Consider the following 453730-nt stretch of genomic DNA (forward strand, 5'->3'; position numbering starts at 1 on the left):
GGTCGGCGGGAATTCCCAATCGGGCGTAGAGGAGGCGGAGGAAAGGAAAAATCTCGGCTACCGTGGCCACCGTGCTCTTCGCTCCCGGGCGGGTGAGCCGCTGCTCGATGGCGACCGTCGGGGGAAGCCCCGTCACCGATTCCACGGCGGGCTTCTCCATCCGCTCGACGAACTGGCGCGCGTAGCCGGAAAGGCAGTCGAGATAGCGTCGCTGGCCTTCCGTAAAAAGGATGTCGAAGGCGAGGGTCGACTTTCCGGAGCCGCTGACCCCGGTCAGGACCGTGAAGCTGCCGAGGGCGATATCCAGGGAGAGTCCCTGCAGATTGTGGTGGTGCGCGTTTCGGATCGAGAGGTGACCCGGAACGGGAGCCGGGCCGGGAGGCGTCCGCGGCGGAAGCTCATCGAGCGGCTCGGCCTCCCCGGCTTCGACTCGGAGCCGAGGACGGAGGAAGCGACCAGTCCGGCTCGCCGGATTAGACGCGATGGTCTCCGGATCTCCCTCCGCGATGATCCTGCCTCCGTCCGCACCGCCTTCCGGACCGAGCTCGATCACCCAGTCGGCGCAGCGGATCACCTCGAGATTGTGCTCGACCACGACCAGGGTGTTTCCCTGGTCGACGATCCGTTGAAAGAGGCGCAGCAGCGCGGCGATGTCGTCGGAATGGAGGCCCGTGGTCGGCTCGTCGAGAACAAAGAGCGCCGACCCCTTCTTTTCGCTTCCGGCAGAAGCTTCCCGTTCCGGACTGTCGATCCCTCCGGCCAGATGATTCCAGACTTTAAGGCGTTGGCTCTCCCCTCCCGAGAGCTGGCTCAAGGGATGGCCGAGACGGAGGTAGCCGAGGCCGATCTCGGCCAGCCCCTCGAGCCGGCGAGTCGCTTGGCGGCGAAGCCGGGCTTCGACGGCGGGGATTGCTTCCTTGGGCTCGAGGAAGTCGATCGCCTCGGTTACGCTCATCGCGAGCAGCTCCTCGAGGGTCTTGCCGTTCAGCCGGACGGCGAGGACATGCGGCTGGAAGCGCTTCCCTTGGCAAATCGGACAGGGAAGGAAGACATCGGCCAGGAATTGCATCTCGACCCGCTCGACCCCCGCCCCCTCGCAATGCGGGCAGCGGCCGTCTCCGGCGTTCAAGGAAAAGGAGAGAGCGGTCAGTCCGCGGGAGAGCGCGTCTTCGGTCCGTGCGAAAAGCTTCCGGATGGGTTCCCAGGCCTTGGCATAGACGGCCAGGTTGGAACGGGGCGTCCGGCTCAAAGGGGATTGATCGACTTCGTAGAGGGCCGCAATCCCCTCCCATCCGGCGATAACGGCCGCTTCCCCGCGGAAAAGCTTTGGCTTGTCCGGGTCGGAGAGGGCGGCGCGGAGGGTGGAGGCGAGGGCGTCGTGGACCAAGCTGCTCTTTCCGGAGCCGCTCACGCCGGTGACCGCAACGAAGCGGCCGAGCGGAAGATCGACGGTCAGATCGCGAAGGTTATGGACGCGAACCCCGGATAAGCGGAGGCGGGGTGCGGAGGCGATCGGCCGGCGGGCCGCAGGGATGGGGACCGTCTTTCTCCCGGAAAGGTAGGCGCCGGTCAAGGACCGGGGACAGGCCAGCATCTCTCCGGGAGTCCCGGAGAAGACCACCGTGCCTCCGTCCGCTCCCCTGCCCGGGCCGAGCTCAACGAGATGATCCGCACCGCGGATCACCCTTTCCTCGTGTTCGACGACGATGACGGTGTTGCCCTGATCCCGCAGGCGGCGCAGGACCCCCAGCAGCCGGTCTACGTCCCGCGGATGGAGTCCGATCGTCGGCTCGTCGAGAACGAAGAGGGTGTTGGACAACTGGTTGCCCAGGCAGATCGTCAAGTTCGCTCTGCGTACCTCTCCGCCCGAAAGCGAGCGCGTCGGGCGGTCGAGCGAGAGATAGCCTAGCCCGATCTCTTCGAGGTAGTGCAGGCGGACCAGAGTTTCTTCCCAGGCGCGACGGGTGGCGAGGTCGGCCGGCGGCAGGGAAAGCGAAGCGAGCCGCCGTCCGGCCTCCTGCGCGGGGAGAGCGCAGAACTCGGCGATCGACAGATCGCCGCCGGGCAGAGGGAGCCGGTAGGCCCGGGCGAGCGTCCTGAAACGGGTGCCCCCGCATTCCGGACACGGCCGGTAGTCGCGGTAGCGGGAGAGGAAGACCCGGACATGCGTCTTGTAGGCTTTCCTCTCCAGGATGGAAAAAAAACCGCGGAGCCCGCACCAGGATCCGGCCTCCACCGCTTCCTCCGGAGGAAGCCCGGAATCCTCGCCCTCCAGAATGAAGTTCCGCTCCGCGGGCGAAAGCCGGCAAAACGGCGTGTCGATCGGGATTCCCCGGCGCAGGCAGATCGCCTCGAGCCGCTTCTGCCACCAGGAGAGGGATGCCGAGCGGAACGGTTGGATCGCGCCCTTGCGCAGGGATCGGCCGGGCTCGGGGATCGCCCGTTTCCAATCGATCTCCACGGTCCGTCCGAAGCCGTGGCAGCGGGGACAGGCCCCTTGCGGGTTGTTGAAGGAGAAGAGGGCGGGCGTGGCCGGGGGGAATTCCTTCCCGCAGCCGGAACAGATCCGGCGGTCGGTGTAGAGCCGGCTGCGGCCGTGCGGCGCCCGCACCGCCACCCGCCCTTTTCCGAGGCGCATCGCTTCTTCGATTCCCTGCGCCAGACGGCTCTTCTCCGCTTCCTCGACCCGCGTCAGCTGCAAAGCGACTAGGAGCCGGCCGTCGAAGGCGCCCTCGTCGGGCTCCTCGTCGGTCCGGACGAGCGACTCCCCGTCCCAGACGCGGAGAAGACCTTGGGAACGGAGGAAGGAGAACGCCTCCCGCCGGCCTGTCCCCTCGGGGAATTCGATCGGGAAACCGATTCCGACCGTTTCGCCCGGAAAGTCCTTTAGCAGCTCCGCGGCGATCGTAGCGGAGGAGTCGGCTTGTACCGGGATATGGCAGGTCGGGCAGACGAGCCTTCCCGCCCGGGCGTAGACGGACTTGAGGTAGTCGAGGATGCCGCTCATCGTTCCGAGCGTGCTGCGCGAGGTGGCGGCGGCGCCGCTCTGCCCGACGGCGACGGCCGGAAGGATCCCCTCGATCGCCTCGCATTCCGGCTTTTCCATCCGTTCGAGGAACTGGCGGAGGTAGGGCGAGAGCGTTTCCACGTAGCGCCGCTGGCCTTCGGCATAGAGCGTGTCGAAGGCCAGGGAAGATTTGCCCGATCCGCTGGGCCCGGTGATCACCGTGAGCTTGCCGCGGGGGATCTCTATGTCGATCGACCGGAGGTTATGGACTCGCACCCCGCGCAGGGCGATGGAAGGAGAAGCAGGAGAAGAGGGAAGACTCATCCGCTTTCTTTTTCTTCGGGCACGAGCGCGGCGGGCTCCATGGCGAGTTCGGGAAGATGGGCGGCGGCAGCGAGGGAAAACGGTCCGGTCCCCTCGGCCGCTGCCGCCCGGTAAAGATAGCGCTCTCTCCCGTGACCGCCAAGAAGCCCCGCCGGAGGAAGCTTCCGCTTGACCCGGCTACATGCGGGAACGTATATGCGGAGCTTCGGACGTCGGTCGGCGCGCAACTTGTGAGTAACCATTTACTTCGAAGCCGAGGAAAGCAGCGGGAGGGGCGGCGTTCCGGCTTCCCTCTCCGGGCTTTTCTGCTCGGAAGCCTTCTCGTCCTCTTCGAGGGCTGCATGATCGGCCCCGACTATCAGCGGCCGGCCGTCGAAACCCCGACAAGCTTTAAATGGGGAGAGGGTTCCGGCAGCGAAAAGGTCCATACGGGTCAGAACGGCCAGCCGAGCCAGCCGCAGGCCGAGGGCGTCTCCCACAACATCCGGTGGAGGAAGGCCTTGCCCCAGGATGCCATCGCCAAGGGGGATTGGTGGAAGGTTTTCGGCGATCCGGTGCTCGACCAGCTGGAAAGCCAGCTTTCCGTCGGCAACCAGCAGATCAAGCTGGCATTCGCCCAGGCGACGGCTTCCCGAGCGCAGGTGGGGCAGGCACTCGCCAATTTCTTTCCCAATGTGGGCGTGGCTCCTTTTTATTCCAATATCAGCTTTTCGCAGAACCAGCCCTTTTTCTTTAAGCAGCACCAGGTGCAGACGCCGGTGATCGGCACCAACGGCCAGCAGATCGGGACCGCGCAGTTCCCCGTCGGGTTGCCCCTCTCCTGGCAGGAGTACGCGATTCCGGGCTACGCCGTCTACGAGGCGGATATTTGGGGCGAGTTGCGACGGGGGCTCGAGGCGGCCAAGGCGAACGCCCAAGCGACCCAGGCTGCCTACGAGACGGTTATCCTCTCCCTTCACGCGGAGCTCGCGATCCAATATTTCTTTCTGCGCTACATCGATGCGCAGCTCGCCGTCTACAAGTACATGGTCGATGTCTTCCGGGATAACCTTTACCTGGTTCAAAGCCGCTACGACGGCGGCGTCGCCAACGAGCTCGACCTGGCGCGGGCCAAGACCGACTTGGCGACGGCCCAGTCCCAATACATCGGTCTGCAGAACACCCGAGCCCAGGCGGAAAATGCCATCGCCACCCTCATCGGCAAGCCGGCCTCCAGCGTGCGGATTGCCCCCAATCCCCTGCGGGGCGCCCCCCCGGTTCTTCCGACCTACCTTCCCTCCGATCTTCTCCAGCGGCGGCCGGACGTTGCGCAGGCGGAACGGCAGATGGCCCGCGCGAACGCCACGATCGGGATGGCTCTCGGCGCCTTTTTCCCGTCGGTGAACCTCTTTGCGGTGGGCGGTCTCATCAGCGATGCCGCCTCGCTTTTGTTCCAGGGAGGAAGCCGTTTCTGGTCGATCGGGCCCTTTATCAACATTCCTCTCTTCGAGGGGGGCCGCCTGGTCGCCGGAGTGGAGTTTGCGCGGGCCTCCTACCAAGCGGCGGTGGCCAACTACCGGCAGCAGGTTTTGACCGCCTTCCAGGAAGCGGAAAACGCCCTGGCGGCGATTAAGATCCTTCTCGATCAGCAGGAGGCGCAGAACCGGACTGTCGCTTTCGCCAAGCAGCAGTACGACGTTTCCCTGGTCCGCTTCAAGGAAGGGATGGTGAACTACATCGAGGTGGATACGACCATGCGCGTCTGGCTGAGCGCTCAGCTTCTCGATGTGCAGATCCTGGGGGAGCGGTATATGGCGCTCGTCTCCCTCATCCGGGCGCTCGGAGGCGGCTGGCAGGATTACTCGATGCGGCCGCTGGCGGCCAAGCAGGAAAGCGCCTCCGGCTCGTCGGAGGGCTATCCGGCGCCGAAGAAGAGCGGGTAGCGTCGGGGATGGCACGGTTGCTCTACGGCTCGAGCGAGCGGGATGCGGACCTCCGTTACGCCGTCCGTATGGCGGTCCCGGATCCATTCTTTTGGGCGGAAAAGGCGGGGCGAACCTATGCGGTGTTCAGTCCTCTGGAGATCGATCGCGCGCGGAGGACGGCGCGGGTGGACACGGTGATCGCCGCCGAGGATCTCGTGCGGGAGGAGCGGAAGCGATCCGATCCCGTGGAGCTGCTTCTGGCGTTGGCACGCCGGCTCGGGTTTGGCACGGCTGTCGTGCCGGAAACCTTTCCGCTCGGGATCGCGGACCGAGCCGGAAAGCGCGGCTTGCGGCTCCGCGTCCGGCGGGGGCCGTTCTTCCCGGAGCGCCAGATCAAGAACGAGCAGGAGATCGGGTGGATCTCCGAGGCGTTGCGGATGGCGGAAGCGGGCATGGAGCGGGCTCGGGAAATCCTCCAAGAGAGCCGCCCGGATGCCGAGGGCGTTCTCCGGTGGGAAGGGGAAGAGCTTACTTCCGAACGGTTGCGCGGAGAAATCGAGGCGGTGATCGTGCGGCGGGGCGGGATCGCGGAGCACTCGATCGTGGCCGGAGGAGCGCAGGCCTGCGATCCTCATGAGGAGGGGAGCGGGCCTTTGCGCGCGGGGGAGGCGATCGTGATCGACCTCTTCCCGCGGAGCCGGGCGAGCGGCTATTACGGGGATCTGAGCCGAACCTTCGTGAAGGGAGCGGCGTCCGAGCCGCTCCGGCGCCTCTATCAGACCGTAGCCGAAGGCAAGCGGTGGGTGCTCGACTCGATGCGGGCAGGCGCGGACGGGCGGGTGCTCCATCGGCGACTGCTCCGCCGCTTCGCCGAAGCCGGCTATCCCACGGAACGGCGCCAAGGGAAATGGGTCGGCTTTTTCCACGGAACCGGCCACAGCCTGGGCCTGGAGATCCACGAGCCTCCCCGTTTCGCGGCGGGGCGATTTCGCGCGGGGCAGGTGATGACCGTCGAGCCGGGTCTCTACTACCCGGAGATCGGCGGCGTTCGCTTGGAGGATCTTGTCGTCATCGAAAAGGAAGGTGTCCGTAACCTGACCCGTTCCCCCGAGATCTTGGAAATTCCTTGACGCGTCTCCTGGGCACGTGCTGGATTGCGGCGTGTATTCCCGGTGGGAAGCGGAACTCCTGTGAAAACGCGCGCCTTTCGCGGCCTTCTCCTCGGTTGCCTGCTCGGCTGTGCGGCATCGCCGGCTCCGGGAAAGCTTATCGGTTTCCCGGCGGGGGTTCCCCAGCAACTCCAGTCGGATGAGGAGCCCGAGCCCGGCCAGGAGCCGGAGTTGCGCCCGGGACACCAGCCGGGAACCTCGCATGGAGAGGAGCAGGAGCCGGGGGAACCTAAATCGCCCTCGGAGCCTCCCTTTACGCCGGAGCCCTACTTTCCGGAAATTCCCCAGCTCCAGCCGGATATGCCGTTTGTTCCGTAGGCAAGAGGGGACGGGCGGGCGCCGGCCCTGCCGCGGAGTTCACCTCCGATTCACCCGCCAGAGCAACAAGAAGCCGATCGCTTGAAAGACGATGTTCGGCATCCAGATGATGAGCTCCGGGAAGAGGCGCGCCTTGGCCTTCAAGGCATCGGCCAGGAGGACGATCGCGTAATAGGCCAGCACGATTCCAAGGCTTAAGGCGACCCCTACGGAGGTCTCCCTGCGGTGGACCTGGATGGCCAGCGGCACCCCGACGATCGCGAAGGTGAAGCAGGAGAGAGAAATCGCCAAGCGCTTCTGGAGCTCGGTCAAGATCGGTGTCGGATTATGATCCGGCATCAGCGAGGGATGGCCCAAGACCTGCTGGCCGATCTCGCCGAGTGTGGAGAGCCCGATGCTTTTTCGCACGGTGAGCCGGTCGAAAAGGGTGCCGAGGGAGATCTCGTAGGGGACTTGGAGGGCGCGGGATCCGGCGACGATGCTCTTCACGTCCTCCGGGTTGGCGACGCTGCGCTCCTCCTGGCGGCTGTTCCGCAGGGTGAGGATGATCCGTTGATGCGGCATGTCGGCATCGATCTCCGCCTCATCGGCGCGGATCGAGCGCAGCGGGCGCAGCGCGCTATCGACTTCCCAGATGTAGACATCCTCGAGCCGGGTGCCGACGCGCTTGCTCGCGTACAGGCGGAAGCCGTCGAACTGCTCGATCGACTTTCCGCTCTCGAAGAAGGAGAGCGGATTCTGCAAGAGAACGTCCGAGAAGATCTCCTTAAAGGCATGGCGGCTCTTAGGTCCTAGGTAGGCGTTGATCGAAAAGCTGAAGAGGCTGTACGCGAGGGCAAACCAGATCACCGGTGCGAGAAGCGGACCGATGCCGATCCCGGCCGCCTTCAAGGCGATCAGCTCATGGTCCTGCGACATCCGGCCGAAGAGAAAGAGGACAGCCATGAGCAGTCCCCAGGGCAGGGTGAAAGTCAGGACAAAGGGGACCAGGGAGAGGACCAGCTTGCCGATCACCCAGAGCGGCACGTCATGGTTGATGATGAGGTCGGCGACATCCCGGAACACGTTGGCCAGGACGAGGAAGAAGGTGAGGATGGCGGTGCTGGTCAGGCTGATTTTGAGAAGCTCGAGAAAGAGAAGACGGTAGACCGTTTTCATCGAGCCTTCGTTTTTCCGGGTGCCCCCGAGGGGGAGAGGATGCTATGCTGTCGCAGATGTCGCTTTTTCTAAGGATCAACGAGGAGCTCCGGGAGTCAATGCGAAAGCGGGACACGACCCGGACTTCTGCGTTGCGGATGCTCAAGTCGGCGATCCAGTATGCGGGGTTGGAGAAGGGGAGGGCCGGAGAGCCTTCCGATCCGGACGTGATCGCCGTGATCACCAAGGAAATTCGGAAGAGAGAGGACTCGATCGCGCGCTACCGGAGCGGGGGGAGAGAAGACCTGGCTCGACAGGAAGAAAGCGAAATCGCCGTTTTGCGGGCATATCTTCCCGAACCCCTTTCTCCGGAGCAGTTGGAGGAATTGGTGCGCTCCGCGATCCGGGAGACGGGGGCGAGGAGCAAGGCGCAGTTGGGCGCCGTGATCAAGGCCGTGCTCCAGCAAGCCGGCAGCCGGGCCGACGGAAGGCAAGTGCGGGATGTAGCCGAGCGCTTTCTGGAAACGCGAGGCTCGTAACGGGAGCCGAGCGGGGCATGGGAGAGAGGCTCTGGCTTGGGTTGGCGGGACTTTTCGGCTTCCTTGGCGCTCTGCGTGGTGCCTATGCGCTCGGATCGCGCGCGAAAGGGGCCGGGCGGCTCGCCGACTTTTTCCTGATGGCATCGTGGGCCAGCCAGACCCTCTTTCTCTACTTCCGGGGCAGAAAGATCGGCCATTGCCCGATCACCAACCTGCTGGAGACCATCGCATTCCTGGCTTGGGCGCTGCTGCTGATCTACTTGATCGTCGGATCGGCGTACCGTCTTTCCGTCCTGGGGTTTTGCACGGCTCCGGTTGTTTCCCTGCTGGATTTTGCCGCGCTGATCGCCCCCATCGATCGCGCAAATCCGATGCCGCAGCTGGGCTGGGCGTTAGAAGTGCACGGAACCGTCCTGCTCTTGGCCTACGGGGCGCTCGGGATCGGGGCGGTGGCGGGCCTTCTCTATCTTTTCGAGGACCAAACGCTCAAGAGTCGGCGCGTAGCGGGATGGTTCTACACCTTCCCCGCCCTGGGGGATCTGCTCCTTGTGCAACGAAGATTGCTCAACCTCGGATTCGCTCTGCTCACGGTTGGACTATTGGCCGGGGCTCTGCTTTCTGCGCGAGGCAGCTGGGATTGGGTGAAGCTCTTCTGGTCATTGGGGGTTTGGCTGCTCTATCTTCTCTTGGTTTGTGCGCGCAGGCTATTCCGCTGGAGCCAGCGGAGGGTTGCACAAGGGATGATATGGGGATTTCTCTTTGTCATGATGACATTTTGGCTCATCAATCGGTGGAGTCGCGCGCATCAATTTCGGATCTGATTGGACTCTCGTGAACGGCGGTGCCTTCTTCGTGTTCCGGGCGACGATCCCCTCGGCGCGTTGTCCCGATCGGTATGCCCTGGAGAGGAAAATCGGAATGGGGACGCTATGCAATTTCTCGTTGGTGGCGGGCTGAACTTCGAAAGAAGTCCTCTGGAGCTCCGCGAGCGTGTGGCTTTCCGCCGCGAGGAGTTGGCCAAAGCGCTCCCTCTCCTGCTGCAGGAACTATCTCTTGAGGAAGGGGTTCTTCTCTCCACCTGCAACCGCGTCGAATATTTCGGAATCGCCCAAGACGCAGGTCGGTGCCAAGCGGGGTGGATCCGGTTTCTGGAACGTTACGACGGCTGCCAGGTCGACTGGGAAAGCTACTCGCAATTCCGGCAGGGCCGCGCCTGCGTCGACCATCTGTTTGAGCTCGTTTCCGGGCTCCGCTCGATGGTGATCGGAGAGACGGAGATTTTCGGTCAAGTGAAGGAGGCCTATGAGGCGGCTCACCGGCTCGGGCTCACGGGGGCTTGGCTCAACCGCCTCTTTCAAACTTCCTTCGCTGCGGCCAAGGCCGTGCGATCGAAGACCTTCATCACCCGAGGAAACGTGTCGGTCAGCTCGGTTGCCGTGGAGCTTTCCGAGCGCCTCTTCGGCAACCTCTCCGGGAGATCCGTCATGGTGCTCGGCGCCGGGGAGACTAGCGAAAAGACGGCGCGCGCCCTCGAAGGACGAGGCGTGAGCCTGCTGCTCGTCGCGAACCGGACCCATGGCCGGGCCTGCGAGCTGATGCGGGAACTCCGCGGGGAGGCGATTCCCTGGTCGGAAGTCCTGAACCGGATTGCGGTAGTCGATATCGTGATTAGCTCGACTTCCGCTCCGCATTATGTGCTGACGCGCGAGAAGCTCCTCCCGGGGCTGGCGAAGAGAAACGGCAATCCGCTCTTCCTCATCGATCTGGCGGTGCCGAGGGATATCGACCCGTCGGTCCATGCCTTGGAAGGCGTTTATCTCTACAATATCGACGATTTGCAGACGATCGCCCGCCAGAACCTGGAGGACCGGGCGGCCGAAATCGCCCGCTGTCGTCGGCTGCTCGAACCCTACGTGGAACAGTTTGCGCATTGGGCGGCGCAGCGGCAGCGGGTGTTGAGAGATTCGGATCTGATGGGGAGGTTTCGTACGGCATGACGCGCCCGCTGATCATCGGGTCCCGCCGCAGCGGTTTGGCGAGAGTTCAGGCGGAATGGGTGAAGAGCGCGCTCGAAACCTTGTCGCCGGGACGGCGCGTTGCGATCTCCCTTCTGGAGACGGCGGGAGATCGCTGGTCGGCGCGCGCAGAAGCGGCGTTGCCGGGCAAGGGGATGTTCACCAAGGAATTGGAAAGCGCCCTGCTGCGCCGGGAAATCGACATCGCCGTCCATAGCATGAAGGATCTTGCAACCGAGCTTCCGGAGGGGCTGAGGATCGCCGCGATTCCCCCGCGCGAAGATGCCAGGGATGTCTGGGTGAGCCGGAGCTTTCCCCATTGGGAGGCCCTTCCTCCCGGATCGACCGTGGCCGTAGGCAGCCCCAGAAGGGTGCAGCAGCTCCGCAAGCTGCGGCCGGACCTCTCCTTTTGCGAGATCCGGGGCAACGTGGATACGCGGTTGCGCAAGCTCGAGGCGAACCGGAATTGGGGCGGCACCGTTCTTGCCGCCGCCGGCTTGAAAAGGTTGGGCCTCTTCGGAGGCGGATTCCATTTTGCGTTTTTTCCCTTTGAGGCTATGTTGCCGGCTCCCGGTCAGGGTGCATTGGGGATCGAGACCCGCAGCGAGGACGTTCAGATTCGCGATCTTCTTCTGCCTCTCCATGACGAAGCGGCCGGCTGGGAAGTGACGGCCGAGCGGGCGTTTCTGAGAAGCTTGGGGGGAGGTTGCCGCTCGGCTGTCGGAGCGAAAGCGGCCGTACAAGGAGGAGAGCTCGCCTTGGACGGGGTGATGTGGATGGAAACCACCGGATGCACCTACCGGAGAAGAGCAGTGGGAAGGGCGGAGGATGCGGAGGCGATCGGAAAGGCTCTTGCAGAGGAGATCCTGAGCGCGGCGGGCTGCCGGCGCGGCCCCGGGAGCAGGATTCCATGAGTGCTGCTCCTCCGACGGGCAAGGTCTATCTGGTCGGTGCCGGACCGGGAGATCCCGGGCTCCTCACCCTCCGCGGGCGGGAGGTCCTGGCGGAGGCCGACTCGATCTTCTATGACGCCCTTTGCGCGCCGGAGCTCTTGCAATGGGCGAAGCCCGGAGCGCAAAAGATTTTCGTCGGAAAATCGAGCGGACGGCAGGCCTTTTCCCAAAGGGAGATCGAGTCGTTGCTTATCCGCCAGGCCCGGAGAGGGGAGCGGGTCGTCCGGCTCAAGGGAGGAGATCCGTTCCTCTTCGGGCGCGGCGGAGAGGAGTGCCTGGCGCTGGAAGCAGCGGGAGTCCCTTTCGAGGTCGTTCCGGGGATCACGTCCGCCTTGGCGGCGCCGGCTTATGCCGGGATCCCGTTGACGCATCGCGGTGTGGCTTCCGCGGTGACCATTGTGACCGGTCATGAGGATCCGTCGAAGCCGGAAATATCGGTCGACTGGGTTGCCTTGGGAGGGTTGGAAGGCACCAAGGTCATCTTGATGGGAGCGGAAAGGCTCGCGGAAATCAGCCGCCGGCTTCTGGAGGGGGGCGAGCGAGAGCAGTGTCCGGTCGCCGCCATTCGGTGGGGCACCTTCGGGAAGCAGGAGGTGCGGGAAGGCACCCTGCAGCAGGCGGCCGGAGGCGAGTTTTCCGTCGAGCCGCCCTCCGTCATCGTCGTCGGAGAGGTCGTCAAGTTGCGCAGCCGGCTTAGTTGGCGAGAAGGGCTCCCTCTTCACGGACAGCGGATCGTCGTAACGCGCACCCGCTGCGAGTCGAGCCGGCTCGGAAAACGGTTACGCGAGCTCGGAGCCGATGTCCTCGAGATTCCGACGATCCGTAGGGTTCCCCGTCCTTTCGGCGAGGAGCAGCGGGACCTGGTGCGCCGCTTGGCCTCCGACTTCACGTGGATTCTGTTAACCAGCCCTTACGGCGCCGATCTCTTTCTGCGGCATGTCTGGGAGACGACCGGGGACGTCCGCGCTCTGGGCGGGCTCCGGATCGCCGCGGTCGGGAGCGCGACGGCGGATGCGGTCCGGCGGTTTCATCTTTCGGTCGATCGGATGCCCGAGAGCTATACAACCTCGGCGCTGGCGGGCTGCTTTTCCGCGCAGGAGATCCGCGGAGGCAGGTTCTGCCTGGCGCGGAGCTCCCGGGGAAACCCCGAGCTGCCGGAAGCGTTGCGACGATCGGGAGCTCATGTGAGCGAGTGGGTGCTTTACGACACGGAACCGGAAACCGGCGATCCCACCGGCGCTAAGGCTCGGTTTCTGGCAGGAGGAGCGGACTGGGTTTTGTTTGCAAGCTCAAGCGCCGTTGAGAATTGGCACCGGCTCGCCCTCCATCCCCGGCCGGGGGCCCCATCGCCTCGGATCGTGAGCATCGGCCCCGTCACGACCCGGGCCTTGAAGCGTTTTGGACTTTCCGTTGCCGCCGAAGCCGAAAGACATTCGGTCGACGGTCTTGTTGCGTGCCTGATCGACTGTGTTCAGAAGGAAAAATAGACTCGCGCCTCGTCCGACGGCGGGGACGGAACCTAGTTCGGCGGGAACGTCCGTCGTATCGTGCTCGGAGAGTGGCGGATAGGGTGAAGACGGACCACGTGCCATGAGGCCGTCGGGCTCGGTGGGCGATGGAGATGCATGAAGGCGAAATAATGGGGAAAGCGACATGACGAACCCACGGGCGGAGGAATGCATGGAAAAGGGAAATGAAGCGCTAGCCGTCGGGGACCTGACGGGGGCGGTCGCCGCTTATCGAGAGGCGGTCGCGCAAGACAGCGGGTATTTCGAAGCGCAACACGCTCTAGCCTTGGCTCTGTATAATATGGGCGCGTATCAAGAGGCGACGGACGAGGCTCTACGCGCGACGGTTCTGCGGCCCGAAGACCCTTTGGTCTGGACCACTCTCTCGCTTGCTTACCAGAAGCAGGGCCGCATTTCCGAAGCCGAGCAAGCCGCTCTCAAAGCAAGGCTTTATTCATGGAAGCAGCAAACCAATGAGCGGGGAAGCCAAGAAAATTAGTGTTGCACCCTTTTTTCAGTGTGAATATGATTTCCGCCATGAAGCTAACGCAGATTACCAGTGCACAGCTTCACGAGATCGCAAGGCTCGTGCAGGAAAAGGAGAGCCTCTTGAAAAGAGTCTCCGAGATCAACAGGAGACTTCAATATTTGCCGGCCGACGGCGGTGGTCGAGCGAGAGCAACGAATGCCCGAGGGAGGATTCCGGGCAGAAGGGGAAGGCGTCCTGGAAAGCTGAAAGCAGCGGTCCTCGATGCGCTGGCGGCCGCCGGGTCCGAAGGCCTCTCCGTAAAGGAGCTTTCGGAGAAGCTCGGGGTAAAGGCGAATAACCTGTATAGCTGGTTTTACACCACGGGGAAGAAGGTTCCGCATTTAGTAAAGAGTCCGGAGGGAAAATATATCTATACGCCGATTCCGGTGGAAAAAGGCGAGCAGCAGGCGAGTACGAGCGCCTGAAGACGCGGCCTTCTGGGGAAGGCGGTCCGGCTATCGCCCGTGGCACGGGCGCAAGGGCTCGATGACTTCGAGGTCGTACCCGTCGCACCGCAACCGGGTACCGGGAGCCGTCGCCCGCCTTTTCACGACGCCGAGCGCGATGGTGCCCTTCCGAGCAAAGGAGTGGGCCGCGCTCGTGATGGCGCCGACCTCCTCCTCGCCCAGCCAAAGCCGGGCGTTCGGAGCAAGATCTGCGGAAGGCGGTGAGGCGGCTAAGAGGACGAGCGCTCGGTTCGGCCGGCCGACATGGTGCAGGCGCGAGACGATCTCCTGCCCGACGTAGCACCCTTTGGAATAGCAGATCGCTATTGGATCCATCCCCACCTCCTGCGGCAGATCTCCGGGATGAAGCTCGGCATCCCACCGGGGCAGGCCGGCCTCCAGGCGAAATGATTCGAGAAGGGCCGGCGGGATCGGAAGTCCGATCTGCCTAGCGCCCGTATCGGGGCACCAAAGATCCCAACCGGGAAGGCCGAAGCGAACGCTATGCAAGGCTACCGCACCCGGCGGGAGGGGAAATGTGGGCGAGGCGGGAAAAGCGCGGATGAGCGTCCAGCAATCGAGCCGCTCCAGCTCCACGTCGTCGGCTGCGAGGAATCGGCGGAGACGGGCTTCCACGGCTTCCTTCTCTTGAGTCGGGCCGTCGATCCAGAGAGCATCCGCCGTGGCGCCGATCCAAAGGTCCGCGACCAGCCTCCCTTTCGGGGTGAGAAGGGCCGCGTAGATCGCCGAACCATTGGTGAGGCTGGCGACATCGTTGGTGACTTGGCCGTTGATGTAGCGGACGCGGTCCTCTCCGGTCGCCTTCCACAGCGTGCGATCGGTGACCGCGATCGACGCGGGTTTGCCCGATAGAATCTCGTTATAGAGCGCAGCCGGTTCCATAGTATCTCTCCCGTGCCGGTTGCCGTTTCCTCCCTCCGCCCGGCAGCCCCCGCCCTGTTCCCGCTGCAAGCAGAACTCAGGGCATCCCCTTGCGTCGTCCACGCGGACGGGCGACGTCCGACCGGGGGGGAAGATGCCGGCTCGCGTCGCAACGGCGGATAGCATACCCTTGGGAAGCGGCGCTGCAAAGATGGAAGCGGAGACTGACGACGTTCGCTGGATGGAAGCGGCTCTGGAGGAGGCGCGCCGGGCGGGGGAAGACGGAGAAGTGCCCATCGGCGCCGTGATCGTGCATGCCGGCGGAGTGGTCGGTCGTGGCCGAAACTCGGTGGAGCGATCGCGGGATGCGCTTGCGCACGCGGAGATGCTGGCGATTCGTGAGGCGGAGGTTTTCCTGGGGGATTGGCGGTTGGAGGGATGCACTCTCTACGTGACCAAGGAGCCTTGCCCTATGTGCTCCGGGGCGGTGCTGCAAACGCGGATCGCCCGAATCGTTTACGGCTTGGCCGATCCCCGGTGGGGAGCCGTGGAGAGCCGCTGGCGGCTCTGGGAAGGAACGAATCGTCCGCTGGTCGTGTCGGGGGGGATTTTGGCCGACGCATCGCTCGCCCTGCTGCAAAATTTCTTCGCGGAGGTCCGCCGGCGGAAAAAGCCAGTTGCTTCCCGAAAATGGGCACGCTACTTAGGTTAACCGAGGTTTATGGGCGACGGAAGCGGGGCGGTACGCATCTTTGAGCAGGCATTACGCTGCTCTCTCCCCTTGTATTGCCCCGGGCGGTACGCCATCCGCTTGCGCGAAGGCCCTAACGGGCAGTGGATCCCCCATGCGTTGGTGGAATCCCCCAACGAGGATCAGCTCCACGTTTTCGGAGGGAACCAAGTGCGCGCCATGGGACATGCCGTGGAGGAAGTAGCGTTTCATTCGGGACGAGGGGAATTGATCGCCCTCTTTCCGGATCTAGAGGCGTTTCTCCCTCTTAGGGAAAGGTATGGGCAGCTTGCCCGGAAACCCTGTCGCATCCGCGTCTGGGCACCGGGCACCCCGCCGAAACGCTGCCCGAAGATCGACTTTGTCGTCTCCGTCCATCCCCGGCTCGCCAAATACCGGCTCTATCTCTTTTCCGGAGAGGATCGCTCCGCCTTGGTCTGCTGCAAGCAGCTGAGCCGCGTCCGTTGCAGCAGCAACGGCAACCGCGAGGCCCTCGCCTGCCAGGAACGCTATATCGGATTCTGCAGCTTCGACCCCTATGTGGTCGAGTCGGTGCGCTGGCGATTCAATCTTCTGAGTTGCGGCTTGGAGAAGCTGGTGCGCCGATGGGAAGGGTTTTTCCCGCTGCCGACCCCGCCGCTCCGGGCTATCAATGATTTCGTGAAGAGCCACGCGACCCTGGAGCGCAGCGAGTTCGGAGGACTCTCCTAGAAAAGGGGACGGGCGTTGATTCGCAGCACCCCATTTTGGCTTGCCGGCGGGCCGCCGGAGGGTCGCGCGCGCCTCCACTTTCTCGGAATCTGCGGAACGGCCATGGGGGCGGCGGCGGCCATGCTCCAGGAAGAGGGGTGGCGGGTCGGCGGCTCCGATGAAAGCGTCTATCCGCCTCTCTCGACCTTCCTGGCGTCCCGAGGCGTTCCGTTGCACGAAGGATATCGACCGGAAAACCTGCCGAAGGATCCCGGAGCCATCATCATCGTGGGCAACGCGATCCGGCGAGGCAATCCGGAGCTGGAGGCGGTCTTGGAGGAGAAGCGCCTCTATCTCTCTCTTCCCGAACTGCTCAAGCTTCTCTTTCTCTGGAAATCGCGAAACTTTGTGGTTGCCGGCACTCACGGGAAAACGACCACCGCCTCCCTGCTGGCGTGGCTCTTCGCCGCCGCCGGGAAGAATCCCTCTTTCCTGATAGGCGGCTTGCCCGAGAATTTCGGAGCCGGCGGACACAAGGGGAATGGCGATATCTGGGTCTTGGAAGGCGACGAGTATGACACGGCCTTCTTCGATAAGCGGAGCAAGTTTCTCCACTACCTTCCGGAGGTTGTTCTTATCAACAACATCGAGTTCGACCATGCGGACATCTTCCCCGATCTTGCCTCGATCCAACTCTCTTTCCGGCGGCTGGTGCAGCTTGTGCCGCGGACCGGTCGAGTCTTCGTGAATGCGGACGATCCCAACAGCTTGGCCGTTTGCGAGGGGAGTCCGGCACCCGTGACCAGGGTCGGATTCGGAAAAAAGGCGGAGATTCCGATCCGGGTCGTTCGCTACTTCGAAGAGGGTTCCGAGTTCGAAATGCTGGGCCGCCGCCTCCGAATCCCTCTGGTCGGCGAACTCTACGTGCGCAATGCGGCCATGGCCGTGGCGGCGGCCGTCCATGGCGGGGTCTCTCTCGATACGATCGCCGAAAAAGGGTTGCCCGGCTTTCGCGGGGTGCGGCGCCGCGGCGAGGTGCATGCGGAAGTCGGGGGGGTGACGATCGTGGATGATTTCGGGCACCATCCCACAGCGATTCGAGAGACCCTCCGTTCCCTCCGTCTTCGGTTTCCGGACCGCCGCCTCTGGGCCATTTTCGAGCCGCGGAGCAATACCACAAGACGCGCTGTTTTCCAGCAGGCGCTTCCCGAGGCGCTGCAAGGGGCGGACGGAATCTTTCTCGCCGATGTGGCTCGCAAGGATCAGCTTCCCGACTCGGATCGCCTCGATCCTCGCAGGGTCGTAGAGGATCTGCGGCGGAAAGGAAGGCTTGCGTTCTTCGAGCCCGACGCCGACGCGATCACCGCACACCTCTTGACCCTGGTGAAGTCGGGAGATGTCCTTGTGATCTTCAGCAACGGTGGATTCGACGGCATTCAGGAAAAATTGACGACCGCATTGCGGCAAGCTGGGTCAACATGACCCACCTGCTGCGTTTTTTTGACCCACATCTCCCGCGTAGCCGTGGAGGCGTGGACATTTCCAAGTTGATAATTACGAGCGTCTAACAGCTTATCGGCCGATTTGGCACGCCTTCTGCGAAGAGAAGGCATGGCGCACGTTCTCGGAATCGATTTGGGCACGACCAATTCATGCATGGCCGTCATGGAGGGGGGGCAGCCTGTAGTCCTGGAGAATTCGGAAGGGGCGCGAACGACCCCCTCGGTTGTGGCATTCACGCGGTCGGGGGAACGCCTCGTAGGCCAAGCCGCCAAGCGGCAGGCGATAACGAACCCGCGCAACACCATTTTTTCCATCAAGCGGTTCATTGGGCGGCGCTTTTCGGAAGTTCAGGATGAGATCAAGCGGGTCCCGTATCGGGTCGTGGAAGGGAAAGGCGGAGGATGCGCCGTCGAGGTCGAGGTAGGGGGTGAGAAGCGCATCTACACCCCGGAGGAGATTTCCGCGTTCATCTTGATGAAGCTCAAAGCGGATGCGGAGGCCAAGCTGGGCGAGAAGATCACCCAGGCTGTGATCACCGTGCCCGCCTACTTCAACGACAGCCAACGGCAGGCGACCAAGGACGCCGGGCGGATCGCCGGCCTTGAGGTTCTGCGGATCATCAACGAGCCGACGGCGGCTTCGCTCGCCTACGGCCTGGACAAGAAAAAGGACGAACGGATCGCCGTATACGACCTCGGCGGAGGCACTTTCGATATTTCGATTTTGGAAATCGGGGAGGGGGTTTTCGAAGTCAAGGCGACCAACGGCGATACCCATTTGGGGGGTGATGATTGGGACGCCGCAATCATGGACTGGCTCATTCAGGAGTTTCAGCGGGAGACCGGGATTGATCTGCGGCGGCAGCCGGACGCGATGCAGCGGCTCAAGGAGGAAGCGGAGCGCGCGAAGATCGCCCTTTCCTCTGCTACGGAGTACGAGATCAACCTTCCGTTCATCACCGCCGATCAGACCGGACCCAAGCATATCCAAAAGAAGCTCACGCGGGCCAAGCTGGAGCAGCTGACGGATGCTCTGGCGGAGCGGACGGTGAAGCCGGTGATGGACTGTCTGGCCGATGCCAAGCTATCGCCGGCGGATATCGACGAGCTGGTCCTGGTCGGCGGCATGACCCGCATGCCGAAGATCATCGAGACGGCCCGCAGGCTCGTGGGCAAGGAGCCGCATAAAGGAGTCAATCCCGACGAGGTGGTGGCCGTGGGCGCCGCCATCCAAGGCGGGGTGCTGCGCGGTCAAGTCAAGGACGTACTGTTGCTCGACGTCACTCCTCTGACGTTGGCGATCGAGACGGCGGGCGGAATCGCTACCCCCATGATTCCGCGCAACACGACGATCCCGACACGCAAGTCGCAGATTTTCAGCACGTTTTCCGATAATCAACCGAGCGTCGAAATCAAGGTGCTCCAAGGAGAGCGCCCAATGGCGCGCGACAATAAGCTGCTGGGAGTCTTTCATCTGGACGGAATTCCTCCGGCGCCCCGGGGCGTCCCGCAGATCGAGGTGACGTTCGACATCGATGCCAACGGCATTCTCAACGTGTCGGCGAAAGACCTGGGGACGGGGCGCGAGCAGAAGATTTCGATCACCGGATCGAGCGGTCTTTCCAAGGAAGAGATCGAGCGGATGACCCGGGAAGCAGAGGAGTATGCCGAGGAGGACAGGAAGCGGAAGGAGGTCGCGGAGGCCAAGAACAACGCGGACAACCTCGCCTATCAGGCCGAAAAGCTTCTTCGGGAGCACGGCGAGCGGATCGATTCGGCGAAAAAGGTCGAAATGGAAAACCTGATCGCACGGGTACGCGGGTTGCTCACCGGCGAGGATGCGGCAGCCCTGAAGGCTGCGACGAACGAGCTCAATGAGAAGATCCAAGCCGTTTCGACCGACTTGTACCGGGCGACGGCGTCCGGGCGGGCGAGTGCATCGAAATCCGGCGAGACCTCCCCGCCACCTTCCGGGGGAGGGTCGGCTGCCAAGGGAGACGTGATCGAAGCCGACTTCGAGATGATCGACAAGGACAAGGACAAGAAGGAATAGAGGCCGCAGAGATTTTTGGGTGGCGACCGGCCGGAAGGCCGGCTCGCGATAGATCCAAGCAACTGAGAAGAAAGGAGCAGCAAATGACCGAACCGAATATTCGCCCCTTAGGGGATCGAATCCTCGTCAAGTTGATCGAGGAGCAGGAGACCAAAAAGGGCGGAATCATCATTCCGGATACCGCCAAGGAAAAACCGCAGGAGGCCACGGTGATAGCCGTCGGTCCGGGCCGGCTGGAGGAAGGCAAGCGTATTCCCATCGAGCTCAAGAAAGGGGATCGCGTCCTGATCAGCAAGTACGGCGGCACCGAGGTGAAGATCGAAGGGGAGTCCTATCAGATCCTTCGGGAAGATGACGTCCTTGCCGTGGTTGGAGGATAAAGGAAAACGGTTTTGAGGAACGAAGAACGAACAAGCGGAGGATCATAGAAGTATGGCTGCAAAACAACTCATCTTCGACGAAGCGGCGCGCCATGCCCTGCTGCGCGGTATCGAGAAGCTGACCAAGGCCGTCAAGGCGACACTGGGGCCGGCGGGTCGTAACGTCATCCTGGACAAAAAGTTCGGAGCACCGACCATCACCAAGGACGGGGTGACGGTGGCGAAGGAGATCGAACTGGAGGATCCCTGGGAGAATATGGGAGCCCAGCTCGTTCGCGAGGTGGCGTCCAAGACCAGCGATGTCGCCGGCGACGGTACGACGACCGCCACAGTTCTTGCCGATGCGATCTACCGGGAAGGCCTGAAGAATGTGACGGCCGGTGCCAATCCGATGGATCTCAAGCGCGGAATCGACAAGGCGGTCAGCGCGGTGGTCGACGAGCTCAAGCGAGTCGCCCGGAAGGTGAAGGAGAAAGAGGAGATCAAGCAGGTGGCCACGGTCTCCGCGAACTGGGATGCCTCGGTGGGCGAAATCATTGCCGACGCGCTCGATAAGGTAGGCAAGGACGGCACCGTCACGGTCGAGGAAGGGAAGCAGATCGCGACCACGCTCGAGGTGGTGGAAGGCATGCAGTTCGACAAGGGCTACATTTCCCCCTACTTCGTTACCAACGCCGAAGAGCTGGAAGCGGTGTTGGAAAATCCCTACATCCTCATCCATGAGAAAAAGATCTCGAGCCTGAAGGACCTGCTTCCCCTTCTGGAGAAGATCGCAAAGGCGGGCCGTCCGCTGCTCATCATCGCGGAGGACGTGGAGGGCGAGGCCCTGGCAACGCTTGTGGTTAACAAGCTGCGCGGCACCCTCCAGGTTTGCGCGGTGAAGGCACCCGGGTTCGGCGATCGCCGGAAGGCGATGCTGGAAGACATCGCGATCCTGACCGGTGGGCGTTGTCTGACCGAAGATCTGGGCATCAAGCTCGAAAACGTGCAGCTTGAGGACCTGGGCCGCGCCAAGAAGGTCGTCGTCGAGAAGGAGAACACGACGATCATCGAAGGTTCGGGTTCGGCCAGCGCCATCCAGGGGCGAGCGAACCAGATCCGGAAGCAGATCGAGGAGACCACCTCCGATTACGATCGCGAGAAGCTGCAGGAACGTCTGGCGAAGCTGGCCGGAGGAGTGGCCGTCGTCAGCGTGGGTGCCGCGACCGAAACCGAGCTCAAGGAGAAAAAGGCGCGCGTGGAAGACGCCCTCCATGCGACCCGTGCTGCGGTCGAGGAGGGGATCGTCGCGGGAGGCGGGGTCGCCCTGCTGCGGTGCCAGCCCTGTGTCAGCAAGCTCGACCTCAAAGGAGATGAGAAGGTGGGAGCGCAGATCGTGGAGCGAGCCCTCGAAGAGCCTCTCCGCGCGCTGGCGAACAACGCCGGATTGGAAGGGAGCGTCATCGTCAATGCGGTGAAGGCCCGGAACGGTGATGAAGGGTACAACGTGGCGACCCGCGAGTATGTCGACATGATCAAGGCGGGGATCGTCGATCCGGCCAAGGTGACGAGGACGGCCTTGCAGAATGCGGCTTCGGTGGCCGGCCTTCTCCTGACCACGGAAGCGATGGTCACGGAGATTCCCGAAAAGGAGAAGAAGGCTACGCCGCCGAGTCCGGGGGCGGGCGACGAATACTAAGGCGGACTACGCGAGAGCGGAAACGGCCTGCCATCGCGGCGAGGTCGCTTCCCTCAGAAAGAGGCAGAGGCCGGAGTTCCCGCGGGAGGGGCTCCGGCCTTTCCCGTCGTAATCCTAGAGTGAGACGAGCATAGACGCGGATGCTCCCTATCCTCTGTTCCCTGTGCCGACGCGGCAAGGAGTAGACAGGCAGATCAGAAGATATGAGCCGACTTACAAACTATCCTTCAATGCCTTTCCAGGAGAAAACCGAACCGATTTCGATGCTTTAATCTTGAGGCGCTCGCCGGTCTTGGGGTTTACCCCGATTCGGGCCTTTCGATGCACGACCTTGAAGGTGCCGAATCCGATTAGCTGAACGGTGCTCGCTTTCCGTATGCCGGTCTTGAGTCCGTCCAGGACGGCGCCGACCGCCGATTCGGCAAGGGCCTTCGTGGTGTCCTTCCCCATTTCCTTTTGGACATGCTCGACGAGATCGACCCGATTCCAACGCTTATTCTTTTTTGCTTCTTTCATTCTCGCTCCTTTCGGACGCGGATCCGATCCGCTTCCAGGCTGTTTGTGACAAAGGGAGTGAGAGTCGTCAACGGGAAAAAGGAGAGACAAGGGATTCCGCTATCGGAAGCGAGCGGGATCGGATTTTTAGCCTTGATAGGAAGTAGTTGCGCATAAACATATTATGTTCATCGTGAGTCTTGCGGTAGGAACGACCATGTATGCGCGGCGCGTAATCCCCTGCATAAGCCTGCGCTGTGCGGGTTAGGCGAGCAAACGAGGGGGCTGCGTCACAGTCGGCTCTCGGGAGCCGCTTCCGCGCCGGGGGGCGCGGAGCCGGAGGAGAGCAGCCGGGATGCGAGGGAGAGCGCCTCGTCCCGGGTTCGCACCTGCCCGTTCAGTTGGGCTTCGCGAACGGCTGCGAGCAGAGAGCCGATGCGCGGACCCGGCGGAACGCCAAGGGCGAGAAGGTCATGTCCGGTGAGGAGCCGAGGAGGCGAGATGTCTTCGGGAGGAAGTTCTTCTAACTTGGCGCGCAAAAACTCATAAATCGTCAGATCTCCATGGCAGGCAAGGCAATCGATGCGATGCAACTCGAGCTCCATGGCGAAAGTGCTGCGGCTGAGGAGTCGTTTGAGTGTTGCGGGGCGCATCTGTTTGGCATCTTTGAAAGCCATGTGATTGGCGACCATGGGGACCACGGCGTCGATCAGAGCGTTAGGCTCGCGGAGTCGTGTCAGGATGGCGCGAGCCATGCGGGCGCCGATGACTTCGTGCTCGAAGAAACGGATCCTGCCGCTCGCATCCCGTCTTTGGGCGGCTGGCTTCCCTACGTCGTGAAGCAGGGCGGCCCACGCTAAAGGAAGGGGAGCGTTGCGGAGCTGCTCGAGCAAGAGGCGCGTATGCACGAAAACGTCCCCCTCGGGATGGAACTCTTTCGGCTGCGCAACACCGTGCAAAGCCGAGATTTCGGGAAGGATCTCCAGGAGAAGCCCGCTCCGGTCCAATAGCTCGAGGCCGACGGCGGGCGCGGGTCCGGACCAGATGCGATCGAGCTCGTCGCGGATCCGCTCGACGCTGATCCAGCGGATGGCCGTCGCCTGCGCTTGGAGTGCCTGCCAGGTTAACGGTTCGATGGTGAATCCGAGGTTAGCGGCGAAGCGGACGGCGCGCAGAAGGCGAAGCGCGTCCTCCGCAAACCGCCGGAGCGGATCCCCGACGGCGCGGATCTTCTTTTCGGCAAGATCGGACCGGCCTCCGACATAGTCGATCAGCTGCTCGGCGATCGGGTCATAGAAGAGCGCGTTGATCGTAAAATCCCGGCGGTAAGCGTCTTCTTCCGGACGGGCAAATTCCACGCGATCGGGATGCCTCCCGTCGCTGGCTCCTATGTCACGGCGGAAGGTGGCGACTTCGAAACAGAAACCGCCTACGGGAACGCGGACGACTCCGAAGGCTTTTCCGTGGACGCCTGTAGATTCAGGAAAAAGCCTCTGCACTTCTTCGGGTCTGGCTGTGGTCGCGATGTCGATATCGTGGATCTCCCGGCCGAGGAGACGGTCGCGCACGCAGCCGCCGGCGAAGTAGGCCACATGGCCCGCCCTCCGCAAGCGCTCGACCAGTCGCACTGCTGCTTGCCACATCGACGTCTTCTTCTCCTCCCGCTTATCGGGCGATCTTGCGCTCCTCCGCCGACCGTCCCGCCTTATAGCGCCAATAGAGAATGCCGCCGGCGAAGCTCCAAAAGAGGCTGACTCCAAAGAAGAGTAGAGAAAAGGTCACCGCCTGTGCGCCTGTCCAGCTAAGCGGCTGGAAGAAAAGAACCAAGAGGCCTTCCCGCACACCGAGCCCGGAGATGCTGATCGGGATGGCGTCCAGGACGCTCACGACGGCGAGAACGGCAGCCAAGATCCAGAAAGGGACCGGCAGATGGAGTGCAATCGCGGTGCACCAGGCTAGAGCGAAGGTGGCAATGTGGCCGCACAAGGCGAAGAGCGCCGCACGGCCAGCGGTCCATCGGGCGGCGGCGAATCGGCGGAGAACGTGAGAAAGCTCCTCGAGAAGACGGTGTAACGGAGCATGCTTCTCCCAAAGCCGGAACGACCGCCGCCGCAGCAGCCACGGCAGGAGCCAGGCAAGCAGGGAGAAGAGCAAAATTCCTACCGCAACAAGGAGGAAGAGAAGAAGCACCTTGCGAATCAGAAAATTTCTCGAGTAGACCCCATAGTAGAGGACGGGGGAGAAGGCGCAGCCGATGAGGAGCAGGATGATCACTCCGACCAATCGGTCGCAAACAACGGAAAAGGAGGCGGCCGCCTTTTGGCGCGGAGCCGCGCGGACGGCGTAGTAGATCCGCGCCAGATCCCCACCGGTGGAACCGGGGAGGAATGCGCTGAAAAAGTGGCCGATGAGGGTGAGCCTCAGGGTCTCGCCCAGAGAGAGGACAATCTCTTGCGCGCCGAGCAGGGCTTGCCAGCGAAGCGAGACAAACGTCACCTGAGCGCCGGCTAGAAGGATGGCTGCCAAGATCCACGCGGGTTCGGAGCCATGGAAGGCCTCGCCGATCCCTGTCCAAGGAATACGCCAAACAATCACGGTCAGCAGCGCTGCGGAGACGCCGGCGCGCAGGAGAATCCATCCGATGGGTCCAAGTTTTGCCATGGCCGGGGATCTATGCAAAAAGGTGCGCACTCCTTATCCCGTCCGACACCGCATTCGGCTTTCTTGGCAACGGCGGGCATAGACCCGCCGAGCCTCCCATTCCGCATCTCTTGGACCGGCTGCAGGAGAGCGGTGGGAAGACGCGCGGGCTAACCGCCTGCGGAAGCTGCTTTGTCCTCGACGGGCCAGGTACAAGAGGGATGGCGATCTCCATAGACATTGTCGACTCGGGCCACCGGCGGCCAGTACTTCCTCACCCGCAACCAAGAAAGCGGGAAGACCGCCGCCTCGCGCGTGTAGGGATGGCTCCACGGCTCGGCCACCGCGGCGGCTGCGGTATGGGGAGCGTTCCGGAGAGGGTTGTCCTCTCGGGGAAGCTCGCCACGGCGCACGCGCTCCAACTCGCCGTGAATCGTGATCATCGCCTCGCAAAAGCGGTCGAGCTCCTCCTTGGACTCGCTTTCGGTCGGCTCGATCATGAGCGTCCCGGGAATCGGCCAGGAGACCGTCGGCGCATGGAAGCCGAAATCGGCCAGACGCTTCGCCACGTCCTCCACGTCGATCCCGCATTCCTTCCACCGACGGAGATCGACGATGCACTCATGGGCTACCAGCCCGGAGCGCCCGCGAAAGACCACCGGGAAGTAGGGAGAGAGCCGGTAGGCGATGTAGTTGGCCGAAAGAAGCGCGGCTTCCGCGCACTGTCTCAAGCCGCTCGCACCCATCATCGCAAGGAACATCCAGGTGATGGGATAGATTCCTGCATTCCCCCAGGGGGAGCCGTTGACCGGGCCCACGCTTCCTTCCGCTGCGTGCGGGAGAAAAGGATGGGATGGGAGGAAGGGGGCGAGGGCGGAAGAAACGGCGATCGGCCCCGCCCCCGGTCCTCCACCGCCATGGGGAATGGCAAAGGTTTTATGGAGGTTGAGGTGGCAAACATCGACCCCGAGCTCTCCGGGGCGGCAAAACCCCAGGAATGCATTGGCATTGGCTCCGTCAAGGTAGACGAGTCCGCCCGCGTCCCGAACCATGCGGATCGTCTCCGGAAGGGTCTCGTCGAAAAAGCCGTAGGTGGAAGGATAGGTGATCATGATTGCAGCGACGCGGGATCCCACCTCGGAGAGCTTGCCCTGAAGATCCGCCAGGTCGAGCCTCCCTTCCGCGTCGCAGCGCACGGATTGAAGGGAAAGGCCTGCTGCGGCGGCGCTGGCGGCATTCGTTCCATGCGCGGAAACCGGCAGGAGGCAGAGGTCCCGATTCCCCTGGCCGTGCGCCCGGTGGTAGGCGCGAATCGCCAGGAGTCCGGCGAGCTCCCCTTGGCTGCCCGCCGCCGGCTGAAAAGAGACCGCCGCCATCCCCGTGATCTCCTTGAGCCAGCGTTCTAGGTCGCCCAAGAGCTCCTGGTATCCCGCGGCCTGCTCGACCGGGCAAAAAGGATGTAGTCGGGAAAATTCGTCCCAAAGCATCGGGAGCATGGCGGCCGCCGCGTTGAGCTTCATAGTGCAGGATCCGAGGGGGATCATCGAGGTCGTCAAGCTGATGTCGCGGCTGGCCAGCCGGCGGATGTATCGCTGGAGCTCGGTCTCGCTCCGGTACCGGTGGAAGACCGGATGGGGCAGGAGCGGGCGATCCCGCCGGAGGCCGGGCGGGATGGCGGACGCGACCGCGTTCTCCGGCGGAAGGCGTGCCGGGAGATGGCCCGATTCCTCCGCAAAAAGAGAGACCAGGTCGAGCAGATCTTTTTCCTCGGTCGTCTCGTCCAGGGAGATACCGAGCCCCGACGGCAGCCGGCGCAGATTGATCCCCCTGCTCCGGGCTCGGCAAAGCAAGGATTCGGATCGGAACGCGGGCATGAGGGCGACGACCGTATCGAAGCGCGTCCCCGGAAGAATCGGGACCCCGATGGCCGCAAGCGCATCCGCCAAACGCTCGGCCCGCATCCTGACACCTTCGGCGATGTTTCGTAGCCCGGCCGGTCCATGGTGGACCGCGTAAAAGGCGGCCACGACGGCGGGAAGGGCCTGTGCCGTGCAAATGTTGCTTGTCGCCTTCTCTCGCCGGATGTGCTGCTCCCGCGTTTGCAAAGCTAGGCGGAACGCCTGTCTCCCTTCCCGGTCCCGAGAAATGCCGACGATTCGCCCCGGCATCTTGCGGAGATAGCTCGCGCGCGCCGCCAGGAAGCCGGGATGGGGTCCGCCGTAGCCGAGGGGAAGGCCGAAGCGTTGCAAGGAGCCAACCGCAAGGTCCGCGCCCATCTCGCCCGGAGAGCGAAAGAGGCAGAGCGCGAGCGGATCGGCGTGCATGGCCACGATGGTGCCGCGTGCCCGGAGCGCGGCGATCACGCCGGCATAATCCAAGAGGATCCCCTCGGTCGTCGGATAAGGAAGGAGAGCGCCGAAGCACGCCTCTTCCGGGAGGCCGTCCCGCAGCGGATCGCGTAGGTCCACGGCGATGCCGAGGGGTTCGGCGCGGGTCCGCACGACCGCGATGGTCTGCGGGTGGCAGAGAGGGGAGACCAGAAAGCGCCGCGCATGCGGGATGCGGCTGGCGCGCAAGCAGAGGACCATGGCTTCGGCGGCAGCCGAATCGGCGTCAAGGAGAGACGCATTGGCCACCTCGAGCCCCGTAAGGTCGGCGGCGAGGGTCTGGAAGGTCAGAAGGGCTTCCAACCGCCCTTGGCTGATCTCCGACTGATAGGGGGTATACGGCGTGTACCAGTCTGGATTTTCCAAGACGTTCCGCCGGATCACCGACGGCGTGACCGACGCCGAATAGCCCATGCCCAGGTAGGAGCGATAGATGCGGTTTTTCTTCGCAAGATTTTGCAGCGCCGCCAAGGCTTCCGCTTCCGAACGAGGCGGAGGCAGGGACAACGGAGTTCGGGTGCGGACGTTCCGGGGGATGATTGCGTCCGCCAGCGCCTCCGCCGACGGAAAGCCGAGAACTTCGGCCATCTCTTCACGCGCCCAGGGGCTTAGGCCGATGTGGTGATCGACAAAGGAGGCGGATGCTTCCGGATCGTTCATCATGTTCGGCTACCGACCAGATGGGACAGACAGACCTTCGCAAGGGGGCGGCGGTTCCCTACGTCGAGGTCGCCTCGCCGCGCTGCGTAAGCTTTTCGTAGGCTTCCGGCGGTTGCAGTTTCGCGATTTCCGCCTGGTTTTCGATACGAATCCGGAAGAGCCAGCCCTCCCCGTAGGGATCGGTGTTGATCAAGCCCGGGTCCCGGGCCAGTGCGGCGTTGATCTCGCTGACCTCCCCGGAGAGAGGGGCGTAGACGTCGGAGGCGGCCTTCACCGATTCGATCGTCGCGACGGCTTCTCCCTGACGGACGCGCGTGCCGACGGCCGGCAGCTCGACGAAGACGATGTCGGAAAGCTCCCGTTGCGCGTAATCGGTTATGCCCACCACACCGGTATCTCCTTCGCACAGCAACCATTCGTGCGAAGCGGAATAGAAACGGTCGGTCGGAATGTTCATCTGCGTCTCCTTCGATAGAGAGGAGCGGCCCTCACGGTTGCCTCATAGCGGTGTCCCCGGACCGTGTAAGCAAGGCGCGTGCCTTGGGCGGCCAGCTCCGTCCGCACGTACCCCATGCCGATCGGCGCGCGCAAGGTGGGGGAAAACCCACCGCTGGTCACCTTCCCTACGACGGTTTCTCCGCTCCGGAGCTCATAGCCGGTCCTGGGCGGAGGAGCCGGGGGGTCGACCACGAAGGCGACCAGAAGGACTTCGGCTCCTCGGATCCTTCTCTCTTCCAGCGCCCTCCTTCCCGGAAAGGAACATCTCTTCTCCCAGTCGACGACCCAAGCCAGGCCGGCTTCCACGGGCGTCACCTCCGGGGTTAGCTCTTGGCCGCTCAAAGGTAAGCAGGCTTCCAGCCTGAGGATGTCCCTTGCCGCCAGCCCGCAAGGGCGTATTCCCGATGAGGCACCCGCTTCCAGAATAGCCTCCCAGAGGCCGGGGCCAAGCGGGACCGGAAAAAACAGCTCCACCCCATCCTCCCCCGTGTAGCCGGTGCGCGCCACCCATAACCGAGTTCCTTCCCAGGAAGCGACAACGATGGCGCGACGGCCGAGCGCCTCCGGAACTTCCGGCAGGATCGATCGGACGATCTTTCGAGCTTCCGGACCCTGGACGGCTAGAGCGCCCCAGTGTTCGCTCGCGTCCGTCACGGTCGTCCCGGCCCCTTGAAGATGTTCGGACAGCCAGCGGAAGTCGCTCGGCGTCGTGGCGGCGTTCACGACGCAAAGAAACGTCGACGACTCGATCCGGTAGAGGAAAAGGTCGTCGAGAATTCCTCCGTCTTCTTGCAACACCAAGGAGTAGCATCCGCGCCCGACCTCCAGGGAGCCGATATTGCTCGGAAACAGGCGGTCCAGATCTGCCGGAGCATCCGGCCCGCGCAGGACCAGTTCTCCCATGTGGCTCACGTCAAAGAGCCCTGCCGTTCGGCGAACGGCTGATGCTTCCTCCGCCACGGTCGTGTAGACAATGGGTAGGCTCCACCCTGCGAATTCCCCCATGCGCGCTCCCCATTTTCGGTGGCGATCCGCCAGGGGAGTCGTGCGGAGCGGAAAGGGAGGAGAGGATCGCACGGACGCTACGAGTCAAGGCAAGAGCGAAATCCCTTGTCAAGGAACTCTTGCGCCCGTCCTCGTCCCTCCGGTAGGGATGAGGACGGGCCGGTCCCCGAATCGCAAAGGCTTGCGTGGCGGGCATGGACGGGTAGGATGTTGCGCAAGACCGGTTCATGAACAAGAAAGCTGGGGAAACCGCGCCTTTGCCTGGCGAGGGCGAAACGGGTTCCCGGTATACCGTCGACGATCTGAATATCAAGGTTCAGCAGGCCCACGAGGTCCTGCTGGACCTGGAGCGGAGGCGCGAGGAGATCGAGCGCCAGAAGCGCCAGCTCGAAGAATTGCGGAAGAAACAGCGGGATTTCGAGGTCGGACACCGAGCGGTCACCGAAGAGCTTACGCGGAGCATCGCCCTTTTGGAGCGTCATCAGGAGGAATGGGAAAGGGAGCTCGAAGACATACGCTCGGTCCGGAAGACGCTCGCCGGACAGCTTTCCGCCTTGGAGGCCCTGGAGCCGGCATCCTGGGAACCGGCAAACCTGGGCGAGGAGTTGACCAAGGCGCTGGCGTTGATCGATCAATCCCGGGCCGCCCTGCGGCAAGCCCAGGGGAGGATCAACCGGCTCGGTTGGGATGGTGCCGTGCGGGAGGGCGGTGCTCCGCGCGGGGAAGAAGCGGCGGCGGAGGTCGAGCAGGAGTCGGGCTTTTGGCAAAAGGTGGCGAGCGGATTTGCGTATTCCCTCCCCCTCATCCTCTCCCTGCTGGCTCTTTCTCTCTTCTGGTTTTGGATGTTCAAGAAGTAGGACCATGCCGCGCGATTCGAAAGAAGCTGTTTCGCGGGAACAGGATCCGGAGAGCCTGCCGCGTCATTTTTCTTCGGAAGGGGCGGACGCCGCTCAGGCTCGGCTGGCGGGGGCCGGAAGGCGCTCTTCGAGATGGCAGCATAGCGCTCAGCGGAAGCGGGATCGAAACCGGTTTTTTTTCTTTCTCCTCCTGCTTGCCGTCATTGTCTACATCCTATGGAAGCAGTGGAGTCCCTATCTGGTGCCCGGAGGAGCCGCGGCTCGCTGAGCGGACGCCGGAGGGGCGGCAGCCCCCCCGCATGGCCGCTTGGTTGTGGGCGGAAGCGGCGCTCGACTGCGCTGGTCACCGGATCCCCGTTCGGCTCCGATGACGGATGTCCCTGGCGCGGTAGAGGTAATACACTTCCTCGGCGATATTTTTGGCGTGGTCGGCGATCCGTTCGATCGCCCGGCTGACCAGGAGCAGGCTCGTCGCCTGGGGGATCGCTCCCGGTTGGTCGCGCATCGTTTGGAGCAGCTCCTCGGAAAGCATCCTGTTGAAGCTGTCGACTTCCTTGTCGCGCCGGACGATGTCGATAGCCTTCTTGGCCTTGGCCTCGATGAAGCAGTCGATCGCATCCCGGTACATTTCCTCGGCTACCATGGCCATCCGGGGGAGGTCGAAAAGGAGCTTGAGCGGCGGAGCGGTGTTGAGTCGGCGCGCCAGGCGGGCGATCGTGACCGCCTGGTCGCCGATCCGTTCGAGATCGCTGGAAATCTTGGAAGCCACCAATACAAAGCGGCAGTCGATAGCCACCGGGCTGTGCGTGGCGATGTAGGTGATGACCAGATCGTCGACCTTGACTTCCAGTGAGTCGATTTCGGAGTCCTGCTTTTCGACCGAATCGGCGAAGGAATCGTTTCTCTCGATGAGGGCTTGGAGCGCCAAACGCAGATGTCGGGCCGCGAGACTTGCCATCAGCAGCAGCGTCTCTCGGATGCGAGAAAGCTCGAAGGAACCGGTACTGGTCATTGCGGCCGAGACTTTCGCCGGGCCTTGAGCCGACGAATACAAGTAAATCTAGCACGAAGGAGGGTGAGCGGATACTCTTTTCCCGTGCGGCCTCCGCCAATCCCTGCCACTCTCACAAATGTCCGCTGCTCTGCGGTGGAGCCGGCCGCCTCGTCGATTCTTGGTTTTTCCGCCCCCTGCTCTATGTCATCCTACGGCTCCGGAGGAAGAACCGCCGCAGCGCCTTGCGCCCGAGCTCATGTGCGGCGCCCGGGTTGCGAAATCGGTGAGAAATGGCGGCTAGAGCGCGCCGTGGGAGGTTTTTCGGCGGAAGCGGCCCGAAAAGCGGAAGCCCTCTCCTCTCAGGGAGAGCGGGTTCTCGCCGTGGCGGCGGGCGGCCGGGAGCCCTTGACGCTGGCAGGCTTCCTCGGTTTTTCCGATCCGGTCCGTGATGATTCCTGCAGCCTGGTCACCCGGCTTCAAGAACTGGGAATCCGCGTGCTTCTGGTGTCCGGGGATGCCGAACCGGCGGCCCGTGCCGTTGCACGCCGGGTCGGAATCGGCGACCGGGTCTGCTCCGTTCCGATTGCGCCGGCGACCGCAAGGAGGATTCGATCGATTCCTGTGACATCTTCGCGAACGTGTATCCGGAAGAGAAATTTCGGATCATCGATTGCTCTCAGAAAGAAGGTCATGTCACTGGGATGACCGGCGACGGGGTGAACGACGCACCCGCGCTCCGGCAGGCGGAAGTCGGAATCGCGGTGAGCACCGCCTGCGATGTCGCACGGGAAGCGGCGAGCATCGCCCTCACAAATCCGGGCCTCATGGATATCGTCGCCGCCGTTGAGACCAGCCGGGAAATCTATGAGCGGATGCTGACCTGCATTCTGAACAAGATCATCAAGACGATCGAGGTCGCCGTCTTTCTCACCATTGGCCTCTATTCTGCCGGCAATTTCCTTCTGACTCCTTTTCTCGGAGTGCTGCTTCTCCTGACGAACGATTTCATCACGATGTCCCTCGCCTCCGACCGCGTCCGGATTCCGGTCCGCTGCCGGCGATGGCCGATCCGCTCCGTGGTGATGGCTGCCGGGATCTTCGCCGCCTGCCTCCTGGCTCTCTCCTACACGATCTTCTGGCTCGGGGCCCATTGGCTCCGGCTGGATACCCGCCATCTGCAAACTCTGGTCTTCGCCTGGCTTGCTTTTTCCGGGCAGGGGATGGTTTACGTCGTCCGCGAACGGCGCCGGACGCCGGGCCCGCGACCGGGCTTCTGGCTGTTGACCGAACTTCCGCTGTGTAGTGTCGCAAGTGATTGTAGCAGAACGTTAAGACTTTTTCGTTCTGCCTACATGGCCCATTTGGGCGGGCGAGCAAAGAGGGGGAGCAGGTCGAGCTTTTGGAGCAGTGCGTTGATGTCGGCGGGGATCTTGGAGAAGAACCCGATCAAAGGCCGTCCGTTTGGGGCAAGCCGGATCAAGCGGATCGCCTGAAGGCGGCGGAGCACCTTGGGCACCTCTTCGGTAAACCCTTTGGCCACCCATTCGGTCCTGAGGCGGGCATTCATCCAGAAAGCCAAGAAGCAGATTCTCACGTGGTTGCGGACCCGATCGGGCCGCCAATGATAGACCGGACGGACTTCGAGGTAGCTCTTGAGTTCTGAAAAAGCGGCCTCGACCTCTGCGAGCCGCTTGTAGTGGGTCAGCACCTCCTGAGGAGAAGCCTTGGCGGACGGGAGGTTGGTCTCCAAAAGATACCAGCCGTCGATCGCCTCTTCTTCTTTGACCCGCTCTTGGTCAAGCTTCCACCAGAACCGGCCCTTGGCGTCGACTCCATACTGAAAGTACTTATGGGCCTGGATCCGCTGGAGCGCCCGGCCGATCCGGCTGCCGAGCTCGACCGGGTCTGCTCCCTTGCGCGTTGCCTTGGCAATCTGGCGCAGCTCTTCCTCTCCTCGGGCAATGCGGCTCTGCCGCCGCTCCCGATCGCGCATCGCGCGCCACTCCCCTCCGGCAACGACGTAGCGAACCCCTTGGTGCTCGATCTCCATCACCCGGGTTCGATCCGTCAGCCAGAGCTGCCGATCTTTGGGAAGTCGCCGAACGATCTCCTGGAGCTTGGTCCCAGTTGATCGGGTCACGTACTCAAGCTCCATGCCGGTGAGCATCTCCAGATTCCACCGGCTCTTCATCCCGCCATCGAAGACGAAGGTAGCCTCTCGGATCCCGAGTCGGCGTCTGAGAGTCACCAAGAGCCCCGTCAGCGTCGTGCTGTCCGCCCGGTTCCCCCGCAGGACCTCCACATGGATCGGGATCCCCCGGGCATCGGTGGCGACCGCAAGAAGCACCTGCCGCCGATCTTGCCGGTGATCCCGGCTGTAGCCGTACTGCGCCAATCCCTCGGGGCCGTCCCCCTCGAAGTAGACACTCGAAAGGTCATAGAGCACCAAGCTCGCTCCCTCTGGTTGGGCTTCCCGGTAAAGCTTCTTCTCGATCCCGCTCCAAACGCCGTTGAGCCCATCCATCGCCCGGTAGAGATCGTCTTCTTCCAGGTCCTTCTCCTCCAGCCCGCATACCTTAGCCAAAAGCGTCCCGCCTGCTTCCTCCCGAAGGGCGAGCTTGGAAGAGGGAAAGAGAATCCGTCCAAAGATCATCGCTTTCAAAAGCCGCCCCTTCCGCTCCGAACCCACCCCGGAAAGAACCTGATCGAGTCCAAATCGCTGCCACGCTTGCTCGAGGACCGCGAGTCCTCCGTAATCCAGAGCTTCCTGCCCTTCCAGTCCGTCCAGGGGCACCAGCTTCTTCCCCTGCAGCAGCGCTCGGACCGCCTGCTGGACCTCCACCGGCATCCGGGTCAGATTGGACAGGATCCTGGTCTTGACCTGCTTGCCCACCCGATACGACTCCCGGACAAGAACGGATCGGTAGACTTTGCCCCTCTGGCAAGTGCGCACCTCTTGCACGTACATGCCTACAATATGCCAAGAGCATGATGCTTATGCAAACAAATGTTATTCACATTGTATTCGCATTACACGTCCTACATTATTTTGCGTAAGTCCTTCATGTGCCAAAACAATCCTCAAAATTGTGCGGAAGATGGGTTGACCTGCTCCATCGGAGGGGTGGCGTTCGTGGTTTTCCTGGCGACGGCCGGAGTCGGCATGGCTCCCTTGCCGTGGCCGATCGTGATCGGGCTCCTCTCAGAGCGCTCGGGGTCTTCCTAGCGGCCCCGACGCTCGTTAGAGGGAAGATTTTTGCCCTCTTCGGCTTGGCCGGAGCGGAAACCGCCGCTTGCCGCTGATGGTTTTTTCCCTCCCTTCCGCCTTTTCCCATCTCCAGTGGATCGGGCGGCCCAGCAGGGGGAATTCCTTTCGCATCTGCGCTTCCAAGAAGCGCTCGTAGGATTCGACGCGAAGCTTCGGGTCGTTTGCGTAAAGGCGTAGACGGAGCGCGGAAGCAGCCGCCGACCCTCGCGCTGTTTCGTTTACGACATAATAGATCTTGAGGCGCTTCCCCTTGGATAGCGGAGGAGGGACGCGGCGCTGGACGTTTTGGAAAAACCTGTTGAGCGCACTGGTCGAAATCTCGATTTTCGCTTCCGCATCGACTTGAAGGCTCGTTTCGAGCAGGCGGTCGATGTTGGTTCCCTCCTTGGCGCTCAAGGGGACGACGGGGGCGAAGGCCAGCTGGGGTAATTCTCTCTTCAGCGCATCGGCCGCCAGGACCTCCGTTGTCTTTTCGTCGGGCGCCTTCAAGAGAAGATCCGACTTGTTGAGGGCGATGACGCAAGGCCGGCCGATGCGCTGAATCCAGCCGGCGATTTTCTTGTCTTGGCGTGTAATCCCCGAGTAGCCGTCAAGCACCAGGATGGCCACGTGAGCACGGGCGAGCGCGTGGAGGGAACGGCCGGCGGTTTTCGCCTCGAGTCCTTCCCTCTGCTTATGCCGAGGGGCCAGTCCGGCCGTATCGATAAGGAGGAGTCGCCGGTCGCGCCAGGTGAACGCAATGTCGATGGCATCGTGCGTGGTCCCCGGCTCGGGCGCGACGAGCAATCGGGACTCCCCGATCAAGGCGTTGACCAGCGTCGATTTGCCCACGTTGGGCCGCCCGAGGAAGGAAAGCCGCCGCGGGGGCTCTTCGATCGCCGGCGAAGAACCGGGAAGGACGCCCCCTTCGCCCATCAATTTCTCGCGCAATCGCCGGATCCCTCGGTTGTGCGCGGCGGAGACCAAGATCGGATCGCCGAAGCCCAGCTCGCAGAGCTCGCCGGCGAATGCCTCAAGCTTTTCATCGTCGGCTTTGTTGGCGATCACCCATACCTTCTTGCCGAGCTTGCGGAGAGAGGCGGCGATTTCCCGATCGAGCGGAGTCACTCCCGCCCGGCAGTCAAGAACGAAAAGGAGATCGGTCGCCTTTTCGAGAACGGCCCGGGTAAGGCTGACGACCGCGCGTTCCAGCCCGGTGCGCGGAAGTGTGACTCCGCCGGTGTCGATCAGGAGTGCTGTTTCCCCGCCGAAGCGGACAAAAGCGGAGAGGGGATCCCGTGTCACCCCCGGATCGGAGTGGGTCAATGCGATCTCTTTCCCGCAAAGGCGGTTGAACAAAGTCGACTTTCCGACATTGGGCCGGCCTACGATCACGAAGGTTCGCATAGAGTTCCGGCCGATACGCCATCCGGCAGGCTTACGAGAAACGCGGGCCGGCGCTTCCCCGTTGCGTGGGACGGAGAGAAATGCCGGATCCTCCTTGGACCAGCGCGCGCAATCCGACCGAGAGATAGAAAGCGGCGGATGCGAGCACGAAACCGGCGGCGATCCAGCAGGCCCATGCCGCCCAGGAAAGCTTCAGGAGAGCCGCCGTCACGGCGACGAACGAAAAAAACGTAGCCGCCTTTCCTGTCCAATGCGGGTGGATCGGGACTTTCCGCTTGAGGAGATGCAGAAGGCCGACGCCCGAGAGCAGGAGGCTGTCTCGGCTCACGACCAGCACCAAGAACCAAAACGGCAAGGGTGCCGACCGCGGAGAAGGAAAAGTGGTCAAACAGAGGAGCGAGACGAGCATCAGGAGCTTGTCCGCCAAGGGATCAAGGATTCTTCCTAGCCAGCTCTGTTGATTCCATTGTCTGGCGATGAATCCGTCGAGTGCGTCAGTCAGTGCGGCCGCCAGAAAGAGGGAGATTCCGGCGATCCGAAGCCGGTCGTCACCCGGCCCTCCTGCTTGACTCTTGCCGTACTGCCAGAGCACTGCCGCCATGGCCGGGACGCAGAACAGGCGCAATACGGTGACACGATTGGCCCATGTCATGAGGCAAAAGTCTCGATCGCCCGGCGAAGACGTTGCAGGACCCGATCTTTGCCCAGAATCGCCAGTGAGGGATAGAGGCTGGGGCCGACTTCTCGCCCGGTCGTGGCCACGCGTGCCGGATGGACGTAGGTGCGGACGGGGGTTCCGCGCTCCTGCGCGAGCCGCCGAAAACGCGCTTCCAGCGAGGAAGCAGAGAAGTCAGGAGCGACGGAGAGATCCGACAGAAGCTCGCGCAGGGCTTGGACACCGGCAGGATTCAGGAACCGCTTGACCGCTTCCGGATCGAAACGGACCTCTTCCTCCAGGAACGGACGAGCCCATTCGACGAACTCCCTTCCCGTTTTTACCTTCTCTTTGATCAAGAGGGTGACCTCCCGGAGGTAGGCCGGCTCCCATTTCCCGGTCGGATATCCCGCTCTTTCGAGCCACTCCCGCGCCTGGGGGAGGATAACCTCGGCGCTCAGGGCGCGCAAGTAGCTCCCGTTCATCCAGAGCAGCTTATCGGCATCGAAGCGGGCATTGCTCCGATGGATCTGACCGAGCTCGAATCTCTCCACCGCCTCCTCGATCGGAAAGATCTCCCGGTTCTCCCGGAGCGACCATCCGAGTAGGCAGAGGTAGTTGCGGACCGCCTGCGGAAGGTAGCCGCCATTGCGATACTCCATGAGGGAAGCCCCGACATCCCGCTTGCTCATCTTCGAGCCGGTCCGATTCAAGATGAGCGGAATATGGGCGTAGCGGGGAGAGTCCCCGCCTAAGGCGGCGGCGATCGCCAAATGCTTGGGCGTGTTCGAGAGATGATCTTCGCCCCGAATAACATGGGTGATTCCCATTTCCAGATCGTCCACGACGTTCACAAGATGGAACACGGGGGATCCGTCCTTGCGTCGGATCACGAAATCCTGCTCGAGCGTGCAGTCGAAGCCGACCTCGCCGCAGATCAGATCATCGACGACGATCTTCTTCCGCGGCATCCGGAAATAAATCGCCCCGTCCTTTTCGTAAGCCTGGTCGCGATCGAGAAGGAACCGAATCGCCCGATCGTAGACCGCACCTCGCTCGCTCTGAAAGTAAGGGCCGCGGTCGCCGCGCACGCTTCCATCGGGCATAGGTCCTTCGTCCCAGTCGAGCCCGAGCCACCGGAGGCCGTCGAAGATGACGCGCACCGCCTCCGCAGTGTTGCGCGCCGAGTCGGTATCTTCGATGCGCAGGATGAACGTTCCTTTCGTATGGCGGGCATAGAGCCAGTTGAACAGCGCCGTGCGGGCTCCGCCGATGTGCAGGTAGCCGGTAGGGGAAGGGGCGAAACGGACCCGTACTCTACTCATGCCGTTGCTTCGTCTTCCGGTTGTGCTCGCTTCTCCCGTAGCACGCCGCTCGTGAAGGTAACCACCGACCGGTCCGACTCCTCAAACCATTGTTCATAATATGTGCGTTCCAGCCGCGCTTGTCCTTCAGTGATCCGAAGGAGCAGCGCGAGGGCGCCCACTCCGTCGAAATACCGTATATTCCGCTCGCGACCGAGATGGACAAAAAAAGCGGAGAGGTCCTGCCTTTCCACCGTCCGCCAAAGCTCTTCTTCCCAACGGCGGGTCTGTCCCAAGAGAAACGGGGTGATCGCAAACGGATGGCCGAACCGCGGGCCCATGTGGCATCCATCGATGCTGACGATGATCTGCATCCGCTCCCCGTAGGCCTGCCGCAGGGAGCGGAGGGCTCCGGCAAGCCGACCGAACGCCGAGTCCGCTGATGGGGCTCTCGCCTGCTCCACAGACTTGTGGAGGCCGCCGCAAAGAACGGGAAGGAAACGCACGGGACGGCCGCTTCCCCGGAAGGCGCGCAGCGCTTGCAGAAGCACGATCGGAAACTCGATGGAATGTTCGCCGTCGTGCGCCTCCGCATCTCTGAGCGGAAACTCGACCTGATGCCGAAGCCAATCGATCGACTCGACATCGGCCAGGGCGCGCCCGAGGGGGGTGAGCAGATCGCGATCATCGACGCTCCATTCGACTCTCGAGCGGTGGCCGACGCCGAGGATCAGGTAGACCTCGGCCTCCGGAGCGCCCGCGAGCGGCGCGAACGCGTGGGTGTACGCTTTCGCGCTGACCCGGAAGTCGATGTGAGGAGAGAGGACGCCGAGCAGGTCGTTCCGGCCTTGGGCGGGAGCCGACGGTAGAGGAGCCGCGCCCGGCTCGGAAAAGAACGAGCGGAAGTACGCGAGCGCCCGATCGCCGTCGATCGGATAGCAGGTGCCCGCGCAGCGGCATCGGATCGCCGGCCGGCGGCGGCTGCGGACGGAAGCGGTCATACCCATCATTTTTCGGGAAAAAAGGCTCAGGCAAAGCAAAAGTTTGTATCTACCCCGAATCGCGCAGTCCGGGAACCGGACCGCCCGAACGGGCGAAAAAACGCATGGTCGTCCTAGATGACCGTGCCATGGGGCACGATGCCTCCGCGCGGGATGATCACCAATCCGTCGCGGATGTAGAAGCAATCCCCGTCCATGTTCGCTGGCTTCCCCTTGGGAGAAATTCGTACGTTGTCGCCGATGCGTGTGTTCTTGTCGACGATGGTTCCCTCAATGAAGCTGTTCCGTCCGATCCCGATCCGAGGCAGTCCGCGACCTTCGGCCGCCAGCGCTTCCGAATCGGTCTCGTAGACGTCGTTTCCCAAGAGCAGGGAATCCTTGATCGTCGCGCCCGGAAGCACGATGCTGCGAATGCCGATGAGGGAATGCTCGATTTTGGCATCCGAGATGACGCTGCCTTCGGCGATGAGCGCGCCGGAAATCTCCGCCCGGGAGATTTTCGAGCTCGGGAGGTAGCGCGCCCGCGTATAGATCGGGAAGCGGCTATCGTAGAAATCGAACTTCGGATGTGGTTCGCACAGATCGAGGTTGGCTTCGTAAAAGGCGCGAATCGTGCCGATGTCTTCCCAATACCCCGAGTGGATGTAGGCGAAAACCCGATGGCTCGGGATGAGCCGCGGGATCACGTCCCTGCCGAAATCCGGCTCTCCGCCCGTCAAAGCGTTGGCCAGCACCTTCCGGTTGAATAGATAGATTCCGGTGGAGGCCCAGTATTGCGGCTCTTCGGGAGGAAGCCGAAGCAGCGAAACGAACGGATCCCCGATCGCCAATTTCGAGAGAAGCGAGGGGTCTTTCGGCTTCTCGACGAAAGAATCGATCCGCCGCTCCTCGGTGACGTGAACGATCCCGAAGCCGCTGACCCGATCTTGATTGACCGGAGTCACGGCGACCGTCAGGTCCGCGTAGCTGGTCACGTGCTGCTCGATCAATGCCCGGAAATCCATCCGATAGAGCTGATCGCCCGCCAGAATCAGCACCAGCTCATGCGGATGGCTCGAGAAGTGGCTCAGGTTCTGTCTTACCGCGTCTGCGGTTCCCTGGTACCAGTAGGCGCCCTTCATCGTCTGCTGCGCGGCCAGAAGTTCGATAAAACCTTGGGAGTAGTCATCGAACCGGTAGCTCTGCTGGATATGTCGATGCAGAGAAGAACTCTGGAATTGGGTGAGAATGAAGATCCGCTTGAGGTCCGAGTGAATGGCGAGGCTGATAGGGATGTCCACGAGCCGGTATTTGCCGGCCAACGGGACCGCCGGCTTCGCTCTTTCCTTGGTAAGGGGGAAGAGGCGCGTTCCCGCCCCTCCGCCCAAGATCACGGTGATGACATCGAGAGGAGAATAGTTAGCGCCGTTCCATCGAGTCATGGGAATTGACGGGGGTCGTCCGCGACGAATAATGATCGGGGCCAGAGCCAATATGTGCGGAATTGTCGGTTATCTCGGGCAAAGGGAAGCGCAGCCGCTGCTGCTCAACGGGCTGCATCGGCTCGAATACAGAGGATACGACTCGAGCGGCATCGCCATTCTCGACGGCGGCCGGCTTGGTTGGGTCAAGCGCAAGGGCAGGATCTCCGAACTGGAGCTCGCCCTGCAGAAACGGAACCTTCCGGGCACAATTGGAGTGAGCCATACCCGATGGGCCACTCATGGAGTCCCGAGCGATGCGAATGCGCATCCCCATTTTGACCAATCGCATCGCCTTGCCATCGTCCATAACGGGGTGATCGAAAATTACCAGCTTTTGAAGCAAAGGCTATCCGATTGTGGCCATCGTTTCGAATCGGACACCGACACCGAGGTGCTTGCCCATCTCATCGGCGAAGCCTACGACCGCCTCCCTCCTGAGGATCCGAAGAGGCTCGAGAATGCGGTCCGATCCGCCCTGGCAGAGGTTATCGGAACCTACGGCCTCGCCGTGATCCATGCGGATTGTCCCAACCTGCTGGTGGGCGCGCGACGGGGTAGTCCGCTGATTTTGGGAATCGGCAACAAGGAGTTCTTCTTGAGCAGCGATGTCACGGCCATCTCCGCGCAGGCGCAACGGGTTGTTTACCTGAGTGATGGAGACATCGTTGCCATCCGGCCGGAAGGGTTCGATATCTCCTCCCTCACCCGGCTTCGAGCCGGATTCGAGATTAGCGAGGTCGAGAAATCGGAAGCGGAGACGGAGCTGGGCAGCTATCCGCACTACATGCTTAAGGAGATATTCGAACAGCCCGAGGCGATCCGGAATGCGATGCGGGGACGCCTCGATTTCGAGGAGGCGACCGCCAAGCTGGGCGGCCTCAACATGAATCCTCATGAGCTCCTGCGGATCCAGCGGATTCTGATCGTCGGCTGCGGAACGGCCCGCCATGCGGGGATCGTGGGGGAGTATCTGATCGAATCGCTGGCTCATCTTCCGGTGGAGGTCGATTACGCCAGCGAATTCCGCTACCGGAACGCGCCTCTGGACCGGGAGACCGTGGTTTTTGCCGTCAGCCAGTCGGGAGAGACAGCGGATACGCTGGCGGCCGTGCGGGAATCTAAGCGGAAGGGGATGCGCGTGCTGGGGATCTGCAATCAGGTCGGGAGCACGATCGCCCGCGAAACGGAGGGAGGGGTCTACATGCACGCTGGCCCGGAGATCGGGGTTGCGGCAACCAAGTCTTTCACCTCCCAGGTGCTGATCTTCCTTCTCCTGGCGGTGCTCCTCGGGCGGCTCCGCTACCTTTCCGCGCGCCAGGGAAAAGAGCTGATCGAGGAGATCGAACGGCTACCCGATCAGGTGGCCGGCATCCTGGCGCGGCACGAGGAGATCCGCGCGATCGCCGAAAAGTATGCGCAGGCCGAGGCGATGCTCTTCCTGGGGCGGCAGTTTCAATACGGCATCGCGCTCGAGGGCGCTCTCAAGATGAAGGAGATCACCTATATCCGGGCCGAGGGCCATCCGGCCGCCGAGCTCAAGCATGGGGTGATCGCGCTGATCGATGAGCGGATGCCGAGCATATTCCTCTGCCCCCAGGACGGCGTCTACGACAAGAACATAAGCAACATCGCGGAGGTCAAGGCACGCCGTGGACCGGTCATCGCCATTGCCAGCGAGGGGGACGATCGGATCCGGGAGCTGGCCGACGATGTCTTCGCCGTGCCTCGGTGCTCGGAACTTCTTGCGCCCATCCTTACGGTCGTTCCTCTCCAGCTTCTGGCCTACTACACGGCAGTTTGCCTCGGCAGGGACGTGGACAAGCCGAGGAACTTGGCCAAGAGCGTCACCGTGGAGTAAGCGCCGGTTTCCCGTCAGGCGGCACGGGGGAGATGCCGATCCGCGGGCGGAGGTGTCGGCGCTTGGGGCGTGTCTTCATCCTGCGCGGCCCGATCGGTTCCGGCGGCGGAGGAGGATCGCTCCCGAGGAGCGGCCTGCCAGGCAGGAAGCGTTACCGTCACCGTCGTGCCGCGGCCGGGCTCGCTCTGTAGCTCTACGCGTCCTTGGTGGAGATCGACGATCCGCTTCACGATGGAGAGGCCGAGTCCGGTTCCGCCCGCTTCCCGGCTACGGGTCTTGTCGACTCGGTAGAACCGGTCGAAGACATAGGGAAGGTCGGCCGCGGGAATGCCCACTCCCTGGTCGACAACCCGAATCGAGACCATCTCCTTTTCCGCATCGGCTCGGATGCGAATGGGGGAGCCGGGCGCCGAATATTGGATCGCGTTTTCGACAAGGTTGTAAAGGACCTGCTCGAGGCGAAAGGGATCGGCGTCAATCTTCGGAAGGTTCGCTGGAAGTTCGACGAGAAGGTCGAGCGGCTTTTCCGGGAAAGCTTGGCGGAGGTCCGCTTCGATCCTGCGGAGGAAATGGGGCAGCGAGACCGGGGCGCGTTCCAGATGCATGCGGTCCGGCTCTAGGGCGGAAAGGGTGAGGAGATCGTTGACCAGCTTGCTTAAGCGAAGAGAGTGGCGCTGGAGGATTTTCAGGATGCGGTTGACCTCTTCCGGGGCGAGCGTGCGCGAGGCGTGCAAGAGGGTTTCGACATAACCGCGAAAGATGGAAAGGGGGGTGCGGAGCTCGTGCGAGACGCTCGCAAGAAATTCCTTCTGCCGTTCTTCGTTGCGCTTGTGCTCGGTGATGTCGTGAAGCACGAGAAGGACCTGGGACGGGGCTCCCGATTCCCCGCGCATGGGCACCGCATTGACGATGAGAAAGAGATCGGCTTCCGAGCGGGGCAGGCTGCGAAGCGTGATCTCCGCCGAAAGGGTTTCTTGACGCGTGAAGGCTTCGCCGATCAACCGGTCGATTTCGGCGTTCCGGAGAGACTCGAGGACGGTGCGGCCGGACGGCTCTCCGCCGAGTCCGAATTGCCGGACCAGGGCTTCGTTGGCCAGCGCGACCCGGTGATCCCGGTCGATGATCGCCACCCCCTCCATCATGTTCCGGAGCACCCCGTGGAAATTTCCGCTCTGCTGCTCGACCTGTTCGGCAAGCTTCTCGCGCGAGGCGAGAAGCTCTTCAAGACGGCTGGCCACGCGAAAAAGGCTTCGGGGACCGAAGATGACGAACGAACGCGGGTGTCGTCCCCGGGCGACGTCTTCGGCGATCCGCTCCAGCTTGGCCGCCGAACGGGCCCAGTTCCAGAGTTGAAGCAGGGCCGCCGTCAGGGCGGAACCTAAGAGGACGATCAAGAAGGAGGCAACCGTCATTCTTGGAGTTCGGGCTGAGGCGGGTTGCTCAGAGCGAACTCTTCGGGTCCTCCGCGTTTCATGCGGAACCGATATCCGATTCCACGGACCGTTTCGATGTAGTGCGCCGCACTCCCTAGCTTGTCCCTTAGGCGGCGTATGTGCGTATCCACCGTCCGCGTATCCATAGCTTTCTTATACCCCCAGACTTCCCGCAGCAGGTCTTCACGCCGATGGACGCGCCCCCGGCCCCGGAGGAGGGTGTTAAGAAGCCGAAATTCGGTGGCGGTCAGGTCGACCCGGCGGCTCCGGACGAAGGCTTCATGCCGCCTGGGGTGGACTACGAGATTCTCATGGCGGATCGGCTCCGTGGGCGGGCTTCCCTCCATGCGCCGCCGCAAGAGCGCACGGGTCCGAAGGACCAGCTCGCGCGGGCTGAAAGGCTTCGTCAGGTAGTCGTCCGCGCCTATTTCCAATCCCTGCACGCGATCGGCGGGCTCCGCCTTCGCCGTCAGGATCAGGATGGGCAAATCGACGGTCGTCGGATTGCGGCGCAGGGTCTTGCAGACCTCGAGCCCGCTCAGCTCCGGAAGCATAAGATCGAGGACTACCAGGTCGGGAACGTCGCCGATCGCCCTCTCCAGGCCGTCCGTTCCGTTCGAGGCTCGCAGCGTATGAAAACCCGCCGCCGTCAGGTTGAGGCAGATCAGCTCAAGGACGTCGGGCTCGTCTTCGACCACCAGGACGACATGTTGCCGGGAAGGGGCCGCCATATCCCGATAGGAGGCTACCCGAAGGCAAAGGGAAGCGCAATCTTTCGAGGAGCCAGACGGCGGGCTCGACAGCGCGCGTGCGGCTTGTCTTCGGGAAGTGCGCGGGATATTATTGGAAACGAAGCAGCAGCTACGATGTCTGTCGAAGGGCTATCCCGCCAGTTGCCGGCGAAATCGGTTCCGTACGATGCGTCGAAGATCGACAAGCTCGAAGGCCTGGAGGCCGTGCGCAAACGGCCCGGGATGTACATCGGGCATACCGACGAGCGCGGGCTTCACCATTGCGTCTTCGAGGTGCTCGACAATTCGATCGACGAGCACCTCGCGGGCTTTTGCACGCGGATCGAGGTAACGATCCACATCGACGGCTCTCTTTCCGTCCGCGACAACGGACGGGGGATTCCGGTCGATCTCCATCCCAAGTTCAAGATCCCCGCGGTGGAGCTGGTCCTCACCAACCTTCATGCCGGCGGCAAGTTCGGCCAGGGGGCCTACAAGTATTCCGGCGGTCTCCATGGCGTGGGCGCCAAGTGCGTCAACGCCCTCTCGGAATGGTTCGAGGTCGAGGTCGCCCGCGACGGCAATGTCTACCACATGGAGTTCAGCCGGGGGAAGACGGTCAAGCCGTTGGAGATCATCGGGAAGAGCCGAACGACCGGTACCTATATCACTTTTAAGCCCGATCCTGAGATCTTCACCGCTACCCAGGAGTTCAAGACTGACATTCTCGCACCTCGGCTCCGGGAGCTCGCCTTCTTGAATCCCGGCCTCGAAATCGTGCTCTCCGACGAGCGGGTTCTGGATGGCGACAGGCCGAAGGTGCAGCACTTCCTCTACCGCCGTGGCATCGAGGAGTTCCTTGAGCAGATCACGGGGAGCATGGAACGGCTGCATCCGAAGCCTATCATTATCGCCCGGGAGAAGGACGACATCCTGCTCGATTGCGTGCTGCAATACACCGACGGATATGCCGATCAGATTCTTTGCTACACCAACGGGATTCCGAACCCGGACGGCGGCACGCACCTTTCCGGTTTCCGGACGGCCCTCACCCGTTCGGTCAACCAGTACGCGAAGTCCAACAACCTGTGGAAGGAGAAGGATCCCGCGATCTCGGGCGACGACGTGCGGGAAGGTCTTTTCTGCGTGCTTTCGCTCAAGCATCCCAATCCCAGCTTCGAGTCTCAGACCAAGGTAAAGCTGGTCAGTCCCGAAGTGGAGGGAATCGTTTCCTCGCTGGTCTACGACGGGCTCATGTCGTTTTTCGAAAGGAACCCGGCCGTCGCCAAGCGAATCGTGGAGAAGGCGCTGACGGCCGCCCGGGCCAGAGAGGCGGCTCGAAAAGCGCGAGAAGCCGTCCGCAAGACGGCTCTCTCCGGAAAGGGACTGCCGGGAAAGCTGGCAGACTGCTCGACACGGAGTCCGGACGAGGCGGAACTCTTTATCGTGGAAGGGGATTCGGCCGGCGGCTCGGCCAAGCAAGGGAGGAACCGCCAATTCCAGGCTATACTCCCGATTCGCGGGAAGCTGATCAATGTGGAAAAGGCGAGGCTCGACCGGGTTCTCCAGAACGAAGAGATCCAGACGATCATCACGGCGGTGGGGACCGGGATCGGAGAGGGGGACGGAGAAGGAGCGTTTCAACTCGACCGCCTTCGGTATCACAAGATCATCCTTATGACCGACGCCGACGTCGACGGCTCCCACATCCGCACACTGCTCCTCACCTTCCTCTATCGGCAGATGCAGGAGCTCATCCGACGAGGATACGTTTATATCGCGCAACCGCCGCTCTATCTGGTTACCCGCAAGAAGAAAGAGTGGTACCTCCGGGATGATGCGGAGCTCAACCGGATGCTGATTCAGCAGGGCGCCGAGGAGGTCAAGATCGAAGACCTTCGGACGGGCCGCGTTTTTTCGGGTGCCAGGCTCTTGGATGTCCTCAACCGGTTGGAAGATCTGGATAAGTTCGCCCGTTCCTTGCTCAAGCACGGTGCGGATTTCGGAGCTTACCTGGAAAGCCGGGATCCTGCGACCGGCGCATTGCCGGTCCACCTCGTCCGCGTCCGAGAAGGCAACCGGGAGGAGATTCATTTCTTCTGCTCGGATGGCGATCTTGCCCGTTTTGCCGAGGCCAACCCCGACTTGTCCCTCTTTGACTGCGGGAACGCGAGCGCAGAGGTCGTCGACCCTCGTGCCGGCACCGAGGTGTCGGGCAGCTCGTCCGGAGACGCAGAAGCCGCGGCGGAGGGAACGAGTCCCGCCCCTCCCGCGTCGCAGCCGGAAGAAGCGGCGGCGAGATTCCGCCGGGCGATCCATGTCGAGCTTTACGAAAGCAAGAGCATCCGGGAGAAGCTCGATCAATTGGCCGAGCTGGGGATGGTGATCTCGCAGGTGCGGGCGCGGGAGCCGCTTTACGCGTTCCTCGAAGGGGAAGGAGAGAACCGCCGCCTGCTTTTCTCCCCGAGCGAAATCCTGTCGGCCGTCAAGGAAGTCGGGAGGCGGGGAATCGAGATCAAGAGATTCAAAGGGCTGGGCGAGATGAATCCGAAGCAGCTTTACGAGACGACAATGGATCCGGCGCGCAGAAAGCTCTTGCGGGTCGAGATCGCTGACGCGGCGACCGCCCAGGAGATCTTTGCAACGCTGATGGGGGATGTGGTCGAGCCGCGGCGGCGGTTCATCGAGGAGAACGCGCTTCACGTGCGCAATCTCGACGTCTAAGGCGCCCTGTTCGCAAGCAGGCGAAGTATAAACAAGGGAGGGAAGAGTCGTATGCCCGATGGCGGAACCGGCGGCGAGGGACAGCCTCTGCTGGCGGCGGAGCGGTTTGAAACGCGCGACGTCTCCGAGGAGATGCGTAGCTGCTTCCTTGACTATGCGATGTCGGTCATCATCGCTCGCGCGCTCCCCGACGTGCGCGACGGGCTTAAGCCCTCCCAGAGGCGGATCCTGTACTCGATGCACGAGCTGGGGCTTGCTCCGAATCGGAAGCATCTCAAATGCGCCAAGATCGTCGGCGAGACCATGGGAAACTACCACCCTCATGGCGACCAGGCGATCTATCCGACCCTCGTGCACATGGCCCAGCCTTGGGCGATGCGGGAACCCTTGATCGACGGGCAGGGGAATTTCGGCTCGGTGGAGGGGGATCCTCCTGCGGCTATGCGGTATACGGAAGCCCGTCTCACCCATCTTGGCTCGCTTCTGATGGCGGACATGGACAAGGAGACAGTCGACTTCGTCCCCAACTACGACGAGACCCGGACCGAGCCGGTGGTTTTCCCGGCGGCCTTCCCGAACCTGCTTGTCAACGGGAGCACAGGGATCGCGGTGGGAATGGCGACCAACATCCCGCCGCACAACCTCGGAGAGCTTGTCGAAGGGATTTGCGCTCTCATCGATAACCCGGCTCTCTCTCCAGAAGATCTTCTCCGGTTCGTCAAGGGGCCGGATTTCCCGACGGGAGGGATCGTGGTCGGCCAAGAGGGAATCCGGAATTATTTCCTGACGGGCAAAGGGAGCGTGCGCCTGCGGGCACGCCTCCACGTGGAAGAGCTGCGGAACGGAAGAGCTGCGATCATCGTGGACGAAATCCCCTTCAACGTGAATCGTGCGACCCTGGTGGAACGGATCGGCGAGCTCATCACCGAAAAGCTGATCGACGCCAGCGACGTTCGTGATGAGTCCGACGAGAACACGCGGGTCGTCATCGAGCTTCGACGCGACGCCGTGCCCAAGGTCGTAGAAAACAATCTCTACCGGCTCACCCCCTTGGAGACGATCTTTGCTGTCAATTCTCTGGCGATCGACGGTGGTCGACCTCGGACCCTCAACCTCAAGGAAATGCTGCTCGCCTATCTCGACCATAGGAGAGAGGTCGTCCTGCGACGAAGCCGCTTCGAGCTTCGGAAGGCGGAGGAGCGGGCGGAAATCCTCGAAGGGTACCTGATCGCGCTGGCGAACTTGGACGAATTCCTCCGCGTCATCCGAGGGGCGGTGAATCGGGAAGCCGCGCGCATCGAGCTGGGCGGATATGAGTTTACCCGCGAACAGGTCGAGGCCTTCGGAATCGTCGTTCGCCATGCGGAACGGCTGGTAAACGGCCGATACAGGCTTTCCGACGCGCAGCTGGACGCGATCCTCGATCTTCGCCTCTATCAGCTTACCGGCCTGGAGAGGGAGAAGATTCTCGAGGAGTACCGAAAGCTGATGGAGCGGACCCGCGAGCTCGAGGAGATCTTGGCCAGCGAAATGCGGGTGCTGGCGCTGATCCGGGAGGAACTGCGGGAGGTTGCCGCCAAGCGGGCCACTGCGAGGAGAACGGAAATCGTGGCGGCGGAAGGAGAAGTGGCTTTCGAGGACCTGGTGGCTCGGGAAGCCGTCGTCATCACGCTGACCCATAAGGGCTATATCAAGCGGACGGGTTTGGCCAACTACCGGGTGCAACGGCGCGGCGGCCGAGGAGTGATCGGAATGGTGGCCCAGGATGGGGAGAGGACCGAGGAAGCCGATTTCGTCGAGCACCTCTTTACCGCTTCCACCCATGACCACCTGATCTTCTTCACCACGGCCGGGCGTGCCTACATCGAACGCGTCTACGAAATCCCGGAGATGGCACGGGCTGCCAAAGGAAGAAGCATCGCCAACGTGCTCGAGCTGGCCCCGGGCGAGGAGATCGCCGCTCTTCTGCGCGTCGGCTCCTCCTCTTCCGAGGACGGGGCTGCTTGGGATCGGCCGGGCTTCCTCTTTTTCTGCACCGCGCTCGGCCAGGTGAAAAAGACCTCCCTCTCCGAGTTCGCCCATATGCGCAAGAAGGGGATTCGGGCGATCAACATCCCGGAAGGGGATCGGCTGATCGACGTGAAATTCACCACGGGGGATCGCGAAGTGGTCCTGATTACGCGGGAGGGCTTGAGCATCCGCTTTCCCGAGGAAGATGTACGCCCGATGGGCAGGGATGCCACGGGGGTGCGAGGCATTCAGTTGGGCAAGGAGGACCGGGTGGTGGCCGCCGTTGTGGTCGATCCCGCTGCCACGCTTCTGGTGGCCGGCTCCAACGGGCTGGGGAAGCGGACCAGCTTTGACGAATACCGCCGGCAAAGACGGGGAGGGAAAGGGGTCATCACTATGAAGATGACCAAGAGGACTGGGGAGGTCGTCGCTGCGCTATCGGTTGTCGATGGCGATGAGCTGATGCTCCTGACGCAACGCGGATTGATGGTGCGCGTGCCGGTCAAGGGGATCCGGCGCGTCGGCCGCAATACCCAGGGAGTCCGGCTCCTTACCCTGGACCCCGGTGACCGGTTGATCAGTGTAGCTCGGGTCGTTCCGGATCAAGAAGAGGAGGGAGGGGAAGAGGGGTTGCTCGCGTAGTCGCCCGCGCCGAGGCCTGCGGTGGCGGAAGCTTCGGCCGCCTTCCGCAGCCGCTCGTTGACCGCGCATCCGAGCCCGCGCTCCGGCAGGAGCATGGCGTAGATCCGCCGCAGGCCGCATTCGTCGAGCTCTCGGAGGTATCCAAAGAGGTTGGCCGCTGCTTCCTCCAGCCGGAAGAGGGCGGAAAGGCTGCGGCAGATCGCGAACCCCTCCGGGCAGGGCCCCCAAGCAAGCAGCCCTGCGTCCTTCCGTGCCGAGGCAGGGATCTCTTCCGGCGTCCGGATGAGCGAAAACGGGGTGCGCAGGACGTAGTGCCGGCCAAGCCGGCGGGTGTCGGATCGGAAATCCGTTTCGCGATCGATGGGGCCGACCACTTCCTCCAGGAGATCCAAAGGAGTTCCTCCCGAGCGGATCAGGACCGGACGCGGATCCGCCAGAAAGAGCACCGTAGATTCTACGCCGACGCAGCAACGGCCGCCATCGAGCACAAGAGGGACCTCGTCCCTAAATTCGGCTTCGACGGCTTCCGCCGTGGTGGCGCTCAGGTGCCCCGAGCGGTTGGCGCTCGTGACGGCCAGCGGGCGGCCGAACCGTTCCAAAAGGGCGAGCGCAAGCGGATGGTCGGGCACCCGCACTCCCACAAACGGGAGACCCGCCGTCAGAAGATCGGGCACCGCCTCCGGTCGCTTCCGAAGGATCAGGGTGAGGGGTCCCGGCCAAAACCGCTGCGCGACCCGCGCCGCGCTTTCCGGCACCTCCGCCACCAGATGAAAGGCGGTTTTGGCGGAGTCGCAAAGGAGGCTGATCGGATGGAACCAGGCGCGCCGCTTGCATTCGAAAAGCCGTGCCACGGCTCCGGGGTTGCTTGCGTCGGCGGCGAGCCCATAGACGGTCTCCGTGGGGATTCCGACGAGTTCTCCCGCATGGAGGAGGGCTACGGCCCGATCGAGCACCGGCGTCGAACGCAGATTCTCCATCCTACCCATTCTTTCCGGCTCGGCGAGGCTCGATGCCGCGCTTGGCACCGCAGGCCCCGGCCGGTGCCTAACCGCGACGCGGTCCCGAGTCCGTCGGACCACCAATTGCCTTGCGGGTGGTCTTAAGCCATGAGTAACCTTAACCTATGAGCGGGTCCTTCGAAAGCTTCTCGGCTTCCGCCCTGTACTGTTCTTCCTGCCGGAAGCCGATGGCCGTCCAGGAACGGCTTCTGCTCGTCCTGCCGGGAAAGGAGATCTATGATTATCTGTGTACGGGTTGCGGCTCCTCCCTCGGGCAGCGGGAGGTTCCCGCCCTGCCCGGCGATGTCCCTCCTTTCGGGACGGCTTTGCCCCATTCCCGTCGGCATGGATATCGGGGCCGGCGGGGGCCGTAGAACGGACGGTCCGGTGCGACGCATTCCCTTGGGAACATGAGAGTCGTCTTTATCGGATCGGGCGAGTTCGGAATCCCCACGCTTCGGGCGCTGGCCGCCCATCGGGATTATCGGCTCCAGGGGGTCGTCACACAGATCGACCGGCCGTCCGGAAGGCATCGTCTCCCGACCCCTTGCCCGATCAAAGCCGCCGCCCTCGATTTGCGGCTCCCCATCTTTCAGCCGGAAAGAATCAATTCCCCGGCCGCCGTCGAGCAGATCCGCTTCTTGCAACCGGACGTCCTGATCGTCGTCGCCTACGGGCAGATTCTTTCGCGGGAGGTGCTCGAGCTCCCGAGCCGAGCGGCCCTCAACCTGCATGCCTCGCTTCTTCCGCGCCATCGGGGCGCAGCGCCGATCCAGGCGGCGATCCGCAGCCGAGACCGGGAATCCGGCGTTACCGTGATCTGGATGGATGAGGGATTGGACACCGGGGACATCCTGCTGGCGAAGAAGCTTTTGATTCGCTCCACCGACACCACGGCGACTCTCCAGGCGCGGTTAGCGAAATTGGGCTCGCGGGCCGTCATCGAAGCGCTCGATTGCCTCGCGTCGGGGCGCGCGCAGCGGCAGCCGCAAGATCCGGCCCAAGCCACCTATGCGAGAAAATTGCGCAAGGAGGACGGGGAGATCGACTGGACGCGCGACAAGTGGGATATCCATGCTCACATCCGCGCGATGAACCCCTGGCCGGTCGCTTACACATGGCTGCGCGACGGCGGAGAGCTGCGAATGCTCAAGGTATTCAGCGGCATCGTATCGATTCGCGCTTCGGGGAGACCGGGTGAAATCGTGCGCATCGATTCGCACGGGATTCTCGTGGCGGCGGGGGGAAGTGGAGGCCTACTCCTGCGTGAAGTGCAGCTCGAAGGCAAGCGCCGGATGCCCGCAGCCGAGTTTGCTCGCGGAATGCGGCTGTCCGTGGGATCGGCATTCGGAGGAGAGGGTCTTTCCGTCGGCTATGATCGTGCTGCTGGCGGAACTCTTTCTTGACGGCCGCCTCTCGACCCGTCCGGAGCAGGTCCCGTTCCTGGTGGAAAGGCTCTGCGGCAACCGGAGCGCGGGGCGCGCCGGCGAAGTTTGGACACCTTGGGAACCGCCCGCGCAAGCGACTGGACTACGGATCCGCCGCGTGCCGGAGGGCGAACTCGGACGATGGCTCGAATCCAAATCGGGCTCTACCGCCATCTGGCTTTTGGGTGATGCCCGTTGGAACCGCGCGGCGCTCGAAAGCGGCCGCGTAGAAGAGATCCGCATTCGATGGCTGCCCGCGATTGACGATGGGGGCGCCGAGCCCTTTGTCTCCGGATTTAGCCCTCTGGAGGGGGCATTCCGGCTGCGCCTTCGGCTGATCCGATGGCGTAAGGCGAAGGAGGGCGGGGTCGTAGCGCGCTATACGGTCGGCCTGCAAGGGAGACCTGGAGGGACAGGAGGGGCTTAGTAGCTGTAGACGAATTCGAGTGCGGTGAGGAAGATGGGGCCGTTTGCGGAGTAGAGGAGGGCGCTTGGGGAGGTAGTTCCCTGGAAGGGGAAGCCGTAGTAGGCCATGACGCCGAGGCCCCAGTCGATTCGGCCTTCGAGGCGGATCATGAAGTTGTCGGCAAGGTCGAAGGCCAAGGTGGCGGTGTACTCCCAGATGTCGGTGGGGCGTTGTGGCCCGCCAGGATGCTGTTCCAGCCCGCCTGCATCCATTCGGCTGCTGGGAGAGGCTGACGATCGAGCTGAACTGGTACTTCGGCGGGATGGCGGCGCCGTACCAGCTGGAGGGGCCGCTATAGAGGCCGATGGGCAGCGCCCGCTGACCGCGGGGAGACGAAGCTGACGTCATTGTTGTAGAAGCCCCCGGTGAACTCGAAGCCCAGGAGGAGCTTGTCGGGGCGAACTTCGGCGCCCAGGAGCCCCAGACATCCCCCAGGAAGAAGGCGTTGTTCTGGTTGAAGGTCCCCTGCCGCGAATCCCCTGCGCGATCCTGTAGGGCTGGGCCATCCCGTCGATCGGAGAGGCGCCGAAGCCCGGAGGGTTGACCCTGCTGAAGCCGTACATCACTGTCGCGCTTAGGATGGCGTTCTTCTGCTTGACTCCCACCGCCCGTTCCAGAAAAGCAGGTAGGCCGCGTTGTTATCGATCGTGTTGTCCAGATATCCGAAGTAGTTGTAGCCTCCGCGGGCGACGTTGAAGCCCCCGTCGGCCACCCCGAAGCGGGTCGACCACTGGTCGTCGAAGTGGTAGATGGCCTGCATCCCGGTAAGGGTGGTCGGCAGGAGGTTGCTGAAGAGCAGCCCGTAGGTGAAATCCAAGTTGACCGGCCGCTCCACCACCTCGTAGCCCGCCGGATCGACGAACTTCCCGACGCGAATGTCGAGCCCGTTGCCCACCGGCGCCCGGAAGACCACGTAGGCCTGCTCCAGCCAGAAGCTCGAGGTGTTGAAGAGAACCAGGAGCTGAAGTTGGTGCCCAAGCCCCCGATCGTGTCCGGAGCCCCGATCGAGGCATCCTGCCCGACGATCAGATCGGCCCGAAACCCCGCCTGCCACCGGTTCTCGTCGGTCAGCGGCTTCTCCAAGGCCAGCTTAAAGGCGTTCATATTGAAGCCTCCGCCGGGAATCCCGTCCACCGGCTCCCGGCCCGGAATCGCCGGATACCCCAACGCCTGCCCCGCCGCATTGGTCGGCCCTACATAATTCGGTGGGGAGGAAAGCCGGGCACTTCATTAAAGGAAGGCGCATTGATGAAGTTGTACGTGTAGCTCGCATCCACGTACCCCCGAAAGGACGATCCCCTTGGTGTTCGCCTGCACCGGAATCCCCTGGTCCTCCAACCGCTTGATCAGCTCCTGGATCTGCGCATTCTGGCTGGAGGAGCCCCTCGTCGGCACTGACGCTCGCGCTGGAAGAAGCGGCGCTCCCCGAGCTCCCCGCCGCCGGCGCCGGGGTCGGCGCCGCGACCCCCAGTAGGGAGCAGGGATGCGGCCAGAACATAGCCGCCCCTGGAGAAATCCAGCCTCGCAGACGAAGAAGCATTGGCATGCGCCGCGTTGGATGCGTACGGGGAGCCTCGCGCAAGAAAGTGAAGCTTGTCAATCCTCTTCGGGCCGGGCATTGACGACCATGAATCCTTGGCCGAAGGTGGGAGCACAGCCTATGCGAAGCGCTGCCTGCTTGAGGCTTTCCTGGAAGCTCCTAGGGTTCCTTGCCTGCTGGATCCCGGCCGTGTCGGCGGCGGGTTTTGCCTATGTCATCCCCGTGCATGGGAGGTCGATCCGGCGGTTGTCTACCTGGTCCGTCGCGGGTCAAGGAAGCGGTCGCCCAGGGAGCTTCCGTGCTGGTGCTCGACCTCGATACGCCCGGAGGGCGGGCGGACGCCATGGAAGAGATAATCCGGATCATCGAGCATTTTCCGAATCCGGATGCGACCTATTCCTTCGTCGATCCGAAGGCGCTTTCGGCCGGCGCGTTTTTGCAGCGGCGACACGCCACATCTACATGGCTCCCGGCTCCGTGATCGGGGCTGCCACCCCGGTTCTCGTTTCTCCCGCCGGCGGGCGGTGCAGCAGCTTCCCGAAAGCTACGAGAAGAAAATTCTTTCCGCCTATCAGGCGCTGGTGCGGGCGACGGCGCAGCGCCACGGCCATAACCCGGCGGTCTTTGAGGCTATGGTGGACCGGGAAAGCGGGCTGGCGATCGACGGAACGACTCTTCTGCCCAAGGGCAAAATTTTACCCTAACCGATGTTGAGGCCTCGCGCCGCTACGGCGTCCCGCCCCGACCGCTGCTCTCCGAGGGAACGGTGGCGGACCTGCCGGCCCTCGTGCGGCAAATCGGCGGCGGACGCCTTGTGGAATTGCGCCCTACCGGATTCGAGCGGATCGCGCGCGGCATCGTGGCCGCCGGGCCGATGCTCTTGGGGATCGGCCTGCTCTTAGGCTACTTGGAGCTCAAGACCGGCGGTTCTTTCGGATTGTTCGCGGCGGCAGCTCTGCTCTGCTTTCTTTCTATTTCTTCGGCCATTATCTGGCCGGACTGAGCGGATGGGAGCCGCTCTTTTTCTTTCTTGAGGAGCGGCGCTTATCGCGCTGGAGCTCTTTTTCTTTCCGGGTTCTTTGCCGACGGTGGCTGGAACGGTCCTGGCCCTTCTGGGGTTGCTCTACTCCGCGATCGATCGCTATCCCAAGGATCCGCTCTGGGTAGGAGCCGAACGGCTCGCCGGACCGGTTTTTCCCTGGTCCTCGCCGCCGCCGGCGCCGTCGCCATCGGGATGGTCGTGGCACGCTTTCCCCGGCACGGCGCCTGGTCATGGGTCCGGAAGGGATTTCCGCGGATACCGCCGTTTCGCCCGTTCATCCCGGTGACGAGGGGATCGCGATCACCGTCCTGCGACCCTCCGGAACCGGCCGCTTTGGGGAAAGAATCGTCGATGTCAGAGCCCGGAACGTTCGTTCCGGCGGGTAGTCGGCTGCGGATCGTAGCGGTGGAGGGAATCCGGGTCGTCGTGGAGCGCGTGGAGGAGGAGGAATGATATGAATGATCGCGCTTCTTTTTTTTGCCCGCAGGCGGGCGGATCTTGTTTGCGGCCAATCTCTTTTTTTCTTGCCGCGCGCAATTCCGGGGTTGCACGAGCTCGTAGGCCTTCCGAGTGGAGCCGCTTCGGCCCCTTTGATCTCGGGCACGATGAGGGAGGCTGACGGTGCCGGCCATGAGCCTCCTTGTTTTGAAAAGCGGCTATGGGGCCGGCTCCGTTACCGGGCGCGGAGCCGCCGGGGCCGCTGGATGGCCTCGCCTTTCGGCAATCCGTCCGGGGCGGGCGCCCGGCCTCGGATCGGGTCAGCCGGGAGGAGCCGCCCTTTCGCCTTGCCATCCCATCGGAGTCGCCCTATTCGAGGGGAGGCGAACCGGGGTCGTAGCGGAGAGCGGATTTCGGGAGGCAGGTAATCGAGCACGCGTTCTCGGATGGCATGATGGCCGCTGGATCGTGGAGGCCGTCGCATGATCTCTTTATTCCTACTGGGGCTTCTGGCGCTCGTCGCCCCTCGTGTTCGCGGTGCTGGTGATCAATTTCGTCGGCATCTGGGTCCGCGCGTTCATCTCCGGGCGTGGGTGAGCCTGTTCAATCTGGTCGCCATGCGCCTCCGGGGAATTCCTCCTTCGCTGATCGTCAACAATCGGATCACGGCGGTCCGTTCCGGGATTGATTTGAGCACCGCCCAGTTGGAATCCCACTACCTGGCGGGCGGCAACGTGGAGCAGGTGGTGCGCGCGCTGATCGCTGCCGACCGGGCGCACATCTCCCTCGATTTCAACCGTGCCTGTGCGATCGACTTGGCCACGATCGGCACCGGGAAGAGCGTCTTCGAGGCGGTGAGGACCAGCGTCAATCCCAAGGTGATCGATCTGTCCAAACCCGGCGACCGGCCAGAACACGATCACCGGGGTAGCCAAGGATGGGATCGCGGTGAAGGCGCGGGCGCGGGTCACCGTGCGGACCAATCTGGAGCGCTTTGTCGGGGAGCGACCGAGGAGACGATCATCGCCCGGGTGGGGAAGGCATCGTCACCACGATCGGATCGGCGCTCAACTATAAGGAGGTCTTGGAATATCCGGATCGGATCTCGAAGACGGTGCTGCAGAAAGGTCTCGACTCGGGGACCGCCTTCGAAATTCTCTCGATCGACATTGCCGAGGTTACGATCGGCGACAATGTCGGGGCGAAGCCCAGGCCGAGCAGGCGGAGGCGGACAAGCGGGTCGCCCAAGCGAAAGCAGAGGTGCGGCGGGCGGCGGCGGTCGCCCTGGAGCAGGAGATGCGGGCCAAGCTCGTCGAGGCGGAGGCCGAGATTCCATTGGCCATGGCGGATGCCTTCCGGAAAGGGCATCTCGGGGTGATGGACTACTATCGGATGCGCAACATCCAGGCCGATACCGCGATGCGTGCGAATATCGCGGGGGAGTCGACGGAAGCGGCTCCGAGGACCTCTCCGTCCTTGTAGCAGGCTCTCCTATCGCGAATAGGGAGAAACGGGAGAAAACGACAATGACGGGTCCGCCGGCAGCCGTGGTTGCGCCGCTGCTGGGCGCGGGGTTCCCTTTCGCGGGCGAATGGGGCCCTCTTCTCGCCATTTTGCTGCTGCTGGCGCTCCAGGCGGCTCTCGCCTATCGGCGAGGGAAAGTCGAGCCTCCGCCGCCGGGACCATCCGGAAGAAAACGGCCGGCGATTCCCGTTCCCGAGGCGGCGAGGGAAGAGTCGGGCGTGCAAGCTTCGCGGGCGTGGATGGGGACGTCCGAGCGCGGCCGCGTCGTTGATCGTTGAGGAGCTTCCGCCCGGAGAAGCGGAGCCGGTCTTCGGAGAGGCGCGGATAGCCCCGCCTCTGCCGGCGGAGGCCCTCCGGATGCCGCCTCGCCGGATGCGGTCAGGCCGGCCCGGTCTCGGCCGCCTTCCTTCGCCGATTGCGTGATCCGCAGGGAGCACGGGAAGTCTTTCTCGGAGCCGAGGTTCTTTGAACCCGCCCATGGCGTTGCGGGACCCCGATGCCGGTTTGCGGTGAGAGAGAGAGCCGCCGCCGCGGAAAACCGGGCGAGGGTTTGGGCTCCGGGGTGTTCTGATCGCCACAGAGCCCGTTTCTCCCTATCCGTGAAAAACCTAGCGCCTTGCCCCGTTCTCCTTCTCGTTCTCGGCCTGTGGGCCTGCTTCGAATCCGGTTCGACCGCTGCCGAGCCCCAGCACGAAGGAAAAATCCTCTGTTACACCTGCACCATGCATCCCAGCGTGCGCTCTCCCGTTCCGGGCAAATGCCCGATCTGCGGCATGGATCTGGTGCCGGTCCGCGAAAAGAAGTCTTCACCGGAAAACCGGCTCAGGCCGCGGCTTCCGGGGCACCGGCCCGACCGAACCGGGGCTGTCTCAACCCACTGCCCCGTCCGCAAGCCCCTTTTTGTTCCTCCTGAACGGCTGCAGGCGATCGGGGTCCGCACCGCGCTCGTGGAGCGGCGCCGGCTGGTGCGCGCATTGCACGCTCCGGCCATCTTGGCCATCGATGAGTCGAAGGTAGTCGACATTAACGTAAAGGCCGGGGACGGCTATGTCCTCAAGCTCTACGCCGATTATTTGTGGAAGGAAGTACATAAAGGAGAAAAGCTGGCCACGATTCTGTCCGAGAACTGGGTCCAAGCCCAAATGGATTACATCCGTGCCTACCGCGCCTGGCGGAGGAGCCTGCTGATCCAAAAAGCCAACCCTATCCTCCTCGATCAGCAGTTCGAGCATATCCGGAACCGGATCCGCGTCTGGGACTTGACCGATGCGCAGATCCGGGAGCTCGAGAAGTATGCCTGGAGCATGTCGACCAACGATGTCCGTACCGGAAAAGGGATTCACGGCACATTCGACCTGCTTTCTCCTATCTCGGGCCATGTGCATGAAAAGAACGTCTTCGAGGGATGCGCTTCACGGCGGGCCAGACGCTCTTTCGGCTGGTGGATCTTTCGCGGATCTGGGTCCTTGCGGAATTCCCCGAAGACCAAGCCCCTTTTGTCTCGGAAGGCCAGTCCTGCGAGGTAACTCTTCCCGCGCTCCCGGGAGAGCGGTTCCGGAGTCATATTGATTTTGTACAACCCCACTTTATCGAGGCGGTGCGTCGGTTGCAGGTTCGAGTCATCCTGCCGAACCCCGGCCACAAGCTGCGTCCTGGAATGTACGCCGACGTGACGGCTCATCTCGACTACGGGGTCCAGTTGGCGGTGCGGAGCGACGCCGTGATTCCGACGGGACGGCGTTTCGTTGTCTTCGTCGATCATGGCGGGGGCATCCGAGCCCCGCTTTGTCCAGCTGGGGCAGAAGATCGATGACGATTACCAGGTGCTCGCTGGGCTCCAGGAAGGGAACGGGTGGTTACGGGTGCGAACTTCCTCATCGACGCCGAGTCCCGTGTCCAAGGGGCCTTGCAGATCTGGTCGGGGAACGGCCGGCCGAGGGATGGAGGGTCCCGGAAGCCCGCTCCGGCCGTACCTCCACCGGCGGGTCATCACCATCACCATGGGATGCCCGACATGCCCGGGATGTAGCCATGCTGGAGCGCCTGATCGAGTGGAGTGGCCGCAATCCATTCTTGGTCAGCGTGCTGGCCGCCTTCGGCCTCACGTGGGGAATCTTGGCCTTGCGGAGTTCCCCCTTGGATGCGATTCCCGATCTCTCCGACGTCCAAGTGATCGTCTACACCGAGTGGCCCGGACGTAGTCCGACGCTCGTGGAGGATCAGGTCACCTATCCGATCTCGACCCTCTTCCTCTCGGCGCCGAAAGTGAAGGTTGTCCGCGGGGAGTCGATATTCGGCAAGTCGTTCGTCTACATAATATTCGAAGACGGCACGGACATCTATTGGGCCCGGTCCCGCGTGCTCGAGTACTTGAACGCCGCCCGCGGCCGGTTGCCGGAAGGAGTCAGCCCGACCTTAGGACCGGATGCAACGGGCGTCGGCTGGGTCTTCGAATACGCGCTCGTTGACGAGTCGGGAAACCATGACCTGGCCGAGCTTCGCTCGTTCCAGGACTGGACGCTCCGCTACGCCCTGGCGTCGGTCCACGGCGTCTCGGAGGTGGCCAGCGTCGGCGGCTATGTCCGCCAATACCAGGTGAACCTCGATCCCGATAAGCTCCTGGCCTACGGCGTCCGCTTCTCCGATGTGGTCGACGCGGTTCGCAAGGGTAACCGGGACGTAGGAGGCAGGAGCTTCGAGATCTCGACCATGGAGTATTACATCCGCGGGCGGGGCTATTTTCAGTCCCTGGCGGACATAGGGAATACGGTCGTGCGCACCGACCCGCAGGGCTTTCCTATCCTCGTCCGCCAGCTCGGGAGCCTCACTCTGGGGGGGGACTTGCGGCAGGGGCTGGCGGAGCTCAACGGAAAGGGGGAGACGGTCGGGGGAATCGTCGTGATGCGGCACGGCGAAAACGCCCTGCGGGTGATCGACGGCATCAAGAAGAAGCTCAAGACCCTCGAGGGCTCGTTCCCGCCCGGAGTCCGGCTGGTCCCCACCTACGACCGCTCCGAGCTCATCCATCGCTCGATTCGCACGCTTTGGGAGAAGCTGATCGAGGAGAGTGTGGTGGTCAGCCTAGTTTGCATCCTTTTTCTTTGGCACCTGCGCAGCGCCTTGGTGCCGATTCTTCTCCTCCCGGCGGCGATCGTCCTCTCCTTCATACCCTTCGGCGGCCTGCACCTGACGGCGAACATCATGTCGCTGGGAGGAATTGCCATCGCGATCGGGGCCATGGTCGATGGGGCCGTGATCATGGTGGAAAACGCCCATAGGCAGTTGGAGGATGCCCGGGAAAAGAGCGGGAAGGAGCCCCGAGGGGAGGAGCGGCTCCGCGTGCTGCTGGCCGCAGCCCGGATGGTGGGCCGTCCTCTCTTCTTTTCGCTCCTGGTGATCACGGTTTCTTTCGTCCCTGTCTTCGCCTTAGAAGCCCAGGAGGGCCGCCTCTTTCGGCCGCTGGCCTTCACCAAGACCTTCGCGATGTTTTTTGCGGCCCTGCTTTCCGTGACCCTGGTCCCCGTGCTGATGCGCTGGTTCATTCGGGGGCGGATCGTTCCGGAAAAGCGCAACCCGCTCAACCGGCTGCTTCTTGCCGCCTATGATCCGATCCTCCGGTTCGTCCTCCGCTATCGCATTCCGGTCCTTCTGGTGGCGCTCGCGGTGCTGGCCTCGGCTCTCTATCCGCTCCGCCGACTGGGTGCCGAGTTCATGCCTCCGCTCAATGAGGGAACCCTGCTTTACATGCCGACCGCCGTGCCCGGGGTGGCGATCGCGGAGGCCGCTCGGATCCTCCAGCTGCAAGACCGGATCATCGCCCGATTACCCGAGGTCGCCACTGTGTTCGGGAAGGTAGGGCAGGCGGACACGGCGACCGACCCGGCCCCGCTGTCCATGACGGAAACCGTGGTTACCTTTCGGCCGGAAAGCCAATGGCGCAAAGGAATGACTTGGAGCAAGCTCGTGGCAGAGCTCAATCGACAACTCCAGTTCCCGGGGGTGGCCAACATCTTCTGGATGCCGATACAGACCCGCACGGAGATGCTGACGACGGGCTTCCGGTCGAACTTGGGGATCAAGATCTTCGGATCGGACCTCAACGTGATCCGCGACTTGGGGGAGAAGATCGAGCGCACCCTTTCGGGCTTTCCCGATACCCGCAGCGTCTTTGCGGAGCGGGTGGAAGGGGGACGGTATCTGGATATCCAGGTGCGCCGCGAGGCGCTGGCGCGGTACGGATTCACGGTCGAGGATGTCAACCAAGCGATCGAGGGAGCGATCGGCGGGAACACCGTGACCGTCACGGTGGAGGGACGGGAACGATATCCGGTGAGCGTCCGCTACAATCGAGACTTTCGGCAGGATCCGCTGGCTCTCTCGCGAGTCCTCGTAGGAGCAGCGCTGCCGGCCGTTTCCGCCGCCACGACCCCGCCGAGTTCGCCTCCGCCTCCGATTGCCGGAGTCCAGGTTCCTTTGGGAGAGCTGGCCGACATCCATTTTGCGTTGGGTCCGCCGGAGGTTCGGAGCGAGAACGCCCGGCTCGTCGGCTTCGTGTTCGTTGACAGCACGGCTAAAGATCTTGTCGGATATGTGCAAAAAGCCAGCGCGCAGATCGCCCGCAACGTCGCCTTCCCTCCGGGGTATTACGTCGAGTGGGCCGGCTCCTATGAATATTTCCTTCGCGCGAAGCAGCGCCTTTTTCTCCTCATTCCGCTCACCTTGGTCATTATTTTCCTTTTGTTGCACCTCAACACGCGGTCGGTAGGCCGAACCTTCTTGGTAATGCTCGCCGTGCCTTTTTCCCTGGTCGGCGCCTTTTGGCTCCTCTACTGGCTTGGCTACAACCTGAGCGTTGCGGTGGGGGTTGGGCTGATCGCCCTGGCGGGGCTCGACGCGGAGACCGGTGTCGTCATGCTTCTCTATCTCGACCATGCCTATGAACAGCGGAGTCGCGAAGGGCGGATGCGATCGCGGGCCGATCTGCGGGCTGCGATCGCGGAGGGCGCTCTCGGCAGAATCCGCCCGAAGGTGATGACTATCTGCGCGATCCTCTTCGGCCTTCTCCCTATCCTCTGGAGCCAGCAAACCGGGGCGGACGTCATGAAACGGATCGCCGCACCCATGGTCGGCGGAATCGTGACCTCCGGCCTGCTCGAATTGCTCCTCTACCCGATCCTCTACTTCCTATGGCAGGGTCGGAAGCTGCCTGAGGAGGCCTGAATCTGCTTTGCGAAGGCCTGGAAGGCGTTTCCCGAAGGAGAAGAACAAACCCGGCGCTGTATCGGCCCTTCCTTCCGAATCGACGGGCGGGTTACTCCTGTGTTCTCCTTTCGCCTGCCGCTGCCTTCGTTTGCAGCGGTGGGCGATGGCCCTTCGGAGGAAGGAAGCTCGAAATTAAGGGGATACGGCCCATAGAGAAAAGAGAGAAGAGATGTGACCAAATTTTATGTCCTCGGCTTTTGCATCGCCTTTCTGATCGGGCTGACGGGAGTCGGTGGCGGCACCTTGACGGTCCCCATCCTTCTTTTTCTCGGGATCGAGCCGGCCGTCGCCGTCGGGGTCGCCTTGGGATTCTCCGCTCTCATTAAGATCCCGAGCTCCCTCATCTACTTTATCCGAGGGGATATCAACAAGCGGATCCTGCTGCTTCTCTCCTTGGGCGGGATTCCCGGGGTGGTAGCCGGCTCGTTTTTGCTCGGCCATCTTTCGCGGAAAAGCCACCTCGGCTCTTTCCTCCTGCTGGCCATCGGCCTAACGGTCGTTCTCTCCTCCCTGCTCAATCTCTGGTTTACCCTGACCGATCACCGCCTCCCCCTCCACCGTTACTTGCGATGGCTTCCCGCTTTTTCATTCTTCATCGGGGTCGAGGTCGGGTCATTCTCCGCCGGGGGCGGTGCCTTGGGGAGCCTCCTGCTACTGACCTTGACCAAGCTCAGCCCGAGCGAGGTCGTAGGAACGGATATCGCCTTCGGCATGCTCCTTTCGCTGATCGGCGGGGGCATTCACGCTCACCAGGGGATGAGCGACTCCCGACTCATTTTGGCCATGGTCTCGGGTGGAATTTTGGGTGCGATCGGAGGTGCGTATGCCTGCACGGTTATCCCGAAAAAGCCGGCCCGAGTCTTTCTTCTGGTCTGGTTGATCTTCGTTGGAAGTATGGTCGCTGTGCGCGCGGTCCGGTAGCGGAAAAGACGGCAGTGGCGCGGTGGTGGTCCCTCTACCGCCTTTCCGGCGCGTAGGATCGACAAGAAGCGGAGCGGTCAGATGACCGCCGTCGGAACCAAGTACCAGTAAAGCTTGTTGAAGGCCATCTTCTGAAGATGGCGGAATTCGTTAGGTTCGTCCACGACCGGCGGATGATCGTAATCAAAGTCGAGGATAGCCGCTTTGCCGTATCCTGAATCGATGAAGCAGGTGACATGCCCGTTGTAAACCGCTTTTCCCGGCAAGGGTTCCTCTTTATGGATCGCGGCCACGATCTGCTCGACGATGACCGGCGCCTCGAAATGCGCCGTGCTTCCGGCCTTGCTGATCGGCAGGTTGGTTGTGTCCCCGAGCGCCCAAACATTGGGCAGTCCGTCCACCCGGAGCGTGCTGCGATCGGTCTTGACCCAGCCATCGTTGTCGGCCATCGGGTGTCCCCGCAGGAATGGCGCTCCCTTATGCAGCGGAGTCATCACCAGGATGTCGAAAGGAAGCTCGGTTCCTTCCAGGCTCTTGACGATCTTCTTTTCGGCGTCGACCGATTCGAGGTTGAAAAAAGTTTCCGCGCGGATACCGCGCTGCTCGAACAACGACCGGACTACGGGCACGACGCTATCGATCTGGAAGACATCGTTCAAGGGGGAGGTGTAGATGATCTCGGTCTGGGACCGGATCCCTTTATGGGCTAAGAATGCCTCCGCAAGAAGAGTAAACTCGAGCGGAGCGACGGGGCACTTGAAAGGGATTCCTCCCACTCCCACCACGAGACGTCCGCCTTCGAACTCGCTGAGCTTGTGGTAGAGCCGATAGGCCGCGTCGGGCGTATAAAAATGATCCGCTCCGGCTACGAATCCCTCTACGGCATCCGGACAGGGAACCGAGCCGGTGGCGATAATCAAGTAGTCGTAGGACAGGGTATGCCCTTTGGCGGTCCGCACCGCCTGCTTGTCCGGGAGCCACTCCGTAATCGTCTCAATCCGTAGCTTGACTCGGGGATTGAGCAACTTCCGCTCGGAGCGCGCGATCTTTCTCGGGTCCTCCTCCCCGAACGGGATGTAGAGCTGAGCGGGCTGGTAGTAGTGGAGAGGAGAATCGCTGACGACTTCGATCGAGGCCTCTTCGGGCCGCAGCCGGTGTGCCAGCCGGTTGGCCACGATCGTTCCTCCGGTTCCGCCTCCGAGGATGAGGATTGTTTTCATGCTGCGCCGATCATTTCCCGGGAAAGCCGACAGGACAAGAGAGGCGGCAGGCTAATGATTCTTGCGGCAGAGGAAGCGGGTGGCTCCGGGTGCAACCTCTTCCATGCCGACAAGCTCGTATCGAGCCTTCTGGATCCAGGCGGGGATGTCCTTCTTGCTCCCCTCGTCCGCCGAAATGACCGCCACTACATCGCCCACGTTGGCCGAGCGGACCAGCCGGATCAACTCCATGAGGGGCCCTGGGCAAAAGCTCCCCCGCGCATCGACCTCCTTGGCAATCTTGACACCCTCCATGATTTCCTCCGTTTTTTCCGCAGCTTCCGGTGAGAACGAAGTCGAGTTTTTCTTACAGGAAAAGGATCTGCCCGCCCGAAGCCTCCTCGACGAAATGGCCGACCCCCACGATCTCGCTCACGATCGGCTCGAGATCCTCGAGCTTGATCGAGAGCAGATCCATCGTGAGCCCGCACGCCTTGACCTTGACGTCTCCGATCTCCTTGGCGTTCTGCAGGGTCTCCAGCCAGTTGGGGACCTTCTTCTCTTCCAGGACGCGCAGAAATTGGGCGCCGAAATCCTCGAATTCCTTGCTGACTCTCCGGTTCTGTTTCCAATCCCCTTTGCGGAAGGCAAAAAGGCCGTAAAAGGTCGCAAAGATCGTCACCTCCTTTTGCATGGCGGCGGCGCCGGAAGCGATGGTGGCGGCCGCCATCAGCTTATCGACGGTGCCGGAAAAGAGGACGATCGACAGTTTCTCGCTCATGAAAAAAACCTCCTGGAAGGAATTGCAATCGCATCCTTAGCCTTGTGATGACAATGCTTGCGCTCGCGCCGCTGCCGGTCAAGCAAAAAAGAATGCGCCGATAGGGCGGCCCGGACGGTTCAGAGAAGCTGTTCCCTGGCGAGCGCCCTCCGCAAGCGTCGGCGTGCCCGGTAAAGCCGCATCTCCACGATCTTTCGAGAGCATCCAAGGGCCTGGGCGATCTCTTCGTAAGAGAGCTCTTCGTATTCGAAGAGGACCAGAGCCTCTCGGAGCCGTGCCGGCAGGGAGAGAACCGCCGAACGGACCCGCTCGCAGATCTCCTCCTTTTCGAGCCGGGCGCCCGGTGGGCACTCCTCCCCGAGGCGTTCCTCCCATGAGGGCGCCCCGTTTTTGTCCGTGCATTCCGCGAGGGAAACGGTCGGATGCCTCTTGCGCCATCGGGCGAGGTTGCGGCTGAGATTGGTGGCGATTGTGAAGAGCCAGGCCGAAAAGCTGCCCTTCGGCCTGACCTTGTGGCGGGCCTCGTAAACCCGGACGAAGGTTTCCTGCGCCAGATCGGCCGCAGAGGCCGCATCGCCGGTGAGCCGGCAAAGAAGTCGAAAGAGTCTCTCCTGCCAACGATCCATGAGCTCGTTGAGCGCCCGATCGTCCCCCTTTGCGAGACGCGCCATGGTTTCCCAGTCGGGATCCGGCTCGCTCATCGGCCGCGTTCTTTCCTTTGCGCGACGCTCGCGTCCGGCGGCAAGCCCAACAGCTCTTCGGACACGAGGGCTAAATACCGTTGCCGTTGATGCGCAGAGAGCTCGCGGCTGACCGCGTAGATGTGCTCCATGAAGGCCCGGCGGCAGTCGGAGATGAGCCGGTCCCGCTCGGCCAGGGCTGCGAGGATTTCCGGCGTCAGCGCAGAACTTTTCGCCAAAAGCTCCTTGAGCTTGGCGTCGCTCGCCAGGATCCGGCGGCACATCGCTTGGCAGCTCGGCCGATACGCGTCCTGCAGGCGGGAGACCGCCCGCGTCTGTTCCTCGGAGAGGTCGAGCTCCTGACGGAGCCATTGCAACGCCGGGTCGGGATTGCGGTTGGCTTGTCGGAAAGGGAGCGTCTCCAAGAAGAGGGTAGTCAGGTAGACGGTGACCGCGACGCCGATGGTCAGCGCGGCGAGCCGGAGGAACCTTTTCACGGCGACTGTCCTTCCCGAGCGGCGGCGAGGGCCTGCGGGTCGATCGACTGGAAGTATTGGGCTTTGAGGGCCGCCGACCGCTCCCGTTGCCATCGAGCCACCTGGCTCGTCGCAAGAAGGAAGGCGAGGATGGAGGAAGCGAAGATCGCCGCCACGGTTGCGCGGCTGGGTCGAGCGGGCGGAAGGGTCGTTTGGGAGCGTAAGGCCACCCGCTTCCAGACCTCCGATTGAAAGGCGCTGGGGAGCCGACCCTCCGGCCGCCAGCTCTGCAGAAGCTCGTCCAATCGATCGTCGCTCATTTTCCGCGATTTGCTCTCTCTCCGGCTATGATAAACACCACCCGGCTCTTTCCGCCCGCGCAAAATCCGAAGAGAGGCTCGCAATCGGTTCTCGGGGCTATGCCGGACGACCGCCGTGGGATGGGGGCAAGAGAAACGAAAGCCTCGCTTGCACCCCTAGGTGGTCGTCTGCTATTCTCGAAGAAGGGGATAGGAGGTTTGGCATGAATGAAGTTATCACTAGGCAGAAGCTCCTCAACGATGTGCGGGAGGTGATGCACGACGCGGAGATCCTCGTGAAGGAATCGGCGGGCAGTCTCAGCGAAAAAGCTCGCGACGTGCAGGAGCGCTTGACCGCCCGAATCAGCTCGCTGCGCGAGTATCTGGGCGAGCGGGAGGACCGTTTGGCCAGCCGCGCGATGGGGGGAATCCAGGAAGTCGATCGGATCGTCCGCGATCATCCCTACGAGGCGGTCGGTGTGGGAGTGGTCTTCGGTGTTCTGCTCGGGGCGCTCTTGAGCCGCCGATAGATGACGGAAGCGCAGCAGCGCGGCGGCGTCACCGGCTCGGGGCAGAAGCTGCTCACGCTTCTGCTGCGGTTGCTTGCGCTCCGGCTTGAGCTCTTTTCCGTGGAGCTTCAGTCGGAGATCGAGCGGTTGCTCCGCTTGCTCCTGTGGCTGGGTGTCGGTCTTTTCCTGGGTGCCCTGACGATCCTCTGGCTCGGGATCGCATTGCTCTCGCTGACTTGGAACGATCCGACGGCGCGAATCATCACCGTAGGAACAATCGGAGCGGTTTGCCTGGGGGCGACGATCTATGTGGGCGCCCAGGTATGGAAGCGAATGCGGATCTCGGGGACGCCGTTCGCCCAGACCATTCGCGAACTGGGCAAGGACGTCGCATGGCTGCACGATCGGGCAAGGAAATAAGGGAGCGGAGGATCCAGGAGCTCGTCGCCGCCTGCGACCGGCAGCGGGCGGAGCTAGGCGCCGCTCTTGACGAGCTGCGCACGCCCGTCCATATGCTGGAACTCGGCTGGCGCCTAGCGCAAGTGGTGCGGCCGGGCGTGCAGCTCTTCCGCGAGCTTCGTGACATCTGGGTCCTGCGTACGCCCAGCAAAACCCGGAGCTCGCTTCTTTCCGCCTGGCGGCTCCTTTCCTGGGCGGAACGGGCTCGGCTGGCATGGACGATCGGACGCTGGGCCGGCGACTTCCTGCTGGGCAGGGGGCGGCGCCGAGCCTGACCGCAGCCCGTTGCATTTACCGCTTGCTTCGGTTCGCCGTCTCGAGTATCGACAAGGAAGGGGACGGCGATCGTTGGAAACGGTGGGTTTGTGCTTGATCGGATGGCCCGGCATAGCATAAGAAGCGTGGCCCCATTCTGCTCCCTAAGCGGACTTCTCCCCTAGAGCCATGATCTACCAACTCTTCCTCAAAGGCGGCCCGATCATGTGGCCGATTCTTCTCCTGTCGGTCGTGACCGTGGCGGTGCTCTTCGAGCGCTTGCTCTTCCTTATGACCGAAACGCGGCGCAGGGATATCCCGCTCCTTCGGAAGATCTTCGAGCTGGTGGAGCACGGTCATCTCGCTCAGGCGCTGGCCATCGCGGAGAAATCGAAGGATCCGGTGATCCGGGTGCTCGCGGAGGGAATGCGCCACAAGGACGGGTCGGTCTCGGATGCCTTGCTCGAAGCAGCCAACTCGCAACTGGACCGTTACAACAAAGGCCTCGTCGTCTTGGATACCGCCGTTACGTTAGGACCGCTTCTTGGTCTCTTGGGCACGGTCACCGGAATGATGCGGGCGTTCAGCATCGTGGGTGGCGGAGAGCTCGCGGGGAAGCAGGCGGCGATTACGGGCGGCGTCGCCGAATCGCTGATCGCGGTGAGCTTCGGTCTGGGCGTGGCGATCGTGGCGATCGTGCCGCTCAATTTCTTCAGCGCCCGCATGGAGGCCATGCGCCGGGAGATGGAAGCCGCCTCCACTAAGCTGGAAATGCTCCTGCTCCGCTTCCAGCGCCGTCCGTCGGGAGAAACCGAATACCTGGAGGGGGAGATTCCCGCCCATCGGCAGGGACGCTGACCCGGGAATAATCATAAGCATCCATGCGAGTCGCTCCGCCACGACGCCATCGGCCGCGTCTGGAGATCATACCGTTTATCGACGTGATGTTCTTCCTCTTGGCCACCTTCATGATGGTCTCCTTGGCCATGGTGAAAAACCCCGGTGTAGCCGTGCAGCTTCCGAAGGCCCAGACGGCCGGCAGCGAGGAGCGGAAAGAGCAAGAGGTAACCCTTACGGTCACCGAAAAAGGGGAAGTCTATTTTGACCATGACAGGGTGTCCACGGCCGAGCTTCCTGGCAGGCTGGCCGCTCTCAAGGCCCAGGTCGGGCCGGATAAGGCCAAGGTCTTCTTGAACAGCGATCGGAAAGCGACTTTCGATAACGTCGTAGGCGTGCTCGACGAAATCCGCAAGCAAGGGATCACACGGATCGCCATTCAGACCGAAAAGGACGAAAACAACCAAAAGACCCCTTAGCCCGTTGCGTTTCGCCGCCCGGGGCTTTTGGCGCAGAGCGCGTTACTCCTCCGACGGCGAGCCAAGCGGATCGGCTAGCTCATACTCGTAGCGCACGCATCGCGAGCACTCCGCCATCGATTCGGCAGCCCACTCCGGATGTTGCCGCCTGATCGACTCGAGCACTTCGCCGTGGGCTTCGGCTATCGAGAGAGGCCGATGCAACCGGAAGGCCTGCCGCAGGAACTCCTTGGAGGGAATCGGATGAATCGAGCCGTCTGCCCTCGGATAGAGGCGACAACCAAAGCCGTAGTCCAACCGGCCCCAGGCGGCAGGATCGATATCCCGGTCCTCAATGCGGATCGTGGGGGAGCCGAAGAATCGGTGCCTTTGCGCATCCGCGAGCGTCCGGATCGGGATCAAGCGGATTTCGTGGATTCCGCCTTCCTCGACGAGCACTTCCTCGACATGGCGCAAGGCAGCGGTCCAATGCGGACAGCTGTCGAAGTAGAAAAGCTCGATTTGCATGCGGCCTCCGCTCGCCTCCTGGTCAAAGATCCCTGCGGCCTCCCACGCAAGACGCGCCCCTCGCTCAGAGTAGCCGACTGACCGAGAACATTACAAATACAAGCAACAGCGCGCAAGAGAATTTTTGCACAAAAGCCGCCGCTCGTGGCGAATCGGGGATGTCGGTCAATGCTGCACGGGCTCGGAAGGAGCCGGCGAAAGCTTTTTCTCTTTGGCGATCTGCCGCTTGCGCAACATGTAATAGAAAACGGGGACCGCGGGCTGCGAGAGGAGAGTCGCGGCGATCTCGCCCGACATCAGCGCGAGAGCCAGTCCTTGGAAAATGGGGTCGAAAAGGATCACGGCGCTCCCGATGATCACAGCCAAGGCGGTCAGCAGGATCGGCCGCAACCGTACCGCGCCCGCAGAAATCACCGCCTCCTCAAGGGAATCGCCCTCGGCTAGCCGCATCTCGATGAAATCGACCAGAATGATGGCATTGCGGACGACGATTCCCGCTCCGGCCATCATCCCGATCATCGAGGTAGCGGTGAAGAACATCCCCAGGCACCAGTGCGCGGGAAGAATGCCGATCAAGGAGAGAGGGATCGGCAGCATCACGGCCCAGGGGGTTACAAAGGAGCGGAACCAGCCGACAACGAGGATGAAAATTAGGATGAGCACGACGGCGAAGGCCCTTCCCAGGTCCCGGAAGACCTCGTAGGTCACCTGCCACTCGCCGTCCCATTTGATCGCCCAGCTGTTCGGGCTGTCCGGTAGGTGCGTGTAGAGAATTTCGAGCGGCTTCCCCTCGGGTGTCCGGAGCTTCTCGAGCGTGGGGGTAAAATCGAGAATGCCGTAGACCGGACTGCCGATCCGGCTGGTGACGTCGCCCAGCAGATAGGTGACCGGCATCAAGTTCTTATGGTAGATGGGATGGCGTTGGTGCGTCCGCTCCGTCGTCGTGAGATCCTTCACCGGGATCAGCCGCGCGAATCGGCTCAGGAGCTCGAGGTTGCGCAACGGCTGATCCGACCGCCGCTCTTGCTGCGGCAGGCGGACCAGGATTTCCACCCGCTCGGGCTCTTCCGGTGTATGCGCCAAGCCGGGGCTCGTTCCATGGAGTGCGGTCACAACGTTTTGGGCGATCGCCTCCCCAGGCAGGCCGTTCAAGGAAGCCTTGAGCAGATCGATGCCATAGACCTCCAAGGGACGGGGAGCCTCTTCGTAAGTGGCGATATCGGTCATCTCGGCCGACCGGTGCATGAGCGCCTCGATTTGGGCCGCCAGCGCCCGGCGCTCCTGGAGCGAGGGGCCGTAGATCTCGAGGACCAGCGTCGAGAGAACCGGAGGGCCCGGCGGCACCTCCGCGACCTGCGCGTGGGCGCCGACCGTCTGCGCGATGCGATTGATTTCCGGCCGGACGCTATCCGCGATGTCGTGGCTCTGGCGCTTGCGCTCGGACTTGTCCTTGAGGTTGACCTGCAGATCGCCCTGGTGCGGAGCCTCCCGCAGGAAATAGTGGCGGATGAGGCCGTTGAAGTTATACGGGGAGTGCGTGCCCGCCTGGATCTCCACATTGGTCACCTCCGGAAGCCGCAGAACGACATCGGCCATCCGATCCAGCACCGATCGTGTGTCCTCCACGGGGGTTCCTTCGGGCATGTTGAGGATGACCTGGAACTCGTTCTTGTTGTCGAAGGGAAGCATTTTGGCACGGACGAGCTTCAGAGGGATCAATGCCACCGCACCACCGAGAAGAAGCAGCAGCGCGAGGACGAAGAGAAGGCGAAGCCACCGGTTATCGATCAGGGGGGTGACAAATCCGCGATAGATGCGGATGAGGAAGCCTTCCCCGCGCTCCCCCGCATGCTGGCTCCCTTTGAGGAGCAACACGGAGGCCCAGGGAGTCGCGGAAAGGGAGACGATCATGGAAACGATCATGGCGGCCGTCGCGCCGATCGGGATGGGCCGCATGTAGGGACCCATCAGCCCCCCGACGGTAGCCATCGGAAGGATTGCGGCGATCACCGCCAATGTGGCCAGGATCAAGGGGCCGACGATCTCCAGCATCGCTTCGGTCGCGATGGCGAGCAGCGGCCGTCCGGCGTTGCTTGGGAGGTGGAGGTGCCGGACGATGTTTTCCACGCCGACGATCGGGTCGTCGACGAGAATGCCGATCGTGAAGATCAGCGCGAAAAGAGTCACCCGATTGATCGTGAAATGAAAGAGATAGAAGGTGAGGAGCGTGATCGCCAACGTCGTTGGAATGGCGATGATCGTGATCGCCGCCGCCCGGACGCCGAGGAAAAGCGCGATCAGCAGGCTCACGCCGAAGATCGCGATGCCCATGTGCTCCAAAAGCTCGTTCGACTTCTCGGCAGCCGTCTGCCCGTAATCCCGCGTGACCACATATTGGACATCGGGCGGAAGGATGTCCGGCCGCAGGGCCGCGACGTTCGCAAGGATCTTCCGGGCCAGGAAGGTTGCGTTGGCTCCCTTCTTCTTCGCGATCGCCAGCGTGACGGCGTCGATCGGCTCCTGGATTTGCCGGTTCGACCCAGCCCCAAAGCGGAGCGTCAAGCTCCGTTCATCCTGGTCGGGTCCGTCGACCACCTGAGCAACATCCCGAAGGTAGACCACATTCCCATGGCTGACGCTGACGACCAAGTTCTCGAGATCCTGCTTCGTCATGATGAGGGCGCTGGGTTCGACCTCGATGAGCTTAGGCTCCGATTCGATGTGCCCGGCGGGAAGCCGGACGTTGTTCTGCCGGATCAGCGCGACAAGATCCGCCGGGGTGAGGAGATGTGCAGCGAGCTTGGCCGGATCGAAGAAAACCTGGAACTGGCGTTTTCGTCCCCCGAGGATCGTGGTTTCCGAGATATCCGAAATCGGATTGATCTTATCGCGGACCATCGCAACGATTCGGCGCAGGCTCAGGGCGTCCCTCGCCGGGCTGTAGAAGGTCAGGGCGAGAATCGGCACATCGTCGATCGAGCGCGGCTTGATCAGCGGCAGGGAGGCCCCGGGAGGAAGCAAGTCGAGATGGGAATAGACCTTGGTGAAGAGCTTGATGAGGCTCTTCTCCATCTCTTCGCCGACTTTAAATCGGACGATGAACAACGCCCCGTTGGGAGCTGCCGTCGAATAGACATATTCCACTCCGGGGATTTGCCAAAAGACCCGCTCTCCGTTGTTGACGATCCGCTTTTCCACCTCTTCGGGGCTTGCGCCGGGCATCGAGACGAAAACATCGAAGAGCGGAACGACGATCTGCGGCTCTTCCTCGCGGGGCAGCTCGATCAACGCGAAGGTGCCCAGAAGCCAGGAGGCGAGAATGAGCAGCGGTGTAACCAGAGAAGAAGAGAAGAAGCGGATGAATCCGCCGAGCGGCCCCCCGTCCGGCTTTCCCGTCATGGAACTGCTCCTCCGATTTCCTGGGCGATCTGCTGGACCTGATAATCATCGAGCTGCCCCGATAGGAAGTAGAGCTTAGCCCGGGAAAGCTCGGCCCGGGCGAGGCTGTCCCAATAGCCGATTTCGGTCTGGAGCTGCATCTGTCGGACGCTGAGCAGGTCGACGATCGTCTTCCGTCCTTCCCGATAGAGCTCGGCCATCATCTCGGTCGATTTCCGAGCGTCGGCGCTGGCTCGGCCCAGGATCTCGGCATCTTGGAGGGCCCCTTGATACTCGGCATAGGCTTGGCCGAGCTTGTTCTGGATGAGATCGCGCAAGGATGCCGCTTCGTGCCGGAGCTGCTCCTCCGCCGCCTGGGCTTGCTTGACCTTGGGATCCCGGGAGGGATCGAAGAGAGGAACGGTGCCCAGGACACCGACCGTGTAGCTTCTGCCTCCGGTGTTGAAGTTGTCGCTATCGAGCATCCCGGAAGCAAAGCCGCTCACCGAAGGCAGAGCCGTGGCCTTGATCCGGCCCACCTCCGAATGCTGCGCCGCGATCGACGACTGGAGAGCCAGCAGATCGCTTCGATAGAGCAAAGCTTCCTGAACCCATTGCTCCAAGGGTTTTGTCGGGCCCTTGTGCGGGGCGGGGATCGAACCGGCGACGGAGACTTCGGCGTCCGCGCTTTCCCCTTGGAGCGTGTTGACGGTCACCAGAGCTACTTTCCGCTTGGACAGGTAGCCGTTCTGGCTCTGTTCGAGCGAAGCGCTCATCGACCGACCCGCGTAAAAATCGGCTCCGAGCACAAGTCCTTGTTCCATCAGGCGGACGGCCTGCTCGAGATCGCGGGCGGATGCCTGCACATCGAGGCGCGCGAGCGCGGCCTCGCGCTCCGCCAGGAGCAGCTGCAGATAAGCGTCGATCGCGAGGAGGCTCGCTTCCATCCGGGTGAATCGTTCCTCTTGCTCGCTTTGCCGGATGAGGTGCTTGGCGGTGCGGATCGAATCGATGGTCTGCATGGCGTCGAAAATCGGGACGAGCGCCATGATGCCCATGTTTTGGTTGGAAACCGTTCCCGGATGGTTGAGCGTGTTGATGTTGAAGTCGCCCGCCGAAAAATTCCGCTCGGTCAAGTGAAACATGAAGCCGAGAACGGGATTGTCCGTGGTGATCGAGTCTGCCCAGCCGTAGACCCTGGGCAGGAAACCGGAAGTGGCGAGCGCTTTTTGCGCAAGCATCTCCTGGAGCTTGGCATGCTTTTTCTTAAGCTCCGGATAGTGCGCCTGGACTTTTTTCCAGAACCGGATCAGGGGATGCTCGGAGCCGATCGCTTCCTTATCGCGGGCCATGGGCCTTTTCGGCGGGTCGGCTTCCTCCGGACGGCTCGCTCGGCTACGGAACTCCATCGTTTGGGTGCCGACCGCAGGCTCGGGCGGAGGAGGCGTCTGGCCCGTCGACTCGGTTATGCCCGCGCCCGCCAGACCCGCAAGGAAAAGGAGCGCAAGGGCACTCCCTGCCGGGCGAAGGGGCGACATGGGCCGGCTCGACTCCTAGTTCGCTCTCCCCTGTGTCGATCCGTGGCGCCGTTCGAGATTGCGGAAGACGTTTTCCGCCGGGCAGAAGCCGGTAAAGGCCGATTGGAGCAGGTTAAGACCCACAAAGGCTGTCAACAGCAGCCACCAGGAACTCCAGAGTGAGAGGAGAAGGCTGACCAGGATGAGGGTTCCCGCCAGGACGCGTACTTTTCGTTCCGTCGACATTTCGGCTCGCTCCTTGCTTTTTCATTGAGAATAAGCCCCCGCGCTGTCAACTGTAAAGGAACAGGTCATGACATTGCAACGGGCGCGGAGCGCTTCGCCTACCGGCCCTCGGGCGCGGCCTCGCGCTCGAGCAAGTCGAGGAGCGAGCGCCGTATGTCTTTGCCCTCGAATAGGATTTTGTAGACTTCGTCGGCCACCGGTTTCTTGACGTCGGCGAAGAGAGGATTTTCCTGGACCGAGGCGGAGGTGGGCATTCCTTCCACGACGCTCCCGGCCATCGCCAGCGCCTCCTTCAAGGAAGCGCCCTGGGCGAGATAAAGCCCGAGCAGGAAGTTGCGGCTTTGCCGGCTGCGCGCCGTCAGGATGAGGTCTCCGAGGCCGCTCAAGCCGGCGAAGGTTTCCGGACGGCCGCCCAGTCGGACTCCCAGGCGGGTCATTTCGGCGAGGCAACGGGTAAGAAGGCTGGCCAAGGCGTTCTCCCCGAGCTCCAAGCCGGCGCACAGGCCTCCGGCGATCGCGTAGACGTTTTTCAAGGCACCCCCGGCCTCGACTCCGGCCAGGTCGGAGGAGCGGTAAACCCGGAATCGCCGATTGTGAAAGAGGCGCTGGAGCCATGCGGCGAGATCCTCGTTTTCCGACGCCACCACGGTCGCCGCCGGAAGCCCTCGGAGGATCTCCGCGGCGAAGTTCGGTCCGGAAAGTGCGGCAAGGGCCCCGGTACCCCAAACCTCACGGACGATCTGGGTCACGCGGAAGCCCGTCCGGATCTCCAATCCTTTCCCTAAGCTGACGACCGGAACGGCCGGCGCCGTCAACCGGCGGAGGGTCTCGCGGATATGCTGGACCGGGATGGCAAGGCAGAGAAGGTCAAAGGGCCCGGGCCAGCGGGTCTCCTGATGATGCACGAAGAAGGGCTCGTGGCCGTTTTCGCTCAGGATCTCTCCCGCGGCACGGCCCCAGCGGCCTTCTCCCAAGAGACAAACTTTCACAGCCACAGACCGCCCTGGATCACGCGCCGCTCCCTCCCGTGCCGGAGAGATCTCCCCGGTTCTTTCGGCAAAAGCGGGATTCGGTTCCCTGGAGGAGGCGCCGAATGTTGCTCCGATGGCGGAGGAGGGCCAGCAGGGAGGCAAGGAGGGAGAAGACGAGGAGCACCGTCCGCTTCGGGTAGAGGATGGCCGTGGCGACCGGAAAGGCGAGCGCGGCACCGAGGGAGGCGACGGAGACGATGCGGACGGCGAGAAAGAGGCAGCCCCAAATGCTGATGAGGATAAGGAAGGCCCAGGGGACCAGCACGAGCAGCACGCCGGCCGAGGTAGCGATGCCTTTTCCGCCCCGGCCTCCAAGCCAGGGGGTGAAATTGTGGCCGAGAATGGCGGCCAAGCCGGCAGCGGAGCCGAGCAGGTCGCCGACGGGAATGGACGTGGCGCTCGCGCAATGGAGTCCGGCGGCGGCCGGGAGGGCTCCCTTAAGAAAATCGAGCAAAAAGATCCAGAGGCCCCATCCGGGCCCCAGGACACGCCAGGCGTTGGTCGCGCCGATATTGCCGCTCCCCTGCGTCCGAAGGTCGATGCCGCGCAAGCGGCCGGCCCAGTAGCCGAATGGCAGGCAGCCGAGAAGGAAGCTCGCCGGAAGGAGCGCGACCGCCCACCACAGTTGGTGCAACGGGAGCGGACTCATGCGCCGAATTCCCATTCCATGGCTTTCTGGCGAAGGGCGTGATCGGCCAGGACGAGGCGGGTCATGGCCTCCACGATGGGGACGGCCCGCGGCAGAACGCAGGGATCGTGGCGTCCCCGGGCGCGGAGGATCGCAGGCTCACCTTTCTCGGTCACCGTTTCCTGCGGCAGGGCAATCGTGGCCACCGGTTTGAGCGCGACGCGGAAGTAGATCTCCTCGCCGTTGCTTATGCCCCCTTGAATGCCGCCGCTCCGGTTGGTCCGTGTGCGGACTCGGCCGCCTTCGAAATAAAAGGGATCGTTATGCTCGGAGCCGCGCAGCCGGCTGCCGGCAAAGCCGGAACCGACCTCGAAACCTTTTGCCGCCGGGATCGAGAGCATCGCCTTGGCCAGGTCGGCATCCAGCTTGTCGAAGACAGGCTCTCCCAGTCCCGCCGGCAAGCCTTGTACGCGGCAGGTGATCACTCCACCCACCGAGTCACCGGCCTTGCGGGCGTCCTCGACCTGTGCGATCGCTTGCGAGAGGGTGGCCGGATCCGGCCATCGCAGCGGATTGGATTCCAGGGACGCTGGGTCGGGAGGGAGGGCCGGCTCGGAAGCCGAAAGGCCGTGAACCTCCGAGACGTAGGCTACGACCTTAAGGGAGGGAAAGGCCCGCTTGAGGAACTGCCCGGCCACGGCCCCTCCCGCGACCCGACCGACGGTTTCGCGAGCCGAAGCCCGTCCGCCTCCCATCCAGGCCCGGATCCCGTATTTCGCCTGGTAGGTGTAATCCGCATGGCTCGGCCGGAAGAGCGCCCGCATCTCCTCATAGGCTTCGGAACGGGCATCTTCGTTGTGCACCCAGAGTAGGATCGGCGTGCCCAAGGTGACGCCGTTCAAGAGCCCGGAAAGGATCTCGACCCGATCGCTTTCCTTTCGTTGCGTCGTGAGCCGGCTCTGCCCGGGCCGGCGCCGGTCGAGCTCCCGCTGGATCTCCTCCGGCGCCAGGGGAATGCGCGGCGGGCAGCCATCGACGACGACACCGACCCCGCCGCCGTGCGATTCGCCCCAGGTGGTGATCCGAAAGAGGTGGCCGAATGTGTTGGGCATGTCCTATCGTTCCTATCGCGGGCGCGCGGAAAAGTTTATCATAATTATGGCCCGGTTCCGAAGGGAGTGAGATGACAAAGGGGCTTGCCGAGAAAGCCGGAGGAATGGAGGAAGCGGCTTCGCCTCAACGCGGGAAGGGGTCGAGCCCGGCGGATTCCGGGCGCAGGCACCTCGTGCTGGTGGGCATGATGGGCTGCGGAAAAAGTGTTCTCGGCCGGTGGCTCGGGCACCGGTCCGGCCTGCCGTTTTACGACTTGGACCGGATCGTATCCCGCCGGGAACATTGCTCGATCTCCGCGCTCTTCGAGAAGAAAGGGGAAGCGTATTTCCGCCGGCGGGAGACGGAAGCATTGCGGAGGACGCTGGCCGAGCCGCCGGGCGTTCTTGCCACAGGGGGAGGCACGTTTATTTCCGAGGAAAATCGCCGCCTGCTCTTGGAAGGGGGCCTGGTTTTCTACCTCGAGGCCCCCGTCGATCTGCTGGCGACGCGGCTTCGGGAGGGCCGGGGGAGGCCGCTGTTGGCCGCCGCCGCAGATCGCCGGCAGACGCTCCGGAAACTTCTGGAAGAGCGCGAGCCGTTCTATCGGATGGCTCATCTGGTCGTTCCGGTGGCCGATCGGAGTCGGGAGGAGCTGGGCGAATGGATCTGGCAGGCTTATTGCGGGCGCATAGGGAAGACGGGATGAAGACCAGAATCGGCTTCCTGGGAGGCGGACGGATCGCACGCGCTCTGGCGGGGGGCCTGATCCAAGGGGGGAAGGACTCGTGGGTGTTGGCGGCCTCTACCCGGACGCGGGAGAGCGGGGAGGCTTTTCGGAAAGCGGTCCCGGAAGCGCGACTCTATCCGGAGGAGAGGAATCGCGAGCTGGTGGAGCAGAGCGATATCGTCTTTCTCTGCGTCAAGCCGCCGGAGGCGCCCGGCGTGCTGCGGCAGGTCGGGGCGGTGACCGGCGGCAAGTGGATCGTCTCCGTGGCCGCCGGGCTGAGTTTGGCGAAGATCGCGTCGCTGGTGGCATCCTCGGCCCGGATCGTCCGTGCGATGCCGAATCTGCCTGTGCGCATCGGCTCGGGGGTGATCCCCTACTGCCTCGGACCCGGCTGGGAGGACCGCAATCGGGAAGAGATCCGGAATCTGCTGGGACGGTTCGGCGAGGCTATCGAGATCGAGGAACCTCTCTTCCCCCTGGCCACCGTCCTCGCCGGATGCGGCCCCGCCTATTATTGCGCCTTTTTGGCCTGCATGCTTCGCTTCGCCGAGGAGTCGGGGTTGCCCGCGCAGGAAGCCTGCGGTATGCTCCTGGCAACGGCTTCCGGTGCGATCGAGCTTCTGAAGCAGACTGATCTCGATCCGGCGGAGGTTGTCGCGGAGAGCCGGACGCCCGGCGGCATCACCCACGCAGCTCTATCCGTCCTGGAGCAGGAAGGGTGGCACGAAGCTTTGCGGCGGGCCCTCGCGGCAGCCTGGCATCGGGCGAAAAGCTTGGAGACCTAACCGCAAAGCCGCCATGGCACTGCAAAATTACATCCGGCTCGATGATGCTCTCTGCGCCTATGTGCGGGAACATCGGAGCGGATGGACGGACCCACTCTGGAGGGCTCTCCAGGCGGAGACATTGCGGCTGGGAGCCGTCGCGGAGATGATGATTCCCGAAGAGGAGGGGGCTTTCCTGACCTTCCTGGTCGCGACGCTCCGGGTGCGGCAAGCGATCGAGATCGGCACGTTCACCGGTGCGAGCGGCTTGGCGATCGCCCGCGGCTTGGCCGAAGGGGGAACGCTCCTCTCTCTCGACCGGAGCGAGGAGTGGACGGCGATCGCGAGAAGCTTCTGGGAAAGGGCGGGGGTCCGCGGCCGCATCGAGCTGCGGTTGGGACCCGCGTTGGAGAGCCTGCACGCGATCCCAGGAGAGGCGATTTTCGATTTCGCCTTCATCGATGCGGATAAGACCGGCTACGACGCCTATTACGAGGCTCTGCTTCCCCGGATGCGGCCGGGAGGAGTGCTCCTGTTCGACAACATGCTCCGCGGCGGCAGGGTTCTGGATCGCGACGGGACGGACGATCCGGATACACGGGCGATCCGCGCGCTGAACGACAAGCTGCGGAACGACCCGCGCATCGAAGGGCTGCTTCTGCCGGTGGCCGACGGAATCTACCTCTGCCGGAAGCGGTGAGCCTCCGTTGCGGGGGAGACGTGGATATGACATTGTGAGGGCATGGCGATGGCGAATACAACGGAGGGTTGCCAGCAGCTAAAAAATATATGGACACATAGCAAGTTTAATGGCAGTATGTCCGAGTGAAGTTGAGTGTCTGGGCCAAGCGGCAGGGCGTCTGCTACAAGACGGCTTGGCGGATGTGGAAGGAGGGGCGTTTGCCCGTTCCGGTCGAGCAGTTGCCGACTGGAAACGAGAGGACTGATGACATCGTGGGCGACCTGCATGAGGTCATCGTTTCGATGTGTGCCAGGCTTTACGGGAAGCGATCCGCCCAGGACCGCGCCGAGAAGGCGCTCAAAGCGATCCATGAGTAAGCTTCCTGTTTTCACCTACCAGACCCGGTTGAGGTTGACGCATGAGCAGACTTCGTGTCTTGACGCCTATACGGCGCTCTACGGGCGGGCGCAGCGGACTCTTTTCGCCAGGATGCGGGCGGGCGTTTCCATAAACGAGCTCAAGCGGTCGTTTCTGCGCCGGTTCGGCCTCACCGCCCGGCAGTTCAACGCCATTCGGGTCGAGCTCGAAGGCAAGATCGCCTCGATCCGGGAAAGGCGGCCCGAGTTGATCGAGGAAGCCAAATGGCGGATCCGGAAAGCGGAAGAGGCGGTCGGCCGGCTGGAGAAGAAGCATCCGGGATCGAATGTCGTGCACCAGAAAAAGCGGCGGCTTGCCGTCCTGCGGGCGAAGCTCGAGGCGCTTCTGGCCGATCAGGAGTCCGGCCGGGTCCGGCTCTGTTTCGGTTCCCGACGCCTCTTCCGCAAGCAGTTTGCCCTGGAAGAGAACGGATACGCCAGCCACGCCGATTGGAAGAAGGATTGGCAGGCGGAGCGGAGCAGCCAGTGCTTCGTGCTCGGATCGAAGGACGAGACATCGGGCAACCAGTCCTGCCAAGCCGCAGTCGCTCCGGACGGCAGCCTGCGGCTGCGGTTGCGGCTGCCGGACGGATTGGGAAGCACGAGCAAACACCTGGTGCTTGAGGGCGTGCGCTTCGCCTACGGCCAGGATGCGATCCTCCGGGCGCTTTCCGCCAGCCGGATCGTTACCGGGACAACTAAGACAGGGATGCTGGCACGGAAGCGGGAGGGATCCGCCGTAAGCTACCGCTTCGTGCGGGACCGGAAGGGGTGGCGGGTATTCGCAAGCGTCGAGGCGCAACCGGTCTTATTGAGGACGAGCCATCTGGCTGGGGCGATTGGTATCGACATGAACGAGGACCATCTGGCCGTAGCCGAAACGGATCGCTTCGGGAATCTCGTGGAAATCCGCAGGATCGGATTGCATCTGCTCTATGGGAAGAGCGAGGAACAAGCGAAAGCCGCGATCGGCGATGCGTGCCGGCAGATCGCCCGGGCCTGCGCCGAATCGGGCAAGCCGCTCGTGATCGAGCGATTGGATCTTCGCAAGCGGAGGGCCGAGCTGGAGGCGGTCGATTGCGTCCGGGCTCGCTCGCTCTCATCCTTCGCCTACGCCAAGACGATCGCGATGCTCAAGGCGGCCTCTTTTCGCGCTGGTGTTGAAGTGGTCGAGATCAACCCGGCCTACACTTCCGTGATTGGCGCGGTCAACCATGCGCGCCGTCACGGCATCGGTTCTCACCAGGGCGCGGCCTACGCCATCGCCCGGAGAGGATTGGGTCTATCCGAGCGCCCGTCCGTGCGGGAGGCCGTCGTGCCGACCCGCAATGGCGGCCATCTCACCTTCGCCCTACCCGCGAGGAATCGGGCGAAGCATGTATGGTCGTTCTGGGCGGACGTTCGGAAGAGACTCAAAGCGGCGCATGCAGCGCATGCCCGGTCGGGAGGCAACCGCTTGCCTCCCGCGCCTCTGCTCCCGAAAGCGCGGGCATTGGGCGCTACCCGGACTTTGCCGGCGAAACCCCGGCACGCGAACCGTCGGCAACACTGTTCGGCCGACGTCCTGGACGATCTTCCCTGGTAGGGGAATGGTTGTCTATGGTTTTAGGAACGGCTTTGCACGAAACGTCTTGGAGAGGAGCCACACGGTGCCGGTGCTGGTTAATTTCTGGGCGCCTTGGTGCGGCCCCTGCCGAATTCTTGGGCCGGTGCTCGAGCGGCTGGCAGCGCGGGCTCGGGGGCGCTGGGAGCTCGTGAAGGTCAACACCGAGGAAGCGCCGGAGATCGCCCGCCAGTACGAGGTCTACAGCATCCCGGATGTCCGCCTTTTCATCGGAGGGGAGCCGGTCGACGGGTTTGTCGGCGCGCTTCCGGAAGGAGAGATCGAGCGCTGGCTGGAAAAAGCGATCCCGGTCCCGCGCTCGGCTCGCTACCGGAGGGCGGTGGCCGCCTTCGGCGAGGGAGACTGCCGACAGGCGGCGGAACTGCTCGCGCAGGAGCGGGCGGCGGGGGTCACGGACCCCGAGGCCTCCCTCCTCTATGCGCGGGCTGCGGTCTGTTCCGATCCGAAGGGCGCCTTGGAGGTTCTCGGCCCGGAGGAGGCTGCGCGGGATCCCTCCGTCGTGGAAGCGATTCGCGAGCTGGCGGGAGCGTTCCTCTCCCCGGCTCCGCCGGCGGAGGGGGCGGGCGGGCGTCTGTCTCGGTACTACGAGGGTCTGGAGGCCCTCCGCGGGGGGCGGTTGGCGGAAGCCATGGAGACCTGGCTCGGTATCCTGGAAGAGGAGAGGAACTTCCGCGAGGGAGAATTGGCGCGGATCTACCGCGACCTCTTCCTGATCCTGGGATGGCGTCATCCCCTGGCCGACCGATTCAGCCGTCGCTTTTCGGCGGCGATCCATCCGTAGTCTCGAGTCCTTCCTCTTCTTGGGTTAAGTAGATCAAGGAGAGGGCGGTGACGGCGAACATCCGGGCTGCGACGGAGAGCGCTGCGGAAAGCGATCCTCGCCAGAGCTGGAACCATTCCCCGGCCAGGATCAGAAAGAAGAAAAGCCACTGCACCAGGCCGCAGGTGAGGCCCGCGACCGCCCAACTTTTCGCCCGCGCAAACTCCTGCCGGGTGCCGAACCATGCGCGGAGCAGCCGGAAGCTCCCGAGGAAGCAGAGAAAAGCGGTGGCAAGTTCCCAGGCGATCAGCCCGCCGAAGAGAAGCCGCCACGCAGCGGGCAGTCGCAACGCGCGCCAGCGCAACGGAGAGTCGGCCGGAACGCTGTCCATGGAAAGGACATGGACGAGATAGGGCCAGTTGGCCGAGGGGTCGAGCATGTTGTCGATCCCGGCTAAGAGGAAGTAGGCTCCCACCAGAAGCGTAAGGATCGTCCGGGAAGCTCGGAGGACTAGGAGTGAGGAAGACACGGGTTCCTTTCGCCGGTCAGCGGGCTAGCGCGAAATGGTTGCGGGCTTCCACCACGTCAGCCGCGATCTGCGCACGAAGCTCCTCGAGAGACGCAAAACGTTTTTCCTCTCTTAAGAAGTGCCAATGGGAGACTTCGATTTCCCTGCGGTCGAGATCTCCGGCGAAGCCAAGCAGATGGACCTCGAGCCGAGGAGATGATCCGCTGCCGAGTGTGGGGCGCCGGCCGTAGTTGGCTACCGCGGGGAACTCCTCGGGGATCCGGGCCCGGCAGGCGTAGACCCCCTCGGGCGGGAGGAGCTGGGCGATATCCGTGAGATTAGCGGTGGGGGTTCCGATCCGGCGACCGATGCCCTCTCCCGGAGCCACCTGGCCGACCACCGCGTAGCTGCGTCCCAGCCAACGCTCGGCATCGTCGAATCTTCTCTCCCGGATCGCCTGGCGGATCCGGCTGCTCGCCACTCGGCTCCCGTTGTCGAGCAGGGGAGGAACGATTCTCACCGCAAAATCCATCCTCGTGCCGATCTCCCGCAGGCGTCCCACGTCTCCTGCTGCGTCGCGGCCGAAGCGGAAATCCTGCCCGACGACCACGGTCTGCAGGTGGGGAAAGATCCGCACCACCCATTCGAAAAACGCCTCGGGTGACAGTTCGGAGAGCTTCCGGTCGAAGCGGACTACGAACACCAAGGCCGCACCGGAGGCGGCGAGCAGGCGGACTTTTTGCGCAGGGGTCGTGAGCCGAGGAGGAGACCGTTCGGGGCAGATCACCGTCAGCGGATGGGGTTCGAAGGTGACCACTCCACAGGCTTTCGGGCCCGGAGGGAGGGCGAGGAGCCGGCTAAGGACCTCTTGGTGACCCCGGTGGACGCCGTCGAAGGAGCCGATCGTGATGTGACGGATCCCGGGTCGGGGCCCGGTTTCGAAGAGCGATCCGAGCAGAATCTCTTGATTCGCTTCCTCCATGGCATCCCTGTCCGCCGGCTTGCTCCTCCCTCTACTGCCGTCGAATGCGCGAAACTTCGGGTAGGGACAACACATGAGGCAGGAGCTCCTCCGCTCGATGCATTTGCTGCAGCGACGCGAAAGAAAGCGCTCGCTCGACCGAGAAGTTTCCGGACTGCAGGCGGCGTAGCTCGGCCAGATGGGCTCCGCATCCGAGGGCCAGACCGATGTCGTGACAATAGGTCCTCACGTAGAAGCCCTTGCGGCAAGAGATCTCGAAGCCGAGCATCGGGGGCTTCCATTCGAGGATGCGATAGGAGTAGACCTCGACGGCGCGCGGCGGCCGTTCGATAACCTTGCCTTCTCGCGCCAGCTTATAGAGAGGCTTCCCATGATGCTTGATCGCGGAGACCATGGGAGGCACCTGGAGAAATTCTCCGGAGAACTTGGCGAAGACCGCCTCCAGCTGATCGAGGGAGTACGAGGGGACCGGACGCTCTTCGAGGATCCGGCCGTCGGCATCTTGGGTGTCGGTGATTTGGCCGAGGCGCATCGTCCCGCGATACGTCTTGTCTTCGGCCATTAGCAGGTCCTGAATGCGCGTCGCCTTGCCGAGAACCAGGACGAGCAACCCGGTTGCCAGAGGATCGAGGGTGCCGCAGTGGCCGACCTTCCGCAGCCCGAAGCGACGCCGGAGGAAATCGACCATGTCATGGGACGTGCATCCCTTGGGCTTGTCTAAAAGAAGAACGCCGTCGATGTCCATGTAGTAGAAGCCATAGATCGCGCGCCCCCGGCTCAGGAGCCGGGCTGCAGGCGGGGAACGATCGCCTCAAGAAGCTGCCGTTCGACTTCTTCTGCGGGGAGCGGGACGCGCGCGCCGGCAGCGCACCGGTGGCCTCCGCCGCCGAAGCGGGCGGCGACCGGGCGGATGTCGATCGAAGGAGACGATCGGAGACTGATGCGCGTGAGCCGGGGACCGTTCTCCTCGACCATGAAGGCTACCTGCACCGTCTGCACGAGTTGAAGATAGCTCAGGAAGTTCTCGACCTCGAGCGAACTTGTTCCCGTTTTGGCATAGAGGTCGGCCGTGAGCCGGTAAAAGGCGATCCGATTGTCCGCGGCGAAGCGCGTCCGATTCAAGACCTCGCGGAGCAGCGAGAAGCGGTGGATGGAGAAGTTCCGGAAGGTGCGCCACGAAAGCGTTTCGGGGTCCGCTCCCGCCCGGATCAATGTCGCGGCAAGCTCGAAAGTTTCCGGCCGAATCGGCCGGAAGCAGAAGGAGCTGGTATCGGTCAGGATGCCGACGTAAAACGCGGAGGCCGCTTCCGCGCCGAGCGGAAGGCCCAGGTCCAGAGCCGCGCGGGCGAGGAGCTCCGCGGTGGCGAGCGCGCCGGGATCGATGCAGTTGATCGCCGCATATCCCGGGTTGTCGGGATGGTGGTCGATATTCGCGTCCACGGGGACACCCCATCGCAGGAAGGTCTCTCCGAGCCGCTCCCGAGTCGAGCAGTCGACGGCGATCACCTTCGGGGAGTCGGGCGGAGGGTCGACCGGAGTCTTTTCGACGGCGATCGTGGCGGAAAGGTAGGCATACGTTTCGTTTGCCCCCTCCTCGTTGAGCACGCGCGCCTTCTTTCCCATCTCCTTCAAGATGGAGGCCAAGCCGATCGAGCTTCCGAGCGCGTCTCCGTCGGGGCGGATATGCGAAAAGATGAGGAAGCTCTCATTTTCCCGGAAGAGGGCGGCGAGGCGGCGCAGCGAATCGGCCATCGGCTTTCTGTTGCATAGGCGACGCCGTAGGCGCAAGCTTCTCTTGTTTTTTCCGGCCGCACGGCCGGAAGCCCAAAGCAAGCGGCCGATGGAATTATGAGCGCATTCGGGCGCAAGGTGGGAAGAGGTCTGCTGCGCGTGGTCGACCTGTTGGTGTTCGTCTTCTTCTGCGCCAGCATGGTTTTGCTGATCCGGAACCACCTCGGCCGGCGAGCGAAGATCGTGGTCGAGGGGCGGAAAGGGCCTCTCTGGGAGATTGTGTCGCCGGCGGAAACCCCGCCCTGACCGACGGCGGCGCATCTCCCGGGCCCGGGTATGCAGGACGGACGATTTGGCTTGTGGCGTTCGGCGGCGCTTCTATAGCATGCCCCACAAAACGGGAGGGAGAGAACTATGCGAATGGGAAAAAGCATCTTGTGCGGAATGCTGCTGCTCTGCGCGGGGATCACGGGGCTCCGCGCGGCCGAAAAGCAGGAGGTCACGGTCAAGGGCGAGCTCGTCGATCTCTACTGCTACCTCGATCACGGTGCCGCGGGAGACAAGCATTCGAGTTGCGCCCGGAAGTGCATCAATCTGGGCTTGCCAGTAGGTCTCAAGGGAGAAGACGGCAAGCTCTACATGCTGCTCGGCGATCATAAGCCGCTGAAGACGTCCGAGATTCCGAAAACGGCGACGGTGACGGTCAAAGGGAAGCTGGTGAGCGCGGAAGGGTACAACCTGATCGAGGAGGCCGAGTTCGAAAAGTAGCGGCGGAGACAGGTTGGGAACGGATATCGTTCCCTGCTGGTCGACATTCCGGGCGAAAGAGAGATGTTGCCTTCTGGCGCCGCAGATCGGCCGCCGGAGGGGGCACGCAAGGCGTCCGGAGTCCTTTGCTTGCGCGGGAAGTGCCTCTATCGGTTCGGCACGCGATGTGAATGAATTCCGCGATGTTTTGGATACGCTTAAGCAGCCGGAGTATGTCCATGTCCTTCTCCATCCGATACCGATCTACGGACTGGCAACCTCATTAGCTTTCTATCTTGCCGGTCTCGCATTGAAGAGCCGGGCTACCCAGATCGTCGCCCTCGGGTTCGTGATCCTCACCTCGGCCTCCGGCTGGCTCGTGCAGCACTACGGCGAGGAGGGTTTCGACCGGGTGGAGACCATGGTCACGGAGAAGCAGAAGGCCTGGTTGAAGGTTCATGAAGAGCGGGGTGAGAGAACGGTGTGGATGCTTTACGGGACTGCGGCGATCGCCGCCCTGACCTTAGTCACTTCCGTTCTCTTCCCCAAGGGCTTGAGCTTCCTGGCCTCCGCCACTGTGCTCGCCTGTCTGGCTTCGCTCTTTCTCGGGCTTTGGACCAGCCATGCGGGCGGTCAGATCCGTCATAAGGAGTTTTATCAAGGGCCTCCGCCGGAGCCGGAGAGTAAGGCGCGTCCTGCGAGGAGCGCTTCCCAGCCGGCCGAGAGGGCGGTACCTCCCAGCCAGACTCCCGAGCCTTCTTCCGAGCCGGCGTTGCCGCAGCCGGAGACGCCTCCGGCCGGGGAGAAACCCGCGCCATGAAGGCGGCGGCTAGGCCGCAAGCAGCAGGCCGGAGCCGATTCGGTACAAGGAGGCGGCTGCTGCTTGGGCCAGAGAGCCGGATGCGGCGGTGAAGCAGAAGGCGATGCCTTCCTCCAAATTGATCCTCACCAGCCGCTCGAGCAGCGCCTGCTCCGGCAACGGCGGCAATCCTTCGAGCGGGCGATGGAGAAGCAGAAGGCGCGGGCGTGCCGCCAGGGCGCAGGCGAGGGAAAGCCAACGCCGTTCGACCAGGGGAAGGTCTTTGGCAGGGCTGGAAAGCCGCTCTTCCAGCGGCAAGAAGCGGAAGAGCCAGGCGGGAAGAACAGAACCGCCGGATCGCCGCAGGTTCGCTTCGACCGAAATCGTGTCCTCGTAGCCCGCCCCTGCGCCGAGCAGGGAGAGCCCATGCGCGCGCGCCCATCCCGCAGGAGCTTGCGCGAGATTTTGTCCGAGATAGAAAACGCAACCGGCCTCCGGACGGCGGATTCCCGCAAGGGTGTCTAACAGAGCCTGCTCCAAAGCCGGCGGGGTTTCTCGCTCGTCAGCGAAAATGCCGACGAAGCCCGCGCAAGGGACAAGGAGCGTCGGGACGCGCAGCGGGGGATGCGGCGGAAGAGAGAGGAGGAGGTTTTGCGCAAAAAGCAAGGGGAAACCTTTCTCTCGTGTCCGACTCCCCGGCAACGTAAGCTGCGGTATCCCCTCCCTGCCCGGGTCCATCTCCGGAAAAAGCCTTTTGACGCCGATCGGTTCCGTGCGCAAGATCAGTTCCGCTATGAGTATAGCCTCCTCACCGGCAAAGGTAAATTTGCGAACCCCGGAAGTCATGAGCGTCGTGCAAGCGGAGGTGGAGAAACACTATCGGAGTCCACTGGTCGAGCATCTGCAGGCTACGGGAGGATGCCTTGCCGCAGCGGGCCTGACGGTGCGCCTGGCCAAGGCGTTCGGATTCTGCTACGGGGTCGAGCGGGCAATCGACTTGGCCTATGCCACTACCAAGGTGTTCCCCGATCGACGCATCTTTCTCCTGGGCGAAATCATCCATAACCCCGAGGTGAACGATCAGTTGACAGCCATGGGCATTCAGCGCCTGCAGGAACACGGAGGCGAGTCGGATCTCGATGATCTCAATGCTTCGGATGTCGTGATCGTCCCTGCTTTCGGGGCCCAGGTCAAAACGATGGCGCGCATCGCCCAGATCGGGTGCCGGATCGTCGATACGACCTGCGGAGACGTGATGACGGTCTGGAAGCGGGTCCGGCAGTATCGGAGGGAGGGTGTGACCTCGATCATTCACGGAAAGGCGTGGCATGAGGAGACCAAGGCCACCGCTTCCCGCGCCGTCGGGGAAGACGGCAGCGGCCACTACCTGGTGGTCTACGACTTGGCCGAGACCGATCTTGTCTGCGAGTACATCCGCAAAGGTGGAAACAAGGAGGAGTTCCTCCGGAGGTTTCAAGGGGCCATCTCGCCGTCGTTCGACCCGGATATCCATTTGCAGTTCGTCGGTGTCGCCAATCAGACCACGATGATGCGGGGCGAAACCGAGGAGGTGCAGCGGCGGATCCGTCAAGCCATCATCGACCGCTACGGACCGGAGAAGCTTTCGGAGCACTTCCGCTACTTCGATACCATTTGCGGCGCAACGCAAGAACGGCAAGACGCGCTGCGCGAGATGCTCGATCACCAGAAACTCGATCTTTTGATCGTCGTCGGGGGCTACAACAGCAGCAATACCAGCCATTTGGCGGAAATGGGAGAAAGCCGCCTGCCGACCTATTTCCTCAAAAACGCCGAAAAGATCATCTCCACCCGCCGGATCCTCCATTGGGATTTGCACAAGGGATGCGAGGTGCTCACCGAGCCCTGGCTTCCCGAGGGCGATGTCGAGATCGGAATCACCGCTGGCGCCTCTTGTCCGAACAACCTGATCGAGGAAACGATCCGGCGCCTTTATGAGTTGCGCGGCGTCGACGTCACGGCGATTCTTCCTGTTTCCGGCGGCTGAGGACGCTTCGATGGTCGCGGGAGGCGGAATTCTGGAGGTCCGATGGGTGCGGTCTTGACGGTGGAGGAGTTGCCGCAGCAGGGCGATCGCGTCGTCTTTGTGCGCAAGGGGGAGTTTTCCATGCCGGGAGTGCCGCCGGAAGAGTTCGACGGCGCGAAGCTGGCCACTTTGCTCTGGCGGGAAGCGCAAGGACGCACCGTCTACGTCGGTTTGGGAGACGGTCCCGTTACGGCCGATCTTCTCCGGAAGGCGGCGGGGACCGGAGTCAAGCTCCTGCGCAAGCTGGGAGGAGAGGAGATCCACCTCGATTGCACCGCCTATCCGGAATGGGCCGGCGTTGCCGTCGAAGGGGCCCTGCTCGCTTCCTATCGGTTCGAGGATTTTCGGATGCCCGAGTCCCGAAGCAAGACGATGCTGCGAACGCTCACGGCGGCTGTGGGCAAGGCCGATTCCGGAAAGGTCCGCGCCGAGGTCGAGCGTTCCGTCATCCTGGCCGAGGCCGTCAACTACGTTCGACAGATCGGCAATCAACCCGCCAACGTCGTGACCCCGGCGGTGCTCGCCGAAAAGGCGCGGGAGCTCGCCGCCGAATGGCGGCTCTCTTGCACCATCCTGGGTCCGAAGGAACTGGAAGAGGGCGGCTTCGGGGGCATTCTCGCCGTGGGGAAGGGATCGGATAACCCGCCCCGGTTGATCGTTTTGGAACATCGGCCGACGGACGCCCCGCCGGTCGTCGTCGTAGGCAAGGCTGTCACCTTCGATTCCGGGGGAATCTCGATCAAGCCCGGCGAGCACATGGACGAGATGAAGTTCGACAAGATGGGAGGCTGTGCGGTCCTCGGGATCCTGCTCGCGGCGAGCCGGCTGCGTTTGCCCGTCCCGCTGGTCGGCGTCGTCGCCAGCGCCGAGAACATGCCAAGCGCCCGTGCCTATCGTCCTGGAGACGTGATCCGCAGCTTCGGGGGGAAGACGATCGAGGTGCTCAACACCGATGCCGAAGGACGGATCCTTCTCGCCGACGCGATCGGTTATGCCGTGGAGCGCTTCGCGCCGCGGGTGCTCTTCGACCTTGCTACCTTGACGGGTGCCTGCATCGTGGCCTTGGGCCGGAATCGTGCCGGAGTGTTCTCTCCGGACCCGCTCCTTCGGGACCGGCTGTGGCAGCTCGGGGAGGAGGCGGGGGATCCGGTCTGGCCTCTGCCCTTGGGGGAAGAGTTCGGGGAGGCCATTCGGAGCGATGTGGCGCTGGTGAAGAACGTCTCGGGCGCTCGAGAGGGGGGTGCATCGGTCGGAGCCGCTTTCCTCCAGCATTGGGTGGGGAAGATCCCTTGGGTTCACCTGGACATTGCGGGACCGGCTTGGGTCAACCGCGAGCTTCCCTACTTGGAGAAAGGGGTGACGGGTTGCGGTGTGCGGCTCCTGATCCGCTATCTGCTTTCCCTGGCAACCCAAGAACCCCGGTCATGAGCCGCTGCCTGTCCCTACCTGCCTCTTTCCGCCGGCTCCTTCCTGTAGCTCTCGGTGTCGTTCTCCTCGCCGGAAAGGCGCCGGCCGCGCTTGCCGGCGGGTCGGGGGATGTGCGCATCTGGGGGATCCGGCCCGGAAAGATCCAGCGAGCCTACGATGCCTTGCCGCGCGCGGACGGCGGTCTCTGGCTGCTGGCATCGGCATTGCCCGCGGAGCGGCGGACGATGCCCGTCGAGCTGAGCCGCTGGGCGCCCGGAGGGCGCCTACTTTGGACGAGGACGATCCTGGACTCCGTTCCGTTCGACATCCGGTTTCACCTTGTCCCCGAGCCCGCCGGAGAGGTGGTGGTAGCCGGTCGGTCGGGCGGCGCTCTGCGGATCTGGCGGTTTTCGGAGGCAGGAGAATTGCTTTGGGGACGGCAGGTGGCCGCCGATCCGGCCGATCCGAACGAGGCGGTCACGCCCGATGGGAAGGGAGGACTCTATGTCGCCGTGCGCCAGCCTCCCTCGGGCAAGGGGAGCTTCGATCGACCGGAAATATCCGAAGGGGAGACACGGATCTTTCACTATTCCAAAAAAGGTCTCCTCCAGCAGAGCTATTCCCTTGCGGCCGTTCCGGAATGTAAACAGGCGGGAGCGAGCTGGCTGGCGACTGCCCCTCTGGGGATCCAGCATCCGGTAGCGATCGCCGCCTTGCCGGCGGGCGGGATCGCCGTGGTCGGCTATTTTGCCGGAATGTCGAGTGATCCGCTGACCCGTCCCCCGGGCTCGCCCAGGGAGAGGCTCGACTATGGGTGGCTTTCGTCGGCAGCGGGAGAAGTCCCGCAGGTGAAGATCTTCGTGGATCGGTGGGATGACTCCGGGCGGCGGCTCTGGTCCCGCCTCTTCGGCCGGATGTGGAACAACCTCGCGTTTGCCGTGGCCGGCTCCGAGCGCGGCGCGGTCGCGATCGCGGGCAGCAGCGTATGGGGGGCTTGTCCGGGCGATCGTTCGCTGCGGCCGAGCGGGCTGCGGCTTTTCGTCGCCGAATACGGCGGGGAGCCCGCCTCCCTCCGCTGGTGTCGGGAAATCGAAAACAATCTCTCCATCGGACCGATGGCGCTCCGGTATGGAGCCGATGGAAGCCTCTGGCTGTTGGGGGAAGCCAAGGGGCCGCTTGTTTCGGCCGACCCGTTGGCGCAGGCGGGCAGAGTCTATGTGGCTAGGCTCGACTCCGTCGGCCGTCTCCAGTGGAGACACCAGTTCGGGGAGGGAACCAGCCGGCCATTCCCGCACATCGCCCTCGGCCCCGAAGACCGCCCCGCCGTGGCGTGGGCGACCGCGGCATTGGGAAGCCGACACCGTTCGCAAGAAGGGGAAAGCATTTCCGTCGGCCTGCTTCCCGAGGTCATCCGGTAGGTTCGTCCTACGAAACCGGAATGTCGAGCAATGGGGCGAGCCCCTGTCACCAATCCGAACGGCGCGGAGAAAATCCGATTGACGGCTACTGCTGGTCATTCCACGATCAGGTTCTCTCATTTCTGGGAGAACAATGATTTTGCCGAGGGAGCGATACGGATCTGCTCGGACCTGCGATCCGTTTTTTCCGGGGGAACCTGTCCATCCATGATCAAGCATCGAGTGACCGTCCCGATTCAAAGCAAGGGCAACGTGGGTAAATCGACGGAGGCAATCGCCCGTCTGGGCTGGATGTCGGCGCGAGGCCTCTCCTGGCGGGCGTTCGACCTCGATTCGGACAATCGCACCTTATCCAAGGCTGTTCCGGGTGTTCAGGTGGTCGAGCTTTCCGAGGAACCGGAGACCGATCTGATCCGCCTTTTCCGCACCGTTCCGGAGTCGTCCCTTACCCTGATCGATCCGCGCGCGCACCTTTCGCGCATTCTGCTCCGCTCCTTGGAGGCCGTGCGCTTTTTCCAGTACGCGGGCAAGGAGCCGGACACCCGCGTTACCATCCTTTTCTACCCCATGGACGATCTGTCTGTCATGGACGAGATCGCGGAGGTGGTCGAACGCGTAGGGAATCAGGCGGACTATGTCGTCGTCCGGAACCGGGCTCGTATCCCGCGCATTCGCATGTACGAGGGCAGCGAGCTGGAGAAGGAGCTGCTCTCCCTTGGGGCTACGACCCTGGAGGTGCCGGCGCTGCTCTCCGATACCCGAGACGCTCTTGCCGCTCTGGAAATCGGATTGCAGCGGGGGATCTCGCCGGTGCAGGCGCTCGTCGATCCGGAGGTGAAGCTCGATCTGATTCACCGGATCATTCTGGAAGATTGGCTTCGGCTCCTCTTCGGGCGGTACGAACGGGCGGCCGCTCTTCTTTTGGCGGGAGAGGAAGCGGAAAAGATCGCTCGCGCCGCTATGACGGCGGCGGATGCCGAGCGGGAGCCCCCGAGGATTCGACGGGGAGGGAAGGTGAATCTTCAAAACCTTTTATGAACGTCCCGGAGGTGGAGGAACGCGAAGATCCGCAGCGGTACTGGAAGGCTGCGATCGCCCATCTCCCGCCGGAAAAGCAGCAAGCGGCCTGGGAATGGTACCGCAGCCGCTCGGAAGCCGCCCATTCCTTCGACAGCCTCAGCGGTCTTCTGCTTCTTCTCGAGGCTAACGCCGCATACCTGGAGCGCGTGCCTAAGGCGGTGCAGGAGCTGCTGGAAAGCGCCGCCAACCATGCAGCCGGCACAGTCCCCTTTCAAGAGGACTGGCAGCGGTTGTTGGGGTACATGGACCATTATACGACGCAATTGCAGGAGCTCTTGGGTTCTTCATCGCAGCAATGGCAAGGGCAGCTGGCGGCGGAGACCTCGCGGCTTTCCGCGCTTCTGTCGCAAATGAGCGAGCTGATGCAGCAGAACATCCTTCAGCTGCAAGAGCTCTTGGGTTCCTCGTCTCGGATGTGGCAAGAGAAGGTAGGGCGAGAGAGCGCGCAGCTGGCCGGACTCGTGTCCCAAATCACCGAGCAGAGCCGGATGCTGCAGAAGCGTCTGACCAGCCTGCGCCTCTGGGCCGTGGGCTTGCTCTTGGCGATCGGCTTTTTCGCCGGATGCTCTACTATCCTGCTCTTGCGTCTCCTGATGCCGAAGATCTTCGGCGTCTGAAGGCCGGCGTTCCGCACAAGCGTGCGGAGGTAGATGGCCAACTCAGATGTCGAAGCTGATCGCGCGACGAGTCGCCAGCCTCAGCTCCTCGTCTTTCCGGACCAAGTCGGAAAGGGTGGTCCGATCCACCACCTCGCAGATCTTTTCCCGGACTTCCTTCATGACGACCCGAATCGTGCAGGTCTCCTCGTCCGGACAGTCCTCGCACGCCGCGTAGGCGCTCCCGCTCACGCAGCGGACAGGTGCGATCGGCCCGTCCATCAGCCGGATAATCTGGCCGACGAGGATCGCATCCGGGACGTCGGCGAGCTGATAGCCTCCCCCTTTGCCTCGGCGGCTCTCCAGAATGCCCTTGTTTTTGAGTTCGAGCAGGATCGCTTCCAAAAACTTTTTGGGGATTCGTTCCTTCTCCGCGATCTCTCCGATGAGGATGCTGCCTTTCCCCCGGGAACGCGCCAAGTAGACGAGGGCGCGTAAGGCGTATTTGCTTCTTCGGGTAAGGACCATTTCTTCCGGACCGGCGACCAGCGGAATATACAAAATCGTGTCGCTCTCGGGGAGAGAAATGCGGGTTATTGGGGGAGAAATCCTTCGATTTCTTCGAGGTCTTCGCGCTGGTAGTCCTTGGGAGCCGTGAAGAGACTGGAAGGCGGGTCGGTCCACTGTTCGGCGATCAGTCGCAGACTCCCCGCTTCCCCTCCTGTCTTCCGCCAGGAAATGTCCCGGGGCATGCCGCTATCCTCCGGAAACGAAAGCCAGACCGCCAAAGCGGATTCCGGCCACGCTTCCCGCCCCAGGAGAAAATGGAAAATCTGGGAAAGCACCTTCAACTCTTGGACGGTGGAGAGCCAGAGGGCCCGACAGTCTCCATTCATGGGAAAGGTGATAACCACCGCCTCCTCCGCTTCTTTCGCACGCCCCGTCCAGCGACCTTCTGGTCCCGGATCTCGGACCCAGGTGAAGCGGGCCAAGTCGTGAAAGACGGGGGCTCGAGGAGGCGGTGACGATGTCGACGGAGTGAACGGGATCAAGGTTGGATCTTCGGGAAAGGGATCGGAGCGGAGGCGCCATCCGTTCTCCCGGTTCTTTTCCGCATTGGCATGAATGGTCGGCCAGTCAAAGGACCAGAAGTGGGCATCCAAGTGCTCGAGACCCAAAAAGGATTGGAGCTCGGTGTTGTAAATCAAGGAAAAGAGGGCGGCGGGCTGATCGATGCGGATATAGGGCCCACGCCGCAGCAGCGAGAGGCGTTCCTCCTTCCGATCGGTTTTCCAGAGAAAATCCATCCGAAAGCCCTCCGCCGCGGCTAAGCCGTTGGCGGTCCAGGCCAGAGAGAGGAAGAGAGCGGGAAGAGCCTTCGGTCGAAGGATCATCGGTGGATGCGCGACCGCCGCGGGCCGAGCAGGGCCGTGCCGATGCGGACCATCGTGCTTCCCTCCTCGATCGCGATCGGAAAGTCGTGGCTCATGCCCATCGAGAGAACGGGAAGGGCGAATCCCGTTTGGGCCTGGATTCGATCTCGTAGCGTCCGCATGCCCGCGAAGACGGGCCGAACCCTTTCCGGGTCCTCCGCAAAGGGCGCGATAGTGAAGAAGCCATGCAGCTCCAGTCCGGGGAGGGAATTGACCTCGTAGGTGAGCGATTCGGTCTCCTCGGGAGGGATTCCGAACTTGGTCGTTTCCCCGGAAATATTCACCTGGATCAACACCGAAATCCTCCGCCCCAGGGCCTCGGCTCCCTGGGAGAGAGCGTGCGCCAGCTCCGGAGAATCGACCGACTGCACCCAGTCGAAGAGGTGAGCGGCTCGCTTCGCCTTGTTCGTCTGGAGATGCCCGATAAAATGCCATGTCCCCTTCGATCCCAAAATCTCGCGCTTTGCGGCCGCTTCCTGGACCCGATTTTCGCCGATGTCTTCGACTCCCAGAGAAAACAGCTCGGCCAAGACTTCCGGAGGCTGCGATTTTGTGGCGGCAACAAGACGGATCGCCTCCGGAGGACGCCCGGACTTGGCTGCGGCGACCTCGATGCGTTGCCGGAGCTCGGCCAGCCGGTCCGACAATGTCGTTGCTTGGGCGTAGTTCATGAAATTGACAATTTATTAGTTTTGTTTAAAGGTGAATCGATGCAACTGGAGACCTTAAAGGTCTTTCGTGATCTTGTCGATTCGCGGAGCTTCAGCAAAGCCGCGCAGTGCAATTCCATCTCCCAATCGGCCGTCAGCCAGCAAATTCGGGGGCTCGAAGAGCGTTTTCGGCTTCCGCTGCTGGAACGGGGTGCCGGTCGGCGCATCGGCCTGACTCCGGAAGGGGAGCTCGTGTACCAGACGGCCAAGGAGATCGTCGCCCTCTACCAGACCCTCCAGAATCGGATTGCGGAGGTAAGGAACACGATCGCCGGCACGATTCGGGTTTCGACGATTTACAGCGTCGGGCTCTACGAGCTGCCTTCCTATCTGAAAAAGTTCCTCCGCGAGTATCCGAAGGTAAACGTGCGCGTGGAGTACCGTCATTCGCGACAGGTATATGAAGATGTCGCCGATGGATCTTGCGATGTGGGAATCGTTGCGTTTCCTGTTGTCCGCAAGGGGATGAAGGCCATCCCGTTCCGAACGGATCGGCTCATTTTCCTCTGCCATCCGCAGCATCCGCTGGCCAAGCGGAAGGAAGTGGAACTGGAAGAGATCGCCCGGCACGGTTTCGTCGGCTTTACCTCGGACATGCCGACGCGGAAGGGGATTGATCAGCTCTTCCGGGATCGCAACCTGGAAATCCGGCCGGTGATGGAGTTCGACAACATCGAAACGGTGAAGCGGGCCGTCGAGATCAACATCGGAGTTTCCATCGTGCCTGCCGCAACTGTGGCGCAAGAAGTGCTCAACGGATCGCTCTCGGCGGTGGAAATTGCGGGAGAACCTCACTACCGGCCGATCGCCTTGCTCTACAAGTCGGGCAGAATCCTCTCCCCGGCCGTCAAGCGCTTCTTGGAGGTTCTTCAGGAAGACAACAAGACCGAGGGGACCGTCGAAGCGGACACGCCGAAGGCCGTGGGCGAGTAGGGCTTGCCGCCGCTCCTTGTCAGCGCCTCTTGGGAAAGGAAAAGCTTTCCGGAGGAGTTTCGATCCCGCCCGTCCTGGGATAGCGAAAAGGAATGAAAGGAAAAAGGAGAATCCATGCCGAACTTGGAAACGCGGTACCTTGGCTTATCTCTACGCTCTCCGCTGATCGCCTCCTCTTCACCGCTGACCGGATCGCTCGCGAGGATCCGGGAGATGGAGGCGGCGGGGATCGGAGCAGTGGTGCTCCCCTCCCTTTTCGAGGAACAGATTCTCAGGGAGGAGATGGCGGAGCACGCGCAGCAGGATTACGGCGGGACCTTGGAGGGGTTCTCCAAGCTCGAAGAGTTCCGGTTCAGCGCCCGAGCCTATCTCGATCACATTCGGGCGCTCAAGTCCTCGGTAGGGATTCCCGTCATCGCCAGCCTGAACGGAGCGAGCTCGGGCTGGTGGACCCGTTATGCCAAGATGCTTGAGGAAGCGGGAGCCGACGCCCTGGAGCTCAATATCTATTCGGTGCCGACCGATCCGGACAAAGCCGGGGCGGAGATCGAGATGGAACTGCTCGACATCGTGCGGCTGGTCCGCGCCCAGATTCGAATTCCGCTGGCGGTCAAGCTCAGCGCATTTTATACCAACATCGCCCACCTGGCGAAGCGGCTCCAGGCGGCGGGAATCCAAGGGGCGGTATTCTTCAATCGCTTCTACCAACCGGATATCGACGTGGAACGGTTGACGCTCCGGAGCGGGCTCTTGCCGGGCTCTTCCCGAGATGTCCGGGTGCCGCTGACTTGGATCGGCATCCTTTACGGCCGCGTGGGGATCGATCTGGCGGCTACCGGCGGGATCATGGAGGCCGCCGACGCGATCAAGGTCATTCTGGCCGGAGCGCAAGCCGCGATGCTCTGTTCCGTGCTCCTGGAGCACGGTGTGGCCTCGGTCGGGCGATTGCTCGAACAGATCGCCCAGTGGATGCGGCGCCACGGGTACGAATCGATCGAGCAGTGGCGGGGCCTGCTGAGCCAGAAGAACTGTGCCGATCCGGAGAGCTTCGAGAGGGCGCAGTACGTGGCGGCGGTGGGCGGGGGTTCGGCCTGAGCCGGTCAGCCGGCCACCAGCGACGGCGGCGCCGAGGTCGGGGTGAAGCTGGTGGGATAGGAAAATTCCAGGTAGGTCGGGTGACGGAGCCCGGCCTCGTAAAACTCCAGGATGCGCATCCCCTCGTTCGGCTTGAGCACGTCGCCCTTGATGGCGGCATCGATCTGTGCTTTGAACGCGCGCTGGAGGGCGTGAGTCTCGTACTGGACCGACGCCAGCGCTTCCGCGATCGAGAGCGCCGGGATCGTTTCTTCGATGTAGAATCCTTGCGGTTCGTCGGCATCCAGGAAGACGTGGGCCTCGTTCACTCTGCCCAAGAGGTTGTGGAGGTCGCCCATGATGTCTTGGTAGGCCCCGATGAGGAAAATGCCGACAAGATAAGGCTTTCCGGTGAAGTCGTGGAGCGGAATGGTGCTCTGAACGGAGTCGTCCCCGTCGATGAACGTCGAGATCTTGCCGTCGGAATCGCAAGTGATGTCGGCAAGGATTGCACGACGCGTCGGCGGCCGGTGGAGTTCGTGGATGGGCACGATGGGAAAAACCTGGCCCAGAGCCCAGTAATCGATCAGAGACTGGAAGACAGAGAAGTTGCAAAGGAACTGGTCGCAGAGCGAGGCCCCCAGCTTGCGAATTTCTTCCGGGACCTGCTTCGCCCCCTCGTAGAGAGAGAGGACCTCCTTGCTGATTTCCCAGTAGAGCGTTTCCACGTGCGCTTTGGTGTGGAGATCGAGCAGGCCGAGGTCGAACATGGAAAGCGCGTCCTCCTTGATTTGGAGGGCATCGTGATAGTGCTCGAGCCGATTTTTCCGAGTCGCAAGCAGCTTCTTCACCTCGAGGAGCTCCCGGACGAGCTTGTGCGGCTCGGTTCCCATCGCGGCCGACGAAGCCCGCTCCTTTTCAATGGAGCCGAAGGCGTCTACGACTAGAAGCGAATGGTGAGCGGCCACCGCGCGCCCGCTTTCGGAGATCAGGCACGGGTGGGGGACTTTCTCCTCGTCGCAAATTTCGGCCACGTTGTAGACGACATCGCGGGCGTACTCTTGCAGGGTGTAGTTGATGCTCGAGTCGGTGGAGCGGCTCCCGTCATAGTCGACCCCCAGGCCTCCGCCGACATCGAGGTAGGCGACCGGGAATCCCAATTGGCGTAGGCGGGCGTAATAGCGGGTCGCTTCGCGAACGGCGCGCTTGATGGTGATGATATCGGGAATTTGCGAGCCGATGTGGAAGTGAACGAGCCGCAGGCAGCGCTCCATTCCGTGCTGCCGCAAGCGGTCGGTGACTTCGAGGAGCTCCGGGGTGGAGAGGCCGAACTTCGCGCTCTCCCCGCTGGAGAGAGCCCATCGTCCCCGGCCCTTGGCGGAAAGCCGGATGCGCACCCCGAGGAGCGGATCGACTCCCAATCTTCGGGAGGCCTCGATTGCGACGTCGAGCTCCGTGGGCTTTTCCAAGACGAGAAAGATCAGCTTGTTGAGCTTTCGCCCGAGGAGCGCGGTTTCGATAAAAAGGCTGTCCTTGAATCCGTTGCAAATGATAAGGCCCTCCGGATCCCGATGGAGCGCTAGGGCGGCGAAGAGCTCGGGCTTGCTTCCGACTTCCAGCCCGTGATGGTACGGAGCGCCGGCGTCGAGCACCTCTTCCACAACCTCCTGGAGCTGGTTGACCTTGATCGGGAAGACGGCGCGAAAGCGCTCGCGGTAACCCGCCTCCTCGATGGCGTCGAGGAACGCCCGGTTGAGGTTTTCGACCCGATGGCGCAAAATATCTTGAAAACGGAGCAAAAGCGGGAACTGCAGCTTGCGCTCTCTGGCCATCGCCACCACTTCGAGCAGGTCGAGTTCCGGGCCCTTGTCCTGCAGCGGGCGAACGGTCATGTGTCCGGCCTCGTTGATGGAAAAGTACCCCGAGCCCCATCTCGGTATCTGGTAGGTTTGCAGGGCTTGGGAGATGCTCCAGGGGGGTTTGGCGCTCATCGGTCACCCTATATAAAAACCCCTCTCCCTTCTCCGCAATCTCAGCGAGACGGAAATTCTCCCCTTAAGGGAGCCGATCGGCGCTGCTTGCGTAGCCACGGGATTATGGTACGAAAAGAGGTGATGAATGATCTCGTCCCCGTCGAGGTCGTGGGCATTCTCCCGACCGGCCCGCAAGGATTCGCCGTCTTCCTCGGTAACGAGGAAAAGGTGTTTGTGATCAATGTCGATAGCTACGTCGGCCGAGCGATCATGATGGCGTTGCGGGGGGAGCGCAACGAGCGCCCGCTGACCCACGAGCTGATCGGGTTGATCTTCGAAGGCTTTTCGATCTCCATCGATCGAGTCATCGTCAACGACTTGCGAAACAATACCTATTTTGCGCGGCTTCTCCTGCACGCGGAAAGCGAGGTACACAAGAAGATGATCGAGATCGACGCTCGCCCAAGCGACTGCCTGACGCTCGCTTTGCAGGCGAAGCGCCCGATCCTCGTGGCGCGCGAGGTGTGGGACGAAGTCGAGGACATGAGCGAGCTTTTGGAAAAGATGCGCGAGGCCCAACGCAAGCAGCAGGAGCCGCCCGACGAACCGTTCTTCGGCGGCGAGACCAAATAAATCCCTTTCCTCTCTTAGGCGTTGCGGGGTCCTTTTTTCCGCGCTCGGGACAGGACGACTGCGCCAAGGAAGAGGCCGGCGATGAGCAGCAGGGTATGCATTGTGGGGATCGAGAGCCAGGGCTTGGCGCAGAGTTCCGCTCCCATCAGCGCCAGGACCCAGGGGATAGCCCTGGTCAGCCAGGCCAGCCGGTCGGCTGCTTGTTGGACAAGGGGGTAGAGAGACCGGAGACCGATCACGGCGCAGAGGTTGGCCGGAAACACTACGGCGGGATCCAGAGAAATGGCGAACGCCGCGGGAACCGAATCCAAGGCGAAGAGAAGGTCGGCCAGCTCGATGGATAAAAGGGCGAGCAGTCGAGGGGTCGGCCGGATCCGGCCGTCGCGGCGCGTGATCCATCCGGGCGTCTTTGCCGCCTCCGACGGAGGGAAGGCGCCGGTGCCGCGTCCGGCGACGACGACGGCGTTCGGCCCGGGCTTCCGGGAAAGGCGGATGGCCGCGGCCAAGAGCAGGAGTCCGAACAAGGGAAAGATCGCGTTGTGTTTCCCAAGGAGGCTCAAGCCGCCCCAGATCAGGATGGCGCGCAGGAGGAGAGCGAGAAGGACGCCCAGCGTAAGCAGTTGGGACTGGGCCGCGCCGCGAATGCCGAAGAGACGGAAGGTCCCGTAAAAGGCAAAGAGGTTATCGATGCTTAGGATATATTCGATTCCGTAGATCGCGGCGAAGTCGAGGGCCGCAGCGGCGCCCTGCGCCATCCAAAGATAACCGCCGCAGCCGAGCGAAAAGAGCAACCAGAGGAGACTTAGGAGGAGAGCGCGGCCGAGCGAAACCTCCCCCAAGCTCTTGGCCGAGAGCCCATCGAGAACCGCAAGTAGAACGAAGAGGGCCAGAAAAGCGTAGAAGAAAGAGCCCATGGGTGCGGGAGGCCGGCCTCTTTTGGAACGGAGGTCTCCCCGGCTCAAGGAAAAACGTGGTGCGACGGAGGCGGGAATGGCGATCCGGGTTATCGAAGACGCCGATGCAATGCAGGAGTTTGCACTTCGGCTGTGCCGGGAAGGTGCCTTGCCGGTGCTCGTGCCGACAATGGGGGCGCTCCACCCCGGACACCTCTCCTTGATCGAGAGAGCGAAGCTGGAGGGTTCTCCGGTGATCGTTAGCGTTTACGTCAATCCGCTGCAATTCGGAGAGGGAGAAGACTTCGCCGCGTATCCCCGGACCCCGGAGGAGGACCGGCGGGCCTGCGAAGCGGCGGGGGCGGATCTATTATTTGCCCCCCGTAATCTTTATGCCGCGGACCATTCGACCTACGTCGTGGAAGAAGCGCTCTCCGCCGGCCGCTGCGGAAGCAGCCGGCCGGGTCACTTTCGCGGAGTGGCCACGGTGGTTGTCAAGCTCTTGAACCTAACGCAGGCGAGGGCGGCCGTATTCGGGTGGAAGGACGCGCAGCAGCTTTCCGTGATCCGCCGCCTGGTTCGAGATCTCGCCTTCCCCGTCCGGATCGTGCCTGTGGAAGTCCAGCGGGATCGGGACGGGCTGGCCTGGAGCTCGAGGAACCGGTATCTTTCGCCGGAGCAGCGGAAGAGGGCGGCGGCTTTTCCTCGCATTCTAGCCGCCGCCGCCCGCCGCCCGGACGGCTGCGCTTGGGCGATCGCGGAGCTGAGCCGCCAGCCGGGCTTTCGCGTCGACTACGTCGAGAAAGCGGATGGCCGCTTGTGCGGTGCGGTCTGGATCGATAAAGTGCGCTTGATCGACAACTTTCCATGCGAAGCCTAGCCCTGGCCTTGTTTTTGGCGGGGGTCGCCTTTCTCCCCGTCGCGACCGCGAGGGCGCGAGGCGATTCGGCATGGCATCTCATCCCGATCGGAGCGCGGGAATACGTGCCGATCGAGGATTTCTGCCGCTTCTATGGGATGTCGCTCGCGGAACCCGTCGCCGGGGAGATCCATCTCTCCGGTGAGGTCGGCACAGTCGACGGGAAGCACGGAAGCCCGTATGTCCTTATCGACGGCGTCCGCCACGCGCTTTCGTTTCCGCTGCTGGAGAAGGACGGAAGGTGGTATGTTTCCCGAACGGATCTCTGCTGCCTGTTCGATCCGGTTCTCCGTCCTTGGCGCGTGCCGGCCCGACTCTGGTTCCGCGGGGTGGTGATCGACCCGGGCCACGGAGGGGAGGACAAGGGTGCCAGAAGCCGCAACGGCCGGTACGAAAAGGACTATGCGTTGGACACGGCCCGCCGGTTGGGAAGGATTCTCCGCGCGATGGGAATTCCGGTCGTTTTTACGCGAACCAGCGATGTGTTTGTTCCCTTGGAAGAGCGGGTTCGGATCGCGGCGACCCATCCCGATTACGTTTTTGTCAGCCTCCACTACAACCAGTCGGAACCGAGCGGCCACGGAGTAGAAACCTATTGCCTGGCTCCGCGCGGAGCTCCGTCGAGCAACAACGGAACGTGGGTGCGGCGGGTCGACTATTCGCCGCTGCCGGGGAACGACAACGACCTGCTTAACACGTTGCTGGCGCATGACATTCACGTAGAGCTCGTCCGGCTGCGGCCGGAAGACCCGGATATGGATCGAGGCCTGCGGCGAGCCCGATTCGTCGTGCTTCGGGACAATCCGCTTCCGGGAGTGCTCGTAGAGGGGGGGTTTTTGTCCGATCCGACCGATTCGTCCGCGATCGATCGGCCCGAATATCGGCAGCGACAAGCCGAAGCCGTGGCGCGCGGCTTGGGCCGGTTTTTTCAAACGACCCACGTGCATGCAGCCGCCCCGCGCGCGCTTCCGGCGGACTGGTCGGCCGAAGGTCAGTAGTTCCTGAGGGAGCGCCTCACAGGCGGCCTCGACCGGCACCCGCTCCATCGGCTAGATTAGATCCAGCATGGCCCTGAGCATAAGCTTGCGCAATTCGTTTCTGAACAAGCTGCTAGGACGGATCGAACGCCTCGGGCCGTTCGAGATTCAAAACTACCTGCAGCGGCTGGCGCAGGAAAAAGGCTTTCTGGAGACGGTCTTCAATGTACTCCAGGAGGGGATTTTGGTGGTGGATGTCCGCGGAAAAGTCTTGTATGGCAACCAGAGCGCGGAGCGGCTCCTGGGAATCGATTGGCAAAGGGCGCTCGGAAAACCGATCAGCCTCTATCTGCCCGATGTCGATTGGCCTTCCTTGTTCGCATCCGGGCAAATCTTGAGTCGAGATTTGGAAATCGCCTATCCGGAGCCGAGGTATCTCAACTGTTCGGCGGTGCCCCTCGGTAAAGGGCCGGATGGCACGGATGCTTTCGTCGTCATTATTTACGACATGACCGCCAGCCGGGAGAAGACTCTGGAAATGATCGAGTCCGAGAAGCTCAACGCTCTCACCCTGCTCGCCGCCGGGGTTGCCCATGAGCTGGGGAATCCGCTCAACTCGCTGCAGATCCACACCGAGCTTCTCCAGAGAGAGCTCGGCCGGAAGAAGGTGAGGAAGGCGATCGCCGAATCGTTCGCCGCCATCCGGTCGGAGCTGCGGCGGCTCGACGTGATCGTCAACCAGTTCCTCCGGGCGATCCGGCCCGCTCGGCCCGAGCTCTCTTGGGCCGCCCTCAACGAGATCGTCCGGGAAGCCGTTCAATTCCTTGCTCCCGAGATGGAAAATCGAGATATCGTCGTCGACATGGAGCTGGCCAACGACATGCCGTTGTTCCGGGCCGATCGTGACCAGCTCCGGCAGGCATTCTTCAACGTGATGAAGAATTCGGTTGAAGCGATGGACCGAGGCGGTCTGCTCCGGGTTCGCACGGAGCTCACCGACAGCCATTTCCTTGTGAGCTTCCAAGACAACGGCTCGGGAATGTCGGCGGCGGAAATGGGCCGTGCGTTCGAGCCGTACTTTACGACCAAGCAGTCCGGGACGGGGCTCGGACTCCTCGTGGTGCGGCGGATCGTGCGGGAGCATGGCGGGGAGATCCAGCTCGAAAGCCGGGAAGGGAAGGGGACGACCGTGCGCATCCTGCTGCCGCGCAGCGAGCGCCGGCTCCGCCTTTTGCCGATGGGATCGAATCCGGAGAAAGACGGAGATCCGGACGGGCGACGATCCTGACTCGCTCGATGAAAGACCTTCCCAGGCTCTTGATCGTGGATGACGAGCGGAACGCTCGCGAGGGTCTCCGACGCGCATTCTCGGACGGGTTTGAAATCTACACGGCGGAAAGCGTCGCCGCCGCCAAGACCATTTTGGAAGAAGAGCCGATCGACGTCATCCTGCTCGATCTCCGGCTGGGAAAAGAGTCGGGGTTCGACCTGCTCGAGTTCAGCCGGAGCCTGCCGACCGCGCCTGTCTGCGTGATCATGACGGCCTATGGTTCGGTAGACAATGCCGTGGAGGCGATCAAGCGGGGAGCTTACGACTATGTCACCAAGCCTCTCGATCTGGGCAAGCTCGAGATCATTCTGCGTAGGGCGGTTCGTTCCCGGCAGGTCGAGACCGAGAACCAGAATCTGCGCGAGCAGCTCGGCTGGAAGTTCGGCTTGGAGCGGATTATCGGAAAGTCGGCCGCGATGGTGCCCGTCCTCGAGAAGATCCGGCAGGTCGCGGGAAGCCGCGCGACCGTGCTTTTGGAGGGAGAAAGCGGGACGGGGAAGGAGCTGGCCGCTCATGCGCTGCATCTAGCCAGTCCGCGGCGCGCCTACCCGTTCGTCGCCGTCCACTGCGCGGCCCTCTCCCCGCAATTGCTAGAGAGCGAGCTCTTCGGGCATGAGCGGGGTGCCTTCACGGGTGCCTTGGAGAAGAGGATCGGACGTTTCGAGGAAGCGCACCGGGGCACGATCTTCCTCGATGAGATCGGGGAGATCGACGCTTCGACTCAAGTCAAGCTCTTGCGGGTGCTCGGCGAGAAGACCATCCAGCGGGTGGGGAGCAACAAGGCGATCCCGGTCGACGTTCGTGTTATCGCCGCGACCAATCGCGATCTGGAGCGAATGGTAGCGGAAGGGGCCTTTCGCGAAGATCTCTTCTTCCGCCTCAACGTGGTGCGGATCGTCCTGCCGCCCTTGCGGGAACGCAAAGAGGACCTGCCCCTTCTTATCCAAGCCTTCGTCGGGGAGTTCGCGCGGGAGAACGGCAAGCGCATCAGCGGCCTGACCAAGGACGCGGAAAAGCTCCTCTATCAGTACGACTGGCCGGGGAACGTCCGAGAGCTGCGGATGGCGTTGGAGCACGGGGTCGTGATGGCCCAAGGAGCGTGGATCACGCCGGAGGACTTGCCGGATAGAATCCGCTTTCCTTCGGCCCTTCGTCCGGCGCGCGGCATGGGCTCCGGGCCCATGACCCTGCGCGAGGCCGAGAAGCAGTGGATTCTCCAGGCGCTCCACTCCTGCGGAGGCAACCGGAGCGAAGCCGCCCGGAAGCTCGGAATCAGCCGAAAGACCCTCCTGCGCAAGATCGCCGGAGCACCGCCGCCAGACGGATCCTCTTCCCGCTGAGGCGCTCCAGGCTGGCAAAACAAGCCGGCAAGGCTTTTGATCGCCTGTTGATGGAAGCCGGCTTTCTTTTGATGCCTCTCCGGAATCGCCGCCGCAGTACAGTCGCTGCCATCAGGAGGAGATGCGAGAGCCGACGGATCCGGCGGGCCGTCTTCGGCGCGATCGGCCTTTGCGCCGTGTTTCTGTCCGCCCCGCAGTCCCTTTCGGCCGCCTCCGGCAAAGGGGGTGAGATGGACGTCAGCGCATCCCGGACCACAGCCGACGAGTCGGAGGCGCAACGTCTTCAGCAGCTTTTGGCGGAGCAGGGGATGGCGGTGAGCTCGCCCTCTCCCGGCGTGAAGCTGGGAGGCTATGTGGACAGCGCCTTCGAAATGAACTTCGTCAACGCCCCGTCGTTCAACCGGGTGCCGCGTTTCGCGGCACCGACGGCGGCGGGGGGAACTCGGTTCGCCCGGGCCTTCCCCCTCCTTCCGATGCGCCTGGCCGACGACGGCATTCCGGGAGGCGGCTTCAACCTCAACCAGCTGAAGCTCTGGGCGGAAAGAGGATTGACGGCGGAGAACCGCTGGGATGCCGGCTTTCGTATGGATCTCATGCTCGGCCAGGATGCCGCGCTCGGCGTGCCGAACTTCCTGGTCGGAAGCGGCTCCTCTACCTCGACCGGGACGGGGCTCAATACCAGCGAAGTCTTCTTGGAGCAAGCCTACGTCCAGTTTCAGATTCCGGTCGGAGATCGGAAGCTCGAAGTGCATGTCGGAAAGTTCGCAGCTCCCATCGGCCTGGAGGTCCTGGAGCGGCCGGCAAACTTCAACATGACCTACGGCCTCTTCTTCAACAACGTCGAGCCTTTTGTCCTTGTAGGGACCCAGTTCCTCTTCCGGGTCGACGATAGCTGGACGGTCCGGGGAGGGGTGACGGACGGAGGCTTCAACACCAGTCGAGGCGGCTACCCCTTTTTCGGAATCGTCGACAACTCGATCAACGGCCTGTCGAATTTTCTGCTGACCTTCAACGTGGATTACACCTCTGCGGACAAAAGCTTCCTTTCCACCTACGGGATGCTCTACGGACCGCATGGGACCAATCCCCCCGGATTCGGAACCTCTCCAGGGATCGTGAACGGGGTCTATTACCCCGGGGCTTATGCGAACGGGGATATCGTCCCGGGGCCCTATAACTCCCCGGGAACGTACATGGAGTTTAACGACTACGGCATCTGGACCCCTCCGTTCGTCTACCGGAGGCGGCTGCAGCTCGCCTACGAGCTCATCGGCGGGTTTTACAACAATGCCGTCGCACCGGCGGGAATTACCGGCTTGAGTCCGGCGACGCAAACCGCCTTGGGAATCTTTCCCCTCTTCCCGTACGCCGCTGGCTACGGCGGGCCGACGAACTGGCTCGGGGCCGCGCTCTACCAGGTGTACCGGTTCAATCCTCTGGTCAGCCTGGCGCTCCGGGAGCAATGGCTTCAGGCCTCTTGGAACAGCTACCTGCAGGGCATGATCGCCCCGACGAACATCTACAGCGCGACAGTCACCCTGCGGTTCGATTTGGCGGAAAACTTCATGGTGCGCCTGGAGTACCGTATGGATTGGGGCAACAACATCGAAGATTATTATGCACCCGCGAACGGCATACCGCCGGCCGAGGTCGGACTCGCCGGGAACGGTCTGGTAGGTTCTTCCAGCGGCCCCGTCTTCTTCGCCGGGCTCGAGGCGGTTTTCACCTTCTGACGTGGAGCGGATTCCTTACGCCGGGAAACCTGGCACGTATCTTGCTTTGTCAAGGGGCGACCGGATTTTTGAGAGGAAAGGGGGATGAGGATGAAGCATGCGTGCGGCGGGTGCGGATTAGCATGGCTGCTCTCCGGGGTTCTCGGGTTTTGGTCGGTCGCTTCGGTGCTCGCGGGAGAAGAGGCCGCCAGTGTGGATTCCGCCGGAGCGAATTCGAGCGGGACGAACGGCACCAGCGGTTCGAAGAAGAGTGCGCAGAATGCGCAGATCCAGGAGCTGATCAAGCGGTTGGAGGACCAGGGGATTCCGGTGCAGGCGAACACCAAGGGGATCGTCCTTTCGGGGTACGTGGATGCGAGCTACACGTACAACTTCATCAATGCGCCTTCCTTTAATGAAGTGCCCGGCTTTCCTCCCCCACCGAATTATGTAGGGCCGACCAATGCGGCGGGGCAGGCGTTGGGGTATCCGGCGATTCCGGGCCGGGAGCCGGTGGACGGGATTCCCGGCGGAGGCTTCAATATGAACGCCTTTAAGCTGGCCTTGGAGAAGCCGCTGACCGACGAGAACCGGTGGCAGGCGGGGTTTCGGGCCGATCTGATCGTCGGGCAGGATGCCTCGATCGGGGCTCCGGACACGATCGGGGGCTTGGGCACCAACTTCAGCTCCCTGGTTCTCTTCAACACCTCGAGCTTCTGGCTGGAGCAGGCCTACGTGGTCTTCCGGGCGCCGGTGGGCAACGGGCTCGACATTCGCGTCGGGAAGTTCGTCGATCCGGCGGGCTACGAGGTGGTGGAGCGGCCGGTCAACTTGGATTTCACCTACGGGCTGCTCTTCAGCAACCTCCTGCCGACCACCCTTACCGGGATGCAGGCCATCTACCACTTCGACGACCAGTGGTCGACCCGCTTCGGGGTGGCCGACGGGGGCTTCAACGTCGCCCGCGGAGGCTACAACTACTTCGGATATCTGGACAACACGATCGATAACAACGCGGCCTACCTGCTTTTCTGGAACGGGCAGTGGGAGTCCAAGCAGAAGAACGCCATCCTAAGCGCGACAGTGATGTACGGCTTCAACGGGGTCAACCCTCCGGGCTTCGGCGCCTCTCCGATCGACGGGATGGCCCAGCCCTACGGGATCGCGCAGGGGATTCGCGGCGAGGGGACCTTCAACCAGAACAACGCCTTCTTCCTGGGGGATGTCTGGGGCTCCTGGGCGCCGAAGTTCGCCCACGACAAGCTCCTCCTGGGCTTCGAGTTCACCGGGGGCTTCTACAACAATGACGTCAGCTTCGTCTCCCCCGCGGTCAGCGGGCTGCCCATCGGCCTCTATAGCGGCCCCTCCAACTGGTACGGCGCCGCCATCCATGCGAAGTACCAGTTCAACTCGATCGTCAGCCTCTCCCAACGAGCCGAATGGATGCAGGCGGGCTGGAACAGCATCCTGGCGGGCCACAACGCCCCCACCGACATCTGGGAGTACACCGCCACCTTGGCCTTCGACCTTGCCGACAACTTCATGATCCGCCTCGAAGGCCGAATCGACTGGGGCCTCGGCGTCATGGCCTACTACGGCTTCCCCTTCCAGGGAACTACCTCCCCAAGCGCCCTCCTCTACTCCGCAAACGGCCCCATCTTCCTCACCGCACTCGAATTCGTCTACAGCTACTAAGCCTACGCCTAAAAAGGAGGAGGATGAAGAAGAGCCTGTGTGGGAAGCGGATAGTGTGGGCTTTCGGCCTTTTTCTGCTGTCGCTGGGGCTGCTCCGGGCGGCGGAAGAGACAGGTGGGGGAGGGAGCGGGATCGACCTTTCGGCGGGCGCCGTGGACGCGGGTTCGCTTCAGGGGAGTCCCGAAGAGATGGAGCACTTGCAAAAGGTGCTGGAAGAACAGGGGATTGCGGCCGTACAGGCGCAGAACCCGGGAATCAAGCTGAGCGGCTATGTGGAAGCGAGCTACACGAACAACTTGGTTAACGCTCCATCCTTCAATCAAACCCCGATCATCTTGGCAACCCCGGCGATCTCCGGGGTGCCGAGTCCAACGCCGGTTCACGCGTACCCCTTCATGCCGCTGCGGTTCACCACTGATGGGATTCCGGGGGGGGCCTTCAACTTCAACCAGCTCAAGGTGGCTCTGGAAAAAGCTCTTACCGACGAAAACAAATGGCAAGCGGGCTTTCGAACCGATCTGATTTTGGGACAGGATGCGGCCCTTGGCGAGCCTGACGCGGTAGAGGGCAACGGGACCTTCAACAATACCGGCGTCGGGTTTAATACCAGCGGCATCTTCCTCGAACAGGCCTACGTGCAGTTCAAAATGCCGGTCGGGGACAAGAGCATCGAGTTCCATTTCGGGCAGTATGCCTCGCCGATCGGATTGGAGGTCATGGAGCGCCCGGCGAACTTCAATTTTAGCTACGGGATTCTCTTCAACAACTACGAGCCGTTCACGATGGTCGGCGGCGCCGCATACTATAAGATCAATGACTCCTGGACGGTGCGTGTCGGATTTACCAACGGCGGTTGGAACGTATCGCGATCCGGCTATCCCTATTACGGGATGGTGAACAACATGATCAACAGCAGCGACAGTTTCGTCTTCTGGAACATGTGGGACTACGTCTCGAAGGACAAACTCTTCCTCAACACCTTCGGGTACGCCGTCGCCCCCAACGGGGTGAATCCCCCCGGATTCGGCACCCGGCCTCTGCCTGGTTACGCGGGCGCCTATGATTTTGGCGGTGACATCGAACCCTCTCCCTATAACGACAACGGCCTCTTCATGGAGTTCAACGATTTCGGAACCTGGATTCCGAAGTGGGTCAAGGATCAGAAGCTCGAGTTTGCCTACGAGTTGGTCGGCGGTTTTTCCAACGCGGCCGTGCTCCCGGCCGGACTGCCCCAGTTGGGTGCCTCTACGCTTAGCGCCAATAGCGTCTTCCCGGTCGCGGGCCTTCCCCCGGGCGGGTACAACGGCTCCACGAGCTTCATGGGATTTGCGATCTACCAGATTTACAAGTTCAACAAGGTCTTCAGCATGGCGTGGCGGGAGCAGTTCGACCACACCAACTTCAATGAGATCTTCAGTGCCTACCTCTACCCCGCAGACATCTGGGATGTGACTGTCGATTGGCGGTTCGACCTCGCCGACAACTTCATGATTCGTATCGAAAATCGGATGGATTACGGAAAGGGGTTTCTCACCTACTACTACCCGGCGGAGGGCGTTGTGCCCACGAGCGGCAATGGGATTGCCGCGTTGAGCAGCGGCCCCTTCTGGTTTTTTGCGCTCGACGTGGTCTACTCGTACTGACCCTCAGGAGCGGGGGAAAAGCGCGCTCCCTTTGAACAAAGGGAAGAGTCGCAGCGTCAAATCCATCAAAGCTTCAAGCAAATTCCTCCTCCAACGATTCCCGAGAGCGGCGCGGGCGAGTCCACGCCGCTCTTTTTTTCTGCCTCCTCGCTGTTTCATGTGGCCAAGGCGGGAATATCCAACCTCAGCTTTCCGGCTTTGAGGAAAGCGGCGATCCGTAAGCACCGAAAGCTTCGGAAGCCTCTGGCCATCCTTTTGGCAAGCTGGATGAGTCCGTTGATCGCCTCGATGAGACCATTGGTCACCCGGCTCTGGAGGAAAGCAAGGACGCCGTCCAGATGGTCTTTGATCGTCTTGGAAAGCTTTCGGAAGGGAGCAAGCCGACTGCGGTCGGCCCACTGGAACCACCAGCGGAGCTCTTGGGGATCCTCTTGGGCGAGGATCTCTTGCAGAGCCTCCCGCAACCCAATGGCTCTTCCCAGTCGGGGGTAGGCGGCGCAAAGGGAAGCGCGCAGACTCTTCTGCCCCTCGCTTCGCGTCCATTCGTTGCCTCGCAGCGCCCAGAGGCTTCCCTTCGGCAGCAGCCCCTGACGCACGAACTCCTTACGCACCTGGTCGACCGCCTCCCCCGCCATCTGCATGAGGTGGAAGCGGTCAAAGACGATCTGCGCCTTGGGGAAGTGCTCCTTGGCTCCGCAAATGTAGGAAGGGCTCATGTCCATGCAGATTAGCTCGATCTGCTCGGGACTCGCTCCATGCTCGCGCATCTCCTTGGCAAATGCCTCCAAGGCCTCCTTCCCTTTGCCTTCCGCCAGGAAGAGGAGCTTCCGGCTCTCCCGCGTCGGTAACGGCGGTCACGTAGCGGTGACCCCGCTTGCTGCTGGTCTCGTCGACCAAGATCCGCTTCACCCCGCTCCAATCCTCCTTCCGATAGGCCTTTTCCACGTAATGCTCCAAGATTCTCCACAGCCGGGTGTCCTGCTCCTTGAGCATCTTGGCCACCTGGGAAACCGGCATCTCCTGGGAAAGCATCAGGATGACCGCCTCCATCATCAGGGTAAACCCGCTCCCCGGTCTGGCCCAGGGAACTTCCGCCAACCGCACTCCGTGCTCCGGACAGTCCACCCGAGGAACCCGCGCCACCAGCTCGGTCTTGTACTGCCAGAAGTTCATGTGCCTCCACCGCTTCTCCACCGTGTCGTGCGCAGGAGAAGGACGCCCGCATTCCGGACAGGGGAACCGATGGCCCTCGCGAAAATCGAGCCAGATCTTCAAGGTGTGATCCACCGCAGACAGTTCGCTTCGAGTCACCTTCCATTCCGGACCCAACTGTAAGGCCATCCCAAAAAGCTTGTTCGCATCCATGCCCGAAGAATCGGAAAACGAGGCGAGCTTGGCAATCCGCCGTCAAGGAGGATCGACGAAGTCGAAGTGTCCTTGACGGCAATTCGCCCGGACTCAAAATCCGTCGAAGACGGATGGCAAGAACACCGTTTCTTGCCATCCCTCAATGGCAAATCTGCCCCCTCCTTCCACTCCGCACAGCGAAGAGCCTTTTTTCTTGTCGACCGCGTAAAGGCGTCTTCCCATTGCGTATCCGCCGGAATCGGCGTAGCCTCTCGACATCCGAGAGAAGAATTGCGCTTGGCTACCTGGAAACTTCTCCCTCCCGCGCTTCGCACGATGGCTCTGATTCCTCTCTTCTTTTCTCCTTCCGGCGGGAAGAGCGGAAATCGCTCGGCCGGCTTCGCTCTAGTCCGGGATAGGTTGTTTTGGATAGGGCCCTGGAGAATCGGGGTCTCTGCAGCGAAGGCGTCGATCCTCTGATATGGCGCTTGTCGTCCAGAAGTACGGCGGGACATCGGTCGGCGATATCGAGAGGATCAACCGGGTCGCCGGCCGGATCGCCGTCCGTCACAAGCAAGGAGACCGGCTCGTTGTCGTGGTCTCCGCCATGTCGGGCGTCACCGATTCGCTTTTGCGCTTGGCGCGGCAGGTGCATCCGGATCCGATGGGGCGGGAGCTCGATCTTCTTTTGGCCACCGGAGAGCAGACCACGACCGCTCTGCTCGCCATGGCTCTTCACGCGAAGAAAGTCCGGGCCGTGCCCTTGACCGGGGCGCAAGCGGGAATCGTCACGGACGGCGCCCACACCCGGGCCCGCATTCTCAACATCGGGCCGAAAAGGATTCACCAGCTCCTCGACGAAGGCTCCGTGGTGGTTGTCGCGGGATTTCAAGGGCAGGATCTTCACGGTAGCATCACCACCCTGGGACGCGGCGGTTCCGACTTGACGGCCATCGCGCTGGCCGCTGTGCTCAAAGCGGATCTCTGCGAGATCTACACCGACGTAGATGGCGTCTATACGGCGGATCCGCGATTGGTGCCGAACGCCATGAAGCTCGACGAGATCAGCTACGATGAGATGCTGGAAATGGCGGCTGCGGGCTCGAAGGTCATGCAGAGCCGCTCGGTCGAGTTCGCGAAGAAATTTCGGGTCGTTTTCGAGGTCCGATCCAGTTTTTCGGAGGCGCGGGGCACGATAGTGAAGGCGGAAACCAAATCGATGGAAGATGTCGTCGTTCGAGGGGTCAGCCTCGAACGGAATCAAGCGAAGCTGACCATTCCGGCGGTTCCGGACCGTCCGGGGGTGGCGGCCAAGATCTTTTCGTCGGTCGCCGATGACGGCGTTTCGGTCGACATGATCGTCCAGAACGTCTCGGACCGGGGGCTGACCGACATTACCTTCACGGTGAACCGAGACAGTCTTTCCCGCGCTCTGCGGCTCATCGAGCCGGCTGCACGCGAGCTTGGTGCCGCTCCGCCCCGGGCGCAGGAGGGAGTCGCCAAGCTCTCGGTCGTCGGGATCGGCATGCGTTCCCACAGCGGTGTCGCGGCCCTCTTGTTCCAGGCTCTTGCCGAGGCCGGCGTCAACATCCAGATGATCTCCACCAGCGAGATCAAGATTTCGGTCGTCATCGATGAGGCGGTGGCGGAGCGCGCCGTTCTTGCGGTGCATGAAGCCTTCGGCCTGTCGAAGCCCGCGTCCGGCGGGGAACGGGCTACGGAGGCAGCCGGTCCTGAAGCTCCTGGACGACTCCCTCGAAGCGGTTGACCGGCTTTCGCCGCCGGATGGCGTCTAAAAGCGCTTTAGCCGGAGCATATTGCTTTTGCTCGATGTCCAACCGGGCGAGCTGGATTTCGGCGACCAGCCGGAAGGGATCGGCCGATCCTTCATCAATCAGCGCACGGTAGGAGCGGATGGCTTCCTCCCGCTTTCCCTCGGCCTCCAATCCCGCCGCCGTGCCGAGAAGCGCCGCGGGCCGCAGCGGGTGCTTGGGGAAGGAGCCGAGGAACTCTTGAAAGCTCTTGGTTGCCTCGGCATAGGCTCCTTCCTGGAATTGAGCCGAGGCAGTTTGCAGGAGCCAGAGGGCGCTCTGGGGAATGTCCCGGTGGCGCTTGATCAATGCCAAGCGCTCCGACAGGCTCGAGGCTTTGGCATATTCCGAAGCAATCTTTTCCTCCTGGAGCCACTCTTCGTGCTTTTGCCAAGCGTAGATTCCGATCCCTGCCGCGACAACCGCCACCAGAAGCACCAGTGCGGCGATCAGAGAAAGGTTTTCTCTACTTCCCGTCCCTGCGGGTGGAAAGGAAGCGCGGTCGCTCGGCATGGCAATCCCTATGAAGCCCGTATCGATTCCGGGTGACAAGCGCGAAAAAAATCCACATGGACGCCCGTGCCGGGAAGCGGCCGTCCGGGCCACCCGCTTCCGTCGGGCGCGGAAGAGATTCCGAGTTGCGAAGGCAGCCGTCTCTGTCGCATAGTCAGGAGCGCCCTTCCGCCTGCCGGTTGGGAGGGAAAAGAGGCCGAGCAGTGCCGCTTTAGCTCAGAGGTAGAGCAACGCTTTCGTAAAGCGTGGGTCAAGGGTTCGAATCCCTTAAGCGGCTGCCAGCTTCACGGCGACTTACGAAAGCAACTTCCTCTGGTAGAGAAAGCGTAAGTCACGGTGCCCCTCGCTGCCTCCTCGTGCCGCTCCCGCCCCGCGCAAGCCCCTGCGCACTGCTTAGCTGTTGGGGTTCGCATGATTACCTTCTAGAAAATCGCCGTCCGTTGCTGATCGGGCGTGCGGTGCTTCGGGAGGTTGTGGCAAGCTGGAAAGCCGAGGTAAAGATATGAGAATCACCCTGCACAAAAATGCGACGACTACGCCGGCGATCCGCACGGCGATTCTGGCGGGCGAAGGGCAGCGATTACGAGTTGGCGAGGCAGTTTCGCGTGACTCGGGAGACGATTCGTCGGTGGCGGAAGCGGGATTTTGTCGAGGATGCCAGCCACACCCCGCATCATCTTCCGACGACACTCAATCCGGGACAGGAAGAGCTGGTGATCTACTTGCGCACGCAGCTCCGGCTGCCGCTGGACGATCTGCTGGCCGTCATCCGCGAATTTATCGAACCCTCCATGACCCGCTCGGCCTTGGGCCGGCTCCTGCGGCGCCGAGGCCACTCCCGGCTGCCTCAACCGGAAAAACCGGCCAATCCCACTCAACCCTTTAAAGTTTACCTGCCGGGCTACTTTCATGTGGACCTCAAATACCTGCCCCAGATGGCCGACGAGACGTCTCGCCGTTATGTCTTCGTCGCCAAGGACCCGAGCCACCCGTTGGGTCTTCTTGGCGGTCAAGCGTGCAAAGACCCCAGCGGCCGCCCGCAGCTTTCTCCAGGCGCTGGCCAAGGCGGCACCCGTGAAAATCCGAACCATCCTCACCGATAACGGCAAGGAGTTCACCGATCGCGTCTTCGGCCAAGCAGCCAAGGATGCTACCGGAGCCCATGAGTTCGACGCGCTCTGCCAAGCATTGGGAATCGAGCACCGCCTGACCAAGCCAAAGTCGCCTCGCACCAATGGCATGGTGGAGCGCTTCAACGGAAGACTGGCGCAGATCCTCCGTACTCATCACTTCCAAAGCTCCCTCGACCTGAAAACCACGCTCCACCGTTACGCCTGGCTCTACAACGAACACCACCCTCAAAAATCGCTCAATCACCAAACCCCACTTCAGGCCCTAAAAACATGGCAACAATCCCATCCGCATCTCTTCCAAAAAGCAGTACGCAATCATGCGGGACCTGACACCTAGGGTCCGCTCCTTCCGCCCTATGAGCTCGTCAAGGGTCCGGTACCACGGCCAAAGGAAGCGGGGGTCGACCCGAACTCGGCCATTCTGCTTCCAGACCGGCCGGATCCGCTCTCCTCTCCCGTCGGGAACGTAGTCGGTCTCCAGCCACTGGGCCAAGGCGTGTTCGCTCCCCGGGGACAAGAGCCGGTTGACCACAAGGACGAACGCCCGTTCCGCAAGGGACAGTCCTTTGCCTTTCCCCCTCTTCTCCTCCAAGAGCTCTTCCATACCCAGCTCCTTCCAGAGATGTCTGGCGACAAGCGTTGGACCCCAAACTGTGGATTCCTGAGGCTTAAGCGCTCTCGGAGAAGCCGGCGCGCTCCGCCCGAGCAACTCCGCGAGCCGATCCAAGTGGGGTGCCAAGAGATCCTTGCGGCCAAGAGTCGCGACAATCCGCTGCTTGACCTGTCCCTTTTCCCGGTAGCTTTCCACCAAGCGGACATACTCCGCCTCGCTCCCGTCCTTCCGGCGCAACCGCAGGGTGCGCAGAAACATGAAATAGCATTACCGGTCGTCACCGTGAATCGCAAGCACAAAAGGCCACTTTCATGCGGCCAAGTTGTTCACAGTGTGGCACTACATTTTTGCAAAATTTCCTTCCCCAACCCTGGAGCCGTCGTCAAAAAGGCCGCTTTTCACCAAACATGGGCCGGCCGATCCGGCTGCCGAGCTCGACCGGGTCTGCTCCCTTGCGCGTTGCCTTGGCAATCTGGCGCAGCTCTTCCTCTCCTCGGGCAATGCGGCTCTGCCGCCGCTCCCGATCGCGCATCGCGCGCCACTCCCCGCCGGCAACGACGTAGCGAACCCCTTGGTGCTCGATCTCCATCACCCGGGTTCGATCCGTCAGCCAGAGCTGCCGATCTTTGGGAAGTCGCCGAACGATCTCCTGGAGCTTGGTCCCAGTTGATCGGGTCACGTACTCAAGCTCCATGCCGGTGAGCATCTCCAGATTCCACCGGCTCTTCATCCCGCCATCGAAGACGAAGGTAGCCTCTCGGATCCCGAGTCGGCGTCTGAGAGTCACCAAGAGCCCCGTCAGCGTCGTGCTCTCCGCCCGGTTCCCCCGCAGGACCTCCACATGGATCGGGATCCCCCGGGCATCGGTGGCGACCGCAAGAAGCACCTGCCGCCGATCTTGCCGGTGATCCCGGCTGTAGCCGTACTGCGCCAATCCCTCGGGGCCGTCCCCCTCGAAGTAGACACTCGAAAGGTCATAGAGCACCAAGCTCGCTCCCTCTGGTTGGGCTTCCCGGTAAAGCTTCTTCTCGATCCCGCTCCAAACGCCGTTGAGCCCATCCATCGCCCGGTAGAGATCGTCTTCTTCCAGGTCCTTCTCCTCCAGTCCGCATACCTTAGCCAAAAGCGTCCCGCCTGCTTCCTCCCGAAGGGCGAGCTTGGAAGAGGGAAAGAGAATCCGTCCAAAGATCATCGCTTTCAAAAGCCGCCCCTTCCGCTCCGAACCCACCCCGGAAAGAACCTGATCGAGTCCAAATCGCTGCCACGCTTGCTCGAGGACCGCGATTCCTCCGTAATCCAGAGCTTCCTGCCCTTCCAGTCCGTCCAGGGGCACCAGCTTCTTCCCCTGCAGCAGCGCTCGGACCGCCTGCTGGACCTCCACCGGCATCCGGGTCAGATTGGACAGGATCCTGGTCTTGACCTGCTTGCCCACCCGATACGACTCCCGGACAAGAACGGATCGGTAGACTTTGCCCCTCTGGCAAGTGCGCACCTCTTGCACGTACATGCCTACAATATGCCAAGAGCATGATGCTTATGTAAACAAATGTTATTCACATTGTATTCGCATTACACGTCCTACATTATTTTGCGCAAGTCCTTCATGTGCAGAAACAATCCTCAAAATTGTGCGGAAGATGGGAGAAAGCAAGGAGGCCGCATGTCCCCAACTGAGAAATACGGCCTCCCCATCCGCTTCGTTCGGGCAAGAAGCCCGCTAGAATCCGTAACCCACGACAAAGACCCCGAACGGATCGTACAAGCCGTAGCTTGGTCCGCTCACATTCAGCGTAGTGGTTCCGCTATGAAATCCGTTGACGTCGCCATCGAAGGCGAAACCGAATTGTCCGGCGATAAACCAGTGCGAATCGAGGAAATAACGAACTCCCCCGACCGGGGCGAACCAGTAGCCCCACACGCTTCCGAAATTGACTCCGCCGCTCTCCGCATTCACAAGAATGCCGCCGCCCGCGAATCCCACGTACGGCTCGATTTGCTTCGCGATCCTGTAGCCGACCGTCCCGCCCAGTCCGAGATAGCCGACGATCGCCGAATTGCTCGCCATGGTCGCGTGGCCGGGTGAAGCGGGTCCCGGCCCCAATGACGATTGCTGCTGGCTTCCGAGAAAAAGGCCTATCGCATCGGCTGTAAAACTAAAATTTCCCCACTTTTCCGGATCATGAAAATATAATCCGCCGACGATCGCTCCAATATAAGAATAATTGTAGTTTACGGAAAGAGGAGTTTCTCCAGCAGGTGTAACCAAACTTGCCCGATCGGAGTAAGGAAAGCCGACGCCTAGCGCTCCCGCAATATACGGGGTCCAGGACTTCTGCTCTTTCTTTGTGGCTTCTGTCATTGCTTCCTTAGCGGACTCATAGGCTTCCTTGTGGCCTTGCGGCACGGTAACGCCGTCGGCTCTTCGCTGTGCGGAGTGGAAGGAGGGGGCAGATTTGCCATTGAGGGATGGCAAGAAACGGTGTTCTTGCCATCCGTCTTCGACGGATTTTGAGTCCGGGCGAATTGCCGTCAAGGACACTTCGACTTCGTCGATCCTCCTTGACGGCGGATTGCCAAGCTCGCCTCGTTTTCCGATTCTTCGGGCATGGATGCGAACAAGCTTTTTGGGATGGCCTTACAGTTGGGTCCGGAATGGAAGGTGACTCGAAGCGAACTGTCTGCGGTGGATCACACCTTGAAGATCTGGCTCGATTTTCGCGAGGGCCATCGGTTCCCCTGTCCGGAATGCGGGCGTCCTTCTCCTGCGCACGACACGGTGGAGAAGCGGTGGAGGCACATGAACTTCTGGCAGTACAAGACCGAGCTGGTGGCGCGGGTTCCTCGGGTGGACTGTCCGGAGCACGGAGTGCGGTTGGCGGAAGTTCCCTGGGCCAGACCGGGGAGCGGGTTTACCCTGATGATGGAGGCGGTCATCCTGATGCTTTCCCAGGAGATGCCGGTTTCCCAGGTGGCCAAGATGCTCAAGGAGCAGGACACCCGGCTGTGGAGAATCTTGGAGCATTACGTGGAAAAGGCCTATCGGAAGGAGGATTGGAGCGGGGTGAAGCGGATCTTGGTCGACGAGACCAGCAGCAAGCGGGGTCACCGCTACGTGACCGCCGTTACCGACGCGGAGAGCCGGAAGCTCCTCTTCCTGGCGGAAGGCAAAGGGAAGGAGGCCTTGGAGGCATTGCCAAGGAGATGCGCGAGCATGGAGCGAGTCCCGAGCAGATCGAGCTAATCTGCATGGACATGAGCCCTTCCTACATTTGCGGAGCCAAGGAGCACTTCCCCAAGGCGCAGATCGTCTTTGACCGCTTCCACCTCATGCAGATGGCGGGGGAGGCGGTCGACCAGGTGCGTAAGGAGTTCGTGCGTCAGGGGCTGCTGCCGAAGGGAAGCCTCTGGGCGCTGCGAGGCAACGAATGGACGCGAAGCGAGGGGCAGAAGAGTCTGCGCGCTTCCCTTTGCGCCGCCTACCCCCGACTGGGAAGAGCCATTGGGTTGCGGGAGGCTCTGCAAGAGATCCTCGCCCAAGAGGATCCCCAAGAGCTCCGCTGGTGGTTCCAGTGGGCCGACCGCAGTCGGCTTGCTCCCTTCCGAAAGCTTTCCAAGACGATCAAAGACCATCTGGACGGCGTCCTTGCTTTCCTCCAGAGCCGGGTGACCAATGGTCTCATCGAGGCGATCAACGGACTCATCCAGCTTGCCAAAAGGATGGCCAGAGGCTTCCGAAGCTTTCGGTGCTTACGGATCGCCGCTTTCCTCAAAGCCGGAAAGCTGAGGTTGGATATTCCCGCCTTGGCCACATGAAACAGCGAGGAGGCACGCCGTCTTCCTCGACCTGTTGAGAGTCGCCGGCTCCACCCGGGACGGCACTGCCTCCCGCCTGTGCGGACAGCGCTCCAAGCTGCAGCATGCAACCCGCTCCGGCAACCAGAGCGGTAACTTTCCACTTCCGTTGTTTCATCTATTTAGTGCTCCTTGAAATAACACAATATGTTACATTGTATCGACAATGCCGCATGAGAATGCGCAGATTCCCTATGTGGTCGGGACGCCCAGGCTATGGGGGTTTCAGTGTGGAGACTTCCGAAAATGCGATACTACCGCTGTGGAAGACACGGCGCCGCTTCGTGGCTTCTGGCCGCGATCCGTAGGGAAAAGAAAATTGATTGCGCAGGCCGGCGGCGTGCGGACCACACGGAGCTAGAAGGGAGTGTGATTCCAATCGCGGGGCAAACATGGCGGGGTCAGCTTTTCCGGCTTGTGCTTCTCGTCAGTCACCTTCGCTTCCGGTTTGCGGCCCGGCGCACCGTTTCGGTGCACGGCAAGCATGCATAGGCTTCCGCGGGAGCGGCTTGTGTCGCGCGGGCCTGCGTAAATGGGCGTACTTCTGTTATTAATAGGGACGGTGTGTCGCTTTGCCGTCTGTCGGCATTGAGTTGTCTGAGTACCGCTGGGGTGCTGTGTGATGGGAGTTCATATGTCTTGCCTCTTTCCTGTTGTCGGATGTTTGGTTTGCTCGCGAAGCACGAATCGTCGTCTTGGGTTTGCGGGCCAGAGCCATGTTTGGCCGCGGTGTCCGGCATCGGCGCGTTTGCACCGATGCCGAAGACGCCGCCGCCGTGCCGATCGGGCCTTTTTCCCGTTCGGGAGCTCAGGACGAACGGCTTCCCTGCCCGAACCGTATTTCTGTCGGCCCGGGGCAACGGGCTCGCCCAGGAAGCAGCGTCGTGCGTGAGCGGGCCGACGGCCCTCCGATCGGCGCCCGCTCCGCCATGGACTGTCTCGGACCTGAACGCGATTTTCCCTACGCTACCGGCAGCAAGACCGTGAAAGGTTGGCCGCAGTGCCGGTACCCTTTCCGGGAGTCCGGTCCATCGGAAGCACTCATCGCCTCCATCCAAGTCTTCGGGTTTCGCTTCCGATAGGAATGGGGCCGGAACGAACGTCCTTTTCGCGACAAGGCCCCAAGCATCGGGCGGGATACGCCGCAACCGCAGCGGGTCGTCGATCCGCTGCGGAAGGAGCGGCGCACCAACTACCCATCGATATCTTCGACAGGTGATTAGTAGAGATTTACATGGGATAGCCATTATCAAGACTTCTTACAGTTACAAGTAACACGAGTATTGCGGTGGCTTAACGAGCTACGCGGGCTGGGGGATATACGTATAGGTGCACCTCGTGTCAAGCGTGGCATACACAAAAAGAGCTAATGCTCTCTGGTATTGACTCCTTCATGCACGTTTCTAAAGAGGTGGAGGGAGCAATCGGGGCCTTTGGCCGCAATCTCTCGGCGCCCCGTTTCGCCCGCGCGCTCGGCGGTTGCGCTGCAAGCAATGGGTGCGCAATACGTTAGATTTTCCTCAGCCCCGTCGGGCCCGGAGCGGGTCGCATGGATCGCTTACGGCTCAGAGACGGCGGCAACCAAGGCGGCGAAGATTCGGCGGACTTCAACATTCTCGGCGGCAACCCCTCGGCGTTTCTCCTTCCCAGAGGAGAACGCGGCCGCATCGAGGTCCTCCGGCAGGTCACGTCTGCTCGGTTGATGGACGCAGGGCATCGCTGTTCTTCCCGGCTTCCGCCGTCGTTCTTGCAGCAAACGGCTATGTTTCCTGTATCGCCTGCGAAGCGACATCCGGAACGGATCCCCCGAGCGACATGGGGAATTGACCCCTATGCGGGTTTCTGAACGGTTGCGGCAAAGGTGCTGGAATGGTTGCAGCAGCACGCCGGCGCGCCGATTCTCCTTGAGCCGATAGCTCTCTCCACGGATCGTGATCAGCTGGCTGTGGCGGAAGAGGCGATCGAGGATCGCGGCGGCCACCACCGCATCGCCGAAGACCCTTCCCCATTCGCCGACATTCCGGTTGCCGGTGATCCGCTGGCTTCCCCGTTCGTAGCGGCGGGAGACCAACGGGAAGAAGAGCTGAGCGGCATTGGGCGCGATGGGCAGTCAGCCCGGCTCGTCGACGACCGGGAGCTTGGCTTTGGCGAAGCGGGCGATCCGCTCCTTCAGGTCTTCTTGGGCTTGCGCGGGAGCCAAGTCGGCAATCAGGGCCGACGCCGAGGCGCAGAGCGCGGTGTAGCCCGCTTGGACGGCCGGTTACCGCCGTGCAAAACTGCCCCGGATCATCGAAGGAAAACTAACTCATTCGGGTGACATGGGCAGCTGGGAGTTTTCAGTGGACCCCGATGGCAAGACAGATTTCCTCTGAATTTAAGCTGCATCTATTCCTTCAGTCGCAGCGGAACAGCGCTGCCCTGTTGTTGCGCGGGGAGAATCCCCTGCGCAGCGTAGCGGAGCAGGGCGTTCTCCCCGCGTTCCGCCGAAATGATCCGGGATGCTGGCCCCTCCTCCATTGCCATCCGCATAAACGGCGTTCGGTGTTCGGTAGCCCAGCGACTGGTGCGGACGCTCGCCGTTGTAGAAGGCAAAATACTCCTCCAGCCCGAGCGTCAACTCGGCCACCGTGCCGTACCCCTTCAGATACACATCCTCATGCTTGAGGCTGCGCCAGAGCCGTTCGACAAAAATATTGTCCAACGCTCGACCCCGTCCATCCATGCTAATCGCAATGCCTGCGCCCTTGAGCATGCCCGTGAACGTAGCGCTGGTGAACTGGGAGCCCTGATCGCTATTGAAGATCTCCGGCTTCCCGTACAGAGCCAGCGCATCCTCCAGGCAGTCGACGCAGAACGAGCTGTCCAGGCTGTTGCTGATCCGCCAGCCCAGTACCCGCCGCGAGTACCAGTCGATGATCGCCACCAGATAAACAAAACCTCGCAGGAGTTGAATGTACGTAATGTCGGAGCTCCAAACCTGATCGGGCCGGCTGACCTCCACGCCGCGCAGCAGGTAGGGATAAACAGCCTGCTCGGGATGTCCCACGCTCGTCGAAGGCCCCGGCGCCATCCCAGCCAACCCCATATGGCGCATCAACCGCTGCACCCGCTTGCGGTTTGCAACATATCCCCAGTCGCCCCAGAAAAACCACCATCCGCCGGCTGCCGTAAAACGGCCGCCGCGTGTATTCCTCATCCATCAGCCGGCCCATGTTTGGGGGAAGGTCTTGTAAGTCGTTGCGAGACAGTACCCGTCATTTCCAATTGGCACTACAGGGGCTATTTTTGCCCTTTGCGGTCGGCTACGGCTCCCGGGCAGAGATGCGTAAGGCGGAGAGGATTTGCCGGGCCTGATGATTCCCGGCGGTGACCCCGCGACGTTTTTCGCTTCCGAAGGAGAAATCCACCAGATGGATGGTTCGGAGGGCAGCCCAAGCTTGCTCGCTGGAGAAGGGTAGATTGGCCGCCTTGAGTTTCTTCTCCAGGAGCCGGTCGAGCAGGAAGGCCAAGGCGGCGACGAAGACGTGCGCCCGCACCCGTTTGGGATTGTGGTGGTAGATCGGACGAAGCTCCAGGACGTCCTTGAGCTTCCGGAAGGCTCTTTCCACCTCGGAGAGCTCCTTGTAGGCCCGGACCGCCTCGAGCGGGGAGAGATCCTTTTCCTCGGTGAGGATCACGTACTTCCCCTCCAGAAGCTTTTCGGTCTCCACCGGCTCTTCGGACACTTGGAGCTTGCCTGCCCGCAGACTCCAGCGGAAGTAGCGGTGGCCGCGATGGAGAGAGAGGATTCGGGCGACGGAGCTGCCGATCTCTTCCCGATTCCGAAGCTCTCCTTTTTCGATACGCTTGGCGAGTTTGCCCAACTCTTCCCGGGTCTTCGTGACATCCCTCTCCCGCATGGCCTGCTCGTAGGCCAGCCGCTCGGCGCTTTCGACCACGAAGATCCGCTGCCCGGGAAGCGCTCCCTCGACTTCGCAGACCCGATCCTTTTCCTCCGGAGAGCAGGGCTGCCAGGAACCGCTCTGGGCCTTGCGGACATACTCCAAGACCTCCGGGCTCCTTCGTCGGCGTAAGCCGAACAAAAACCCATGCCCCTGGCTCCACAGGAAGCCCAAGTTGGCCGTGCTCACCATCCCCCGGTCCCCGACGAAGACGATCCGACGCAACCCGAAGCGTTTCTCCAAATCGGCGACGATCGGCAGAACTGTTTCCGAATCGTGCCGATTGCCCCGGAAGACATGGTGGGCAATCGGCCAGCCATTGGCCATGACGACCCCCAAGAGGATCTGCCGGTTTCCCTCCCGCTGATCCCGGCTGTAGCCGTATTGAGCCAAACCCTCGGGGCCTTCCCCTTCGAAATAGGAGGAAGTCAAATCATAGAAGACCATCTCGGGCTTAAGAGAAAAGAGATCCCGCAGCCGGGCAAAGAGCCCTTCCTCGATCCGCTCCTTCTGCCCTATGAGCTCGTCAAGGGTCCGGTACCACGGCCAAAGGAAGCGGGGGTCGACCCGAACTCGGCCATTCTGCTTCCAGACCGGCCGGATCCGCTCTCCTCTCCCGTCGGGAACGTAGTCGGTCTCCAGCCACTGGGCCAAGGCGTGTTCGCTCCCCGGGGACAAGAGCCGGTTGACCACAAGGACGAACGCCCGTTCCGCAAGGGACAGTCCTTTGCCTTTTCCCCTCTTCTCCTCCAAGAGCTCTTCCATACCCAGCTCCTTCCAGAGATGTCTGGCGACAAGCGTTGGACCCCAAACTGTGGATTCCTGAGGCTCAAGCGCTCTCCGAGAAGCCGGCGCGCTCCGCCCGAGCAACTCCGCGAGCCGATCCAAGTGGGGTGCCAAGAGATCCTTGCGGCCAAGAGTCGCGACAATCCGCTGCTTGACCTTTCCCTTTTCCCGGTAGCTTTCCACCAAGCGGACATACTCCGCCTCGCTCCCGTCCTTCCGACGCAACCGCAGGGTGCGCAGAAACATGAAATAGCATTACCGGTCGTCACCGTGAATCGCAAGCACAAAAGACCACTTTCATGCGGCCAAGTTGTTCACAGTGTGGCACTACATTTTTGCAAAATTTCCTTCCCCAACCCTGGAGCCGTCGTCAAAAAGGCCGCTTTTCACCAAACATGGGCCGGCACAGCAGCAAATCCTCCTCGCTTTGCTCGCCAGACGCCCCCCGCCCGTAGAACGTAGCCCGCGCCACCCCTGCCAGTTCGCATTGCCGCACCACCGCCAGTTCCGCCTCTCGCTCTATCCAGCCTATCCGTGCCTCGCTGCTCATAGTCCGGACTTTTTTTTAAGCCAGTCCAGCTCCATCTTCAGCCGACCAATCTCCCCATACAGCCGATCTTCATCCGCATGCGCAGCCGGCTTCGGCCCTCGCTTCCCTTCAAAAATCGTCGCCGCCCGCTCCAGGAGCTCTTTCTTCCAATGCCCGACCACGACTGGATGCACCCCGTACTGCTGCCCAATCTCGTTGAGCGTCTTCAACCCCCGGATCGCTTCCATTCCCACCTTCGCCTTGAACTCCGCGCTATGTGCCTTGCGCTTCCTGCCTTCGCTCATGCCATCACCCTCCCAAGATGGCAGCTTAAATCCCTGTCTCAAAATCGGGGTCCACTATACGCAATTCTGTTGCGGGAAGCGGATCGGAAGATCGGTTTGTTAAGACGGTTAGAGGGTTGCTTCGTGGATCGACGCCATCCGAAACGCATTGTGCATCGGGTACGGGAGATGCTTGCCCAGCGCATTTTCGGGATTGCGATGGGCTACGAAGACCTCAACGACCATGAGCAGTTGCGGACCGATCCGTTGGTTGCTCTCCTGAGCGGGAAAAGCGATCTGGAAGAGGATCTGGCGGGCAAGAGCACGCTCAACCGGCTGGAACTGGTGGGTCGAAGCGAGCGCTACCACAAGATCGACTACTCGGCCGAAGCGATCGACCGTCTTCTGGTCGATCTCTACCTCGAATCGCATCCCCAGCCCCCTGAGGAGGTGGTGCTCGATCTGGATGCGACCGACATCCCCCTTTACGGACATCAGCCGGAGCGCTTCTTCCATGGTTACTACGACTCCTACTGCTATTTGCCGCTCTACATCTTTGCTGGCGATCAACTCCTTGGCGTCCGGCTTCGGCCATCGAACCAGGATGCGTCGGCGGGCTCCCTTACGGAGGTGAGCCGGATCGTGGAACAACTCCGTACCCGTTGGCCCGGAGTCCGGATCGTGCTCCGGGCCGATTCGGGCTTCTGCCGGGAAGAGATCATGGCTTGGTGCGAAGCCAATCAAGTCGACTACCTCTTCGGCTTGGCGCGCAACGAGCGCTTGTGCCGGACCATTCAGGGGTCGATGGAGCAAGCCCGTCGTCTGCACGAGTCGAGTGGCAAGCCGGCCCGCTTCTTTACCGAGTTTGCCTACCGCACCTTGAGCAGCTGGTCGAGGGAGCGCCGGGTGGTCGCCAAAGCCGAGTACCTGGAAAGAGGGGAGAATCCGCGCTTTGTCGTGACCTTTCTCTCCACCGAGGAGTGGCCCGCCCAAGACCTTTACGAGAAGCTCTACTGTGCTCGTGGCGACATGGAGAATCGGATCAAGGAACAACTCCACCTCTTTGCCGACCGGCTCTCGACCGCGCAAATGGCCAGCAACCAACTTCGCCTCTACTTCTCGGCTCTTGCTTACACCCTGGTCGAAGCGCTGCGACGGCTCGGTCTGCGAGGAACGGACTGGGCCGAGGCCCAGGTCGACACCCTCCGGCTCAAGCTCTTTAAGATCGGCACGCTGGTCCGAGTCAGCGTCCGCCGCGTCTTCCTCTCGATGAGCAGCGCCTATCCTTGGAAGAGCCTCTTTACCCACGTCTTCCGAGTGCTGCGTTGTTGAGCAGGTATCAAAACCCCACCTCTTCTCCTTCCGCAAAGCCTACGATCGGGCGGAGCCTTGCTCCACAACCGGCTTTTTGCGCTTTGCAGCGCTCGCGTTAAGGCAAATCGAATGAAAATCTTGCTCGATCCTGCCTCACGAAGAGCTCTGCGCGGCCGGAACTGCTCGCAAGCGACTCAACCGGCACCTCTCTCGCCCGAAAGCTCGTACTGGTGAGAAATGGGGGTTAGGGCTGCTTACGGGGAAGAAGGATAGCGGAGCCGCAAGGAGGCCGGGCAAGGGATCCCTCCGTTAGGTTTTTATGACAAATTCCTCTGGCTTTTTCTTAACAAAGAGGGCTCTTGCGCAAAGAATGCTTAGCCCCCGGTTCTTTTGGCGGATTTGCGCCGGGATTGCATTGGGCGGGGCCATTCCTTTACGGTGAAGGGTGACGATTGCGGCGGTGGATAGCGCCACCAAGCCGGAGCACCGGTGTGCGGGAAGGGGAAAGCATCCGTCGAAATTCCAAAGTCTAGGCGGACGGGGAAGCGATGCTGCGGATCGGTGTGGTCGCCAATCGAAGGAAGCCGGGCGCCCGGGCGCTGGCTCGGGCCTTGCAAGAATTTTCCCGCAAGCAGGATTTCCCGCTGCGTTGGGAAGAGCAGACCGCCCGGCTCATCGGGGCGGAAGGCGAAAAGCTGGCCGAGCTGGTCGCCGGAGTCGATCTTCTCATTGTCGCCGGAGGAGACGGCTCCTTGCTGCGGGTTGTGCATGAAGTCTATCCGAGCCCCGTGCCGATTCTCGGGGTGAACATCGGCGGTCTCGGATTTCTCACGGCGGTGACCCGGGAGGAGATTCTCGAAGCGCTCCCCGGTCTGGCCGAGGGCTCCTGGCGTCGAAGTGAACGGCTGGTGCTGGAGGTGCGGGGGTCCCTGCGAGGCAAGGCGTTGCATATCCCTTGCGTCTTCAACGACGTGGTCCTATTCCGCGGAAACTCTTCCCACATGGCGCGAATCGATGTCCTGGCGGCGGATCTCCCCGTGACGGAGTTTCAAGCCGACGGCCTCGTCGTAGCGACACCAACGGGGTCGACGGCCTACGCCCTGTCGGCCGGAGGGCCGATCGTCATCCCCGAGGCCCGGGTTTTCGGGCTGACGCCGCTCTCCCCCCACACGCTGACCAATCGCACCCTGATCTTCTCGGCCGATTCGCAAGTTCGGATGACGGTGCCGGAGCGGGCGGTCCCGGTCCGGTTGGAATTCGACGGCCTATCGAGCGGGAGCCTACGCCACGGGGATTGGGTGGAGATCCGGGCGGCGCCGCATCCGGTGACACTCGCCTTCCTGGCGCACCGGGACTTCTTTCAAATCCTCCGACAGAAGCTCCGGTGGGGCGGAGCGAGCATCCCGCTGCCGGGAGAGCGGGCTGACAAGGATGGGGAGCCGCCGTGAAGTTGATCGACCTGATCAAGCCGGGAAGAGTGGCGCTGAACCTCCGCGCACGCACTTGGACCGATGCGATGCGGGAAGTGGCCGAGCTTTTGCGCGAAGCGCCGGAAATCGACGACTTTCCCGTTTTTCTGGAGGAACTGCTTGCGGCTCAGGGCCGGGGACATCTCTGGTTCGATAGCGAGGTCGGGTTTCCCCATGTGCGAAGCACCCATGTGAGAAACCTCGTCCTCGCCGCGGGGAGGAGCACCGAGGGGATCGTGATCCAGGCCGATCAGCCGGCGGTGAAGCTTGTCTTCGTCATCGGCGTGCCCATGCAGTTCCATACCGAATACCTGATCGCGGTAGGGGCGCTGGCCCGCATCGTGAATAAAGCTCCTTCCCGGGCGCGGCTTCTCCGCGCCAAGGACCCGGCGGAATTCGTCTCCTTGATTGCAGCAGAGGAGCAGAAGGTATAAAGATAAAAACCGCCACGGACAGGTGGCTGAGCGGCTTAAGGCACTCGACTCGAAATCGAGCGTGGGGGAAACCCCACCGTGGGTTCAAATCCCACCCTGTCCGCGTTCTTCACGGGCGGAGGCGACTTACGGGGATGGCGCAGGCGTCTCTTGTCCTTCGAGCCCCGACTCAGAGCGATCCCGTCCCGAGGGCGGAGCCGGTTCGGCAAGCTCTTGGGAAAGGGTGAAGCTGCCGATCCGAAAGGAAAAGGAGCGCGTGCTCACGCAGTGTAGGATGGTCCGCCTACCGATGCGACCGACATCAAAGACCACAAGCCTCGACTGCGGACCGAAACGGAAAGGCCGGTCCTGGTGCCTGGCCCGCAAGGTGTTCTGCAGCTCCTCCGCCGATTCCGGGCTGGTCTGAACATAAAGCAGAAGGAGAGGGCCGGACGGCCGGGCGCGGTCGATCGCCCATGGGATCCATTCGATGACGATCCCCGGCGAGGGGAAGCGCACGGCCATTGCGGCGCGAGGAAGGAAATCGCCGGTTGCCAGGTAGACCGGTTCGCCCGCCCAGGACCGCTTCATCGCCTGGAGAAGCGGAGAGTTCCTATCCGAGAGAAGGGTGCGGACGGCTTCTTCGGAGAGGGGTTCTTCCTTCGTCGTTTCGTAGAGCTGGAGGCTCCAGCCTGCGGGCAAGGCGGCGGCTAAGCGTTCTTGCTCGGCGCGGACGCACGAGGCGAAGAGGTCTCCGTTGGGAAGCGAGGAGTTGAAAACGCCCTGAGCCGAGCGGAGGCCGACGAGGCTTGCCAGCAACCCGGCTGCGGCTCCCAGGAAGAGGAGTCCAGCTTCGGTCGGCGCCGATGGAAACCGGCGGGCCGCTTGAGGCGGCCGAACCTCCTCGAAGGGAAGATCGGCCGAATCGGTGACCGGCGGCGCCTCCCACGGCCCCGCCCTCAACCAGAACGCCTCCGCTGCCGAGGCCTGTTCGAGGACCGGAGCCGCATGCGGTGGAGGAGCCGCTTCTGGATCGATCGGCGGCGGCGGCGCTCCTTGTCTTAGGAGAACGGGCGGGGCGAGCTTGCGGAAGATCCAGAGCAAGGGAGCGGCCAAGGCGAAGTAGAAGCCGAGCGCCCAGGAAAAGAAGAAGGAGCCGAACGCGAAAGCCAGAGCTGCGCCGGGCTGCGCTACCAGCCAAAAAAAGCGCGGATGGTTGCGGAATGGTCCGGGCGGAATCCCCCAACCCCATGGGTCGGGCCGGCCGAGGGCAACGTGGCGGCCGGCGGTCGCGATCCGGTGGAGAACGTAAATCGCTCCTGTCAAGCCGGCAAAGACGAAGACCGGAAGGGCCGCCCTCCAGGACCGTCCGAGCCCTGTTGCCAACGCCAAGCCGAAGAGGAGAAGGAGGGAAAAGGCTGCCCGTCGTTTCCCGGCGTATCGTTCGCCGAAGCCGCGGCAGGTGAGGAGCTCCACCGGGAACACCCAGGAAACCAGGATCCAGAAGAGCAAGCGGCCGATCGAGCTTGGGATTCCGCGGGTCATCAAGGCGGAGGTCTCCGGAGAGAGTATATCTTTGCCAGAAGCCGACGGCCAGCCGGACGAGCCGGCCCGGCGCGATCCGTTTGCGAGAGGAACCCGCCGGTCGCCGTCGGCTACGACTCGGCCTCGACCGCATGCAAGGGGGGCAGGGCCGAGAGCAGAGCGAGGCTGAGCGCAAAGCAGAGGAACGCCGCAAGCATCGGGGTGTGGAACGAGCGGAGGCGCTCGGAAAGGAAACCGAAGGCCAGAGGGCCCGCACCGGCGGCCAGGCGGCCGAAAAGCCCCCATAGGCCGAAGTATTCGGCCTGCTCGTTCTTCGGGGCGAGGATGCCGACCACGGCGCGGCTGACCGATTGCAGAGAGCCGGCTCCCATCCCCAAAACCGCGGAGACGACGTAAAAGGCGAGCTTATCCTGGACGAAGTAAAAGCCGCCCATGCCCAGGAACCAGATCCAAACGATGAGCTGCAGGGTCCGTTTCGGGCCGAGGGCGTCCTCGATGAAACCGAAAAGGACCGCTCCCAGGCAGCCGCCGGTCTGGATGGCCAGAAGGAGGAGGGCCGGCTCGTTGCCGGTCAGTCCGATTTGCATCTGGCCGTAAAGGGCGGCCATCGCCAGGACCATGGCGGCTCCGGTGGCGTAGAGCAGGAATGCGCCGAAAAAGAGACGGAGCCGGGATTCCCGAGCGAGCTTGGGAAAGGTGCGGGAGAGGAGAACCAGGGAAGCTCTCAGAGCCGCTTTCCAATCCTGTTCCGCCGCCTGCGTCCGCTCCCGGACAAAAAGGATCGTGGCGAGGCCCCCTGCGCAGTAGATGGCGGCGGTGAGGAGGAAAATGAGCCGGATGGCTCCGGAGTTGGCGAGCGTGAAGCCGTGGCTGATGAGGGGGGCTGCGGCGATGACGCTCAGGAATCCTCCCACGTTGCCGAGAGCCCTCGCCAGTCCGGATAGCCTGCCGATCTTTTCCCGAGGAGCAAGCTCGGGCAGGAAGCTGGCCCAAAGATTTTCGGCGAACGCATAACCGATCGAGGCGATCATGAACGCGATCAGGCTCGCCCAAACGTCGCCCTCGCCCATGGCGGCGAGGCTGGCCGTGGCGAGGACGCAGACGGCATAGAAAATCGAGAGGATCCTTTTCTTTTTTCCCGTGACGTCGACCAGCGCCCCAAGAAGGGGAGAAAGCAGGCCGACCAGCGTTTGGCAGAGGAAGAGAGCGCATCCGAAGAGCCATGTGGCATCGGTCCGATGCGCGCAGACGACACGCAGGAAGTAGGTGCCGAAGACCAGGTCGACGATCAGAGTGTTGAAAGCCGTGTTGGCGAAGTCGAAGAACGACCAAGCCACCTTCTCGGCGTTGTTCGGGGCCGAAAGATGTGGTTGGGGGGAAACGGCCTTTTGCGGGACGCGCATATACGGAGACTCGTTCAGGAGGAAGCCTGCGCCATCCGGCCGTTCGGGAAGGCCGCAGCGGCCGAACCGGGAAGGCACGGCGGTGAAGCGCTTGGGCGGCTCAAGCTAGGAATCGGGGAGTCAGCCATGGCACCAACCCGGGCGTCACCTCGGAGGCGAGCCTCGACTGGAGCTAACCGCGATCGGCGGAGCCTGTCAAGGCATCCCGGGTAGGGGCGGAAACGGCGGGGCGCATGCGGTCGGAAGGCAGCGCAAGCAGCAGCAGGAAACCCGATGCGAAGCAGACCAAGGGAATGACCATCGGAAGCCGGAAGGAGTGCGTTGCTTGGAAAACGGCGCCGAAAAGCAGCGGCCCCACTGCGGCGGCCACCCGGCCGGTGACGAACCAGAGTCCGTAATACTGAGCCCGTGCCTCGACAGGGGAGAGGAGCCCCATGACGGCACGGCTGACGGCGAAGAGGGATCCGTTGCCGATGCCGACAAGAAAGGCGGTGGCCCAGAACAGCAACTTCGATTCGACGGAGACAAGAGCGATCGAGGCGATCACCCATGCGAGCACGACTAAGCGCAACGCCGGTGCCGATCCGATTCGATCCTTGATCTTCCCAAGGAGAAACGCTCCGGCGCATGCCCCGCTCTGGACGGCGAGCAGGACGAGAACCTGGTCGGCGTCGGCCATGCCGATGGCCATCTGCGCATAGATCGCGACTACGACCATCACGATGGTGGCGCCGGCCCCGCAGAGCAGGGAGGACAAAAAGAAGGTGCGCAAGGCTCCCGGACGCACGACGGCTGGCAAGGAGGAAGCAAGGCGGCGCGCGGATTGGCGGACGGCTTGCCCGAGATCGCCGGCTACGGCTTCCGCCCGCTCGCGCAAAAGCAGAAGAGCGGGGATGCCGGCCAAGGCATAGACCATGGTCGTCAGGAGTAACGCCATTTGGATATGCACGGCGTTAGATACGGTGAATCCGGAGGCGATCAGAGGAGAGATCAACAGCAGGTTACCTAAGCTGCCTACGTTTCCCAAGGAGCGCGCCCACCCGGAGAGGGTGCCGAGAGAATCGGGGCCGGCGATTTCCGGGAGGAAGCCGGCCATGAGATTGTCGGCGAAGGAGAAGGCGATGTTGGTGACGATAAAGACGGTCAAACTCGGCCAGACGTCCCCTTCGCCCATCCGCGCAAGCAGCAGCGAGGAAAGGATGCAGACCGCATAGGCGGAGAAGAGCATCCGCTTTTTGCTGCCCAGGACGTCGGCCATCGCGCCGAGCCACGGCGAGCAGAGGGCGACAACGGCTTGAGAGAGGAAGAGGGCCAAGGTCCAGAGCCAGGTCGCGTCGACCCGGTGGGCGCAGATGACACGGACGAAGTAGACCGCGAAAACCAAGTCGACGATAACCGTCGTGAAGGAGGAGCTGCCGACGTCGAAGCAGCTCCATGCGAACCGCTCCCACTTTCCGGCCGGCGGAGGGGGCGGAGAACCGCTTGCGGGAGGCGACGAGTAACCGCTCGGCGCATTCTCGCCGGAACCGGAGCGCGGACGGCGGACGTTAAGCCAGCTCACGATGGGGTGATTGCCACCATAGCACGGCGGCAATCCCCGCGAAGCCGAGAAAAGTGAACCGGAGGCTCGGGAACGGGCTCCGCGCCGGTTGCGCTACTTCCAGCTTTGCAGAACGACTTTCCGGGAGTCTTGGTAAGGATACTTGCGCACAAGCTCCTGTATCGGCAGCTTCTCGTCTCCCTCGCGCATGAAGTGCAGGAGGACGACCGAGGCCCAGTAGTCGTCGGCATACTTGGTCCCCGCCAGCAGGGTCGGCACCCCCTTTTGGTTGACCGTGTGGCAGGCGGCGCAGCTGACGGGCCCGGCATACCGGCCGTCGGGGGAATATTGCAAGGCGGCTTGATGGGTGGTCAGGTCGACCGTGTTCTCCTCTCCTTCGAAGCGGACCGGGTAGAGGCCGTGGATCGACTCATGGCACGACTGGCAGGAAAGCGCGCCGTGGGCTTTCGAGTACCGGTAGAGGGCGTACTTGCGGGGCTGGTCGATCGGGAAGTACTTCCCCCCTTCGCTTTCCACGAAGGGGGCCGCATGGCAGGTGGCGCACTTGGGTTCGCCTGCCGATACCCACCAGTCGCTTCCGCCCGAAGCGCTGTCATAGGAAACCGGCTCCCCTTCGCTCGCATTCCAGGGCAAAAGCTTGAGCTTGCCTTCTTTGTCCTTTGCGGCCTTGACGAGGGTCGCACCCTTATGATCGGCGTAATAGGCGTAGACCGGGTTGTTGCCGTCCCGGACCCGGGGATCGGCCATCTCGAGAAAGCGTTCGACCTCTCCGCGCGCCACCTCGTTCCGGATCTCCTCCACGCTCTTGTTCCGCAAGGTCTTTCCCTTTTGACTGACGACGTCGTCGAGGTCGTCTCGCTGGTAGAGCTCCACCGAGAGCTGGTTGTGGCAGTCGGTGCAGGTAAGGCCCCTCGGCTTGGGCAGCGGCCGGTCGTTCTCGTCCCGCAGGCTCACGTTCTCGAGATACCATTTGCCCAAGGGGTTGAGGAAGAACGGCGGCTTTACATCCGGGTTGCTATGCGCATCCCTCCGCAAGTAGCAGCCGCCGCCGGCGATCCTCTGATCGGATTGAGCGAACTTGTTGTTGCCGTAGGAGTCGGTGATCTGAAACGGGTTCGTCTCGAAGTCGTTCTGCTTCGGATTCTGCCAGTGGGTCGGGTGGCAAGCCTGGCAGGAAACCGTTCTCCCCGCCTTGTCGTTCATATCGGCCAAAAAGGCGGCGTGTGTGGCGTGAATCGCCTGGGCAAGCGGCTTTGCTTTGGTGGTGGGATATCCCGTCGCTCCCGGGCGCGGCTCCTGGAGGTTGCCGGAAATGTTGTCTCCATGACAGTCGGCGCAGTTGACGGAACCGACGCTGCCGAGTCGGTTCGAGGACGCCTTCGGATCGTACTCCTTGAGAAATTGCGTCTGGAACATCTTGTCGTGGATCTCGAGCAGGTTGATGGAGGAGGACGAGAGCCGGGCCATATAGTCGGACTCGTCGGGATAGTTCTTTTTCCAGTAATCGTATTCCTTCTCGAACAGCGTCATTCCCGCCTGCTTCGACAGCTTCGCCGCCCTACCTTCGGCGGAGTGGCAGAGAACGCAGTTGGGAATGTCGACCGGGTTGGTGCCGAAGAACTCGACCGGCTTCCCGTCGGCCAGAATCGGCTTGCCTTGCTTGTCCCGCAGCTGAACCGTCGAATATTGGTAAGGTTGAAAATCCCGGTTCGTGACGGTCCGGATCGTGCCTTTCCTGGTCGAGTCGTAGAACGCGGTCAAGGGAAGGCCGAGGGCGTCCCAGACGTTGGCCGCCGTCAGCGTCAAGCGGACGTTCTTCACGTCCGGGATCAAGGAATCGGTAAAGACGATGTCGCCGCCTTGGTCTCCGGCGTAGTCGAGATATCCTCCCGCCAGCGGCTTGCCCGAGGGGCCCGCGTCGATGGGGATCTCAAGGTCCTTGCCGATGTGGATTCGCTTTTCGATCGACCAGTCCTTCGGGAGCGTCCCTTCCAGATCCTTGTAGATGAAGATATGCTCCCAGACGTAGTTGGCCATGTTGTCGCCCGGATCGGACATGGTGCCGTTGCCGTTCACGTCCTTGAGGACCGACCAGTACTTCATCTTGTTGCCTTCCGAGTAGCTGTTGTCCCGCAGGAAATAATAGAGCTGGACCTGGTCGTCGGGGGAAAGGAGCTTCGGCCGCTTGCCGTTCCGGCCGGATTCGACCGCCTGGGCTTGAAAAGAATTGTACGGGGGGATGACGCAGCAGTAGGAGATGTCGAAGCCCACGCAGTGCATCCCCAGCTCGTAGTTGATGAGGATGTTGTACGGGTTTTTGGGCTGGTACGCCTTGAGGGTCAGATGGGTGATCTCATCCCGGATCTCGACCGGCTTGAGGCGGTCGAGGCGGAAGGGCGGGTTCGGATCGTAGTCGGCTACGTCGGCGCGGGCGGGCGAGCCGAATGCGGACCCTAGCAACGCCAAAGCCAACCAGCCGCCGATCATCGGCCGGCTCGAACCCAAGGGATGCCTGAAGGGCTCTTGCAGCAAGCGCACCGAATATGGGCAATTACTGCAAAAGGGTTGTTATGTCAATAGCTATTCGAGGAACTTTTCCAAGCCCGCGTCCTTGGGAAGGCCGAGGCTCAGGGCATCCTGGTAGTGGCGCTTGGCCAGCTCCTTGGCGGGCGGCTTCTGCGTGGCGTAGATGACCGCGAGATTGAAGTGCGCGTCCGCGTAGTTCGGATTCAGCTCGAGCGCGCGCCGGAGCTCCTTTTCCGCCGCTTCCTGCCATCCTTTCTTCGCGCAGGCGATCCCCAGGTAGTTACGGGTGCGGGGATCGTTCGGGTCGAGGACGATCGATCGGGTGAGCATGGTGATCGCGTTGTCGTAACGGCCCTGCTGGTAATAGACGATCCCGAGAACCGAGTGGGAGAAGGCGTCGTTCGGGTTGAGCTTGATCGCTTGCTGCAGGGCCTTCTCCGCATCCTCGTACCGGCTCTGCTGAAACCGGACCACGCCGAGATTGGCCCAGGCAAAGACATTCCCCGGGTCCTTTTGGAGAATCTGATCGTAGACTTTGGCGGCCTCCTCATGCTGCTGGGAATTGAAGTAGATGGCGGCCTTTTCGGCCAGTTGCCGAATCTCAGGAGAGAGGGAGGAGGCGCTGCTGCCTTCGGAGGCAGGCTCGGAAGCCGGGGCGGGTTGCTGCCCGGCTTCTCCGGACGCCCGAGCCGGCGGTTTTTCCTCCATGGTGACGAGTTGTCCGGGCGGACGGTTGTCGGAGGAGCCGGCTACCGTATCCGGTGCCGGGGCGGGGGGATTCGGAGGCGTCGAATCGGAGGCCTGGGGGAGGATGCCCATCTCCTTGGCTTTTTGCTTCAGGACGGCGACGAACGCTTGCTTGTCCGGATGGTCGAGAGGAGGTGCTTGCGGGCCTTTGAGGAGGGCGAGCTCCTCCGGAGTCAGCGAGACCAGCGGGGAGGAGAGAATCTCCAGCTGCCTTTGCACGAACTGGGAGTCGACCTTGAGGGATTGAAGCTCCTCGGTGAGGAGCTTCTTGGCCATCTCGCGCCGTGCCTGCTCCTGGAGCTGGCGGTTGATGATCCCGCGGAGGATCTCGTTCTCCTTTTTGAGCTGCTCGTTTCCCGATGAGGCTAAAAATTGTCGTGCCGATTCGGCTAGCCGCTGCTGCGCCGTTTCCAGCTGGGATTTCAACGAGGTCGCCGTCGATCGGAAAATTTGGTTTTCCCGCTCGAGGACGGCCAGCTGTTCCTGGACGCCTTTGAGCTGATCCCGGATGGCGACTACCGCGCTCTCGTTCTCGCCGGTCTGCAGGGCACGGATCTTTCCCTCCGCCTGCGCGAGTTGTGCTTTGAGCGCATTATTTTCCTGGAGGACTGCGGTGATCCTCTCCTCGACGTTGGAAGACTGGGCGATGGCCAGCTCCTTGCGTGCGTTCTGGAGCCGCTCGCGAAGGGAGTTCGCTTCCGCAACGGCCGCCTGCAGCTTGGATTTGGTCGACGTCAGCTCGCTTTCGAGCTGGGCGATCCGGCTACGCAGGAGCAGCAGCTGCCGGTTGTCGGCCCCTGGGCCGGAGGCGGCGTAGCCGCCCGCGGAGGGAGCCTGACCGCCTCGAGGATCTCCTGCCGCTTCCCGTTCCGGAGCCGAGGAGGCCGCGGCGGCCTCCGCCAGCCGGCCGGGTTCCGAACCGGCGGCACCTTTCTGCGAGGCACCGTCGCAGAGCGCGATCTTGCCGCGAACGTAGCGAAGCCGGAATGCGACGATCGATGGCTCCCAGTCCGGATTGTTTTTCTTGAGAAGCTCGAGCTTTCTCTCCACCTCCAAATACTTCTGGCGCGCGGAGGCCTTATCCCCCTTCTTTTCGAGCTGCTCCGCCTCTTGCAGGCTTAGATAGGCTTGGAGGAACTGATCTTGCGGCGGGTAGGCCGCCCGGGCCGGGCAGGCGATCGCCAGGAGCAGGCAAGCGAGGCCACCTCGCAGAAAGAGGTGCATGAGCCCAGGATTTTGTCTCTTGGACGCGTCATAAGTCAATAGCCTTTCTTAATAGCCTATTTGCGTGAAACTTATGGGCAAGGGGGCGTTCCGGGGGGGATGCGGCCGGGTCGCCCGACGAACGCCTTGCTCCGGAACCTTCCGACCGCCATAGTGCGCGGGAGGAGCCGGAGGGGGGGCGGAGCCCGGTCCGAGTTCCGAAAGCGGAAAGGCTCAGAAGCATGGAAAACCGGTTGGAGCAGATTCTCCGAAGCAAAAGGGAGGAAATTGCCCATTTCGGCTCGGCCTGCGATCAATGGCGAAAAGAGGCGCTCGCGGCAAAACGCGGCTTCCGCTCGATGGCCCGCGCTCTCAAGAAGCAGGAGCGCATCGGTGTGCTCGCCGAGGTGAAGCGGGCTTCTCCTTCGGCGGGGCCGATTGCGCCCGATTGTGATCCGGTCCGGCAGGCGCTCCTTTACGCCGAGGCGGGCGCGGACGCGATCAGCGTCTTGACCGACGGGCCTTTCTTTTCGGGCTGCGCCGAAGACCTGCGCCGGATACGGCAGGCGGTCGATCTCCCGCTGCTGCGCAAGGACTTCGTGCTTTCGGAGGTGCAACTCTATCAGAGTGTGCTGCTGGGCGCGGATGCCGTGCTGTTGATCGTGGCCGCCCTGTCGACTCCGGAGCTGCGCCGGCTGCATGCGCTCGCGCTCGATTTGGGCCTCGAAGCCCTGGTCGAGGTGCATGATCCGGCCGAACTCGACCAGGCGCTCGGGGTCGGAGCAACGCTGATCGGCATCAATAACCGTGATCTTCGCACCTTTTCGATCGACCTGAAGACCTCGGAGCGGCTTGCGGGAGCCATTCCGGAGGATCGCGTGGCGGTCAGCGAGAGCGGGATCGTTTCCGGGACCCAGGCGGAGCATCTCCGGTCTCTGGGCATCGATGCGATTCTCGTCGGGGAGGCTCTGATGCGATCTGCGGATCCGAAAGCCAAATTGGCGGAATTCCGCCGGTCGGCGGGCGTGCGGGCGAGAAGGCGGCCTTTGGCGTAGAGAGATGGGGTTCTATGCCGGTTCGGGTCAAAATTTGCGGGATCACCTCTCTGGCGGATGCTCGCATGGCGCTCGATGCGGGAGCGGACGCCCTCGGATTTATCCTCTATCCGGGCAGCCCGCGCTACGTGAAGCCGGAAGACGCCGCGGAAATCCTCGAGGCTCTTCCTCCCTTTGTGGAACGGGTGGCGGTGCTCGTGAATCCCGATCGGGGGGAAATCGAGCGGATCGAGTCGATGGCCGGCTTCAGCTCTTGGCAGCTCCACGGGACCGAAAGCCCGGAATTCTGCGCTTCTCTTCGGCCCCGCGTCATCATCAAGGCTCTCCGTCCTCCTTGGCCGACCGTTCCGGAATTTTCCTTTCCCTGCGCGGCCCTGCTTCTGGATAGTCCGTCTTCGTCTTGGGGCGGAAGCGGCAGGACGCTCGATTGGTCGCTTGTCCGGAAATTTGCGGGCGGGCTCCGCCAGCCCTATATCCTATCGGGAGGGTTGACTCCGGAGAATGTCCGGGAAGCGATCGAGCAGACCGCACCGTTCGGCGTCGACGTGGCAAGCGGGGTCGAGCTTGCTCCTGGCAAAAAGGACCCGAAGCGTGTATGGGAGTTTGTACGGAGATGCAAGGATCTCTAGCCGGGCTGCCGGATCTCGCAGGCCGTTTCGGTCCTTACGGGGGGAGGTTCGCGCCGGAGTCGCTGGTGGCGGCTCTGGCGGAGCTCGAAGAGGTCTATCGTGGCGCCAAGGAGGATCCGGTCTTCCGGCAGGAGCTGGAGCACCTGCTCCGGACGTATGCGGGCAGGCCTACCCCGCTCACGTATGCCGAACGTCTTTCGGAAAGCCTGGGCGGAGCCCGCATCTATCTCAAGCGGGAAGACCTTCTCCATACCGGAGCGCACAAGATCAACAACACGCTCGGCCAAGCCTTGCTGGCCTTGCGGATGCGCAAGCGGCGGATTATCGCCGAGACCGGTGCCGGTCAGCACGGGGTGGCTACGGCGACGGTCTGCGCGCGCTTCGGGCTTGCCTGCACTATTTACATGGGCGAAGTGGACATGGAGCGCCAAGCCTTGAACGTTGCCCGCATGAGGATTCTCGGGGCGGAGGTCCTGGCCGTGCGCAGCGGCCAGCGCACGCTCAAGGAAGCGGTCAATGCGGCGATGCGTGATTGGGCCGCGACGGTGCGTTCGACCCATTACATCCTCGGCTCGGCGCTGGGACCCCATCCGTTTCCGACGTTGGTTCGTGACTTTCAAAGCGTTATCGGCCGGGAGGCGCGGAGGCAGGTTCTCGAAAGTGCGGGAAGGCTTCCGGAGGCCGTAGTGGCTTGCGTGGGGGGAGGAAGCAATGCGATCGGCATCTTTTACGGATTCCTCGGCGATCCGCAGGTTCGGCTGATCGGGGTCGAGGCCGGCGGCCGGGGCCCGGGGCTGGGAGATCACGCCGCCCGTTTCGCGGGCGGGGGCGTGGGGGTCTTGCACGGAACGAGGACCTACGTGCTGCAGGATGACGACGGGCAGATCGCGTCGACTCACTCGATATCGGCCGGGCTGGACTACGCGGCGGTCGGCCCCGAGCATGCGTACCTGCGGGAAATCGGAAGGGCCGAGTACACGGCCGCCGGGGATCGGGAGGCTCTGGATGCGTTCTACCTGCTGGCCCGGACGGAAGGCATAGTTCCGGCGCTCGAGAGCGCGCATGCCCTCGCTTACGCCGTCCGCTTGGCCCGGGAGCTTCCGTCCGATAGGGTGCTCCTGGTCAATCTCTCCGGCCGGGGCGACAAGGACGTCGAGCAGGTGGTCCGCATGGCGAACGGACCGGAGAACGGTCGGAGCTCGGCCTGCGGGGGCAGGGGAAATGCTTCGTCTTGAAAAGATCTAGCTGGCAGAGAAGCTTGACCCTTCCGCGGGCGATGGGAAAAGAAGGATAGGAAACTGTGCCATTTGCAACGGGAGAGAAAGCGACCACCTTTCGCCGGGAAGGGATTCTGTTTGTGATCTCGGCCCCTTCCGGGACGGGGAAGAGCACGCTTTGCGAAAATTTGCGCCGGACGCCCGACTTCATCTTTTCGATTTCCTGCACGACCCGGAAGCCCCGACCGGGGGAAGTCGACGGCGAAGACTACTTTTTTCTCGACGAGAAGCAGTTTTTCGAAAAGGTCGCGGCGGGAGAATTCCTCGAATATGCCAAGGTGCACGGCTGCTGGTATGGGACCTTGCGGCGGACGGCGCTTGAGGCGCTGTCCAAGGGGACGGATGTCTTGCTGGACATCGATGTTCAGGGGGCGAAGAACATTCGCAACCAGGAAGATGCGCGGCTGAAATCGGCTCTTGTCGACGTCTTCATCATGCCTCCGACCCTCGCCGAGCTGGAGCGGAGGCTGAGGAAGCGGGGAACGGAGGACGAAAAAGAGATTGCGCGCAGGCTGGAGCGCGGCCGGGAAGAGATGAAGGCATGGAAGGAGTTCAAATACACCATCCTTTCCGGCTCCATGGAGGAGGACCTGACGAAGTTCCGCGCAATCATGCGTGCCGAGCGATACCTGAGCCGCAGGCTGACTTTGTATGATGGAGGCTGAGGGACCTACCGTGCTTCTCGGGGTGACCGGGTCGGTCGCCGCCTTTCGTGCGATCGATCTGGCCAGCCGGTTGACACAGGGCGGATACCGCGTCGACGTCGTGTTGACCGAGGCGGCTCTCCAGTTCGTCCGGCCGTTGTCCTTCGAAGCGGTGACCCATCGCCCCGCCTACACCGACGAGAGCCCCGGGACGCTCGGCGGGCGGGCTATCCACGTCGAGCTGGGGGAGCGGGCGCGGCTCGTGGTCGTCGCTCCCGCGACCGCGGATCTGATCGGTCGCTATGCAGGCGGTTTGGCTTCCGATCTCCTCTCCGCCGTGCTCCTGGCTTCCGCCGCACCGGTCTTGCTGGCCCCCGCGATGAATGCGCGAATGTGGGAACACCCGGCGGTTCGCCGCAACGTCGTTCTGCTCCGAAGACGGGGCGTGCATTTCCTCGGCCCGGAATCGGGCCTGCTCTCGTGCGGAATCGAGGGTCCGGGGCGACTCTGGCCTGTCGACCGGCTTCAGGCCGCGATCGAGGAGCTGTTGGCTCCCGCCTCTCCCTCGGGGAACGTGGCGAGATCCTTGGAGGAAGAACTTGCCGCGCAGCGACGACAGTCGTTTTCGTTGCGCGACGAGTACGGAAAGGGGGTGAGCGGGATGCCGAAGCAGAAGAAAGCCGCCAAGAAACCAGCGGTCAAGAAGGAAGAGGAGAACAGCAGGAAGGAGAAGGGCGGCTCCGCAAAGAAGAAGTAGGAAGGAGCGGCTCGGCTGCTGCTCGGCCTTTGACGCAAAAGAGGAGGCCTTTTCCCGGTGGGGAAAAGCGGAGTTCGGAGCGGAGCTATCGATCGTGAGTGAAGAGCTGTGGACGGAAGAAAGCCCGGTCGTGGCGATCCTGATGGGGAGCCGATCGGACTGGCAGGTCATGCAGGGAGCGTCGGAGGTCTTGCAGCAGTTCGCCGTGCCCCATGAGAAGGCGATCGTCTCCGCCCATCGCACCCCGGAGAAGCTGCGCCAATACGCGCTATCGGCGGCCGACCGGGGGATCCGGGTGCTGATCGCGGGAGCGGGAGGGGCGGCCCATCTGCCCGGCATGCTGGCGGCCTATACGCCGCTGCCGGTGCTCGGGGTGCCGGTCGAGACACCGACGCTGCGGGGAGTGGACTCCCTCTTGTCGATCGTCCAGATGCCCTATGGAGTGCCCGTGGGCTGCCTGGCCATTGGCGAAGCCGGCGCCCGAAATGCCGCCTTGCTTGCCGTCGCCATTCTCAGCTTGCGCGATCCGGAGCTTGCGGGACGCTTGCGCGACTTCCGCAACGCGCAGACGCAGCGGGTCCTCGACCAGAGCTTATGACTCCCAAGCTTCCCGGCTCCTCCGTCGGGATTGTGGGCGGCGGCCAGCTCGGGCGCATGCTGGCGGCGGAAGCCAGGAGGATGGGCTATCGCGTCCAAGTGTTCGACCCCGCTCCCGACAGCCCCGCCGCCGCTCTGGCGGATCGCCATTGGTGCCGCCCTTTCTCCGATCGGGAGGCGCTCGAGGAATTCGCCCGGGCCGCGGACGTCATCACCTACGAGTTTGAGAACATCCCGGCGGAAAGCCTGACCTTTCTCGAAGAGCGAAAGCCGGTTTCCCCTTCGCCCGAGATTCTGCGGATCTGTCAGGATCGCTTCCTGGAAAAGGATTTCTTGGTCCGGCAGCGCTGCCCGGTAGCCGCTTTCGCCCGTGTGGAGAGCGCGGACGATCTGGAGAAAGCTCTTGGGATCGTCGGGACCCCCGCCTTGTTCAAGACCGCGCGGTTGGGATACGACGGAAGGGGACAGGCTGAGGTCCGGACGCCGGCGGATCTTGAGCCGGCGTGGCGAAGACTAGGAGGCGCTCCGGCGATCCTGGAAAAAGAGGTGCGGCTCGAAGCGGAGCTTTCCGCGATCGTCGGACGGTCCGCGGCAGGCGACCTCGCGGTTTTTCCGATTTCGCGGAACTTCCATCGGGAAGGCATCTTTGATTACTCTCTGACCCCGTCCGGGCTGGGGAAACGCATCGAAGCGGCCGCGAAGGAAATGGCCGTTGCGATCGCTTCGGCGCTGCGTCTGGTCGGCGTGCTGGCCGTCGAGTTTTTCCTCGATGAAGGGGGCGGTCTGCTTGTGAATGAATTGGCCCCCCGGCCGCACAACTCCGGACACTTTACCCTGGACGGCTGCCGGACGAGCCAATTCGAGCAGCAGCTCCGGGCGGTCGCGGGGCTGCCCCTGGGCGACGTCTCCTTGCGGGGGCCCATCCTGGTCCGCAATATTCTCGGCGATGCCTGGTCCCAAGGAGAGCCGGATTGGGCCGCGCTCCTGTCGCTGCCGGGCCTGCGGCTCCATCTTTACGGGAAAAGCCGCCCGGCGCCGAAGCGGAAGATGGGCCACTACGCGGTGGTAGCGGCGTCGATGGCCGAAGCATGCGCGCTCGACCGGCGGGCCCTCGCGGTCCTTCGGCGGTAAGGAAGCCGCTACCGATACCAGGCGGGCCATTCCACGTAGATCTTGGTGCACCGGTCCCGCCCTTGGGCTTCCGGAAAACGCCAATCGATAGCAAAGCCTCTTGACTCGTACCCGGCCGGCCGGATGGTGCACCAAGCGGAAAAGAGCCAGGGGCCGAGGGCGGGTGCGGGAGCGCGGCCGAGGCAGGGGATCGTCGCCGTCATCGGCGCCAGGTCGAAATGAAAAAGGAGGTCGGCGGCGGCGGGCCGCCAACCCCAGCAGGAGAAGTAGGTTTCGAAACGGTCGCGGTCCGGGCGGTCCGGAACCGGTTGCACGGGATATTCGGCCTCGATCCGGATCCGCTTCCTTTCGCGTGCGGCGAAGGCTAAGGGCATCGTCCAGGCATAACGAACCGGGCATCCGCTCTTTTCTCCGAGCAGGAGCAGCTCCTCCGGCGCCGTTTCCCGAACCGGCCGAACCTGCGTTTGGCCTACCCAGGCGCGAAAGGCGGCCGGCGGGCTTGCCGGGTCCTCCTCCGAATAGAAGCGGAGGCGGATATCTTTATCCCCGTTCTCCAAGACGACTTCCTCGTGGTATCGAACGCACGGGGCGAGCTGCGAAGAGAAGGAGGCCGATCTCCGGGGAACGAGCTGCGCGTAGACCGTGTCGGAAAGGAGCCGGACCGGCAGAGGGTCCGCACCGGCGGAGAATAACAGGCAGCCGGCAAGATAAACGAGGCCGGCGGCTTTTCCGGCGAGCGATTTCGCAGCGGCCACGGCTTCTCTCCATTACCCGCTTTTCCGGCCGCCGCGTGCGCCGATCTCGTGGTAGCCGGCGTATCCGACGATCCCGAATGCGGCCAGGTGAAGGCTTAGGAGAAGAAGGAAGGCGAGGAACCCCATACGCCGCGCAACCTTCCGGCTGCTCCGATCGGCTTCCGCCGCCCAGCATTCGGCGAGCACCTCTTCGAGCCGCTCCTCCGGATAGAGCCCCGGAGAGCGGGTGAAGAACGATCGCATATCCGAGGAGAGCGCTAGCGCCGCGGGTGCCGCGCAGTGGCGGAGGAGGCAGGCCGTCGCCCGGCGGGCTCGGGCAAAGCTTGCCAGCGCGGCGGCGGAGTAGGCGGCCGCCGCGGCCTCCCGGGCTGGGGATGTCAAAAGCGGCAGGCATCCGGCTTCCGGCGGGGGAGGGGGCAGCCCGTTCCGGCGCATCGCTTCCCTGGCTTGAGCGAACGCGAGCTCCTTCCACCGGGCTTCCGCTAAGACCCGGCGAGCCCAAGTGCGGATCGAAGATTTGAGAAATGGACGGGCTGTCGACAAGCCCGATGCGGGCAGCAGGACGAGGAAAGTCGCAAGCCCAGCAAGAACGCAGAGAGGATGCCTGCGGGCTTTCTTCAGGAACTGCTTGTTCCAGAGCAGCGTAGAATGGGCGAGCAGAGCCCAGGAAAGAGCCCCGCCGAGAAAAGCGGACCCGAGGACGCCCAGGAAGGCGGCCGGCGCCCGCCGTGCGAGCTCGATGAGGGCGGCGGTGGCCAAAAAGAGCAAATCGGGGATCCGCTCCATGGATTGCGGGCTCCGGCCCGAGGCTACGAAGCCGAAGGCTGCGGCGTCAATGACGCGGCTTGCGGCTCTCCCGCGCACCCATGGCCGAAAAAAAAGAGCCATGGCGAGAAAACAAGATTGACGAGGGCTTCGTTCCGCCTTATGCGGGAAGTCCCATGCGAACATCAGTCCTTGCGCATGGGTCCTTTTTTGTTGCCCTGGTTCTGGCCGGAGCTGCGACCGGACCGTCCGTGTGGGCCAAGACCGTCTATTATCCCCTTCGAAAGCCTATCCCCTCCTCGTTCCGGAAAGCGGGGCAGCTTTCCCCCGACGACTACCTGACCGTCACGGTAGGGAGGGCGAAGAAGAAGATCGCGGTCTGGAGCTCGGCTCCCAGCAAGCCCTTTCGGCGCATCGGCCTCTTGGAGACGAACCGTCCGCGTCGTCACGCGGCCCGCATCGCGGCCGAGAACGGGGGCGATGGCATCCTTCTGGTCCAGCGCGAGGAGGAGCCCTACATCCCCGCTTGGGTGGGACGGAGGCAGGGCACCCTTCGTTTCAGTGAATTCCGATACTGGTGGGTGATCGAAGGTCCACAGGCGCCTTAGCGGCCATTTCTCACAAATTTCGTAGCCGAGGCGCCGCAAATGGGCTTGGGTGCGAGGCGGGCGCAGGTTTTCCACCGGAGCTGTATGAAGACATACTGCGAGGATGGAAAACCAAGCGGGAGCGAAGCAGACGAGCCCGTTTTGCAAGCCGTTGGAGAAAGCTTGTGAGAAATGGCCGTTAGGGCAGGATCTCCCCGTATTCGAGACACCGGCCCGGCGGCGCGGCCAATTCGCTGGTCCGAAGCGGCACCACCAGGGTAGAGTATCGCGGGTTCGGCGAAGGCCCACGTGGTGGAATGGCAGACACACGGGACTTAAAATCCCGTGGGGGGAAACTCCCGTGTGGGTTCGAGTCCCACCGTGGGCAGGTTCTTCCCGTCCGCCGCCTAGAGGTTCCGGCCGGAGAGGAGCGAGGGAAAGCGATGCGATCGGGGAACGCGGGCTGGCGGAAGAGCGCGAGGCGGGTCGGCCTCTTGTCGGCCTGTCTTCTCCTTTGCTGCGGGTCGCCGCTCCACGGCGGAGAAGCGGGTCTGGATGCCCAGGTGCAGGCGGGCGCCGCGCTCCTCTGGGACGAGGGCGCGCAAAAGCCGCTTTTCCGAAGGCAGATCTCCGCGCTTCACGCACCCGCAAGCACGACCAAGCTGATGACAGCCTTGCTTGTCTATGAGAAGACTCGCCTGGCCGGAGAGGTCACGATCCGGCCGGAGGATTTGCGGGGAGCCGGGGAAGTGCCCACCGTCCGCCTGCTGCCGGGGGACCGCTTCACCACCGCCGATCTTGTCCGCGCCCTTTTGATCAGCTCGAGCAACGAAGCGGCCCTGGCCTTGGCCCGCACGGTTTCGGGCTCGGTCGGCGGGTTTGTCGCCGACATGAACGCGCGCGCCGCCGCCTTGGGTTGCCAAAGAACGCACTTCGTCAATCCGAACGGCATCAGCGAGCCGGGCCACTTGACCTGTGCCCGCGATCTCCTGCGTATTTTCGAGGCCGTGCTCGCCGTCGAAGAGCTGCGCGCGATCTGCGCGACCGACGGCTTCGCACTCCTGACAAGCGATGGCAAGGCGGTGCAGTACCTGATGAACACCAACCGCCTCCTCGGACCCTATCCCGGGATGGGGCCGGCCAAGACCGGCTATACGCGGGAAGCACGGCACACCTACGCCGCCTTTTGCCAGCGAGGGGAGCGCAAGGTGTCCCTGATTCTGCTCGACAGCCCGAACAAATGGGCCGACGCCGTGGCTCTCTTCGATTACGCCTTCGGCGGGAAGGCCGAGGGGGTTGAAGGGGCGCCCTGAGGCGGCGAAGCGGCGCCTTCGTCGATAAGCCTCTGGTAGATCGCCAGATAGTCCTTCGCCATTCGTTCCGCGGTAAAGCGCCTTTCGAAGGAGAGCCGGATCTGCTTCCGGGACAGCTGCGCCGCAAGAGGCACAGCCCGGACGGCTTCCTCCACGTTTCGGACCAGGAAGCCGGTGGTTCCCGGTTCGAGGACTTCGGGTAGCGCGCCGTAGGGAAAGGCGATCACAGGGGTGCCGCAGGCGATCGCTTCGATGGTCGACAGGCCGAAGGGCTCCGGCCATTGAATCGGGGAGATCAGCGCCACCGCGTTTCCGATCAGGGCCTGCTTCTCGCTCTGGTGGACTTCCCCCAGGAAGCGGACATGGGGAAGGGAGAGCAGGGGGCGGATGGTTTCGATGTACTCGGCGTCGTGGCGTGGATCCTCCTTGGCGGCGATGAGCAGCGGGATGCCTGCCCTCCGGGCGATTTCGATCGCCAAGTCGGGCCGCTTCTCCACGGAGAGGCGGCCTAGGAACAGGAGATATCCTCCTTCTCCGCGGCCGAGGGAGTAGAGCTTTTCGGGCAGCCCGTGGTGGACGGTGCCCATCCAGCGCGCCTGAGGAACCAACCTTCGCTGCGCATCGGAGATGGCGACAACCGGCATCTCCGGAAAGCCGTCGAAGAGCCGGCTCGTTTCCGGCGCATCCAGCCGGAGATGGAGGGTGGTCACCGTGCGGTTGGGCCGGCCTCGGAAGAACGGGAAGTGGAGGAACTCCGTGTGAAAATGGAGCACGTCGAACTCGGCTTCCGCCCGGAGCGCCGCATCGATCTCCAGGATGAAATAGGGGAGGTAATCCCGGCAGTCGGGCATCTTGCGGAGGCTTTGCGGGCAGACCGAACGAAGCCTTGCGCGGGTGAGGGAGTCTCCGCTGGCGAAGAGAGTAACTTCGTGTCCAAGGTCGACCAGAGCCTCCGTCAAAAAGGAGACTACCCTCTCCGTGCCCCCGTAGCCCTCCGGGGGGACGCGCTCTACCGGAGGTGCAATTTGCGCGATTCGCACGACGGGCCAGGCTAGAAGGGCATCCGTCCCGAGTCAAGGACGATGGAAAGATCGTGCTCCCGCGGCAGCCCCCCGCCCGGTCCGATTACCAAAAGAGGCGATGAAAGCATTGACAGCGTGAAAACCTGCCGGCTACTCTCCGGCATGCCCAGTATCCTTGAATCGGTCCTCGATGCGAATCGGCGCTATGCCCTGAATTTTGGAGACAAAAAGAATCTCGCGATGCCGCCGGCACGGCGTTTTGCGATCCTGACGTGCATGGACGCGCGGTTGGACCCAGCAAAGTTTGCGGGCTTGAACGAAGGGGATGCCCATGTGATCCGCAATGCGGGCGGGAGGGCGAGCGACGACGCGATCCGTTCGCTGGTGATCTCCTACAAGCTTCTGGGCACTCGGGAATGGTTCGTGATCCACCACACCGACTGCGGCATGGAGACCTTTACCGACGAGATCATGCGCGGATTGCTGGCGAAAAGCCTCGATCACGCCGTCCTGGAGAGCGACGGATGGCACGATCGAGGATCCGGCTCCGGCACTTCGGAGGCCCAGTATATCGACTGGCTGACGATTCGCAACCAGGAGGAGAGTGTCGTGGACGACGTCCAGCGCCTCCGCCGGCATCCGCTGGTTCCCCCTTGGATTCCGATCCACGGATTTCTCTACGACGTGCGCTCCGGCGTTTTGCAGCCGGTTGCGGCGGCGAGCGCCATCGGGGCCGCCAAATAGCCCTATCGGGACCGCTAGCGGCCATTTCTCACAAATTTCGTAGCCGAGGCGCCGCAGATGGGCTTGGGTGCGAGGCGGGCGCAGGTTTTCCACCGGAGCTGTATGAAGACATACTGCGAGGATGGAAAACCAAGCGGGAGCGAAGCAGACGAGCCCGTTTTGCAAGCCGTAGGAGAAAGCTTGTGAGAAATGGCCGCTAGCCTCAAGCGGGGGCTTCCGGCTCGAGCGAAGCACGGCCGGAACGGACGAGAGAGCGGGTCTGCCGGGCGATCATGAGTTCTTCGTCGGTCGGAACGACCCGGATCTCGGCGGGGCTCTCGTCGGTAGAAATGACCGGCTCGTTCTTCCGATTCCTCTCGGGATCGAGCTGGAAACCGAGGAAGCCGAGCGGAGAGCAGATCCTCTGGCGGATTTCGGGTGCGTGCTCGCCGATGCCGCCGGAGAAGACCAGGAGATCGACTCCTCCGAGCGCCGCGACGAGGGAGCCGAGGAACTTGCGCGCCTGATAGCAGAAGACCTCGATGGCCGCGGCGGCCTTCTCGTCGCTTGCTTCGGCCCGGAGCAGGTCGCGCATGTCGCCGGAGGACTCGGAGAGGGCGAGCAGCCCCGATTCCTCGGAGAGGAGCCTGGCGACCGTGGTCAACCGGAGGCCCCGCTCGCGCAGCAGGTAGAGGACGACACCGGGATCGAGGTCGCCGCAGCGGGTGCCCATCACGAGGCCCGAGGTCGGGGTGAACCCCATGGTGGTGTCGACGCTCTTCCCGCCGCGTACGGCGGTCATGCTCGCGCCGCCGCCGAGGTGAGCCAGGACGATGCGGCCCCGCGCGCGCTCCGGGGGCAGGATCTTTTGCAGGACGGAAAGCAGATATTCGCAGGAGATCCCATGAAAACCGTAGCGCACCAACCCTTCCTTTCGGAGGGAGAGCGGCAGGGCGTAGGTGCGCGCCGCAAAAGGCATCGATCGGTGGAAGGCGGTATCGAAACAGCCCACCTGGGGGAGACCGGGCTTGAGCTTCCGGATGGAGCGGACCGCCTCCAGCTCGTGCGGGAGATGTTCGGGGGCCAAGCTGCAGAGATCCTGCAGCTTCTGGAGCACGGGCGAGGTGAGGAGGTGGGGAGCTCCGAAAACGGCGCCGCCGTGGACAAGCCGGTGGCCGACCGCATCGAGATCCTCCGTAGGATAAACCGAACCGAGCCAAGAAAAGAAGCGGCCGAGGGCGGCTCGGTGATCGGGGAGAGGGAGGCGTTCCTGCCAGATCGTGGCTCCCTGCGTGTCCTTGGCCTCGCAGAGCCCCTCCCCGGCTCCGATGCGCTGGATCTCCCCGGAAAGCAGCCTCTGCTCGGAGGAGGCCATCCCGAAAAGGGCGAACTTGAGGCTTGTGGAGCCGCTGTTGATCGTGAGGATCTTGTCCGCTTCGGCCATGAGGTATGTCCGGTCGCTTCCCGCCGGCCTTCGCGTCAGGGACCCGGCAAGACGGTGCTGGTCCGCCGCTTGCGCTGGTCGAGAACCCCGTGGATGAACAGAAATTCCCCGATGTGCTCCATCGACAGGAGGCCCACGAGCTCCCCATTGCGCGCGACGATTGCGGAACGCTGTCCTTTCTCCTGGAGGCGGGCGATGGCCACTTCCGCCACTTCCGATGCGTCCACCGTGAGGAAATCCCGATTCATCACTTCCGCCACGGGAACATCTTCGCCGTATCGCGAAAGCCCCTCGACGAGGTTGTGCCGGGTGAGGATGCCGACGACGGTTCGGCCGGAGACCACGGGGAAGTCAAGATGGCAGCCGGCCAGGAGGTAGCGCACCGCGGACCCGAGCGGGTCCTCCGGACGGAGGATGTGGAACTCGGTCATCATCAAGTGGCTGACCGGGATCGCGCTGAGGGCCGATTTTACCTGGACGAGGCTCGCTTCCTGGGCCGCCCCCATCCAGACGAAGAGGGCGATGAAGAGCAGGAACGGATTGTGGCCGAAAACGCCGTAGAACCCGAAGAAGATCGCCATGCCCTGGCCGACCGCTGCGGCGATCTGCGTCGCACGAACCGCGTCCATCCGGGAGGCCAAAAGCGCCCGGAGCACGCGCCCTCCGTCCATGGGGAAGGCGGGAAGCAGGTTGAATCCGGCCAGCACTACGTTGATCCAGAACAGGTTGAGGAGCAGGTTCCCCCCGATCCAATGAAGGTTGGTCCATGATTCCACATTGCCCACGATGAGAAGGATGACATAAAGAACGGCGGCGAGGACCAGGTTGACGGCGGGGCCGGCCAGAGCCACCAGGAACTCTTGCCAGGGGTCTTCGGGCATCCGTTCCAGACGGGCGATTCCGCCGATTGGATAGAGCGTGATGTTGCGTGTCTGGATCCCGAACCGCTGGGCGGTCAAGGCGTGGCCGAGCTCATGGAGGACGATGATGGCGAAGAGCGGAATGAGGGAAAGCACGGAGAAAATGACGTCGGAGAATTCCCCGGTTGCGGCATAGGCGCCGGCGGCGACCCAGAGAACGAGAAGGAGGAGGGTGATATGGACGTAGATGCCGATCCCCCGGACGACGCCGATTTTCCATGCCCACCGCATAATGTTTAGCCTTTGACGCAGATCAGCGGATTGAGCCGGGCCACCCTTCGAGCCAGCCCCGCCGCCTCGGCCGCGTCGACGACGGCCGAGACGTCCTTATACGCTCCCGGGGCTTCTTCGGCCACTCCGCGGTGCGATCGGGCGCGGACCAGAACGCCTCGACGTTCCAGCTCCTCCACCAGATCCTTTCCGTCCCAGGTTCGCGCCGCTTGGTTTCGGCTCATCTGCCGGCCGGCTCCGTGCACCGCCGAGGAGAAGGTTTTTTCCTCGCTGTGCGGATCCCCGGCGAGGATGTAAGAGCAGGTGCCCATGCTTCCGCCGATCAGGACAGGCTGCCCCCAAGGGGAGAAAGCGCTTGGAAGATCAGGGTGGCCGGGGCCCAGGGCGCGTGTGGCCCCTTTTCGATGGACAAAGAGCCGAACCGGCCTTCCGTCGACGGAATGGATCTCCTCCTTGCAGGTGTTGTGGGAGACGTCGTAGAGAAGAGCGAGGCGATGGCCCGGGAAGAAACGAGCGAAAACCTTCCGGATGAGATGGGTGAGAATCTGGCGGTTGGCCAGGGCGCAGTTGATCCCCGCGCGCATCGCTCCCAGATACCGCCGGCCCAGCTCGGAGGAGAGAGGGGCGGAGGCGAGCTCCTTCTCCGGGAGCCGGAGCCCGAAAGAATCTGCGGCAGCGGCCATCTCGCGAAGGAAGTCGGTTCCGATCTGGTGCCCGAGGCCGCGCGAGCCGCAGTGAATCGATATCACGAGCTCGCCCCGCTCCAGGCCGTAGGCCCGGGCGATATCCGCCCGGTAGATTTCCGACACCTCCTGAACCTCGGCGTAATGGTTGCCCGAGCCGAGCGTTCCCATCTCGTCCTTCTGCCGGCGCTTGGCCTCCCGGGAGACCGCAGAAGGGTCGGCCCCGTCCATGCAGCCCCGCTCCTCGATCCGGTCGAGGTCCTCGGCTTCGCCGAAGCCCGATTCGACCGCCCATCGCGCCCCGCCGAGGAGCATGGCGTCCATTTGGGAGTCGTCCAGCCGGACCTTTCCCCGGGCTCCGACCCCGGCCGGGATCTCGCGTGCCAGAGCCCCGGCGAGTTCCTCCTCCCGACCGGCTATCGATTCTCTGGGCAGCCCCGTTAAGAGGGTGCGCACCCCGCAGGAGATGTCGAAGCCTACCCCTCCTGCCGAAACCACCCCTCCTTGCTCCGGATCGAAGGCGGCTACCCCCCCGATCGGGAACCCGTAGCCCCAGTGCGCATCGGGCAGCGCGTAAGCCGCCCGGACGATCCCCGGGAGCGAGGCGACGTTGGCCGCCTGCTCGGCGACCTTCTCGTCCATCTCTTCGAGGAGCGACCGGGTGCCGTAGAAGACGGCGGGCACGCGCATCGGCCCCTGCGGCGGAAGCTCCCAGGCGGTCTCGGAGAGTTTTCGGAGGCGGGAAAGGTCCATGGCCTAAGGTAATCAAAAAAAGCAAAGGCGGCTACGCACCTTAGACATCGACGACGCACTGCGCCACCCATTCGCCGGCCGGGTTGCGGAAAAGCCGTAGCTCGGTGTAGGTGGCTCCCTTCACCTCGACGGCCGGTTGGTGGCGTTCCGGATCGAGCGGCTCTCCCCAGGCCGTTCCTTCCAGGCGGCCATCGTGCAGGCTGACCGAAAATCGGGAAAAGAGCATCCGGCGGGTAGCCATTTCGAAAATCAGAGCGTTGAGCCAATCGAAGAGCAGAGCTTCTTGGTTCGCGGCGCTGCATGCGATGGCGATCGGCTCCCGGGGTGCGATCCGCCGCGGGTCGGCGACGACCGCCGTCAAGGCGAGCGCGGCTTGGGCGAAGGCTTCTTCCCGGGAAGAACCGATGCCCCGAATGCCGACGTCGGCGCCGTGGGCGAAGTGTTCCCAGCGCGGGTGAAACGCAGCTTCCGGCGGTTGGACGGTTGCCATGGCCACGAGTTTCCCGTTTTGCTCTTACGGAAGCAAGAGAATCGGGCAGAAGGCTTGGCTGCAGATCGATTCGATCTCCCCGGGAGGAAGAGCCGAGCCTCCGATCGAGATCGCCAGGAGGCCGACCCCCTCGCGCGCCGCCGCCGTCAAGATCGGCCAGGCCTTCGGAGGGATGCCGGATCGGAGGGTTGAGGAGGGGGCGTCCCGGAGAAGCTCCCGGAATTCGGGATCAGGCGGGACTTCCCCCCCCGATGCCGAGCAGAGCACGACGAGCTTTGCAGGAAAGTCCCGCGCGAGGGCTGCAACCAGGCGCAAGGTCGGTAGCTCGGAAGGTTTTCCCGAAGAGAAGACCCCAATCGGTGGTTGGATCGAGCTCTCGCCGGAGAGATAGAGGACGGCGGCTCCCGAACGGGAGACGATTTCCCGGGCGAGGGCTTCTTCTCGCGTCGGTATCCCAACGCGGGACTGGGAGCGAAGGAAGAAGATCAGATCGGTTGCCGAGGCGGCTTCCGAGAGCGCCTCCGCGGGCATGCCGCGGAGCACCTGAAAGGACCAAGGGATGCGAAAGCGGCGTGCCAAGCCGCTCACGGCTTCTTCGGCGTGGGACGCTAAGGCGCGTAAGGCACGCTCGACGGCGGCCGGTTCCAGCCGGCGCCGGCAAGCGGTGTCCATCCCGATTTCGGCAGCCAAGGGAAGTTCGGCCAACCGGAGAAGGTTGCTGTCCTCCAGGAAGAGGTAGGCGAGCTCGGCTTCGAAGTGCGCAGCAAGCTCCGCCGCCGCCTCCGCTCCTCCTTCGGAGCAGGATTGTCCGAATAGGACGACCCGGTCGATCCTCACGCCTGTGCTCCGCCGGAGGAAAGCGAACGCGCCCTGCGGGCAAACTCGCTCAGCTTGCGTTCCACCCGTCCGTTGACGCTCTCTTCCGGATAGCGGCCATCCGGACCGCGCTCGCCCGCCGGGAGGCCCGTCAAGAGTTCCATGGCTTGGTCGACCGTCTCCACGGCATAGAGGTGAAAAAGCCCCTGCTCGACCTTTTCGAGCACCTCCCGGCGTAGGACGAGATGATCGACGTTGGCCGCGGGGATGATCACCCCCTGGCGACCCGTAAGGGAGCGCGCGCGGCAGATGTCGAAAAACGCCTCGACCTTTTCGTTGACCCCCCCGATCGCTTGCACCCGCCCCTTCTGGTTGATCGATCCGGTGATCGCCAAGGATTGCCGGATCGGGAGATCGGCCAGCGTCGAGAGAAGGGCGCAAAGCTCCGCGCAGGAAGCGCTGTCCCCATCGACGATCCCGTAGGACTGCTCGAAGACGAGGGTCGCCGTGAGCGAGAGCGGCTCCTCCGGCACGTAGCGGCCGGCCAGGAATCCGGAAAGGATCAGGACCCCCTTGGAGTGAATCGGACCTCCCAGCTTGGCTTCGCGCTCGATGTCCACCACCTTCCCGCTGCCGAAGCGCGCCCGTGCCGTAATCCGGGTGGGATGGCCGACGAGCACGCCTCCCGCCGCGAATACGGCCAGGCCGTTGACTTGGCCCACGCTCTCTCCGTCGCAGTCGACCAAAAGGGTGCCCCGCAGCACTTCTTCCCGCAGCCGCTCCCGGATCCGGCCCGAGCGCGCCTCGGCGGCGGCGATCGCTTTCTCGACGTGAGCTTCCGTGATGATCCGCGCCGCGGCGTCCCGGGCCCAAAAGTCGGCTTCCTGGAGGAGATCCGTCACGGCTCGTCTGCGCAGCGTAAGTTTCTTGCCGTCTGCGGCGATCCGGCTTCCTTCCTCCAGCAGGCGGGCTACCGCCCCGCGGTCCATGGGCAGGAGATTCGCCTTGCGTGCCTCGTCCGCGAGGAACTCGGCGTAAGGCATCAGGATCGCCTCGCTACGATCGATGTCTTCCTCGAAATCGGCCACCACCTTGAACAACTCGGAGAATTCGGGGTCGAGCTCGTGCAGCAGATAATAGAGCCAGCGCTCGCCGAGCAGGACCACCTTCACCTCGAGCGGAATCGGTTCCGGCTCGAGCGAGACTGTGCTGAGGATCCCGAGAGCCTCGCCCAGCGGCTCGATCCGGATTTGGCGGCTGCGGAGCGCCCGTTTGAGCCCTTCCCAGGAAAAGGGATGGGAGAGGAGCCGGAGCGCGTCGATCGCGAGATAGCCCCCGTTGGCCTTGTGGAGAGAGCCCGGGCGGATGAGCGAGAAGTCGGTGACCAACGCTCCCATTTGCGCGACGTGCTCGACTGTTCCGAAAAGGTTGGAAAAGGTCGGATTCTCCTCCAGAACAACAGGGCAGCCCTTGGCGCCGCGCTGGTCGACCACGACGTTCACCCGGTAACGGCGGAGGAAGGCTTCGACTGGATCGGGGCCGATGCCGGGGGGATTCATCCCCGGCGGAAGGGCGTCGCCCTCTTTCGGGGGCCGGAAGCTTTCGGCGTTCTTCAGCGCATCCCGTTCGACCGACTCCAGGTGGGCGTGAACAGCCGGCATATCCGAATATTTGGTTTTGAGCTCCTCGAGCAGGTTCGAGACCGTCGAGTGGACGACCGAGCGGTTGAGCTCGCGCAGCTCGGCCTGCGCTTCTCTCCGCCACTTGGGAATCTCGCGGATCACCCTAGTCAGCTCTTCTTGCCAGGCGGAGATCCGATTCTGGATCTTCTGCTTTTCCTCCTCAGGCAGCTTGGCAAAGCTTTCCGGGTCGAGGACCTCGCCGTCCTTGAGCGGGGCGAAGGCAAAGCCGGCCGGTGTCTGGAGCAAGGCGATCCCGTCCTTCTGCGCGCGATCGCGGAGCTCCGAGAAAGCCCGGTCCCGCCGGTCGTGGAACCTCTGCTCGATATCCTGCGCGCGCGCCCGGTATTCGTCGCTGTCAAAAACCGCGGGGATGCCGGCGCGCAGATCCTCCACGAAGCGATCCATATCCTCGGCGAACTCTCTGGCCTTCCCGGGCGGAAACCCCAGCGCCCTCGGCCGCCGCTCGTTGTCGAACGCAAACACGTAAGCCCAATCCTGCGGAACGCTCCGACCTGCCGCTCGCTCCCGGAGCAGGCGGAGCACCACGGTGCGTTTTCCGACCCCGCTCGGCCCCATGACGAAAAGGTTGTACCCGGGCTGCTCCATCCCGATGCCAAAGCGCATCGCCTCCGTGGCTCGTGTCTGGCCCAGCACACCCGGGATCCGGGTTAGCTCCGCGGTTGTCTCGAAGGGAAGTCGGGCGGGATCGATGCGGCGGTCGAGGGTCTTGGCATCTAGGCGGAAATCGGATCGCACAATAGCTTTTTCGGGAAGGGCCTTCTTCCTGTAAAGGGTTTTTACCGGGATGCCGAAAAAGGGAAGAGTTCGGCCGGAAAAAAAGACTGCGCCATCGTCTTCTTCGGGGGATATGGTTTTCCGGTCCAGCCCGCACCATGGAAAGAGTGGTCCAGCCTGCTGTTTTCGATCGCCTTCCGCCGGAAAGCCTCGAAGCGGAGCGGAGGCGGCGCGAGCTGCGCCGGATCTGTCGCCTCATGGGGAACCCGGGCTGGTTTTGCCGGCAGCTGCGCCAGCGCGTGCGGGAGTTTGCGCGCGGTGTCGAAATCAGCCCCGGAGACGGAGCGCTCGGCCGGCGGCTCTACTGGGATCCGAAGCTAAGGGAGAAGCTGGCGTTAACAGGGCTCGATCCGGGCGCTCGCCCGGCGGCTTGGCCGCTTCCTTGGGAATGGCGTCGCGAGGAGGTGCGGGAGTTCCGCGGGTGGGGAGACTACCCTCTGGTTTTGGCCAACCTCGTCTTGTTTCGATTCTCGAACGAGGATCTGGGGAAGATCGGCCGGGCGATCGATCGATCCTGCCGCCTCCTGCTAGCGGTCGAGCCGGCTCGTCGCGGGTTGCATCTAAGCGAGCTTCGGCTCCTCCGCCTCGTCGGCCTGAGCCGCGCTGCCTACGAGGAAGGTCGGGCCGCCGTCCGGGCGGGCTTCCTCGGGAGTGAGCTGGTGGAGGCCCTGGGGTTGTCGGCCCGACGGTGGAGATTCGATGTGGAGATCACCTTCCGTGGGGCCTACCGGCTCGTCGCCGCACGACATTGAGGCGAGGGTACAGGAGAGGGCGGCGGCAAAAGGCTCGCCCGGGCCAGTGTGAATCGGAATCTTGGGGGAGACGGCCGCGACGACCGCTCTTGGGCTCTGCACCGAGAAGGACCGGCTTGCGCCTCCTTTGGCGCCTCGGCTACGAAATTTTTGAGAAATGGCCGCTAGCGGAAAAAGCCGCGCGAAAGGCCCGTTCAACGGTGTCCCGGGAAAATCCGCAGCCAAAGGGTAGCGGGTCCGCTTCCTTCGGGAAGATCCGCGGGATGCGGCGGAGACGGCAGCGGCTCGAGCTTGGCTCCCGCCCGATGACAAGCGCGGGCGGCTTCCCGAAGGAGATCCGCAGGCCGCCAGGGGCGATAGTTGGTCGAGAGCAGCAGATGGGCGCCCGGCTCGCAGAGCGGCAGAACTCCAAGGAGCAGTTCTCCAAGATCGCGCGGGAGAGAGAAGTCGGCTCCCCGGCGCCCGTGGGCGTAGGTGGGGGGATCGATCACGCAGGCGTCGAAGCGTGCCCGGCGCCGGGAGAGGTATGGGAAGACCGCGCGCGCATCCCGCGCAAGGAACCAGTGGGAGGAGGGATCGAGGGAGTTCAACCGGTAGTTCTCCTTCCCCCATTCGAGAATGCGCGGGGAGAGATCGACGTTCCAGGTGCAGGCGCCGGCCGAGGCCGCTGCGACGCCGAAGGAGCAGGTGTAGGCGAAGAGGTTGAGGAGGCGCCTCGGCTTTATCTTCCGGAGAAAGGCACGATTCTCCCGTTGATCGAGGAAGAAGCCCGTCGACTCTCCGGCGTCGAACCGGAGGAGGAAGGAGAGCCCGTTTTCCTGGGCCGTGGCGGTTGGGGGTAGGCCGCGACTGCCCGAAACGAGTGTGAGCCGGGAAGTTCGGCCCCTCTCCCAGCGCTTGCGCAGGAAGATCCGGTCGACGGCCAGGCCGAGCCGGCTTCTCCAACCTTCGAGCTCGGACAAGAGAGAAGGGAGGGTTCCGGGGGAATTCCAGGAAACGAGCAGATCTCGGCCCAGCCGTTCGATCCAGCCGTCGGGTCCCGAAAAGAGGCGATGGATGGTGGTGCCGGACGCGGCGAAGGCGGCGATTTGCGCCGGCCCGATCCAACCGGGCTCGGCTTCCGACGAAGGGTGGGGGGAGGCCACAGGCGCCGCGATGCTACAGAGATGGCACGGCAGCCAGGAGCTTCCGCGTGTACTCGTTTTGCGGATTCCGGTAGAGCTCTTCCGGCGGCGCCGCCTCGACGATCTTTCCCTCGTGGAGCACCAGCACCAAGTCGCTCATGTGCTCGACGACCGCCAGGTCGTGCGAGATGAAGAGATAGGCGAGGCCGAGCTCTTGCTGGAGGTCTTGGAGGAGGTTCACGATCTGCGCCTGGACCGAAACATCGAGCGCGCTGACCGGCTCGTCGCAGACGATCAGCTCGGGCTCGACCGCCAAGGCGCGGGCGATGCCGATCCGCTGCCTCTGGCCTCCGGAAAACTCGTGCGGAAAGCGATCGAGGGAGTCGGCGGGCAAGCCGACGCGCGCCAGCAGTTGGGCGGCGCGATCCCGCCGTTCCTGCGGGCGGAGGGCGGGGAAGTGGACTTCCAAAGGTTCGCCGACGATCCGGGCGATCGTCAGCCGAGGATTGAGCGAGTTGTGCGGGTCCTGAAAGATCATCTGCACTCGTTTCCGATAGGGGCGCAGGCGCGCCCCCGAAAGGGTGTCGATCCGCTCCTGCCGGTAGCGGATGGCACCCGAGTAGGGCGGGACCAGCCGGACGACGGCCTTGCCGATCGTCGTCTTCCCGCTTCCGCTTTCGCCGACCAGACCGACCGTCTGGCCGGCCCGGATGCGGAAGGAGACACCCTTGACGGGCTCGACGAAGCGCCGGGAGCGGAAAAAGAGGCCGCCGGGAAGGGGGTAGCGCACGACGAGGTCCTCGACCTCCAGCAGAAGCGGCGCGGGATCGCCCGGATCAGGAAGAGAGGAGGCGTTCGAGTTGGGCATAGTCGATGGTGATCAGGCGTTTCCTGCCCTCCCCCAGTCGGGGGACGCAAGCGATGAGCGCCTGCGTGTACGGATGGCGCGGCCGGGCGAGAAGGATATCGGTGGGGCCGTGCTCCACGAGCTTGCCGCGGAACATGACGACCACCTGGTCCGCGAATCCCTTGACAAGGCCGAAATTATGGGTGATGAGCAGGATCGCCATGCCGAAGCGGGTGCGAATCCCGCGCAGCAGATCGAGGATCTGGGCTTGAATCGTGACGTCGAGGGCGGTTGTCGGCTCATCGGCGACCAGAAGCCGCGGCCGGCAGACCAAGGCCATTGCGATCATCACGCGCTGCTGCATCCCTCCCGAAAGCTGGTGCGGGTAGCTTTTCCAGCATCGCTCGGGGTCCCGGATGCCCACCTCGGCAAGGGCGGCAATCCCGGCCGCCCGGCGGTCCGTCAGGTCCTGCCGGTGGAGCGCCATCGCTTCGCTCAGCTGGAATCCGACGGAAAATACCGGGTTGAGCGACGTGGAAGGCTCTTGGAAGACGTAGGCGATCTTGCCTCCCCGATAGCGGCGCAGGGCTCTTTCGGGAAGGGTCAGCAGGTCGGTGCCCTCGAAGAGCACCTTTCCCGAGCGGATCCGGGCCGGCGGTGAAGGAAGGAGGCGGGCTAGGGCGAGAGCGGTCACGCTCTTGCCGCTGCCGCTTTCCCCGACGACCGCCAGCGTCGAGCCGGCAGCCATCGAGAAGGAGATGCCGTCGACGGCGCGAACGGTTCGTTCTCCGTTGGCGAACTCGATCGTGAGGTCGGAAACCTCGAGGATCGGGGCCGAATGCAGATCGGGCATGGCGGGAAAGGACTATCGGCCCCCGGTGCGGAAATGCGGATCGATCACATCCCGGAGGGTGTCTCCCAGCAGATTGAAGGCGGCCACCGTCACGAACACCGCGGCTCCGGGCGTCAGCAGCCACCAGAAGTTGCACATGAACACCTTCATTTCCTGGGCTTGCGCGAGCATCAGGCCCCAGGAAGCCGAAGGCTCTTGAATGCCGATCCCCAGGAAGCTCAACGCCGCCTCGCCTAGGATGTATCCGGGAATGCTCAGCGCCGCGGCGACCAGGAGATAGCTCGCCAGGTTCGGGAGCAAGTGCTTCCAGAGGATGCGCCAGGGCGAAAGGCCCGTCACGATTGCGGCGTCGACGAAGGTCTGCGCTCGGAGGGAAAGGGCCAGCCCCCGGACGACCCGCGCCGCGCCCGACCAGCCGAGGAAGCTCAGGATGACCACGATCAGCAGATAGACCTGGCCCGAGCTGAATTGGCTGGCGAAAGCTCCGCGGAGGGCCAGCAGCAGGTAGAGCCCCGGAATCGCCATTAGGAGTTCCGTCGTGCGCATGACGACCGAATCGAACCATCCGCCGAAATATCCGGCGAGGCCCCCGGCGATCAAGCCCACGCCCAAACTGATCGAAATCCCGATCAGGCCGATGCTGAGCGAGACCTGCGCACCGTAGAGCAGCCGGGAGAAGACGTCCCGGCCGGTGCTGTCGCTGCCCAGTAGATAGATCTTCTCGGGCGGGTCGACTCCGAAAAGATGGCGGCGGCAGGGGAAAAGGCCGAAGAGGCGGTAGGGATAGCCGATCGGTAGCCAGCGGAGCGCGGCTGTCCGCCCGGGGATCGGCCGGTAGAGCGCCTGCGTGGGGTCCGCATTCTCGTAGAGGCGGACGGAAAGGCCTTCCCGCGTCCAGGTGATGGCGGTCGGAGGATGGTAGGTCTTTTGGAGATCCTGCTCCCCGGGGCCGTAGGGGGCCAGGAAGGGCGCAAAGAGGGCGCAGGTGTAAAGAAGGCCGAGCAGCCCGAGCGCGAAGGCGCCCTGCGGGCGGGAGAGCACCTGCCGCCAGAGCGCGGAAGCTTTGGGGGGGAGAGAATTCATCGGGCGGGGAGGCGGACGCGGGGATCGACCCATGCGAGCAGGATGTCGGAGAAGAGGTTGCCCAGGACCAGGAGGATGCAGCTTAAAACGACCGACGCGAGGACCACGAACTGATCCTGGCGGATGAAGGCCGAGTAGATCAGCTGCCCTAGGCCCGGATAGCTCATCACGTTTTCCACGAGCAAGGAGCCGCTCAGGAGCCCGGCGATCACGTAGCCGAGGGTGCTCAGGAGCGGGTTCACCGCGTTGCGGAAGACATGCCGCCAGATAACGACATTTTCCGGCAGCCCTTTGGCCCGCGCGGTGGTCACGTATTCGGCGCGGATGACGTCGAGAACGTTGGCTCGTAGGATGCGCATCAAGGAGGCGATGCTGCCCAGGCCGAGAACCAGGGTCGGGAGGATCAGATGATGGGCAACGTCGAGGACGCGGCCGATGGGGGAAAGGAACTCATGCTCGATCGACGTGAGCCCTCCGAGCGGGAACCAGCCCGTTCGCGCGGCAAAATAGACGGCGAGCAGGGCCAGGAAGAATTCGGGGATGGAGAGGGAGGCGTAGGCGAGAAAAGCGGTCAAGCGATCCCACCAGGAATTTCGGTGGACCGCCGCAAGAACTCCCAGGGGTATCGCGACCGACCAAGCGAAGGCGAAGCTCGTCAGGTTGAGGAGGAGGGTGGCTGGCACGCGTTGCCAGAGCAGGTCGACTACGGAGACCTTGTAGGTCCACGAGTAGCCGAAATCGCCGTGCAGCACGTTGCGCAGCCAGAGAACATAGCGCGTGTACCAGGGCTGATCCAGACCGAAGCTCTTTTCCAGGGCCGCGAGAAACTCGGGGCTGATGTCGCGCTGGGCCTTGATGGGGGTGAGGAAATTCCCCGGGGTCAGCGACATGAGGTAGAAGACCAGCAAGGTAACGCCGAGGAGCAGGGGAATCAAAAAGAGCAGCCGCCGGAGAACAAAGAGAACCATCGGAAAGAAGGGAAACGCCTGTCGGGTTTTGTCTCTTGATAAGGGCTCGGAAGTGGGGGAAAGACAATACATTTCCTCCGCGGAAGACGACCGAGAGCACGCGTAGCGCGGGAAAGCAAAGGGACCAGCCGAAAGATCTACCGCAGACAACCCGAGGAAAGGGCGATGAAGAAGGTTTTGGGAGTGCTGGGATTCCTTTTCCTCGCGTCGCTGGCTATCGTCCTTTGCGTGGCGGCGGCGTATTGGAACGGCGAGGGCCTGCGCTCCTATCTCTCTCGAGCGGTGGCCGAAGGTATCGGGGTCGAGGGACGGTTTTCCCCGCTGCGGCTCCGCGGGCTTGCGGTCGGCAGCGGCGGGTTTTCGGGGGAGGGCGTTCCGGGATCGCCGATCGGAGAGCTGCGAGCCGAAGACCTGGAGGCGCGCTTTGCGCTCTCCGCGGTGGCCCACGGAATTTGGCGGATCGACCCGCTCCGCATCGCGCATCTGGAGATCGTCTTTCGTGCGGCGCGAAGGGAGGGCGAACCGACGTCCGACGGCTCCCGACCGTCCGGGCCGCCGGAGGCCCCCGGGGCGGGGAGGGCGCGGGCCGGATTTGGCCGGATGAGCCTCGAACGAGGGGAAATCCAGAGGGTTGATCTGCGCTGGCCGGCGTCCATTCTCGGCGGGGGGGCCTTGAGCGGCACGCGCGTTTCGCTCAAGGCCGAAGGATCGGCGTGGAACGGGAAGGCCGGCGGAGGAACGATCGCCTGCGCTTCCCTGCCGAACCTCAGCCTCGAAGAGCTTCGCTTCCGTCTCGATACGGGAGGGCTTTCCTTGGAGCAGGGGCGGCTCCGCAGCGAGCCCTCGGGTTCGATCCTCCTTGCCGGGAGGTTCCGCTGGCGGGATCCCGGGGAGGGCGAGCTCCGCTTCTCGGCCTCCGGGGTCGCCCTTTCCCCTTGGCTGCCGGAAGCTTGGCGGAATCGGGTCGAGGGGGATTTGGAGGCCGAAGGGACCGTGGCGGCTCCCCGCCGGGGCCCGTGGAAGGTGGAGGCGGATTTGTCCCTGGCGCATGGGAAGCTGGAGGGTCTCCCGTGGCTCGTAGAGCTGGCGCTCAACGGCGGAGGAGCGGCGGCGCTTCCTCTCGACCGGGCCCGGGCGCATCTGCAGGCCGAGCCCGGGGATCTTTCCTTCGAGCGGATCGAGATCGAATCCCGAGGCCGGATGCGGATCGAGGGGAGCCTTCAGGTGCGGGGGGATTCGCTAAGCGGCCACCTAGCCGTCGGCCTCGCGCCGGAGCGGGTGGCGCTCTTGCCGAGCGCCCGGGAAAAGATCTTTTCCGAGGAGAAGGGCGGTTATCTCTGGGCTCCGGTAACCGTGACCGGCACGGTCCGGGATCCCCAAGAGGATCTGAGCCCACGGATTACCGCCGTGGCGAAGGAAGCGGTGAAAGCCGGGGTAGAGAGGACGATCCGTTCGGCCCTCGATTTCCTGCGCCGCTCCCGCGGCTCGCCTGGTCCTTAGCGGCCATTTCTCACAAGCTTTCTCCTACGGCTTGCAAAACGGGCTCGTCTGCTTCGCTCCCGCTTGGTTTTCCATCCTCGCAGTATGTCTTCATACAGCTCCGGTGGAAAACCTGCGCCCGCCTCGCACCCAAGCCCATTTGCGGCGCCTCGGCTACGAAATTTGTGAGAAATGGCCTTTAGCGCACTCGGAGCAGCCGGGTCGGCGGCGAGGCACCCCGGACGGTCCCGGCGGCCGCCGCTAGCCTACGGAGCCCAGACTTCCTCCAGGTTCCAGACGACTGAGCCGATCTTCGGGATCTGGACATTGCGCCACTTGTCCCGCAGCCCGGCGTAGATCTCGGGCGTGACCAGGTAGATGTAGGGGACTTCCTCGCTGAGGATCTGCTGGACCTCGTCCCAGTAGCGCTTGCGGAGGCTTTCATCGAGGGTCGTGAGCTGGGCGATCATAAGGGCGTCGATCCGGGCTTCCCAGGGAGTCGCCGGCGCGGGCTGGCTCGGGTACCACTGGTGGAGCCGTCCCTTGCTCATGAAGACCGACATGCCGTCGGCGGGGTCGCCGCCACCCGTCAGTCCCAGAAGGCAGGCTTCGTAGTCGAATGAGTCGCTGATCTTGGTGACGAGGGCGCCGAAGTCGAGGAACTGGAGACGCACGTCGATGCCCAGCGCTTTCATGTTCTGCTGGAAGACCGTCGCCATGGCCGTGCGTAGGGAGTTTTCCTGGTTGGTCAGAAGCGTGAAGCTTACGGGATGACCCTCCGCATCCGCCAGCGTGCCGTCCCCTTGTCGATGGAAACCGGCTTCGGTCAATAGCTGCTCCGCGCGCCCGGGATCGAAGGGATACTGGCGGATTCGGGGATTAAACCATTTGGTGTTCGCCGGACTTTCCGGTCCCCAGAGAGGCTGGCCTCGGCCGAAGAGAATGCCCTTGACCATGCCTTCCCGGTTGATCCCGTAAGAGATCGCCTGTCGGAAGCGCCGGTCCTGGAACCAGCGGAGCTTATAGGGCGTCACAAAAGGCTTTCCGCTCTTGTCCCGTCCGGGATTCTGGTTGAACCAGAGGAAGGTCGAAGCGGTGGAAGGGCCACGGTCGTAGACGGTGTAGTGGTAGATCTTCTCCCCGCGCCGGACCCAGGCGACGTCGTCGGGGGGAATCGTGTCGGCGTCGGTCTGGCCGGAGGCGAAGGCGACGACGCTGGCGTTCTGGTCTTTTACGAACTTCACGATCAGAAAATCGAGGTAGGGGAGTCGACGGCCCGAGGAATCAACCCGCCAATAGCGGGGATTGGCCTCGAGAATAATCATCTGGCCGGGTCGGTAGCTGTGCAGGCGGAAGGCGCCGCTGCCGGCGATGGCCTGGGGCGTCTTTTGGGCGGTGAAGATGCTCCAGGCGCGAAGCAGGGTCCCGTCCTCGTACGCTCCTTGGAGGAGATGCTTCGGCATGATCGTCACCCCGGACATGTAGCGGAGGAACGGGGCGAAGATATCGGGGGTGCGGATCCGCACGGTGTGCGGGTCGAGCTTTTCGACTTGGAAAGGCTTGCCGTTGACCGAGAGGTCGTAGGCGTTCCGGTTGGGATAGCGGGGATCGTACACGCACTGGAAGGTGAAGAGCACGTCATCGGCGGTCAGCGGGACCCCGTCGCTCCACGTGAGCCCTTTGCGGAGGTGAAAGGTGAAGGTGCGGCTGTCGGGTCCGACCTCCCAGGATTTCGCCAGGGCCGGCACGACTTCCTCCCGAATGGGGTTATAGGCGGTGAGCCCGTCGAAGAGCAGTCCGAGAAAAGAGGCCGAGGAGGCGTCTTCGGCGACGAGCCAATTGAAGGTGTTCGGCTCGCCCGGGCTAGCCTCGATGAATATCCCTCCCGGCTTTCCCGGCTGGGCTTTAGAGACGTCGGCGTCCTCCGGGATCGGAAAGCTCGGCCTTTCTTCGAGCCGCGTCGGCGGGGAGCAGGAGAGCGTTACCAGCCCGCAGCCGGCCGAAAGGAGGACGGGGATCAGCCGAAGGCTTGTCTTCCTCACGATCATTCCCTATGGCATAGCCCATTGCGCCCCTCTCCCGCCAGCGGGTCCTGCCACCGGCGCCGGCGGGACGATGCTCTACGCGGTTCCGGATGAGAAGAAGCTTTTCGTTTGCCGGATCCCAGGGTAGACGAAGCACGGGGAACCGAGGCGGAAAAATCACGATGATTCGACAGAAGACATTGCGGGAGCCTGTGCGGATTGAAGGCAACTCCCTGCATACCGGCCAGCCGGTGTCCCTGGTGTTGCGTCCGGCCGATCCCGACACCGGCTACGTGTTCAAGCGGGTTGATCTGGCCGATGAGCCCACCGTCGCGGCGCACATCGATCATGTGCGGCAGACCGAGCGGGCCACCACCCTCGGGGAGGGCAATGTCAAGATTCACACGGTGGAACATGTCTTGGCCAGTCTGCGGGGATGCGGGGTCGATAACGCGCTGATCGAGCTGAGCGCCAACGAGCCGCCGATCGGAGACGGCAGCGGAAAGATCTACGTCGAGGCGATCCGGCGCGCGGGCCTCCGCGAACAGGATCGCCCGGTCTCGTTCTTCGAGCTCCGGGAACCGCTTTGCGTCCAGGGGAAAGAGGGCGCTTACCTGATCGCGTGGCCGAGTTCGTCTTTTTCCCTCACCTGTACCCAGGTGACGCATACCGGCAAATTTACGCAATTCCTCCATTGGGACTATGACCCCGAGCGCTTCGCCGCCGAGATCGCTCCCGCCAGGACGTTTGTCTTTTACGAAGAGGTGCAGCCCCTCATGGAAAAGGGGTTGATCAAGGGGGGGAGCTTGGAAAACGCGATTGTGATTCGCGGGGAGACCATCTTCTGCCAGGAGCCGCTCCGATTCCCGGACGAGTTCGTCCGCCACAAGATCTTCGACATGATCGGAGACCTCGCGCTCTTCCCGCACCGGCTCAAAGCGCATATCTTCGCCGCGAAGCCGAGCCACACCCTGAATGTGGAGATGGCCAGGGCGCTCCAAAAGGCGCACCGGGATTACCTCTCGCAGCTCATGCCCCTCGAGAACATCCCGACAGGGGAGGGCGCCTTGGATATCCGGGATGTCCTCAAGATCCTTCCGCACCGCTATCCCTTTCTGATGATCGACCGCGTCCTCCGGTTCGAGGGCGACGTCAAGGCCGTGGGTCAAAAGGCCGTGACCATGAACGAACCCTACTTTCAAGGGCATTTCCCAGGTCACCCCATCATGCCGGGCGTCCTGCAGCTCGAGGCCATGGCCCAGCTGGCCAGCATCCTCCTGCTCCGACAAGCCGGTAATGCGGGGAAGCTCGGATTTTTCATGAGCGCGGACAAGGTGAAGTTCCGTCGGCCGGTGATGCCGGGAGATACGCTGATCGTCGAAGCGGAGCTCATCAGCTTTCGCGGCAAGATCGGGCGGGCTTCGGGACGGTGTCTGGTCAACGACCGGGTCACCTGCGAAGGGGAGCTGCTTTTCGCGCTGGTCGATTCGATTTGACGGCGGAAGATGCCGACCCTGGTCCATCCCACGGCGATCCTCGAACGCGGAGCTGTTCTCGGAGACGGCGTCGAGGTGGGCCCCTACGCCTTTGTCGGCGCGGAGGTCCGGTTGGGGGACGGCTGCATTCTCCACCACCACGCGTCGGTGACGGGGAAAACGGAGGTCGGGCCCGGTAACGAATTTTTCCCCTTCTCTTCGATCGGTCAAAAAAGTCAGGATCTCAAGTACCGCGGCGAGCCTACATTTCTTTCGATCGGCGCGGGCAATTGCTTTCGGGAGTTCGTGACCGTCAACCGGGCGACGGGAGAAGGCGGGCGAACGGTGATCGGCTCCGGGAACGTTTTTCTTGCCTACGTCCATATTGCGCATGATTGCGTCATCGGGAGCGGCTGCATCTTCTCCAACAACGCCACCCTGGCCGGACATGTGCAGGTCGCAGACTATGTCACCATCGGCGGGCTGACGGCGGTTCACCAGTTCTGCCGGCTCGGCGCGTACTCGATGTTGGGAGGCTGCACCAAGGTGGTGCAGGATGTGCCGCCCTATTGCTTGGTCGATGGGAATCCCGCGCGGCTCCATTCCCTCAATTGGGTCGGGCTCAAGCGCCGCGGCTTCGCCAAGGAGGCGCTGGAGAGCCTTCGTCGGGCCTATCGGCTCCTCTTTGAGGAAGGGAGAAACCAGAGCCAGGGAATCGAAGCGGTCGAACGGAGCGGAGAGCTGACCCCGGAGGTGGAGAACCTCCTTGCTTTCTTGCGCTCCACCGAGCGGGGTGTCACCCGCCCGTTGAGCGGTTCCTAGGGAACGCGCCGGTTCGGCCTTGCCGGGAGGCAACGGCGGCGTTTAGTCTAAAGCGGCGCCATCCCGGGGCATGCCCGAGGCACCCGCGCAACCAACAGGAGAATCCGTTCCATGAGTCTTTCGCCCATGCAAAAAGCGCCTCTCGATGTGCCCGCCGATCTGCGGCCTCGCTATGAGCAGAACTTCGCCGAGATGACCCGGGGCACGGGTCGGCTGATGATGATGGCCGCCGACCAGAAGGTCGAGCATCTCAACGACGACTTTTACGGCCCGGGCATCGCCGAGGACGACGGGGATCCCGAGCATCTCTTCCGCATCGCCTCGCGCGCCCGGATCGGCGTCATGGCGACCCAGCTCGGGCTCATCGCGCGCTACGGAGAGGACTACCCCGGGATCCGCTACGTGGTGAAGCTCAACAGCAAGACCCACCTGATTCCCACCAAGATGGGCGATCCGGATAGCCGCCAGTGGCTCTCCTTCGAGCAGCTCGACCGCTTTCGGGAATCCTCTTCTCTTCCGATCCTCGGTGTGGGCTACACGATCTATCCGGGCAGCCGGGCGGAGCCGGAGATGCTGCGGGAAGCGGCGCGGCTGGTGTTCGAGGCGCACCGGCGCGGCTTGCTGGCGATCCTGTGGGCCTATCCAAGGGGAGCGGCCGTTTCCGATGAGCGGGATCCCCACCTGATCGCGGGTGCCGCCGGCTTGGCGGCGTGCCTGGGAGCCGATTTCGTGAAGGTGAACGAGCCGAAGGCGAAGGACGGGCGGAACGCGGCGGCGCTCCGGGAGGCAGTCCGGGCGGCTGGACGGACTCGGCTGATTTGCGCCGGGGGGAAAGAAGAGAGCGTGCCCGAATTCCTGGCGAGGCTGCATGCGCAGATCCATGAAGCAGGTGCGGCCGGGAACGCGACGGGGCGGAACATCCATCAACGGCCGCTATCCGAGGCCATCGCGTTTTGCAACGCGATCTCCGCGATCACGCTTGACGGAGCGACGGCGGAGCAAGCCGTCGCCTTGTATCACAAGGAGCTCTCCGCCTCCTCGACCACCGGATGAGCGGGCGCGGGAGCGCGGAAGCAGAGGCCGACGAGGAAGGTCGAACAGCTCCCCACAAAGACCCGCCAAGGGAAGGAGACGCACGGCAGCCAGGCCAGTCGGTCCGCGTCCGCCTGCGAGACCAGCCCGAGAATCCCCTGGGGGGTACCGCTGAGCAGGGCGACCGTCCCCAGGCCCGCCGCCATTGCCACGCAGTTTCCGAAGTCGCTTCCCCGGTTCCGCGTAAGAACGCCGAGCAGAAAGACGCCCAGGAGCGGGCCGTAGGTGTATCCGAAAAGGCCGAGGACGATGGGAAGAATGCGGGATTGCGGGGAATGGAGGACGAAGGAGGCGGTCGCGCAGGCGATGGAGACGCACAAAAGAGCGAAGAGCACCGTCGCGCTCCGGAGAAGCCGTAGCTTCGCCCGGTCGCCGGAGCCGGCGGGAAGGAACCGGAAGGCCCAGTCCTCGCAAAAAGAGGTCGCCATGGCGTTCAAGGCTGCGGAAAGAGAACCCATGGCGGTCGCGAAGATCGCGGCGATGAGCAGACCGCGGATGCCGGGAGGGGTTCCGCAGAGGATGAAATAGGGGTAGACCTCGTTTGCCTGCGTGGGAAAGCGGGTGTCGTGCGCGGAGCGGGCCAGGAGGCCTAAAAAGATCCCGATCGTCAAGAAGAGGAAGACCAGCGGCACGTCGGTCAGCCCCGAAAGGATCAGCGAGAGTCGGCTCCGGTGGTGGTTCTTGGCCGTGAGAAGGCGCTGCACAAGATCCTGATCGGCGCCGTGAGTCGCCATGGTGGTGAAAGTGGAGCCGATCAGCGCGGCCCAGATTGTGTAGTCGGAGGAAAAGATCGAGCCGAGATTTTCCCAGAGGTTCTTTTGCGGATCGATTCCCGTCTCCGCCCAAGGGAGCGCGGATAAGAGCCGGGCGGCCTCCCGGAAGGGCGAACTGCTTCCCCAGGGGATCTTTTGGAAAAGGAGGGAGAGAGTCAGGATGCCGCCGGAGAGCATGAGGCCCGCCTGGAGCAGATCGGTCCAGATCACCGCCCGAATGCCGCCCGCGACCGTGTAGAGCGTCGTGAAGAGGGTGAGCAGGAGGGCGGAGGCGGCATAGATCGAGAGCTCCTCCCCGGCGGAAACCGGGCCGCCCCGGAGCAGCTTCACGCCGAGCACGGGAAGGATAGCGGCAACGTAGAGCCGGGCGCCGGAGGCGAGCAGCCGCGTCAGGAGGAAGATGGCCGATGCGGCCGACTTGGTCTTCGGGCCGAAACGGAGGTCGAGAAACTGGTAGATCGAGGTGACGCGATAGGCGAAATACGGCTTGACGAAGAGGTAGGCGACCACCACGCGGGCGAGGACCGTCCCGAGCGAAAGCTGGAGGTATTCATAATTTCCGAGCGCGTAGCCCTCCGCCGGGGTACCCAGGAAGAAGGCCGCGCTGGTCTCCGCGGCGATCAGCGAGCCAAGGACCGCCCACCACGGCATCCTGTGCCCGCCGAGGGCGAACTGCTCTACGGTCTTTGGGCGCTTCCCCGCCTGGAAGCCCACCCAAAGGACGATAGCCAGATAGAGCAGGAGAACCGCGACGTCGATGGCAGGGAAGCCCCCGGGGAGCGAAGGTCTCATCGGGAGAGGCGCGACTGCGCGTCCGCAGCGATCGCCCGCCACCAGGCGGCGAGGCGGGCCTCGACCCGCTCTTCCTGAGCACGGAGGTCGTGCTCCGCTCCAGCCTGATGGAAAAGATAAAACTTAAGCTTCGGCTCGGTGCCCGAGCAGCGGACGGCCAGTCGCTCTCCTCCGCGGAAGGAGAAGCGCAAAAATGGTTCTCTCGGCAAGAGCTCTCCGTCGGCATCCCAATGGTCTTCGGTCTCGAAGTCCTCCGTGCCCACGGGGGGGTCTCCGCCCGGCCCGCGGGGAGGAGCTTCTCGAAACGAAGCCAGAAGCTCGTTGCGCTTTCTAGAGCCGTCCGTCCCTTCCAGGGTGAGCGTGTGCAACCGTTCGGCAAAGAAGCCGAACCGACGGTAGAGCCAATCCAAGAGACCCGGCAGGGTCTTCCCGTCGCGGGCGGCCCACCCTGCCGCCTCGACGAGCTGAAGGGCGGCGGCGCTGCCGTCCTTCTCCCGCACCCGATCCGTGCAGAGGCAGCCGTGGCTCTCTTCTCCGCCGAAGATGAGCCGGCGGCGGTCCTGCGGGTTCTTTGCCGCGATCTCCTCGTATCGCCGGAGTTTGGCCGCGATATGCTTGAATCCGGTCAGGGTCTCCACGCAACGGACGCCGAAGCTTTCGGCGATCGCGCGGAGCAGGTCGGTGGTCACGAAGGTTTTGAGCAGCACGGGAATGCCGGCGCCGCCATCGGCGGCGCGACGGGCGAAGGTCCGCTCGCACCGGTAGTAAGCGAGCAAGGCCGCGATCTGATTCCCGGTCAGGATGCGCCAGCCGCCGGCGGTGTCGCGGACGGCGGCGCCCAAGCGGTCGGCGTCCGGATCGGTGCCCAGGACCAGATTACGCCCTTCCGCGCTCGCTTGCGCGATCGCTTCCGCCAGCGACCGGGAATCTTCCGGGTTGGCCGAGGAGACTCCGGGAAATCGACCGTCCGGGGTGTCCTGGCCCTTGACAAGAGAGCAATCGATTCCTTGGCGCGCGAGCAGAGCGGGGACGGTGCGCAGTCCTGCGCCGTGCAATGGGGTATAGACGACCCGAACCCGCCGCGTTGCGAGCCGGAAAGCGGCCGGCTCCAGGATCGCCGACTCTACCGCCTCGAAGTACGCCTGGTCGAGGTCGGGCCCGAGGGGCTCGAGGGGACCGGGAGGTCCTTCTTGTCGAAGTGGATTCGAAAAGGGGATTTCCTCGATGGCGCGGCTCACCCCCTCGGCCACCTCGTTTGTGATCTGGCCTCCGTCCGAGAGATAGACCTTGAGCCCATTATCCCAAGGGGGATTGTGGCTTGCCGTGACCATGATCCCCGCGTCGGCGGAGAGCCGCCGAATCGCGAAAGAAAGCTCCGGCGTGGGTCGCTCCTCGGGAAATACCCAAACGCGGAATCCGAGCTGGCGCAGGGCATCGGCGCAGACGTCGGCGAACTCCGCGGAGAAGAGGCGGGTGTCGCGCGCGATCACGGCGGAAAGGGGGCGTGTGGCTGCCGAGCGCAGCAAATACCGGCCGAGCCCGAGAGCGGTTCGGCGGACCGTCCTCGGGTTGAGCGTCGCAGTTCCCACCGCCGGGAAGCGAGGGGGCTCGCCTGGATCGGCCCCTCCCCGTTCCGCCGCCGTGGGAACCCGGCCGATCGTCCGGCTGCGGATTCCTCCCGTGCCGAAGAACAGGGAAGGGCCGAACCGGTGTTCGATCTCCTCCCAGTCCTCGGCGTCGAGCAGCTCGGCGATGCTCGCCCGCTCGACCGGGCAGAGATCGGGAAGGGCGAGGAAGTCGACAAGGTGCTTCGCGGCGCTGGGAGAGAGCTTGCCCTCCGCCTGCGGAGGGAATCGAAGGGAGTGCGGAGAACGAAGGGTTGTGGACCGACGCACGCTGCGGAAACCCTACTCATCGGAAAGGCGGCTGACAAGAGACCCGGGAAGCCCCGCCGGATTCCGGCTCGGTTGCCGCTACCCGCCCATGCTTCCCCATGCGGGAGGTGTTCCCCAGGGGCAGGCCTGCCCCTTTTCCAGGGGTGAAGGCGCGTTTGCGTCAGAAAACAATTGGCCAACAGGAAGCTTCTCCGCTATCTTCGGTCAAAAAGGAACAAGAAAAAAAAGCGATGCTGGATCCGGAGAAGAAGCAAGCAATCATCACCGAATTTCGCTGTCACGACAGCGACACGGGATCGGCCACCGTCCAGGTAGCCCTTCTCACTCAAAGAATCCAGCAACTCACCGGCCACCTCCGACAGCATCAGAAGGATCACAGCTCGCGGCGCGGGCTGTTGCGGATGGTGAACCGCCGGCGCAAGTTGCTAGATTACTTGAATCGGACGGAACCCGACAGCTACCGCGAGCTGATCGGCCGGTTGTCGTTGCGCAAGTAGCCGTTGCTACTGGAGCAGATGGGCCCTGGATCTTGGGCTTCCAGGTATCGCAGAAGAGAAAGGATCAGGAATGGAACTTCCAGTACGCGTATCGGTCGCTTGTGGGGAATCGCCGGTTATTTTGCAAACGGGCCAGCTGGCCAAATTGGCCGACGGTGCCGCCGTGGTCAGCTGCGGGGAGACCGTGGTGTTGGCCACCGTGGTCTCCACGAAATCGGTTAAACCGGAACAGGACTTCTTGCCTCTTCAGGTCGAATATCGGGAGCGAGCGGCCGCGGCGGGCCGCATCCCCGGAGGATATTTTCGTCGGGAGGGACGTCCGAGCGAGAAGGAGATTCTAACCGCGCGGATGATCGACCGTCCGCTGCGGCCTCTGTTCCCCAAGGGATATTTTTACGAAACGCAAGCGATCGTCACCATGCTCTCCGCCGACGCGCAAAACGACCCGGACATCCTGGCGATCAATGCGACGTCGCTGGCGCTCATGGTCTCGGACATTCCCTTTGCGGGGCCTGTGGGTGCGGTTCGCCTCGGCCGGCTCGAGGGGAAGTGGGTCGTCAATCCTACCCATCGGGATCGGGAATTTAGCGATCTGGATCTGGTTTACGTGGGAACGGAGACCGAGGCGCTCATGATTGAAGGGAGCGCCCGAGAATTGCCGGAAGCCGACTTCCAGCGGAGCCTAGAGGTGGCGCATGAGGCGATCGAGGGGCTGATCCGGGGCCAGAAGGAGATCGCGGCGAAGGTCGGACGCGCGAAAAGGTCGTATACCTGTTACCTGGCGGACCCGCAGATCGTAGAATTTGCCGCCGAATTGCTGGGCGGCCGGCTCGAAGAGGCACTCTATCTGCCGCAGAAGCAGGAGCGGGAGAACGCCCTGGATCGGTTGAAGGCGGAGCTGACCGAAAAGATCCGCGAACGATTTCCGGCCGCTTCGGACGCCGACGTGGCCAGAGCATTCACGAAGCTGCAGGTGCAGATGTTCCGCCGCCGCGTCTTGGAAGAGGGCAAGCGGTGCGACGGCAGGCGGTTCGACGAGGTGAGGCCCCTGTCGGCCCAGACGGGCATCCTCCCGCGGGTCCATGGGACGGCCCTCTTTTCCCGCGGGGAGACCCAGGTACTCTGCATGGCAACCCTGGCTTCGCTGAGCGAGGCGCAGGAAATCGATGCGTACGGGGGTGGAGAGACGACGAAGCGATTCCTCCTCCATTACAACTTCCCCCCGTTCTGCGTCGGGGAGGTGGGACGGATCGGCGGGCAGAGCCGCCGGGAGATCGGCCACGGCGCTCTGGCGGAGCGATCGATTCTTCAGGTTGTACCCCCCGAGTCGAGCTTTCCCTACGCCATCCGGGTGAACGCGGAGGTTCTGGAATCGAACGGATCGACTTCGATGGCTTCGGTTTGCGGAGGCACCCTTTCCCTCATGGATGCCGGCGTGCCGCTGAAAGCTCCGGTGGCGGGGATTTCCGTAGGGTTGGTGACCGAGCCGGACGATGCTGGGGGCATCCGGCGTTATGTTCTTCTTACCGATATCCTGGGTTTGGAAGATCATTACGGCGACATGGATTTCAAGCTGGCGGGCACGGCGCAGGGGGTCACCGGGTTTCAGCTCGACTTGAAGCTGCCGGGGATTCCGATCCGGCTCTTGCAGGAGGCGATCGAGCGCGCCGCCGTTGCCCGGCGACAGATTCTCGCCTTCATGCAGCAGGTTTTGAAGGCGCCGCGCCAAGAGCTTTCCCGGCACGCTCCCCGCATCGAGACGCTCAAGATCCATCCCGACAAGATCGGGCTGTTGATCGGACCGGGCGGCAAGAATATCAAGCGGATTTCCGCGGAAAGCGGAGCGGAGATCAGCGTGGAAGACGATGGAACCGTCCGCATCTATTCGCCCGACGGGGAAGCCATGGCGCTGGCGCGGGAGATGGTGGAGGAATTGGCGGGCGAACTGGTCGTAGGAGGCCTCTACAAAGGGCGGGTGAGCGGAATCAAGGATTTCGGCTGCTTTGTCGAAATCCGGGGCAAGGGCGAGGGTTTGGTCCATATTTCGGAGTTGGCCGAGAAGCCGGTCCGGCGAGTGGAAGACGTGGTGCGGATGGCGGATGAAGTCTGGATCAAGTGCATCGGAATCGACGAGCGTGGACGCTACAAGTTCAGCCGAAAGGCGGCCTTGCGCGACAAGCGTTTGGAAGAGGAGCAGCAGGCGGGGAAAAAGTAGGGACACCGCTGTGGCCGGTGTTTCTAGCCTCATGCCGCAGGACAAGGAGGAGCTATGGCATTGCCTGTAGGGGCGGCAGCGCCCGATTTCGCGCTGAAAAGAAAAATCCCCGAGGGCCTCGAGGAGGTCCGGCTGAGCGCTTTTCGCGGCCGGAAGGTCGTGCTTCTCTTCTTTCCCCTCGCGTTCACCAGCGTCTGCACCGAGGAGATGTGCAGAATGACCGAGGGGCTTAACGCGTATGAGCGCCTCGATGCTTCGATCCTTGCGGTAAGCGTGGACAGTCCCTTCGCGCAAGAGGCGTGGGCGCAGAGGGAAGGGATCCGGATTCCTCTTCTTTCCGACCTGAACAAGGAGGTCGCCCGGGCTTATGACGTGCTCCTCCCCGGCCTTTTAGGCATCGGCGATGTGGCCGCCCGGGCGGCTTTTGTCATCGACAGGCAAGGCAAGATTGCCTATGCGGAAGTAACTCCGAATCCAAGCGTGCTGCCCCAGTTTTCCGCCATCGAAGAGGCCGTGCGACGCATCGGTTGAAAGCCGGCGCGAAAGGGGCGAGCGGGCGGCGGGTGCGGTATGGCGGCTTTCCGTGTCGGAATCCTCACCAGCGGCGGAGACTGCCCCGGGCTCAATGCGGTGATCCGCGCGGTGGTGGCCGCTTCCTCCCAGCGGGGCTGGGAGGTCTTCGGATTCATCGACGGCTTCGAAGGCCTGCTCTCTCCCGTCCGTTATCGAATCCTCGAAGAGCCGGCAACCGTCGGGATTGCGAGGCTGGGCGGCACCATTCTTGGCACGACCAACTGCGGGCGCTTCGCGACCCGGGTGGGCGTAGGCGAGGTCCGCCGGATCCCCAAAACGGTGATCGACGAGGTTTGGGAGACGGTGGAGGGGCTGCACATCGGCGGGCTGATCTGCATCGGCGGGGACGGTTCCCTGACGGCGGCTCAGCAGCTCTCCGAAGCGGGACTACCGATCGTCGGCGTGCCCAAGACGATCGACAACGACATCTCGGCGACTTCGAGCTCCTTCGGGTTCTATTCCGCCGTCGAGTTCGTCACCCAGGCTCTCGATCGGTTGCGATCGACGGCGATGAGCCATCGCCGGGTCATGGTCGTGGAGGTGATGGGAAGATACGCCGGTTGGATCGCGCTCTTCGGCGGGCTGGCGGGCGGAGCCGACGTGATCCTCTTGCCCGAGATTCCTTTCCATTACGAAAAGATCGCCCATGAGGTGCGCAAGCGCGTGGCGGAAGGAGCGCTCCAGACGATGATCGTCGTCGCCGAAGGGGCCCGGCCGGCCGACGGACAACTGGTGACGCAAGAGGATGAGACGGAAAAGGGGCTTGCAGGCGAGATTCGGCTGGGCGGGATCGGCCGGCATGTCGCCGGCATGATCCAGCGATTGACCGGTCGGGAGAGTCGGGAGGTGGTGTTAGGCCAGCTTCAGCGTGGAGGACCGCCCACGGCCCTCGACCGGAATCTCGGGATGCTGTTCGGAGTCGCCGCCGTGCGGTTGGTGGAGGAGAGGCGCTTCGGAGAAATGGTGTCCTTTTGCAACGAGCGTGTGGGATCGGTTCCGATTCGGGAAGCGGTTCGTCAGACCAAGACCGTGCCTCCCGACTGCGAAGAGCTTGCCGCCGCCCGCGCGATCGGCATCGCCTTCGGGGATTGACTCCGGGACAGGCCTGCCGATGCGCCCGCAAGCCGTAGGAGAACGCTTGTGAGAGATGCAGGTTAGGCCCCGGTCGGCGGGAATCGCACTCGGATCGGGCTTTGCTCACCAGAAGGTCAACGGGGGCATCAACGTCCAGCCCATGCCCCAATCCATCCCGGGATAGCCCCAGCCCCACTCCACGCGGGGATCGTCCCAGTGGTTGCTCACAACGTGTTCCCGCCACAAGTGGATCTTCGTCGCGGCGATCAGAGGATAATTGTACCGTCTTTCGCCGATCCGCCCCGGCTGGGAGCCGACGATGCGCCCGACGACCGTGATTTCCCGGCCCCTTCTATAGACGTTGAGGTCGAGCAGCGAGGGGGTGCCGACGATAAACCGGCCGCCGGTCTTGTCGGAAGGGACGGGCCGGTCGTAGGGGTTCAGGTCATGCTCAAGCACCTCCAGGTAGGTGCACTGCTTGCGATGCTTCCCGTAGAGGATCCTTCCGCCCAACATCACCGTATGTTGGCGGTAGCGTGAAGGAGCGCTTCGAATGGCTGCAAAGGAGGGTTGATTCTGGACCTCCTTCTTGACCTCTTTCGGAAAGGGGCTGCAGGCGGCCAGGAGCAGGGTGAGAGCGAGGCAGGCTAGGAAACTTCTGCGACTGGACAGAACCGGATTCATCGAGTGGGACCCCGGAACCATCCCTTGGCTTGCTACGCGAGGCTAAGCGCGTTTCGCCATTACAAATTAGCACGGTCGGCGACGATTCTCCAACACTCTGCAGGAGTTCGCTGGGTCCGTCTCCCCTTGCGCCGGCGAAAGCGGGGATCGAGAGAAGCGCTAAACGCAGGCGGGCGGATCACCACCACCAAGGGCCGAAGCCCCATCCCATGCCTAATCCCATGCCGGGATAGCCCCAGCCCCATCCCATGCCGGGATAGCCCCAGTAAGCGTTGTTCGTCGCGTACTCGGGCCACAAGTGGATGTGCGTCGCAGCCACCACCGGGTAAGTATAGGGCTTTTCGCCGATCACCCCCCGCTGGGGTGTGGTGAGGCGCCCGACGACCGTGATATCTCGACCTTTGCTGTAGACGGAAGGATCCAAGAAGGTGGAGGTCCGGACGAGGAAACGGCCCCCGATCTTGTCGGAGTCGATCGGTTGATCGGAGCTGTCGAGCTTTTCTTGGAGCACCTCGAGGATGGTGACGTCCTTAAGGTTCTTAATCTGGGCGATCGTGCCCCCGAGCATTACCATCCGACCCCGGTAGGCGTAAGGGTTGTTGCGGATCGCGGCGAAGGACGGCTGCCCCTGCACCTGCTTTTTGATTTCGCTGGAAAACGGGCTGCAGCCGGATAGGAGCGCCGCAGCAAGAACCAAGCGAGGAATAGAAAACCACCGAGATCCCGAAAGAGCGGATCCGTGCAAGCTGATCCTCCTTGTGCTCACCACATGCCGAAGCCGGGCATTCCGAAACCCGGGAAGAAGCCCATTCCCGGCCCCCACATGCCCGGCTCATATCCCCAGTTCATCATCGCCCAGTCGTAGTCCGCACCCGCTGTGCTCTCCGGCTGCCAGAGGTGGATCTGGGAAATCGAAATCACGGGGTAGGAGTAGCTCCTCTTGCCGATGGTTCCCGGTTGCACCCCGCTGACGCGTCCGGCGACGGTCACCTCGCGGCCGCGCTTGTAGATCGATGGATCGAGGAACTTGGCCGTAACCGCGAGAAAGCGTCCGCCCGATTGGTTCGTCGACAACGGCCGTTGGTCGCCTCCGAGAGGCCTTTGGACGATCTCCAGCACCGTCGAGTTCTTCCGATTCTGAATTTGCACGATTTTGCCGCCGAGAATCACAAGCCGGCCCCGGTAGGCGGTAGGATCTTGACGGAGAGCGCCGAAGGAGGGCTGGTCCTTGGCGGCCTCCACGGTGGATTCGGGAAAAGGACCGCCGCAGCCCGTGAGGGTCGCGAGGAGGAGAGTTGCCATGATCGACGCGAAAAGGAAACGCATGCGCTCACAGCTCATTAAGCCCTATCATTGGCTGGTCGCCGGTTGATCCGTCAAGGCCAAACGGGCCTTGCGTTGCGCGCGCGGCGACATATCCGCAAGCGGCAAAAAAATCTTTGGCGGCAACCGGATCTGTGCAAACGTGTAGCGACGCGGCAGTCCGCCGCGGGCGAAGGCGGAAATCGCCCAGAGATGCAGAGATGGATAGAGAACGCTGGATCGGCCTGTCGGCCTCCGTGGCGCTGCACCTGGCCATTCTGCTGGGATCCGGCGCGTGGATCGTCAAGCGCGCCGAGTACGGGATGGCTCCGGGGCGGAACTCGGTCGCCGTCGACCTGGTAGAGGGAGCATCGGAACCCGAAGCTGCGGCGCAACCGCTTCCGCAGCCCGAACCGGCTACTCGGCCGCAGCCCGGGGAGATGACGGAGGCGGTTGAGCGGACGCCCCCGCTCCGGCCCGAGGTCTCCCGGGAGGCGCCGAAGCCCTCTCCGAAGCCGCATCCGGTCGCGATCCGGGGGAAGGGCGCTTCGGGGGCTGGGCGGGACGCGCTTACCTTGAGGCGCGCCAGCGGCACTACCAGCGCCCAGCCCGATTACCTGAACAATCCGCCTCCCCCCTATCCCGAAGAGTGCCGCTGCCGCGGCGAGCAGGGAACGGTCGTGCTGAAGGTGCTCGTCTCTCCTCGCGGAACGGCGCAATCGGTCGCGCTGATCCGAAGCTCGGGGTTCGGTCCGCTCGATCGCGCCGCGCTCGATGCGGTCCGGAAATGGCGCTTCCGGCCGGCAACCGTCGGCGGCATGCCCGTCGAGTCGTACGTCGTCGTCCCGATTCGCTTTGTGCTCGAAGGCTAAGCGGCAGCCTCCCGAGCCGGCTCCCTTATGTTCTGACCTGGATGTCCTGGTAGGCGGCCCACCCGATCAGGGTGAAGGGAACGGATTGGACGGCGAAGAAGAGCAGCAAAAGGATCAGCCGTAGCCGGGGAACGAGCTTCGGGGTCTGCTGGTCGAGTTCCTGCTTGATGTAGTCGGCGACGATGGCGACGGCCCGCGAGTCGGGATAGATCACGGGCGGTGCGGCGCTCAGGTATTGCTGCACGTCCTGGGAGACCGCCTCTTCGGCTTCCGTGATCCGGACGGAGAGCATCCAGCTGAGGAACGGATGCATCCGCTGGAAGTTTTGGGCGGCGCTCTTCGCATAGATCTTGGCGATCGTGAACTTCGTATTGGGGCTGGTCAACGGGATGGTCGGGCCGCCGCTCTGATCCTGCCAGAGCGAGGGGTCGTGGGGCTCCTGGCCCAGCTGCCAGACGGTCTTCCGGGCATCTTGGAAGGTGGCGTGCTTCCATCCTTCGTTGCTCTGGAGCGAGGCCGCCCAGCGGTCAACGAACCCTTCTCCGGCGGCCTTGGCATGGCTCAGGGCGAAAAACAGCAGCGCGCCCACGAAGGTCGCCAGGGCGGCGATGCCGCAAAAGAGATGGTGGATCGGGTTGGCGTGAAAAAGCAGATTCCAGAGCTTGGTGTAATTGCTGGCCAGCCACCAGCAGCCGCCGGCGAGGAGAGCGGCGGCCACCCCAGTCAGCACGAACTGTCCCGTTGCTTCGACGAGGAAAAGAAGGATGCAGGCGCCGGTGACGGCGATCAGGTCTCCGAGCATAAGACAGCTTTTAGGGTGTAAGAAAGGAGAGGGGCGAGTCAAGACGCCGGGCGCCCGGCCGATGGGTTCCCGGCGGTTCTCGTCCGAAGGGCTTGCCGGAAGGGGGAAGTTCGCAAGGCTTCCGAGCAAAAGGGATTGCTTTTTTTTCCCGCGCGGGTAATCCGATTCGAAGATATCCCTCGACCGCAGCTGATTTTGGTCCCGCGAAAGAATTTTCTCCCACGGCCCGGCAGAAGAACCGATCGGCGAAGCAAGAGGCGGGGGATAGGCCGGGCGATGGGGATCAGGGCAGGATGCTAGGCGAATCGGATGCATGAATCCTAACCACATGATCATCGGCCTGGGGGGGACAGGAGGCAAAATCATCCGGGCCTTCCGAAAGACCATCTACCAGGAATTCCGAAGCTTGAGTCCCAAGGAGATAAGCCTCGGATACCTCTACGTCGATTCGAGCGACGAGCTGATGCATCTTGACGATCCCACCTGGAAGATCCTGGGGCAGAGCGTGCAGCTGGGGCCGAACAGCCAGCTGCACATTCGGTGCGCCAATCTCTCCGCCATCCTGGAAAATCTGACCAACTATCCGGGCATCCGCCCTTGGATCGGAGATCGTGCGATTTGGAACGACATTTTGGGCGGAATCGTCGGCGACGCGATCGGCGGACAGAAGCGGAGGCTCGGCCGGTTTCTCTTCGCCAATCATGCGACCGAGTTTCGCAACCGGCTGACCGCTCAGGTGCGCGAGCTGCAACAGGGCGGGGAGGCCAGCGTGACCTTCCACGTCTGTGCCGGCCTGGCGGGAGGGACCGGGAGCGGTACGATCATCGACGCCTTTTGCCAGATCCGGCGTCTCTATCCCGACTCCTTGCAATATCGCATCATCGGATACCTTCTCCTTCCGGAGGAACATCCGAAGCCCAACTGGAACACCGGCAACTACCATGCCAACGGCTATGCGGCGCTGGCGGAGCTCAACGCGCTGAGCGTCGGAAAGTTCTTCCCCTGCGACATCGCGGGGGACGGCAGCCGGATGACCGACTTGCAGACGCCCTTTAACGGCGCCTATCTCTTCAGCACGCACAACGAGAACGGGCTTGCTCTCAGCGTGGACGACATCCCGAACGTGGTCGCGGATTTTCTCTATCAGAAGATCGTCACGGTGCGGAAGGTGAACTGGGCGAACCTAGCCAGGCAGGAGAACGCGGAAAACGGAGACGGGATGCCGGAAACGATCCCTGGGACCAACATCGGGGTTCGGTCCAAAAGATGGCTCACCTTCGGGGTGAAGAGGATTGCCGTGCCGGAGGAGGAGATTGCGGAATATCTCGCCTACCAGTTCGCCCGGCAGGCGGCCCTGCAGCTCCGCTACAACAACTGGTCGGAGACCGAGGGCTACCTGCCCAACGCCAAGAACGTCGATCTGATGAGCTACGCGACCGCTCCGGAGCAGCTCGAGCGGTGGCTGATCTCCGACGAGCACCTGATTTTGTCGGCGCCCGTCCTGGAGGCGGACGGGACGCAGGGGCGTTGGCAGCCGATCACCCGGTACTGGACGACCGTTGTCGGGGCTTTCAAGCAGGAGATCCAGGAGAGGGAGGACGGAGCCAAGTGGCTCGACAGCCTCAAGGGAAGGCTGGAAATCCGTTTCAGCGACCAGTACCGCGGTCACGGTGTCAAGGCCTTTTATCAGACCGTATCGGCCTCGGCCCGGGAGCGGGCGCGGGAGATCCGGCAGAAGCTCGAGAGAGAGTTGTTCGGCAACTGGCGGGACGGGGTCCGGTCCGTTCATGAGATCGGCGCGCTCGTGGGCGCCGTGATCAGCTATCTGCGCGCCCGCTTCGAACGCTTCGATGACGACTTGTCCAAAGCGAAATCGCAGGAGGAGAGTCTTGCCAAGAAGCTCAAGGAGCAAGAGAAGGAATGGGTTAAGGTCGGGGTCATCTCCGACATGTTCGGGAAACGGAAGCGGATTTTCGACGCCTGTGCCCTGACCCTCCAAGACCTCTACGCCTGCCGGACGCGCATCGAAGGTTGGCAGTTCGCCAAGAAATTCGCTCCGGTGCTCATCGAGGAGATGACCCAATTGAAAGCCGAGCTCGACCGGAGCTCCGCGATGATCGCGGAGGCGCTCAAGAGCTTCGAGGAGCAGATTGCCGAACGCTGCGTCGATGAAGGCGGAGCGGTCGATTATCGGCAGCAGGTCATCCGGTTCTACGATCCGGATCTGGTCCGGACGGTGACGCGCAGGCTAATGAAGGATGCCAGGGAGCAGCTCACCCAGACGCAGCGGGTCCGGTCCGCTCTGGTCGGCATGTTGGGCGACAAGCTCGATTTCCGCACGTTCAATGAACGGATCAACCGGACGACCTTCCTGGACGTGCTCGCCAGCCAGTGCATGGAGAACGCGAAGATCGCCCACAATAATCTAATCGAAAGCACCAAGGAGAAGCTGATCGGTGTGAGCATCATCGATAAGCTGCGCGACCGCTATGGGGATCGGCAGTCCCTCCGCCTCTTCGTGGATGGAATCGTCAAAGCGGCCGGCAACTACTTGATTTTCAACCCGGACGAAATCAAGCGATCGGCGCCGGGAATCAATCCGGGGGCGCAAATCTGCGTCTCGACCTTCACGGTGATCCTCCCCAAGGCGCCGGAAGCGGAAGATTTCGTCAAGATGCTGCGCGAGGTCTTTTGGGAGTGCGTGCAGACGACGGCGCGCGATTTCCTGGAGGGGAGCCGACCCAACGAGATCATCCTGGCCAGCGTCACCAATCTTTTCCCGCTGCGCGTGGTCCAGCTGCTCTCCTTTCTGCGGGCTCGGTATCTGGAACGGGTCAACGGCCCCAACCCGGCCCGCGCCCGGATGGAAATCCATATCGAGGATGACGGGCAGTCTCTTCCGAGCCTTTTCCTGCCGAGCCGGAGCGAGCTCCAGGATCGGATCGCTCCCTATCTGCTCCTCGGCAAGGCCTTGGGATTGATCGCCGGCCGGGAGAACGAACGAGGGGCTCAGGAGCTGGCCATGCTCACCAAGGACGAGTTCGGCATCGAGACGCCGATCTTCCTGGAAGGAGCGACGATCCCCGAAATCCTGGCCAATCTCCCTGAGTCGAAAGCCTTGACCCTGGAGGAAGCGGTAGCCAAGCACCTTGAGGATCCCCAGGTGCGCCGGGATCCGAATCGCACCGAGACGACACAGAAGCTAGTCGCCATGGTCAACGAGTTCTCGCGTCAGCTCCCTCTTTCGGATCCTCAGGCCAAGCTTTTCCCGGAATGGGGCCGGCGGGCGATCAAGCTGCTCCGCGGGGAGGGATAGCGCCGTGCCTCCCGCACCGGAGAGCTCGGGAGAACCGCCGGTCAGACGAGGCTTTTGCCGGAACTACGGAAATTGTCCGACCCGAGCGGATACCCGCGCGGTGATCGCAGTTCCGGAAGGCAAGGAGTTTGTCTGCCCGGACTGCGGGAGCCCTCTGGTTCCTGAGGAAGAGGTTCTTCGCCGGCCGAGCCGAAGCCGTAAGGGAGGGCTTGGCCTCTTTCTGCTGCTTCTTCTGTTGCTGGGCGGCGGGGCGGGTCTTTGGCTGGCCCTGCGCGGGCAGCCGAGTCCCAAAACCGCGCCCGCGCCCCCGTCGCCGCCGCCTCCCATGACGCCCCCGCCGCCCATTGCCGAGCGGACGCTCTTTACCGTCTCCGGCTCCCGAATTCTGGCGGCGAGGCTTGTCCCCGAGCTGGTGCAAGCATTCCTCTCCGAAGAGCTGCGCGCGACCGAGGTCGCCATCCGGCGGGGAAGGGACGGCCGATCGCTTGTCGTCGCCGGAAAGTCCGCGGAGGGGAAGGAAGAGCTTTGGGTCCGCATCGCGGCTTCGAGCACCGCGGAGGGCTGGAAGGATCTAGCCGAAGACAGAACCCAGATCGCGATGGCCTTCCGCAGAATTACGCCCGAGGAAGCGGCGCTTTTCGGCAAGGCGGTCAACATCACGGCACCGGACTCCGAGCATGTCATCGGTGTCAGCGGAATCGCGGCGATCGTTTCGCCCGCCAACCCGGTTTCTCAGATCTCCTTGAGCGATCTGCGCAAGATCTTTCAGGGCTGGGAAGGGAGCGGCAAGGCCCTAGGCTTCCCGGGAGGGAAAATCGCCCTCTACGCTCCTGCGGCGGACACGGCCGGCTGGCAACTCTTCGCTCGCCGTGTGCTTGGGGGGGCTCCCGGCTCGTCCGCGATCATCCGCTTGGAAAGCGGCGAGGAGGTCTCTTCCCGGGTCGCGGCCGATGCTCGGGCCCTCGGGATCGTCGACTTCCCCCACATCGGTCGCTGCAAGGCCTTGGCTCTCTATGAGAAGGGCACTATCCCGCTGGCCCCGACGTTCGCATCGCTCGAGTCGGAAGCCTATCTGCTTTCGACTCGGCTCTACCTCTACACGAAGGGGAGCGGGCGGAATCCCGACGTTGACGCCTTTATCCAGTTCGCCCTTTCCGATCGGGGGCAGCAGGTCGTGCAGAAGGTCGGCTTCGTCGGCGCGGCGACAAAGGCGGCCGAAGCGGCGGAATCGTTGATTCAACCGAAGACCGAAATCCCCCGCGATGCGCCGATGGATTACCGGGACCTGGTCAAGGGGGGGAATCGGGTCGCCTTCGACGTCCGTTTCCGGACCGGGAGCGCCGAGCTGGACAACAAGGCTCTCGTCGACATTCGTAGGCTGGCGAAGGTGATGAGCGAAAGGGGGGAGGCGGACCAAGCGGTTCTCCTGATCGGCTTTACCGACAATGTGGGGGATCGCGCCTACAACTTGCGCCTCTCGGTCGAACGGGCAAAAAGCGTGGGCCAGGCGCTACGCGTCCTGGGGATCCCCGTCGCAGCGACCGCAGGGGAGGGGGACCAGATGCCCGTAGCGTCGAATGACACCCCGGAGGGCCGAGAGAAGAATCGCCGCGTCGAGCTTTGGATCGTTCAGGGGAAAGCCGCCGCGCAGCCCTAACCAGCTTCCCTAGCTCACAAAATTTCTATCCGGGGTGCGGGGCCGACGGGCCTGGAGGCAAGGCGGGGCGTGGGTTTGCCCTGCGGAGCTGTATGAAGCCATTGTACGAGGAGGGCCAGAAACCGAGCCCTGAAGAAGGAGTCGGATCCATTGCGCAAGCCGCAGGAGAAGGCTTGTCAGACAGAAAGACCAACTCTGCTCTTACTTTGACAAAGCCGTGAAAATGAGAGAGAATGTTTCGTCACTAGGGCCAGGAGGCGTATGAGCGATCTTGTTGATCCCGATGCGGATGTGAATCCTAGGAACCGGCCGGTGAACGCGGCCGGCAACGGACGGGCAAACGGCGCCCCGCCGCCTGCCGGAAGGGCTTCCGGGCGAACGCGCAAGGGGAAATGTCCGAACTTTGGGGAATGCCCGAACGGCGGAACGGTGATCGAGGTGCCGGAAGGGGCGTCATTCGTCTGCCCGGAATGCAACAGCGAGCTTTTGCCCGAACAAAGCCGCGGGGCCCGAAAATTACGGAGGCTCTTGGTCCCCTGTGCGCTTGCTGCGGCTCTCGGCCTCTTGGGAGCCGGTTCCTATTGGGTCGCGGGATCCCTGGTGAGCCTGATTGCGAAAAAGGGGGGCAACGAGTTGGGGACGACGGTGCAAAAGGGCGGGCCTCCGTCCGGCGACGGCAAAGGAGAGCTTGCGCTGCCTCCTCTGCGGGAGCGGAAGCCGACGCTCGCCGATGCGGAAGCGGCATTGCGGAAGGATCTGCCAAAGGGAATCACGCTGGTTTCGCTAAAACCGAACGAGGAGCAAAAAAATCCGGACGGCTCCTGGAGCAATGCCTATGACGCAACCGTCGTAGCCGAGAACGCGTACTATTGGGTTCCCGTTGCGGATCTGGATGCCGCAAACTTGGCCAGGCGGTTAGGCGAGGTTCCCGCTGACGAGCGGTCCTGGGCGCGACGGCACCTGAAAGATCTAGTGCTTACTCAGGACCAGGGACCAGGCCAGGAGTATCTCTTCGACCGGAAGAAGCCGCTCGCTTTCTTGACGCCGGGCACCCCGTTCCCATTCGTGTGGAAAGTCGTGGCGACACCCGGAGAGGATGGTTCGTGGAAGTTCGTCCCGACCTCCCCACTTCCTTTTACGGCGCCGGCGCCGAGCGAAGGGGGAGCGGACACCCGGTTGGTGCTGCTGAGCGACCCCGAGCTCGAGCAGGCGCAATTGCTCGAGAGGCGGCGTTGGGACCAATTCGTCCAGCGGCTTAAGGAAATCGATCGGCAGGCCAGAAGCCGATACCGCGAGGTCATGAGCAACGCCCCCGCCCGGGTCCGGAAGCCGGACGTGTTCCGAGCGGGGAGCGGCGGACCGACGACCCTGGCGGAAGGAGCCGGGCTCGGTGCGGTCGGCGGAGCCTTGGGGAGCCATGTTCGGCGGCGGGGAAGGGGCCGGGATTGGCGCGGGGATCGGCATGCTCCTGGGAGCCCTCGGCGGGGGGATCTATTCGCACCAGAAGCAGCAGAAGCAATACGAGGCGGCGCTGGCCGAGCGGGAGAGATATGAGCGCATGGCTGCCTCCGCCAAGCGCCGAGCACGCGATGAGCTTCTCGCGCAGTACGAGCAAGAGCTGGAGCAGCAGGCGCAGCAGCGGCTCTCGCTGCTGGCGGGCGGCACCGTGGGGGTGAGCAAGTCTTCGCCTTTTGGGGGCGGCCCCGCGAATCCGTGGAGAGACCCGGCGGCTACGGAGATGCCCCCGTCCTCGTCGGAGGGTTCCGGGCCGCCACCTATGCCTCCGCTACCGACGCAACAAACCGATGGACCACCGTCGGGATCCGGACCGTTCGGTGGCAACGCTCCTTTCCCGCCGACGGATAGCGGTGGCCCTCCACCACCTCCTCCCCCGCCTCCGCCGTATTGAACGCGTTCCTAGGCGGATAGATCGGCTAACCGCCGGCGACTACCCGCAGCACTTCCACGCGATCTTCCGGCTGGAGCCGGCGCACGCTCCATTCCCGCCTGGGAAGGACCTCCTTGTTGAGTTCTACGAGAACAATCTTGGCGGGATAGCCGAGAGAGACCAGGAGATCCGAGACCGAGGTGCCGGCGGGGACCGTCGCCTCCTTCCCGTTCACGTGGATGCGGCATTCGTCAGGCATTCTTCCCAATCTTTCCATACCGGTTCGTAGCCGATCTCGCGTAGGCGGTCGGCGATCGCACGCGGAGACCGTTCGTCGGAGGTGGCGAATTGTTCCTCGGCTGCGTCGGCTGCTTCCACTGGAGTCGGCGGTTCCGAACGGCCGGCGACCGTCCGGTGCAGCCGCTCCCTTCCCGCGCCCGTGTAGCCTCCGGGATCGGTTCGGGATCCTGCGCTTAGGAGCGTGATGCCGAGCGGAATCAGCCGATCCCGTAGCAAGGGGGATTCGCGGGTGGAAAGAACAAGTCCGACCTGAGGAAAAAGGATCCGAAAAGCGCAGTGCAGCTGGACGAATTCCCGATCGGAGACCGGATATTCCGGCACGAACCCGCCGGCTGCAGGCCGCAAGCGCGGCAGCGAGATCGTCAAATAGGATCGCCAGGCATGCTTGAGGAGCCATGCCGCATGGGCTGCCAGGGCGAAGGCATCTTCGCGCCAAGGAGCCAGGCCAAGGAGGGCGCCGATCCCGATCCGGCGAAAGCCTGCGCGGTAGGCCCGTTCCGGCGCCTGGAGCCGCCAACCGAAGTCGCGTTTCGGCCCGGAGAGATGAAGAGAGGCGTACGCTTGCGGATCATAGGTCTCCTGATACACAACGACCCCTTCGGCTCCGGAATCGACGATCCGGCGGTACTCGTCGGTTTCCAAAGGAGCAATCTCGATCGAGATTGAAGGGAAATACGGGCGGATTCGTCGAATGCAGGCCGCCACATACGCTGGCGAAACCCATTTGGGGTGCTCTCCGGCAACCAGGAGAATCGATCGAAATCCCTGCTCGGCCAGGTACCGGGCTTCCCGCTCGACCTCCTCCGGGCTCAGCGTGACGCGGAGAATCGGGTTGGATCGGGAAAAGCCGCAATAGCGGCAGACATTCACACACTCGTTGGAGAGGTAGAGCGGAGCGAAGAGCCGGACGGTTTTCCCGTAGTGCTGGACGGTCCGATCGTGCGCTCTCTGCGCCATGGCTTCCATTTCCGAAGGCGTCTTGGGCTCCAGGAGGGAACGAAAGAGAGCTTGCTCACGGAAGAACGGAAAGGTTCGCTCCTGCAGCGCTTCGAGAAAGGACATGATGCAAGCCTAGCGCAGGCCGCGCCCGGCCACAAGAGAGCGCACCGGCCGCAAGCCCGAGAAAATCCTCTCCCTGCGGCGATCGAATGCTCTATTTGTTTCCTATGGCCTTGGCTCTTCTCTCCTCGGCTCGGCGCGAGCCGATCGACCCGTATCCGGGTCTTGAGACGGTGCGCCATCTCTATGTGCACACCCCGTTCTGCGCCACGGTCTGCCCCTATTGCGCCTTCTATGTCCACACCGGGTCGGCAGCCGAGATGCGCTCCTTTGTCGAGGCCCTCTTGCTGGAGTGGGATAGGCTCCGGCGGACCTACCCGATCGCAGCGCGGACGCTCTACTTCGGTGGGGGAACCCCTTCCCTTCTCCCCCTCGATGCGTTCCGCCGGCTGGCCGAGGCCCTCCGTCCATGGGAGAGCGTGGAGGCGACGCTCGAGGCGAACCCCCGAACGGTGACTCCGGAGAAAGCGGCGGCATGGCGAGAGCTTGGGATCGGGCGGGTCAGCCTCGGGGTGCAGTCGCTCGATCCGGCCGTGCTTCGCACCCTCGGTCGCCGGCACCGCCCCCGGGACGTGGAGCGGACGATGGCGGTCCTCCGCGAGGCCGGCTTCGAGAACATCAACGTCGATCTGATCTTCGGGGTTCCCGGCCAGTCCATCGCTTCCTGGAAAGAGACTCTGGAAGGGGTGATTGCCATGGCTCCTGCGCATATCTCGGCTTACGAGCTCACCTACGAGGAGGACACGCCCTTTTTCGAAGCTCGGGCGGCGGGAGTTTGGCGCGAGGACGAGGAGCGCTCGATTGCCATGTACCGGGAAGCTTGGAGCCTCTTGGAAGCGGCCGGATACCGGCAGTACGAGATTTCCAACTATGCCCGGCCCGGTCGGGAGTGTTTGCACAATCAGGGCTACTGGATGGGGGACGACTATCTCGGTCTCGGCCCGGGCGCCTTCTCGACCGTAGGCTTGCGCCGCTGGCAGAACAGGAGGCATACCGGCCGATACGTCGCCGCGCTCTCTGCCGGACGAGAGCCCCCGAGAGAGGAGGAAGGGCTATCTGAAGAGGTGCGGCGCCGCGAGCGGCTGATGCTGGGCCTACGGACCAGCCGCGGCATACCCTATTCCTGGATTGAGGGAGAAGCCGAACGGGCGCGTGCCCTGATCGGTCAAGGATTGGCCGAGCTCTCGGACGGAACTTTCCGGCTTACTCCGGAAGGAAGGCTTTTGGCCGACGGGATTGCCGGTCTTTTCGTCTGACAATCGGGCTGCGGGCGGAGGATTTTTCGCGGAGAACCTCTATTTGGGGCTAACGGTCTCTCGATCGGAGGGGGGAGGGAAGGGGTCGAAGCGGAAGATGATCTCCCCCTTCTTTCCCATGTTCAGCCGGTCCCGGGCGATCCGGGTCAGGTAATTGGGATCCGACTGGAGAAGCTCGAGCTGGAGATTGAGCTCCCGGTTGCGCGCTTGCTCCGCCGCAACTTGGCGTTGGATCTGCTCTTTCTGGCGCTCCAAGCGATCGATCTGCTGGACCAGAGGCCAGAACGCCGATAAGAGGAGCCCCAGCCCGGTCAGCAGTATGCCGATGCCGAGTAGGTGACTCAACCTGGCCCAAATCGTGTCCCCGCTCATGCGTCCGGCGCCCCCCGGGGCGACTCCTGCCTGCACCCGTGCCTCCTGCCGCCGGCAGGCCGGTTGTCGGGATCACGGTGACCATTGCCCATATCGGCCTTCTTCTCCCAAGTCTTCCTCGATCCGAAGCAGCTCGTTGTACTTGGCGGTACGATCGGATCGGGAGAAGGAGCCTGTCTTGATCTGACCGGCATTGCAAGCCACCGCCAGATGCGCAAGAAAGGCATCCTCGGTCTCTCCCGATCGGTGGCTGAGCATTACCGCATACCCGCTGCGCTTGGCCAGATCAACGGTTTCCAGGGTTTCCGAAAGGGTTCCGATCTGATTGGGCTTGATCAAAATCGAATTGGCGACACCGGCCGCGATCCCCTTTCGCAGGAATTCCGGATTGGTTACGAAGAGGTCGTCGCCGACGAGCTGGACGTTCTTTCCCAGCTCGCGGGTGAGGATCTGCCAGCCGTCCCAGTCGTTTTCCGCCGCTCCGTCCTCAATGGATAGAATCGGATACCGTTTGCAGAGGTCCTTGTAGTATTCGACCAGGTGGATGGCCGGCATGCGTCTCCGGTCGGATTTGCGAAAGACGTAGGCCGCCGTCGTCGGATCGAAGAACTCGCTTGCCGCCGGGTCGATCGCGAACCAGATCTCCTTGCCGGGTGCGTATCCGGCCCTCTTGACGGCGGCGCAGAGCAGCTCGAAGACTTCCTCCACGGAGGAGAGGTTGGGAGCGAACCCTCCTTCGTCGCCGAGCCCGGTTCCCAGGTTCCGCTCCCGGAGCAGAGCCCGCAGGGCATGGAAGGTTTCCACCCCGTAGCGGATGGCTTCCGAAAAGCTCGGAGCGCCGCGGGGCACGATCATGAACTCCTGGAAATCGAGCGGCGCATCGGAATGGGCGCCCCCGTTGATTACGTTGGCGAAGGGCACGGGCAAAAGAGCGCTTCCCGTTCCGCCCAGGTACCGGTAAAGAGGGATGCCTAAGGCGGAAGCGGCGGCCCGGGCGACTGCGAGCGACACCCCGAGGGTGGCATTGGCACCCAGATGGCTCTTATTCCTGGTGCCGTCGATCTCGCGTAAGAGGCGGTCGATTTCCCGTTGGGAGAGGGCATCGCGTCCTTGCAGGGCCGGAGCGATGATCGCACGAACGTTCTGGATCGCCTTTTCCACCCCTTTGCCTCCGTAGCGGTCTTTGTTCCCGTCCCGGAGCTCGAGCGCCTCATTCGCTCCGGTCGAAGCCCCGGAGGGGACCATGGCTTGTCCCCGGGTGCCGTCCTCGAGGGTGACTTCGGCCTCCAGCGTCGGGTTGCCCCGGGAATCCAATACTTGCCGAGCCCAGATCCGGCGGAGAGAGAAGCGGCCCATGTCCGCAGCTTTCTTGGCTCCCAGCCGCTGGGAACACAAGCTAATTCTCGGGAGAGGGCGCGTTAGTGCGCCATCCCTTCGGCCTGCGGCTTGCCCTTGGCCGGTGCTAGGAAAATAACCAGGGGGAGCGAAGCCAAGCAGATCCAGCCGGACCATTGGAAGATGTCGACGTAGGCCCAGAGGCTTGCTTGATTGGTGAGGGTCCGGTAGAGCTCGCCGAGCGCCTGCGCCGCGCCGGGAACCGTTCCGGATTGGCCGGCGAGATAGCCTTGAATCGTCGCGAGGCTGTCCCGGTAGTTCGGGTTTTCCGGCGTGTAGTAGCCGGCCAGGAAATTCTGATGCACTTGGGCGAAGCGTTGGGAGTAGGTCGCGATGAGCGAGGTGCCGACGCTGCCCCCGATGTTGCGGAAGAGATTGAAGAGGCCGGTGGCGTTCCCCATCTGCTCGCGGCGCAGGGTAACGACGGCCGCGGTGGTGAGCGGAACGAAGACCAGGGGAGCTCCGAATCCGTTGAGGAGGTTGGGGATCACCACGTTCCATTGTGCAATCGAGATGTTGAAGTTTCCCATGAGGAAGGAAGAGGCGGCCAAGAGGAGGAAGCCGAGGGCGACCAGAGAGCGCGCGCTTATGCGCCCGAGCATCCTTCCGGCGAAGATCGACCCGGCCACGGCTCCGATTCCCCGGGGGCTTACGGCGATCCCGCTCTGGAAGGCCGTATAGGAGATCAGCGTCTGGAGAAAGAGCGGAAGGGCGGCCAGGGTTCCGTAAAGGACGACGCCGATCAGAAAGACGAGGCTGACTCCGGTGCCGAAGCTCCGGTCCTTGAGGATGCGGAGGTCGACCAGCGGCTCGCGCACGGAGAACTCCCGGATCACGAAGCCGGTGAGCCCGACGGCGGAGAGGAAGGCCATCCAACGGAGCCAGACGGCTCCGAACCAGTCGTCCTCCTGCCCCTTGTCGAGAAGCACTTGCAGGCAGCCGAGGCCGACAGTCAGAAAGAAAAGCCCCCAGATGTCGATTCGGCTCGGTCGATTCCGGCGTAGGTACGGCGGATCTTCGACGAAGAGGGCCGACAAGAGGATCGCCAGGAGGCCGACCGGCAGGTTGATGTAGAAGCACCAGCGCCAGTTGGCGTTGTCGGTCAGCCACCCGCCCAGGACCGGCCCGAGAATCGGCGCGACCACGACCCCGAGGGCGAAGAGGCCCATCGCCTGGCCCCGCTTGGAAGGCGGGAAGCTTTCCAGGAGGATCGCCTGCGAGATCGGCTGGAGCCCTCCGCCGCCCGCCCCTTGCAGGACGCGGAAGACGATCAGGGTGCCGAGGTTGGAAGCCGCGCCGCAGAGGGCGGAGCTGAGGGTGAAGAGGGCGATGCAGCCCAGGAAGAGATTGCGCCGGCCGAAGCGCCGGCCGAGCCAGTCGGTGAGCGGCAGGACCACCGCATTGGAGACGAGGTAGCTGGTGAGAACCCAGGTGGCCTGCGAGTTGCTAGCCGCCAGCCCTCCGGCGATATACGGGAGGGCCACGTTCAGAATCGTCGTGTCGAGCACTTCCATGAAGGTCGCCAGCATGACGGAGAGGGCGACGATCCATGGATTGTGCTTCGGCTGCCAGCCGGCGTCGGGGTTCCCGTCCATGACGAGCCCCGCAGCCTAGCGCTTATCGGCAGGAGAGCCAAGGACAAGATATCCGCTCCGCCGAAGGCCGGTGAAGCGGCTGCCGCGCGGATCGATCTTTCTTCGCCAGGGAACCAGGCTTGCGGGCTCCCCCAAGCTTCCAAAGTCGCCGGAAGTTGTGCGCCGAGCAGACCGACAACCATGCTCCCTGTGCTTTGGCTTGTTGCCCTCGGAGCCGAAACGCCCGGAAGCCGTGACCGATTTGGGCGATGCCGAAGACCACCGGTTCGACCGTCTGCTTGCCTCAAGGATAGAGGCGGCGGCTTCCCGGGCTGGCGAACTTTTCCCCCCCCGCTTTACCCCATCTTGCGTCTTGGGGGGGCGCTATATTCCGCGGGCGCCTCCCGACGACGATCGGTGGGCCGGAACTCGTATTGCCGGCGGCATTGCGGAGCTTCAACCCTCATCGCAGAATAGACTGCGATTCCCTCCGCCTGGAGAGCCTCGACCTCTTCGCCATGAAGAAGCCGCCGGCTCCGCGCAACGGAGCTTTTTTTTGGAAAGCGGACGCCTTCCTCGCTCCCTTTCAGCAAGCGGTATCCGGGCGGAGCGCTTCTTCCAGCGCCCTGCGGCAGGAGGAGAGTTGCGCGGCGGAATCGTTTTCCGGTGGAGGGATCAGGTGGCCGACTCGGACATGGCAGCCGGAAAACGGGTGGGGAATTTGGAAACGATCCCAGCTCCGCAGCTCCGATTTCCGGGAGAAGCGGCAGGTGATGGGAACGATGGGACGCCCGAGCAGCTGGGCGACCTGCATAACGCCATCCTGAACCTGATAGCGGGGCCCGCGCGGACCGTCCGGCGTCACTGCGATGTCGTGTCCTTCCCTTCCCAGCCGGAGGATTGTCCGGAGCCCGAGGCTTCCTCGCCGGGAAGAAGAGCCGCGTGCCGCTTCGAATCCAAAATGGGCGAGAAGCCGGGCCAGTACCTCGCCGTCATTGCTGGCGCTGACCAGCGCTGCAAGCTTCCGCCCGGGGAAGTGGCGTGCGTAAAGAGCCGGCATGACAAGGAGCCGGTTGTGCCAAAACGCGAAGATCAGAGGCTCCTTCGGCGGGCGGCTCACGATGCCCTGCGGATCGTCCACGGCTAGGCGGAGAGTACCGGTGATGCCGCGGACGAGGAACGCCCCGAGCACCGGCGAGAGGTTCCTGCGTAGCCAACGGCGCCGCGAGGCGATCCAGGCTTGCGCATTCTGCGCCCGATCGAGCCGTCGGCTTTCTTCGGCTTGGGGATCCGTGCTCATTCCGATGCCGCAGCCTCCTCCGCAGACTCTTCCTTGAGGCGTTCGATCCGGACGCGCCGGAACTTCTGGGGGAGCACATCTTCGGCCACCAGGCGGAAGCCGTCGACCTGGATGGTTTCGAACCGCCTGGGCTGCCGGCCCCACTGGGCCAGGCACCATTGCGAGACGGTTTGGGTAGTTTCGGTGGGGAGCGGCCAATTTGTTTCAATGGCCAGATCGCGCAGCGGGAGATCCCCGTCGACCGTCGCCGAATCCGGAGTCAGCTCATAAATCGGGTTCTTTTCGATGTCGAACTCGTCCCGAATATCGCCGACCAGCTCTTCGAGGACGTCTTCGAAGGTCACCAATCCGAGCATCCGGCCTTCGCCGTCGTTCACGATGGCCATGTGCGTCCTCGCCTTGCGGAACTCCTCGAGCATCGCGGGCAGGAGGATGTTCGGCGGGAAGAAAAGGGCGGGACGGAGGATGGCAGAGATCGTGGTCTGCTTGCCCAGCGCGATGTATTGCCAGAGGAGCTCTTGCAAGAGGATGATTCCGACGACCTGGTCCTTGCTGCCGGCGCACACGGGGAACCGGCTATAGCCGGAACTTTGCGCGATCCGGATCGTCTCCTCGATCGGCGCATCGCGCCAGAGCACGACCGCCCGCTCGCGTGGAACCATGACATGCTCCGCTCGCGTCTGCCGCAGGCGGAGGGCCTTGACCATGATCTTGTTGATCAGCTCGTCGAAAGGATGGGCGTGAGGAGAGTGGATGAGGATCTGCTGGAGCTCCTCGCGGCTGAGCGAAGGGCTTCCGCTTTCGGGCGGCGGAAGGGCGAAGCCGAGCAGCCGGAGGAGCAGGTCGGCGGTCTCGTGCAGGATCCAGACGAATGGGTAGAAGAGGTAGTAGAAGACGAGGAGCGGAGGGCTGAGCAGGAGGACGATCTTTTGCGAGTGTTGGAGGGCCAGGAACTTCGGGGTGAGCTCGCCGAGCGCGATGCAGACGAAGGTGATCAGGATGAAGCCGAGCAGCGAGCTTACCGAGTGGAGGACAGGCCCTTTCGGCAGCCCGACCGAGAGAAGGAGGGGATTGAGCCAATCGGTCATGATCGGCTGCCCGGCCCATCCGAGCCCGATGCTGGCCAGGGAAACGCCGATTTGGATGGCCGGCAGGAAGCGGTCGGGCTCGCGCACCATCTGCAAGGCCAAAGGAAGCCTCCAATCGGAACCTTTCAACAGGGGCTTGAGCTGGGTGACCCGGACCTTGACGATCGCGAATTCGATGGCGACGAAAAACGCGTTGGCCGCTACCAGCAGCGGCAGCAGAAGGGCTCTCCACCCGGAATCCGCCCCTGTATCCATCCTTTGTTCGACTTTCCGCTTGCCGAAAGTTGCGCCTTGTCCGAATTCCCTTGGGTAAAAGCCTTTCCCGTTACATGACGACCGGACGCTTCCTTAGAAATCCCGCAGCCCCCTCGTTCCCGTGTCGTCCGCGGGGCTGCTTAAAGAAGGCGGAAGGAGAGGCGTACCGGGAGGCGCTCTCGTTCCTGGGTCAGTGCCGCCGATGGGGCATGAAGCTGGGTCTGGAGAACATGGAGCTTCTCGCGCAGGCTGTGGGATCGCCTCAGGACGGCTTGCATTTTCTTCACATCGCTGGCACCAACGGAAAAGGTTCGACGGCCTCCTTCCTGGCCGCCGCTCTCCGCGCCGCCGGCTACCGTGTCGGTCTCTATACTTCGCCCCATCTTTGCACTGTCCGCGAGAGAATTCAGATCGACGGGGCAATGGCAACTCAGCGGCAATTTACTCGGTGGATCCGAACCGTTCAAGCAGCAATCGGAACCCTGGAACGGAAGCATCCCGGATTTTCCCCCACCTTTTTTGAGGTCCTGACCGCCGCGGCGCTGCTCGCCTTTCGGCAAGCGGAAGTGGATTGGGTGATATGGGAGACCGGTCTGGGCGGAAGGCTCGATGCGACCAACATCGTACGTCCGGAGGCCTGCGTCATCACCACGATCGGGATCGAGCATACCGCCCAGCTCGGCGATTCCCTGTCCGAAATCGCTCGGGAGAAGGCGGGAATCCTCAAGCCCGGGGTCCCGGTCGTCGTGGGCGTGGTCCCGGAGGAGGCTCGGAAAGCGATCGAGGAGAGGGCCGCCCAGATTGGCAGCCCGCTCCTGGCGATTGGCCGGACTGCAGCGGAGCCTTGGGACGGGCGGGAGGCTTGCCAGAGGGTTCGGATCGACGGGCAACGGTTCGTTCTTGGTCTTCTGGGCGAGCATCAGCTGCACAACGCGGCCTGCGCCTACGCGGTCCTCCGGTTGCCGATCTTTTTGGGGAAGCCGCTTCCCCGGAAGTCGATTCGCGCCGGCTTCCGGGCGGTGCGCTGGCCGGGGCGATTCCAGGTATGGAAGAGAAGCCCTCTCTGGATCCTGGACGGTGCCCATAACCCCCAGGCGGCCGAGGCTCTGTTGCACGCCTGGCGCACCTGTTTCGGCGGGCGGTCCTATCACCTGGTTTTTGCCGTCTTAAGAGACAAAGACTTCCGGGCGTTGGCCGCCGTTCTCGCCCGGCAGGCGCACCGGGTCAGCCTAGTCAGGCTTGCTACGGAGCGCGGGCTCGACCCGGTCCGGCTGGTCGAATGTTTTCCTTCCGTGCCGTCCCGGGTTTACGGCTGCTGGAGGGAAGCGAGAGCAGATCTGGCCGAGGATCCAGGCCCCGTGCTCGTGGCCGGTTCCCTCTTCCTGGTCGGGGAGGTGCTGGCCGATCAGCCGGGATTCGATCCCGGACTCGAGTTCAACGAGCTTCTCGAGCCTTCGCATGCCGATTCGCATGGTTCTCTTTGATCTCGTCGGGACGATCCTCCGGCCGGCGGTTCCCGTGGAAGAGACCTACGCGGCCGCAGCGGCCCGGCATGGGCTCCCCATCGATCCTGCGGTCGTGGCGGAAAACTTCCAACGCGCGTTGGCGAACCACGGCCATCGCCTTCGGGCCGGCGTTCCCTCGGATGGAGACGACCGCGTCTATTGGCGAGAGATCGTGGGGGAGAGCCTCGCTCCGGCGCTTGCGCGCTGCCCGGGGAAAGCGGGCGAGATAGCCGAAGAGCTCTACCTCCGCTACGGGAGCGGCGAAGCCTGGCGGCTCTATCCGGAAGTTCGAGGAGTTTTGGACGCTTTGCAGTGCGCGAAACGACCGCTGGGGATTTTATCCAATTGGGATCGGCGGGCGCGGCGCGTGCTGGCCGACCTAGGCATCTCGGACTTTTTTTCGGCTCTGTTCCTGAGCGCCGAGATGGGCGTAGCCAAGCCCGACCCGCGCGTCTACCGCCTGGCTGCCGAGCGGCTGGGCCTTCCGCCGACTGCCCTTCTTCTGGTCGGCGACGATCCGGAAAGCGACGGCACGGCGCCGCGAGCCTGCGGCTACTCGACGTGGTTGGTCCGGCGGCCCGAGGATGACCTGGAAAGCTTGCTGCCTTGGCTGGCCGGCGGTGTATAAGTCTTTGTGCTTTTCTCCCGGCTGTGCGATAGGAATCCCCGGTGACAGAGCAGCGGACCGGCGTCTCGACCATAGGCTTGAAGATCCTCATGGGGGTCACAGGACTCATCCTGGTCGGCTATGTCTGCCTGCACATGCTGGGGAACTGGGAGGTCTTCCTTCCGCCGGTCTACATCAACCAGTACGCCTATCTTCTGAAATCGTTTCCTCTCCTTCTCTGGACCGTGCGGCTACTGCTCCTCGCTTCGTTCCTCATCCACGTTGCCTGCGCGGCTCGACTCGCGGAGCTCCGTCGAGCGGCTCGGCCAGTTGCCTACGATCGGCGGAAGCCCAATGGAGCCAGCTGGGAATCTCGAACCATGCTGCTGACCGGGGTCGGGCTCGGTCTCTTCGTTCTCTTCCACCTCTACCATTTCACGTGGCACCTCCCCCCGTTTTCCGCGTTCGAGGGCTTCACCACCCACCTTTCGGACTCGAGGCGCGCCGTGCCCGATGTGCATCGGATGATGGTCGAAGGGTTGAGGAACCCGTTGGTGGCCGCCATCTATTTGCTCGGCATGGGGTGCCTCTTTTTTCACGTTCGGCACGGGGTGGACGGAATCTTCTGCTCTCTTGGGCTGGTCAACCGGCGGCGCTTTCCCTGGCAGCGGTGGCTCTCCCACGCTCTGGGTTGGATCTTGTTCCTTGGCTTTTCCGCCATTCCGGTGGCTATCCTCGCCGGGTGGGTTCGGTGAGGGGCGAAGGCGGCTGAGGAAAGGAAGGACGCCGATGAACGTTCCGGATGCCCGGATTCCGGATGGACCGCTCGAGCGGAAGTGGGAGCGATGCCGCGATCAGCTCGCCTTGGTATCCCCCGCCAACCGGCGGCGCCGGCGCCTGATCGTGATCGGGACCGGATTGGCCGGATCCTCGGCGGCGGCCTCTTTGGGAGAACTCGGATACACCGTCGACTGCTTCTGCATCCAGGATAGCCCGCGGCGGGCCCATAGCGTCGCCGCCCAGGGGGGGATCAACGCGGCCAAGAACTACCGGAACGATGGAGACTCGGTATTCCGGCTGTTCCAGGATACGATCAAAGGAGGAGACTTCCGTTCGCGCGAGGCGAATGTCTACCGGCTGGCGGAGCTCAGCGGCCGGATCATCGATCAGTGCGTGGCCCAGGGGGTTCCTTTTGCCCGGGAGTACGGCGGCCTATTGGCCAACCGCTCCTTCGGCGGAGTGCAGGTCTCTCGGACGTTCTACGCGCGGGGCGCGACCGGGCAGCAGCTCCTGCTCGGCGCCTACGGTGCGCTCAACCGGCAGATCGCATCGGGCCAGGTGCGGATGCATCCGCGAACCGAAATGCTCGACCTGGTCGTAAGCGACGGCTGCGCCCAGGGCGTGATCGTCCGGAATCTGGTGAGCGGCCGGGTCTATGCTTGTAGCGCGGACGCGGTCGTCCTGGCGAGCGGCGGATACGGGAACATCTTCTATCTCTCGACGAACGGGCGGCTGTCCAACGCCACCGCGATTTGGCGTGCGTACAAGCAAGGGGCCGGGCTCGCCAATCCCTGCTTTACCCAGATTCATCCGACCTGCATCCCCCCCTCGGGGGGCTCCCAGTCGAAGCTCACCCTGATGTCGGAGTCGTTGCGCAACGACGGTCGGGTCTGGGTCCCGAAAACACCGCACGATCCTCGGCCGCCGAATGAAATTCCCGAATCGGAGCGGGACTATTTTCTCGAGCGCCTCTATCCCAGTTTCGGGGCTCTGGTCCCTCGAGACATCGCGAGCCGGGCCCTCAAACGGATGTGCGACGAGGGATACGGCGTCGGTCCCCATGGGCGCGGCGTCTATCTCGACCTCCGCGATGCCCTCCGCCGGCTCGGGCGCCGGACCGTCCTGGAAAGGTACGGAAATCTCATCGATATGTATCGCCAGGTCACCGGGAAAGATCCGCTCGTTGAGCCGATGCGGATCTACCCTGCGATTCATTACGTGATGGGCGGGCTATGGGTCGACTACCACCTGATGTCGACCATCCCGGGACTTTTTGTCCTGGGAGAAGCCAACTTCTCGGACCACGGAGCCAACCGTTTGGGAGCCAGCGCCCTGATGCAAGGCTTGGCCGACGGGTATTTCGTGCTGCCCAACACGATCGGGGATTACCTGGCGCGGAAGAAGAGCAGCTGCCTGCCGCCGGACGCCGCCCCTTTCCGGGACGGCGTCCGGAGGGTGGAGGAACGCTTGAAGAAACTCCTTTCGCTGCAAGGCCGGAAGACCGCGGCCGAATTCCACAAGGAGCTGGGGGCCCTGCTTTGGGACCATTGCGGCATGGTGCGCAACGCGTCCGGTCTGCGGACGGCGGCCGAAAGGATTCGGGAGCTCCGGGAGTCCTTCTGGACCGAGGCGCGGTTGGTCGGAGATGCCTACGGCTATAACCAGGCGCTGGAGCAAGCGGGGCGGGTCGCCGATTTCCTCGAGCTCGGCGAGCTCCTCTGCCTCGATGCGCTGGCGCGGGAAGAATCGTGCGGCTGTCACTTTCGCGAGGAGCACCAGACGGCGGAGGGAGAATGTCGGCGGGATGATGATCGCTTCGCTCACGTGGCCGTCTGGTTCTTTCGCGGAGAGGAGGAGCCTCCGGAGCGGGCGGTCGAGCCGCTCCGCTTCGAAAACGTGGAGCTGGCCCCGAGGAGGTACCGATAGGTGAAGATCACCTTGCGCATCTGGAGGCAGCGCTCTCCCGAGGAGCCCGGAGCCTTCGTGGAGTACGTTCGGGAGAACGTCGCAGCCTCGATGTCCTTCCTGGAGGTGCTTGACGACCTCAACCAAGACCTGGAGAAGAGCGGAAACGATCCTGTCGCCTTCGAGCACGACTGTCGCGAGGGCATCTGCGGGAGCTGCTCGCTTGTGATCGACGGACGTCCCCACGGCCCCGGCAAGGGAACGACGACCTGCCAGATCTACATGCGCAGCTTTCCGGACGGAGCCCGGATCACCGTGGAGCCCTTTCGCAGCAAGGCGTTCCCCTTGATCAAGGATCTTGTGGTCGATCGAAGCGCCTTCGACAGGATCTTGCAGGCCGGGGGCTACATTTCGGTCGCGACCGGACAGGCGCCGGAAGCGAACACCGTGCCGATCAGCCACGACGTGGCCGAGGAAGCCTTCGATGCCGCGCACTGCATCGGTTGCGGGGCTTGCGTCGCCGCCTGCATTAACAGCTCCGCCGTCCTTTTCGTCGGTGCCAAGGCGAGGCATTTAGGGATGCTCCCCCAGGGAAAGATCGAGCAAGATGCGCGCGTGGTCCGGTTGGTGAGGGCGATGGACGCCGAGGGCTTCGGCGGCTGCAGCTTCACCCGGGCTTGCGAGGCGGTATGCCCGAAGGACATTTCCGTCGGGGTCATCTCCTCGCTCAACCGGGCGTACCTCTTGGCGCGGGCCAAGGAACTCCTGGGTTGGATTCCGCCGATCCGCCGTGCCTGACCAGCGCTGATCGTCCGCCCGCGTTCGGAAGGAAGAAAAGGAAGCCATGGAGGAAAAAAGACCCTCTTCTTTCCGGGTCTTGAGCCTGGTCCTTGACCGCCTCCATCGCCGCTTCTTCTGGCTTCTGCTTGCGGTGCACGGGCTAGCGGCGATCGCGCCCGATCCGGGCCGGCGTGCGCGCGGCCTTGTCTTCGGGTCGGTTTCGATCCTGGGGGAACCCTTCTCGATCTCCCTGCCGGTCGTCCTCCTTTTTCTCCTCCTCGGAAACAGCGGGTTCGGTGTCTCGGCGGGCGGGATGAAAAAGCTTTTCGGCAACCCCCGCCCCCTTGTTTTCGGGCTTCTGGTCAACATCGTTCTCCCGCTGCTCTTTCTCGCGGGGCTGCGAGCGGCCTTGGGGCGATGGCATAATCGGGAGGAGGCGGAGAGCCTCGTGATGGGGCTCGGCCTAGTCGCGGCCATGCCCATTGCGGGGGCTTCGGCGGCCTGGTGCCAGAACGCCGGCGGGGACATGGCCCTTTCCTTGGGCCTGGTGCTCGGCTCGACGGCGCTAAGTCCGTTTGCGGGGTCCCTCTCCCTCCATGTCGTGGCGGCGATGGTAGGTGGCGACTACGCGGAGGATCTCCACGAGATGGCCGGACGCAGCATGGGGGTCTTCCTTTCCCTTTGCGTCGTCCTGCCTTCCGTGCTCGGCATTCTGTTCCGCCGCCTGGCGGGCGAAGGCGTCTTCGAACATCTCCGTCCGGCCCTGCGCCCAGCCAACGAGCTGATTCTTCTCGGATTGCTCTATATGAACGCCTCGATCTCCCTTCCCTATGCGTTCCGTCACTTCGACCCGGATTTTCTCGCGATGCTCCTGGTCGGCTCCGGCACCCTCTGTCTGCTCCGTTTTCAGTGCGGAGAATGGTTGGGACGGCTTTTGCGGACCTCGCCCTCCGAACGGACCGCGCTCGTCTTCGCGCTGGGCATGAACAACAACGGAGGCGGATTGACCTTGGCGACCATCGCCATCCCCGACCATCCCCTTGCGATCCTGCCGATCGTTTTCTATACCCTGCTCCAGCAGCTGACGGCCGCTTGGTACTACAGCTATCGGATCCCTCGTCGTGACCAAGCGGAGGCGGGCGACTCGGGGCGCAGGGCTACCCGAAGCGGCCGGTAAGGTAATCCTCGGTCTGCTGCTGGCTTGGATTGGTAAAGAGTTTCTTCGTCGATTCGAACTCGATCAATTTCCCTTCGAGGAAAAAGGCGGTGAAATCCGCTGTCCGTCCCGCCTCCTGCAAGTTGTGGGTGACGAGCACGATCGAATAGCGTTCCCCCAGCTCCCGAATGAGAGATTCGATCTGGGCGGTCGCAATCGGATCGAGCGCCGAGCAGGGCTCGTCCATCAGCAGGACTTCCGGGCGGACGGCCAGGGCCCTGGCGATGCAAAGCCGCTGCTGCTGGCCACCGGACAGCTCGGTCCCCGGCGCATGGAGCCGATCCTTGACCTCGTTCCAAAGCGCCGCCATGCGGAGCGCTTCTTCGAGCCGTTCCTCGAGGAGCTCGCGGTTCCGGATGCCCGCAAGCCGGAGGCCGACCAGGACGTTTTCCTGGACGCTCATCGTAGGGAAAGGGGTCGATCTCTGAAAGACCATGCCGACGCGACGCCGCAGCAGGATCGGATCGACCTTCGGGTCATAGATATCCTCGCCGAAGAGGCGGACCTTTCCCTGTACGCGCGCGCCAGGGGCGAACTCGTGCATCCGGTTGAGCGTCCGCAGGAAGGTACTCTTGCCGCACCCGCTCGGACCGATGATCGCCGTCACGCGGCGGGCCGGAATCTTCATCGAGATCCCGTGGAGCACGGCACGCTTCCCGAACCAGGCGTAGAGATCCTCGACGTCGAAGGCGGGTAGGCCGCCATGGGTTGTATCGCCTCGGGAGGCGCTTCTTCGTGCGGGATCGGATGCGCCGCCGGTCATTCTCATTTCCCCCGATAGAGCAAGCGGACGACTACATTCATGAGAAAGACGAGGGCGAAGAGAACCAGGGCTCCCGCCCACGCTTGGCTGTGCCAGTCCGGATAGGGAGAGATGGCGTAGGTGAAAATTTGGAGCGGGAGCGCAGCCATCGGCTCTTGCAGGCGGGTGGTCCAGACGCGGTTGCCGAAGGCGGTGAAAAGAAGGGGTGCGGTCTCGCCCGCCGCGCGGGCAGCAGAGAGCAGCACACCCGCGACGATCCCCCGCCGGGCGATCGCGAGTACGATGTGCGGCAGGATTTGGCTCTTTCGAAGGCCGAGCGCCAGTCCGGCTTCGTAGTAGGCGGGCGGAACGAGCCGGAGGGTGTCTTCGGTGGTTCGCAAGATCAACGGGATCATAATAAAGGCGAGGGCGAGGCCTCCGGCAAGGCCCGAGAAGGTCTTCATGCGGAGGACAACCCAGGAATAGACGACGATCCCCCAGATGATGGAAGGAACCCCGTTGAGCACGTCCGCCGTTAACCGGACGGCAGCACGCAGCCGCGGCTCCTTGTGCCCGAGCAGGAAGACGCCTCCGAGCACCCCGATGGGCGCTGCGATCACGGTCGCCAAGGCGACCAGAAGGCAGCTTCCGGCGATGGCATTCGCCATCCCGCCGCCGGCTTCTCCCACCGGCTTCGGCAGCTGCGTGAGAAAATCCCAGGTGAGGGAGGCCCCTCCGGAGGAGAGAAGGAAGATCAGGACGAGCACCAGCGGGCTTAGGACGGTCACTGCAGCCAGGAGGGAGAGGATTCGGAAGAAGCGGTCGACGGCCTTTCGGAAGTGGAATCGGCGGGCCTCAGCCCGTCTTTGGCGGGAACCCCGGTCCGCCGGAACCGGCTTAGGACCGGAATCGCTCGTCGACGCGCTCATCGGACCCCCTCCGTCGGCCGGCTGGGGAGCGTCCGCGGAGCGAAGAAAAAGGGCACATTGTGGATCAGCAGGCGGGCGAGGAAGTTGACGACCAAGGTCAACGCGACAAGGAGCAAGCCGATTTCGAAGAGAGCGGAGAGATGCTCTTCGGAGGTGGCTTCGGCAAATTCGTTCACCAGGACACTGGCGAGCGTGTAGCCCGGCGAAAAAAGGGAAAGCAGGATTTCCGGCCGATTCCCGATCACCATGGTGACCGCCATCGTCTCGCCCAGGGCACGTCCCAAGCCGAGAACGCCCGTGCCGAGCAGGGCGCTCCGGACATAGGGAAGGACCGCCACGCGGATCACTTCCCATCGCGTGGCTCCCAAAGCCCAGGCCGCCTCGCGGAGCACGGGAGGCACCGCCTCGAGGATCTCGATGGTCAGGGAGGTGATGATCGGGGTGATCATCATCGCGATGACCAGCGCTCCCGCCAAGAGGCTCACCCCGTAGATCGGACCCTGGAAAAGTGGAATCCACCCGAAGACCCTCTGCAAGAACGGGAAGGCCGCCTCCCGCAGCCAGGGGACCATTTCGAAAATGGCCCAGAGCCCCCAGACCACGCTCGGGACGGCGGCCATGAGGTCGACGAGCGCGCGTACGGGACGGCGGATCCACAACGGAGCGAATTCGGTCAAGGCCAGCGCGGTGGCGATCGATAAGGGGAACGCGAGGAGCAGGGCGAGGGTGGAGGAGACGAAGGTCCCGTACAAGAACGGGAGAGCGCCGAATCGACCCGCCACCGGGTCCCAATGGGATCCGGTGAGAAATCCGGCGCCGTAACGGCGGATTGCGAGCTCCGCACCCTGGTAGAGCTCCCATCCGAGCAGTCCGGCCAGAGCGAAAACCGAAAGCCCGGCCAACCCGACCACGATGTCGAACCCGACGTCTAGGAGGCGGCCTATGTTGAAGCAGGCGGCCAGAGGCTTCGCGCCGGAAGCGGCCGACGACGACGAAAGAGGGGAGTCCGACGGACGGTCTACGTGATGGTTCATGGTAGGGTCTCGCTGCGTTCGGGAAGAGGACAATGCCTCGCCTCGCCTTCCCTCACATTACGTGCCTCTCGGTGTTGTCTCTATCCTTAGCGAATCTCCGGCAACGAGGCCAGCACCTGTTCCCGCAGCCGTGGAGGTAGGGGGGCGTAGTCGAAAGAGGAGGCAAGGGCCTGGCCCTCGGTGAGACACCAACGCACGAAGGAGAGCAGCTTTTGCGCCTTGCGGCGATCGGGCGGGTTTTCGTAGAGGAGCAGCCAGGTGAGTCCGGCAATCGGGTAGGAACCGGGGCCGGCCGCATTGGCGATCGAGAGGCGGAAGTCATGCGGATCGGGCATGCTGGATGCCAGCGCCTGCGTCACCGACTCGGGCGATGGGAGAATGAAATTTCCGGCGAGGTTCTCGACGGCGGCATAGGGGATGTTGTTCTGCACAGCGTAGGCGAGTTCCAGATAGCCGATAGCACCGGGCAGAGAGCGGATCTGGCCGGCCACTCCCTCGTTCCCTTTGGCCCCGATCCCCGCCGGCCAGTGCACCGCCGTCCCTCGCCCGGCGATCCGGGCCCATTCCGGACTCACCTTCGTCAGATAGTCGGTGAAGATATAGGTAGTGCCGCTTCCGTCGGATCGGTGAACCACGACCAGAGGTAGGGAAGGCAGCGGGATGCCTGGGTTGATGCGCGCGAGCCGCGAATCGTTCCAATTCCGGATTCTGCCTAGGAAGATTTCGGCGATGATCGCCGGGGTGAGGCGGAGGGGAGGAGAACCGGGAAGATGATAGGCGAGCACGTCCGCGCCGGCGATCATCGGGATATGGAGGATCTTCCCCGGGGCTCTCGCCAGGAGACTGGTGCGCATGGGGCTATCGGACGCCCCGAAGTCGACGGTCTGATGCACCAACTGCTGCTGTCCCCCTCCCGATCCGATCGCCTGGTAGTTGAAGCGGACTGTCGGATCGAGCCGCTCGTAGGCGGCGAACCACCGGGTGTACAGAGGGTAGGGGAAGGAAGCGCCCGCGCCATTGATGAGGAGAGGCGCATCCTTGCGCGTTGGTGCCAGCGTAAGCCAGAGCAGGGCGGCTAGAAGCAGGAGGAAGAGGCTTCCGGGGCCCGGTATCTTCATGGGAAGGAGGCGATGGCGGCGATCGAGACTCCTCCGGGGCTAATGTCGGATGGTCCGCCTGGATGGGAAGGCCGGCGGCCGCGGTCCTTCGGAGCGGAATAGGGGAAAGAGCGCCTTCTCCTCCTTTCCGGGCGCTTGACCCGGGGGGGACGCTATGCCACAAGAGGGGGCGGCGCTCCCTTTCATCCGGCAGGAGTGGGCATCGAAAAGCAGATCCTCGTGGTGGTGGAAGCCGATCCCTCCCGGAGCGGTCGGGCTGCGGAAGGGCTTCGGGTGGCAGCGGGGTTGTCGATGCATCCGGAGATCCGCGTCACGGTAGTCCTGGCTCGGGTCGCGGCGCAAGCTTGGAAGAAAGGGGCGGCCCGGTGCGTCGACAGGGAGGTTTGGGATCGGGCGCTGGCCGATCTTGCGGAAAACCGGGTCCCGCTGCTGGAGGAAGAGCCGTGCGGAGGCGCCTGGCATGGGGTGATACGGTTCGCAGACTAACCGGGCAAAACGGGAGAGGAGAAGGGGCTTGAACAACGACATCCATGCCTATCTGGCTGAGCGAAGAAAGATGATCGAGGAGGCGTTACGGGGCTATGTGCCGTCGCCGTCCAGCAAGCCCAGGCTGCTTCATGAAGCGATGGACCATAGCTTGTTTGCAGGAGGCAAGCGGTTGCGGCCCATCCTCTGCCTGGCGGCCTGCGAAGCGATGGGGGGGGATCACCGCCGCGCTCTGCCGCTCGCCTGCGCGGTGGAGTGCATTCATACCTATTCGCTGGTCCACGACGACCTTCCCGCGATGGATAACGACGATTGGAGGAGAGGGAAGCCCACGCTGCACAAGATTTACGGAGAGGCCATGGCGATTCTGGCGGGAGACGCGCTGCTCGCGCGGGCTTTCGAGATCGCCAGCCGCTATACCGGGGGAAGATATGGGACCGGGATCGTGGTTGCCGAGCTTGCGCGCGCTTGCGGCAGCCGAGCCTTGGTGGGCGGGCAAGTTTCCGATTTGGAGGCGGAAGGCAAGGAGATTTCGTTCCGAGAGCTCCGGGCGATCCACTTGCGGAAAACCGGCGCGCTGATCACCGCGGCTCTTCGATTGGGGGCCATGGCGGGCGATGCGAGCCGCGAATCGTTGCGGGCCGTCACCGAGTTCGGCCGATTCCTGGGGCTGGCTTTCCAGGTGATCGATGACATCCTCGACCTTACGCAGACGCGGGAGGCTTTGGGCAAGAGCGCCGGGAAGGACCTTGCGGCCGAAAAGGCTACCTTCCCCCGCCTGCTCGGCCTCGAAGGCGCCCAGCGCGCGGCCGAGCGGTACACGAGCCGGGCGCACCGGGCGCTCGCGCCGCTGGGAACTAGAGGGGCGATCCTCGATAGGCTGGCGCGTTACCTGCTGGCCAGGGAGAGCTGATCGGAAGAGGCGGGGCAACGGATCTGTTTTGAATTGACGGCGAGGGGTTTGGCACGCTATCTGCCGACGTTCCTATGCAATCCGGAAAATTATTTTCCCTAGTCAGGGAAGGCAATGCCGGGACCAAGCCCGTCTTGGTCGTTGCGGAGAGCCTGGATGCCGAGCAGGCGATCGGGGTCGCCATCGCTCGCGCGCAAAAGTATCTGCTCTCTATCCAGAAACCCGATGGCCACTGGGTCGGCGAGCTCTTCGCCGACGTGACCCTGGCTTGCGACCGGATCCTGCTGATGCACTGGCTGGGCAAGGTCGATTATCGCCGGCAAGCCCGGTTGGTAAAGCACATCCTGGACCGGCAACTTCCGGATGGGGGTTGGAATATCTACCCGGGCGGTCCGAGCGAACTCAATGCGACGATCAAGGCCTACGCGGCGCTGAAGCTTGCCGGGTTCGCCCCCGAGGACCCGGTGATGGAGAAGGCTCGTTCGACGGTCCTGCGGCTGGGCGGAATCCCGAAGGCGATGACCTACACCAAGCTGGGCTTGGCGCTCCTGGGGATCTACCCATGGAAGGAGCTGCCCGTCATACCGGTGGAGATCGTGCTCTTCCCGAGCTGGTTCCCCTTCCACCTGTACAAGATGTCGGCCTGGACGCGAACGATGCTTGTCCCGCTGGCGATCATCCATCACTTCAAGCCGACGCGGCAGCTGCCCGGTCACTTGCAGCTCCACGAGCTCTTTCCCGCGGGCACGGAGCAAGACGGCCTCTCCTGGATCTGGTCGACCCGCTTCTTTTCCAAGAGAAACTTCTTTCTGCTCTGCGACAAGCTGCTTCAGCTCTGGGATCGTTCCGGCTGGAAGCCGCTGCGGCGGCGCGCCTTGAAAAAGGCCGAAGAGTGGCTTGTCGAGCGGATGGGCAGCGGATCCGACGGGCTCGGCGCCATCTTCCCGGCGATGCATTACGCGATCGTAGCCTTGAGGGCCCTGGGCTATCCTGAGGAGAATCCGATCTATCAGAAGGCGCTCCGTGACTTCGATAGCTTGCTTGTGGATGAAGGCGAGGATAAGGATTTCCGAGTGCAGCCATGCCTCTCCCCCGTCTGGGACACGGCGGTAGCGAGCGTGGCCCTGACCAAGTCCGGCCTCGCGCCCGATCGGCCGGAGATGCGTAAGGCCGCGGCATGGTTGATGGAGAGGGAGGTTCGGGTGCGCGGGGACTGGTATGTCAACAATCCCCATCCCGAATGCAGCGGCTGGGCCTTCGAGTACAATAACGTCTACTATCCCGACGTCGACGACACGCTGATGGTGCTTCTGGCCTTGCTCCGGATGGACACCGGCGACCCGGCCAAGAAGCAGGAAGTGATTGAGCGCGCCTTCCGCTGGGTGGTCAGCTTCCAGTGCCGGAACGGCGGTTGGGCCGCCTTCGACAAGGACGTCAACAGTCCCTGGCTTGAGGATGTTCCTTTCGCCGATCACAATGCGATTCTCGATCCTCCCTGCTCCGATATTACGGCGAGGGCGCTCGAACTGGCCGGCATGATGGGAATCAAACGGACCGAACCGTTTGTCCAGCGCGGAATCCGGTTCCTCCGGGAGACACAGGAGCCCGACGGGTCCTGGTTCGGCCGGTGGGGCGTAAACTATATCTACGGCACCTGGCAGGCCCTCCGGGGCTTGCGGGCGATCGGCGAAGATATGAACCAACCGTGGACACTGCGGGCGCGGGACTGGCTGGAATCGTGCCAAAACGAGGATGGCGGGTGGGGAGAAACGCCCGACTCCTACGAAAATCCCCAACTCAAGGGCCGGGGACCGAGCACGGCCTCCCAAACCGCTTGGGCCGTCATGGGAATCCTCGCTTGCGGCGAAGCCGATCGGCCGAGCCTGCGGCGGGGGGTTGCCTATCTTCTGCGGAAGCAGGACCCGGATGGTTCGTGGCCGGAAGAATTTCTCACGGGGACGGGCTTCCCGGGCGTCTTTTACCTTAAGTACGACATGTACCGGAACGCCTGGCCTCTCCTCGCACTTTCCGAGTATGCCAAAGCTCTCTCGGTGGCCAAAGAGCAGACCGAGGCCTGGGTACGCGCGACCCTTTCCGTTGCGGCCCGTTCCCGTTCCCGGAACGGCGGAATGGGATGATCGGAGTCGCCTTCGCCGTCAAGCACGAGGCCGGGGAGTTCCTCGCCGCTCTCCAAGAGAAACGCTGGGATAAGGAGACATCGCCCCCGGTTTGCCTCGGCCGGGCTGGAGGCCGCCGGGTGGCGGTCGCTATTATCGGGATGGGGCGGGAAAGAGCGGCGCGGGGCGCCGAAGTTCTCCTGCGCCACTCTCCCATCCGACTATTTATCCTGGCCGGATACGCGGGCGCGCTACGATCCGGAATACAGCGGGGACAAGTCGCGGTGGCCGCCAACTACCTGAACACGGGCTTGGCCCTCTGGTTTTCCGGAGGGGGCGTGCCGGCATTGCGGCTGGCGACGGCGGACGTCGTGGTGGGCGACCCGGAGAGCCGGAAAAGGCTCGCGGAAGAAACCGGGGCGGATCTGGTCGACATGGAAACCGATGCGGTGGCCGCTATCGCGCAAGGACGAGGAGTCCCCTTCGTCAGCCTGCGCGTCGTCACCGATACGCTGGAAGACCGGCTTCCGGTCGAAGCCATCGCGGCGGCCTGGGAAAGCGAGGGAGGGACCGTTCGGCCCCTGGCGCTCGCGCTCCGTCTGGTTGCTCATCCGGGAGAGATCGGACCGCTGCTCCGCTTTGTCCGATTCCTTCCGGAGGCTCGGCACCGGTTGACACAGAGGCTCATGGAGCTAGTGTACAGTCTGGAAGGGAGCGGCGGGACGAGTGGAAGCGAAACCGATTGAAATCACCGCGAAGGCGAAGGAAGAGATTCGGCGGTTGGCGCCGGCTCACGGAGGAGTCCCCCTGCGCATAGCCGTGACGAGAGGTGGCTGCGCCGGATGGGAGTATCAAGTTGCGTTTGCAACAGCGCAGCCGGGCGACATCGAGTGGGAGGAAGGGGAAATCCGGATCGCCGTCGATCGGGCTAGCGTCGATCGCCTTGCGGGGTCGGTGCTCGATTACCAAGGCGGGCTTTCCGGGGCGGGGTTTCGCTTTCGGAATCCCCATGCGCGGGGAACCTGCGGCTGCGGCATTTCCTTCGAGGCTTGACCGCGTCCCGTTCGCTGCCCTCGGGCGCGACGAGCCGCCCGCCTCTTTCCCGGTCTTCGCCGGCCCCGCTCAGTGCGCGAAAAAACCCTTTTGCTTTCGATGGCGTCATGCCATGTAGAGGCGGTCATGGAAGCGCGCAGGGCCTACCCGTTTGATCAGATCGAACCGAAATGGCAGCGGATCTGGGAAGAGCGTGCGCTCTTCCGCGCGGCCAACCCGGGCGAGCCGGGTGCGGAAAAACCGAAGTATTACGTGCTCGACATGTTTCCATACCCGTCGGGACACGGACTGCACGTCGGTCACTTGGAAGGCTATACGGCCAGCGACATCGTCGCCCGCTACAAGCGGATGCGCGGGTTCAACGTTCTGCATCCGATGGGCTGGGATGCCTTCGGGCTGCCCGCCGAGCAGCACGCGGTCGCCACCGGTATTCATCCGCGGATTACGACCGCGCGCAATATCGCCAAGTTCCGCGAACAGATTGCGGCCATGGGCTTTTCCTACGACTGGTCTCGGGAGATCAACACCAGCGATCCGCGCTACTACCGCTGGACCCAGTGGATCTTTCTCCAGCTCTTCCGCCGCGGCCTCGCCTACGTTGCCGAAGCCCCCGTCTGGTATTGCCCGGCGTTGCAGACCGTTTTAGCCAACGAGGAGGTCGTCCCCTCTCCGGAAGGGCCGGTCTCGGAGAGGGGCCACCACCCGGTCGAGAGGCGGCCGCTGCGGCAGTGGATGCTGCGCATCACCGCATATGCCGAACGGCTGCTGGCCGACCTGGACCTCGTCGACTGGCCGGAGTCGATCAAGGAGATGCAGCGGAACTGGATCGGCCGGAGCGAAGGGGCTATGGTCCGCTTCCCCATCGATGGAACCCGCAGAGAGGTCGAGGTCTTCACGACGCGCCCGGACACCCTTTTCGGCGCCACCTATCTGGTCTTGGCTCCCGAACACCCGTTGGTCGATGAGATCACGCAACCGCAATGCCGGGAGGCCGTCGAAGCCTATCGGCGCGAGGTGGCCAGGAAGAGCGATTTGGAGCGGACGGAACTGGCGCGGGAGAAGACAGGGGTTCCCCTCGGTGCCTTCGCGATCAATCCGGCCACCCGGGAAAGAATTCCGGTGTGGATCGCCGATTATGTCCTCTCCTCCTACGGGACCGGGGCGATCATGGCGGTTCCGGCACACGACGAGCGCGACTTCGCGTTCGCCACTCGCTATGGCCTTCCCGTGCGTTCGGTCGTCCGGCCGAAGGATGCTCCCGATCCTCTCCCCGGGTGCTTTCCCGGCGAAGGCATCGCCTGTTCCTCCGGCTTCTTGAACGGCTTGCCCACCCCGGCGGCCAAGGAAGCCATGATCCGCTGGCTCGAGCAGACCGGTTCCGGCAAGCGGGCCGTTCAGTATCGCCTGCGGGACTGGCTCTTTTCCCGCCAGCGGTACTGGGGAGAGCCCTTTCCGATCGTCTGGCGGCAGGGAGAACCGCAACCGGTGCCCGAAGCGGAACTCCCTGTCCTGCTTCCGGATCGGAAGGATTTTTCTCTGGAAAAAGGAGGATTCGCCCCGCTCTCCCAAGAGAAGGGATGGGTGGATTTGCCCGACGGCGGCCGGAGGGAGACCAACACGATGCCCCAGTGGGCGGGCTCCTGCTGGTACTACCTGCGCTACCTCGATCCCCATAACGGTCGAGAGCTGGTTTCGCGGGAAGCGGAACGCTATTGGATGCAACCGAAGGGAGTGGACCTCTACATCGGAGGAGCGGAGCATGCGGTGCTCCACCTTCTCTATGCCCGGTTTTGGCACAAGTTTCTCTTCGACATAGGAGTAGTCTCTACCCCCGAGCCTTTTTACCGGCTGGTAAACCAGGGAATCATCCTTGGGGAAGACGGCCGGAAGATGTCCAAATCCTTCGGGAACGTCGTCAACCCCGAAGGCCTCATCCGGCAGTACGGTGCGGATACCGTGCGGCTCTTCGAGATGTTCCTGGGTCCTCTCGAGCAGATGAAACCCTGGTCCTCGCAAGGGCTCGAAGGGCCCCATCGCTTTCTGGCCCGCGTCTGGCGTCTGGTGATGGAGGAGGATGCGGAAGGCCGCTGGGTTCCCCGCTCGGACATCTCCACGGAGCCGGCTCCGCTCGACATCCGGCGGCTCCTCCATCGGACGATCCGGAAGGTGACCGAAGATCTCGAGCAACTCTCCTTCCACACGGCGATCGCGCAGATGATGATCCTGGTCGGCGCGCTGACCAAGGCTGCCGTCCGATGCCGAGAGGTGCTCGAGCCGTTCCTCCTGCTTCTCGCCCCCTTCGCCCCGCATCTATGCGAGGAGCTCTGGTCGGTGCTCGGGCACTCCGAATCCCTGACTTTCGCCCCGTGGCCGGAAGCCGACGAGCGGCTCCTGCAGGAGGCGGAGGTCCAATGGATCATCCAGGTCGACGGCAAGGTGCGGAGCCGGATGACGGCGGGTGTGGATCTCACTCGGGAGGAAGCGGAAGCGCTGGCCCGCCGGCGGCCCGAGATCGCCGCTTGGCTCGAGGGGAAATCGGTCCGGAAGGTGATCTTCGTGCCGGGCAAGCTCCTCAACTTCGTGCTGGGAGGAGAAGGATAAGGCACGGACCCTAGCGGCCAATTCTCACAAGCTTTCTCCGACGGCTTGCAAAACGGGCTCGTCTGCTTGGCTCCCGCTTGGTTTTCCATCCTCGCAGTATGTCTTCATACAGCTCCGGTGGAAAACCTGCGCCCGCCTTGCACCCAAGCCCATTTGCGGCGCCTCGGCTACGAAACTTGGGAGAAATGGCCGCTAGCCCCCATTTCTCACCAGTACGAGCTTTCGCGCGAGAGAGGTGCCGGTTGAGTCGCTTGCGAGCAGTTCCGGCCGCGCAGAGCTCTTCGTGAGGCAGGATCGAGCAAGATTTTCATTCGATTTGCCTTAACGCGAGCGCTGCAAAGCGCAAAAAGCCGGTTGTGGAGCAAGGCTCCGCCCGATCGTAGGCTTTGCGGAAGGAGAAGAGGTGGGGTTTTGATACCTGCTCAGCAACGCAGCACTCGGAAGACGTGGGTAAAGAGGCTCTTCCAAGGATAGGCGCTGCTCATCGAGAGGAAGACGCGGCGGACGCTGACTCGGACCAGCGTGCCGATCTTAAAGAGCTTGAGCCGTAGGGTGTCGACCTGGGCCTCGGCCCAGTCCGTTCCTCGCAGACCGAGCCGTCGCAGCGCTTCGACCAGGGTGTAAGCAAGAGCCGAGAAGTAGAGGCGAAGTTGGTTGCTGGCCATTTGCGCGGTCGAGAGCCGGTCGGCAAAGAGGTGGAGTTGTTCCTTGATCCGATTCTCCATGTCGCCACGAGCACAGTAGAGCTTCTCGTAAAGGTTTTGGGCGGGCCACTCCTCGGTGGAGAGAGAGGTCACGACAAAGCGCGGATTCTCCCCTTTCCAGGTACTCGGCTTTGGCGACCACCCGGCGCTCCCTCGACCAGCTGCTCAAGGTGCGGTAGGCAAACTCGGTAAAGAAGCGGGCCGGCTTGCCACTCGACTCGTGCAGACGACGGGCTTGCTCCATCGACCCCCCTGAATGGTCCGGCACAAGCGCTCGTTGCGCGCCAAGCCGAAGAGGTAGTCGACTTGATTGGCTTCGCACCAAGCCATGATCTCTTCCCGGCAGAAGCCCGAATCGGCCCGGAGCACGATCCGGACTCCGGGCCAACGGGTACGGAGTTGTTCCACGATCCGGCTCACCTCCGTAAGGGAGCCCGCCGACGCATCCTGGTTCGATGGCCGAAGCCGGACGCCAAGGAGTTGATCGCCAGCAAAGATGTAGAGCGGCAAATAGCAGTAGGAGTCGTAGTAACCATGGAAGAAGCGCTCCGGCTGATGTCCGTAAAGGGGGATGTCGGTCGCATCCAGATCGAGCACCACCTCCTCAGGGGGCTGGGGATGCGATTGGAGGTAGAGATCGACCAGAAGACGGTCGATCGCTTCGGCCGAGTAGTCGATCTTGTGGTAGCGCTCGCTTCGACCCACCAGTTCCAGCCGGTTGAGCGTGCTCTTGCCCGCCAGATCCTCTTCCAGATCGCTTTTCCCGCTCAGGAGAGCAACCAACGGATCGGTCCGCAACTGCTCATGGTCGTTGAGGTCTTCGTAGCCCATCGCAATCCCGAAAATGCGCTGGGCAAGCATCTCCCGTACCCGATGCACAATGCGTTTCGGATGGCGTCGATCCACGAAGCAACCCTCTAACCGTCTTAACAAACCGATCTTCCGATCCGCTTCCCGCAACAGAATTGCGCCCCCATCGCTGGAGATCCGACCCGCGGTAAATCCCGCTTCCACCCGTCGCGAAAAATGATCTGTAAACGCAAAAGTCTCTTGGCTACACTCTGTCATGGAAGGCCGTTTCTTTTTCCTGGTTGTAGTAACGTCTTCTTAACGCACTTATACCAGGGAAAGACGGCCTTTCCTATGCCCTTTTGCCGGATTTTTTGCCTTCCGCTATGCCTGCCATTGGTGAGAAATCGGGGCTAGGCGGGAGAGGCGGACTCGGCCCCCTCCGATCAGGAGGCCTGCGAGACCGAAGAAAACGTAAACTCCTTGGAGAGGACGGCGGGCACCCGGGCGGGAAGATCATCGATCTCCGACCCCACCGTCACTTCCGATTTCCCGAGAGCCAGAACGTTTTTGAGAAGCCGGACAGGGCTTTCGTTGAAGCGGAAGTTGTTCACCGGATAGGCGATCTTCCCCTTCTCGATCCAGAAGGTGCCGTCCCGGGTAAGGCCGGTGAGGAGGAGGGTGCGGGGATCGACCGTCCGGATGTACCAGAGTCGCGTGACGAGCACGCCGCGATCGACGCCCGGAATCAGTTGATCGGTCGACCTTTCCCCGCCGCAGACAAGCAAGTTGGTCGGCTCGGGGACCACCGGAGCGTTCTTCTTCTGCGCCCAGAAGCGCGGGCGGATCAGCTCCAGGAGCTTTCCCTTCTCCACCCAGTTCGTGGGTGTGGCGGGCAGGCCGTCCGTCGAGTAGATCGAACCGGGAGCCACCGGATCCTCCGGGTCCGATCGGAGAGAGACCGAATCCGCGAAGAGCTGCTCTCCCAAAAGCGTTCCCCCTCCGGGACGAGAGAGAAAGCTTCTTCCTTCATCGGCCGGGCGGGCCTGGAGGGAAAGCAAAAGAATGCCGATCAGGTCGCAGGCGGCCGAAGGCTCGAGCAGGACGGTGTACCGTCCCGGGGCCAAGGGTTTCGGATGGCGGGAAAGGAGCGCCTTCTCCACGGCCCGGCGACCGAGGGCCGGCAGATCGATCTCCGCCGGTGAATAGGCCGCAGCCGCCGCCCAACCGGCACCCCCTCCGTCCCGTGTCCGTGCCGAGACCGCGTATTGCAGGCGGGTCGACTGCTGAAACACCCAGAGGCCGCTTGTGGCCGCGTAGGCCGAAAAGCTGCTTTCGCATTCCAAGAAGGCGGCGGCGACGACGTGCTTGGCCTCCGCGAGATCCAAAATCATCCTCCCGTGCTCGGCCAGATCCTTGGCCGTCAAGCGGGCCGCCTCGGGGGAGTACCCCTTGGGGGGAGGATAGACTTGGGGCCCCGGCGGCGGGAGAAACTCCGGATCTTCGGGACAAACGCGTGCCACCTCTTCCGAAAGGCGGACGAGCTCGGCCAAGTCCCCGAGCCCCGCCTTGTTTCCCGTCGCCTCGCCCCGTCGCTTTCCGAAAGAGGAGGCGACACGGCAATGAAAACCCTCGTCCGCTCCGTCGGTTGTGATCGTGTTGCAGGCGATGCGGACGTTGAGCCGGCTCCAGCCGGTCATCTCCGCAACCGCGGATTCGGCGCGGGAGTAGGAGAGAAGCTTGGTGGCGAGCTCGCGCGCTTCTCCTTCCGAAAGGATCATGTCTGGCTCCCGGTGTTGAGGACTGTGATTCCCCGGAAGCGGGCGGGAACGACGCCGTGGGATACCGGCGCGGATTGGACCGGTTGACCCTTGCCGCAGGAGAGCGTCCCGCCGAGCCAGTATTCCTTGGCGCCGCCGATCCCGTCGCAGGCATTCCAGAAAGGCACGGTCGTCCCCTGGTAGGCGACGTCGCGGAGCATCTCTCCGAGCTTGCCCTTTCGGATCTTGTAGAAGAGCTGCCCGCCGAACTGAAAGTTCTTTCGCTGTTGGTCGATGCTCCAGCTGCCGTCGCCCACGATGTAAACGCCGTCCTCGACGCCGGAGATCAGCTCTTCGAGGGAAATGTCCTGCTCGGAGGGTTGCAGCGAGATGTTCGGCATCCGCTGAATCGGAAAGTAGGCGTGTCCTTCCGCGAAGGAGCAGGCGTTGGAATGGGGCAGCCCGATCCAGCGGGACTGGCCGATGGCCATTTGAAAATTTTCGAACCGGCCGCGCAAAAGGATGGGGAAGCGGGCATAGCGTGCGGGCATCCCGTCGTCGTCGTAGGCGGCCGTGGCCAACCCTCCCGGCTGATCCCGGTCCGCCATCACCGTCACCAGCTCGCTGGCGAATTGGAGGCGTCCCCGATCGGCGGGGCTGACGAAGGTCGTGCCGGCGAAGCCCGCCTCGTATCCGAAGGCGCGGTCGAGCTCGGTCGAGTGGCCGACCGTCTCGTGGAGGGTGAGCCACAGGTTGGTGGGATGGAGGACCAGGTCCATCTTGCCCGGGGCTACGGGCTTGGCCTTCAGCTTGCGGAAGGCATCCTCGGCCGCTTGTCGCGCCTCCTGCTTCCAATTCTGGGCGCGGACATATTCGTAGCCGGCGGCCCGCGGCGGGAAAAAGCTCGAGCGGCTAGCGAACCGGCCGGAGGCCGGATCGGTCGCGGTCACGGTGAGCCGAGGATAGGTACGGAAAAAAAGTTGTTCGAGGAAGGAGCCGGCGCTCGAGGCGAAAAACTTTTCCTGCCGGAGAAAGAGGAAAAAGCTATAGGCGAACGGGGCGCCGGCCGCCTTCGCCTCGGCATTGATGCCGAGAAGCGCCTCGGCTTTCCGGTCGAGCGGGATCGAAAAAGGATCCTGCTCTATCGGAGCCCGCCAGCGATCGATCTTCGGTTCGATCCGTTCGATCTCGACGGGCTTGGTCGCAAGCGGGCGGTTGGCCTTGGCTATTTCCACGGCGCCTCGTGCGCAATCGCTCGCATGCGCCGGATCGAGCACACTGGCCGAGCGGAATCCCCAGACCCCGTTGACCAGGACGCGTACCCCGAGGCCGCTGCTGCTCGACACCTCGACATTCTCGATGCGTTCCTCGCGGGCCGAGAGGAACTCGGATTGGGAGTATACGATGCGCAGATCGGCATATTCCGCTCCGGCGGATCGAGCCGCGGAGAGGGCGGCTTCCGCGAGGCGGGCGGATTCCTCCCGCCGGGAAGACGAGGCCTCGTCGGAGGCCGCCGCCACGGTTCCCAGGGGGACTCCCCCGCCGAGAAAGCCCGCAGCCAGGCTTTGGAGGAATTTTCTGCGGGAAATGCCCATCGTCCGCCGTCTCCGCTCGCGAGCCGGCTGGCTCGCCGATCCGTTCCGCCATCCGCAGGAGAATGCTTGCGGAGAGGCTAAGCTAGCAAGGCGGTCCGGCGGAGGCAAGCGCCGGCAGATGCGATCCGGAGGAGGATGCGGAGCGAAAAAGCCTGCCATCCTTCGCCGGAATGCTAGAATGCACGCGAGGTAAGCACAGCAGGGAAAGGCGGAGAGAAGTGAAGACCGGAGCGGAAGCCTGGCTGGTGGAGCACGAAGGGGAACTCTGCTCCTTTCTAGGCGAGATCGTCCGCATCCCTACGGTGAATCCTCCGGGGGACCATTACACGGCGCTGGTCGAGCGGCTGGAGGCCAAGCTACGGAAGATCGGCCTCTCCACGGAGATTTTCACGGTCCCGCCGGAGGTCGCCGCCAAGGTTCTGCCCCCGCAGCAGGCCGGCTTGCCTCGGCACAATTTGGTCGGGAGATGGGAGGTGGGTGCGGAGAGGACCGTCCAATTCAACGCCCACTATGATGTGGTGCCCGCTGCGGGTCGGTGGAGGCACGCCCCCTTTGCCGGGGAGCGCGACGGCGACTGGATTTTCGGCCGCGGGACGGCCGACATGAAAGGGGCGCTGGCAGCTGCCATTTTCGCGGTGGAGGCGCTCTTGAAGACCGGGAGCGTGCCGCGGGTGAACGTGGAGCTGGCCTTTGTCGCGGATGAGGAAATCGGCGGGGAGCTCGGCACCGGGTACCTTGTGACCCGCCGAAGAAGGGGTCCTGACTTCGCCGTCGTTTGCGAGGGTGGCGCCGGAGGGAAGATCGGCATCGGTCACAATGGGTTGGTGCAACTCGAGGTCACGGTTCTGGGCAAAGGCGGGCATTCGGCTTATCCCGATGGGACCGTGAATGCTTTCGAGCGGATGGTCGCCCTGGTCTCCCGGCTTGAGCCGGTGCTTAAGCAATCGCTGGCCGAGCCGCAGAGGCGTTTCGCCACCCCCTCCGGAGAGGTTCTGGAACCGGTGGTCAACCTCGGCGGGGTTTTCGGACCCGGGGATGCGGCAAAAGTGAACATCATTCCGGGCGAAGCCTCCTTCACGATCGATCGGAGGCTTACCCCCGCGGAGCAGGTGCCCGCGGTGGAGCGGGAGTTGCGGGAATGGATCCGGTCGGCTGCGGCAAAAAGCGGGGTGCGGACCCGAATTCGAACGATCCATGCGACCGCCCCCTGCTCGCTTTCCCCCGGCGCACCGCTTCCCCGGGCTTTCCGGAAGGCCGTGGAGGGTGTGCGCGGAGGACGCGCCCGCTTCACGGTGAATCGCGGTGCCACCGACATGCACTACTACGTGCGGAAGCGCCGGATCGATGCGGTAGGCTATGGGGTCGACGGGAAGAACATCCATGCCGTCGAAGAACGGATTCCGGTCAAGGATCTTGTGACCACCGCCCGCGTCTACGCCCGCTTCCTCTACGATTTTGCGCCCGAATCCGGGAAGCGGTAGATGATCCCTGGGGAATGAGGGAAATCGGCTCTTTCCTCCTTTTGCTTCTGCTGGGGGCGTCCCTGGCCGGCTTGCCGCGCGCCTATCCGCAGCAACATCCGTTCGAAGGCGGCGTGGGCATAGTCTATGCACCCGGGCATGCCTTCCTCCTCAAGGCTCCCGATGGTTGGGTCCTCGATCGGGAGTGGCGCGGCAGCGAACCGCCCGAACCGGTGTTCTATCCTGTCGGCTTCACGGCAAAGGATTCCCCCGTGCTCATCCGGTCGGGCTCGATGCGCGCCGAGTCCGCCGGTACCGCGCCGATCGAGCGGTTCTTGGAGGAGAGGGCGCAGGTGTTGGCGCCGCCGAGCGGAGCAGGGGCCAGGGCCGAGCGCGTGGGGGAATGTCGGCTCGGCAAGGGAGCCCTTGCGGAAGTCTACTCCTTCGTGAGCGAGCCGGGCGGACAGGCCCTTTTGGAGAGAATCGGCTGCGTCGCCACCGCGGACTCCGTCGATTATATCATCCTCGATGCGAAGGATCGGGCGTTTTACGAAAGATCCCTTGCCGCCTTTGCCTCGATACTGAAGTCCTATATCCCGTTCCGGGGAGGCCCGGTTTATATTCCTCGATGAGGGGGCTCGCCGAGAACCGGGGAAGGAGAAAAAAAGAAACGATCCCTCGGGGGAGGGAAAGAGAGCGGCTGGTGGGCACCATCCTGGGCATTGAAGGAGGAGGGACCAAGACGACATGGGCCGTCCTGGATTCGACGGGGACGGTGTGCGCGCGGGGAACGGCCGGCCCCGGCAACGTCAGCCTGCTTCCGGACGAGGAGATCCGGAAGCTGCTTGCGGGAATCCGCTCGGCGGTCGGCGGCGGGATCGAGGCGATCGGTGCCGCCTTCGCCGGCTGCCATCTCCCGGTGCAGCGGCAGCGCCTTGCCGGGATGCTGCAAGCCCTCTGGCCGACGGCGCTGCGGATCGCCGTCGCCGAAGATACCTACTCGGCATTTGCGGGCGCCTTCGGCTCCGGCGATGGAATCATCGTCATCGCGGGCACCGGCTCGAACGTCCTGGGCCGTAGGGATGGCCGCACGCTGCGGGTAGGCGGCTGGGGCCATATTCTGGGGGATCCGGGCAGCGGCTACGATTTGGCGCACACCGGCCTTTGGCGCGTTTATGACGCTTTCGATGCCACGGGCAGTGTCGTTCCTCTAGGCGAAGCCTTTCTTCAGAGAACCGGGCAAAACAGCCTCGAGGAGCTCTTTGTCCATCTCCTGCGCGATCCGTCCAAGGATCGGATCGCGGCCCTGGCTCCTTGCGTCTTGGAGAAGGCGGCCGCCGGCGATCCGCTCGCCGCCGACATCGCCCGATCCCGTGCCGGTCTCTTGGCGGAGCAGGTGAGGTACGTCACCCAAAGACTCGGCTACCCCGAACCGAGGGTGGCCTTGGTCGGCGGGCTCTTCGAGCACAGCGAGGCCTATGTCGCGCTCTTTAGCGGCGAGGTCCGATCCCGAGTGGCGGTCCGCGAGATCTTCGTTTCCCGGGTCCCGGGAGCGGTGGGCGCGGCGCGGTTGGTCGACGATACGCTGCCCATCCCGCAGACGATCGCGGCGCAGCCGGCTCTGCCCTTCTCGCGGGAAGCGGCCGCCTCGCTCGAGGGGGCGCTGACCGAGGAGCGGAATCCCCGTTGCCGCTTCCTGGATCGCAAGACGGTGCCGGAGCTCGTGGAGCTTTTCCTTTCGGAAGAGGAGTTCGTGGAGCGGGCTCTCCGGGACCGGAAAGAGGTGATCGCGGCGGCGGCGGCCGCAGTGGCGGAGGCCTTGGAGGCCGGAAGACGCCTCTTTTACGTCGGCGCCGGGACGAGCGGACGGCTGGGGGCGCTTGACGCGAGCGAAATCCCGCCGACCTTCGGTGTCCCGACCGACTTGGTGCAAGCCATCCTGGCAGGAGGACCCGACGCATTCCTGCGGAGCCAGGAAGCGGCGGAGGACGATCGGGAGGCCGGCGCCCGCAGCGTGATCCAGCGCGGCGTCCGCCCGGGCGACGTCGTTTGCGGCATCACGGCTAGCGGGCGCACACCGTTCGTCCTGGGCGCGCTCGAGCAGGCCCAAACGGTCGGGGCTCTGACGATCCTTTTGACCTGCAATCCTAAGCACGCGCCGCTCCCTTTCGTCCGGTTGTCGATCGATCTGCCCACCGGGCCCGAAATCGTGGCGGGCTCGACGCGCCTCAAGGCCGGAACGGCGACGAAGATCGTCCTCAACATGCTTTCCACCATCGCGATGATCCGAACCGGGCGGGTTCGGGACAACCTGATGATCCACCTGCGGCCCACCAGCGAAAAGCTTCGCTACCGGGCTCTGCGGGTTGTGATGGAGCTGGTCCCGTGCGGCGAAAAGGAAGCTCTGGCCCGGTTGGAAAGGACGGGGTGGCGGGTGGCCGAGGCGATCGACCTCCCGAAGCCGGACTTAGCGATCGGCTGAAGACCGGGAGGGCGCGGGCGACCGGGGGCTTGGCGGGAGCGGGGGAGCCCTTGCCGCGGGCAGAGCGAGAGCAGCTCGCAGTGGAGGCAATCCGGCTTGCGGGCCCGGCAGCGCGCGCGACCGTGAAAGATCAGGCGGTTGGCGAAGGCGATCCACTCTTTGCGGGGCACCCGTTCCTTTAGGTCGGCTTCGATCCTCTCCGGGAGCTTCTCCCGGGTCAGGCCGAGCCGGTAGGAAACACGTGCCACATGGGTGTCGACGACAATGCCGAGCGGCAGGCCGAATCCGTTGCCGAGCACGACGTTGGCGGTCTTGCGGCCGACGCCCGGCAGGGCGGTCAGCTCTTCCATTGTCGCCGGCACGCGTCCTCCATGGCGCTCCACGAGGAGCCGAGCGGCGGCACGGATATGGCGCGCCTTGGTGCGAAAAAAACCGAGCCGGCGCAGCGCCTGCTCGAGCTCTTCCAACGGAGCGGTGGCATAGCTGGCGGCATCCGGATAGCGCGGGAAGAGCTCGGCGGTCACCCGATTCACTTGCCGGTCCGTGCACTGTGCGGAGAGGATCGTGGCGATCAGCAGCTCCAGAGGATTCCGGTACTGGAGAGCCGGCCGGCTCTCGGGATAGGTCGCGGCTAGGCGCCGACAGATTGCGGCGATTCTCCTGTTTTCCGCTCGGCGCGCCCTCGGTGCGGAGTCGTCGGCCGACTTGGACCGCCCGCGAGGTGGCGCCGCGGCTCCTTCACCGGCGCTCGGCATGCGCTGCCTCCCTGGCGATCAAGTCGTAATCCGAGGCCCCCCGCACGACCACATCGGCGAAGGTTCCCGGGGAGAGCTTCGGGGAGACATAGACCCTTCCGTCGACTTCCGGGGCGTCGGCGGCGGAACGGGCGATGCCGGGAGAATCGACGAGCACGCGGATGCGCTGCCCGACCTGATCAAGAGCCCGGCGGCGGGCGATCTCTTTTTGCTTCGCCATGAGCTCTTCCCATCGCCGCTTCTTCACCGTCTCCGGAACCTGCACCTTCTGTCGCGCGGAACGGGTTCCCTCCTCCTGAGAGTAGGAAAAGACGCCGAGGCGGTCGAAGCGGGCTTCCTCGACGAAACGGAGGAGCTTCTGAAAATCTTCTTCGCTCTCCCCGGGGAAGCCGACCAGGAACGTCGTCCGTATGGCGACCCCGGGGATTCTTTGTCGAAAGGCGGCGAGAAGCTCCCGGAGCTGGGTCTCGGAGGTGCCCCGTTGCATCCTTTCGAGAACCGGATCGGCGATGTGCTGGAAGGGGACGTCGATGTAGCGCACGAGCTTGCGGGCCTCGGCGAAGGTTTCCATGAGCCGCTCGGTCCAGTGCGCGGGGTGGGTGTAGAGGACGCGGATCCAAAAGTCTCCCGGAATCTCTTCCAGGGTGCGAAGAAGATCCGCGAGCGTCTCCCCGCTGGCGGAGGAACCTAATGGGGTGCGAGGGGACCGGTCCCTGCCGAAATAGGTCGAATCCTGGGAAACCAGGATCACCTCCCGCACGCCGCGGGCAATGAGCGCCCGCACTTCCGGCACGATCGAGGCGATGGTGCGGCTACGGAAGCGGCCGCGGATCCGGGGGATGATGCAGAAGGTGCAGGGATGGTTGCACCCTTCGGCGATCTTGACATAGGCCAAGTGGGCGGGCGTGAGAGGAAAGCGAGGCGAGGAGAAGTCCGGAAGAAAGCGGGAGTCGGGAGAAATCGCGTCGCGACGCGCGCCTCCGATCGGAAGGAGAAGATCGGAAAGATGCTCGGCGATCTTGTCGACCTCGTCGAGGCCGAGGAAGAGGTCTACTTCCGGGAGGAGCGAGGGGAGGTCGTTGCGGTAGCGCTGGGAAAGACATCCGGTCACGACGATCTTCTGCCGTTCCCCTTTCCCCGAAGTCTCGCGTTCCTGATGCGCGGCGAGAACCGTGCGGATCGCCTCCTCCTTGGCCGGGTCGATGAAGCCGCAAGTGTTGATGATGAGGATATCCGAGGAAGCGGGATCCAAGGAGATCGCCGCCCCCGCCTCCGCCAGCCGCCCGAGCATGATCTCGGCATCGATCAGGTTCTTCGCGCAACCGAGCGGAATTATTCCGACGGTCTTCCCCACGAGGGACGGGGAGGTCATGGAGTCGGAGTCGGAAGGGTTAATTCCTGCGCCGGGGAAGCATTGGAAGCCATCGAGACCGTCTGGCCATCCAGCACGATATCGACGACGGAGCTGTTAGCCACCTTAATTTGGAACTTGGGCCCGACAAACTCCTTCCGTTCCCCCGTATGCAGGACACCCGCGAAAAGCTGCCGGCGGTGGCCGTCTTCGATGACGTTCACGTGGATCCAGGATTCCTTTCGGGCCTGCAGCACCAGGTGGTACGCTTTCGTCGGAGGCGGGAGATCCGCTTCCCGAGAAGCGGCCGGGGCGCCCGCATCCACGGTGCTCGGCTCATCATTATCGTTGTTCGCATCCGTCTCCTCCCCCGACTCGACGGCCGACGGGCGCCCTTGTTCCGGAGGCGGGGCCGATGCTTCGTCGGGATGGACGGGAATGGCCCGGGCTACCCGGATCGGCGGCTCCGCAACCGAAGGGGTCGCGGCTGGCGACTGCACGGGCAGCGCCCGGCGAACCTCCATCTCTTCCAGAGGCGGGGGAGGGAGCGGCGGCCGCTTGCGGATTACCGCTCCCTCCGGCTTCCGGGACGAGCCCGCTTCCGGAGAGAGTTCCAAGCCCGTGATATCCTTGGATTCGGAGGGTAAGGGCCGCCGGTACGAGGCGACCTGGTAGACGCGATAGGCGCCGACCGCGCACATGAGGGCGAAAAGCCCGGCGGCGACGAGGAAAGCCACCATCTGGGATGTGGTCCTCCCCCGCTTGGGAGGCGCATCCCCCCGACCCATCAGGAGGAGCGGCTTCTGCGCCGGAAAAGGGCCTCGGCGCATCGGCAAGAAGGCTTGATCGAGCTGCTCGAGCAACGCCTTCTCGTTCAGGTGGAGCACTCGGGAATACGTGCGGAGAAAATTCCGCACATAGGCCGGAGCGGCGAAGCTCCGGTAGTCGTCCTGCTCTAGAGCCACAAGCTGTTCGGGCAGGATCTTGGTGGCTTTGGAAGCCGTTTGGATGCTCCACCCCAGGGCCGTGCGCGCCTCCCGTAATTGCCGGCCGATGCTTTTCCCCGGCGGAAGCTGCTGGATGTTGTCGGTTGCCATGACGGAACGCGCCTTTACGCGACCGGAACCGGGCCGTCAAGATCGGCAAGAATTTCCCTGGGCTTTGCCCCGTTTTCCGGCCCTACCAACCCTCGCTGGTGCAGCAGATCCATTACCCAAGCTGCACGATTGTAGCCAAGGCGCAGGCGTCGTTGCAGAAGGGAGGTGCTGGCACGTCTTTCCTGCCAGATGATTTCCAAGCACTTCTGAACCAGTTCGCGATCGGCGGCCGACAGGTCGCCGCCGGCAGGATCCCCGGCAAGCTGCTCGTGGAGCTCGTTCTCGATCGTCGCCCCACCTTGGGCGCGAACGTAGTCCACAACCTCGGCCACCTCCTCTTCCGAGACATAGGCTCCCTGCCCTCGGACCATTTGCCCGACGCCCGGGGGCAAGTATAGGAAGTCTCCTTTGCCCAGCAGATTCTCCGCTCCATTTTCGTCAAGAATGACGCGCGAGTCAAGCGAACTGCTGACCTGGAAGGCGATCCGGCAGGGGATGTTGGCCTTGATCACCCCCGTCACGACTTCTCTCCGCGGCGTCTGCGTGGCGACGATCAGGTGAATCCCGGCCGCCCGGGCCTTTGCGGAAAGCCGTGCAATCGCCACCTCGACGTCCGCGGAGGCGGTCTGCATCAAGTCGGCCAGCTCATCGACAATCACCACGATGGCGGGGAGCGGGCGCGGGGTCTCCTCTTCGGCCGCTTCTGTGCCGAGGGGAGGCGGGGAAGCCGCGGGCGGCGGCCGCCGAGCGGAGAGGGCTTTCCGAGCTTGGGCGTTGTAGGCGGCAATGTTGCGTACGCCGGCCGACGCCAGCAGCTTGTAGCGCTTCTCCATTTCGAGGATCACCCACTTAAGGGCGGTGATCACTTTCTTGGGGTCGACGACCACCGGAACGATCAGGTGCGGGATCCCGTTATAGATTTGCAGCTCGACCTGCTTCGGATCGACGAGGATGAGGCGCAGCTCTTCCGGGCCGAAGCGAAACAGCAGCGAGAGCAGAAGAGAGTTGATGCAGACCGACTTGCCCGAGCCCGTGGCTCCCGCGATCAGTAGGTGCGGCATTTCGGCGAGGTCGGCGATCAACGGTTGGCCGTAGACGTCCTTGCCGAGGGCGATCGGCAGCCGCGCCCGGCTCTGCTGGAACTCCGGCAGCCCGAGGATGTCGCGGAGCACCACGGCCGACTTGTTCGGATTCGGAATTTCGACCCCGACGCTGTCCTTCCCCGGAATCGGCGCCAGGATGTTGATCTTCTCCGCGCGGGTGGCCCGGGCGATGTCCCTTTGGAGGCTCAGGATCCGGTCGACCCGTACGCCTTCCGCAGGATAGAGCTCGAACCGGATCACGGTCGGTCCCTTCGTGATGGTGCCGAGAGTCGACTCGATGCCGAAGCTGCCAAGAGTTTTGACGAGAAGCTCCCCGGTTGTGCGAAGGTCGTTGTCGCCGGGGCCGCCCTTGCGGGGAGCGGGACTTTCCCGCAGCAGGCGTAGAGGAGGAGGGCAGTAACCGGCCGAGCCCCCGGCCGGCGGCGCCGCCGGCCGAAGAAAGTCGGACACTGGGCGGAGGCCAGGCTCCAGAGCGGCCGGAGGGGGGGTGTGCAACCGGGCGCGGTCGGCTGTGTCGACGATCTCGGGCGGGGCCGCCTCCCTGCGGTTCTCAGAGCGGTTCTCCTTCTTGGTGGACACCTTCTGGGAGAGCTCCTGGGCGAGGAGCCGCTCTTCCTCCGCGAGCTTCCTCCGGGCGATCTCGATGCGACCGAGAACCCCTTCCCGTCGCAGGCGTTTTTCTTGGTAGCCGGCCCAGCGCTCCTTCGCCCACCGCGCGAGCCGGAGCAGGCTGCGGATCGGTTCGGTCTCATAGAGGATGATGAGCAAAAGCAGGCAGGCGATCCCGAGGAAGATCTGGCTCCCCGTCTTCCCGAGCGCCGGGGTGAGCAGAGGGCGGTCGAGCAGCTCGCCGACGAACCCCCCCGTGCTGCCGATGTTCACCCAGGATCGGAACCCGCTGCCGAAATAGGGCTGCACGTTGAAGAATGCGGAGGCCGCGATTAAGAAGAGAGCGGTCCACAGGAGCTTTCGGCTCCAAGCCACCCGGACTTGCAGGCTGAACGCCATCCCGGCGGTCAAGAGCAGGAAGGGGATCAGATAGGCTCCAAGGCCGAAGAGGGAGTAAAGGGCGAAGGCCGTGTAGGCCCCCATCGGCCCGATCGCGTTACCCACTTCGGGCTGGCTCGGCCACTGATTGAAGGCGATATCGCGGGGCTGGTAGGAGACAAGACTCAAGAGCAGGATGAGGGCCAGTCCGAAACAGAAGACGCTACCGACTTCCGTCAGAAGGCGGCTCTTCGCTCTCTCCCAGAGCTTCACGGCGCACTTTAATGTGCCCGGAGCATAGGGCGCAAATGTTTCTTTGCTTGCGCCGCGAGGGCCGGCACCCCGACGGACGACCTCGAGGAGATTCCGAGGCGTCCGGGAGAAATTCCTTGTAGTTTCGGATCCCTTGGCACTTGACTCCCATGCGTTCTGGTGAAAGCTTGACTGCCGCGGCTTCGGGATGGCGGCGACCGGAAAAGCGCGGCAATCCCGGATAGCGGTTCGCCGGAAAGCGGCGAACGGTTGGAAAACGACAGGAGGAGTTCTTATATATGGCGTACGAAGTCCCTCAGCTTCCCTATTCTTTCGATGCCTTGGAGCCCTACGTCAGCACCATGACGATGGATTGCCACTACAACGGCCACCACAAGGCCTACGTGAACAACCTCAACAAAGCCCTGGCCGACCATCCGGATCTGGCGGCGAAGAGCCCGGAAGAGCTGATCCGGAACTTGAGCGCCGTTCCGGAAAATATCCGCACCGCCGTGCGCAACAACGGCGGGGGCCATGTCAACCACTCGATGTTCTGGAAGATGATGGCGCCGCGCGCCGGGGGAGAGCCTTCCGGGAAGCTCCTCGAGCAGCTGAAGGCGACCTTCGGCAGCTTTGCCGAATTTCAGGCAAAGTTCGAGGCTGCGGGCTTGGCCCGATTCGGGAGCGGCTGGGTCTGGCTCGTGCGCGTTCCTTCCGGGGGTCTGGAGATCACCTCCACGGCCAATCAAGATAATCCACTCATGGAGGGCAGCTACCCCGTGCTCGGCTGCGACGTCTGGGAGCACGCCTACTACTTGAAGTACCAGTTCCGGCGCGGGGATTGGCTCAAGGCCTTCTGGAACGTAGTGAACTGGCCGGAAATCGAGCGGCGCTTCGAAGCCAAGGAAGCATAGCCGCCTGCGGCCGTGAGCTTAGAATGCCAGGAGCTCGTCGGTGCCGGAGATCAGATCCGCCAGCAGGCCGAGTCCCCCGTAAAGGACCTCTGGGTTCCGGGGCAGGGAGCGGCGCATGGCGGCATAGGCGCAGCCGAAGAGCCGCAGTTGCGGTCCGGCTTGGGGAATAAAAGAGTCGATCTCCCGGATCCCCTCGTCGAGGCAATAGAGGTAGACGAGGTCCCCTTGCTTCCTTCGTTCTTCTAACGCCTGGAGAAACGAGGCGAACCGCTCGCTCCTCCGATCGACCGTCAGGAGGAGGCAAATCTGCTTAGGAGAGGGAGGACCCGGCATGGGGAGAAAGGCGGTGGCGGAAAGCGGTGGAGGACCGGCTGTGAGACTTCCGGAGGATCGAACGGAGCGCGGCGGCCATCCGGCTATTCTTACGCCGGGCTTGGCGTGGGGCAAGGAGGTCCTTCGCCGAAGAGTTGCCTTTCTCCTCGTCATCATGCAGCTTGGCCCGATGGCGCTGCTTCCCCGCTCGATCGCCTCGGAGGCCGGGCCTGCGGCCCTGCGGCTATCCGTCGGCACGGGTCGCCTGACCGTGGAGGTGGCGCGCACGCACGAGGAGCTTTCCCGCGGGCTCATGTTCCGCCGGAGCCTGGGCGAAGATGCGGGAATGCTCTTCCTGCTTCCGCGCGAGGGGGTGGCTTCCTTTTGGATGGCGAACACGACCATTCCGCTTTCCGTGGCTTTTCTCGATCGAAGAGGGGAGATTCTCGAAATCCATGACCTTCAGCCGCTCGACACCCGCATCGTCTCAAGCCGGAGCGCGCGGGTACGCTTTGCGCTCGAAGTCAATCGCGACTGGTTTTCCCGTCACGGTGTGCGGGTGGGCCAGCCGGTCCGGCCGGAAGGAGTGAGTTGGGAGCAGATCGTCGGCGGGGGACAAGATCCGTGAACCTGTTTAGTGACTATCATATGCATCCGCAGGGCCACCGTCCGCAGCCCTATGATCGCGCGCTGCTCGACCCATGGGCGAAAGCCGCCCGGGAACGGGGAATCCGGGACTTTGTCCTTACCGATCACGACCGGTACCACGAAGGGGTCGACTTCGAGGTCTTTCGGCGGTGGCGCGAGGAAAACGGGGACTTGGCGATTCGACTGGGGATCGAGCTCGATAACGATCCCCGGAGCAGCGAAGCGGGGCTCGGGTGGGTTCAGCGGAATTGGGAAAAGCTCGACTTCGTGCTGGGCTCGGTCCATTTCCTCGGGGATTGGCCGTTTGACCGTGCCGGAGAGGATGCCGGCTTCACCCGCCGGCCGATCGAGGAGATTTATCGGGAGTATGCCGAAGCCTTGCGGAGGCTCGTGCAGCGCGGTTGGATCGATTGCTTGGCCCATCTGGACTTGATCAAGATCTTCGGATTCCGGCCGAAGGCGGGCTTCCTCGACTACTTCGAGGAAATCTTGGTGCTCGCGCGAGAAAAGGACTTGGCGCTGGAGATCAGCACGGCAGGATGGAGAAAGCCCGTCGGCGAAGCCTATCCCGATGAAGCTATCATACGGCGGGCCAAGGAGCTGGGCATTCCCTTCACCTTGGCTTCCGACGCCCATTCCGCCTTTCAGATCGGGGAAGAGTATGAGCGGCTTTCCGGGCTGCTCGAAAGGCTGGACATTCGCGAAGTGGCCCTTTTCGAAGGGCATCGGCGGACGCTTGTTCCGCTGGCCGCGCCGGGGCTACGCGCCTCGTGAGGCCGACGGCCGGCTTGCGGGAGCCGCCGGCTCCGCCGGCGGAGTCAGGCCGTCCCGGATGCGGAAGATCGTCTTCGCCAGCAGGGTCGGTGCATCGAGGGCGTCCAGGGTGGGGCGATGGTGGAGAGTATCGAAGTCGAGGTCGACGATCTTTTCGAGGATGCGACGGCCGGAATGCCACGTGAGCTCGATCTCCCAGCGGAGAGGGCAAGGAAGGGTTTCGATCAGGCCGTAGCCTCGCTCGAAAAGCCGGAAGGCCCTCCGCACCTCCATGGCGAGCAGCTCGCGGAATTCGGGGCCGGCGCACCCGGCGAAGAGGCTCTCTTCGGTGACCCCGAAGCGCTTCATCTCGTCCTGCGGGAGATAGATACGGTCCTTGAGCAGGTCGACCGAGATGTCCTGCCAAAAGTTGGTGATCTGCAAGGCCGTGCAAATCGCGTCCGAAGCTGCGAGCTGTTTCTCTTCCTTCTGGCCGTGCAGGAGAAGGACGAGCCGGCCGATCGGATTGGCGCTGCGACGGCAGTAGTCGAGCAGCTCGGCGAAGGAGGCATAACGCCGCTTCTCGGTGTCCTGGGTGAAAGCGCTCAGCAGGTCGAGAAAAAGTCGGATCGGAAGGTCGAACTGGCGGATAGTCCGGTGGAGGGCCACGAAGACCGGGTCCTCGGGCGCGCTGGCCGGATCGTGGAGAGCGGCTTCGAAACGGCGCAGGGCTTTCCGGCGTTCCGAAGGCGTCTGTTCCGGATGGGCCGGGCGGCCGGAAGGGCCGTATCCCTCGTCGGCGATGTCGTCGGCGAGCCGCGCGAAGGCGTAGACCGCGTGGATATGCGGTTGCAAGGCCGGGTGGACGAGGAGGCCGACCGGGAAGTTTTCGTAATGTCGCGCAATGCGCCGGCAGGCGGCGTAGGCTGTTTCGGGAGTCACCCGCCCCTTCTTTGCCGAAAGGGAGAGCTTGTCAACAAGAAATGGACGCGGCTAACCCATGAGCGGGCGTAAATCGATGACCGGGGAAATGACGAGTCGGCAAGCGGGAGAGCCCGCCTTTGGAGGCGGGAGATGTCGCCCGCGCGCATGCGCTGCGGGAGCGGAATGAGCGTGCCTTCGGCTATGCCGGTATCCTCGTGTATCGGGCTGACCGGCGGAATCGCGGCCGGCAAGTCGACGACTTCCGAGAGGCTCCGGCGCTGGGGCTGGTTCGTAGTCGATTCGGACGAGATTGCGCATGAGCTGATGGCCCCGGGAGGGGAAACATGGCAGAAACTGGTTGACGTCTTCGGGGAGCGGATCTTAAATGAAGAAAAGGCTATCGACCGGAAAAAGCTCGGGTCGATAGTTTTTCGTGATCCTCAGCTGCGGGAAACACTAAACAGGCTCACTCACCCAGCCATTATCGAAAAGTGGCGTAAGGAAGTGGCCGATTTAAGGGCTCGGAATCCAAACGGAAAAATCGTCGTTTCGGTTCCCCTCTTGCATGAAGCAGGCCTGGAAGGAGAGTTCGAGACGATTCTCTGCATAGGTTGCTCCTATGCGACGCAGCTGCGGCGGCTTCTGACACGCGGGTTGGAAAGGGAGGAGGCGGAGGCACGGATCAAAAGTCAGTGGCCGATCGAGAAAAAGGCGGCACGTAGCGACGTGCTCCTCTGGAACGACGGTTCGTTGGAACTTCTTGAGCAGCAGATTTCCCGTTTTGTCCTCGTCTCCTCCTCGCCTTGAGGCATCGTCCCTTGTGTCGTGGACGAGGGAGCTCCTCGCGGAATCCCAAGCCAGACGGGCGAAGAGGCGGCTTCGGCAACAGAGAGGAAAACCTCGGTAGGAAAAGAATGAATGCAGATGAAATCGATCGGGAGAAAGGCGAATCTTCCAAGAGCGCATGGGCGGGAGCTGGTCAGTGGGACGGGGGCGCGCCTTCCGAAGAGCACCGACCGCCTCGGAGCGGGCATCCTGTCCGGCCCTCCGAACGTCGCGGCGGAGAACAGCAGAATCGCAAGGAGGAAGATGGGGACGCGCGTCCTCCGACGACCGGCCAGCCGCTCAGCCTGGGAGAGCTCCAGCGCCTCTCCTTTGCCGAACTCCAGCAGAAAGCTGCCGAGTATCAGATCGAAAATCCCGGGTTGCTGCGGAAGCACGAGTTGATCTTCGAAACGTTGCGGCGCCATGCGCAGCGCAACGGCCCGATTTTCGGCGAAGGGGTTCTGGAGGTACTCCCCGAGGGCTACGGCTTCCTGCGATCCCCCGCCTACAACTATTTCCCTTGCCCGGAGGACGTCTACGTTTCGCCCGCCCTCATTCGGCGCAACGGCCTCAAGAAAGGGAACCTGGTCTCGGGTCCCATCCGCCATCCGAAGGAAAAGGAGCGGTATTTCTCCCTCCTCCAGGTCGATCTGGTCGAAGGGGAAGAGCCGGAGAAGGTTCGCAATCGCATCTTCTTCGATAATCTGACCCCCCTCTTCCCGAACCGCCGCATCTTCCTCGAAGGCAAGTCCAAAGACCCTTCCCTGCGCGTGATCGACCTGGTCACGCCGATCGGGTTCGGTCAGCGCGGGCTGATCGTGGCTCCGCCCAGAACCGGGAAAACGGTCCTGATGCAGAAGATCGCCAACGCAATCAGTGAAAATCACCCGCAGGCCCACCTGATCGTGCTGCTCGTCGACGAGCGTCCCGAAGAGGTCACCGATATGGAGCGCTCCGTTCGCGGCGAGGTTATCAGTTCGACCTTTGATGAGACCCCGGAAAGGCATGTCCAGGTGGCCGAGATGGTCATTGAGCGGGCGAAGCGCTTGGCGGAAACCAAGGTGGATGTGGTCATCCTGCTCGATTCGCTGACCCGGCTTGCGCGCGCCTACAACACTCTGCAGCCGCATAGCGGGAAGATCCTGACCGGCGGCGTTGACGCGAACGCCCTTCAGAAGCCGCGGCGCTTTTTTGCGGCGGCGCGGAACCTGGAAGAAGGCGGGAGCGTGACGATCCTGGCCACGGCTCTGATCGATACCGGGTCGAAGATGGACGACGTCATCTTCGAAGAGTTCAAGGGAACCGGCAACATGGAGATCCATCTCGACCGGGCGCTGGTCGACAAGCGAATCTATCCCGCGATCAACATCTCGAAGTCGGGCACACGGAAAGAAGAGCTGCTCTACCATCCCGACGAGATCGCACGGATACATGTCCTGCGCCGCGCGCTTTCCTCCGTGCCTCCCGTGGAAGCCATGGAGCTGCTGCTCGAACGGCTCCGAAAGACCAAGAGCAACGTCGAGTTTCTTCTCTCGATGAACCTCAAGGAGTAGGCTCCGCCTCCCTCGCTTGCCGTGAAGATCTTGGTCACCGGAGGGGCGGGGTACGTGGGAAGCGTCTGCGTCGAGTTTCTCCTGGATGCGGGCATCGCCACGGTGGTCGTCGACAATCTTTCCGAAGGACATCGGGCGGCGGTGGACGATCGCGCCGCCTTCTATCGGCTTGATTTGTTCGACCGGGAAGGGCTTTTCGCCCTGTTCCGGGCGGAGAGGCCCGATGCGGTGATCCATTTTGCGGCCAACGCTTTGGTCGCCGAGTCGATGCGGGATCCATCGACCTACTTCCGCAACAATGCCTTCCACGGAATTCACCTGCTCGATGCCATGGTGGCCACCGGGGTGCGGAAGATCGTCTTCTCTTCCTCGTGCGCCGTCTACGGCCTTCCGCTCAAGATTCCCATCGACGAGCGGGGAGAGACCAAGCCGATCAATCCCTACGGCGAATCCAAGCTCTTCTTCGAAAAAATCTTGCGCTGGTACTCGGAGATCCACGGGATCATTCCGCTCGTTTTGCGCTACTTCAACGCCGCCGGGGCCTCCGAGCGATACGGAGAAGACCACAAGGAAGAAACTCACTTGATTCCCAATGTGTTGCAGGTTGCGTTGGGAAAGCGGAATGTGGTGGAAATCTATGGGGATGAATTTGCCACACCGGATGGCACCGCGATCCGGGATTACGTGCATGTGCGCGACCTGGCGTCCGCCCACTTGGCCGTCCTGCGGCGTGAGCAGCCCGGCCTCTATAACGTAGGGACCGGGGAAGGATATTCGGTCCGGCAGGTCATCGATCTTGCGTGCAAGATCACCGGCATGGCGATTCCCTTCGAGGTCCGTCCCCCGCGTCCGGGCGACCCGCCGCGGCTGGTGGCGAACGTTCAGAGGATCTGCCGGGAGCTCTCCTGGAAACCGGAGCACTCGCGGCTTTCCGAAATCATCGAGAGCGCTTGGCGTTGGCATCAGGCGCATCCCGACGGATATCCGGATGCCGGGGAAGCGGCGGGCGCAAACGAAGCCAGCGGCCGATCATGAGGCATGCGCCCCGGCAGGGCTGCCTCTAGTGCGCAGAGGGTGCAGGATTGGAAAGACCGCGGTGAAGGCATCGGGCTGCGGATGCGCTCTTTTCCCTTGTGGGGAAGGCAATCGGGCAGTAGATCCAAAAAAAATGGGCGGTAATCGCCGAGCAGGGAAAGAGGGCGGCCGGGCGGATGGCGGTGCGTCTCGGGTGGGGAGCTTCGCCCCTCCGGGAAAGCAGCCGGGATCTTCTGCGGATTCGTATTCGATGCCTGCGGCGAAGACGGCTTGTCCGGATCGGTTGCCGCACCGGGTCGCTGGGAAAAGGCGAGGCGGGGTGCGTGCGGCCGCTCTGCTTTTCCTGGCGGCAGTTCCCGTCAGCGGTCGGGCCGGCGGAATACACCTGGATCGTGACGACCCCGCGAACGCGGCGATTGTCCGGATAGTTACCTATCAATCCGTCGCCGGCGGCATCGTCCGGGTTACCGGAACCGGCTTTTTCGTCAATCGCCAGGGGCAACTGATCACCAATCGGCATCTGCTCTCTCGAGCGCTCTTTTCCGCCGCGCTGGGACCCGGATGCGAACCTTTCCGCGTCGATCGGGTTCTGGCGGAGGCGGGGGACTTGGTCATGGTGCAAATCGCGCTTCCCTCCGGAATTCGGCCGCCATGCCTGGAGCTAAGGAAGGAACCCCCCGTTCCGGGCGAACCGATCCGTATCGAAGGGTATCCTCTGGGAGTAGGCCTCGCCTCGGCATGGGGGAAGGTGGTCGGCTATCGGCAGAAACCCTATTATGGGACCCGTTCCTTCGAGGTAGACGCTCCGACCTTTTCGGGGAATAGCGGAGGTCCAATCGTCGACGAGCGCGGACAGGTCGTGGGTGTGACGACGTTTCGTTCCCAGGAGGGATCGAGCAGGCTCGCCGGCGCCCTTTGCCCGCATGTCCTTATGGAAGAGAGCCGCGTCATCGATCTCCCGTTCGCCGTCTGGTCTCGGCGATCCGGAGGCGCGGATGGAGCGATCGGTTCGGCCGCCAGAGGGTGGAGAGCGCTGCAATCCGGAGAGAGCGAGCCGGCATGCCGCTATTTCCAAGCGGCACTCCGCAAGCGGGGGCGCAGCCCTTTGCTCCATCAGGGATTGGCCGAGGCGCTGCTGGAAAGCGGAAGGGTCGGGGAAGCCGCTTCGTCTCTCTGCGCCGCGATCAAAGAGAGACCGAACGATTTTCTCGCTCACCTTCGTCTTGCCGCTGTCTACCGCCGGCTCGGGAAGCCCGAGCTCGCTGCCGTCCAGGAAGCCGCCGGCCGGAGGCTCGAGGGAGCGATCTTCGCGCGGATCCAGACGGCGGTGGCAGCCAGAGAGCAGACCGGTCTAGCCGGTCTCTGGCAAAAGGTACGCTACATCCTCCAGCCTCCGGTCGAGTCCGAACCCTCGCATTAGCCTGCATGTCTCACCGATAGCGGGCATAGCGGAAGGCAAAACATCCGGCAAAACGGCTTAGGAAAGGCCGCCTTCTGCTGGCATGCGTGTTGTCAAGACGGTACTTCCACCAGAGAAAAGAAACGGCCATCCCTGACAGAGTGTAGCCAAGAGACGTTTGCCTTTAGCGGCCATTTTTCGTGACCGGGGGAGGAAGTGGGGATTTGCCGCGGGTCGGATCTCCAGCGATGGGGGTGCAATCCTCTTGCGGGAAGCCGATCGGAAGATCGGTTGGTTAACGGCCATTTCTCACAAATTTCGTAGCCGAGACGCCGCCCGAAGCGTGTTGTCCATCGGCGACCGGAGATGCTGGCCCACCGCCTCTTTCGGGATTGGGAGGTCGACGCCGACGGAAATCGACCTACGTATGTCCTGAAAATTGCGGGATGGGTTCTCGTCGCGGGAGGGAGTTGGGCTCAACCCATGGAGGATGCGGATTGTTCCGCCGGCGGCCCTCCGTTTCCCTGCTCGCTCTCGATTTCCTGAAGGATGCGCAGGATGCGGTCGCCACGCTCCAGGGAATCATCGATGTGGAACGTCAGGTGCGGGGTGAACTTCGACTGGAGCTTCTTTCCCAGGCGATGCTGCCATTCCCTCCGATGACGCTGGAGGAGAAAGAGCAGCTCTTCGCTCGGCATGGGAGATTCCCAGGCGCTGATGAAGACGAAAGCTTCCTTCAAATCGGGGGTGGTTTCTACCGCAGAGATTGTCAGCAGCAACCCTTCGAGCGAAACTTCCCTGCGAAAGCATTCGGAAAGCTCCTTTCGGATCACTTCCGATACCCGGATGGTTCGATGCGTACCCATGATGGCGACTCCGAAGTATTCCGCGCGACGGTGCGGCACCGGCGGCCCGCTCGGCCCGAACCGATCGAGAGCGACGCTCAAAGGCTTTGTGGCACCCGCTCCAGTTGATAGCACTGGATGATGTCGTTCGGCTCGTAGTCATCGAAGTTGCCCAGCCGCAGACCGCATTCGAGTCCGGCACGCACCTCCGCCACCTCGTCTTGAAAGCGCTTGAGGGTTTGGATGCTCCCGTCGTAGATCGGCTGCTTGCCGCGCAGCACCCGCGCCTGGCCTTTGCGGATCATCCTGCCGGTTTGCACCAAGACTCCGGCAACCGAGAATTTATGGAGCTGGAATACCTTTTTGACCAATGCCGTCCCAAGCACTGTCTCGCGCAGCTCCGGCTCGAGTAGCCCTGCCATGGCCTCACGGACCTGGTCGACCAGCTCATAGATGATGCTGAAAAGCTTGATCTGCACGCCCTCCCGCTTGGCGGCGGCGGCGGCGGAGCTGTCGGTCTTGACATGGAAGCCGATCACGATCCCTCCCGATGCCTTCGCCAGCAGAATGTCCGATTCCGTGACCGGCCCGGCCGCCGCGTGGATGATCGCCAGCTCTACCTTCTTGCTCGGAATCTTCTCGAGTTGGCCGATCAGGGCTTCGATCGATCCCTGGGTGTCCGCCTTGAGCACCAGGTGCAAGGTCTTGCGCTGTCCTTCCGCGATCGCCTCGTAGAGGTTCTCCAGCGTGATTTTCGGGCCTTCGTCCCGACGCGGACGCTTCAGGGCCGCCAACCGTTCCTCGGCGATCTGCCTCGCCTTGCGCTCATCGCTCTCCACCACCAGCTCTTCTCCCGGCGTCGGCAATCCGCTCAAGCCCAAGACCTTGACGGGCGTGGACGGTGTCGCCTCCTTAACCGTCTTGCCCAGATCGTTGATGAGCGCGCGGACCCGCCCCCAATAAGGTCCGCATACCGCAATGTCTCCCGCGTGCAGAATTCCTTGTTGGACCAGAACCGTCGCCGTCGGTCCCCGACCGGTCTCCATTTGCGCTTCGATGACCCGCCCGGTCGCCGGACCGTGAAAGGCGGCGCGCAGCTCGAGAACCTCCGCCTGGAGAAGGATCATGTCCAGAAGATGATCAATCCCTTTCCCTTTCAAGGCGGAGACTTCGCAGAAGATGGTATCGCCGCCGAACTCCTCCGGGACCAATCCTCGCTCCTGGAGCTGTGTCTTCACCCGGAGCGGATTGGCTCCCGGAACGTCGATCTTGCTGATGGCGACAAGGATCGGAACTTTCGCCGCTCGGGCATGATCGATGGCTTCGATCGTCTGCGGCATGACGCCGTCGTCGGCGGCGACAACGAGCACGACCAGGTCGGTGATCGAAGCGCCGCGCGCCCTCATGGCGGTGAACGCTTCATGGCCGGGGGTGTCGATAAAGGTGATCGACTTGCCCCCGCGGTTGATCGTGTAGGCTCCGATATGTTGGGTGATCCCGCCGGCTTCCCCCGCCGCCACCCGGGTATGTCGGATGGCGTCGAGCAGGGTGGTTTTCCCGTGGTCGACGTGGCCCAGAAAGGCGACGACAGGCGGGCGAGGCTGGAGATCCGGCTTCGCCACCAAAGCGGGAGGCGGTTCTTCGACGACCTTGGGTGCCGACGGCGGCCCATGCCGCTCCTTGCGCTCCGTCTGGACTTCGAAGCCCATGCGGTTCGAAACTTTCCGGGCGATATCCTCATCCAGAAGTTGGGTCAAGGTAGGAAAGATGTTCATCTCCATCAGATGATGGATCAATTGGAAGGGCTTGATCTCCAAAAGCCCCGCCAATTCCTTGACCGTGATCGGCCCTCGCAGGGAAATCGTCTTCCGGGCGGCCCCGGCGGATTCGCTTCCCGGCGTCGGTGCGGGAGGAGCCGGCCGGGGTTGGCGATCGGCAACCGTTTGCCCGGCAGGGTGGGTGCGGTCCTCTCTTCGCTCCGGAGGCGGGATGGTCTGCTTGGTTTTCGGCATGAAAAATTCGGGATTCCTTTCCTTTAACGCTTACGAGGCTTTGGCGCATTGGCGCGCGTTTTCGCGCAACTTCTTCAGGGCTGCCGGGTCCAATTCGGGCAGCACCGAAGCCAGATCGGCCTCTTCGCTTTCGGCTACGGCGGCCGGACTCAAGAAGCCCGCCCGCACGATCTGCTCGGCCGTCGAGGGATCGATCGAGAGCGCGTTTGCCATCTCCTCGGTGGCCCGGGCCAGCTTTTGGGCGAAGTTTTCCTCCGCCGACTGCTCCCGGAGGATGTCGATCTCCCATCCGGTGATCTTGCTGGCCAGCCACGCGTTCTTCCCTTTTCGGCCCAGCGCGATCGAATAGTTCTCCTCGTCCACGACGGCCTTGACCCGCTTGGCCGCCTCGTCCAGCTCCACGCTCTTGATACGGGCGGGTTTGAGCGCTTCGACGGCCAGCTCGGCCACGTCCGGCGACCAGCGGAACAGATCGATCTTTTCGACATGGAGCTCGCGCACGATGTTCTTGACGCGGGCCCCCCGCACCCCCACGCAGGCTCCAACGGGATCGATCTTGGGATTGGTGCTCCGCACGGCGATTTTGGTCCGGAAGCCGGGCTCCCTAGCCATGGCCTTAATCTCCACCGTATGGTCGGCCACCTCGCTCACTTCCAACTCCAGGAGCTTCCGGACGAAGTTAGGATGGCTCCGGGAGAGAACCACCTGCGGACCATGGGAGGTGTTGTCCACCGCGAGCACGTAGGCGCGGATCCGGTCGCCGACCATGTATTCCTCGCCCGGGACACGCTCCCGCGCTGGCATCACCCCTTCGTAGCGGCCGAGGTCGAGAATGACATCGGATCGGTCGAAACGCCGGACGGTGCCCATGACGATGTGATCCACACGATCCTTAAACTCCGCGAGCACCATCTCCCGCTCGATCGAGCGGAGAGCCTGGTTGATCGTTTGCTTGAAAACCTGCGCGGCGATCCGCCCGAAATCCTTGGGCGTCACCTCGACGTCGATGATCTGCCCCAGCTGCGCCCCCGGATCGATCTCCCTAGCTCGCTTCAACGATACCTGACCCCGCGGATCGTCGACCTTCTCCACCACCTCCAGATTCGCTCGTGCCGTGATGTTTCCGGTCTTCGGATGGATCTCCACCCGCAGGTCGCGCGCCGGCCCGATGCTCTTACGGGCGGCGGCGAGAAGCGCCGACTGCATGGCTTCCAGAAAGGCTTCTCGGCGAATGCCCTTCTCTCTTGCCATGTACTCGATGATGGCCAAGACTTCTTGATTCATGACGGTCTCCGGCGATACTTTCAAAGAAAAAAAAGTGGAAACCCTGCAAGTTTCCACCTTTTCTTTGCTGGAGAATCGCCTTGCTCTAAAACTTACGAACGGTTCATCCAACGGTCAAGGTTTGAATTGCTCCCGCCGGCTCCGGAGCGGCGGGGATGAGAAAAGCGCGTGGAAAGTCAAAAGGGCGGCCACGAGGGGGGCCGGAACGACCGTTTGGGGTTGATCGCCGGCCGTGGCGTCTACCCGATCTTGATGGCGCAAGCCGCGCGCCGAGCCGGAGTCGAGGAGCTCAGCACCGTCGCTTTCATCGGGGAGACCGATCCCGAGATCGAGAAGCTGAGCCGTCGTGTCGAGTGGCTCCGTGTCGGTCAGCTGGGGAGCCTCCTCCGCTTCTTCCGCGGCTGCGGGGTCGCCCGCGCCGTGATGGCGGGAGCGATCGCCCCTTCCCACCTCTTTGATTTGCGCCCGGATCTGAAGGCGCTTTTGCTTCTGGCCCGCCTAAAGGTGCGCAACGCGGCGACGATCTTCGGCGCGATCGCCGATGAGTTGCGCAGGGTCGGGGTCCTTCTTTTGCCCGCCACCACCTACTTGGAGGATCAGCTGGCTCCGGTGGGCCACTTCGGCGGACCGCCTCTGCGGCCGCGACAGTGGGAGGATGCGGCGTTCGGGTTTCGGATGGCCAAGGAGATCGCCCGGCTGGACATCGGGCAATCCCTGGTCGTGAAGCAAGGTACGGTTTTGGCTGTGGAGGCGTTCGAGGGGACAGACAAGACCTTGGAGCGCGGGGGCGGATTGGGTCACGGCAAAGCCGTTTTGATCAAGGTCAGCAAGCCGGGCCAGGACTTTCGATTCGACGTGCCCGTGATCGGGCGGCGGACGATCGAAATGGCGCGAAGATCCGGAGTGGAGCTGATTGTCTGCGAGGCGGGCAAGACGTTGATCCTGGAGAAAGAGAAGGTCGTCGATCTTGCCGGAGAACTGGGAATTTCTCTTTACGGAATGCGGGAGGAGGGAGAAAAGGCGGGATGCAGCCTATCGAGATCGGTGTAGTCGGGGTTGGCCATATCGGACGTCACCACGCCCGCATTTGCGCGGATCTCCCCCAGGCCAGGCTTGCCGGGGTTTTCGATATTGATGCGCAGCGATGCCGGGAAGTGGCGGAACGTTATCGCACCGAGGCGTTTGATTCCCTGGAGGCTCTTGCGGCCAGATGCCAAGCGGTGACGATCGCCACTCCCACCGGGACCCATTTTTCGGTTGCCGCCGCCTGCCTGGAGTCCGGGTGCCACGTGCTTGTGGAGAAGCCGATTGCGGATCGGGTGGAGCACGCGCGGGAGCTTGTCCGGATGGCCGGCGAGAAGGGCCTGCTCTTGCAAGTGGGCCATGTGGAACGGTTCAATCCCGCTTTCCGGGCGATGGAGCCGCTTTTGCGCGCGCCGCGGTTCATCGAAGCGCACCGCCTCTGTCCCTATCCGGGGAGAAACACCGAGATCGGCGTCGTCTTCGATTTGATGATCCACGATCTGGAAATCGTGCTCCATCTGGTTCCCGGGCCGGTTGTCTCGATCGATGCGGTCGGGGTGGCGGTCCTGAGCGCCACCGAGGACATTGCCAACGCCCGCATCCGGTTCGGGGGCGGAGCCGTTGCCAATCTGACCTGCAGCCGCATCAGCCCGGAAAAGATGCGGAAGATTCGGATCTTTCAGGAAGACGCGTACCTCTCCCTCAATTACGGCGAGCAGTGCGGCGAAATCTACCGGAAAAGAGACGGGCGGATCGAGCGGCAGCCGATTCCGGTCGAGAAGGATGAACCCCTTCGGCTTCAGCTCCGTTCATTCCTTGAATGCGTCCGCTCGCAGATGACGCCGGTCGTGGATGGGGGAAAGGGGGTTGCGGCTCTGGACTTGGCTATGCAGATTTCCGATCGCATCAGCCGGGGTATGGTGAGGACATGAGGCGATCGCATCGCAGGAGAAAGATCTATCTGGTCGCCGGAGAGCCGAGCGGCGATACCCTCGGCGCGCTTTTGATCGAGGCCCTCCGGCGGCAGGACCCCGAGATCGTATGCCGCGGCGTCGGCGGCCCGAAGATGGCGGCCGCGGGCCAGCGGCAGACCGTCGACCTCACGGAGCACGCTGTCGTCGGCCTCGTGGAGGTGCTCCGTCATTATCGCGGGCTGCGGAAGCTCTTTCATCGCCTGCTGCGGGAAATCGAAGCGGCTCGCCCCGACGTGGTGGTGCTGATCGACTATCCCGGGTTCAACCTGCGTCTGGCTGCGGCCGTTCGTCGCCGATTGCCGAGCATCAAGCTGATCTATTACGTCAGTCCCCAGGTTTGGGCTTGGAAGCCCGGACGGGCCGAGCTTTTGTCGAAGACCGTCGATGAGCTTCTCGTCCTCTTCCCCTTCGAAGAGGAGTGGTATCGGCACCGGGGAATTCCGCTGACCGTCTCGTGCGTCGGTCACCCGCTCTGGGATCGCCTCCTGGTCAACCAGAGGCGGGAGCGGAAGCCGGGGGCGCCCATGACGATCGGGCTTTTGCCCGGCAGCCGGGAAAGTGAAATCGAGCGCCATCTTCCTCTCCTTCTGGAAACGGCAGCGGAGATGGACTGGCGGCGCGGCAACTTGGAATTTCTTTTGGTGACGCCCGATGCCCGCCGCGAAGCGTACGTCCGCCAGCAGTGGGCGGCTCGCGGGCCGGGCCCGGCGATCCGCCTGCGGGTCGGCTACGCCCTCTCCCACCTGGCCCGGTGCGACCTGGCGCTGCTCTGCTCCGGGTCGGCCTCGCTCGAATGCGCGGCGGTCGGAACCCCCCAGCTTCTCGTCTACAAGGCCAACCCCATCACCTATGCCGTGGCCAAGCGGGTGGTTCAGGTCCGCTATTTGAGCATCGTCAACCTTTTGGCCGATGCGCCGGTCGTGCCGGAGCTCATCAGCGAAAAACTGACTTCCGGCGCGATCGCTGAGGCGGCCCTGCATCTTCTGGATCATCCGGAAGAACGCGCGGCGATGGTCCAAGCCATGCAAGCGGCGATTGAGCCGATCGCCCGGGCGGGGGCGAGCGCTCGGGCCGCGGCCCACGTCTTGGCGCTGGCCGACCGGCCGTGCCAGGCCCGCGAGGCGGACGGATCGGCGGTGGGGCGTTTCCCGGGGAAGCGAACCCCGGAGGCGCTCGACGATTCTCGGGTCGGCAGCCTTGCTTCGGGAGGGCGGCCATCTCCGAAAAGCTTTCTCCTGCGGCTTGCCGAAAGGGCTCGTCTGTTTCGCTCCGGCTTGGTTTTCCATCCTCGCAGTGAGTCTTCTCATACGGCTGCGGTGGATTCATACAGCTCCGGTGGAAAACCAGCGCCCGGCCTCGCACCCAAGCCCATTTGCGGCGCCTCGGCTACGGAATTTGTGAGGAATGGCGGCTAGCAGCCTGTCGGACTTTCCTTTTCCTTCTGGAATATGGTAAAAGAGGGCATGGCTGAGCGATTTGTGACGGTGGATCGGATGACGCCGATGCTTTTGCCCGAGGACCTGCGAGATTGGGTGGAGGAGGACGACTTGGTGCATTTTGTCATCGAGGCGGTGGAGAGGATGGATCTGCGGGGCTTTCGGGTGAACGTACGCGGGACTGGGGACGCACAGTATCCGCCGTCGATGATGCTCTCGCTTTTGATTTATTGCTACGCCAACGGAATCTTTTCGAGTCGGAGGATTGAGGCAGCGACGCGGCGGGACGTGGCGGTGCGTTATCTTTGTGCGAACACCCATCCGGATCACGACACGATCTGCCGGTTTCGGCGGGAGAACTTTGCTGCGGTGGCGGACTGCTTTTTGAAGGTCTTGGAGTTGGCCCGGGAGATGAAGCTTTTGAAGGTCGGGGTGGTGAGTGTCGACGGGACGAAGATTCGGGCCAAGGCGAGCAAGCATCGGAATGTGACCTACGAGCGGGCCGGAGAACTGGTGGAGCTTTTGCGGGCGGATGTGGCAGATCTCTTGAAGAGGGCGGAGGAAGCGGACCGGAGAGAGGAAGCGGATCCGGGCAAGCTACCTGAGGAGATTGGTCGGCGGGAGCGGCTCCAGGCAAAGCTAGAGGAAGCGCAACGCCGACTGGAGGAACGGGCCAAGGAGCGAGCGGAGCGGGAGCGTGCGGATTACGAGCGGAAGGGAAAAGAACGGGAAGCTCGCAAGGGGAGTGCCAAAGGGCGGCATATCCACCCTCCGGAGGAGAAGCTTGGGGCGGAGGAGCAAAGCAAGCTGACCGATCCCGAGAGTCGGCTGATGCGCAAGAGTCGCAACGAAGCCTTTGAACAGAGCTACAATGCGCAGGCGGCCGTGGATGCGGAAGGGAGTGCCTTGGTGCTTTCGGCTCGGGTGAGTGTGTGCGCCAACGATGCCGGCGAGTTGGAAGCCGACGTGCGGGCCATTCCTACGGAAGCCGGTCGGGTCCGTGCGGTGCTGGTAGACACGGGGTATGCCAATGGCGAACAGGTCGAGGCTCTGCAGGCGGAGGGAATCGAAGTCTACTGTCCGATGAGGGCTGAAGCTCTGGAATGCCGCCGGCGATACGAGTTCCGGCCCACCGATCGTCGACGGGAGAAGCCCGTGGAATATACCGCCCCGTGGAGACGCAAGATGGTTGAGAAGCTCGCCAGTCCGGAAGGCCGCCGCCTCTATGCTCGACGCAAGCAGACGGTCGAACCGGTCTTCGGCATCATCAAATCGGTAATGGGCTTCCGGGCGTTTCGGCTCCGCGGGCAAGCCAAAGTCCAGGGCGAATGGTCCTTGGTCTGCTTGGCGTACAACTTCAAGCGACTTTGGAAGCTTGGGGGAGCCCGCAAGCCCGGTTCCCTTCCGATTGGATCCCTATGGTCGCTCTCCGCCGGAAAAACGGTCGTCGCATTGTCTTGGTTTTTAGGGTTCCCGAGACAATCGCTCCCCATGCCGCATCGGACCGTCGCCGCATCGTGGCAAACTCTCGTACTAAGGCCGACAGGCTGCTAGAAGCCCCTGCCGGTCGCGCGCTTAGTTCCTTCTGGCTGTAGGCAGGCGGACGAGCAGCTCGGGCGGGTCGGCCCGCTGATCCTGCAGCAGCCCGCTGTAGAAGAGGCGGAAGACATAGCCGTAGAAGCGCTGGTGCGGAACGGGATGATCGAGGCGATAGGTCACGCGGAGAACCTCGACCCCGTTGGCTCCCCAGCGCGGAAAGGCGTTTTCGAAGCCGACCGTCAGCCGCGCATTCGTCGGCACGATGATGCCCGCGTCGATCTGATCGTAGGCGTAAAACTGGTAGCTGATCTGATCCAGTGCGATTTTCGACCGGGGGCTCGCGGCGATACGGAAGCGGAAGATCAGCTCCTGGCCGAACGGACTCCCGCTCCCGCTCCGCCGTTCGACTCCGAGAAGCTGCAAGGGGGTCTTGGCCCGATGGAGAAATGCCGCCTCGCTGGCGTCGATCCCCGCCGCCTGGGCCTCCGCTTCCAAGCGGATCCGCGCCTTCTCGTAGGATGCGCCCGCCACGGCGGGGCCTAACGAAACGATCCGGCTCCAGTATTCGGTCGCCCGGGAAACATTCTTCTGCTCCTCTGCGAGCTCGCCTTGTTGTTCTAAGACGGCGGGGTTTTGCGGATCGAGCTCTTCGGCGCGCGAGAGGGCGGCGCGGGCCAGATCCCGGTCACCCTCGTTCCGGAAGCGTTTGGCTTCCTGGAGCAGGGCGGCCACTCGTTCGCCGTTGGTCAGGGCGGGAGGGGCCAGGCGCCCGCCTGTAGGGCGCGGATCGAGGAGCAGCGAGAGGGAGTGGCCGTCATCATGGGTCGACGGAAGGGGTGCCCGCGGGGCTAAAAGCGACGGGATCGGCGAGTCTTGTGCCGTAGACCCGGCCGCGGAGGCGGGCATCAGAGCGGGAGCCTGCGTGTCTCCCTTGATCCGGTGGCGGAACCAAAAAACCGAGAGAAGGGCGATCCCTTGGAGGCCTACCACGAGGGCGGCAAAACGGAGGGACCAGGAGTAGATCTTGGAGGCTGCCGGCTTCGGGGATGGCGGCGGGCGCTGCGGGGCAGTCGAGCCGCGCGGCTCCGGAAGCGGGGAGACCTCGGTCGGCTCCTCTTCTGGGGGTGCCGGCGGGGAAGCAGAAGCGCCGGCAACCGGTGCGGGGCGCAGGCCGAGAAGGGATCCGGAAGGGGAGGAGGTCGGCGGAGGCGGGGGAAGAGATAGATCCGGCCGGCGCGCCGCCAGAAGGAGGGGCAATCGCCTGGCCGCGGCCCGCAGAGCGGCTGCGTCGATGGCCTTGGCTGCTGCAACCGGCTCCGAGGTGGGCGTCGTCGGTGCGATCGAGGCGGGGGACGAGGCGAAGGAAGGCGTTGATTCTCGATTCGGCGCGGCTAAGCTAGCTGCGTCAACCTCTTTCTGATCTTGCATGGAAAAACCCACGCCGAACAACCCGATACGGGAGCCGACGGACCGCGAACTAGTCCTGTCCCTGCAGAATGGGGATCTTGGCGCGTTCGATCAGCTTGTCAAGAGGTATCAAGCCCGGCTCTATCGGGTGATCTATGGGGTCCTGCTGCATCATGAGGACACGAATGACGTTCTCATGGAAACACTTGTGAAGGCATATCGCAATATCGGCCGGTTTCGGATCGGAGCATCCTTCTATACCTGGATTTATCGGATCGCGATCAACGCCGCGATCAGCTACCGGAGAAAGACCGCCCGCTTCCGGCAGGCCGGCGGGGCCGGGAGCCAGGCGGATGACGAAGAGAAGATGCCGGAGGCCTTCGTGGACGAGCCGGCGGGAAAGGAGGCGCTGCGCAAGATGGAGCTTCAGGAGCTGCACCAGGAGATCGAGCGGGCGCTCTCTCAGTTGAGCGAGGCCCATCGCGCGGTGGTCACCCTCTTTGATATCGAAGGGTTGAGCCATGCGGAAATCGCCAAGATCGTGGGGTGCAGCGAAGGAACCGTTCGCTCTCGGCTCTTTTACGCCCATAAACGTTTGCGAGAATCGCTGCGTAATTATGTTTGACGTCGGAGTTGAGAGCGGAGCAAAGTTTGAGGTCAACGATGAACGGGCAGCAAGAGAATGAAACGAAATTGAACGAGCAGTTGCGGTTTTTTTTCAGCCGTAGACTGGCGGAGAGGGCGACGCCCGAGTATTTCGAGGAAATGCTGGGGCAGGTGCATCGCAGGCTGCATCAAGATCTTGTGCAACAGCCTAGCTGGTGGGAACGGCTAGGGGACCTGCTCGCTCCTTTCTCCCCGGGGTTGCGCCCGCTGCTCGTTCGGTTCGCGTTGCCAGCGATCCTGCTCACCGCGGGCGCGGGCTTCCTGCTGCAACATGACCGCGCCGGGGAGCAGTCCCTCGCCCGTTCCCAGGCGGTCGAAGCCTCTTCAGCGGCGAGCCTCGCCGACGCGAGCCCGGCCCTGCTCGCGAAGGTGAAGGAAGAGAGCAGGCGGTCCCTAGTCGCGCCGGCAAGGGGCTCGGGAGTCAGGGAGGAAATGGCAACTAAGGCGAAAGACCCGGAGAATGGAGGACGATCGTTCGTGAGTGTGCTCCCCGTCCGGTATGAAGCCAGCGTTGACTTTTAACCACTCCCTCTGCGCAGCCGTTCTCCTTTCCTTGTCGGGTGCAGGTTCCTGCCTGGCAGGACAGGAGTCGGTATCGTCGCTGGCATCGGACGTCGGTCGAATTTTCCGCACCGCCAGGCATGCGGTCGTACGCGTGCGGGTCCGGCACGAATCGACGGATGCGGTCTGCAGCGGGTTCTTCATCGATGCGAACGGCACGGTCGCGACGGTTTCCGAACTGGTATCCCCGGGACAGGAGATCCGCGTGGAGTCGGAAAGAGGGGTTCTACCCGCGGTTCTCCTCGGGCAGGACAGCCGGACCGGTTTGGCCCTTTTGCGGACGCCGTCGAACGGGCCGACCCCATTTCTCCGGGTTGCCGGGGACACGGAGCCCGAGGCGGGATCCTTCGTCGTAGGAGTGGGCTATCCCTTTAACCTCTCCGCTTCGCCGATCGTCGGACTGGTTTTGGGCTCGGACCGGCAGTTCCAGGACCGCCTCTTTTGTGTCTCCCATATCCGCGTCGATATGACCATCAGCCCGGGGGAGCTAGGAGCCCCCCTGCTCGATCTTCAGGGCCGCGTGATCGGAGTGGCCACGATGGTCGTCAACGAGGGAAGGTGGGCCTACGCGCTGCCGGTACGGGCTGTGAAGCGCGTGGTCGCCGACTTGCGCCGGTACGGGCGTGTGCGGTATGCATGGGCCGGAATCGGGGTATCTCGGGTCGGAGGGGACCGGGGGGAGAGCTTTGTCGCCATCACCCGGCTTTTCCCCAACTCGGCGGCGAGAGCCAGCGGGCTGCAGGAAGGAGACCGGCTGGAGCAGATCAACGGCAAGCCGGTCCATCATCTGTCGGACGTGGTGGACGCCTCTTTTTACGCTCCGGTAGGCCGTCCGATGGTCATCGCCGTCTCGCGAAACGGGAAAATCGAGCGCTTTTCTCTGCTGGTGGGTGACCGGCCGGCGGACAATCCGGGAGGAGCGCCGGGCTCGTCCCCGGCGACGGCCGAAGCCTCGCCGACTGCACCTCCATCGGCGGGATCGGCGGAGAAAACGGGAGGCGGTGCCAATTAGCGTGCTCTGCGAGCACTCCGGCTATCCGGGAGGCGAAAGGGGCGGATTACGCCGGTCGGAGGAGAGAGGCCGTGCGCGAGGCCGCCTAGGCGGATCGTTGCGATGGCGGACAGAGAGAGCCAAAACCCTGTGGTGATTCCGGCCGACCCGCCGCCCCGGACGCGACCGACGGTGGTGCCGTACGGCGGGATCGGGGGACTCCTTTTTTGGGTCAGCGTTTCCGTCTTTCTCGGGATCGGAACCTTCCACTTTTATCGTCTCTTCACGGTTCGCGATCGCGAAGCGCGGGCCTTGCAGGGAGACTCGGAGCTTCTCCGGAGAGAAAACCAGAAGATGCGCGCGGTCGTCGATCAGCTGCAAACCGAGCTCAGCCAAACGGGCACCCTCTTGCGGCTCCAGCAGGACCTCTTGAGCCAGGCCCCGGCGGCGAACGGAGCCGGGCAGAAGGTCGAAGAGAAGGGCGAAGCGTTAACCCCTTCGCAAACCCTGGAGCTTCGCGCCCTGGAGGAACGGCTCGACAAGGCGTTGGCCGCCCGGATCTCCGCCAAGGAAGCCTCGATCCTCCCGCAAGAAAGGGGGGTTGTCATCGCCCTCGACTCGCGTGTGCTCTTTCCGGGAGCCGGCCCCAAGATCGGAGCTCCCGGCGAGGCGCTTCTCCATGAAGTCGCGGCCGGCCTGCAGCCGATCCTGGGATCGGCGGAAGTGCGGATCGTGGCGTTCGCCGATTCTGCGCCGGCGGTCCCCGGCGCCCGCAAGAACGCCGCAGGCAACTGGGAAGCTTGCTCCCTGCGTTCGGCGGCCGTGGCCAAGGCCTTGGTCGAGGTCGAGCACCTGCCGGCCGGTCAAGTCGTGGCCTCCTGCCGCGGGGCCGTGCCCGTCGCGGAGAGCGGTAGCGCGGACAACCAGGGATATTCCGGGCGCCGGTTGGAAATCGGCATCTTCCTGGACAAAACGCCGGTGACAGCCGAGGCGAGCCCGGACCGCGGGCCGGTCAGCGGCCGCCAAGGTGAAAGGTAGACATCTTCAGCCGGGCTTCCTTCGCCTTCCTTCGGCGGCGATCGGAAGGTTTTTCGAAGGCACGCCGCGCGCGCGCTTCGCGTAGGGTTCCTTCGCGGTCGAGCTTGCGTTTGAGCCGTCGGAGAGCCTTGTCGATCGACTCCCCTTTCTTCACTCGGACTTCGGTCATTAGCCTCCAGTTTCCTTTGTTGCCGTTACGGGAAATCGCGCCTCTTTTTCCCGAAAATTAGTTTTCCTCGGCTTCCGTATCGGGGAACAACACGGCTGCACCCGTGACACGGCCTTCGCGCAGGGCGCTTAGCGCCTCGTTCGCGTGCGCGAGCGGATACGAGCGGAAGTGAGTACGAAAATGGATCTCTCCTGCTAAGGAAAAGAATTCTTCGCCGTCCTGCCGCGTCAGGTTGGCTACCGACACGATCTCCCTTTCTTCCCAAAGCAGGCGGTAGGGAAAGGAGGGAATATCGCTCATGTGGATCCCTGCGCAGATGACTTTCCCCCCGCGATCGACGGCCCGCAGGGCGGCCGGAACCAGATCGCCGACAGGCGCGAAGAGGATGGCCGCCTCAAGAAGGTCGGGCGGAGAGTCGGTGGAGGCGCCTGTCCAGACCGCGCCTAGGTCGCGAGCCAAGGACTGCGCCGCGACGTCGCCCGGGCGGCTGAAGGCGTAGACCTCTTTCCCTTGGGCGACGGCGAGCTGGACCAACAGATGCGCGGCTGCGCCGAATCGTAGAACCCCAGCCTCTTGGCCGACTGCGCCTTCCGGTAGGATCGGTACCCGATGAGCCCGGCGCAGAGAAGAGGGGCCGCTTCTCCGTCGGAGTATCCCTCGGGCAGAGGAAAAGCGAAACGCTCGTCGGCCGACACGTATTCGGCGTACCCGCCGTCCCGGGTGTAACCGGTGAATTCCGGATGCTCGCAGAGATTTTCGCGCCCGCTGCGGCAGAAACGGCAGGACCCGCAGGTCCTGCCCAGCCAAGGAATTCCGACGCGATCACCCACCGAAAATCGGTGCGCCCCCGGGCCGGAGCGGACGACCACCCCTACGATCTCATGGCCGGGAACGAGCGGCAATTTCGGCTTCGGGAGCTCTCCATCGATGACGTGGAGATCAGTCCGGCAGACGCCGCAGGCCAGCACGCGGACGAGGATCTCCCCCTCGCGGGGTTCGGGCGTCGGCAGCTCGCTCTCCACCAGAGGCTTGCCCGGTCCGGGCCACACCATGGCTTTCATCGATCGAAGAAAGATTTCCTTTTCCGCGTTCGCGCGGTTGAAAACACCCAGACTATCCCGCCGGCCCCGCGCCGTCAACCGGATCCCCTCCTGGAGTCTTGACGAACGCGCAAGCGAGCCCCTACGCTTCGCGAATCAGCTCGAAAGCCGGTTCGGGAGAACCGGCCTGGAGCCTGGGAGCAACAAAAGCGACAATCGGGCTGGTCGGAAGATCTCATGCAGATAGACACCTTGATCACGGCGGACTTGGGACACCTGAAGGCTTACCGGGTGTCGACGGACGAACTCTCCGGAAAGACTCATATCCAGCTCCTGGAAGACCGGGTCCTTCCGGACGCGCACAAGAAATTGACGGACATGGAAACCGATGTGCCCGGGCGCTATTCGGTCCGAACCGGAAAAGTCGTCCTCGGGCGCCCTGCCGGAGAGCTGAACAACCTGGAGTTGGAAATCCGCAAGCGGCTCCTCTGCCAGCTCGCCCGGGAGATCGAAGCGCTCCTGGAGCGGGAGGGCGGCCAGGTCAAGCGCTGGGGCTTGGCCGTCGGCGCCGAGCTGCTCCCCAGGCTCCTGGAGAGGCTCTCCCCCGCGGTCCGGGGGAAGCTGGTGAAGACGATTCCCGGCGACTTGACGAAGCTCGACAAGGACCAGGTGCTCGCCCGGTTCATCGGGTAGAGCCGCCGGGGCCGCTCCGGCGCCGGGCGGGACGACGGCTGCCGCCTGGCTCGAAAAGATCGGCCAGGCGCAGACGGCGGAGCATCGATCGCTTCTTGGTCTGATGCGCTTCCATCCTTTGCAGGACATCGTGCAGGAAGCGGAGCGTCTCTTCGATGTGAGGCCCTTTGTTCAGAATCACGCATTCCGAACGCTCCGCCATGGCCGCGTCGGTGACTTTCGCCCGGGAAGGGAGCCCGATCGTCGCAAGAGTTTCCAAGACCTGAGTAGCCCGGATTACGGGAAGATGGGCGGCTTCCGCGACCCAAAGGATTTCCTCCTGGACCTCCGCCAGCCGCTCGTAGCCGCATTCGACCGCCAGATCCCCTCGGGCGATCATCACCCCCACCGACGGGCTCTCCATGGCGGTGAGCAGGATCGCCGGGAGCGGATTCTTCGGGCCGGCGCGAAAACCTGGCGGCACCAGCCGGACCCGGCTACCGCTCTGGAGCAGCAGGAATGAGCCGGCATCGCCGAGCGCCTGGGGAAAGGCAGCCCGCGGGGCGGGATGCTCCGGCCGGGGCGCCGGATCGAAGGGAGAGAAAGCCGTCTCTTCCGATACCGTGCCTCCTTGGTCCGCTTCGGCAAGGAGGCCGTCCGGGAGCCGCTCCACGATCCGGAGGAAACGGGGCCTTCCCCGCATACCGAAAAAAGAGAACCTCCCATCCGGGAGCCAGGCGCTCGAGCCATTCCTCGGGGAAAAGCAGCGCGGCTGCGATCCCCTCGGGCATGCGGCCGCCGGGCGATTCCGGCGCGAGCCGGAATCCGAGCGGGCGCCAGCAACCGTCCGAATCGGTCGCTCGCTCTGGCTTCCAGCTGCAAAAACGCGGCCCCTGGCGGATTTCGCCGGTCCTCAACTTCGGGTCCCGCCAGGTCCATGAGGATGCGGATCGTCCTGCCCCTCTCCCGCGCCGCCCGGCGGAGATTCTCCACCATTCGCGCCCAGACGGATTCGCTGTCGTGGGCGCAGTGGATGCGGGCGATGTCCATGCCGGCCTCCAGGATCCGGCGGGCAAGCTCGGGATCCTGAGCGGTTTCGGCCGGCATCGTCACCATGACGGACGAGTTCCGGCCCCTGGGCTTCGGTCCCAGCAGGGCGGCCGTATGGGCCTCCAAGAGCCCGGCGCTTTCGAGCGGGCTGAGCGGAAGACCCGACCGGAGCAGCCGCGCGGGAACCTCCGCGCCCATGGCGCGGATGACGGCCAGAAGGGTCAACAGCACGCAGCCTTCCGCCCGGCCGAGCGAAGAAAGTCCTCGATCGGCCAGCCCCTCTTGGATCTCCCGCAAGTCGAAGCGGCGGAGGGCGAGGTAGTGCACCCGGTTGCGCGCGCTCGCCCGGTGGCGGGGGTGGACTTTCTCGATCAAGCTCCGGAACTTCTCCTCCAGCGCGAGCATCGCGTCCGCGATCTCGACGAGCTTTTGGATCAGCTCCCCGGGACTCACCCGGCCTCCGGCCGCACGATCGCGATGCTGGCGGAGGTGCCCAGCCGCGTCGCTCCGGCGGCGACGAGCCGCAACGCCGCGGCCCGGTCCCGAATCCCGCCCGAAGCCTTGATCGGCATCTCCGGACCGACCGTCGACCGGATCAGCGCGACGGCTTCGGGAGTGGCTCCGCCGAAGCCGAACCCGGTAGAGGTCTTCAGGAAAGCCGCGCCTCCGCGCGCGGCGCGAAGGCAGGCGGAGCGGATTTCGGTCTCCGTGAGCGCGCCGACTTCCAGGATCGCCTTGACCGGATGAGGGGCGGCCGCTTCCACCACGGCCGCGACGTGGGCTTCGACAACGTCCCAATGCCCCCCTTTGACCGCTCCGAGCGGGATCACCATGTCGAGCTCATCGGCTCCCTCCTGCACGGCGATTTCGGCCGCGCGCGCCTTCAGCCGCAGGCACGACGCGCCGTGGGGGAAATCGATCACGGTGCAAAGCCGCACTCGGGTTCTCTCGAGTCGGCGACGCGCCTCCGCGAGCCACATCGAATGGACGCAGACCGCATGGAATCCGTAGAGGGAGGCCTCCCGGCAGAGCCGGACGATATCTTCCGCGCGCGCTTCGGGCCGCAGCAGCGTGTGGTCGATCAGAGAGGCGAGCCTTTTCCCCGTCTCATCGAGCTGGGGAGCCTCGGTCGGCTCCTTCATTTCGGGCCTTCCGGACATTAGGGTTGCGCGTCCGATCGGTGCCGGGGGAGATAGCCCGTCATCGACGGCTCCTGCGCCCGGGATGCGTCACCGTCCGCAAAGCCGATCTCGCCCTGCACTTCGAGCCGTTCGGTGAATTTGGGCCGTTTCTCGACTTCGTCCAAATAGCGGAAGAATTCGTCGGCGGTCTCAAAAAGGTGTCCCTTTTCGACGTACGAGTCGGTCGTGAACGGCGAGAAGCCTCCCGGGAAGATCATGTAACGGGCCTTCATGTAGTCCCGGGCATGGCCGAGCTCGTCCATCATGCCGGCGGAAAGCGGGGGACGCTCCGGATAGGGATGAATCGCGACCACGGCATCGACCTTTCCGACATACCAATGCAGGTCGCGGTGGACGGTGTAGGCGTAGATGACTTCGCGATCGATGGGGGAGTCGAACTCCCGCGCGATCTCGACCGTTTGTGGATCGATGACGACCGCGTATTCCCGCAGCCGCTGGATCACGCTGTTGATAGCTTGCCGCATTGACGGATCCGCATGCGTCATCGAGTAGCTGACGTAGACGACCCAGGGCCGGGGATAGCAGACCAGCTTGTAGAGCGCGTCGGCGGGTTCGTTGACCGCCAGAACATAATGAGGGATTCCCATGTAGCGGGCCCAATCCTCGGAAAGCGACACCTCCTCGTTCATCCAGGAGAGAATCTCGTAGATGGTGTGATGGCGCTCCTTGAGGGCCTGGAGGAAGCGGTCGGGATGGTCGAGGGACTCGAGCTCCTTCTTGATGACCCATTCGGCTTCGATCAAGGTCACGACGACGTCGGGCGCGATAAAATCCCGAATAATCCTCTGATCCTTGAACTTCCGGTTGATTCGGTTCCATTCGATCGTCGCCGGCAGGCGCACGATCACGTCCGTGCACCCCTGCTTGGCGATCTCGTAGCCGATCTTCTCGTACTCCCGCTCGCGGGTGAGCTCGAAGACATAGTCGGTCGTTCCCAAAAGCCGCTCCAGCGGCTTTTTTCCCTGCTTGGTGAACTCCCGCACCGCATCGAAGATCCGGATCTCCCTTCCGTTCTGCTTCCCCAGAGCGACGACCTTTTGCAGGTAGAGGGCGTCGCTCATGCCGGCCACCATGCCTGTAACCAAGACTTTCATGAGGCCACTCCTCAAAGAAATTTAGCGCAGGGGGAGCGGCTGCGATAGATCCTCCACTTCGGCCGCCTTCCGTCCCGGCTTCCCCCCGCCTCCCTCCCGGTCGCGCCGCAGCGACACGGCGACCCCTTCGGCATGGGGAAACGGGAACTTTTCCAGGACGACCGAAACGCTCCTCACCTTGGATCGGCACAGGACGGCGTCGGCGATCTCCTCGGCCAACCGCTCCAGGAGGTTGCGGGGCGGGGAGGCGGCGAGCCGCCGGATGTCGCGGGCCAGCTCGTCGTAGTCGACGGTTTCCTCGAGCCGGTCCGAACGGGCGGCTCCCGAGAGGTCGCCCACCTCGAGTCGCAGCGAGACCCGCAAGGGCTGCGGCCGGCTTCGTTCCGCCTCGGTGACCCCGATCCGGCTTTCGAGCCATAGCCCTCGGACTTCAATCGTGTCCTTCCGGGTTTCGCCGGCTTCCGGCCCTGGCGTCGCCGGCGCGGAGGTCTTTGGCGGGAAAGCGGAAAAATAGGCTTCCTCCAGGGTGAGCCAGACGAATCGGCCGACACCCGGCTCGCGGCTGGCCCGGGAACCGGCGACGTTGAGCACGCCGATCCGGTGTTCTTCCAGGAAGGTGCGTAGCGCCTCCGCCGGCCGCGGTGTCCCGCTGTGCAGGTGGATCCACGGCTTGTGCAGGCGCGCGGCCTCCGCGGCGGTGAGCCGGGAGCCGCCGGTCAAGACCGGATCGAGGGTGAAGATCGCGGTCCCGTCGCTATCCCGAACGTTCCAGAGCGTCCGCTCCGCGTAATCGCTGCCGGGCGTCTCCCGGAGCGGGTAGCGCTCGGGGATCGCGCCCTCCTCGGAGCGCCGGCCCAGCGGGCACCATCCTCCGGCCGGAATGCCGTGCGCCATCGCCCAATCGAGAGCCGCGCGATCCGCGCCGGTCTGCCCCCCCGAAACGATCTTCTGGAGCGGAGAGCGGCGGTCCTGGCCCATATACGGCTTTCTATCCTAATTCTTCCCTCTTGGCCAGAGCCGTTGCCGGGAAAGCGGGAGGCCCGCCGTCTCCTTTCTCCCTTTCGCTCGACCCGCAGCCATGGCAGAAAGGACGCATGAGCGCCCTGCCCCCGGAGCCGCGGACCGAGACGCGCATCAAGGTCTACTATTTCGATACCGATGCGGCGGGAGTGGTCCACAACGTAGCCTACCTCCGGCTGATCGAAGTCGCGCGCTCGGAGCTGGCGGAGCGGCTCGGGTGGAGCTTGGCCGAGATGGGGAGGTCGGGTCTGGTCCCGGTCCTGGTGCGGACCGAGATCGACTATCTGCGGCCGGCGCGGCTCGGGGAGGAGCTGATCGTCGAGTCGCGCCTGACCCGGCTGGAACGGTTGCGTTTCTTCATCGAGAGCGCGATCCGGCGGGAAGGGGAGCCGGCCGTGCTCGTGCGTTGCCGCCAGACCCTCGTCACGGTGCGCCTCGCCGACGGCCGCCCCCGGGCGGTGCCGGAAGCCTGGGCGGAAGCCTACCCTCATCTCCTGGCAACGGCGGACCGGCCGAAGCCCGGAGCCGGATAGCGCGTCCCGGGCGCGTGTCGGGGCGGCCGACGGGACTCGAACCCGCAACAGCCAGAACCACAATCTGGAGCTCTACCATTGAGCTACGGCCGCCGTCTGCTTCTGCAGCCACCATAGGGGAGAGCGCCGAAGGGTGCAAGCATCCACCCGGGCTGACCGTCGCGGCTGGCGGGCGGTGGGGAGCGTTTCCCGCTTGTGCTCGGCGGTCGCCCGGCGATAGTCAACAGGAACCATGATCATCCTTTCCACCGGTGCGATCCGGGATCTCGAGGAACGGGAGATGTCGCGCGGCGTCTCGCAGGAAGAGCTGATGGAGCGGGCCGGGAAAGGATGCGCCGAGCGGATTCTCGAAGCCTTTCCCGGAAAGCGGCGGGCGCTGGCCCTGATCGGGCGGGGAAACAACGGGGGCGACGGTCTGGTCATCGCCCGGACGCTGGCCCGAGCCGGCTGGGAGGTGGCCGTATTTCTCTCTGCGGAACGGACGAAGCTCGGGGCACTCTGTGCCCGGAAGCTGGAGGAATGGGAGCGCCAGGGGGGGCGCATTGCGTCGGGAGGGTCCCCTCCGTGGCGGGAGGCCGACGTCGTGATCGACGCCCTATTGGGCATCGGGATGAGCGGAGAGCTCCGTGGGACTCTGGCCGACCTCGTCTCCGCTTGCAACCGCGAGCGAGCCAGGCGGTTTTTCCGAACGGTCGCCGTGGACACCCCATCGGGTCTTTGGGAAGGGGCGGATGCGGCTTCCACGGCGGTCGAAGCCGACCTCACGCTGACGATCGGCTACGGCAAGGAGTTCCTCTTCCGGGAAGGACTTTCCCGCTTCGTCGGCCGGATCGAGGTGGTGCCGATCTTTTCGGAGCGTCCGGAGGGCGCCGGGAGCCAGGCGATCGTTCCCGAGGAGCTGGCGCCCTGGCTCCCGAGGCGGAGCGCCCACTGCCACAAGGGCCGTTTCGGCCGGGTCCTCCTTGTCGGAGGGTCCCGCGGATTCAGCGGAGCCGCCGTCCTGGCCGCACAGGCCGCTCACCGGGTCGGCGCCGGACTGGTGAACCTCGGGGTCCGGGAGGAAATTTACCCGATCGTCGCCTCCCGGTGCCCGCCGGAGACGATGGTCTTCCCGATCTCGGACCTTGAGCTCTTCTCCGCGAACCGCAGCCGGGCGACCGTCATCGCGATCGGGCCAGGCCTTGGGTTGGATCGAGCGGCCGAAGAGCTTCTCGCGGATCTGGTCGAACGGGGCGGGCCTCCGATGATCTTCGATGCCGACGCCCTCACCCTCCTGGCGAGAAATCCTGCGCTTTTTGAGCGATTCCGCTTTCCGGCGGTCCTCACCCCCCACCCCGGGGAGTTGCGCCGCCTTCTCGGCCGGGAGATTCCCGATGCGCAGAGAGAAGAAGCGGCGCGCGAGTTTGTGGAGCGGGTTCCGGCGACCCTCATCCTCAAGGGCACCCGGACGCTCGTCGCCCGGAAGGGAGAGCCCCTCTGGTACAACACTACCGGCAATCCCGGTCTGGCCGCCGGGGGATCAGGAGACACCCTCCTGGGCGTACTGGCCGGGCTGGTCGCGCAGGGAATCCCTCCCTGGGAGGCGGCCAAGCTCGGAGTCTGGCTTCATGGGCGCGCCGCCGACCTGCTCCTCCGGAGTCGGGGTGTGGAGGAGGGGATATTGGCTACCGAGGTGGCCGAGGGACTGGGCCCGGCTCTGCGAAGCCTTCGCGAGGCGGCGGCCCGCGCTTTGTGCGAACAGGAGGAGTGGACCGGCAAGGGTTTCCGGCCGCCTGCGGCTACCACCAGCCCTCGGTCCCCATCGTGACCGTCGGTTCCCAGCCGACGGAATTCCAGTATTGCTCGGTCGCTCCGTATTCGTCGAGCGCACCGGCGGCGGCGAGCCCCTGCTGCTGCTCCTCCTCGACGGCCTTCGGCTCATGAGGCCAGAGGCAGAAGTATATCCCTTCGATCCGGATGGTCGGGCCGCGCCTGAGCGGAGGACCGGCGAGCACCCGCCCGGCCACGGTAATTCTCTTGCCGGGGCTGTACACGGCCGGGTCGAGGCGGCCCCGATATTCGACGAGGATGCGGCCGCCCGATTCCGCCGTGCGGGCCGGCCGGTCGTGCCGGGAGAGCGGCCGCTGGGAAATGAGCACGATGCTTCCTTTCTCGTAAACGTGGCTCTCGATGATCCGGCCCCCGAAGATGACGATTCGTCCCTGATAGGCGGCCGGATCGGCCGCGATCTGCGAAAGAAGGGGCTGGCCCGCGGCCTTCTTGCGCAGGGGTTCGGGAATGGGGCTGAGGTTCGCGCATCCGGCCAAGGGAAGAAGCGGAAGGGTCCAGAGGCAGAAAAGAGCCAGCCGCTTTGTCCCTGTTCCCATCGCCGGAAGGGAGTGAACCACCGCCCGCATCCCCTTCCAAGCGCAGAATGCGGATCGGGCTTTCGGGTGAAAAAAAAGGGCTTGGCGGGCCCATGGAAAATCAAGCATGAGAAGGCAATCTATTCCTTGAGATCCCTCGCAAGATGCTCCGAAAAACGATGCCGGGCCCGCACCGAGTGCGGGTAGCGCTTGTCCAGGCCGAGGCGGAACCGGATCGCGACGCCAACCTCCGGCGGCAGGATCGGCTCTTCCGCAAAGCGGCGGAGCAGGGGGCGGAAGTGATCTGCACGCAGGAGCTCTTTGCCACACCCTACTTCTGCCAGGAAGAAAGCGTGGCGGCCTTCCGGTGGGCGGAGGAGATCGACGGGCCGACCGTCCGCTTCCTGCAGGATCAGGCGCGGAAGGCCGAGGCGGTCGTCATCGGCTCCTTTTTCGAGCGGCGCGCCCCCGGCCTCTTCCATAACACGGCGGTGGTGATTGACGCGGCCGGGGAGCTGCTCGGCTGCTACCGGAAAATGCACATTCCGGACGATCCCGGATATTACGAAAAATACTATTTTGCTCCCGGGGATCTCGGCTTCCGGGTCTGGTCCACCTCGGCAGGGCGTCTGGGCGTGCTCGTCTGCTGGGATCAATGGTACCCCGAGGCGGCCCGGCTGACCGCGTTGCAAGGGGCGGAGATCCTCTTCTACCCGACGGCGATCGGCTGGCATCCTCACGAGAAGGAGAGCGAAGGGGCCGCGCAAGCCGACGCCTGGAGGACGATCCAGCGAAGCCATGCCATCGCCAACGGCTGTTTTGTCGCCGCCGTCAATCGTGTCGGGGTCGAGAAAGGCCCGGGCGGGCGGGCGATCGAGTTTTGGGGCCGCAGCTTCGTGGCCGATCCGATGGGACGGGTGATCGCGGAAGCCTCGGCGGAGGAAGAGGTCCTGCTGGCCGACCTCGATCTGGGCTTGATTGAAGAAGTGCGCATCCACTGGCCCTTCCTTCGCGATCGCCGTGTGGATGCGTACGGAGGGATCGCGGCGCGCTACCTGGGGTGAGTACGAGAGAGGTCCTGGACGCGAACCGTTCCGAGCCCCGGGAGGGATGGCCGGAGTCCCTTCCGCGGACTTTCGGTTTTCGGATGCCGGCCGAATGGAGTCGGCACCGCGCGACTTGGCTCACATGGCCGCGCGAGGACGGGATCAGCTTCCCGGGGAAGGAGAGGATCATGGCCTCCTTTTGGGCCGATCTGGTGCAGCGGCTGTCCTCGGGAGAAATCGTTCGGGTCAACTGTTTTTCGCGGCAGCAGCGGGAGTCGGTCCGGGAGCTCCTTGAATCCCGGGGGATTGCGGTCGGCAGCCGGGTCCTCCTCTACGAGAACCCCGCCTACGAGCCCTGGTGCCGGGATCACGGACCGCTCTTCGTGCAGAACCGGAAGGAGACGGCGATCGTAGATTGGGGCTATGACGCCTGGGGGAAGAAGTACCCGCCCTATGACCTGGACGACTTGGTGCCCCGGCGGGCGGCCTCGTTCCTGGGGATGCGCTGCTTCGAGCCCGGGATCGTCCTCGAAGGCGGGGCGATCGACACCAATGGCGAGGGGCTTTTTCTCGTGGGCACCCGTTGCCTCCTCGATCCGATCCGCAATCCGGGCATGACCCGGGAGCGGATGGAAGCGGCGCTGCGCGACTATCTCGGCGCCGATCGGATGATTTGGCTCGAGGGGGAGATCGCGGGGGACGACACCGACGGGCATGTCGACGAGATCGCCCGGTTCGTCGATCGGTCCACCATCGTCGCGGCGCGCGCCGCGGACCCCGAGGATCCGAACCATGCGCCTCTCGAAGAGAACTTCGCCCGCTTGCAGGCGGAGGCGCAGAAGGGTCCCGAAAGGCTGCGCGTGGTCCCGCTGCCGATGCCCGCGCCGCTTTACGAGGGGGAGACGAGGCTGCCGGCTTCCTACCTGAACTTCTACTTTTCCAACGAGGCTCTCCTCTACCCGGCTTTCGGCGATCCCGCCGACGTCGCCGCCGGGGAGATTTTCGGCTCGCTGGTGCGCGACCGCCCGGCGATCCCCGTGCCCGCCCGCGACCTCGTATGGGGCTTGGGCGGCCTGCACTGCATCACCCAGCAGGAGCCGGCGTAAAACGCCTATGATCTATCACATTTCCTTGAGCCTGACCGCCATGGCTCTCGGCCTGCTCCACGCGCTGGCCGGGGCCCTCGCCCTCCTCTTTCCGGACCGGGCCCGATCCTTTCTGCTCTGCTTCCCGAGAAACCGCGCCCTCGGCCGGATCCTGCTGGGAGCCGGCACCGCGTGGGCGGCGATCCTCTGCGCCACGATCGACCTCGGGGAATACTCCGGGTTCCGTTCCGTCCTCTTTTTTGCCTGCTTGACGCTCGGGGCGCTTTCGGTCTGGCTGCTCGACGACTTCCCGTCGGTCCGCGGGCTCTCGATTCTCCTGCTGCTCGGAGCCGACGTGCTGCTCGACGCCGCTTTCCTGAGCGACCGTCCCGGGAAGATCGCGATCGTTCTCCTCGCCTACCTTTGGGTGATCGCCGGCATTCTCTTCGTGAGCCTCCCCCACCTTTTCCGGGACCGGATCTGCGAGCCGCTGTCCTATGCGGCTCCCTTGCGGATCACCGCCTGGGCCGCCGTGGGGATCGGCGCCGGATTGCTCGCCTTCGGCCTCGGAGCCGGATAGCCGGCTCGAGATCCCGTAGGGAACGAGAATTGACAAGTCGAGGCTCTCTTCGGAAAGTGGTGCCTCTGGAAAGAGGCGGCCGCCCGGACAGGAAGGCTAGGAGCAAAATGTGATCAAGCGTTCCATCTACTTGGATAACAATGCAACGACAGCGGTGCTTCCGGAGGTGGTTCGGGAGATGGTCCCGTTCCTCTCGGTCTATTACGGAAACCCTTCGAGCGCCTATGCTCTCGGACAGGAAGCCAAGGAGGCCGTCCGCTCGGCCCGCCGGCGCGTCGCCCGCCTTTTGGGTTGTCGTGAGGAGGAGATCGTCTTCACGAGCGGGGGCACCGAGTCCGACAACGCCGCTCTCTGGTCGGCGCTGCGCGCTTCCGGGAAGCGGGAGCTGGTGACGACCATGGTCGAGCATCCGGCCGTCTATCGATTGTGCCGGGAGCTCGAGAAAGACGGCTATCGCGTCCGTTGGGTTCCTGTGGGCGCCGACGGGCTTCTCGATCCGGCTGAGGTCGCGCGGGCAATCCGCGCGGAGACGGCGCTCGTTTCGGTCATGACCGCTAACAACGAGACGGGAGTGCTCTTCCCGATCCGGGAGGTAGCGGAAATCTGCCGGGATCGGGGAGTGCTCTTCCATACCGACGCCGTCCAGGCGGTCGGCAAAGTGGCGATCGACCTCTCCCGGATCCCGGTCGACTTCCTGTCGGTGTCGGCCCATAAGTTCGGCGGCCCCAAGGGAGTGGGCGTCCTCTACGTGCGCGACGGCGTCCCCTTCCGCCCGCTGCTGTGGGGAGGATCCCAGGAGAGCGGACGGCGCGCGGGCACCGAAAACGTGCCGGGGATCGTCGGCATGGGAAAAGCCGCCGAGCTGGCGGCCGAACGGGTGGGCTCGTTCGCGGATCGGGTCGGGACGCTGCGGGACCGATTCGAGCGGACGATCCTGGCCGGGCTCGACGACGTCCGGATCAACGGCCATCCGGGGAAGCGGGTGCCGAACACCTCCAATCTCTGCTTCCGGAACGTCGAATCGGAAGCTCTCCTGCTCGATCTCGACCGCCAAGGCATTCAGGCTTCCGGCGGATCGGCCTGCAGCACCGGGAGCGCGAGGCCCTCTCGCGTTCTCCTGGCGATGGGGCTCAGCCCGCAGGAGGCCTTCTCCAGCGTCCGCTTCTCCCTGGGCTGGAATCAGACCGAGGAAGAGATCGACCGGGCGGCGGCCGCGGTGATCGAAGCGGTGGGCCGGATTCGGGAAAAGCTGCCGTCCGGCCTGGCGATGTCATGACCGTCGAACAGATCGTCAACGATCCCGACCTCCGGGCCCAGCTCTTCCCGGTGACCCGGCGGAAGCACTTTCTGGCCCATGCGGCCGTCGCCCCGATCACGCAGCCGGCCGTCGACCGGATCCGGCGCGCGGCCGAGGAGGGGGCGAGCCAGGAGCAGGAGACCGAGGTGCTTCTCCAAGAGCTCGACCAATGCCGCCGGACGGCGGCACGGCTCCTGCACGTCGATCCGTCGGAGGTCGCGCTGGTCGGACCGACCGCCTTCGGTCTGAACCTGGTGGCGCAGGGGATCGACTTCCAGCCGGGAGACGAGGTGGTCTTCTACCCGGACGACTACCCGGCCAACGTCTACCCCTGGATGCGGCTGGCCGAGCGCGGCGTCAAGCTCGTCCGGCTCGAGCCCGGCGCCTTGGGCCGACTCACCCCGGAGCTGGTGCTCGATGCGGTCGGGCCGCGGACACGCCTGGTGGCGCTCGCTTCCTGTCACTTTCTTTCCGGCTACCTTCTCGACTATCGGACGATCGGGGAAGAGCTCCGCCGGCGGGACGTGCTCTTCTGCCTGGACGGGATTCAATCGCTCGGCGCAGCCCCCATGGACGCAGCCTGCTGCGACTTCCTGAGCGCGGATTCTCACAAGTGGCTCCTCGGTCCGCTCGGGGCGGGCATCTTTTATGTCCGGAAGGAGCGGCAGGATCTCCTCCGGCCGGCCCTCGTGGGCGCATGGAACATCCGTTCGCCGGGCTTCATCGCGCAGCCGCAGATCGAGTGCGTGGCGGGTGCGCGGCGCTACGAATGCGGGGCTCTCTATGCCTTGGGTATCCTGGGCATGCGGGCTTCGATGGAGCTCCTGCTGGAAGTGGGCATCGAGGCGATCCGGGAGCGGCTTCTCTCTCTGCATGCTTTCCTGGCCGATGGCCTGCGCAAGCGGGGATGGAGCCTGCTGGCCGAAGAGTTTCCCGCGGAGGCGCGTTCCGGGATCGTGACGGCGACCCATGATGGGATCGATCTGGCCGCCGCCGCCGAGCGACTCAAGGAGCAGAACATCGTGGTCTCGCTCCGGTGGGACCGGCAGGGCAAGAGGTACCTCCGCTTCTCCCCCCATTTTTACAACACGCACGCGGAGCTCGCGCAAGCGGTCGCCGCGCTCGACCGCGTGGCTTCGCACTAGCTTAAGCATGCTCTTCGACTACCACGTTCACACCCCCCTTTGCCGGCACGCTATCGGGAAGCCGGCGGACTATATCCGCCGCGCCCGGGAGGTCGGCCTGGGCGAGCTGGGATTCAGCGACCACAACCCGATGCCCACCGCCTTCGACGACTGGCGGATGGGGCCGGACGAGCTGCCGCGCTATCTCGCGCTCGTGGAGGAGGCGAAGTCCGAGTCCAAAGGCTTTCCGATCCGCCTGGGGCTCGAATGCGACTTCCTGCCGGGCTACGAGGAGCATCTGCGCTATCTGGCCGGGCAGGCGGACTGGGATTTCCTGATCGGCTCCGTCCACTACGTAGAGCCCCATTGGGACATCGACAACCCGGCGAAGCTGGCCAAGTGGGAAGAGAGGCCGGTGGAAGAGATCTGGAGCCTCTATTTCGCCGCCTACGCCCGGATGGCCCGCTCCGGACTCTTCGATTTCCTCGCCCATCCTGACCTAGTGAAGAAGTTCGGGCGGAGGCCCGCCGGTGACCTGACGGACTATTACCGGGAGGCCGTCGACGCGATTGCCGACGCGGGGCTCGCCATCGAGGTGAGCACGGCGGGGCTGCGCAAGGAAGCCCAGGAGATCTACCCGGAGAAGCGTTTCCTGGAAATGGCCTTTCGCCGTCATATCCCCGTCCTCCTCAGCTCCGACGCCCACCGTCCGGAAGAAGTCGGCTACCGGTTCGATCTGGCGCTCGATCTGGTCCGGGAAGTGGGCTACCGGCAGCTCGTCCGCTTCGAGCGGCGGAGGCCGATCCCCGTGGCGATCGGTTAAGCGGTCGGGAGCCATGAGCGCGGGCCGGAAGCTGACCCGGGAAGACTTCCTCTCGGACGATCCGGCCGACCGGGCCCGCTTCTTTCTGGGGAAACGGCTCGTCTGCGCCTCGCCGGAAGGCCGGGTCAGCGGGATCATCTGCGAGACCGAGGCCTACGGCGGGGCGGAGGACAAGGCCTGCCACGGGTACGGGAACCGCAAGACGCGGCGCACCGAAATGCTCTTCCGCGCCGGGGGGGTGGCCTACGTCTATTTTTGCTACGGGATGCACTATCTCCTCAATTTCGTGACGGGCCCGGCGGGAGTCCCGCAGGCCGTCTTGATCCGCGGAGTTCGGATCGAAGAAGGCAAGCCCCTGGTGCAAAAGAGAAGGCGGCCGTTCCCGGAGCGGCAATGGGCCGACGGTCCGGCCAAAGTCTGCGAAGCTTTCGGCATCGACTTGACCTACAACGGCGTCTGCCTGCTCGGCGACACCCTCTGGGTCGAAGATCCGGGGATCCGTGTTCCGGAGGAGGAGGTCCTGCGCACGCCGCGGATCGGCGTCGCGTACGCGGAGGAGTGGGCCGAAAAACCGCTCCGCTTCGTCTGGCGGTGCGGGGGTTGACCGCGTGTCGCGCCTCCGCCTTACACGCTTCCGTTCCGCTCCCGCGCCTCCTGAGCGAGCGCTTCGAGATCGGCGCCGGCGGACCGGGCGACCTCCGGCGGCGGGACGGCGGCTGACTCCGCCTTCGCCTCGCGACGCCGGCAGACCAGCCAGAAGACCTGCGGCAGCACCACCAGGCTGGCGATCAGGCAGAAGCCGATCGAGATCGTCATGAGGAGCCCCAAGCTGAAGAGCCCCCGATACGAGCTGATCATGAGCGATCCAAAGCCGATGACCGCTGTCAAGCCGGAAAGCAGGATCGCCTTTCCGGTGCTGCTGGAAAAGAGCGCGGCATTGCCGCTCTCGCAGAACCGGTCGACGGTGTAGATGCCGTAGGCCACCCCCGCCCCGATGGCGAGCGGCAGGGTGATGATGTTCGCGGGATTGAACGGCACGTGGAAGAGGGCCATGGCGCCGAGAGTCCAGAGAACGGCCATGCCGAGAGGCAGGATCGCCAGCAGGCTGTAGCCCACCTGCTGAAAACGGAGGAAGATGAGGATGACGATGGCGACGAACGCCCATTCGGCGGCCTGCACATAGCTCGATCGGAGCAGCTCGATGTATTCGTAGTTCTGGACCGGAGTTCCCGTCACGTTCGGATCGACGGTCCGCAGCTCCCGGACGAAGCGGACGTCCGCCTCGCGGTTCCAGACGTTTTCCTTGGGAAGGACTTCGATCAGGATCTTGCCGTGGGGCGAAAGGTAGCGGTGAACGATCTCCGGGGGGAGGTCCGCTATCGTGACCCCGCGGGTGGCATCCTGGCTCCGGAGCCAGGAGAGCCCGCTCTGCATCGAGCCGAAGACCCGTTGATTGGCGATCCGCAGCCGGGAGTTGAGCTCGTTCGGGGGGAGGCTCGCCATCACCGCGTCGAGCCGCTCCAGGGCGGGGATCAGCTTGCCGAAGACCTCGACCGCATCGCGGGCCTGCTGGGCCAGAGCCACGTACCGCTTGGCCACCGCGAACCCCTCGCGAGACTTGGCGAGGAGCTCGGCCACGGCCTTTTGCACCTGCTGCCCGTTGAAGGCCGGCGGCTCGCGATCGATCGGAATCGACTGGACCCGCTCGACGATGCGGCGGACGATCGCCTGCTTCTCTCCCTGCTTTTCCGGAAGGATCGACGAGAGCGAGTGGACCTCGCTCACGGTCGGCAGGGCTTCGAAGGCGGCGATCCGGCTGGCGGCCTGCTTCTGGTCATCGGCGATCGAAAGGGCGAAGAGAAAAGCGCGGGCCGGAGAGTTGACCAGCGCCTCTTCCTCCTTCACGGACTCGAGCGTCGGATCCTGGAGGTTCAAGAGGTTGTAATCGAAACCGACGCGGGGAGCCAGCCAGGCCCCTCCGGCGGTCGCCAGCAGCGCGAGGAGCAGGACGGTCCGCGGCGCGCGGAAGAGGGCCCGGTTGAGCCAAGGAGGCGAAGACCAGTGCGATCGGAGGGCGTTTTCCCGGAGGCGTGCGGGATCGGTGCGTCGATCGATCCAGGCGTAAGCGGCGGGGAGCACCAACAGGCTGCCTGCCAGGCAAAAGAGAATGCCGGAGCCGGCGATGATCCCGAACTCGCGGAGGCCGATAAAGTCGTTGAAGCACATCGTGAAGAAGGCTGCGGCCGTCGTGCTGCCTCCGGTCACCACGGCGACTCCGGTATGGGCGGCGGTGATCTCGAGCGCCTCCGCCACGGAGTGGCCGTGCGCCAGCTCCTCCTCGTATCGGCCCATGATTTGAATGCTGAAATCGATCCCCATGCCGAGCACCATAGCGACGAAGGCCTGGGAGATGATGTTGAGGTGGCCGACGACGAGAACGCCGAAGGCCAGCGACCAGAGGAGCGCCATGATCAGGACGAGCAGCCCGAGCCCCGGGCGGCGCAGCGCCCGGTAGCTAAGCACGAAGAGCAGGGCGACTAGCGCCAGGGCCAGCCCGGCCGCATGGAGGCTGTCCTTCGAGCTCTGCTCGAGTTGATCCTCGTCGAGGACCGGCTCACCGGTCAGCCCGAAGGAGACTTCGGGGAAGTCCGCACCCGTGTACTTGAGGATCTCCCGGATCTTGCGGACCGTCTCGGTGCGGCCGGCACCTTCGAGCGCGTTGGGTCCGGGCGCCGCGGTCACCAGGAAGAGATGGCCGTCCTCATACGAGATGTACTCATGCTCCGCGAGCAGCTTGCCGATGTCCTCGGCTCGCAGCCGGGCCAGATCGGCATCCGGCACGTTCCCCGCCTGCACCTTCTCCTTGGCTTTCGCCGCGGCGTCCGACGGAGGCGGGTTCTGCGCGAGCGCGTCGGCCATGTCGTTGAGCATCCCGACGAACCGGTCGATGAAAGGCTTGAACTCGGTCCAGTTCTCCTTCTTCCGCAGGTAGCTCGCCTGGAACTTCTCATTGGCCTGCGAAAGCACCGAGGCGATGTTGAGCTTCATCTTGGGCTGGGCTGCCAGCGCCTTGACGTAGCCGTCGACCTCCGCCTCGATCTTGGCCAGCTCGTCGAGCTCCAGGAAGAGGAGGACCTTCCTTTCCAAGCCTGAAAAATCGAACCGGTAGGTCACCTCACGGACCAGCGGCTCGAGCCTCTTTAGCTGCTCCCCGACCGCCTGCGCCGCCCGCCGGTTCATCTCCGGGTCGGGAGAGCGGATCGTGATCAGGTATTCCTCGGCCGCGCCGAACTCCCGCCGGTAGGCGAGGTAGTTGCGGTGGATCGGAGAATCCGAGCGGATCAGCGCATTGGTATCGTTGATGACCTGCAGACGCGTCGCCACCACCCAGGCCGAAAGTCCGGTCAGGACCGCGGCGAGGGAAAGCACCGGACCGGGCCGCCCGGCGGCCAACCGCACCATGCGGACCAGGAGCCATACCAAGAGCCTCTTCATCTCTTCCGGGCGACGCCCGCTCCGCAAGAGTGCTCCAGGGCACAGAATTCCACGTTCGATCGCCTCCTCAAGCAATCTACCGATCGCCGGTCCCTTTTTCCCGATCTCGCCGTCCGAGCGCGAGTCGATCCCGAAGAACGGCCCGATCCGCGACCCCATGCCAACAACCATCCGGCATGACGCTGGCTATGGCGGCGAAATGGCACTCTTTCAGATGGCCTCCTTCCAAGCAAGTGCGAAAGGCGCCTTGCACTTGCGGCTTGACACGTCTCTCTCCCCCCGATAGCACAAAAGAGCGATAGGTCGATGTCGGCCCTGGAAAGACCGGTCCTTGTTCTCAATCGGCTCTGGCAGGCGGTAAACCTCTGCTCCGCCAGGCGCGCCTTCGGTCTTCTTTATCAAGGGCATGCGCATGTGGTGCATGCGGAGGACAGCGATTTGTATTCTCTGGATTTCGCCCGGTGGGCCGAGCAGTCCCGGGACTACAAGGGGGAGGACATCGTGCACACGGTCTCCGCACGGATCCGGATTCCCCGCGTCATCCTCCTTCTCCTCTTCGAAAGGCTTCCCAGCAAAGAGGTCAAGTTCACCCGCCATAACGTTTTTGAACGGGACAACCACACGTGCCAATATTGTGGTCAGCGCTTCGACAACCGTTTCCTCAACCTCGATCACGTCATTCCGCGCGAGCGGGGCGGAAGGACCGTTTGGGAGAATATCGTCTGTTCCTGCATCTGGTGCAACAGCCGCAAGGGGAACCGGACGCCGCAGGAGGCGGGAATGCGGCTCCTGCGGAAGCCCCGCCGTCCCCGGTGGCGCCCCCTGATCGCCCCGGAATCGGCGGACGTCCCCGAGCTTTGGCGGCGCTTCCTCGACGTAGACTGCTGGAAGGTTGAGCTCAGCTAGCAGGCCCGCTTAATGGCGGAAGTGACGTCGGCCGGTGAAGACGACCGCCAGCCCGCGCTCGTCGGCGGCCGCGATCACCTCCGCGTCCCGGATGCTTCCCCCCGGTTGGATAACGGCGGACGCTCCAGCCTCGGCGGCGAGGACGACCGAATCGGGGAAGGGAAAATAGGCGTCGGAGGCGACCACGCTTCCCGCGAGCGAGAGGCCCGCGTGCTTCGCCTTGGCGATCGCCACCCGCACCGCGTCGACCCGGGACATCTGGCCCGCGCCGATCGCCAGGGTGCGATCCTCCCTCCCGAAGACGATCGCGTTGGAGCGGACGTGCTTGCAGACCCGCCAGGCGAACTCCATCGCCGCCCGCTCCTCCGGAGTCGGAGAGCGACGGCTGACGACCCGCCTGGGTTCCGACTCTAGGGGGGCGGAGTCCGGCTCCTGCGCGAGGATCGAATCGCCGACCACCGACCGGACCGAGAAGAGGGGGCTCGGAAGCCGGGCGAAGTCGGCGCACAGCAGCCGCAGGTTCTTCTTTTTCTGCAAGAGCGCGAGCGCTTCCGGCTGGAATCCCGGCGCCAAGACCACCTCGGTGAAAATCTCCGAGAGGGCTTCGGCCAGGGGGAGATCGACCGGGCGATTGACCGCGACCACCCCGCCGAAGGGGGCCTCCCGGTCGGTAGCCAGAGCTTTTTCCCATGCCTCGCGCAGCGTTGCCGCCGAGCCGATTCCGCAAGGGGTGTTATGCTTGAGCACGGCCACCGTGGGGCGCTCCGAAAAATCGGCCAGCAGGCCGACACCGCTGTCGATATCGAGCAGATTGTTGTAGGAAAGCTCCTTCCCGTGCAGCTGCTGGAAGTGCCGCCAGAACTCTCCGTAGAGCATGGCCCGCTGGTGGGGGTTTTCCCCGTACCGGAGCCCTTGCCCGTCGAGGAGCGGCAAGCTCCAGACGGAGGGTAGCTCCGCGATGCCGAAGCACTTCTGCAGATAGCCGGCGATCACGGCGTCGTACGCGGAAACCCGGGCGAAGGCCTTGACGGCCAAGCGCTGTCGTAGCTCGAGGCTTGTTTCTCCCGACTGGGAAAGCTCCCGGATGACTTCCGGGTAATCCTGGGGATCGACCAAGACCGTCACATCCCGGTAATTCTTGGCCGCGCTCCGGACCAGGGCGCAGCCTCCGATGTCGATCTGCTCGATCGCCTCTTCGGTCGACACGCCCGGCTTCCGAATCGTTTCGTCGAAGGGATAGAAGGTGACCGCGACGAAGCGGATCTCGGGCAGGCCGAAATCCCGCCTCTGCCGCTCGTGCTCCTCGTTGCCGCGCAGCCAGAGGATGCCTCCGTGGATCTTGGGATGGAGAGTCTTCACCCGGCCGCCCAGCAGCTCGGGGAAGCCCGTGAGCTCCCCGACGTCTTGAACCGGGATGCGGGCGTTCCGGAGGGCGGCCGCCGTCCTCCCGGTCGAGAGGATGGTCAGGCCGACATCGACCAGAGCCCGCGCCAAGGGGAGGATCCCGGCCTTGTCGGATACGGAGATCAGCGCGGCCTTCATTCGGCCCCCTTGGGAGAGGCGGAGAAGCCGCGGTGGCGCAAGCGGAAGACGTTGTGCCAGGTCTTTCGGAAGGCCTCTTGCGCCTTGATGTAGTGCTCTTCGAGCCTGGCCGACCTCCGGCGCAGGGCGGCGAAGACCCCGCCGACCGAGAACTCCTCGACCTCCAGGATCACGTAGGCGGTTCCGACCGCCTCGGCTTCGTGCGCGTCGCTGGCCGCCACCATCGGGAGCCCCCGTTCCTTGGCGTAGCGGAAGGCCTGCCGGTTGCTCCGGCGCAGCGTGGCCGCCGCGTTGAACACCTCGATCGCGTCCACGGGGAGGGTGTCGAGCGTCCGGCTCCGGATGCCGGCGCGAAAATAGTCGAAGGGATGCGGCGCGATCGAGAATCCCCCTTGGCTGCGGATCAGCGAGGCCGCATCGGCGGCGGCGATGCCGTGGAGGTCGGGCAGCCGCAGCCCCAGCGCCAAGAGGTGGCCTTCGTGGGTGCTGATTTCCTGGCCGGGAATGACCAGGAAGCCGTCGACCGGCTTGCCGTCCCGCCGCAGCAGACCCTTCGCTTCGAGATCGTCCACGCCCGCGCAGCTGTTGTGATCGGTCAGCGCGATCACATTGAGCCCCTTTTTCCGTGCGACGCGGATCAGCTCTTCCGGAGGGGAGACCCCGTCGCTCGAAAAGCGGGAATGGCAGTGGAGATCCGCTCGAACTTCCATACGCAAGCCCAACATATCATAGGGCCGGAACCGAACTCCAACGTCTTTCGCGTGCGGGCCTCCCCCTTCTCTTCGCTTGCGCTCGGGAATCCGGTGCGCCAGCATGCCTCCGTCCGGGAACCCTCGTCCATGGCCCCCACTTCCCCCGCTCCTCGGCCCGGCCCGCCTTCCGGGGAGGAGGGCCGGCGATCGGCGGCCTCCTCCATCGGAGAGCTTTTCGATTCGGTGGCTCCGCGCTACGATTTCCTCAACCACCTTCTGAGCGGCGGGAGCGATTGGCGGTGGCGGGAAAAGGTCGCATCCGCGGTCGCCCGGCGGAGCCCCAAGCGGCTTCTCGATCTGGCCACCGGCAGCGGAGACCTGCTGCGGCTCCTCGAGCGGCGGATTCCGACCCTCGAGGAGACCTGGGGCGTCGATCTCTCCCCCTCGATGCTCGCTGTCGCCCGTGCCAAGGGCCTCCGGCGCCTGCTCCAGGCCGACGCCTTGAACCTCCCCTTTCCGGACGGGAGCTTCGATGTCGTGACCGTCGCCTTCGGGCTGCGCAACTTCGCCGACCGCCTCCGAGGCCTGGCCGAGATGCGGCGCGTCCTCCGTCCGGGAGGAAGCGTCTTCATCCTCGAGTTTTCCCGCCCGCGGGCCTGGCTCGCCCCCGCCTACTTTTTCTATCTTCAGCGGATCCTGCCGGAAATCGCCCGTCTCTTCGGCGCCCCCCGCGAAGCCTATCGCTATCTCGCCTCGTCGATCGCTGCCTTCCCCGGCGCGGAGGAGCTCGCCGAGGAGATGGCGCGCGCCGGCTTCGCCGGGGTCCGCTTTCAACGATGGACCGGCGGGGTGGTGGCCCTCCATGAGGGAGTGGCGGGGAGCGCGGGAGCCTCGCCCCGATCCGCCGGGTGAGGCCCCGGCGCGCAACCCCTTCAGGCGGGTCGCCGTTTGCGGGGACGGGGCTTCCCCGGCGAAAGCTCGACTACGTTCCCCAGCTCCATGACGCGTGCCGGGGGGAGGCCGAAAAAGTCGCCGCCGCCCGTGGAGAGCCGGAGCATCGAGGCAAAAAGGCGTTCCCTCCAGAAATCGATGCCCATCTTCTCCGTGGGAATCACCCGCTGCCGGGAGAGGAAGAAGGTGACATCCGGCAGAGGGGGGAGCAGGCCTTGCCGGACGCAGGCATCCAGCAGCTCTTGGATGTTGGGCTGCTCCATGAACCCGTAGCGGGCGATCAGGCGGACGAATCCCTTCGGATATTTTTGGAGCGCCACTCGTTCCGAGGGAGGGAGGCGCGGCGCCTCCTCGAAGAGCACCGTCAGAAGGATGACCTGCTCGTGGAGGACCTTGTTGTGGGCCAGATTCTGCTGGAGGGCGTGGGGAAGGCCGTGCGCTCCGGAGGTGAGGTAGACGGCGGTGCCGGGAACCCGGATGGGCGAGCCCGGCGCGAGCGAATCGAGGAAGCCCTCGATCCGGAGCGTTTCCGGGTAGAGCCGGCGGGTGAGGATCTCTCGCTCCCGATGCCAGGTGGACATCAGCACAAAGACGAGCAGGCCGATCGCCAGAGGGAACCATCCCCCTTCCCGGAATTTCATGAGATTGGCGCCGAAGAATGCGCCGTCGAGCAGGAGAAAGCAGCCAAGGAAGAGGCCCGCGCCCCAGAGCGGCCATTTCCAGGACCGGCGGGCGACGAAGACGATCAGCAGTGTCGTGACCAGCATCGTGCCGGTGACGGCCGTCCCGTAGGCGGAGCTGAGGGCGGCGGAGGACCGGAATCCGAGGACCACGGCGACGACCGCCCCCAGCAAGAGCCAGTTAAGGGCGGGCAGGTAGACTTGTCCTCGCTGGGCCTCCGAGGTGTGCACGACCTTCATGCGGGGCAGGTAGCCGAGGAGGAGGGCTTGGTGCGTGGCGGAGTAGGCTCCGGAGATTACCGCTTGCGAGGCGATCACCGTGGCGACGCCCGAAACCGCGACCATAGGCAGCGTTGCCCATGGGGGAAAGAGCTGGAAGAAAGGATTCCGGATCGCGCCGGGATTCCGATCGAGCAGCGCGCCCTGGCCGAGGTAGTTCATCGTCAAGGCGGGCAGGACCACGGCGAACCAAGCGGCGCGAATCGGCCGGGAACCGAAGTGGCCGATATCGGCGTACAGGGCTTCTGCGCCGGTGACGGCGAGGACGACCCCTCCGAGGACGAGGAATCCCCCCGGCCCGTGCGTGGCGAGGAAACGGAGGCCGAACCAGGGGTTGAGGGCGAGCAGGATCCGAGGATCGGCAAGGACCCAGCGGAGGCCGGAGGCGAAGAGGAGGAAAAACCAGATCGCCATGGCGGGCCCGAAAAGGTGGGCGACGGCCGTAGTGCCGCGGCTCTGGACGGAGAAGAGCCCGATGAGGATTCCCAAGGCCAGCGGAAGGATCCAGGCCTTTCCGGCCGGCGAGGCGACGCCGATCCCTTCGACGGCGGACAGGACCGAGATGGCCGGCGTGATGACCCCGTCGCCGTAAAAGAGAGCCGCGCCCAGCAGCCCGAGGGCCAGGATCCTTCGGGAGATTCGTCCGCTCCTCCGGGCCGCGCGGGAAGCCAGCGCGGTCAACGCCATGACCCCGCCTTCGCCATGGTTGTCCGCCCGCATGACGATCCCGGCGTACTTCACACTCACGACCAGCATCAGGGTCCAGAAGAGGAGCGAGAGAATCCCCAGGAGGTTTCCGGTGTCCGCGGGCAGAGAGGTCGCGGCCAGGCACGCGCCGAGCGTATAGAGGGGGCTGGTCCCGATATCCCCGAAGACGACGCCCAAAGCCGCCATCGTGAGCAGAGGCAGGGATTCCGGGTTCCGATTCATGAAGGCCTCCCGCGGCGCGGAGAAAGAATGTCCAAGCGCCGTGGCGCAGGCACGGGAATTTTTTTCCCGAGGTCGGTTTCCTACCGCGAAATGGCCTCGAGCGCCAAGCCGGGAGGGATGCTCCGGCAGCCTAATAGGAATAGACCCGAGAGAAGAGCCGGGAGAGCCCCGATCCAGAAGCTCGCCCAGACCCCGCTCATCCCCTGACCGAGGGCGAGGCTGAAGAGCGAGGAGCTGGCGATCGCCCCTAGGGGGCCGATGGCGTTGATCAGGGCTGTGGCGTTGCCTCGAACCCGGGTCGGGAACGACTCGGCGATGTATGTGAAGAGGGCTGAATACGCTCCGGCCCTCAAGAAGTCGGCGATCGCATAGAGCGAGGCCACGGGCCAAAACCCCCGAGCGAAGAAGAGGAGCGCGGCGTAGGCGAGCGCCGAGGCGATCCAAGCAATCGCCACCGTCTCCCGCCGGCCGGCGAGGTCTCCTAAATATCCGTGGAAGACATAACCGACGTAGGCGGCGGCACTTCCCGCCCCGAAGGCATAGAGCGCCTCGTTATAGGACAATCCCTTGGCTTGGGTGAAGACCGTGGTCGCCAATACCGTGAAGATCTGTCCCGCGAACCAGTTGAAGAAGAAGGCGCACACCAGGAACAGAAAGTGGAAGCGCAGATCCGGTCCCAGGAGTTGGATGAGAGAGATCTGCCGGGATTTTTCCGCATCGATGCCGTTGCGCTGCGCATAGCGGGCCGCCACCTCCGGGGCCCGATGGCGAAGGAGCCGGCGGAATCGCTGGAGCTTGCGGAAGTGGGGGCTCTCGGGGAGCCAGAGGCGGGCGAGCAAGACGGCGAGGGCGGGAAAGCTGGCGACGAAAAAAACTCCGCGCCAGCCAACCAGAGGAAGGAGCAGCCCCGTCGCCCCGGTGGCCAAGAGCTGGCCGATCGGCCAGCCTCCTTGCACGAAGCCGTAGATTCTGCCCCGTCTCCCTGCCGGTTCCAGCTCCGAAAGATAGACCGTGTTGACCGCCTGTTCGGAATAGCCGAGGCCCGAGAGCGCTCGCGCGAAAATCAGGGAGAGGGGGCCGGCCGCCAGTGCTGTCAGGGCGGAGCTCAAGGCGGCTCCGCCGACCGTGATGACGAGCGCGTTGCGCCGGCCGAACCGGTCCGCGATCGGGCCGACCAGGAGCGAGCAGAGGAAGCTTGCGATGGCAACCCGGAACGCGATCGAGACACTTTGCGCGGGGGACCAGCCGAATTCCGTGGCCAGCACGGGCAAGAGCAGGCCGAAGAGCAAAAAATCATAGACCGCGAACGTCCATGCGAAGAAAGCGACCAGCGAGGGATAGAGGGAAGGAAATGCCTTCGGCGCGGGAAAGGAGGGGGAGGCCCGCTTCCAAACGCCCGCGTCCTCATCCCTCCGGCCATGGGCATCGCTTGCCGGAACGCCGGGGCGCCAGGCAAGCCCCTCTACCTGGTGATCCTCTTCCATGTCCTATCCGGGGGGCTCGAGCGGAACGCCCTTTGGACTCGTGCCATCCCCGTTTTGACGGGTATAGGCTTCGGATCCTCGGCTTGCGGCGGGGCCGCATCGGGCGGCTCCACCGGAGCGGGAAACTGCCGCTCTTCGGGCAATCCCGCATCCGGATGCTCCTTGGGCTCTTCTTCCCCGTGGAGATCGGTGCTCGCTACCGGAAGGAGCAGAAGAAGGAGGGAGAGGGTCATCCCCGGGGCGGCAACGGGGAACCTCCGTCGCCGCACCGGCTGCCGATCCCGCGTTCTTCCGGATACTTGCAGAGCGGGCAGCCCGAAAACGCGGAAGGGTGTATACAGGCCGGCGGGCCGGCCGAGGTGCATCTTTCGGCCCCAGCTCGACAACGGCGGTTCTCCGTAGGTTGCGGCGGCTTCGGTGGCCAACGGGAAGCTCGCCGGCTTGCGGCGGAAATGGCGGAAAAGGACAAGCGCGACGATCGCCGGATCCGGCGGCAGCCGGTCGATAGGAGCCGAAACCGTCTGTCGATCCCTCATCGTTCCGGGGAGGCAGCTTCCGCATACCGGGCGGTCGGCGGTCCGAGGCGGATCTCCCGGCCGCGGCTTTGGAGGAGGAGCTCGACGTTGGTCGCGGCGGTCTCGAGGTCGAACTGGAGATTGGCCAGCTTGCGGCCGAAGTAGTTATAGGGGATGAGCGCGAAGATCGCCAGCGCCAGGCCGGTGGCGGTGGCGATCAGGGCCTCTGCGATTCCTCCGCTGACCTTGACCGCCGCCAGCTCCTCATTCCCCACGAAGTGGAAGGCATTCATGATGCCGGTTACCGTTCCCAGAAGCCCCAGAAGGGGGCCGAGGGTGACGATTGTGTCCAAGACCGCGAGTCCCCGGCCGGCTTGCTTGAGCTCGAAGCCCGCAGCCACCTGGAGAGCGTTCTGCAACGAAGTCTCGTGATGGTTGAGCCCCCACCAGATCATCTTCATGACCGGATCCTTCGAGGCCCGCGCGAGCTTGGCCGCCTCCTCGATCCGGCCGTTCTTGAGAAGGCTGTAGACCTCGGAAACCTTACTCTGCTGGCGGCGGAGCCGGATCATCGACCACCAGAAGATCCGTTCAAGCACGGTCACGATCGCGACGATCGCGACCAAGAGCAGCGGCCACATGATCGGGCCTCCGCGGGAGAAGGTGTTGAGGACGATATTGGCGAGGATCATCGATTCTCCTGGGTTGCGGTTGTCATCGAGAGGCCGTTCACCGGCTACTGGAGCCGGTAGATAATCGGGATCGTGTAGGTGCCGGAAAGGTTGGCGGGCAAGCGCCAGTGCTGTCGGATCCACTGACGGGCCGTCGAATCCAGAATGCCGAAGCCCGAGGATCGGACGACCTCCACATCCAGGAGCCTCCCTTGCTGGATCGTGAGCGAAAGCTCGACCGTACCCTGGTATCGCCGCATAGCGGCCTCGTAGGGGTAGGGGGGCTTGGGCGTGTTTGCGTCGCCTACCCGGGGAGCGGCGGCGGCGTAGCGCTGGATCGGATGCACCGGAGCGATCGGGGCGGGCTTCTTGGACACGCGCAAAGGTGTGGGCTTCGGCGGCTCCGGCTTGGGCTCGGGCGTCTTCTCCACCGGAGGAGGAATCGGAAGTGGCTGCTGCTTGGGTTGGATGAACTCGGGATTGGGCTCGGGAGGCGGGGGCGGAGTGAACTCGACTTCGATCGGGGGCGAGGTCGCTTCCTCTTGCGGAGGAGAAGCGACCGGAGTCACCGCCCCGCGGAGGAGCAGATCAACGATCGATTGATGCTTGTCGAGGGTGCCGACGGCCAGCAGCAATCCGAAGAAGAAGAGCACGCAGAGGCAAGCCCAACGCTTGAGACGGAGGCCCTCGTCGATCGGATAAGGGATATGGCCGAGCGGGACGACCTCCCGGCAGGCGAGGCCGTGCCGGAGGATTCGATAGGGAAACGTTGAGGGATGGCGTGGTTCGGTTCGGGATGTCATCGCGTAGCTCCTGTGATTGCCCAAAACCTCCCTTCTATGCTCATGGGTGGGTCGCCGGCGCCGGACCGGCGGAAGCCTTCGGGGCGGACGCTTCCTCCTTGACCTGGAAGCCGATCTTCTGAATTCCCGCCGCCCGGATCTTGTCGAGAACCCGCACGACATCCCCGTGCCTCGCGTCCATGTCGGCCTGGACGTAAATCCGCAGGTTGGGCTCCTTCTCCTTGCGGCGCTTGAGCTCCTCGATGAGCGCGCTCCGCTCGATCTCCTCCTTTTCCAGGAAGACCTCTCCGGTCGCGGTAATCGACACGGTGAGGAAGTCGGCTTTGTTTTCGGGGGTGGCGGTTTGCGCCGTGGGCAGGTTGAGCTTGAGGCCGCGCATCCGGATCATCTCCAGGTTCACCATCATCATGCAGGCCATGAGGAAGACCATGATGTCGATGAGCGGGATGATCTCGATCCGACCCTTCTTCACCAGTACCGGGCTAAGAATTTTCATGAGATCCGCTGGACGGAAAGCAGAGAGCGTGCCAATCGGCGGCCCGGGAGGCCCTAACGGAGCCCGCAGGGGCCGGGCAGGAAGCGGCCGCGGGCGCGGACTGGATGACCGAGACAGGAGAAGGCGACCTCTCCTCGTACCAGGGTAAGCAGAGGGAAAACCCGATTCGGGAGTCCAACATAGGGGCTCAAGCGGTGACGATAGAGAAGACTCTTGGCCGCAATCGGCTCGGGTTCCCGCAGATCCACCAAGGTCAGGTCGGCGTGGTTGCCGACCGCGATGGCCCCCTTGTCCCGAATGCCGAAGCGATGGGCGCTGCCTAAGGCGCAGAGTCGGGCGGCGAGCGGGAAGGCTCGGTCTCCTTCGGCGGCCAGCCGGTCGAGGAGGAGCGGAAGAAGGTGCTGGCAGCCGGAGATCCCTCCCCAAGCGGCGAAGAAGTCGGTGGTCGCCTTAGCCGCCGGGGGGCAGGGCGAGTGGTCGGAGGCGAGCAGGTCGATCTCCCCGGCGAGAAGAGCCCGCCAGAGCCCTAGCGACTGCCGCCGGCTGCGGAGAGGGGGAGCGCACTTGGCGATCGTCCCCAGCCGCCTCATGTCCTCGTCGCAAAAGAGGAGGTAGTGGAGACAGGTTTCGACGGTGACGTCGACTCCCTGGGCGCGCGCCGTTTGCGCAAGCTCGACGACTTCAGGAGCACTCACGTGGACAAGGTGGAGCGCACAACCGGTTTCCCCGGCGGCGTCTAGGGCTTCCCGGGCCGCCTCGACCTCCGCGGCCAGCGGCCGCGAGGCCAGATAGTCCCGCCAGCCGCCATCGCCGTGCGCCCGCCAGCGCCGGGTGAGCTCCGTCACGATTCGTTCCGATTCCGCGTGGACCGCGACCGGGAGATCGAAATCGGCCGCTTGTCGCATGCCTTCGCGGAGGGTACGGCCGTCGACCCATCCGAACTCCGGAGTCCCGGTCGGGCAGAGAAAGGCCTTGAAGCCGACCGCCCCCTCCCGCGCCAATCCTTCCCGCTGCTTTTCATTTCCGGGGACGATGCCACCCCAGAGGGCGAAGTCGGTGACGGAGGCCGCTTCGGCCGCCCGCTTCTTTTGGAGAAGGCTTTCCACGTCGATCGTGGGCGGAAACGAGTTAAGCGGCATGTCAAAAAAAAGGGTGCCGCCGCCGGCGGCCAGCGCGCGGGAGCCCGTTGCGATGCCCTCCCATTCCTCCCGGCCGGGCTCGTCGAAATGGACATGCGGGTCGATCGCTCCCGGAAAGAGATAGCGTCCTTGGCCGTCGACCTCTTGACGGCCTCTCCCGTCGATCGTCGCGGCAACGGCCACGACCCGCCCTTCCCGGACGGCGAGGTCCTGCCGGGCTACGCCCTCGGCCGTCACGACGGCGGCTTGCCGAAAGACCCAGTCAAACTCTTCTCCCATCCTCGTGCTCCCAAAACGGCTACGGAAGGAAACCCTCCAAGAATCCGACCATCGCTTCGAGCCCGCAGGCGATCTCGGGCACGGAGACAAACTCCGCCGGATCGTGGCTGATCCCGCCGCGGCAGCGGAGGAAGAGCATCCCCATCGGGACGAAGCGGCCGAGGACTCCCGCATCGTGGCCCGCCCCGCTCCAAAGACGCGGGGCTTCTCCCTGGATCTCCGCCACCGCCGAGGCGAGCCGGTCCTGCCAGCCCGCATCCGCCCGGGCGGCGGGCAGCCGCTGCGTGCGCCGGCAGCCGACCTCGATCCCCCGGCTCTTCCCGATCTCCCGCGCCCGCTCCCGGAGCCGGGCGGAAAGCCGATCTAACGTGGCTTCGGCGGGATGGCGCAGGTCGACCGAGAGATCGACCCGTTTCGGAATCACGTTGACGGCTCCCGGCTGGCAGTGGAGCTCGCCGACGGTGGCGACCGCGCCGGGCTCCCGCCGCGCCGACTCTTCGACGAAGCCGACGAACTCCGCCGCGGCACAGAGGGCATCGCGGCGCGCATGCATCGGAACGGAGCCGGCGTGGCCGCTCTCCCCCGCGAAGGAAACCAGCAGCCTCTCCTGCGCGACGATGCCCGCGACGACCCCAAGCGGCAGGCCGAGGGCTTCGAGCTGCGGACCCTGCTCGATGTGCGCCTCGAGGTAGCCGAAGATTTCGGCGGGCGGATAGGGCGGGACCCGGGGCCACCCCTCCGTCGAAAACGAGTCGCGAGCCGTTCGGAGGGAGATGCCGCGGGTGTCGGCCAGCTCCCAATCCTCCTCGTCCAAGAGGCCGAGGAAGGCCCGGCTGCCCAGGCAGCCCGAGCGGAAGCGGACTCCTTCTTCCTCGTGGAATGCGACGACCTCGAGGGCGAAGGGGAGCTCCCGCGCCCGGGGCCGGAGGAGGCCGGCCGCCGCGATTCCCAACAGGATTCCGAGCGCCCCATCGAACCGGCCGCCGTTGGGAACCGTATCGAGGTGAGAGCCGATGAGCAGGACGGGTTGCCCGTTCTCCCGCGGGCGGCGGCGGCCGAGGAGGTTGCCGAAGGAATCGACCGCGGGAAGGAGCTCCGCCTCCACCATCCAGCGGGAGATCTCCTCCATCGCGCGCCGGAGAGAGGGGGTGAAGGGGGGCCGATCCAACGCATCCTCCCGTTCCGAAATCCGGCTCAAGCGCTCGAGCCGCCGCTCGATCCTCTCCGCCTCCGCCCGCCAGTCGATTCGCGTTTGCTTCAAGGGCGGCTCCATTCCCCTGCTTTGGTTCTCTGTTCCTGCGCCCGGATCCACTGGCCGAGGATCGCGCGCTCCTCCTCGGTCATCCCGGTAAGATTGCCCGGCGGCATCGCCCGGGCCTCGACCGCCTGCTCCCGGACAGCCAAGAGCGCTCTCTCGAGTCCTCCCAGAGAGTCGAGGATCACTCCCGCCGGTGGGCTCGGCAGATGCGCGAGCGTGGGCGTTTCTGCGTGGCAGCCCGCGCAACGTCGACGAAGAATCGCTTCGACCTCCGCGCCGGTCGCTGTCCGGGGAGGAGGAGTTGGCCGGAGCGGAGAAGCAACCGGCGCCGGCTGTGCGAAGAAGATCGCGGCGAGCAGGAGCCCTGCCCCGAAGCCGATCCAGGGCAGCCAGGATTTCCGCCTCTGGCGAAGATTGACCGCGTGGCGGACCGTTCCCCCGGCGAGCAGGAGGCAGAAGAGAACCAGCCAGTTCGCGCGGCCCAGGAAGACAAGTGGGAAATGGCCGCTCATCATCGTGAAGAGGACCGGAAAGGCCAGATAGTTGTTGTGGACAGAGCGGAGGTGCGTCCGCTCCACCTGCGCCGGGTCCAGCCGTTGGCCTCGCCGGGCGGCTTCCAGAAACCGCCGCTGGGAGGGGATGATCACAAGGAGGACATTGCTCGCCATGATGGTTCCCAGGACCGCCCCGAGATGGAGAAAGGCGCCTCGGCCGCTGTAGAGGTGCGTAAGCCCGAAGGAGAGAGCGGCGAGGAGCAGGCAGGAGAAAAGGGCGAAAAGCGGCGGGTGGTGGAGGAGGGGGGTCGCGCAGAGCCCGGAATAGACGAGCCAGCCTCCGGTCAGGATCGCCAAGCTCCAGAGAACGGCGCTTTCCGGAGAGAGGCGGGCGACCTGCGGGTCGATGAGCGTCGCCTCGGGATGGCTGTAGTAGGAGAACGCGAGCAAGGCGAAGCCCGTCAACCAGGTCAGGTAGGCGTCCCAGCGGAACCAGTGGAGAGGTGCGGGAAGCGGATCGGGTGCCGTCCGGTATTTGTCGAGCCGGTAGACCCCTCCGCCGTGGACCGTCCAGAGTCGGCCCGCGAGCTGGGATTCTGCCGGGAAACGTTCCAGGCTGTTCTCGACGAAGATGAAGTAGAATGAGGCCCCGATCCAGGCCAACCCGTAGATCAAGTGGGCCCAGCGGAGGAGAAGAGGAATCCAAAGCGAGAGGAGAGAAGAGCCGACCCCGGGCCGGGAGGCGAACGCGACGAGGGCGAGCAGAAAGGCTCCGCCGAGCCCGATTCCGAGGAGAAGATGAGTTCCGAGTGCAAATCTCCTTCGGGAAGGAAGAGGGGCCTGCGGTTCCATCCGTTCTGTTTAGTAGGGGATCTTTTTTTCCGAGCGGTTCCAGAGGGCAAAGACTTCCCGGCAAGCGGGGAGATCGACGTGTTCGACCACCAAGCGCCGTTGTTCCGGAGGGAGAGCCAGCTCCGCCCAGAGCGAAACGTCCATGAAGCCCGCTTCCGCCGCCAGAGAGGCGGGAGCGCCGCAAACGACTCTCCGGATCCGGGCCCAGTAGACTGCCGCCAAGCACATCGGGCAGGGGTCGCAGCTGGCGTAGAGAACGCATTCCCCCAGATCGAACCGGCCGATGGTCCGGGCTGCGTCCCGGATCGCTTCGATTTCCGCGTGGGCGGTCGGATCGGGCCGGGCGGCCACCCGGTTGACCCCCCGCCCCACGATCGTTCCCCCGCGGACCACGACCGCGCCGAAGGGGCCTCCGTGCGCTCGAAGCACGTTCTCGGCGGCGAGCCGGGCCGCTTCTTCCAAAAACCGGATCTCCGAAGCGAACCGCTCGGCCGGGCCGCCTCCCGGCGGATCGGAGATGGGCGGGCTCATCGCGGGGGAGGCGCTCCGGTCTCCGGAGCGCGCGGAGCCAGCAGGGGGAGCAGCTGGGCGGCGGTGGCGATCGCAATCGCCGCCGGGCTCTTGTCTCCGGCCCCCGGAACTCCGATGGGGCTTGTGACCCGGTTCCAAGCCTCCTCCCCGAAGCCCGCATCGCGGAGCTCCTTCCGGAAGCGGGCCCGCTTGGCCTCGCTGCCGATCAGGCCGATGTAGCGGAGATCGGGACGGGCCAGAGCCGCCTCGAGGATCGCCAGATCCTCCGCATGGTCGTGGGTGAGGATCACCACGCAAGCTCCCGCCGCCAGGGAGGAGATCCACTTCTCGGGGATCGGCCCCGGGCAGAAGTGGAGGTTCGCGGCGGCATCGAAAGGCGGAAGCCGGCCGGGAAGCAGCATCTCGGGCCGGGAATCGACGAGAAAGAGCTCGAGCGGCAAAAGCGAGAGCACCTGCGCGAGCGCCCGGCCCACATGACCCAGCCCGAAGATCGCCACTTGCGGCACGTCCCGCGCGACCGGCTCGAGGAAGAGGGAGACCTCCCCGCCGCAGCATTGGGCGCCCCACTCCCCTTTCCCGCCCCCAGCCGCACCACGATCGAGCGCGGGATCTCCTCCCGGCTCGCGAGCATTTTCCGGGCCTCCGCAAGGGCGGTCATCTCCAGGTTGCCGCCGCCGACCGTTCCGACGCTCTCCTCCTCGGTCACGACCATCTTGGCGCCGACCGATTGCGGCGCGTGGCCGCGCACGCCGGTGACGGTGACCAGCACCACCCGCGGGTGGCTGCGCAGCAGCTCGCGGAGCGGATCGATCCAGGCCGTCGTCATGGGTGCGCCCTGGCTCCCGGGCGGACCCGCGGGGCGATCCGGGCCGCGGGGCGTGCTCGCCGCCCCGCCCGGGCCCTCCGGCGGGCGGCCTCGATCGCCCAATAGACCCGCTCCGGTGTGGCGGGAAGCCCGAGCTCGACCGGACCCGGGCCGAAGCCGGCGATGGCGGCCTTGAGCGCCTCCCGGACCGAGAGGGCCAGAAGGAGCGGGGGCTCGCCGGCCGCCTTGCTCCCCCCGATGGCGGGGCTCTCGGCACCGCTCGAGAAGAAGCGGACCGCGAAGCGGGGAGGAAGCTCGCTCCAGGAGGGCAGCTTGTAGGTCGAGGCACCCGCCGTCCGGAGCCTTCCTTGCCGATCCCAGAGGAGCTCTTCGCAGGTGACCCACCCCAGACCCTGGAAGAAGGCCCCTTCCACCTGGCCCCGATCGATCAGCGGGTTGATCGAGCACCCTACGTCGTGGAGGATGTCGACCGCCCGAATCCGGTACTCTCCGGTAAAACCGTCGACTTCGACCTCCGAGACGGCGGCCCCGATCGCAAAATAGGCGAAGGGGCGGCCCCGGCCGGTTTCCGGGTCGAAGGAGAGCCCCGGAGTCCGGTAAAACCCCTGGGCGAAGAGCGGGATGCTGCGGCGGTGCGCCTCTTCGGCCAACCGGCGGAAGGCGAGCTTGCGGATCGGCTCGTATTCACAGAAGACCTGACCCTCCGCGAAGCAGACGAGGAGGGGCGGACAGCCCAGGAGCTCGGCCGCGAGCGGCCGGAGGCGCTCCCGAAGCTGACGGCAGGCTTCGACCACGGCGGGGCCGTTGAGGTCGCAGCCGCTCGAGGCCGCCGTCGGCGAGGTATTGGGGATCTGGTCGGTCCGAGTAGCCGCCACCCGGACCCACTCGAGGGGCAAGCCCAGGGTGGCGGCGGCAATCTGGCGGATCTTCGTCTGGAGACCCTGGCCCATCTCGGTGCCTCCGTGATGGACCTGCGCGCTCCCGTCCCGGTAGAGCAGAACGCTCGCTCCGGCTTGGTTGAAATGGCCCTGGGTGAAGGCGATGCCGAACTTGACCGGGGTGATCGCGATCCCTCGCTTCCTGTAGGGGTCGGCCCGGTTGGCGGCCGCGATCTCGGCCTCCCGCTCGACGTAGCCCGCTTGCTCGAGGAGCCGGTCCCAGAGCGTGTGCAGCGATTCGGCCTCGCGGACCGTCTGGCCGTAAGGAGTCGTCTGCCCGGGCCGATAGAGGTTGCGCTTGCGGACCAGCGCGGGAGGCAGATCGAGGGCCTGGGCGATGTGGGTGAGAACCTCCTCGATGAGCGCCGCCCCCTGCGGGCCGCCGAAGCCGCGGAAGGCGGTCTGCGAGGTCTTATGGGTCCGGCAGACGAAGCCTGTCGCCTCGATCGCGGGAATCCAGTAGGCGTTATCGAGATGGAGCAGCGCGCGCCAGAGGACGCCCGCCGAGAGGTCCCGGCACCAGCCGCCGTCGGCGAAAAGCTCGGCCTGGAGGGCCAGCAGCTTCCCTTCCGCCGTAAAGCCGGCCCGGTATCGGCCCAGAAAGGGATGGCGCTTTCCGGTGAGGACCATGTCCAGGGCCCGAGGAAGCCGGACGCGGACCGGCCGGCCGGTCCGGCGGCACCCCAGGGCCGCGATCGCGGCGTAGGGAGACGCCTGGACCTCCTTGCCGCCGAAGGCTCCGCCCATCCGCGAACACTCGACGACGACCCGGTGCCGGGGAAGGCCGAGCACGCGGGCGACGATTTCCTGCGTCTGGCTCGGATCCTGGGTCGAGCTGCGGACGATCAGACCCCCGTCGGCATCCTCCCAAGCCAAGGCCGCCTGGGTCTCGAGGTAGAAGTGCTCTTGGCCCCCCATCGCGAGGGAGCCCTCCGCCCGGTGGGAGCTCGCTTCCCAGGCGCACCGGAAGTCGCCGCGGACGATCCGGAACGGCCCGGCCAGCCAGCTTTGGGCCGCGATCGCCTCCTCGAGCCCGACCAAGCCGGGGAGCGGCTCGTACTCCACCGAAACGGCCTCCGCTCCCCGCCGGGCGGCCTCCGGGCTCTCCGCCAGGACCCAAGCAACCGGCTGGCCGTGGTAGAAGACCTCCGTGGCCGGCAAGAGCGGCTCATCGCCGGCGCCTGAGCTCGTGTCGTTCTCTCCGGGGATGTCGGCCGCGGTCAAGACGGCTGCGACCCCGGGGAGCGCAAGGGCTTCCTTCCTCTCGATGCGCCGGATGCAGGCATGCGCATGGGGGCTTTGGACCGGCCATGCGTGGAGGAGGCCGCGGAAGCGCCCGGCGGAGTCGTCCGTGTAGGATGCCCGCCCGGTGACATGGTCGAGCGCGCTCTGGTGGGGCAGCGGCCGGCCGATCGGGCTCAAGGGGCAAGGAAGCGGGTCTGCCAATGGAACTTCTCCAGGAGGTTTTGCGCCAGGGCGAGCCGGTAGGCGGCGCTTCCCCGGTGGTCGTCGATCGGGGAAAGGGATCCGGCCAGGGCTTCCCGGGCGCGCTCGACCGCTGGAAGCTCCCACGGCCGGCCCGCGAGCGCCTCCTCCGCCGCCGTGGAACGGAGCGGGCGGTCGGCGACGCCGCCGAAGGCCAAGCGGATCCGCGCGGCCCGGCGGTTCGCGTCGAGGTCAAGGGCGGCACCCAGGGAGACCGTGGCGATGTCGTCGCTCGGCCGCTTGGCGACCTTGTAGAAGCGGACGATCGCAGGGTAGGGCTTGGGAATCCGGACGGAGGCGATCAGCTCCCCGGGGCGGAGGGCCGTTTTCCGATAGCCGTGGAAAAACGACGACAAGGGAAGCTCGCGGCTCCCTTCGGAGGAGAGGAGTCTGAGCCGGGCGTCTAGGGCGAGGAGGAGGGGAGCCGCATCTCCCACCGGGGAAGCGGTCGCCAGATTGCCCCCCAGGGTCGCCCGGTTCCGGATCAGCGGGGAGGCGAACAGGGGGAACCACTCCCGCAGTCCGGGCGGCGGATTGGGGGTCTCCGCAAGCCGCTCCTCGACTTCGCGCAGCGAGAGGGCCGCTCCGATCTCGATCCCTTGGGGCCCTTCCCGGAAGCCGCGCAGCTCGGGGATCCCCTCCAAGCTGACCAGGCAGGGAAAGCGCCGGAACCGGAGGTTGCGCTCGACCGAAAGGTCGGTCATCCCGGCCGCCCACTCCGCCTCCGGACGGCGGGCGGCGATCTCCCAGAGCCCTTCCAGCCGGGTCGGCCGCAGGAACGTCTCGGAGCCCGATTGCCAGGAGAGCGGAGCGAGCCGAGGCGCCGGTTGCGAAAGCCGGCGGAAGAGAGGATGCTCGGGGCCGAGCGGGGGAAGCCGGAGGGCCGCATCCCGGATCGGCCGATAACCGGTGCAGCGGCAGAGATTGCCCGAAAGCGCGTCGAGCGCGGCCGGGCCGCCTTTCCGGTCGCTCTGCTCGGCGAAGAGCGAGATCACGAAGCCGGGGGTGCAATAGCCGCATTGCGAGCCGCCCTCCTCCGCCAGCGCCTGCTGCGCGGGGCAGAGCCGCTCCCCTTGAGCGAGCGCTTCGACCGTGTAGATCTCCCGGTCGGCCGCGGCGGCCAGGGGGACCAGGCAGCTATTGATCGCGCGCAGCCGGGAACGGCCGCCCTCCTCCTCGAGCCAGAGGAGCGCGCAGGCGCCGCACTCCCCTTCGGCGCAGCCCTCCTTGGCTCCCGTCAAGCCGAGCGACCGGACATAGTCAAGGAGGGTCTCCCCCGGGTCGCTCGACGCGACCGTTCGCCGCATCCCGTTGACCGATAAGGCAAAGCTCATTCGATGCTATCGGCCCCTTTCTTTCCGGAAGCCGCCGCTGGTTCTTCTCTTCTGCTCGCTTAGACAAGCAGGAGGCGTGCCATCGGAGGAATGTACTCCAGATCTTTGGCATGCGAAAACGGGCAGTCGCCGGAAAACGATCCTGCGGCACGCGGGCGAACCGGCCTGGCGGCACGAAAGCTGCTATTGGTTAGCCCGAGACGTGAGGGCGGGGACCGTCAGGAAAGAATTCATTGCGGGGAGGCCATCGCCCCCCGGCAGCACGCGGACCGTGCTCGGCCTGCGGCACGCGCTGCTCGACCCGGTCGGCCACGTTCGCGGCGGAGTGCCGGGCTTTGCGCCCGAGGCCGCCGTCGTGCTGATTTCCCCCCGGCTGGGGGCGGGCTTCGTCCAATTCCTGGTCGACCTCCGGCCGGGCGAGGCGGGCGGATCGGGTCTTCCCGGCGTCGAGGGCTTCCTCTACCTGCTCGCGGGAGAAGCCGCGGCGGAGCTGGGGGGACAACCGGTTCTGCTCGCCGCCGGCGACTTCTTCTTTACCCCGCCGGGCATGGCCTGGCGCCTGCGGGCAGGCGCATGCGGCGCCCGTGCCGTCGTCTTCGAGAAGCCCTATGCCCGCCGGCCGGGCATCTCGGAACCGCCGCTTCTCGTCGGGCGGACCGGGGAGGTGGCGGGTCTGCCGTTCCTCGGCGATCCGGACGCGCTCCTCCGGACCTTCCTGCCCGAGGACCCCTCCTTCGATATGGCGGTGAACCTCTTCGAGTTCCGTCCGGGCGCCTCCCTCCCCTTCGTCGAGGCGCACGTGATGGAGCACGGGCTGCTCATGCTCGAAGGACGGGGGATCTACCGCCTCGAGGATGCGTGGTATCCGGTCGCGGCCGGGGATGCGATCTGGATGGCCCCCTACTGCCCGCAGTGGTTCGCGGCCCTCGGTCCGACCCCGGCGCGCTATCTTTATTATAAGGATGTGGGTCGCCATCCCCTGGAGGACGGCCGCGGGGAAGGGAAGATCGCGTGAGTCCTCTCCCTCTCCCGATTCGCTGCGATCGGGTCGAGGCGGAGCTCGCCGAGCTGGCGACCTTCTCCGACCCCCCGTTCCCAGGGGTCACCCGCGTGCTCTTCTCCGCCCCGGATCTGGCTGCCCGCCGGTGGCTCCAGGGACGCTTCCGCGCTGCGGGGCTCGAGGTCCGGGCGGATGCGGTCGGCAACCTCTTTGCCCGCTGGCTCGGCGAGGACCCCGGCCCGCTGGCCGTGGCGACCGGCTCCCACATCGACGCCGTCCCCCATTCGGGCCGCTATGACGGCACGGTCGGCGTCCTGGGGGCTCTTGAGGCTTTCCGTGCGCTGCGGGAGTCGGGATTCCGGCCGAAGCGCTCCCTCGAAATCGTCGTCTTCTCCGCCGAAGAGCCGACCCGCTTCGGGGTCAGCTGCCTGGGCAGCCGGGCGCTGGCGGGGCGGATTGGCCCCGAGGAGCTCGCGGCGCTGCGGGATGAAGCGGGGAGGAGCTTTGCCGAGCTGCGCGAGGCCGCGGGCCTAGGTCACCTCCCTCTCGCCGAACTCGCTCCCCCCCGCTACGCCGCCTTCGTCGAGCTCCACATCGAGCAGGGTCCGCTCCTCGAGCGGGAGGGAGCGGCGATCGGGGCCGTCGAGGCGATCGCGGCGCCGGCCGCCTACCGGATCCGTTGGCTCGGGGAAGCCGGCCATGCGGGTACGCTGCTCCTGGCCGATCGGCGGGATGCCCTGGCGGGGGCAGCCGAGGGAATCCTGGCGGTCGAGCGCGCCGCTCGGGAGTCGGGATCCGCCGACACCGTCGCCACGGTGGGGCAGATCGCCGTGAGCCCGGGGGCTCTCAACTCGGTTGCGGGCTTCGCCTCCCTCGGCCTCGACCTGCGGGACATCAATCCGGAGCGGCGGGAGCGGGTGGCGAGCGCGATCCGGGAGGCGTTCGTGGAGATCGCCGGGCGCAGGCGCCTGGAGCTTTCCTGGGAGAGGATCTATGAGGATCCGCCGGCCGCCTGCGATCCGGGGCTGGTGGCGCAGATCCTGGCAAGCGCCGATCGGCTCGGCCTGCGCGCCCGCAGAATGATCAGCCGGGCCTATCACGACTCCCTTTTCCTGGCCAGGCTCTGTCCGACCGCGATGATCTTTATCCCCTGCCGCGCAGGGAAGAGCCATTGCCCGGAAGAGCACGCCTCGCCCGCGGCGATCGAAGCCGGGGTGCGCGTGCTTGCCGACTGCCTCCGGGCGCTGGCGGGTTAGCCGGCGGCCTCCGACCTCTCCCGCCGCGTGAGGCTCACGTAGAGCAGCGCCGAGACGGCGCTTCCTACCGGAAACGCCAGATCGCCCCATTCCGGATGCGTGGCCGCCAGGGCTCCGAGGACCCAAGGCTCTTGGCGGATCCAGGGGAGGGAGGCGAGCACACCGCCCAGCCAACAGAGGAAGCCGATCGAGCCCGTGTCGAGCCTCGCGAGGCGGGAAACCCGCGGTCCAAGGTGAGCGATCACCAGGATCGGGAGGCGCGGGAAGATCAGGTAGGCGAGCAGGAAGAGGAGACCTTCGTAGCGCTGGTAGAATTCCCGGCGGCCGAGGAGAGCCACCGCTAAGCCGGCGACGCCGACCAGGAGCGAGGCCTGGTATCGGGGGAGGCCGAATCCCGCGCCCAAAAGGGAGAGGCCGGCCGAGTAGAGATTGAGCATGTTGGCGCTGATCGTTCCGATCACGATGGCTCCCGCGAGCAGGAGGTGGAGGGAGCCCGGCAGCAAGGGGAAGAGCAGATCGGTCGGGTTTTCCGAGCGGATCGTTCCCCCCAGGAAGGCGCCGAGGATTTCGATCCAGGTGGTCGAGAGAAAGGCGCCCCAGAACGTGTGCCGGAAGACCTGCCGTTCGAGCGAAGCGGCCTCGCGCTCGTAGCGGAGATAGCGGGAGTAGTCGGGGGCGAAGAGCATCCACCCTCCTAGGTAGGAAAGAGCGAGGCTTCCGGCGAGGAGCCATCCTCCGGGGACCGTCCCCCCGAGTGCCGCCTTCGGCGGCGGCGCAGCGCCGACCGGGAGCGGCAGCAGCGAAAGGGCCGAGACCACCGAAAAGAGGAAGACTAAGACCAGGAAGCAGACATCCCCCGCCCGGAGGATCAGCTTATGGCCGGCCGCGGCCAGCAGGATCTGGACGGCGGCCAGCAGAAAGATCGCCGGAGCGGGAGGGATCGAGACGACATGCTCGAGGGCGTAGGCCGCGACCACCGTGTTGACGGCAAACCAGGAGACGCCGTTCAAGAAGTTGATCCCGGAGAGCACACGGTTTCCCCAGCGGCCGAACCACGGCGCGCAGAGCGCCATCATCGGAAGGCCGTAGCGGACGCCGTAGGTGGAAAAGAGGCCGAGGAGAAGAGAGCCCAGGCAGTTGGCGGCCGCAAGGGCCAGCGCGGCCTTCCAGAGGGGGAGGCCGAGGAGAGAGGTGGCGATCGCTCCCGTGCCCAAGGTGGCGAGGTTGACGTTGGCGGCCATCCAGAGGCGGAAGAGGCTTTCGGGCTGGCCGTGGGCTTCTTGCGGGCAGACCTGCTCGATTCCCTTGGCCTCGAATAAGAAGCGGCAGGACCGGACGGGATCCGCCAGCGTCTTCTTCATCGGCCCCTGTAGGTTGTGTAGCTCCATGGGGTCACCAGGAGCGGCAGGTGGTAGGGGGTCGCTTCCCCGCTCATGCCGAAGCGGATCACGATCTCCTCGAGGAATGGCGGATCGTCCTGGCGCACTCCGGCCCGGGCGAAGTAACTGCCGATCGCAAAGAGAAGCTCGTAGCGGCCGGCGGGGAGATCCGGCCGGCCGGAAGAGGCGCAAGCCGCCCTTCCGTCGGCGTCGGTGCGGCCTTCGAAGAGGATCTCCTTCGATTCGGGCCGGCAGAGGCGCAAGAGCACGCCCTGGGCGGGCTTCCCATGGAAAAGATCGAGCACATGCGTGGTCAATCGGCTCATCGGCTCGGGTTGGCCTTAGAATTTATAAGCGACCGTACCCTGCACCCAGAACGGCAAGCCGGCCACGATCTGCTCGGTGTTGAACTCTCGGCCGAAGGTTACCCCCGGCCCGTAGGGAAACCAGAGATGCCGGTTGTCGGTCAGGTTGTAGATGTTCACCGCGAAATCCCATCGGGGTGTGGTGTAGTAGAGGCGGGCGTTAATCACATATTCGGTGGGGATCTCGAGGTTGTACGAATAGTCGAGATACTGGTTGCTCAGGACGAGCGCCGAGAGGGTCGCGCCCAGGCCCCCGTCGGTCTGGTAGGTGACCATGGCGCTCAAGGTCTGGTCGGGCCACCCGACGAAGGCGTACTTTCCGGGCGGATAGTTGGCGGCGTTGTTGAGCGGAAGCCCCTGGGCGAGGGCCGTAGAGGTCGAATAGGTCTGAAACTGGAAGGGGCCGACGGGCATTCCCGACCAGTTCTCCGTGCCGTTGGCGAGCATGTATTGGACCCGCGCCCAGAAGTTCTTGCTCGGCTGATACGTGAGCGCTAGCTCGAACCCCTTGATGTAGGAAGGGGTGGGAGGCATCCCCATGTTGGCGATGTAGAAATCCTGGCTGAAGCCTGCGGTCGTCATGTAGAGCTTGTCGGCCAGCAGGCTGAACTTGAGCCCTCCTTCGATGAGCTGGTTGACGAGCCGGAACTCCGCCCCATCGTAGAAGGGAGTATAGCCTCCCATCACCCCCACCGCACTCGTATAGCCCCAGTTGTAGTCGAAATAGACGGTCATCCAAGGGAAGGGCTTGTAGACCGGGCTCACGTTGACCATCGGCATGAGCACGGCCGCGTCGTAGCCCATCGAGAGGAAGGCCGGGGTGCCGGGAGGGGTTTGCGCCGTGAGGAAGAGAGTGGTCGCCCGGGCGCCGACCAGGAGGGTCAGCTGATCGGTGAAGTGGATGTTGTGCTGGTAGAAGGGGGCTACCTCCCAGAACTGCGAATCCTCGGTGAGCGAATAGCCGTTTAGGGGCTCGAAGTACCACCCGGGGGGAGCCGACGGGATCGGCCAGTCACCGCCGCCGAAGGCGAGGGGGTTTCCGATCCCGGCCGCAAAGGAGCTCGAGAGCTCGGCGTTCCAGAGGTAGGGATTGGCAAGGGCGGGATTGTTCGGGTTGGCGATGCTCCAGGCGTTCTGGATGCCGAAGAAGGAGACCCCCTCGTAGTCGAGGTTGCGTTGGAAGCCGAGCTCGACTCCGGCGTCGATATGCTGCTCAAAGAGCGCCTCTTCCGGGTGGAGGGCGGCCAGAACTTCCGTCCGGTTGAAGACCTCGTAGTCGCCCGTGATGTCGATGTCCTCCCACTGGGCATAGTCGATGAGCGAGCTGCGGATGTAGAAGGCGAAGGTGTTGTTCCGGATCCGCAGGTCGTCGTCGATCACCGCGTTCTGGACCAGCTGGAGCATGCCGCTCATCCCCAGTGCGCCCGAGGCCGGGTTCATCGCGGTCGACCGGAGGCTGATCGGCACGAGCGGCCCCGCGTAGGTGTTGAAGTTGGGAAAGCCGAAAGTGACTTGCGCGGGCGGCAGAGCACCGGTCTGGTAGAGGTCGTTATCGATGAGCTGATTGGTCGGCCGGTTCAGGAAGTCCAGAATGTTGAAGTTGTAGGTGCCGAAGTCGGAGTAGAAGTCGACCGAGTAGTTGTCGGTGGGACGGGCGCTCAGCGCTAAATAGAAGTTCTGCTGGTCGTTGTACTGATACTGGTAGTAGCTGCCGTTCTCCATTCCCATGTAGCTGAAGCGGTAGGCGAGCTTCTTCTCCTTACCGATCGGCCCGCCGATATCGGCCCCCCAAAGGTAGTTCTGGTACATGCCGGTCGTGTCCCAGACATAGCCCCGGAACCGGTCGAAGTAGGGCTGCTTGGTGATGTAGTTGACGGCACCCCCGTTGGCCTGCAGCTCGCCATAGACCGCGTTGGGCGGCCCCTCGATCACGTCCATCGACTCGACCATGTTGTAGTTCCAGGGAAGGTTCCACCAGCCGGCGTCCTGCATCGTCATCTGCATCCCGTTGATGAAACCCAGAGGCGGCATGCCGCGGATCATCGGAGCGAAGACGAGGTTGTTCCCGGCGGCGGCCGTCGAGCCGGGCGAGAGGAAGGCGGTGCTCACCGCGTCGAAGAATCCCTGGGTACCGGCCCCTTCGGTCTGCAGGATCGTTTTGTTGACCGGAAAGATCTGGCGCGGGGTGTCGAGGACGTTCATCGGCTCCCCGTAGGCCCCCGATTCGATCGGGGTGGCCGTCGGCAGCATCGATTCTCCGGGAGCCGTCGTCGTCACCTCCATGGCGGAGAGGGAGCCGCTCTTCCCGGCCTTCGGCGAGCCGGCCGGTGCCGAAACGGGCACCGGCGGGTCGGCCGGGACGGCAACCGGATCGCCGGGAAGGGCGCCTGCCGGAGGATCGGAGTCGGGAGAGGCAGGTTCCGGAGCGCTCCCTGGGGCAGCGAGAAGCGCCTCCGGAGCGATCAGCCAGAGGAGCAAGGGGAGCAGGTGCGTACCCGCCGGAGGCAGTGTTGCCGCGGCGGGCCCGAGATCTTCCGCCGGAATGCCCGGTTGGGCCTGCTTTTTCCGTCCCATTCCGAAGGGCACGTTAAGCAGTTCGCATGCCAAGCAGTGGCTTTTTCCGGCGTCCGTCGATGACCGAGAAAAGGGGGAACGGCGGGGAATGCTTCGGCCGATGTCCGGCGCGATCGGTCCCGATCTTCGGTTGGGATGCCCGGAGCCTGGCGGATTCTTGGCATTTCGGAAACGAATCCCGGCAGCAGAGGAGCGGCGCGCTTGCCGTCGGCGCTTTGGACCGCAACCGGCACCCCTGTTTTTTCGGCGAAGCGGAAGCTCCGCACGGTCTCCTACTCGAGATCGAAGGTCCGGTATTCGGAGATTCCCGCCTTCCGATAGATCTTAAGGGCCATTTCCCACAAGCGTTCTCCTACGGCTGGCAAAACGGGCTCGTCTGCTTCGCTCCCGCTTGGTTTTCCCTCCTCGCAGAATGTCTTCCGACAGCTCCGGTGGAAAACCTGCGCCCGCCTCGCACCCAAGCCCATTTGCGGCGCCTCGGCTACGAAATTTGTGAGGAATGGCCGTTAACAAACCGATCTTCCGATCGGTTTCCGCAACAGGATCGCGCCCCCATCGCTGGAGATCCGACCCGCGGTAAATCCCGCTTCCACCCGTCGCGAAAAATGCGCTGTAAACGCAAAAGTCTCTTGGCTACCCTCTGTCAGGGAAGGCCGTTTCTTTTTTCTGGTTGTAGTAACGTGTTGTTAACGCACTACCAGGGAAAGACGGCCTTTCCTATGCCCTTTTGCCGGATTTTTTGCCTTCCGCTATGCCCGCTCTCGGTGAGATATGGCGGGTAAGGGAGTCTTCCTGGCCCTGGAGGCTTCCTGCGCGACCCGCAAGGACGATGTGGAAAGGGCAAGAGCCCGATGGGCGATCCAGGCGAAGTCCGTAGCGGTGAATCCGAGGCTTGCGCGCGTTCCCGTTCTGCCGGTGGTGATCGGAAAGACCATCACCCAGGATGCACGGGAAGCGGCTAGGGGCCGCAAGATCTGGAGCGTAATCGGAGACGATCGGGAAACCACGCCCGAAGGCCGTTGAGCCCTCGCAGGGCGGGACGGCCGACCGCTCCCTCGGCGGCTCGCTTGGCTTGATTGTCGGCAGGGACTCTTTTGGCATGTATGTTGCTTGATCCGCTGGATAAATGCGTAGGAAAGGAGTGCGGTCCCCCCAGCCGGATGGAACGCCTTGACGGTGGCGGGCATGTCTAGCGACCATTGCTCACAAGCTTTCTCCTACGGCTGGCAAAACCGGCTCGTCTGCTTTGTAGGGCTTGGTTTTCCCTCCTCGGCAGTATGTCTTCCGACAGCTCCGGTGGAAAACCTGCGCCCGCCTCGCACCCAAGCCCATTTGCGGCGCCTCGGCTAGGAAATTCGTGAGAAATGGCCGCTAGTCCCACCGTTTGTGGGAAGAAGCCCTTTGCCGTTCCGCCGCTTTCGCGGATGACCCGCGCGCTCGCGCTGGTCGCTTCGGGCCGGCGGCCTCCCGATCTGATCGTGCGCGGCGCCCGGCTCCTTTGCCCCTATACGGAAGCGATCCTTCCGAATCGGGAAATCTGGATCTACGGCGGGCGGATCGCCGCGGTGCGCCCACAGGGATCGGCCCCGCCCCGTTGGGGCAAGCGGGAATATGACGTTCGCGGAGGGATCGTGGCCCCCGGCCTGATCGATCCCCACGTCCACATCGAGAGCAGCATGGTCGGGGCCTGCGCCTATGCCGAGGCGGCCCTGCGCAACGGGACCACCACGGTCTTCTGCGACAGCCACGAGATTGCCAACGTGCTCGGCCGAAAGGGAATCGAATGGATGCTCGAGGATGCCCGCCGCTCGCCCCTTTCGATCTTTCTCACGATCCCGAGCACGGTTCCCGCGACCGAGGACCGGCTCGAGACCGCCGGCGGCCGGATCGCTCCCGAGGATGTGGCTCGCCTCTTCGAGCGCTTTCCGGAAGCGGTGGCCCTGGGGGAAAAAATGGACTTCGTCGCGGTCGCCGCGGGCCATTCGCGCACCCATGCGATCTTGCGGGAAGCGCTCCGCCGGGGGCGGCCCGTCTGCGGCCATGTCTACGGAGAGGGGTTCGTGGCGGCTTACGCTGCCAGCGGGGTGACCGACACGCACGAAGCGTCGGACGGAGAGATTGCGCTGCAGATGCTCCAGTCGGGCATGTGGATCTTCCTGCGCGGAGGTCCTCCGCTCACCCCATGGCACAGCCTCCCCAAGGCGATCGAGGCGGTGACTCGGCTGGGAGCCGCTCCCAAACGCCTCTGCGTGTGCACCGACGACCGCGATCCCGACGATCTGCTTCTCTTCGGGCTGGACTGGGTGGTCCGGGAGGCTTGGCGTCACGGGCTCGGCCTTCCTCTCAGCTGGAGCTTGGGCTCGCTTCATCCGGCCCTCCGCTTCGGGCTGGACCACGAAGCGGGAGGGCTCGCTCCCGCGCGGCGCGCCGATCTGGTGTTGCTCGACGACCAGGGGCGGGTGCGGAACACCTGGCTCGGCGGGGAGCTCCTAGTCGAGGATGGAGAGATCACCCCGCAGCTCGAGGAAGTCCTTGGCGCGCCCTACCGCTATCCGCCCCGGGCCTACCGGACGGTCCGCTTGCCCGAGCGCAAGCTCTCCTCTCCTCCATTGCCGGAAGAACCGAGCCGCTTCCACCTGCTCGGGATCGACCCGCCGGGCATCCTCGTCCGCCACCGGACCGTCGTGGCTCCGGGGCGCGAGATCCTCCGGCGGGTGAGGGAGGAGGACCTCTGTTGGCTTGCGGTTCTCGAGCGGCACGGGAAAACCGGCGAGATCGCTTGGGGCTTGGTCGAAGGATTCGGCCTGCGGCAGGGGGCCGTGGCCTCGACCGTCGGCCACGATGCGCACAACCTCCTGGTCGCCGGGAAGCGGGTGGAGGAGATGGAATTTGCCGCCCGCACTTTGGAGAGCGTCCAGGGCGGAGTCTGCGTGGTCGCCGAAGAGCGGGTCATCGCGCTGGTCGAGCTGCCCGTCGCAGGGCTCCTCTCCGACCGGAGGATCGGCGAGGTCGCCGAGGCGATGCGGGCGCTGAAGGCCGCTTGGGACAAGGCGGGCTGCCGGCTCCCCTTCATGGGCTTCAACCTGCTCCCGCTCTCGGTGATTCCCGAGATCCGGCTGACCAACAAGGGGCTGGTGTTGGTCCCCGAAATGCGGCTGGTCCCCCTGTGGGAGAAGGCCCGCGGGAAACGTCGGAACGGTCAGCCGGTACCGAAGCCGACGCCCAGCTCGGCGAGCCAGCGCCGGTAGGCGATGGCCAGGCGATCGGAAGGAAGATGGAGCTCCGCCTGGAGGTCGAGCGGCAGAAGCTCGGGCCGCTGCGATTCGACGATCGGCCGGTCCTGCGCGAAGATCCGCTCCTGGTGCGCCCGGACCTCCTCGGGCCGGACTCCTTGCTGCGGATCCCAAAAGTTCCACATCCAGAAAGCGCTTTCGCGCGGGCTGATCGGGTGGACCGCGGCGAGGATGCCGTACCGCTTCCCCTCCCCGGTCTTCCGGAAGCGGGCCACCAGAGGCCGCAGGATCTCATAGGTGTAAGAGACCGTCTGCGCCCGGCCGCTTCCATCGGGATCGGGCTGCCAGATGGCGATGCCGGCGGCGACCCATCCGCCATCCGGCCTCCGCTCGACGCGGTACGCGGGGATCTCCGGCCGGCTCGGGTCGCCCAGGATGCCCGCGTGGGCGATCGGCAGGTGGGCCACGTCGAGAAAATTTTCCAGGAGGCGAGGGGCGGACGCGTTCACCCGGTAGGGGCCGCACCGGGTTTTGGCCAGAGAGCCCTCTTCCCACTCCGGAAAGGGCGGAGGATTTCCGGAAGGAGAGCCTAAGGAAACCCAAACCACCCCGTAGCACTCCCGAGCCGGGAAGGGGAGGAGGTGAGCTCGCCGCGGCGGGCGGACTCCCGGGTGGGCCGGGATCGCGACGCAGCGGCCCTCTTCGGAGTAGGTCCAGCCGTGGTAGGGGCAGCGGAGGCAGTTCCGCGCGACCTTCCCCAGCGAAAGACGCGCACCCCGGTGGAGGCAGAGATCGGGCCAGGCATGGACGCCACGCTCTCCGCGCCAGAGCACGATCTGCTGTCCCAGCAGGGTTGCACCAAAAACCCCTCCCGCGGGCAGCTCCTCCGAGGCCGCGATCGGGTGCCACTCGTCCAGAAGAGGATCTCGCATCGCACCCTCCGAAAGCAGCTCGCGTGCCACGGAGCGAGGCTCCGCTCGAGAGGTTATTCCGCCGTTCTCCGCTCGGAGGGCGTCTGGGAAATGCGCTCCCGGAAGAAGCGATAGAAGCGCTTGGGGTCGATCTGCCGGATCACCTCGACCCGCTGCTGCCCGAGTCCAGGCTCGCTCCCCGGCTTCCAGGTCAAGGTGTTCCCGTAGCCCGGGCCGTGGGAGACGTCGACGTCCAGGAAGAGGGTCTCCTTTTGGAGAATCAGGGAAGGATCGAGCCAGCCTGCGACCGCGACCTCATCCCACATCGGCAGCCCGATCCAGGCATATTGATTGAGGTAGCGGCCGACCGCCGAATTCCCTTCGCTCACCGCGGAGAGAAGCTCCCGGCGCATGACCGCTTGGATCCCGGCATCGACCGGATAGGCTTCCAGCCGCTTCCAGGGTGAGGTCAAGACGATGTGGGCGCCTTCGGGATCCCAGAAGAAGTTGAACTCGAACCGAGGATTGGTGCTCCATTCGGGATCGCTCGTCCGCGGATCGATGCTTGCGCCCATGAGCACGAGCTTCTTGATCCGTTGCGAAAATTCGGGATCGAGCCGACAGGCGAGCGCGATGTCGGTCAAGGGCCCCAGTGCCAGAAGGGTCACTTCTCCCGGGTGGTTTCGCGCCGTCTCGATGAGGAAGTCGGCTGCGAACCGGGGACTGGGCCGAAGCGCCGGCTCTCCTTCCACCGGCGCGGGAGGGCGGAAGGGATCCTCGGGAAACGAGAGGGGCGGGTGAAGCTCCTTGCCGAGGTAGGCCTTGTTCCAGGCTCCCTTGTAGAAGAGCTTCCCGAAGAGCTCTTCCCAGATCTCGGTCTCCTTGCGGGTCCGCAAGAGAGGATAGACGGCCCCTCCGACGACCGGAACCTCCCGCCGTCCGGCGATTTCCAAGAGCCGGAGCGTGTGCGCGATCCCCTCCTCCCGCCAGCAGTCCCCGCTGACCACGGTGATGCCCAAGAGCTCGACCTCCGGGGAGTGGAGAGCCAACAGGAGCGACTGCATGTCGCTCCCTCCCGGGCCCGCTCCGTCCTGGTCGATGACGACGAGCTCCTTGGCCTTCCCCTCCGCGCACGGGAAAAGCCAAGAGATCAGGAGAAGGAGAGGCAAGCCGGGAAAGAAGAGGAATCGATCCATCGCGGGGCGGCTGAAGAGTTGTTCAGGAAAGCAATCCGTCGATGACCGAGAAAAAGCGGGCGCCTAGCGCGATAGGCCCGGACCTTTCGGCGGGCTCCCCGGCGCCTTTGGCATTCTCGGCATTTCCCTGGTCGAAGGAAAGAGCATTCGGGCCGCCGGAGCGGGGATCGCCCCTTTTCGGGCGTCGGCTTTCCAATCGACATTGGCGAACTCGCCCTTCGGGAGGGAGCAGAGACCGGGCACTGCTCCCTTCCGCTCGCCGTCCGCCAATGCGGGAAAGCGGAAGGCGATGCCGGAGGAGCCTTCCCGAAGAAAGCGCGCTTGCTCGACCTCGATTTCCCGGGCCGACCCGCTATTCGCGAAGCTTTCCTCCGTTATGGCGGGATTCCCGTGGATGCGCTCCCGATGTTCCTCCTCGGGGGTCGGGAGCCGATCCGCTCCCGTGCACGGACCGAGGGCGGTCGCGGGCATGGGAAGCTCCTTACCTCGATTTCGAAGTTACGCCGGAGCCTGGAGCAAGGCAACAACCGGCGTGGGCCGTCGGATCAGCAAGGGAACCGATTCCCTCGCGAGCCTTCCCGAAAGGCGGGGAGCAGCCGTCCGGGGCCGGAGAACAAGGACTCCTGGAACCGGGCGGCCACCGGGAACCTCGGATCTTACCCTGCCGGATAGCGGTTCCCGCCGGCCGGAGGCAAGAGCAATTGGCTTTCCTCGGCTGCCACCCCCGCGACAGCCGCTCGCCCCGCCTCCCGAGCGAACTCCTCCGGAGCATCGAGGTCGAGGAGGACGCCATCATCCGGCATCGGCACCTCCCGGATCCAGGGGCCGAGCCGGGGGGCCAGCGCGCTGCCCCCGCAGTCTCCGACGAGGGCCGCCAGGGCCGCAAAGAGGCGCCGGCTCCATACCCAAGGGTTCCCCCGCCGCCCGCGATAGGTCGGGATCAGGATTCCGGCATCCCCGCCCGCGGCGAAGGCGCGGGCGAGCCGCCGCAGGTGGCCCGCGTCCACCCGCGGCATGTCGGCCAAGAGGATCGCCGTCGCCGGGCAGCCGTCCGGCAGCGCCGCAAGGCCGGCGCGGATCGAGGAGGCGATGCCTGTTCCCCACTCCGGATTCGGCCGGCAGGCGGCCCCGAGGTCGGCCACCGCCGCCGCGACTTCCTCCCCGCGGTATCCGGTCACGACGACGATCGGAAAGAGCCCGGCTTCGAGCGCCGCGCGTACCGGCCGGCGGACCATCGCTTCCCCGATGGGCAGCAGCAGCTTGTGCGCGGGCCGCATCCGCCTCGATCCGCCCGCGGCCAGCATGAGGGCGGCGATCCCCGCGTCCGTCCCCGCTTCTACCTTGGGCATGCCAAGAGGCGCCTCTTAGGTCGAGGCGCCGGCCAGCTCCTGGATCGCGCGGAGGATCCGGGGATAGGTTCCGCACCGGCAGAGGTTGCCGTTCATCGCGGCGAGGATCTCCTCGGTGCCCGGATGAGGCCGGGCCGAGAGCAGCGCGGCCGCCTGCATGATCTGGCCCGGCTGGCAGTAGCCGCACTGCGGCACCTGGTGGCGGATCCAGGCGCGCTTGACCGGGTGATCTTCCGGCAACCCCTCGATCGTCGTGATCTTGCCTTGGACCGAGCCCAGGGGGATCTGGCAGGAGCGGACGGCCTTCCCATCGAGGTGGACGGTGCAGGCGCCGCAGGCCCCGATCCCGCACCCGAACTTGGTGCCGGTCAGATGGAGATGCTCCCGGAGGACCCAGACCAGCTTGAGATCCTCGGGCGCGTCGACCGAATAACTCTTTTCGTTGATGACCAGGTGCATCGGATGGCTCGACCGTCCGGCTCCCATCTCCTAGGACAACCGCAAGGGGAGGCTCTCCGCCCGCCGCCCGGTCGCGGCGAAGAGCGCGTTGGCCAGCGCGGGCGCGGCCGGGGGAGTTCCCGGCTCCCCGACCCCTCCCAGCTCCTTCTGCCCTTGGATGAGAAAGACGTCGATCCGCCGCGGGGCCTCCCCCATCCGCAGGATCGGGTAGCTGTCGAAATTGTTCGAGACGACCCTCCCTTCCTCCAGGAGGATCCGCTCCTTGAGCGCGGCCGAAAGGCCCATCACGATCCCCGACTCCATCTGCGCCTTGACCGTGTCGGGGTTGACGAGCGGGCCGCAGTCGACGGCGCAGACGACCCGGTGGAGGATCAGCCCCTTGGGCTCGACGGAGATCTCGACGCATTGGGCGACATGCGATCCGAAGCAGCGGTGGTAGGCGAATCCGAGCTGCCTTCCGGGTCGAGGGCGGCCCCAGCCGGCCTTCTCGGCCGCGGCCGCCACGACCCGCTTGGCGTCGGGGTCGGAGAGCAGGGCGAGCCGGTAGTCGACCGGGTCCTTTCCGGCCAGCCGGGCCAGCTCGTCCAGGAAGGTTGCGACGGTGAAGGCGTTGTGGGTCGATCCGACCGACCGCCAGAACCAGACGGGGACCGCGAAGTCCTTCCGGATCCATTCGACCCGCAGGTTGGGGACCGCATACGGCAGGTTGACCAGCCGTTCCTAAAACCATAGACAACCATTCCCCTACCAGGGAAGATCGTCCACGACGTCGGCCGAACAGTGCTGCCGACGATTCGCGTGCCGGGGTTTCGCCGGCAAAGCCCGGGTAGCGCCCAATGCCCGCGATTTCGGGAGCAGAGGCGCGGGAGGCAAGCGGTTGCCTCCCGACCGGGCATGCGCTGCATGCGCCGCTTTGAGTCTCTTCCGAACGCCCGCCCAGAACGACCATACATGCCTCGTCCGATTCCTCGCGGGTAGGACGAAGGTGACATAGCCGCCATTGCGGGTCGGCACGACCGCCTCCCGCACGGACGGGCGTTCGGATAGACCCAATCCTCTCCGGGCGATGGCGTAGGCCGCGCCCTGGTGAGAGCTGATGCCATGACGGCGCGCGTGGTTGACCGCGCCGATCACGGAAGTGTAGGCCGGGTCGACTTCGATCCGTTCGACTCCGGCACGAAAGGAAGCCGCCTTGAGCATCGCGATCGTCTTGGCGTAGGCGAAGGAAGAGAGCGAGCGAGCCCGGACGCAATCGACCGCCTCCAGCTCGGCCCTCCGCTTGCGAAGATCCAATCGCTCGATCACGAGCGGCTTGCCCGATTCGGCGCAGGCCCGGGCGATCTGCCGGCACGCATCGCCGATCGCGGCTTTCGCTTGCTCCTCGCTCTTCCCATAGAGATGCAATCCGATCCTGCGGATTTCCACGAGATTCCCGAAGCGATCCGTTTCGGCCAAGGCAAGATGATCCGGGTTGCTGTCAACGCCGATCGCTCCGGCAAGGCGGCGTGTCACCAGGGCAACCGGTTGCGCCTCGACGCTTGCGAATACCCGCCACCCCTTCCGGTCCCGCACGAAGCGGTAGCTTACGGCAGCTCCCTCCCGCTTGCGGACGAGCTTCCCCGTCTTGGTTTGTGCGATCACGACCCGGCCGGCGGAGAGGGCCTGGAGGATTTCCTCCTGGCCGTAGGCCAAGCGCACGCCCTCGAGCACCAGGTGTTTGCTCGTGCTTCCCAATCCGTTCGGCAGCCGCAACCGCAGCCGCAGGCCGCCGTCCGGAGCGACCGTGGCTTGGCAGGACTGGTTGCCCGATGTCTCGTCCTTCGATCCGAGCACAAAGAACTGGCTGCTCCGCTCCGCCTGCCAATCCTTCTTCCATGCGGCATGGTCCGCATAGCCGTTCTCTTCCCGGGAAAACTGCTTGCGGAAGAGGCGTCGGGAACCGAAACAGAGCCGGACCCGGCCGGACTCCTGATCGGCCAGAAGCGCCTCGAGCTTCGCCCGCAGGACGGCAAGCCGCCGCTTTTTCTGGTGCACGACATTCGATCCCGGATGCTTCTCCTCCAGCCGGCCGACCGCCTCTTCCGCTTTCCGGATCCGCCATTTGGCTTCCTCGATCAACTCGGGCCGCCTTTCCCGGATCGAGGCGATCTTGCCTTCGAGCTCGACCCGAATGGCGTTGAACTTCCGGGAGGTGAGGCCGAATCGGCGCAGGAACGACCGCTTGAGCTCGTTCAGGGGAACGCCCGCCCGCATCCTGGCCAAAAGAGTCCGCTGCGCCCGCCCGTAGAGCGCCGCATAGGCGTCAAGACACGAAGTCTGCTCATGCGTCAACCTCAACCGGGTCTGGTAGGTGAAAACAGGAAGCTTACTCATGGATCGCTTTGAGCGCCTTCTCGGCGCGGTTCCGGGCGGATCGCTTTCCGTAAAGCCTGGCACACATCGAAACGATGACCTCATGCAGGTCGCGCACGATATCGTCGGTCATCTCGTCCGGATCGACCACTAGAACCGATCGGCTCTGCGCGGCCAATGCCGCTTCCACGTACTCCAAGCCGAAGCGCATCAGCCGGTCGCGATGCTCGACCAGGATGACGCCGATATTGGGATCACGGAGCAGCTCGATCATGCCCTTCCGATGGCCGTTCATTCCGGAGCCGACCTCCTTGACGGCCTTGATGATCGGCAACCGTTTGCTTGAGCGCAAATTCGGTCAGCCGAGCCAATTGCCGGTCCAGATCCGCTTTCTGATCGGAGCTGGATACCCGTGCGTAAAGGGCGACCCCATTGGGTTGCGAGGGCTCCGCATGCACGATCACCGTTCCGGTCGGCAACTGCTCGGCCGGGACGGGCAAACGCCCTTCCTTCCACATCCGCCAAGCTGTCTTGTAGCAAATGCCCTGCCGCTTGGCCCAGACACTCAACTTCACTTGAACAACATGCCATATTCAGCCACTTATGTCTAGAGTTTATTTAGCTGTTGTCAACCCTTCGACCGCCGCCGGATCGATGCCGTTCTTCATCCGCGCCGGGAAGGACTTGGCGAAGACGGAGGGAACCGCGATCCGGTGGATCCAGGCCGAGGGCATCCCCCGCTCGTCGAGGACCGCCTGCACCCGGCTCGCGTTCGCCGGCCGGTAGAACCCGGCAGCGAAGTCCTCTTCCCGCGAATAGAGCACCTTGACCGGGCGCCCGACCGCTTTCGCGGCCTCGACCGCGTCGACGACGAAATCGAGGGCCGACCGCCTTCCGAACCCTCCTCCCAGATATTGGGTATGGACGGCTACACGCGACTCGGGAAGGCCGCAGATCCGGGCGGCCGCCTGAGCCGCCCCCGTGGGGAACTGCGTCCCGGTCCATATCTCGCACCCCCCGTCTTTCACCCAGGCCGTGGCGTTCATCGGCTCGAGGGTCCCGTGGGCCAAAAAGGGGAGCCGGTAGGTCCGCTCGAGCCTTCGGGATCCCGACGCCCAGAGCTCTCGGGGGCGTCCCTCCTCGCGGGCCACGATCCCTTCGCCTTGGAGAGCGTCCACCAGCGCGGCCTCGGCCGAGGCGCTGCTCAGCTTCTCCTCGCCCCCCTCCCACTCGACCCGGAGCGCCTCCCTACCCCGGAAGGCCGCGCCGATCGTTTCGGCGATCACCGCGACCCCTTGGGAGAGGGTCGGGACGGCGATCACCCCGGGAAGCGCCTTGGCGGCCCGCGTGTCGACCGCCTTCGGCCGCGCCCCGAAGCGGGGCGGACGGAGGAACACGGCGTAGGCCAGCCCCGGCAAGCAGACGTCGATCCCGAATTGCGCCTTGCCGGCGACCTTTTCGGGGATGTCGAGCCGCGGGACCGGAGTGCCGATGTAGACGAACTCCCGCGGATCCTTGAGAGCCGGGCGGGCCGGGGGCCGTTCCCTCCGGGCGTGCCGCGCCATCTCGCCGAAGGAGACCGCATGGCCTCGGCCTTCGACTCTCCCCTCCCGGCACCGGATCCCGGCGGCGGGCTCCTTCCAGAGCTTGGCCGCCGCGGCGACCAGCATCTCCCGGGCGGCCGCTCCGGCCGTCCGCAGGCAAGCGTACATATGCCGGACGCTCGTGCTCCCGCCGGTCAGCAGCATCCCCCCCCATTTCGGGATCCCCGTAGCCGGGAAGGGCCGGCGCCGGCCGGACCTCGACTTGGCGGAGCGAGGCTCCCAGCTCATCGGCCAGAATCATCGGCAGGGAGGTGTAGACCCCTTGGCCCATTTCCGACTTGTTGATCCAGCAGAGCACCCGATCCCCGGGGGTGATCGTCAGCCAGAGATTCGGTCGGAAGTCGGCCGCCGGCTCCGCGGCGCGGAGCGCGATCGCCCCCAGCGGGGTGAGACCGACCGCCCGGCTGAGCCCGCAGCCTTTGAGGAATTCCCTCCGGTTCATGAGCCTCTTTCCCGCGCGGGCCCGCAGCCCGCTTCCCGGCGCCTCCGGAACGCAAAAGACTACGCCGGATCGGGACAAACGCCAAGCTCGCGTGCAGCCGCCCGGGAAGGAGTTCGGTGGGTGCCGTTCCCCGAAAGCCGCCCGTTCTTGACCGCGATCAGCTCCGCCAGAATCGCCGCCGCGATCTCCCCCGGCTGGCGGCCGCCGAGGTCGAGCCCGACCGGGCTTGAAAGCCGATCGAGCTCCCCGGGCAAAAAGTAAGGGGCGAGCCGTCGCCTCCGCCTTTCGGCATGCGCGCGGGAGCCGAGCGCCCCGACGTAGAACGCTGCCGAGGGAAGGGCGGCCAAGAGCGCCATGTCGTCGAGGGCCGGGTCGTGGCTCAAGGCGACGACGGCGGTCCGCGGATCGGGCCGCACCGCCGCCACGGCCTCGTCGGGAAGGCCGGGAAGGCGGCGGACGCCCGGCAGCAGGGAGGCCGAAGGCGCCAGCGCCTCCCGGGGCTCGCAGAGGAGCACCTCGTAGCCGAGTGGCTGCGCCATCGCGGCCAGGCAGCGGGCGATCTCCCCCGCCCCGATCAGCAGCAGCCGCAATGGAGGGCCGAAGATCGTGACGAGCCGTCCTTCCTCCAGGCGGGTCGTTTCGGCGGGACCCGCCTCCCGCCATCCGACGGCACCGTCGGCCAGCTCGAGGGAGCGCGCTACCGGCCGCCGGTCGGCCGTCCGGGCCAGGACCTCCTCGATCCAATCGCCGGAGCCGATCCGCTCGAAGACGACGCGGAGCGTCCCTCCGCAGGGCAGGCGAGGGGATCCGGCTTCCGCGGATCCCGGGCCGAACTCGACGACCGCCGGACGGGGGAGCGCTTCTCCGGCGCGGACCCGCCCGATCCATTCCTCCTCCACGCAGCCGCCGCCGACCGAGCCGGCCGAGAGGCCGTCGGAGCGGACCGCCCAAAGAGCCCCGGGCGGCCGCGGAGCCGGACCCGCGCTGTGCGCAATGGTGGCGAGGACCACCCCGAAGCCGGCCCGATGCCACTCAAGAGCCTGCCGCAACACCGCCAAGTTGGCCGAGTCCACGGAAGCGTTCCCTTTTCCTCACCTTTTATTAACGGAACTCCGTCCGCCCCCGCAAGCCGGGCGCCCGGCTACGCCAGATCGGCCGCATACCAGGCGCCGCGCCGCCGGACGCGGACCGGCATGCCGAAGGCCGCGCTGAGCGCGGGGCCGGTGAGCGTCCGCTCCTTCGCCCCCTCCGCGAGCGGCCGGCCGTCCCGGAGCAGGAGGACGTGCCCGATTTCAGGCAGGATCTCCTCGACGTGGTGGGTGACGAGCAGGAGGGTCGTGCCCGATTGCGCCAGGGCCCGGAGGCTTTCGAGGAAGCGGCGGCGGCTAGCCAGGTCGAGGCCTTCGCAGGGCTCGTCGAGCAGCAGGGCCCGGGGGCGGTGCACCAGGGCGCGGGCGATCACCACCTTTCTGGCCTCTCCGCCCGAGAGGCTGTCCATCTCCCGGCCGGCCAGGTGGGCCGCGCCGAGCCGCTCGAGCGCTTCCCTCGCCCGCCGGCGCATCTCCGCGGTCGCCCGGTGGCCCGGGCCCAAGCCCCGGGACGCGAAAAAGCCCGAGACCACCGCTTCGAAGGCTTCCAGCGGCGGCTCGCCCAGCAGCTCGCGCTCTTGCGCGGGCGAGACGATGCCCAGCAGGCTCCGGAGCTCGGAAAGCTGCCAATGGTTCCGGCCGAAGATCCGGACCTCGCCGGCGCTCTCCGCCCCCACCGAGGGATAGAGCTCGCGCGCGATCAGCTTCACCAGGGTCGATTTGCCCGAGCCGTTAGGCCCGAGGATCGCCGTGTGCCGGCCGGCCGGCAGCCGGAGGCTGAGCCGGTCGAGGATCCAGCGCCCGCCGCGCCGGACGCCGGCCCGGTCGATCTCGAGCAGCGGGCTCTCGGAGGCCGCGCCGCGGGAGGGGAATGGGTGCTCATGCCGAGGATCCTCCCGGCGGAAGGGAAGGCTGGCAAGCCTGGGAGCGCGGTCCGGGCGCCGCCCTTCCCGGCAGCCGGGCCGACCCTCCGGAGGAGCGATCAGCCGCCGGCGGGGGGCCGGGGGACCGCCTCCCGGGCCTTGGCGACCACGAAGCCCGCCTCGCGCAGCGCTTGGGCGGCGTCCTCCCGGCTGTAGCTCTCGGTCGGAATGAAGTCGATATCCCCGTAGAAGGAAAGCTCCCGCTCCTTCCGCAGCCGGGCGGAGATCCGGGCGAGCTCCTCGACGTGCGCGCGGACGGGCGGGGCCAGCAAGTCCCGGTGCGCCCGCAGGAGTGCCGAGACATCGTGGACGTGGGGCGGCTCGATCCCCGCCTGGCGGAGGACCGCCTTCAAGGCGAGCTCGACGGCTTCCTGCGCCTCCCGGATCACATCGGAGTAATCCCCGCCCTCGAGGAGGTGGGCGAGGAAGCCCAGTCGCGCCTCGGCCTTCCGCAGGTAGCTCTGCGCCAACGATTCGGCCGTCATCGCCTTGCGCCCCGGCTCCGTTAGATCTCGATCGGTTCCCCCGGGAGGCGGCCGGGCCGGAGCACCCAGTACCAGGCGTTCCCGCTCCAGATCCGCCGCGCCCCGTGGCGGGCCAGCCGCTCGCGCATCCGCCGCAGGGCCTCCGCGAGCACCCCCTGCGGATCCCAGAGGATCCGGGCGTCCTCGGTCATGTCGAAGAGGATCGGGCTTCCGGCCGCCAGCTCCGCCGGCGTCTTGAAGAGCGGCGACCATTCGGTGGAGATTCCCAAGGCCCGCGCCTCCTCAAGCGCGGGGGCGAGCTCCCGTTCGACCGGCTCCCATTCGGCGACCCGGGCCATCCTTCCGCGGGGGAGGGGATCGGCGACCAGCAGGAAATCGATGTCCGAATCGGGCCGCATCCTGCCCCGGCCGACCGATCCATAGACCGCCAGAGCCGAGAGCCGCGGTCCGTAGGCGCGCCGGACGGCCGCCGTCAGCCGCCGCAGGAGCTCCTCGAAGCCTTGCGGGAAGCGGGGATCGAAGTTCCCCTCCATGGCTCCGATCCTCGCACAGCCGCTCCGGGTTGGCGAGGAGATCCGGTCCGGGCGCCTTCCGGCCGGAGAGCGGGCGGATCCCCGGGCTCGACAACGAGTTGAGGAAAGGCCAAGATCGGAAGCTTCCCGCCGATGAATGCCTCCGACGCGACGATGGCCGTCTTCCTCGACCTGGAAAACATCGCGCTGGGCGCCCGGGAAGCGGCCTATCCCCGGTTCGACATCCGGAAGGTGCTCGAGCGGCTCCTCCTCAAGGGGCACATCGTCGTCAAGAAGGCCTACTGCGACTTCGAGCGCTACAAGGAGTTCAAGCGCGACCTCCACGAGGCGGCCTTCGAGCTGATCGAGATCCCGCACCTGAGCCAAGCGGGCAAGAACTCGGCCGACATCCGGATGGTCGTCGACGCGCTCGACCTCTGCTACACCAAGGGCCACGTCGACACCTTCGTGATCATCAGCGGGGATTCCGACTTCTCCCCCCTGGTCAGCAAGCTGCGGGAAAACGCCAAGACCGTGATCGGGGTCGGCGTCAAGAACTCGACCTCCGACCTCTTCCTCAACAACTGCGACGAGTTCCTCTACTACGACGACCTGGTCCGCGACGCGAAGGAAGCGCAGGAGGTCGCCGAGCCCCGGGGGAAGAAGCCGAAGGGGAAGACCGCCAAGCTCTCGGCCGACAAGGCGCTGCGGATGGTCGTCGAAACCCTCGAGGCCCTGGTCCAGGAGAGGGGCGAGGACGAGCGGATCTGGGGTTCGATGATCAAGCAGGCGCTCAAGCGGCGCAATCCGGGGTTCAACGAGCGGGCCTTCGGCTACCGCTCCTTCAACGATCTTCTGCTCGAGGCCCAAAAGAAGGGGCTCCTTCACCTTGAGCCCGATGAAAAATCGGGAGGCTATCTGGTCTCCCCCTCCGGGGCCGCTTAACGCGGCCCGCGCCGTCGCGGAGGAAAAGAGCGGGCGTTTTCCGGGCCGCGATTGACGGGCAGGGGCCGCGCGCGCTGATGCGACCATTTCTCACAAATTTCGTAGCCGAGGCGCCGCAAATGGGCTTGGGTGCGAGGCGGGCGCAGGTTTTCCACCGGAGCTGTATGAAGACATACTGCGAGCATGGAAAACCAAGCGGGAGCGAAGCAGACGAGCCCGTTTTGCCAGCCGTAGGAGAAAGCTTGCGAGAAATGGCCGCTAGTGTTGGCCGACTAGCTCCTTGATCGATTGGAGCATCTGGGCGAGGACCTCCTGGGCGTCCCCGTAGATCATCCGGCAGTTGTCGGCGGTAAAGAGGGCGTTCTCGATGCCCGCGTAGCCCTTTCCCTGGCCGCGCTTGATCACGTAGACCTGGCGGGCCTTGTCGACGTCGAGGATCGGCATCCCGTAGATCGGAGAGCCCTTGCTCGTCCGGGCCGCCGGATTGACGATGTCGTTGGCCCCGACCACCAGCGCGACGTCGGTCGACGGGAACTCTGCGTTGATCTCGTCGAGGCCGACGATCATCTCGTAGGGGACCCCCGCCTCGGCCAGCAGCACGTCCATATGCCCCGGCATCCGGCCGGCGACCGGGTGGATCGCGAACTTGACCTCCACCCCCTCCTCCTGCAGCCGCTTGGCCAGCTCGTAGAGCTTCTGCTGGGCGCGGGCCGCGGCCAGGCCGTAGCCCGGAACGAAGATCACCTTGCGGGCGTAGCAGAGCGTGGCCGCCGCGTCCTCGGGGCTGATCGGCTTGAGCTGGCCGGTCACCTGGACCTCCTCCTTGCCTCCCTCGCCGAAGTTGCTGAAGAGGATGTTCCCGAGCGAGCGGTTCATCGCGCGCGCCATCAGCAGGGTGAGCAGGCTGCCCGCGGCGCCCACGACCGTTCCGGCGATCATGAGGGCCGGATGGTTGAGGACGTACCCCTCGAACCCGACGGCGATCCCCGTGCACGCGTTGCAGAGCGAGATCACCACGGGCATGTCGGCCCCGCCGATGGGGAGCGTGATCAGGGCCCCGAAGGCCAGCGAGCAGAGGAAGAAGAGAGAGAGAAGGCTCCCGTTGGGGAGGAGGGCGGGCAGGGCCGTGGCCGAGGCGACCGCCGTCAGGAGCACGAGCCCGTTTCCGATCTGGAGGAAGGGCGGTCGCCAGGGCTTCGGCAGCTTCCCGTCGAGCTTCGCCCAGGCGATGAGCGATCCCGAGAACGAGAAGGAGCCGATGAAGCCGCCGGCGATGGCGACGGCCAGCCGGAAGTTGCTCGCTTCGGGGTGGGCCAGCAGCTCGATCGCCGAGATCGCCGCGGCCGCCGCCCCGCCCATCCCGTTGTAGAGGGCGACCATCTGCGGCATTGCGGTCAGCGGGACCCGCTCCCCCTGCCACCACGACCAGCCGACCCCCAGGGCGAGGGCCAGCGCGCCCAGCAGCAGGTTGACCGGCAGGCGGGGCCGGGCCTCCGCGCCCACGCCGAAGACGTAGAGGAAGCTCGCCAGCACCACCACCAGCATGCCGATCCCGGCGAGGACGATCCCCGAGCGGGCCGTGGCCGGCGAGGACATCCGCTTGAGGCCGTAGATGAGCAGGAAGGCCGTGGCCAGATCGCAGGATTGGAGGAGCCAGTCCATCGCTACCTCCGCCGCTCCGCCGCCTTGGACGGCTTTTCCGAGCGGAACATCCGGAGCATCCGGACCGTCACCACGTATCCGCCGGCGGCGTTGGCCGCGCCGAAGAGCACGCCGAGGAAGCCGATCGCCTGCTGGGTCACCGTCGTCGCGTGGAGCAGCGTGTAGAGCGCGCCGACGACCACGATGCCGTGGATGAAGTTGGAGCCCGACATGAGCGGGGTGTGGAGGATCGCGGGCACCCGCGAGATCACCTCGTAGCCCGTGAAGGCCGCCAGGAGGAAGAGATAGATGGCCAGGAAGCCGGTGAGGGTGGTTTGTCCTTCCATTGGAAAATTCTCCGGTCGAAGCTTGCGATCCTCAACCCACGCGGAGCAGATATCCGCGCGGATTCCAGGTGATGCCGAAGCTCTCCCGGCTCCGATCCGCCACGAAGCGGCGGTCTTCGGCCAGGAAGTCCGCCACCGCCTCGTAGGGGCCCGGGAAGGGGCCGTCGGCGATCCCGTGGTGGCAGTTGGTATCCTCGACGATCAGGTAGCTCCCCGGGCTGACCAGGTCGGCGTAGGCGCGGAGGACCCCGAGGGTGTTCTCGCGGGTGTGGTCGCTGTCCTCGATGAGGAGAACCGGCCCGGATGCTCCGATCCGGGCGGCGACCTCTCCGGCCAGCCGCTTGGCGTCCCCTTGGATCCAGGCGATTCGCGGATGCCGGCGGGCGCGCGGGTCGATCTTGCGCTGGTCGATGTCGATGGCGAGGATCCGCCCTTTGCCGAGCGCGTCCAGGACGTGGGCAAGGGCGAGCGTGCTCCCGCCGCGGTAGTTGCCGATCTCGACGACGACCTCCGGCTGGATCTCGTAGAGGAGCTCCTGGTAGACCCAGAAATCGAGCGGGCATTTGAAGGTGTGGACGCCGAAGTAGGTCGTTCCGACCAGGATCCGTGCCTGCATCCGCTCGAGGACCCTCCGGAGCGGCTCCTCGAGCCGTTCCTCCATGGGCGGCCACGAGAGTGGTGGCGTTGGCGTCATGCGCGCGAGTCTAGTGGAAGCGGCTTCCTTTCGCCAATGGCAAAGAGCGGGTCGGGATCCGGCCGCGAAATTCCCTCAGGCCGGCTCGCCCGGCTTCTCGGCCTCGATCCACTTCACGATATCAAGGTAGACGTTCTCCTCGCCGGCGATCCGGAACCCCGCCGCCTTCACGTTGCCGACCGTCTCCCGGTTGAGGGCGGGGCCGATCCGCCGCGAGAGCGGGGTCATCACGTCGAGGAGGACGCCCACCGGGCCGATCCGGCTCCGGACGTGCTCGAAGAGGAAGAAGCGGCCGCCGGGCCGGAGCACCCGGTAGACCTCCCGGAGCCCCCGCAGCGGATCGGGGACCGAGCAGAAGGTGCAGACCGAGAGCGCCTGGTCGAAGGAGCCGTCGGGGAAGGGGAGCCGCTGGACGTCGGCCTGGCGAAGCTCGATGCCCGCGGGGTGGCCGGCGGCCTTGGCGGCCGCCCGGGCCAGCATCTCCGGGCTTAGATCGATCGCCGTCATCGCCAGGTCGGGCGGGAGGTAGCGGAAGTCGTTTCCGGTCCCCGCCCCGATGAAGAGGAGCTTGCCCCGGCCCCGGAGCCGGCCGAAGAGCCTCCGCTTCTCCGGGCCGAAGCGCCGGTCGTCGGCCCAGGTGAGCCGGTCGAAGAACCGGCTGGCCGCGTCCCATTTCCGGCGGGCCGAGCCGGCGGCCTCGGCCGGCTCTTCGCCCGGCCCGTTGACCGGCCCGCGCAGGATCCGGTCGTAGAGGCGGAAGCCGGCCACCGAGGCCGCCCCGAAGAGGGCGCCGACGCCCAGGGCCTTCGCCCAGCCGGGAGAGCCCGCGCCCATCGAGTCGCGCATGGCGAAGAGCATGCCCCCGTACATGCCGATCCAGGCTCCGGGAACCATCGTCTGGAACATGCCCAGGAGGGGGCCGAGCAGGGCGCCGAGCAGCAGGTGGATCCCCATGCCCAGGGCCATGCCCAGGAGCATCGCAAGCACCATGTCGAACCCGGGGGAGATCAGGCTGCGCACCGCGCCGGCGACCAGGACCCCGGTCGCCATCCCCGCCAGGTAGTCGCCCAGCGTGAAGAGCGGGGAAGGGACGGGAGGGGTTTCCATCGGCCTGCCGGCCGGCCGCGCGCCGGTCGCCGGACCATTCTCTCTCCGGGGCCCGCTCCCCTCAAGGCCGAAAAAGGCGGATCGCCGGCGGCGCGGCCGGCGAGAGGATCTGCTTGTCTCGGCCGCGCCTTCCCCGGCATGATGGCGGCTCCGCACCGGAAACACCCGCGCAAGGAGCTATCCATGAACCCGTTTTCCGGCATTCTTTCGACGCGGCGCTCGATCGGCCCCTTCTTCCTGCGGCTGGGCCTGGCCGTCGTCTTCTTCCCCCACGGGGCCCAGAACGTCCTCGGCTGGTTCGGCGGCAAGGGATTAGCCGGCGCCACGGGCTTCCTCCATGGCTCGCTCCACATTCCGGTCGTGCTGGCCCAAGCCGCCCTCTGGACCGAGCTGCTCGCCCCGCTGGCGCTCCTGGTCGGGCTCTTCACACGCCCGGCCGCCTTCGCGCTAGGCATGACCATGGCGGTGGCCGCGGTCCTGGTCCACCTCCGCTACGGGCTCTTCATGAACTGGTACGGCACCCAGGCCGGGGAGGGCGTCGAGTTCCACATCCTGGCGGTCGCCGGCTGCCTCTGCCTGCTCTTCACCGGGGGAGGCTCCTTCTCCCTCGATCACCGGATCTCGGGGGAGATCTGAAGGCCCCGGGGGCCGGCTCTCCTCGACCGGCTCGACGTGAACCGTGACCGAGGCCTCGGGCACCGCCCGCCGGACCGCCTCCTCCATCCGGTCGCAGAGCCTGTGCGCTTCCCGGACGGCCAGCGATCCGGGAAGGCCCAAGGTAAGGTCGACGAAGACCGCCCGGCCCGCCCTCCGGCTGCGCAGCCGCAGCACGCGGGCGAACGCGGGCCCCTCCCGGGCGAGGTTCTCCTCGATCGCGGCCACCGTCGCGGGGGCCAGCCCCTCGTCGATCAGCCCGCCGAGCGCGTCGCGGACGATCCGGTAGCCGGTCCAGAGAATGTTCCCCGCCAGGAGCAGCCCGAGCAGCGGATCGAGCAGCCAGAGGCCGGTCAGCTGGGCCGCGGCCAGGCCCGCGGCCATCCCGAGCGAGGTGATCCCGTCGGTCCGGAGGTGGAGCCCGTCTGCCGAAAGAGCGGGGGAGCTCTCCTTCCGCGCCCGGGCCAGCAGGTAGGATCCCAGCAGCCCGTTGACCAGCGTCGAGGAGACCGAAAGGACGATCCCCTCGGCCAGCCGGGGGAGCGGCTCGGGCGCAAAGAGGTGGCGGAGCGCGGCGGCCAGGATCAGCACCGCCGCCACCGCGATCAGCCCTCCCTCGAAGCCTGCGGAGAGGTACTCGGCCTTCGTGTGGCCGTAAGGGTGGTTGCGGTCCGGAGGGGCAGCGGAGACCCGGAGGGCGAGCAGGGCCGCCGCCGCTCCCGCGACGTTGACGACCGACTCGAGGGCGTCGGAGTAGAGGGCGACCGAGCCCGTCAGCCGGTAGGCCAGGAACTTGGCGGCGAGGACGAGCAGCCCGATCCCCAGGCTGAGGGCGCCGGCTCCCGTTGCCGTCATGATTCGGAGGCTAGCCCTCCCCGGGCGATCCGGCAAGCCGGGCGGAGGCCGGTCAGGCGGCGGCGGCGCAGAGGCCCTGCTTCTCGGCCAGCCGCCGGAAGGGGCCCTCCCTTTCCAGGAGCTCGGCGTAGGTCCCGGTCTGGACGATCCGGCCGTGCTCGAGCACCAGGATCCAGTCCGAGGAGGCCAGGGTCGAGAGCCGGTGGGCGATCAGGATGACGGTCCGCCCCTTCTCCAGCGATTCGATCGAGCTTTGGATCTGGGTCTCGCTGTGGGAGTCGAGGTTCGAGGTCGCCTCGTCGAGGATCAGGATGGGCGCGTTGCGGATGAAGGCGCGGGCGATGGAAAGGCGCTGGCGCTGGCCGCCGGAGAGCCGGACCCCCCGCTCGCCGATCTTGGTCTGGTAGCCGTTGGGCAGCTGCAGGATAAAGTCGTGCGCGCCCGCCATCCGGGCCGCGGCCTCGACGTCCGCCGCGGTGGCGTGGGGGTTGCCGATCGCGATGTTCTCGGCCGCGGTCAGGTTGAAGATCACGACGTCCTGGCTCACCAGGGAAAAGAGCCCCCGGGCGTCCTGGAGCTTGAGCTGCCGCAGGTCGTGGCCGTCGATCCGGATCGCCCCCGCGACCGGATCGTAGAACCGGAGCAGGAGGCTTGTGATCGTCGACTTCCCCGCTCCGCTCGGCCCCGCGATCCCCACCTTGGCCCCCCGCGGGACGGTGAAGGAGATGTCGTCGAGCACCAGCCGGTTGCCGTAGTGGAAGCTGACGTGGTCGAAGACGATCCCCTCCCGGAACTCCCGGATCGGAACCGGATGGTCCGCCTCCCGGACGGTCGCCGGGGTCTCCAGGAGCTCCGTCAGCCGCTGGGCGCTCATCGCCCCTTCCTGGATCTTCACGTTGGCGTCGGCCAGCCGCCGGATCGGGGCGAAGAAGAGGAGGGCTCCGTTGGCGACCACCGCCATGTTGGCGATGCTCACGTGCTGCCAGACGACCACCAGGATGAGCAGGGAGAGGGCGAAGCTGGCGATCACGTCGATCGAAGGGCTCACCAGTGAGCTCGAGGTGTTCATCTTGGCACTCTGCCGTGCCAGGTCGTTCGCCTGCTTCCGGAACCGGTCGGCGTTCCGCCGCTCGAGCGAAAAGGCCTTGATCACGTGGACCCCCGCCACCGACTCCAAGAGCAGGTTGTTCTGCTCGACCGCGGTGGAGACGATCTTGGCCGCGCTCCGGCGGATCTTCCCCGAGAGCATGACTGCGGGGATGATGCAGACCGGGATCAGCAGGCCCGCGACCAGGGTGAGCCGCCAGTCGATCGCCGCGCAGGAGACGAGGATGGCCAGCAGGGTGAAGGGATCCTTGGTGACGTCGGTGAAGAGGATGCTGATCGACTGGTAGAAGCCCTGGGTGTCGTTGAGGATCCGCACCGAGAGGTCCCCCGTCGTCGAGCGGTGGTAGAAATCCATCGAGAGCTCGTGGAGCTTCTCGAGCACCGCCGTCTGGAGATCGGCGACGATCCGGCCGGCGGCCAGGTTCATGAAGTAGGCGTTGGCCAGCCGGAAGCAGCCGCGGACGAGCGCGACCGCCGGAAGGAGCAGGAGCCCTCCGACAACCCGCTTGGCGTCGAGCGGGGCGCCCATCATCGGCATCCACTGCCGGAGCGCCTCGAGCATCGTGGCCCGGGAATGGTGGGAGGAGCCGGCCGCCGGGACGGGGTTGCCGAGGAAGTTGTCGATCGCCGCCTTGAGCACGAAGAGGTAGGTCCCGTTGATCGAGGCGAAGATCAGGCCGGTGAGCACCCCCGCCGCCAGGATCTTCCAGTGCCGGCGCAGGAAGGGCGTGGAGAATCGCAAGACCTTCCAGAGCTCCCGCATTTCCTTCCTTTATCAAGTCCCGCCCATGGCGAAGCAAGCGGGATTTCTCCGGGGGGGCCCGCCCCCCTCACGCCCGGCCGTAGCGGTCCTCGAACCGGACGATGTCGTCCTCGCCCACGTAGTCCCCGCACTGGACCTCGATGATCACCAGGTCGATCAATCCGGGGTTCTCCAGCCGGTGGACGATGCCCGCCGGGATGTAGGTCGACTCGTTGGGCCGGACCAGCCGCTCGCTCTCCCCTTGGGTCACCTTGGCCGTGCCCGACACGACGACCCAGTGCTCGCTCCGGTGGTGGTGCATCTGGAGCGAGAGCGCCCTCCCCGGCCGGACGACGATCCGCTTGATCGCGAAGCGCGGGCCCTCTTCGAGGACGGTATACGTCCCCCAGGGCCGGTGGACCGTCCGGTGGAGCAGGTGAGCCGGGTGTCCCTCTTTCCGCAGCTCGGCCACCACGGCTTCGACCTCCTGGTCCCGCTCCTTGTTGGCGATCAAGAGGGCATCGGGCGTATCGACCACCAGCAGATCCCGCACCCCCAGCAGGGCGGTCAGCCGGTCCGGCGCATGGACCACGCAGCCTTCGGCATCCCGAAGACGAGCCTCCCCCGCCACCCGATTCCCCCGGCCGTCGGCCGGCAAAAGCTCGGCATAGCTCGACCAGGAGCCGACGTCGCTCCAGGAAAACGGAGCGGGAACGACCGCCACCTTCCGGGCCTTTTCCAGCACCGCGTAGTCCAAGGAGACCGCTGGCAGGGAGCCGAACTCGGGCGGCAGCTCGCCGACCCCGTCCCTTTCCCGGATCCCCGCCACGCACCGCTCGACCCCCCGGTCGATCTCGGGCGCCCATTCGGCCAGGGCCGCCATGAGCGCATCGGCCCGGAAGCAGAAGATCCCCGCATTCCAGAAGTGGCGGCCGGAAGCCGCGAAGGCTTCCGCCCGCCCCCGGTCCGGCTTCTCGATGAAGCGGGCGACCGCGTGGCCCAAAAAAGTCTCCTCCCCGATCGCCTCCCCCCGCTCGATGTAGCCGTATCCGGTATGGGCGCTTCGGGGCACGATCCCGAAAGTGACCAGATACCCCCGCCGCGCCAGCTCGACCGCCTGGCCCACCGCCCGGCCGAAGGCGGGTCCTTCCTCGATCCGGTGATCGGCGGGAAGGACCAGGAGAACGGTTTGGGGGCCGGCCCGCTCGCGCAGCCAGCAAGCCGCCGCGCCGATGGCCGGGGCCGTGTTCCGCGCGATCGGCTCCAAAAGATAGCGGAGCGCCCCCTCCCCGGCCGCGTCCCGGGCCTGGAAGAGGTAGTCCCGGTGGAGGACCGCCACGGGCGCGGCCGCCCCGGGCAGCGACCGGGCCTGGGCGAGCGCCCGTGCAAAGAGGGAGCGGCCGTCGGGCAGCTCGAGAAAAGGCTTGGGCCTCCCCCTCCGGGAAAGGGGCCAGAGGCGGGTTCCCGCTCCCCCCGCCAGGATGACCGGAACCAGAGAGTCGGTGTCCATGAAATTGCTGCTTTCCGGCTACCCGAAGGCCGAGCCTTCCGGCCACCCGCGGCGACTCCTTGTAAGAGATTTCCCAAGCAAAGGCAATCCGGATCCCCGGACGGCCTTGCCGGTTGGGCCGCGCGGGATCTATCGTCCCACCGGAAAGGATGCCCACCGACGCCATAGAGACGCGGATGGCCCGTTTGGAAGGGGCCTATGAGCACATCGACAAGCGGCTGGGGACGGTCGAGCAGCGGTTGACCCTGGTGGAGACCAAGCTCGACGGCCTCCGCCGGGACATCGACCAGCGCTTCGAGCGCGTCGACCAGCGCTTCGAACGGATGGAAGGTCGCTTCGAACGGATGGAAGGTCGCTTCGAGCGGCTGGAGCAGTCGCTGCGGACGCAGTTTTACTGGGTGATGGGGTTGATGCTTTCCCTTTTGGCGCTGGGGCTCTTTCGGCATTAGGGCGGCCCTCTGGGCCGTCTGTTCTCCAGGAGCGTAGTTGCCGGTTGCGCGGGGCTGATCTATCGTCCCACGGGAAGGCATGCCCACCGATACCATAGAGACGCGGATGGCCCACTTGGAAGGGGCCTACGAACAGATCGATAAGCGGCTGGGGACGGTCGAGCAGCGGCTCACCCTGGTGGAGACCAAGCTCGACGGGCTGCGCCGCGATATCGACCAGCGCTTCGAGCGCGTCGACCAGCGCTTCGAACGGGTGGAAGCTCGCTTCGAGCGGCTGGAGCAGTCGCTGCGGACGCAGTTTTATTGGATTGTGGGGCTCATGGTATCGCTCCTGGCGGTCGGCCTCTTCCGGCACTAGCAGCCTGTCGTTCCGTGAACTCCGCCGGACCTTCGAGGAAGGGCGAAGACCGCTTCCCGGCGCGCGCGTTGTGTCCGTAATGGAGGCAAAGCCGCATCGTGCCAGCCTCTTCGGCAACCGCTGGGCTACTCCTCGAGCATGTCGCGGGCCGGATGCCGGACCTGCGGGCTTGCGCCTTCCTGGCCAAGACCGCGCGGGATGCGCTGCTTAGCGGCTATCAACGAATCGGCCTTGGAAAGGAAATCCCGGAAGTGATCAGCGGCCATGCCGCAGACGGGAATCCCACGCGCGCGCCGCATCTGGCCATCATTCCCTTATCCTTCACGGGCTTTCCTTATGCGGATGGCCACGTGCTGGGCCTTGCGTTCGTCCCGCCGCGCCACAGCGCAATCCTGGAGGAGGAGAGCTTCCGCAAGGTGCTGAGAACGCTTGCGCCGATGGATGAAACGCGCGGGCGGCGGGTCTTGACGCTCAGGACCAAAGAAGGGACGCCCTCCGGCCGGGCCTTTTCCATCGGCCTTTCTCCGACCTTCGAGCCGCCCGCAGGCAAACGCTCCCTCGACCCGGCGTGGTACACCCGCCCGTCGCAAACGTTCGCCACGGTCACGCCGATTGCGGCGGACCGGCATCTCAAGGAAGAAGGAAAGGCGCGCCCGGAGGAACTCGCGGCGCAGATCGCCAGCGCCTGCCGCAACATCAATCTGCCCGAGCCGGAAGCGATCGTCACCGACAACCATTCGGCCATAGAGGGGGCGCCTCCGGCCTATCCATCGGGGAAATCGCCGGCCTGGATGCGATGGGGTCTGCCCCGATCGCTGGCCAGTCGTCCACTCACCCATGCGGTCATCCGCTTCGCTCAGCCCATCGAAGGTCCGGTGATTCTCGGAGCGGGACGTTTCCTGGGACTGGGGCTCTTCCGTCCTCTCGATCCGGAGGAATGATCGTGGCATCGCCGGACGATTTTGCGGCCTTCTTTGAAGAGGTTCACGGCTACCGGCCTTTCCCTTGGCAAACGCGCCTCCAGCGTCTGGTGGCCGAAAGCGGCCGATGGCCGAGGGTACTCGATTTGCCGACCGGCTCGGGCAAGACGGCGGCGATCGATATCGCCATCTATCATCTTTCGCTCGAAGCGGATCGCGGGAAGGGGCGGCGTGCTCCCGTCTGCATCGCCTTCGTGGTGGACCGGAGGCTGGTGGTGGACGACGCCTTCCTACGCGCGCAGAAGCTGCAAAAAGCACTCGCCGCTCCGCAAGGTCCCGTCACCGCGCGCGTGGCGCAACGCCTGAAAACCCTCTCCGGTGAGGGCCCGCCTCTGATCGCACGCCGCCTGCGCGGCGGCATCCCGCGCGAGGACAATTGGGCGCGTACCCCTTCCCAACCGACGATACTCTGCTCGACCGTCGACCAGATCGGCTCGCCCCTGCTCTTTCGCGGCTATGGGGTTTCCGATTCCATGAAGCCGGTTCATGCCGGCCTCATCGGGTCGGACTGTCTGATCCTGCTCGATGAGGCGCATCTGGCCGAGCCCTTTCGGCAAACGCTGGAATGGGTGCACGGATATCGGGGGAAAAACTGGCGGGAGGCGGAATACGCCGCACCCTGGGGAGTCGCCCTTCTTACCGCAACGGCCGGCCAGACACCGCAAGAGGTCTTCCCGCTTGAGGATGAGGACAGGGTGCACCCGGTTTTGGGGAGGCGTTTGAATGTTTCCAAGCCTGCGCGTCTTGTGGAAGCGGCAAAGGGAACAGCAAAGGGGGAAGAAGCTGCTAGCCCCGCGGGTGACGAGGCGGAAGAAGGCGACAGTGACCTTGGCCGCCGCATCGCGGCCATCCTCAAAGAAGTTCATGCCTCCATCGATCGCTTCCGCGGCGCTCCTCCCCCCGCCATCGGCGTGGTGGTCAATCGCGTCGTCCGTGCGCGGGAGGTCTTTCGGCAATTGCGGGAAGAGATTGGCGCGGAAGAAGCGGATTGCCTCCTGTTGATCGGTCCGAGCCGTCCGGTGGATCGGGACAACGTTGCCGATCAGCTTGCGTCGATCCGGACCGGCGCCGAACGCACGCTCCAAAAGCCGCTTGTCGTCGTTGCTACGCAATGCATCGAAGCGGGCGTGGATATTGATCTCGATGCGCTCATCACCGAAGCCGCCCCGTTGGACGCACTACGCCAGCGCTTCGGCCGTCTCAACCGTGCGGGAAGAGATATCCGGCCGTATGCCGTCATCCTTGCCGCGAAATCCGATCTTTCCGCGCGAACCGACGATCCGGTCTACGGCAAGGCGATCCGGCAGGCATGGGATTGCCTACAGGAGGCGGCGGCTGCGAACGGCAGCGATCCGATCGTGGAGTTCGGTCTGCGCGATTTCGCTGTCCGCATGGAAAAGGACGCCCTTTCTAGGAAAGACGACGCGCCTGTTCTCCTGCCCGCCCACCTTGACCTGTTGAGCCAGACATCGCCCATCCCGGCGGCCGATCCGGAGGTTGCCCTCTACCTCCATGGAACATCCCGCCAGCCGGACGCGATCACCATCCTTTGGCGCGGCGACATCGATCCGAAGAACCAGAACGACGAGCAGGTCCGCCGCCTTCTGCTGCTCGTTCCGCCCCGCTCAGCCGAAGCGATTGCCTTGCCGCTCTGGGCGGTGCGCCGTTGGTTGGAGGAACGCGGGCAAGCCCTGGCCCATGTTTGGGGGAAGGTCTTGTAAGTCGTTGCGAGACAGTACCCGTCATTTCCAATTGGCACTACAGGGGCTATTTTTGCCCTTTGCGGTCGGCTACGGCTCCCGGGCAGAGATGCGTAAGGCGGAGAGGATTTGCCGGGCCTGATGATTCGCGGCGGTGACCCCGCGACGTTTTTCGCTTCCGAAGGAGAAATCCACCAGATGGATGGTTCGGAGGGCAACCCAAGCTTGCTCGCTGGAGAAGGGCAGATTGGCCGCCTTGAGCTTCTTCTCCAGGAGCCGGTCGAGCAGGAAGGCCAAGGCGGCGACGAAGACGTGCGCCCGCACCCGTTTGGGATTGTGGTGGTAGATCGGACGAAGCTCGAGCACGTCCTTGAGCTTCCGGAAGGCTCTTTCCACCTCGGAGAGCTCCTTGTAGGCCCGGACCGCCTCGAGCGGGGAGAGATCCTTTTCCTCGGTGAGGATCACGTACTTCCCCTCCAGAAGCTTTTCGGTCTCCACCGGCTCTTCGGACACTTGGAGCTTGCCTGCCCGCAGACTCCAGCGGAAGTAGCGGTGGCCGCGATGGAGAGAGAGGATTCGGGCGACGGAGCTGCCGATCTCTTCCCGATTCCGAAGCTCTCCTTTTTCGATACGCTTGGCGAGTTTGCCCAACTCTTCCCGGGTCTTCGTGACATCCCTCTCCCGCATGGCCTGCTCGTAGGCCCGCCGCTCAGCGCTTTCGACCACGACGATCCGCTGCCCGGGAAGCGCTCCCTCGACTTCGCAGACCCGATCCTTTTCCTCCGGAGAGCAGGGCTGCCAGGAACCGCTCTAGGCCTTGCGGACATACTCCAAGACCTCCGGGCTCCTTCGTCGGCGTAAGCCGACCAAAAACCCATGCCCCTGGCTCCACAGGAAGCCCAAGTTGGCCATGCTCACCATCCCCCGGTCCCCGACGAAGACGATCCGACGCAACCCGAAGCGTTTCTCCAAATCGGCGACGATCGGCAGAACTGTTTCCGAATCGTGCCGATTGCCCCGGAAGACATGGTGGGCAATCGGCCAGCCATTGGCCATGACGACTCCCAAGAGGATCTGCCGGTTTCCCTCCCGCTGATCCCGGCTGTAGCCGTATTGAGCCAAACCCTCGGGGCCTTCCCCTTCGAAATAGGAGGAAGTCAAATCATAGAAGACCATCTCGGGCTTAAGAGAAAAGAGATCCCGCAGCCGGGCAAAGAGCCCTTCCTAGGGTCCGCTCCTTCCGCCCTATGAGCTCGTCAAGGGTCCGGTACCACGGCCAAAGGAAGCGGTGGTCGACCCGAACTCGGCCATTCTGCTTCCAGACCGGCCGGATCCGCTCTCCTCTCCCGTCGGGAACGTAGCCGGTCTCCAGCCACTGGGCCAAGGCGTGTTCGCTCCCCGGGGACAAGAGCCGGTTGGCCACAAGGACGAACGCCCGTTCGCCAAGCGAGAGCCCTTTACCCCTCCCGCGCTTCTCCCCCAAGAGCTCTTCCATACCCAGCTCCTTCCAGAGATGTCTGGCGACAAGCGTTGGACCCCAAACTGTGGATTCCTGAGGCTCAAGCGCTCTCCGAGAAGCCGGCGCGCTCCGCCCGAGCAACTCCGCGAGCCGATCCAAGTGGGGTGCCAAGAGATCCTTGCGGCCAAGAGTCGCGACAATCCGCTGCTTGACCTGTCCCTTTTCCCGGTAGCTTTCCACCAAGCGGACATACTCCGCCTCGCTCCCGTCCTTCCGACGCAACCGCAGGGTGCGCAGAAACATGAAATAGCATTACCGGTCGTCACCGTGAATCGCAAGCACAAAAGGCCACTTTCATGCGGCCAAGTTGTTCACAGTGTGGCACTACATTTTTGCAAAATGTCCTTCCCCAACCCTGGAGCCGTCGTCAAAAAGGCCGCTTTTCACCAAACATGGGCCGGTAGGCGCGGGGTGAACGTCGTCGGCGACCGGAACCTCTTCGAGATCTTTTGTGCCGCTCGGCCCAGCGACGTCGCTCTTCTGGCCATGTTTGCCGCTGAACCGCGGGATGGGCTCTGCGCGGAGGGCCTGATCTTGGAGGGAAACGGGGGCTCGCTCTACACTTTGGGTGCCCTGGCGGACGAAAGCCCGTCCGGAGAGATTCACTTCTTGAAGGCGGCGGGCAGTGGATGGCCGGGCCGTCTTCTTCGCCGCTTTCCTTTTTCCCGGGCGAAACCCTGGATCGTACTCCTGGAAAGGAGCGGGGACCCGGGGGAGGAGCAGAAGGCCATCGGGGAGGAGTTTCTTCTCTCTCGGGGGTATGCTCTCATCCGCTCGGACGGCCACAGCCGCTTCTATCTCGCGCGGGAGCGGTCGGAGAAGAGGGCGTGGCTGGAGGAGGGCGTCGGCGCGGGCGACGATTTCATTCCCTTCCGTCATGCGGAGGAGATCAAAGGGCTCCGGAGGGAGCGGGCGGAGCTGCTCCGGCTGACGCAGCGGCTTTCCCAAGAAAACGAGCGATTCCACCGGGCGCGGAGCGCGAGCCCCCTGCGGCGGCTGGAGCGGAGGATGCGCGGCATGTTTCGCCGGAAGCCCCACGGCGAGAAGGAAGAGCCGTTGCCGCCGATTCCCCGGGAGGCTACGGCGGTGGGGGCATTGGAGGTGCGCCGTCTTTCGGGAGTAGGGAGGTATGGGGACCGGTTGCCCGGGAAGCCGCGCATCCTGGTCCTGCAGCTCGACCATATCGGGGATTTCGTGTCAAGGCTGCCGGCATTCGGCCTTTTGCGCTCGCTCTGGCCGGAAGGGGAAATCGACCTGATCTGCGGTCCCTGGAACCTCCCCCTGGCCAAGCGGTGCGGCCATTTCCAGCGGATCCTCTCCTTTTGCTTCTTTCCGGCGGAATCGGGCGATTGGAGGCCGAGTCCGCCCAAGCTGCGGCGGATCGGGTCGGATTTCGCCGCGATCGCCCGCGGCCTGGGCGAGTACGATCTCGCGATCGACCTGCGGATGGGAACCGAGACGAGATTTCTCCTGGGGTTCGTCCGGGCGAGGCTCCGGGCGGGATTCTCGGCTCCCGAGGCCGATGTCTTTCTGGACATTGCCCTGCCGGATCCCCGGGTCTTTGCTCCCGGGGAGAAGAACCGGCATGGGCTCAACTGGGAGATTTCGGCCCTCCTGCTCGTCCGCGCGGTGGAAGCGGCCGTGGTGCCGGCGGCGGCTCCTCCGCGGGAGAGGCCGCGAGGAGCACCAAGGCCCGAGCGCTTGGTCGCGGTCGCCCCGGGGGCGGGAAGCACGGCCCGGCAGTGGAGCGTCGGCCGCTTCTCGGAAGTCTGCCGGAAATTGGCGGAGGAGCACCAATGCTCGATCCTGCTACTGGGCGGCGCGGGCGACCGAAGGGATGCCGAGCGGATCGCGCAGGGCATCCCCTCGGAGCGCTGCCGCAACCTCGTCGGCGAGGTCGGCCTTGAGGAGCTTCCCCGGTATCTCGCCGAGGCGCGGGTGCTGGTCGGCAACAATTCAGGCGTGAGTCATATCGCGGCTTCCCTCGCCGGCATTCCCGTGGTGATCCCCTATTCGGGCACGGTCGACTTCCGGGTCTTCCATCCGGTGGGGGAAAGGGTGAGCGTGCTCCGCGTTCCCACCTCCTGCTCCCCCTGCTCTCTCTTGCGGGCGGAGGAGTGCCCCTATGCGATGGCCTGCCTGGAGAGCATCCCCCCCGATGCGGTGATCCGGGAAGTGCTCTTTTGGCTCGGGGAAGAGGCCGGCTCGGATGAAGAGCCGTCGCGAGGCCGATGAGGGGAAAGCTCGAAGGGAGCGCATGGGTTTGGGATTGACGGGAACGCCGGAGCGCCTTAGTCAGCGAGTCGTCCCTCTTTTTCCCAGCGAAGAAAGTTGATCATGCCTACCGCGTCGCCGAAAGTCCGGCCGGGAATCTGTTTACTGCTTCCCGCTTCGCTGGCTCCGTCCGCCCAGAACGGGGCTGGTTATCTCGATCTGGCGCGGCGGCTCGCCTCCTCCGGCCGGAGCGTCACGCTCCTTCAAGCGGGCGATCCGGCCCAATCCCTTCTCCCGGTCCCCAAAGGCGCCGAAGCACTTCCCATTCGGTGGGCAGCGCTCGATGAGCCCAAGGTTCCCTTCCTCGAAGGCCACTGGGGTCCCCGAGCCCGCGAGTCCTATCTCGCTTTCCTCTGGTTGCGGGGGCGGGAGGAGGAATTTGACCTCGTTTATTTCCCGGTGCGTTCCGGGATCGGGTATTTCGCTTCGGTCGCCAAGCGGCAAGGGCTGGCCTTTGCGCGGACCAGACTCGTGGCCGGAGGGGACCCAGGCGAGGAAGAGCCCGAAGACCTCGACGCGCTGGAGACGACCTTTCTGGAACGGGAAACCGCCCTTCGGGCCGATGCGGTTCTTCCCGCTGGCGAGGAGGGGCTTTTTGGCTGGCTGGAGTCCATGCGCGAAGACCCAGTGGAGGCGCTGCCGGCGGAGCCTCCTCCCCTGGTCAGCATCTGCCTCGTCCATCACGACCGCCCGCAGCTCCTGGCGCAGGCGCTCGATTCCCTGCGTGCGCAGGACTATCCGCATTTCGAGGTTGTCTTAGCCGATAGCGGGAGCGAACGGCCGGAATCCGCCCTTTTCCTCGAAAACCTGGACGCCGAGTTCTCCCAAAGAGGCTGGCGGATCCTGTGGCTGGAGAACCGGGGACCCGGCGCCGCCCGAAATCTCGCCGCAAAGGCGGCGCGGGGGGAATTCCTGCTCTTCATGGACGATGACAACGTCGCCCGACCGGAGGAACTCTCGACCTTCGTCCGAGTGGCCCAGCGAACCGGCGCGGATATCGTAACCTGCGCTCAGGCTGTCTTCCAGGGAGAGGAGCCTCCAGCGCTCAAAACCCCGCCGGATCGCGTCTGTGTCTTTCCCGGTTCCTTTCTTCCCATGGCGCTCTTTCGGAATTGCTTTGGCGACACCAACGCGTTGATTCGGCGGCGGGTATTTGCCACTCTGGGCGGTTTCCACGAGGATGCTTGCGTCGAGGATTGGGAGTTCTTCATTCGAGCGTGCCTTTCCGGGTTCCGGCTGGAGGCGATCCCACTCCCCCTCTTTTTCTACCGGGTCCAGCCTCGGAGCCGTTTCCGTTCGCTCTCCCCGCGTACGATCCGTCAGACAGTCCGGCGTCCTTACCGGGAAACTCTCCCACCGGCCTTATCCGGCCTCTTTTCGCTGGCCCAGGGACAGGCCCTGCGGATCGAGGCGCTGGAAGCCGAGGTGCGCAGCCTCTCCGAGGCGCTCCGCCTCCCTCCCTCTCTTCCCGGTCCGACGAAGCGGCCGGGGGCCTTGCGGGAGATCGAGCGCACGGTACGGAATGCGCGCAAGGCCCTCCTTCGCTTCCTGGCGGGCGCAAAGCCCTCTCCGCCGCCCGCTTGACCCAGTGATCGAGGGCCGGGTAAACTCCGCCCTGTCATGGCCGGCGCGCCAACCCAAGAGACCGATCCTCGAGACGTATTTTTGGCGAAGGTGGTGGGCGGCCGTTCGTTCGCGGAGGTCGGCGGCCTTTGGGGAACGGTCAACGAGAGGATTTCGGTGGCACACCGCCTTGGAGCGGGATCTCTGACGATGATTGACGCGGCCCCGGCGGGAGATCTCGGTTGGACGGCTTTCGAAGAACGAATGCGGAAGTTCGGGGTGCCGGTGGTCACCTGCATGAGCTCCGACGTCATTCGGCTCGCCGAGGCGCCCGATCCACCGCTCTTCGATGTGGTCCACTGCTCCGGGGTCTTGTATCATGTCCCGGAGCCGCTGCGGCTCTTGCTCGCGCTCAAGCGGCTCACTCGGGAGCATCTCGTCCTGACTTCTGTGGTTGCTCGCAGTGAATACCCCCATGCGGCGGGGCTCCTTCGCGTGCCGGAGGCGGCGTGTCTTTTCCTGCCTGCTCTGGAAGGGGCCGAAAAGGAGGCGGTTGGCGGCCACTGGAAAGGACTTGTCGGGGACGGGGCGGTGGGGTTGACGAAGGAGAATCGGACTTGGCGAGTCGAAGACTTTGGCCCCTGGTGGTGGCTTCCGACGCCCCAGGCACTGCGGGCGCTCTGTCAAAGCGCGGGTTTTCATCTGGTCGAGGAGGGCGAGTTCTGGGAAGGAAATGCCTGGACCCTGTTGCTCTCGGCTCGGCCCACGGTGCCATAGGCCGAACGGTCGTGTTGCTCGGGACGGGCTGGAAAGCAATTGATTCCGCTTGCTTCGGCCGTTACGGGACGGGAACCTCGGGAACGGGGACCGGTCTGCTTGGCGCGGAATCTCCTCTTGGTGCAGTTCGGCTCTGGATCTCGATGGATGCCGGCCGCAGCAGCCGCTCGAGCGCACGCAGGTTTTCCGCATACATCGCAAAGCTTCGCTCGTTGATCCATGCATTGAGGCGGATCTTTCGGTGATCTCCCTGGAGCCACTCCTGGTAAATCGCCTGGAGATGGGGAACAGCCTCCTCCCAAAGGGGCTCCGCCCAGAGAGCTCCCTTGCGATAGACACGGAAGTCGCGAGCAATAGGGACAATCCGGTAGCCGACGAGCCGCGCGTTCTCGGGAGTACAATAGTCCATGTTCCCGCCGTAGGCGGTGGCTACGACAGGCTTTCCCAAAGAAAGCATCTCGGCGATCGGCAAGCCGAAACCCTCGCTGGAATGAAGCGAAATGAGCGCCGTCGAAGAGAGCAGCAGGCCGAACATCTTGGCCCTTGGGATCCGGGAGGGGTAGATCCGCACGTCGGGTCGTCGCTCCGTTTCGGCACGGAGCCGCGCGAAGTAGTCGGCGTCTCCTTCGACATCGGTAAGTTTCAGGCAAAGCAGCCGGTCTTCCGCCGGTTCAGGAAAGGCTCGTGTGTAGGCCTGGAGGGCCAAAAGCGGATTCTTCCGCTCCGGATCGGAAAGGAAATCGGCGGCGGTCAGGAAGACACATTTCCCCGTAAGGCCGAGTTCTTCCCCGAGCGACGGGTCCGCCTGCCGGATCATCGACTCCAAGTCGAGGTTGTGCCAAGCAACCCGCGTCGTCTTGCCGGTCGCTTGGCGGAAGACCGCCGCATTGAATTCGGACGGACACCAGATCTCGTCCACGTGAGCCGATGCTTCCACGGCGCCCGGCGGGGCTTCGAGAAGCTCCCAGGCCCAGAAGGCGACGCGGGGCTTTGGCCGATGGAGGATTTCCGGATGCCATCGGAGCAGGTCCCCCATCAGGTACCATTGGGCATGGAGGATGTCGATCTGCGCTCGATTCGTGGGAAGGCTAAATCGGATAGCTGACGTTTCTTCACCAGCCCAGTGGCCCGCCTGCGCGCAGATTACACGATGGGGATAGCCGAGGCGCTGCAGCGCCCGGACCGTGCCGCGAGCCGCCTCGGCGAGGCCGAGCGGCTTGAGAAAGTGGCCATACACATGGATTAGGGGCTTTTCATCGACGGAAATCCGAGGTCGGCGCTCGTCCCGGCTCCGCCCGAGGAGCCAGTTGCGCAGGCTCCGCGCGAGTCGGAAGCGGGATCGCCGTCGGATGAGGCCCCGCCTGTGTCGGAGCCATCGTTCCACCGCCCGCCGCAGATGTTTTTCCCATCCTTGCTCTTGGGTCCACCAGCCGTGCGAAGGGAAAAGCGAACCGAATCCGGCACCGGTCCGCCCCACGCTCTCGAACCAAGTGGCCAGATCCTGGAGGAAGAAGCCCGATTCGCACGGAAAAGTCTGCCGTAGCGCTGGGATCGAGTCCAGAGAGCGGCCCAGAAAGATCGGCAGCCAGGGGTAGGTCCGGTCCGGGAGCTGAAGGAACTCCAAGACAGCTTCCTCGATGGAGCCACCTTGCCAGCCCGCTCGCGCGACAGCCTGGAATGCCGGCTCTTGACGCAGCCAATCGCGGAGAAAGCTGGGGATCGCATAGCCGCCGCTCAGCCCGAGGCGGGAGCCGGCTTGGCTCCATTGCTCCACCCTTTCGGATCGCAAAGAGCAAACATAATCCTCGAGGAGCGCCAAGACGGCGGGAGGGATCCCCCGGGTTCGGAATCGGGTGTCCCATCGGGAGAGGATGTCCGGCTTCCGCCAGTCGAAGCCGCTGAAATGAAAGAAGCGGACGGGTAGCCCTCCTGCGCACCGGGGAACCTCCCCTGGCTCCCAGGAAAGGGGGTGATGGGGAAGGTTCCAATAAGCGAGGTTGTATCCCGGATGACGCAAGATCGAGCTCTGGGCAACAAAACAGGGGGCGTAGTTGAGCCACGCTTGGTCGTGGCAACTGGGCGGGAGGCAGTCGTGGGCGAGCGTCCGCTCCCACCATTCGAGGAAAGAACGGGTCTCTTGTGTATCCCGCATGGCGAGAAAGCCCCCGTTAAAGCTGCCGGAATGACGAATGATCGCGTCGGTCGGCAGAAGACCGTCTTGAGGTAGAGGGTGCGTGAGATGCGGGGTTAGCACAAGGGCGTGCCGGGAGAGAGCCTCCTCGACCTCCCGAAATTCCGAATAGACCTTAATGTCGGCATCAAGGTAGAGGACGACATCGAAACCGTCGGCGAACAACCGGCGGAAGCCGAAGGGCTTGATCGAGTTGGTTGCCTCGAAAATCTCGTACCATACGAAGCGGCTGGACAAGTCGGGGAGGCCGAGCTCCTCGATCGATCTTTGCACGGCAAGCCCGTCGGTGAAGGCCGGAGGCCCGCCGTCTCGATCGACGACGAAGACGTGCCGCACCCATCCGGGGTTGTGCCGAGCGAGGCTTGCCAACATCACCCGGGCGTGGGCGATTCGGTCGGGAGTTGCTAACGTAAAGACGGCAACGCGGTCTAAGTGTGGATGGAAGCCCACAGAACGGTTATGACCTCCTGCTCGTTGCCAGCCAGCGTCATCGAAAAAACTCTACTCTGGCTACCCGATCGACCGACCAGCGCCAAGAAAAAAGCGACGCAATCCTTCCGCGTTCCAGCATCAAGCCGATTTCTCCGAGCGATGGAACAGGGTCCTGCGCGCATTCCGCAGCTTCTGCTCCCATCGCCGCAGTCGAACCCCCAGGCGCCAGATCCGAGACCGGTGAATGCGGGAAAGCTCGTCTCTCGCTTCCCAAAGCTCTTGCTCCTTCTGATTCAATATGTTCCGAACGCGATCCCGTTGTTCGCGCGTGGCTTCCAGATCCAGGCGCGTGGCCTCCAGTTCATGGCGCGCAGCATCCAGATCCAGGCGCGTGGCCTCCAGTTCATGGCGCGCAGCATCCAGATCCTGGCGCGTGGCCTCCAGTTCATGGCGCGCAGCATCCAGATCCTGGCGCGTGGCCTCCAGTTCATGGCGCGCAGCATCCAGATCCTGGCGAGCCGCGTCTCCTTCCCGCCAGAAGGCCTCGGCTTGGGCAAACTTGCCCTGGGCCAGCAAGAGGGCTCCAGAAAGGGAGGGGAAGACTTCCCGATACGGGCGCAGGGCGCGCAGCATTCCTGCCGCCAGACTGGTGCTCCCGAGCATCCCATCCGCGCTTCTCCGATACCAAAACAGGGGTTCCGGGATCATTTCCAACCGGAAGCCGGCAAGAGCGGCGCGAGCGAAAAACTCCCAATCGTCGCAAGGGACCGAGCGCTCCTCGGTGAAGCCGCCGAGCGCCTCGAAGGCATCCCGACGGACGAAGGCGTTGGCGTCCCCAAAGAGGTTCCAGAGGACTCCAAGGGAGAGAGAGGGACCCAAGGGGGCGAAGATAGAGTGGTTCCTCCCCTCGCCGCCAAAGGGCTCCTTCCCCTCAAAATCTCTCTGGGCCGTGGTCAGGATCGCCGCGCCGGTCCGCAGCGCGACCCGGACGAAGGTCGAGATTTCGTGGGGCTCGGCAAGGTTGTCGTCGTCCATGAAGAGGAGAAACTTGCCCTTGGCCTCCCGGGCAGCCCGGTTCCGGGCGGCTCCCAGGTAGAGATTGGGCTGGCGGATGATCCGCCAGCCGCGCTTCGCAAACTCGGGCTCGATCCTGTCGAGGAAGTCCCTCGCCTCGGAGGTCGTGCTCCCATCGTCGACGAGGACGATCTCGAAGTTGGGGTAGTCCTGGGCGCGGAGCGAGTCTAACGCCTGGGCAAGCAGCACCGGCCGATCATGATGGACGAGGCAGACGGTGACGCTGGGGAGATCGGCTTTTTCGGGGTTTTGATCCGAAGCGTCCCGCGACGAAAGCCCTTCTAGCCAGCGGGCCCACGTATCCCGAACCGGGAACGGGTCGGGATGCGCCTGGGGAGCCACCGTGCCCAAATCTAGCGCCTCCCGGAGCCTCGCGGCAAGAGCGTTCGGGTCCGCGGAAACGATCCGTTTCCGCTCCGTTTCCGGCAAAGTTTCCGCTAGTCCCTCTCCTCCCACGCAGAGAAAGGGGATGCCCAGGGAAGCACACTCCCAGGCGGCCAAGGGAAGGCCTTGGGCCGTCGAGCCGACGATGACAAGGCACTTCCCCCGCCGGAGGTAGCCGAGCGCCTCCGTGCGCTCCCGTTCGTCCAGCCATTCCCAGGCGAAGGCCCAGCGGGCCGCCCTCCGGGCAACATAGTCCCTGCCCGGCTGGCTCTCGATTCGGCCGCACCGGCCGAGGAAGACGATCCGGGGCCTGCCCTTCCCGGAAGGCTCGAGCCGATCGACGGCGTCGCAAAAGAGTCGCAACCTCTTTCGTGACTCGAGGGGACCGAAGAAAACGATCTCCTCCGGCACGAACGTTTCCTTGTTCTCGTTCCCCAAAGGGAGGAGAGATGCGGGGAGAGGGGGGGCCAAGGAGCGGCAGGCTTCGGGGAAGCTCCAGCCCTCAGCCTTGAGTGTTTGGAGCAGCGCGGCGCTCGAAGCGACCACTCCATCGGCGAGCCGCACGCTCTCCCTTTCCAGAAAATCGGCGGCGAGGAGATCGTGGTCTTCCACGAGCTCGTCGTTCTCGAGGGTGCGGCGCAAGGTCGGGCTGTGAACCAGGACTCCGAGCGGAAGCTTTTCGAACGCCAACCCCTGGTGCTTTGCCAAGAGGGAGTAATAGCCCAAGCCGCCCCGATCGCAAAAGAGGACCCGGTCGAAGCCGGCTGCCTGCTCCCGGAGCCATCGATAGGTCTTGTAGGCCCGGGAGGAAGAGCGAGGCCAGACGAGACAGCGCTCGGCGGGTTCCGGCAAGGGAGTCAACCGAATCCCTCGGCGGGCGTAGGCCTCCACCAGCGGAGCGAGCGGGAGTGAGTCGACCGGTTGTTCGGCGGCGAGCACTACCGTGGCTTCCCAACCCGCCTCCGCCAGGGTTTCGGCCAGGGAGGAGACCAAGGAACCGAGGCCGCTGCTCGGGCCGAATCCCGCAAGCTCGAGGGTCGCCAAGCAGATTCGCGGGCGAGCCCTACCGGGAGCGGAGGAGCCGGAAGCGGGGAGCGAGTCCATCAGGGCGAAAGAGAACGAGCGAAGACATAGAGCATAACGCGGCAGATGCCCTCCGCGCACGCAGTTTTCAAAGGGAACCGGAGGGAAAAGCCTCGCGTACGAACGCCTGCACCGGAGATCCTAGGCGCGAAAGACCATCATCCGCTGGTTGCGCGGATGGTTCCATTCCCCGATATACCGAGGATTCCAGCCATGCCGGGAGCCGAACTCCTCCATCTCTTGCCGGGTATAGGCGCGAAGTAGCCCAGGGAGTGGCTGGCGCGAGGGTTTTGGCTGGGACTCGCTGCTTCGAAAAAGGTCGCGTAGAAGACCCCACCGGGAAGGATGACCCGGCGGAGTCGGGCGAGGCAGCGCTCGAGGTCACGCCGGCAGAGGTGGGTAAAGACCGATTGCGCCAGCGCCCATTGCGGCCGGCGCGAAAAGCGGCGGAAAGCGAAGGAGCCCGAAGCGAGAAGCTCGGGCCGCTTCTCCTGGAGAAGATCGGCTCCCAGCTCCCGCTTGCTCGCTTCCAGGAGCAAGGGTTCCTTGTCCATACCGAGATAATGGCCGGGCTCCAGGTAGCGGATGAAGCGGTTGCCACCCCGGAGGCAGCCGCAGCCGATGTCGAGGAGCACGTGCTCCGGCCTGAGTCCCTGATCGACCAGGAAGCGGAACTGGAGTTCGCCGATCTCCTCCCACAGGCCGCCAACATATCCCTTGGGCCCGAGAGCCCGGATCCCCTCCGTCCCTTCGGGGAGAAGATCCTGAGGAAGCCCGGTTGCCCGGTACCAGAGGTTTCGCAGGGATGAAGTCACCCGTTCGGCGAATCGCATGAAGGGTTCTATATCTAAGGGGGAAGAGAGAACAAGAGGATTCCCGGGTCGCCCTCGCGGCCTCGCGCCGGGCGGGCACGGAAGGACGTCGTGGAATTTGGGCTTGCTACCCCAGGACAAGCGTAGGAGCATCCCCTTTTCTCCGATGGAATCCCATGCGGTCCTCGTCCTCGGTATGCACCGCTGCGGCACCAGCGCCCTGACCCGGTGCCTCGGTTTTCTGGGCGCGGACCTCGGCTCGGAACTCGTCGAGCCGGCCGGAGACAATCCGACCGGCTTTTGGGAGGACATTAGGTTTCTCGCCATCAATCAACGGTTGACCGATCTGCTGGGAGAGGAGGGGGATCGCTGGTGGGAGCATTCGGTGCCGCCGGAAATCCCGTTGTCTTCCCCGGGAGTGCGCTCCCTGATGTCCGAGGCTGTCGAGGAGATCCGGGGGAGGTTTGCCGCCTCCGCGTGGTGGTCCTTCAAGGATCCCCGGACCCTGCGGGCATTTCCCTTTTGGGAGGAAGCCTTGGTTCAAGCCGGCGTGCAGATCATGGAAGTGATCGTCGTCCGCCATCCGCTCGCCTGCGCGCAGTCGCTTCTGCGGCGTAACGACATTCCGGAGGAGAGGTCCGTCCTTCTCTGGGCCGGCCAATATCTTGCCCATTGGCCCCGAGTCGCCGCCAGACCCTTTGTCGCGGTCGATTACGACCGCGTCCTGGAAGAACCGAAGCGGGAGCTGCGGCGCCTAAGCGATCGGCTGGGGCTGCCCTGGCGCGAGGCGGCGGCGGAGGAGGCGCGCCGCTTCCTGCGGGCCGACCTGCGGCACACCCGTTTTGCGGCCGAGGATCTGAAACATCGGCCCGACATTTCCCCCCTGGTCGTAGAGACCTTCGAAGCGCTCGAGGATCTTTGTGTGGACCGTGACTTACAATCGGCTTCTGCCCGGATGGTATCCCTTCACGCGGAGTTCTCTCGGGCCATTCCGGTGCTGCGCGCTCTGGATTCCGAGATAGCGCGCACTGTGCGGCGTTCGCACGAATTGTCGGCCTTGCAGCGAGAGGTGTCCGCGTTACGGAAGCGGATGGAAGCGTCGCGCACCTGGCAGTTTCTCCTCCGTTTGCAGGGCATGGAGAGAGCCGCCAGAGGGTTGCGGAAGCGACTGCTCGGATCGCGGGCCGACGGGTCGGAGTAAGGTGCGGAGGAAAGAGGGAAAAGGTCTAGCGGCGGAGCTTCTTCGCCGCTATCCTCGGGCCACGCTCGTAAGGGATTAACGCGATGACGGCCACTCGGCCGAATCAAACCATCGAGGATCTATCTGGGCAGGCGGAGTGGACGTCGGGCAGCGGCCTCTTACGCCTCATCCCCTGGTTTCCGATCGCAGCCGAGCGGCCGATCTTCCTTTCCGGTTCTTCCCGTTGGGCCGGCCACATTCCCTTCGCCTTCTGGTCGGTCGCGGCTCTTCGGCCGAGGGTCTTGGTCGAGTTGGGGACGATGGCGGGGCATTCGTATCTGGCTTTCTGCCAGGCGATCGAGGCCCTTTCCCTTTCGACGCGCGCCCATGCCGTGGATCACTGGAAGGGAGACGCGCAGGCGGGTTTTTACAAGGAGGAAGTCTACGAAGGTCTGAAGCGATACCATGACGAGCGCTACGGCCGGTTCTCGCGCCTCCACCGGATGAATTTCGAGGAGGCGCTCGCCCTTTTCCCCGAGGGGAGCATCGACCTGCTTCACATCGACGGCTGCCCCCGGTACGAGGCGGTGCGCCGCGATTTCTTCGATTGGTTGCCCAAGCTGAGCCCGCGTGCGGTAGTCCTGCTCCATGACGTGACCGAATGGCAGAGCGGCTTCGGGGTCTGGCGGCTTTGGAACGAGCTCAAGATCGCCTATCCTTCCTTTCTCTTTCCCCACGCCCACGGATTGGGGGTGCTCCGGATCGGCCCCGAGGCGCCGGAGGCGCTTCAGCAGCTTGTCAACCTTTCCGGCACCGGGGCGGCGCGAGTGCGCCGCTGGTTTGCCCGCCTGGGGGAACGGGTTGCCGCCGACTCGGCGGAAGCGAAGTCAAAGGATGGGGTTGCCTCGGATCCGGGAATCCAGGAAGAGGGCATCTTGGCCGAGCCCGGGTTTCTCCTCGAACGGATCGGGCGCGATCCGGCCTGGAGGCTTCTCGGGGGGATGCAGATCCTCTCCCGGCGGTCGAGGAAGCAGCTGTTCGCGGCGCGGGCGTTCGCCCGGGAATTGGCCGACGGGGGGCTGCCCCCCGCGAGCCGGTGGCAAGCGCTGGCGGCCCTGCGGCGGGAGGTGGATCACCTGCTGGCCTCCCGGAGCTTTCGCTGGTTCTCCTCGCTGGCGACGACCTCCCGGCGTTTCGTCCGGGCGGATGCGGAAGGGGCCGGCGCCGGATTGCGGGAGGCCTTGCGCAAGAGCTTCGCGCTTCTCTTGGCCGCGGCCGGAGCCGAGGAAGCCCTCCCCTGGCGCGACTGCTTCTCGCTGCCGCTCGGAAAAACCGTGGATCGGCAAGCCCGGCGGGAACACTATCGGAAGAGCTTGGAGGAGTTTCTCCGGGGGGACGATCGGCTGGGTCTCCCTTCGGCCTCCGAGCCCGAGATCTCGATCGTCATCGTCCTCTTCAACCAGGCGGAGTTCACCTATGCCTGCCTCCGCTCGCTGGCGATCCACCTTGCACTTCCCTCCGAGGTGATCCTGGTGGACAATGCCTCGACCGACCGGACCGGGGAGCTGCTTGCGCGGGTAGACGGGGCCCGCGTTCTCCGCAACGCCGAAAACCTCCATTTCCTGCGGGCAGCCAACCAGGGAGCCGCGGCGGCCCGGGGCCGGCTGCTGCTTTTTCTGAATAATGATGCTCAGGTTGTTTCGGGGACCGTCGAGGCCGCGCGGGAGGCGCTCGAGAGCGATCCTTCGGTCGGAGCAGTGGGAGGGCGGATCGTCAACCTCGACGGTCGGCTCCAGGAAGCGGGATCGTTTTTCCGGGGGGATGGAAGCCCTCAGGGTTACGGGCGGGGCGATAGCCCGCTGCGCAGGGAGTATCTCTTTCGCCGGGACACCGACTACTGCTCGGGGGCGTTTCTGCTGACTCCTGCCGCGCTCTTCCGCGAGATGGGCGGATTCGACGAGGTCTTCGCGCCCGCCTACTTCGAGGAGTCCGACTATTGCCTTCGGCTTTGGGAAAGCGGGAAGCGGGTGCTCTACGAGCCCGAAGCGGTGGTGCTCCATTGGGAGTTCGGCAGCTCCGACGCGCGTCAGGCCACGGAATGGATGGTGCGCAATCAGAAGATCTTCCGGGAGCGCCACCGGGCTTTCCTGCGGGAGCGGGAAGCGCGAGAGTCCGGCAAGGAACCGGCGCCGATCTCCCCGCGCCCGAGGGTGCGCATCCTCTACATCGACGACCGGGTTCCCCGACCGGAGCTCGGGGCGGGCTATCCTCGGGCCAATTCCGTCGTCCGGGCGCTGGTCGGTTGGGGCGCGCAGGTGACCTTTTTCCCGATGAGTGGAGCCTGGGAGGAGTGGGAGGAGATCTACTGGAACCTGCCTCGGGAGGTCGAGGTGCTCCGAGGGATGGACTCCTCCGTCCTCAAATCCTACCTGGAAGCTCGTGGCGGCGGGTACGATCTGGTCTGGATCTCCCGGCCCCACAATATGGCCCACCTCTTAGCAATCGAGGGCTGGAAGAAGCTCCTGCCGGGGGCGCGGCTCGTCTACGATGCCGAGGCCCTTTTCGCGCTGCGCGAGATCCGGGGCGCGGAACTGTTGCAGGGTGCCGCGCTCCCGGAGGGGGAGGCGGCGCGGCGGATCGCGCGGGAGGTTGGATGGGCCCGCGCTGCCGACCGGGTCGTGGCGGTCTCCGGGGAAGAGGCCCGGGAATTCCAAGCCCGCGGAATCGAGGATGTTCGGGTGATTGGCCATGCGATCTTGCCCTCGCCGACCGCGGCCTCCTTCGCGGAGCGGAAGGATTTCCTCCTGGTGGGGGGAGTGCGCGATTGGCAGAGCCCCAACGGCGACGCCCTCTTCTGGTTCGCGCAAAAGGTCTTCCCGAGGATTCGCGACGGATGGACAGGCGATCCTCCCCGGATCGTCGCCGTCGGCGAGGGGACCGATTCTTCGGAACTGCTGGATCGCCTCGGCCCGGGGGTGGTGGGGATCGGGCCGGTGGCGGACTTGACCCCCTACTACGAGCGGGCCCGGGTCTTCGTGGCGCCGACCCGGTTTGCCGCGGGGATTCCGATGAAGGCGCATGAGGCGGCCGCGCGGGGCGTGCCTATGGTCGCGAGCAGCTTGATCGCCCGCCAGCTGGGTTGGGATGGGGAGGCGCTCTTAAGCGCCCCGGTGGAGGACGCGGAGTCCTTTGCCGAAGCCTGCCGGGCCCTCTACGCCGATCCGGCGCTCTGGGAGCGGATGCGGGCCGGAGCCTTGGCGGCGGTCGCCCGCGACTGCGATCCCAAGCGCTTCAAGGATGCCGTTCGCGGGCTGGTCGACGAGTTGGTCCGACCGAAGCAGGGGAGGTGAGGAGGAGGCGGCCGAACGGCTTTTGGTGGGAAGATCCACCTCTTTTCGGAAGACGCCATCAGGCGTGGGAGCGAGGAAGCCCGCGATCGGCTGTTCTTGACCCATTGGCACCGGCCGGATCCCCGTTGCCCGTTTCTGGCGGGTGATCCTCCGTTCCGGCTGCTTCTTGCTGCTCGAGGTAGAAGAGCACTTCTTGGGCCACGGCCTCGGGGGCGATTTCGGTCAAGCAGGCCTTTGCGTGGGGACAGCGGTTGGAATAGCAGGGAGAACAGGAAATCGGGATGCGAAGCAGGCTCACGCGGTGGCCTGCCGGATGGGCCATCCTCCAATCGACGACACCGGAAAAAACGGTCACCGTCGGAACCCCGAGCGTAGCGGCAATGTGGCTCAAGCCCGAGTCGTTGCCGACGAAGACCTGAGCCGAGGCGAGGAGGCCCGGGACCTCTGCCAAGGGAACCTGCCCCACGAGGTTTCGGCAGCGCTCGGGCGGGAGGTCGCGAAGAATGGCTTCCGCCGTCTCCCGTTCCGCGGGGCCGCCGACGAGGAGCACGGTGCAATTGTGCTGGCCGGTCAAGAGGGCGCAGAGGCGGGCAAAATGCTCAACCGGCCACGCCCGGACCGGATCGCCGCAGCCGGGAGCGACGGCGATGAGCCTAGGCAGGGGGCTCTCGGTCGTGGCGATCCCTTGCAGGAAGGAGGGCAGGCAAGAAGAGGGGTCCTGGAGGGCGGCGCGGATCGCTTCGACGAGGAGCAGGGCCGAGGAGCGCCGGTGGGTCGGGGCGTAAAGATCCCCGGAGAGTTCTCCGTTGGGCAGTGCGACGTCGAGGACGACGTCGACCTCGGGGGCCGCGAAGCCCGCGCGAAGCTCGGCCTGAAAATGGCAGAGAAGGAAGCGGGTGTCCGGGTCGGTGCGCAGGTCGACGGCCAAGTCGAACCGGCCCAGCGAGCGCGCGATGGCGGCAACCCGCTCCGCCTCGAGGTTGCTCACTCCCCGCCATTCTCCGGAGCGCTCCGGGAAGAACTCGAATGGGATGATCTGCTGGAAGCAGCCGGTCCGCTCCGCCAGGGGAACGTTCCATGGACCGCAGAGCAGGGTGATCTCCGCTTCGGGCCAGGACCGGCGCAGGAGATCGTGCGCCGGCAACCGGTAGATAAAGTCGCCGATGTGGTCGAGCTGGAGCACCAGGATGCGTCGGATTGCGCCGACACGTCCGCGAAGTCCTTGAATGCCCGATAGGCGGAGGATCTGGAGCGGGCCGCGGACCGGTTCCGCTCTCTCTCCCGCTTCGTCGATAGCGGTTCGGATGGCTGGTTCCTCCGACGGCTTTTCCTCCGACGGCTTTCCCCGACGTGCGAAGGACGTGCGGAGTGCCCGCTCGATCCGGCGCAAGGGCTGGCTCTCCCGCTTCCGGTGCAACCGGTCGACCTCGCGCCGGAGCTGCTCGTTGTGCTCGTTGTAATCCTGAATGTAATCCTGAAGCTGCGCGATCTGCACGCGGAGCGTGCGGATCTCTTTCGGTAGTGCATGTATTATGAACCTGTCGAAGACATTGGGAGGAAGGGCGAACCGCTCCCGGAGCGCCATCCGCTCCTTCGCCAGGTAAAACCGGTTGAGGCCGTCGAAGTAGACAAAGAGATAATCCTTGGCCAGAAGCAGAGGCTCCCAAGCCTCGTGCGAAGGTTCCTGGCCGTTCGTTGTCGTTGCTTTCACGAGGACGATCCAGGGACGAACGGCCTGGAAGGAAAACCCCCGCAAGGCGTCCGCCTCCGACCCTTGGCAGTCGACCTTGAGGAAGTGGATCAGGTCGACCCGGTTCTCCGCGACGACCTCGTCGAGAGTTCGGACGGAGACGCTTACGGGCCGGGCGACGAAGCCGGCTTTGTTTCGGGGATCCAGCGCATACGCCTGGCGGAAGGTGCGCAAGCCCGATCCGGGGGAGAGGCTGAGGGTCCTTTCCCCGTTTTGGCTGCCGGCCGCCACCGGAAGGTTGCGGTCGCGCGGCCTTCCGGCCGCAAGCCTCGGAAACAAATCCGGGTCGGGCTCGAGGTTGATTCCCCTCCACCCATGGTCATAGAAGTGCTTGGTGACCGAGCCCCTGACCGGATCTCCGGCTCCGACGTCGACGTAACACCCGATCGGGACTTCGGCCAGGGCCCTGCGGAGGATCACGTCTTCGAAGTTCTCCGCGTAGGAAATCCAGGGCATTCCCCCTTCCCGGTTTGCCGGTCCGCAGCATTCCCCAGCCAGAAGCCGGCCTCCAAGAGGAGGCGCGAACCCGCGCGGTTCTATCCGTTTTCCCGTAGGAAAAGGCAAGTTTATTTTTTTCTCTGCATCGCCATGGTGCGCCGAGCGCCTCGGCGCCCCCGCGGGACTACGAGCCATCCGCGGGCGAGCGAGGATCCAGGGCCCCCTTCCGCGCGCGGCGCACGGCTTGGCCGCAGGAGCGAACGAGGCGACGGACGCGGCACGCCCGGCGGAAGCCGAGAAAGCGGACGAGCCAGCGGACATGCGGCTCGGCCGCTTCGGCGAGCGCCCGCTCGCTCCAGAGATCGGAAAGTCGGGCCTCGCGGGAGAGCGGCTCGACCGACTGCGGGGCCAACCGGTCGAGCACTCGGAGGATCCGGGCGTATTCGGCCTGGGCCGCCTCGCGGCGCGGACGCGTCCATTGGTCCATAGCCTGGAGTTCCTTGGCGGCCTCCCGGACCATCGAAGCGCGCCAGCGGAGGGCTTCGGGGATGTTGGAGGAGGTGAGGCTCGGCTCGTGGCAGACCCGGTAGACTGCCCCGGGGGTGGGGGTGTAGCGGAAGCGTAAGCCCGCTCGGATGGCCCGCCAGTAGATCTGGTAGTCGTCGTAATAGTCGACGGGAAGATCCTTCCAGCCGCCCAAGGCCAGGAGCTTCTCCCGGCGCCAGAGGAGGGCGCCGTTTTGGGGAAACTGCGAGGAGAGCCAGGTCCGGGGGAGATCCCGGGGATCGTCGAGCGGCTGGCGCTCGCAGGATTGGACGCTTCCGTTGCTCCATCGCTCGAGAAGAAAGGGGGAAAAGAGGACGTCGGCCTCGGCGAGGCTGCCGGCCTCGGCGATCTGGGTGGCGATCTTTTCGGGTAGGAGGTAGTCGTCGTGGTCGAGCCACTGGACCCACTCGCCGGAGGAGGCTTCGAGGAGGAGCTGACGGGCGAGGCTACTCCGGCCCGTGCGGGCCTGGAGAAGCCGGAGGCGGTCGCCGAAGGCGGCAAGGCGTTGGACGGTCCGGTCGCTTGAGCCGTCGTCGAGGACCAGCACCTCCTTGTTCGGCCAGCTCTGCCCTAGGGCGCTCTCGATGGCGGGGACGATCCACGGGCCCGAGTTGTAGGCGGGGATCCCGATGGTGACCAGGGGGAAGGAGTTGCTCATCGGCGGAACGGAAAAGGGTAGCGCCGAGCCCAGGATCCCGGCAATAACTCCCTCGTCTATGGAGCCCCTGGTCACCATCGCCGTCGTCTCGCCGGCGAGCGGGGAGGAAGAGGAGAGGCTCGTCGCGGAGGCCCGCGGGCAGAGCTGGGCGAGGAAGGAGATCCTGGTCGCCGGGCCGGGGAGGGCCCGGAGGAGCCCGGAAGCGCGGGCTGGCGGCGGATTCCGGTGGGCGGCGGGGAGGATCCCCGGGCGGCGCTGGTCCGGGCGGCCCGGGGGAGTGGATCCAGTGGCTGCGGGCGGGAGAGCGGCTCTCCCCCTCCAAGATCGAGGAGCAGCTCCGGGAAGGGGCGAAGCTTAGGGGAAGGGATCTTCTCTGCTCCCCCTATCGGCTCGGGGCGGGGGAGGACGCTCCGGTCGTCGATCCCGGGAAGGAGCCGCTGAGCTATGTCGCTCGTCTGGGGAGCCACTTTCCCTTGGTCGCTCCCGTTCTCTGGTCCGCCAAGGCGCTGCGCTCTTTCCTGCGCGATCCCAAGACAGGATTCGTGCGACGGAGAATCGGGCTTGGGGCAGAAGCGGGCGTCGGCTGCCCGGAGTCGGAGGGAGAGCCGGCGCAGGCCGAGTGGGCGGCGGCTTTGGCCTGGGCGTTTCTCTTGGCGTCCGCAACACCGGCCGTGTCCGCGGAGCGAGAGCGTCTTTATCGTCTCTTGCGGGAGATGTCCCCGGATCTGGCGCAAGGGATCGCGGTGAGGCTGCGTGCTTGGGATCTCCTGGAAAAGATGGCCCCCAAAAAGGGCTTGGCGGCTGCCGTGGGCCGGGTAGGCGGTCCGAAGGCCGCCCTTCGCATGGAGGCGGCGATGCAGCAGTTGCGCCGGGCCGAGAGCGCTTTCCGGCGAAGGCGGAGGCATATCCTCTATCGGATGGGGTTGCGGAAGCAACCGATCCCGGCGTGCCGGGAAGATACCGAATGGCGAGCCTTTGGGACCATGGCATCGGAAGCCTACGCGAGCTGGATCGCGGCCTACCAGCAACTCGACGGGGCGGATCGGGAGGCGATTCGCAGGGAGATCGAGCGGTTTCCCCGAAGGCCGCTGCTTTCGATCGTCATGCCGGTGTTCAATAGCCCGGCGAAGTGGCTCCAGCGGGCCATCGACTCGGTGCGGGAGCAGCTCTATCCGGATTGGGAGCTCTGCATCGCCGACGATGGATCGACGGCTGCCCACATCCGGCCCTTGTTAGAAAGGAATCGGGAGAAGGACCCCCGGATCCGGGTCGTTTTCCGCGGGGAAAATGGGGGGATTTCCGCCGCCTCCAACAGCGCGCTCGAACTGGCGCGGGGGGAGTGGATCGTCCTCTTGGATCATGACGACGAGTTGCCCGAGGAGGCGCTTTATATGGTGGTGCGGGAGATCCTGCGCCATCCGGAGGCTGCGCTGATCTACTCGGACGAAGACAAGATCGACGAGGAGGGCCGCCGCTTCGAGCCCTATTTCAAGCCCGACTTCTGCTACGACCTGCTGCTTTCCCAAAACTGCATCAACCACTTGGGAGTCTATCGGTCGGACCTTTTACGCTCCCTGGGAGGGTTTCGGGAAGGGTTCGACGGGAGCCAGGATTACGACTTGGCGCTGCGCTTCGTGGAGCGCTTGGAGCCCCGGCAGATCCGCCACATCCCCCGGGTGCTCTACCACTGGCGGGCGATCGCCTCCTCGGGCGCGGCCCGGCAGGAGGCGAAGCCCTACGCCTATGAGGCGGCGCGGCGGGCGATCGGGGATCATCTTCAGAGAGTCGGCGAACGGGCGGAAGTCCTCTTTACGCCGATTCGCTGGGCCTATCGGGTGCGCAGGAGTCTCCCGGAGAATGTCCGCGTCAGCCTCTTGCTCAGGGCGGGAACGACGGCGGAAGCTCTGGGACGATCGATCGAGAGGATTCGGAAGCAGGCGGATTGCCCGGAATTGGAATTGCTCGTGGTTGCCGGCAGCCCGAGTTGCCCGAATGAGGACGATGAGGGCAAAGAAGGGGTGCGCTTCTTGGCTCCGCCGGCGGGACTGGCCGGCCCCTCCCTTTGGAACTGGGCGGCGCGGCAGGCGAAGGGGGAGATCCTGGTCTTCCTGGAGGCTCCGGCGGAGCCCAAGGGGGAGGATTGGCTTGCGGAGCTTGTGAGCCAGGCGGTCCGGCCCGAGGTGGGGGCGGTGGGAGCGCGGATCCTGGCCCCGACGGCACGGTGGCCGAGGCGGGGGTCGTGATCGGGCCGGGTGGAGCGGCCGCAGCCGCATTCCGGGGGTGGAGCGGGGGTCGACCGGCTATGTGGGGCAAGCGGTCCTGATCCGGAATCCGTCGGCGGTGAGCGCGGCCTGCCTGACGACGCGGCGGGCGGTTTGGGAGGAGTGCGGGGGATTCGACCAAGGGTATGGCCGGGATCTGTGGGACATCGACTACTGCCTGCGGCTGCGGGAAAAGGGCTACCGGATCGTGTATACTCCTTATGCCGAACTCGTGCGCCTCGAGGATTCCCCTGAGGAATCTACGGAGGATCGGGAGCGCTTTCGATTGAAGTGGCCAGAGTGGATCGAATGGGATCCGGCCTACAACCCGAACTTGAGCCTGGAAGAGGGGTACGCCCTGGCCTGGCCGCCGCGGGTCGGGCGGCCGTGGAGGGGGTGAGCGGCGGGGATGCGAAGCAGCTCGGATTCCCCCCGGAGGGAGCGTGCAGGGGTCCCGGCCGATCAGCAGGGAAACCCCAACGATGCTACTGGAACCCATGAGTTCGACGCGATCCGTCAAGCACTGTCGAGCATGGCCTGGCCAGCCGAAAACGCCCGGCACCAGTAGCATGGTGGATCGTTTCAATGGAAGACCGGCGCAGATCCTCCGTGCTCATCGCTTCGAGGCTCCCCTGGACCTAATCGACCGCCTGCTTGCCTTGAGTATGGAGGCGGCGGCCTTCCGGGCTGGCCAGCTTCTCAACCCGCTTGCGCCTCCACGGGCTTCTCCCGTCGACGATCGGCGGGCGGGAACTCGTACCGCCGGCGGCATTCCCGAGCTTCGGCCCGCAAGGGACAGTAGACTTCGATTCCCTTCGCCTGCAGAGCCTCGACCTCTTCGCCATGGCCATATCCCGCCTGTCCACCAGCACCGCACGGACCCGAGCGGCTTCCGTAGGAATAGCCCGCGGGCCGGCTTCCCGCTCGCCGGTATCGTTGGCGCACACACTGACCCGAGCCGAAAGCACCAAGGCACTCCCTTCCGCATCCACGGCCGCCTGCGCATGAATAGCTCTGCGCAAAGGCTTCGTTTCCGGCTCGTGCGCATCCGCCGGCTCAAGGGCTCGGTCAGGTTGCCTTGCTCCTCCGCCCCGGGCTTCTCCTCCGGAGGCTCGATATGCCGCCCTTTGGCACTCCCCTTGCGGGCTGCTCCCTCTTTTCCCTTCCGCTCGGAATCGGCATGCTCCTGCTCCGCTTGCTCCTTGGCGCCTTCCTCCAGGCGGCGTTGCGCTTCCTCTCGCTTTTGCCGGGAGCCGCTGCCACCGACCGATCTCCGCAGGCAGCTTGGCCGGATCCGCTTCCTCCGCTTTTTCCAAGATTCTCCCGCCGAAACCGGCAGATCGCCTCGGGATCCGGATGGGTTGTTCGCACAAAGATCACGCACCGCCACACCTCGCCGCGGCCGCCGCCTCGACCCTCCGGCTCGGAAAAGATTCCGTTGGCGTAGCAATATCAAAAGCGAGAGCGGCATCGACGGCGGATACTGCCGGTCCCCCGTCCGGCGTGCGTCGACCCGAAAGAATGCACCAAGTCGTCCTCGTCCACCCAATCCCGCAGGCCTCGGGCAAAACCGTCAGCGCGATCCGATCCACCGTCGCAAATCGCTCAGCCATGCGCTCTTCTACCCTATTCCAGAGGGAAAAGGAAAGTCCGACAGGCTGCCGGGAAGCCCAAACCGGGGAGATCGGCCGGAGTTGGCAAGGAGCTTTCAGGAGCTCTCAGAGGCCCTGCGCCGCGAAACGGCGGGGGGCATCGGCTGCTCGGGAAGAAGGCAGAAGGCCAAGGGCGGCGGGGGCTTGACTTGCCGGCTCCCTTCGGGTATGCGGGTGCACAAGCATCTCCTGCGGGGGCTTGCGCTCGGGCGCAAGGCGTCGCGGGAGGGGGAGAAAAAGGAGGAAGCGAGAAAGATGAAGAGGAAGGCAAACGGCTATCGGTGGGCCCTGCTGCTGGCGGCGGGCTGGGGAGGGCTGGCTCTCGGATCGGCCCGGGCGACGGTCGTCGGGCCCATGCAGCTTCCCGGGCATGGAACGGTCGTTTCCGGAGGGGCGGTCGCGACCGGGAGCTACGGGGCGGGAGGCAGCGGGCATATCCGGGTGACCGCGGCCGACACCGTCATCAACTGGGGGACAACCGGGGGGACGATCGGAACCCATCAGCCCGGAGGCTTCAACATCGGCAGCGACGCTCATCTGGCGATCACGGGGGGAGCCGGGGCTTCCCTGCTCAACGTCGACGTGAGCGGCAATCCCTCCCAGATCCTCGGCATGATGGCGACCAACATCCCGACTTTCGTGGCCAATGCGAACGGGATCACGGTAGGACCCGGCGCCAGGATCGTGGCACCCGCCGGGCTGGGTCTGGTGGCCGCCACGGTCAACGAGAAGGCCTTCGCTGCCGACGGGCGGCTGCCGGTGAGCTTCGCCGCCTCCGGTCCCTTGCAGGTGGCGGGCGACCTGGTGGCCGCCGGGGGACCCGGACGCTCGATCTTCCTGGCCGGCTCGGGCGCGGTCAACGTGGCGCCGGTTCCCAACGGGGCTGCGCACTACTTCAAGCCCGGGACCAACGTGACGGTCGACGGCGGGGTCGGCGGGGTCTTTGCGGCCGGCCGCTTTGTTCCGCAGGACGGCATCGGCTCCGCGACGCCTTCGGCGGCCGGCTTGACGACGGTGACCCTCCGCCTCGGCACCGAGGCGCACCCGTATAACCTGAGCCTGAGCGGTCCCAACGGGGCGAAGCCCTCGGTGGGGACCGTGGTCTTGGCCAACGGGAACCTGGTCAACGACGGGGTCCTGACCAGCAGCACCGGGAACCTGGTCCCCTACCTGCAGTGGACCGGGACGCTCACCAACAACGGGACGATCTTGGGGGTCCTGGACACGAGCGTAACGGGCGGCAAGGTGAGCTTCCAGGGGAACACCGCGGGCTTGCTGGCTTACGGCGGAGTCGTCAACAACGGGACGATCCTCTCCGTCTCCCCGCCGGTCCATCCGAGGGGCCACGGCCGGTAGGCCGGGCGTGAGCCGGAGAGAAGGGCCGCGTCACGGCCGGGAGGCGGGCCGGGGAGGCCCCAGCCGGGCGCTGACGCGGGCGAGGTTCTCGAGGATCGTGGGGTTGTGGGGCTGGAAGAGGAAGGCCTTGCTGTAGGCCTCGCGCGCCTCGCGGAGCCGGCCGAGCTTTTCGTAGGCGACTCCTAGGTTGTTCCAGGCCTCGGCATTGCCCGGCCGGTCCGCGAGCGCCTTCCGGTAGGCCGCTGCGGCTTCCGCGAACCGGTCGAGCTCCCCATAGACGACCCCGAGGCGGAACCAGGAGGAGCTTTCCGGGGCGAGCCGGCAGGCGGTTTCGAAGGCGGGGAGGGCCTCGGCGTGGCGGCCCAGGTGCTCCTCCTCGGCGCCGAGCGCGAGCCAGGCCGCCGGGTCGGCCGGGCTCAGCCGCGTCGCGCGCTGGTAGGCCGCCAGGGCCAGCTTCCGGTAGCCGGCTGCGGCGTAGGCGCGGCCGAGGCGCAGCCAAGCCTCGCCGCGGCGGGGGCGAGGGCGGCGGCCTTGCGGAAGGCCGGAATCGCCTCGGCCGGCCTGCCGGCCTCGAGGAGGGCCTCGCCGAGCGAGCTCCAGGCTTCGACCGACCGGGGCATCGCCTGCGCCCGCTCCCGGAGGCGGGCGAGGCTTGACTGCGGAGCGGGCGCGGCGGACGGGTCGGCGGCCGCCGGCGGGAGGCAGAACGCGAGGAAGGCCAGCAGCAGGAGGAGGCGGTCCACGGCTAGGGAGGCTACTCGGAGTTCCTTTGGGCTTGCCAGGGAAAAACGAGGGTGGCCAATAGTCGGAGCTTCGCGGCCATGATCCTCCTCCTTCCGCTTCTCCTGGCGGTATTGCCGGAGACCGCTCCCATCGAGGGGGTTGCCGAGAGGCAGGAGGTCGTTCCGGTCGATCCCGCTTCGCTGGCCGCGAAGCCGATCGTCGTGGAGAGCGGGGGGATCCGGTACGTGGTCACGGGGAACACGCTCTTCTCGGCCGGCAGGATCGCCGAGGTCCTCCGGGGCGTCAAGGGTGCCGAGGACGCGGTCGCCCGGCTCAAGGAGGCCTACCAGAGAGCGGGCTACTTCCTGGTTTCGGTCCGGGCGGCGGCCGGCCGGGGGCGGGTGGATCTCGAGGTGATCCAAGGGAAGATCACCGAAGCGCGGGTCGTCCCCTCCCTGCGGTGGTTCTACGGAGGGCTCACGAACCGGCCCTCGGTGAAGACCAGCGACGTCATCCGCCGGACGGTCGACGCGGAAGCCTACGCCGCCCGCCAGCAGGAGCGGCCGAAGGTGAGCTTCAGCCCGGGGCCGGATTTCGCCAGCTCGGTGATGGAGGTGGAGACCCGGCCGATCGATGCCTTCGCCCCCAACCCGCTCAATCGGCCCAACCCCTGGAACGCCTCGGTGGGCTTCGGCGACTACGGGAACCGGTTTTCGGCGCGCTACCTCAGCGATGCGGCGGTCGCCTACCGGCCGGGCTACGGCCTGGAGATCACCGGCGGGTTCACCAACGGCTGGGACGGCCTCAACCCGTATACCGAGGGAGGCCAGTTCCAGATGGAAAACGGAGGCCTTTCCTGGGCAACCCCCTGGGGCGTCTACGGGGTGAACTTCACCAACATGCAGTCGGCCTTCGGGGAGGTGACCGCTCCGCTCTATCCGGAGGTGAACCTCCAGAGCTGGCAGGTCAGCGGGCAGCAGACGGTCTACGCCAGCGAGAGCTTCCGGTGGACGATGAACGAGCGGCTGACCTCGACCCGCTTCACCGAGGACGTCTTCCAGGGCGCCATCCGGCTGCTCACCCAGGATTACGGCACGGCTCAGCTCGGAACGACCGTCAGCCAGAGCTTCCGCGCCTTCGGGCTCCCCGGGCAGGTCGGGGGCACCGTCTACGGGGTGCGGGGGACGCGGCTCGGCGGCTTTTCCGGGCTGGAGGGAGCCCCGCTCGAAGGGCCGGGGGTGCCGACCCCCTACTTCACCTACTACCGGGGGAGCTTCCAGTACACCCAGAGCCTCCCCGAAGGGATGCAGCTGGCCTTTAGCACCTACGGGCAGATCGCCCAAAACACGCTGCCGATCATGGAATACTTCGTGCTGGGGGGCATGGGGAACCTCGCGGCCTGGTATCCCGGGGTCCTCTACGGCGACACCGGCTACATTAGCCGCGCGGCCCTCATCGCTCCTCCGGCCGAGGCCTGGGGGCTTCGGATCACCGCGCAGCTCTTCGCGGAAACCGGCGGGGCCCGCTTCAGCTCGGATGCGGCTCCCGGGCCGGCTTGGCACTTTTTGAGCGACGTCGGGCTGGGGCTCGACATGGTCCACCGGTACGGAACGACGGTCAGCGCGATGGCGGCCCTGCCGATCGACGCGCCGATGATCGGCCCGACCGACAACCCACACGGTTACTTTCGGGGAGGGCGGGTCGCGGTGCTTTTTGTCTTGCGGCAGAACTTCTAGCTGCTGCAATGGGCCGCATGGCGAGCGAGCCCTCGATTGCGCGGAGGATCCGCTCCCGCGCCTGTGCCTGGGCGCTCTTCCTGGCGGCGGGGCCGGGCTTGCTGCTCGCCGCGGAGGAGCCCGCGGCCGACCCGGTCGTCGCCTCGGTCAACGGGGTCGAGATCCGGCGCTCGGAGGTCGAAAAGGCCCTAGCGGGCCTGGGGCCCGGGAGCGGCGGCCCCGAGGCGGAGCGGAACGTTCTCAACGCCCTGGTCCAAGAAGAGCTCCTGGTCCAGGAGGCCTACCGCCAAGAGCTGGAGAAGTCGGCCGAGGTCAAGGCGGCCGTCGCGGAGGCGACCCGGAAGATCCTGGTGAACGCCGCGCTCAAGCACCACCTGGAGCGCAGGAAGTGGACCGAGGAGGAGCTGCGCCGCCGCTACGCCCAGGCGGCGGCCCTGGTTCCGCCGAGGGAGTACCGGCTCCGCCACATCGTGGTAGGGACGCGGAGGGAGGCGGCGATGCTGCTCGACTGGCTGCGGCAAGGGGCCAACTTCTCGATTCTGGCGCGGGGATCCCTGGAGAAGGCGACGGCCGAGCGGGGAGGGGAGATCGGCTGGCAGAACGCGCGGACCCTTTCGAGCTCCCTGCTCGCCCTGGTGGAGCGGCTCAAGCCGGGGCAGATCGGGGGGCCGATCCTCTCGAGCGGCGGCTGGGAGGTGATCCAGCTGCTGGAGGCCCGCCCGGCGAAGGTGCCGACCTTCGAGGAAGCCAAGGCCTCGCTGGAGCAGCAGCTCCAGCAGGAGTCGGCCCAGCAGCTGGTGCAGCAGCTGGCCGCCGGCGCCCGGATCGAGGTCTTTCTGCCGCCCGTGCAAGCGGAGCCCGTGGCGGCGGCCCGGTGAGTCGGCCGCTTCTCCTCCCATGGGTGCAGCAAAGGGAAAGTATCGGGGCCGGGGCCTGCTGGTCCTGCTCCTCTGCCTCGGCGGCTGCGTCCACCAGGACGTGGTCGCGGTGCGCCGCCTGACGGCCGCCCGGTACGTGCCGACCCGCTACGTCCAGATCTACCGGAAGGCTCCCGAGGGCCGGTACGAGAAGATCGCGGTCCTGGAGGCCGGCGGGACCCCGGAGACGCCCCGGACCCAGCTCTGGGAGGCCATGGTGGAAAAGGCGCGGGAGCTCGGGGCGGAGGCGATCATCGTGGAGGACCGGAGCCAGCCGATCGGGAACCCCCTGGTCATGAACCCGGGCGGCGGGATGTACACGGTCAATCCCGGCATGCAGATGATCCCCCGGTTCCGGGCCACGGCGATCCGGTTTTCCCCCGGGGCGCGCTAGGCCGCGCAGGCCGGGAGCTCACCCGGCGGCTTTTTGGGCCCGCTCGATTCCGGAGCGGATCAGGTCGACCGCCTCGGCGGGCTCCGCCCAGCGGAGGAGCTTCACCCACTTCTGCTTTTCGAGGTCCTTGTAGTGCTCGAAGAAGTGGGCGACGGTCTCGAGGAAGATCCCCGGCAGGTCCCGGTAGCTGGTCACCCGCGTGTAGAAGGGATGGAGCTTGTCGATCGGGACCGCGATGATCTTCTCGTCGATGCCGTGCTCGTCCTCCATGAGGAGGGCGCCGATCGGCCGGGCGGGAATGACCACGCCGGGCCAGACCGGCGTCTGGGAAACCACCAGGCAGTCGACCGGATCCCCGTCCTCCGATAGGGTGTGGGGGATGAAGCCGTAGTTGGCCGGGTAGTACATGGCCGTGTGGAGGAAGCGGTCGACGAACATCGCACCCGACTTCTTGTCGATCTCGTACTTGACCGGCACTCCCCCCTGCGGGATCTCGATGATCGCGTTGATCTCGTGGGGCGGATTGGCACCGACCGGAATGCGGGAAATATCCATCAAAAACCTTCTGTGTGGGCTGGTTCCGGGAAGCATCGAACCGACTTCGATTCGAGACCGGTCGGCCATTGTCCATGGATCGGCCGCGGTGTCGAGCTCGGGGTACGGAAATCGGACGGGAGGCGGAAGGGAAGGGGGCGGAAGGAGGTGCCCGTTGCCCGAGGAGAGGACGAGAGCGGGGTTGCCAGGATCGCCGCCTCGGCGCTAATCTGATCCACGCATCATTCCACCAAGGAGAACCCGATGGCCACAGCGACGCAAGAGACGGTGCCGAATGCAAAGACGAACCTGGTCCCGATCCACCCGCGGGTAGAGGAGTTTTTGCGGAGTCCCAAGCGGCTCCTCATCGGAGGAAAATGGGTCGATGCGGCTTCCGGCAAGACCTTCGCCACCGTCAACCCGGCGACCGAGGAGACGCTCGCCCGGGTGGCCGAGGCGGATGCCGAGGACGTCGACCGGGCGGTCCGGGCGGCACGGGCGGCCTTCAGCTCGGGCCCCTGGGCCCGGATGGCGCCCGCGGAGCGGGGGAAGCTGCTCTGGAAGCTCGCGGACCGGGTCGAAGAGCACCTGGAGGAGCTGGCGCAGCTGGAGACCCTCGACAACGGAAAGCCGCTGGCCGTCGCCCGGGCGGCGGACCTGCCGCTGGCGATCGATCTCTTCCGCTACATGGCTGGCTGGGCGACCAAGATCGAGGGGAACACGATTCCCTTGGGGCTGGCGCAGCCGGAAAGCTTCCTGGCCTACACGGTGCGGGAGCCGGTCGGGGTCGTCGGGCAGATCATCCCCTGGAACTTCCCGCTGTTGATGGCGGCCTGGAAGCTCGGCCCCGCGCTCGCCTGCGGCTGCACAGTCGTGCTCAAGCCGGCGGAGCAGACCCCTCTTTCGGCCTTGCGGCTGGGGGAGCTGATCCAGGAGGTCGGCTTCCCCGACGGGGTGGTCAACATCCTGCCCGGCTTCGGGGAGACGGCAGGGGCGGCCCTGGCTGCGCATCCCGACGTCGACAAGGTGGCCTTCACCGGGTCGACGGAGGTGGGCAAGCTCATCGTGCGGGCGGCGGCGGGAAACCTCAAGAAGGTGACGCTGGAGCTCGGCGGCAAGTCGCCCAACATCATCTTCGCCGACGCCGACCTCGAGGAGGCGGCGGCCGGGGCGGCGATGGCGATCTTTTTCAACCACGGCCAGTGCTGCTGCGCGGGCAGCCGGCTCTTCGTGGAGGCGCCGGTGGCCGAAGAGCTGACCGAGCGGATCGCCAAGGAAGCCGAGAAGATCCGGCTGGGGCCGGGGATGGCGCTCGACACGGAGATGGGGCCGCTGGTCTCCCGGGAGCAGTACGACCGGGTCCGGGGATACATCCGGATCGGAGCCGAAGAGGGCGCCCGGGCGCGCTCGGCCCCCTTGCAAGGCCTGGAGCGGGGCTACTTCGTGCCGCCGACCCTCTTCACCGACGTCCGGCCCGAGATGCGGATCGTCCGGGAGGAGATCTTCGGGCCGGTGGTCTGCGCAAGCTCCTTCCGGACGGAGGAGGAGATCCCGGCAGCGGCCAACGACTCGATCTACGGCTTGGCCGCGGGGATCTGGACCCGGGACATACGCAAGGCCCACCGGCTGGCGGGCCGGCTGCGGGCGGGCACGGTCTGGATCAACTGCTACAACGTCTTCGACGCCGCCTTGCCCTTCGGGGGCTACAAGCAGTCGGGCTGGGGGCGGGAGATGGGCCACGCGGTGCTGGAGAACTACACCGAGCTCAAGTCGGTCTGCGTGCGCATCTAGCCCCCATTTCTCACCAGTACGAGCTTTCGCGCGAGAGAGGTGCCGGTTGAGTCGCTTGCGAGCAGTTCCGGCCGCGCAGAGCTCTTCGTGAGGCAGGATCGAGCAAGATTTTCATTCGATTTGCCTTAACGCGAGCGCTGCAAAGCGCAAAAAGCCGGTTGTGGAGCAAGGCTCCGCCCGATCGTAGGCTTTGCGGAAGGAGAAGAGGTGGGGTTTTGATACCTGCTCAGCAACGCAGCACTCGGAAGACGTGGGTAAAGAGGCTCTTCCAAGGATAGGCGCTGCTCATCGAGAGGAAGACGCGGCGGACGCTGACTCGGACCAGCGTGCCGATCTTAAAGAGCTTGAGCCGTAGGGTGTCGACCTGGGCCTCGGCCCAGTCCGTTCCTCGCAGACCGAGCCGTCGCAGCGCTTCGACCAGGGTGTAAGCAAGAGCCGAGAAGTAGAGGCGAAGTTGGTTGCTGGCCATTTGCGCGGTCGAGAGCCGGTCGGCAAAGAGGTGGAGTTGTTCCTTGATCCGATTCTCCATGTCGCCACGAGCACAGTAGAGCTTCTCGTAAAGGTTTTGGGCGGGCCACTCCTCGGTGGAGAGAGAGGTCACGACAAAGCGCGGATTCTCCCCTCTTTCCAGGTACTCGGCTTTGGCGACCACCCGGCGCTCCCTCGACCAGCTGCTCAAGGTGCGGTAGGCAAACTCGGTAAAGAAGCGGGCCGGCTTGCCACTCGACTCGTGCAGACGACGGGCTTGCTCCATCGACCCCTGAATGGTCCGGCACAAGCGCTCGTTGCGCGCCAAGCCGAAGAGGTAGTCGACTTGATTGGCTTCGCACCAAGCCATGATCTCTTCCCGGCAGAAGCCCGAATCGGCCCGGAGCACGATCCGGACTCCGGGCCAACGGGTACGGAGTTGTTCCACGATCCGGCTCACCTCCGTAAGGGAGCCCGCCGACGCATCCTGGTTCGATGGCCGAAGCCGGACGCCAAGGAGTTGATCGCCAGCAAAGATGTAGAGCGGCAAATAGCAGTAGGAGTCGTAGTAACCATGGAAGAAGCGCTCCGGCTGATGTCCGTAAAGGGGGATGTCGGTCGCATCCAGATCGAGCACCACCTCCTCAGGGGGCTGGGGATGCGATTGGAGGTAGAGATCGACCAGAAGACGGTCGATCGCTTCGGCCGAGTAGTCGATCTTGTGGTAGCGCTCGCTTCGACCCACCAGTTCCAGCCGGTTGAGCGTGCTCTTGCCCGCCAGATCCTCTTCCAGATCGCTTTTCCCGCTCAGGAGAGCAACCAACGGATCGGTCCGCAACTGCTCATGGTCGTTGAGGTCTTCGTAGCCCATCGCAATCCCGAAAATGCGCTGGGCAAGCATCTCCCGTACCCGATGCACAATGCGTTTCGGATGGCGTCGATCCACGAAGCAACCCTCTAACCGTCTTAACAAACCGATCTTCCGATCCGCTTCCCGCAACAGAATTGCGCCCCCATCGCTGGAGATCCGACCCGCGGTAAATCCCGCTTCCACCCGTCGCGAAAAATGATCTGTAAACGCAAAAGTCTCTTGGCTACACTCTGTCATGGAAGGCCGTTTCTTTTTCCTGGTTGTAGTAACGTCTTCTTAACGCACTTATACCAGGGAAAGACGGCCTTTCCTATGCCCTTTTGCCGGATTTTTTGCCTTCCGCTATGCCTGCCATTGGTGAGAAATCGGGGCTAGCGGCCATTTCTCACAAGCTTTCTCCTACGGCTTGCAAAACGGGCTCGTCTGCTTCGCTCCCGCTTGGTTTTCCATCCTCGCAGTATGTCTTCATACAGCTCCGGTGGAAAACCTGCACCCGCCTCGCACCCAAGCCCATTTGCGGCGCCTCGGCTACGGAATTTGTGAGAAATGGCGGCTAGGGCTCGACCGGGGGCTTTTCGCGGGCAAGGACCGTGAAGTGGATCTCGACCTGGTCCTTGAGCCGCATCGCGCCCCCCGCGAAGCGGATCGGCACGATGCCGAAGTCGCTCTGGCGCACTTTGACCGTGCCGGTCGCCTCGAGCTCCCCGGGGGAAGGGGCCAGCCGGACCGGGAAGGAGATGCGCCGGGAGGCGCCGTGCAGGGTGAGGTCGCCGCTGACCAGGATCCGGGAAGGCACGGGGGCCGGAGCGGCCCCGGTCGAGCTGAAGCGGATTTCGGGGTAGCGGGCGGCGTCGAGCACCCGCGGGCCGCGCATGATCGCCTGGACTTCCTTCCGATCCCGGGGGATGGCCTCCGGATCGACGACCGTCAAGGAGGCGGCGGGAAGGCGGATCTCGGCCCCCAGCAAGCGGTGCGACGGGGCGTCGTAGGAGATCGTCCCGCTAAGCTTCCGGGAGAGAATCTCGTGGTCATGGCCGAAGACGCCGAAGAGCCCGCCGGGGATCACGAGGACCTCGATCTTGCTGCCGGCGGGGTCGACCTGGTAGAGGGCGGCGGAGAGCGGGAGAGGGGGGAGCAACAGGAGCCCGAGGAAAAGGAGGGAGATCGGCCGGCGGAAACGCATGCGGGAGAGTCAAGGGCTAGCGGGTAGAGCATGCGGCTTTTCCGCGGGTTTGGAAAGCGAGTTTTCCGTCGCCGGTCTCTTGGGCTTCAGCGGAGGGAGCCGGCGGGGCCGGCTTCCGGCGCAAGGAGCGGAAGAAGCCTTCCAGCCGGGCCATCCAGGGCTTGCCGAGGCGCTTGATCCGGGCGGCCTGGGCGTAGGAGAGGCCGAGTCGGAGAAGCCGCCGGTCCCGGGAGGGGAGGACCGGCCAGATCCACTCGCCGTAGCGGGCCAGCTGCCGGTCGGCCTCGGCCGGATCGAACTGCTTGTAGGCCCCCAGCCGCTGGAAGAAGCCGATGCCGGCCGCCTCGGCGAGCTTGGGCGTCAGCCGCCCCTGGTTGACGAGCCAGGCGAGCATCGCCTCGGTCGCGCGGTTATGGGCGTCCAGGAACTCGCGGAGCTTGGAGGAGGTCAGCGAGGAGCTCCGGCCCATCCGGTAGACGGCGCCGGCGGACGGCGTGAACCGGAAGCGAAGCCCCTTCTGCAGGGCGCGGGCGTAGAGCTCGTAGTCTTCGGCCAGGTGGAGCGGGCTCCACCCTCCGATGCGGATCAGGGCCTCCCGGCGCCAGAGTTGGGCTCCGATTTGGGGAAACCAGAAGGCGAGCCAGAGGTAGAAGGGGTCCGGGTGATCGGGGAGGCGGGCGGTCCAAGGCGGAGCCGGGCCGTCGCGCCCCCATTGCTCGATCAGGGAAGGGGAGACCAGCACGTCGGCGGGCTCCCCTCGGCCCTCGCGGAGCTGGGTCTCGATCTTCTCGGGCAGGAGGTAGTCGTCGCTGTCCAGCCACTGGATCCACTCCCCGCGGGCGGCCGCGAGGATCGCGTTGCGGGCGCCGGATGGGCCCGAATTGCCCGGGAGGGAGATCACGGTAATCCGGTCGCCGAAGCCCGCGAGGACCTCCCGGGTCCGGTCGGTCGAGCCGTCGTCGGCCACGAGGACTTCCTTGTGCGGCCAGCTCTGGGCAAGAGCGCTTTCGACCGCCTGGGCGATCCACTCCTCCCGGTTGTAGGCGGGAATCCCGATCGTGACGAGGGGGGCGGTCATGCGGGGGAGAGCCGGCGGAGGGCCGCCGAAAAACGTTCGGCCCGGGAGAAGCCGAGCCCGCCCAGGAGGATGCGGTAGAGGGGGCTGCGCGGCGGGCGCATCCAGCCGCGGGCGGAAGCCTCGGCGAAGAAGCGCTCGGCTTGTCCGGGGGCTCCGCCGCGGGCCAGCCAGCGGGCGGCGAGGAAAAACGCCTCGCCGGCCGCGGCCCGGAGGCGGGGAGTCCAGCCTCCGGATTGGTCGAGCCAGCGGGCCATCTCTTCTAATACGGCCGCCTTTTGGCGGGCGAAGTCCCGGGTCCGTTCCGCGGAGGCGGGCCCGCGCCGGATCCGCCAAACGGCCCCCAGGGAAGGGGCGAGACGGAAGCGGAGGCCGCGGCGGAGAGCGCGGCCGACAAGCTCGTAGTCGTCGAAAAGAGGGGCGAGGTCGCTCCAGCCGCCGAGGCGGCGGACGGCCTCGCGCCGCCAGAGGTAGCCGCCGGTCTGCGGCAGCTCTCCCGCAAACCAGCTGCGGAGCAGGTCCCTTTCCGGGCAAGGGGCTTGGGCGCGGAGCTCTCCGGTGCCTTCGTCGAGGAGGCAGGGGCTGTAGAGGACCTCGGCACCGGCTCCGCCGCCGGTCTCGGAGAGCTGGGTGGCGATCTTCGCCGGAAGGAGGAGGTCGTCCTGGTCAAGCCACTGGATCCACTCGCCCCGGGCGGCTTCCAGGAGCGCATTGCGTGCGGCGGCCCGCCCCCGGTTGGTCTGGGCCAGGAGCCGGATCCGGGGCAGAAAGGGCTCGAGGACCTCCCGGGTCCGGTCGGTCGATCCGTCGTCGACGACCAGGACTTCCTTCTCGGGGTGGGATTGGGCGAGGGCGCTCGCGACGGCGGCCGCCGCCGTGCCGGCGCCGTTATGCGCGGGGATGCCGATGGAGACGAGAGGAGGAGCCACCGCAACGAAGCCTGCCGGATCGGGGGGAAAAGAGTCAAGAAAGGAGGAGGGCCGCTCCGGCGGCGCCTCCCGCGGCCGGAAAGGACCGCGGGCTGTCGACAAGCGGGATCCGGCCCTTCTATCATCGGTAACGGCCATGGGATTCGACCTGCTCGACCACCCGATCGTCTTCGCGCAGCCCGCCCGCTGGAGCCGGGTGGCCGCCTGGCACCTCCATGTTCCCTTCGCCTTTCTGCTGGTCGACCTGCTTCGGCCCCGACGGGTGGTCGAGCTGGGCGTCCATTACGGGGACTCCTACTGCGCCTTTCTGCCAGGCGGTCGCCGCGCTCGGGCTGGCCGGCGAATGCTGGGGTTGCCAGCAGCTAAAAAATATATGGACACATAGCAAGTTTAATGGCAGTATGTCCGAGTGAAGTTGAGTGTCTGGGCCAAGCGGCAGGGCGTCTGCTACAAGACGGCTTGGCGGATGTGGAAGGAGGGGCGTTTGCCCGTCCCGGTCGAGCAGTTGCCGACAGGAAACGAGAGGACCGATGACATCGTGCGCGACCTGCACGAGGTCATCGTTTCGATGTGTGCCAGGCTTTACGGGAAGCGATCCGCCCGGAACCGCGCCGAGAAGGCGCTCAAAGCGATCCATGAGTAAGCTTCCTGTTTTCACCTACCAGACCCGGTTGAGGTTGACGCATGAGCAGACTTCGTGTCTTGACGCCTATGCGGCGCTCTACGGGCGGGCGCAGCGGACTCTTTTCGCCAGGATGCGGGCGGGCGTTCCCCTGAACGAGCTCAAGCGGTCGTTTCTGCGCCGATTCGGCCTCACCGCCCGGCAGTTCAACGCCATTCGGGTCGAGCTTGAGGGCAAGATCGCCTCGATCCGGGAAAGGCGGCCCGAGTTGATCGAGGAAGCCAAATGGCGGATCCGGAAAGCGGAAGAGGCGGTCGGCCGGCTGGAGGAGAAGAAGCCGGGATCGAATGTCGTGCACCAGAAAAAGCGGCGGCTTGCCGTCCTGCGGGCGAAGCTCGAGGCGCTTCTGGCCGATCAGGAGTCCGGCCGGGTCCGGCTCTGTTTCGGTTCCCGACGCCTCTTCCGCAAGCAGTTTGCCCTGGAAGAGAACGGCTATGCGGACCATGCCGCATGGAAGAAGGATTGGCAGTCGGAGCGGAGCAGCCAGTTCTTCGTGCTCGGATCGAAGGACGAGACATCGGGCAACCAGTCCTGCCAAGCCGCAGTCGCTCCGGACGGCAGCCTGCGGCTGCGGTTGCGGCTGCCGAACGGATTGGGAAGCACGAGCAAACACCTGGTGCTCGAGGGCGTGCGCTTGGCCTACGGCCAGGAGGAAATCCTCCAGGCCCTCTCCGCCGGCCGGGTCGTGACCGCACAAACCAAGACGGGGAAGCTCTTCCGCAAGCGGGAGGGAGCTGCCGTGAGCTACCGCTTCGTGCGGGACCGGAAGGGGTGGCGGGTATTCGCAAGCGTCGAGGCGCAACCGGTTGCCCTGGTGACACGCCGCCTTGCCGGAGCGATCGGCGTTGACATCAACCCGGATCATCTTGCCTTGGCCGAAACGGATCGCTTCGGGAATCTCGTGGGAATCCGCCGGATCGGATTGCATCTCTATGGGAAGAGCGAGGAGCAAGCGAAAGCCAGAATCGGCGATGCGTGCCGGCAGATCGCCCGGGCCTGCGCCGAATCGGGCAAGCCGCTCGTGATCGAGCGATTGGATCTTCGCAAGCGGAGGGCCGAGCTGGAGGCGGTCGATGGCGTCCGGGCTCGCTCGCTCTCTTCCTTCGCCTACGCCAAGACGATCTCCATGCTCAAGGCGGCTTCCTTTCGCGCCGGAGTCGAGGTGATCGAAGTCGACCCGGCCTACACTTCCGTGATCGGCGCGGTCAACCACGCGCGCCGTCATGGCATCGGTTCTCACCAGGGCGCGGCCTACGCCGTCGCCCGGAGAGGATTGGGCCTATCCGAGCGCCCGTCCGTGCGGGAGGCGGTCGTGCCGACCCGCAATGGCGGCCATGTCACCTTCGCCCTACCCGCGAGGAATCGGGCGAAGCATGTATGGTCGTTCTGGGCGGACGTTCGGAAGGGGCTCAAAGCGGCGCATGCAGCGCATGCCCGGTCGGGAGGCAATCGCTTGCCTCCCGCGCCTCTGTCCCCGAAATCGCGGGCATTGGGCGCTACCCGGGCTTTGCCGGCGAAACCCCGGCACGCGAACCGTCGGCAACACTGTTCGGCCGACGTCCTGGACGATCTCCCCTGGCAGGGGAATGGTTGTCTATGGTTTTAGGAACGGCATCGACCATTGGCGCGGAGACGAGCAGGCGGGGGAGTACGGGAGCGAAGTGCTCGAGGATCTGCGACGGCACCACGACCCCCGATACGGCGGCTTTTCCCGGCTGCTGCGGGAGAGCTTCGAAGAGGCCCTCCCGCGCTTTGCCAAGGGATCGATCGACCTTTTGCACATCGACGGCCTCCACTCCTACCAAGCGGTCCGCCGGGACTTCTGCTCGTGGCTCCCCCGCGTCAGCGTCCGGGGGGTGGTCCTGCTCCACGACGTCGCCGTCCGGCGGGAGGGTTTCGGCGTCTGGAGGCTCTGGGAGGAGGTCTCCAAGAGAGTATCCCTCCCGTGTCGTGCGCAACGGGTTCGGCTTGGGAGTGGTGGCCGTGGGGCAAAATCCCGAGCCGTCGGTGCGCGACCTGCTCGCTCTCCCCTGAGTCCCGGTGGCAGGCCTTGGAACGGCTCTGGGAGGCATTGGGCCAGGCGAACGAGCACCGTTGCTCCGGATCCGGGGAACCGAAGGGCCTCCGGTTTTGGTTGACGCGGAGGTTCTTCCGGAAAGGAGGCGGGTAGCTGCGGGGGGCGGGCCGGCCGCCCTCCGGCCGGGGCCTAAGAAAGCAGAAGGGCGGACCGGGAGTCCGCCCTTCACGGGATATGGCACAACCCAAATTTTAGGCGCGCTCGGCCTCGTCCCGGTCGCGCCCCTCCGCGATCCACGGCGGGATCGCGAAGAGGAGAGCTATGGCCGGAGCCGCCGCTGCGGTCTTCAGGGCCAGAACCGGGGTGAGCGCGGGATGCCCCGGAGTGGCCAGCACGACGGCAAGCTGCCCGATCCACGCCAGGCCGACGAAGGCCGGAAGGAGAAGATAGGGCCAGCGGATCGCGCGCCGGGCGAGGAGCACGTAGGCAAAGCTCGCCTCGACCAACACCGCCAGGACCGCCAGGCTGCGGGGATAGCCCTCGGTGACCCACCGCTGCACGAAGGTCCCGTCCGCGCCGGGCCAGCGGAAGAGATCGTAGAAGAAGGCGGCCGCGGCCGGCAGCGAAACCAGCAGCAGGGTCAAGGCCGCCAGCCAGAGCCACTGCGTCAGCCGTACGGCCGGTCCGCCGGGCCGAAGGTCCCGCCGGGGCTTCGGCAGAGCCGTGGCGGCTTCGGTTGTCGTTTTGGTCGTGTCGTATTGGGCAATCATCGTTACTCCTTTATAAGCGAACCGCATACAGGGTTAATTATGTGCCATACATTATGATAGCTTTTGCTATAGGCAAGAAAAAAAAGTATGCGCATAGCTTATGATAAGAGCAAAGCCGCCGTCTTTTCGGGTGCGCCCGGGGGCAGCGGAGGACGGGCTCGAGCGGCTTTGCTTGGGAATCCGGTAAGAAAAAACCCGAAAAGCCGTTGACAGAAGGCGGCGATTCGTGTAACGACTCCGCTTGGTGAGAAAAACGGGGATCCTGCTCGCCTTCCTGGCGGCCTGCCACCTCGCCGGGGGCCACTGGCTCTTCTGGCAGGGGGCCGCCTGGGCCGGGATGCTCCTCCGCTATGCGCACAGCTACGGGGTGGAGACCGGCTTTGCGATGACCTTCGACGGGAAGCATCCCTGCCCGATCTGCAAGAAGGTCGTCAAAGAAAAGAGCAAGGAGCATCAGAGCTCGCGGACCGAGCGGTCCCGGGACGAGCTCGGGTTCTTTTGCCTCTCCGCGGCTTCCGTTCTTCCCCCGCTGCTTCTCTCTCCGGAGAGGCCGCCGCTCGACCGCTTTTGTCCGGCGAGCCGCGCGGACCGTCCCCATTCCCCCCCTCCCCGGCGTCTGGCGTAGCTAGGGCGCCGGCCGCGGCCGGCCTGCGCCGGGACGATTCCGGGCTCGCGTAGGCCTTGGGCCGCTCCGGGTTCCGGCGCTAGGAACGCGAACGTCAACTTTTCAACCCTGGGGAGGGAGTGTGCACAAGAAATTGCTGCGGCCTGATGAGGCTGCGCGGATGCTGAGTGTAAGCCGCTGGACGGTCTACCGCTGGGTGGGCGAGGGGCGGCTGGAAGGAACAAGGGTAGGACCCGGATCGCTGCGGGTCTTCGCGGAGTCGGTCGATCGGCTGATCGACGGCAACCGGGTAGGGGAGTCGGCCGGTCGACCGCCGGGCCGGAGGGGCTCCAAGGGCGGGCGGTGTCTTGCCGCGGTCCTGGGCTTCTGGCTGCTCGTCCACGGTCCGCTTTGGGCGCAGCTCCCGCCCGAGGTCGATCCGCCCGCCGACGTTTCGGGTGCTTCCGGAGGGTCCGGGACAAAGGCGGCCGCGGCCTTGCCGGAGCGGGCGCCCGAGTCGACCATGGCGCCGGTCACGGTGAAAGCGGCCTACGACGTCCCCCAGATGCTGCCGACCGCGGCACCCACCGACTCGGTCTACGGGATGCCGATGGATGTGATGGACATCCCCCGGCAGGTCACGCCGATCAACAAGACCCTCATGGAGGAGGCGGGGATCAACGCGCAGGGCGGCTACGTGAACCCGATCAGCTTTGCGATGATCAACCCGACGGCCTTCGGCGGAGTCGATGCCTGGATCTCCCCGTCCCCGTATATCCGTGGAGATGCCGCCCTGCCGTTCATCAACGGGATGGCGATGAGCGTGATGAACGTCGAGATGGTCAACTCGGGGCTCCCGTGGAACTGGAACATGGTCGAGTCGGTCGACATGGTCGAGGGGCCCGGAAACGCGGTCTTCGGCGCCGGGCAGGAATCCTCGGGCTATGTCAACTACGTCACCAAGCAGCCCTACTTCGACAAGTTCCGGGGCAACGCCTGGGGCTCGATGGGCATGTACCAGCAATACATGTGGGGCGGGGAGATGGGCGGGCCGATCGACAAGGAGCACAAGCTCGCCTACCGGCTGAGCTACATGGGGATCGAGAGCGGGAGCTGGTACCAGACGGTCCACAACGACCAGCAGAACGTCTACCTAGCCCTCGGCTGGAAGCCGGTCGACAACTACTCGGCCGACCTCTACGTCGATGCCGACTTCGCCTCCTTCTCCCCGATCGGCTACGCGGGCTTCAACCGGCCGACCAACGCCCTCTTCCAGAGCGGAGGCTCGCTCGACTATCTCGGCGCGCTCCCGCCTTCCCAGTGGGGAAGCGTTCCCTACTTTCAAAACTACTGGGCGGCGAACCCGGGGGCGCCGGTGGCACCCTCCCCCGTGGGGTTCGGCACCTACGGGGTCGGCTTGGGCCCGGTCAACCGGCGGCAGCTTTTGATGAGCCCCTATGCGCAGCAGACGGGCTATCAGGGGATGACCCAGCTCATCCAGAAGGTCCACGTCGACGAGGGGTTCGATCTGGTCAACAACACGCTGGTCTGGTATACCCGCCACGATGCGTTGAACCCCTCCTACCTTTACGACGAGGCGGTGATGGGCGACTACGAGGTGGACAACCGGACCGAGTGCCGGCTTGCCTTCGACACCCCCGTCGGCGGGAGCGGGTCCGGGCAGGGAGAAAAGGCTCCTTTTGCGATCTCGCACAACGTCGATACCGGCTTCGAATGGGTCTACCAGCGGAACCAGGACTACGTTTCGACCATGCTGATCAATGCGCCCAACATGTTCAGCCTGGCTCAGAACCCGATGCTCTGGGATGTCCGGAACACTCCCTATTTCCAGGCGGCGATCATGAATCCGAATGCGCCGGGAGGCGGAGAGTGGCCGATTCCCAACGGTCCGGCCGGCTACTACTTCGAGCCGCTCAACGGGACCACCGGCACGACCGACTCGCAGTACTGGGCGCTGGCCCCGTTCTGGCAGCATGTCATCAACTTCGGCGAGAAGCTGAGCCTCCAGTACGGGCTTCGGGCGACGACCTACCTCATCAATGCCCAGACGCCTCCGGGAACGCCGCCGATGCTCTCCACCCAGCTCCAGACCTCGATGATCGACCCGCTCTTCTCGATCGGGCCGGTCTACAAGCCCTTTCCGTGGCTGAGCCTCTACGGGAACTTCAACTACGAGTATGTGACCGCGGCGGCCGACATGGGGGGCTTCGTTCCGACGCAGACTTCGCAGGAGATGCATCTGCTCAACGAGCTCGGGGAGGTGGGTGCCAAGTTAAGCCTCCTCCACGACAAGCTCTATCTGTCGTTTGCCTTCTTCCACCAGAACCTCTACATGGACCAGATCGGCTTCCCCCCGAATCCTGGGCTGCTCCAGGGCTTCGAGTACAACATGACCTACCAGCCCGATCGTCACTGGTGGTTCCGGGCGGGCTACGCCTATATGCATGGCACCTGGAACTTTTCCTCGCTTCCCTATGGTCCGAGCCAGACCCAGAGCTATTCGACCGGCTACGCGTTCCGGCACAACCTGCCGCTCGACGACAACGGGACGGCCGTCGCTCCGGTCAACGTGTCGGGGATCCCCGGGATCTACGACTGGATCGGCCTGCCCAACCAGACCGCCAACGCGATGGTCACCTACCGGACCGACTTCGGCCTTTCGCTGACCGCCTCGGCCCTGGTGATGAGCAGCTACCCGCTCTTCTACAACTATACCGCAGTGGTGCCGACCCAGTACGTCACCAACCTGAGTGTTACCTACCAGAAGAACAATTGGAGCCTGACCGTCTATCTTTGGAATACCCTCAACTCGGTCTACTGGCTGCCGTACGCCAGCGGGCTGGCCTCCGACGTCGCCTCCAACTCGGACTATGTCGCGGCCGGCTGGCCGTTCTGGATCCAGGGGACGCTGAGCTACCAGTTCTAAGCTCCGGAGCTTCCCGCGGATTGCTTACAAAAAAATGCTTTACTTCCGGCTCGGCGGCAGTCCTTTACTACAGGACATAGCGTTCGAGTGTGAAAGCGGGCTCGATGCGGTGCCTCCTGGCGGGGCTGGCGGCGGCGGCCGGGTGCCTGATTCCCGCCGGCGGCTTTTCGGCACCGGTGCGGCAGTTTTCCACGGTGCTGCTCGACCCGGGCCACGGGGGCACGGATAACGGGGGCATGAGCCGGCCGCTTCCGGGCGGACGGCTCTTGGAAAAGGATCTGGCGCTTGACACGGCGAGTCGGGTGGCCCGGATCCTGCGGGCGGAGGGCTTCCGGGTCGTGATGACCCGGACCGATGACCGATTCGTCGATCTCGACGAGCGGGTGAAGATGGCCAACCGGCTCGGCCGCGGGGCGGTGGCGGTCAGCATCCATTACAACGCCACCGGGGATCGGAGCATCCGAGGGGCGGAAACCTACTTCTGGCATGCGGACAGCCATGGGTTGGCCACCCGCATCGAGCGCCGTCTTGCCGCAGTGAGCGGGGAGAGCCGGCGGGGAGCGGTCATCCGCCGGAGGCTGCGGCTCACCCGCAATCCGACGATTCCCGCCGTTCTTGTCGAATGCGCCTATCTGACCAACGCCGGCCAGGCGCGGCTGGTGGCGCAACCGGAGGTGCGCGAGCGGATCGCCCGGGCGATCGCCGAGGGGATCGCGGAGGAGGCGCGCTTCGGGGACGAAGGGATCGCGGCCGTGCCGGAAATCTGGGCGCCGCTCTCCCGCGCCTCGGATGCGCGGTCGCGGACCGCCGCGAAGCATTCCCATCGGAAGCGGCACGGGAAGCGGCGGGCGAAGGTCGCCGGCGGCGGGGAGTGCGGCCCAGGCGAGCCGCTTCAGATCATCCGGCCGGGGGCGGCCGGCGCTCCGCCGGGGCCTCCGGTGCCGGCGTCGAAGGCGGAGAGGGCTTGAGGCCGGAGACGCCTCCCGCCTTTTCGGCGGACGCAGGCGCGGATTCGTCGGCGGTCCGGACATACTGGACCAGGAGAGGTCCGGCTTCGGCGAGGATCTGCTGGAGGCCCGCGTTCCAACCCTGCATGAGGGCCGAAGGGCTCCGCTCCCGGATGGGGACGCGGCGGACGATGGTCTGCTCCCAGAGAGGAGTCCCCGGGGGAACTTGGGTGACCAGGAAGCGCAGAGCGATCACCGCCTCCGGCTGCCGGCCGGGCCGGAAGTCCCCGTAGAGCTGCCGGACGGAGACGTCCGCAAAGGAGCGGGTCATGACCGCGCTCCCCGCGCCGACGACCGCCCGGAAGAGCCCCGAGGCCTGGAGCCGGTCGCTGATCGCGGTGCGGATCAGCAGGTCCGGGGCGGAGAGGAAGTGGGCGTAGGGGTCCCGCTCGTAGCGGTAGTCCGCGGCCCGGTAGACGAAATCCTCGCCCGAGAATGCGGGTGCGACGCGGACCGAGCGGAGGACGAGGACCGGCCGGGAAGCATCCTGCTTCGCGGGAAAGCCGGTGGCCGGGGAGAAGGCGAAGGATTCGGATGGGAGGCGGGCCGGGCGGCTCATGCAGCCGAAAAGGGGAAGGCAGAGCCAGAGGAGGAAAAGGGGCCGGGCGGCCGCGGTGCGGCCTCTCATCGCTTCGACCCCTGTAGGCTCTCGGGACGCGGGGGGGGTTGGCCGAAGAAGAAACCCGCCGGATACCGCCGAATGTCCCCGATCATCTCGTTGAGGCTCGCCGACGCATCCCGGATCTGCGCGAGTGTCCGGTCGGTGGTCTCCAAAAGCTCCGGGAGGTTGCCCGAAGCCAGCGTCGTGGTCGTCTGGTCGAGGAGGGTTTTAAGCTGGCCGTTGGTGCGGCGCAGCTCTCCCAGCAGCCCGTTGGCGCTGGCTCCCAGGGCCGGGAAGTCGACCGCGCTCAGCTTTTCGAGCAGCGTCTCGACCTCTTGGACGATGTCCTTGAACTGCCCGGGAGCCGAAGGAATGTAGTAGTGCCTCGGCTTCCAGGGGACCGAGAGCGGCGGAAAGCGCTTCGGATTCACGTATTCGAGGGCGACCACGCTGGTGCCCGTGATGCCTTGCGATTGGATCCGCGCGCGCAGCCCGTGGTCGATCGCCTCTTGCAGCTGCTGCTCCCGCTCCTGCCGGGTCTCTCCCTGCGCGATTCCGGTGCTCACCTCGCCGACGACGACGACGAAATGGCGGCGATGGGGGGGATAGGCGAGCCAGCTGAAGGTGATTTGGGTGACCTTGCCGATCGGCACGCCGTCCAGCAGCACCGGCGAGCCGACCGACAAACCCGCCACCCCCCCGGACACGTAGGTCTCGAAGTAGTCGTGCGGCACGAAGAGGTCGCGCAGCCCGAAGGCGAGCAGGCCGGCGACGAGGAGCGCCAAAGCGGCCAGCACGAAGAGGCCGATCTTGACGTCCTTGATCTTGCGGTTCATCGGTGCTCGCGGAGATCGGGGGATTTGCCCTCCCGCCGGAAGAAGTGCTGGACTAAGGGATCGCGCGAGGTGTCCCGCAGGGTCCTGGGATCCCCCTCGGCGAGGATGCCCTTGGTCCGGCCGTCGATGAGGATGACCCGGTCGGCGATGCCGAAGATGCTCTCCAGCTCATGGGTGACCATTACAAAGGTAATGGTGAACTCCTTGGCAAGCCTTTTGATCAGATTGTCCAAGTCGGCCGAGCTGACCGGATCGAGGCCCGCCGAAGGCTCGTCGAGGAAGACGATCGCCGGATCGAGCGCCATGGCCCGGGCGATGGCGGCGCGCTTGCGCATGCCCCCGCTCAGTTCCGCAGGCAGCTTTTCGGCCGCGGCCAGAAGGTCGACCTGCGCCAGCTTGGCGTCGACGATCGCGTTCCGGATCTTGAGCGGAAGATCGGTGAAGACATCCAAGGGGACGCGGACGTTTTCCCGAACGGTCATCGATCCGAAGAGGGCGCCGTTCTGGTACATCACGCCGAATCGCTGCAGGAGCCGGGTCCGCTCGCGGCCCTCGAGCGCCACCAGGTTCCTGCCCTCGATGAGCACCTCCCCGTCCAGGGGCGGGTAGAGCCCGATCATGTGCTTGAGCAGCGTGCTCTTTCCGGAGCCGGAGCCGCCGAGGATGGCGAAGATCTCTCCCCGGCGGACCGAAAAGGAGATCCGATCGAGGATGACGGTCTGGCCATAGCCCGCGCGCAGGTTGCGGACTTGGATGACCGGACCGGGGGAGGCGCTCATCATAGATTGAGCAGGTAGGTGAGGATCGCGAAGATGCTGTCGGCGATGATGATCAGGAGAATGCCGCTGACCACCGCTCCGGTCGCCGAGGCGCCGACCGCGGCCGGTCCTTGCTGCGTGCGCAGGCCGAGGAAGCAGCCGCTGGTCGAGATCAGCAGGCCGAAGACGGCCGCCTTCGCGACGCCCACGAAGAGGTCGTGGATGCGGACGGCGGTGTTCATCTGGTGGTAGACCGCCTCCAGCGGATATCCGAGGCCGATCATCACCAGAACCCCTCCCAGGATGCCGACGAAGATCGAGTAGATGGTCAAAAGGGGGCTTACGATCGCCCCGGCGATCACCCGTTGGACGACCAGGAACCGGATCGGATCGATGCCCATGGTCCGGAGGGCGTCGATCTCTTCGTTGACCTTCATGGTGCCCAATTCGGCGGCGAAGGCCGAGCCGGAGCGGCCGGCCAGGAGAATGCCGGTCATGATCGGGCCCATCTCCCGGACCATGAGCAGGCCGATCATGTTCGCGATGAAGATCTGGGCTCCGAAGGTGGCCAGGGGCCGGGCCGATTCGAAGGCGATGACCAGGCCGATCAGAAAGCTGATCAGGGAGACGATCGGCAGCGCGTCGACTCCGGCGGCCTCGAAGATCCGCAGGAATTCCCGCGGCCGGAAGAGGCGCGGACGGCAGGCGGCCTCGAGCCCCTTCGCCAGCCGGCCGAGAAAGGCCACGGCATCGACCAGAACGGTCGCTTCCTCCACCGCGGTATGCCCGAGGGTCCCGATCAGGCCCTCTTCTTCCCGCGCCGGTTTCTCCCCGGCGGCCGAAGCCGGCGGCTCTAGAGAACGCTCCCACTCGGGGGGGAGACCTTCGATGCGGGCCTCGGCGCCGAGGCTTGCCTCGGCTTCCCGGCGGAGGAGATGGACGAAGGCGACCCCGGCGCTGTCCCACCGGCTGACCTCGCCCGCCTCGATGCGGAGCCGGCGGAACCTAAGCTTCCGCAAGCGGCGTTCGATCGGCCGCCAGCATCGGGAGACGGCAGCGGCGTCCAGCGGGCCCCGGAACCGCAGCCGCACCGCGTCGGACCCCTCGGGGAGGATCTCGAACCGGGAGGCTTCTCCCGGGTGCAGGAACGTCTGCTCCGCCATGGGGCATGACCATATATCAGGCATCCGGGGCGAAAAAGGAGAGAAACGCGGGGCGCAGCCCCCTCAGGCGCGGAGGCCTCTCCGGAGGCCGCGAGGGGAAGGGGCGGCGGAAAAGAGCTTGCCGCCGGGGGAGAGGCCGTTTATCTGGAGCGGTAAGGAAGGAGGAAAGAATGGCCGGGAAGCTGCTCGAGGAGTTTGCGCAGTTCGCCCTCAAAGGGAATGCGATCGATATGGCCGTCGGCGTGGTGGTCGGGACCGCGTTCAACAAGATCGTCGACTCGGTGGTCAATGACTTGGTCATGCCGCCGCTGGGAATCGCGATCGGCGGTGTGGATTTCCAGGACCTGCTCTGGGTGCTCAAGCCCGCGGTCACCGCCGGGGGGAAGGTGGTGAGCCCCGAGGTGGCGATCCGGTATGGGCGGTTCCTCAACACGCTCGTCCAGTTCCTGATCATCTCCGGGAGCGTCTTCGTGGCGGTCAAGGTTATGGCCAAGCTCGCCGCGCTCCGCAGGAGTCCGCCGCCTCCGGCGGAGGCGCCGCCCGCCGCCGGTTCCTGAGGTCCGCCTCCTACGCGTACCAGAGGATCTGATTTGCCTCGAGCGGGGTGAGGAGGTCCGGATGGAAGGGGCGGACGCGCGGGGTGTAGTGCTGTGCCGGCCGGTCCGCCGGGACGGCGGCTTGGAAAAGAAAGGCGTTGATGGCTCCCGCCAGCGATTCGACCCTCTCCATCGGAACCACGACGGGCTTTTGGTCCTCGCCGTCCGGCGGATCGGCATAGACCTCGACCCGGACCCATTCGGGCGAGATCTCGTCGAGGTAGACCGGCAGCGAGAACCGGTGGCCGGACTCGTCGGTCGTCACCGAAAGCGGGCCGAAGCGGATCTTTTTCCAATGGAGGGCGAGCTCGTGCAGCCGCTCCTCGATCTCTAGGGCTCGCGCCCCGTTCTTGGCCGAACGCTTAAGGTAGGCGGCGTCCAGCGGCCGGTAGTAGTCGATGGTGTATTGGCGGACCATTCGGTTGGTGGAGAAGTAGCCGGTCAGAAGCGCGGTGCTCTCCCGGATCTTGGCGATCCACCGGGTGGGAACGCCATGGGGGTCTCGTTCGTAGAAGGCGGGGGCGACCTCCTGCTCCAGAATCCGGTAGAGCTGGTCCGCCTCGGCGGCATCCCACGCGGGATCCTCGCCGTGCTCCCGGCCGTCTCCGAGGGCCCAGCCGACTTCGGGCCGATAGGCCTCGACCCACCAGCCGTCGAGCTCCGAAAGGTTGAGGCCGCCGTTGGCCAGCAGCTTCATGCCGCTGGTTCCGCTCGCCTCCCAAGGCCGTCGCGGGTTGTTGATCCAGAGATCGACGCCGGAGACAAGCTCCTTGGCCATCCGCATGTCGTAGTCTTCCAGGAAGACGATGCGGCCTTGGGTCTCTGGGCGCCCGGCGAAGGTGTTCCAGCGCCGGATCATCTCCTTGCCGAACTGGTCCGCCGGATGGGCTTTTCCGGCGATGACCAGCTGCATGGGCGCGGAGGGGTTGGTGAGGATGCGGAGGAGCCGGCCCGGATCGTGCAGGAGGAGGTCGGGCCGCTTGTAGGTGGCGAACCGCCGGGCGAAACCCAAGGTCAGGGTGTTCGGGTCGAAGATGCAGGCGCAGCTCTCCATCTGGCGATCCTCCTTGCCGAGGAAAGTGCAGTGGCATCTCCGCCGCCTGCGGATCGCAAGGATGAGCTTCATCCGGCTCCGCATCCGGAACTCCCAGAGCTCGCGTTCGCTCGCCTGCCGGTAGCGTTCCTCGAGGACCTCGGTGGGCTGCCGCCAGCGGTTCGGTCCGCAAAAGCGGGTCCAGAACTCGTCGGATTCGGGCGAATGCCACGTCGGCACGTGGATCCCGTTGGTGACATGGCCGACGGGGACCTCGTTCTGCGGCCACCGGGGGAAGAGAGGCTGGAAGAGCTTTCGGCTGACCGCTCCGTGAAGGCGGCTGACCCCGTTGACCGCGGCCGATCCGCGGATCGCCAGGTAGGCCATGTTCAGCGGCTCGTCGGCTCCGTCGCCGAGGCGGCCCAGGCGGAGGATCTCCTCGACCGGGATCCCGCACTCGGCGGCGAAACCGGAGAGGTAGTGACGGACCAAGCCGGCGGGGAAGGAATCGAAGCCCGCCGGGACCGGGGTGTGGGTGGTGAAGAGGTTTCCGGCCCGGGTCGCCCGGAGGGAGACCGCGAACGGCTGGCCGGTCTGCTCTCCGAAGGCGCGGGCCCGCTCGAGGACCGCAAAGGCGGCGTGCCCTTCGTTGAGGTGGCAGACAGTGTAACGGTCGCCGAGCTCCTGGAGGGCGCGCCAGCCTCCGATCCCGAGGGCCATCTCCTGGAGGAGCCGCAGCTCGGTTCCCCCGCCGTAGAGGGCTCCGGTGATCGTCCGATCGGGGGCGCTGTTCACCGGGTCGTTGCTGTCGAGCAGGTAGAGGGGGACGCGGCCGACGGTCGCCTCCCAGACGCGCAGGATGAGATCGCGTCCGGGCAGAGCGACCTTGACGCGCAGCCACTCCCCGCTGGCCGTTCGGACCGGGATGACCGGGAGGAGGGTCGGGTCGTTGTAGGGAAAATACTCCACTTGCCGGCCGTCCTCCGCGATGACCTGGCGGAAATACCCTTGCTGGTAGAGGAGGCCGACGCCGACCATGGGCACGCCGAGGTCGCTGGCCGCCTTGAGGCAATCCCCCGCCAGGATCCCCAAGCCGCCCGAATAGATGGGCAGAGCCTCGCTGAGGCCGAACTCCATGCTGAAGTAGGCGATGCGCCCGAGGCCGTGGAGGCTCTCGGTCGTCTCGAACCAGGTCGGGTGCTCGAGGTAGGCCTTCCGCTTCGCCAGCTGGCTCTGGAGCTCCTCGAGGAAGACCGGGCTGCCGCGCAGCTGCTCGAGCCGGCTCTCCGAAACGCTTTCGAGCAGGAACCAGGGGTTGGTGGTCTCCTCCCAGAGCTTGGCATCCATCATCTGCCAGATCTTGTGGGATCCGGTCTGCGAGAGCCAGAGCAGGTCGGCGGCGAGCTCCTCCAATCCGGCGAGCTCGGACGGCAGTTCGCGGGCGAGGTAGTGGTGGATACAGGGCATAGCGCCAATATAAAGGTTTCGTGCAGGCGAAGGCGACCAAAATGGCGCTCTCTTCCCTTTTTCCTTGGTTTTGCGAAGATCGGTCGGAGGAAAGTCCGTGAGCGAGGTCGTCGTCGCCGTCGAAGGGTTGCGGAAGGAGTTTGCGCCCGGCCGCCCGGTCGTCGCCAATCTCTCGTTTTGCCTGCACCGGGGAGAGGCGCTCGGACTCTTGGGCCCCAACGGGGCGGGCAAGACGACCGTGGTCCACCTCCTGTTGGGCCTGACCACGCCGACCGGGGGGCGGATCACGATCTTCGGGCTCCCCATGCCGAGGATGCGGGTCCCGGTGCTCCAGCGGGCCAACTTCGCCTCGGCGTACGCCCTTCTGCCCTCGAACCTGACCGTCCGCCAGAACCTGACAGTCTTCGCCCGGATCTACGGGATCGACCGGGAGCAGGAAAAGATCGCCGGGCTCTTGTCCGACTTGGAGATCGAAGGACTGGCCGATCAGGTCGCCGGTCGGCTCTCCGCCGGCGAGGCGGCGCGGGTGAGCCTTTGCAAGGCGCTGCTCAACGACCCGGAGCTCCTCCTGCTCGATGAGCCGACGGCCGGGCTCGACCCCGACATCGCCGACAAGGTCCGACGCCTGCTCCGCCGCCTCCAAGTGGAGCGCGGGATCGCCATGCTCTACACCTCCCACAACATGCGCGATGTGGAAGAGATCTGCGACCGGGTCCTCTTTTTGCGCCGGGGGCGCTTGCTCGCGGAGGGCAGCCCGGCCGAAGTGCTCCGGCGCTTCCGCTGCGAGGATTTGGAAACCCTTTTCATTCAGCTGGCGCGGGAGGGAGCCGGCGCTCCCCTTGCCGAGCCCGGCGGGCGATCCCGGGAAGCGCAAACCGAGGAGGCCGGCTGAAATGCGGCCCAGCCTGCCGCCCAACCGATGGGGGGCCGGATGAATCTCCGGCGGGTCGGGGCCCTGGTCCTCCGCTACACCTACGTCTACCGGCGGAGCCTGCTGCGGCTCCTCGAGGTCTTCTTCTGGCCGGCCATCGATCTGCTCGTCTGGGGCTTCCTCACCCTCTACCTCGAGCAGGAGGGACGGATGCTTCCCGCGGGGATCGCCTTCCTGGTGGGAGCCGTGATCTTCTGGGATATCATCTACCGGGCCCAGCAGGGAATCACCCTCTCGTTCCTCGAAGACATCTGGTCGCGCAACCTCCTTAACCTCTTTTCGGCTCCGGTTCGGGTCACGGAGTTCGTGGCCGCGACTTGCCTGGTGGGGATTCTCAAGACGGTCGTCGTGGGGGGATACCTCGCCGTGGTCGCCTTCCTGCTCTACCGATTCAACCTGCTCTCTGTCGGGCCGGCCCTCCTCCCCCTCTTCGCCAACCTGCTCTTGATGGGTTGGTCTCTCGGAATCACGACGACGGGGCTTTTGCTCCGCTGGGGTCAGGCGGCCGAAGCGCTCGCCTGGGCGATTCCCTTCGCCATTCAGCCCTTTTCGGCCGTCTTCTACCCGGTCAGCGCCCTTCCTTCCTGGTTGCGGCCTCTCGCCGGGGCGATCCCGGCGACCCATGTCTTCGAGGGGATGCGGTCGTCCCTCCGCGGAGGGTCCGCTTGGCGGGAGCTTCTCTGCGCGACGCTCATCAACCTGGTCTACCTGGCTGTGGCCTGCGGGTGGTTCGCTTACTGCTTTGCGGTGGCGAGGCGGAAAGGGCTGCTGGTCAAGATTGGCACCCAGTAACGGGCGGCCTGCACCGTTCCTAAAACCATAGACAACCATTCCCCTACCAGGGGAGATCGTCCAGGACGTCGGCCGAACAGTGTTGCCGACGGTTCGCGTGCCGGGGTTTCGCCGGCAAAGCCCGGGTAGCGCCCAATGCCCGCGATTTCGGGAGCAGAGGCGCGGGAGGCAAGTGATTGCCTCCCGACCGGGCATGCGCTGCATGCGCCGCTTTGAGCCCCTTCCGAACGACCGCCCAGAACGACCATACATGCTTCGCCCGATTCCTCGCGGGTAGGGCGAAGGTGAGATGGCCGCCATTGCGGGTCGGCACGACCGCCTCCCGCACGGACGGGCGCTCGGATAGGCCCAATCCTCTCCGGGCGACGGCGTAGGCCGCGCCCTGGTGAGAACCGATGCCATGACGGCGCGCGTGGTTGACCGCGCCGATCACGGAAGTGTAGGCCGGGTCGACTTCGATCCGTTCGACTCCGGCACGAAAGGAAGCCGCCTTGAGCATGGAGATCGTCTTGGCGTAGGCGAAGGAAGAGAGCGAGCGAGCCCGGACGCAATCGACCGCCTCCAGCTCGGCCCTCCGCTTGCGAAGATCCAATCGCTCGATCACGAGCGGCTTGCCCGATTCGGCGCAGGCCCGGGCGATCTGCCGGCACGCATCGCCGATCGCGGCTTTCGCCTGCTCCTCGCTCTTCCCATAGAGATGCAATCCGATCCGGCGGATTTCCACGAGATTCCCGAAGCGATCCGTTTCGGCCAAGGCAAGATGATCCGGGTTGCTGTCAACGCCGATCGCTCCGGCAAGGCGGCGTGTCACCAGGGCAACCGGTTGCGCCTCGACGCTTGCGAATACCCGCCACCCCTTCCGGTCCCGCACGAAGCGGTAGCTTACGGCAGCTCCCTCCCGCTTGCGGAAGAGCTTCCCCGTCTTGGTTTGTGCGGTCACGACCCGGCCGGCGGAGAGGGCCTGGAGGATTTCCTCCTGGCCGTAGGCCAAGCGCACGCCCTCGAGCACCGGGTGTTTGCTCGTGCTTCCCCATCCGTTCGGCAGCCGCAACCGCAGCCGCAGGCTGCCGTCCGGAGCGACTGCGGCTTGGCAGGACTGGTTGCCCGAGGCCTCGTCCTTCGATCCGAGCACGAAGAACTGGCTGCTCCGCTCCGCCTGCCAATCCTTCTTCCATGCGGCATGGTCCGCATAGCCGTTCTCTTCCCGGGCAAACTGCTTGCGGAAGAGGCGTCGGGAACCGAAACAGAGCCGGACCCGGCCGGACTCCTGATCGGCCAGAAGCGCCTCGAGCTTCGGCCGCAGGACGGCAAGCCGCCGCTTTTTTTTGGTGCACGACATTCGATCCCGGATGCTTCTTCTCCAGCCGGCCGACCGCCTCTTCCGCTTTCCGGATCCGCCATTTGGCTTCCTCGATCAACTCGGGCCGCCTTTCCCGGATCGAGGCGATCTTGCCTTCGAGCTCGACCCGAATGGCGTTGAACTGCCGGGCGGTGAGGCCGAACCGGCGCAGAAACGACCGCTTGAGCTCGTTTATGGGAACGCCCGCCCGCATCCTGGCCAAAAGAGTCCGCTGCGCCCGCCCGTAGAGCGCCGCATAGGCGTCAAGACACGAAGTCTGCTCATGCGTCAACCTCAACCGGGTCTGGTAGGTGAAAACAGGGCGCTTACTCATGGATCGCTTCGAGCGCCTTCTCGGCGCGGTTCCGGGCGGATCGCTTCCCGTAAAGCCTGGCACACATCGAAACGATGACCTCATGCAGGTCGCCCACGATGTCATCAGTCCTGTCGTCCGACTCCACCACCAGGACCGATCGGCTCTGCGCGGCCAATGCCGCTTCCACGTACTCCAAGCCGAAGCGCATCAGCCGGTCGCGATGCTCGACCAGGATGACGCCGACATTGGGATCACGGAGCAGCCCGATCAGGCCCTTCCGATGGCCGTTCATTCCGGAGCCGACCTCCTTGACGGCCTTGACGATCGGCAACCGTTTGCTTGAGCGCAAATTCGGTCAGCCGAGCCAATTGCCGGTCCAGATCCCCGCTTTTTGATCGGAGCTCGATACCCGTGCGTAAAGGGCGACCCCATTGGGTTGTGAGGGCCCCGCATGCACGATCACCGTTCCGGTCGGCAACTGCTCGGCCGGGACGGGCAAACGCCCTTCCTTTCTACATCCGCCAAGCCGTCTTGTAGCAAATGCCCTGCCGCTTGGCCCAGACACTCAACTTCACTCGGACATACTGCCATTAAACTTGCTATGTGTCCATATATTGTTTAGCCGCTGGCAAACCCTGGGGGTTCCGACGGCCGGCGGCTCGGGCCCGGCCGGAACAGCTATTCGGGCAGCTCCGGAGACTCCGGACGGTCGCCCTGCAGCCAACTAAAGGCGGCGGCGGCACCGAGAGCGACGATCCAGCCCCCGAACAGGAGGAAGAGGAGCAAAAGACCGCAGGCGGTCGCTACGCCGGTCGCCAAAGCGGTAATGATATTAATAAGCATAATAGCCTACCTTTCCGGAAGATGCATTTCGCAAAAGTAATGTCTGCATCTTGTGTGCGATCGTATAAGCAGAGAGAATAGCTCTGTCTAGAAAAAAAAGAGGTTTCCGTTAGCTGCTTCGGGCCCCCCTAGGCGGCAAGCCGGTGGCCTCCCGCCGGAGTGTTTCCTATGCTCGGGATGGCCTTCGGCGGCTTGCGGACGGCACCGGTTCGCGGTAGCGAGGGAGTCGATGGACGACGAGCTGTTGCGGGATCAGACGCGGGAGATCGTGGACGACGCGCTCCGGGAGGCGCAGAGGGCGGAGCGGTGGCTCCTCTATCTCTCCTTTTCGGTCATCCTGATGGCGATCTTGGCCACGATCGCGGGGACGATGGCGGAGGAGGAAGTGACCAAAGTGATTCTCTTGCGCAACGAAGCCGTTCTTTTGCAGAACAAGGCGACCGACGCCTGGGGGCATTTTCAGGCGAAGGCGGTTCGCGGCAGCCTGTACCGGGTCGCCGACCGGCTGAAGCCGGATCCCTTCTTTGCCGGCGAAGCGTCGCGTTACGAGCGGGAGAAAGCGCAGATTCAGCGGGAGGCGCAGGAATGGGAGCGGCAGGTGGAAGATCGGCTGGCGGCGAGCGAACGGGCGTTCGACCGGCACCATCGGCTCCGGCTCTCGACGGTCGTCCTCCAGCTGGCCACCGCCCTCGGGTCGGTGGCCGCCCTAGTCAAGCGGAAGAGCGCTTGGTTTCTCTCGCTGGCGATCGCACTGGGAGGGGCTCTGATCTTTCTTTGGGGTTCGTGGTAGGGGGCCGGATGCGCGAGCAGGGAAGAGAGGGGGGGATTGCTCCCCGCCGGCTGGCGGGCGTCCTCCTTTGCTTCTGGCTGGCGAGTCTCCCGCGCGCGCTCGGAGCCGTCGATGCCGCGGAGGTGCGCAGCTTTCCGGAAGGCGGGCGGTGGGTCTACCTGCACGCCTCTCCGGCCGTCGTCGGCTACCAGGACCCGTCCTTGGCGAAGAGCGAGGAAGAGGGGGAACGGGATATCTCCTGCCTGCTGGTGCTGCCGTCGGCGGCCGAAGGGCTCCGGCCGCGGGAAGCACTCGACCGGCTCTTGCAGGATATCTTTCTCTTCTATTACAACGAGATGGTCGGCGCGCGCGCCCCCTACTTCCGCCGGCAGAAGCTCTCCTTCTTCCTCATCCGTCCCGGCTCCCGCCCGGACGGAGCGGGCCGTTTCGCGGCGAGCCAGGTGACCGGGGCGGGAACCGTGGGGCTGGCCGAGATGGCCGCGGCGGTCTTCCCGCGGGCGATTGCGCGACGGCAGGTGCGGATCATCTGGGGGCGGGCGGAAGGGGAAGTCAGTGGTTTGGCCGAGGCATGGGAGCCCGCGTTGGGCGGGAGCGAGCAGGAAGAGGGCGGGCCGCGCCGAACGCTGCGGGCGCTCGACGAGGCGATCGCAGCCCATTCCCGCGAGAGCCTGGAGAAGATCCTGGCTTCCGCGCCGAGCTATCCCATCGACTACGGGGATCCGGAATCGGCGCTGGTGGAAGCGACGCGGAGGGATCCGGGGCTGGCGCAGCTTCTGGTCGAGCGCTACGGAGCCGATCCGACCCGCCAAGCCTCTGCCCTGATCGCGGCTCTTCCCGCCGGCGCGGACGAGCCGGCGATTCTCTCCCTGCTCCAGAGCTTCCTCAAGCGCGGCCTGGGCATCAACGCGGCTACGGACACCGGCCAGACGCTCCTGCACCGGGCGGTCGCGCTCCACTATCCGGCGGTCCTCGCCTTCCTGCTGGTGCAGGGAGCCAACCCGAACGCCCAGGACCAGCAGGACCGAACCCCCTTGATGCTCGCGGTGGAACAGCGGGATCCGGAGGCGGTCAAGCTGCTGCTTGCGCACGGCGCCGATGCGCATCGGGTGCGCAACAACCGGGGGGTGACCGCCGCCGAGATGGCCCGCGCCCTGCAGGATCCGGGCCTAGTGCGACTGCTCGAAGAGAGCCCCTGAGCGGGACGGCTCCCGCTCGGCGGGCTACCTCCGGCCGTGGTGACGGCTTGCGCGCCACGCCGACCGGTGGTGGAGGATCCAGTCGAGAAGCGCCCTCTCGAAGCCGATGTCATGGCCCTGCTTCTCGCTCTCGAGCCATTTGTGCTTGAGGATCTCTTCCCGCTCCTCGAGATACTCCCGATAGAGGGTCGAGTTCTGGAACAGGGATTCCCCTTCCGCCGGGGACAAAGGTTCCTCGGAAGATCGATCCATGATCGTTGCTGCTGCCCCTCCTCCCAGCGGCGCGCCGGCCGGCCTCTTTGCTCTCACCTTAAGGCCTCCCCACGCGGCGGGAAACAACGACGGATCCGACCGCCTCCGGCTACCGGGAGGGTTTTCCCAGGGGATCGCCCATCCGATAGCCTCCGGAAACCCGGCGACCGCCGGACCGCTTCCCGGCGCTTCAAGCCAGGCCATTCCCCCGTCCCGGGGGTGACGGCTGCCTCCGCGGCGGAAGCAATCGGCCGAGCCGGTTCAGGGCTTCCGATACCGATCTCCACAAAACCAATTCCTCGATCTCCTCGTTTTCCCGATGCGAGGGAAGGAGGCCGGCCTTCCCCGCGCCACACCTGGTGCACGAGATCACAACTATGAGGAGGATAGGCTGTCAAGGATTTTCTTGGCGGCGGCCCGGAAGGCCCGGCTCGACGGGCGATCCGGCTCGGTGAGGACGATGGGGGCGCCCAAGTCGCCCGCCTCGCGGATCGCGATCTCCAAGGGAATCTCGCCCAGGAAGGGAACGCCGATCCGCTCGGCTTCCCGGCGGCCGCCGCCGGCTCCGAAGATCTCGTAGCGGCGTTGATCGTTCGGACAGAGAAAGTAGCTCATGTTTTCGAGGATGCCGAGGAGGGGGACGTTGACCTTCTGGAACATGCCGACCGCCTTCCGGGCGTCGATCAAGGCGACTTCCTGAGGGGTCGTCACCACCACCGCACCCGCGAGGCGGACGGTCTGCACGATGGTCAGCTGGATGTCTCCGGTTCCGGGCGGCAGGTCGAGGAGGAGAACGTCGAGGTCGCCCCATTCGACGTTCCGGAGAAACTCCTGGGTGTAGCGGGTGACGAGCGGCCCGCGGAGGACGGCCGGTTGATTCTCGTCGAGCAGCAGCCCCATGCTCATCATCCGCAGGCCGAAGCGCTCGACCGGCACCAGGCGCTGCTCGGCCGTGACCCGGGGCGGCTCGTGGGTGCCGAGCATCAGGGGGATGCTCGGGCCGTAGATGTCGCAGTCGCAGAGGCCGACGGCGCCCGCCCCTTCCTTTTGGAGCGCGATCGCCAGGTTGGCGGCGACGGTCGACTTGCCGACCCCGCCCTTCCCGCTGGCGACGGCGATGATATGGCGGGCCGAGGGGCCGGCGGTCTCCTTGGCGCGCGCGGGTCCGGGACCGGAGGTGGAGACGGCTACCTCCACGTGCGTCACGCCGGGAAGCCCGGAAAGGCGCTCCCGCACCTGCTCCTCGAGCTGCGCGCGGATGCGGGGGTCGGTCGTCGTGAGCTCCATCCGGACGGAGATCGCACCGTTGTCGACCGCGACTTCCTTGACGAGGCCGAAGGAGACGATGTCTCGGCTGAAGCCGGGGTATTTGACCTGTCGGAGCTGCTGGCGGATGACTTCGGCTGTAATCGGTTCTGCCATAAAACCTTCTGTGGGCTCCGGGTGCCGCGGCGAAAGGGAGCATGCGCCGGGGGCGGCTCGGGGACGCTCTTGGCCGCGGCGCGGGCCGCGGTTTCCCTGAGGCCGGCTCCCGCTTCAGGGAAAATGGGCTTGTCCGGCTCGGTCTCCTTGGCGTTTTATCATTGCCGTATGTCTTTGGACTCCTCCGGTCGAACTCCTACGGGGTCGCCAGTAGCCAAGCCCATTTCCGGCGGCTCGGCGACAAAAAAATAACGAGAGCCTCCACCGAACTCTTACCGGGGCGCGGCTTCCCGCGCGCATCTATGGAGCGATTCGTCCTCTTTTCGATCGGCTTCCTCCTCCTACTATCGGCTCTGCCCTGCGCCTTGCAAGCCGCGGCTGTCGTCGACCTGGGGGTCGACGTATTGGCCAGGCATCAGTTCGGCGAGCTCCAGGGGAAGCGGGTCGGGCTGATCACCAACGCTTCGGGAGTCAACAAGAACGGGGTCTCGACCCTCGATCTGCTGCTCCATGCTCCGGGAGTGCGCTTGACGGCGATCTTCGCCCCGGAGCACGGGCTCTATGGAACGGCCTGGGCGGGAGAAAAGGTCGATTCTCTGCGTGAGCCGCGGAGCGGCCTGCCGATCTACTCCCTCTACGGGGAGACCTGGAAGCCGACGCCGGAGATGCTGCGGGAGGTCGATATCCTGGTCTACGACGTGCAGGATATCGGCTGCCGGAGCTACACCTACATCAGCACGCTCGGGCTTGCCATGGAGGCGGCCGCGGAAAACGACAAGGACTTTTGCGTCCTCGACCGCCCGAACCCGCTCGGAGGCCTCCGGAGCGAAGGCATGCCCCTGGATTCCCGCTTCCGCTCCTTTGTCGGCGAGTGGGACGTTCCGTATGTGTACGGGCTGACCGCCGGTGAGCTGGCGAGGATGATCGCCGGGGAGGAATGGATCAGCAAGCGGCCGCGGTTGACGGTCGTGGCCATGAACGGCTGGCGTCGCGATATGCTCTGGGAGGATACGGGCCTTCTCTGGGTTCCCCCCTCCCCCAACATTCCCGAGCCGCAGAGCGCCTTCCACTACGTCCTCACGGGGCTGCTGGGCGAACTGAGCGGGGTCAACAACGGGGTCGGCACGCCGCTGCCGTTCGCCTTGGCCGGCTCACCGGCTCTCGATCCCTACGCTTTCGCGCGAGCCCTGGCGCAGTGTCGGATCCAAGGCCTCGTCTTCCTCCCCTGCCGGTACCGGCTGTTCGGAAGGGAGACGCGGAACACGGTCTATGCCGGGGTGCAGATCCATCTCCGGGATCCGCGGCGGGTGCCGCTGATCCCGGCGGCGCTGACGCTGCTGGAGGAGATCAACAAGGCGCTCAACGGCTCTCCGATCGCCGGCATGCGGGCGGAGGAATCCGCAATGTTCGACAAGCTCTGCGGCGGGGATGCGGTGCGCCTGGCCTTGCAGCAGGGCCGGTCGATCCGGGAGCTGTGGGAAAGCTGGGACTCCTATCTTGAGGAATATCGGATCCGCCGGCAAAAATATCTTCTCTATCCGGAACCGGCCGCCGAGGTCCCGGCGGCGGCCCCGGTCGTCCGGCCGCGGCGGCGGCCGCCGGCGAGCCGGTGGTGCCGAAGGCGCAGCCGGTGCCCGGATATCGAAAAGAGCCGTGAGCCAACCCTTCCAGGTCGTGTTCAGCAAGCCGAGCTTGGCCGAGCTCGCCGCCCTTCCCAAGGAAATCCAGCTGCAGGTGCTCGCCGAGTTCGAGGTGCTTCCGAGCGAATTGCGGGGAGGAGCCTCGGAAAAGCTTGGAACGCTCGAGCGGGAGGGCCGGAGGCTCCACCGCTTCCGGTGCCGGGATTACCGGATCTACTTTGCAGTCACCGACGCCGGGGTGCAGGTCTACCGGATCCTGCACAAGAACACGCTCGCCGACTTTCTCTTCCGCAGCAATCTCCCCTTGGCGGAAGACGAAGAGCTGCAAAAGAGCGCGGCCTTCTGGCGGTGGATCGACGACCGGGAGAGCTGACCTCCGCCCCCGCCTATCCCCCGATCCGCAGCCGGGCGACCCGGGCGGCCACACGCGCGCTGCTTGTCTGCAGCTCCCTCATCTCGTCCGCGTTGAGCGGCAGCTCGACGATCTTCTCGACTCCCCTTCGACCGAGAACGACGGGCACGCCCACGAACTGCCCGGTGATGCCGTATTGGCCGCTGCACCAGGCCGAGCAGGGGAGAAGCCGCTTCTGATCGCGGACGATGCTTTCGACCATCTGGGCGACGGCGGCCGACGGGGCGTAGTAGGCGCTCCCCTTCTTCAGGTAGCCGACGATCTCGGCTCCGCCGCTCCGCGTCCGCTCCACGAGCTTTTGAATCCGCTCCTTGGGGAGCAGGGCTTCGATCGACACCCCGTTGACCGTGGCGAACCGGGGCAGGGGGACCATGTCGTCGCCGTGGCCTCCGAGCACCATGGCGTCGACGTCGGCTTGGGCGACGCCCAGCTCGGTGGCGAGGAAATAGCGGAAGCGGCCCGAATCGAGGATGCCGCCCATCCCGAGGATGCGCTCCTTGGGGGTGCCGACCTTCGCCGCCGTCAGATGGGTCAGGACATCGACCGGGTTGGTCACAACGATAATGATCGCCTGGGGCGCATGCTCGAGCAGGTGATCCGCGACGGAGGCAACGATGGCCGCGTTCCGCTCCAGGAGATCGTCCCGGCTCATTCCCGGCTGCCGGACGATGCCGCTGGTGATGACGGCGATGTCGGCTCCGGCGAGGTCCTCCGGATCGTTCGTCCCGGAGACGGAGGATTCGAAGCCCCAGATCGGGGCGGATTCCATCATGTCGAGAGCCTTTCCCTGCGGAAGCCCTTCGACGATGTCGTAGAGGACGACGTCGGCCAAGTTCCGCTCGACGATCCGCTGGGCTGTGGTGGCCCCGACAAATCCCGCTCCGATGATGGCAACCTTCATGACAGCTCTTTTGGCTCCCTGACGGCCTTTTGGAAAGAACTTCCGTGCGTCTCCGGGCCCGGCTTCGGGGCGGGACGAGCCGATCCGCCTTTTCCGGCGGGCGCATTTCCGTTTGGCACGAGTCGTGCTTCCCCTCCCTTAGCCATTGCCTGTTCTCCTGGCCGGCGGGAGGGCGGCCCGGCAGGCCGTCCTCCCCTCGGCGCCGGGGCCGGGGAACCGGCCCGGCTCGGCCCGGCCGCGCAGCTTCTCCTTGCCATCCGGTGCCGAAGCGGGAAGAAAAGGGAGCGCCGGAGGCATCGATGAGCGGCGGCCGATGGATCGACCTTTCCTACCCGTTTGACGATCGGACGATCTATTGGCCGACCGAGACCGGATTCCGTCACTGGTACGAGCAGCACGGGCGGGCGGCCGGGGCGCCCTACTTTTACGCGGCGGGGAAGTTTTCGGCGCCGGAGCATGGCGGGACGCACATGGACGCGCCACTCCACTTTTCGGAGGGGGGTGCCTCCGCCGACCGGGTGCCGCTTGCCTCCTGCATCGGGCCCGCTTGCGTGGTCGACTTCCGCGACCGGGCGGCGAAGGACCCCGATGCCGCGCTCTCGGTGGCCGACATCAAGCGGCACGAAGCGCGCCACGGTCCGCTTCCTGCCGGGGCGATCGTCGTCGCCCTCTCGGGCTGGGGAATCTACTGGCCGGAGAAGAAACGCTACCTCGGGAACGACCGTTGGGGCGAGGTGGCGGATCTCCATTTCCCGGGATTCTCCCCCGAGGCCGTCTCCTTCCTGCTGCGGGAACGGAATGTGGCGGCGCTGGCGATCGATACGGCGAGCCTCGATCCGGGCCGCGCGACCGATTTTCCCGCCCACCGGATCTGGCTGGGAGCCGGGAAGCCTGGATTCGAAAACCTCGCCCGCCTCGAGGCCCTTCCGCCGCGGGGGGCGACCCTCTATGCCATCCCGATGAAGATCGCCGGTGGGACCGGAGCCCCCGCCCGGGTCTTCGCCGCCCTGCCTTGAGCACACAGGAGAGGCTCCCGGCACGCGTGTCCCCGGCGGATCGTGCGCTCCTTAAGGCCGCTCCGGTTCGGCGAGGGGAAAGCCTTCCTTTCGCGCCGCCTCGAGGAGCCGGTCCTTCAGCGGCCATTTCTCACAAGCTTTCTCCTACGGCTTGCAAAACGGGCTCGTCTGCTTCGCTCCCGCTTGGTTTTCCATCCTCGCAGTATGTCTTCATACAGCTCCGGTGGAAAACCTGCGCCCGCCTCGCACCCAAGCTCATTTGCGGCGCCTCGGCTACGAAATTTGTGAGTTGTGAAAAATGGCCGTTAGGGAGACCAACGGGAGCGATCGCGGGCGGCCGGCCGGCCCCGATCGGCGATCAGCGCGGGGCGGCCCCTGGTGCGGCTGTCGATCGGGGCGCTCGGATTGTTCTTGGCTTCCGTAAGGCTCGCCGTCCTCATTCGGAAAGAATGGAGGGAAGGAAAAAGCAATTTCCGCTGCCGGCATGGCTGGAAACGGGACGCGCAGGCATTGGCATTTGGTCTGCCTCCGCACGAGCGGGACGAGCGGGGCGGACGGATTCCTTCTGCCCGCGCGATCCGCGTCCAACCGGACCGAATTCGGCCGGGCCGAATTTACTCCCAGCCGAAGGAGAGGTATTGGGGCTCGAGGTATTCGGCCAGCCCCCACTTGCCGCCCTCCCGGCCGATGCCCGACTCGCGAAAGCCGCCGAAGGGAGCCTGGTGGGTCGAGGGGAGGCCGTCGTTGAGGCCGACGATTCCGTAGGGGATCTCTTCGGCGAAGCGGAGGGCGCGCCCGAGGTCTTGTGTCCACAGATAGGCGGCCAGCCCGGCCCGGCCGCGCCGGGCGGCGGCCAGCGCCTCTTCCTCGGTCTCGAAGAGGCAGAGCGGGGCCAGCGGCCCGAAGATCTCTTCTTCCAGGATCCGCGCATCCGAAGGGACTTCGGCCAGCAGGGTCGGGGAAAAGAAGAGGTCGCGGCACGGCCCGCCCAGGATGGTCTTCGCCCCCCGGCTCCGGGCGTCCGCCGCGAGCTCCTGGACCTTGGCCAGGCCCTGGGCGTTGACGAGCGGACCCACCTGGGTCGTTTCGTCGAGGGGATCGCCTAGCCGGAGGGAGGCGACCTTCTCGGCGAAAAGCCGCGTGAACGCGCCGGCGATCTCCTTCTGAAGGTAAAACGCGTTGGCCGCCACGCAGCTCTGTCCGCCGTTGCGGAACTTGGCGACGAGGGCGCCCGCCGCCGCCTTTTCGAGGTCGGCCTCGGCGAAGACCAGGAAGGGCGCTCCGCCCCCGAGCTCGAGGCTTATCCGCTTGAGGGTCGGAGCGCTCCGCTCGTAGAGCCGCTTCCCCACGGGGGTGCTCCCGGTGAAGGTGAGCTTGCGGATGCGCGGATCGTCGAGGAACGGGCCGGAGAGGGCGGCCGGATCGGAGCCGGGGAGGACCTGGAAGACGGCGGGCCATCCGCCCGACTCCTCCCAGAGCTTGGCCAGGAGGAGGGCGGTCAGCGGGCTCTCCTCGGCGGGCTTGAGCACGAAGGGGCAGCCGGCGGCGAGGGCCGGAGCCACCTTCCGCGTGACCATCGCGGCCGGGAAGTTCCACGGGGTGATCCCGTACACGGGCCCGACCGGTACGGAGCGGACCAGGATCCGCTTGCGGGGATCCCGGCTGGGGACCGTCTCTCCATAGATCCTCTTGGCCTCCTCGGCGTACCAGTCGACGAAGGCGGCCGCGTAGAGAACCTCCCGCCGAGCCTCCACGAGCGGCTTGCCCATCTCCTGCGCCATCGTCCGGGCCAGAGTTTCCGCGTGGGCGAGGATCGAGTCGTGCCACTTCCGGAGGAGATCGGACCGGAGATAAGGGGTTGTCGATCGCCACTCGGGAAAGATCTGCGCCGCCGCCTCGATGGCGGTCCGCGCTTGGCCAGGCCCGCAGTCGGCGACCTCGGCCAGCACGGCGCCCGTCGCCGGGCTCCGCACCGGGAAGGTGCGCGGGGTCTCGATCCACGAGCCGGCAAGGAAGGCCTTGGAAAGAAAAGAAGAGGGGTAGTCCATGGTCGTCTCCGAGCGAGCGAGGCGGAAGCCGCCGCTCCGCTCCCATTCTAGCAGGCCAAGGGCTCAGGGGCCAGAGCGATGCCCCCCTCCGGGTTTCCGCTAGCCGGGGGAGCGGGCGAGGTGGGCGTAGGCCGGACGGCTCTGCAGCCGGCGATCGGGGACTCCCCGGCCGACGGCGAAGTGGTAGAGGCTCTGCCAGGGGAGCCCGCGAATGCCGGCCAGATCGTGAAGGGCGTCGTCGAAGTAGCAGCCGATGCCGGTTCCCTGGAGCCCGGCCGCCTCGGCCCCGAGGTAGAGGAGTTGGCCCAGGAGCCCGCATTCCCAAAAGAGGCGGGGATAGAACCAGGGCTGCTCTCCGACGCCGGAAAGATCGGCGAGCATGGCAAGGGCGAAGCAGCCGCCGGAGGCGATGGTCTGGTAGCAGCTGATCTTGGCAGCCGCCTCGCGGAAGTCTCCCAGCGCGAGCCGGCGGAAGGGGAGAGCCTCCGGAAAGCCGGGTGGGGCCTGCCATGCGAATTCCGGGCGCAGCTCCCGGCGGAGGGGGGCTTCGTGGGCCGGGGAGCGGAGGAGGAGGTAGAGTCCGGGAGCGAGGCCGCCGACCCGATGGACGAAGAAGAGGACCGAGACCCGCGGCCTCCACGGCAGGAGGGCGAAGGGGAAGCCGTCACCCCGGGGCAGGAGTTGGGAGAGGAGCCGGAGGAAGGATTCCCGGGGGATCGGGGTCTTGCCGTCCATCGCTAGCGCGCTGCGGCGCCGGCGGAGGAGAAGGCTCGCCCCTTCCGAGGGTTGCGGGCGCACCACGGGCGGGACGGGGAGAGGCGGCGGCGCGGGCTCGCCCGGCCACCCGCCGGGATAGGCGGCTGACGCGATCGCCCGTTCGAGGAGCGGCCAACGGACATGATCCGGAGAGAGGCGGTTGGGTTTCCCCAGGGGAGGCAGGCCCCGCAGGGCGGCGAGAAGGGTCGAGGGGAGCCGGAAGCTCCGGACGGCCTCCTCCGGCGGGCGGCACCGGTCGGGAAAGATGCCCAGCAGGCAGTCGGCATGCTCGGCTTCCGGTCCCCGCTGGTCTTCCAGGGCCAGGAGGGAAGCCAGCTCGGCCTCGCCCACTGCGGGCAGGAGCAGCGCGCGCCAGCCGCGGATCCGTGCGGAAAAGGCGAGGGTGCCGAGCGCATGCCCGAGGTCATGGTGGCAATACCGGAAGGCCCGCTCTCCGTACTTCCACGCTTCGCGCCAATAGATCGTGCTCAGGCCGACAAAAAAGGCTCCCGGAGGGAGGCCGGCGGCCAGCTCCTCCCACTGGTCCGCCCGGAGCAAACGGCGGGCCTCCAGGCTGTGCCGGAGGGGGGAATAGTGGAAGACCCCGGCGCTTTCGATCCCGGGAAGGGGGGGAAGGAGGAGGTAGCCTTCGGTCGGGTGGAGGTTTCCGCTCGAAGGATTGACGCGCAGCGACCAGGGCGGGGCGTGGGGCGCCTGCTTCCAGGCCGAAAGGGCGAGGCTCTCGTAGAGGAAGCGGCTCAGGGAGAGACGGGAGAGGGGTGCGGGATCCGGAGGCCGATCCCAAAGACGCTCGTAGCCGGGTCCCGGTTCGTCCGGCGGGAGGGCGAGCGGGATCTCGGGACTGCCTTCGTAACGGCGGAAGGGATCGGGCTGGGTCTCCCAGTCGAGGAATCCGGGGCCGTCCGCGTAGCGGGAGAAGGAGTGCTTGGAAGCGGCGTGGTAAGCGAGGATCGAAAAGGCCATCGGATGCCTTTCCAACGTTGCGAGGAACGGCCCGGAAAGCAATCCTCCAGGGCCCTGTCGGGGCCGTCCCGCCCTCGCGTTCTTGGCGGTCGGAGAAAGCCGCCGCGGTCTTTTCTCTTGGGCCCGCTTTACGTGCTTGCGCCGGCCGCCGCAGCCTCGGACGCTTTCCGGCCGGGTGCCTCTACCGGGCGACCCGCCGCCAATGGAGCCGTTCGAGGAGGGCTGTGGGAATCAGGCTCTTGAGCCGGCTGGAGCGGATGTGCCGCCCGAGCTCGTGATCGAGGTCCTCTTGGCTGGTCAACCAGTTGAGCATCAAGACCCGCCTCTCTCCTTCGAAGAGCCGGTGGCCGTGAAAGGAGCGATCGGAGCGGCGGAAGACCAGCAGGGTGCCCCAGTCGGGAGGCAGCTCGACGGCGACATCCTCGATGTCGTGGCTGCGGAGGAGCCGGAGCCGGCCGCCGTCGGCTTCCCACCGGCTGTTCAGATACAGCAGGACGGTGATGATCTTGTTCTCCGAATCGGTGTGCACCTGGCCGTCGCGGGGCCCGCAGCGGCCGCGGACCGTGATCATGATGGGCTTGCCGTCCAGGGGAACGGAAAACTTTTGGGAGACCGCGTCGCGGAAGGGAGCGGATCGGAGCTCTTCGAGGAGCGCGGCAAAAAGCGGGCCGTAGCGAAGGACCTGGACGGGAAAGACGCCCGGCTTGTCGATCGCGGGAAACTCCTTCTCGAGAGCGGGGCGAATCTCCGCGGGCAGGAAATCCCGCACGATGACATATTCAAAGGGATCGGTGGCCAAGGGGGCCCCGGACAAGGCATTCAACCGCAGCAGGCTAGCCATGGCTTCCCTCCGTTTTCCCGCAGGATCGGAGATCCTCAAAGCCGCGACCGGAGTGTAACTCCGGTCCGGCAAGGCAACAAAACGAGTTTGTCTTCATTATTGACCACCGGCGGGCCGGGGGAAGAGTGCCGGCCGATCCCGCCTCCTTGGCCCGCGACGGCCGAGCAGCTGATCGCCCGGCAGGAGAGCCTGCGCCGGGAAGGAACGGAGCCCTGGACGCCGCCCGGCGGCCCGATCCGGATCGCCGGCTGCTTCGCCTGCTTCTCCCGGGGAGGGCGGGCGCGGGCTATGCCGGGGAAGCGGGCTGGGCCGCCGCTGCCCTCCTCCACTGGGCGAGCTCGTCGGTGCCGCCGTGGCGCGCGGGGTGGCGGGCGCTCGGTACGAGCCGGGGCTTTGGCTCTTCGGGAGGGGCCGCTCTTGGAGGAGGCGATCGCGAAGCTGCGGGCGCGGCCCGAGCTGCTGCTGGTCGACGCGACCGGCCGCGACCACCCGCGCGGAGCCGGCCTGGCGCTCCACTTGGGCGCCCGGCTCGGCCTGCCTTCGGTCGGGGTGACCCGCCGCCCGCTCCTGGCTTCCGGAGCCCCCAGGACCCGCCCGAGGATCGCTTTCCCCGCTTACCCTGGACGGAGTCGTCGTCGCCTATTGGGTGCGGACGAAAGCGGGCAAGGCGCCGCTGGTCGCTCATGCCGGCTGGCGGACGACGGCCGAGACGGCCGCCGGAATCCTGCTGGCCTTGACTCCCCGGTACCGCACTCCCGAGCCCTTGCGCCAGGCCCGCCGGCTCGCCCGCGAAGCCCGGTCGGCGGAGGCAAGCGGAAGCTGAGAAGCGGGGCGACGGAGCGAAGCCCGGTTAGACCAAGCCTATTTCGGCAAGCAGCCGGCGGAGGCAGGGATGCCTCTCCGCCGCTCGTCGGACTCCGTCCCAACCGATGCGCTTCGCAAGGCTTTTGCGATCCATCGGCTTTTGATATTCTGGCCACTTTTGTCGTAACCGGCGCTCCGCATCGGCAGCCGTGGAGGGGTTTTCATTTTCGCAGCCGGGGAGATGGTGCAGGAGGAATCCTTCGTGGTTCGGGATTTGCCAGAGAAGAAAGATCCCCTCCTTTTGGGCGAGTTTTTGGGCGCGTTGCCGGATGCTTTCGGCTTTCTTGCGGATCCTGCTGACCGCGGTCGTCTCGATCCAGGAGGATGATTCTACCTTTCGGGTAGTCGTGTTGGTGAATCCGTTGAATGGCTTTTCGCACCAGTGCTTCCGGATCCCCGGCTCCCGGGTTGAGGACGTCGGCCCTCAGGGTCACCGCGAGCCCACGCTCATTAATCAGGTCCTGGAGCAGGGCGACGTAGGCCTGTTCGCTGTCGCCCTCGCATCCCACGTAAATTACCTTCCTTCGCGGTCGCGGAGGCGCGCGTCGATTCCGCCGGCCCTTCTTCATCCAATGTTCGGGAGCGCTCCGTAGCTGCCCCTGTGGTAAGCGCGGAAGAAGTTTTCGCCGCGGCGCACATTCTTGACGTCCGCCAGAGGGAAGACTTTCGTAAAGCCGGAAGCATCCTTTTCACACAGAACGATCTCTTCCTTTTGCAGCTCTTCCAGAAGGGCCGTGTTTTGACAGGTGAAGAAAAGCTGCCCGTTTTTCGGATTGCGTTCCGGATGGCGGAACCAGCGGAGGATTTCCTTTAGGACATCCGGATGGATCGAGGCATCGAGCTCATCGATGAGGGCGCAGCCCCCGGTGCGGAGTGTCCACCAGATAAGCGGGAACCAGCGGAGGAACGATTGCGTCCCATGGCTTTCCCACTGCCACGGCAGGAAGTCCTCGAGGCCGTCGTGGCGGAACTGAAAGAAAAGGGGTCCTTCCGCCAACCGGATTTCATTAAAGCCCAGGTCCAGGCGTCGCGCTTCCCGGTTACAGGCATCGAGAAGCTCTTTCGACTGGCGGAATTGGCCCGCGATCCGGTCGGGGGAGGGATCTTCCTTGAAGATTAAGAGATTGGAAAACACTGTTCGGAGCGCTTGTTGCAGGGCGAGCGCTACCTTGTGGCCGAATTGCGCGTAGGTCGAGAGGACGCTGACATCGGGGCGAAGCGTTTCGGCGAGCTTCCCGAGGCCGCGTAAAGGAAAAAACCGGCTCCCTTTGACGCCTTCCTTTTCGGTCCGCTCAAAAACGCGAAACCGCTTGCGGGCGCGATGCGGCCGGAAGAAAAGGTTTTCCTGCACCACGGCATCAGAGTTCCGGCGCCGCGCGATCTGGAGCTCATAGCGGTAGACCCCGGAACCGACGTCTCCGTGGGCGGATGGTGGAAAGCGCGGCATCCCGCCGATCTCGATCGCCAGCCGTGCCGGTTTCCCGAGCCAGTCTCGGCTCTGAAACAGAGCGAAAGGAAGATGCTGGCCGGGAATTAGCTGAAAACTATCCCTGGCGAACCAAACCAAAAAGGCGATCGCCCGTAAAAAGGTGGTCTTCCCTGAGGCGTTCGGCCCGAAAACGGCGACTAGCTTCGGCGCGCGCTCCTCGGAGCCGGGATAGATCGGAGCGACGGAGGCGTCGTCCACTCCGGCCCTCGCATGCAGATCGATGGTCAGGACCGGCCCGATGGAATAAAAATTCTCGATTTCCAGCCGGAATATCATGGTTCAGCGCGTGGTGTGAAGCCGATTTCGGCAACTTTACGTCGATTCGGCGGATATACAAGAAGCATTCGCAAATAAACGCCGAGGTACAGCCGTGGGGAAGCTGCCGGAGGCGGAGGCGAAGGGCGGAAGGATCCGGGCGAGCTTCGGTGTCTGCGCTCGTCGAGGGGCTTCCCGACCGACGGCGTTCCGCGACCTTCCCGATTGCCCGGATCGCAGCCTGCCTGGGACCGTTCCTAAAACCATAGACAATCATTCCCCTACCAGGGGAGATCGTCCAGGACGTCGGCCGAACAGTGCTGCCGGCGGTTCGCGTGCCGGGGTTTCGCCGGCAAAGTCCGGGTAGCGCCCGATGCCCGCGATTTCGGGAGCAGAGGCGCGGGAGGCAGATGGTTGCCTCCCGACCGGGCATGCGCTGCATGCGCCGCTTTGAGCCTCTTCCGAACGTCCGCCTAGAACGACCATACATGCTTCGCCCGATTCCTCGCGGGTAGGGCGAAGGTGAGATGGCCGCCATTGCGGGTCGGCACGACCGCCTCCCGCACGGACGGGCGCTCGGATAGGCCCAATCCTCTCCGGGCGACGGCGTAGGCCGCGCCCTGGTGAGAACCGATGCCATGACGGCGCGCGTGGTTGACCGCGCCGATCACGGAAGTGTAGGCCGGGTCGACTTCGATCCGTTAGACTCCGGCACGAAAGGAAGCCGCCTTGAGCATGGAGATCGTCTTGGCGTAGGCGAAGGATGAGAGCGAGCGAGCCCGGACGCCATCGACCGCCTCGAGCTCGGCCCTCCGCTTGCGAAGATCCAATCGCTCGATCACGAGCGGCTTGCCCGATTCGGCGCAGGCCCGGGCGATCTGCCGGCACGCATCGCCGATCGCGGCTTTCGCCTGCTCCTCGCTCTTCCCATAGAGATGCAATCCGATCCGGCGGATTTCCACGAGATTCCCGAAGCGATCCGTTTCGGCCAAGGCAAGATGATCCGGGTTGCTGTCAACGCCGATCGCTCCGGCAAGGCGGCGTGTCACCAGGGCAACCGGTTGCGCCTCGACGCTTGCGAACACCCGCCACCCCTTCCGGTCCCGCACGAAGCGGTAGCTTACGGCAGCTCCCTCCGGCTTGCGGACGAGCTTCCCGGTCTTGGTTGTTCCGGTCACGACCCGGCCGACGGAGAGGGCCTGGAGGATTTCCTCCTGGCCGTAGGCCAAGCGCACGCCTTCGAGCACCAGGTGTTTGCTCGTGCTTCCCCATCCGTTCGGCAGCCGCAACCGCAGCCGCAGGCTGCCGTCCGGAGCGACTGCGGCTTGGCAGGACTGGTTGCCCGAGGCCTCGTCCTTCGATCCGAGCACGAAGAACTGGCTGCTCCGCTCCGCCTGCCAATCCTTCTTCCATGCGGCATGGTCCGCATAGCCGTTCTCTTCCCGGGCAAACTGCTTGCGGAAGAGGCGTCGGGAACCGAAACAGAGCCGGACCCGGCCGGACTCCTGATCGGCCAGAAGCGCCTCGAGCTTCGCCCGCAGGACGGCAAGCCGCCGCTTTTTCTGGTGCACGACATTCGATCCCGGATGCTTCTTCTCCAGCCGGCCGACCGCCTCTTCCGCTTTCCGGATCCGCCCCATTTGGCTTCCTCGATCAACTCGGGCCGCCTTTCCCGGATCGAGGCGATCTTGCCTTCGAGCTCGACCCGAATGGCGTTGAACTGCCGGGCGGTGAGGCCGAACCGGCGCAGAAACGACCGCTTGAGCTCGTTCAGGGGAACGCCCGCCCGCATCCTGGCGAAAAGAGTCCGCTGCGCCCGCCCGTAAAGCGCCGCATAGGCGTCAAGACACGAAGTCTGCTCATGCGTCAACCTCAACCGGGTCTAGCCGCCATATCTCACCGATAGCGGGCATAGCGGAGGGCAAAAAAGTTGGCAAAAGGGCATAGGAAAGGCCGTCTTTCCCTGGTATAAGTGCGTTAGCAAGACGTTACTACAACCAGAAAAAAGAAACGGCCTTCCATGACAGAGTGTAGCCAAGAGACTTTTGCGTTTACAGCGCATTTTTTGCGACGGGTGGAAGCGGGATTTACCGCGGGTCGGATCTCCAGCGATGGGGGCGCAATTCTGTTGCGGGAAGCGGATCGGAAGATCGGTTTGTTAAGACGGTTAGAGGGTTGCTTCGTGGATCGACGCCATCCGAAACGCATTGTGCATCGGGTACGGGAGATGCTTGCCCAGCGCATTTTCGGGATTGCGATGGGCTACGAAGACCTCGACGACCATGAGCAGTTGCGGACCGATCCGCTGGTTGCTCTCCTGAGCGGGAAAAGCGATCTGGAAGAGGATCTGGCGGGCAAGAGCACGCTCAACCGGCTGGAACTGGTGGGTCGAAGCGAGCGCTACCACAAGATCGACTACTCGGCCGAAGCGATCGACCGTCTTCTGGTCGATCTCTACCTCCAATCGCATCCCCAGCCCCCTGAGGAGGTGGTGCTCGATCTGGATGCGACCGACATCCCCCTTTACGGACATCAGCCGGAGCGCTTCTTCCATGGTTACTACGACTCCTACTGCTATTTGCCGCTCTACATCTTTGCTGGCGATCAACTCCTTGGCGTCCGGCTTCGGCCATCGAACCAGGATGCGTCGGCGGGCTCCCTTACGGAGGTGAGCCGGATCGTGGAACAACTCCGTACCCGTTGGCCCGGAGTCCGGATCGTGCTCCGGGCCGATTCGGGCTTCTGCCGGGAAGAGATCATGGCTTGGTGCGAAGCCAATCAAGTCGACTACCTCTTCGGCTTGGCGCGCAACGAGCGCTTGTGCCGGACCATTCAGGGGTCGATGGAGCAAGCCCGTCGTCTGCACGAGTCGAGTGGCAAGCCGGCCCGCTTCTTTACCGAGTTTGCCTACCGCACCTTGAGCAGCTGGTCGAGGGAGCGCCGGGTGGTCGCCAAAGCCGAGTACCTGGAAAGAGGGGAGAATCCGCGCTTTGTCGTGACCTCTCTCTCCACCGAGGAGTGGCCCGCCCAAAACCTTTACGAGAAGCTCTACTGTGCTCGTGGCGACATGGAGAATCGGATCAAGGAACAACTCCACCTCTTTGCCGACCGGCTCTCGACCGCGCAAATGGCCAGCAACCAACTTCGCCTCTACTTCTCGGCTCTCGCTTACACCCTGGTCGAAGCGCTGCGACGGCTCGGTCTGCGAGGAACGGACTGGGCCGAGGCCCAGGTCGACACCCTCCGGATCAAGCTCTTTAAGATCGGCACGCTGGTCCGAGTCAGCGTCCGCCGCGTCTTCCTCTCGATGAGTAGCGCCTATCCTTGGAAGAGCCTCTTTACTCACGTCTTCCGAGTGCTGCGTTGTTGAGCAGGTATCAAAACCCCACCTCTTCTCCTTCCGCAAAGCCTACGATCGGGCGGAGCCTTGCTCCACAACCGGCTTTTTGCGCTTTGCAGCGCTCGCCTTAAGGCAAATCGAATGAAAATCTTGCTCGATCCTGCCTCATGAAGAGCTCTGCGCGGCCGGAACTGCTCGCAAGCGACTCAACCGGCACCTCTCTCCCGCGAAAGCTCGCACTGGTGAGAAATGGCCGCTAGCTCCCGAGCAATCCGCTTGGTCCCCCAACCCAGATCCTGTAAGGCCACCATCCGACCCACTTCCTCCGGCTCCAGCATCTCCTCCCTCCTGCTGAATGGCAGAAGATGCTGCCCTTCTTCCTTTCCCAGGAACACCTCCTGTTGTCGTCAGGGGGTCAATTCCCGATGTCGTCAGGGGGTCATTTTTGGCTGTCGGCTGACAAGCTCAGGCTTCGGCTTGCCTTGGTTGACATGCCAGAAGTCATGCTCGCATCGGCCAAGGCCTCTCGATCGCGCGCGGCACATTTCCCGTGACCCCTGGACGGCGAATACCATCGCAGCAGCAGTTTCGATGGCAAGAAAGGGTTGCAACAGGGACGTAACGGCTGCCGCTGTCAGCGAAAGGCAAAGCGACTTACGCTACGATAACCAGAGGACAGTATTTCTGTGAGTCGAAAAAGCTCTGGGAGCCGGCTGTGGGGATCGAACCCACGACCCGCAGTTTACAAAACTGCCGCTCTGCCGCTGAGCTAAGCCGGCGGAAGGAAAGCCGATCGATCGTAGGTCGGCGGAGAAGCGATGTCAAACGGCTGCGGGTGTTTCGATCGCCCGCCGGGCAATCAGGGAAAGACCGAATGATGATCGGGGAGAAAGACCTACCGCGGATAGCTGTTGACTGTCCCTCGCCGGGTTTTGACAAGTCCAACGAGCTTTCGCTAAAGTTCATCATTCTTGCAATCGTATCGACTCGGGAGATGAGGAAAAAAAACGGCGGAAGAAAAAAGAATCCGAAACCGAAGCAGGATCAGGCGCTCCCTCCGGAAAACTCTGCTCCGCCTCCTCCGGAGCTACGGACTTGGGGCTCCGGGCTCTTCTCGAGCTTGGCCCAGCGTCTCCCCTGTCGCCGGATCCATGAGTAAGGATCCAGCGTGTTCGGCCCCGCCCGGAGGGTTTCTCGGGATCCCCGGCCGCGGCTTCGTGGAGAAGCCGATTTGCTCTTGCCTCGGAGGGGAGGTCCGATTTGGGATGTGGGCATGATCGGCCTTTCCCTTCCGGAGAAGGAGGAGCAGAGACGGCTGCTTCGGCGGCTGCTGGCCGCAGCGGGCGAAGAAGAGCGAGCGGCCGCCAGCCGGCGGATAGCAGAGCGCTTGCTGGCGCTACCGGAGTGGCAGGCGGCTCGGGTCGTGGCGCTGTACGCGTCGTTTCCCAGCGAGCCGGACACCGACTTTCTTTTCGAGCGGGCCCGGGCCGGCGGCAAGCGGGTTCTCTATCCGTTCCATCGCGGCGCCGGCCGCAGCCTCGGCTTTGCGGAGGTGGAAGCGATCGCATCGCTGCGGTCCGGGCCGCTCGGTTTCCGGGAGCCCCCTCCGCGGGCGGAGCTCCGGAAGCCGGAGGCCGGGCTGGTGCTCGTTCCCGGGCTGGGATTCGACCGGCGGGGAACCAGGCTGGGAAGGGGCGGCGGTTATTACGACCGGACGCTGGCGGAGCTCGGTCCGGGGGCGCTCCGGGTCGGGCTCTTCTTTTCCTGCCAGGAGCTTCCGCAGGTGGCGTCCGACGGGCACGACCAGCGGTTGGATCTCATCGTGACGGAAGAAGAGACGATTCGTAGCCGGAGAGGCTGAACCGGAAAGGGGGAAGGGGAGATGGCCAGCGGCTTTCTTGCCGGTCGGGTGGCGATCGTGACCGGGGGGAACAGCGGAATCGGGAGGGCCGTGGCGCTGGCGCTGGCGGGCAGCGGCGCCTCGGTCGCGGTGGCCGCCCGGCGGGTGCAGGCGTGCGAAGAGGTGGCGCGCCTGTGCGGAAAAAAGGGAGGGGAGGGGATCGCGATCCCGACCGATGTCCGGCGGGAAGCGGAATGCGAGCGGTTGGTCGAGCGGGCCGCGGGCTGGAAGGGGAGGCTCGACATCCTGGTCAACAATGCGGGTATCGGACGGTTCGCCCCGGTGGCCTCGCTGTCGACGGCCGATCTGCGGCAGATGGTGGAGACTAATCTCTACGGCACGTTCTGGTGCAGCCGGGCGGCTTTCCCGCGAATCGCGTCCACGGGCGGGGGATTGATCTGCAACGTCGCCTCGCTCGCCGGGGTGGATGCCTGGGCGGAAACCGGCGGGTACAGCGCCACCAAGTTCGGGATCGTCGGCTTGACGCGCGCCCTGGCCGACGAGGGGAGAAAGTGCGGGGTGAAAGCGGTTGCGATCTGCCCGGCGCTGGTCGCCACTCCGATGACGGGGGTCTCGGGTGCCGATTACCTCCAGCCGGAGGATATCGCGGAAACCGTGCTCTACCTGCTCCGCCTCTCGCCGGCCGCTTGGCCCGGCGAGATCGTCCTGCGCCGGCGGGGCGCCGAGTAAGAAGCAGAGACCTGGTCTCGGCAAAAAGCGGTAGCACTTTTGGCTAGGAGAGGTAATCTCTGGCGTTAGATGCCCTCTTCCAAGTTGGATCCGCTGACCGATGAGCCGAGTGACGAACAGGGCAGCGCCTTTCAGGCGAACACGCGGCTGGTCCTGGCTCTCTGCCTGGCGGCGCTGGGCATCTGGACGATCCGCAGCTTTCTGGTCTCGATGTCCTGGGCGCTGGTGATCGCCGTCGCCTCGTGGCCGCTCTACCGCTGGCTCTGGTCGCGCGCGCCCCGATGGATGCGCGGAATCGTCCTGCCGCTGGCCTTCACCTTGGTCGTCGGGGTGGCGCTGATCGCACCGCTGACCTACGCGGCGATCAAGCTCGGCGAAGAGGCGCGGGTCCTGGCCCGCTGGCTGGCGGCGATCCAGAAATCGGGTCTCCCGGCACCGGAGTGGCTGAACCGGATCCCGGCGTTCGGAACCTGGCTCTACTCCACGTGGAACTCCTCCTTGGGCAGTCCCGGGGCAGCGCAGATGACCCTCGGGCACTTGGATCCGGCTTTCATTCTCCGTTGGACCCGGACGGTGGGTGTCCAGATGCTGCGTAGGGCGGAGGTGCTCGGCTTCACCCTGCTCACCCTCTTTTTCCTCTACCGCGACGGCGAATCCTTGGGGAAGCAGGCGCTCCGGTTCGCCCGCAGGCTCGTGGGAAGCCTCGGGGTCGAATACGCGCGCCACTGCGTCTTGGCGATCCGGGCCACCGTGAACGGTCTGGTGCTGGTGAGCATCGGGGAGGGCATCCTCTTGGGGATCGCCTACGCGATCATGGGGATCAGCGATCCGGTCACCCTCGGTGGCCTGACCGGCATCCTGGCGATGGTTCCCTTCCTGGCCCCTTTGGTTTTCGGAGGGGTGAGCATCATGCTCTACGCCAAGGGGAGCGCGCTCGCCGCGGTGGGGCTCTTTCTCTTCGGCTCTCTTGTCCTCTTCGTCGCGGATCACTTCATCCGACCGGGGTTGATCGGCGGGGCCGCGCACCTTCCCTTTTTCTGGGTGCTCCTCGGCACGTTGGGCGGCATCACGAGCTTCGGCCTGCTGGGGCTTTTCCTCGGGCCCACGGTGATCGCGGCCCTTCTGGCCGCCTGGCACGATTTCATCGGCCGGACGGCGGACCCCTACGAGGCGGGCTCTTCGGCAAGGACGGGCTCTGCGTAGAAGGTATGCCCCGTGGTCTCCACCAAGCGCACCGGAAGGAGCTCTCCTCGCCAGCGCTCCTCGGCCCGGACGAGAACTAGGTGGTTGCCGCGGGTCCTCCCTTGGAAGCGGTGGGGCGACTTCCGGCTTTCGCCTTCGACGAGGATCTCCACCTCCCGCCCGAGAAGCCGCTTGGCTTTCCGGAGAGCGATTTCGTCTTGGAGCGCGAGCAGTTCCTGGTTGCGGCGCCGCTTCTCCTCTTCGCCCACCTGGGCGCCGAGCGCAGCGGCGCTCGTTCCGGGACGGGGCGAGTAGCGGAAGATGAAGGCCTGGTCGAATTGGACCTCTTCGACGAGCGCCCTTGTCTGGGCGAAGTCTCGCTCTTCCTCTCCCGGGAAGCCGACGATGATGTCGGTGGTCAACGTGGCCTCGGGAACGGCGGCCCGGATCCGGTCGACGAGGCCGAGGTAGCGGGAGCGGGTATAGCCCCGGCCCATCGCCCGCAGGATCCGGTCGCTGCCCGACTGCACCGGCAGGTGGACGTGCTCGCAGAGGGCGGGCAGGTCGCGGAGCGCGGCGATCAGATCGTCGCGGAAACCGATCGGGTGCGGCGAAGTGAAGCGGACGCGGGCGATGCCTGGAACCGAGCAGATCCGCTCGAGAAGCTGGACGAAGGGGGAACGGCCGCGGACCGTGGGGAACTCCCGGCGGCCATAGAGGTTGACGATCTGGCCCAGGAGCGTGACCTCACGGACGCCCTGGTCGGCGAGCGCGCGCACCTCGCGCTCGATCTCCTCCATCGGCCGGGCCCGCTCGGGCCCACGGGTCACCGGGACGATGCAGAAGGCGCAGCGCATGTTGCAGCCCTGCATGATCGAGACGAAGGCGGAGGCTTTGCGGGAGAAGGGGAGATGATCGCGGATCTGGTTCTGCGAGCCGGCCTCGGCCTCCACGTCGAGGATCCGGAGGGGCTCCCCCGAGGACCGCGCCGCGGAGGCGGTCCGGGAGGCGCGGATCCGCTCGACGAGGTTCGGGGCCTCATGAAACTTCTGGGTCCCCAGGACCAGATCGGCTTCGGGGAACTGCCGCAGGAGCTCCGCGCCCCGGCGCTGGGCCATGCAGCCGAGGAAGCCCAGGATCAGGCCCGGGTGGAGGCGCTTGCGCGCGCGCAGCGCGGCCATCTTCCCGCAGGCCTTTTCCTCGGCCATGTCCCGCACCGAGCAGGTGTTGAGCAGGATCACGTCGGCTTCTTCCTCGGAGCGGGCGATCCGGTAGCCGCGGAGAAGGAAGCGGTGGAGCACGGCTTCCGAGTCGCGCACGTTCATCTGGCAGCCGTAGGTCTTGACGAAGACGGCGGGAGCCGCCGGGTCTTGTGGCCTTCCCTCGTTCATCGGGTGTGTCCGCTCGGCGCCCGCCCGGGGATCCTCCGCTCCTTCCGGCCGGGTTGCCAATCCCAATGCGCAAGCATACAAGATTGAGAGCAAGGTGTCGCATCCGGAGACTATTGTCGAGGCCCGGCATTATCGAAGCGGGGAAGTGATTTCGGTGGAGCTGGATCCGCCCCTCTACCGGAGGATCGCGCCCGCCGCCCGCCGCGATCGGCGGAAGCTCCCGTGGATTGCCCCCGGATTGGTCGACGTCCAGGTCAACGGGTTCGGGGGAGTCGATCTCAACGGCCCTCCGATCGGCCGGGAGGAGTGGCGGCGGCTCTGCCGGAGCCTGCTGGCGAACGGCTGCACCCATTTTCTCGCGACGGTGATCACCCGCCCGTCCGACTCCTACCGGGAGCTGCTGCCGGCGCTGCGCCGGCTGCGGGAGGAAGAACCCGCCAACTGCGCCGGATTCCATCTGGAAGGACCGTTCCTCCGCCCGGAAGCGGGGTATGCCGGGGTCCATAACCCGCGCTGGATGCGGCCCGCCGACCCCGACTGGGTTTGCCGGGCGCAGGAGGAATGCGGCGGCGGCTGCCGGGTGATCACGGTGGCTCCCGAGGCTTCGGAGCGGGGGATCGATCTGGTGCGCGCGGCCGTGGGCGAGGGCATGCGGGTGGCCATCGGCCATTCCGCCGCCATGGGTTCGGCGCTCGAGCGGGCGATCGAGGCGGGGGCCTCCCTTTGGACGCATCTGGGCAACGGGTTGCCGCACCTGCTGCCGAAGTGGGAGAACCCGCTCCTGCACGCCCTTGGATCGGCCCTCCCGTACGCGAGCGTCATCGCCGACGGGATCCATCTGCCGCCGCACGCCTTCCGGGCGGTGGCGCTGAGCTTGGGGAGCGGCTGATCCTGATCACCGACGCCATCGCGGCGGCGGGGAGGGGGCGGGCACCTACCGGCTGGGGATCGGCTGGTCGAGGTGGATGAGAGCGGAAGGGCGGTCGACCGCGCCTCCGGCCGGCTCGCCGGGTCGACGTTAACGCCATGGGCCGGCGTGTTTCGCGCGGCGGGTTACCTCGGCCGTCCTTGGGCGGAAGTTTGGGAGGCGTTCTCGGTCCGGCCCGCGCGCTGGCTTTCGCTCCGGCATGGGCTGGAGGAAGGGGCGGAAGCGAGTTTCTGTTTGCTCGCAGACGAGCCGGAGCCGCGTCTTTTGGCGACCTTTCTCCGGGGGGAAAAGGTGTTTGCGGAGGAGGAGGGGAAATGACGAGCGAAGCGCAGAGGCGGAGCCTCGCGGAGAAGACCGGGCTGCTGCCCGAAGAGATCCAGCGGATCGAGGAGGCTCTCGGGCGCTCGCCCAACGCCGTGGAGCTGGCCCTCTTCTCGGTCCTCTGGAGCGAGCACTGCTGCTACAAGAACTCGAAACGGGAGCTCCGGAAGTTTCCCACGGAAGGGCCGGGGGTTCTCATCCGGGCGGGCGAGGAGAACGCGGGAGCCCTCGACATCGGGGACGGCTGGGCGGTCGTCTTCAAGATCGAGTCCCACAACCATCCGAGCGCCGTAGAACCCTTCCAGGGCGCGGCCACCGGAGTCGGCGGGATCTTGCGGGATATCTACACCATGGGAGCCCGGCCGATCTGCTTCCTCGATTCGCTGCGGCTGGGCGAGATCCGCAGCCGGGATCCGGCGGCGCGGAACAACCGGCGGCTTCTCCGGGGCATCGTCGGCGGGATCGCCCATTACGGGAACTGCGTGGGGATCCCGACGGTCGGCGGCGAGCTGGTCTTCGATCCCGCCTACAACGGAAATCCCCTGGTCAACGTCTTTTGCGCGGGCGTCGTGCGGCACGACCGGATCCAGAAGGGAGCCGCCTCCGGCGTCGGGAACCCGGTCTACGTCGCGGGCTCGCGCACCGGCCGAGACGGGCTTAAAGGGGCGGCCTTCGCCTCGCGGCTGCTCGGGGCCGACGCCCGCGAGGACCGCCCGGCGGTCCAGGTCGGCGATCCCTTCATGGGCAAGATTCTCATGGAGGCTTGCCTCGAGCTCTTCGCCCGTCCGGGCGTGGTCGTCGGCGTGCAGGATATGGGAGCGGCCGGAATCGGCTGCTCGACAAGCGAAACGGCGGCCCGCGGGGGCGTGGGCATGGAGATCGACCTCGATCAGGTGCCTCTCCGGGAGGCCGAGATGGATGCGGCGGAGATCCTCCTCTCGGAGTCGCAGGAGCGGATGCTGCTGATCCTCCGGAAAGGGAGAGAGGAGGAGGCCGAGGCGGTCTTCGCCAAATGGGGCGTGCCGTTGCGCCGGATCGGGACGGTGACCGGCGACGGCCTGCTCCGTTACCGGCGGAACGGCGCGGTGGCCGCGGAGCTGCCGGCCCGGCTGCTGACCGAGGACGCTCCCGTCTACGAGCGGCAGGCGAAGCTCCCGGTCCGCTCCTCGTCTCCGGTCCCTCCCCGGCCGTCTCTTTCTCTGGCGGAGTGCCGCTCGGCCTGGCTGGCGCTGGCGGCTCTGCCCTCCCTGGCTTCCAAGGAGTGGGTCTGGCGGCAATATGACTGGATGGTCGGGATCCGCACCGTGGTGGGGCCCGGGCGGGCGGATGCGGCGGTCCTCCGTCTTGTCCTGGACGGCAGGAACAAGTTTTTGGCCTTCACCGTGGACGGGAACGCCCGGTTTGCCGCGCTCGATCCCTACACCGGCGGGCGGGCGGCGGTCGCCGAGGCGGTCCGGAACCTCGCGGTCACGGGGGCCCGGCCGCTGGGAATTACCGACAACCTCAACTTTGGCGATCCCTACCGGCCGGAAGCTTTCGGAGAGTTGCGGGGTGCGGTCGAGGGGATGGCGGAAGCCTGCCGGGCCTTCGGCCTTCCGGTGACCGGAGGCAACGTGAGCCTCTACAACGAGTCCCCCGCAGGGGCGATTCTGCCCACCCCGGTGGTCGCCGCCGTCGGGCTGATCGGTCGACAGGAAGAGATCATTCCAATGGGTTTTCAACGGGAAGGGGAGCTGCTCTATCTCCTCGGAGGATGGGGGAGCGGGATTGCGGGGTCGGCCTACGCCTGGGAGCTGCTGGGTTGGCGGGAGGGGGCCGCCCCGGAGGTCTGCTTGCCCGCGGAAATCGCGCTAGCTTCCGCGCTCCGGTCGCTCGGAGCCCGGGGGATCGTCGCGAGCGCGCACGATCTCTCCGACGGAGGGTTGGCGATCGCCCTCTTGGAATGCGCCTTGGCTGGAGAAGGGCGCTTGGGCGCCGAAATCAGCCTGCCGTCCTCGCCGAGCGCGGAAGAGCTTCTCTTCGGGGAGAGCCCGGGTAGGGTGCTGCTGACCGTAGCCGCCGAGGCGGGGCCGGCAGTCGAAGAGGAGTGCATGCGCCGGGGGGTCGAGGCGCGCCGGATCGGACGGGTGGCGGGATCCGGCTTCCGGATCGATCGCGGTCCGGAGCGGATGGAGATCGAGGTCAAGGAGCTGGAGCGGATCTGGCGGGGTGCCCTTCCTGCGCTCATGGATCCCCAGGCCGAGTTTGCCTAGCGGGGCGGCCGGAAGCCTACTCGGCCCGGCTCCTCCCGCGGGCCGGCTCCTCCCGGCGGACGGAAGCCGGGGCCAGGTAGTCGAGGAAGGAGGAGATCACGGCGCGGAGGCGGTGCCGGTGGACGATCTGATCGATGAGCCCCTTCTCATACAGGAACTCCGCGGTTTGAAACCCTTTGGGGAGCTCCTGGTGGGTCGTTTCCCGGATGACGCGGGCTCCGGCAAAGCCGATCATCGCGCGGGGTTCGGCCAGGATGATATCCCCGAGGGAAGCAAAGCTCGCCGTGACACCGGCCATCGTCGGATTGGTCAAAACGGAGAGAAAGGGCATCCGGGCCCGCTTGAGCCGGCCGAGGGCGGCGCTGGTCTTGGCCATTTGCAGAAGGCTCAACATCCCCTCGTACATCCGGGCGCCGCCCGAGGCCGAAACGATGATTACGGGCATCTTCTCCCCGGCGCCGCGCTCGATGGCCCGGGTGATCTTTTCCCCCACGACCGAGCCCATGCTCCCGCCCAAGAACCGGAAGTCCATCACCGCAAGGGAGACCGGTTTTCCTGCGATGCGCCCTACCCCTGAGATCACCGCATCGGAGAGCCCGCTCTGCTTCCGGTAATGGGCCAGACGGTCGGCATAGCTGCGCACGCCTTGGAAACGGAGGGCGTCGACCGAGAGGAGGCCGGCGTCGGCCTCTTGGAAGCTTCCGGGATCGACCAGGAGGGCGATCCGCTCCCGGGCGGAAAGGGGGAAATGGTGGTGGCAGTGCTTGCAGACGCGTTGATTCTGATCCAACTCCTTGGTGTAGAGCATCTGCTCGCAGTCCGGGCACTTCACCCAGAGCCCTTCGGGAATGTCGCGCTTGGGGCCGGAGGGGATACGCGGCGCGGGGTGGGGATTATGGCTCTTGTTCATGGGAAGCGGGGGATCGGCCGCGGGCGCTAGGATCGTGCGACAGCCAGGACGCAGACCGTCCTCGCTCCGTTCTCCCGGAGCCGCGCCGCCGATTCGCGCACCGTCGCCCCCGTCGTGATCACGTCATCGATCAATAGCAGGTTTTTGCCGGCGGGGTCAAAATTCCTTTTCGGCTGGAACGCCCCGGAGAGGTTGTGCTCTCGCCGGGGAGAGGGCAGTCCCGCTTGCGGCGGGGTCGGACGGACCCGGCGCAACGCGTTGCGGACGGGAATACCCTGCCGCTTCCCGAGGAGGCGGGCGAGCTCCTCGGCTTGGTTGAATCCGCGCGACCGCTCCCGAACCGGATGGAGGGGAACCGGAACCAGGGCGTCCCACGGCAGGGTGGCCGCGTAGGTGCGGAAGCCGATTTCGAGGAGGTCGGAGAGCCAGGGGAGCCGATCGATCTGCTTCCGGTACTTAAGCCCCAGGATCGCCTCCTGCACCGCGCCGCCGTAGCGGCAAGCCGCGCGCGCCCAGAGAAAATCGGGGGGGCTCTCCCGGCAGCGGGCGCAGAGTACAACTCCGGGTGCGGCGCAGCGCCGGCAGAATGGGGGCAGCTGCTCCGGGACCGGCCCTTCCTCCGAGCGCGGGGGAAAGACCAAGTCGAGCAGGTCTTCGGCTAGGCGGCCCGTCCAGGCTGCCGCTGTCCATAGCCGATCCATAGGAGGAGTCCGAAGGTCGCCAGGATCGAGGGGGCCCACCACCCGCCGGGAGGGCCCTCGGAACGGGCCGCCAAGCCGTAGAGGAGGGCGACCCAGGCCGCGTGGATGCCCGCCGGCATCCAAAGGGTCCCGGTGACCAGATAGGCCGTCGCGAGAGCCGCCCCGACCGAGAAGAGAAGAAGGCCGTGGGCGTCGGCCCAGGACAGGGAGAGGATGGGAGCCAGGTGCGCGCGGAGGAGCTCCCAGCCGGAGAGGAGGGTCGGCGGGCTTTCCGGAGCCGGCGGGGAGGAGCGCAGGTAGTGGGCCAGGCAGAAGAGGAGGGAGCTAGCCAGGATCGCGGGCAGACGGCCGAGGCCGCGCAGCAGGACGGAAAAGAAGATCCCGCGGAAGAGAATCTCCTCGGTGAGGCCGATCAAGAGCCCGCGTCCGGTCCAGATCCCAAAGGCGTCCGGGCTCCAGTGGAGTGTCGGCGGGTGTCCGGAAAGAGCCGGGAGGAGCAGGGGCAAGAGGCAGGCCAGCCCCGAGGCGAGGCCGAGCAGCCACCCCCGGAGGAACGGACCGAGGACCGGCCGGGCGAAGCCGATGTCGCTCCAGGAGCGGATGCCCATCGGCTTCCGGAAGGGGAAAAGAAGAAGAAGGGCGGAAAACTCGAGCAGGCGCCGGAAGTACCGCCCGGGGTGGGCGGGATAGACAGGGCTCAGGAGGGCATAGGCGGCCGGGGTCAGCAGCGCGGCCGCCAGGAAGATCGTGACCAGGTAGGCGAGGAAGGCGGGAAGGGCAGAGACGGATCGCTCGCGGGGAGGCATGGACGGCTGTGAGCATTCGGGGAACGGGGGACGGTCGCAAGCAGAATGGGGGAAATTCGAAAGCGGCGGGGCCGGCCGGAGGAAAAAAGGGGAGGCCGCCGAGCGGGCGTCCTCCCTTTTGCATTTTTTCTGATGCGCGTGTCGCCCCCGCCACCTATGCTTCAAGGGAAGGTGACGACGACACCCCTGGAATTCGAGAAGACCATTTGGGAGATGGAGCGCGCGCTGGAAGCCATGAAGGCCCGGGCCAAGGAGGATCCGGCCGCTTTGGCCGAAGAGGTCGCCAAGCTCGAGAAGGAGCTGGGGGAGGCGCGTCAGGCCGTCTACACCCGCTTGACGGCCTGGCAGCGGGTCCAGATCGCCCGCCATCCCCAGCGGCCGTACACGCTCGATTTCCTGGAGCGGCTGGCCCCGGGCTTCCTCGAGCTCGGCGGCGACCGTGCCTTCGGCAACGACGCCGCGATGGTCGCCGGCCTCGCGACCTTCGGCGGCCGGAAGGCGGCCTTCGTAGGCCAGCAGAAAGGGAGAAACCTCAAGGAGAACCTGCGGCGCAACTTCGGCTGTCCCCATCCGGAGGGCTATCGCAAGGCGCTGCGGGTGATGCGGCTGGCCGCCACGTTCGGATTGCCGATCGTGGCGTTCATCGACACGCCCGGCGCCTATCCGGGGGTGGGAGCAGAGGAGAGGCACATCGGCCAGGCGATCGCCCAAAATCTGCTCGAGATGTCGGAGCTGCCGGTGCCGATCGTCGCGGTCGTCTTGGGAGAAGGGGGCAGCGGGGGGGCGCTCGGGATCGGAGTCGCCGACCGGATCCTCATGTTGGAAAACGCCTATTACTCGGTCATTTCCCCGGAGGGGTGCGCCGCGATCCTTTGGGAAAGCCGAATCCACGCGCCGGAGGCGGCCGAGGCGCTGCGGCTGACCGCCCAGGATCTCCACCAGATGGGGCTGATCGACGAGATCGTTCCCGAGCCGGAAGGAGGAAGCCACCGGGATTGGGACAAGTCCGCGCAACTGCTGGAGGGCGTTCTCCTTCGCACCCTCGAGGAGGTCTGCGCCCTGGATCCGGGGACGCTGGTGCGCCGGCGGTACGAGAAGATCCGCCGGTACGGCGTCTGGGAAGAAAAGGGCGATTAGGCATGGGGCGGTGCCGAAGGTTGCGGGGCTTCCCGCCTGCGTCCCTGGGAGCCTCCGCCGGGAAAATATCATGTTGTACTGCTTATGCGTTTTGCCATCGTAGCCAGCACCTACCATTCCGAATTCTGCGATGCCCTGGTGGCGGAGGCCGAAGCGGAGCTAAAGGGCCATGAGCTGATCCTCTGCCGGGTGCCGGGGAGCTTCGAGATCCCGCTCCAAGTCCAGCGGTTGGCCCGGACCGGGGAATACGACGCGATTCTTGCCTTCGGCGTGGTCTGGCAGGGGGAGACCGCGCACGCGCAGGAGATCCTGCGCGCGGTGACCGACGCTCTAATGCGGATTTCTCTGGCGGAGGACGTGCCGGTCATTCATGAGGTTCTCTCGGTAAAGAGCGAAGCCGAGGCGCGGGAGAGAACGAGCGGCGCGCTCTCCCGAGGCCGGGAGGGAGCCCGTGCCGCCCTGGCGGCGGCTTCCCTGGGCCGGCGAATCTGAGCGGGTTGCGGAATGGGATGGGGAATGGCGGAAAAAAAAAGGAAGATGTCGCCGCGGAGGACGGCCCGGGTGCGGGCGGTCCAATTCTTGTATCAATGGGGGATCCAGCACCAGCCCGCCCCTTCGCGGAAAAGCCTGGAAGAGTTTTGGACGCTCTGTCCCGCCGGCGAATCGGTGCGCCGGTTCGCCGAGGATCTGATCCTGGGCACGATCGACCATATCGCTTTCCTCGATGAGCGAATCGCGGAATATCTGGAGAACTGGCAGCTCGACCGGCTGGCCGCCGTCGACCGGAGCATTCTCCGGGTGGCTCTCTACGAGCTTTTTTATCGGAGCGGGATTCCTCCGGTGGTCTCGGTGAACGAAGCGATCGAGGTCGCCAAGCAACTGGGCTGCGAGGAATCGGGGAAGTTCATCAACGGGGTCCTCGATCGGGCGTTGCGCGACCTCAATCGCCCGCTTCGGGCGGCCGGGGACGCAGGGGGAGAGGGATGAAGAGCTTTTGGCGAAAGCTGGTCGAAAAATTCTCGCCGGCGGGAGGGGAACGGGTCGACTGGGAGGCGTTGCTGCTCGAGGCCGATCTCGGTTTAAAACTGACCGGTCGGTTGATCCGGCTCTTGGAGGAAGAAGGGTTGGCGCGCAAGCCGCGGGAAGGGGAAGAGCGAATCCGCCGGGAGTTGCGGCGCGTCCTGTCGGCCGAAGCGCCGCCGAGCGTCCCGGCCGGGGAGAGACCCGAGGTCATCCTGCTTGTCGGCGTCAACGGCGGAGGGAAGACCACCACGGCGGCAAAGCTCGCGCACCGCTACGGGCAGGAAGGGAAGCGGGTGGTTCTGGCGGCTGCGGATACGTTCCGGGCGGCGGCGGTCGAGCAGCTTGAAGCGTGGGCGCGGAGAACCGGTGCTCTTTTCGTGGCCGGAAGCCCGGGAGCGGACCCGGCGAGCGTCGCCTACCGGGCGCACGCGGAGGCCGAGGAGAAAAAAGCCCATCTGCTCATCGTCGATACGGCGGGCCGGCTGGCCACCAAGAACAACTTGATGCTGGAGGCGGGCAAGATCCGGCGGACCCTCGCCAAGCGCGATCCGGCAGCCCCGCATCATGTCTGGCTCGTGGTCGACGCCACGGTCGGAACCAACGCGCTCTCGCAGGCGGCGGAATTTCATCGCGCGGTCGGCCTTTCCGGCCTCGTCGTGACCAAGCTCGACAGCTCGGCAAAAGGGGGGATGATCGCGGCGGTCAAGGAAGAGCTGGGGATCCCCACGGTTTTCGTCGGAACCGGCGAGCGGCCCGAGGACCTCGCGCCCTTCGATCCCGACCGGTATGTCGAAGCCTTTTTCGGAGGCTGACCTGGGCTGGATGCGGAGGGCTCTGGCGCTCGCGCGGCGTGGACTGGGCGCGACCAGCCCCAATCCCGCGGTGGGGGCGGTCCTCGTGCGGGAGGGGAGGGTCCTGGGCGAGGGCTTTCATCGCCGGGCCGGCTCGCCGCATGCGGAGGTCGAGGCGATCGAGGATGCCCGCCGGCGCGGCCAGAGCCCGAGCGGCGCCACTCTCTATGTGACGCTGGAGCCCTGCAGCACGACCGGAAGAACTCCTCCCTGCGTCGATCGGATCGTGCGGGAAGGGATTGTTCGGGTCGTGGCCGCGATGGTCGATCCCAATCCGCGCCACCAAGGCCGCGGATTCGCCCTCCTCGCCGGCCGGGGAATCGAGGTTGTCCAAGGTGTGCTGGAGGAGGAGGCCCGGGAGCTCAACCGGGGCTTCGTTCGCTGGATCACCAGCGGCAGGCCGTGGGTCGTGCAGAAATGCGCGCTTTCGCTCGACGGCCGGATCGGCACGCGCCCCGGCGACAGCCGGTGGCTGAGCGGGCCGGAGGCGCTGCGGATGGCCCACCGGCTCCGGCTGGAGGCCGATGCGATCCTGATCGGGGCAGAAACCGCCCGCCGGGACGATCCCGCGCTCACCGTCCGGCTGCTCCGTCGCAAGGTCGAGCGGCAGCCGTGGCGCGTGATCGTGACGCGGAGCGGCCGGCTGCCCGATCATCTCCGCCTGCTGACCGACCCGGCCCGGGAGAAAACCCTCGTCTTCCGAAACTTTCCCCTGCCCATGATCTTGGAAGAGCTCGGCCGCCGAGGGGTCTTGCAGGTGCTGGTCGAGGGAGGCGGCAAGCTGGCCGGGAGCCTGCTCGCCGAACAGCTGGTCGATGAGGTCGCCCTCTTCCTCTGCCCGCTGATCCTCGGAGAGGGGCCGCTCGCGGTGGATGCTCCGGCCCGGTTCTTGGGAGCGCAATTCCGTTTGCGGGAGTGCCGCCGGTTGGGAGAGGATCTCTTCCTCCGAGCGATCCGGAGGGATGGCCGGGAGGTCGATGCGGCAAGGGGAGAAGCGGGACCGGAAAGAATCGGGAAAGGGAAGCGGTGAGGGAGAAGCTCGAATCGGAGATCGGCGATCTGCTCCTTTCCGAAGGAGTGATTCGCGAGCGGGTGCGAGCGCTCGGAGCCGAGATCCGGAATGCGTACGCCCCCGGCTCGTTTGTTCTGCTGGGCCTCCTCAACGGAAGCCTGCTTTTTACCGCCGACCTCTTGCGGGAAGTTCCCCCGGAGACCGAGGTGGTGTTCTGGCGGGTCAAGAGCTACCGGGGAACCAATTCCACGGGGGTCTGCGAAGGGTTGGAAGCCGAAGGCGGGGATTTCACGGGGCGCGCCGTGCTTGTGGTCGACGATATCCTTGATAGCGGCTGCACCTTGCAGGCGGTCGACAAGCGGCTGCGCATCCTGGGCGCCTCCTCGGTCGAGCATTGCGTGCTGCTCGCCAAGCGGAGACCGCGGCTACCGGGAAGCCCGCTCCCTCGCTGGATCGGCTTCGAGATTCCCGACCGGTTCGTCGTCGGCTACGGGCTCGATTACAACGGGCGCTACCGCGGCCTGCGATCGATCCGGGTGCTTGCGGAAGGGAGAATGGCTGCTGGGCTCGGAAATCGAAGGACGGAGTCTTGATGGTAGGATTCTGTTTCGGTAGGCTCGGGAGCGATTTCACGCAAGCGATGGCGTCGTTCGGGTCGAGCAAGCGGCTTTGGATGGTCGCGGCTCTTGCTATTCCGGCGTTCGTCGTGGCGGTGACGGGGTCGGGAGTGCTCTGGAGCAGGAAGATGATCACCGATGCCCGCGTTCGCGAGATCTTCGCCGGCAAGGGAGCGCCGATGACTGCCGACGAGTTCTTTTCCTGGGTGGATTGGATCCGCCAAAAGCGGCCGATGACCCTGGCGGAGACCGAAGCCCTTTTGGGAATCCGCTTTCGGAGGCTGACGCCCAAGGAAGAGTTCCTGTTAGAAAACGGTCCGGAGGATATCAAGTTGCAGGGACCTGAGTACGAAAAGGGCCTGGAAGAGCGGGCGCAGAAAGAGGAGATCGGTGTCGTGGAATTTGCCTCGGGTCCATGGTACTTCTTAGACTTCCATCGAGGGAAGCGGCCGGACTCCTACGCTGTCCTTGGATTCGGGGTGAGGCCGGAGGTGATCCGGATTTCCAAGGGAGCCGTGGTCCGCCATTTGGGCGTGCCGGCCATGCAGTGGGACCCTCCGGTGGAGAACCCGAATGCCACGGGTGCCGACCGCTTTCCGCAGGGCATTGTCCCCAAGAACTTCCAGTGGGTATACGAGAGGAAAAGGGATCAAGTCGTCCTCAATTTTAATGATCAGAGTGCCCGGGACCTCTTGCATGACCAACTTCCCCTTCAAGGAGGCATCATCGAATTGCGGCCCAAGCCAAAGGAGAAAACCTGGTGAAGAGGCCGCAAGCCCAGCCTACGGATCGGAACAATGTCTCTTCCGGGTTAGGAGATCCCGAGGTAGACCGGCTTTTGAACCTTTCTCCCTGCGCCCGGACGATGCTCCAAGAAGCAATCAGCAAAGGATACGAAATCAAGTGGGGAGAAGTCGGCAAAGGGACGTATTGCATTCCCGGAGCCGAACTGGGACGGTTCCGTCGACGCGGCAAGATCGTCATCGATTCGAGTTTGAAGGGAGATCCGGCTCTTGTGGCAAGTGCCCTTTGCCACGAGTTGGGGCATCCGACAGATAATCCTTTCTTGCTCAATCCGGTAGCTGTGAAGATGGCGGAATGGGTGGAGGAGAATCTGGTCCCGTTGGCTGGTCAGGCGGCGTTGGGACCCTTGGGAGGGGCGATCGGCCGGCGGGCCGGCCGGGCCGCCGAAGCATGGATCGAGGATGCCTCCGTCGCCTTCAATACCCGCCAGTGCTTGACCGACGAAGGGCACGCCGACATGAAATTAGCGGCTTGCGTCGCGCAAGCATGGGCTGCTGTCCGGAATTCCGGAGATCGTCGGCTCCAGCAGGAGGTCTCCCGGATGTGGAATGACGGCGACGTAGGGCTGCGGGCCAAGGAAATGGCGCTCTGGAACGCGATGCAAGAGGGGAAAATTACCGCGAAGAAAGCGGAGGAGCAGGTCGGAGAGTACTTCGCGGACCACGAGCATCCGAGCACTGACCTGAAGAAGACGTACCGGAAGCACTATGAGGAGGCTTGGCGCAAGGAGATGGCTCTTCATCCCGAAGCCAATCAGCCGAGGCGGCAACCGGCTCCCGAGGAGTTGGACCGGCTCTTGGCGAATAGCAGGGCGCTTGCTCCGCAGCGGACTTGGGAAGGCCGAGGAACGTGGCGCAGGGATAGCAGTCGATCGGAAGCGCAGGGTCGCGATCGGTAAGGGGCCTCTCGAAAGGCCGCAGCCGCCGGCTGCCGATTACGCCGGATCGGAGTCCGGCGCCCTTCGGCGCTTCGGTAAGCGGGAAGCAAGGCCCGGAAGAAGGAAAGCCGCCGAAAGCCAGACGATCCAGTCGCCGGCGGTCCGGTAGAGGGTCGGGCGCGGGCGATGCCATGCCGCGATGCCGAGCAGGATGCCTTCGCCTCCCTGGGTCTTCCCGCCGGCTTCCGGAAGAGAGGCGACGACCGCCCCGTTCTGGTTGACGAAGGCGCTGATCCCGGTGTTGCCGCAGCGGAGGAGGGGCAGATCGAGCTCGATCGCCCGCAAAACGGCGTTGGCCAGATGCTGGCGGGCTCCCGGAGTCCCGGGGAACCATCCGTCGTTGGTGATGTTCACAAGCAGGTCGGGCTTCCCTCGGGCCGCCTGGCGTACGTAATCGGAGAAGGTGTCCTCGAAGCAGATTAGGGGAGCGATGCGCACCGGCGGATTCTCCAGAACGAAGATGACGGGGGAGGCACCCGGGGAGAACTCGAGATCGAAGGGGACCAGCTTCCGGAGGATCGGGAAGCGGTCGCCCAGCGGCACGAACTCGCCGAAGGGGACGAGCCGGTTCTTGGCATAGATCTGGAGCGACCGGCCCCCGGGGGAAAAGAGGAGGGCATCGTTGAAGAGCCGCCCGTCCTGGATGCGGGGGGTGCCCAAGAGGAGCCAAGAATCGGAGGAGGCCACCCAGGAGAGGAGCGGAACGCGGAGGGAGGGGGTCGAAAGGAGATCGGCTCCGATCGGGCTTTCCGGCCAGACGATGAGCCGGGGGCGCGCCTGGCCGGCTCTTTCGGTGAGGGTGATTTCGCGGGTGATCGCTTCTTGGGGATCGAACGGGGTCTCCACGCTTTGGGGGATCGCGGGTTGGATCAGGGCGTAGGGGAGGCTTTGCGCGACTTCGGTCGGCGTCGTAAGCAGCACGGAAATGCCGTAGGCGGCGACCGCGGCCAGCAGGAGCAGGCCGGCTGCCAGATCGAGATGGAGGCTGCGCTTCTGCCGGCCGAGAATCTCCGCGCGGAGGCGGAGTCCTGCAAAAAAGAGAAGCCCGTTGCCGAAGGCCAGGAGCCAGGAAAGGAGGAGTCCGCCGCCCAGGCGAGCCGCCTGCGCGAAGACAAGGGTCGCCGACTGGGAGACACCGAGGGAGTTCCACGGAAATCCCCCGAAGAGCGAACCCCGAATCCATTCGAGCACGACCCAGGCCGAGGCCAACGAGGCCGAGGCGAGGAGGTTTTTTTGGGGAAAGAAAGGCGCGGGTCCGGAGGTCCAAGGACCGGCCAAGGCGAGCCAGAGGGCGGGATAGAGGGAGAGGTAGAGGACGAGCCCGATCGTCCCGGCCACCGTGACCTTTCCGATCCACCAGAACGTGGTCCCGAAGAAGAGCAGCCCAAGCAGGTAGCCCCCTAGCGCCCGTTCCCCCCATCGTCCCTGGAGGCGGGAAGCGGCCATCGCGGGGATCAGCGCAACCCAGGCGAGCCCCGACCATGCGCACGGAGGGTAACAGAGAAAGAGAAAGAGGCCCGAGAGAAGGCAGAGCGCGAGCGCGGAGCCCGAACGAAGCGGGGATCGGCCTCCTTGGGTTCGGGCCGGCGGAGAGGAGGAGGAAAGGGGCAGAGGGGGGAGCGGATCCACGGACGGAAGCGGGGGCTCCTCGATCTTTTATCGCCTTTGCCCATCCGAAGAAAATGGATTTTCGGGCGGGCAGCCGCGGGGCTGCCAGCAGCTAAAAAATATATGGACACATAGCAAGTTTAATGGCAGTATGTCCGAGTGAAGTTGAGTGTCTGGGCCAAGCGGCAGGGCGTCTGCTACAAGACGGCTTGGCGGATGTGGAAGGAAGGGCGTTTGCCCGTCCCGGCCGAGCAGTTGCCGACCGGAACGGTGATCGTGCATGCGGAGCCCTCGCAACCTAATGGGGTCGTCCTTTACGCACGGGTATCCAGCTCCGATCAGAAAGCGGATCTGGACCGGCAATTGGCTCGGCTGACCGAGTTTGCGCTCAAGCAAACGGTTGCCGATCGTCAAGGCCGTCAAGGAAGTTGCCTCCGGTTTGAACGGCCATCGGAAAGGCATGATCGGGCTCTTGCGTGATCCGAAGGTTGGCGTCATTCTGGTGGAGCATCGGGACCGGCTGATGCGCTTCGGCTTGGAGTACGTGGAAGCGGCTTCTGTACGCGCAGAGCCGATCGGTTCTAGTGGTCGATCCGGACGAGATGACCGACGATATCGTGCGCGACCTGCACGAGGTCATCGTTTCGATGTGTGCCAGGCTTTACGGGAAGCGATCCGCCCAGAACCGCGCCAAGAAGGCACTGAAAGCGATCCATGAGTAAGCTCCCGGTTTTCACGTACCAGACCCGTGTGAGGCTCACACCCGAGCAGTCGGCGTCGCTTGATGTCTATGCGGAACTCTACGGGCGGGCGCAGCGGAGCCTCTTTGCCAAGATGCGGGCGGGCGCATCCATGAACGAGCTCAAGCGGTCGTTCCTGCGCCGATTCGGCCTCACCTCCCGGCAGTTCAACGCCATTCGGGTCGAGCTTGAGGGCAAGATCGCCTTGATCCGGGAAAGGCGGCCCGAGTTGATCGAGGAAGCCAAATGGCGGATCAAGAGAGCGGAAGAGGCGATCGGTCGACTGGAGAAGAAGCATCCGGGATCGAATGTCTTACACCAGAAAAAGCGGCGGCTTGCCGTCCTGCGGGCGAAGCTCGATGCGCTTCTGGCCGATCAGGAGTCCGGCCGGGTCCGGCTCTGTTTCGGTTCCCGCCGCCTCTTCCGCAAGCAGTTTGCCCTGGAAGAGAACGGATACGCCAGCCACGCCGATTGGAAGAAGGATTGGCAGGCGGAACGGAGCAGCCAGTTCTTTCTGCTCGGATCGAAGGACGAGGCCTCGGGCAACCAGTCCTGCCAAGCCACGGTCGCTCCGGACGGCGGCCTGCGGCTACGGTTGCGGCTGCCGGACGGATTGGGAAGCACGAGCAAACACCTGGTGCTCGAGGGCGTGCGCTTCGCCTACGGCCAGGATGCGATCCTCCAGGCCCTCTCCGCCAGCCGGATCGTTACCGCACAAACCAAGACGGGGAAGCTCGTCCGCAAGCGGGAGGAATCCGCCGTGAGCTACCGCTTCGTGCGGGATCGGAAGGGCTGGCGGGTGTTCGTGAGCGTCGAGGCGCAACCGGTTGCCCTGGCGACACGCCGCCTTGCCGGAGCGATCGGCGTTGACATCAACCCGGATCATCTTGCCTTGGCCGAAACCGACCGCTTCGGCAACCTCGTGGAAATCCGCCGGATCGGATTGCATCTCTATGGGAAGAGCGAGGAGCAGGCGAAAGCCAGAATCGGCGATGCGTGCCGACAGATCGCCCGGGCCTGCGCCGAATCGGGCAAGCCGCTCGTGATCGAGCGATTGGATCTTTGCAAAAGGAAGGCCGAACTCGAGTCGGTCGATCCCGTCCGGGCTCGCTCGCTCTCATCCTTCGCCTACGCCAAGACGATCTCCATGCTCAAGGCGGCTTCTTTTCGTGCTGGAGTCGAGGTGATCGAAGTCGACCCGGCCTACACTTCCGTGATTGGCGCGGTCAACCACGCGCGCCGTCATGGCATCGGTTCTCACCAGGGCGCGGCCTACGCCATCGCCCGGAGAGGATTGGGCCTATCCGAGCGCCCGTCCGTGCGGGAGGCCGTCGTGCCGACCCGCAATGGCGGCCACGTCACCTTCGCCCTACCCGCGAGGAATCGAGCGAAGCATGTATGGTCGTTCTGGGCGGACGTTCGGAAGGGGCTCAAAGCGGCGCATGCAGCGCATGCCCGGTCGGGAGGCCACCGCTTGCCTCCCGCGCCTCTGCTCCCGAAATCGCGGGCATTGGGCGCTACCCGGGCCTTGCCGGCGAAACCCCGGCACGCGAATCGTCGGCAACACTGTTCGGCCGACGTCATGGACGATCTTCCCTGGTAGGGGAACGGTTGTCTATGGTTTTAGGAACGGCGTCGACCTTGATCAGTTCGTTGTTTTGTGCGCGACTCCGCTCGAGGAACGGTCCGGCGGAAAGCCGGGAAACTCGCGATGGAAGCTTTTTTTTCCCGGAGCGCTATGCTATCGGCGATTGCCGAAAGGGAACCCGCGCCGTTGCTTTCTCACTATGCTCAAACTTTTCCGCTCCCACTCGGGCTTGCTCGTGCTCATCCTTGCTCTAATCGGGCTTTCCTTTCTTCTGTTTTACAACGTTCCCGCTCTGAGCCGATTGCGCGGGAGGGCGGTAGGAAAGATCGCGGGAAAAGAGGTGACCCTCGAAACCTTCCGCCTCTCGCGGCAGGCGGCGGAAATGGAGCTGGCGCTTTTTTCCGGCGGCCGGGGGCCGCGCCGGGAGGGATTGGACCGGCTGCTCAATGAAATCGCCTGGGGGAGGCTGGTGTTCCTGGAGGAGGCCAAGCGGCTCCACTGCCTGGTGCCCGACGAGGCGGTGATCCAGGCGATCGAGGGGCTTCCCTTTCTCCAGAAGGACGGCAAATACAGCGAGGAGCTCTACAACCAGTTCGTCAACGGGTTTCTGGGCACGCGGGGAATCAAGGGGGAGCGGTTCGTGGAGATCGTCCGGGAGAACCTGCTCATCGATCAAGTCAAGCTCTCCCTCGTCGCCGGCATCCAGGTCGGTCCGGAAGAGGTCGATCGGCTCTACCGGTCGGAGTTCGGGCCCGCCCGGCTGACCGTGGTTCGGCTTTCCCTGGAGCAGTTCCTGCCGTCGATCACGGTGACGCCGGAGCAGCTCGATGCGGAGATGCAGCAGCATGGGTCGGATCCCTCCCTTCGGATTCCCGAGCAGAGGAAGATCGCCTATGTCGAGTTCGCACTTTCTCCGGAAGAGAGGAAGCTCCCGGAGAAGGAACGGAAGGAAGCCGAGGAGAAGCTCTTGCAGCGGGCGGAGGATTTCGCGGTGGCGCTGAGCCGGGAGGAGGTCAAAAAGAAGGCCTTTTTCGAAAAGGCGCAACAGCTGGGGCTCACCGTCCGGGAAATCGGATCGATTTCCGAGGAACAGCCGCCGGACCTTCCCGGAGGCGACGGCCCCGCCCTTGCCGAAGCCGCCTTCGCTCTTTCGGAGGAGAATCCGATTAGTGATCCGATCCGGTCGGCGGAAGGCTTCCGGGTGGTGTTGCTCAAGGAAGTAGAGCCGAGCCGGCTGCGGCCGCCGGCGGAGGTCCGCGAGATCCTCCGCCGGAGGCTGGCCGAGCGGCTCGCTTTCGAGAAGCTTCTCGCGCAGGGAAAGGAGATGGCGCAGGGCCTCCGGAAGGAGCTTTCCGCAGGCAAGCCGTTCGCCGATCTGGTCCGGGAGCGGAAGCTTGCGGCGGAAACCTTGACACACTTCGTGCCCGCCGAGCCGCCGAAGGAGGTCAAGGACGGAGCGGAGATTGCGCTCGTGAGCCGCCTCCTCGAGCCCGGGCAACTTAGCGGGTTTGCTCCGGTTCCGGGAGGGGGCATCCTCGTCTACCTCGAGTCCCGGGAGGCTCCTGCCATGCCGGAAAGCGCGGAGCTGCGGCGGCAGATCGCCGATGGACTGCGGGAAAGCCGCGAGCAGGAATTTTTGGAAGAGTGGCTCATGGAGGAGAACCGGAAGCCGGGATACCAACTGCCCAGGAGCTTGGCGAGCCTGGGGCCGGAGGAGCCCTGAGCAGCGGCCTCGGGGCATGCTTTTCTTTTTTCCGGGAGGATATCCCCCGGTGCGGCGCGCTCCCCCGCCCGAGCATGGGGAAATTCTCGGGAAGGTTATGGCAACGGCACGGCGGGAAAAGGAGAAAATGGCGGACGGAACGCGCGGGAATTCGGGGGACAGGGCGGCGGAGCGGATCTTGCGCCGGCTCTTTCTCGTGGGATCCCTAGGCGGGGCGGTGTTGACCGCGTATCTGACCGGGCTGTCCTGGTGGGGGAAGCTCCCCGCGGGTTGCCCCGCCGACGGGGGCTGCGGGACGGTCCTCACGAGCGCCTGGGCGAAGCTTTTCGGACAGCCGGTGAGCCTCTACGGGTTGGGCCTCTACGGCGCGCTCGCGACCCTCTCCCTTTCGGGTTGGACGGCCTTCCGGCGGAGCGTGGGCTTTGCCCTCCTCCTCTTCGGACTCGTGTGGAGCGGCCTCTTTGTCTATGTCTCGGTCTTTGTGCTCGGGGCGACCTGCCCCTACTGCCTCACCTCGGCGGGACTTCTTTGCCTTCTCTTCGTGTTGCTTTTGCTGACACCGGGGGAGAAACCGGCAAGACGTTCCTGGGTTCTGCTGCTGCCTGTGGTTCTGGCGGCCGCGGGGGGGTCCGCGGTCCTCTTCCACGCCGCGTCGCTCCGGAGAGACCGGGCGCTCCGGGCTGCGGCGGCGGTTCCGCAGAAGGGGGAGGATCTGGTTTGGCTGGAAGAGCTGGCCGCTCATCTAACCAAGAGCGGGGTGAAGTTCTACGGGGCTACCTGGTGCAGCCATTGCCGGCTCCAGCGCGCGCTCTTCGGAGAGGCCGAGGCGCTGCTCCCCTTCGTCGATTGCGCCCCCGAGGGACGCGGGGGCCCGATGGCCGCGCCCTGCCGGGAGATCGGTGTGCGGATCTTTCCGACCTGGACCATAGGCAATCGCAAATACGAGGGCATCTTGACGCCGGAAACCTTGGCGGAGCTGACCGGCTTCCGTCCCCGGCCCGGCGGACGGAGGAACCCGCCGATCGGACCGTGAGCAAGGCGGGGTAGCCTGCCGGCTAGCGGCCATTTCTCACAAGCTTTCTCCTACGGCTTGCAAAACGGGCTCGTCTGCTTCGCTCCCGCTTGGTTTTCCATCCTCGCAGTATGTCTTCATACAGCTCCGGTGGAAAACCTGCGCCCGCCTCGCACCCAAGCCCATTTGCGGCGCCTCGGCTACGAAATTTGTGAGAAATGGCCGCTAGAACTTCCAGGCGAAGGTGGCCTGGACCCAGAAGGGCAGCCCCGCGACGATGCCGCCATAGTCGTTGGTGCGATCGGGCATCGTGCCGATGGCGTAGGGAAGCCAGTAGGGCTCGTTGGTCAGATTGTAGATCCAGAGGGAGACTTCCCACTTCGGCTGGGCGTAGAAGATCCGGGCGTTGAGGAGATATTGCCAGGGGATCGCCGTCGCGTAGTTGTAGCCGAGGAACTGCTGGCTCATCACGAGCGCGCTTACGGTCGCTCCGAAGCCCGAATCGGCCTGGTAGGTGACCATCGCGTTGATGACCTGCTGGGGCCAGCCGATGAAGGGATAGGCGCCGGGCGGGTAACTGGCGTTATTGTTGAGCGGAAGGTCGGCCCGGAGGGCGTAGGCGGTGGAGTAGGTCTGCGACATGGGTGGGCCCGAGGGCAAGCCGGACCAGTCTTCGACGCCGCGCGCAAAGAAGTAACCCGTGCGCATCCACCAGTGACGATCGGGTTGGTAGGTGAGGTTGGCTTCGAGCCCGGTGACGGTGGCCGGGGTGGGGGAGACGTCGACGAAGTTGAAGAGGGGGATTTCCTGCGAGAAGCCGGCGAGGGAGGCGTAGAGCTTATTATGGAGGAGGCTCCACTTGAATCCTCCTTCGAAGAGCTGTTCTTGCAGGTCGAAGAGGCTATTGGGGAGGCCGGTGGGGTAGACGTTGAATCCGCCGACGGCTCCGACGTTGGCGACATACATCCAGTTGTAGCTGAAGTAGGCGGTCCACCAGGGGTAGATCTTGTAAACCGCACTCGCGTTCACCATGGGAAGCTCTTGGATGGTTTGCGCTTGCACGAAGAGTTGGGGCGGGGTTCCGGGTGGCGTCTGGCTTGAGACGAAATAGGTGGTGGCGCGGGCGCCGAAGAGGACGGAGAACTTGTCGGTGACCTGGAGATTATGCTGATAGAAGGGTGCGAGGGTCCAGTAGTTGGAATCGGTCGTTCCAGCGCTTCCGTTGAGCGGCTCGAAGTAGGCGCCGGGCTTTCCCGGAATCGGCCACTCGCCGCCTCCCGGAGCGGAGGGATTACGGATCAGGGATTGGAAGAATGCGGTCTGGGTGAGATTCCAACTCGTCGGGTTGGTGCGGAGGATGTCCCAGGCGTTGGCGCTGCCGAAGTAGAGTTCCGATTCGTAATCGAGGTTGTGCTCGAAGCCCCATTCGACTCCCGCGTCGATCTGGTGTTGGAGGAGGAGCCCGCCGAGCAGCCCGCCTTCTTGGGTTGAGCTTTCCTTCGATTGGCCGATCGGGGTGGCGAACTGGGCGAGGAGTTCGGTGCGGTTGTCGATCTCGTAATCCCCCATGGCGACTTCGGTATAGTAGGCGGCCGGAGCCACCACCGAATTGCGTCCATAGTAGGCGAAGGTGTTGTTGCGGAGCTGGAGGCTCTCGTCGATCTGGAGCCGCTGGACGAGCTGGACGAATCCCGTGTAGCCGAGTCCTTGGGATTCGGGGTTATTGGCGATCATTCTGCGGCTGATCGGCTCCAGAGGCCCCGCGTAGCTGGCGAATCCGGGATTGTTGACCGTTCCGATCTGGACTTGGGAGACGGGCAAGGAGCCGGTGTTGTAGAGGCCGTCCTCGATGAGAGAGCTGGTCGGCCGGTTCATCCACTCCATCGTCGGGGTGAAATCGTAGGTGCCGAAGTCGGAGTAGAAGTCGACCGAGTAGTTGTCGGTGGGGCGGGCGCCGAGGGCGAGGTAGACGTTCTGCTGGTCGTTGTGGACGTCGGGCTGGTAGTAGCTTCCGTTCTCGATGCCCATGTAGCTCAAGCGATAGGCGACCTTGTGCTGCTGATCGACCGGGCCGCCGATGTCGGCGCCCCACATGTAGTTTTGGTACATGCCGGTGGTGTCCCAGACCTGGCCGCGGAAGCGGTCGAAATAGGGCTGCTTGGTGATGTAGTTGACCGTGCCGCCGGCTGCCTGCTGCTGGCCGAAGACGGCGTTGGCCGGCCCCTCGGTGATGTCCTCGGACTCAACCATGTTCCAGTTGAAGGGGGTCAGCGGCATGCCCGCTTGGAGAGCCGTGAACTGGATTCCATTGATGTAGGGCTGTGCCGCCATGCCCCGGACGGAGGGGGCGGCCATCATCCCACCGCTGTTTTCGCTGATGGCGCCTGGGATCAGGAAGGCGGTGCTCAGGGGGTCGATGTAGCCTTGGGCGGTCATGCCCGCCGAGCGCATCAGGGTCTGGTTGACCGGGGTCACCTGCCGCGGGGTGTCGAGGACCGAGAGGTCGAGCCCGTAGACCGAGGAGGTGTCGGCCGGCAGGACGTCCGATGCGGGGGGAGCCGCCGCCGTCACGGACACTTCGGGCAGCACGGCCGGCGATTGCGGGGCGGCGGCCGACGGTGCAAAGGCCGGCTCCTGTCCGCCGGCACCGGAAGGAAGCAGGAAGCAGAGAAAAAGGAGCGCCGCGAAGGGCAAGCCAGGGGAAATCCGCCGCCATGGCTTCATGCGAGTGGAGAGTAGAGCAAAAAGATGAGAAGCCGCTATCGCTCCCTTGCCAATTTTTAGCGGCGGATTGCGCTAAAGGATGACCCGTCGGGAGGCGCGATGCGGCGGCCGGATCGCTCGGCAGCCCTCTTCCCTTCGGGGAAAAGATGCCTTCCTCCCCCGGTGAAGCTGCGTTTAGCGATCGGTCAAGTGAAAGGCGATCGGAACCACCGCATAGGAGGCGACGGGAGCTCCGCCGGCGGTCGCCGGCCGGAATCGCCAGCGGCGCACCGCCTCCAAGGCCGCCTGGTCGAGGGCAGGAAACCCCGAGCTCCGGTAGAGGGAGACGGCCTGAGGAGTGCCCAGGGGCGAGACAAAGACCTTGACCAGCACCGTCCCCTCTTCTCTCCTCCGCCGGCTCTCCTCGGGATAGGCGGGAGGGGGATTCCGCAGGTAGTCGGGGCGAGCGGAGCTGCTGCCCGCGGTCCGCTGGAAGGTGGCCGTATCCGGGCCGGCGCCCCTGAGTCCCCGGCTCGTTGCGGCCGCCGGGCGTAGCCGGGGCGGCCGCTTCGGAGCGGGCCGAGCGGCGGGTGCGGGCGGTAGCTCGGGCTTTCGCACGATGGCGGGAGCCATCTCGTCGGGATGCGACCGGGGGAAAGCTTCGGGAGAAGGGCTCTCGATTTTCGTTTCGGCCGCGGGAGCCGCACCCTCGACAAGCTCGACGGCGACCGAGCTCCGGCCGGGGGCGACGCCGTACTCGACCTTTTGCGTTACCAGGCGGCCGGTTCTAAAAAGGAAGGCCGCATGAACCACGACCGAGAGGATCCAGCCGATCCAGCGCGCGCGATCCATCGCCTTCTTCGGCCTGCGAGATCCGAAGCGTGATCCGCCCGGCCGATGCATCGGATTAGTTTTAGTCGAGCCTAAATTATGAGTCAACTCTCCTGGCCGGCGGAGTAGGAGGGATGCCGACTCCGCTTTTTGCGGCCATGGGAAGAGTACGGTCCAGAACCGGCCGCCGCTGATGGCCGCTTGCCGATGGTCTGCTTTCCGTTGCGGTCTTTGCTCCCGAAGGGCGTCGAATCGGGAAGATCATGTCCCATTGCCGGTATGTGGCTGCCGGTATCCCTGTCCCGGGCAGAAGAGCTTGCTCGGACTCGGCGGCTTTGGTCCGGCCCGGCGGGCGGGGCGTTAGAATTTCCAGGCGACGGTGCCTTGGATCCAGAAGGGGAGGCCGGCGACGATGCCGCCGTAGTCGTTGGTGCGGTCGGGCATCGAGCCGATGGCATAGGGGAGCCAGTAGTGCTCGTTGGTTAGGTTGTAGATCCAGAGGGAGAGCTCCCATTGGGGTTGGGAGTAGAAGATTCGGGCGTTGAGGAGGTATTCCCAGGGGATGGCGGTGGCGTAGTTGTAGCCGAGGAACTGCTGGCTCATGAGGAGGGCGCTCAAGGTTGCTCCGAAGCCCGAATCGGCCTGGTAGGTGACCATGGCGTTGATGACTTGCTGGGGCCAGCCGATGAAGGGGTAGTCGCCCGGGGGGTAGCTGGCGTAGTTGTTGAGGGGGAGGTCGGCCCGGAGGGCGAAGGCGGTGGAGTAGGTTTGGGACATGGGCGGGCCATAGGGGAGGCCGGACCAGTCTTCGACGCCGCGGGCGAAGAAGTAGCCGGTGCGCATCCACCAGTGGCGATCGGGTTGGTAGGTGAGGTTGGCTTCGAGCCCGGTGACGGTGGCCGGGGTGGGGGAGACGTCGACGAAGTTGAAGAGGGGGATTTCCTGCGAGAAGCCGGCGAGGGAGGCGTAGAGCTTATTATGGAGGAGGCTCCACTTGAATCCTCCTTCGAAGAGCTGTTCTTGCAGGTCGAAGAGGCTATTGGGGAGGCCGGTGGGGTAGACGTTGAATCCGCCGACGGCTCCGACGTTGGCGACATACATCCAGTTGTAGCTGAAGTAGGCGGTCCACCAGGGGTAGATTTTGTAGACCGCACTCGCGTTGACCATAGGGAGCTCCTGGACGGTTTGGGCTTGGACGAAGAGCTCGGGCGGGGTGCCTGGGGGGGTCTGGCTGGAGACGAAGTAGGTGGTGGCCCGGGCGCCGAAGAGGAGGGAGAGCTTGTCGGTGATCTGGATGTTGTGCTGGTAGAAGGGGGCGAGGGTCCAGTAGTTGGAGTCGGTGGTTCCGGCGCTTCCGTTGAGGGGCTCGAAGTAGACGCCGGGCATTCCGGGGATCGGCCACTCTCCGCCGCCCGGGGCGGAGGGGTTGCGGATGAGGGATCGGAAGAAGGCAGTCTGGGTGAAGTTCCAGGTTGTGGGGTTGGTGCGGAGGATGTCCCAGGCGTTGGCGCTGCCGAAGTAGAGTTCCGATTCGTAGTCGAGGTTGTGCTCGAAGCCCCATTCGACTCCCGCGTCGATCTGGTGTTGGAGGAGGAGCCCGCCGAGGAGCCCGCTTTCCGTGGATGAGCTATCCTTGGCGGAGCCGATCGGGGTGGCGAACTGGGCGAGGATCTCGGTCCGGTTGTCGATTTCGTAATCCCCCATGGCGACTTCGGTGTAGTAGGAGGCGGGAGCGACCACTGCGTTGCGTCCGTAGTAGGCGAAGGTGTTGTTGCGGAGCTGGAGGCTCTCGTCGATCTGGAGGCGCTGGACGAGCTGGACGAAGCCGGTGTAGGCGAGTCCTTCGGACTCGGGGTTGTTGGCGATCATCCGGCGGCTGATCGGCTCCAAGGGGCCGGCGTAGGCGGCGAAGCCGGGGTTGTCGACCGTCCCGATCTGGACTTGGGAGACGGGGAGGGAGCCGGTGTTGTAGAGGCCGTTTTGGATAAGGGCCGTCGTCGGCCGGTTCATCCATTCGAACATGGGGGTGAAATCGTAGGTGCCGAAGTCGGAGTAGAAGTCGACCGAGTAGTTGTCGGTGGGGCGGGCGCCGAGGGCGAGGTAGACGTTCTGCTGGTCGTTGTGGACGTCGGGCTGGTAGTAGCTTCCGTTCTCGATGCCCATGTAGCTCAAGCGATAGGCGACCTTGTGCTGCTGATCGACCGGGCCGCCGATGTCGGCGCCCCACATGTAGTTTTGGTACATGCCGGTGGTGTCCCAGACCTGGCCGCGGAAGCGGTCGAAGTAGGGCTGCTTGGTGATGTAGTTGACCGTTCCGCCGGCCGCCTGCTGCTGGCCGAAGACGGCGTTGGCCGGCCCCTCGGTGATGTCCTCCGACTCGACCATGTTCCAGTTGAAGGGAGTGAGCACCCCGCCCGCATAGAGGGCTGTCCACTGGATGCCGTTGATGTAGGGCTGCGCGGCCATGCCCCGGACGGAGGGGGCGGCCATGGTGGCACCGGCGTTTTCGCTGATCGCTCCCGGGACCAGGAAGGCGGTGCTCAGGGGGTCGATGTAGCCTTGGGCGGTCATGCCCGCCGAGCGCATCAGGGTCTGGTTGACCGGGGTCACCTGCCGCGGGGTGTCGAGGACCGAGAGGTCGAGCCCGTAGACCGAGGAGGTGTCGGCCGGCAGGACGTCCGATGCGGGGGGAGCCGCCGCCGTCACGGACACTTCGGGCAGCACGGCCGGCGATTGCGGGGCGGCGGCCGACGGTGCAAAGGCCGGCTCCTGTCCGTCGGCCCCGGAGGGAAGCAGGAAGCAGAGAAAAAGGAGCGCCGCGAAGGGCAAGTCAGGGGAAATCCGCCGCCGGGGCCTCATAAAAGCGAAAAGCGAAATGGATCGGTTGGCCGGCCTATCTCCGAAACGGGCGCGGGAGATCGATGCCGAAGAGGGGCGCTAAGCGGAGGAGACCGAAGATCAAGAAGCCGGCGAGCGGCAGGCTCACGGCCAAAGGGGCGGGGAGGCGGGAGCCCTGGCCTAGGATGAGGAAGAAGCGGTAAACCAGGAAAAAGGCGATCAGGATGAAGATCGCGTGGAAGACCCCGGCCGTCGGGTGGCGCCGGTTGAGCCGGGCTCCCTCCGAGAGTCCGAGCAGGAGGAGGACGAAGGCGGAGCACGGCTCGGCGAAGAGGTTGTAGAACTGGATCTTGTAAGGGGCCAGCGTGCGCGGAGAAAGTTGTCCCGGGTTGGCGATCAGCTTCCAGAGCTCTCGGGCATCGAGATCCCTGGGCTTGGTCTCGAGGGCGACCATACGCTGCGGCGGGGTGTCCCACGCGGGCAGGGCGAGTTCGGGGAAGAGGGTGGAGCTGCGGAAGTTGCCGGCGGCGTCGTAGTCGACTCGATTCACGTCGATCAGGGTCCAGTGGCCGTCCTTCCACCGCCCGAGGCGCGCGAAGTATTTTTTTTGATCCGCTCCGAGCACGTTCTGCACGATCACCTCGAGGTTACGGGCTTCTTTGGCCCCGAGATCGAGCTCCTGGAAGTACCAGATCCGATGCCGGCCCGCCTCCCGGAAGATCATCCCCCGGACCGAGGTCACGGCGGAGCGGTTGCCCTTGATCTGCTCCATGATCTGGTCCCGCCTGGCTTGGGAGTTGCCGCCGGGACCGAGCTGGATGGCGAGGAGAGCGACGGTCAGGCCGACGCCCACGACCAGGAACGGGAGAAAAATGCGGCTCAAGGGGACGCAGCAGCTCTGCATAGCGATGAACTCGCTGTGCCGCTGGAACTGCATCAGGCAATAAAGGGCGGCGAAGAGCGTGGCCGGGGGTGCTACGATGATCAGCGCGGCCGGCAGGAAGGCGGTGTAGTAGGAGACCACGATCGCCGTCGGGGTCTTGTTGGTGATAAAGTCCTCGAGCGAGCCGAAGAGATCGGCCAAAACCAGGAGCGAAAGGAAGCCGACGATCGAGAAGAGAAGGGGCTTCAGAAAGGAGGCATACAAGTAGCGCGAGAGGATCTTCACGGGCTGGCGAGGTCGCGCATGCAGGATAGGGGAACGGGGTTCAAGGCAGGTTCACGCCGACGACTACGAGGCCGCGGAAGTCTCCGTCTTTGTATCCGGTCGCCCGATCCTCCGGGTAGCTTGCGCGGAGCGCGGCTTTGAGGTCCGGCGAAAAGGAGGCCGGATCTCCGTGGCAGGAGAGGCAGAGGCCGGTGATCCGGATCGGCTGGTAGTAGCGGTAGGTCGTCTTGCCCTCCGCCACCACCTTCTGCAGCAGATCGGGGGGGAGCGGTTCGTGCCGCGACTCCGCTTCTAGATAAATCCGGAGAGCTTGCTGTTCGACCGGATCAGGCGCATCCGCAGGATTGCGCACGCGGTTGGAGGTGCGCTTGAGCAGAAAAATCGCCCCGGGGGGGCGCGCCCGTTCGCGCACCTCGGTAGTAAGCGCCGGCGCTTGGATCCGGCAGACCGAAATCGCGCCGACCGGTCCTCCCTTTGCCAAGGCTCGGGTGAGCTCCTCGCGGATCGTCGTCAGGAGCGTCTGCGCGACCGGTTTTGCGATCGCCCGGATCCGTTCGCTCTCCGCAAGCGTCGGCTGCTCGACGATCGGCTGGGTGGTTTGGGCGGAAGACCTCTCGACCCCGAAAAGGAGGAGGGCGAGGAAGGTCGGAAGAAGTAGGTTCATGCGCGACCTCGCGGGGTGCCCGATTGAAGTGTGCCTTGCTTCCGGCCGCAGGAAAAGAAAAACGAAGCGCCGCGGCGCCTGGAAGCCGACGGAGGTCGGCACTTGCCTTCCGCGCTCCGCGGGCCGATAACGGTGCTGCGCCGGCAAGCCGAGGATCGTCCGGGCGACAAGAAGAGGAGGAAGGGGAGGATCGTGGGGGCGAAAAGAGAGGCAACCGGAATCCTGGCGGTCGTCATGCTCTGGATCGCCCTCGGGACGGGCCGCTCCTGGGCGTGGGATCTTCAGAATAGCGTGGTGCAAGCGGCCGAAATCATCCGCAGCTTCCGGTCGCTGCCCGAGGAGGAGATCCCGCCGGCAGTCTTCCGCAATGCCAAGGGCTTCGCCATCCTCACGGTGATCAAGGCGGGCTTTCTGGTCAGCGCCCGCGGAGGCCGGGGCTTGGTGATCGCGCGGACAGACGGCGGCTGGTCCGGGCCTTCCGCGATCGCTACCGGCGGCCTCGGGTTCGGCTTCCAGGTGGGTGCCAACCTGACCGACTTCGTGCTCGTCCTGAATACCCGGGAGGCCATCCTGGCCTTCGCGCACGGCGGCAACGTGACCCTGGGCGGCAGCATCAGCGCGGCGGCAGGCCCGGTGGGCCGGACCGCCGAGGGATCGGTGACCCCATTTGCCGCGGTGTATACCTATAGCCGCAGCCAGGGAATCTTCGGAGGGCTGTCGCTCGAAGGGACGGTGATCGCCGAGGCTCCGGAGACCAATCGGCAGTACTACGGGCGGGAGGTGAGCCCCGAGGAAATCCTGACGGGGAAGGTTCGGCCCCCTGCGAAGGCGAGGGTTCTTATCCAAGAGCTCGAGAAGCCCTATAGCGGTGGTCCGGCCGAGAAGAGCGGCAAAAAGAGCCGCACGGAGTCGGACGAGCCGCTGCCGAGCGATTAGGAGCGGTGGGAGCGGGCCGCCGGAAGAAAGATCCCCGGGCGGACCGGGAGGGCCGGCGCATTGGAGAAAAGCGGGAGCTGCGGGCGAAGGACCGAAGAGAGGGGGAACCCGCCGGTGAGGAGACGGTTTCCGGCGCATGGAGGAGGTTGCGGCCGAAGCGGTTCGGCCGCGAAGGCCGGTGAAGTTGCCGCGGGGCTCCTGCGGGTTTGCCGGGTTCTTGTCCTGCTCGGCTTCTTGACTCCAGCCCCGGGCCATGCCGAGGACCTGCTCGAGGTCTTTCGGCAGGCGGCGAGAACCGATCCCCTCCTGGCACGGGAGAAAGACCTCCTGAACGCAAACTCGGCGGGGATTTCGGCGGCCCGCTGGGCGCTCGGACCGAAGATGCAGGCTTACGGCGGAGCGGGGGTCGCAAGCCTCAATCTCTCCTTTGGGAACGCTTTCAGCCTCGCGACCGGCACGACCGCCGAATACTACACCGTGCTGCTGACGCAACCACTTCTCGACGGGCAGAGCATCGCGGCATTGCGGGTCGCGAAGTCGCAAGCACAGGCGCAGCATGCGATGGTTCTTTACCAGGAACAGCAGATGATCCTCCGGGTCGTCCAGGCCTATCTGACCGTGCTTCAGGCCGAAGCCAACCAGCGGGTGGCCGCCGAGCAGCGGGAGCTTTTTCAGAGCGTCTGGAAGCAGGCGACCGCCTTTCTCGCCGTCGGGCGGGGCGATGTCATCGCCGCTTCGGAAGCGAAGGCTCGCTTCGACGCGGCGGAATCGAACTTGACGACGGCGACCAATGCGGTCGGAATTGCCCGAAAGGTCTTGGAACGGATCACGCACGGCCCGGTCGGAAAGCTCGCGGACGTGGGGGAGATCCAGCCGCTCGGACCGCAACCGGATCAGATCGATATTTGGACCAAAACCGCGGTCGACAATCAGCCGCTTCTCCATCAAGCCCGCTCCCTTCTGGCGGCGGCGGTCCAGCAGATCGAGCAGAACCGGCGCGCGCAATGGCCCGTGCTCTCCGTGGTGGGGTCGTCGGCGGCGCTCGGGGTGAACGCGGTGCCGCTCAACATCCAGTCCGAAGCGGGCTTCCTTACGCTTTCGGTTCCGTTCTTCGACGGCCAAATCGGCGCTCGGGTCAAGCAGGCGAAGGCCCAGGCGCGGGCGAGCCAGCGGTATCTCGATAACGCCATCGATCAGGTCAAGCTCGACACCGAGGAGGCCTTTTTAAACTTGCAGAGCAGTGTTTCGCAGCTGCAAAGCGCGGCAACCGCCGTGGAGTCGGCGAAAACGAGCTTGGACGGGACCCGGAAGGGTTACGAGATCGGAACCCGTTCCGTCGTCGACCTGCTCACCGTGATCACCGACTACGGCAGCGCGCGGAGGGACTATTACGTCGCCCTCTACAACCATCTGCTCGATCGAGTGCAATTGAAGGGAGCGGCAGGGGTGCTCACGGTGGAGGACATCCGTGCCCTGAACGATCTGCTCCGGAAGCGGTGAAGGGGGATGATGGCGGACCATCCGGTGACGAAAAAGGCAGAGTTCCCGAGTCGCAAGCGGATGTTCCTGAGGCTGGCTCTGCTCGCGGTCGCCGTCCTGGCCGCCGCCGTCTTCTTCTGGTGGCGTGCCGGGCTGGAAGCCAAGGAATGGCTTGTCTTCTACGGGAACATCGACATTCGCGAAATCCAATTGGCGTTCTACGACGAAGGCCGCATCGAGCGGATGTTCGTCCGGGAAGGCGACCGGATCCGGAAAGGCCAGGTCCTGGCCGAATTAGATCTCTCGCGCCTGGAGGATGCCGTGCGCAAGGCCGAGGCGACCGTGCGCGTGGATCAGGCGGCTCTGGAGAACGCCGAAATCACCTATCGGCGCACCGAGGCGTTGGCCAAGGACCGATACGTCTCCCTCCAGGAACGGGACAACGCGGTTGCCGCACTGAAGGAGGCCCGGGATCGACTAAAAGCCGACGAAGCGGCGCTCGTCCTCGCTCGGAGGCAGCTTCAGGACGGGAAGCTCGTGGCGCCCAAGGACGGGGTGATCGAAGTGCGGATTTTGGAGCCCGGGGACATGGTGACGCCGCAGGCCCCGGTCTTCACGGTAGCTCTCGACAATCCGGTTTGGGCCCGCGTCTACGTGCCCGAGCCGGACCTGGGCAAGATCTTTCCGGGAATGCGGGCCGAGATTTACACCGACAGCTATCCGGGACAGGCCTTTTCCGGATGGATCGGGTATATTTCCCCCACGGCGGAATTTACGCCCAAGAACGTCGAAACTCCGCAGCTGCGGACGCGGCTCGTCTACGAGGTGCGCGTCTATGCCTGCAATCCGGATCACCGGCTCCGCCTGGGAATGCCGACGACGGTGAAGATTCGCCGAAGCCAGCCCTATCCGCCGCCCCCGCCTCCATGCGGCTTGGATTGACCCGAAATGAGCGGATCGCCCTGCATTTCCCTGGAGGGAATTGCCAAGCGCTTCGGAAAAGGAGCGAAGAGCGTCGTGGCGCTCGAGGGAATCTCGGTGGAGATCGCTTCCGGCCGGATCACGGGATTGGTCGGACCGGACGGTGCCGGGAAGACCACACTTTTGCGGATCGTCACGGGCCTGCTCCGGCCCGACGCAGGGCGGGTCACGGTCCTGGGGCTGGATCCCGGCCGGCAGCAGCAGGAGCTGGCCTCATGGCTCGGGTACATGCCTCAGCGGTTCGGTCTCTACGAGGATCTGACCGTCGCCGAAAATCTTGAACTTTATGCCGATCTGCAAGGCGCGCCGAAATCGGCGCGGGCGGCTCGCTTCTCCGAGCTTTTGCACATGGCCGGCTTGGCTTCCTTCACCGACCGGTTGGCGGGCCGCCTTTCCGGAGGGATGAAGCAGAAGCTGGGACTGGTCTGCACGCTCTTGGGGCGGCCGAGGCTTCTGCTTTTGGACGAGCCGACGGTAGGCGTCGATCCCCTTTCCCGGCGGGAGCTCTGGGCCATTCTCTTCCGGCTGCGGGAGGAGATGGGCCTCTCGATCTTCGTGAGCACCTCCTACCTCGAAGAAGCCGAGCTTTGCCAGCAGGTGATCCTATTGTCCAAGGGAAAGCTCTTGAGCGTGGGGGAGCCCGCGGCGATCGCCGCCCGCGCCGCCGGAAGGACGTTCCGCGTCGAGTCGAACGGGCTCGGGCCGCGGCCCCTCCATTCCCGGCTTGCGCGGATTCCCGGCATCTTGAGCTCCTCGATCGAAGGGAGCGGGGTCCGGGTCCTCATGGCGGACGGTTCGCTTGTGGGACGGCTGGAGGCAAGCGGGTTGGGCGGCTATCGGGCGGAGCCGGCCGCGCCCCGGTTTTCGGACGGATTCCTGGCCGCCCTCGGCGAGAAGCAGGAGGGCCGGAACAAGTCGCGCGCGCCCGGGACGGCTTCGATGGACCATCCCGCCCGAGCGGGGGAGGAGATGATCGTCGTGCGGGATCTTTCCCGGTTCTTCGGCACGTTTGAGGCGGTGAAGAAGATCAGCTTTCAGGTGCGGGCCGGAGAGGTCTTCGGGCTTCTCGGACCCAACGGCGCCGGGAAGTCGACGACCTTTCGCATGCTCTGCGGGCTGCTTCCCCCTTCGTCCGGCGTCGCCCGGGTGGCCGGCGTCGACCTCCGAACCGGAGCGGCCTCGGCACGGGCCCGGATCGGGTATGTGGCGCAAAAATTCTCGCTCTACGGCTCTCTGACGGTCCGGCAGAACATGCAATTTTTTGCCAGGGCCTACGGTCTGTCGCCGAAGGCGCAGACCGAACGGATCGGCTGGGCGGAAGAGGAGTTCGAGCTGGCGCCGTACCGCGACGCGAGCGCGGAAGAGCTTCCCCTGGGCTTCAAGCAGAGGCTGGCTCTCGCCTGCGCGCTCTTGCACGAGCCCGACGTGCTTTTCCTGGACGAGCCGACGTCGGGTATGGACCCGTTCGCTCGCGAGGAGCTCTGGCTGAGGATCGGGGAAATGGCGCAGAAAGGGGTCACGGTGCTGATCACGACCCATCATCTGGAAGAAGCGGAGTTTTGCGATCGGCTGATCATTATCGCCGAAGGGCGCATCCTCGCCGAAGGAACTCCCGGCGATATCAAGGCGCCGTTTCGCACGGCGCAAACACCGGAGCCTTCGATGGAAGAGGCTTTTGTCCGCCTGATCGAACGGAGCAGGGGGGAGGGATGAGCTTCGCGCCGATGCGCTTGGGCGCGCTCTGGCGGAAGGAGTGGATGCAGATCCGCCGGGATCCGGCCAGCATCGGAATCGGAGTCGTTCTACCCGCCATCCTGCTCCTCCTCTTCGGCTACGGAATTTCTCTGGACGCCCTGCGACTCCCCATCGGAGTCGTCGTTGATAGGCCGAACCCGCTTACGGCAAGCTTCGTGGCGGGCCTCGAGCAGTCGCGCTACTTCGCTCCCCATCCGTACGCCACCATCGAGGCCGCCGAGGAGGCGATGAACCGGACCAAGGTGGAGGCAATTCTCTGGCTCTGGGGCGATTTCACCAGGCGCGGACTGCGCGAGGGAAATGCACCGATCTCCCTGATCGTCAACGGAGTCGATGCGAATACGGCGCGGCTTTTGGAAGGATATTTTCAAGGAGTCTGGGGTCAATGGCTCGACCGGGAGGCGAAGACCTCGGGAGAGCCGATCCTCACCCCCGTCGATGTCGAAAGCCGCATCTGGTTCAATCCGGCGCTCGAAAGCCGGCGCTATCTGGCCCCGGGGGTGATCGTGATCAACATGACCTTGGTCGGCGCACTGTTGACCGCGCTGGTGATCGCGCGGGAGTGGGAGCGGGGGACCATGGAAGCCCTCCTCTCGACTCCTGTGTCGGTGTCCGAGATCCTCTGGAGCAAGATCGGTCCCTACTTTGTTCTCGGCATGGGAGGAATGGCGGTCTCCGTGGGGATGGCGGTCGGTCTTTTCGGGGTGCCGCTCGTCGGCTCGCCCTGGGTGCTTTTCCTGGCCGCGGCGCTCTTCCTGCTTTCTTCGCTGGGGATGGGTCTTGTCATCTCCACCGCGTTTCGAAGCACCTTCCTGGCAAGCATGGTGGCGGTCGTCGCGACCTTTCTGCCCGCCTTCATCCTCTCGGGTTTTATTTTCGACATCGGCTCGATGCCCGGGCCGATCCGCCTCTTCACCTATCTCTTTGCCGCCCGGTATTTCGTGGCCCTGCTCCAGACGATCTTTCTTGCCGGGAACGTCTGGAGCGTGATCGTGCCGAATCTGGCGGCGCTCTCCCTGATGGCCTCTCTCTTCCTCGGGATCGCTTGGAGGATCTCCCGGCGCAGCTTGGAATGAACCGGCACCAACCATGCGGCGTATCTTCGGCCTGATCGTCAAGGAGCTCCTGGCGCTCTTCCGCGACAAGCGGAGCCGGTTCGTCGTGATCGGCCCGCCGCTGATCCAGCTGATTGTTTTCGGCTACGGCGCCACCTTCGACGTCAACCGGATTGCCTACGTCGTCTTTGACGAGGAAAACAGCGGCGCCTCGCGCGACCTGCTCGCCCGGTTCGAGGGCTCCCGGGTCTTCCGCTGCGTGGGCCGCGTGCATTCGGACGAGGAGATCGTGAAGGCAATCGACCGGAAGAAGGCGCTCCTGGTTCTCCATGTTCGGCGGAACTTCAGCCGAGACCTCTTCGTCTCCCCTCCGGCTCGAATGCAGGCGATCGTCGACGGGAGGAACTCGAACACGGCCGGAATCCTGCTCGGCTACGTCAACCAGATCGTGCTCGACTTCAACGCGGACTGGCTCCGGTCGCACGGGATGCGGCCGCCGCCGGCCGTCCTTCAGCCGCGCGCCTGGTTCAACCCGAACCTCGAGTCCCGCTGGTTTATCGTTCCCGGGTTGCTGGGCACCCTGACCCTGGTGGTGTCGATCATGACCGTCGGCCTATCGGTTGCCAGGGAACGCGAAGCGGGCACGCTCGACCAGCTGCTGGTGACCCCGATGACCCCGTTGGAAATCGTCCTGGGGAAGGTGATTCCCGGATTCTTGGTGGCCATGGGGGAGCTTACCCTCATCCTGCTGACCGCGATCCTCTGGTTTCGCATTCCGTTCGTCGGCAACCTGCTTGCGCTCTACGTAGGGCTGGCCTTCTACAGCTTGGCGACCATCGGGGTGGGGCTGATCATTTCCTCGATCTCGATGACTCAGCAGCAGGCCCTTCTCGGCAGCTTCTTCTTCCTGAGCCCGGCCATCGTGCTGTCCGGTTTTTCCACCCCGATCCGGAACATGCCGGAGCTGGTCCAGTGGCTGACGCTTCTGAACCCCTTGCGTTATGCCCTGGTGGTGACCCGCCGCGTGTTCCTGGAGGGAGCGGGCTTCGGCGAGGTCTGGCCGCAATTCCTTCCCATGGTGCTGATTGCAGCAGCCACGCTGCTCGGAGCTTGGTGGGTGTTCCGACGGCGGGTAGGGTAGAGGACGACCTTTTCCAAACGGCTCAATATTCGGGCGCCGGCGCCTCCGTGTAGATCTTGGCGAGGAGGTCCGAGCAGAGATTCTCGAGCTCGACGCCGAAGGCCTCCACTCGGCGGGTGTAGATGCTGTGCGCGATGAGGCAGGGGACCGCGATCGCCAGGCCGGCGAGGGTCGTGTGGAGCGCTTCGGAGATGCCGTGAGCGATCGCCGCCCCCTGCGTGGCCATTCCGTGAGTCCCTACGTTGCCGAAGATCGTGATCAATCCGGATAGGGTGCCCAAAAGGCCGAGCAGCGGCCCGATCCCGGTGATGATTTCCAGGATCACTAGGCCCCTTTCGAGCTGCGCGATCTCCGCGCGCGCCTTTACCTGCAGGGCTTCGCTGTTCTCGAACTTCGACCAGGTGATGTTTTGCAGGCAGGAGCGGGCCAGCCGGCTGAGCACCGTTTTCTGGTTCTGACAGAGCTTTTCTACGCGCTCGGGGCTCTCCCCCCATCCCAACTCCTGAATGGCTCGGGCGAGCGGAGCGGGGATGATCCGCGAGCGACGAAGGGCGAAGCCTCGCTCCAGGATCACCGCCAACCCGATGACGGAGCAGCCGACGACCGGGTAGATGAAGATTCCGGCGGCTTCGATAAAGCGGCTTACGGAGCCGAATGCATCAGCGAAGTTCGCGTGCGTGAGCATTTCTCTTGCCTCAGTGGTGGAAGTGAACCGACGCTCAGTCTGCGAAGACCGGTAGGCTTCGGATGCGGCATGCGCCTAACTCCGATAGCATGGGCCTGCCCGGAAAGCCAGCCGAAAATCGCCAGGGGCCCGGAGCAAGCGCGGAAGCAGTCACTGTTAGTAGATCGTAAAGGTGATCTCCTCCCAGAACCCCTGGCCCAGCTGGGTCTTCATTCCTTCGGAGAAGGGCTCGAAAGGAGCGGAAAGCCGCACTGCGTCGTTCGAGATCGTCCGGAGAACCTCGGTGCGCCCTTCCTCGGAGACGATCTGCAGGTTGCGGATGGTGCCGTCGGCCTGGACATAAAAACGCACCTGGACCGATCCGAGGGCGAGGAGAGCCATGTTCTGCTCGACTTCCAGGTACCAGCGCGAGCCGATGGCCCGGTACATTCGGGCCTTGTAACGGCCTAGCTCTGTTTCCCGGGAAGCGGGAGAGGCCGGGCCGATCTCGGCGGTGCGCCCGCCGGAGAGCTGCATCCGATGCCTCGGCATCGAAGCCGGGGAAGGAGGGGGAGCGGGAGGGGGGGTAGCCTCGGGCTCCGGCTTCTGTTCGGGGCGCTGCCGGCTCTCTTCGTTCGGATCCTGGTTGTGCGGGCGTTTGGCTTCGGGCCGGGAGGACTCCTCGGCGATCTTCTCTCCCTGTTTCCGGCTTGCGGCCTCATCGGGCTCTTTCGGCTTCTCCGGAGAAAAGGGGAGCAGCGGCTTGGCGTCCGGGATATCCCGCGGGAAAACGTCGGGGCGGCGCGGGTCGGCGACTTTCGGAGCCTCCGCTTCCTCCTTGACGATTTTCTTCTCTTCCTGTCTCGGGCTCTCCGTGGGCGGCTTCTCCGTCGCCGTCTTGGCTTGCTCTGCGGACTTTTGCGCCGGGTTGGGCTGCGACGGAGAAGACTGCTGCGAGGGCCGGCTCTGCGGGCTCGGGCGGGTGGGTTGCGAGGGGCCGGAAGGGTGCTGCGGAGAGGGGCGGCTCGCCGGCTGATCCTGGTAGGTCATCGAGGCGCGCGGATTCCCCTGCATCTGAGGAAGGGGGGAATCCTTCAGCGCGCCGGATTGCTCGCTGCGTAAAGCGGTGTTCCGTTCCGATTGCAAGGGAGTTCGCGGGTCGACCTTATCGCTCTTCTGCCATTCCTCGGTGGGTATGAAGGTGTCGGGCGAGACTATTTGGAGCATGGTTAGGCTGGGCGGGGAGGGTTGGGGGCGGTGTCGACGGGAAGAGCCGCGATCCGATCCCCGAGGTGACGAGATAGGTGAGAAGAAGATGCAACAAGAGGGAGAGGATCAGGAACCCGCCGATTCGCGATCGTGCCTGCGTCCGCATCAAGCGCCACTCTATCATGCGGCATGGTCGTTGCCTATGAGAGAAGGGGCATGCCGCAGTCCGGCTTTTCCGGCAAAGGCATGGGCGACCCGCGTGCAAAGAGCTGTTTTGAGGCAGGCTTGTCGCTATATTAATAAATTGTGGCGGTGCGCCTCCTGCCTGCTCAAGAAGCGGCTCCTCCCGGTTTGACAGAAGAAAATTCGGATGCGTATGGTGGTCGGCGCTTTTTCATCGCGAAGAATCCCCGGTAGGAAACGGAGACCGTTTTGAAGCTGAGTGACCAAAAGTGGCAAGAGCACGTAGCGGATCGGCTTGGCGTGGTGGCGGGGTTCCAGGACACCTTGGAGCAGATCGACCGGGAGATCTCCCGCCAGGCGGAAGAGATCGACTCCTGGATCCGCCCGCACTTCCGCTCCCTTCTCGCGAGTCGCGGCAAGCGGCTGCGGCCTCTTTTGGTCGTGCTCTCCGCGGGAGTGAGCGGAGGAATCCGTGCCGATCACGTCGCGTTGGCCGTGGTCGTTGAGATGATTCATGTGGCCACGCTGGTTCACGACGACATCCTCGACGGAGCCGCCATCCGGCGAGGGGAGCCGACAGCGACGTCGCGCTGGGGGAACGAGGTGTCGGTCTTGCTGGGCGACACCCTCTTTGCGCACGCCCTACGGATTTGCGCCAAGCTGCCGGCAGGTTCGGTGGAGCGCGTGGCGACTGCGGTATGCACCGTCTGCTCCGGCGAGATCCTGCAGACGCAACGGCGCTTCGATTGGAGTCTCCGGGAGGAAGATTACTTCGAGATCATCGAGCGGAAAACCGGAGAGCTTTTTCGGATGCCTTGCGAGGTCAGCGCTTGGCTCAACGGGGTGCCGGAAGAAGCCGGTCGTGCCTTGGGGCGCTACGGCATGGCCCTGGGAATCGCGTATCAGATTTACGACGATTGCCTCGACCTCTTGGGAAAGGAGGAACTCACGGGAAAGACTCTGGGCACCGATTGGGGAGGCGGAAAGCCGACTCTTCCGATTCTCTACCTGCTTGCTTCGAGGAGCGGACCCGAGCGGGAGGAGTTGATCGATGCCTTCCATCGCGGGCGATTTGCCAGCCGGGAGGATCTATTGCCGCTTCTTGCCGAAAACGGAGTGCTGCCGAAGACTCGCAGCAAGGTGGAGGCCATTCTTTCCTGTGCGCGGAACGAGCTGGCGGGGTTTTCGCCCGGTGAGCCGAGGCGGGCGATGGAAGAGGTCATCGATCTTCTCGGCAATCAGGTCGACCGCTTGATCGAAGGGATGTCGGCGGGGCGCCGAGCCGAGAACATGCTCCCGGGGGGAGCGTAGGGAAGAGACCGAGGGAAAGTGAGGGAAGACGAATGAAGCGAACCTATCAACCATCGAAACGGTGCCGGCTGCGGCAGCATGGGTTTCTCGAGCGGACCCGCTCGCGTACCGGGCGGATCGTGCTCCGGCGACGCCGGGCGAAAGGCCGGTATCGCCTTGTGCCGAAGGGTGTTGAGCGCAAGTTCGCCCGCCATACGGGTGCCTAGCCGGACTCGGCGACCTCCGTCCACGAAGACGATACGAAAGCGCCGCGCCATCCAACTCTTCTTTGCGGCGGGGAAGCCCTTCCATGATAGCGCCCTGCTCCTGCTCGTCCTGCCGCGTGAGACGGCGATCGAAGGAGACGTGTTCTTCGCCACGCCGCGGAAGATCGGCAACGCGGTGGTTCGCAATCGGGTTCGACGCCGGATGCGCGAGGTGTTCCGGCGCTGGATCTGGCGGCCCGACGATCCCTTCATCTACGGATGGATCGCTCGGCGGCAGGCGGCTTTGCTCGACTTCTGGCGTTTGAAAGAGAAAATGACGAGGTTGTCAGCGCGGGCGCACGGAAAGGGAAACTAGGGATGCGTTGGATTGTGGCGGTGTATCGCTTGGTATTGACGCCGCTGCGGCAGACCTTCGGGCTCTACGGATGCTGCCGGCATCTGCCTACCTGCTCGGAATACTGCCTCCAGGCTGTGGATCGCTTCGGGTACCGGCGCGGGCTAGCTCTCTGCCTGCGCCGCCTTGTCCGGTGCCATCCGTGGGGGACCTCCGGGTGGGATCCCGTCCCCGCGAGCGCAGAGGGCGTCCATGGAGCAGACGGTTGCGGCACGGGCGCGGAGAAGATTCCCGGCCGGTCCGATCGAGAGGGCGGCCCGCTTGCCATGGCGCCGGACGCTTTTTGCGCGCTCTGCGAACGAGGCGGGAGGAAGACGGGGGAGGATCGGTAGGTGGTAGGCGAAGGACGGGGAAAGGAGACGATGGATCGAAAGGGATGGATCGGGCTGATCCTATGCGTGATCGGCCTCTTCGCGTGGCAGTGGTATGTGATCACGCACTACGGGCCGCGCCCCACGCAGAGCGCGCGGAAGCCGGGACAAGCGGCGCAAGGCCCGGCGGGGATCCAGTTGCCGCACACAGGGTCCGAAGGGGCGGCGAACGGAGCGGCCGGGGTGATCGGCTCTCGAGAATCCTTCTCGGCCCCGGAAGCTCTCCCTCCGGAGCAGAGGGCCGTCCTCGAGAATGCGAAGATCAAGGTACTTTTCACATCCTGGGGAGGGGCCATCCGCTCGGTCGAGCTCAAAAATCACCGCGCGCACGGGGACGAGCCGCTGGTCCTCAACCGCTTCGGCCGGGAACCGGTGATGAATTTGGCGGGCGAGGAGGGGGATTCTCTGGCCGCCTATCAATTCCGGGCGGAAGGCCGCGACGTAGTCTTCTCTCGAACGCTGCCGAGCGGTGTCGAGCTGCGGCGCCGCTATTGGCTGGGCGAAGGATACGAGATTCGGCTGGAGCAGCAGTGGGTCAATCCCGCCACTCGGGAAACCGTCTTCCCTCGGTGGAAGCTCTGCCTCGGCCTGGCCGAGCCGATCCACCGGCAGGACCCTCCGGCCACCATTGCGGCGAACTGGTTTTCGGCTCAGGGGAAGCTCGGTCGGATCAGCCTTCCGGATTTCGGGCCCGCAGGGATCCTCGGGATACAATGGAGAGGTCCTCGCTCGCTGATCGACAGCCCGAAGGAACCGATGCGTTGGGTTGCGGTAAAGAGCCAGTTCTTCACGACCGTGCTCCTCCCGCCCGGAACCCTGCTTCCCGACCGCCTCGTCTGCGTTCGCGAACCGCTGCCCGACTTCCCCGGGAGCGGGAGCGGACAGCCCGCCGCCGGGCTGAAGGCGTGGGCGTACTTTCCGGAAGTCGTTCTGCCGCCCGGTTCCGCGTTGGCGACGACGTTTACGGTCTATGCCGGCCCCAAGGAGTACTCGTTGCTCAAGAACCTAGGGTCGGGGAGCGACCGGATCCTGGATTACGGTTTTTGGGGCTGGGTCGTGAAGCCTCTGGTCTGGTGCATGGTGCACCTCCATCGGATCATCCCGAACTACGGCCTCGTGATCATCGTGTTCACGCTCTGCATCAAGGCGGTCTTCTGGCCCCTCCAATCGGCGGCGAACCGACACATGAAAGAAATGCAGGCGCTCAGCCCCCGGATGAAGGAATTGCAGGCCAAGTACAAGGATCAGCCCGACAAGATGCAGGCGGAGATGATGAAGCTCTATCGCGAATTCGGGGTGAATCCCCTCGGCGGGTGCCTGCCGGTCGCTGTACAGGTCCCCATTTTCATCGGCTTTTACACCATGCTGCAGAGCGCGGTGGAACTGCGCCATCAATCTTTCTTATGGATCCACGACCTTACCCGGCCGGACACAGTGGCGACCGTGCCGGTTCTCGGGTTGGACATCAACCCGCTGCCGCTCATCATGGTGGGAACGCAGATCATTCTCGCTCGGATGACCTCGCCCGCGGCCGAAAACCCGCAGACCCGCATGATGCAGTGGATGCCGGTCTTCTTCCTTGTCTTCTTTTACAACTTCGCGGCCGCCCTCCCTCTCTACTGGACGGTGAACAACCTCGTCTCGATTGCGCAGACCTATTGGAATCTGAAGAAGCCCGTGCCTACGCTGCATCGGGTCAAGAAGCCGAAGGCCTCCGGGCTTTCCCTGAGGAAATGAGCGTGTAAGGCCGGCGTGGAATCTCCGAAGCAGTTCGACTTTTTGGTCATCGGCAGCGGGCTGGCGGGACTCTTCTATGCGCTCGAGGCTTCGAAAGCGGGGACGGTCGCGATCCTGACCAAGAGGTCCGCGCAGGAGTCGAATACCCTTCACGCGCAAGGAGGGGTGGCCTGCGTCGCGTCGAGCGCCGATAGCTTCGAACTGCATATTCAGGACACACTCGATACCGGGGCCGGGCTCTGCAAGGAAGGGGTCGTGCGCACCATCATCGAGGAAGGACCGGAACGGATACGCGATCTGGCCCGGCTGGGCGTCCGGTTTTCGACGCGGCCCGGGGAGGGAGGCGAAATCTGGGATCTCGGCAAGGAAGGAGGGCATAGCCGTCGCCGGATCTTCCATGTAGACGATGCCACGGGTAGGGAAATCGAGCAGGTCCTGCTGCGCGCGGTTCGGGCCAACCCGCGGATCACGGTTCTGGAGGACCATCAAGCGGTCGACCTGATCACCCTCGCCAAGCTCGGGTATGCCTCCGAGAACCGGTGCGTCGGCTGCTACGTCCTCGACCGGGCTTCGGGCCGCGTCGAAGCCTTCTGCGCGCACCATACCCTGCTGGCGACGGGCGGCTGCGGAAAGGTCTACCTCTACACCTCCAATCCCGACGTGGCGACCGGGGATGGGGTCGCGATGGCCTTCCGGGCCGGGGTGCCGGTGGCCAACATGGAGTTCATTCAGTTTCATCCTACCTGTCTCTACCATCCCCAGGCGAAGAGCTTCCTGATCAGCGAAGCCTTGCGCGGCGAAGGGGCTCTGCTGCTCAACCACGAGGGGCATCGGTTTTTGCTGGACGCCGATCCGAGAGGCGAGCTGGCGCCACGGGACATCGTGGCGCGGGCGATCGACGCGGAAATCAAGCGGAGCGGGCATCCTTGCGTCTATCTTGATATTCGGCGCAAGGGGAAGGAGTTCCTCCGGGAGAGGTTCCCGACGATCTACGCCGCCTGCCTGAGGTACGGCATCGACATGGCGGAGGATCGCATCCCCGTGGTGCCGGCGGCCCATTACCAGTGCGGCGGTGTTGTCACGGATGTCGACGGAAGGACCGAGTTGCCGGGCCTATGGGCGGCAGGAGAAGTGGCGTGCACGGGCTTGCATGGCGCCAACCGGCTCGCGAGCAACAGCCTCTTGGAGGCCATGGTTGTCTCCTACCGGGCGGCCCGCGCGAGCATCGCGGCGGGACCGGTTTCGCGTAAGGTCGCCATTCCCTCGTGGGATGAGGGCTCGGCGGCTGATCCGGACGAGCTGGTGGTCGTGGCGCACAACTGGCGGGAGATCCGGGAGCTCATGTGGGATTACGTGGGCATCGTGCGGACAAGGAAGCGGCTGCACCGTGCTGGCGTGCGCCTCCAGAATCTGGCGAGGGAGATTCGTGAGTTTTACTGGAGCTACCGCCTCAATGCGGATTTGATCGAGCTGCGCAACCTGGTGCTCGTCGCGTCCTTGGTAGTCGACTCCGCTTTGGAGCGCCGGGAGAGTCGCGGACTCCATTATGTCCTCGACTTCCCAGGGCCCGATGATTCCCGGCCGCCGGCCGATACGATCCTCCGGTTGTCGGAGCCTTCGATCCGGGCATGAGCTCCGCTCCCGGAATCCTTCCGGAGGCGGAGTCGGCAGGTCATTGCGGACCGGCGGAAGAAGCCTTCGGAGCCGGCCGGAAGCGGACTTCCAAATCGACCCAGGAAAAGCGAGCCGAGTCGAAACCCTCGATGCGGATCGCCTCGGTTCCGGCCCCGCCGGAAGGAGCGGAAAGCGGAGGATCCGGAGGGGAAGACGCCGTAGAGGTGCGTCCGGAAAAGAGCCACCGGAGAGCTTCGGAAAGTGTGCGTTCCTGCAGGAGGCGCACGGAAAAGGAGGGGATTGTCTCCGGCGGCAGCGGTCGATCGGCTTCCGCTTCTATGATCCACCTCCGGCCCGAGTAGAACACAAGGCTCGGCTCCGTGTAGCCGCTCGCCCGGAAAACGGTTTCCCGTGGAAGAGCCTGCCAGAGCGGGCGGAGTGCCAGCGCCGGCTCCACCCTTCTCAGGGAGGCTCCCAGCAGCCGGAAGCCGCCGGCGAGAACCAGGAGGGCAACGATTCCTATGGCGGCAAGAAAGAGCCGGGGACTGCGGGTCGGGCGGGAGGCCGGCGGCTCCCGGAAGAAGGCTTCTTTTGCGGCGAGGGCCAGAACGCAGAGCGAGAAAAGGATGGCGGCGACCGCCCAAAGAGAATACCGCAGGGGCTCGTAACGGGATTCCCACGGCCGCGCAAGCGTCGCGAAGAGGGCGAAGGAGCCGCCGAGGAACCCGACGCTCCAGACGGACCAGAATAGAGTCGCGGATGCCGGGCCGAGGCGTCCGTGCGTTGTCGCAGCCCGGCCTAGCAGAAGGAAGAAGGCGGGGAACCCGGGCAGCAGATAGTGGGGCAACTGCGTTGCGTACGGCGTGAAGAGGAGGAAAGGAGTCAGAAACCAGGACGCCAGAAAGGCGGAACGGGCGGAGCGGTCTTCCCGAAGCGAGGCAAGAACAGGGCCTAGGAACGCCGACCAGGGGAAAAGGCTCAGGGGGAAGGAAAGAAGATAGTAGCCCCAGAAATGGGGCCGGCCGTCGAAGGATTCGAGTCCGCGGTGGAAAACGTGCTCGCCCATTCCCTGAGACCAGAAGGCCCCGTGCGTCCGGAGGATGGCCGGGATGCCCCAGAGAGCCACGATCCCTGTCGCGACCAGCACGCCCGGGAGGAGATCAAGTCGGGTCCAGGCAACGGGCCTCCTCCAGAGGAGGAGTCGCCAGAGAAGGAGGGTTCCAAGGGGGACGGCCCAGGCAACGGGACCCTTGGCGAGAAAGCCAAGGCCGAGAGCGACCCAAAGCAGCCAGAACCAGTGGCGGTCCCCTCCTCCCAGGAGACGGAGAATCGCCCACTGGGCCACGACGACCGAGACGATCATGGGCATGTCGGCCACGGCGAGCCGGCCGTGGATCAAAACCTGAAGAGAGGTGGCGCTCGCCAGGGCGGCCACCACGCCTCCGCGAAGGCCGAAGAAGAATCTTCCCATCAGAAACATCAAAAGGGAGAGAAGAGCGCTGAAGAAGATCGACGGCATCCGGGCTCCGAGCTCGTTTTCTCCGAATGTGCGGAAGCTGATTCCTATCAGCCAGTAAATCAAGGGAGGCTTATCGAAGCGGTAGGCACCGTTGAAGTAGGGCAGGCACCATTCGTGTCGCTCGCTCATTTCGCGTGCCGCTTCGGCGAACCGCGGCTCGTCGCGATCGATCAGGGGCAGGAGGGAGGAGCCGGCGAGGGAAAGCAGGAGCGAAAGCAGGGCGAAAAGCAATGGGAGCCTCCAGGAGCATGCACCGCTCGGCGGAGATCGGAAGGGCACGGGAGGTTGCGGGGCGGCCTGGGGGACGGAAGGGTCGCTCACGAGCGAAGTATCCCATGGATCGAGGATCGGATCTTGTCAAATCTCCGGGTAGGTGTTTATTCCCCGGCAGCCGGAATGGCGCGGCGTCCGGCAGGCACTTTTTTTGAGGAAAAGGGCTTGCCAACCGAAGCGCCTTTCGGCAAAGTTATTCTTCCTCGCCGGAAATACGGCGGCTCCATGCGGGAAGGCGTGGAGGACGATCTTTGAAAATGGTTTCGCCAAGGCGAAACAGAATTGAATTGTGCGGGACGCCCATAGCAAAAGAGCTTTGTGACGCGCCCGACCTTCGGAAACGGAGGAAGGGCGGAAACCCGGCTTAGGCCGGGACGTCAGCATCATCTCTTCATTACGGAGAGTTTGATTCTGGCTCAGAGCGAACGCTGGCGGCGTGGATAAGACATGCAAGTCGCACGAAGCCTGTCTTCTAGCAATAGGAGGCAGGTTCAGTGGCGAACGGGTGAGTAACGCGTGGGAATCTACTCGGAAGTGGGGAATAGCCCGGCGAAAGCCGGGGTAATTCCGCATGTGGTCCGGTTTCGCCGGATTAAAGCGGGGGACCCGAAAGGGCCTCGCGCTTCCGAATGAGCCCGCGTCCTATCAGCTAGTTGGCGGGGTAATGGCCCACCAAGGCGATGACGGGTAGCTGGTCTGAGAGGATGGCCAGCCACACTGGGACTGAGACACGGCCCAGACACCTACGGGTGGCAGCAGTCGAGAATTTTTCACAATGGGCGAAAGCCTGATGGAGCGACGCCGCGTGGAGGAGGAAGGCCTTCGGGTTGTAAACTCCTGTCACCGCAGAACAAGGTCTTCCGGCCGAATAAGTCGGGAGGCTTGATAGTATGCGGAGAGGAAGGGACGGCTAACTCTGTGCCAGCAGCCGCGGTAATACAGAGGTCCCAAGCGTTGCTCGGATTTACTGGGCGTAAAGGGTGTGTAGGAGGCTAGGAAAGTCGAATGTGAAATCCCTCTGCCTAACGGAGGAACTGCGTTCGAAACTACCTAGCTAGAGGTTCGGAGGGGGAAGCGGAACTCTCGGTGTAGCAGTGAAATGCGTAGATATCGAGAGGAACACCGGTGGCGAAGGCGGCTTCCTGGACGAAACCTGACTCTGAAACACGAAAGCTAGGGGAGCAAACGGGATTAGATACCCCGGTAGTCCTAGCCCTAAACGGTGTGCGTTAGGTGCTGGCGGATTCGACCCCGTCGGTGCCGAAGCTAACGCATTAAACGCACCGCCTGAGGAGTACGGTCGCAAGGCTAAAACTCAAAGAAATTGACGGGGGCCCGCACAAGCGGTGGAGCATGTGGCTTAATTCGATGCAACGCGAAGAACCTTACCTGGCCTTGACATGCAGCGTTCAGTCCCGGAAACGGGATGGCCCGCAAGGGCGAGCTGCACAGGTGCTGCATGGCTGTCGTCAGCTCGTGTCGTGAGATGTTGGGTTAAGTCCCCCAACGAGCGCAACCCCTGTGTCTTGTTGCCGAAAGGCTCTCTGGACAGACTGCCCCCTTCAAGGGGGAGGAAGGTGGGGATGACGTCAAGTCAGGATGGCCCTTATGGCCAGGGCTGCACACGTGCTACAATGCCCGGCACAGTGGGACGCAAGACCGCGAGGTGTAGCAAATCCCCAAAACCGGGCCCAGTTCAGATTGAAGGCTGCAACTCGCCTTCATGAAGCCGGAATCGCTAGTAATGGCGCATCAGCTACGGCGCCGTGAATACGTTCCCGGGCCTTGTACACACCGCCCGTCACATCCTGAAAGCTGGTTGCACCCGAAGCCGCTCTCTCGGGCGTCGAAGGTGTGGCTGGTAATTGGGATGAAGTCGTAACAAGGTAGCCGTAGGGGAACCTGCGGCTGGATCACCTCCTTTCTAAGGAGCAAGTCCGGGTCGGAGAAGGACCCAGATCCTTCCACGACCGTCAGGACTAGGTCGACTTCCCTTGCGAGGAAGCTCGTCAAGGGAAGCGGGAGTCCGCAAGGGCTTCCACGGGCGTCACGCACAATTCAATTCTGCTTCGTAGGAAGTCGTCAGCGTCTGGGCGGGTGCAAAAGATGCACCCCCGCAGAAATCGGGGGCATAGCTCAGATGGTAGAGCGGCAGCTTTGCAAGCTGTAGGTCAGGGGTTCGAATCCCCTTGCCTCCAATTCGTGGCGACACTCGGTATTGCCTTCCCAGGGGCCTGTAGCTCAGTTGGTTAGAGCATGCGCTTGATAAGCGCAGGGTCACTGGTTCGAGCCCAGTCAGGCCCAGGAGTCGAAGGGCAGCGGCATGGAGGCCGGAATCCGCGGGGAACGCGGGAGGTTCTGGCCTTCATTCCCTTGCCGTCGTGGCGAAGCCGTTCTTTGAAAACTGCAGGCAACAGAAGAGAAGCCATTATAGCTTCTGCCGATGTCTTGAAGGGATCCGCGCATGAGCGTGGATGCTCGAGAGACGGCAAAAAAGCTACTAAGGGCGCATGGTGGATGCCTTGGCGCTGAACGGCGATGAAGGACGTGGCTACCTGCGATAAGCCTCGGGGAGCGGGAAGCACGCTGTGATCCGAGGATTTCCGAATGGGGTAACCCGGCGCGAGTAATGTCGCGTCACTTCCGGTTGAATCCATAGGCCGGAAGAGCGAACCCGCTGAAGTGAAACATCTCAGTAAGCGGAGGAAAAGAAAGCGAACGCGATTCCGTAAGTAGTGGCGAGCGAAAGCGGAACAGCCCAAACCGGACGGCTTGCCGTCCGGGGTTGTAGGACCGCCGTATGGGCAGTTGTGCGGTTAGGCGAAGCGGATGGAAAGTCGCCCCAGAGAAGGTGAGAGGCCTGTAGCCGAAAACCAAGCAACGCCCGGCGGAATCCTGAGTAACGCGATGCACGTGAAACTTCGCGTGAAGCAACGCCGACCACGGCGTAAGGCTAAATACGTGTCAGCGACCGATAGTGAACCAGTACCGTGAGGGAAAGGTGAAAAGAACCCCGGCGAGGGGAGTGAAATAGATCTGAAACCATGTGCCTACAAGGTGTCAGAGCCCGAAAGGGTGATGGCGTGCCTTTTGCTTAATGAGTCTGCGAGTTACTGTTTGTGGCGAGTCTAAGTCCTAATGGGATGGAGGCGAAGCGAAAGCGAGTCCGAATAGGGCGTTTAGCCGCAAGCAGTAGACCCGAAGGGGAGGTGATCTACCCATGGTCAGGATGAAGTCACTCTAACCGGTGATGGAGGTCCGAACGGGTGACGGTTGAAAACGTCTCCGATGAACTGTGGGTAGGAGCGAAAGACTAATCAAACCCCCTGATAGCTGGTTCTCCCCGAAATAGATTTAGGTCTAGCCTCGTGCGCTGACTTGTGGAGGTAAAGCACTGGATGGACTAGGGCCCACACCAGGGTACCGAATCTAACCAAACTCTGAATGCCACAGGGCGAAGCACGGGAGTAAGTCGGTGAGGGATAAGCTTCATCGACGAGAGGGAAACAGCCCAGATCGCCGGCTAAGGTGCCTAAATGCAGCTAAGTGGAAAGGATGTTGGGTTTCACAGACAGTGAGGATGTTGGCTTAGAGGCAGCCACCATTTAAACAGTGCGTAATAGCTGACTCACCGAGAGATCCAGCGCCGAAAATGATTGGCGATAAGCTGCATACCGAAGCCGCGGACTTCCGCGGGTTTCGACCGGCGGGAGTGGTAGGGGAGCGTTCCCAGTGCTGTGAAGCGGAAGGGGAACCGACCGTGGAGCGCTGGGAAGTGAGGATGCAGACATGAGTAGCGATAAGATCGGTGAAAATCCGATCCGCCGTAAACCCAAGGTTTCCTGGGGAAGGTTCGTCCGCCCAGGGTTAGTCGGGAACTAAGCTGAGGCCGAAGGGCGTAAGCGATGTCCAGCTGGTTAATATTCCAGCACCGCCGACATTTAAGCGCGGGGGACGCATCGTCGGAGAAGAGCGAGGTGATGAACTACCTTGTCTCGCAAGGGGACCGGAGGGAGCAATCCTGACGGGATTCTTCAAAGACGGTGCCAAGAAAAGCCCGCGTGTATACTAAGGCGCCCGTACCGCAAACCGACACAGGTGGGTGGGTAGAGTATACTCAGGCGCGTGAGTTAAATCTCTTTAAGGAACTCGGCAAATTAGCCCCGTAACTTCGGAAGAAGGGGCGCCCCGCAAGGGGCCGCAGTGAACAGCGTCAACCGACTGTTTAACAAAAACACAGCACTCTGCCAAGTCGTGAAGACGACGTATAGGGTGTGACACGTGACCAATGCTGGAAGATTACGGCAAGGGGTCAGCCGGGCTTCGGCCCGGTGAAGCTCCGAACCCAAGTCCCAGCGAATGTCGGCCGTAACTATAACGGTCCTAAGGTAGCGAAATTCCTTGTCGGGTAAGTTCCGACCTGCACGAATCGTGTAACGAGTTGACGACTGTCTCAAAGAGAGGCTCAGCGAAGTTGTAGTGGCGGTGAAGATGCCGCCTACCCGCAGTAGGACGGAAAGACCCCGTGCACCTTTACTGTAAGCTGTTACTGGATCTTTGCTATGGATGCTCAGCGTAAGTGGGAGACTGCGAAGCCTTCCTTTCGGGGAAGGTGGAGTCGCCAATGAGACACCACCCTTCCATGGTGGGGATTCTAACCAAGCGCCCGGAAGCGGGCCTTGGGACAATGGCAGCGGGTCAGTTTGACTGGGGCGGTCTCCTCCTAAAGGGTAACGGAGGAGTTCTCAAGGTTCCCTCAGCACGGTTGGCAATCGTGCGTCGAGCGCATGGGTAGAAGGGAGCTTGACTGCGAGACCGACGGGTCGAGCAGGTACGAAAGTAGGACCAAGTGATCCGGTGGTTGAATGTGGAATTGCCATCGCTCATCGGACAAAAGGTACGCCGGGGATAACAGGCTGATCGGGCCCAAGAGTCCATATCGACGGCCCGGTTTGGCACCTCGATGTCGGCTCATCGCATCCTGGGGCTGGAGAAGGTCCCAAGGGTCCGGCTGTTCGCCGGTTAAAGCGGTACGCGAGCTGGGTTCAGAACGTCGTGAGACAGTTCGGTCCTTATCCACTGTGGGCGCAGGAGACTTGAGGGATTCACTCCCTAGTACGAGAGGACCGGGAGTGACGGACCGCTGGTGTTCCGGTTGTGTCGTCAGATGCAGCGCCGGGTAGCTATGTCCGGAAAGGATAAGCGCTGAAAGCATCTAAGCGCCAAGCCTTCCCCAAGATTAGGTCTCCCCATCAAGGTCGTGGTAGACCACCACGTTGATAGGCCGCACGTCGAAGCGCAGCAATGCGTGCAGCGAAGCGGTACTAATTACCTGATCGGCTTTTTGGCACGGCAGGCTATGCGGCCGATCTTCTGTTTGCCTGTAGTTTTCAAGGAACGGCTTCGGCCAGGCGTCTGCGGCACGGCAACGACCGGCAGAGGCCTGGTGACCATAGAGACGTGGAACCACCCGTTCCCATCCCGAACACGGAAGTGAAACGCGTCATCGCCGATGGTAGTGCGCCGATAGGGCGTGCGAGAGTAGGTCGTTGCCAGGGTTGGCTCCCCTTCCGCTCCTCGGAGCGGAAGGGGGCTTTTTTTGCGTTGCAGCTGTTGCGGGGAAAGGAGGCCGCGGGTAGCGGCCTCGCTTGTCGGCAAGACCGGTTGACGGGTCGCCGCCGCACGGACGAATTGCGAACCCGCCGGCAAGTTTCGGGCGGCGTAATTCCGAAATTCGCGGGGAATAGCCTCTCGGCCGGATGGGGGAAGGTTGCGAAAGGCGGGAGTTCCGAGGACGCCGTTATGGGGTGCTCGCTTCCGGAGCCGGGCCGGCAGGCCGAGGCTGCGAGGAAGCTGCCGTGGAAGGGGTTCCCGGGTTCGGAGCGGCGGCGGGCGTTTCGGAGGGGGCGGCCGTGGGTTTAGGCTCTTCCGGAAGATATTTGGCGGCCCACCAGCGGGAAGTCCCGCCTTGGGCCGCGCCGAGGGCGATGACGGCGGGTCCGGCGACGAGGAAGCCCGGGCCGGTCGCCGCGACGACGGATCCGACCCAGATCATATTGCCGGCGGCGGCACCGGCCGCCGCGGTGGCTCCTCCCATCTGCAGGGCATAATCGTGGTATTCGAGGATCGCATCCGCCCCCATCTTCTTGGCGACCTTGGCCAAATCGCGGGGTAAGGTGCTCTTCCGCAGGCCGCTGCGGCTATCGTGGATGACTCCGACGATCTTGTACGGGCGCGGAGGCAGGCCGTCGGTCCAAAAGTCGATCCCGTCCACCTTGTGGAGGCTTGCTCCTTTGCCGACGGTCCGCGCTCCCCCTTTGTACGGAATGTAGGTCGTGTTGGCGCAGGAGCAGAAGCAGAAGAAAAGGGGCAGGACCAGCAAGCCGCGAGGCAGGAGGATGCGGACATTCATGAGGAATCGGCCGCTCCTTGGCGGTGATTCTTTTCCGACCGTGCTTTCGACGCAGGCGCCGCTCGGGAATCCAGATAACGAAAGACCCACCAGCGCGAGCTGCCCGCCATTCCCCCGCTAAGACCCGCCGAGGCGGGGCCGGCGAAAGCGAGCCAGGAGGAAGCCGTCGGTCCGTAGGCTTGAGGCAGCTGGTCCGCGTTGGCGCCGAAGCCGCTTGCCGAGGCGGCGAACGAACTCATGGCGGTCGCGTAGGCTTGGTATTCGATGACGCCTTGAGCCCCCATCTTTTTCGCTCGCTTGGCGACATCCTTGAGCAGGGTGGCATGCAGGATCCCGCTCCGATGGTCGTGGATCACGCCGATGATCGTGTAGCGGCGAGTCGGAAGGCCGTCGCTCCAGACTTCGATCCCGTCGATGATCCGCTCCCCGCCCCCTCCCTTGCCCAGCTGCGTGTTCGCTCCGACATAGGGATAGTAATGCGTTTGGGCGCAGCTCCCCAGCAACGTGAGGGCCGCGACCGGCAGGAGGCCGTGCAATCGAAAACGCCTCGAGGAGCGGCTGCTGGGCATAGAGCTGTCGGGTCCGGCCGGTGCCTCCGGTCGCCGTCTTGATTTTCCGCTCGGCGAACAATGCGAGCAAAGGCCTTACAATGTTTAAAATGTGTAAAGAATGGCCCTGTCTCCTGTCAACCGCTTCCCGTCGGCGCCCGAAAATAAGGGACGCCGTCAAAGAATCTTTTTGCCATGGCGCTCCGGGAAGAGTGAAGTGCTCGGATGCATCGGAGAGAAAGGAGAAGAGATGAGTAAAGTTCCCGTCACGGTGGCGTATGGGGATGGCATCGGCCCGGAGATCATGGCGGCGACGCTTGCGGTCCTCGAGGCGGCGGGTGCCGAGCTGGAGGTCGAGACGATCGAGATCGGAAGAGAGGTTTACCTGCGGGGGAACGCGAGCGGGATCGAGCCGGAAGCCTGGGAAAGCCTGCGGAGGACAAAAGTTTTTCTGAAAGCGCCCATCACCACGCCTCAGGGCGGAGGGTACAAGAGCCTCAACGTCACGGTGCGGAAGGCGCTGGGACTCTACGCGAATATCCGTCCTTGCGTTTCCTATGTGCCCTTTGTGGAAAGCAAGCATCCTGATCTGGACGTCGTGATTGTTCGGGAGAACGAGGAGGATCTCTACGGAGGGATCGAGTACCGGCAGACCGGCGACTCCTATCAGTGTCTCAAGATCATGACAAGGCCCGGAACCGAGCGGCTGATCCGCTACGGTTTCGAGTACGCCCGCTCCTACCGAAGGAAAAAGGTCACCTGCTTCACCAAGGACAACATCATGAAGCTGACCGACGGCATGTTCCATAGGGTCTTCGAGGAAGTCGGAGCGGAGTATCCGGAGATCGAGAAGGAGCACTGGATCGTCGACATCGGGGCGGCCAAGCTCGCGGATACTCCGCAGGCCTTCGATGTCGTCGTGCTCCCCAATCTCTACGGGGACATCCTATCGGACGTCGTCGCCCAGCTCGCCGGTTCCGTCGGCCTGGCGGGGTCCTCGAACATCGGCGCCGAATACGCCATGTTCGAGGCGATCCACGGCTCGGCTCCGCGCCGTGCCGGGCAAAACTTGGCGAACCCATCCGGGCTGCTTCTCGCTGCGGTGCAAATGCTCCTTCACATTCGGCAGCGGGGGGTGGCCGAGCGGGTGCACAACGCCTGGTTGCGTACTCTCGAGGAGGGCATCCATACCTACGACATCTTCCGCGAGGGCAAGAGCCGGCAAAAGGTGGGGACCAAGGAGTTCGGACAGGCGGTGATCGCAAATCTCGGAAAAACGCCGCAGACTCTCAAGCCGGTCCATTATGGGGAGGAGACGGAGAATCCACGCTCGAGCTTTCCCTATCGCCCGCCCGAGGAACGGAAGGTCCTGGTCGGCGTCGACGTCTTTGTCGAGTTCCCGGGAAGAATCGACGATCTGGTCGCCCGGCTCCGGCAAATCGGTGCCGAGCGACTCGATCTACAATCCATCGCGAACCGCGGAATGAGCGTCTGGCCTTTCGGATTAGGCGAAACCCTGCTCGCGGGACCTTTCCAGTGCCGGTTTCTCGCGAAGGATGCGTCCTTGGGGCTTTCGCAGCGAGCGATCGTCGAGCTGCTCGGCGCGGTCGAGGCTGCGGGAATTGAGTTCACAAAGACCGAGCTGCTGTATACGTTTAACGGCGTGGAAGGCTTCTCCCGAAGCCAGGGAGCTTAAAACCTCACAGCTCCACGAAGCCTGCATTTTGCCCGGTGGTGTAACGGTAGCACAGAGGTCTTTGGAGCCTTTAGTCATGGTTCGAATCC

At 64.5% G+C, this 453730-nt stretch carries 389 protein-coding genes, 8 tRNA genes, 3 rRNA genes and 22 pseudogenes (2 of these 422 only partly in view); 218 read left to right on the plus strand and 204 right to left on the minus strand.

Translation table 11 applies throughout. The features are described 5' to 3' along the window. Positions 1 to 3331, minus strand: partial view of an excinuclease ABC subunit UvrA gene (gene uvrA, locus MTHMO_RS00485; protein WP_202213045.1) — the 5' portion only. Its footprint begins 2222 nt before the window's first position; only the first 3331 of its 5553 coding nucleotides appear in the window; it begins with the start codon at positions 3329 to 3331; the stop codon falls past the left edge of the window. Between the two features lie 230 nt (positions 3332 to 3561). On the opposite strand from uvrA, the gene MTHMO_RS00490 reads away from it, so the two are divergent. Genes MTHMO_RS00490 through MTHMO_RS00500 form a run of 3 tightly spaced genes read left to right on the plus strand, consistent with a single transcriptional unit; the run spans position 3562 to position 6722 of the window. Next, entirely contained in the window at positions 3562 to 5253 is a 1692-nt protein-coding gene (locus MTHMO_RS00490) for an efflux transporter outer membrane subunit (RefSeq protein ID WP_237394664.1), read from the plus strand. 8 nt (positions 5254 to 5261) lie between these two features. Beyond that, the gene (locus MTHMO_RS00495; RefSeq protein WP_202213047.1) at positions 5262 to 6365 is read left to right on the plus strand and encodes a Xaa-Pro peptidase family protein; all 1104 of its coding nucleotides are present in this window, start codon (positions 5262 to 5264) and stop codon (positions 6363 to 6365) included. A 60-nt stretch (positions 6366 to 6425) separates the two neighbouring features. Next, entirely contained in the window at positions 6426 to 6722 is a 297-nt protein-coding gene (locus MTHMO_RS00500) for a hypothetical protein (protein WP_202213048.1), read from the plus strand. 39 nt (positions 6723 to 6761) lie between these two features. On the opposite strand, the gene MTHMO_RS00505 is transcribed toward MTHMO_RS00500, so the two are convergent. Further along, entirely contained in the window at positions 6762 to 7880 is a 1119-nt protein-coding gene (locus MTHMO_RS00505) for an LptF/LptG family permease (RefSeq protein WP_202213049.1), read from the minus strand. A gap of 56 nt (positions 7881 to 7936) precedes the next feature. On the opposite strand from MTHMO_RS00505, the gene MTHMO_RS00510 reads away from it, so the two are divergent. From MTHMO_RS00510 to MTHMO_RS00540, 7 genes are all read left to right on the plus strand, one after another. Further along, a complete protein-coding gene (locus tag MTHMO_RS00510) occupies positions 7937 to 8398 on the plus strand; it encodes a GatB/YqeY domain-containing protein (RefSeq protein ID WP_202213050.1) in 462 nt (153 codons plus the stop codon). Positions 8399 to 8415: 17 nt separating this feature from the next. Continuing rightward, entirely contained in the window at positions 8416 to 9219 is an 804-nt protein-coding gene (gene ccsA / locus MTHMO_RS00515; RefSeq protein WP_202213051.1) for a cytochrome c biogenesis protein CcsA, read from the plus strand. A 108-nt stretch (positions 9220 to 9327) separates the two neighbouring features. After that, on the plus strand, positions 9328 to 10395 hold the full coding sequence (hemA, locus tag MTHMO_RS00520; RefSeq protein WP_202213052.1) for a glutamyl-tRNA reductase: 1068 nt from the start codon (positions 9328 to 9330) through the stop codon (positions 10393 to 10395). Beyond that, positions 10392 to 11327 carry a hydroxymethylbilane synthase gene (gene hemC / locus MTHMO_RS00525; RefSeq protein WP_202213053.1) on the plus strand — a complete coding sequence of 312 codons (936 nt, stop codon included), beginning with the start codon at positions 10392 to 10394 and terminating at the stop codon, positions 11325 to 11327. The genes hemA and hemC overlap by 4 nt, the downstream gene beginning before the upstream one ends. Next, positions 11324 to 12853: a uroporphyrinogen-III C-methyltransferase gene (gene cobA, locus MTHMO_RS00530; protein WP_202213054.1), complete on the plus strand. Its 1530-nt coding sequence runs from the start codon at positions 11324 to 11326 to the stop codon at positions 12851 to 12853. Before hemC ends, cobA begins: the two co-directional genes overlap by 4 nt. Before the next feature lie 166 nt (positions 12854 to 13019). Beyond that, positions 13020 to 13373, plus strand: a complete 354-nt coding sequence (locus tag MTHMO_RS00535) for a tetratricopeptide repeat protein (RefSeq protein WP_202213055.1) — start codon at positions 13020 to 13022, stop codon at positions 13371 to 13373. A 38-nt stretch (positions 13374 to 13411) separates the two neighbouring features. Next, positions 13412 to 13828 carry a hypothetical protein gene (locus MTHMO_RS00540; RefSeq protein WP_202213056.1) on the plus strand — a complete coding sequence of 139 codons (417 nt, stop codon included), beginning with the start codon at positions 13412 to 13414 and terminating at the stop codon, positions 13826 to 13828. Positions 13829 to 13858: 30 nt separating this feature from the next. Here MTHMO_RS00540 and MTHMO_RS00545 read toward each other — a convergent pair whose 3' ends face one another. Beyond that, positions 13859 to 14752, minus strand: a complete 894-nt coding sequence (locus MTHMO_RS00545) for a folate-binding protein YgfZ (RefSeq protein WP_202213057.1) — start codon at positions 14750 to 14752, stop codon at positions 13859 to 13861. A gap of 190 nt (positions 14753 to 14942) precedes the next feature. Between MTHMO_RS00545 and MTHMO_RS00550 the strand changes: the two genes are divergently transcribed. The 6 genes from MTHMO_RS00550 (at position 14943) to groL (ending at position 21764) form a co-directional block, all read left to right on the plus strand. After that, a complete protein-coding gene (locus MTHMO_RS00550) occupies positions 14943 to 15443 on the plus strand; it encodes a nucleoside deaminase (RefSeq protein WP_202213058.1) in 501 nt (166 codons plus the stop codon). Between the two features lie 9 nt (positions 15444 to 15452). Then, entirely contained in the window at positions 15453 to 16172 is a 720-nt protein-coding gene (locus tag MTHMO_RS00555) for a hypothetical protein (RefSeq protein WP_202213059.1), read from the plus strand. Positions 16173 to 16187: 15 nt separating this feature from the next. After that, positions 16188 to 17633, plus strand: coding sequence for a UDP-N-acetylmuramate--L-alanine ligase (gene murC, locus MTHMO_RS00560; protein WP_237394666.1), 1446 nt, complete (start codon positions 16188 to 16190; stop codon positions 17631 to 17633). A 129-nt stretch (positions 17634 to 17762) separates the two neighbouring features. Continuing rightward, positions 17763 to 19706 (plus strand): molecular chaperone DnaK, encoded by a 1944-nt coding sequence (gene dnaK / locus MTHMO_RS00565; RefSeq protein WP_202213060.1) that lies wholly within the window; start codon positions 17763 to 17765, stop codon positions 19704 to 19706. A gap of 83 nt (positions 19707 to 19789) precedes the next feature. Then, on the plus strand, positions 19790 to 20086 hold the full coding sequence (gene groES, locus MTHMO_RS00570; RefSeq protein ID WP_202213061.1) for a co-chaperone GroES: 297 nt from the start codon (positions 19790 to 19792) through the stop codon (positions 20084 to 20086). A gap of 52 nt (positions 20087 to 20138) precedes the next feature. Next, on the plus strand, positions 20139 to 21764 hold the full coding sequence (gene groL / locus MTHMO_RS00575; protein ID WP_202213062.1) for a chaperonin GroEL: 1626 nt from the start codon (positions 20139 to 20141) through the stop codon (positions 21762 to 21764). A 213-nt stretch (positions 21765 to 21977) separates the two neighbouring features. Here groL and MTHMO_RS00580 read toward each other — a convergent pair whose 3' ends face one another. The 6 genes from MTHMO_RS00580 to gcvT all read right to left on the minus strand — a co-directional run bounded on the left by MTHMO_RS00580 (position 21978) and on the right by gcvT (position 29521). Then, complete coding sequence (locus MTHMO_RS00580; RefSeq protein ID WP_202213063.1) at positions 21978 to 22280, minus strand: HU family DNA-binding protein; 303 nt, start codon at positions 22278 to 22280, stop codon at positions 21978 to 21980. A gap of 269 nt (positions 22281 to 22549) precedes the next feature. Then, positions 22550 to 23902 carry a CCA tRNA nucleotidyltransferase gene (locus tag MTHMO_RS00585; protein WP_202213064.1) on the minus strand — a complete coding sequence of 451 codons (1353 nt, stop codon included), beginning with the start codon at positions 23900 to 23902 and terminating at the stop codon, positions 22550 to 22552. A 22-nt stretch (positions 23903 to 23924) separates the two neighbouring features. Continuing rightward, positions 23925 to 24920: a lysylphosphatidylglycerol synthase transmembrane domain-containing protein gene (locus MTHMO_RS00590; RefSeq protein ID WP_202213065.1), complete on the minus strand. Its 996-nt coding sequence runs from the start codon at positions 24918 to 24920 to the stop codon at positions 23925 to 23927. Between the two features lie 149 nt (positions 24921 to 25069). Beyond that, positions 25070 to 27946 carry an aminomethyl-transferring glycine dehydrogenase gene (gene gcvP / locus MTHMO_RS00595; RefSeq protein ID WP_202213066.1) on the minus strand — a complete coding sequence of 959 codons (2877 nt, stop codon included), beginning with the start codon at positions 27944 to 27946 and terminating at the stop codon, positions 25070 to 25072. Between the two features lie 58 nt (positions 27947 to 28004). After that, positions 28005 to 28403 carry a glycine cleavage system protein GcvH gene (gene gcvH, locus MTHMO_RS00600; protein ID WP_202213067.1) on the minus strand — a complete coding sequence of 133 codons (399 nt, stop codon included), beginning with the start codon at positions 28401 to 28403 and terminating at the stop codon, positions 28005 to 28007. After that, positions 28400 to 29521: a glycine cleavage system aminomethyltransferase GcvT gene (gene gcvT / locus MTHMO_RS00605; protein WP_202213068.1), complete on the minus strand. Its 1122-nt coding sequence runs from the start codon at positions 29519 to 29521 to the stop codon at positions 28400 to 28402. Before gcvT ends, gcvH begins: the two co-directional genes overlap by 4 nt. A 155-nt stretch (positions 29522 to 29676) precedes the next feature. On the opposite strand from gcvT, the gene MTHMO_RS00610 reads away from it, so the two are divergent. Both MTHMO_RS00610 and MTHMO_RS00615 read left to right on the plus strand, forming a co-directional pair. Then, complete coding sequence (locus MTHMO_RS00610) at positions 29677 to 30306, plus strand: hypothetical protein (protein ID WP_202213069.1); 630 nt, start codon at positions 29677 to 29679, stop codon at positions 30304 to 30306. Positions 30307 to 30310: 4 nt separating this feature from the next. Beyond that, a complete protein-coding gene (locus MTHMO_RS00615; protein ID WP_202213070.1) occupies positions 30311 to 30574 on the plus strand; it encodes a hypothetical protein in 264 nt (87 codons plus the stop codon). A 75-nt stretch (positions 30575 to 30649) separates the two neighbouring features. Here the strand turns inward: MTHMO_RS00615 and phoU are convergent, their stop codons facing one another. Continuing rightward, complete coding sequence (phoU, locus tag MTHMO_RS00620; protein WP_202213071.1) at positions 30650 to 31318, minus strand: phosphate signaling complex protein PhoU; 669 nt, start codon at positions 31316 to 31318, stop codon at positions 30650 to 30652. Positions 31319 to 31609: 291 nt separating this feature from the next. Here phoU and MTHMO_RS00625 point away from each other — a divergent pair, with 291 nt between their 5' ends. Together MTHMO_RS00625 and MTHMO_RS10760 are read left to right on the plus strand one after the other, a co-directional pair. Next, positions 31610 to 32005, plus strand: a complete 396-nt coding sequence (locus tag MTHMO_RS00625; protein ID WP_202213072.1) for an HAD family hydrolase — start codon at positions 31610 to 31612, stop codon at positions 32003 to 32005. Continuing rightward, a pseudogene (locus MTHMO_RS10760) lies at positions 31939 to 32184 on the plus strand (HAD-IC family P-type ATPase); the annotation flags it as partial. The gene MTHMO_RS00625 and the pseudogene MTHMO_RS10760, both read left to right, overlap by 67 nt. A 464-nt stretch (positions 32185 to 32648) precedes the next feature. On the opposite strand, the gene MTHMO_RS00630 reads toward MTHMO_RS10760, so the two are convergent. Further along, entirely contained in the window at positions 32649 to 34268 is a 1620-nt protein-coding gene (locus MTHMO_RS00630) for an IS1634 family transposase (RefSeq protein WP_202213073.1), read from the minus strand. A gap of 135 nt (positions 34269 to 34403) precedes the next feature. On the opposite strand from MTHMO_RS00630, the gene MTHMO_RS11075 reads away from it, so the two are divergent. Further along, positions 34404 to 34526, plus strand: coding sequence for a hypothetical protein (locus MTHMO_RS11075; protein ID WP_255535314.1), 123 nt, complete (start codon positions 34404 to 34406; stop codon positions 34524 to 34526). Positions 34527 to 34541: 15 nt separating this feature from the next. On the opposite strand, the gene der is transcribed toward MTHMO_RS11075, so the two are convergent. The 5 genes from der to MTHMO_RS00655 form a co-directional block, all read right to left on the minus strand. Then, the gene (gene der / locus MTHMO_RS00635; protein ID WP_202213074.1) at positions 34542 to 35954 is read right to left on the minus strand and encodes a ribosome biogenesis GTPase Der; all 1413 of its coding nucleotides are present in this window, start codon (positions 35952 to 35954) and stop codon (positions 34542 to 34544) included. Positions 35955 to 35985: 31 nt separating this feature from the next. Then, the gene (locus MTHMO_RS00640) at positions 35986 to 36606 is read right to left on the minus strand and encodes a CDP-alcohol phosphatidyltransferase family protein (protein WP_202213075.1); all 621 of its coding nucleotides are present in this window, start codon (positions 36604 to 36606) and stop codon (positions 35986 to 35988) included. Further along, on the minus strand, positions 36603 to 37934 hold the full coding sequence (locus MTHMO_RS00645; RefSeq protein ID WP_202213076.1) for a glutamate--tRNA ligase: 1332 nt from the start codon (positions 37932 to 37934) through the stop codon (positions 36603 to 36605). Before MTHMO_RS00645 ends, MTHMO_RS00640 begins: the two co-directional genes overlap by 4 nt. After that, the gene (gene amrB, locus MTHMO_RS00650) at positions 37931 to 38914 is read right to left on the minus strand and encodes an AmmeMemoRadiSam system protein B (protein WP_202213077.1); all 984 of its coding nucleotides are present in this window, start codon (positions 38912 to 38914) and stop codon (positions 37931 to 37933) included. Before amrB ends, MTHMO_RS00645 begins: the two co-directional genes overlap by 4 nt. A 113-nt stretch (positions 38915 to 39027) precedes the next feature. Continuing rightward, the gene (locus tag MTHMO_RS00655) at positions 39028 to 40335 is read right to left on the minus strand and encodes a glucose-1-phosphate adenylyltransferase (RefSeq protein ID WP_202213078.1); all 1308 of its coding nucleotides are present in this window, start codon (positions 40333 to 40335) and stop codon (positions 39028 to 39030) included. Between the two features lie 52 nt (positions 40336 to 40387). Here MTHMO_RS00655 and glmS point away from each other — a divergent pair, with 52 nt between their 5' ends. Beyond that, a complete protein-coding gene (gene glmS, locus MTHMO_RS00660) occupies positions 40388 to 42235 on the plus strand; it encodes a glutamine--fructose-6-phosphate transaminase (isomerizing) (protein WP_202214782.1) in 1848 nt (615 codons plus the stop codon). Between the two features lie 14 nt (positions 42236 to 42249). Here glmS and MTHMO_RS00665 read toward each other — a convergent pair whose 3' ends face one another. Both MTHMO_RS00665 and MTHMO_RS00670 read right to left on the minus strand, forming a co-directional pair. Next, on the minus strand, positions 42250 to 43647 hold the full coding sequence (locus MTHMO_RS00665; RefSeq protein ID WP_202213079.1) for a cell wall metabolism sensor histidine kinase WalK: 1398 nt from the start codon (positions 43645 to 43647) through the stop codon (positions 42250 to 42252). Further along, the gene (locus MTHMO_RS00670; RefSeq protein ID WP_202213080.1) at positions 43644 to 44399 is read right to left on the minus strand and encodes a response regulator; all 756 of its coding nucleotides are present in this window, start codon (positions 44397 to 44399) and stop codon (positions 43644 to 43646) included. The genes MTHMO_RS00665 and MTHMO_RS00670 overlap by 4 nt, the downstream gene beginning before the upstream one ends. Before the next feature lie 135 nt (positions 44400 to 44534). Here MTHMO_RS00670 and gyrB point away from each other — a divergent pair, with 135 nt between their 5' ends. Further along, entirely contained in the window at positions 44535 to 47123 is a 2589-nt protein-coding gene (gyrB, locus tag MTHMO_RS00675) for a DNA topoisomerase (ATP-hydrolyzing) subunit B (protein ID WP_202213081.1), read from the plus strand. Between the two features lie 51 nt (positions 47124 to 47174). Continuing rightward, positions 47175 to 49775, plus strand: coding sequence for a DNA gyrase subunit A (gyrA, locus tag MTHMO_RS00680; protein WP_202213082.1), 2601 nt, complete (start codon positions 47175 to 47177; stop codon positions 49773 to 49775). Here gyrA and MTHMO_RS00685 read toward each other — a convergent pair. Continuing rightward, on the minus strand, positions 49736 to 50752 hold the full coding sequence (locus MTHMO_RS00685; protein WP_202213083.1) for an L-threonylcarbamoyladenylate synthase: 1017 nt from the start codon (positions 50750 to 50752) through the stop codon (positions 49736 to 49738). The genes gyrA and MTHMO_RS00685 overlap by 40 nt on opposite strands. A gap of 146 nt (positions 50753 to 50898) precedes the next feature. On the opposite strand from MTHMO_RS00685, the gene MTHMO_RS00690 reads away from it, so the two are divergent. The 3 genes from MTHMO_RS00690 to MTHMO_RS00700 are packed head-to-tail and all read left to right on the plus strand — an operon-like array spanning position 50899 to position 52627. Further along, positions 50899 to 51147, plus strand: a complete 249-nt coding sequence (locus tag MTHMO_RS00690) for a hypothetical protein (protein WP_202213084.1) — start codon at positions 50899 to 50901, stop codon at positions 51145 to 51147. Between the two features lie 36 nt (positions 51148 to 51183). Next, on the plus strand, positions 51184 to 52179 hold the full coding sequence (gene fmt / locus MTHMO_RS00695) for a methionyl-tRNA formyltransferase (protein WP_202213085.1): 996 nt from the start codon (positions 51184 to 51186) through the stop codon (positions 52177 to 52179). After that, positions 52148 to 52627 (plus strand): hypothetical protein, encoded by a 480-nt coding sequence (locus tag MTHMO_RS00700; protein WP_202213086.1) that lies wholly within the window; start codon positions 52148 to 52150, stop codon positions 52625 to 52627. The genes fmt and MTHMO_RS00700 overlap by 32 nt, the downstream gene beginning before the upstream one ends. Here the strand turns inward: MTHMO_RS00700 and MTHMO_RS10765 are convergent. Both MTHMO_RS10765 and MTHMO_RS10770 read right to left on the minus strand, forming a co-directional pair. After that, positions 52624 to 52878: a porin gene (locus MTHMO_RS10765; RefSeq protein ID WP_237394668.1), complete on the minus strand. Its 255-nt coding sequence runs from the start codon at positions 52876 to 52878 to the stop codon at positions 52624 to 52626. The two genes, MTHMO_RS00700 and MTHMO_RS10765, sit on opposite strands and share 4 nt — an antisense overlap. Positions 52879 to 53240: 362 nt before the next feature. Further along, complete coding sequence (locus MTHMO_RS10770) at positions 53241 to 53720, minus strand: outer membrane beta-barrel protein (RefSeq protein WP_237394669.1); 480 nt, start codon at positions 53718 to 53720, stop codon at positions 53241 to 53243. A gap of 697 nt (positions 53721 to 54417) precedes the next feature. Here MTHMO_RS10770 and MTHMO_RS00710 point away from each other — a divergent pair. From MTHMO_RS00710 to MTHMO_RS00745, 8 genes and pseudogenes are all read left to right on the plus strand, one after another. Next, a complete protein-coding gene (locus MTHMO_RS00710; RefSeq protein ID WP_202213087.1) occupies positions 54418 to 54687 on the plus strand; it encodes a hypothetical protein in 270 nt (89 codons plus the stop codon). Between the two features lie 43 nt (positions 54688 to 54730). Further along, positions 54731 to 54910, plus strand: coding sequence for a hypothetical protein (locus MTHMO_RS00715; RefSeq protein ID WP_202213088.1), 180 nt, complete (start codon positions 54731 to 54733; stop codon positions 54908 to 54910). 62 nt (positions 54911 to 54972) lie between these two features. Next, positions 54973 to 55209 (plus strand): hypothetical protein, encoded by a 237-nt coding sequence (locus tag MTHMO_RS00720; protein WP_202213089.1) that lies wholly within the window; start codon positions 54973 to 54975, stop codon positions 55207 to 55209. 1020 nt (positions 55210 to 56229) lie between these two features. Continuing rightward, a pseudogene (gene floA, locus MTHMO_RS00725) lies at positions 56230 to 57168 on the plus strand (flotillin-like protein FloA). A 44-nt stretch (positions 57169 to 57212) separates the two neighbouring features. After that, complete coding sequence (locus tag MTHMO_RS00730; RefSeq protein WP_202213090.1) at positions 57213 to 57488, plus strand: hypothetical protein; 276 nt, start codon at positions 57213 to 57215, stop codon at positions 57486 to 57488. Between the two features lie 444 nt (positions 57489 to 57932). Then, a pseudogene (locus tag MTHMO_RS00735) lies at positions 57933 to 59023 on the plus strand (efflux RND transporter periplasmic adaptor subunit). A gap of 218 nt (positions 59024 to 59241) precedes the next feature. Continuing rightward, entirely contained in the window at positions 59242 to 62430 is a 3189-nt protein-coding gene (locus tag MTHMO_RS00740; RefSeq protein WP_202213091.1) for an efflux RND transporter permease subunit, read from the plus strand. 213 nt (positions 62431 to 62643) lie between these two features. Then, positions 62644 to 63393: a sulfite exporter TauE/SafE family protein gene (locus tag MTHMO_RS00745; protein ID WP_202213092.1), complete on the plus strand. Its 750-nt coding sequence runs from the start codon at positions 62644 to 62646 to the stop codon at positions 63391 to 63393. Positions 63394 to 63470: 77 nt separating this feature from the next. Here the strand turns inward: MTHMO_RS00745 and MTHMO_RS00750 are convergent, their stop codons facing one another. From MTHMO_RS00750 to MTHMO_RS00775, 6 genes are all read right to left on the minus strand, one after another. After that, complete coding sequence (locus MTHMO_RS00750) at positions 63471 to 64613, minus strand: NAD(P)/FAD-dependent oxidoreductase (protein WP_202213093.1); 1143 nt, start codon at positions 64611 to 64613, stop codon at positions 63471 to 63473. Positions 64614 to 64664: 51 nt separating this feature from the next. Further along, a complete protein-coding gene (locus MTHMO_RS00755; RefSeq protein ID WP_202213094.1) occupies positions 64665 to 64907 on the minus strand; it encodes a sulfurtransferase TusA family protein in 243 nt (80 codons plus the stop codon). 52 nt (positions 64908 to 64959) lie between these two features. Then, positions 64960 to 65373, minus strand: coding sequence for a DsrE/DsrF/DrsH-like family protein (locus MTHMO_RS00760; RefSeq protein WP_202213095.1), 414 nt, complete (start codon positions 65371 to 65373; stop codon positions 64960 to 64962). A gap of 119 nt (positions 65374 to 65492) precedes the next feature. Next, positions 65493 to 66074, minus strand: a complete 582-nt coding sequence (locus MTHMO_RS00765) for an RNA polymerase sigma factor (RefSeq protein ID WP_202213096.1) — start codon at positions 66072 to 66074, stop codon at positions 65493 to 65495. Beyond that, entirely contained in the window at positions 66071 to 66550 is a 480-nt protein-coding gene (locus tag MTHMO_RS00770) for a periplasmic heavy metal sensor (protein ID WP_202213097.1), read from the minus strand. Before MTHMO_RS00770 ends, MTHMO_RS00765 begins: the two co-directional genes overlap by 4 nt. Then, the gene (locus MTHMO_RS00775) at positions 66547 to 66849 is read right to left on the minus strand and encodes a hypothetical protein (protein WP_202213098.1); all 303 of its coding nucleotides are present in this window, start codon (positions 66847 to 66849) and stop codon (positions 66547 to 66549) included. The genes MTHMO_RS00770 and MTHMO_RS00775 overlap by 4 nt, the downstream gene beginning before the upstream one ends. 203 nt (positions 66850 to 67052) lie before the next feature. On the opposite strand from MTHMO_RS00775, the gene MTHMO_RS00780 reads away from it, so the two are divergent. From MTHMO_RS00780 to MTHMO_RS00800, 5 genes are all read left to right on the plus strand, one after another. Continuing rightward, positions 67053 to 67358 carry a DUF883 family protein gene (locus MTHMO_RS00780; RefSeq protein WP_202213099.1) on the plus strand — a complete coding sequence of 102 codons (306 nt, stop codon included), beginning with the start codon at positions 67053 to 67055 and terminating at the stop codon, positions 67356 to 67358. Further along, complete coding sequence (locus MTHMO_RS00785; RefSeq protein WP_202213100.1) at positions 67359 to 67757, plus strand: phage holin family protein; 399 nt, start codon at positions 67359 to 67361, stop codon at positions 67755 to 67757. It begins immediately after the preceding gene. Then, entirely contained in the window at positions 67730 to 68071 is a 342-nt protein-coding gene (locus MTHMO_RS00790) for a hypothetical protein (RefSeq protein WP_202213101.1), read from the plus strand. Before MTHMO_RS00785 ends, MTHMO_RS00790 begins: the two co-directional genes overlap by 28 nt. 169 nt (positions 68072 to 68240) lie before the next feature. After that, the gene (locus MTHMO_RS00795; RefSeq protein ID WP_202213102.1) at positions 68241 to 68909 is read left to right on the plus strand and encodes a MotA/TolQ/ExbB proton channel family protein; all 669 of its coding nucleotides are present in this window, start codon (positions 68241 to 68243) and stop codon (positions 68907 to 68909) included. 23 nt (positions 68910 to 68932) lie between these two features. Next, positions 68933 to 69367 (plus strand): biopolymer transporter ExbD, encoded by a 435-nt coding sequence (locus MTHMO_RS00800; protein WP_202213103.1) that lies wholly within the window; start codon positions 68933 to 68935, stop codon positions 69365 to 69367. A gap of 42 nt (positions 69368 to 69409) precedes the next feature. Here the strand turns inward: MTHMO_RS00800 and MTHMO_RS00805 are convergent, their stop codons facing one another. The 7 genes from MTHMO_RS00805 to aroC all read right to left on the minus strand — a co-directional run bounded on the left by MTHMO_RS00805 (position 69410) and on the right by aroC (position 77786). After that, entirely contained in the window at positions 69410 to 69874 is a 465-nt protein-coding gene (locus MTHMO_RS00805) for a hypothetical protein (RefSeq protein ID WP_202213104.1), read from the minus strand. 165 nt (positions 69875 to 70039) lie between these two features. After that, positions 70040 to 73273, minus strand: a complete 3234-nt coding sequence (locus MTHMO_RS00810; protein WP_202213105.1) for an efflux RND transporter permease subunit — start codon at positions 73271 to 73273, stop codon at positions 70040 to 70042. Next, positions 73270 to 74790 carry a TolC family protein gene (locus MTHMO_RS00815; RefSeq protein WP_202213106.1) on the minus strand — a complete coding sequence of 507 codons (1521 nt, stop codon included), beginning with the start codon at positions 74788 to 74790 and terminating at the stop codon, positions 73270 to 73272. Before MTHMO_RS00815 ends, MTHMO_RS00810 begins: the two co-directional genes overlap by 4 nt. 15 nt (positions 74791 to 74805) lie before the next feature. Then, positions 74806 to 75015 carry a DUF2892 domain-containing protein gene (locus tag MTHMO_RS00820; RefSeq protein ID WP_202213107.1) on the minus strand — a complete coding sequence of 70 codons (210 nt, stop codon included), beginning with the start codon at positions 75013 to 75015 and terminating at the stop codon, positions 74806 to 74808. A gap of 98 nt (positions 75016 to 75113) precedes the next feature. Further along, a complete protein-coding gene (locus MTHMO_RS00825; RefSeq protein ID WP_237394670.1) occupies positions 75114 to 76010 on the minus strand; it encodes an NAD(P)H-dependent glycerol-3-phosphate dehydrogenase in 897 nt (298 codons plus the stop codon). A gap of 13 nt (positions 76011 to 76023) precedes the next feature. Beyond that, entirely contained in the window at positions 76024 to 76695 is a 672-nt protein-coding gene (gene plsY, locus MTHMO_RS00830; RefSeq protein ID WP_202213108.1) for a glycerol-3-phosphate 1-O-acyltransferase PlsY, read from the minus strand. Beyond that, a complete protein-coding gene (gene aroC / locus MTHMO_RS00835; protein ID WP_202213109.1) occupies positions 76692 to 77786 on the minus strand; it encodes a chorismate synthase in 1095 nt (364 codons plus the stop codon). Before aroC ends, plsY begins: the two co-directional genes overlap by 4 nt. Positions 77787 to 77857: 71 nt before the next feature. On the opposite strand from aroC, the gene MTHMO_RS00840 reads away from it, so the two are divergent. The 6 genes and pseudogenes from MTHMO_RS00840 (at position 77858) to MTHMO_RS00865 (ending at position 82760) form a co-directional block, all read left to right on the plus strand. Next, a complete protein-coding gene (locus MTHMO_RS00840) occupies positions 77858 to 78472 on the plus strand; it encodes a shikimate kinase (RefSeq protein ID WP_202213110.1) in 615 nt (204 codons plus the stop codon). Then, positions 78469 to 79278: a pyrroline-5-carboxylate reductase gene (locus MTHMO_RS00845; RefSeq protein WP_202213111.1), complete on the plus strand. Its 810-nt coding sequence runs from the start codon at positions 78469 to 78471 to the stop codon at positions 79276 to 79278. The genes MTHMO_RS00840 and MTHMO_RS00845 overlap by 4 nt, the downstream gene beginning before the upstream one ends. 13 nt (positions 79279 to 79291) lie before the next feature. Beyond that, complete coding sequence (locus tag MTHMO_RS00850) at positions 79292 to 79957, plus strand: O-methyltransferase (RefSeq protein WP_202213112.1); 666 nt, start codon at positions 79292 to 79294, stop codon at positions 79955 to 79957. A 236-nt stretch (positions 79958 to 80193) separates the two neighbouring features. After that, a pseudogene (locus MTHMO_RS11170) lies at positions 80194 to 80316 on the plus strand (IS607 family transposase); the annotation flags it as partial. After that, positions 80309 to 81940: a transposase gene (locus tag MTHMO_RS00860; protein ID WP_202213114.1), complete on the plus strand. Its 1632-nt coding sequence runs from the start codon at positions 80309 to 80311 to the stop codon at positions 81938 to 81940. The pseudogene MTHMO_RS11170 and the gene MTHMO_RS00860, both read left to right, overlap by 8 nt. Before the next feature lie 4 nt (positions 81941 to 81944). Further along, a complete protein-coding gene (locus MTHMO_RS00865; RefSeq protein WP_202213115.1) occupies positions 81945 to 82760 on the plus strand; it encodes a thioredoxin domain-containing protein in 816 nt (271 codons plus the stop codon). Here MTHMO_RS00865 and MTHMO_RS00870 read toward each other — a convergent pair. From MTHMO_RS00870 to MTHMO_RS00885, 4 genes are read right to left on the minus strand one after another with little or no spacing between them, the layout of a single operon-like run. Beyond that, positions 82726 to 83268, minus strand: a complete 543-nt coding sequence (locus tag MTHMO_RS00870) for a DUF2165 domain-containing protein (protein WP_202213116.1) — start codon at positions 83266 to 83268, stop codon at positions 82726 to 82728. The genes MTHMO_RS00865 and MTHMO_RS00870 overlap by 35 nt on opposite strands. Positions 83269 to 83284: 16 nt before the next feature. Beyond that, positions 83285 to 84229, minus strand: a complete 945-nt coding sequence (locus MTHMO_RS00875; RefSeq protein WP_202213117.1) for a bifunctional riboflavin kinase/FAD synthetase — start codon at positions 84227 to 84229, stop codon at positions 83285 to 83287. A gap of 31 nt (positions 84230 to 84260) precedes the next feature. Then, entirely contained in the window at positions 84261 to 84974 is a 714-nt protein-coding gene (gene truB, locus MTHMO_RS00880) for a tRNA pseudouridine(55) synthase TruB (RefSeq protein ID WP_202213118.1), read from the minus strand. 32 nt (positions 84975 to 85006) lie between these two features. Beyond that, positions 85007 to 85981 carry a bifunctional oligoribonuclease/PAP phosphatase NrnA gene (locus MTHMO_RS00885; RefSeq protein ID WP_202213119.1) on the minus strand — a complete coding sequence of 325 codons (975 nt, stop codon included), beginning with the start codon at positions 85979 to 85981 and terminating at the stop codon, positions 85007 to 85009. 96 nt (positions 85982 to 86077) lie between these two features. Between MTHMO_RS00885 and MTHMO_RS00890 the strand changes: the two genes are divergently transcribed. The 3 genes from MTHMO_RS00890 (at position 86078) to MTHMO_RS00900 (ending at position 87527) form a co-directional block, all read left to right on the plus strand. Continuing rightward, positions 86078 to 86266 carry a hypothetical protein gene (locus MTHMO_RS00890; RefSeq protein ID WP_202213120.1) on the plus strand — a complete coding sequence of 63 codons (189 nt, stop codon included), beginning with the start codon at positions 86078 to 86080 and terminating at the stop codon, positions 86264 to 86266. 114 nt (positions 86267 to 86380) lie between these two features. Then, entirely contained in the window at positions 86381 to 86728 is a 348-nt protein-coding gene (locus MTHMO_RS00895) for a hypothetical protein (RefSeq protein WP_237394672.1), read from the plus strand. 166 nt (positions 86729 to 86894) lie between these two features. Continuing rightward, positions 86895 to 87527: a hypothetical protein gene (locus MTHMO_RS00900; RefSeq protein ID WP_237394673.1), complete on the plus strand. Its 633-nt coding sequence runs from the start codon at positions 86895 to 86897 to the stop codon at positions 87525 to 87527. Positions 87528 to 87536: 9 nt separating this feature from the next. Here the strand turns inward: MTHMO_RS00900 and MTHMO_RS00905 are convergent, their stop codons facing one another. Next, positions 87537 to 88172, minus strand: a complete 636-nt coding sequence (locus tag MTHMO_RS00905) for a hypothetical protein (protein ID WP_202213122.1) — start codon at positions 88170 to 88172, stop codon at positions 87537 to 87539. 127 nt (positions 88173 to 88299) lie between these two features. Here MTHMO_RS00905 and MTHMO_RS00910 point away from each other — a divergent pair, with 127 nt between their 5' ends. From MTHMO_RS00910 to MTHMO_RS00930, 5 genes are all read left to right on the plus strand, one after another. Beyond that, positions 88300 to 89532, plus strand: coding sequence for a 4-hydroxy-3-methylbut-2-enyl diphosphate reductase (locus MTHMO_RS00910; protein ID WP_202213123.1), 1233 nt, complete (start codon positions 88300 to 88302; stop codon positions 89530 to 89532). Positions 89533 to 89574: 42 nt separating this feature from the next. Beyond that, complete coding sequence (locus tag MTHMO_RS00915; protein WP_202213124.1) at positions 89575 to 90999, plus strand: leucyl aminopeptidase; 1425 nt, start codon at positions 89575 to 89577, stop codon at positions 90997 to 90999. Next, on the plus strand, positions 90996 to 92396 hold the full coding sequence (locus tag MTHMO_RS00920; protein WP_202213125.1) for a hypothetical protein: 1401 nt from the start codon (positions 90996 to 90998) through the stop codon (positions 92394 to 92396). The genes MTHMO_RS00915 and MTHMO_RS00920 overlap by 4 nt, the downstream gene beginning before the upstream one ends. A gap of 207 nt (positions 92397 to 92603) precedes the next feature. Beyond that, entirely contained in the window at positions 92604 to 93434 is an 831-nt protein-coding gene (locus tag MTHMO_RS00925) for an ATPase (RefSeq protein ID WP_202213126.1), read from the plus strand. Continuing rightward, the gene (locus tag MTHMO_RS00930; protein WP_202213127.1) at positions 93431 to 94093 is read left to right on the plus strand and encodes a hypothetical protein; all 663 of its coding nucleotides are present in this window, start codon (positions 93431 to 93433) and stop codon (positions 94091 to 94093) included. Before MTHMO_RS00925 ends, MTHMO_RS00930 begins: the two co-directional genes overlap by 4 nt. 42 nt (positions 94094 to 94135) lie before the next feature. Here the strand turns inward: MTHMO_RS00930 and MTHMO_RS00935 are convergent, their stop codons facing one another. The 3 genes from MTHMO_RS00935 to MTHMO_RS00945 all read right to left on the minus strand — a co-directional run bounded on the left by MTHMO_RS00935 (position 94136) and on the right by MTHMO_RS00945 (position 96176). After that, complete coding sequence (locus tag MTHMO_RS00935) at positions 94136 to 94600, minus strand: Rrf2 family transcriptional regulator (protein ID WP_202213128.1); 465 nt, start codon at positions 94598 to 94600, stop codon at positions 94136 to 94138. 65 nt (positions 94601 to 94665) lie between these two features. Then, the gene (locus MTHMO_RS00940; protein ID WP_202213129.1) at positions 94666 to 95466 is read right to left on the minus strand and encodes a hypothetical protein; all 801 of its coding nucleotides are present in this window, start codon (positions 95464 to 95466) and stop codon (positions 94666 to 94668) included. Further along, positions 95463 to 96176 carry a YggS family pyridoxal phosphate-dependent enzyme gene (locus MTHMO_RS00945; RefSeq protein WP_202213130.1) on the minus strand — a complete coding sequence of 238 codons (714 nt, stop codon included), beginning with the start codon at positions 96174 to 96176 and terminating at the stop codon, positions 95463 to 95465. The genes MTHMO_RS00940 and MTHMO_RS00945 overlap by 4 nt, the downstream gene beginning before the upstream one ends. A gap of 39 nt (positions 96177 to 96215) precedes the next feature. On the opposite strand from MTHMO_RS00945, the gene MTHMO_RS00950 reads away from it, so the two are divergent. Further along, the gene (locus MTHMO_RS00950) at positions 96216 to 97148 is read left to right on the plus strand and encodes a LysR family transcriptional regulator (RefSeq protein WP_202213131.1); all 933 of its coding nucleotides are present in this window, start codon (positions 96216 to 96218) and stop codon (positions 97146 to 97148) included. 114 nt (positions 97149 to 97262) lie between these two features. Continuing rightward, positions 97263 to 98243, plus strand: coding sequence for a dihydroorotate dehydrogenase-like protein (locus MTHMO_RS00955; RefSeq protein WP_202213132.1), 981 nt, complete (start codon positions 97263 to 97265; stop codon positions 98241 to 98243). Positions 98244 to 98248: 5 nt separating this feature from the next. Here the strand turns inward: MTHMO_RS00955 and speA are convergent, their stop codons facing one another. Further along, positions 98249 to 100213 (minus strand): biosynthetic arginine decarboxylase, encoded by a 1965-nt coding sequence (gene speA, locus MTHMO_RS00960; protein ID WP_202213133.1) that lies wholly within the window; start codon positions 100211 to 100213, stop codon positions 98249 to 98251. 123 nt (positions 100214 to 100336) lie between these two features. Between speA and MTHMO_RS00965 the strand changes: the two genes are divergently transcribed. Further along, a complete protein-coding gene (locus tag MTHMO_RS00965; protein ID WP_237394675.1) occupies positions 100337 to 100828 on the plus strand; it encodes a bifunctional nuclease family protein in 492 nt (163 codons plus the stop codon). A gap of 14 nt (positions 100829 to 100842) precedes the next feature. Here MTHMO_RS00965 and MTHMO_RS00970 read toward each other — a convergent pair whose 3' ends face one another. Next, positions 100843 to 101742 carry a TerC family protein gene (locus MTHMO_RS00970; protein WP_202213134.1) on the minus strand — a complete coding sequence of 300 codons (900 nt, stop codon included), beginning with the start codon at positions 101740 to 101742 and terminating at the stop codon, positions 100843 to 100845. Between MTHMO_RS00970 and panC the strand changes: the two genes are divergently transcribed. The 7 genes from panC to MTHMO_RS01005 all read left to right on the plus strand — a co-directional run bounded on the left by panC (position 101741) and on the right by MTHMO_RS01005 (position 111337). Next, on the plus strand, positions 101741 to 102601 hold the full coding sequence (panC, locus tag MTHMO_RS00975; protein ID WP_237394676.1) for a pantoate--beta-alanine ligase: 861 nt from the start codon (positions 101741 to 101743) through the stop codon (positions 102599 to 102601). The genes MTHMO_RS00970 and panC overlap by 2 nt on opposite strands. Continuing rightward, positions 102589 to 103638: an N-acetylmuramoyl-L-alanine amidase gene (locus MTHMO_RS00980; protein WP_202213135.1), complete on the plus strand. Its 1050-nt coding sequence runs from the start codon at positions 102589 to 102591 to the stop codon at positions 103636 to 103638. Before panC ends, MTHMO_RS00980 begins: the two co-directional genes overlap by 13 nt. A 67-nt stretch (positions 103639 to 103705) precedes the next feature. Further along, positions 103706 to 104905 carry a PAS domain-containing sensor histidine kinase gene (locus tag MTHMO_RS00985; RefSeq protein WP_202213136.1) on the plus strand — a complete coding sequence of 400 codons (1200 nt, stop codon included), beginning with the start codon at positions 103706 to 103708 and terminating at the stop codon, positions 104903 to 104905. A gap of 8 nt (positions 104906 to 104913) precedes the next feature. Then, complete coding sequence (locus MTHMO_RS00990; protein WP_202213137.1) at positions 104914 to 106287, plus strand: sigma-54 dependent transcriptional regulator; 1374 nt, start codon at positions 104914 to 104916, stop codon at positions 106285 to 106287. Between the two features lie 230 nt (positions 106288 to 106517). Further along, on the plus strand, positions 106518 to 108020 hold the full coding sequence (locus MTHMO_RS00995; RefSeq protein ID WP_237394677.1) for an outer membrane beta-barrel protein: 1503 nt from the start codon (positions 106518 to 106520) through the stop codon (positions 108018 to 108020). 90 nt (positions 108021 to 108110) lie between these two features. After that, entirely contained in the window at positions 108111 to 109694 is a 1584-nt protein-coding gene (locus MTHMO_RS01000) for an outer membrane beta-barrel protein (RefSeq protein WP_202213138.1), read from the plus strand. A gap of 23 nt (positions 109695 to 109717) precedes the next feature. Further along, positions 109718 to 111337, plus strand: coding sequence for an outer membrane beta-barrel protein (locus MTHMO_RS01005; RefSeq protein WP_202213139.1), 1620 nt, complete (start codon positions 109718 to 109720; stop codon positions 111335 to 111337). A gap of 155 nt (positions 111338 to 111492) precedes the next feature. On the opposite strand, the pseudogene MTHMO_RS01010 reads toward MTHMO_RS01005, so the two are convergent. Beyond that, positions 111493 to 112702, minus strand: a pseudogene (locus tag MTHMO_RS01010) (ISL3 family transposase). 463 nt (positions 112703 to 113165) lie between these two features. Here MTHMO_RS01010 and MTHMO_RS01015 point away from each other — a divergent pair. Then, complete coding sequence (locus MTHMO_RS01015) at positions 113166 to 114452, plus strand: aspartate kinase (protein WP_237394678.1); 1287 nt, start codon at positions 113166 to 113168, stop codon at positions 114450 to 114452. Here the strand turns inward: MTHMO_RS01015 and MTHMO_RS01020 are convergent. Then, positions 114400 to 115008 (minus strand): tol-pal system YbgF family protein, encoded by a 609-nt coding sequence (locus tag MTHMO_RS01020; protein ID WP_202213140.1) that lies wholly within the window; start codon positions 115006 to 115008, stop codon positions 114400 to 114402. The genes MTHMO_RS01015 and MTHMO_RS01020 overlap by 53 nt on opposite strands. A gap of 205 nt (positions 115009 to 115213) precedes the next feature. On the opposite strand from MTHMO_RS01020, the gene MTHMO_RS01025 reads away from it, so the two are divergent. Further along, positions 115214 to 115285: transfer RNA gene (locus MTHMO_RS01025), tRNA-Thr, on the plus strand. A 225-nt stretch (positions 115286 to 115510) separates the two neighbouring features. After that, positions 115511 to 116478: pseudogene (locus MTHMO_RS01030) on the plus strand (IS481 family transposase). Here the strand turns inward: MTHMO_RS01030 and MTHMO_RS01035 are convergent. The 3 genes from MTHMO_RS01035 to MTHMO_RS01045 all read right to left on the minus strand — a co-directional run bounded on the left by MTHMO_RS01035 (position 116404) and on the right by MTHMO_RS01045 (position 119287). Next, on the minus strand, positions 116404 to 117012 hold the full coding sequence (locus MTHMO_RS01035; protein WP_237394679.1) for a hypothetical protein: 609 nt from the start codon (positions 117010 to 117012) through the stop codon (positions 116404 to 116406). The pseudogene MTHMO_RS01030 and the gene MTHMO_RS01035 overlap by 75 nt on opposite strands. A 124-nt stretch (positions 117013 to 117136) precedes the next feature. Then, positions 117137 to 118261, minus strand: coding sequence for an IS1634 family transposase (locus tag MTHMO_RS01040; RefSeq protein WP_237394680.1), 1125 nt, complete (start codon positions 118259 to 118261; stop codon positions 117137 to 117139). Positions 118262 to 118471: 210 nt separating this feature from the next. Continuing rightward, positions 118472 to 119287 (minus strand): hypothetical protein, encoded by an 816-nt coding sequence (locus MTHMO_RS01045; protein ID WP_237394681.1) that lies wholly within the window; start codon positions 119285 to 119287, stop codon positions 118472 to 118474. Positions 119288 to 119359: 72 nt separating this feature from the next. Between MTHMO_RS01045 and MTHMO_RS01050 the strand changes: the two are divergent. Then, positions 119360 to 120567, plus strand: a pseudogene (locus MTHMO_RS01050) (ISL3 family transposase). Positions 120568 to 122164: 1597 nt separating this feature from the next. Here MTHMO_RS01050 and MTHMO_RS01055 read toward each other — a convergent pair. The 4 genes and pseudogenes from MTHMO_RS01055 to MTHMO_RS01075 all read right to left on the minus strand — a co-directional run. Continuing rightward, positions 122165 to 122716 carry an ATP-binding protein gene (locus MTHMO_RS01055; RefSeq protein WP_370568353.1) on the minus strand — a complete coding sequence of 184 codons (552 nt, stop codon included), beginning with the start codon at positions 122714 to 122716 and terminating at the stop codon, positions 122165 to 122167. 348 nt (positions 122717 to 123064) lie between these two features. Next, a pseudogene (locus tag MTHMO_RS01060) lies at positions 123065 to 123812 on the minus strand (IS3 family transposase); the annotation flags it as partial. 96 nt (positions 123813 to 123908) lie between these two features. Further along, positions 123909 to 125579, minus strand: a complete 1671-nt coding sequence (locus MTHMO_RS01065; RefSeq protein ID WP_202213141.1) for an IS1634 family transposase — start codon at positions 125577 to 125579, stop codon at positions 123909 to 123911. Between the two features lie 133 nt (positions 125580 to 125712). Next, a pseudogene (locus MTHMO_RS01075) lies at positions 125713 to 126167 on the minus strand (IS3 family transposase); the annotation flags it as partial. On the opposite strand from MTHMO_RS01075, the gene MTHMO_RS01080 reads away from it, so the two are divergent. The 4 genes from MTHMO_RS01080 to MTHMO_RS01095 all read left to right on the plus strand — a co-directional run bounded on the left by MTHMO_RS01080 (position 126138) and on the right by MTHMO_RS01095 (position 129466). Then, complete coding sequence (locus MTHMO_RS01080) at positions 126138 to 127478, plus strand: IS1380 family transposase (RefSeq protein WP_237394683.1); 1341 nt, start codon at positions 126138 to 126140, stop codon at positions 127476 to 127478. The pseudogene MTHMO_RS01075 and the gene MTHMO_RS01080 overlap by 30 nt on opposite strands. A gap of 530 nt (positions 127479 to 128008) precedes the next feature. After that, a complete protein-coding gene (locus tag MTHMO_RS01085) occupies positions 128009 to 128908 on the plus strand; it encodes an NAD(+)/NADH kinase (RefSeq protein ID WP_202213144.1) in 900 nt (299 codons plus the stop codon). After that, positions 128905 to 129363 carry a PTS sugar transporter subunit IIA gene (locus tag MTHMO_RS01090; RefSeq protein ID WP_202213145.1) on the plus strand — a complete coding sequence of 153 codons (459 nt, stop codon included), beginning with the start codon at positions 128905 to 128907 and terminating at the stop codon, positions 129361 to 129363. Before MTHMO_RS01085 ends, MTHMO_RS01090 begins: the two co-directional genes overlap by 4 nt. 16 nt (positions 129364 to 129379) lie before the next feature. After that, a tRNA-Ser gene (locus MTHMO_RS01095) sits at positions 129380 to 129466 on the plus strand. Between the two features lie 23 nt (positions 129467 to 129489). On the opposite strand, the gene MTHMO_RS01100 is transcribed toward MTHMO_RS01095, so the two are convergent. The 5 genes from MTHMO_RS01100 to MTHMO_RS01120 all read right to left on the minus strand — a co-directional run bounded on the left by MTHMO_RS01100 (position 129490) and on the right by MTHMO_RS01120 (position 138348). Further along, positions 129490 to 130887, minus strand: a complete 1398-nt coding sequence (locus MTHMO_RS01100) for a hypothetical protein (protein ID WP_202213146.1) — start codon at positions 130885 to 130887, stop codon at positions 129490 to 129492. A 110-nt stretch (positions 130888 to 130997) separates the two neighbouring features. Next, positions 130998 to 132290, minus strand: a complete 1293-nt coding sequence (locus MTHMO_RS01105) for an MFS transporter (RefSeq protein ID WP_202213147.1) — start codon at positions 132288 to 132290, stop codon at positions 130998 to 131000. A 172-nt stretch (positions 132291 to 132462) separates the two neighbouring features. Next, positions 132463 to 133851, minus strand: a complete 1389-nt coding sequence (locus MTHMO_RS01110; protein WP_202213148.1) for an MFS transporter — start codon at positions 133849 to 133851, stop codon at positions 132463 to 132465. 93 nt (positions 133852 to 133944) lie between these two features. Continuing rightward, positions 133945 to 136389, minus strand: coding sequence for a cytochrome c3 family protein (locus MTHMO_RS01115; protein ID WP_237394684.1), 2445 nt, complete (start codon positions 136387 to 136389; stop codon positions 133945 to 133947). A gap of 42 nt (positions 136390 to 136431) precedes the next feature. Continuing rightward, positions 136432 to 138348: a tetratricopeptide repeat protein gene (locus MTHMO_RS01120; protein ID WP_202213149.1), complete on the minus strand. Its 1917-nt coding sequence runs from the start codon at positions 138346 to 138348 to the stop codon at positions 136432 to 136434. Positions 138349 to 138569: 221 nt separating this feature from the next. Here MTHMO_RS01120 and trpC point away from each other — a divergent pair, with 221 nt between their 5' ends. The 7 genes from trpC (at position 138570) to MTHMO_RS01155 (ending at position 144417) form a co-directional block, all read left to right on the plus strand. Then, a complete protein-coding gene (gene trpC, locus MTHMO_RS01125; protein WP_202213150.1) occupies positions 138570 to 139382 on the plus strand; it encodes an indole-3-glycerol phosphate synthase TrpC in 813 nt (270 codons plus the stop codon). Between the two features lie 14 nt (positions 139383 to 139396). Next, positions 139397 to 140011: a phosphoribosylanthranilate isomerase gene (locus tag MTHMO_RS01130; RefSeq protein WP_202213151.1), complete on the plus strand. Its 615-nt coding sequence runs from the start codon at positions 139397 to 139399 to the stop codon at positions 140009 to 140011. Beyond that, entirely contained in the window at positions 139996 to 141246 is a 1251-nt protein-coding gene (gene trpB, locus MTHMO_RS01135; RefSeq protein ID WP_202213152.1) for a tryptophan synthase subunit beta, read from the plus strand. Before MTHMO_RS01130 ends, trpB begins: the two co-directional genes overlap by 16 nt. A gap of 65 nt (positions 141247 to 141311) precedes the next feature. Continuing rightward, positions 141312 to 141953: a guanylate kinase gene (gene gmk / locus MTHMO_RS01140; RefSeq protein WP_202213153.1), complete on the plus strand. Its 642-nt coding sequence runs from the start codon at positions 141312 to 141314 to the stop codon at positions 141951 to 141953. 10 nt (positions 141954 to 141963) lie between these two features. Further along, on the plus strand, positions 141964 to 142689 hold the full coding sequence (locus MTHMO_RS01145; RefSeq protein WP_237394685.1) for a flavoprotein: 726 nt from the start codon (positions 141964 to 141966) through the stop codon (positions 142687 to 142689). 142 nt (positions 142690 to 142831) lie between these two features. Then, positions 142832 to 143287, plus strand: a complete 456-nt coding sequence (gene purE / locus MTHMO_RS01150) for a 5-(carboxyamino)imidazole ribonucleotide mutase (protein WP_202214790.1) — start codon at positions 142832 to 142834, stop codon at positions 143285 to 143287. Further along, positions 143284 to 144417 (plus strand): 5-(carboxyamino)imidazole ribonucleotide synthase, encoded by a 1134-nt coding sequence (locus MTHMO_RS01155; protein ID WP_202213154.1) that lies wholly within the window; start codon positions 143284 to 143286, stop codon positions 144415 to 144417. The genes purE and MTHMO_RS01155 overlap by 4 nt, the downstream gene beginning before the upstream one ends. An 8-nt stretch (positions 144418 to 144425) precedes the next feature. Here the strand turns inward: MTHMO_RS01155 and MTHMO_RS01160 are convergent, their stop codons facing one another. Continuing rightward, positions 144426 to 145172: a hypothetical protein gene (locus MTHMO_RS01160; RefSeq protein WP_202213155.1), complete on the minus strand. Its 747-nt coding sequence runs from the start codon at positions 145170 to 145172 to the stop codon at positions 144426 to 144428. Positions 145173 to 145184: 12 nt separating this feature from the next. Continuing rightward, positions 145185 to 145958, minus strand: coding sequence for a hypothetical protein (locus MTHMO_RS01165; protein WP_202213156.1), 774 nt, complete (start codon positions 145956 to 145958; stop codon positions 145185 to 145187). 155 nt (positions 145959 to 146113) lie between these two features. Here MTHMO_RS01165 and MTHMO_RS01170 point away from each other — a divergent pair, with 155 nt between their 5' ends. The 3 genes from MTHMO_RS01170 to MTHMO_RS01180 all read left to right on the plus strand — a co-directional run bounded on the left by MTHMO_RS01170 (position 146114) and on the right by MTHMO_RS01180 (position 147837). After that, positions 146114 to 146545 (plus strand): hypothetical protein, encoded by a 432-nt coding sequence (locus tag MTHMO_RS01170; RefSeq protein WP_202213157.1) that lies wholly within the window; start codon positions 146114 to 146116, stop codon positions 146543 to 146545. Between the two features lie 282 nt (positions 146546 to 146827). Beyond that, positions 146828 to 146912, plus strand: a tRNA-Leu gene (locus MTHMO_RS01175). Between the two features lie 55 nt (positions 146913 to 146967). Next, on the plus strand, positions 146968 to 147837 hold the full coding sequence (locus MTHMO_RS01180) for a D-alanyl-D-alanine carboxypeptidase family protein (protein WP_202213158.1): 870 nt from the start codon (positions 146968 to 146970) through the stop codon (positions 147835 to 147837). Here MTHMO_RS01180 and MTHMO_RS01185 read toward each other — a convergent pair. Further along, on the minus strand, positions 147792 to 148877 hold the full coding sequence (locus tag MTHMO_RS01185; RefSeq protein WP_202213159.1) for a glycosyltransferase family 4 protein: 1086 nt from the start codon (positions 148875 to 148877) through the stop codon (positions 147792 to 147794). The genes MTHMO_RS01180 and MTHMO_RS01185 overlap by 46 nt on opposite strands. Before the next feature lie 144 nt (positions 148878 to 149021). Between MTHMO_RS01185 and MTHMO_RS01190 the strand changes: the two genes are divergently transcribed. After that, a complete protein-coding gene (locus MTHMO_RS01190) occupies positions 149022 to 149603 on the plus strand; it encodes a carbonic anhydrase (protein WP_202213160.1) in 582 nt (193 codons plus the stop codon). A gap of 202 nt (positions 149604 to 149805) precedes the next feature. Here the strand turns inward: MTHMO_RS01190 and MTHMO_RS01195 are convergent, their stop codons facing one another. The 6 genes from MTHMO_RS01195 to MTHMO_RS01220 are packed head-to-tail and all read right to left on the minus strand — an operon-like array spanning position 149806 to position 157357. Continuing rightward, entirely contained in the window at positions 149806 to 151026 is a 1221-nt protein-coding gene (locus MTHMO_RS01195) for an acetate/propionate family kinase (RefSeq protein ID WP_202213161.1), read from the minus strand. 35 nt (positions 151027 to 151061) lie between these two features. Then, positions 151062 to 152177, minus strand: coding sequence for a site-2 protease family protein (locus MTHMO_RS01200; protein WP_202213162.1), 1116 nt, complete (start codon positions 152175 to 152177; stop codon positions 151062 to 151064). Between the two features lie 5 nt (positions 152178 to 152182). After that, positions 152183 to 153613 (minus strand): RtcB family protein, encoded by a 1431-nt coding sequence (locus MTHMO_RS01205; RefSeq protein WP_202213163.1) that lies wholly within the window; start codon positions 153611 to 153613, stop codon positions 152183 to 152185. Between the two features lie 40 nt (positions 153614 to 153653). Then, positions 153654 to 154103, minus strand: coding sequence for an archease (locus MTHMO_RS01210; RefSeq protein ID WP_202213164.1), 450 nt, complete (start codon positions 154101 to 154103; stop codon positions 153654 to 153656). Between the two features lie 24 nt (positions 154104 to 154127). Then, a complete protein-coding gene (locus tag MTHMO_RS01215; RefSeq protein ID WP_202213165.1) occupies positions 154128 to 154940 on the minus strand; it encodes a hypothetical protein in 813 nt (270 codons plus the stop codon). After that, complete coding sequence (locus MTHMO_RS01220; RefSeq protein WP_237394686.1) at positions 154937 to 157357, minus strand: Lon protease family protein; 2421 nt, start codon at positions 157355 to 157357, stop codon at positions 154937 to 154939. The genes MTHMO_RS01215 and MTHMO_RS01220 overlap by 4 nt, the downstream gene beginning before the upstream one ends. A 146-nt stretch (positions 157358 to 157503) precedes the next feature. Between MTHMO_RS01220 and MTHMO_RS01225 the strand changes: the two genes are divergently transcribed. Next, on the plus strand, positions 157504 to 158148 hold the full coding sequence (locus MTHMO_RS01225; protein WP_202213166.1) for a hypothetical protein: 645 nt from the start codon (positions 157504 to 157506) through the stop codon (positions 158146 to 158148). 194 nt (positions 158149 to 158342) lie between these two features. Here MTHMO_RS01225 and MTHMO_RS01230 read toward each other — a convergent pair whose 3' ends face one another. From MTHMO_RS01230 to MTHMO_RS01250, 5 genes are read right to left on the minus strand one after another with little or no spacing between them, the layout of a single operon-like run. Continuing rightward, positions 158343 to 159293, minus strand: coding sequence for a class I SAM-dependent methyltransferase (locus MTHMO_RS01230; protein ID WP_202213167.1), 951 nt, complete (start codon positions 159291 to 159293; stop codon positions 158343 to 158345). A 13-nt stretch (positions 159294 to 159306) separates the two neighbouring features. Further along, positions 159307 to 160140, minus strand: coding sequence for an ATP-binding cassette domain-containing protein (locus MTHMO_RS01235; RefSeq protein ID WP_202213168.1), 834 nt, complete (start codon positions 160138 to 160140; stop codon positions 159307 to 159309). Further along, entirely contained in the window at positions 160109 to 160972 is an 864-nt protein-coding gene (locus MTHMO_RS01240) for an ABC transporter ATP-binding protein (protein ID WP_202213169.1), read from the minus strand. The genes MTHMO_RS01235 and MTHMO_RS01240 overlap by 32 nt, the downstream gene beginning before the upstream one ends. Before the next feature lie 12 nt (positions 160973 to 160984). After that, complete coding sequence (locus tag MTHMO_RS01245) at positions 160985 to 162055, minus strand: ABC transporter permease (protein ID WP_202213170.1); 1071 nt, start codon at positions 162053 to 162055, stop codon at positions 160985 to 160987. After that, complete coding sequence (locus MTHMO_RS01250) at positions 162052 to 163023, minus strand: ABC transporter permease (protein ID WP_202213171.1); 972 nt, start codon at positions 163021 to 163023, stop codon at positions 162052 to 162054. Before MTHMO_RS01250 ends, MTHMO_RS01245 begins: the two co-directional genes overlap by 4 nt. Positions 163024 to 163188: 165 nt before the next feature. Between MTHMO_RS01250 and MTHMO_RS01255 the strand changes: the two genes are divergently transcribed. Continuing rightward, positions 163189 to 164523, plus strand: coding sequence for a hypothetical protein (locus tag MTHMO_RS01255; RefSeq protein WP_202213172.1), 1335 nt, complete (start codon positions 163189 to 163191; stop codon positions 164521 to 164523). Positions 164524 to 164768: 245 nt separating this feature from the next. Here MTHMO_RS01255 and MTHMO_RS01260 read toward each other — a convergent pair whose 3' ends face one another. Beyond that, entirely contained in the window at positions 164769 to 166550 is a 1782-nt protein-coding gene (locus tag MTHMO_RS01260) for an ABC transporter substrate-binding protein (RefSeq protein ID WP_237394687.1), read from the minus strand. Positions 166551 to 166708: 158 nt separating this feature from the next. Here MTHMO_RS01260 and MTHMO_RS01265 point away from each other — a divergent pair, with 158 nt between their 5' ends. The 3 genes from MTHMO_RS01265 (at position 166709) to MTHMO_RS01275 (ending at position 169876) form a co-directional block, all read left to right on the plus strand. Continuing rightward, positions 166709 to 168022, plus strand: a complete 1314-nt coding sequence (locus tag MTHMO_RS01265) for a bifunctional UDP-3-O-[3-hydroxymyristoyl] N-acetylglucosamine deacetylase/3-hydroxyacyl-ACP dehydratase (RefSeq protein ID WP_202213173.1) — start codon at positions 166709 to 166711, stop codon at positions 168020 to 168022. 9 nt (positions 168023 to 168031) lie between these two features. Then, positions 168032 to 168823, plus strand: a complete 792-nt coding sequence (lpxA, locus tag MTHMO_RS01270; RefSeq protein WP_202213174.1) for an acyl-ACP--UDP-N-acetylglucosamine O-acyltransferase — start codon at positions 168032 to 168034, stop codon at positions 168821 to 168823. Positions 168824 to 168934: 111 nt separating this feature from the next. Beyond that, on the plus strand, positions 168935 to 169876 hold the full coding sequence (locus MTHMO_RS01275) for an aldolase (protein ID WP_202213175.1): 942 nt from the start codon (positions 168935 to 168937) through the stop codon (positions 169874 to 169876). Here MTHMO_RS01275 and MTHMO_RS01280 read toward each other — a convergent pair. Together MTHMO_RS01280 and MTHMO_RS01285 are read right to left on the minus strand one after the other, a co-directional pair. Beyond that, positions 169840 to 171480, minus strand: a complete 1641-nt coding sequence (locus tag MTHMO_RS01280) for a sodium:proline symporter (RefSeq protein ID WP_202213176.1) — start codon at positions 171478 to 171480, stop codon at positions 169840 to 169842. The two genes, MTHMO_RS01275 and MTHMO_RS01280, sit on opposite strands and share 37 nt — an antisense overlap. Then, positions 171477 to 173375, minus strand: a complete 1899-nt coding sequence (locus MTHMO_RS01285) for a phospho-sugar mutase (RefSeq protein WP_202213177.1) — start codon at positions 173373 to 173375, stop codon at positions 171477 to 171479. The genes MTHMO_RS01280 and MTHMO_RS01285 overlap by 4 nt, the downstream gene beginning before the upstream one ends. A gap of 230 nt (positions 173376 to 173605) precedes the next feature. On the opposite strand from MTHMO_RS01285, the gene rpsO reads away from it, so the two are divergent. From rpsO to MTHMO_RS01305, 4 genes are all read left to right on the plus strand, one after another. After that, the gene (gene rpsO / locus MTHMO_RS01290; RefSeq protein ID WP_202214793.1) at positions 173606 to 173872 is read left to right on the plus strand and encodes a 30S ribosomal protein S15; all 267 of its coding nucleotides are present in this window, start codon (positions 173606 to 173608) and stop codon (positions 173870 to 173872) included. Positions 173873 to 173942: 70 nt separating this feature from the next. Beyond that, positions 173943 to 176087, plus strand: coding sequence for a polyribonucleotide nucleotidyltransferase (locus MTHMO_RS01295; RefSeq protein ID WP_202213178.1), 2145 nt, complete (start codon positions 173943 to 173945; stop codon positions 176085 to 176087). Positions 176088 to 176141: 54 nt separating this feature from the next. After that, on the plus strand, positions 176142 to 176618 hold the full coding sequence (locus MTHMO_RS01300; protein ID WP_202213179.1) for a redoxin domain-containing protein: 477 nt from the start codon (positions 176142 to 176144) through the stop codon (positions 176616 to 176618). A 39-nt stretch (positions 176619 to 176657) separates the two neighbouring features. After that, a complete protein-coding gene (locus MTHMO_RS01305) occupies positions 176658 to 177752 on the plus strand; it encodes a 6-phosphofructokinase (RefSeq protein ID WP_202213180.1) in 1095 nt (364 codons plus the stop codon). Positions 177753 to 177857: 105 nt separating this feature from the next. On the opposite strand, the gene MTHMO_RS01310 is transcribed toward MTHMO_RS01305, so the two are convergent. The 3 genes from MTHMO_RS01310 to MTHMO_RS01320 form a co-directional block, all read right to left on the minus strand. Continuing rightward, the gene (locus tag MTHMO_RS01310) at positions 177858 to 178439 is read right to left on the minus strand and encodes a Slp family lipoprotein (RefSeq protein ID WP_202213181.1); all 582 of its coding nucleotides are present in this window, start codon (positions 178437 to 178439) and stop codon (positions 177858 to 177860) included. A 157-nt stretch (positions 178440 to 178596) separates the two neighbouring features. Further along, entirely contained in the window at positions 178597 to 179163 is a 567-nt protein-coding gene (locus MTHMO_RS01315) for a Slp family lipoprotein (protein WP_237394688.1), read from the minus strand. 17 nt (positions 179164 to 179180) lie between these two features. Beyond that, positions 179181 to 179720, minus strand: coding sequence for a Slp family lipoprotein (locus MTHMO_RS01320; RefSeq protein ID WP_202213182.1), 540 nt, complete (start codon positions 179718 to 179720; stop codon positions 179181 to 179183). A gap of 221 nt (positions 179721 to 179941) precedes the next feature. Between MTHMO_RS01320 and MTHMO_RS01325 the strand changes: the two genes are divergently transcribed. Next, on the plus strand, positions 179942 to 180592 hold the full coding sequence (locus MTHMO_RS01325; protein ID WP_202213183.1) for an energy transducer TonB: 651 nt from the start codon (positions 179942 to 179944) through the stop codon (positions 180590 to 180592). A 25-nt stretch (positions 180593 to 180617) separates the two neighbouring features. Here the strand turns inward: MTHMO_RS01325 and MTHMO_RS01330 are convergent, their stop codons facing one another. After that, positions 180618 to 181394: a hypothetical protein gene (locus MTHMO_RS01330; RefSeq protein WP_202213184.1), complete on the minus strand. Its 777-nt coding sequence runs from the start codon at positions 181392 to 181394 to the stop codon at positions 180618 to 180620. 313 nt (positions 181395 to 181707) lie between these two features. Here MTHMO_RS01330 and MTHMO_RS01335 point away from each other — a divergent pair, with 313 nt between their 5' ends. From MTHMO_RS01335 to MTHMO_RS01345, 3 genes are all read left to right on the plus strand, one after another. Then, positions 181708 to 184710, plus strand: coding sequence for a tubulin-like doman-containing protein (locus MTHMO_RS01335; protein WP_237394689.1), 3003 nt, complete (start codon positions 181708 to 181710; stop codon positions 184708 to 184710). A 100-nt stretch (positions 184711 to 184810) separates the two neighbouring features. Next, positions 184811 to 186367 carry a phosphate ABC transporter substrate-binding/OmpA family protein gene (locus tag MTHMO_RS01340; protein ID WP_202213185.1) on the plus strand — a complete coding sequence of 519 codons (1557 nt, stop codon included), beginning with the start codon at positions 184811 to 184813 and terminating at the stop codon, positions 186365 to 186367. A gap of 261 nt (positions 186368 to 186628) precedes the next feature. Next, positions 186629 to 187921, plus strand: a complete 1293-nt coding sequence (locus MTHMO_RS01345) for a hypothetical protein (protein WP_202213186.1) — start codon at positions 186629 to 186631, stop codon at positions 187919 to 187921. A gap of 380 nt (positions 187922 to 188301) precedes the next feature. Here the strand turns inward: MTHMO_RS01345 and thiS are convergent, their stop codons facing one another. Then, positions 188302 to 188514, minus strand: a complete 213-nt coding sequence (gene thiS / locus MTHMO_RS01350; RefSeq protein WP_237394690.1) for a sulfur carrier protein ThiS — start codon at positions 188512 to 188514, stop codon at positions 188302 to 188304. Further along, positions 188487 to 189617, minus strand: coding sequence for a 2-iminoacetate synthase ThiH (gene thiH, locus MTHMO_RS01355; protein WP_202213188.1), 1131 nt, complete (start codon positions 189615 to 189617; stop codon positions 188487 to 188489). Before thiH ends, thiS begins: the two co-directional genes overlap by 28 nt. Positions 189618 to 189721: 104 nt before the next feature. On the opposite strand from thiH, the gene hemW reads away from it, so the two are divergent. Further along, positions 189722 to 190870, plus strand: a complete 1149-nt coding sequence (hemW, locus tag MTHMO_RS01360; protein ID WP_202213189.1) for a radical SAM family heme chaperone HemW — start codon at positions 189722 to 189724, stop codon at positions 190868 to 190870. Between the two features lie 39 nt (positions 190871 to 190909). On the opposite strand, the gene MTHMO_RS01365 is transcribed toward hemW, so the two are convergent. From MTHMO_RS01365 to MTHMO_RS01385, 5 genes are all read right to left on the minus strand, one after another. Beyond that, positions 190910 to 191215: a septum formation initiator family protein gene (locus MTHMO_RS01365; protein ID WP_202213190.1), complete on the minus strand. Its 306-nt coding sequence runs from the start codon at positions 191213 to 191215 to the stop codon at positions 190910 to 190912. 99 nt (positions 191216 to 191314) lie between these two features. Beyond that, on the minus strand, positions 191315 to 192598 hold the full coding sequence (eno, locus tag MTHMO_RS01370) for a phosphopyruvate hydratase (protein WP_202213191.1): 1284 nt from the start codon (positions 192596 to 192598) through the stop codon (positions 191315 to 191317). 62 nt (positions 192599 to 192660) lie between these two features. Further along, complete coding sequence (locus MTHMO_RS01375; RefSeq protein ID WP_202213192.1) at positions 192661 to 194232, minus strand: DHA2 family efflux MFS transporter permease subunit; 1572 nt, start codon at positions 194230 to 194232, stop codon at positions 192661 to 192663. Positions 194233 to 194797: 565 nt separating this feature from the next. Beyond that, positions 194798 to 195511: a lysophospholipid acyltransferase family protein gene (locus tag MTHMO_RS01380; protein ID WP_202213193.1), complete on the minus strand. Its 714-nt coding sequence runs from the start codon at positions 195509 to 195511 to the stop codon at positions 194798 to 194800. Beyond that, on the minus strand, positions 195508 to 196854 hold the full coding sequence (locus tag MTHMO_RS01385) for a hemolysin family protein (RefSeq protein ID WP_202213194.1): 1347 nt from the start codon (positions 196852 to 196854) through the stop codon (positions 195508 to 195510). The genes MTHMO_RS01380 and MTHMO_RS01385 overlap by 4 nt, the downstream gene beginning before the upstream one ends. Positions 196855 to 196928: 74 nt before the next feature. Here MTHMO_RS01385 and MTHMO_RS01390 point away from each other — a divergent pair, with 74 nt between their 5' ends. From MTHMO_RS01390 to MTHMO_RS01415, 6 genes are read left to right on the plus strand one after another with little or no spacing between them, the layout of a single operon-like run. After that, positions 196929 to 198338, plus strand: a complete 1410-nt coding sequence (locus tag MTHMO_RS01390) for a folylpolyglutamate synthase/dihydrofolate synthase family protein (RefSeq protein ID WP_202213195.1) — start codon at positions 196929 to 196931, stop codon at positions 198336 to 198338. After that, positions 198325 to 198987, plus strand: coding sequence for an HAD-IA family hydrolase (locus tag MTHMO_RS01395; RefSeq protein WP_202213196.1), 663 nt, complete (start codon positions 198325 to 198327; stop codon positions 198985 to 198987). The genes MTHMO_RS01390 and MTHMO_RS01395 overlap by 14 nt, the downstream gene beginning before the upstream one ends. Before the next feature lie 41 nt (positions 198988 to 199028). Next, positions 199029 to 199721 (plus strand): succinate dehydrogenase cytochrome b subunit, encoded by a 693-nt coding sequence (locus MTHMO_RS01400; RefSeq protein WP_237394691.1) that lies wholly within the window; start codon positions 199029 to 199031, stop codon positions 199719 to 199721. Between the two features lie 34 nt (positions 199722 to 199755). Continuing rightward, positions 199756 to 201672 carry a fumarate reductase/succinate dehydrogenase flavoprotein subunit gene (locus MTHMO_RS01405; RefSeq protein ID WP_202213197.1) on the plus strand — a complete coding sequence of 639 codons (1917 nt, stop codon included), beginning with the start codon at positions 199756 to 199758 and terminating at the stop codon, positions 201670 to 201672. Beyond that, positions 201673 to 202449 carry a succinate dehydrogenase/fumarate reductase iron-sulfur subunit gene (locus MTHMO_RS01410; protein ID WP_202213198.1) on the plus strand — a complete coding sequence of 259 codons (777 nt, stop codon included), beginning with the start codon at positions 201673 to 201675 and terminating at the stop codon, positions 202447 to 202449. 46 nt (positions 202450 to 202495) lie between these two features. Beyond that, positions 202496 to 203608, plus strand: coding sequence for a bile acid:sodium symporter family protein (locus MTHMO_RS01415; RefSeq protein ID WP_202213199.1), 1113 nt, complete (start codon positions 202496 to 202498; stop codon positions 203606 to 203608). Here the strand turns inward: MTHMO_RS01415 and pstB are convergent. The 4 genes from pstB to pstS form a co-directional block, all read right to left on the minus strand. Beyond that, the gene (pstB, locus tag MTHMO_RS01420; RefSeq protein WP_202213200.1) at positions 203589 to 204410 is read right to left on the minus strand and encodes a phosphate ABC transporter ATP-binding protein PstB; all 822 of its coding nucleotides are present in this window, start codon (positions 204408 to 204410) and stop codon (positions 203589 to 203591) included. The two genes, MTHMO_RS01415 and pstB, sit on opposite strands and share 20 nt — an antisense overlap. A 2-nt stretch (positions 204411 to 204412) precedes the next feature. After that, positions 204413 to 205318, minus strand: coding sequence for a phosphate ABC transporter permease PstA (pstA, locus tag MTHMO_RS01425; protein WP_202213201.1), 906 nt, complete (start codon positions 205316 to 205318; stop codon positions 204413 to 204415). Beyond that, a complete protein-coding gene (gene pstC, locus MTHMO_RS01430; RefSeq protein ID WP_202213202.1) occupies positions 205315 to 206352 on the minus strand; it encodes a phosphate ABC transporter permease subunit PstC in 1038 nt (345 codons plus the stop codon). The genes pstA and pstC overlap by 4 nt, the downstream gene beginning before the upstream one ends. Positions 206353 to 206438: 86 nt before the next feature. After that, positions 206439 to 207470, minus strand: a complete 1032-nt coding sequence (gene pstS / locus MTHMO_RS01435) for a phosphate ABC transporter substrate-binding protein PstS (protein WP_202213203.1) — start codon at positions 207468 to 207470, stop codon at positions 206439 to 206441. Between the two features lie 195 nt (positions 207471 to 207665). Here pstS and MTHMO_RS01440 point away from each other — a divergent pair, with 195 nt between their 5' ends. The 6 genes from MTHMO_RS01440 to leuS all read left to right on the plus strand — a co-directional run bounded on the left by MTHMO_RS01440 (position 207666) and on the right by leuS (position 214640). Next, positions 207666 to 207956: a hypothetical protein gene (locus tag MTHMO_RS01440; RefSeq protein WP_202213204.1), complete on the plus strand. Its 291-nt coding sequence runs from the start codon at positions 207666 to 207668 to the stop codon at positions 207954 to 207956. Positions 207957 to 208026: 70 nt separating this feature from the next. Beyond that, a complete protein-coding gene (locus MTHMO_RS01445; protein ID WP_370568354.1) occupies positions 208027 to 208869 on the plus strand; it encodes a polyprenyl synthetase family protein in 843 nt (280 codons plus the stop codon). 134 nt (positions 208870 to 209003) lie between these two features. Then, positions 209004 to 211007, plus strand: coding sequence for a squalene--hopene cyclase (shc, locus tag MTHMO_RS01450; RefSeq protein WP_237394693.1), 2004 nt, complete (start codon positions 209004 to 209006; stop codon positions 211005 to 211007). Continuing rightward, positions 211004 to 211732 carry a nucleoside phosphorylase gene (locus MTHMO_RS01455; RefSeq protein WP_202213207.1) on the plus strand — a complete coding sequence of 243 codons (729 nt, stop codon included), beginning with the start codon at positions 211004 to 211006 and terminating at the stop codon, positions 211730 to 211732. The genes shc and MTHMO_RS01455 overlap by 4 nt, the downstream gene beginning before the upstream one ends. Then, positions 211713 to 212039: an iron-sulfur cluster assembly accessory protein gene (locus tag MTHMO_RS01460; protein ID WP_202213208.1), complete on the plus strand. Its 327-nt coding sequence runs from the start codon at positions 211713 to 211715 to the stop codon at positions 212037 to 212039. The genes MTHMO_RS01455 and MTHMO_RS01460 overlap by 20 nt, the downstream gene beginning before the upstream one ends. Positions 212040 to 212165: 126 nt before the next feature. Further along, positions 212166 to 214640, plus strand: coding sequence for a leucine--tRNA ligase (gene leuS, locus MTHMO_RS01465; RefSeq protein ID WP_202213209.1), 2475 nt, complete (start codon positions 212166 to 212168; stop codon positions 214638 to 214640). A 422-nt stretch (positions 214641 to 215062) separates the two neighbouring features. Here the strand turns inward: leuS and MTHMO_RS01470 are convergent. The 3 genes and pseudogenes from MTHMO_RS01470 to MTHMO_RS01480 form a co-directional block, all read right to left on the minus strand. After that, positions 215063 to 216412: pseudogene (locus tag MTHMO_RS01470) on the minus strand (IS1380 family transposase). A 167-nt stretch (positions 216413 to 216579) separates the two neighbouring features. After that, complete coding sequence (locus MTHMO_RS01475; RefSeq protein WP_202213210.1) at positions 216580 to 217914, minus strand: TldD/PmbA family protein; 1335 nt, start codon at positions 217912 to 217914, stop codon at positions 216580 to 216582. Continuing rightward, the gene (locus tag MTHMO_RS01480; RefSeq protein WP_202213211.1) at positions 217911 to 219488 is read right to left on the minus strand and encodes a TldD/PmbA family protein; all 1578 of its coding nucleotides are present in this window, start codon (positions 219486 to 219488) and stop codon (positions 217911 to 217913) included. The genes MTHMO_RS01475 and MTHMO_RS01480 overlap by 4 nt, the downstream gene beginning before the upstream one ends. Before the next feature lie 218 nt (positions 219489 to 219706). Here MTHMO_RS01480 and MTHMO_RS01485 point away from each other — a divergent pair, with 218 nt between their 5' ends. The 3 genes from MTHMO_RS01485 (at position 219707) to MTHMO_RS01495 (ending at position 223430) form a co-directional block, all read left to right on the plus strand. Beyond that, the gene (locus tag MTHMO_RS01485) at positions 219707 to 220969 is read left to right on the plus strand and encodes a M20 family metallopeptidase (RefSeq protein WP_202213212.1); all 1263 of its coding nucleotides are present in this window, start codon (positions 219707 to 219709) and stop codon (positions 220967 to 220969) included. Positions 220970 to 220983: 14 nt separating this feature from the next. After that, a complete protein-coding gene (locus MTHMO_RS01490) occupies positions 220984 to 221580 on the plus strand; it encodes a hypothetical protein (protein ID WP_202213213.1) in 597 nt (198 codons plus the stop codon). Between the two features lie 71 nt (positions 221581 to 221651). Further along, the gene (locus tag MTHMO_RS01495; RefSeq protein WP_202213214.1) at positions 221652 to 223430 is read left to right on the plus strand and encodes an N-acetylmuramic acid 6-phosphate etherase; all 1779 of its coding nucleotides are present in this window, start codon (positions 221652 to 221654) and stop codon (positions 223428 to 223430) included. A gap of 98 nt (positions 223431 to 223528) precedes the next feature. Here the strand turns inward: MTHMO_RS01495 and nth are convergent. The 4 genes and pseudogenes from nth to MTHMO_RS01510 form a co-directional block, all read right to left on the minus strand. Then, positions 223529 to 224185: pseudogene (gene nth, locus MTHMO_RS10775) on the minus strand (endonuclease III); the annotation flags it as partial. After that, positions 224169 to 225557 (minus strand): 30S ribosomal protein S12 methylthiotransferase RimO, encoded by a 1389-nt coding sequence (gene rimO / locus MTHMO_RS01500; protein ID WP_202213215.1) that lies wholly within the window; start codon positions 225555 to 225557, stop codon positions 224169 to 224171. The gene rimO and the pseudogene nth, both read right to left, overlap by 17 nt. Continuing rightward, a complete protein-coding gene (locus tag MTHMO_RS01505) occupies positions 225554 to 226633 on the minus strand; it encodes a helix-turn-helix domain-containing protein (protein WP_202213216.1) in 1080 nt (359 codons plus the stop codon). The genes rimO and MTHMO_RS01505 overlap by 4 nt, the downstream gene beginning before the upstream one ends. Before the next feature lie 14 nt (positions 226634 to 226647). Then, the gene (locus tag MTHMO_RS01510) at positions 226648 to 228996 is read right to left on the minus strand and encodes a DNA translocase FtsK (protein WP_202213217.1); all 2349 of its coding nucleotides are present in this window, start codon (positions 228994 to 228996) and stop codon (positions 226648 to 226650) included. A 278-nt stretch (positions 228997 to 229274) separates the two neighbouring features. On the opposite strand from MTHMO_RS01510, the gene MTHMO_RS01515 reads away from it, so the two are divergent. Next, positions 229275 to 229889 (plus strand): superoxide dismutase, encoded by a 615-nt coding sequence (locus tag MTHMO_RS01515; RefSeq protein WP_202213218.1) that lies wholly within the window; start codon positions 229275 to 229277, stop codon positions 229887 to 229889. An 18-nt stretch (positions 229890 to 229907) separates the two neighbouring features. Here MTHMO_RS01515 and MTHMO_RS01520 read toward each other — a convergent pair whose 3' ends face one another. Next, positions 229908 to 230222, minus strand: coding sequence for a hypothetical protein (locus MTHMO_RS01520; RefSeq protein ID WP_202213219.1), 315 nt, complete (start codon positions 230220 to 230222; stop codon positions 229908 to 229910). A 40-nt stretch (positions 230223 to 230262) separates the two neighbouring features. On the opposite strand from MTHMO_RS01520, the gene MTHMO_RS01525 reads away from it, so the two are divergent. Next, the gene (locus MTHMO_RS01525; RefSeq protein WP_202213220.1) at positions 230263 to 230829 is read left to right on the plus strand and encodes a DUF192 domain-containing protein; all 567 of its coding nucleotides are present in this window, start codon (positions 230263 to 230265) and stop codon (positions 230827 to 230829) included. Positions 230830 to 230849: 20 nt separating this feature from the next. Then, complete coding sequence (locus MTHMO_RS01530; protein WP_237394694.1) at positions 230850 to 231623, plus strand: histidinol-phosphatase HisJ family protein; 774 nt, start codon at positions 230850 to 230852, stop codon at positions 231621 to 231623. On the opposite strand, the gene hpnC is transcribed toward MTHMO_RS01530, so the two are convergent. After that, positions 231609 to 232544 carry a squalene synthase HpnC gene (hpnC, locus tag MTHMO_RS01535; protein ID WP_202213222.1) on the minus strand — a complete coding sequence of 312 codons (936 nt, stop codon included), beginning with the start codon at positions 232542 to 232544 and terminating at the stop codon, positions 231609 to 231611. The two genes, MTHMO_RS01530 and hpnC, sit on opposite strands and share 15 nt — an antisense overlap. Before the next feature lie 165 nt (positions 232545 to 232709). Here hpnC and coaE point away from each other — a divergent pair, with 165 nt between their 5' ends. From coaE to MTHMO_RS01555, 4 genes are all read left to right on the plus strand, one after another. After that, entirely contained in the window at positions 232710 to 233333 is a 624-nt protein-coding gene (coaE, locus tag MTHMO_RS01540) for a dephospho-CoA kinase (protein WP_237394695.1), read from the plus strand. A gap of 107 nt (positions 233334 to 233440) precedes the next feature. Beyond that, entirely contained in the window at positions 233441 to 234904 is a 1464-nt protein-coding gene (rho, locus tag MTHMO_RS01545; protein WP_202213223.1) for a transcription termination factor Rho, read from the plus strand. A gap of 21 nt (positions 234905 to 234925) precedes the next feature. Continuing rightward, entirely contained in the window at positions 234926 to 235939 is a 1014-nt protein-coding gene (gene galE / locus MTHMO_RS01550; RefSeq protein ID WP_202213224.1) for a UDP-glucose 4-epimerase GalE, read from the plus strand. Positions 235940 to 236189: 250 nt separating this feature from the next. Continuing rightward, the gene (locus MTHMO_RS01555) at positions 236190 to 237359 is read left to right on the plus strand and encodes a serine protease (protein WP_202213225.1); all 1170 of its coding nucleotides are present in this window, start codon (positions 236190 to 236192) and stop codon (positions 237357 to 237359) included. A gap of 455 nt (positions 237360 to 237814) precedes the next feature. Here MTHMO_RS01555 and rbfA read toward each other — a convergent pair whose 3' ends face one another. The 3 genes from rbfA to nusA all read right to left on the minus strand — a co-directional run bounded on the left by rbfA (position 237815) and on the right by nusA (position 241479). Next, positions 237815 to 238204 (minus strand): 30S ribosome-binding factor RbfA, encoded by a 390-nt coding sequence (rbfA, locus tag MTHMO_RS01560; protein ID WP_202213226.1) that lies wholly within the window; start codon positions 238202 to 238204, stop codon positions 237815 to 237817. 77 nt (positions 238205 to 238281) lie between these two features. Continuing rightward, entirely contained in the window at positions 238282 to 240195 is a 1914-nt protein-coding gene (infB, locus tag MTHMO_RS01565) for a translation initiation factor IF-2 (protein ID WP_202213227.1), read from the minus strand. A 30-nt stretch (positions 240196 to 240225) separates the two neighbouring features. Continuing rightward, positions 240226 to 241479: a transcription termination factor NusA gene (nusA, locus tag MTHMO_RS01570; protein WP_202213228.1), complete on the minus strand. Its 1254-nt coding sequence runs from the start codon at positions 241477 to 241479 to the stop codon at positions 240226 to 240228. Between the two features lie 168 nt (positions 241480 to 241647). On the opposite strand from nusA, the gene MTHMO_RS01575 reads away from it, so the two are divergent. From MTHMO_RS01575 to MTHMO_RS01590, 4 genes are read left to right on the plus strand one after another with little or no spacing between them, the layout of a single operon-like run. Next, on the plus strand, positions 241648 to 242529 hold the full coding sequence (locus tag MTHMO_RS01575) for an LpxI family protein (RefSeq protein WP_237394696.1): 882 nt from the start codon (positions 241648 to 241650) through the stop codon (positions 242527 to 242529). Beyond that, positions 242505 to 243434 (plus strand): Gfo/Idh/MocA family protein, encoded by a 930-nt coding sequence (locus tag MTHMO_RS01580; protein ID WP_202213229.1) that lies wholly within the window; start codon positions 242505 to 242507, stop codon positions 243432 to 243434. The genes MTHMO_RS01575 and MTHMO_RS01580 overlap by 25 nt, the downstream gene beginning before the upstream one ends. Continuing rightward, the gene (lpxB, locus tag MTHMO_RS01585; RefSeq protein WP_202213230.1) at positions 243431 to 244891 is read left to right on the plus strand and encodes a lipid-A-disaccharide synthase; all 1461 of its coding nucleotides are present in this window, start codon (positions 243431 to 243433) and stop codon (positions 244889 to 244891) included. The genes MTHMO_RS01580 and lpxB overlap by 4 nt, the downstream gene beginning before the upstream one ends. A gap of 48 nt (positions 244892 to 244939) precedes the next feature. Further along, positions 244940 to 246466 carry an IS1182 family transposase gene (locus MTHMO_RS01590; protein ID WP_202213231.1) on the plus strand — a complete coding sequence of 509 codons (1527 nt, stop codon included), beginning with the start codon at positions 244940 to 244942 and terminating at the stop codon, positions 246464 to 246466. A gap of 21 nt (positions 246467 to 246487) precedes the next feature. Here MTHMO_RS01590 and MTHMO_RS01595 read toward each other — a convergent pair whose 3' ends face one another. After that, positions 246488 to 247879, minus strand: a complete 1392-nt coding sequence (locus MTHMO_RS01595) for a lipopolysaccharide assembly protein LapB (protein ID WP_202213232.1) — start codon at positions 247877 to 247879, stop codon at positions 246488 to 246490. Between MTHMO_RS01595 and MTHMO_RS01600 the strand changes: the two genes are divergently transcribed. The 4 genes from MTHMO_RS01600 to MTHMO_RS01615 all read left to right on the plus strand — a co-directional run bounded on the left by MTHMO_RS01600 (position 247878) and on the right by MTHMO_RS01615 (position 251114). Beyond that, the gene (locus MTHMO_RS01600) at positions 247878 to 248483 is read left to right on the plus strand and encodes an RNA polymerase sigma factor (protein ID WP_202213233.1); all 606 of its coding nucleotides are present in this window, start codon (positions 247878 to 247880) and stop codon (positions 248481 to 248483) included. The two genes, MTHMO_RS01595 and MTHMO_RS01600, sit on opposite strands and share 2 nt — an antisense overlap. 38 nt (positions 248484 to 248521) lie before the next feature. Further along, the gene (locus MTHMO_RS01605) at positions 248522 to 249046 is read left to right on the plus strand and encodes a hypothetical protein (protein WP_202213234.1); all 525 of its coding nucleotides are present in this window, start codon (positions 248522 to 248524) and stop codon (positions 249044 to 249046) included. Continuing rightward, a complete protein-coding gene (locus tag MTHMO_RS01610; protein WP_202213235.1) occupies positions 249036 to 250097 on the plus strand; it encodes a S1C family serine protease in 1062 nt (353 codons plus the stop codon). The genes MTHMO_RS01605 and MTHMO_RS01610 overlap by 11 nt, the downstream gene beginning before the upstream one ends. Before the next feature lie 102 nt (positions 250098 to 250199). Continuing rightward, entirely contained in the window at positions 250200 to 251114 is a 915-nt protein-coding gene (locus MTHMO_RS01615) for a hypothetical protein (protein ID WP_202213236.1), read from the plus strand. Here MTHMO_RS01615 and rpsU read toward each other — a convergent pair. After that, complete coding sequence (gene rpsU / locus MTHMO_RS01620; RefSeq protein WP_202213237.1) at positions 251089 to 251283, minus strand: 30S ribosomal protein S21; 195 nt, start codon at positions 251281 to 251283, stop codon at positions 251089 to 251091. The two genes, MTHMO_RS01615 and rpsU, sit on opposite strands and share 26 nt — an antisense overlap. A 57-nt stretch (positions 251284 to 251340) precedes the next feature. Further along, a pseudogene (locus MTHMO_RS01625) lies at positions 251341 to 252344 on the minus strand (zinc-dependent alcohol dehydrogenase family protein). 216 nt (positions 252345 to 252560) lie between these two features. Here MTHMO_RS01625 and MTHMO_RS01630 point away from each other — a divergent pair. Continuing rightward, entirely contained in the window at positions 252561 to 253016 is a 456-nt protein-coding gene (locus MTHMO_RS01630) for a host attachment protein (protein WP_202213238.1), read from the plus strand. Here MTHMO_RS01630 and MTHMO_RS10780 read toward each other — a convergent pair. The 5 genes and pseudogenes from MTHMO_RS10780 to MTHMO_RS01650 all read right to left on the minus strand — a co-directional run. Then, positions 253006 to 253443: pseudogene (locus MTHMO_RS10780) on the minus strand (pyruvate kinase); the annotation flags it as partial. The gene MTHMO_RS01630 and the pseudogene MTHMO_RS10780 sit on opposite strands and share 11 nt — an antisense overlap. Continuing rightward, on the minus strand, positions 253395 to 254498 hold the full coding sequence (locus MTHMO_RS10785) for a hypothetical protein (RefSeq protein ID WP_370568175.1): 1104 nt from the start codon (positions 254496 to 254498) through the stop codon (positions 253395 to 253397). The gene MTHMO_RS10785 and the pseudogene MTHMO_RS10780, both read right to left, overlap by 49 nt. Continuing rightward, positions 254495 to 255187 (minus strand): deoxyribose-phosphate aldolase, encoded by a 693-nt coding sequence (deoC, locus tag MTHMO_RS01640; protein WP_202213240.1) that lies wholly within the window; start codon positions 255185 to 255187, stop codon positions 254495 to 254497. Before deoC ends, MTHMO_RS10785 begins: the two co-directional genes overlap by 4 nt. A gap of 17 nt (positions 255188 to 255204) precedes the next feature. Next, positions 255205 to 256341, minus strand: a complete 1137-nt coding sequence (locus MTHMO_RS01645; protein WP_237394697.1) for a hypothetical protein — start codon at positions 256339 to 256341, stop codon at positions 255205 to 255207. 21 nt (positions 256342 to 256362) lie between these two features. Next, positions 256363 to 257319 (minus strand): YpsA SLOG family protein, encoded by a 957-nt coding sequence (locus MTHMO_RS01650; protein WP_202213241.1) that lies wholly within the window; start codon positions 257317 to 257319, stop codon positions 256363 to 256365. A gap of 116 nt (positions 257320 to 257435) precedes the next feature. On the opposite strand from MTHMO_RS01650, the gene MTHMO_RS01655 reads away from it, so the two are divergent. Beyond that, on the plus strand, positions 257436 to 257894 hold the full coding sequence (locus MTHMO_RS01655; RefSeq protein ID WP_202213242.1) for a thioesterase family protein: 459 nt from the start codon (positions 257436 to 257438) through the stop codon (positions 257892 to 257894). A gap of 21 nt (positions 257895 to 257915) precedes the next feature. On the opposite strand, the gene MTHMO_RS01660 is transcribed toward MTHMO_RS01655, so the two are convergent. Further along, positions 257916 to 257987 (minus strand) — tRNA-His (locus tag MTHMO_RS01660). Next, on the minus strand, positions 257967 to 258128 hold the full coding sequence (locus tag MTHMO_RS01665) for a hypothetical protein (RefSeq protein ID WP_202213243.1): 162 nt from the start codon (positions 258126 to 258128) through the stop codon (positions 257967 to 257969). The genes MTHMO_RS01660 and MTHMO_RS01665 overlap by 21 nt, the downstream gene beginning before the upstream one ends. Between MTHMO_RS01665 and MTHMO_RS01670 the strand changes: the two genes are divergently transcribed. Next, positions 258127 to 259701, plus strand: coding sequence for an NAD(P)H-hydrate dehydratase (locus MTHMO_RS01670; RefSeq protein WP_202213244.1), 1575 nt, complete (start codon positions 258127 to 258129; stop codon positions 259699 to 259701). The genes MTHMO_RS01665 and MTHMO_RS01670 overlap by 2 nt on opposite strands. Here the strand turns inward: MTHMO_RS01670 and MTHMO_RS01675 are convergent. Beyond that, positions 259673 to 260368 (minus strand): Slp family lipoprotein, encoded by a 696-nt coding sequence (locus MTHMO_RS01675; protein ID WP_202213245.1) that lies wholly within the window; start codon positions 260366 to 260368, stop codon positions 259673 to 259675. The two genes, MTHMO_RS01670 and MTHMO_RS01675, sit on opposite strands and share 29 nt — an antisense overlap. A gap of 50 nt (positions 260369 to 260418) precedes the next feature. Here MTHMO_RS01675 and MTHMO_RS01680 point away from each other — a divergent pair, with 50 nt between their 5' ends. From MTHMO_RS01680 to MTHMO_RS01710, 7 genes are all read left to right on the plus strand, one after another. Further along, the gene (locus tag MTHMO_RS01680) at positions 260419 to 261303 is read left to right on the plus strand and encodes a carbon-nitrogen hydrolase (RefSeq protein WP_202213246.1); all 885 of its coding nucleotides are present in this window, start codon (positions 260419 to 260421) and stop codon (positions 261301 to 261303) included. An 83-nt stretch (positions 261304 to 261386) separates the two neighbouring features. Then, on the plus strand, positions 261387 to 262391 hold the full coding sequence (locus MTHMO_RS01685) for an agmatine deiminase family protein (protein WP_202214799.1): 1005 nt from the start codon (positions 261387 to 261389) through the stop codon (positions 262389 to 262391). 7 nt (positions 262392 to 262398) lie between these two features. Then, entirely contained in the window at positions 262399 to 262950 is a 552-nt protein-coding gene (locus MTHMO_RS01690) for a hypothetical protein (protein ID WP_202213247.1), read from the plus strand. Positions 262951 to 263059: 109 nt separating this feature from the next. Next, complete coding sequence (locus tag MTHMO_RS01695; protein ID WP_202213248.1) at positions 263060 to 264226, plus strand: cysteine desulfurase family protein; 1167 nt, start codon at positions 263060 to 263062, stop codon at positions 264224 to 264226. Then, positions 264223 to 265392: an aminotransferase class V-fold PLP-dependent enzyme gene (locus MTHMO_RS01700; RefSeq protein ID WP_202213249.1), complete on the plus strand. Its 1170-nt coding sequence runs from the start codon at positions 264223 to 264225 to the stop codon at positions 265390 to 265392. The genes MTHMO_RS01695 and MTHMO_RS01700 overlap by 4 nt, the downstream gene beginning before the upstream one ends. Positions 265393 to 265399: 7 nt before the next feature. Further along, positions 265400 to 266194 (plus strand): histidinol-phosphatase HisJ family protein, encoded by a 795-nt coding sequence (locus MTHMO_RS01705; protein WP_202213250.1) that lies wholly within the window; start codon positions 265400 to 265402, stop codon positions 266192 to 266194. A 13-nt stretch (positions 266195 to 266207) separates the two neighbouring features. Next, complete coding sequence (locus MTHMO_RS01710) at positions 266208 to 266798, plus strand: DNA-3-methyladenine glycosylase (protein ID WP_202213251.1); 591 nt, start codon at positions 266208 to 266210, stop codon at positions 266796 to 266798. Positions 266799 to 266818: 20 nt separating this feature from the next. Here MTHMO_RS01710 and MTHMO_RS01715 read toward each other — a convergent pair whose 3' ends face one another. Further along, positions 266819 to 269689, minus strand: coding sequence for an MMPL family transporter (locus MTHMO_RS01715; RefSeq protein WP_202213252.1), 2871 nt, complete (start codon positions 269687 to 269689; stop codon positions 266819 to 266821). A gap of 306 nt (positions 269690 to 269995) precedes the next feature. Here MTHMO_RS01715 and MTHMO_RS01720 point away from each other — a divergent pair, with 306 nt between their 5' ends. Next, a complete protein-coding gene (locus tag MTHMO_RS01720) occupies positions 269996 to 270595 on the plus strand; it encodes an HNH endonuclease (protein WP_202213253.1) in 600 nt (199 codons plus the stop codon). Positions 270596 to 270604: 9 nt separating this feature from the next. Here the strand turns inward: MTHMO_RS01720 and purH are convergent, their stop codons facing one another. Together purH and MTHMO_RS01730 are read right to left on the minus strand one after the other, a co-directional pair. Continuing rightward, positions 270605 to 272137 (minus strand): bifunctional phosphoribosylaminoimidazolecarboxamide formyltransferase/IMP cyclohydrolase, encoded by a 1533-nt coding sequence (purH, locus tag MTHMO_RS01725; protein WP_202213254.1) that lies wholly within the window; start codon positions 272135 to 272137, stop codon positions 270605 to 270607. After that, the gene (locus MTHMO_RS01730; protein WP_202213255.1) at positions 272134 to 272847 is read right to left on the minus strand and encodes a PHP domain-containing protein; all 714 of its coding nucleotides are present in this window, start codon (positions 272845 to 272847) and stop codon (positions 272134 to 272136) included. Before MTHMO_RS01730 ends, purH begins: the two co-directional genes overlap by 4 nt. Before the next feature lie 129 nt (positions 272848 to 272976). Between MTHMO_RS01730 and MTHMO_RS01735 the strand changes: the two genes are divergently transcribed. Then, the gene (locus MTHMO_RS01735) at positions 272977 to 273741 is read left to right on the plus strand and encodes a class I SAM-dependent methyltransferase (protein ID WP_202213256.1); all 765 of its coding nucleotides are present in this window, start codon (positions 272977 to 272979) and stop codon (positions 273739 to 273741) included. Between the two features lie 20 nt (positions 273742 to 273761). Here the strand turns inward: MTHMO_RS01735 and MTHMO_RS01740 are convergent, their stop codons facing one another. The 14 genes and pseudogenes from MTHMO_RS01740 to MTHMO_RS01800 form a co-directional block, all read right to left on the minus strand. Continuing rightward, a complete protein-coding gene (locus MTHMO_RS01740) occupies positions 273762 to 275669 on the minus strand; it encodes a potassium transporter Kup (RefSeq protein WP_202213257.1) in 1908 nt (635 codons plus the stop codon). Positions 275670 to 275749: 80 nt separating this feature from the next. Continuing rightward, complete coding sequence (locus MTHMO_RS01745; protein ID WP_202213258.1) at positions 275750 to 277153, minus strand: MFS transporter; 1404 nt, start codon at positions 277151 to 277153, stop codon at positions 275750 to 275752. Then, a complete protein-coding gene (locus tag MTHMO_RS01750) occupies positions 277132 to 277689 on the minus strand; it encodes a hypothetical protein (RefSeq protein WP_202213259.1) in 558 nt (185 codons plus the stop codon). The genes MTHMO_RS01745 and MTHMO_RS01750 overlap by 22 nt, the downstream gene beginning before the upstream one ends. Next, a complete protein-coding gene (locus MTHMO_RS01755) occupies positions 277686 to 278360 on the minus strand; it encodes a MotA/TolQ/ExbB proton channel family protein (protein ID WP_237394698.1) in 675 nt (224 codons plus the stop codon). Before MTHMO_RS01755 ends, MTHMO_RS01750 begins: the two co-directional genes overlap by 4 nt. A gap of 44 nt (positions 278361 to 278404) precedes the next feature. Continuing rightward, a complete protein-coding gene (locus MTHMO_RS01760; RefSeq protein WP_202213260.1) occupies positions 278405 to 279142 on the minus strand; it encodes an energy transducer TonB in 738 nt (245 codons plus the stop codon). Between the two features lie 40 nt (positions 279143 to 279182). Next, the gene (locus tag MTHMO_RS01765) at positions 279183 to 279638 is read right to left on the minus strand and encodes a biopolymer transporter ExbD (RefSeq protein WP_202213261.1); all 456 of its coding nucleotides are present in this window, start codon (positions 279636 to 279638) and stop codon (positions 279183 to 279185) included. A 53-nt stretch (positions 279639 to 279691) separates the two neighbouring features. After that, positions 279692 to 281056, minus strand: coding sequence for an allantoinase AllB (gene allB / locus MTHMO_RS01770; RefSeq protein ID WP_202213262.1), 1365 nt, complete (start codon positions 281054 to 281056; stop codon positions 279692 to 279694). Positions 281057 to 281075: 19 nt separating this feature from the next. Then, complete coding sequence (locus tag MTHMO_RS01775; RefSeq protein ID WP_202213263.1) at positions 281076 to 282317, minus strand: M20 family metallo-hydrolase; 1242 nt, start codon at positions 282315 to 282317, stop codon at positions 281076 to 281078. Then, positions 282314 to 283660, minus strand: coding sequence for a urate hydroxylase PuuD (locus MTHMO_RS01780; protein WP_202213264.1), 1347 nt, complete (start codon positions 283658 to 283660; stop codon positions 282314 to 282316). Before MTHMO_RS01780 ends, MTHMO_RS01775 begins: the two co-directional genes overlap by 4 nt. A gap of 9 nt (positions 283661 to 283669) precedes the next feature. Beyond that, the gene (locus tag MTHMO_RS01785; protein WP_202213265.1) at positions 283670 to 284191 is read right to left on the minus strand and encodes a nucleoside deaminase; all 522 of its coding nucleotides are present in this window, start codon (positions 284189 to 284191) and stop codon (positions 283670 to 283672) included. Next, positions 284188 to 284697, minus strand: a complete 510-nt coding sequence (locus tag MTHMO_RS11175) for an XdhC family protein (protein WP_370568179.1) — start codon at positions 284695 to 284697, stop codon at positions 284188 to 284190. The genes MTHMO_RS01785 and MTHMO_RS11175 overlap by 4 nt, the downstream gene beginning before the upstream one ends. A gap of 167 nt (positions 284698 to 284864) precedes the next feature. Continuing rightward, positions 284865 to 285017: pseudogene (locus MTHMO_RS11180) on the minus strand (XdhC family protein); the annotation flags it as partial. Then, entirely contained in the window at positions 285014 to 287401 is a 2388-nt protein-coding gene (gene xdhB / locus MTHMO_RS01795; RefSeq protein WP_237394699.1) for a xanthine dehydrogenase molybdopterin binding subunit, read from the minus strand. The gene xdhB and the pseudogene MTHMO_RS11180, both read right to left, overlap by 4 nt. After that, a complete protein-coding gene (locus MTHMO_RS01800; RefSeq protein WP_202213266.1) occupies positions 287374 to 288774 on the minus strand; it encodes a xanthine dehydrogenase small subunit in 1401 nt (466 codons plus the stop codon). Before MTHMO_RS01800 ends, xdhB begins: the two co-directional genes overlap by 28 nt. Before the next feature lie 202 nt (positions 288775 to 288976). Here MTHMO_RS01800 and allE point away from each other — a divergent pair, with 202 nt between their 5' ends. Both allE and MTHMO_RS01810 read left to right on the plus strand, forming a co-directional pair. After that, complete coding sequence (gene allE / locus MTHMO_RS01805) at positions 288977 to 289789, plus strand: (S)-ureidoglycine aminohydrolase (RefSeq protein WP_237394700.1); 813 nt, start codon at positions 288977 to 288979, stop codon at positions 289787 to 289789. Beyond that, positions 289786 to 291030: a M20 family metallo-hydrolase gene (locus MTHMO_RS01810; protein WP_202213267.1), complete on the plus strand. Its 1245-nt coding sequence runs from the start codon at positions 289786 to 289788 to the stop codon at positions 291028 to 291030. The genes allE and MTHMO_RS01810 overlap by 4 nt, the downstream gene beginning before the upstream one ends. Here the strand turns inward: MTHMO_RS01810 and MTHMO_RS01815 are convergent. Genes MTHMO_RS01815 through MTHMO_RS01825 form a run of 3 tightly spaced genes read right to left on the minus strand, consistent with a single transcriptional unit; the run spans position 291027 to position 295381 of the window. After that, entirely contained in the window at positions 291027 to 292391 is a 1365-nt protein-coding gene (locus tag MTHMO_RS01815) for a cytosine permease (RefSeq protein ID WP_202213268.1), read from the minus strand. The two genes, MTHMO_RS01810 and MTHMO_RS01815, sit on opposite strands and share 4 nt — an antisense overlap. Then, positions 292388 to 292735, minus strand: a complete 348-nt coding sequence (gene uraH / locus MTHMO_RS01820; protein WP_202213269.1) for a hydroxyisourate hydrolase — start codon at positions 292733 to 292735, stop codon at positions 292388 to 292390. Before uraH ends, MTHMO_RS01815 begins: the two co-directional genes overlap by 4 nt. A 15-nt stretch (positions 292736 to 292750) precedes the next feature. Further along, positions 292751 to 295381, minus strand: a complete 2631-nt coding sequence (locus MTHMO_RS01825) for a TonB-dependent receptor (protein WP_237394701.1) — start codon at positions 295379 to 295381, stop codon at positions 292751 to 292753. Between the two features lie 738 nt (positions 295382 to 296119). On the opposite strand from MTHMO_RS01825, the gene MTHMO_RS01830 reads away from it, so the two are divergent. Both MTHMO_RS01830 and MTHMO_RS01835 read left to right on the plus strand, forming a co-directional pair. Next, positions 296120 to 296371, plus strand: coding sequence for a hypothetical protein (locus tag MTHMO_RS01830; RefSeq protein ID WP_202213270.1), 252 nt, complete (start codon positions 296120 to 296122; stop codon positions 296369 to 296371). A gap of 341 nt (positions 296372 to 296712) precedes the next feature. Further along, on the plus strand, positions 296713 to 298596 hold the full coding sequence (locus MTHMO_RS01835) for an adenine deaminase (RefSeq protein ID WP_202213271.1): 1884 nt from the start codon (positions 296713 to 296715) through the stop codon (positions 298594 to 298596). On the opposite strand, the gene MTHMO_RS01840 is transcribed toward MTHMO_RS01835, so the two are convergent. The 6 genes from MTHMO_RS01840 to MTHMO_RS01865 form a co-directional block, all read right to left on the minus strand. Next, the gene (locus tag MTHMO_RS01840; protein ID WP_202213272.1) at positions 298548 to 299513 is read right to left on the minus strand and encodes an aromatic ring-hydroxylating dioxygenase subunit alpha; all 966 of its coding nucleotides are present in this window, start codon (positions 299511 to 299513) and stop codon (positions 298548 to 298550) included. The two genes, MTHMO_RS01835 and MTHMO_RS01840, sit on opposite strands and share 49 nt — an antisense overlap. A 53-nt stretch (positions 299514 to 299566) precedes the next feature. Next, positions 299567 to 300688 carry a nucleoside hydrolase gene (locus tag MTHMO_RS01845; protein WP_202213273.1) on the minus strand — a complete coding sequence of 374 codons (1122 nt, stop codon included), beginning with the start codon at positions 300686 to 300688 and terminating at the stop codon, positions 299567 to 299569. 63 nt (positions 300689 to 300751) lie between these two features. Continuing rightward, the gene (locus tag MTHMO_RS01850; RefSeq protein ID WP_202213274.1) at positions 300752 to 301159 is read right to left on the minus strand and encodes a hypothetical protein; all 408 of its coding nucleotides are present in this window, start codon (positions 301157 to 301159) and stop codon (positions 300752 to 300754) included. Positions 301160 to 301344: 185 nt separating this feature from the next. Beyond that, the gene (locus MTHMO_RS01855; RefSeq protein ID WP_202213275.1) at positions 301345 to 302037 is read right to left on the minus strand and encodes an NTP transferase domain-containing protein; all 693 of its coding nucleotides are present in this window, start codon (positions 302035 to 302037) and stop codon (positions 301345 to 301347) included. 15 nt (positions 302038 to 302052) lie between these two features. Next, on the minus strand, positions 302053 to 302523 hold the full coding sequence (locus tag MTHMO_RS01860) for a (2Fe-2S)-binding protein (RefSeq protein WP_370568180.1): 471 nt from the start codon (positions 302521 to 302523) through the stop codon (positions 302053 to 302055). A gap of 3 nt (positions 302524 to 302526) precedes the next feature. After that, on the minus strand, positions 302527 to 303000 hold the full coding sequence (locus tag MTHMO_RS01865; RefSeq protein ID WP_202213276.1) for a molybdopterin cofactor-binding domain-containing protein: 474 nt from the start codon (positions 302998 to 303000) through the stop codon (positions 302527 to 302529). 97 nt (positions 303001 to 303097) lie between these two features. On the opposite strand from MTHMO_RS01865, the gene MTHMO_RS11080 reads away from it, so the two are divergent. Continuing rightward, positions 303098 to 303220, plus strand: coding sequence for a hypothetical protein (locus MTHMO_RS11080; RefSeq protein ID WP_255535337.1), 123 nt, complete (start codon positions 303098 to 303100; stop codon positions 303218 to 303220). A gap of 20 nt (positions 303221 to 303240) precedes the next feature. Here the strand turns inward: MTHMO_RS11080 and MTHMO_RS01870 are convergent, their stop codons facing one another. The 7 genes and pseudogenes from MTHMO_RS01870 to MTHMO_RS01900 all read right to left on the minus strand — a co-directional run bounded on the left by MTHMO_RS01870 (position 303241) and on the right by MTHMO_RS01900 (position 309923). Continuing rightward, positions 303241 to 304869: a transposase gene (locus tag MTHMO_RS01870; RefSeq protein ID WP_202213277.1), complete on the minus strand. Its 1629-nt coding sequence runs from the start codon at positions 304867 to 304869 to the stop codon at positions 303241 to 303243. Next, positions 304862 to 305423 (minus strand): annotated as a pseudogene (locus MTHMO_RS01875) (IS607 family transposase). The gene MTHMO_RS01870 and the pseudogene MTHMO_RS01875 overlap by 8 nt, the downstream one beginning before the upstream one ends. 39 nt (positions 305424 to 305462) lie before the next feature. Then, positions 305463 to 306680, minus strand: a complete 1218-nt coding sequence (locus tag MTHMO_RS01880) for a xanthine dehydrogenase family protein molybdopterin-binding subunit (RefSeq protein ID WP_202213278.1) — start codon at positions 306678 to 306680, stop codon at positions 305463 to 305465. A gap of 273 nt (positions 306681 to 306953) precedes the next feature. Next, on the minus strand, positions 306954 to 307967 hold the full coding sequence (locus MTHMO_RS01885) for an XdhC family protein (RefSeq protein WP_202213279.1): 1014 nt from the start codon (positions 307965 to 307967) through the stop codon (positions 306954 to 306956). 68 nt (positions 307968 to 308035) lie between these two features. Continuing rightward, positions 308036 to 308821 carry an ABC transporter ATP-binding protein gene (locus MTHMO_RS01890; protein WP_202214805.1) on the minus strand — a complete coding sequence of 262 codons (786 nt, stop codon included), beginning with the start codon at positions 308819 to 308821 and terminating at the stop codon, positions 308036 to 308038. Between the two features lie 143 nt (positions 308822 to 308964). Beyond that, positions 308965 to 309390 carry a HEPN domain-containing protein gene (locus tag MTHMO_RS01895; RefSeq protein WP_202213280.1) on the minus strand — a complete coding sequence of 142 codons (426 nt, stop codon included), beginning with the start codon at positions 309388 to 309390 and terminating at the stop codon, positions 308965 to 308967. Between the two features lie 20 nt (positions 309391 to 309410). Beyond that, positions 309411 to 309923, minus strand: coding sequence for a nucleotidyltransferase domain-containing protein (locus tag MTHMO_RS01900; RefSeq protein ID WP_202213281.1), 513 nt, complete (start codon positions 309921 to 309923; stop codon positions 309411 to 309413). 132 nt (positions 309924 to 310055) lie between these two features. Here MTHMO_RS01900 and MTHMO_RS01905 point away from each other — a divergent pair, with 132 nt between their 5' ends. Further along, positions 310056 to 310847 (plus strand): NYN domain-containing protein, encoded by a 792-nt coding sequence (locus MTHMO_RS01905; protein WP_202213282.1) that lies wholly within the window; start codon positions 310056 to 310058, stop codon positions 310845 to 310847. A gap of 258 nt (positions 310848 to 311105) precedes the next feature. On the opposite strand, the gene MTHMO_RS01910 is transcribed toward MTHMO_RS01905, so the two are convergent. From MTHMO_RS01910 to MTHMO_RS10790, 4 genes are all read right to left on the minus strand, one after another. After that, the gene (locus tag MTHMO_RS01910; protein ID WP_202213283.1) at positions 311106 to 312509 is read right to left on the minus strand and encodes an NAD(P)(+) transhydrogenase (Re/Si-specific) subunit beta; all 1404 of its coding nucleotides are present in this window, start codon (positions 312507 to 312509) and stop codon (positions 311106 to 311108) included. A 2-nt stretch (positions 312510 to 312511) separates the two neighbouring features. Further along, positions 312512 to 312835 (minus strand): NAD(P) transhydrogenase subunit alpha, encoded by a 324-nt coding sequence (locus tag MTHMO_RS01915; protein ID WP_202213284.1) that lies wholly within the window; start codon positions 312833 to 312835, stop codon positions 312512 to 312514. A 31-nt stretch (positions 312836 to 312866) separates the two neighbouring features. Next, positions 312867 to 313529, minus strand: coding sequence for a CmcI family methyltransferase (locus tag MTHMO_RS01920; protein WP_237394702.1), 663 nt, complete (start codon positions 313527 to 313529; stop codon positions 312867 to 312869). Between the two features lie 75 nt (positions 313530 to 313604). Continuing rightward, positions 313605 to 314636 carry a class I SAM-dependent methyltransferase gene (locus MTHMO_RS10790; RefSeq protein ID WP_237394703.1) on the minus strand — a complete coding sequence of 344 codons (1032 nt, stop codon included), beginning with the start codon at positions 314634 to 314636 and terminating at the stop codon, positions 313605 to 313607. Between the two features lie 183 nt (positions 314637 to 314819). On the opposite strand from MTHMO_RS10790, the gene MTHMO_RS01930 reads away from it, so the two are divergent. Next, positions 314820 to 315272 (plus strand): DoxX family protein, encoded by a 453-nt coding sequence (locus MTHMO_RS01930; protein WP_202213285.1) that lies wholly within the window; start codon positions 314820 to 314822, stop codon positions 315270 to 315272. Positions 315273 to 315305: 33 nt separating this feature from the next. Here MTHMO_RS01930 and MTHMO_RS01935 read toward each other — a convergent pair. The 3 genes and pseudogenes from MTHMO_RS01935 to MTHMO_RS01945 form a co-directional block, all read right to left on the minus strand. Further along, positions 315306 to 316145, minus strand: a pseudogene (locus MTHMO_RS01935) (cation diffusion facilitator family transporter); the annotation flags it as partial. A 52-nt stretch (positions 316146 to 316197) separates the two neighbouring features. Further along, on the minus strand, positions 316198 to 318015 hold the full coding sequence (locus tag MTHMO_RS01940) for an ABC transporter ATP-binding protein (protein ID WP_202213286.1): 1818 nt from the start codon (positions 318013 to 318015) through the stop codon (positions 316198 to 316200). A 67-nt stretch (positions 318016 to 318082) separates the two neighbouring features. Then, positions 318083 to 319504, minus strand: a complete 1422-nt coding sequence (locus MTHMO_RS01945; protein ID WP_202213287.1) for a mannose-1-phosphate guanylyltransferase/mannose-6-phosphate isomerase — start codon at positions 319502 to 319504, stop codon at positions 318083 to 318085. Between the two features lie 149 nt (positions 319505 to 319653). On the opposite strand from MTHMO_RS01945, the gene MTHMO_RS01950 reads away from it, so the two are divergent. From MTHMO_RS01950 to cas3u, 4 genes are all read left to right on the plus strand, one after another. Then, positions 319654 to 319953, plus strand: a complete 300-nt coding sequence (locus MTHMO_RS01950; protein WP_202213288.1) for a hypothetical protein — start codon at positions 319654 to 319656, stop codon at positions 319951 to 319953. 79 nt (positions 319954 to 320032) lie between these two features. Beyond that, entirely contained in the window at positions 320033 to 320311 is a 279-nt protein-coding gene (locus tag MTHMO_RS01955; RefSeq protein WP_202213289.1) for a hypothetical protein, read from the plus strand. A gap of 98 nt (positions 320312 to 320409) precedes the next feature. Next, positions 320410 to 321252, plus strand: coding sequence for a type I-U CRISPR-associated protein Csb2 (csb2, locus tag MTHMO_RS01960; RefSeq protein WP_202213290.1), 843 nt, complete (start codon positions 320410 to 320412; stop codon positions 321250 to 321252). After that, positions 321249 to 323012, plus strand: a complete 1764-nt coding sequence (gene cas3u, locus MTHMO_RS01965; protein WP_202213291.1) for a type I-U CRISPR-associated helicase/endonuclease Cas3 — start codon at positions 321249 to 321251, stop codon at positions 323010 to 323012. Before csb2 ends, cas3u begins: the two co-directional genes overlap by 4 nt. 69 nt (positions 323013 to 323081) lie before the next feature. On the opposite strand, the pseudogene MTHMO_RS10795 reads toward cas3u, so the two are convergent. The 3 genes and pseudogenes from MTHMO_RS10795 to MTHMO_RS10805 form a co-directional block, all read right to left on the minus strand. Next, a pseudogene (locus tag MTHMO_RS10795) lies at positions 323082 to 323735 on the minus strand (IS1634 family transposase); the annotation flags it as partial. Positions 323736 to 323801: 66 nt separating this feature from the next. Beyond that, entirely contained in the window at positions 323802 to 324167 is a 366-nt protein-coding gene (locus tag MTHMO_RS10800; RefSeq protein ID WP_237394704.1) for a transposase, read from the minus strand. Between the two features lie 7 nt (positions 324168 to 324174). Beyond that, on the minus strand, positions 324175 to 324753 hold the full coding sequence (locus tag MTHMO_RS10805) for a hypothetical protein (protein ID WP_237394705.1): 579 nt from the start codon (positions 324751 to 324753) through the stop codon (positions 324175 to 324177). Positions 324754 to 324921: 168 nt separating this feature from the next. Between MTHMO_RS10805 and MTHMO_RS01975 the strand changes: the two genes are divergently transcribed. The 3 genes from MTHMO_RS01975 (at position 324922) to MTHMO_RS01985 (ending at position 329124) form a co-directional block, all read left to right on the plus strand. Further along, the gene (locus MTHMO_RS01975) at positions 324922 to 326745 is read left to right on the plus strand and encodes a glycosyltransferase family 9 protein (protein ID WP_202213292.1); all 1824 of its coding nucleotides are present in this window, start codon (positions 324922 to 324924) and stop codon (positions 326743 to 326745) included. 102 nt (positions 326746 to 326847) lie between these two features. Then, positions 326848 to 328368, plus strand: a complete 1521-nt coding sequence (locus MTHMO_RS01980; protein ID WP_202213293.1) for a glycosyltransferase family 2 protein — start codon at positions 326848 to 326850, stop codon at positions 328366 to 328368. Between the two features lie 36 nt (positions 328369 to 328404). Then, positions 328405 to 329124 (plus strand): methyltransferase domain-containing protein, encoded by a 720-nt coding sequence (locus MTHMO_RS01985; protein ID WP_202213294.1) that lies wholly within the window; start codon positions 328405 to 328407, stop codon positions 329122 to 329124. Positions 329125 to 329185: 61 nt separating this feature from the next. On the opposite strand, the gene MTHMO_RS01990 is transcribed toward MTHMO_RS01985, so the two are convergent. From MTHMO_RS01990 to MTHMO_RS02000, 3 genes are all read right to left on the minus strand, one after another. Beyond that, positions 329186 to 331765: a glycosyltransferase gene (locus MTHMO_RS01990; protein WP_202213295.1), complete on the minus strand. Its 2580-nt coding sequence runs from the start codon at positions 331763 to 331765 to the stop codon at positions 329186 to 329188. A 120-nt stretch (positions 331766 to 331885) separates the two neighbouring features. Next, positions 331886 to 334309 (minus strand): glycosyltransferase, encoded by a 2424-nt coding sequence (locus MTHMO_RS01995; protein WP_202213296.1) that lies wholly within the window; start codon positions 334307 to 334309, stop codon positions 331886 to 331888. Between the two features lie 137 nt (positions 334310 to 334446). Next, a complete protein-coding gene (locus tag MTHMO_RS02000) occupies positions 334447 to 335121 on the minus strand; it encodes a class I SAM-dependent methyltransferase (RefSeq protein WP_202213297.1) in 675 nt (224 codons plus the stop codon). A gap of 145 nt (positions 335122 to 335266) precedes the next feature. On the opposite strand from MTHMO_RS02000, the gene MTHMO_RS02005 reads away from it, so the two are divergent. Together MTHMO_RS02005 and MTHMO_RS02010 are read left to right on the plus strand one after the other, a co-directional pair. Continuing rightward, positions 335267 to 336301, plus strand: a complete 1035-nt coding sequence (locus tag MTHMO_RS02005; protein WP_202213298.1) for a sulfotransferase family protein — start codon at positions 335267 to 335269, stop codon at positions 336299 to 336301. An 83-nt stretch (positions 336302 to 336384) separates the two neighbouring features. Further along, positions 336385 to 339630: a class I SAM-dependent methyltransferase gene (locus tag MTHMO_RS02010; protein WP_202213299.1), complete on the plus strand. Its 3246-nt coding sequence runs from the start codon at positions 336385 to 336387 to the stop codon at positions 339628 to 339630. A 58-nt stretch (positions 339631 to 339688) separates the two neighbouring features. On the opposite strand, the gene MTHMO_RS02015 is transcribed toward MTHMO_RS02010, so the two are convergent. Continuing rightward, positions 339689 to 341836 carry an FkbM family methyltransferase gene (locus MTHMO_RS02015; protein ID WP_202213300.1) on the minus strand — a complete coding sequence of 716 codons (2148 nt, stop codon included), beginning with the start codon at positions 341834 to 341836 and terminating at the stop codon, positions 339689 to 339691. 166 nt (positions 341837 to 342002) lie between these two features. Next, positions 342003 to 343022 (minus strand): glycosyltransferase family A protein, encoded by a 1020-nt coding sequence (locus tag MTHMO_RS02020; RefSeq protein WP_202213301.1) that lies wholly within the window; start codon positions 343020 to 343022, stop codon positions 342003 to 342005. Positions 343023 to 343080: 58 nt separating this feature from the next. Here MTHMO_RS02020 and MTHMO_RS02025 point away from each other — a divergent pair, with 58 nt between their 5' ends. The 3 genes from MTHMO_RS02025 (at position 343081) to MTHMO_RS02035 (ending at position 345683) form a co-directional block, all read left to right on the plus strand. Further along, on the plus strand, positions 343081 to 343380 hold the full coding sequence (locus MTHMO_RS02025) for a hypothetical protein (RefSeq protein ID WP_202213302.1): 300 nt from the start codon (positions 343081 to 343083) through the stop codon (positions 343378 to 343380). A gap of 115 nt (positions 343381 to 343495) precedes the next feature. Further along, entirely contained in the window at positions 343496 to 345265 is a 1770-nt protein-coding gene (locus MTHMO_RS02030) for a glycosyltransferase (RefSeq protein WP_202213303.1), read from the plus strand. 37 nt (positions 345266 to 345302) lie between these two features. Beyond that, complete coding sequence (locus MTHMO_RS02035) at positions 345303 to 345683, plus strand: glycosyltransferase family 2 protein (RefSeq protein WP_202213304.1); 381 nt, start codon at positions 345303 to 345305, stop codon at positions 345681 to 345683. A 238-nt stretch (positions 345684 to 345921) separates the two neighbouring features. On the opposite strand, the gene MTHMO_RS02040 is transcribed toward MTHMO_RS02035, so the two are convergent. After that, the gene (locus MTHMO_RS02040) at positions 345922 to 346305 is read right to left on the minus strand and encodes a hypothetical protein (protein WP_202213305.1); all 384 of its coding nucleotides are present in this window, start codon (positions 346303 to 346305) and stop codon (positions 345922 to 345924) included. A gap of 885 nt (positions 346306 to 347190) precedes the next feature. On the opposite strand from MTHMO_RS02040, the gene MTHMO_RS02045 reads away from it, so the two are divergent. Next, complete coding sequence (locus MTHMO_RS02045; protein WP_202213306.1) at positions 347191 to 348291, plus strand: hypothetical protein; 1101 nt, start codon at positions 347191 to 347193, stop codon at positions 348289 to 348291. A 30-nt stretch (positions 348292 to 348321) separates the two neighbouring features. Here MTHMO_RS02045 and MTHMO_RS11185 read toward each other — a convergent pair whose 3' ends face one another. Together MTHMO_RS11185 and MTHMO_RS02055 are read right to left on the minus strand one after the other, a co-directional pair. Beyond that, the gene (locus MTHMO_RS11185) at positions 348322 to 348786 is read right to left on the minus strand and encodes a tetratricopeptide repeat protein (RefSeq protein WP_370568355.1); all 465 of its coding nucleotides are present in this window, start codon (positions 348784 to 348786) and stop codon (positions 348322 to 348324) included. After that, entirely contained in the window at positions 348708 to 349034 is a 327-nt protein-coding gene (locus tag MTHMO_RS02055; protein ID WP_202213307.1) for a tetratricopeptide repeat protein, read from the minus strand. Before MTHMO_RS02055 ends, MTHMO_RS11185 begins: the two co-directional genes overlap by 79 nt. 51 nt (positions 349035 to 349085) lie before the next feature. On the opposite strand from MTHMO_RS02055, the gene MTHMO_RS02060 reads away from it, so the two are divergent. The 3 genes from MTHMO_RS02060 to MTHMO_RS02070 are packed head-to-tail and all read left to right on the plus strand — an operon-like array spanning position 349086 to position 352061. Then, the gene (locus tag MTHMO_RS02060) at positions 349086 to 350750 is read left to right on the plus strand and encodes a ShlB/FhaC/HecB family hemolysin secretion/activation protein (protein ID WP_202213308.1); all 1665 of its coding nucleotides are present in this window, start codon (positions 349086 to 349088) and stop codon (positions 350748 to 350750) included. 17 nt (positions 350751 to 350767) lie between these two features. After that, complete coding sequence (locus MTHMO_RS02065) at positions 350768 to 351628, plus strand: peptidylprolyl isomerase (RefSeq protein ID WP_202213309.1); 861 nt, start codon at positions 350768 to 350770, stop codon at positions 351626 to 351628. 19 nt (positions 351629 to 351647) lie between these two features. Next, positions 351648 to 352061 carry a hypothetical protein gene (locus tag MTHMO_RS02070; RefSeq protein WP_202213310.1) on the plus strand — a complete coding sequence of 138 codons (414 nt, stop codon included), beginning with the start codon at positions 351648 to 351650 and terminating at the stop codon, positions 352059 to 352061. Between the two features lie 18 nt (positions 352062 to 352079). Here MTHMO_RS02070 and ppa read toward each other — a convergent pair whose 3' ends face one another. Next, a complete protein-coding gene (ppa, locus tag MTHMO_RS02075) occupies positions 352080 to 352616 on the minus strand; it encodes an inorganic diphosphatase (RefSeq protein ID WP_202213311.1) in 537 nt (178 codons plus the stop codon). 243 nt (positions 352617 to 352859) lie between these two features. Between ppa and MTHMO_RS02080 the strand changes: the two genes are divergently transcribed. Continuing rightward, entirely contained in the window at positions 352860 to 354386 is a 1527-nt protein-coding gene (locus tag MTHMO_RS02080) for an aldehyde dehydrogenase family protein (protein ID WP_202213312.1), read from the plus strand. Positions 354387 to 354612: 226 nt separating this feature from the next. Here MTHMO_RS02080 and MTHMO_RS02085 read toward each other — a convergent pair whose 3' ends face one another. The 4 genes from MTHMO_RS02085 to MTHMO_RS02100 form a co-directional block, all read right to left on the minus strand. Continuing rightward, positions 354613 to 355962 (minus strand): IS1380 family transposase, encoded by a 1350-nt coding sequence (locus MTHMO_RS02085; RefSeq protein WP_202213313.1) that lies wholly within the window; start codon positions 355960 to 355962, stop codon positions 354613 to 354615. A 316-nt stretch (positions 355963 to 356278) separates the two neighbouring features. Continuing rightward, the gene (locus MTHMO_RS02090) at positions 356279 to 356908 is read right to left on the minus strand and encodes a YceI family protein (protein WP_202213314.1); all 630 of its coding nucleotides are present in this window, start codon (positions 356906 to 356908) and stop codon (positions 356279 to 356281) included. 16 nt (positions 356909 to 356924) lie between these two features. Then, positions 356925 to 357986 carry a glycosyltransferase family 2 protein gene (locus MTHMO_RS02095; RefSeq protein ID WP_202213315.1) on the minus strand — a complete coding sequence of 354 codons (1062 nt, stop codon included), beginning with the start codon at positions 357984 to 357986 and terminating at the stop codon, positions 356925 to 356927. Continuing rightward, positions 357983 to 358912, minus strand: a complete 930-nt coding sequence (locus MTHMO_RS02100; protein WP_202213316.1) for a glycosyltransferase family A protein — start codon at positions 358910 to 358912, stop codon at positions 357983 to 357985. The genes MTHMO_RS02095 and MTHMO_RS02100 overlap by 4 nt, the downstream gene beginning before the upstream one ends. Before the next feature lie 136 nt (positions 358913 to 359048). Here MTHMO_RS02100 and MTHMO_RS02105 point away from each other — a divergent pair, with 136 nt between their 5' ends. From MTHMO_RS02105 to MTHMO_RS02120, 4 genes are read left to right on the plus strand one after another with little or no spacing between them, the layout of a single operon-like run. Next, complete coding sequence (locus tag MTHMO_RS02105; RefSeq protein ID WP_202213317.1) at positions 359049 to 359297, plus strand: hypothetical protein; 249 nt, start codon at positions 359049 to 359051, stop codon at positions 359295 to 359297. Positions 359298 to 359321: 24 nt separating this feature from the next. Continuing rightward, entirely contained in the window at positions 359322 to 359555 is a 234-nt protein-coding gene (locus tag MTHMO_RS11190) for a hypothetical protein (RefSeq protein WP_202213318.1), read from the plus strand. Then, entirely contained in the window at positions 359548 to 361200 is a 1653-nt protein-coding gene (locus MTHMO_RS02115) for an IS200/IS605 family accessory protein TnpB-related protein (protein ID WP_202213319.1), read from the plus strand. The genes MTHMO_RS11190 and MTHMO_RS02115 overlap by 8 nt, the downstream gene beginning before the upstream one ends. After that, positions 361181 to 361732 carry a class I SAM-dependent methyltransferase gene (locus tag MTHMO_RS02120; protein WP_202213320.1) on the plus strand — a complete coding sequence of 184 codons (552 nt, stop codon included), beginning with the start codon at positions 361181 to 361183 and terminating at the stop codon, positions 361730 to 361732. Before MTHMO_RS02115 ends, MTHMO_RS02120 begins: the two co-directional genes overlap by 20 nt. Positions 361733 to 361862: 130 nt before the next feature. On the opposite strand, the gene MTHMO_RS02125 is transcribed toward MTHMO_RS02120, so the two are convergent. Continuing rightward, positions 361863 to 362381: a hypothetical protein gene (locus tag MTHMO_RS02125; protein WP_202213321.1), complete on the minus strand. Its 519-nt coding sequence runs from the start codon at positions 362379 to 362381 to the stop codon at positions 361863 to 361865. A 244-nt stretch (positions 362382 to 362625) separates the two neighbouring features. On the opposite strand from MTHMO_RS02125, the gene MTHMO_RS02130 reads away from it, so the two are divergent. The 3 genes from MTHMO_RS02130 to MTHMO_RS02140 all read left to right on the plus strand — a co-directional run bounded on the left by MTHMO_RS02130 (position 362626) and on the right by MTHMO_RS02140 (position 366900). After that, the gene (locus MTHMO_RS02130) at positions 362626 to 363006 is read left to right on the plus strand and encodes a hypothetical protein (protein WP_202213322.1); all 381 of its coding nucleotides are present in this window, start codon (positions 362626 to 362628) and stop codon (positions 363004 to 363006) included. Positions 363007 to 363127: 121 nt separating this feature from the next. Further along, complete coding sequence (locus MTHMO_RS02135; protein ID WP_202213323.1) at positions 363128 to 365932, plus strand: excisionase family DNA-binding protein; 2805 nt, start codon at positions 363128 to 363130, stop codon at positions 365930 to 365932. A 104-nt stretch (positions 365933 to 366036) separates the two neighbouring features. Then, positions 366037 to 366900 (plus strand): N-acetylmuramoyl-L-alanine amidase, encoded by an 864-nt coding sequence (locus MTHMO_RS02140; RefSeq protein ID WP_202213324.1) that lies wholly within the window; start codon positions 366037 to 366039, stop codon positions 366898 to 366900. Here MTHMO_RS02140 and MTHMO_RS02145 read toward each other — a convergent pair. From MTHMO_RS02145 to MTHMO_RS02160, 4 genes are read right to left on the minus strand one after another with little or no spacing between them, the layout of a single operon-like run. Beyond that, a complete protein-coding gene (locus tag MTHMO_RS02145; RefSeq protein ID WP_202213325.1) occupies positions 366830 to 367567 on the minus strand; it encodes an ABC-type transport auxiliary lipoprotein family protein in 738 nt (245 codons plus the stop codon). The two genes, MTHMO_RS02140 and MTHMO_RS02145, sit on opposite strands and share 71 nt — an antisense overlap. Then, positions 367564 to 368376 carry an MlaD family protein gene (locus tag MTHMO_RS02150; protein WP_202213326.1) on the minus strand — a complete coding sequence of 271 codons (813 nt, stop codon included), beginning with the start codon at positions 368374 to 368376 and terminating at the stop codon, positions 367564 to 367566. The genes MTHMO_RS02145 and MTHMO_RS02150 overlap by 4 nt, the downstream gene beginning before the upstream one ends. Further along, positions 368373 to 369155, minus strand: a complete 783-nt coding sequence (locus tag MTHMO_RS02155) for an ABC transporter ATP-binding protein (protein WP_202213327.1) — start codon at positions 369153 to 369155, stop codon at positions 368373 to 368375. Before MTHMO_RS02155 ends, MTHMO_RS02150 begins: the two co-directional genes overlap by 4 nt. After that, positions 369155 to 370297, minus strand: a complete 1143-nt coding sequence (locus tag MTHMO_RS02160) for an ABC transporter permease (RefSeq protein ID WP_202213328.1) — start codon at positions 370295 to 370297, stop codon at positions 369155 to 369157. Before MTHMO_RS02160 ends, MTHMO_RS02155 begins: the two co-directional genes overlap by 1 nt. A gap of 170 nt (positions 370298 to 370467) precedes the next feature. Here MTHMO_RS02160 and mscL point away from each other — a divergent pair, with 170 nt between their 5' ends. Then, complete coding sequence (gene mscL / locus MTHMO_RS02165; protein WP_202213329.1) at positions 370468 to 370854, plus strand: large conductance mechanosensitive channel protein MscL; 387 nt, start codon at positions 370468 to 370470, stop codon at positions 370852 to 370854. 10 nt (positions 370855 to 370864) lie between these two features. On the opposite strand, the gene glgP is transcribed toward mscL, so the two are convergent. Continuing rightward, positions 370865 to 373393, minus strand: a complete 2529-nt coding sequence (gene glgP, locus MTHMO_RS02170) for an alpha-glucan family phosphorylase (RefSeq protein WP_202213330.1) — start codon at positions 373391 to 373393, stop codon at positions 370865 to 370867. A 97-nt stretch (positions 373394 to 373490) separates the two neighbouring features. On the opposite strand from glgP, the gene MTHMO_RS02175 reads away from it, so the two are divergent. Beyond that, positions 373491 to 374285, plus strand: a complete 795-nt coding sequence (locus MTHMO_RS02175) for an ABC transporter ATP-binding protein (RefSeq protein ID WP_202213331.1) — start codon at positions 373491 to 373493, stop codon at positions 374283 to 374285. A gap of 39 nt (positions 374286 to 374324) precedes the next feature. Continuing rightward, positions 374325 to 375116 (plus strand): ABC transporter permease, encoded by a 792-nt coding sequence (locus MTHMO_RS02180; protein WP_202213332.1) that lies wholly within the window; start codon positions 374325 to 374327, stop codon positions 375114 to 375116. A 43-nt stretch (positions 375117 to 375159) separates the two neighbouring features. Here MTHMO_RS02180 and MTHMO_RS02185 read toward each other — a convergent pair whose 3' ends face one another. From MTHMO_RS02185 to MTHMO_RS02195, 3 genes and pseudogenes are all read right to left on the minus strand, one after another. After that, entirely contained in the window at positions 375160 to 376455 is a 1296-nt protein-coding gene (locus MTHMO_RS02185) for a transposase (RefSeq protein WP_237394706.1), read from the minus strand. Between the two features lie 326 nt (positions 376456 to 376781). Continuing rightward, positions 376782 to 377346: pseudogene (locus MTHMO_RS02190) on the minus strand (IS607 family transposase). A gap of 103 nt (positions 377347 to 377449) precedes the next feature. Continuing rightward, complete coding sequence (locus MTHMO_RS02195; RefSeq protein WP_202213333.1) at positions 377450 to 377614, minus strand: hypothetical protein; 165 nt, start codon at positions 377612 to 377614, stop codon at positions 377450 to 377452. A gap of 229 nt (positions 377615 to 377843) precedes the next feature. Here MTHMO_RS02195 and MTHMO_RS02200 point away from each other — a divergent pair, with 229 nt between their 5' ends. Beyond that, positions 377844 to 378404 carry a DUF4337 family protein gene (locus MTHMO_RS02200; RefSeq protein WP_202213334.1) on the plus strand — a complete coding sequence of 187 codons (561 nt, stop codon included), beginning with the start codon at positions 377844 to 377846 and terminating at the stop codon, positions 378402 to 378404. 8 nt (positions 378405 to 378412) lie between these two features. Then, a complete protein-coding gene (locus MTHMO_RS02205) occupies positions 378413 to 379600 on the plus strand; it encodes an ankyrin repeat domain-containing protein (RefSeq protein WP_202213335.1) in 1188 nt (395 codons plus the stop codon). 24 nt (positions 379601 to 379624) lie between these two features. Here MTHMO_RS02205 and MTHMO_RS02210 read toward each other — a convergent pair whose 3' ends face one another. Further along, on the minus strand, positions 379625 to 379852 hold the full coding sequence (locus MTHMO_RS02210) for a DUF4032 domain-containing protein (protein WP_202213336.1): 228 nt from the start codon (positions 379850 to 379852) through the stop codon (positions 379625 to 379627). A 375-nt stretch (positions 379853 to 380227) separates the two neighbouring features. Continuing rightward, a complete protein-coding gene (locus MTHMO_RS02215; protein WP_202213337.1) occupies positions 380228 to 381274 on the minus strand; it encodes an Mrp/NBP35 family ATP-binding protein in 1047 nt (348 codons plus the stop codon). Positions 381275 to 381576: 302 nt separating this feature from the next. On the opposite strand from MTHMO_RS02215, the pseudogene MTHMO_RS02220 reads away from it, so the two are divergent. Then, positions 381577 to 382752: pseudogene (locus MTHMO_RS02220) on the plus strand (exo-beta-N-acetylmuramidase NamZ domain-containing protein); the annotation flags it as partial. Continuing rightward, entirely contained in the window at positions 382703 to 383287 is a 585-nt protein-coding gene (locus MTHMO_RS11195; protein ID WP_370568356.1) for a type II toxin-antitoxin system RelE/ParE family toxin, read from the plus strand. The pseudogene MTHMO_RS02220 and the gene MTHMO_RS11195, both read left to right, overlap by 50 nt. Positions 383288 to 383300: 13 nt before the next feature. On the opposite strand, the gene mdh is transcribed toward MTHMO_RS11195, so the two are convergent. Continuing rightward, on the minus strand, positions 383301 to 384227 hold the full coding sequence (mdh, locus tag MTHMO_RS02225) for a malate dehydrogenase (RefSeq protein ID WP_202213338.1): 927 nt from the start codon (positions 384225 to 384227) through the stop codon (positions 383301 to 383303). 299 nt (positions 384228 to 384526) lie between these two features. On the opposite strand from mdh, the gene MTHMO_RS02230 reads away from it, so the two are divergent. Further along, on the plus strand, positions 384527 to 385243 hold the full coding sequence (locus MTHMO_RS02230) for a cyclase family protein (protein WP_202213339.1): 717 nt from the start codon (positions 384527 to 384529) through the stop codon (positions 385241 to 385243). Between the two features lie 614 nt (positions 385244 to 385857). Here MTHMO_RS02230 and MTHMO_RS02235 read toward each other — a convergent pair. The 3 genes from MTHMO_RS02235 to MTHMO_RS02245 form a co-directional block, all read right to left on the minus strand. Beyond that, complete coding sequence (locus tag MTHMO_RS02235; RefSeq protein ID WP_202213340.1) at positions 385858 to 387291, minus strand: NAD-dependent succinate-semialdehyde dehydrogenase; 1434 nt, start codon at positions 387289 to 387291, stop codon at positions 385858 to 385860. A gap of 99 nt (positions 387292 to 387390) precedes the next feature. Continuing rightward, the gene (locus MTHMO_RS02240; RefSeq protein ID WP_202213341.1) at positions 387391 to 389031 is read right to left on the minus strand and encodes a SagB/ThcOx family dehydrogenase; all 1641 of its coding nucleotides are present in this window, start codon (positions 389029 to 389031) and stop codon (positions 387391 to 387393) included. Positions 389032 to 389212: 181 nt separating this feature from the next. Then, positions 389213 to 389872: a 2OG-Fe(II) oxygenase gene (locus MTHMO_RS02245; RefSeq protein ID WP_202213342.1), complete on the minus strand. Its 660-nt coding sequence runs from the start codon at positions 389870 to 389872 to the stop codon at positions 389213 to 389215. A gap of 288 nt (positions 389873 to 390160) precedes the next feature. On the opposite strand from MTHMO_RS02245, the pseudogene MTHMO_RS11200 reads away from it, so the two are divergent. Together MTHMO_RS11200 and MTHMO_RS11085 are read left to right on the plus strand one after the other, a co-directional pair. Next, positions 390161 to 390385: pseudogene (locus MTHMO_RS11200) on the plus strand (endonuclease V); the annotation flags it as partial. A 106-nt stretch (positions 390386 to 390491) separates the two neighbouring features. After that, on the plus strand, positions 390492 to 390695 hold the full coding sequence (locus MTHMO_RS11085; protein WP_255535438.1) for an endonuclease V: 204 nt from the start codon (positions 390492 to 390494) through the stop codon (positions 390693 to 390695). Positions 390696 to 391301: 606 nt separating this feature from the next. Here MTHMO_RS11085 and MTHMO_RS02255 read toward each other — a convergent pair. The 3 genes from MTHMO_RS02255 to MTHMO_RS02265 all read right to left on the minus strand — a co-directional run bounded on the left by MTHMO_RS02255 (position 391302) and on the right by MTHMO_RS02265 (position 394120). Further along, positions 391302 to 392501, minus strand: a complete 1200-nt coding sequence (locus MTHMO_RS02255) for an ATP/GTP-binding protein (protein ID WP_202213344.1) — start codon at positions 392499 to 392501, stop codon at positions 391302 to 391304. A gap of 452 nt (positions 392502 to 392953) precedes the next feature. Beyond that, positions 392954 to 393151 (minus strand): hypothetical protein, encoded by a 198-nt coding sequence (locus MTHMO_RS02260; protein WP_202213345.1) that lies wholly within the window; start codon positions 393149 to 393151, stop codon positions 392954 to 392956. A 30-nt stretch (positions 393152 to 393181) separates the two neighbouring features. Continuing rightward, positions 393182 to 394120, minus strand: coding sequence for a hypothetical protein (locus MTHMO_RS02265; protein WP_202213346.1), 939 nt, complete (start codon positions 394118 to 394120; stop codon positions 393182 to 393184). A gap of 380 nt (positions 394121 to 394500) precedes the next feature. On the opposite strand from MTHMO_RS02265, the gene MTHMO_RS02270 reads away from it, so the two are divergent. Next, entirely contained in the window at positions 394501 to 395850 is a 1350-nt protein-coding gene (locus MTHMO_RS02270) for an IS1380 family transposase (protein ID WP_202213347.1), read from the plus strand. Between the two features lie 176 nt (positions 395851 to 396026). Here MTHMO_RS02270 and MTHMO_RS11090 read toward each other — a convergent pair whose 3' ends face one another. Together MTHMO_RS11090 and MTHMO_RS02275 are read right to left on the minus strand one after the other, a co-directional pair. Beyond that, positions 396027 to 396158: a hypothetical protein gene (locus tag MTHMO_RS11090; protein WP_255535339.1), complete on the minus strand. Its 132-nt coding sequence runs from the start codon at positions 396156 to 396158 to the stop codon at positions 396027 to 396029. A gap of 369 nt (positions 396159 to 396527) precedes the next feature. Further along, a tRNA-Thr gene (locus MTHMO_RS02275) sits at positions 396528 to 396599 on the minus strand. 494 nt (positions 396600 to 397093) lie between these two features. Between MTHMO_RS02275 and MTHMO_RS02280 the strand changes: the two genes are divergently transcribed. The 3 genes from MTHMO_RS02280 to MTHMO_RS02290 all read left to right on the plus strand — a co-directional run bounded on the left by MTHMO_RS02280 (position 397094) and on the right by MTHMO_RS02290 (position 399613). Further along, a complete protein-coding gene (locus MTHMO_RS02280) occupies positions 397094 to 397681 on the plus strand; it encodes a 5-formyltetrahydrofolate cyclo-ligase (RefSeq protein WP_202213348.1) in 588 nt (195 codons plus the stop codon). 21 nt (positions 397682 to 397702) lie between these two features. Continuing rightward, positions 397703 to 398410 (plus strand): SDR family oxidoreductase, encoded by a 708-nt coding sequence (locus MTHMO_RS02285; protein WP_202213349.1) that lies wholly within the window; start codon positions 397703 to 397705, stop codon positions 398408 to 398410. 69 nt (positions 398411 to 398479) lie between these two features. Next, a complete protein-coding gene (locus MTHMO_RS02290) occupies positions 398480 to 399613 on the plus strand; it encodes an AI-2E family transporter (protein ID WP_202213350.1) in 1134 nt (377 codons plus the stop codon). Here MTHMO_RS02290 and miaB read toward each other — a convergent pair. Beyond that, complete coding sequence (miaB, locus tag MTHMO_RS02295; RefSeq protein WP_202213351.1) at positions 399574 to 400983, minus strand: tRNA (N6-isopentenyl adenosine(37)-C2)-methylthiotransferase MiaB; 1410 nt, start codon at positions 400981 to 400983, stop codon at positions 399574 to 399576. The genes MTHMO_RS02290 and miaB overlap by 40 nt on opposite strands. 94 nt (positions 400984 to 401077) lie before the next feature. On the opposite strand from miaB, the gene MTHMO_RS02300 reads away from it, so the two are divergent. From MTHMO_RS02300 to purL, 3 genes are all read left to right on the plus strand, one after another. Further along, positions 401078 to 401872 (plus strand): hypothetical protein, encoded by a 795-nt coding sequence (locus MTHMO_RS02300; protein WP_202213352.1) that lies wholly within the window; start codon positions 401078 to 401080, stop codon positions 401870 to 401872. Positions 401873 to 401944: 72 nt separating this feature from the next. Next, a complete protein-coding gene (locus MTHMO_RS02305) occupies positions 401945 to 402229 on the plus strand; it encodes a hypothetical protein (protein WP_202213353.1) in 285 nt (94 codons plus the stop codon). Further along, positions 402226 to 404484 (plus strand): phosphoribosylformylglycinamidine synthase subunit PurL, encoded by a 2259-nt coding sequence (purL, locus tag MTHMO_RS02310; protein ID WP_202213354.1) that lies wholly within the window; start codon positions 402226 to 402228, stop codon positions 404482 to 404484. The genes MTHMO_RS02305 and purL overlap by 4 nt, the downstream gene beginning before the upstream one ends. A 16-nt stretch (positions 404485 to 404500) precedes the next feature. Here purL and accD read toward each other — a convergent pair whose 3' ends face one another. The 3 genes from accD to MTHMO_RS02325 are packed head-to-tail and all read right to left on the minus strand — an operon-like array spanning position 404501 to position 406901. Next, on the minus strand, positions 404501 to 405394 hold the full coding sequence (gene accD / locus MTHMO_RS02315; protein WP_202213355.1) for an acetyl-CoA carboxylase, carboxyltransferase subunit beta: 894 nt from the start codon (positions 405392 to 405394) through the stop codon (positions 404501 to 404503). 26 nt (positions 405395 to 405420) lie between these two features. After that, complete coding sequence (locus MTHMO_RS02320; protein ID WP_202213356.1) at positions 405421 to 406095, minus strand: ComF family protein; 675 nt, start codon at positions 406093 to 406095, stop codon at positions 405421 to 405423. Continuing rightward, positions 406053 to 406901, minus strand: coding sequence for a CPBP family intramembrane glutamic endopeptidase (locus MTHMO_RS02325; RefSeq protein ID WP_202213357.1), 849 nt, complete (start codon positions 406899 to 406901; stop codon positions 406053 to 406055). Before MTHMO_RS02325 ends, MTHMO_RS02320 begins: the two co-directional genes overlap by 43 nt. A gap of 156 nt (positions 406902 to 407057) precedes the next feature. On the opposite strand from MTHMO_RS02325, the gene MTHMO_RS02330 reads away from it, so the two are divergent. From MTHMO_RS02330 to MTHMO_RS02365, 8 genes are all read left to right on the plus strand, one after another. Then, entirely contained in the window at positions 407058 to 408038 is a 981-nt protein-coding gene (locus MTHMO_RS02330) for an acetyl-CoA carboxylase carboxyltransferase subunit alpha (protein WP_202213358.1), read from the plus strand. 84 nt (positions 408039 to 408122) lie between these two features. Beyond that, the gene (ribH, locus tag MTHMO_RS02335) at positions 408123 to 408530 is read left to right on the plus strand and encodes a 6,7-dimethyl-8-ribityllumazine synthase (RefSeq protein WP_202213359.1); all 408 of its coding nucleotides are present in this window, start codon (positions 408123 to 408125) and stop codon (positions 408528 to 408530) included. Between the two features lie 45 nt (positions 408531 to 408575). Next, positions 408576 to 409025: a transcription antitermination factor NusB gene (gene nusB, locus MTHMO_RS02340; RefSeq protein WP_202213360.1), complete on the plus strand. Its 450-nt coding sequence runs from the start codon at positions 408576 to 408578 to the stop codon at positions 409023 to 409025. Next, entirely contained in the window at positions 409022 to 409873 is an 852-nt protein-coding gene (ftsY, locus tag MTHMO_RS02345) for a signal recognition particle-docking protein FtsY (protein WP_202213361.1), read from the plus strand. Before nusB ends, ftsY begins: the two co-directional genes overlap by 4 nt. Then, entirely contained in the window at positions 409848 to 410942 is a 1095-nt protein-coding gene (ribD, locus tag MTHMO_RS02350; protein ID WP_202213362.1) for a bifunctional diaminohydroxyphosphoribosylaminopyrimidine deaminase/5-amino-6-(5-phosphoribosylamino)uracil reductase RibD, read from the plus strand. Before ftsY ends, ribD begins: the two co-directional genes overlap by 26 nt. Further along, complete coding sequence (locus MTHMO_RS02355; protein ID WP_202213363.1) at positions 410939 to 411517, plus strand: phosphoribosyltransferase; 579 nt, start codon at positions 410939 to 410941, stop codon at positions 411515 to 411517. The genes ribD and MTHMO_RS02355 overlap by 4 nt, the downstream gene beginning before the upstream one ends. After that, positions 411517 to 412305 carry a hypothetical protein gene (locus tag MTHMO_RS02360; protein ID WP_202213364.1) on the plus strand — a complete coding sequence of 263 codons (789 nt, stop codon included), beginning with the start codon at positions 411517 to 411519 and terminating at the stop codon, positions 412303 to 412305. Before MTHMO_RS02355 ends, MTHMO_RS02360 begins: the two co-directional genes overlap by 1 nt. Then, positions 412302 to 413243, plus strand: a complete 942-nt coding sequence (locus tag MTHMO_RS02365; RefSeq protein ID WP_202213365.1) for a hypothetical protein — start codon at positions 412302 to 412304, stop codon at positions 413241 to 413243. The genes MTHMO_RS02360 and MTHMO_RS02365 overlap by 4 nt, the downstream gene beginning before the upstream one ends. Before the next feature lie 36 nt (positions 413244 to 413279). On the opposite strand, the gene lnt is transcribed toward MTHMO_RS02365, so the two are convergent. Further along, a complete protein-coding gene (gene lnt / locus MTHMO_RS02370; protein ID WP_202213366.1) occupies positions 413280 to 414911 on the minus strand; it encodes an apolipoprotein N-acyltransferase in 1632 nt (543 codons plus the stop codon). Positions 414912 to 415049: 138 nt separating this feature from the next. On the opposite strand from lnt, the pseudogene MTHMO_RS02375 reads away from it, so the two are divergent. The 4 genes and pseudogenes from MTHMO_RS02375 (at position 415050) to MTHMO_RS02390 (ending at position 419974) form a co-directional block, all read left to right on the plus strand. Continuing rightward, a pseudogene (locus MTHMO_RS02375) lies at positions 415050 to 415612 on the plus strand (IS607 family transposase). After that, a complete protein-coding gene (locus MTHMO_RS02380) occupies positions 415605 to 417233 on the plus strand; it encodes an IS200/IS605 family accessory protein TnpB-related protein (RefSeq protein WP_202213367.1) in 1629 nt (542 codons plus the stop codon). The pseudogene MTHMO_RS02375 and the gene MTHMO_RS02380 overlap by 8 nt, the downstream one beginning before the upstream one ends. A 184-nt stretch (positions 417234 to 417417) precedes the next feature. Beyond that, positions 417418 to 418941 carry a peptidylprolyl isomerase gene (locus MTHMO_RS02385; RefSeq protein ID WP_202213368.1) on the plus strand — a complete coding sequence of 508 codons (1524 nt, stop codon included), beginning with the start codon at positions 417418 to 417420 and terminating at the stop codon, positions 418939 to 418941. Between the two features lie 97 nt (positions 418942 to 419038). Further along, entirely contained in the window at positions 419039 to 419974 is a 936-nt protein-coding gene (locus MTHMO_RS02390) for a vitamin K epoxide reductase family protein (protein WP_202213369.1), read from the plus strand. Positions 419975 to 420178: 204 nt separating this feature from the next. On the opposite strand, the gene MTHMO_RS02395 is transcribed toward MTHMO_RS02390, so the two are convergent. The 5 genes from MTHMO_RS02395 to MTHMO_RS02415 form a co-directional block, all read right to left on the minus strand. After that, positions 420179 to 422677 (minus strand): TonB-dependent siderophore receptor, encoded by a 2499-nt coding sequence (locus MTHMO_RS02395; RefSeq protein ID WP_237394707.1) that lies wholly within the window; start codon positions 422675 to 422677, stop codon positions 420179 to 420181. 174 nt (positions 422678 to 422851) lie between these two features. After that, complete coding sequence (locus MTHMO_RS02400; RefSeq protein ID WP_202213370.1) at positions 422852 to 423508, minus strand: energy transducer TonB; 657 nt, start codon at positions 423506 to 423508, stop codon at positions 422852 to 422854. A gap of 339 nt (positions 423509 to 423847) precedes the next feature. Next, the gene (locus MTHMO_RS02405) at positions 423848 to 426316 is read right to left on the minus strand and encodes a TonB-dependent siderophore receptor (protein ID WP_237394708.1); all 2469 of its coding nucleotides are present in this window, start codon (positions 426314 to 426316) and stop codon (positions 423848 to 423850) included. Positions 426317 to 426380: 64 nt separating this feature from the next. Next, the gene (locus tag MTHMO_RS02410; protein WP_202213371.1) at positions 426381 to 427493 is read right to left on the minus strand and encodes an LptF/LptG family permease; all 1113 of its coding nucleotides are present in this window, start codon (positions 427491 to 427493) and stop codon (positions 426381 to 426383) included. 40 nt (positions 427494 to 427533) lie between these two features. Continuing rightward, a complete protein-coding gene (locus MTHMO_RS02415) occupies positions 427534 to 428157 on the minus strand; it encodes a DUF3365 domain-containing protein (protein ID WP_202213372.1) in 624 nt (207 codons plus the stop codon). A gap of 192 nt (positions 428158 to 428349) precedes the next feature. Here MTHMO_RS02415 and MTHMO_RS02420 point away from each other — a divergent pair, with 192 nt between their 5' ends. From MTHMO_RS02420 to MTHMO_RS02445, 6 genes are all read left to right on the plus strand, one after another. After that, positions 428350 to 429093, plus strand: a complete 744-nt coding sequence (locus tag MTHMO_RS02420) for a YSC84-related protein (RefSeq protein WP_237394709.1) — start codon at positions 428350 to 428352, stop codon at positions 429091 to 429093. Between the two features lie 234 nt (positions 429094 to 429327). Then, positions 429328 to 430593 (plus strand): TolC family protein, encoded by a 1266-nt coding sequence (locus MTHMO_RS02425; protein ID WP_237394711.1) that lies wholly within the window; start codon positions 429328 to 429330, stop codon positions 430591 to 430593. 60 nt (positions 430594 to 430653) lie between these two features. Continuing rightward, the gene (locus MTHMO_RS02430) at positions 430654 to 431514 is read left to right on the plus strand and encodes an efflux RND transporter periplasmic adaptor subunit (RefSeq protein ID WP_202214813.1); all 861 of its coding nucleotides are present in this window, start codon (positions 430654 to 430656) and stop codon (positions 431512 to 431514) included. A 6-nt stretch (positions 431515 to 431520) separates the two neighbouring features. Then, entirely contained in the window at positions 431521 to 433266 is a 1746-nt protein-coding gene (locus MTHMO_RS02435; protein WP_202213373.1) for an ATP-binding cassette domain-containing protein, read from the plus strand. Further along, positions 433263 to 434384, plus strand: a complete 1122-nt coding sequence (locus tag MTHMO_RS02440; RefSeq protein ID WP_202213374.1) for an ABC transporter permease — start codon at positions 433263 to 433265, stop codon at positions 434382 to 434384. The genes MTHMO_RS02435 and MTHMO_RS02440 overlap by 4 nt, the downstream gene beginning before the upstream one ends. A 13-nt stretch (positions 434385 to 434397) precedes the next feature. Beyond that, the gene (locus tag MTHMO_RS02445; RefSeq protein ID WP_202213375.1) at positions 434398 to 435504 is read left to right on the plus strand and encodes an ABC transporter permease; all 1107 of its coding nucleotides are present in this window, start codon (positions 434398 to 434400) and stop codon (positions 435502 to 435504) included. 22 nt (positions 435505 to 435526) lie between these two features. Here MTHMO_RS02445 and MTHMO_RS02450 read toward each other — a convergent pair whose 3' ends face one another. Next, the gene (locus tag MTHMO_RS02450) at positions 435527 to 436189 is read right to left on the minus strand and encodes a MotA/TolQ/ExbB proton channel family protein (protein WP_202213376.1); all 663 of its coding nucleotides are present in this window, start codon (positions 436187 to 436189) and stop codon (positions 435527 to 435529) included. A gap of 156 nt (positions 436190 to 436345) precedes the next feature. Next, positions 436346 to 437395 carry a hypothetical protein gene (locus MTHMO_RS02455; protein ID WP_237394713.1) on the minus strand — a complete coding sequence of 350 codons (1050 nt, stop codon included), beginning with the start codon at positions 437393 to 437395 and terminating at the stop codon, positions 436346 to 436348. A 414-nt stretch (positions 437396 to 437809) separates the two neighbouring features. On the opposite strand from MTHMO_RS02455, the gene MTHMO_RS02460 reads away from it, so the two are divergent. From MTHMO_RS02460 to nadB, 6 genes and pseudogenes are all read left to right on the plus strand, one after another. Continuing rightward, a complete protein-coding gene (locus tag MTHMO_RS02460) occupies positions 437810 to 438871 on the plus strand; it encodes a polyprenyl synthetase family protein (protein WP_202213377.1) in 1062 nt (353 codons plus the stop codon). Positions 438872 to 438903: 32 nt separating this feature from the next. After that, positions 438904 to 439029, plus strand: a pseudogene (rpmH, locus tag MTHMO_RS02465) (50S ribosomal protein L34); the annotation flags it as partial. A 40-nt stretch (positions 439030 to 439069) separates the two neighbouring features. Beyond that, on the plus strand, positions 439070 to 439432 hold the full coding sequence (gene rnpA / locus MTHMO_RS02470) for a ribonuclease P protein component (RefSeq protein ID WP_202213379.1): 363 nt from the start codon (positions 439070 to 439072) through the stop codon (positions 439430 to 439432). Between the two features lie 2 nt (positions 439433 to 439434). Beyond that, positions 439435 to 439803: a membrane protein insertion efficiency factor YidD gene (gene yidD / locus MTHMO_RS02475; protein WP_237394715.1), complete on the plus strand. Its 369-nt coding sequence runs from the start codon at positions 439435 to 439437 to the stop codon at positions 439801 to 439803. 30 nt (positions 439804 to 439833) lie between these two features. Continuing rightward, the gene (yidC, locus tag MTHMO_RS02480) at positions 439834 to 441579 is read left to right on the plus strand and encodes a membrane protein insertase YidC (protein ID WP_202213381.1); all 1746 of its coding nucleotides are present in this window, start codon (positions 439834 to 439836) and stop codon (positions 441577 to 441579) included. 15 nt (positions 441580 to 441594) lie between these two features. Then, positions 441595 to 443211, plus strand: coding sequence for an L-aspartate oxidase (nadB, locus tag MTHMO_RS02485; RefSeq protein ID WP_202213382.1), 1617 nt, complete (start codon positions 441595 to 441597; stop codon positions 443209 to 443211). A 40-nt stretch (positions 443212 to 443251) separates the two neighbouring features. Here the strand turns inward: nadB and MTHMO_RS02490 are convergent, their stop codons facing one another. Next, on the minus strand, positions 443252 to 445033 hold the full coding sequence (locus MTHMO_RS02490) for a glycosyltransferase family 39 protein (protein ID WP_202213383.1): 1782 nt from the start codon (positions 445031 to 445033) through the stop codon (positions 443252 to 443254). Between the two features lie 345 nt (positions 445034 to 445378). Here MTHMO_RS02490 and MTHMO_RS02495 point away from each other — a divergent pair. From MTHMO_RS02495 to rrf, 5 genes are all read left to right on the plus strand, one after another. Then, positions 445379 to 446909 (plus strand): 16S ribosomal RNA (locus MTHMO_RS02495). Between the two features lie 201 nt (positions 446910 to 447110). Then, positions 447111 to 447183, plus strand: a tRNA-Ala gene (locus MTHMO_RS02500). A gap of 32 nt (positions 447184 to 447215) precedes the next feature. After that, positions 447216 to 447289 (plus strand) — tRNA-Ile (locus MTHMO_RS02505). Between the two features lie 186 nt (positions 447290 to 447475). Next, positions 447476 to 450334, plus strand: a 23S ribosomal RNA gene (locus MTHMO_RS02510). 93 nt (positions 450335 to 450427) lie between these two features. Further along, a 5S ribosomal RNA gene (gene rrf / locus MTHMO_RS02515) occupies positions 450428 to 450543 on the plus strand. Together the 16S, 23S and 5S rRNA genes with 2 tRNA genes alongside form the textbook arrangement of a ribosomal RNA operon. Positions 450544 to 450785: 242 nt before the next feature. On the opposite strand, the gene MTHMO_RS02520 is transcribed toward rrf, so the two are convergent. Together MTHMO_RS02520 and MTHMO_RS02525 are read right to left on the minus strand one after the other, a co-directional pair. After that, positions 450786 to 451397: a hypothetical protein gene (locus MTHMO_RS02520; RefSeq protein WP_202213384.1), complete on the minus strand. Its 612-nt coding sequence runs from the start codon at positions 451395 to 451397 to the stop codon at positions 450786 to 450788. Next, positions 451394 to 451933: a hypothetical protein gene (locus MTHMO_RS02525; RefSeq protein WP_237394716.1), complete on the minus strand. Its 540-nt coding sequence runs from the start codon at positions 451931 to 451933 to the stop codon at positions 451394 to 451396. Before MTHMO_RS02525 ends, MTHMO_RS02520 begins: the two co-directional genes overlap by 4 nt. A 262-nt stretch (positions 451934 to 452195) precedes the next feature. Here MTHMO_RS02525 and MTHMO_RS02530 point away from each other — a divergent pair, with 262 nt between their 5' ends. Then, positions 452196 to 453641 carry an NADP-dependent isocitrate dehydrogenase gene (locus MTHMO_RS02530; RefSeq protein ID WP_202213386.1) on the plus strand — a complete coding sequence of 482 codons (1446 nt, stop codon included), beginning with the start codon at positions 452196 to 452198 and terminating at the stop codon, positions 453639 to 453641. Between the two features lie 29 nt (positions 453642 to 453670). Then, positions 453671 to 453730 (plus strand) — tRNA-Gln (locus MTHMO_RS02535) (it continues 14 nt past the right edge of the window).

The organism is Methylacidimicrobium sp. AP8 (assembly GCF_903064525.1).
GTDB lineage: Bacteria > Verrucomicrobiota > Verrucomicrobiia > Methylacidiphilales > Methylacidiphilaceae > Methylacidimicrobium.

Bases quoted from the DNA above. Each gene is read 5' to 3' on its own strand.
- MTHMO_RS01310 (WP_202213181.1), bottom strand. From the start codon at position 178,439: ATGGTTCCGGGGTCCCACTCGATGAATCCGGTTCTGTCCAGTCGCAGA.
- gcvP (WP_202213066.1), bottom strand. From the start codon at position 27,946: ATGAACGATCCGGAAGCATCCGCCTCCTTTGTCGATCACCACATCGGC.
- MTHMO_RS01005 (WP_202213139.1), top strand. From the start codon at position 109,718: ATGAAGAAGAGCCTGTGTGGGAAGCGGATAGTGTGGGCTTTCGGCCTT.
- MTHMO_RS02120 (WP_202213320.1), top strand. From the start codon at position 361,181: ATGGTTGTCTATGGTTTTAGGAACGGCATCGACCATTGGCGCGGAGAC.
- MTHMO_RS01065 (WP_202213141.1), bottom strand. From the start codon at position 125,579: ATGTTTCTGCGCACCCTGCGGTTGCGTCGGAAGGACGGGAGCGAGGCG.
- MTHMO_RS01490 (WP_202213213.1), top strand. From the start codon at position 220,984: ATGAGGGAAATCGGCTCTTTCCTCCTTTTGCTTCTGCTGGGGGCGTCC.
- MTHMO_RS01515 (WP_202213218.1), top strand. From the start codon at position 229,275: ATGGCGTACGAAGTCCCTCAGCTTCCCTATTCTTTCGATGCCTTGGAG.
- MTHMO_RS01980 (WP_202213293.1), top strand. From the start codon at position 326,848: ATGCCTACCGCGTCGCCGAAAGTCCGGCCGGGAATCTGTTTACTGCTT.
- MTHMO_RS02285 (WP_202213349.1), top strand. From the start codon at position 397,703: ATGGCCAGCGGCTTTCTTGCCGGTCGGGTGGCGATCGTGACCGGGGGG.
- MTHMO_RS00800 (WP_202213103.1), top strand. From the start codon at position 68,933: ATGCGAGTCGCTCCGCCACGACGCCATCGGCCGCGTCTGGAGATCATA.
- MTHMO_RS01320 (WP_202213182.1), bottom strand. From the start codon at position 179,720: ATGGCAACTCTCCTCCTCGCGACCCTCACGGGCTGCGGCGGTCCTTTT.
- MTHMO_RS02530 (WP_202213386.1), top strand. From the start codon at position 452,196: ATGAGTAAAGTTCCCGTCACGGTGGCGTATGGGGATGGCATCGGCCCG.
- MTHMO_RS01305 (WP_202213180.1), top strand. From the start codon at position 176,658: ATGGCGGCTTTCCGTGTCGGAATCCTCACCAGCGGCGGAGACTGCCCC.
- MTHMO_RS10765 (WP_237394668.1), bottom strand. From the start codon at position 52,878: ATGGATGCAGGCGGGCTGGAACAGCATCCTGGCGGGCCACAACGCCCC.
- MTHMO_RS02200 (WP_202213334.1), top strand. From the start codon at position 377,844: ATGGACGACGAGCTGTTGCGGGATCAGACGCGGGAGATCGTGGACGAC.
- MTHMO_RS00985 (WP_202213136.1), top strand. From the start codon at position 103,706: ATGGCCCTGAGCATAAGCTTGCGCAATTCGTTTCTGAACAAGCTGCTA.
- MTHMO_RS00580 (WP_202213063.1), bottom strand. From the start codon at position 22,280: ATGAAAGAAGCAAAAAAGAATAAGCGTTGGAATCGGGTCGATCTCGTC.
- MTHMO_RS00610 (WP_202213069.1), top strand. From the start codon at position 29,677: ATGAACAAGAAAGCTGGGGAAACCGCGCCTTTGCCTGGCGAGGGCGAA.
- MTHMO_RS01915 (WP_202213284.1), bottom strand. From the start codon at position 312,835: ATGGAAGGACAAACCACCCTCACCGGCTTCCTGGCCATCTATCTCTTC.
- MTHMO_RS00630 (WP_202213073.1), bottom strand. From the start codon at position 34,268: ATGTACGTGCAAGAGGTGCGCACTTGCCAGAGGGGCAAAGTCTACCGA.
- MTHMO_RS00495 (WP_202213047.1), top strand. From the start codon at position 5,262: ATGGCACGGTTGCTCTACGGCTCGAGCGAGCGGGATGCGGACCTCCGT.
- trpB (WP_202213152.1), top strand. From the start codon at position 139,996: ATGCAAGGATCTCTAGCCGGGCTGCCGGATCTCGCAGGCCGTTTCGGT.
- MTHMO_RS02430 (WP_202214813.1), top strand. From the start codon at position 430,654: ATGTTCCTGAGGCTGGCTCTGCTCGCGGTCGCCGTCCTGGCCGCCGCC.
- MTHMO_RS00670 (WP_202213080.1), bottom strand. From the start codon at position 44,399: ATGGCGGCCCCTTCCCGGCAACATGTCGTCCTGGTGGTCGAAGACGAG.
- purH (WP_202213254.1), bottom strand. From the start codon at position 272,137: ATGAAGGCCGCGCTGATCTCCGTATCCGACAAGGCCGGGATCCTCCCC.
- MTHMO_RS01520 (WP_202213219.1), bottom strand. From the start codon at position 230,222: ATGCCGGGTCCTCCCTCTCCTAAGCAGATTTGCCTCCTCCTGACGGTC.
- MTHMO_RS01905 (WP_202213282.1), top strand. From the start codon at position 310,056: ATGAATGCCTCCGACGCGACGATGGCCGTCTTCCTCGACCTGGAAAAC.
- MTHMO_RS00925 (WP_202213126.1), top strand. From the start codon at position 92,604: ATGATCAAGCATCGAGTGACCGTCCCGATTCAAAGCAAGGGCAACGTG.
- MTHMO_RS02195 (WP_202213333.1), bottom strand. From the start codon at position 377,614: ATGCTTATTAATATCATTACCGCTTTGGCGACCGGCGTAGCGACCGCC.
- purL (WP_202213354.1), top strand. From the start codon at position 402,226: ATGACGAGCGAAGCGCAGAGGCGGAGCCTCGCGGAGAAGACCGGGCTG.
- MTHMO_RS01685 (WP_202214799.1), top strand. From the start codon at position 261,387: ATGCCGGCCGAATGGAGTCGGCACCGCGCGACTTGGCTCACATGGCCG.
- MTHMO_RS01325 (WP_202213183.1), top strand. From the start codon at position 179,942: ATGGATAGAGAACGCTGGATCGGCCTGTCGGCCTCCGTGGCGCTGCAC.
- MTHMO_RS01300 (WP_202213179.1), top strand. From the start codon at position 176,142: ATGGCATTGCCTGTAGGGGCGGCAGCGCCCGATTTCGCGCTGAAAAGA.
- MTHMO_RS02210 (WP_202213336.1), bottom strand. From the start codon at position 379,852: ATGGATCGATCTTCCGAGGAACCTTTGTCCCCGGCGGAAGGGGAATCC.
- MTHMO_RS01675 (WP_202213245.1), bottom strand. From the start codon at position 260,368: ATGCTTGATTTTCCATGGGCCCGCCAAGCCCTTTTTTTTCACCCGAAA.
- MTHMO_RS00850 (WP_202213112.1), top strand. From the start codon at position 79,292: ATGGCACTGCAAAATTACATCCGGCTCGATGATGCTCTCTGCGCCTAT.
- MTHMO_RS01170 (WP_202213157.1), top strand. From the start codon at position 146,114: ATGCGAACATCAGTCCTTGCGCATGGGTCCTTTTTTGTTGCCCTGGTT.
- MTHMO_RS01205 (WP_202213163.1), bottom strand. From the start codon at position 153,613: ATGGACCTTTCCCGCCTCCGAAAACTCTCCGAGACCGCCTGGGAGCTT.
- MTHMO_RS01710 (WP_202213251.1), top strand. From the start codon at position 266,208: ATGAGCGCGGGCCGGAAGCTGACCCGGGAAGACTTCCTCTCGGACGAT.
- MTHMO_RS01260 (WP_237394687.1), bottom strand. From the start codon at position 166,550: ATGATCGTGAGGAAGACAAGCCTTCGGCTGATCCCCGTCCTCCTTTCG.
- MTHMO_RS00535 (WP_202213055.1), top strand. From the start codon at position 13,020: ATGACGAACCCACGGGCGGAGGAATGCATGGAAAAGGGAAATGAAGCG.
- cobA (WP_202213054.1), top strand. From the start codon at position 11,324: ATGAGTGCTGCTCCTCCGACGGGCAAGGTCTATCTGGTCGGTGCCGGA.
- pstC (WP_202213202.1), bottom strand. From the start codon at position 206,352: ATGAACCATCACGTAGACCGTCCGTCGGACTCCCCTCTTTCGTCGTCG.
- MTHMO_RS01845 (WP_202213273.1), bottom strand. From the start codon at position 300,688: ATGGATCGATTCCTCTTCTTTCCCGGCTTGCCTCTCCTTCTCCTGATC.
- uraH (WP_202213269.1), bottom strand. From the start codon at position 292,735: ATGAGCCGATTGACCACGCATGTGCTCGATCTTTTCCATGGGAAGCCC.
- MTHMO_RS01940 (WP_202213286.1), bottom strand. From the start codon at position 318,015: ATGCGGGAGCTCTGGAAGGTCTTGCGATTCTCCACGCCCTTCCTGCGC.
- MTHMO_RS00615 (WP_202213070.1), top strand. From the start codon at position 30,311: ATGCCGCGCGATTCGAAAGAAGCTGTTTCGCGGGAACAGGATCCGGAG.
- MTHMO_RS01780 (WP_202213264.1), bottom strand. From the start codon at position 283,660: ATGGAACCGCAGGCCCCTCTTCCTTCCCGAAGGAGATTTGCACTCGGA.
- MTHMO_RS01830 (WP_202213270.1), top strand. From the start codon at position 296,120: ATGGCGGGTAAGGGAGTCTTCCTGGCCCTGGAGGCTTCCTGCGCGACC.
- MTHMO_RS01860 (WP_370568180.1), bottom strand. From the start codon at position 302,523: ATGGGAGCCGGACGGTCGAGCCATCCGATGCACCTGGTCATCAACGAA.
- MTHMO_RS01480 (WP_202213211.1), bottom strand. From the start codon at position 219,488: ATGGGCATTTCCCGCAGAAAATTCCTCCAAAGCCTGGCTGCGGGCTTT.
- MTHMO_RS01690 (WP_202213247.1), top strand. From the start codon at position 262,399: ATGATCTATCACATTTCCTTGAGCCTGACCGCCATGGCTCTCGGCCTG.
- truB (WP_202213118.1), bottom strand. From the start codon at position 84,974: ATGGACATCGACGGCGTTCTTCTTTTAGACAAGCCCAAGGGATGCACG.
- MTHMO_RS01155 (WP_202213154.1), top strand. From the start codon at position 143,284: ATGACTCCCAAGCTTCCCGGCTCCTCCGTCGGGATTGTGGGCGGCGGC.
- MTHMO_RS01235 (WP_202213168.1), bottom strand. From the start codon at position 160,140: ATGCCCAACTCGAACGCCTCCTCTCTTCCTGATCCGGGCGATCCCGCG.
- MTHMO_RS01700 (WP_202213249.1), top strand. From the start codon at position 264,223: ATGACCGTCGAACAGATCGTCAACGATCCCGACCTCCGGGCCCAGCTC.
- MTHMO_RS10800 (WP_237394704.1), bottom strand. From the start codon at position 324,167: ATGGTCTTCTATGATTTGACTTCCTCCTATTTCGAAGGGGAAGGCCCC.
- MTHMO_RS01580 (WP_202213229.1), top strand. From the start codon at position 242,505: ATGCAGCCTATCGAGATCGGTGTAGTCGGGGTTGGCCATATCGGACGT.
- MTHMO_RS01555 (WP_202213225.1), top strand. From the start codon at position 236,190: ATGCCTGCGGCGAAGACGGCTTGTCCGGATCGGTTGCCGCACCGGGTC.
- MTHMO_RS11090 (WP_255535339.1), bottom strand. From the start codon at position 396,158: ATGCTGGAGCCGGAGGAAGTGGGTCGGATGGTGGCCTTACAGGATCTG.
- MTHMO_RS01800 (WP_202213266.1), bottom strand. From the start codon at position 288,774: ATGAGCTTTGCCTTATCGGTCAACGGGATGCGGCGAACGGTCGCGTCG.
- MTHMO_RS00970 (WP_202213134.1), bottom strand. From the start codon at position 101,742: ATGGGCTCTTTCTTCTACGCTTTTCTGGCCCTCTTCGTTCTACTTGCG.
- MTHMO_RS02255 (WP_202213344.1), bottom strand. From the start codon at position 392,501: ATGATATTCCGGCTGGAAATCGAGAATTTTTATTCCATCGGGCCGGTC.
- MTHMO_RS00840 (WP_202213110.1), top strand. From the start codon at position 77,858: ATGACAAAGGGGCTTGCCGAGAAAGCCGGAGGAATGGAGGAAGCGGCT.
- MTHMO_RS01210 (WP_202213164.1), bottom strand. From the start codon at position 154,103: ATGGCAACCGTCCAACCGCCGGAAGCTGCGTTTCACCCGCGCTGGGAA.
- ribH (WP_202213359.1), top strand. From the start codon at position 408,123: ATGCGTTTTGCCATCGTAGCCAGCACCTACCATTCCGAATTCTGCGAT.
- MTHMO_RS01930 (WP_202213285.1), top strand. From the start codon at position 314,820: ATGAACCCGTTTTCCGGCATTCTTTCGACGCGGCGCTCGATCGGCCCC.
- rpsO (WP_202214793.1), top strand. From the start codon at position 173,606: ATGCTGGATCCGGAGAAGAAGCAAGCAATCATCACCGAATTTCGCTGT.
- MTHMO_RS01895 (WP_202213280.1), bottom strand. From the start codon at position 309,390: ATGACGGCCGAATCGTTGGCGCAGAGCTACCTGCGGAAGGCCGAGGCG.
- MTHMO_RS02215 (WP_202213337.1), bottom strand. From the start codon at position 381,274: ATGGCAGAACCGATTACAGCCGAAGTCATCCGCCAGCAGCTCCGACAG.
- MTHMO_RS01120 (WP_202213149.1), bottom strand. From the start codon at position 138,348: ATGCACCTCTTTCTGCGAGGTGGCCTCGCTTGCCTGCTCCTGGCGATC.
- MTHMO_RS01870 (WP_202213277.1), bottom strand. From the start codon at position 304,869: ATGAGTAAGCTTCCTGTTTTCACCTACCAGACCCGGTTGAGGTTGACG.
- MTHMO_RS00755 (WP_202213094.1), bottom strand. From the start codon at position 64,907: ATGGAGGGTGTCAAGATTGCCAAGGAGGTCGATGCGCGGGGGAGCTTT.
- MTHMO_RS01375 (WP_202213192.1), bottom strand. From the start codon at position 194,232: ATGGACGGGAACCCCGACGCCGGCTGGCAGCCGAAGCACAATCCATGG.
- MTHMO_RS01015 (WP_237394678.1), top strand. From the start codon at position 113,166: ATGGCGCTTGTCGTCCAGAAGTACGGCGGGACATCGGTCGGCGATATC.
- der (WP_202213074.1), bottom strand. From the start codon at position 35,954: ATGCGAACCTTCGTGATCGTAGGCCGGCCCAATGTCGGAAAGTCGACT.
- MTHMO_RS01590 (WP_202213231.1), top strand. From the start codon at position 244,940: ATGGCTGAGCGATTTGTGACGGTGGATCGGATGACGCCGATGCTTTTG.
- MTHMO_RS01910 (WP_202213283.1), bottom strand. From the start codon at position 312,509: ATGGACTGGCTCCTCCAATCCTGCGATCTGGCCACGGCCTTCCTGCTC.
- MTHMO_RS00740 (WP_202213091.1), top strand. From the start codon at position 59,242: ATGCTGGAGCGCCTGATCGAGTGGAGTGGCCGCAATCCATTCTTGGTC.
- MTHMO_RS02415 (WP_202213372.1), bottom strand. From the start codon at position 428,157: ATGAACCTACTTCTTCCGACCTTCCTCGCCCTCCTCCTTTTCGGGGTC.
- MTHMO_RS00540 (WP_202213056.1), top strand. From the start codon at position 13,412: ATGAAGCTAACGCAGATTACCAGTGCACAGCTTCACGAGATCGCAAGG.
- MTHMO_RS00865 (WP_202213115.1), top strand. From the start codon at position 81,945: ATGGTTGTCTATGGTTTTAGGAACGGCTTTGCACGAAACGTCTTGGAG.
- MTHMO_RS00750 (WP_202213093.1), bottom strand. From the start codon at position 64,613: ATGAAAACAATCCTCATCCTCGGAGGCGGAACCGGAGGAACGATCGTG.
- MTHMO_RS01295 (WP_202213178.1), top strand. From the start codon at position 173,943: ATGGAACTTCCAGTACGCGTATCGGTCGCTTGTGGGGAATCGCCGGTT.
- MTHMO_RS02155 (WP_202213327.1), bottom strand. From the start codon at position 369,155: ATGAGCGCCTCCCCCGGTCCGGTCATCCAAGTCCGCAACCTGCGCGCG.
- cas3u (WP_202213291.1), top strand. From the start codon at position 321,249: ATGATCGTGGCATCGCCGGACGATTTTGCGGCCTTCTTTGAAGAGGTT.
- rpsU (WP_202213237.1), bottom strand. From the start codon at position 251,283: ATGACCGAAGTCCGAGTGAAGAAAGGGGAGTCGATCGACAAGGCTCTC.
- MTHMO_RS02230 (WP_202213339.1), top strand. From the start codon at position 384,527: ATGAGCGGCGGCCGATGGATCGACCTTTCCTACCCGTTTGACGATCGG.
- MTHMO_RS01880 (WP_202213278.1), bottom strand. From the start codon at position 306,680: ATGAGCTGGGAGCCTCGCTCCGCCAAGTCGAGGTCCGGCCGGCGCCGG.
- hemC (WP_202213053.1), top strand. From the start codon at position 10,392: ATGACGCGCCCGCTGATCATCGGGTCCCGCCGCAGCGGTTTGGCGAGA.
- MTHMO_RS01730 (WP_202213255.1), bottom strand. From the start codon at position 272,847: ATGGAAGTTCGAGCGGATCTCCACTGCCATTCCCGCTTTTCGAGCGAC.
- MTHMO_RS01475 (WP_202213210.1), bottom strand. From the start codon at position 217,914: ATGATCCTTTCGGAAGGAGAAGCGCGCGAGCTCGCCACCAAGCTTCTC.
- MTHMO_RS00795 (WP_202213102.1), top strand. From the start codon at position 68,241: ATGATCTACCAACTCTTCCTCAAAGGCGGCCCGATCATGTGGCCGATT.
- MTHMO_RS01785 (WP_202213265.1), bottom strand. From the start codon at position 284,191: ATGAGCCCGCCCATCTCCGATCCGCCGGGAGGCGGCCCGGCCGAGCGG.
- MTHMO_RS02045 (WP_202213306.1), top strand. From the start codon at position 347,191: ATGAAGAGGAAGGCAAACGGCTATCGGTGGGCCCTGCTGCTGGCGGCG.
- MTHMO_RS01190 (WP_202213160.1), top strand. From the start codon at position 149,022: ATGCCCAGTATCCTTGAATCGGTCCTCGATGCGAATCGGCGCTATGCC.
- MTHMO_RS01445 (WP_370568354.1), top strand. From the start codon at position 208,027: ATGATCGAGGAGGCGTTACGGGGCTATGTGCCGTCGCCGTCCAGCAAG.
- MTHMO_RS01385 (WP_202213194.1), bottom strand. From the start codon at position 196,854: ATGGATACAGGGGCGGATTCCGGGTGGAGAGCCCTTCTGCTGCCGCTG.
- MTHMO_RS01040 (WP_237394680.1), bottom strand. From the start codon at position 118,261: ATGTACGTGCAAGAGGTGCGCACTTGCCAGAGGGGCAAAGTCTACCGA.
- MTHMO_RS02010 (WP_202213299.1), top strand. From the start codon at position 336,385: ATGACGGCCACTCGGCCGAATCAAACCATCGAGGATCTATCTGGGCAG.
- MTHMO_RS02390 (WP_202213369.1), top strand. From the start codon at position 419,039: ATGGCAACGGCACGGCGGGAAAAGGAGAAAATGGCGGACGGAACGCGC.
- MTHMO_RS01615 (WP_202213236.1), top strand. From the start codon at position 250,200: ATGGCGGACAGAGAGAGCCAAAACCCTGTGGTGATTCCGGCCGACCCG.
- MTHMO_RS02270 (WP_202213347.1), top strand. From the start codon at position 394,501: ATGACAGAGTGTAGCCAAGAGACTTTTGCGTTTACAGCGCATTTTTTG.
- ppa (WP_202213311.1), bottom strand. From the start codon at position 352,616: ATGGATATTTCCCGCATTCCGGTCGGTGCCAATCCGCCCCACGAGATC.
- MTHMO_RS00780 (WP_202213099.1), top strand. From the start codon at position 67,053: ATGAATGAAGTTATCACTAGGCAGAAGCTCCTCAACGATGTGCGGGAG.
- MTHMO_RS02160 (WP_202213328.1), bottom strand. From the start codon at position 370,297: ATGGCGGAGCAGACGTTCCTGCACCCGGGAGAAGCCTCCCGGTTCGAG.
- gcvH (WP_202213067.1), bottom strand. From the start codon at position 28,403: ATGAACATTCCGACCGACCGTTTCTATTCCGCTTCGCACGAATGGTTG.
- MTHMO_RS01345 (WP_202213186.1), top strand. From the start codon at position 186,629: ATGAGCGATCTTGTTGATCCCGATGCGGATGTGAATCCTAGGAACCGG.
- gyrA (WP_202213082.1), top strand. From the start codon at position 47,175: ATGCCCGATGGCGGAACCGGCGGCGAGGGACAGCCTCTGCTGGCGGCG.
- MTHMO_RS02240 (WP_202213341.1), bottom strand. From the start codon at position 389,031: ATGGCCTTTTCGATCCTCGCTTACCACGCCGCTTCCAAGCACTCCTTC.
- yidD (WP_237394715.1), top strand. From the start codon at position 439,435: ATGCGTTGGATTGTGGCGGTGTATCGCTTGGTATTGACGCCGCTGCGG.
- MTHMO_RS00790 (WP_202213101.1), top strand. From the start codon at position 67,730: ATGGCTGCACGATCGGGCAAGGAAATAAGGGAGCGGAGGATCCAGGAG.
- MTHMO_RS00890 (WP_202213120.1), top strand. From the start codon at position 86,078: ATGAGCGCATTCGGGCGCAAGGTGGGAAGAGGTCTGCTGCGCGTGGTC.
- MTHMO_RS01240 (WP_202213169.1), bottom strand. From the start codon at position 160,972: ATGCCCGATCTGCATTCGGCCCCGATCCTCGAGGTTTCCGACCTCACG.
- MTHMO_RS01740 (WP_202213257.1), bottom strand. From the start codon at position 275,669: ATGAATCGGAACCCGGAATCCCTGCCTCTGCTCACGATGGCGGCTTTG.
- MTHMO_RS01165 (WP_202213156.1), bottom strand. From the start codon at position 145,958: ATGGAGCGGATCCCCGATTTGCTCTTTTTGGCCACCGCCGCCCTCATC.
- MTHMO_RS00690 (WP_202213084.1), top strand. From the start codon at position 50,899: ATGAGCGGGTCCTTCGAAAGCTTCTCGGCTTCCGCCCTGTACTGTTCT.
- lpxB (WP_202213230.1), top strand. From the start codon at position 243,431: ATGAGGCGATCGCATCGCAGGAGAAAGATCTATCTGGTCGCCGGAGAG.
- MTHMO_RS01735 (WP_202213256.1), top strand. From the start codon at position 272,977: ATGGCCCCCACTTCCCCCGCTCCTCGGCCCGGCCCGCCTTCCGGGGAG.
- MTHMO_RS00945 (WP_202213130.1), bottom strand. From the start codon at position 96,176: ATGAACTACGCCCAAGCAACGACATTGTCGGACCGGCTGGCCGAGCTC.
- MTHMO_RS01705 (WP_202213250.1), top strand. From the start codon at position 265,400: ATGCTCTTCGACTACCACGTTCACACCCCCCTTTGCCGGCACGCTATC.
- MTHMO_RS00760 (WP_202213095.1), bottom strand. From the start codon at position 65,373: ATGAGCGAGAAACTGTCGATCGTCCTCTTTTCCGGCACCGTCGATAAG.
- MTHMO_RS00645 (WP_202213076.1), bottom strand. From the start codon at position 37,934: ATGAGTAGAGTACGGGTCCGTTTCGCCCCTTCCCCTACCGGCTACCTG.
- MTHMO_RS00950 (WP_202213131.1), top strand. From the start codon at position 96,216: ATGCAACTGGAGACCTTAAAGGTCTTTCGTGATCTTGTCGATTCGCGG.
- MTHMO_RS01180 (WP_202213158.1), top strand. From the start codon at position 146,968: ATGCGATCGGGGAACGCGGGCTGGCGGAAGAGCGCGAGGCGGGTCGGC.
- nusA (WP_202213228.1), bottom strand. From the start codon at position 241,479: ATGAATCAAGAAGTCTTGGCCATCATCGAGTACATGGCAAGAGAGAAG.
- MTHMO_RS01275 (WP_202213175.1), top strand. From the start codon at position 168,935: ATGAGTCTTTCGCCCATGCAAAAAGCGCCTCTCGATGTGCCCGCCGAT.
- MTHMO_RS11195 (WP_370568356.1), top strand. From the start codon at position 382,703: ATGCGGTGCGCCTGGCCTTGCAGCAGGGCCGGTCGATCCGGGAGCTGT.
- panC (WP_237394676.1), top strand. From the start codon at position 101,741: ATGGGTGCGGGAGGCCGGCCTCTTTTGGAACGGAGGTCTCCCCGGCTC.
- MTHMO_RS02385 (WP_202213368.1), top strand. From the start codon at position 417,418: ATGCTCAAACTTTTCCGCTCCCACTCGGGCTTGCTCGTGCTCATCCTT.
- MTHMO_RS00845 (WP_202213111.1), top strand. From the start codon at position 78,469: ATGAAGACCAGAATCGGCTTCCTGGGAGGCGGACGGATCGCACGCGCT.
- MTHMO_RS01035 (WP_237394679.1), bottom strand. From the start codon at position 117,012: ATGTTTCTGCGCACCCTGCGGTTGCGCCGGAAGGACGGGAGCGAGGCG.
- ccsA (WP_202213051.1), top strand. From the start codon at position 8,416: ATGGGAGAGAGGCTCTGGCTTGGGTTGGCGGGACTTTTCGGCTTCCTT.
- MTHMO_RS00815 (WP_202213106.1), bottom strand. From the start codon at position 74,790: ATGTCGCCCCTTCGCCCGGCAGGGAGTGCCCTTGCGCTCCTTTTCCTT.
- MTHMO_RS01665 (WP_202213243.1), bottom strand. From the start codon at position 258,128: ATGGTTCCTGTTGACTATCGCCGGGCGACCGCCGAGCACAAGCGGGAA.
- mdh (WP_202213338.1), bottom strand. From the start codon at position 384,227: ATGAAGGTTGCCATCATCGGAGCGGGATTTGTCGGGGCCACCACAGCC.
- MTHMO_RS00940 (WP_202213129.1), bottom strand. From the start codon at position 95,466: ATGATCCTTCGACCGAAGGCTCTTCCCGCTCTCTTCCTCTCTCTGGCC.
- MTHMO_RS01390 (WP_202213195.1), top strand. From the start codon at position 196,929: ATGACGACCGGACGCTTCCTTAGAAATCCCGCAGCCCCCTCGTTCCCG.
- MTHMO_RS02150 (WP_202213326.1), bottom strand. From the start codon at position 368,376: ATGAACCGCAAGATCAAGGACGTCAAGATCGGCCTCTTCGTGCTGGCC.
- groES (WP_202213061.1), top strand. From the start codon at position 19,790: ATGACCGAACCGAATATTCGCCCCTTAGGGGATCGAATCCTCGTCAAG.
- MTHMO_RS02065 (WP_202213309.1), top strand. From the start codon at position 350,768: ATGGCGAGCGAGCCCTCGATTGCGCGGAGGATCCGCTCCCGCGCCTGT.
- MTHMO_RS01985 (WP_202213294.1), top strand. From the start codon at position 328,405: ATGGCCGGCGCGCCAACCCAAGAGACCGATCCTCGAGACGTATTTTTG.
- MTHMO_RS01595 (WP_202213232.1), bottom strand. From the start codon at position 247,879: ATGCAAGATCAGAAAGAGGTTGACGCAGCTAGCTTAGCCGCGCCGAAT.
- MTHMO_RS01455 (WP_202213207.1), top strand. From the start codon at position 211,004: ATGATCGGAGTCGCCTTCGCCGTCAAGCACGAGGCCGGGGAGTTCCTC.
- MTHMO_RS01760 (WP_202213260.1), bottom strand. From the start codon at position 279,142: ATGACATCCCGAACCGAACCACGCCATCCCTCAACGTTTCCCTATCGA.
- deoC (WP_202213240.1), bottom strand. From the start codon at position 255,187: ATGAAGGAGCCGACCGAGGCTCCCCAGCTCGATGAGACGGGGAAAAGG.
- pstS (WP_202213203.1), bottom strand. From the start codon at position 207,470: ATGAAGATACCGGGCCCCGGAAGCCTCTTCCTCCTGCTTCTAGCCGCC.
- MTHMO_RS01605 (WP_202213234.1), top strand. From the start codon at position 248,522: ATGAACGGGCAGCAAGAGAATGAAACGAAATTGAACGAGCAGTTGCGG.
- MTHMO_RS02090 (WP_202213314.1), bottom strand. From the start codon at position 356,908: ATGCGTTTCCGCCGGCCGATCTCCCTCCTTTTCCTCGGGCTCCTGTTG.
- coaE (WP_237394695.1), top strand. From the start codon at position 232,710: ATGAGCGTGCCTTCGGCTATGCCGGTATCCTCGTGTATCGGGCTGACC.
- MTHMO_RS02400 (WP_202213370.1), bottom strand. From the start codon at position 423,508: ATGGATCGCGCGCGCTGGATCGGCTGGATCCTCTCGGTCGTGGTTCAT.
- MTHMO_RS02450 (WP_202213376.1), bottom strand. From the start codon at position 436,189: ATGCTCACGCACGCGAACTTCGCTGATGCATTCGGCTCCGTAAGCCGC.
- plsY (WP_202213108.1), bottom strand. From the start codon at position 76,695: ATGAGTCCGCTCCCGTTGCACCAACTGTGGTGGGCGGTCGCGCTCCTT.
- rbfA (WP_202213226.1), bottom strand. From the start codon at position 238,204: ATGGGTACGCATCGAACCATCCGGGTATCGGAAGTGATCCGAAAGGAG.
- nusB (WP_202213360.1), top strand. From the start codon at position 408,576: ATGTCGCCGCGGAGGACGGCCCGGGTGCGGGCGGTCCAATTCTTGTAT.
- MTHMO_RS01100 (WP_202213146.1), bottom strand. From the start codon at position 130,887: ATGACCCGCGGAATCCCAAGCTCGATCGGCCGCTTGCTCTTCTGGATC.
- trpC (WP_202213150.1), top strand. From the start codon at position 138,570: ATGGAAAACCGGTTGGAGCAGATTCTCCGAAGCAAAAGGGAGGAAATT.
- hemW (WP_202213189.1), top strand. From the start codon at position 189,722: ATGGCCTTGGCTCTTCTCTCCTCGGCTCGGCGCGAGCCGATCGACCCG.
- MTHMO_RS02115 (WP_202213319.1), top strand. From the start codon at position 359,548: ATGAGTAAGCTTCCTGTTTTCACCTACCAGACCCGGTTGAGGTTGACG.
- MTHMO_RS02015 (WP_202213300.1), bottom strand. From the start codon at position 341,836: ATGCCCTGGATTTCCTACGCGGAGAACTTCGAAGACGTGATCCTCCGC.
- MTHMO_RS01720 (WP_202213253.1), top strand. From the start codon at position 269,996: ATGTCGGCCCTGGAAAGACCGGTCCTTGTTCTCAATCGGCTCTGGCAG.
- MTHMO_RS01600 (WP_202213233.1), top strand. From the start codon at position 247,878: ATGGAAAAACCCACGCCGAACAACCCGATACGGGAGCCGACGGACCGC.
- MTHMO_RS01745 (WP_202213258.1), bottom strand. From the start codon at position 277,153: ATGGAAGAGGATCACCAGGTAGAGGGGCTTGCCTGGCGCCCCGGCGTT.
- MTHMO_RS01680 (WP_202213246.1), top strand. From the start codon at position 260,419: ATGCCGGGCCCGCACCGAGTGCGGGTAGCGCTTGTCCAGGCCGAGGCG.
- MTHMO_RS01395 (WP_202213196.1), top strand. From the start codon at position 198,325: ATGGTTCTCTTTGATCTCGTCGGGACGATCCTCCGGCCGGCGGTTCCC.
- MTHMO_RS01105 (WP_202213147.1), bottom strand. From the start codon at position 132,290: ATGCGCGTCCCGCAAAAGGCCGTTTCCCCCCAACCACATCTTTCGGCC.
- MTHMO_RS01645 (WP_237394697.1), bottom strand. From the start codon at position 256,341: ATGAAAGTCTTGGTTACAGGCATGGTGGCCGGCATGAGCGACGCCCTC.
- MTHMO_RS02205 (WP_202213335.1), top strand. From the start codon at position 378,413: ATGCGCGAGCAGGGAAGAGAGGGGGGGATTGCTCCCCGCCGGCTGGCG.
- thiS (WP_237394690.1), bottom strand. From the start codon at position 188,514: ATGCCTGACGAATGCCGCATCCACGTGAACGGGAAGGAGGCGACGGTC.
- rho (WP_202213223.1), top strand. From the start codon at position 233,441: ATGAATGCAGATGAAATCGATCGGGAGAAAGGCGAATCTTCCAAGAGC.
- MTHMO_RS01130 (WP_202213151.1), top strand. From the start codon at position 139,397: ATGCCGGTTCGGGTCAAAATTTGCGGGATCACCTCTCTGGCGGATGCT.
- MTHMO_RS01650 (WP_202213241.1), bottom strand. From the start codon at position 257,319: ATGGGCCAGGACCGCCGCTCTCCGCTCCAGAAGATCGTTTCGGGGGGG.
- MTHMO_RS01920 (WP_237394702.1), bottom strand. From the start codon at position 313,529: ATGACGCCAACGCCACCACTCTCGTGGCCGCCCATGGAGGAACGGCTC.
- mscL (WP_202213329.1), top strand. From the start codon at position 370,468: ATGGCCGGGAAGCTGCTCGAGGAGTTTGCGCAGTTCGCCCTCAAAGGG.
- MTHMO_RS01995 (WP_202213296.1), bottom strand. From the start codon at position 334,309: ATGGACTCGCTCCCCGCTTCCGGCTCCTCCGCTCCCGGTAGGGCTCGC.
- MTHMO_RS01000 (WP_202213138.1), top strand. From the start codon at position 108,111: ATGAAGCATGCGTGCGGCGGGTGCGGATTAGCATGGCTGCTCTCCGGG.
- MTHMO_RS02440 (WP_202213374.1), top strand. From the start codon at position 433,263: ATGAGCTTCGCGCCGATGCGCTTGGGCGCGCTCTGGCGGAAGGAGTGG.
- MTHMO_RS02395 (WP_237394707.1), bottom strand. From the start codon at position 422,677: ATGAAGCCATGGCGGCGGATTTCCCCTGGCTTGCCCTTCGCGGCGCTC.
- MTHMO_RS00980 (WP_202213135.1), top strand. From the start codon at position 102,589: ATGCGAAGCCTAGCCCTGGCCTTGTTTTTGGCGGGGGTCGCCTTTCTC.
- MTHMO_RS00810 (WP_202213105.1), bottom strand. From the start codon at position 73,273: ATGACGGGAAAGCCGGACGGGGGGCCGCTCGGCGGATTCATCCGCTTC.
- MTHMO_RS02095 (WP_202213315.1), bottom strand. From the start codon at position 357,986: ATGACCGCCCCCCTCGTCACGATCGGGATTCCCGCCTACAACCGGGAG.
- MTHMO_RS00955 (WP_202213132.1), top strand. From the start codon at position 97,263: ATGCCGAACTTGGAAACGCGGTACCTTGGCTTATCTCTACGCTCTCCG.
- MTHMO_RS02435 (WP_202213373.1), top strand. From the start codon at position 431,521: ATGAGCGGATCGCCCTGCATTTCCCTGGAGGGAATTGCCAAGCGCTTC.
- MTHMO_RS00965 (WP_237394675.1), top strand. From the start codon at position 100,337: ATGAATGATCTCGTCCCCGTCGAGGTCGTGGGCATTCTCCCGACCGGC.
- MTHMO_RS02005 (WP_202213298.1), top strand. From the start codon at position 335,267: ATGGAATCCCATGCGGTCCTCGTCCTCGGTATGCACCGCTGCGGCACC.
- groL (WP_202213062.1), top strand. From the start codon at position 20,139: ATGGCTGCAAAACAACTCATCTTCGACGAAGCGGCGCGCCATGCCCTG.
- MTHMO_RS00765 (WP_202213096.1), bottom strand. From the start codon at position 66,074: ATGAGCGAGCCGGATCCCGACTGGGAAACCATGGCGCGTCTCGCAAAG.
- phoU (WP_202213071.1), bottom strand. From the start codon at position 31,318: ATGACCAGTACCGGTTCCTTCGAGCTTTCTCGCATCCGAGAGACGCTG.
- MTHMO_RS01020 (WP_202213140.1), bottom strand. From the start codon at position 115,008: ATGCCGAGCGACCGCGCTTCCTTTCCACCCGCAGGGACGGGAAGTAGA.
- MTHMO_RS10790 (WP_237394703.1), bottom strand. From the start codon at position 314,636: ATGGAAACCCCTCCCGTCCCTTCCCCGCTCTTCACGCTGGGCGACTAC.
- MTHMO_RS02445 (WP_202213375.1), top strand. From the start codon at position 434,398: ATGCGGCGTATCTTCGGCCTGATCGTCAAGGAGCTCCTGGCGCTCTTC.
- MTHMO_RS00910 (WP_202213123.1), top strand. From the start codon at position 88,300: ATGAGTATAGCCTCCTCACCGGCAAAGGTAAATTTGCGAACCCCGGAA.
- MTHMO_RS01280 (WP_202213176.1), bottom strand. From the start codon at position 171,480: ATGAGACCTTCGCTCCCCGGGGGCTTCCCTGCCATCGACGTCGCGGTT.
- MTHMO_RS00805 (WP_202213104.1), bottom strand. From the start codon at position 69,874: ATGCAAATCGAGCTTTTCTACTTCGACAGCTGTCCGCATTGGACCGCT.
- MTHMO_RS02330 (WP_202213358.1), top strand. From the start codon at position 407,058: ATGCTTCAAGGGAAGGTGACGACGACACCCCTGGAATTCGAGAAGACC.
- MTHMO_RS00930 (WP_202213127.1), top strand. From the start codon at position 93,431: ATGAACGTCCCGGAGGTGGAGGAACGCGAAGATCCGCAGCGGTACTGG.
- purE (WP_202214790.1), top strand. From the start codon at position 142,832: ATGGGGAGCCGATCGGACTGGCAGGTCATGCAGGGAGCGTCGGAGGTC.
- aroC (WP_202213109.1), bottom strand. From the start codon at position 77,786: ATGCCCAACACATTCGGCCACCTCTTTCGGATCACCACCTGGGGCGAA.
- MTHMO_RS00700 (WP_202213086.1), top strand. From the start codon at position 52,148: ATGATCGTGCTGCTGGCGGAACTCTTTCTTGACGGCCGCCTCTCGACC.
- thiH (WP_202213188.1), bottom strand. From the start codon at position 189,617: ATGTCCTTTCTCGAAGCGCTGCAGGAGCGAACCTTTCCGTTCTTCCGT.
- MTHMO_RS00820 (WP_202213107.1), bottom strand. From the start codon at position 75,015: ATGTCGACGGAACGAAAAGTACGCGTCCTGGCGGGAACCCTCATCCTG.
- MTHMO_RS01670 (WP_202213244.1), top strand. From the start codon at position 258,127: ATGATCATCCTTTCCACCGGTGCGATCCGGGATCTCGAGGAACGGGAG.
- glgP (WP_202213330.1), bottom strand. From the start codon at position 373,393: ATGCCCTGTATCCACCACTACCTCGCCCGCGAACTGCCGTCCGAGCTC.
- MTHMO_RS00505 (WP_202213049.1), bottom strand. From the start codon at position 7,880: ATGAAAACGGTCTACCGTCTTCTCTTTCTCGAGCTTCTCAAAATCAGC.
- MTHMO_RS02085 (WP_202213313.1), bottom strand. From the start codon at position 355,962: ATGACAGAGTGTAGCCAAGAGACTTTTGCGTTTACAGATCATTTTTCG.
- MTHMO_RS02080 (WP_202213312.1), top strand. From the start codon at position 352,860: ATGGCCACAGCGACGCAAGAGACGGTGCCGAATGCAAAGACGAACCTG.
- glmS (WP_202214782.1), top strand. From the start codon at position 40,388: ATGTGCGGAATTGTCGGTTATCTCGGGCAAAGGGAAGCGCAGCCGCTG.
- MTHMO_RS00590 (WP_202213065.1), bottom strand. From the start codon at position 24,920: ATGGCAAAACTTGGACCCATCGGATGGATTCTCCTGCGCGCCGGCGTC.
- MTHMO_RS01655 (WP_202213242.1), top strand. From the start codon at position 257,436: ATGAGCGCCCTGCCCCCGGAGCCGCGGACCGAGACGCGCATCAAGGTC.
- MTHMO_RS01750 (WP_202213259.1), bottom strand. From the start codon at position 277,689: ATGAGGGATCGACAGACGGTTTCGGCTCCTATCGACCGGCTGCCGCCG.
- MTHMO_RS00710 (WP_202213087.1), top strand. From the start codon at position 54,418: ATGTCATCCCCGTGCATGGGAGGTCGATCCGGCGGTTGTCTACCTGGT.
- MTHMO_RS02235 (WP_202213340.1), bottom strand. From the start codon at position 387,291: ATGGACTACCCCTCTTCTTTTCTTTCCAAGGCCTTCCTTGCCGGCTCG.
- MTHMO_RS01380 (WP_202213193.1), bottom strand. From the start codon at position 195,511: ATGAGCACGGATCCCCAAGCCGAAGAAAGCCGACGGCTCGATCGGGCG.
- MTHMO_RS00885 (WP_202213119.1), bottom strand. From the start codon at position 85,981: ATGGCCGATTCGCTGCGCCGCCTCGCCGCCCTCTTCCGGGAAAATGAG.
- MTHMO_RS00875 (WP_202213117.1), bottom strand. From the start codon at position 84,229: ATGGAGGAAGCGAATCAAGAGATTCTGCTCGGATCGCTCTTCGAAACC.
- MTHMO_RS02145 (WP_202213325.1), bottom strand. From the start codon at position 367,567: ATGAGAGGCCGCACCGCGGCCGCCCGGCCCCTTTTCCTCCTCTGGCTC.
- MTHMO_RS02245 (WP_202213342.1), bottom strand. From the start codon at position 389,872: ATGGCTAGCCTGCTGCGGTTGAATGCCTTGTCCGGGGCCCCCTTGGCC.
- MTHMO_RS01335 (WP_237394689.1), top strand. From the start codon at position 181,708: ATGAATCCTAACCACATGATCATCGGCCTGGGGGGGACAGGAGGCAAA.
- MTHMO_RS02360 (WP_202213364.1), top strand. From the start codon at position 411,517: ATGGTAGGATTCTGTTTCGGTAGGCTCGGGAGCGATTTCACGCAAGCG.
- MTHMO_RS02325 (WP_202213357.1), bottom strand. From the start codon at position 406,901: ATGCCTCCCCGCGAGCGATCCGTCTCTGCCCTTCCCGCCTTCCTCGCC.
- MTHMO_RS00640 (WP_202213075.1), bottom strand. From the start codon at position 36,606: ATGACATGGGCCAATCGTGTCACCGTATTGCGCCTGTTCTGCGTCCCG.
- MTHMO_RS02025 (WP_202213302.1), top strand. From the start codon at position 343,081: ATGGAGCCCCTGGTCACCATCGCCGTCGTCTCGCCGGCGAGCGGGGAG.
- MTHMO_RS01815 (WP_202213268.1), bottom strand. From the start codon at position 292,391: ATGAAGAAGACGCTGGCGGATCCCGTCCGGTCCTGCCGCTTCTTATTC.
- MTHMO_RS02380 (WP_202213367.1), top strand. From the start codon at position 415,605: ATGAGTAAGCTCCCGGTTTTCACGTACCAGACCCGTGTGAGGCTCACA.
- MTHMO_RS02455 (WP_237394713.1), bottom strand. From the start codon at position 437,395: ATGCTCCAAATAGTCTCGCCCGACACCTTCATACCCACCGAGGAATGG.
- MTHMO_RS01265 (WP_202213173.1), top strand. From the start codon at position 166,709: ATGATTCGACAGAAGACATTGCGGGAGCCTGTGCGGATTGAAGGCAAC.
- MTHMO_RS01250 (WP_202213171.1), bottom strand. From the start codon at position 163,023: ATGGTTCTCTTTGTTCTCCGGCGGCTGCTCTTTTTGATTCCCCTGCTC.
- MTHMO_RS01950 (WP_202213288.1), top strand. From the start codon at position 319,654: ATGCCCACCGACGCCATAGAGACGCGGATGGCCCGTTTGGAAGGGGCC.
- infB (WP_202213227.1), bottom strand. From the start codon at position 240,195: ATGCCGAAAACCAAGCAGACCATCCCGCCTCCGGAGCGAAGAGAGGAC.
- MTHMO_RS02290 (WP_202213350.1), top strand. From the start codon at position 398,480: ATGCCCTCTTCCAAGTTGGATCCGCTGACCGATGAGCCGAGTGACGAA.
- MTHMO_RS02180 (WP_202213332.1), top strand. From the start codon at position 374,325: ATGAATCTCCGGCGGGTCGGGGCCCTGGTCCTCCGCTACACCTACGTC.
- MTHMO_RS00685 (WP_202213083.1), bottom strand. From the start codon at position 50,752: ATGGAGAATCTGCGTTCGACGCCGGTGCTCGATCGGGCCGTAGCCCTC.
- MTHMO_RS01080 (WP_237394683.1), top strand. From the start codon at position 126,138: ATGTGCCTTGCGCTTCCTGCCTTCGCTCATGCCATCACCCTCCCAAGA.
- accD (WP_202213355.1), bottom strand. From the start codon at position 405,394: ATGAACAAGAGCCATAATCCCCACCCCGCGCCGCGTATCCCCTCCGGC.
- MTHMO_RS00545 (WP_202213057.1), bottom strand. From the start codon at position 14,752: ATGGAACCGGCTGCGCTCTATAACGAGATTCTATCGGGCAAACCCGCG.
- MTHMO_RS02020 (WP_202213301.1), bottom strand. From the start codon at position 343,022: ATGAGCAACTCCTTCCCCCTGGTCACCATCGGGATCCCCGCCTACAAC.
- miaB (WP_202213351.1), bottom strand. From the start codon at position 400,983: ATGAACGAGGGAAGGCCACAAGACCCGGCGGCTCCCGCCGTCTTCGTC.
- rimO (WP_202213215.1), bottom strand. From the start codon at position 225,557: ATGACCTCCCCGTCCCTCGTGGGGAAGACCGTCGGAATAATTCCGCTC.
- allB (WP_202213262.1), bottom strand. From the start codon at position 281,056: ATGGGAGAAGAGTTTGACTGGGTCTTTCGGCAAGCCGCCGTCGTGACG.
- MTHMO_RS00555 (WP_202213059.1), top strand. From the start codon at position 15,453: ATGGGCGACGGAAGCGGGGCGGTACGCATCTTTGAGCAGGCATTACGC.
- MTHMO_RS01765 (WP_202213261.1), bottom strand. From the start codon at position 279,638: ATGAAAATTCTTAGCCCGGTACTGGTGAAGAAGGGTCGGATCGAGATC.
- fmt (WP_202213085.1), top strand. From the start codon at position 51,184: ATGAGAGTCGTCTTTATCGGATCGGGCGAGTTCGGAATCCCCACGCTT.
- MTHMO_RS01245 (WP_202213170.1), bottom strand. From the start codon at position 162,055: ATGAATTCTCTCCCCCCCAAAGCTTCCGCGCTCTGGCGGCAGGTGCTC.
- MTHMO_RS01200 (WP_202213162.1), bottom strand. From the start codon at position 152,177: ATGCGGTGGGCATGGAAAATCGGCGTCGTCCGGGGGATCGGCATCTAC.
- MTHMO_RS00990 (WP_202213137.1), top strand. From the start codon at position 104,914: ATGAAAGACCTTCCCAGGCTCTTGATCGTGGATGACGAGCGGAACGCT.
- pstA (WP_202213201.1), bottom strand. From the start codon at position 205,318: ATGAGCGCGTCGACGAGCGATTCCGGTCCTAAGCCGGTTCCGGCGGAC.
- MTHMO_RS01630 (WP_202213238.1), top strand. From the start codon at position 252,561: ATGCAGATAGACACCTTGATCACGGCGGACTTGGGACACCTGAAGGCT.
- MTHMO_RS01330 (WP_202213184.1), bottom strand. From the start codon at position 181,394: ATGCTCGGAGACCTGATCGCCGTCACCGGCGCCTGCATCCTTCTTTTC.
- MTHMO_RS00860 (WP_202213114.1), top strand. From the start codon at position 80,309: ATGAGTAAGCTTCCTGTTTTCACCTACCAGACCCGGTTGAGGTTGACG.
- MTHMO_RS01955 (WP_202213289.1), top strand. From the start codon at position 320,033: ATGCCCACCGATACCATAGAGACGCGGATGGCCCACTTGGAAGGGGCC.
- MTHMO_RS02320 (WP_202213356.1), bottom strand. From the start codon at position 406,095: ATGGATCGGCTATGGACAGCGGCAGCCTGGACGGGCCGCCTAGCCGAA.
- yidC (WP_202213381.1), top strand. From the start codon at position 439,834: ATGGATCGAAAGGGATGGATCGGGCTGATCCTATGCGTGATCGGCCTC.
- MTHMO_RS00920 (WP_202213125.1), top strand. From the start codon at position 90,996: ATGAGCCGCTGCCTGTCCCTACCTGCCTCTTTCCGCCGGCTCCTTCCT.
- MTHMO_RS00995 (WP_237394677.1), top strand. From the start codon at position 106,518: ATGGACGTCAGCGCATCCCGGACCACAGCCGACGAGTCGGAGGCGCAA.
- MTHMO_RS01855 (WP_202213275.1), bottom strand. From the start codon at position 302,037: ATGCCCAAGGTAGAAGCGGGGACGGACGCGGGGATCGCCGCCCTCATG.
- MTHMO_RS01835 (WP_202213271.1), top strand. From the start codon at position 296,713: ATGGCCGCTAGTCCCACCGTTTGTGGGAAGAAGCCCTTTGCCGTTCCG.
- MTHMO_RS01900 (WP_202213281.1), bottom strand. From the start codon at position 309,923: ATGGAGGGGAACTTCGATCCCCGCTTCCCGCAAGGCTTCGAGGAGCTC.
- MTHMO_RS01715 (WP_202213252.1), bottom strand. From the start codon at position 269,689: ATGAAGAGGCTCTTGGTATGGCTCCTGGTCCGCATGGTGCGGTTGGCC.
- MTHMO_RS02140 (WP_202213324.1), top strand. From the start codon at position 366,037: ATGCGGTGCCTCCTGGCGGGGCTGGCGGCGGCGGCCGGGTGCCTGATT.
- hemA (WP_202213052.1), top strand. From the start codon at position 9,328: ATGCAATTTCTCGTTGGTGGCGGGCTGAACTTCGAAAGAAGTCCTCTG.
- MTHMO_RS01755 (WP_237394698.1), bottom strand. From the start codon at position 278,360: ATGATCCTCGCCAATATCGTCCTCAACACCTTCTCCCGCGGAGGCCCG.
- gyrB (WP_202213081.1), top strand. From the start codon at position 44,535: ATGTCTGTCGAAGGGCTATCCCGCCAGTTGCCGGCGAAATCGGTTCCG.
- MTHMO_RS10805 (WP_237394705.1), bottom strand. From the start codon at position 324,753: ATGTTTCTGCGCACCCTGCGGTTGCGTCGGAAGGACGGGAGCGAGGCG.
- pstB (WP_202213200.1), bottom strand. From the start codon at position 204,410: ATGACCGGCGGCGCATCCGATCCCGCACGAAGAAGCGCCTCCCGAGGC.
- lpxA (WP_202213174.1), top strand. From the start codon at position 168,032: ATGCCGACCCTGGTCCATCCCACGGCGATCCTCGAACGCGGAGCTGTT.
- MTHMO_RS02185 (WP_237394706.1), bottom strand. From the start codon at position 376,455: ATGTCGTGCACCAAAAAAAAGCGGCGGCTTGCCGTCCTGCGGCCGAAG.
- dnaK (WP_202213060.1), top strand. From the start codon at position 17,763: ATGGCGCACGTTCTCGGAATCGATTTGGGCACGACCAATTCATGCATG.
- eno (WP_202213191.1), bottom strand. From the start codon at position 192,598: ATGGGCCGCTTCTCTCTCCGCCGGATCTGGGCTCGGCAAGTATTGGAT.
- ribD (WP_202213362.1), top strand. From the start codon at position 409,848: ATGTCGAAGCCTTTTTCGGAGGCTGACCTGGGCTGGATGCGGAGGGCT.
- amrB (WP_202213077.1), bottom strand. From the start codon at position 38,914: ATGACCGCTTCCGTCCGCAGCCGCCGCCGGCCGGCGATCCGATGCCGC.
- MTHMO_RS02070 (WP_202213310.1), top strand. From the start codon at position 351,648: ATGGGTGCAGCAAAGGGAAAGTATCGGGGCCGGGGCCTGCTGGTCCTG.
- MTHMO_RS02000 (WP_202213297.1), bottom strand. From the start codon at position 335,121: ATGCGATTCGCCGAACGGGTGACTTCATCCCTGCGAAACCTCTGGTAC.
- MTHMO_RS00785 (WP_202213100.1), top strand. From the start codon at position 67,359: ATGACGGAAGCGCAGCAGCGCGGCGGCGTCACCGGCTCGGGGCAGAAG.
- leuS (WP_202213209.1), top strand. From the start codon at position 212,166: ATGGAAGCGCGCAGGGCCTACCCGTTTGATCAGATCGAACCGAAATGG.
- MTHMO_RS01945 (WP_202213287.1), bottom strand. From the start codon at position 319,504: ATGGACACCGACTCTCTGGTTCCGGTCATCCTGGCGGGGGGAGCGGGA.
- MTHMO_RS01850 (WP_202213274.1), bottom strand. From the start codon at position 301,159: ATGCCCGCGACCGCCCTCGGTCCGTGCACGGGAGCGGATCGGCTCCCG.
- MTHMO_RS02520 (WP_202213384.1), bottom strand. From the start codon at position 451,397: ATGAATGTCCGCATCCTCCTGCCTCGCGGCTTGCTGGTCCTGCCCCTT.
- MTHMO_RS02280 (WP_202213348.1), top strand. From the start codon at position 397,094: ATGATCGGCCTTTCCCTTCCGGAGAAGGAGGAGCAGAGACGGCTGCTT.
- MTHMO_RS00655 (WP_202213078.1), bottom strand. From the start codon at position 40,335: ATGACTCGATGGAACGGCGCTAACTATTCTCCTCTCGATGTCATCACC.
- MTHMO_RS01415 (WP_202213199.1), top strand. From the start codon at position 202,496: ATGGAGGAAAAAAGACCCTCTTCTTTCCGGGTCTTGAGCCTGGTCCTT.
- MTHMO_RS00550 (WP_202213058.1), top strand. From the start codon at position 14,943: ATGGAAGCGGAGACTGACGACGTTCGCTGGATGGAAGCGGCTCTGGAG.
- MTHMO_RS00895 (WP_237394672.1), top strand. From the start codon at position 86,381: ATGGGAAAAAGCATCTTGTGCGGAATGCTGCTGCTCTGCGCGGGGATC.
- MTHMO_RS02265 (WP_202213346.1), bottom strand. From the start codon at position 394,120: ATGGGGCGGATCCGGAAAGCGGAAGAGGCGGTCGGCCGGCTGGAGAAG.
- MTHMO_RS00730 (WP_202213090.1), top strand. From the start codon at position 57,213: ATGACGGGTCCGCCGGCAGCCGTGGTTGCGCCGCTGCTGGGCGCGGGG.
- MTHMO_RS01505 (WP_202213216.1), bottom strand. From the start codon at position 226,633: ATGGCAACCGACAACATCCAGCAGCTTCCGCCGGGGAAAAGCATCGGC.
- MTHMO_RS00775 (WP_202213098.1), bottom strand. From the start codon at position 66,849: ATGAGCGACGATCGATTGGACGAGCTTCTGCAGAGCTGGCGGCCGGAG.
- MTHMO_RS00510 (WP_202213050.1), top strand. From the start codon at position 7,937: ATGTCGCTTTTTCTAAGGATCAACGAGGAGCTCCGGGAGTCAATGCGA.
- MTHMO_RS02125 (WP_202213321.1), bottom strand. From the start codon at position 362,381: ATGATTGCCCAATACGACACGACCAAAACGACAACCGAAGCCGCCACG.
- MTHMO_RS01195 (WP_202213161.1), bottom strand. From the start codon at position 151,026: ATGGCCGAAGCGGACAAGATCCTCACGATCAACAGCGGCTCCACAAGC.
- MTHMO_RS01405 (WP_202213197.1), top strand. From the start codon at position 199,756: ATGAACGTTCCGGATGCCCGGATTCCGGATGGACCGCTCGAGCGGAAG.
- MTHMO_RS02105 (WP_202213317.1), top strand. From the start codon at position 359,049: ATGGGATTCGACCTGCTCGACCACCCGATCGTCTTCGCGCAGCCCGCC.
- MTHMO_RS01840 (WP_202213272.1), bottom strand. From the start codon at position 299,513: ATGCGAGATCCTCTTCTGGACGAGTGGCACCCGATCGCGGCCTCGGAG.
- MTHMO_RS00935 (WP_202213128.1), bottom strand. From the start codon at position 94,600: ATGGTCCTTACCCGAAGAAGCAAATACGCCTTACGCGCCCTCGTCTAC.
- MTHMO_RS01530 (WP_237394694.1), top strand. From the start codon at position 230,850: ATGCATCCGCAGGGCCACCGTCCGCAGCCCTATGATCGCGCGCTGCTC.
- speA (WP_202213133.1), bottom strand. From the start codon at position 100,213: ATGAGCGCCAAACCCCCCTGGAGCATCTCCCAAGCCCTGCAAACCTAC.
- ftsY (WP_202213361.1), top strand. From the start codon at position 409,022: ATGAAGAGCTTTTGGCGAAAGCTGGTCGAAAAATTCTCGCCGGCGGGA.
- MTHMO_RS00915 (WP_202213124.1), top strand. From the start codon at position 89,575: ATGGGTGCGGTCTTGACGGTGGAGGAGTTGCCGCAGCAGGGCGATCGC.
- MTHMO_RS00585 (WP_202213064.1), bottom strand. From the start codon at position 23,902: ATGTGGCAAGCAGCAGTGCGACTGGTCGAGCGCTTGCGGAGGGCGGGC.
- MTHMO_RS00665 (WP_202213079.1), bottom strand. From the start codon at position 43,647: ATGACGGTTGCCTCCTTCTTGATCGTCCTCTTAGGTTCCGCCCTGACG.
- MTHMO_RS01255 (WP_202213172.1), top strand. From the start codon at position 163,189: ATGAAGAAGGTTTTGGGAGTGCTGGGATTCCTTTTCCTCGCGTCGCTG.
- MTHMO_RS01085 (WP_202213144.1), top strand. From the start codon at position 128,009: ATGCTGCGGATCGGTGTGGTCGCCAATCGAAGGAAGCCGGGCGCCCGG.